The sequence below is a fragment of the Wolbachia endosymbiont of Drosophila simulans wHa genome (assembly GCF_000376605.1).
GTDB lineage: Bacteria > Pseudomonadota > Alphaproteobacteria > Rickettsiales > Anaplasmataceae > Wolbachia > Wolbachia pipientis.
In genome coordinates this window covers 922742-1295804 of the sequence record NC_021089.1, presented here as the reverse complement: position 1 = coordinate 1295804, position 373063 = coordinate 922742, and the positions used below count along the sequence as shown (strand labels likewise).

At 34.9% G+C, this 373063-nt stretch carries 337 protein-coding genes, 14 tRNA genes, 1 rRNA gene, 2 other RNA genes and 14 pseudogenes (1 of these 368 only partly in view); 176 read left to right on the top strand and 192 right to left on the bottom strand.

Features of this window, described 5'->3' with window-relative positions; translation table 11 throughout:
* Positions 1-170 precede the first annotated feature (170 nt).
* Positions 171-908, top strand: a complete 738-nt coding sequence (locus WHA_RS05945) for a type I glutamate--ammonia ligase (protein ID WP_015589514.1) — start codon at positions 171-173, stop codon at positions 906-908.
* Positions 909-911: 3 nt separating this feature from the next.
* On the opposite strand, the gene WHA_RS05940 is transcribed toward WHA_RS05945, so the two are convergent.
* On the bottom strand, positions 912-1652 hold the full coding sequence (locus tag WHA_RS05940; protein WP_015589513.1) for a hypothetical protein: 741 nt from the start codon (positions 1650-1652) through the stop codon (positions 912-914).
* Between the two features lie 175 nt (positions 1653-1827).
* Between WHA_RS05940 and WHA_RS05935 the strand changes: the two genes are divergently transcribed.
* The 5 genes from WHA_RS05935 to ubiA all read left to right on the top strand — a co-directional run bounded on the left by WHA_RS05935 (position 1828) and on the right by ubiA (position 10156).
* A complete protein-coding gene (locus WHA_RS05935) occupies positions 1828-4902 on the top strand; it encodes an efflux RND transporter permease subunit (protein WP_015589512.1) in 3075 nt (1024 codons plus the stop codon).
* 88 nt (positions 4903-4990) lie between these two features.
* On the top strand, positions 4991-6553 hold the full coding sequence (gene nusA / locus WHA_RS05930; protein ID WP_015589511.1) for a transcription termination factor NusA: 1563 nt from the start codon (positions 4991-4993) through the stop codon (positions 6551-6553).
* Positions 6554-6562: 9 nt separating this feature from the next.
* Positions 6563-8887 (top strand): translation initiation factor IF-2, encoded by a 2325-nt coding sequence (gene infB, locus WHA_RS05925; protein WP_015589510.1) that lies wholly within the window; start codon positions 6563-6565, stop codon positions 8885-8887.
* A gap of 9 nt (positions 8888-8896) precedes the next feature.
* On the top strand, positions 8897-9295 hold the full coding sequence (locus WHA_RS05920) for a ribosome-binding factor A (protein ID WP_015589509.1): 399 nt from the start codon (positions 8897-8899) through the stop codon (positions 9293-9295).
* Positions 9296-9298: 3 nt separating this feature from the next.
* On the top strand, positions 9299-10156 hold the full coding sequence (gene ubiA, locus WHA_RS05915) for a 4-hydroxybenzoate octaprenyltransferase (protein ID WP_015589508.1): 858 nt from the start codon (positions 9299-9301) through the stop codon (positions 10154-10156).
* A 785-nt stretch (positions 10157-10941) separates the two neighbouring features.
* On the opposite strand, the gene WHA_RS05910 is transcribed toward ubiA, so the two are convergent.
* The 3 genes from WHA_RS05910 to WHA_RS06960 all read right to left on the bottom strand — a co-directional run bounded on the left by WHA_RS05910 (position 10942) and on the right by WHA_RS06960 (position 13750).
* Positions 10942-12420 (bottom strand): UbiD family decarboxylase, encoded by a 1479-nt coding sequence (locus WHA_RS05910; RefSeq protein ID WP_015589507.1) that lies wholly within the window; start codon positions 12418-12420, stop codon positions 10942-10944.
* Positions 12421-12507: 87 nt separating this feature from the next.
* Complete coding sequence (locus tag WHA_RS05905; RefSeq protein WP_227738575.1) at positions 12508-13581, bottom strand: Fic family protein; 1074 nt, start codon at positions 13579-13581, stop codon at positions 12508-12510.
* Positions 13582-13597: 16 nt separating this feature from the next.
* Positions 13598-13750, bottom strand: coding sequence for a hypothetical protein (locus WHA_RS06960; RefSeq protein WP_007548541.1), 153 nt, complete (start codon positions 13748-13750; stop codon positions 13598-13600).
* 331 nt (positions 13751-14081) lie between these two features.
* Here WHA_RS06960 and WHA_RS05900 point away from each other — a divergent pair, with 331 nt between their 5' ends.
* The 3 genes from WHA_RS05900 (at position 14082) to WHA_RS05890 (ending at position 17078) form a co-directional block, all read left to right on the top strand.
* A complete protein-coding gene (locus WHA_RS05900; protein ID WP_015589505.1) occupies positions 14082-14840 on the top strand; it encodes a DsbA family protein in 759 nt (252 codons plus the stop codon).
* Between the two features lie 220 nt (positions 14841-15060).
* Positions 15061-16428 (top strand): OTU domain-containing protein, encoded by a 1368-nt coding sequence (locus WHA_RS05895; RefSeq protein ID WP_015589504.1) that lies wholly within the window; start codon positions 15061-15063, stop codon positions 16426-16428.
* 53 nt (positions 16429-16481) lie between these two features.
* Entirely contained in the window at positions 16482-17078 is a 597-nt protein-coding gene (locus WHA_RS05890; RefSeq protein ID WP_015589503.1) for a TIGR02217 family protein, read from the top strand.
* Between the two features lie 130 nt (positions 17079-17208).
* Here WHA_RS05890 and WHA_RS05885 read toward each other — a convergent pair whose 3' ends face one another.
* From WHA_RS05885 to purE, 4 genes are all read right to left on the bottom strand, one after another.
* Entirely contained in the window at positions 17209-17997 is a 789-nt protein-coding gene (locus tag WHA_RS05885; protein ID WP_015589502.1) for a GTPase Era family protein, read from the bottom strand.
* A 244-nt stretch (positions 17998-18241) separates the two neighbouring features.
* Entirely contained in the window at positions 18242-20896 is a 2655-nt protein-coding gene (locus WHA_RS05880) for a 2-oxoglutarate dehydrogenase E1 component (protein ID WP_015589501.1), read from the bottom strand.
* 992 nt (positions 20897-21888) lie between these two features.
* The gene (mutL, locus tag WHA_RS05875; RefSeq protein WP_015589500.1) at positions 21889-23706 is read right to left on the bottom strand and encodes a DNA mismatch repair endonuclease MutL; all 1818 of its coding nucleotides are present in this window, start codon (positions 23704-23706) and stop codon (positions 21889-21891) included.
* Between the two features lie 7 nt (positions 23707-23713).
* Positions 23714-24205, bottom strand: coding sequence for a 5-(carboxyamino)imidazole ribonucleotide mutase (gene purE, locus WHA_RS05870; RefSeq protein ID WP_015589499.1), 492 nt, complete (start codon positions 24203-24205; stop codon positions 23714-23716).
* 436 nt (positions 24206-24641) lie between these two features.
* Here purE and WHA_RS05865 point away from each other — a divergent pair, with 436 nt between their 5' ends.
* The 9 genes from WHA_RS05865 (at position 24642) to WHA_RS05825 (ending at position 30435) form a co-directional block, all read left to right on the top strand.
* Complete coding sequence (locus WHA_RS05865) at positions 24642-24938, top strand: helix-turn-helix domain-containing protein (RefSeq protein ID WP_012673420.1); 297 nt, start codon at positions 24642-24644, stop codon at positions 24936-24938.
* A 60-nt stretch (positions 24939-24998) separates the two neighbouring features.
* On the top strand, positions 24999-25406 hold the full coding sequence (gene rpoZ, locus WHA_RS05860; RefSeq protein WP_007548528.1) for a DNA-directed RNA polymerase subunit omega: 408 nt from the start codon (positions 24999-25001) through the stop codon (positions 25404-25406).
* Positions 25407-25434: 28 nt separating this feature from the next.
* Positions 25435-25680 carry a monovalent cation/H+ antiporter complex subunit F gene (locus WHA_RS06675; RefSeq protein WP_015589498.1) on the top strand — a complete coding sequence of 82 codons (246 nt, stop codon included), beginning with the start codon at positions 25435-25437 and terminating at the stop codon, positions 25678-25680.
* 6 nt (positions 25681-25686) lie between these two features.
* Complete coding sequence (gene mnhG, locus WHA_RS05850) at positions 25687-25974, top strand: monovalent cation/H(+) antiporter subunit G (RefSeq protein ID WP_006279703.1); 288 nt, start codon at positions 25687-25689, stop codon at positions 25972-25974.
* A 1-nt stretch (position 25975) separates the two neighbouring features.
* The gene (locus tag WHA_RS05845; protein ID WP_015589497.1) at positions 25976-26503 is read left to right on the top strand and encodes a DUF4040 domain-containing protein; all 528 of its coding nucleotides are present in this window, start codon (positions 25976-25978) and stop codon (positions 26501-26503) included.
* Entirely contained in the window at positions 26496-26915 is a 420-nt protein-coding gene (locus tag WHA_RS05840) for a Na(+)/H(+) antiporter subunit B (protein WP_006279705.1), read from the top strand. Before WHA_RS05845 ends, WHA_RS05840 begins: the two co-directional genes overlap by 8 nt.
* Positions 26912-27223 carry a cation:proton antiporter subunit C gene (locus tag WHA_RS05835; RefSeq protein ID WP_006279706.1) on the top strand — a complete coding sequence of 104 codons (312 nt, stop codon included), beginning with the start codon at positions 26912-26914 and terminating at the stop codon, positions 27221-27223. Before WHA_RS05840 ends, WHA_RS05835 begins: the two co-directional genes overlap by 4 nt.
* 138 nt (positions 27224-27361) lie before the next feature.
* A complete protein-coding gene (gene rpoD, locus WHA_RS05830) occupies positions 27362-29314 on the top strand; it encodes an RNA polymerase sigma factor RpoD (protein WP_015589496.1) in 1953 nt (650 codons plus the stop codon).
* Positions 29315-29454: 140 nt separating this feature from the next.
* Positions 29455-30435, top strand: coding sequence for an SGNH/GDSL hydrolase family protein (locus tag WHA_RS05825; RefSeq protein ID WP_010082050.1), 981 nt, complete (start codon positions 29455-29457; stop codon positions 30433-30435).
* Between the two features lie 181 nt (positions 30436-30616).
* Here WHA_RS05825 and WHA_RS07585 read toward each other — a convergent pair.
* The 3 genes and pseudogenes from WHA_RS07585 to carB all read right to left on the bottom strand — a co-directional run.
* Positions 30617-31205 (bottom strand): annotated as a pseudogene (locus WHA_RS07585) (IS110 family transposase); the annotation flags it as partial.
* Positions 31202-31417: a hypothetical protein gene (locus WHA_RS06670; protein WP_006279709.1), complete on the bottom strand. Its 216-nt coding sequence runs from the start codon at positions 31415-31417 to the stop codon at positions 31202-31204. The pseudogene WHA_RS07585 and the gene WHA_RS06670, both read right to left, overlap by 4 nt.
* 164 nt (positions 31418-31581) lie before the next feature.
* Positions 31582-35037: a carbamoyl-phosphate synthase large subunit gene (gene carB, locus WHA_RS05815; protein WP_015589495.1), complete on the bottom strand. Its 3456-nt coding sequence runs from the start codon at positions 35035-35037 to the stop codon at positions 31582-31584.
* A gap of 138 nt (positions 35038-35175) precedes the next feature.
* Here carB and WHA_RS06955 point away from each other — a divergent pair, with 138 nt between their 5' ends.
* Entirely contained in the window at positions 35176-35349 is a 174-nt protein-coding gene (locus WHA_RS06955) for a hypothetical protein (protein WP_167471214.1), read from the top strand.
* Between the two features lie 132 nt (positions 35350-35481).
* Here WHA_RS06955 and WHA_RS05805 read toward each other — a convergent pair whose 3' ends face one another.
* Both WHA_RS05805 and WHA_RS05800 read right to left on the bottom strand, forming a co-directional pair.
* Complete coding sequence (locus WHA_RS05805) at positions 35482-36237, bottom strand: SDR family oxidoreductase (protein ID WP_041573551.1); 756 nt, start codon at positions 36235-36237, stop codon at positions 35482-35484.
* Positions 36224-37039 (bottom strand): YihY/virulence factor BrkB family protein, encoded by an 816-nt coding sequence (locus WHA_RS05800; RefSeq protein ID WP_015589493.1) that lies wholly within the window; start codon positions 37037-37039, stop codon positions 36224-36226. Before WHA_RS05800 ends, WHA_RS05805 begins: the two co-directional genes overlap by 14 nt.
* 135 nt (positions 37040-37174) lie before the next feature.
* Here WHA_RS05800 and WHA_RS05795 point away from each other — a divergent pair, with 135 nt between their 5' ends.
* The 3 genes from WHA_RS05795 to WHA_RS05785 all read left to right on the top strand — a co-directional run bounded on the left by WHA_RS05795 (position 37175) and on the right by WHA_RS05785 (position 38400).
* Positions 37175-37495, top strand: coding sequence for a TrbC/VirB2 family protein (locus tag WHA_RS05795; RefSeq protein WP_015589492.1), 321 nt, complete (start codon positions 37175-37177; stop codon positions 37493-37495).
* Positions 37496-37515: 20 nt separating this feature from the next.
* Positions 37516-37872 (top strand): TrbC/VirB2 family protein, encoded by a 357-nt coding sequence (locus tag WHA_RS05790; protein ID WP_015589491.1) that lies wholly within the window; start codon positions 37516-37518, stop codon positions 37870-37872.
* Between the two features lie 207 nt (positions 37873-38079).
* On the top strand, positions 38080-38400 hold the full coding sequence (locus WHA_RS05785) for a TrbC/VirB2 family protein (RefSeq protein WP_012673416.1): 321 nt from the start codon (positions 38080-38082) through the stop codon (positions 38398-38400).
* An 809-nt stretch (positions 38401-39209) separates the two neighbouring features.
* On the opposite strand, the gene recF is transcribed toward WHA_RS05785, so the two are convergent.
* From recF to WHA_RS05770, 3 genes are all read right to left on the bottom strand, one after another.
* Entirely contained in the window at positions 39210-40289 is a 1080-nt protein-coding gene (gene recF / locus WHA_RS05780) for a DNA replication/repair protein RecF (protein WP_015589490.1), read from the bottom strand.
* Between the two features lie 16 nt (positions 40290-40305).
* The gene (gene bcp / locus WHA_RS05775; protein WP_015589489.1) at positions 40306-40773 is read right to left on the bottom strand and encodes a thioredoxin-dependent thiol peroxidase; all 468 of its coding nucleotides are present in this window, start codon (positions 40771-40773) and stop codon (positions 40306-40308) included.
* Positions 40774-40957: 184 nt separating this feature from the next.
* Positions 40958-42385 carry a sensor histidine kinase gene (locus WHA_RS05770; protein WP_015589488.1) on the bottom strand — a complete coding sequence of 476 codons (1428 nt, stop codon included), beginning with the start codon at positions 42383-42385 and terminating at the stop codon, positions 40958-40960.
* A gap of 66 nt (positions 42386-42451) precedes the next feature.
* Between WHA_RS05770 and WHA_RS05765 the strand changes: the two genes are divergently transcribed.
* From WHA_RS05765 to WHA_RS05750, 4 genes are all read left to right on the top strand, one after another.
* Entirely contained in the window at positions 42452-43627 is a 1176-nt protein-coding gene (locus tag WHA_RS05765) for an aspartate aminotransferase family protein (protein ID WP_015589487.1), read from the top strand.
* Positions 43628-43642: 15 nt separating this feature from the next.
* Entirely contained in the window at positions 43643-44149 is a 507-nt protein-coding gene (gene rimM, locus WHA_RS05760; protein WP_015589486.1) for a ribosome maturation factor RimM, read from the top strand.
* A 62-nt stretch (positions 44150-44211) separates the two neighbouring features.
* Positions 44212-44778, top strand: a complete 567-nt coding sequence (efp, locus tag WHA_RS05755) for an elongation factor P (RefSeq protein ID WP_012673415.1) — start codon at positions 44212-44214, stop codon at positions 44776-44778.
* Positions 44779-44786: 8 nt separating this feature from the next.
* The gene (locus WHA_RS05750; RefSeq protein WP_015589485.1) at positions 44787-45485 is read left to right on the top strand and encodes an inositol monophosphatase family protein; all 699 of its coding nucleotides are present in this window, start codon (positions 44787-44789) and stop codon (positions 45483-45485) included.
* On the opposite strand, the gene hemA is transcribed toward WHA_RS05750, so the two are convergent.
* The 5 genes from hemA to ispH form a co-directional block, all read right to left on the bottom strand.
* Positions 45477-46679 (bottom strand): 5-aminolevulinate synthase, encoded by a 1203-nt coding sequence (hemA, locus tag WHA_RS05745; RefSeq protein ID WP_015589484.1) that lies wholly within the window; start codon positions 46677-46679, stop codon positions 45477-45479. The two genes, WHA_RS05750 and hemA, sit on opposite strands and share 9 nt — an antisense overlap.
* A gap of 64 nt (positions 46680-46743) precedes the next feature.
* Positions 46744-47340, bottom strand: coding sequence for a TomO hydrophobic C-terminal domain-containing protein (locus WHA_RS07175; RefSeq protein WP_041573550.1), 597 nt, complete (start codon positions 47338-47340; stop codon positions 46744-46746).
* A complete protein-coding gene (locus WHA_RS05735) occupies positions 47330-49327 on the bottom strand; it encodes a host RNA manipulator TomO (RefSeq protein ID WP_041573549.1) in 1998 nt (665 codons plus the stop codon). Before WHA_RS05735 ends, WHA_RS07175 begins: the two co-directional genes overlap by 11 nt.
* A gap of 68 nt (positions 49328-49395) precedes the next feature.
* Positions 49396-51291: a molecular chaperone HtpG gene (htpG, locus tag WHA_RS05730; protein WP_041573617.1), complete on the bottom strand. Its 1896-nt coding sequence runs from the start codon at positions 51289-51291 to the stop codon at positions 49396-49398.
* Positions 51292-52812: 1521 nt separating this feature from the next.
* The gene (gene ispH / locus WHA_RS05725) at positions 52813-53742 is read right to left on the bottom strand and encodes a 4-hydroxy-3-methylbut-2-enyl diphosphate reductase (protein WP_015589482.1); all 930 of its coding nucleotides are present in this window, start codon (positions 53740-53742) and stop codon (positions 52813-52815) included.
* Positions 53743-53762: 20 nt separating this feature from the next.
* Between ispH and WHA_RS05720 the strand changes: the two genes are divergently transcribed.
* Complete coding sequence (locus tag WHA_RS05720) at positions 53763-55598, top strand: peptidoglycan D,D-transpeptidase FtsI family protein (RefSeq protein WP_015589481.1); 1836 nt, start codon at positions 53763-53765, stop codon at positions 55596-55598.
* Between the two features lie 2 nt (positions 55599-55600).
* Here WHA_RS05720 and WHA_RS07415 read toward each other — a convergent pair whose 3' ends face one another.
* Positions 55601-55909 carry a hypothetical protein gene (locus tag WHA_RS07415; protein ID WP_041573548.1) on the bottom strand — a complete coding sequence of 103 codons (309 nt, stop codon included), beginning with the start codon at positions 55907-55909 and terminating at the stop codon, positions 55601-55603.
* Between the two features lie 175 nt (positions 55910-56084).
* Entirely contained in the window at positions 56085-56792 is a 708-nt protein-coding gene (gene elbB / locus WHA_RS05710) for an isoprenoid biosynthesis glyoxalase ElbB (RefSeq protein ID WP_041573547.1), read from the bottom strand.
* 136 nt (positions 56793-56928) lie between these two features.
* On the opposite strand from elbB, the gene WHA_RS05705 reads away from it, so the two are divergent.
* Positions 56929-57963, top strand: coding sequence for a hypothetical protein (locus WHA_RS05705; RefSeq protein ID WP_015589478.1), 1035 nt, complete (start codon positions 56929-56931; stop codon positions 57961-57963).
* A gap of 44 nt (positions 57964-58007) precedes the next feature.
* Here the strand turns inward: WHA_RS05705 and WHA_RS05700 are convergent, their stop codons facing one another.
* From WHA_RS05700 to WHA_RS05660, 9 genes are all read right to left on the bottom strand, one after another.
* Complete coding sequence (locus WHA_RS05700) at positions 58008-58559, bottom strand: 5-formyltetrahydrofolate cyclo-ligase (RefSeq protein ID WP_015589477.1); 552 nt, start codon at positions 58557-58559, stop codon at positions 58008-58010.
* On the bottom strand, positions 58543-59163 hold the full coding sequence (locus tag WHA_RS05695) for a ferredoxin reductase domain-containing protein (RefSeq protein WP_015589476.1): 621 nt from the start codon (positions 59161-59163) through the stop codon (positions 58543-58545). Before WHA_RS05695 ends, WHA_RS05700 begins: the two co-directional genes overlap by 17 nt.
* Before the next feature lie 103 nt (positions 59164-59266).
* Positions 59267-60412, bottom strand: coding sequence for a SurA N-terminal domain-containing protein (locus WHA_RS05690; protein WP_015589475.1), 1146 nt, complete (start codon positions 60410-60412; stop codon positions 59267-59269).
* Positions 60413-60588: 176 nt separating this feature from the next.
* Positions 60589-60679 (bottom strand) — tRNA-Ser (locus WHA_RS05685).
* Positions 60680-61068: 389 nt separating this feature from the next.
* Positions 61069-61584, bottom strand: coding sequence for an inorganic diphosphatase (ppa, locus tag WHA_RS05680; protein WP_012673395.1), 516 nt, complete (start codon positions 61582-61584; stop codon positions 61069-61071).
* A gap of 62 nt (positions 61585-61646) precedes the next feature.
* Positions 61647-62870 carry a WD1261 family protein gene (locus WHA_RS05675; protein ID WP_015589474.1) on the bottom strand — a complete coding sequence of 408 codons (1224 nt, stop codon included), beginning with the start codon at positions 62868-62870 and terminating at the stop codon, positions 61647-61649.
* Between the two features lie 795 nt (positions 62871-63665).
* Positions 63666-64769 (bottom strand): tRNA 2-thiouridine(34) synthase MnmA, encoded by a 1104-nt coding sequence (gene mnmA / locus WHA_RS05670; RefSeq protein WP_015589473.1) that lies wholly within the window; start codon positions 64767-64769, stop codon positions 63666-63668.
* 202 nt (positions 64770-64971) lie between these two features.
* Positions 64972-66048, bottom strand: a complete 1077-nt coding sequence (locus WHA_RS05665; protein ID WP_015589472.1) for a rod shape-determining protein — start codon at positions 66046-66048, stop codon at positions 64972-64974.
* A 23-nt stretch (positions 66049-66071) separates the two neighbouring features.
* Positions 66072-67493: a gluzincin family metallopeptidase gene (locus tag WHA_RS05660; protein ID WP_015589471.1), complete on the bottom strand. Its 1422-nt coding sequence runs from the start codon at positions 67491-67493 to the stop codon at positions 66072-66074.
* A gap of 275 nt (positions 67494-67768) precedes the next feature.
* Here WHA_RS05660 and WHA_RS05655 point away from each other — a divergent pair, with 275 nt between their 5' ends.
* The 4 genes from WHA_RS05655 to WHA_RS05640 all read left to right on the top strand — a co-directional run bounded on the left by WHA_RS05655 (position 67769) and on the right by WHA_RS05640 (position 72395).
* Positions 67769-68248: an OmpA family protein gene (locus WHA_RS05655; protein WP_010081889.1), complete on the top strand. Its 480-nt coding sequence runs from the start codon at positions 67769-67771 to the stop codon at positions 68246-68248.
* 177 nt (positions 68249-68425) lie between these two features.
* The gene (gene tilS / locus WHA_RS05650; RefSeq protein WP_015589470.1) at positions 68426-69721 is read left to right on the top strand and encodes a tRNA lysidine(34) synthetase TilS; all 1296 of its coding nucleotides are present in this window, start codon (positions 68426-68428) and stop codon (positions 69719-69721) included.
* Between the two features lie 12 nt (positions 69722-69733).
* Positions 69734-71572 (top strand): ATP-dependent zinc metalloprotease FtsH, encoded by a 1839-nt coding sequence (ftsH, locus tag WHA_RS05645; RefSeq protein ID WP_012673393.1) that lies wholly within the window; start codon positions 69734-69736, stop codon positions 71570-71572.
* 154 nt (positions 71573-71726) lie between these two features.
* Positions 71727-72395, top strand: coding sequence for a hypothetical protein (locus WHA_RS05640; RefSeq protein ID WP_007548786.1), 669 nt, complete (start codon positions 71727-71729; stop codon positions 72393-72395).
* On the opposite strand, the gene tmk is transcribed toward WHA_RS05640, so the two are convergent.
* Complete coding sequence (gene tmk / locus WHA_RS05635; RefSeq protein WP_015589469.1) at positions 72388-72978, bottom strand: dTMP kinase; 591 nt, start codon at positions 72976-72978, stop codon at positions 72388-72390. The two genes, WHA_RS05640 and tmk, sit on opposite strands and share 8 nt — an antisense overlap.
* A 108-nt stretch (positions 72979-73086) precedes the next feature.
* Here tmk and WHA_RS05630 point away from each other — a divergent pair, with 108 nt between their 5' ends.
* Both WHA_RS05630 and WHA_RS05625 read left to right on the top strand, forming a co-directional pair.
* On the top strand, positions 73087-73659 hold the full coding sequence (locus WHA_RS05630; protein ID WP_015589468.1) for a thioredoxin family protein: 573 nt from the start codon (positions 73087-73089) through the stop codon (positions 73657-73659).
* A gap of 5 nt (positions 73660-73664) precedes the next feature.
* A complete protein-coding gene (locus WHA_RS05625; RefSeq protein ID WP_015589467.1) occupies positions 73665-75383 on the top strand; it encodes a monovalent cation:proton antiporter-2 (CPA2) family protein in 1719 nt (572 codons plus the stop codon).
* 30 nt (positions 75384-75413) lie between these two features.
* Here the strand turns inward: WHA_RS05625 and WHA_RS05620 are convergent, their stop codons facing one another.
* From WHA_RS05620 to WHA_RS05605, 4 genes are read right to left on the bottom strand one after another with little or no spacing between them, the layout of a single operon-like run.
* Positions 75414-76031, bottom strand: coding sequence for an SURF1 family protein (locus WHA_RS05620; protein ID WP_015589466.1), 618 nt, complete (start codon positions 76029-76031; stop codon positions 75414-75416).
* 1 nt (position 76032) lies between these two features.
* Positions 76033-76509 carry a bacterioferritin gene (gene bfr / locus WHA_RS05615; RefSeq protein WP_007549093.1) on the bottom strand — a complete coding sequence of 159 codons (477 nt, stop codon included), beginning with the start codon at positions 76507-76509 and terminating at the stop codon, positions 76033-76035.
* Between the two features lie 59 nt (positions 76510-76568).
* Positions 76569-77054 carry an RDD family protein gene (locus WHA_RS05610; protein ID WP_015589465.1) on the bottom strand — a complete coding sequence of 162 codons (486 nt, stop codon included), beginning with the start codon at positions 77052-77054 and terminating at the stop codon, positions 76569-76571.
* Positions 77054-77692 (bottom strand): HAD family hydrolase, encoded by a 639-nt coding sequence (locus tag WHA_RS05605; RefSeq protein ID WP_015589464.1) that lies wholly within the window; start codon positions 77690-77692, stop codon positions 77054-77056. The genes WHA_RS05610 and WHA_RS05605 overlap by 1 nt, the downstream gene beginning before the upstream one ends.
* Before the next feature lie 144 nt (positions 77693-77836).
* Here WHA_RS05605 and WHA_RS05600 point away from each other — a divergent pair, with 144 nt between their 5' ends.
* The 3 genes from WHA_RS05600 (at position 77837) to WHA_RS05590 (ending at position 80575) form a co-directional block, all read left to right on the top strand.
* The gene (locus WHA_RS05600) at positions 77837-78670 is read left to right on the top strand and encodes a hypothetical protein (RefSeq protein WP_015589463.1); all 834 of its coding nucleotides are present in this window, start codon (positions 77837-77839) and stop codon (positions 78668-78670) included.
* Between the two features lie 857 nt (positions 78671-79527).
* Positions 79528-80058, top strand: a complete 531-nt coding sequence (locus tag WHA_RS05595) for a phospholipase D family nuclease (RefSeq protein WP_015589462.1) — start codon at positions 79528-79530, stop codon at positions 80056-80058.
* Between the two features lie 109 nt (positions 80059-80167).
* Positions 80168-80575, top strand: a complete 408-nt coding sequence (locus tag WHA_RS05590; protein WP_227738572.1) for a hypothetical protein — start codon at positions 80168-80170, stop codon at positions 80573-80575.
* 473 nt (positions 80576-81048) lie between these two features.
* Here WHA_RS05590 and rnc read toward each other — a convergent pair whose 3' ends face one another.
* From rnc to WHA_RS05510, 17 genes are all read right to left on the bottom strand, one after another.
* Positions 81049-81747: a ribonuclease III gene (rnc, locus tag WHA_RS05585; protein WP_006279914.1), complete on the bottom strand. Its 699-nt coding sequence runs from the start codon at positions 81745-81747 to the stop codon at positions 81049-81051.
* A 187-nt stretch (positions 81748-81934) separates the two neighbouring features.
* Complete coding sequence (locus WHA_RS05580) at positions 81935-83011, bottom strand: quinone-dependent dihydroorotate dehydrogenase (protein WP_015589461.1); 1077 nt, start codon at positions 83009-83011, stop codon at positions 81935-81937.
* A gap of 130 nt (positions 83012-83141) precedes the next feature.
* A tRNA-Cys gene (locus tag WHA_RS05575) sits at positions 83142-83213 on the bottom strand.
* A gap of 5 nt (positions 83214-83218) precedes the next feature.
* Positions 83219-84115 (bottom strand): class I fructose-bisphosphate aldolase, encoded by an 897-nt coding sequence (locus WHA_RS05570; protein WP_041573616.1) that lies wholly within the window; start codon positions 84113-84115, stop codon positions 83219-83221.
* A gap of 64 nt (positions 84116-84179) precedes the next feature.
* Positions 84180-86486 (bottom strand): AAA family ATPase, encoded by a 2307-nt coding sequence (locus WHA_RS05565; protein ID WP_015589459.1) that lies wholly within the window; start codon positions 86484-86486, stop codon positions 84180-84182.
* Between the two features lie 203 nt (positions 86487-86689).
* Positions 86690-87916, bottom strand: coding sequence for a DEAD/DEAH box helicase (locus tag WHA_RS05560; RefSeq protein WP_015589458.1), 1227 nt, complete (start codon positions 87914-87916; stop codon positions 86690-86692).
* Positions 87917-87951: 35 nt separating this feature from the next.
* Positions 87952-88203 (bottom strand): cold-shock protein, encoded by a 252-nt coding sequence (locus WHA_RS05555; RefSeq protein WP_006279919.1) that lies wholly within the window; start codon positions 88201-88203, stop codon positions 87952-87954.
* A 174-nt stretch (positions 88204-88377) separates the two neighbouring features.
* On the bottom strand, positions 88378-89712 hold the full coding sequence (locus WHA_RS05550; RefSeq protein WP_015589457.1) for a TldD/PmbA family protein: 1335 nt from the start codon (positions 89710-89712) through the stop codon (positions 88378-88380).
* Positions 89713-89730: 18 nt separating this feature from the next.
* Positions 89731-90603 carry an ATP synthase F1 subunit gamma gene (atpG, locus tag WHA_RS05545; protein WP_010081973.1) on the bottom strand — a complete coding sequence of 291 codons (873 nt, stop codon included), beginning with the start codon at positions 90601-90603 and terminating at the stop codon, positions 89731-89733.
* Positions 90604-90801: 198 nt separating this feature from the next.
* Complete coding sequence (locus WHA_RS05540) at positions 90802-92022, bottom strand: hypothetical protein (RefSeq protein WP_007548692.1); 1221 nt, start codon at positions 92020-92022, stop codon at positions 90802-90804.
* Positions 92019-92750, bottom strand: a complete 732-nt coding sequence (locus tag WHA_RS05535) for a hypothetical protein (protein ID WP_015589456.1) — start codon at positions 92748-92750, stop codon at positions 92019-92021. The genes WHA_RS05540 and WHA_RS05535 overlap by 4 nt, the downstream gene beginning before the upstream one ends.
* Positions 92743-93972, bottom strand: coding sequence for a lipoprotein-releasing ABC transporter permease subunit (locus WHA_RS05530; protein ID WP_012673387.1), 1230 nt, complete (start codon positions 93970-93972; stop codon positions 92743-92745). Before WHA_RS05530 ends, WHA_RS05535 begins: the two co-directional genes overlap by 8 nt.
* 133 nt (positions 93973-94105) lie before the next feature.
* On the bottom strand, positions 94106-95395 hold the full coding sequence (locus WHA_RS05525) for a sugar phosphate nucleotidyltransferase (RefSeq protein WP_015589455.1): 1290 nt from the start codon (positions 95393-95395) through the stop codon (positions 94106-94108).
* Positions 95396-95507: 112 nt separating this feature from the next.
* Positions 95508-96746: a hypothetical protein gene (locus tag WHA_RS05520; RefSeq protein ID WP_015589454.1), complete on the bottom strand. Its 1239-nt coding sequence runs from the start codon at positions 96744-96746 to the stop codon at positions 95508-95510.
* Positions 96747-96830: 84 nt separating this feature from the next.
* Positions 96831-97187, bottom strand: coding sequence for a succinate dehydrogenase, hydrophobic membrane anchor protein (gene sdhD, locus WHA_RS06645; RefSeq protein WP_010963113.1), 357 nt, complete (start codon positions 97185-97187; stop codon positions 96831-96833).
* Entirely contained in the window at positions 97184-97561 is a 378-nt protein-coding gene (gene sdhC / locus WHA_RS05515; RefSeq protein ID WP_015589453.1) for a succinate dehydrogenase, cytochrome b556 subunit, read from the bottom strand. Before sdhC ends, sdhD begins: the two co-directional genes overlap by 4 nt.
* A gap of 100 nt (positions 97562-97661) precedes the next feature.
* Positions 97662-99166: ribosomal RNA gene (locus WHA_RS05510) — 16S ribosomal RNA — on the bottom strand.
* A 153-nt stretch (positions 99167-99319) separates the two neighbouring features.
* Between WHA_RS05510 and WHA_RS05505 the strand changes: the two genes are divergently transcribed.
* The 3 genes and pseudogenes from WHA_RS05505 to WHA_RS06635 all read left to right on the top strand — a co-directional run bounded on the left by WHA_RS05505 (position 99320) and on the right by WHA_RS06635 (position 101787).
* Positions 99320-99934, top strand: coding sequence for a hypothetical protein (locus WHA_RS05505; RefSeq protein WP_015589452.1), 615 nt, complete (start codon positions 99320-99322; stop codon positions 99932-99934).
* A gap of 511 nt (positions 99935-100445) precedes the next feature.
* Positions 100446-100622, top strand: coding sequence for a hypothetical protein (locus WHA_RS07410; RefSeq protein WP_410543608.1), 177 nt, complete (start codon positions 100446-100448; stop codon positions 100620-100622).
* Between the two features lie 216 nt (positions 100623-100838).
* A pseudogene (locus WHA_RS06635) lies at positions 100839-101787 on the top strand (IS5 family transposase).
* Between the two features lie 116 nt (positions 101788-101903).
* On the opposite strand, the gene WHA_RS05490 reads toward WHA_RS06635, so the two are convergent.
* From WHA_RS05490 to WHA_RS05480, 3 genes are all read right to left on the bottom strand, one after another.
* Complete coding sequence (locus WHA_RS05490) at positions 101904-102755, bottom strand: ParB/RepB/Spo0J family partition protein (protein ID WP_006279814.1); 852 nt, start codon at positions 102753-102755, stop codon at positions 101904-101906.
* Positions 102752-103594, bottom strand: a complete 843-nt coding sequence (locus tag WHA_RS05485) for a ParA family protein (RefSeq protein WP_015589451.1) — start codon at positions 103592-103594, stop codon at positions 102752-102754. The genes WHA_RS05490 and WHA_RS05485 overlap by 4 nt, the downstream gene beginning before the upstream one ends.
* Positions 103595-103684: 90 nt before the next feature.
* Entirely contained in the window at positions 103685-106168 is a 2484-nt protein-coding gene (locus tag WHA_RS05480) for a response regulator (protein ID WP_015589450.1), read from the bottom strand.
* 160 nt (positions 106169-106328) lie between these two features.
* Here WHA_RS05480 and hemF point away from each other — a divergent pair, with 160 nt between their 5' ends.
* From hemF to sucD, 8 genes are all read left to right on the top strand, one after another.
* Positions 106329-107153, top strand: a complete 825-nt coding sequence (gene hemF, locus WHA_RS05475) for an oxygen-dependent coproporphyrinogen oxidase (RefSeq protein WP_015589449.1) — start codon at positions 106329-106331, stop codon at positions 107151-107153.
* Positions 107154-107234: 81 nt separating this feature from the next.
* Positions 107235-108446 (top strand): ankyrin repeat domain-containing protein, encoded by a 1212-nt coding sequence (locus tag WHA_RS05470; protein ID WP_227738571.1) that lies wholly within the window; start codon positions 107235-107237, stop codon positions 108444-108446.
* A gap of 68 nt (positions 108447-108514) precedes the next feature.
* Positions 108515-108586, top strand: a tRNA-Glu gene (locus WHA_RS05465).
* Positions 108587-108614: 28 nt separating this feature from the next.
* Positions 108615-109301 (top strand): 16S rRNA (uracil(1498)-N(3))-methyltransferase, encoded by a 687-nt coding sequence (locus WHA_RS05460; protein ID WP_015589447.1) that lies wholly within the window; start codon positions 108615-108617, stop codon positions 109299-109301.
* Between the two features lie 209 nt (positions 109302-109510).
* Positions 109511-109584: transfer RNA gene (locus WHA_RS05455), tRNA-Pro, on the top strand.
* Between the two features lie 199 nt (positions 109585-109783).
* Positions 109784-109984, top strand: coding sequence for a 30S ribosomal protein S21 (rpsU, locus tag WHA_RS05450; protein ID WP_015589446.1), 201 nt, complete (start codon positions 109784-109786; stop codon positions 109982-109984).
* A 37-nt stretch (positions 109985-110021) separates the two neighbouring features.
* Positions 110022-111173 carry an ADP-forming succinate--CoA ligase subunit beta gene (sucC, locus tag WHA_RS05445; RefSeq protein ID WP_015589445.1) on the top strand — a complete coding sequence of 384 codons (1152 nt, stop codon included), beginning with the start codon at positions 110022-110024 and terminating at the stop codon, positions 111171-111173.
* A gap of 3 nt (positions 111174-111176) precedes the next feature.
* Positions 111177-112052 carry a succinate--CoA ligase subunit alpha gene (gene sucD, locus WHA_RS05440; protein ID WP_015589444.1) on the top strand — a complete coding sequence of 292 codons (876 nt, stop codon included), beginning with the start codon at positions 111177-111179 and terminating at the stop codon, positions 112050-112052.
* 8 nt (positions 112053-112060) lie between these two features.
* Here sucD and dapF read toward each other — a convergent pair whose 3' ends face one another.
* On the bottom strand, positions 112061-112849 hold the full coding sequence (dapF, locus tag WHA_RS05435; protein WP_015589443.1) for a diaminopimelate epimerase: 789 nt from the start codon (positions 112847-112849) through the stop codon (positions 112061-112063).
* Positions 112830-113417, bottom strand: coding sequence for a nitroreductase family protein (locus WHA_RS05430; RefSeq protein ID WP_006279823.1), 588 nt, complete (start codon positions 113415-113417; stop codon positions 112830-112832). The genes dapF and WHA_RS05430 overlap by 20 nt, the downstream gene beginning before the upstream one ends.
* 85 nt (positions 113418-113502) lie before the next feature.
* Between WHA_RS05430 and WHA_RS05425 the strand changes: the two genes are divergently transcribed.
* The 6 genes from WHA_RS05425 to petA all read left to right on the top strand — a co-directional run bounded on the left by WHA_RS05425 (position 113503) and on the right by petA (position 119820).
* Entirely contained in the window at positions 113503-114030 is a 528-nt protein-coding gene (locus WHA_RS05425) for a biotin transporter BioY (protein ID WP_015589442.1), read from the top strand.
* Entirely contained in the window at positions 114027-114416 is a 390-nt protein-coding gene (locus tag WHA_RS05420) for a DUF1284 domain-containing protein (protein WP_006279825.1), read from the top strand. Before WHA_RS05425 ends, WHA_RS05420 begins: the two co-directional genes overlap by 4 nt.
* Positions 114417-114584: 168 nt before the next feature.
* A complete protein-coding gene (locus WHA_RS05415) occupies positions 114585-115460 on the top strand; it encodes a tetratricopeptide repeat protein (RefSeq protein WP_015589441.1) in 876 nt (291 codons plus the stop codon).
* 840 nt (positions 115461-116300) lie between these two features.
* A tRNA-Val gene (locus WHA_RS05410) sits at positions 116301-116373 on the top strand.
* 52 nt (positions 116374-116425) lie between these two features.
* A complete protein-coding gene (gene gyrA, locus WHA_RS05405; RefSeq protein WP_015589440.1) occupies positions 116426-119134 on the top strand; it encodes a DNA gyrase subunit A in 2709 nt (902 codons plus the stop codon).
* Between the two features lie 86 nt (positions 119135-119220).
* Entirely contained in the window at positions 119221-119820 is a 600-nt protein-coding gene (gene petA / locus WHA_RS05400; RefSeq protein WP_015589439.1) for a ubiquinol-cytochrome c reductase iron-sulfur subunit, read from the top strand.
* Positions 119821-119829: 9 nt separating this feature from the next.
* Here the strand turns inward: petA and priA are convergent, their stop codons facing one another.
* On the bottom strand, positions 119830-122172 hold the full coding sequence (gene priA, locus WHA_RS05395) for a replication restart helicase PriA (protein ID WP_015589438.1): 2343 nt from the start codon (positions 122170-122172) through the stop codon (positions 119830-119832).
* A gap of 144 nt (positions 122173-122316) precedes the next feature.
* Here priA and WHA_RS05390 point away from each other — a divergent pair, with 144 nt between their 5' ends.
* Positions 122317-124101: a hypothetical protein gene (locus tag WHA_RS05390; protein ID WP_015589437.1), complete on the top strand. Its 1785-nt coding sequence runs from the start codon at positions 122317-122319 to the stop codon at positions 124099-124101.
* A gap of 72 nt (positions 124102-124173) precedes the next feature.
* Here WHA_RS05390 and thyX read toward each other — a convergent pair whose 3' ends face one another.
* From thyX to WHA_RS07580, 3 genes are all read right to left on the bottom strand, one after another.
* On the bottom strand, positions 124174-125028 hold the full coding sequence (gene thyX, locus WHA_RS05385; protein ID WP_015589436.1) for an FAD-dependent thymidylate synthase: 855 nt from the start codon (positions 125026-125028) through the stop codon (positions 124174-124176).
* 9 nt (positions 125029-125037) lie between these two features.
* Positions 125038-126315, bottom strand: coding sequence for a UDP-N-acetylglucosamine 1-carboxyvinyltransferase (gene murA / locus WHA_RS05380; RefSeq protein ID WP_015589435.1), 1278 nt, complete (start codon positions 126313-126315; stop codon positions 125038-125040).
* Between the two features lie 155 nt (positions 126316-126470).
* The gene (locus WHA_RS07580; RefSeq protein WP_416635899.1) at positions 126471-127244 is read right to left on the bottom strand and encodes a CPBP family intramembrane glutamic endopeptidase; all 774 of its coding nucleotides are present in this window, start codon (positions 127242-127244) and stop codon (positions 126471-126473) included.
* On the opposite strand from WHA_RS07580, the gene WHA_RS07155 reads away from it, so the two are divergent.
* Complete coding sequence (locus tag WHA_RS07155; protein WP_010082031.1) at positions 127153-127377, top strand: hypothetical protein; 225 nt, start codon at positions 127153-127155, stop codon at positions 127375-127377. The two genes, WHA_RS07580 and WHA_RS07155, sit on opposite strands and share 92 nt — an antisense overlap.
* Positions 127378-127417: 40 nt before the next feature.
* Here the strand turns inward: WHA_RS07155 and WHA_RS07270 are convergent, their stop codons facing one another.
* The 3 genes from WHA_RS07270 to acpP are packed head-to-tail and all read right to left on the bottom strand — an operon-like array spanning position 127418 to position 129092.
* A complete protein-coding gene (locus tag WHA_RS07270; protein ID WP_255324783.1) occupies positions 127418-127543 on the bottom strand; it encodes a hypothetical protein in 126 nt (41 codons plus the stop codon).
* 3 nt (positions 127544-127546) lie between these two features.
* Positions 127547-128818, bottom strand: coding sequence for a beta-ketoacyl-ACP synthase II (gene fabF, locus WHA_RS05370; RefSeq protein WP_015589434.1), 1272 nt, complete (start codon positions 128816-128818; stop codon positions 127547-127549).
* A 13-nt stretch (positions 128819-128831) separates the two neighbouring features.
* Positions 128832-129092 carry an acyl carrier protein gene (acpP, locus tag WHA_RS05365; protein WP_006279836.1) on the bottom strand — a complete coding sequence of 87 codons (261 nt, stop codon included), beginning with the start codon at positions 129090-129092 and terminating at the stop codon, positions 128832-128834.
* 145 nt (positions 129093-129237) lie between these two features.
* On the opposite strand from acpP, the gene WHA_RS05360 reads away from it, so the two are divergent.
* Both WHA_RS05360 and WHA_RS05355 read left to right on the top strand, forming a co-directional pair.
* Positions 129238-130029: a polyprenyl synthetase family protein gene (locus tag WHA_RS05360; protein ID WP_015589433.1), complete on the top strand. Its 792-nt coding sequence runs from the start codon at positions 129238-129240 to the stop codon at positions 130027-130029.
* The gene (locus tag WHA_RS05355; protein WP_015589432.1) at positions 130022-130963 is read left to right on the top strand and encodes an FKBP-type peptidyl-prolyl cis-trans isomerase; all 942 of its coding nucleotides are present in this window, start codon (positions 130022-130024) and stop codon (positions 130961-130963) included. The genes WHA_RS05360 and WHA_RS05355 overlap by 8 nt, the downstream gene beginning before the upstream one ends.
* Before the next feature lie 68 nt (positions 130964-131031).
* Here WHA_RS05355 and hslU read toward each other — a convergent pair whose 3' ends face one another.
* Positions 131032-132522: an ATP-dependent protease ATPase subunit HslU gene (hslU, locus tag WHA_RS05350; RefSeq protein ID WP_006280200.1), complete on the bottom strand. Its 1491-nt coding sequence runs from the start codon at positions 132520-132522 to the stop codon at positions 131032-131034.
* A gap of 1 nt (position 132523) precedes the next feature.
* Positions 132524-133078: an ATP-dependent protease subunit HslV gene (gene hslV / locus WHA_RS05345; RefSeq protein WP_006280198.1), complete on the bottom strand. Its 555-nt coding sequence runs from the start codon at positions 133076-133078 to the stop codon at positions 132524-132526.
* Between the two features lie 115 nt (positions 133079-133193).
* Between hslV and gshA the strand changes: the two genes are divergently transcribed.
* Positions 133194-134354, top strand: coding sequence for a glutamate--cysteine ligase (gene gshA, locus WHA_RS05340; protein WP_015589431.1), 1161 nt, complete (start codon positions 133194-133196; stop codon positions 134352-134354).
* A gap of 3 nt (positions 134355-134357) precedes the next feature.
* On the opposite strand, the gene WHA_RS05335 is transcribed toward gshA, so the two are convergent.
* The 3 genes from WHA_RS05335 to WHA_RS05325 form a co-directional block, all read right to left on the bottom strand.
* A complete protein-coding gene (locus tag WHA_RS05335) occupies positions 134358-135155 on the bottom strand; it encodes a hypothetical protein (protein ID WP_015589430.1) in 798 nt (265 codons plus the stop codon).
* Between the two features lie 70 nt (positions 135156-135225).
* Entirely contained in the window at positions 135226-136173 is a 948-nt protein-coding gene (gene hemH / locus WHA_RS05330) for a ferrochelatase (protein ID WP_010082099.1), read from the bottom strand.
* Positions 136174-136995 carry a hypothetical protein gene (locus tag WHA_RS05325; RefSeq protein WP_015589429.1) on the bottom strand — a complete coding sequence of 274 codons (822 nt, stop codon included), beginning with the start codon at positions 136993-136995 and terminating at the stop codon, positions 136174-136176.
* A 113-nt stretch (positions 136996-137108) separates the two neighbouring features.
* On the opposite strand from WHA_RS05325, the gene ndk reads away from it, so the two are divergent.
* The 3 genes from ndk (at position 137109) to WHA_RS05310 (ending at position 140398) form a co-directional block, all read left to right on the top strand.
* A complete protein-coding gene (ndk, locus tag WHA_RS05320) occupies positions 137109-137528 on the top strand; it encodes a nucleoside-diphosphate kinase (protein ID WP_015589428.1) in 420 nt (139 codons plus the stop codon).
* Positions 137529-138568: 1040 nt separating this feature from the next.
* A complete protein-coding gene (gene recR / locus WHA_RS05315; protein ID WP_010963080.1) occupies positions 138569-139174 on the top strand; it encodes a recombination mediator RecR in 606 nt (201 codons plus the stop codon).
* A 3-nt stretch (positions 139175-139177) separates the two neighbouring features.
* Positions 139178-140398 (top strand): KAP family P-loop NTPase fold protein, encoded by a 1221-nt coding sequence (locus WHA_RS05310; protein ID WP_015589427.1) that lies wholly within the window; start codon positions 139178-139180, stop codon positions 140396-140398.
* A gap of 45 nt (positions 140399-140443) precedes the next feature.
* On the opposite strand, the gene WHA_RS05305 is transcribed toward WHA_RS05310, so the two are convergent.
* Both WHA_RS05305 and WHA_RS05300 read right to left on the bottom strand, forming a co-directional pair.
* Positions 140444-141268: a hypothetical protein gene (locus WHA_RS05305; protein WP_015589426.1), complete on the bottom strand. Its 825-nt coding sequence runs from the start codon at positions 141266-141268 to the stop codon at positions 140444-140446.
* A gap of 69 nt (positions 141269-141337) precedes the next feature.
* Complete coding sequence (locus WHA_RS05300; RefSeq protein WP_015589425.1) at positions 141338-142666, bottom strand: pyruvate dehydrogenase complex dihydrolipoamide acetyltransferase; 1329 nt, start codon at positions 142664-142666, stop codon at positions 141338-141340.
* A gap of 70 nt (positions 142667-142736) precedes the next feature.
* Here WHA_RS05300 and WHA_RS05295 point away from each other — a divergent pair, with 70 nt between their 5' ends.
* Positions 142737-143228 carry an SH3 domain-containing protein gene (locus WHA_RS05295; RefSeq protein ID WP_015589424.1) on the top strand — a complete coding sequence of 164 codons (492 nt, stop codon included), beginning with the start codon at positions 142737-142739 and terminating at the stop codon, positions 143226-143228.
* Between the two features lie 54 nt (positions 143229-143282).
* Here WHA_RS05295 and WHA_RS05290 read toward each other — a convergent pair whose 3' ends face one another.
* The 7 genes from WHA_RS05290 to WHA_RS05260 form a co-directional block, all read right to left on the bottom strand.
* The gene (locus WHA_RS05290; protein ID WP_015589423.1) at positions 143283-143720 is read right to left on the bottom strand and encodes a WBM0748 family T4SS-associated protein; all 438 of its coding nucleotides are present in this window, start codon (positions 143718-143720) and stop codon (positions 143283-143285) included.
* 121 nt (positions 143721-143841) lie between these two features.
* Positions 143842-146628 carry a hypothetical protein gene (locus WHA_RS05285; RefSeq protein ID WP_015589422.1) on the bottom strand — a complete coding sequence of 929 codons (2787 nt, stop codon included), beginning with the start codon at positions 146626-146628 and terminating at the stop codon, positions 143842-143844.
* Positions 146609-148963: a VirB4 family type IV secretion/conjugal transfer ATPase gene (locus tag WHA_RS05280; protein WP_015589421.1), complete on the bottom strand. Its 2355-nt coding sequence runs from the start codon at positions 148961-148963 to the stop codon at positions 146609-146611. The genes WHA_RS05285 and WHA_RS05280 overlap by 20 nt, the downstream gene beginning before the upstream one ends.
* Before the next feature lie 57 nt (positions 148964-149020).
* Entirely contained in the window at positions 149021-149395 is a 375-nt protein-coding gene (locus WHA_RS05275; RefSeq protein WP_015589420.1) for a hypothetical protein, read from the bottom strand.
* Between the two features lie 94 nt (positions 149396-149489).
* On the bottom strand, positions 149490-150713 hold the full coding sequence (locus tag WHA_RS05270) for a hypothetical protein (RefSeq protein WP_015589419.1): 1224 nt from the start codon (positions 150711-150713) through the stop codon (positions 149490-149492).
* 122 nt (positions 150714-150835) lie between these two features.
* Positions 150836-151864, bottom strand: a complete 1029-nt coding sequence (locus tag WHA_RS05265; RefSeq protein WP_015589418.1) for an NAD(P)H-dependent flavin oxidoreductase — start codon at positions 151862-151864, stop codon at positions 150836-150838.
* Positions 151865-151869: 5 nt separating this feature from the next.
* The gene (locus tag WHA_RS05260; protein WP_015589417.1) at positions 151870-152391 is read right to left on the bottom strand and encodes a cytochrome b; all 522 of its coding nucleotides are present in this window, start codon (positions 152389-152391) and stop codon (positions 151870-151872) included.
* Between the two features lie 1257 nt (positions 152392-153648).
* On the opposite strand from WHA_RS05260, the gene WHA_RS05255 reads away from it, so the two are divergent.
* From WHA_RS05255 to WHA_RS05235, 3 genes and pseudogenes are all read left to right on the top strand, one after another.
* Positions 153649-154845 carry a phosphoglycerate kinase gene (locus WHA_RS05255; RefSeq protein ID WP_015589416.1) on the top strand — a complete coding sequence of 399 codons (1197 nt, stop codon included), beginning with the start codon at positions 153649-153651 and terminating at the stop codon, positions 154843-154845.
* A gap of 49 nt (positions 154846-154894) precedes the next feature.
* Positions 154895-155689 (top strand): annotated as a pseudogene (locus tag WHA_RS07575) (EndoU domain-containing protein).
* A 97-nt stretch (positions 155690-155786) separates the two neighbouring features.
* Complete coding sequence (locus WHA_RS05235) at positions 155787-156137, top strand: diacylglycerol kinase (RefSeq protein WP_015589415.1); 351 nt, start codon at positions 155787-155789, stop codon at positions 156135-156137.
* A gap of 11 nt (positions 156138-156148) precedes the next feature.
* Here the strand turns inward: WHA_RS05235 and WHA_RS05230 are convergent, their stop codons facing one another.
* Both WHA_RS05230 and WHA_RS07135 read right to left on the bottom strand, forming a co-directional pair.
* Complete coding sequence (locus tag WHA_RS05230) at positions 156149-157093, bottom strand: RluA family pseudouridine synthase (RefSeq protein WP_041573544.1); 945 nt, start codon at positions 157091-157093, stop codon at positions 156149-156151.
* A complete protein-coding gene (locus WHA_RS07135; protein WP_227738568.1) occupies positions 157084-158148 on the bottom strand; it encodes a hypothetical protein in 1065 nt (354 codons plus the stop codon). The genes WHA_RS05230 and WHA_RS07135 overlap by 10 nt, the downstream gene beginning before the upstream one ends.
* 31 nt (positions 158149-158179) lie before the next feature.
* Between WHA_RS07135 and WHA_RS07130 the strand changes: the two genes are divergently transcribed.
* Entirely contained in the window at positions 158180-158431 is a 252-nt protein-coding gene (locus WHA_RS07130; RefSeq protein WP_227738567.1) for a hypothetical protein, read from the top strand.
* A 71-nt stretch (positions 158432-158502) separates the two neighbouring features.
* On the opposite strand, the gene WHA_RS07125 is transcribed toward WHA_RS07130, so the two are convergent.
* Together WHA_RS07125 and WHA_RS05220 are read right to left on the bottom strand one after the other, a co-directional pair.
* Positions 158503-158781, bottom strand: a complete 279-nt coding sequence (locus WHA_RS07125) for a hypothetical protein (RefSeq protein WP_227738566.1) — start codon at positions 158779-158781, stop codon at positions 158503-158505.
* A 61-nt stretch (positions 158782-158842) separates the two neighbouring features.
* Positions 158843-160996 carry a ComEC/Rec2 family competence protein gene (locus WHA_RS05220; RefSeq protein WP_015589413.1) on the bottom strand — a complete coding sequence of 718 codons (2154 nt, stop codon included), beginning with the start codon at positions 160994-160996 and terminating at the stop codon, positions 158843-158845.
* A gap of 62 nt (positions 160997-161058) precedes the next feature.
* On the opposite strand from WHA_RS05220, the gene WHA_RS05215 reads away from it, so the two are divergent.
* Positions 161059-161135 (top strand) — tRNA-Met (locus WHA_RS05215).
* Between the two features lie 3 nt (positions 161136-161138).
* Here WHA_RS05215 and pdxH read toward each other — a convergent pair.
* A complete protein-coding gene (gene pdxH, locus WHA_RS05210; RefSeq protein ID WP_015589412.1) occupies positions 161139-161732 on the bottom strand; it encodes a pyridoxamine 5'-phosphate oxidase in 594 nt (197 codons plus the stop codon).
* A 16-nt stretch (positions 161733-161748) separates the two neighbouring features.
* A complete protein-coding gene (gene mutM, locus WHA_RS05205) occupies positions 161749-162564 on the bottom strand; it encodes a bifunctional DNA-formamidopyrimidine glycosylase/DNA-(apurinic or apyrimidinic site) lyase (RefSeq protein WP_015589411.1) in 816 nt (271 codons plus the stop codon).
* A gap of 247 nt (positions 162565-162811) precedes the next feature.
* Here mutM and WHA_RS05200 point away from each other — a divergent pair.
* Positions 162812-162884: transfer RNA gene (locus tag WHA_RS05200), tRNA-Thr, on the top strand.
* A gap of 53 nt (positions 162885-162937) precedes the next feature.
* Here WHA_RS05200 and WHA_RS05195 read toward each other — a convergent pair.
* The 4 genes from WHA_RS05195 to WHA_RS07265 all read right to left on the bottom strand — a co-directional run bounded on the left by WHA_RS05195 (position 162938) and on the right by WHA_RS07265 (position 165422).
* Positions 162938-164464: an acyl-CoA carboxylase subunit beta gene (locus WHA_RS05195; protein WP_015589410.1), complete on the bottom strand. Its 1527-nt coding sequence runs from the start codon at positions 164462-164464 to the stop codon at positions 162938-162940.
* Positions 164465-164571: 107 nt separating this feature from the next.
* A complete protein-coding gene (locus tag WHA_RS07120; protein ID WP_227738565.1) occupies positions 164572-164874 on the bottom strand; it encodes a hypothetical protein in 303 nt (100 codons plus the stop codon).
* A gap of 24 nt (positions 164875-164898) precedes the next feature.
* A complete protein-coding gene (locus WHA_RS07115) occupies positions 164899-165255 on the bottom strand; it encodes a hypothetical protein (protein ID WP_227738564.1) in 357 nt (118 codons plus the stop codon).
* A 32-nt stretch (positions 165256-165287) separates the two neighbouring features.
* Positions 165288-165422, bottom strand: coding sequence for a hypothetical protein (locus tag WHA_RS07265; RefSeq protein WP_255324782.1), 135 nt, complete (start codon positions 165420-165422; stop codon positions 165288-165290).
* Between the two features lie 154 nt (positions 165423-165576).
* Here WHA_RS07265 and WHA_RS06625 point away from each other — a divergent pair.
* Positions 165577-166720 (top strand): annotated as a pseudogene (locus tag WHA_RS06625) (transposase).
* Between the two features lie 189 nt (positions 166721-166909).
* Here the strand turns inward: WHA_RS06625 and WHA_RS05175 are convergent.
* The 7 genes from WHA_RS05175 to WHA_RS05150 form a co-directional block, all read right to left on the bottom strand.
* Positions 166910-168160: a citrate synthase gene (locus tag WHA_RS05175; protein ID WP_015589409.1), complete on the bottom strand. Its 1251-nt coding sequence runs from the start codon at positions 168158-168160 to the stop codon at positions 166910-166912.
* 80 nt (positions 168161-168240) lie between these two features.
* Positions 168241-168510, bottom strand: coding sequence for a 30S ribosomal protein S20 (gene rpsT, locus WHA_RS05170; protein WP_012673338.1), 270 nt, complete (start codon positions 168508-168510; stop codon positions 168241-168243).
* A gap of 51 nt (positions 168511-168561) precedes the next feature.
* The gene (locus tag WHA_RS05165; RefSeq protein WP_010963063.1) at positions 168562-169287 is read right to left on the bottom strand and encodes a lysophospholipid acyltransferase family protein; all 726 of its coding nucleotides are present in this window, start codon (positions 169285-169287) and stop codon (positions 168562-168564) included.
* 55 nt (positions 169288-169342) lie between these two features.
* The gene (locus WHA_RS05160; RefSeq protein WP_015589408.1) at positions 169343-170329 is read right to left on the bottom strand and encodes a tyrosine recombinase; all 987 of its coding nucleotides are present in this window, start codon (positions 170327-170329) and stop codon (positions 169343-169345) included.
* On the bottom strand, positions 170319-170489 hold the full coding sequence (locus WHA_RS06950) for a hypothetical protein (RefSeq protein WP_007549057.1): 171 nt from the start codon (positions 170487-170489) through the stop codon (positions 170319-170321). Before WHA_RS06950 ends, WHA_RS05160 begins: the two co-directional genes overlap by 11 nt.
* Positions 170490-170694: 205 nt before the next feature.
* Complete coding sequence (locus WHA_RS05155; RefSeq protein WP_006280257.1) at positions 170695-171330, bottom strand: DnaA ATPase domain-containing protein; 636 nt, start codon at positions 171328-171330, stop codon at positions 170695-170697.
* Between the two features lie 129 nt (positions 171331-171459).
* Positions 171460-172524 carry an AI-2E family transporter gene (locus WHA_RS05150; protein WP_015589407.1) on the bottom strand — a complete coding sequence of 355 codons (1065 nt, stop codon included), beginning with the start codon at positions 172522-172524 and terminating at the stop codon, positions 171460-171462.
* A gap of 263 nt (positions 172525-172787) precedes the next feature.
* Between WHA_RS05150 and ispD the strand changes: the two genes are divergently transcribed.
* Entirely contained in the window at positions 172788-173981 is a 1194-nt protein-coding gene (gene ispD / locus WHA_RS05145) for a 2-C-methyl-D-erythritol 4-phosphate cytidylyltransferase (protein ID WP_015589406.1), read from the top strand.
* 739 nt (positions 173982-174720) lie between these two features.
* Here ispD and WHA_RS05140 read toward each other — a convergent pair.
* A complete protein-coding gene (locus WHA_RS05140) occupies positions 174721-175785 on the bottom strand; it encodes a 5-(carboxyamino)imidazole ribonucleotide synthase (RefSeq protein WP_015589405.1) in 1065 nt (354 codons plus the stop codon).
* 99 nt (positions 175786-175884) lie between these two features.
* On the opposite strand from WHA_RS05140, the gene apaG reads away from it, so the two are divergent.
* Together apaG and WHA_RS05130 are read left to right on the top strand one after the other, a co-directional pair.
* Positions 175885-176286 (top strand): Co2+/Mg2+ efflux protein ApaG, encoded by a 402-nt coding sequence (gene apaG, locus WHA_RS05135; RefSeq protein ID WP_174516854.1) that lies wholly within the window; start codon positions 175885-175887, stop codon positions 176284-176286.
* 234 nt (positions 176287-176520) lie between these two features.
* The gene (locus WHA_RS05130; RefSeq protein WP_015589403.1) at positions 176521-177414 is read left to right on the top strand and encodes an Rpn family recombination-promoting nuclease/putative transposase; all 894 of its coding nucleotides are present in this window, start codon (positions 176521-176523) and stop codon (positions 177412-177414) included.
* A 10-nt stretch (positions 177415-177424) separates the two neighbouring features.
* On the opposite strand, the gene WHA_RS05125 is transcribed toward WHA_RS05130, so the two are convergent.
* The gene (locus WHA_RS05125) at positions 177425-179023 is read right to left on the bottom strand and encodes an ABC transporter permease (protein WP_015589402.1); all 1599 of its coding nucleotides are present in this window, start codon (positions 179021-179023) and stop codon (positions 177425-177427) included.
* A 129-nt stretch (positions 179024-179152) separates the two neighbouring features.
* Here WHA_RS05125 and trhO point away from each other — a divergent pair, with 129 nt between their 5' ends.
* Complete coding sequence (trhO, locus tag WHA_RS05120; protein ID WP_015589401.1) at positions 179153-179959, top strand: oxygen-dependent tRNA uridine(34) hydroxylase TrhO; 807 nt, start codon at positions 179153-179155, stop codon at positions 179957-179959.
* 41 nt (positions 179960-180000) lie between these two features.
* Here trhO and WHA_RS05115 read toward each other — a convergent pair whose 3' ends face one another.
* The 3 genes from WHA_RS05115 to terL (WHA_RS05105) all read right to left on the bottom strand — a co-directional run bounded on the left by WHA_RS05115 (position 180001) and on the right by terL (WHA_RS05105) (position 185410).
* Entirely contained in the window at positions 180001-181059 is a 1059-nt protein-coding gene (locus WHA_RS05115; RefSeq protein WP_015589400.1) for a leucine-rich repeat domain-containing protein, read from the bottom strand.
* A gap of 57 nt (positions 181060-181116) precedes the next feature.
* Positions 181117-183567, bottom strand: a complete 2451-nt coding sequence (topA, locus tag WHA_RS05110; protein ID WP_015589399.1) for a type I DNA topoisomerase — start codon at positions 183565-183567, stop codon at positions 181117-181119.
* A gap of 391 nt (positions 183568-183958) precedes the next feature.
* Positions 183959-185410, bottom strand: coding sequence for a phage terminase large subunit (gene terL, locus WHA_RS05105; protein ID WP_015589398.1), 1452 nt, complete (start codon positions 185408-185410; stop codon positions 183959-183961).
* Between the two features lie 966 nt (positions 185411-186376).
* On the opposite strand from terL (WHA_RS05105), the gene WHA_RS05100 reads away from it, so the two are divergent.
* Positions 186377-186450: transfer RNA gene (locus tag WHA_RS05100), tRNA-Arg, on the top strand.
* A gap of 8 nt (positions 186451-186458) precedes the next feature.
* On the opposite strand, the gene WHA_RS05095 is transcribed toward WHA_RS05100, so the two are convergent.
* Together WHA_RS05095 and WHA_RS05090 are read right to left on the bottom strand one after the other, a co-directional pair.
* Complete coding sequence (locus WHA_RS05095; protein ID WP_015589397.1) at positions 186459-187409, bottom strand: complex I NDUFA9 subunit family protein; 951 nt, start codon at positions 187407-187409, stop codon at positions 186459-186461.
* A gap of 50 nt (positions 187410-187459) precedes the next feature.
* The gene (locus WHA_RS05090; protein ID WP_015589396.1) at positions 187460-188989 is read right to left on the bottom strand and encodes a UDP-N-acetylmuramoyl-tripeptide--D-alanyl-D-alanine ligase; all 1530 of its coding nucleotides are present in this window, start codon (positions 188987-188989) and stop codon (positions 187460-187462) included.
* 183 nt (positions 188990-189172) lie between these two features.
* Here WHA_RS05090 and WHA_RS05085 point away from each other — a divergent pair, with 183 nt between their 5' ends.
* From WHA_RS05085 to mdh, 7 genes are read left to right on the top strand one after another with little or no spacing between them, the layout of a single operon-like run.
* A complete protein-coding gene (locus WHA_RS05085; protein ID WP_015589395.1) occupies positions 189173-189952 on the top strand; it encodes a hypothetical protein in 780 nt (259 codons plus the stop codon).
* Positions 189953-189968: 16 nt separating this feature from the next.
* Positions 189969-190226, top strand: a complete 258-nt coding sequence (locus WHA_RS05080) for a hypothetical protein (protein ID WP_006279579.1) — start codon at positions 189969-189971, stop codon at positions 190224-190226.
* A gap of 3 nt (positions 190227-190229) precedes the next feature.
* Complete coding sequence (locus WHA_RS06805; protein WP_015589394.1) at positions 190230-190598, top strand: HIT domain-containing protein; 369 nt, start codon at positions 190230-190232, stop codon at positions 190596-190598.
* 18 nt (positions 190599-190616) lie between these two features.
* Positions 190617-190970, top strand: coding sequence for an NADH-quinone oxidoreductase subunit A (locus tag WHA_RS06800; RefSeq protein WP_006279576.1), 354 nt, complete (start codon positions 190617-190619; stop codon positions 190968-190970).
* Positions 190971-190973: 3 nt separating this feature from the next.
* Complete coding sequence (locus WHA_RS05065; protein ID WP_006279574.1) at positions 190974-191480, top strand: NuoB/complex I 20 kDa subunit family protein; 507 nt, start codon at positions 190974-190976, stop codon at positions 191478-191480.
* Entirely contained in the window at positions 191473-192045 is a 573-nt protein-coding gene (locus WHA_RS05060) for an NADH-quinone oxidoreductase subunit C (RefSeq protein ID WP_007548576.1), read from the top strand. The genes WHA_RS05065 and WHA_RS05060 overlap by 8 nt, the downstream gene beginning before the upstream one ends.
* 3 nt (positions 192046-192048) lie before the next feature.
* Positions 192049-192999 carry a malate dehydrogenase gene (gene mdh, locus WHA_RS05055; RefSeq protein WP_007548577.1) on the top strand — a complete coding sequence of 317 codons (951 nt, stop codon included), beginning with the start codon at positions 192049-192051 and terminating at the stop codon, positions 192997-192999.
* A gap of 27 nt (positions 193000-193026) precedes the next feature.
* Here mdh and WHA_RS05050 read toward each other — a convergent pair whose 3' ends face one another.
* From WHA_RS05050 to WHA_RS05040, 3 genes are read right to left on the bottom strand one after another with little or no spacing between them, the layout of a single operon-like run.
* The gene (locus tag WHA_RS05050; protein WP_015589393.1) at positions 193027-193794 is read right to left on the bottom strand and encodes a TatD family hydrolase; all 768 of its coding nucleotides are present in this window, start codon (positions 193792-193794) and stop codon (positions 193027-193029) included.
* Positions 193791-194279 carry an RNA pyrophosphohydrolase gene (locus WHA_RS05045; RefSeq protein WP_006279569.1) on the bottom strand — a complete coding sequence of 163 codons (489 nt, stop codon included), beginning with the start codon at positions 194277-194279 and terminating at the stop codon, positions 193791-193793. The genes WHA_RS05050 and WHA_RS05045 overlap by 4 nt, the downstream gene beginning before the upstream one ends.
* Positions 194272-194889, bottom strand: a complete 618-nt coding sequence (locus WHA_RS05040; protein WP_041573614.1) for a DEAD/DEAH box helicase family protein — start codon at positions 194887-194889, stop codon at positions 194272-194274. The genes WHA_RS05045 and WHA_RS05040 overlap by 8 nt, the downstream gene beginning before the upstream one ends.
* Positions 194890-195062: 173 nt before the next feature.
* Here WHA_RS05040 and rsfS point away from each other — a divergent pair, with 173 nt between their 5' ends.
* From rsfS to WHA_RS05000, 8 genes are all read left to right on the top strand, one after another.
* A complete protein-coding gene (gene rsfS / locus WHA_RS05035) occupies positions 195063-195380 on the top strand; it encodes a ribosome silencing factor (protein WP_015589391.1) in 318 nt (105 codons plus the stop codon).
* The gene (locus WHA_RS05030) at positions 195371-195610 is read left to right on the top strand and encodes a hypothetical protein (protein WP_041573543.1); all 240 of its coding nucleotides are present in this window, start codon (positions 195371-195373) and stop codon (positions 195608-195610) included. Before rsfS ends, WHA_RS05030 begins: the two co-directional genes overlap by 10 nt.
* A 1-nt stretch (position 195611) precedes the next feature.
* Positions 195612-196862, top strand: a complete 1251-nt coding sequence (gene tyrS, locus WHA_RS05025) for a tyrosine--tRNA ligase (RefSeq protein WP_007548582.1) — start codon at positions 195612-195614, stop codon at positions 196860-196862.
* A 963-nt stretch (positions 196863-197825) separates the two neighbouring features.
* Positions 197826-198155, top strand: a complete 330-nt coding sequence (locus tag WHA_RS05020; protein WP_007548583.1) for an SWIM zinc finger family protein — start codon at positions 197826-197828, stop codon at positions 198153-198155.
* Positions 198156-199017: 862 nt separating this feature from the next.
* The gene (gene ruvA / locus WHA_RS05015) at positions 199018-199599 is read left to right on the top strand and encodes a Holliday junction branch migration protein RuvA (protein ID WP_015589390.1); all 582 of its coding nucleotides are present in this window, start codon (positions 199018-199020) and stop codon (positions 199597-199599) included.
* Positions 199596-200576: a Holliday junction branch migration DNA helicase RuvB gene (gene ruvB / locus WHA_RS05010; RefSeq protein WP_015589389.1), complete on the top strand. Its 981-nt coding sequence runs from the start codon at positions 199596-199598 to the stop codon at positions 200574-200576. Before ruvA ends, ruvB begins: the two co-directional genes overlap by 4 nt.
* A gap of 77 nt (positions 200577-200653) precedes the next feature.
* Positions 200654-201466 carry a hypothetical protein gene (locus WHA_RS05005; RefSeq protein WP_015589388.1) on the top strand — a complete coding sequence of 271 codons (813 nt, stop codon included), beginning with the start codon at positions 200654-200656 and terminating at the stop codon, positions 201464-201466.
* A 116-nt stretch (positions 201467-201582) separates the two neighbouring features.
* Positions 201583-202089, top strand: coding sequence for a DNA-3-methyladenine glycosylase (locus tag WHA_RS05000; protein WP_015589387.1), 507 nt, complete (start codon positions 201583-201585; stop codon positions 202087-202089).
* Between the two features lie 21 nt (positions 202090-202110).
* Here the strand turns inward: WHA_RS05000 and purF are convergent, their stop codons facing one another.
* From purF to WHA_RS04985, 3 genes are read right to left on the bottom strand one after another with little or no spacing between them, the layout of a single operon-like run.
* The gene (purF, locus tag WHA_RS04995; RefSeq protein ID WP_015589386.1) at positions 202111-203496 is read right to left on the bottom strand and encodes an amidophosphoribosyltransferase; all 1386 of its coding nucleotides are present in this window, start codon (positions 203494-203496) and stop codon (positions 202111-202113) included.
* 25 nt (positions 203497-203521) lie between these two features.
* Positions 203522-204625: a rod shape-determining protein RodA gene (gene rodA / locus WHA_RS04990; RefSeq protein ID WP_015589385.1), complete on the bottom strand. Its 1104-nt coding sequence runs from the start codon at positions 204623-204625 to the stop codon at positions 203522-203524.
* A 53-nt stretch (positions 204626-204678) separates the two neighbouring features.
* A complete protein-coding gene (locus tag WHA_RS04985; RefSeq protein ID WP_015589384.1) occupies positions 204679-206145 on the bottom strand; it encodes a proton-conducting transporter transmembrane domain-containing protein in 1467 nt (488 codons plus the stop codon).
* Positions 206146-206209: 64 nt separating this feature from the next.
* On the opposite strand from WHA_RS04985, the gene WHA_RS04980 reads away from it, so the two are divergent.
* The 3 genes from WHA_RS04980 (at position 206210) to virB9 (ending at position 207950) form a co-directional block, all read left to right on the top strand.
* On the top strand, positions 206210-206524 hold the full coding sequence (locus WHA_RS04980) for an NADH-ubiquinone oxidoreductase subunit NDUFA12 family protein (RefSeq protein WP_015589383.1): 315 nt from the start codon (positions 206210-206212) through the stop codon (positions 206522-206524).
* Positions 206525-206526: 2 nt separating this feature from the next.
* Positions 206527-206982 (top strand): outer membrane lipid asymmetry maintenance protein MlaD, encoded by a 456-nt coding sequence (gene mlaD / locus WHA_RS04975; RefSeq protein ID WP_007548591.1) that lies wholly within the window; start codon positions 206527-206529, stop codon positions 206980-206982.
* 185 nt (positions 206983-207167) lie between these two features.
* On the top strand, positions 207168-207950 hold the full coding sequence (virB9, locus tag WHA_RS04970) for a P-type conjugative transfer protein VirB9 (RefSeq protein WP_015589382.1): 783 nt from the start codon (positions 207168-207170) through the stop codon (positions 207948-207950).
* A 3-nt stretch (positions 207951-207953) separates the two neighbouring features.
* On the opposite strand, the gene WHA_RS04965 is transcribed toward virB9, so the two are convergent.
* Positions 207954-208550, bottom strand: coding sequence for a ribonuclease HII (locus tag WHA_RS04965; RefSeq protein ID WP_015589381.1), 597 nt, complete (start codon positions 208548-208550; stop codon positions 207954-207956).
* Between the two features lie 6 nt (positions 208551-208556).
* Entirely contained in the window at positions 208557-209537 is a 981-nt protein-coding gene (gene mraY, locus WHA_RS04960; protein WP_007548592.1) for a phospho-N-acetylmuramoyl-pentapeptide-transferase, read from the bottom strand.
* 222 nt (positions 209538-209759) lie between these two features.
* Here mraY and WHA_RS06605 point away from each other — a divergent pair.
* Positions 209760-210708 (top strand): annotated as a pseudogene (locus WHA_RS06605) (IS5 family transposase).
* Positions 210709-211206: 498 nt separating this feature from the next.
* Here WHA_RS06605 and WHA_RS04945 read toward each other — a convergent pair.
* From WHA_RS04945 to der, 3 genes are read right to left on the bottom strand one after another with little or no spacing between them, the layout of a single operon-like run.
* Positions 211207-211749 carry a demethoxyubiquinone hydroxylase family protein gene (locus tag WHA_RS04945; RefSeq protein ID WP_015589380.1) on the bottom strand — a complete coding sequence of 181 codons (543 nt, stop codon included), beginning with the start codon at positions 211747-211749 and terminating at the stop codon, positions 211207-211209.
* A complete protein-coding gene (locus WHA_RS04940) occupies positions 211724-212245 on the bottom strand; it encodes a disulfide bond formation protein B (RefSeq protein WP_015589379.1) in 522 nt (173 codons plus the stop codon). The genes WHA_RS04945 and WHA_RS04940 overlap by 26 nt, the downstream gene beginning before the upstream one ends.
* The gene (der, locus tag WHA_RS04935) at positions 212242-213567 is read right to left on the bottom strand and encodes a ribosome biogenesis GTPase Der (protein ID WP_015589378.1); all 1326 of its coding nucleotides are present in this window, start codon (positions 213565-213567) and stop codon (positions 212242-212244) included. Before der ends, WHA_RS04940 begins: the two co-directional genes overlap by 4 nt.
* A 131-nt stretch (positions 213568-213698) precedes the next feature.
* On the opposite strand from der, the gene WHA_RS04930 reads away from it, so the two are divergent.
* The gene (locus WHA_RS04930) at positions 213699-213908 is read left to right on the top strand and encodes a hypothetical protein (protein WP_015589377.1); all 210 of its coding nucleotides are present in this window, start codon (positions 213699-213701) and stop codon (positions 213906-213908) included.
* Between the two features lie 9 nt (positions 213909-213917).
* Here the strand turns inward: WHA_RS04930 and WHA_RS06600 are convergent.
* Positions 213918-215061, bottom strand: a pseudogene (locus tag WHA_RS06600) (transposase).
* A 296-nt stretch (positions 215062-215357) separates the two neighbouring features.
* A complete protein-coding gene (locus WHA_RS04915; RefSeq protein ID WP_010963040.1) occupies positions 215358-215750 on the bottom strand; it encodes a TraR/DksA family transcriptional regulator in 393 nt (130 codons plus the stop codon).
* Positions 215751-215856: 106 nt separating this feature from the next.
* On the opposite strand from WHA_RS04915, the gene WHA_RS04910 reads away from it, so the two are divergent.
* The gene (locus WHA_RS04910; protein WP_015589376.1) at positions 215857-216504 is read left to right on the top strand and encodes a heme exporter protein CcmB; all 648 of its coding nucleotides are present in this window, start codon (positions 215857-215859) and stop codon (positions 216502-216504) included.
* A 476-nt stretch (positions 216505-216980) separates the two neighbouring features.
* Here WHA_RS04910 and trmB read toward each other — a convergent pair whose 3' ends face one another.
* Entirely contained in the window at positions 216981-217646 is a 666-nt protein-coding gene (gene trmB, locus WHA_RS04905) for a tRNA (guanosine(46)-N7)-methyltransferase TrmB (protein ID WP_012673367.1), read from the bottom strand.
* Positions 217647-217785: 139 nt separating this feature from the next.
* Here trmB and WHA_RS04900 point away from each other — a divergent pair, with 139 nt between their 5' ends.
* The 3 genes from WHA_RS04900 to WHA_RS04890 all read left to right on the top strand — a co-directional run bounded on the left by WHA_RS04900 (position 217786) and on the right by WHA_RS04890 (position 220145).
* Positions 217786-219438 (top strand): 30S ribosomal protein S1, encoded by a 1653-nt coding sequence (locus tag WHA_RS04900; RefSeq protein ID WP_015589375.1) that lies wholly within the window; start codon positions 217786-217788, stop codon positions 219436-219438.
* A gap of 29 nt (positions 219439-219467) precedes the next feature.
* Positions 219468-219746, top strand: coding sequence for an HU family DNA-binding protein (locus WHA_RS04895; protein ID WP_010963035.1), 279 nt, complete (start codon positions 219468-219470; stop codon positions 219744-219746).
* Positions 219747-219818: 72 nt separating this feature from the next.
* Positions 219819-220145: a cell division protein ZapA gene (locus tag WHA_RS04890; protein ID WP_010082086.1), complete on the top strand. Its 327-nt coding sequence runs from the start codon at positions 219819-219821 to the stop codon at positions 220143-220145.
* Here the strand turns inward: WHA_RS04890 and WHA_RS04885 are convergent.
* Positions 220120-220398 carry an FAD assembly factor SdhE gene (locus WHA_RS04885; protein ID WP_006279484.1) on the bottom strand — a complete coding sequence of 93 codons (279 nt, stop codon included), beginning with the start codon at positions 220396-220398 and terminating at the stop codon, positions 220120-220122. The two genes, WHA_RS04890 and WHA_RS04885, sit on opposite strands and share 26 nt — an antisense overlap.
* Before the next feature lie 99 nt (positions 220399-220497).
* Here WHA_RS04885 and rseP point away from each other — a divergent pair, with 99 nt between their 5' ends.
* The 8 genes from rseP (at position 220498) to surE (ending at position 233097) form a co-directional block, all read left to right on the top strand.
* A complete protein-coding gene (gene rseP / locus WHA_RS04880; RefSeq protein WP_012673365.1) occupies positions 220498-221616 on the top strand; it encodes an RIP metalloprotease RseP in 1119 nt (372 codons plus the stop codon).
* A gap of 8 nt (positions 221617-221624) precedes the next feature.
* Positions 221625-223961, top strand: a complete 2337-nt coding sequence (gene bamA, locus WHA_RS04875) for an outer membrane protein assembly factor BamA (protein ID WP_015589374.1) — start codon at positions 221625-221627, stop codon at positions 223959-223961.
* Positions 223962-224513 (top strand): OmpH/Skp family outer membrane protein, encoded by a 552-nt coding sequence (locus WHA_RS04870; protein WP_015589373.1) that lies wholly within the window; start codon positions 223962-223964, stop codon positions 224511-224513. It abuts the gene before it with no gap.
* Positions 224514-224517: 4 nt separating this feature from the next.
* Positions 224518-224949, top strand: coding sequence for a 3-hydroxyacyl-ACP dehydratase FabZ (fabZ, locus tag WHA_RS04865; RefSeq protein WP_006279640.1), 432 nt, complete (start codon positions 224518-224520; stop codon positions 224947-224949).
* 45 nt (positions 224950-224994) lie between these two features.
* Positions 224995-227856, top strand: coding sequence for an FAD-dependent oxidoreductase (locus tag WHA_RS04860; RefSeq protein WP_015589372.1), 2862 nt, complete (start codon positions 224995-224997; stop codon positions 227854-227856).
* 303 nt (positions 227857-228159) lie between these two features.
* Positions 228160-229719, top strand: coding sequence for a proton-conducting transporter transmembrane domain-containing protein (locus tag WHA_RS04855; RefSeq protein ID WP_015589371.1), 1560 nt, complete (start codon positions 228160-228162; stop codon positions 229717-229719).
* Positions 229704-231047 carry a signal recognition particle protein gene (ffh, locus tag WHA_RS04850; protein ID WP_015589370.1) on the top strand — a complete coding sequence of 448 codons (1344 nt, stop codon included), beginning with the start codon at positions 229704-229706 and terminating at the stop codon, positions 231045-231047. Before WHA_RS04855 ends, ffh begins: the two co-directional genes overlap by 16 nt.
* Positions 231048-232344: 1297 nt before the next feature.
* A complete protein-coding gene (surE, locus tag WHA_RS04845; protein ID WP_015589369.1) occupies positions 232345-233097 on the top strand; it encodes a 5'/3'-nucleotidase SurE in 753 nt (250 codons plus the stop codon).
* Between the two features lie 24 nt (positions 233098-233121).
* Here the strand turns inward: surE and hisS are convergent, their stop codons facing one another.
* Positions 233122-234345 carry a histidine--tRNA ligase gene (hisS, locus tag WHA_RS04840; RefSeq protein ID WP_015589368.1) on the bottom strand — a complete coding sequence of 408 codons (1224 nt, stop codon included), beginning with the start codon at positions 234343-234345 and terminating at the stop codon, positions 233122-233124.
* Entirely contained in the window at positions 234342-234914 is a 573-nt protein-coding gene (locus WHA_RS04835) for a NifU family protein (RefSeq protein WP_015589367.1), read from the bottom strand. Before WHA_RS04835 ends, hisS begins: the two co-directional genes overlap by 4 nt.
* Positions 234915-235083: 169 nt before the next feature.
* On the opposite strand from WHA_RS04835, the gene WHA_RS04830 reads away from it, so the two are divergent.
* On the top strand, positions 235084-235335 hold the full coding sequence (locus WHA_RS04830; RefSeq protein ID WP_223823149.1) for a J domain-containing protein: 252 nt from the start codon (positions 235084-235086) through the stop codon (positions 235333-235335).
* A gap of 19 nt (positions 235336-235354) precedes the next feature.
* On the opposite strand, the gene WHA_RS07105 is transcribed toward WHA_RS04830, so the two are convergent.
* Positions 235355-235621, bottom strand: coding sequence for a hypothetical protein (locus tag WHA_RS07105; RefSeq protein ID WP_227738562.1), 267 nt, complete (start codon positions 235619-235621; stop codon positions 235355-235357).
* Positions 235622-235654: 33 nt separating this feature from the next.
* A complete protein-coding gene (locus tag WHA_RS04825) occupies positions 235655-236884 on the bottom strand; it encodes an N-acetylmuramoyl-L-alanine amidase (protein WP_227738561.1) in 1230 nt (409 codons plus the stop codon).
* A 342-nt stretch (positions 236885-237226) separates the two neighbouring features.
* Here WHA_RS04825 and WHA_RS04815 point away from each other — a divergent pair, with 342 nt between their 5' ends.
* Together WHA_RS04815 and WHA_RS04810 are read left to right on the top strand one after the other, a co-directional pair.
* Positions 237227-238456, top strand: a complete 1230-nt coding sequence (locus tag WHA_RS04815) for a cytochrome b (protein ID WP_006280242.1) — start codon at positions 237227-237229, stop codon at positions 238454-238456.
* A gap of 347 nt (positions 238457-238803) precedes the next feature.
* Complete coding sequence (locus WHA_RS04810) at positions 238804-239562, top strand: cytochrome c1 (protein ID WP_010963022.1); 759 nt, start codon at positions 238804-238806, stop codon at positions 239560-239562.
* A gap of 138 nt (positions 239563-239700) precedes the next feature.
* On the opposite strand, the pseudogene WHA_RS07570 reads toward WHA_RS04810, so the two are convergent.
* Positions 239701-239799 (bottom strand): annotated as a pseudogene (locus WHA_RS07570) (IS5 family transposase); the annotation flags it as partial.
* A 47-nt stretch (positions 239800-239846) separates the two neighbouring features.
* Here WHA_RS07570 and WHA_RS04805 point away from each other — a divergent pair.
* Positions 239847-239969, top strand: a pseudogene (locus WHA_RS04805) (IS630 transposase-related protein); the annotation flags it as partial.
* A gap of 71 nt (positions 239970-240040) precedes the next feature.
* Positions 240041-240778: a tRNA pseudouridine(38-40) synthase TruA gene (gene truA / locus WHA_RS04800; RefSeq protein WP_015589365.1), complete on the top strand. Its 738-nt coding sequence runs from the start codon at positions 240041-240043 to the stop codon at positions 240776-240778.
* Positions 240779-240866: 88 nt separating this feature from the next.
* Here the strand turns inward: truA and dnaN are convergent, their stop codons facing one another.
* From dnaN to ffs, 8 genes and pseudogenes are all read right to left on the bottom strand, one after another.
* Positions 240867-242024 carry a DNA polymerase III subunit beta gene (gene dnaN, locus WHA_RS04795; protein WP_041573541.1) on the bottom strand — a complete coding sequence of 386 codons (1158 nt, stop codon included), beginning with the start codon at positions 242022-242024 and terminating at the stop codon, positions 240867-240869.
* Positions 242025-242139: 115 nt separating this feature from the next.
* A complete protein-coding gene (locus tag WHA_RS04790) occupies positions 242140-242637 on the bottom strand; it encodes an invasion associated locus B family protein (RefSeq protein ID WP_015589363.1) in 498 nt (165 codons plus the stop codon).
* A complete protein-coding gene (locus WHA_RS04785; RefSeq protein WP_015589362.1) occupies positions 242630-243523 on the bottom strand; it encodes an RNA polymerase factor sigma-32 in 894 nt (297 codons plus the stop codon). Before WHA_RS04785 ends, WHA_RS04790 begins: the two co-directional genes overlap by 8 nt.
* Positions 243524-243841: 318 nt before the next feature.
* Positions 243842-244543, bottom strand: a complete 702-nt coding sequence (locus WHA_RS04780) for a P44/Msp2 family outer membrane protein (RefSeq protein WP_015589361.1) — start codon at positions 244541-244543, stop codon at positions 243842-243844.
* A gap of 380 nt (positions 244544-244923) precedes the next feature.
* Positions 244924-245872: pseudogene (locus tag WHA_RS06595) on the bottom strand (IS5 family transposase).
* Between the two features lie 350 nt (positions 245873-246222).
* A complete protein-coding gene (locus WHA_RS04765) occupies positions 246223-246537 on the bottom strand; it encodes a YbaB/EbfC family nucleoid-associated protein (RefSeq protein WP_041573540.1) in 315 nt (104 codons plus the stop codon).
* A gap of 21 nt (positions 246538-246558) precedes the next feature.
* Positions 246559-248160, bottom strand: a complete 1602-nt coding sequence (gene dnaX, locus WHA_RS04760; protein ID WP_015589359.1) for a DNA polymerase III subunit gamma/tau — start codon at positions 248158-248160, stop codon at positions 246559-246561.
* A 15-nt stretch (positions 248161-248175) separates the two neighbouring features.
* An RNA gene (gene ffs / locus WHA_RS06590) (signal recognition particle sRNA small type) lies at positions 248176-248275 on the bottom strand.
* Between the two features lie 218 nt (positions 248276-248493).
* Between ffs and WHA_RS04755 the strand changes: the two genes are divergently transcribed.
* Positions 248494-249147: a glutathione S-transferase family protein gene (locus WHA_RS04755; protein ID WP_015589358.1), complete on the top strand. Its 654-nt coding sequence runs from the start codon at positions 248494-248496 to the stop codon at positions 249145-249147.
* A 1-nt stretch (position 249148) separates the two neighbouring features.
* Here the strand turns inward: WHA_RS04755 and WHA_RS04750 are convergent, their stop codons facing one another.
* Positions 249149-249796 carry an O-methyltransferase gene (locus WHA_RS04750; RefSeq protein WP_015589357.1) on the bottom strand — a complete coding sequence of 216 codons (648 nt, stop codon included), beginning with the start codon at positions 249794-249796 and terminating at the stop codon, positions 249149-249151.
* A gap of 251 nt (positions 249797-250047) precedes the next feature.
* Between WHA_RS04750 and WHA_RS04745 the strand changes: the two genes are divergently transcribed.
* Positions 250048-250326, top strand: coding sequence for a DUF2671 domain-containing protein (locus WHA_RS04745; RefSeq protein WP_007551133.1), 279 nt, complete (start codon positions 250048-250050; stop codon positions 250324-250326).
* Between the two features lie 29 nt (positions 250327-250355).
* Here WHA_RS04745 and WHA_RS04740 read toward each other — a convergent pair whose 3' ends face one another.
* The 3 genes from WHA_RS04740 to ssrS form a co-directional block, all read right to left on the bottom strand.
* Positions 250356-251042 (bottom strand): DsbA family protein, encoded by a 687-nt coding sequence (locus WHA_RS04740; protein ID WP_015589356.1) that lies wholly within the window; start codon positions 251040-251042, stop codon positions 250356-250358.
* A gap of 53 nt (positions 251043-251095) precedes the next feature.
* A complete protein-coding gene (locus tag WHA_RS04735) occupies positions 251096-251557 on the bottom strand; it encodes a type II toxin-antitoxin system RatA family toxin (protein WP_041573611.1) in 462 nt (153 codons plus the stop codon).
* A gap of 19 nt (positions 251558-251576) precedes the next feature.
* Positions 251577-251738: non-coding RNA, 6S RNA (gene ssrS, locus WHA_RS06585), on the bottom strand.
* Positions 251739-251839: 101 nt separating this feature from the next.
* On the opposite strand from ssrS, the gene WHA_RS04730 reads away from it, so the two are divergent.
* Together WHA_RS04730 and WHA_RS04725 are read left to right on the top strand one after the other, a co-directional pair.
* Positions 251840-252430, top strand: coding sequence for an MlaC/ttg2D family ABC transporter substrate-binding protein (locus WHA_RS04730; protein ID WP_015589354.1), 591 nt, complete (start codon positions 251840-251842; stop codon positions 252428-252430).
* Positions 252427-253716, top strand: coding sequence for a bifunctional folylpolyglutamate synthase/dihydrofolate synthase (locus tag WHA_RS04725; protein WP_015589353.1), 1290 nt, complete (start codon positions 252427-252429; stop codon positions 253714-253716). Before WHA_RS04730 ends, WHA_RS04725 begins: the two co-directional genes overlap by 4 nt.
* On the opposite strand, the gene WHA_RS04720 is transcribed toward WHA_RS04725, so the two are convergent.
* Positions 253684-254646 (bottom strand): J domain-containing protein, encoded by a 963-nt coding sequence (locus WHA_RS04720; protein WP_077188321.1) that lies wholly within the window; start codon positions 254644-254646, stop codon positions 253684-253686. The two genes, WHA_RS04725 and WHA_RS04720, sit on opposite strands and share 33 nt — an antisense overlap.
* A gap of 624 nt (positions 254647-255270) precedes the next feature.
* Between WHA_RS04720 and recA the strand changes: the two genes are divergently transcribed.
* The 6 genes from recA (at position 255271) to plsY (ending at position 261701) form a co-directional block, all read left to right on the top strand.
* Positions 255271-256338 (top strand): recombinase RecA, encoded by a 1068-nt coding sequence (gene recA, locus WHA_RS04715; protein WP_010963008.1) that lies wholly within the window; start codon positions 255271-255273, stop codon positions 256336-256338.
* 187 nt (positions 256339-256525) lie between these two features.
* Positions 256526-257218, top strand: coding sequence for a phosphatidylserine decarboxylase (locus WHA_RS04710; RefSeq protein ID WP_007548750.1), 693 nt, complete (start codon positions 256526-256528; stop codon positions 257216-257218).
* Positions 257215-257985 carry a CDP-alcohol phosphatidyltransferase family protein gene (locus tag WHA_RS04705; RefSeq protein WP_015589351.1) on the top strand — a complete coding sequence of 257 codons (771 nt, stop codon included), beginning with the start codon at positions 257215-257217 and terminating at the stop codon, positions 257983-257985. The genes WHA_RS04710 and WHA_RS04705 overlap by 4 nt, the downstream gene beginning before the upstream one ends.
* Positions 257986-258007: 22 nt before the next feature.
* Positions 258008-259351: an alanine/glycine:cation symporter family protein gene (locus WHA_RS04700; RefSeq protein WP_015589350.1), complete on the top strand. Its 1344-nt coding sequence runs from the start codon at positions 258008-258010 to the stop codon at positions 259349-259351.
* Between the two features lie 2 nt (positions 259352-259353).
* Complete coding sequence (locus WHA_RS04695) at positions 259354-260820, top strand: alanine/glycine:cation symporter family protein (RefSeq protein WP_015589349.1); 1467 nt, start codon at positions 259354-259356, stop codon at positions 260818-260820.
* A 308-nt stretch (positions 260821-261128) separates the two neighbouring features.
* Positions 261129-261701 carry a glycerol-3-phosphate 1-O-acyltransferase PlsY gene (gene plsY / locus WHA_RS04690; RefSeq protein ID WP_015589348.1) on the top strand — a complete coding sequence of 191 codons (573 nt, stop codon included), beginning with the start codon at positions 261129-261131 and terminating at the stop codon, positions 261699-261701.
* Here plsY and WHA_RS04685 read toward each other — a convergent pair.
* The 3 genes from WHA_RS04685 to WHA_RS04675 form a co-directional block, all read right to left on the bottom strand.
* A complete protein-coding gene (locus WHA_RS04685; protein ID WP_015589347.1) occupies positions 261696-263492 on the bottom strand; it encodes a hypothetical protein in 1797 nt (598 codons plus the stop codon). The two genes, plsY and WHA_RS04685, sit on opposite strands and share 6 nt — an antisense overlap.
* A gap of 52 nt (positions 263493-263544) precedes the next feature.
* Positions 263545-264441, bottom strand: a complete 897-nt coding sequence (locus tag WHA_RS04680; protein ID WP_015589346.1) for a cation diffusion facilitator family transporter — start codon at positions 264439-264441, stop codon at positions 263545-263547.
* A 26-nt stretch (positions 264442-264467) separates the two neighbouring features.
* Positions 264468-264540, bottom strand: a tRNA-Val gene (locus tag WHA_RS04675).
* Positions 264541-264791: 251 nt separating this feature from the next.
* On the opposite strand from WHA_RS04675, the pseudogene WHA_RS07405 reads away from it, so the two are divergent.
* From WHA_RS07405 to WHA_RS04665, 3 genes and pseudogenes are all read left to right on the top strand, one after another.
* Positions 264792-268169: pseudogene (locus tag WHA_RS07405) on the top strand (peptidase M2).
* 17 nt (positions 268170-268186) lie between these two features.
* Positions 268187-268342: a hypothetical protein gene (locus WHA_RS06945; protein WP_153296799.1), complete on the top strand. Its 156-nt coding sequence runs from the start codon at positions 268187-268189 to the stop codon at positions 268340-268342.
* 513 nt (positions 268343-268855) lie between these two features.
* Positions 268856-270160 carry a collagen-like triple helix repeat-containing protein gene (locus WHA_RS04665; RefSeq protein WP_015589345.1) on the top strand — a complete coding sequence of 435 codons (1305 nt, stop codon included), beginning with the start codon at positions 268856-268858 and terminating at the stop codon, positions 270158-270160.
* Between the two features lie 743 nt (positions 270161-270903).
* Here the strand turns inward: WHA_RS04665 and glyA are convergent.
* From glyA to WHA_RS04650, 3 genes are all read right to left on the bottom strand, one after another.
* Positions 270904-272181: a serine hydroxymethyltransferase gene (gene glyA / locus WHA_RS04660; RefSeq protein WP_015589344.1), complete on the bottom strand. Its 1278-nt coding sequence runs from the start codon at positions 272179-272181 to the stop codon at positions 270904-270906.
* Between the two features lie 40 nt (positions 272182-272221).
* Positions 272222-273436 carry an MFS transporter gene (locus WHA_RS04655; RefSeq protein WP_015589343.1) on the bottom strand — a complete coding sequence of 405 codons (1215 nt, stop codon included), beginning with the start codon at positions 273434-273436 and terminating at the stop codon, positions 272222-272224.
* Positions 273437-273511: 75 nt separating this feature from the next.
* Positions 273512-274726: an MFS transporter gene (locus WHA_RS04650; RefSeq protein WP_015589342.1), complete on the bottom strand. Its 1215-nt coding sequence runs from the start codon at positions 274724-274726 to the stop codon at positions 273512-273514.
* A gap of 488 nt (positions 274727-275214) precedes the next feature.
* Between WHA_RS04650 and WHA_RS04645 the strand changes: the two genes are divergently transcribed.
* On the top strand, positions 275215-275703 hold the full coding sequence (locus WHA_RS04645) for a hypothetical protein (protein WP_015589341.1): 489 nt from the start codon (positions 275215-275217) through the stop codon (positions 275701-275703).
* A gap of 53 nt (positions 275704-275756) precedes the next feature.
* Here WHA_RS04645 and WHA_RS04640 read toward each other — a convergent pair whose 3' ends face one another.
* Positions 275757-276950, bottom strand: a complete 1194-nt coding sequence (locus WHA_RS04640; RefSeq protein ID WP_015589340.1) for a pyridoxal phosphate-dependent aminotransferase — start codon at positions 276948-276950, stop codon at positions 275757-275759.
* A gap of 69 nt (positions 276951-277019) precedes the next feature.
* Positions 277020-278036 carry a uroporphyrinogen decarboxylase gene (gene hemE, locus WHA_RS04635; RefSeq protein ID WP_015589339.1) on the bottom strand — a complete coding sequence of 339 codons (1017 nt, stop codon included), beginning with the start codon at positions 278034-278036 and terminating at the stop codon, positions 277020-277022.
* 402 nt (positions 278037-278438) lie between these two features.
* Here hemE and WHA_RS04630 point away from each other — a divergent pair, with 402 nt between their 5' ends.
* Positions 278439-279257 (top strand): transporter associated domain-containing protein, encoded by an 819-nt coding sequence (locus WHA_RS04630; RefSeq protein WP_007549273.1) that lies wholly within the window; start codon positions 278439-278441, stop codon positions 279255-279257.
* 66 nt (positions 279258-279323) lie between these two features.
* Here the strand turns inward: WHA_RS04630 and WHA_RS04625 are convergent, their stop codons facing one another.
* Positions 279324-279668 carry a hypothetical protein gene (locus WHA_RS04625; RefSeq protein ID WP_233395610.1) on the bottom strand — a complete coding sequence of 115 codons (345 nt, stop codon included), beginning with the start codon at positions 279666-279668 and terminating at the stop codon, positions 279324-279326.
* 14 nt (positions 279669-279682) lie between these two features.
* Positions 279683-279976: a hypothetical protein gene (locus WHA_RS04620; protein ID WP_006280049.1), complete on the bottom strand. Its 294-nt coding sequence runs from the start codon at positions 279974-279976 to the stop codon at positions 279683-279685.
* A gap of 133 nt (positions 279977-280109) precedes the next feature.
* On the opposite strand from WHA_RS04620, the gene purM reads away from it, so the two are divergent.
* Positions 280110-281147, top strand: coding sequence for a phosphoribosylformylglycinamidine cyclo-ligase (purM, locus tag WHA_RS04615; protein ID WP_015589338.1), 1038 nt, complete (start codon positions 280110-280112; stop codon positions 281145-281147).
* On the opposite strand, the gene purC is transcribed toward purM, so the two are convergent.
* Positions 281144-281866 (bottom strand): phosphoribosylaminoimidazolesuccinocarboxamide synthase, encoded by a 723-nt coding sequence (gene purC, locus WHA_RS04610; protein ID WP_015589337.1) that lies wholly within the window; start codon positions 281864-281866, stop codon positions 281144-281146. The genes purM and purC overlap by 4 nt on opposite strands.
* 74 nt (positions 281867-281940) lie before the next feature.
* Between purC and trmD the strand changes: the two genes are divergently transcribed.
* The 5 genes from trmD to terL (WHA_RS04585) all read left to right on the top strand — a co-directional run bounded on the left by trmD (position 281941) and on the right by terL (WHA_RS04585) (position 287287).
* Positions 281941-282651: a tRNA (guanosine(37)-N1)-methyltransferase TrmD gene (trmD, locus tag WHA_RS04605; protein ID WP_007549279.1), complete on the top strand. Its 711-nt coding sequence runs from the start codon at positions 281941-281943 to the stop codon at positions 282649-282651.
* Positions 282635-283012, top strand: a complete 378-nt coding sequence (rplS, locus tag WHA_RS04600; RefSeq protein ID WP_006279489.1) for a 50S ribosomal protein L19 — start codon at positions 282635-282637, stop codon at positions 283010-283012. The genes trmD and rplS overlap by 17 nt, the downstream gene beginning before the upstream one ends.
* Before the next feature lie 94 nt (positions 283013-283106).
* Positions 283107-284357, top strand: coding sequence for a phosphate ABC transporter permease PstA (pstA, locus tag WHA_RS04595; protein WP_015589336.1), 1251 nt, complete (start codon positions 283107-283109; stop codon positions 284355-284357).
* A gap of 6 nt (positions 284358-284363) precedes the next feature.
* Entirely contained in the window at positions 284364-285161 is a 798-nt protein-coding gene (locus WHA_RS04590) for a phosphoribosylformylglycinamidine synthase subunit PurQ (protein WP_015589335.1), read from the top strand.
* A 662-nt stretch (positions 285162-285823) separates the two neighbouring features.
* Positions 285824-287287, top strand: coding sequence for a phage terminase large subunit (terL, locus tag WHA_RS04585; protein ID WP_015589334.1), 1464 nt, complete (start codon positions 285824-285826; stop codon positions 287285-287287).
* A gap of 343 nt (positions 287288-287630) precedes the next feature.
* Here terL (WHA_RS04585) and WHA_RS04580 read toward each other — a convergent pair whose 3' ends face one another.
* Together WHA_RS04580 and lipB are read right to left on the bottom strand one after the other, a co-directional pair.
* Positions 287631-288656 (bottom strand): LD-carboxypeptidase, encoded by a 1026-nt coding sequence (locus WHA_RS04580; protein ID WP_015589333.1) that lies wholly within the window; start codon positions 288654-288656, stop codon positions 287631-287633.
* Positions 288656-289273, bottom strand: a complete 618-nt coding sequence (gene lipB, locus WHA_RS04575) for a lipoyl(octanoyl) transferase LipB (protein WP_015589332.1) — start codon at positions 289271-289273, stop codon at positions 288656-288658. The genes WHA_RS04580 and lipB overlap by 1 nt, the downstream gene beginning before the upstream one ends.
* A gap of 251 nt (positions 289274-289524) precedes the next feature.
* Here lipB and WHA_RS04570 point away from each other — a divergent pair, with 251 nt between their 5' ends.
* The 3 genes from WHA_RS04570 to WHA_RS04565 all read left to right on the top strand — a co-directional run bounded on the left by WHA_RS04570 (position 289525) and on the right by WHA_RS04565 (position 291426).
* The gene (locus WHA_RS04570) at positions 289525-289758 is read left to right on the top strand and encodes a DUF6290 family protein (protein ID WP_012673333.1); all 234 of its coding nucleotides are present in this window, start codon (positions 289525-289527) and stop codon (positions 289756-289758) included.
* Entirely contained in the window at positions 289734-289997 is a 264-nt protein-coding gene (locus WHA_RS06570) for a type II toxin-antitoxin system RelE family toxin (RefSeq protein WP_080717643.1), read from the top strand. Before WHA_RS04570 ends, WHA_RS06570 begins: the two co-directional genes overlap by 25 nt.
* Before the next feature lie 235 nt (positions 289998-290232).
* The gene (locus WHA_RS04565) at positions 290233-291426 is read left to right on the top strand and encodes a phage portal protein (protein WP_015589331.1); all 1194 of its coding nucleotides are present in this window, start codon (positions 290233-290235) and stop codon (positions 291424-291426) included.
* 54 nt (positions 291427-291480) lie between these two features.
* Here the strand turns inward: WHA_RS04565 and WHA_RS04560 are convergent, their stop codons facing one another.
* Together WHA_RS04560 and murJ are read right to left on the bottom strand one after the other, a co-directional pair.
* The gene (locus WHA_RS04560; protein ID WP_015589330.1) at positions 291481-294024 is read right to left on the bottom strand and encodes an AsmA family protein; all 2544 of its coding nucleotides are present in this window, start codon (positions 294022-294024) and stop codon (positions 291481-291483) included.
* A gap of 3 nt (positions 294025-294027) precedes the next feature.
* Entirely contained in the window at positions 294028-295515 is a 1488-nt protein-coding gene (gene murJ, locus WHA_RS04555) for a murein biosynthesis integral membrane protein MurJ (RefSeq protein ID WP_015589329.1), read from the bottom strand.
* Between the two features lie 150 nt (positions 295516-295665).
* On the opposite strand from murJ, the gene WHA_RS04550 reads away from it, so the two are divergent.
* From WHA_RS04550 to WHA_RS04505, 9 genes and pseudogenes are all read left to right on the top strand, one after another.
* Positions 295666-295741: transfer RNA gene (locus WHA_RS04550), tRNA-His, on the top strand.
* Positions 295742-295928: 187 nt separating this feature from the next.
* Positions 295929-297851 carry a tRNA uridine-5-carboxymethylaminomethyl(34) synthesis enzyme MnmG gene (gene mnmG, locus WHA_RS04545; RefSeq protein WP_015589328.1) on the top strand — a complete coding sequence of 641 codons (1923 nt, stop codon included), beginning with the start codon at positions 295929-295931 and terminating at the stop codon, positions 297849-297851.
* An 8-nt stretch (positions 297852-297859) separates the two neighbouring features.
* Positions 297860-299527, top strand: coding sequence for an aminopeptidase P family protein (locus tag WHA_RS04540; protein ID WP_015589327.1), 1668 nt, complete (start codon positions 297860-297862; stop codon positions 299525-299527).
* Between the two features lie 121 nt (positions 299528-299648).
* Complete coding sequence (locus WHA_RS04535) at positions 299649-300014, top strand: hypothetical protein (RefSeq protein ID WP_015589326.1); 366 nt, start codon at positions 299649-299651, stop codon at positions 300012-300014.
* Between the two features lie 397 nt (positions 300015-300411).
* Positions 300412-301056, top strand: coding sequence for an alpha/beta hydrolase (locus tag WHA_RS04530; protein WP_015589325.1), 645 nt, complete (start codon positions 300412-300414; stop codon positions 301054-301056).
* Between the two features lie 5 nt (positions 301057-301061).
* Positions 301062-301868: an SDR family oxidoreductase gene (locus WHA_RS04525; protein ID WP_015589324.1), complete on the top strand. Its 807-nt coding sequence runs from the start codon at positions 301062-301064 to the stop codon at positions 301866-301868.
* A gap of 232 nt (positions 301869-302100) precedes the next feature.
* Positions 302101-303194: pseudogene (locus WHA_RS07565) on the top strand (IS3 family transposase).
* Positions 303195-303365: 171 nt separating this feature from the next.
* Positions 303366-305942 (top strand): DNA polymerase I, encoded by a 2577-nt coding sequence (polA, locus tag WHA_RS04510; RefSeq protein WP_015589323.1) that lies wholly within the window; start codon positions 303366-303368, stop codon positions 305940-305942.
* A 50-nt stretch (positions 305943-305992) separates the two neighbouring features.
* Complete coding sequence (locus WHA_RS04505) at positions 305993-307015, top strand: hypothetical protein (protein ID WP_015589322.1); 1023 nt, start codon at positions 305993-305995, stop codon at positions 307013-307015.
* 36 nt (positions 307016-307051) lie between these two features.
* Here WHA_RS04505 and WHA_RS04500 read toward each other — a convergent pair whose 3' ends face one another.
* From WHA_RS04500 to WHA_RS04485, 4 genes are all read right to left on the bottom strand, one after another.
* Complete coding sequence (locus WHA_RS04500) at positions 307052-307831, bottom strand: exodeoxyribonuclease III (protein ID WP_015589321.1); 780 nt, start codon at positions 307829-307831, stop codon at positions 307052-307054.
* Positions 307831-308538 carry a uroporphyrinogen-III synthase gene (locus tag WHA_RS04495; protein ID WP_015589320.1) on the bottom strand — a complete coding sequence of 236 codons (708 nt, stop codon included), beginning with the start codon at positions 308536-308538 and terminating at the stop codon, positions 307831-307833. Before WHA_RS04495 ends, WHA_RS04500 begins: the two co-directional genes overlap by 1 nt.
* Positions 308539-308782: 244 nt before the next feature.
* Positions 308783-309274 (bottom strand): hypothetical protein, encoded by a 492-nt coding sequence (locus WHA_RS04490; protein WP_015589319.1) that lies wholly within the window; start codon positions 309272-309274, stop codon positions 308783-308785.
* Positions 309275-309344: 70 nt separating this feature from the next.
* Positions 309345-309429: transfer RNA gene (locus tag WHA_RS04485), tRNA-Leu, on the bottom strand.
* A 62-nt stretch (positions 309430-309491) separates the two neighbouring features.
* Here WHA_RS04485 and tldD point away from each other — a divergent pair.
* Positions 309492-310910 carry a metalloprotease TldD gene (gene tldD / locus WHA_RS04480; protein ID WP_015589318.1) on the top strand — a complete coding sequence of 473 codons (1419 nt, stop codon included), beginning with the start codon at positions 309492-309494 and terminating at the stop codon, positions 310908-310910.
* Positions 310911-311196: 286 nt separating this feature from the next.
* Positions 311197-312444: an IscS subfamily cysteine desulfurase gene (locus WHA_RS04475; RefSeq protein WP_015589317.1), complete on the top strand. Its 1248-nt coding sequence runs from the start codon at positions 311197-311199 to the stop codon at positions 312442-312444.
* Between the two features lie 34 nt (positions 312445-312478).
* Here the strand turns inward: WHA_RS04475 and WHA_RS04470 are convergent, their stop codons facing one another.
* From WHA_RS04470 to WHA_RS04450, 5 genes are all read right to left on the bottom strand, one after another.
* A complete protein-coding gene (locus WHA_RS04470; RefSeq protein ID WP_015589316.1) occupies positions 312479-313378 on the bottom strand; it encodes an Rpn family recombination-promoting nuclease/putative transposase in 900 nt (299 codons plus the stop codon).
* Between the two features lie 290 nt (positions 313379-313668).
* Positions 313669-314832: a 1-deoxy-D-xylulose-5-phosphate reductoisomerase gene (gene dxr / locus WHA_RS04465; RefSeq protein WP_015589315.1), complete on the bottom strand. Its 1164-nt coding sequence runs from the start codon at positions 314830-314832 to the stop codon at positions 313669-313671.
* Between the two features lie 82 nt (positions 314833-314914).
* Entirely contained in the window at positions 314915-315412 is a 498-nt protein-coding gene (locus WHA_RS04460) for a hypothetical protein (protein ID WP_007548965.1), read from the bottom strand.
* Between the two features lie 320 nt (positions 315413-315732).
* Positions 315733-316434: an ABC transporter ATP-binding protein gene (locus WHA_RS04455; RefSeq protein WP_015589314.1), complete on the bottom strand. Its 702-nt coding sequence runs from the start codon at positions 316432-316434 to the stop codon at positions 315733-315735.
* Positions 316427-317209, bottom strand: coding sequence for an MlaE family ABC transporter permease (locus WHA_RS04450; RefSeq protein WP_015589313.1), 783 nt, complete (start codon positions 317207-317209; stop codon positions 316427-316429). The genes WHA_RS04455 and WHA_RS04450 overlap by 8 nt, the downstream gene beginning before the upstream one ends.
* Before the next feature lie 339 nt (positions 317210-317548).
* Between WHA_RS04450 and rpmF the strand changes: the two genes are divergently transcribed.
* The 3 genes from rpmF to WHA_RS04435 are packed head-to-tail and all read left to right on the top strand — an operon-like array spanning position 317549 to position 319728.
* Positions 317549-317731 carry a 50S ribosomal protein L32 gene (gene rpmF / locus WHA_RS04445; RefSeq protein ID WP_041573607.1) on the top strand — a complete coding sequence of 61 codons (183 nt, stop codon included), beginning with the start codon at positions 317549-317551 and terminating at the stop codon, positions 317729-317731.
* Between the two features lie 10 nt (positions 317732-317741).
* Positions 317742-318779, top strand: coding sequence for a phosphate acyltransferase PlsX (gene plsX, locus WHA_RS04440; RefSeq protein WP_015589311.1), 1038 nt, complete (start codon positions 317742-317744; stop codon positions 318777-318779).
* Positions 318772-319728: a beta-ketoacyl-ACP synthase III gene (locus WHA_RS04435; RefSeq protein ID WP_015589310.1), complete on the top strand. Its 957-nt coding sequence runs from the start codon at positions 318772-318774 to the stop codon at positions 319726-319728. The genes plsX and WHA_RS04435 overlap by 8 nt, the downstream gene beginning before the upstream one ends.
* Before the next feature lie 735 nt (positions 319729-320463).
* On the opposite strand, the gene WHA_RS04430 is transcribed toward WHA_RS04435, so the two are convergent.
* From WHA_RS04430 to mnmE, 3 genes are all read right to left on the bottom strand, one after another.
* Positions 320464-321480 (bottom strand): NAD(P)/FAD-dependent oxidoreductase, encoded by a 1017-nt coding sequence (locus WHA_RS04430; protein WP_015589309.1) that lies wholly within the window; start codon positions 321478-321480, stop codon positions 320464-320466.
* 168 nt (positions 321481-321648) lie between these two features.
* Positions 321649-321736: transfer RNA gene (locus WHA_RS04425), tRNA-Ser, on the bottom strand.
* 47 nt (positions 321737-321783) lie between these two features.
* The gene (gene mnmE, locus WHA_RS04420; protein WP_015589308.1) at positions 321784-323112 is read right to left on the bottom strand and encodes a tRNA uridine-5-carboxymethylaminomethyl(34) synthesis GTPase MnmE; all 1329 of its coding nucleotides are present in this window, start codon (positions 323110-323112) and stop codon (positions 321784-321786) included.
* A gap of 222 nt (positions 323113-323334) precedes the next feature.
* Between mnmE and nuoI the strand changes: the two genes are divergently transcribed.
* From nuoI to infC, 4 genes are all read left to right on the top strand, one after another.
* Entirely contained in the window at positions 323335-323817 is a 483-nt protein-coding gene (gene nuoI, locus WHA_RS04415) for an NADH-quinone oxidoreductase subunit NuoI (RefSeq protein ID WP_041573606.1), read from the top strand.
* Between the two features lie 115 nt (positions 323818-323932).
* Positions 323933-324148 (top strand): hypothetical protein, encoded by a 216-nt coding sequence (locus WHA_RS06790; protein WP_144054593.1) that lies wholly within the window; start codon positions 323933-323935, stop codon positions 324146-324148.
* Complete coding sequence (gene thrS, locus WHA_RS04410) at positions 324145-326046, top strand: threonine--tRNA ligase (protein WP_015589306.1); 1902 nt, start codon at positions 324145-324147, stop codon at positions 326044-326046. The genes WHA_RS06790 and thrS overlap by 4 nt, the downstream gene beginning before the upstream one ends.
* Before the next feature lie 12 nt (positions 326047-326058).
* The gene (gene infC, locus WHA_RS04405) at positions 326059-326577 is read left to right on the top strand and encodes a translation initiation factor IF-3 (protein WP_015589305.1); all 519 of its coding nucleotides are present in this window, start codon (positions 326059-326061) and stop codon (positions 326575-326577) included.
* A 28-nt stretch (positions 326578-326605) separates the two neighbouring features.
* On the opposite strand, the gene nuoF is transcribed toward infC, so the two are convergent.
* Both nuoF and WHA_RS04395 read right to left on the bottom strand, forming a co-directional pair.
* Complete coding sequence (gene nuoF, locus WHA_RS04400) at positions 326606-327868, bottom strand: NADH-quinone oxidoreductase subunit NuoF (protein WP_015589304.1); 1263 nt, start codon at positions 327866-327868, stop codon at positions 326606-326608.
* A 19-nt stretch (positions 327869-327887) separates the two neighbouring features.
* Positions 327888-327960 (bottom strand) — tRNA-Lys (locus tag WHA_RS04395).
* 327 nt (positions 327961-328287) lie between these two features.
* Here WHA_RS04395 and WHA_RS04390 point away from each other — a divergent pair.
* The 4 genes from WHA_RS04390 (at position 328288) to WHA_RS04375 (ending at position 331077) form a co-directional block, all read left to right on the top strand.
* Positions 328288-328363, top strand: a tRNA-Ala gene (locus tag WHA_RS04390).
* 213 nt (positions 328364-328576) lie between these two features.
* Positions 328577-330064: a magnesium transporter MgtE N-terminal domain-containing protein gene (locus WHA_RS04385; RefSeq protein ID WP_015589303.1), complete on the top strand. Its 1488-nt coding sequence runs from the start codon at positions 328577-328579 to the stop codon at positions 330062-330064.
* Positions 330065-330173: 109 nt separating this feature from the next.
* Entirely contained in the window at positions 330174-330542 is a 369-nt protein-coding gene (locus WHA_RS04380) for a hypothetical protein (RefSeq protein ID WP_015589302.1), read from the top strand.
* Between the two features lie 103 nt (positions 330543-330645).
* Complete coding sequence (locus WHA_RS04375) at positions 330646-331077, top strand: hypothetical protein (RefSeq protein ID WP_015589301.1); 432 nt, start codon at positions 330646-330648, stop codon at positions 331075-331077.
* 77 nt (positions 331078-331154) lie between these two features.
* On the opposite strand, the gene ccmE is transcribed toward WHA_RS04375, so the two are convergent.
* Genes ccmE through WHA_RS04340 form a run of 8 tightly spaced genes read right to left on the bottom strand, consistent with a single transcriptional unit; the run spans position 331155 to position 338103 of the window.
* On the bottom strand, positions 331155-331547 hold the full coding sequence (ccmE, locus tag WHA_RS04370) for a cytochrome c maturation protein CcmE (RefSeq protein WP_015589300.1): 393 nt from the start codon (positions 331545-331547) through the stop codon (positions 331155-331157).
* Entirely contained in the window at positions 331531-331668 is a 138-nt protein-coding gene (locus WHA_RS06940) for a CcmD-like small membrane protein (RefSeq protein WP_179943637.1), read from the bottom strand. The genes ccmE and WHA_RS06940 overlap by 17 nt, the downstream gene beginning before the upstream one ends.
* A complete protein-coding gene (locus WHA_RS04365; protein ID WP_015589299.1) occupies positions 331665-332537 on the bottom strand; it encodes a biotin--[acetyl-CoA-carboxylase] ligase in 873 nt (290 codons plus the stop codon). The genes WHA_RS06940 and WHA_RS04365 overlap by 4 nt, the downstream gene beginning before the upstream one ends.
* A 17-nt stretch (positions 332538-332554) precedes the next feature.
* On the bottom strand, positions 332555-333919 hold the full coding sequence (locus WHA_RS04360; protein ID WP_015589298.1) for an NADH-quinone oxidoreductase subunit N: 1365 nt from the start codon (positions 333917-333919) through the stop codon (positions 332555-332557).
* A complete protein-coding gene (locus tag WHA_RS04355) occupies positions 333916-335358 on the bottom strand; it encodes a complex I subunit 4 family protein (protein ID WP_015589297.1) in 1443 nt (480 codons plus the stop codon). Before WHA_RS04355 ends, WHA_RS04360 begins: the two co-directional genes overlap by 4 nt.
* A gap of 3 nt (positions 335359-335361) precedes the next feature.
* Positions 335362-337212 carry an NADH-quinone oxidoreductase subunit L gene (gene nuoL, locus WHA_RS04350; protein ID WP_015589296.1) on the bottom strand — a complete coding sequence of 617 codons (1851 nt, stop codon included), beginning with the start codon at positions 337210-337212 and terminating at the stop codon, positions 335362-335364.
* A 4-nt stretch (positions 337213-337216) separates the two neighbouring features.
* The gene (nuoK, locus tag WHA_RS04345) at positions 337217-337525 is read right to left on the bottom strand and encodes an NADH-quinone oxidoreductase subunit NuoK (protein WP_010962953.1); all 309 of its coding nucleotides are present in this window, start codon (positions 337523-337525) and stop codon (positions 337217-337219) included.
* A complete protein-coding gene (locus WHA_RS04340) occupies positions 337516-338103 on the bottom strand; it encodes an NADH-quinone oxidoreductase subunit J (RefSeq protein WP_015589295.1) in 588 nt (195 codons plus the stop codon). The genes nuoK and WHA_RS04340 overlap by 10 nt, the downstream gene beginning before the upstream one ends.
* Before the next feature lie 224 nt (positions 338104-338327).
* Between WHA_RS04340 and WHA_RS04335 the strand changes: the two genes are divergently transcribed.
* Positions 338328-338741 carry a WD_0964 family protein gene (locus WHA_RS04335; protein WP_015589294.1) on the top strand — a complete coding sequence of 138 codons (414 nt, stop codon included), beginning with the start codon at positions 338328-338330 and terminating at the stop codon, positions 338739-338741.
* A 100-nt stretch (positions 338742-338841) separates the two neighbouring features.
* Positions 338842-340758 carry an ATP-dependent helicase gene (locus tag WHA_RS04330; RefSeq protein ID WP_015589293.1) on the top strand — a complete coding sequence of 639 codons (1917 nt, stop codon included), beginning with the start codon at positions 338842-338844 and terminating at the stop codon, positions 340756-340758.
* A 154-nt stretch (positions 340759-340912) separates the two neighbouring features.
* Here WHA_RS04330 and WHA_RS07090 read toward each other — a convergent pair whose 3' ends face one another.
* The 6 genes from WHA_RS07090 to WHA_RS04305 all read right to left on the bottom strand — a co-directional run bounded on the left by WHA_RS07090 (position 340913) and on the right by WHA_RS04305 (position 344810).
* Entirely contained in the window at positions 340913-341125 is a 213-nt protein-coding gene (locus WHA_RS07090) for a hypothetical protein (RefSeq protein WP_041573538.1), read from the bottom strand.
* A gap of 162 nt (positions 341126-341287) precedes the next feature.
* A complete protein-coding gene (locus WHA_RS07395; protein ID WP_022626388.1) occupies positions 341288-341509 on the bottom strand; it encodes a hypothetical protein in 222 nt (73 codons plus the stop codon).
* Positions 341510-341534: 25 nt separating this feature from the next.
* A complete protein-coding gene (locus WHA_RS07260; protein ID WP_255324781.1) occupies positions 341535-341669 on the bottom strand; it encodes a hypothetical protein in 135 nt (44 codons plus the stop codon).
* Positions 341670-341702: 33 nt separating this feature from the next.
* A complete protein-coding gene (locus tag WHA_RS06540; RefSeq protein ID WP_007549940.1) occupies positions 341703-341906 on the bottom strand; it encodes an IS5 family transposase in 204 nt (67 codons plus the stop codon).
* Positions 341907-341997: 91 nt separating this feature from the next.
* Complete coding sequence (locus WHA_RS04310; RefSeq protein ID WP_015589292.1) at positions 341998-343164, bottom strand: aspartate kinase; 1167 nt, start codon at positions 343162-343164, stop codon at positions 341998-342000.
* Between the two features lie 200 nt (positions 343165-343364).
* Entirely contained in the window at positions 343365-344810 is a 1446-nt protein-coding gene (locus tag WHA_RS04305) for a hypothetical protein (RefSeq protein ID WP_015589291.1), read from the bottom strand.
* 135 nt (positions 344811-344945) lie between these two features.
* Here WHA_RS04305 and WHA_RS04300 point away from each other — a divergent pair, with 135 nt between their 5' ends.
* Complete coding sequence (locus tag WHA_RS04300) at positions 344946-346220, top strand: APC family permease (RefSeq protein ID WP_015589290.1); 1275 nt, start codon at positions 344946-344948, stop codon at positions 346218-346220.
* A 213-nt stretch (positions 346221-346433) separates the two neighbouring features.
* Here the strand turns inward: WHA_RS04300 and WHA_RS07560 are convergent.
* Both WHA_RS07560 and WHA_RS04290 read right to left on the bottom strand, forming a co-directional pair.
* Positions 346434-347378, bottom strand: a pseudogene (locus WHA_RS07560) (IS110 family transposase).
* A gap of 320 nt (positions 347379-347698) precedes the next feature.
* Positions 347699-348151: a hypothetical protein gene (locus tag WHA_RS04290; protein ID WP_015589289.1), complete on the bottom strand. Its 453-nt coding sequence runs from the start codon at positions 348149-348151 to the stop codon at positions 347699-347701.
* 140 nt (positions 348152-348291) lie between these two features.
* Between WHA_RS04290 and WHA_RS04285 the strand changes: the two genes are divergently transcribed.
* Positions 348292-349326 carry an aspartate-semialdehyde dehydrogenase gene (locus WHA_RS04285; RefSeq protein ID WP_010962945.1) on the top strand — a complete coding sequence of 345 codons (1035 nt, stop codon included), beginning with the start codon at positions 348292-348294 and terminating at the stop codon, positions 349324-349326.
* Positions 349327-350209: 883 nt separating this feature from the next.
* Here the strand turns inward: WHA_RS04285 and WHA_RS04280 are convergent.
* Positions 350210-350704 carry a Smr/MutS family protein gene (locus WHA_RS04280; protein ID WP_012673308.1) on the bottom strand — a complete coding sequence of 165 codons (495 nt, stop codon included), beginning with the start codon at positions 350702-350704 and terminating at the stop codon, positions 350210-350212.
* A gap of 92 nt (positions 350705-350796) precedes the next feature.
* Here WHA_RS04280 and rlmB point away from each other — a divergent pair, with 92 nt between their 5' ends.
* From rlmB to WHA_RS04265, 3 genes are all read left to right on the top strand, one after another.
* Positions 350797-351561: a 23S rRNA (guanosine(2251)-2'-O)-methyltransferase RlmB gene (gene rlmB / locus WHA_RS04275; RefSeq protein ID WP_015589288.1), complete on the top strand. Its 765-nt coding sequence runs from the start codon at positions 350797-350799 to the stop codon at positions 351559-351561.
* Between the two features lie 79 nt (positions 351562-351640).
* On the top strand, positions 351641-352363 hold the full coding sequence (locus WHA_RS04270) for a Bax inhibitor-1/YccA family protein (RefSeq protein ID WP_015589287.1): 723 nt from the start codon (positions 351641-351643) through the stop codon (positions 352361-352363).
* Positions 352364-352900, top strand: a complete 537-nt coding sequence (locus tag WHA_RS04265; RefSeq protein ID WP_015589286.1) for a cytochrome c oxidase assembly protein — start codon at positions 352364-352366, stop codon at positions 352898-352900.
* Positions 352901-353153: 253 nt separating this feature from the next.
* On the opposite strand, the gene WHA_RS04260 is transcribed toward WHA_RS04265, so the two are convergent.
* Positions 353154-353855 (bottom strand): ankyrin repeat domain-containing protein, encoded by a 702-nt coding sequence (locus WHA_RS04260; protein WP_227738557.1) that lies wholly within the window; start codon positions 353853-353855, stop codon positions 353154-353156.
* A 115-nt stretch (positions 353856-353970) separates the two neighbouring features.
* Here WHA_RS04260 and WHA_RS04255 point away from each other — a divergent pair, with 115 nt between their 5' ends.
* Positions 353971-354948, top strand: a complete 978-nt coding sequence (locus tag WHA_RS04255; protein ID WP_015589284.1) for a quinone oxidoreductase family protein — start codon at positions 353971-353973, stop codon at positions 354946-354948.
* Between the two features lie 348 nt (positions 354949-355296).
* Here WHA_RS04255 and WHA_RS06530 read toward each other — a convergent pair.
* A pseudogene (locus WHA_RS06530) lies at positions 355297-356245 on the bottom strand (IS5 family transposase).
* Positions 356230-356367 carry a hypothetical protein gene (locus WHA_RS06935; RefSeq protein WP_179943636.1) on the bottom strand — a complete coding sequence of 46 codons (138 nt, stop codon included), beginning with the start codon at positions 356365-356367 and terminating at the stop codon, positions 356230-356232. The pseudogene WHA_RS06530 and the gene WHA_RS06935 overlap by 16 nt, the downstream one beginning before the upstream one ends.
* A 122-nt stretch (positions 356368-356489) precedes the next feature.
* Between WHA_RS06935 and WHA_RS04240 the strand changes: the two are divergent.
* The 4 genes and pseudogenes from WHA_RS04240 (at position 356490) to WHA_RS04220 (ending at position 360797) form a co-directional block, all read left to right on the top strand.
* Positions 356490-357873, top strand: a pseudogene (locus WHA_RS04240) (IS4 family transposase).
* A 157-nt stretch (positions 357874-358030) separates the two neighbouring features.
* Positions 358031-359644, top strand: a complete 1614-nt coding sequence (locus WHA_RS04230; protein WP_015589283.1) for a hypothetical protein — start codon at positions 358031-358033, stop codon at positions 359642-359644.
* A gap of 302 nt (positions 359645-359946) precedes the next feature.
* The gene (locus WHA_RS04225) at positions 359947-360294 is read left to right on the top strand and encodes an IS630 transposase-related protein (RefSeq protein ID WP_022626382.1); all 348 of its coding nucleotides are present in this window, start codon (positions 359947-359949) and stop codon (positions 360292-360294) included.
* Positions 360295-360461: 167 nt separating this feature from the next.
* Positions 360462-360797 carry a transposase gene (locus tag WHA_RS04220; RefSeq protein WP_049973597.1) on the top strand — a complete coding sequence of 112 codons (336 nt, stop codon included), beginning with the start codon at positions 360462-360464 and terminating at the stop codon, positions 360795-360797.
* A 416-nt stretch (positions 360798-361213) separates the two neighbouring features.
* Here the strand turns inward: WHA_RS04220 and ubiB are convergent, their stop codons facing one another.
* Together ubiB and WHA_RS04210 are read right to left on the bottom strand one after the other, a co-directional pair.
* Positions 361214-362644 (bottom strand): 2-polyprenylphenol 6-hydroxylase, encoded by a 1431-nt coding sequence (gene ubiB / locus WHA_RS04215; RefSeq protein WP_012673305.1) that lies wholly within the window; start codon positions 362642-362644, stop codon positions 361214-361216.
* Positions 362641-363381 carry a metal ABC transporter ATP-binding protein gene (locus tag WHA_RS04210; protein WP_015589282.1) on the bottom strand — a complete coding sequence of 247 codons (741 nt, stop codon included), beginning with the start codon at positions 363379-363381 and terminating at the stop codon, positions 362641-362643. The genes ubiB and WHA_RS04210 overlap by 4 nt, the downstream gene beginning before the upstream one ends.
* On the opposite strand from WHA_RS04210, the gene WHA_RS04205 reads away from it, so the two are divergent.
* Positions 363373-364254 (top strand): zinc ABC transporter substrate-binding protein, encoded by an 882-nt coding sequence (locus tag WHA_RS04205; RefSeq protein WP_015589281.1) that lies wholly within the window; start codon positions 363373-363375, stop codon positions 364252-364254. The two genes, WHA_RS04210 and WHA_RS04205, sit on opposite strands and share 9 nt — an antisense overlap.
* 56 nt (positions 364255-364310) lie before the next feature.
* On the opposite strand, the gene WHA_RS04200 is transcribed toward WHA_RS04205, so the two are convergent.
* Both WHA_RS04200 and rpmG read right to left on the bottom strand, forming a co-directional pair.
* Complete coding sequence (locus tag WHA_RS04200) at positions 364311-364586, bottom strand: helix-turn-helix domain-containing protein (protein ID WP_010082632.1); 276 nt, start codon at positions 364584-364586, stop codon at positions 364311-364313.
* A gap of 25 nt (positions 364587-364611) precedes the next feature.
* Entirely contained in the window at positions 364612-364812 is a 201-nt protein-coding gene (gene rpmG, locus WHA_RS04195; RefSeq protein WP_015589280.1) for a 50S ribosomal protein L33, read from the bottom strand.
* A gap of 149 nt (positions 364813-364961) precedes the next feature.
* On the opposite strand from rpmG, the gene WHA_RS04190 reads away from it, so the two are divergent.
* The 5 genes from WHA_RS04190 (at position 364962) to WHA_RS04170 (ending at position 371767) form a co-directional block, all read left to right on the top strand.
* Positions 364962-366734 (top strand): Rne/Rng family ribonuclease, encoded by a 1773-nt coding sequence (locus tag WHA_RS04190; RefSeq protein WP_015589279.1) that lies wholly within the window; start codon positions 364962-364964, stop codon positions 366732-366734.
* Positions 366735-366820: 86 nt separating this feature from the next.
* Positions 366821-368743 (top strand): molecular chaperone DnaK, encoded by a 1923-nt coding sequence (dnaK, locus tag WHA_RS04185; protein WP_015589278.1) that lies wholly within the window; start codon positions 366821-366823, stop codon positions 368741-368743.
* A 70-nt stretch (positions 368744-368813) separates the two neighbouring features.
* On the top strand, positions 368814-369098 hold the full coding sequence (locus tag WHA_RS04180) for a BolA family protein (RefSeq protein WP_007549117.1): 285 nt from the start codon (positions 368814-368816) through the stop codon (positions 369096-369098).
* Between the two features lie 7 nt (positions 369099-369105).
* On the top strand, positions 369106-370347 hold the full coding sequence (gene metC / locus WHA_RS04175) for a cystathionine beta-lyase (protein ID WP_012673299.1): 1242 nt from the start codon (positions 369106-369108) through the stop codon (positions 370345-370347).
* Entirely contained in the window at positions 370322-371767 is a 1446-nt protein-coding gene (locus tag WHA_RS04170) for a Mur ligase family protein (RefSeq protein WP_015589277.1), read from the top strand. Before metC ends, WHA_RS04170 begins: the two co-directional genes overlap by 26 nt.
* On the opposite strand, the gene WHA_RS07305 is transcribed toward WHA_RS04170, so the two are convergent.
* Positions 371738-372448, bottom strand: a complete 711-nt coding sequence (locus WHA_RS07305; RefSeq protein WP_015589276.1) for a ComF family protein — start codon at positions 372446-372448, stop codon at positions 371738-371740. The genes WHA_RS04170 and WHA_RS07305 overlap by 30 nt on opposite strands.
* A 115-nt stretch (positions 372449-372563) precedes the next feature.
* Positions 372564-373063, bottom strand: the 3' portion of a protein-coding gene (locus WHA_RS04160) for a hypothetical protein (protein ID WP_015589275.1). Its footprint extends 145 nt past the window's final position; 500 of the gene's 645 nt are visible here — the last part of the coding sequence; its start codon lies off the right edge, out of view — the gene reads right to left on this strand; its stop codon occupies positions 372564-372566.

The following is a 373063-nucleotide window of genomic DNA, read 5'->3' as shown; positions in this document are numbered from 1 at the left end:
TTTTTATTTCAAAAAAATGAAAAATTTGTAAATGTCGCTTGTATCGAGGATTAGAAGCATGCAAAAACAGTAATACATTATGTATAAATAAGATGTTAAATTTACTGGCAAATAAGTAAAGTATTCATATAAATATAGCTAACCTAATATAGATTTACTGAAGCAAATTTATGATTATATTAAGTAATTTGAGTTGTTATGCTGTATTAGGTATTGAACTAGAGTTTTACATTGAAGGAATAGAAAAAGAATACTTATTTCTGAATAGCATCAAAAATAAAATAGCATCTCTTGAATTTTCTTGCGAGAAGGAGAATTCTACACATCAGTATGAGATAAAAAGTGGTTGTTATACGAACTCCTACAATTTAATTAAGCATTTTGAGTTAGCAAAACAATCACTTACTGAAACAGCACAAAAACTAGGTGGGAATGTTTCTTTTAAAGCAAAGCCTTATTTGGATAGAGCAGGCAGTGCATTAAATGTGCATGTTAATCTCGTGAATTCAAATAACGGTAACTTATTTTATATCAATGAGCAAAAGTACAGTGACTATCTGATTCATAGTATTGGTGGATTATGTGCAATGATGAAAAAACATATGTTGTTTTTTGCTCCAAATGATGATTCATATTTAAGATTTCAGTATCCGGATATTCACACTCCAACTACGATTAGTTGGGGAGTAAATAACAGAACTGCTGCGATAAGAATTCCCTATTTTGGCAACGATTTCAAAAGATGCCGCCTAGAGCACCGCGTTCCCGGAGCAGATTGTGACCTTGAAAAAGTACTCACAGCAATAATTGAAGGTATGGTTTTTGGTATAGAGAACAAAATTGCTCCGCCAAATAGGGTCTACGGCATTGCATCTGATCCTCAATATGAGATGGAGAGGTTAATATAACAACTATCTATCAAATCCTAATCCGTTAAACCCCTTTTGGGTAATTGGCTGTTTTAGCATTTTTTTTACATCATTATCTACATTTTTGCACTGTAATAGCAAGTCTAAAGCAGATAGTTTCTGCGTGCTTTTAGATTCAAGCTCTAGATTGCTTAACACTTGCCCAGGAAGTGGATTACCAGGCACATCCATGTGCTCAGGAAGAGGTTTCATCTGATTCTTTATAGAGCTAGAGTTATTTTGTGTAAGAGTTTTATCATTTAGCATGCTAAGAATAATTTCCTCAGGCACTACCATAGTTTTTGTATAATCAACAGGATTACTATTTTCAGCATCTATAGTCACATGAATTGGTTCGCCAAACGCATTTATAGGACCACCAAGTGATCCTTTCTCCATGCGTTCTTGTGCTCTTTTCCTTATTATTTCTTCTTCTAACTCAGTTTCAGTTTTTTCTGGTTCTTTTGCGGTATCTTTTTCTTCACCTTCATCAACACTGCTATACCCTTCATCTTCTGAAACTTTCTCTCCTGAAACACCAGTAATTTCAGGCTGTTCTTTTTTAGTTCTTATTTTATGAATCAGCGAAAGTAATAAGTAAGTAACTGCAGCAGCAGAAACGATAATGGCTATCTTTGCGGCAATGTGGATTGCTGTTAAAAATATTAAAGCTGATAAAGCTCCAGCTAATCCAGACACAATAACTTTATTTTTGCCTTTTGTTATATTTAGAATTGCCACCATAATAACCTCTCAAATACTGTTCTAGAATTATTATACAGGAATTTTCTTATACTTGCAATTTTGCGAAAATTTTAATTATTTGCATAAAGTTTTAAAGCTACACAAGGATTAATTAATATGCAATGTATCTCGACTATAATATTGTACAAACACACATATTCAGCTAACATTCAACATGCAGAGCTTACTCATAGAGCGAAACAGGGCGGTGGTATTATTACTTATAGTAATTTTTATCTTCGGTTCATACGTTTATGTAAAAATGCCAAGGGAAAGCAATCCTGATATACAGATTCCTATAATCAGCGTGTTTGTTGGACTTCCTGGAATTTCTGCTCAAGATAGTGAAAAGCTATTAGTGCTTCCTATAGAAAATGAACTAAGATCCATCGAAGGTGTAAGAGAATTGAGAGCTTTTGCAACTAATGATGGTGCTCACATGATACTCGAATTTGGAACAGAGTATGATAATAAAGAAGTGCTCGATAATGTTCGTTCAAAGCTTTCAAACATAAAATCGAAGTTACCTGTTGAAGCGGAATCTCCGATAATCAATGAAATAAACTTGAGCTTATTTCCGATACTCAATGTCGGCTTAATTGGTAATTTGCCAGAAAGAGCCTTAACTGAAATAGCACGCAAGCTAAAGAAAGAAATAGAATCTCTGCCAAATGTTCTCAAAGTTGAAGTGGCGGGTATGCGTAAAGAAACAGTGGAAGTTATAATTGAGCCCACAGTTCTAACAAAATATAACATTCAATCAAACGAAATATTCCAAGCTATATCAAGCAATAATAGACTAGTGGGAGCTGGATCACTGGAAAATGACACCGGTAAATATTCGATTAAAATATCAGGATTACTAAAAGATATAGAAGATATTATGAATATTCCTATTAGATCTCAAGGCGATGCAGTTTTGAGAATAAAAGATATAGCAAAAGTATACCCTAGGTTTGAAGATCACCAAGGGTTTGCTCGCATTAATGGATTACCTAGTGTCGTGCTAGAAATTTCAAAACGTAACGGAAAAAACATAATAGACACAGTAAATCAAGTAAAATACTTAATGGATAAGGCAAAAGATCAATTACCTGAAAATTTAAAAGTGGTGTACTTAAACGACCAGTCAAAAAACGTCCGCGATGTGCTTGATGACTTGGAAAACGGCATAATATTTGCTGTGTTGTTAATATTGATCATAATGATGCTTTCTATGGGAACAAGGATTGCTATTCTTGTGGCACTCTCGATACCCGGTTCCTTTCTCATTGGGATAATAGCTCTTTACTTTATGGGTATAACCTTAAATATCGTTGTGCTCTTCAGTTTAATTATGGCTGTTGGCATGCTGGTTGATGATGCAATTGTGATCAGCGAATATGCCGATAGAAAGATGATCTGCGGAATGGGCAAAGTAGAAGCCTTTCACACTTCAGTTCGTGATATGTTTTATCCGGTCTTATCATCAACGTTAACTAAATTGGCAGTGTTTTTTCCTTTACTACTCTGGCCTGATACTGTGGGAAAATTCATGCAGTATATACCAATTACAATAATTTTAACTTTAACCGGATCGCTCATTATGGCTCTGGTTTTTATACCAACACTTGGTGCAATCTTTGGAAAGCCATCAGTAACTTCAAAGGAAGAAATTGAAAAAATGAATGCTATCGAAAGTGGTGAAATAAAAAATGCTGGGCCTATAATAAGAGCTTACGTACGAATGCTAGAGAAGGTTTTGGATCATCCTAAAAAATTCGTATGTGCTACTGTATTCGTTTTGTTTTCATTTAGTGTGCTGTACTTTACTTTTGGTCCTGGAGTAAAGTTTTTTCCGAAAGTGGATTCAGATAATATTTTAATCAGTGTTAAAGCAAAAGAAAGCTTATCAGCCAAAGCACGAGATCTGATACTCAAAGAAGTGGAAGAACGCATTTTGAGCATTGAAAAAAAAATTCATGTTTCTTATGCTAGATCAGGAGCATTTTCAGACAACGTTATCGCCAGAATACAACTAGAACTTATGGATTGGCGCTTCAGGCGCAAAGCTAAGCACATACTAAATGATATAAGGAGCAGTGTGCAAGACATGAAAGGAATAATAATTAATGTTCAAGAGGAAAAGCCAGGACCGTCGGCTGACAAGCCAATACAAATCAACCTCAGCGGGAGTGCATCCAGTTTGAATTTAGCAGCAGAGAAAATTCTAGAAATTATGAACCAACCTTCATCCGGGTTTATAAATATTCAAGATAGCAGATCAGCACCTGAAATAGAGTGGAATATGAGTGTTGATAAGAATAAGGCTACAAGCTCTGAAGTAAGTGTTGCAACCATTGGCGATTTTATAAAGATGGTTACAAATGGAGTGTTGATTGGAAAATATAGACCAAATAACACGGATGAAGAAATCGATATTGTACTCCGTTTCCCTGGAAAGGATCGCAACATGAAGACTATAGACAATCTTTTTATCAATACAGTTAATGGCCCGTATCCTATGAGCAATATAGTAAAATATGCTCCCGAAAAAAAGGTAAACAAACTAAACAGGATTGATGGATTACGCACAGTGACAATCTCTGCTGACGTTGATACTAGCTATCTTGTTGATGAAAGAGTAAAGTTCATTCAGAATTCTATTGCCCAGGATTGGGACAAGGGAGTAAAAATTGATTTTAAAGGCGACAAAGAAGATCAACAAAAATCAGGAGCATTTTTGTTAAAGGCTTTTATATTAGCGATTACACTAATGATATTGGTATTAGTGACACAGTTTAATAATGTATACCATACATTTATCGTAATGACAGCAGTGTTTTTATCCACAACATGTGTGTTTTTTGTTTTCTTTCTTATCCAACAAGTTTTCGTAGTTGTTATGTGTGGAGTGGGGATAATTGCTTTGGCAGGAATTATAGTAAATAATAACATACTATTGCTTGATGCCTTTCATCACCAAATTAAGGTACACAAAAATGACATCAAGCGATGTGTAATAAACGCTGCAATTTCTCGCGTTAGGCCAATATTGCTTACCGTTGCAACCACAGTTCTTGGTTTAATACCGATGATTACCAGGTTAAATATCAATTTTTTTACGCTACAAATCACATATGATGCTCCATCAAGCCAGTGGTGGGTTGACATTTCAACAACCATAGCAAGTGGAATATTGGCTGCAACGGTTTTAACTTTATTCTTTACTCCTGCGTTGCTTGTTATACAAAAACATGAAAAAACTTGACTTAAATTAGCAATCATTTAACATTTAAGATAGTGTTCTTTGCCCGTTGGAGCTATAATTATAACTAATTACATTGGATTTATTTATTATGATTGCTAATCGTAAAAGCAGTGTTAAGCAGAAAAGTAACAAGAATAACATAGTTGGAAGCCTTGATGTAATAAAAACAGCAGGAGAGCTTTCACTTCAAAAAGGTTTAGATTTTGATGTTGTAATAAAGGCACTAGAAAGTGCTATAGAAGCAGTGGCTCATCAAAAATATGGTAGCAAAAGTAAAATTGTAGTTGATATAGATAGAAACACAGGCAAAGTTACTTCATATAGAAAACTAAAAGTTATTGATGATGAATCAAATGAAAAAGAGAATACCGAGTGTGAATCAATTACGCTTACACAAGCTAAATTAATAAAAGGAGATGCAAAAGTTGGAGATACTGTTAGTGAATTACTCTCTCTTAACACTGATCTTGCTTCAGCAAGAATTGCCCAGCAAAAGATTGCTCAAATAATTAAAGATGAAGAGTCAAAAAAGCAATATGAGGAATTTAAAGATAAGGTGGGAGAAATAAGGTATGGTATTGTTAAACAAGTAGAATATTCAGATCTTATTATAGACATAAATGGCACTAGGGCATATCTTCCATTGCGAAATTTAACTGGTGGTGAATCATTTCGTGAAGGTGATAAGGTTAAAGCTTACATACAGACTGTTAAGCGCTCTGATGATGGACGTCAAATTATTCTTTCTAGGACTCATGAAGGCTTTTTGGAGGCATTATTAAATCAAGAAATACCAGAAATTGCTGACGGATTAGTGACAATTAAAGGTATAGCTAGAGATGCTGGTTCAAGGTCTAAGGTTGCCGTTTTCTCTCCCGACAAGAACATTGATCCAGTAGGTGCTTGTGTTGGAGTTAAGGGAGATAGAATAAAAACTATTATACACGAATTAAATGGTGAAAAAATTGACGTTATAAATTACTCCTCAGATTTGGGTCAATTTGTTATTAAAGCCATTACTCCTGCAGAAGTATCGAAGGTTATTATTGATGAAAATGAAAATTGCATAGAGTTAATAGTTGCTGAAGATCAATTGAGTTTAGCGATAGGAAAAAAGGGCCAGAATGTAAGATTAGCTTCAGAGCTTGTTGGATGGAAAATTGAGATATTAAGCACTCAGCAAGAATCAGAAAGGCGAAGTAAAGAACTTAGTCAATGTTCAGCTTTATTTGCTGAAGCTTTAAACTTAGAAGAGATTATGGGTCAGCTATTGGTAACAGAAGGTTTTTCAAGTGTAGAAGACATATCTAGCGCTTCAATTAAAGAGCTTGCTTCAATAGAGGGCTTTAATGAAGATATTGCAAACGAACTTCACAATAGAGCAAATAAGTACCTGAAAGCAGAAAATGATAGAAAAATAGAAGAGCTAAAAAGTTTAGGTATGGAGGATGATGTAATCAATTTAACTTTATCAATAGACAATAAAATTGCTCTTAGTAAGCATGATATTAAGACTTTAGAGGACATAGCAGATTTATCAAGTTATGAGTTTTGCAGCATACTCTCTTCCTCATCCGATAGCAAAGAAGATCTAAAAGATACAGTAGATTCAATAATCATAGAAGCACGTAAAAAGCTTGGATTAATATAATAAAATAATATGAATAATGAAGATATCAGTGATAAAAAATTAACGCTCCAAGGTTTAAGCAAGCTTAAATTAGACCTCAATTTAAACTCTTCAGCTAGCCCAAGTACTGGAGCTACAGTAGTAAAAAAAAGAAGAAAAAAATCTCATGATGCAGAAGAACATAATTTATTTGACGAGAGTAAATTAGGTTCTTTAACAGAGAAAGAACAAATTTTCCGCATTAATGCTGTGCAGAATGCTGCTTTGCTGAAAGAAAGAAATCAGAGAGAAGAAAAAGAGAAAACAGCAAAAGAAGACAGCAATAAAGAGATTGACGAGAAAAATGAAGCGGACGCTTTATCTAAGGAAATAAATAAGCAAGTTTTAAGTAATACCCACTTAGTTGAACCAAAAGAAGATAGTATTGACCATGAGGACAACGATAAAAAGTCTTTTAAAGTCAACAAAGATATATATTCTAAGCATTCTAAACTGGTAATTGCACAGGCAATAGATGAAAAAACTGAACAACCCCCTGTATTTAAGCAAAGGTTTGGTATAAGAGGTAGAAAGTCAAAGTTTACTAAGGGTAAAAATATATCAAGAGAAGTTATTATACCAGACAAAATAACTATCAGGGAGTTATCTATTCGCATGGCAGAAGATAGCAAGAGTGTGCTAAAAATGTTCAAAGAAGAAGTCGGTGAGAGTTATAGAGTAGATGATCTGGTGGATCCAGATATAGCATGTGAAATAGTGGAAAAATTTAATCATACGGCTAAACGAGTGAGCGATACCAACAGAGAAAAAGATTTATTTTTTATAGAAGGCAGAGAAAGCCTGCCTAAAAAACCTAAACCACCAATCGTCACTTTTATGGGACACGTCGATCATGGTAAAACCTCATTGCTCGATGCATTTCGTGAATCTAATGTTGCAGAAAGAGAGTCAGGTGGCATAACTCAACACATAGGTGCTTATCAAATAATAACAAAAGATAAGCAAAAAATTACTTTCATTGATACACCAGGACATGAAGCGTTCACTGCGATGCGTGCATGTGGTGCCAATATTACTAATATAGTTGTAATAGTAGTTGCAGCTGACGATGGAATCATGAAACAAACAGTTGAAGCAATAAATCATGCAAAAGCAGCAAATGTTTCTATTATAGTTGCTATTAATAAAATTGATAAATCTGAGCCTGGTGATGTGGAGAAAGTAATGAGTAGCTTACCTCAATATGATCTCATTCCTGAAGAGCTTGGTGGTGATGTTATGATTGTGCCAGTATCAGCAAAAAAGAAAACTAATTTAGATAAACTAGAAGAGACGATTTTGTTAATCGCTGAATTAATGAAGCTAGAAGCAATAGAAGATTGTCGAGCACTTGGATGGGTAATAGAATCCAAAATAGATAAAGCGAAAGGAATATCAGCTACATTGATAGTTGAGGAAGGAACGTTAAAGGTTGGTGATATATTGGTAGTTGGTACAACATACAGTAAAGTACGTAGTATGGTTAATCACCTTGGTCAAAGAGAAAAAGCAGCACTACCCTCCGCTCCAATTGAAATTACTGGTCTAAATGGTGTACCAAATGCTGGAGATAAATTTGTTGTTGTAAATTCTGAAAAGCAGGCGCGTGAAATTGTTGAATACAGGCTAGAGTTAATCAAGAAAAAGAAAGAAGATTTGGGCGACAATAATTTAGATATATTCAGTCGTAATAACAGCGAAACAGAAGAACTATCTGTAGTTTTAAAGTGCGATGTAACTGGTTCTATTGAAGCAATATCAAGTTCAATTGATAAACTCGGTAAAGACCAAGTGAAATTAAATATCCTACACAAAGCAGTAGGAGGGATAACAGATTCAGATGTGCTGCTTGCAGAAGCATCAAGTGCAGTAATTTTAGCTTTTAATGTAAAAGTGGACTCAAAAATAAGGGACTTGGCAAAACAAAAAGGTATAGAAATACATACTTATAACATAATATACGAGCTCATTGACGACATGAGAATGTATTTAACTAAAATGTTAAAGCCTGTTACACGAGAGGTTCGTGTTGGTTCTGCATCTGTAAGGCAAATATTTAATGTATCTAAAGCTGGTAATATCATTGGATGTTATGTAAGTGATGGAGTCATAAAAAAAGATTCTTTAATTAAGGTAGTGCGTGGTGGCAAATTGGTGCATGAAGGAAAGTTAAAAGCAATACGTAGATTTAAAGATGATGTTAAAGAAGTAGGTGTAAACTTTGAATGCGGAGTATCACTAGAGGGTAATATCGATATTAAAGTTGGAGATATTTTGGAAGCTTATCAATTAGTGCAAGAAGAAAGGGTGTTATAGTAGCTGGATATGAAAAAGGAAATTAGAAACCTAAAGATAGCATCGGTATTGCATAGAGCAATATCAAGAATTCTAATGGAAGGTAAGGTGTTCAATAAAAATGTAGCGGTATCTGACGTAAAATTAAGTAAAGATTTGAAAAAAGCAGATGTATATATTGTGTTATCTTCATTGAATATTCAAGTAGCTGACTACTTAGATCCAGAAAAAAGACGCACTGGAGATCCTTCTGAGAATAATTGTGATCTTAACACCGTTGTTAATGAAATGAACCAATCTGCATGGTCAATACGTAAATCTATACTGTGTTATGTTGATTTGCGATTTATACCTGAACTAGTTTTCAAGCCTGACTTAGCGTTCGATAATTTTGTTAATGTAAGCAAAATATTACATAATCACACTTAATTAATGCATTTCAATCGTTACTTTTCATTAATGAGGTTGCACAGTTTAACGGGTTTGTGGCTTGTGCTATTTCCCAGTTTGAGCGGTATTCTTTTAGCCTCAACTTCTCTATCGTATCAGGTTCTTTTTCTCCTTGTTTTGTTTACTATAGGTGCATTTTTAATGAGACCCGCAGGGTGCATAATCAATGATATCTTCGATAGAAAAATAGATGCGCACGTTGAACGAACAAAATATAGGCCACTTGCAAGTGGTGCATTAAACATAAAGCAGGCTTTAGCTTTACTTTCACTGCTACTGTCTATTGACCTGGTAATCTTATTATTAACTAATAAAACTACACTTATACTTGGAATAATCTCAATGTGTATGATAGCTACTTACCCTTTATTAAAGCGGTATGTTTGGTGGCCACAATTGTTCTTAGGGTTTACCTTCAATATGGGATCGCTCATGGGCTCAGCAGCAATAACAAACCAGATCAGTATAGAATCCTTGCTGTTTTATATAGGATGCGTCTTTTGGACACTTAGCTATGACACCATATACGCCCATCAAGATAAAAAAGATGATGAAAAACTCGGGATGAAATCTACCGCATTATATTTTGGTGATACAACAAAATCTTGGTTGAAAAGATTTTATTTAATATCTCTTATGACGTGGCTATATGCTGGTATTTTATCATCATTAAATAACATTTTTTATATTGCTCTACTTGCCGTAGGGTTCATATTTCACCGCCAATACAAAAATTTCAATCCTGACGATCCCAGTCAATGCATGTCCATATTTAAAAATAATTCCTACGTAGGGTTGCTTCTCTTTTTTGGCATCCTTTTAGATAGAATTATCACCTAGGTCTCAAGAGTTTTGGCTCTAATGAAGTCAATAAACTCAGGTACTCGCAGAAACGAAAATTGCTTGACACCCTTCGCCAGCCCTCTTATCATGAAACTGAAGCTATTGTATTTGCTTTCGCCAATCTGCAGATTAAAAGGTAAGGATTACTTAATGTATCGGCGTCTTATGTTCAATTTTTTGCAGTATATAGATACTGTATGTCTTTACAAAACTTCATCTACATCTAGATTTTTATCTAAATAAGCTGAACGCGCTTATAAAGCGTTACAAGACATCAAAAAATGCCAATACTCGACAGAGATAGTAAAAGACTAGCTAACTCGGGGATTCTTTGTCTTTTTTTCTGCTTAGTAAATTTCTTAAACATTTGCAGCGTAAGTTAGTTGCAATTAAAAGCGGCTGAATCTCGCTTGTCAAGCGTTTAAAACATAAAAAACGCCAATATTTTAAAGCGGATAATAACCCCAGGGCTTCTTTTGCCTTTTTTTTCATTTGGTAAATTTCTTAATATCTACAGCTAAACAACAACCGTCATCCCTAAGTATCCCGCTGCTTGTTAGCGGCTGAGATACCGCGAATGAATCGCGGTATGACGGTTCGCGGCAGGATGACGATAAGCTCGTCATCCCACTACTTGTTAGCGGCTAAGAGATACCGCGGCGGTATAGCTATAGGATGACAAAAAAAGGGCACTGTGACGAACTTAAATCACAATTATCAGTTAATGCTAATTACGGCATTATAAAAAACGCCAAACTTTTTTCTGCTTTTATGCAAGAAGTCTAGTCCATATATTCCTCCCACTTTTCCGTGACTTTTCTTACTATTTCCTCACTCATCTCAATTTTCTTTCCCCACTCTCGTTTGGTTTCAGGCGGGATTTTATTTGTCGCATCAAATCCCATTTTACCTCCAAGTCCACTTTCAGGGGAAGCAAAGTCTAAATAATCAATAGGTGCATTTTCTATCATGATTGTATCACGCACAGGGTCCATCCTCGTTGACATTGCCCACATCACTTCCTTCCAATCACGTATATTTATATCATCATCAACAACGATAATAAACTTCGTGTATAAAAATTGCTTTAGAAAGGAAAGTATGCCCATAACAATTCTTTTTGCCTGCCCTGGATAGGATTTTTTTATCGACACTACCGCTATTCTATATGAGCAACCTTCCGGTGGCAGATAAAAGTCCACTATCTCTGGAAATTGATTGATAAGAATGGGCACAAAAATTTCATTGAGTGCTTCACCAAGAATCGATGGTTCATCAGGTGGCTTGCCAGTGAAAGTGCTAAGATATATCGGGTTTTTACGCATAGTAATTGCAGTAATATTAAATTCAGGAAATTGCTCAACAGAATTATAGTAGCCGGTGTGATCTCCGTATGGCCCTTCGTCTTGATATCTATCCAAACTCACATAGCCTTCCAGAACGATTTCCGCGTGAGCTGGTACTTGAAGTGGAATAGTCCTACAATTTACCAGCTCAAGCGGCTTCTTTCGCAGCAGTCCAGCAAATTGGTATTCTGACAATGTTTCTGGCACTGGAGTTACTGCAGCAATAATCGTTGCAGGATCACTACCGATCACAGCAGCAGCAGGAAATTTCATATTTTGTTCCTTCTCTTTCCATCGTTTGTGGTGAGTTGCGCCACCTCTTTGTGCAAGCCAACGCATTAGTGTTGTTTTTTTATCTATAACCTGCATACGATATATTCCAAGATTAAAATTATCTTGCTTTTCTTTCGTGGGTCCTTTTGTTACCACAATCGGCCAGGTGATAAGTGGTGCAGGTTCATTTGGCCAGCATGTTTGAATGGGCAGTAGACTTAGGTCCACTTCATCTCCGGTTAGCACTACCTCTTGACATGGAGCCTTGCTCACGACTTTACTTCGCATCGATAACACGACTTTCAACAAAGGAAACATTTTTATAGCATCCTTAAAGTTTTTTGGCGGCTCAGGTGATTGCAAAAATGCTAAAAGTTTACCAAGATCTCTTAGTTCATCAGGATTTATGTTCAACCCCAATGCAATCCTCTTAATAGTACCAAATAAATTCACCAAAACTGGAATCGAATTTTTGCCATTTTCTGTGATAACATTTTCAAAAATGATCGCTGGCCCTTTGCTTGACAAAACTCTGCGATGAATTTCTGTCATTTCAAGAACTGTTGAAACTTCCTCCTTAATCCTAATCAGATCTTTTTTTTCTTCTAAGGCTTTGATGAAGTCGCGTAAGTTGTTGTACATATTCCAGTTTTTAAAATTTTAAGTTTATATCTAGTTTTCAAGCACTTTATTGAAATTTGACCTATGCACTGTCTAGCGAGCTTTCAGTTAATTTGAGATCAAATCTTCATATTGCTTACTAAGTTTGTATTTCCTTCCTCTATTGGAAAAATCTACAATCTTGATAAACCCCATTTCCACCCACTTTTTACAAAGTTGCGCACTAGTACGAGGCTTAAAATTAAATAGTTCGCCAACCTGACTAGCTGTAATAGCGGAAAACCCCTGGAAGAGCTCAAGAGCTTTGCGTTGTTTAGGATCAAGTTTACGTATAAGATCAGTCTGATCAGTGTGGTATTCTTCTTCATTTATACGTTGTAAAACGTTCTCAAATGAATTTGCCATACCTTCTACGAAATACTCCACCCACTTAGTGATATCTGCTTCAGCTCGTCCCATATAATAATTGTGCGATGGACCTACACTGATTGCCTCATAATAAGCTCCTAGATTCTTAGCATAATATTCTTCCAATGAATAAAGCCCTTTTAGGTCATATCCACCAAGGTGTAAAATTAATGTAGTCAACAATCTTGCAGTACGACCATTACCGTCATAGTAAGGGTGAATTGTTACAAATTGATAATGAGCAATACCTGCAATAATTGGGCAAGGCACTTGCTCACTGTCACGAATCCAATCAATCATACTGCTCATGAGCTTTGGTACATCCTTTGCTTCAGGGGGCATATAAATTATTGCACGTGTACGGCTATCACGAATAACGTTTTGACCATCACGATAAGAGGTTGGCTTCACTTTAGATTTTCCACTCGCCATTACTAGGGCATGAAGCGTTTGAATGGCTTTCTCAGTAATAGGGATCGTTCTCGCTGCCCATTGTTCAACTTGGGTTAAAGCTGCATAATATCCTTTAACCTCATTTTCATCTCTCCTATATTTTGGAAAGTGGCTTTTACCACTTAAAACCTCTTCAATCTGTTTAGGCTCAAGTCGATTTCCTTCAATCATAGTAGAATAGTGTGTGGTATAAAGCCGTGCAGTTTCACGAAGGGACGAGAGCATCGATACAGTGAGTGGCAAATGTAACACTTTTTCTTTTGCTGCTTCAATCCTCATAAGGCAATTAGCAATTTTAGAAGTAATCGTATAATTTGGCATCGGCATAATATCTGCATTACATTACTTCTATATTATGCTGATAAAATGCAGATAATACAACATTTACACGACGCCGACCATAAACAGCAATAAATTCGGCTGATTGAGAAAGAAGTTTGTCTTGTAGAATAGCTATTTCTTTTTCTCTGCCAATTATTGGTTCACTCATATGTTTATTCCGCGGAGTTTGTTGAAATTATACACAGCGGAATAAAATTATCAACTTTGTTTTACCGCCATGTTTACAGCGCGGCGGTAAAAGATAGAGCATCTCATAATTGGCTATTCTGGGGGTAGTTTGGTCACCTACATTATCAAGTCTTCTGATGAACTTTGTGACAATATACCTAATCATTGTACGTAAAGTTTGTATTCGAGGCAAAACTGACTATAAAATACACTTGATATAAATGTTTTTATATATTAACATTAGATGCTTCTTTTAATATATAGATAAATGTGTACTAAAAGTTTTATATTGTAGGTTCTTTAATAAGTATATGTCTAGAATATCGTTTTTATTGATTCTTATACTGGCAGTAGCAAGTTTACCAGTAATAAACAATTGGCTTTCACACCGCGGTCAAACCCTAACCGATGACCAAATAAGTACGAGATTAGATGATTATATCAGTAGAAATTTTGATAAGATCGTAAAAACTCTCAAAGAGGAGTCGATTAAAAGTAGTTACGCTGCTCGAGATAACGCGACTAAAGGTAAAATTTTACAGTACAAAAATGAAATATTCGACTCCGCTTATCCTTACTCAGGAAATGAAAATAGTAGTGTTATAGCTGTAGGCTTCTTTGACTATTCTTGTGGATATTGCAAAGCTATGAAGAATGATATAAAGCAGTTAATTAACGACGGTAAAATTAAGTATATCTTTAGGGATGCTCCAATACTTGGTAATGACTCTTTAAGGGCAGCAAAAAGCGCTTTAGCTGTTTACTTTATTGATAAAGAAAAATATTTCGATTTTCACTATTCTGCTTTAAGTCACAAAGGAGGATTTTCAGACGAAAGCATATTGGATATAGTGAAAAGCATAGGGATTGATGAGGACGATTTTAATGATTCCATAAAAGATAACGCGGACAAAATTGAGCAAATGATAAACAACAGTAGGCTTCTAGTAAGAGATTTGGGAGTAGGTGGTACACCTTTTTTAATAATTGGGGATAGTCTGTTTGTAGGAGCAACTGATTTAAATATACTACGCAAAAAAGTAGATGAATTAAGTCACAAGCAAGGCTAGTTTCAATTTGCCATAAAATTTTATTTTTTTTGCTTGACAACTCAAATGAACCTGAGTATAGTAACTGTGGGTGTGATAAGTAACGGCACGTAGAAGTGACACAGTAGCTCAAGAAAAGCAGGTGATGCCTATAGTCAAGCATAACCTCAGCCTGCAAAGATTGACTAATCCATTAAAAAGTGTTAAACTCAATATATAATTACCATTCTGGAGTTACAATATGAAAGAACCTAATTATACAAGAGAACCAATTGCTCTTTTTCGACAAATCAAAGAAAAGAAAAAATCAAGTAATTTATTGCATAATTTAAAGAGTGCTTATTCTAAAAAACTAAAGATAGGGGCTGCTCTAAAGACAGGGGATTGCTTTTTTGACTCCGTGGCTCAAGGGTTGAATGAGTTAAAACCTGGTCATCGTTTTACCGCAAAATCATTAAGAAAAGATTGTGCAGATTATGCTGAAAACAAAAAGGACTCACGATGGGTTTTTGATGAAATAACAAAAAATATTGCTGAAGGATATGCTGTACCTATGATAGGTTCAAATGGAAATGTAATGAAAGATAACCAGAACAATATTATACCAGACAATATTGCATCTTTTGATAGATATTTAAAAGATATTAGAAGTATGGCTACAGAAGCTAGCCTACCTATATGGGGTCGCCCAGGGATTGAAGGGAGAATGATATGTGATAAGTATGAAGTGGAGCTTGATATTTATTCAATAGAGGAAGATAGTCAAAAAGTTACAGTAACTAAAATTACAGCACATGATGATGATCTAGAAGTTTTTATACAAGGTGTGAATCTTGATCAATTAAAGATAGATAATAGTAAAAAAACTGTAGGAGTAGTGAATTACATACAACATTTTGTACCACTCCTTAGTGGAATTTCTGAAGATATAAAAGAAGATCAACAAGTTTCTAGTGAAGCAATTCTTGGCACAGGTAAAAGAGTTCCTACTTCTGATCAATCAGAGAAAGAAGTACAACAAGAAATAATTAATATCAGTGCTAGTGCGACTGTTTATACGGATAAAGAAATCCCTTTTTCTCATCAACTAGAGCAAAAAACACGACAAGAAGGAATTAATGCCAGCGCTAGTGCGACTGTTTATACGGATAGAGAAATTCCTACTTCTAATCAATCAGAGCAAAAAGTACAACAAGAAATAATTAATACCAACACTAGTGCGCCGGTTTTACAAATTTACACAGATAAAAAAATCCCTTCCTCTCATCAGCAAGAACAAAAAACACAACAAAAAGAAATACAAAAAAAATTAATCAATAGTTACAGGAAAGAGGCTATTTATGTAATAGCTACTGTAATAACAGCTATAGCATTCACAGCATCTGCTATAGCTGCTATCATTACTCAAGCAATTCCTTTTGCATGTCTTGCTGGAACTGCTTTAGTCGCTGCATGTGTTTGTGTATATCAATTAACGCAGAGTCATAAAGACATTAACGAACTGAAAAGCGAGTTAGGAAAAGGTCAAGAAGATAATGCCCACACTTTCTTAGAGAAGGTGGGATTAAAAATGCACGATCTTATTAATAAAGCAATTTCAAAAGTTTAAGATTTTTCCTACTTTATCTACATCAACTCAACTTTATTTCTACAGGAGGGTATATGTCATTCACAGAAATTAGATTTCCAGAAAATATATCTTATGGTTCCGCTGGAGGACCGGAATTTTCCACTGACGTTGTAACAACTCATAACGGTTGTGAACAGCGCAACATCAATTGGTCTCATGCACGCACTAGATACAACATAGCTTACGGGGTCAGATCAAACGAGCAGCTACTAGAACTAATAACATTTTTTCATGCACGAAAAGGTAAAGCAATAGGGTTTCGTTTTAAGGATTGGTCGGATTTTATAGCCATCAACCAAGAGATTGGTATAGGAGATAACAAAAAAACGACTTTTCAGCTAATCAAAACTTATGTAAGTGGGGAAGATAAGCATATACGTATGATCAAAAAGCCAGTACATGGGACAGTAAAGATTTATTTAAATGGTAAAGAAGAGAGTGAATATTCAGTAAATTATTCAACGGGAGAAATAACATTCATGAAACCGCCAGTAAAAGATGCAATAATCACTGCGAGCTTCGAATTTGATGTGCCCGTGCACTTTGATACAGATTACTTAAACGCTTCTATTGATGACTATGGAAGCAATAGCTGGAATAACATTCCACTAATAGAGGTGAAATTTTAGCTGTAAGCGAGCATAGATCTACATCATAGTAGGGCTACTAGTCACCATCAATTAAAAAAGTTAAGCACCACTGAGGCTCTATATTTAAATGAGCCTTAGTATATGCAATTATTTTAAACTTTATCACCAGCTATATACTACAATGTTGCTGAGCTTTGCTAACATTTACACTTGAAGCTTGGGGAGATTCTAGCTTAGTGCTTTCTCCTTCCTGCAAAATAGAAAGCTTCAACAATTCCTTTAGAGTTGATTTTGCAAGTGTTGTATCATCTTTGTTTAAGATGTAGTCTAGCATGTTGTTTTTCTGTAAGCGATTAACAAAATATCTATCTTCCTCATTAAGAACCTCTATCTTGTTAATACAAGATAATACTAAATCCGAATTCTTTGTTGCTAAAATTCCATTCAAAAAGATATCTAATTTTGTTTTGTCTTCAGTCAAGTCTCTAGCTAACCTATTTCTGATGTTATCATTATCAAGCACAGTGTACTCGAGGTACGAGCAAGGCTCAATAAGTATAAAGTCCTCTAAAGGCACTAGTTCTGGATAGGTGCCAGCGTAATCAAGTATGCCACACTCAGTAATACACCCTCCTTTTCTTATAACACAGCAATTGAGACGACCATGATACATTGATAACAAAGAAAAAAGACGTATTATACTTGTACCTCTATCTTTCATTTCCTCGAAAAGCTTCCTATCATTTATTAATTTGTGCAAAATGTAATCCATAGCAGGACCTGGTTTGCGGAAATGAAACATATTATTCTCTTCAAAAATGGCCTCAGCTAATTCGATAGATTTTTTATCCTCATCTACGAAAGCTTTTTCATTTCTATTTAACTGTATGATCTCAGCTTTGCTATCTCTGCGTAGACCAGTTCTCCTTATTAACATCTCAAATATTTTTGTATTCATATATATCCTATATTAGTTAAAGTAAATATTAATAATGTTTACTTTTTAAATAAAAATAAATGAAAATTTTAATAAAAATTATTTTTTTTTAATAGAATAAAAATCTTTTATATTTGCTTGAGTACCAAAAGGGCTTTATTGGTGTAATGCGTTTTCTATTGCGCCTGGCTGCAGCGCGTGATGCAACCGGATTCAAGTGTCAGCTACTTTTATAGCACCACTTCTGCTTCAATAACTGTAAATACTAAGCGATCTGTCTTAAAATCTCCTCTTGTTGCTGAGCATGGACACTAGCATAACCACATGCAGGAGATGCAGCAGCAGGTCTCGCGATACACTTAGGTCTTTTTGCTTGAATATCGAGATTGGACAACACTTCTTCTATCAATGGGTTGACAAAAAACCATCCTCCCATATTTTTTGGTTCTTCTTGACACCATATAATTTCAGCGTTTTTGTACTTTTCAAGTTCATTACTTAGTTTATCTGCAGGAAACGGATAGAATTGTTCTAAACGTATCACTGCTATATCGTTTATTTTTTGTGTTTCAAGCATTTCAATTATATCGTAATAAACTTTACCGCTGCATATTACAACTTTTCGTACTTTATCACTTGAAACTAAACCTTTTCTACATTCTGGAATCACCGTGAGGAATTTTCCTTCAAAATCGGATAGGTTAGAAACTGCTCTTTTATGACGCAGTAGTGATTTAGGTGTAAACACTACTAAAGGCTTGCGAAAGTCTCTATGCATTTGTCTGCGTAAGACATGGAAGTAATTCGCCGGAGTGGAACAATTAACTACCTGCATATTATCCTCTGCGCAGAGTTGCAAAAATCTCTCTATACGTGCGGAGCTATGCTCAGGTCCCTGTCCTTCATAACCATGAGGCAGCAATAAAACTAGACCGCTTGATCGCAACCACTTTGTTTCTGCAGATGCGATAAACTGGTCGATCATAATTTGTGCACCATTTGCAAAATCACCAAATTGCCCTTCCCAGAGCACCAGTGAATACGGGGAATCAAGACTATATCCATATTCAAAGCCCATTACAGCATACTCTGATAAAGCGCTATCTATGACCTCAAAGTGAGCTTGCTTTTCATTTATATTGTTTAGCGGAATAAACGCTTCTTCTGTTACCTGATCAACAAGCCTTGAATGACGGTGCGAGAAAGTTCCACGACCAGAGTCTTGTCCTGATAAACGCACTCCTATTCCTTCTGTGAGCAGTGATGCAAACGCAAGACTTTCGGCAGTTGCCCAGTCTATATTACTACCGGAATTTATGCTGTCTATTCTGCCATCAAGTATTTTTCTAACCTTATTGTTAATATTAAAGCTACTTGGGATGTTGCTATTTATATGTACACCTAATTTTTTCAACTCATCTGGCGGAACATCAGAATCCGTGTAGTATTCGCTCAAATCGTTCAACTTTGCTCTTCTTAATTTTGACCACACTCCACCGAACCAGTCAGCTTTTTTTGGAGTATAAGCCGCTGATTCAGCAAGACTTTTATCTAATTTTGCCCTAAACTCACTGCGCAATTTATTTACCTCATCACCACTTAATACTTTCTCTGCGATCAACTTCTCTTCATACAGTGTTCCTGGAGTTTTATGCTTTGATATTACCTTATACATGAGTGGCTGAGTGAAATTCGGTTCATCACCTTCATTATGGCCATATTTGCGGTAACATATTATGTCAATCACTACGTCCTTTTTAAATTTCTGCCTATATTCCATCGCCAGACTTGTAGCAAAACTCACAGCTTCTGGGTTATCTCCATTAACGTGAAACACTGGAGCTTCTATTGATTTTGCTACATCAGTACAGTAAAAAGAGGATCGCGCACAACACGGATTAGCAGTAAAACCAACTTGGTTATTAATAACAATGTGCACAATGCCATCTACCTTATAACCTTCAATATTGCTTAAGGTTAGAGTTTCAGCAACCACTCCTTGGCCGATGAAAGCCGCATCACCATGAATTGATATGCCAAGCACAGATCTTATATTCTGTTTTGCTCTTATTCTTCCAGCCAAAACCGGATTTACCGCTTCAAGGTGAGATGGATTAGGGCATAAACTTAAATGTATTTTCTTACCACTGGCAAGTGTTTGATCAGAAGAGTAACCAAGGTGATATTTAACATCACCGGACACCTCAAGACCACCTGGATATGCAAGATTGCCTTGAAATTCAGATAGCATTGCCGCATATTCTTTGCCCATAACTTTGGTTAGAATATTGAGTCGTCCGCGGTGAGCCATGCCAAGAACTATTTCTTCAATACTAAAAGCTGCAGAATCACTAATGATTCTCTCAATTGCAACGATAGCTGATTCCCCACCTTCGATAGAAAAACGTTTATATCCAGGAAATTTCATATGGAGAAATTGCTCGAACATCTCAGATTCAATTAAGTGCCTCAGTATTTCCTTTTTATCTTGTGAACTCAGCGTATAGTTTTGATTTTCGATCTTTTCCTGCAGCCACATCCTCTCCTCATAAGAGGAGATATGCATAAATTCAAAACCGATGTTCTTGCAGTAAATATCTCTATAGATTCCAGCGTCACTTGCCGGATATAGATTCGAATATTTCTGATAATCTACTTCCTTATTCACATTGGGTGATAACGGATTAAGATCCGCAAAAAAATGACCGTAAGATCTGAAAAAATTTGCTAAACTAGAAACTGAATCATCCACCTTAGTTACATGTTGTGCACCGCAGGTCTCCGCTTTATTAACTTCTAAATTGCTTGAAAAAATTCTATACCAATCCTCCCCGATTGATTTATCACCCTGCAAATAACGGCTATACATTTCTTCCACAAATTCTGCATTATCACCATAAAGGCAGCTTAAACTCGACATAATCACTATAAAAAGTATCAAATACTTATAAGTATAACTTAAGTTTTTTAAAAAAGAACTTTTTTAGTTTCTATACGTCATACCGCGATTCATTCGCAGTATCTCTTAGCCGCTAACAAGCAGCGGGATGACGAATTACTTAACCATCATCTACACCGTCATACCGCGATTCATTCGCGGTATCTCTTAACATAGATCCCCTACTATACCTTAACATAGATCCCGCTAACAAGCAGCGGGATGACGAATTACTTAACCATCATTACACCGTCATACCGCGATTCATTCGCGGTATCTCAAAGCATAGATCCCTTACTTAACCGTCATACCTTAACATAGATCCCGCTAACAAGCAGCGGGATGACGAGCTTATCGTCACGCCGCCACGAACCGTCATACCGCGATTCATTCGCGGTATCTCAAAGCATAGATCCCGCTAACACGTAGCGGGATGACGATTGTCGTTTAGCTATAAATATTAAGAAATTTACCAAATAAAAAAAAGGCAAAAGAAGCCCCGTGGTTGGCTAATTACTTACATTATACTTTCAAGTATGGCGTTTTTTTATTCTAAACGCTTAATAACCGCGATTTAGCTGCTTTTTAATGCAACTAACCTTTAGTCATAAATGTTTAAGAAATTTACTAAACAGAAAAAAGGCAAAAGAAACCCTAGGGTAGCTAATTATTCACTATCCATTTTTTAAGTTGGCGTTTTTTGATGTTTTAAATGCTTTATAAGCGTATTTCAGCTTGTATAGGTAAAAACCTAGAAATTTGATAAAGACATAGAGTGCACATAGTACAAAAAATTAAACATGAGACGCCAGATACGTTGAGTTTTTTTGTCATTTAATCTGTACAGAGAAGATAAATAAATAGCTTCACTTTCATGATAAGGGGGCTGACGGAGTTTGTCAAGGAAGTTTTTTCGTTTAATCCGTTTCTATGAGCTACTTGGATGACGAGGTTACATATTTATGGCAACCTCATTACCTACGCTCAAAAAGTTTTTCAATATCACTGAGTTTCATTTCTATATAAGTTGGTCTTCCGTGGTTGCATTGCCCGGAATATGGGGTTTTTTCCATTTGTCTCAGCAGCTCATTCATTTCATCTAACCTCATTTTTCTACCCGCTCTAATTGATCCATGACAAGCGATAGTGGCCAATATTTTGTTCACTTTATCTTCTACTGGCAATGTATCTTCTATTTCCGTTAATCTATCAATTATGTTAATTAGCATCTCTTTCACATCTATTGCTCCCAAAATTGCAGGGATTTCTTTTACTATCACTTTATTCTCTGATTTGATTTCAATATCAAAACCCATTTCAAATAACTTATCTTTATAGATTTCAATCATCTCCATTCCGGCTTGATTTTTGATTTCAACCGTTTCAGGAAGAAGTAGTTTTTGTCTTTTTATACTTGATTTTTGTTTTAGGCATTCATATACTAATCTCTCGTGGGCTGCATGCTGATCGACTATAATCAATTTGTCCCTTACCTCTGCAATAATATAAGTATTATAGACCTGACAGCGTGCAAACCCGAGCGGGTGGCTCTCTATCAAATCAACTTGCTCTAATACCTTTTTTTCTAGAACCATAGTCTCCGCTTGTGATGGTAATTTCTGTATGCCGGTATAATCAAACGATTTTGACTGTTCTGATAAGCTTTTTACTCTTTCATTTGGAGAAGCAAATTCTTTTATTAGTTGATTTTCAAAAGGACTTGGCCTTCTTTCATTTTGAACATTAGGTTTATCAAAAGGATCTGGCAATGTTGAATCCATTTTCTTGTCATGCGCTAGAAAGGTGCCTATCCTTCTTGACAATGCTTTAATTAATCCTCTTGTCACTATCTCATATATGAGCTTCTTATTCTGAAACCTTACTTCTGACTTATTTGGATGCACATTTACATCTACTTGATCATAAGGTATCTCTAAATGTAACGCTGCGAAAGGATACCTATCGCTTGGAATAAAATCATGATATGCATACCTAACTGCGCCAATAAGTAGATTATCTTTGATTGGCCTTCCATTAACAAACGTATAGATCTGAGTTGACTTACCACGATTGACGGTCGGTTTACAGATGTGTCCCGTAAGTTTAATGCCGTCTTCTTCTTCATTAATCTCCAGAGAACTGCCCTGAAATTCTTCTTCTACTTCACACAATCTATGAAATAACGAAGTCTGCTTAGCGTATTTTAAGAGCTTTTTATTACCTGAATTGAAAGTAAACCCTATATGATAGTTAATCATTGCTAGGTTATTTACAATATCAACAATGCTTTGAGTTTCTGCTCTTTCAGTTTTTAGAAATTTTAGTCTATTTGGAGTGGCAAAAAATAAATCTCGTACTTCAATATGTGTACCTTGTGATAAAGAGTAAGGAGTTTGCTCCCCTATTTTCTCTCCACCCTCATAACTTATAGACCATGCTTCATTTGCTTCTCTTGCCTTAGACGATAATTTTATCCTACTTACTGCTGCTATTGAAGGCAGAGCTTCTCCTCTAAAGCCAAGATGCTTGATTTCTATCAACTCATTGTCGCTCAATTTTGAAGTAGCATGGCGCATAAACGCAAGTTCTAAATCGTTTTTTTCTACTCCGTTACCATCATCTGTCACAATAATAAGGTTACGCCCACCACTTTCTATTTTGATCTCTATTTCTAAACTTCCAGCATCTATTGCATTTTCCACTAATTCCTTTACTACACTTGCTGGCCTTTCTATCACCTCCCCCGCTGCTATACGGTTTATGGTTTTTGTGTCTAAAAGAATTATTGCCATAGATTTATTATGAAACTGGTTTTTCTTTTACTTCTTTGGTCTGTTTCTCTCTCCACTTTTTTAACCTACCTGCAATTTCACTGTTGGAAATTGACAATATAGATACGGCAGTAATGGCAGCATTATATGCTCCATTTTCTCCTATAGACATGGTTGCAACTGGAACACCCTTTGGCATTTGAACTATAGAGAGTAGACTGTCCAGCCCATTTAATTGTTTACTATGCACAGGAACGCCGATAACTGGTAAACAAGTTAGTGACGCAACCATACCAGGTAAATGAGCTGCACCTCCTGCACCAGCTATAATAACCTTAAAACCTTCTTCTTGTGCAGATTTAGCAAAATTGAAGAGCCTTTCTGGTGTTCTATGTGCAGATATTATGAATATGTCATGTGAAACTTCTAATGCTTTTAACATATCGACGGTATGGACCATAGTAGTGTAATCTGACTCACTTCCCATAATAACAGCAATATCTTTTTTTATTTTTGTCATATTCAACACAATTTTACTTACTAACTAAATAATGTTCCAGCTAAAAAGCAACAAATATTTAAATTATATTATAAATATAATATATAGAATTCTCGTTAAAATAGAAATTTTAAAAATTTAAATAAATATTTATATTAAGATATAGAGATATAAACTTCTTATGTAAGATAAATTTATAAAATAATTATTTTTGTATTTCAAGCTTTGTAATCTTAGCTTGTTCTTTCTATAAATGGTTTTTTCAGATAGACTGATGGTAAAATGGTAATTTAAAATTACTAGAAATTTGATAAAAATATTAATATATAATCAACTTAAAGTTTTAAATATTGATATCATATAATTATTGACAAGTTACATGATATTAATATCTTGGTATATTAAATATTATGTTATAATATTTAATAAAGTTAATTGATATGTGAGTGTAAGAATTATGGAAATAATATCGTTAAATAACTTAGACAGTGCAGGAATAAAAACAAAGTTGCTTTATATAATAAATAAAATTGTAGAAAAAAATGCTTGGACTCAGGCTTTTGCAGCTGAGAAACTTGGTATTGATCAGCCAAAGGTATCACAAATTAAAAATGGTAAAATAGATGGTTTTTCTTTAGAGCGATTGTTAGGATTTCTAAAAAAACTTGATCATGAGATAACAATCACGATGACAGAAAGCCAAGAAATAAAATCTGAGGCAGAAAAAGTAAAACATGAAGTTGAATCGCAATAGATACAAAGTTGACAACTTGTTTTTTGTGATATAGTATAAAACTTATTAAGGTAGTATCTTATGGCTGAGTCTATTGTAGAAAAGTGTATAGAACGGGTAAGTAACCGTTTCAAATTGGTTCTGTTGGCAAGTCAAAGAACACATGATTTAAATACAGGGGCAAGTAATCCAATTCAAGCAGCTAAGTTTAAAGGTCATAAAAATACCATAGTTTCCTTACATGAAATAGCAGGAAAACAGGTGGATACTCATGAGCTGTTTAGCCTTTTGGTAGGTAGATGCAAGGAATACATGAAAGGAAATATGAATAATGTTTACAGCAGTAATACAAGTAAGCTAGCGAATTTATTAAATTTTTCTGATAACACAGACCTTGATGCAAGTCAAGAAAGCCAAGATTATGAAGTGGATGGTGAAATAGATGATGAAATAAATGATCAAGATGGCGATGAAGAAGTATCCGTTTAGAAATCTACTGAAGTTACATAGTCTTTAAATGATTTGCATTGCTATCTATACACTGTTGTCCTGTATGAGTGTAATGTTGTGTTGCATAGTGTCTAAGTCAAATGATGTGTACAATAAGGTTTTAGCGTTCAATAATTTCTCAACGCAAGTAGTTGTACTTATAACAGCAATATCAATCATTCTGAATAATTTTTTTTTAATTGATATAGCATTGTTGTATGCTAGCGTTAGCTTTATATCAACTATAGCACTAATGAGATTAATGTTGTTTTGATAATTTATGATAGGATCCATTTTCATATTTTTAGGTATTTGTTTGATAATTATTTCAAATATAGGGGTGATCAGATTTCCTGATTTCTATACTAGGTTACATGCAGCAGGTATTACAGATTCTAGCGGTGCAACGTTATTGTTAATTGGTTTTGCTTTGCAGAATGGATTTTCAATCAATACTGTTAAAATAGTATTATTAATTTTTATAATATGGGTAGCTAACTCAACTAATAGCTATATTTTAGCGCGCACTCATTATAAAGTTAAGAAAAAAACTGTTAAAGAAGGCTAAGGTGTTAGAAATATTAAATGTAGTGTTACTTTTGTTGTTACTAACAGTTACGGTTTTTATAGTTTTCTCGCGACATTTAGTCGTAAGTGCTGTTCTAATGTGTGTATTTAGTTCACTGATTGCGCTTATATACTTAATTATGAATGCACCTGATGTTGCAATTACTGAAGCTTCTGTTGGTGCGGGGCTCAGTACAGTTTTTACGTTTGCAGCACTCTCCTTGATAAAGAATCATAAAGTAAATCTATCTCATAACCCTATAACGCTTTTTTTTATGTTATTTCTGGCTGTATGTTTGTCATATTTTATGATTCAATTGCCAGATTTTGGCAGCCACAATGCTCCGATCCACTTGCATGTTGCTCCTTATTATGTGGAAAATACCGAAAAAGCTACCGGTATTCCTAATATAGTGACAGCTATTTTGGCAAGCTTTCGTGGTTATGACACGTTTGGAGAAACTATAGTAGTTTTTACTGCTGCGCTTTGTATAACGTTGATATTAAAAGAAGAAAAAGAAAATGATTAAAGATCCGATATTAAATGCAGTAACATTTTTGATGATACCTTTTATCATTTTATTTGGTTTATACATACAATTTCACGGTGATTACACTCCGGGTGGAGGTTTTCAAGCAGGAATAATTATTGCCTCCGGGATAATATTATATTCAATGCTATTCGGTGTATCTACAACTCTAAAAGCAATACCTTATTCTGTGATTAGATTGACTAACGTGTTAGGTATTTTAATTTATGGAGGAACGGGCGTTGCAACAACTTTACTTGGCCAAAATTTTTTATCTTATGATATCTTGTTAACCAATAATAGAACCGGTCAAAAATTAGGTATTTTTTTGGTGGAATTAGGTGTAGCATTTACTGTCTGCTCCTCTATGTTAATTATATATATAAATTTTGCTCGTAGGAAAAAACAATGACTTTATATAATTATACGATTATTATTGTATTAATGGTGCTAGGTTTATATATTATTATAAACGATAAAAATTTAATCAAGAAAATGATAGGGGTAAGCGTCTTCCAAGCATCTGTTTTGTTATTTTACATATCTCTAGGATATATAAAAAGTTCCTTGCCTCCTATATTGGTTTCAAATTTTTATTCATATAGCAATCCTATACCCCATGTTTTAATGCTTACTGCTATAGTGGTTGGAATTGCAACATTTTCAGTTGGATTATCCATAGCAGTAAAAATGGAAGAAAAGTATGGAACAATCGATTAAGACAAGTGTACATAAATTAACAGTATCTTAAACTATATGAAGTAACAAATAGCCACAAGTTAAAAGTAAAATTATAGACTTGCTCGTTGTAAGTTTGTTTGTTAATAAGAAATAAAATTATAAACTATAAAGGTAATGATGTCAACTATTAATGATGCAGAAGATAAGAAAAAAATTATCAAAGATCTGGCAACTAAGAGTATAAAAAAGGGTGGTTTTATCACCTTTGATGATATAAATGATAAATTATCAGATGAAAATTTTTCGTCTGACTTTATAGATGATGCTATATCTTTATTGCAGGATTCCGGAATTAATGTGCTTGAAAGTAGCGAAGATAAAGAAGATATTCCTTCCAACAGTGATGATAGTAAACTTGATGATGATGACACATCGCCAAATGTTACTGCAACTTTAGTACAAAATGATGATCCAGTGAGGATTTATTTACAAGACATGAGCTCCGTAAAGCTTTTATCAAGGGCAGATGAAATCGAGATAGCAAAAAAAATTGAATCTGAAAAGCATAACATGTTACGTGCAATAATTGAAACATCAGTAACATTAAAGGTGATAAAAGTATGGCGTGATGATTTAAGTAATGGAGCTCTCTTACTGAGAGAAATTATAGATCTGGATGCAATTTATAACTCTGATTTTAATGTGGTACCCAAAGAAGAAAGTGAAGAGAGTGAAGAAAGTGCTGAAGATGTTGAGGATTCTGAGGATGTTTCTGAAGATGCTGAGTACTGTAGTGATGATGAGAAAGATAGTAAAAAAAGTGATGATGAGAAAGACGGTAATAATGAAGATATAAGTTCAGTCAATTTAAATGTTTCTATTCTTGAAATGGAAAGTGACTTATTGCCAAAGGTCATAGTTGCATTGGATGAGATAATTACTTTAACAAATGAAGCGTTGATATTAAGAAAAAATTCTAAAAATTCCTCTAATGAGCTAGAAAATTTGTATAATCAAATATGGTCTATAGCATTACAAATTAAGTTAAGTGATGCTGCTGTTGCCAGAATTACACAAGAACTTTATAAGATAAATAGATCCATTACGCTTGAAGAGGCTAATCTTATTGCTGAGGCTAGAAAATACGATATCGATAGAGAAAGTTTCTATAAAGTTTATGATGACGTGCTTTTAAAGCACGAATTGAAAAAGATAAGTCTTTTAAAGATCAATGAAAATCAGTCCTCTTTTACAGGTGAATTAAAAAACAAATTTTTAAGGTTTATAGACGATAACTCTGAACATATAGCTAGTACCTTGAACGGTATTAAGCAGCATATACAGGAAGATAACGTACAAGAATTTAAGGAGCTAATCAAGAGAATACAAAAACACGAACGAGAAGTCTCTGAAGCAAAGCAAGAAATGATTAAGGCTAACTTAAGGCTAGTAGTTTCCATTGCTAAGAAGTATTCAAAAAGAGGCCTTGATCTGCTTGATTTGATACAAGAAGGCAATATTGGTCTTATGAAGGCCGTGGATAAGTTTGATTACAAACGTGGATATAAATTTTCAACTTATGGCACTTGGTGGGTAAGACAATCAATCACTAGAGCAATACCTGAGCAGTCTAAAGTAGTTAGAATACCAGTTCATATGGTGGAAATTATCAGTAAAATCAACAGAGCATTAAGAAAGATGACTCATGAGATGGGAAGAGAGCCGACGTTAGAGGAATTGAGTGTAGAACTGACAATGCCACTGGAAAGAATACGCAAAGTTATGAAAATAGCAAGGGATCCAGTAAGTCTTGAAGCTCCAACAGGAAAAGATGATAGTAGTACCTTTGGTGATTGTATAGAAGACAAGCGAGTCTCCAGGCCAGAGGATGCTGCAATACTTGCTGACTTGCGTGGCATTACAACCAATGTTCTTGCAACTTTAACACCAAAGGAAGAAAGAATTTTAAGAATGCGTTTTGGCCTTGGTAAAGATGGGAAGGAACATACCTTAGAAGAAGTAGGAAAAATTTTTAATGTAACACGTGAGAGAATTAGGCAAATAGAGGCAAAAGCACTGCGCAAGTTGAAACATCCAAGCCGTGCTAGAAAACTTAGAGGGTTCTTTTAAGTATACGTGTCAAGTTAAGAAGAAGCTGATTTTGCCCGGAAAAAGTGGAGAGCAAGTTAGGCCAAAGTTGTATAATTTCACCGCTATTTTTCTTTTTCTATGAATCTAATGAAACAACATGCTAATCTACGGTAAATATTATGACAAACAAAAATGACAATTCTAATTCAAAGTATAGAAATTTTTATGTTCTGGGTGATAGCTTATCCGATAATGGCGCAATCATTGGAATTTTAAATAATTTATCCTTTGCAAAAAGCGTAAAATTTGATGATCCTTTTTATCAAGGAAGATCTTTTAGCAATGGCCCTACTGCTGTTGAATATATAGCAAAATATTTAGATTTAGATGAATTTAAACCTGGGTGGAGTTATTCATTTTTTGGGAGATGCCACGAACAGCAAGGTCAGAATTACGCAGTTTCATATGCAACAGCATCTGAAATTTTTGACCCTATTTTTTCTTATTTCTTCAATAAATTTCGTTTAGCTAACCAGCTAGATGCGGTAATTAAACATCATCCAGATATAGGTAAAGAAGATTTATTTTGCATCATAATCGGCGGAAATGATGTTATGGTTGCCACTGCTTATGACGATACTAAAGCGGAAGAAGTGTTGGAACAAGCAGTGAGTGAAATATGTAATGCACTTAAGGTTCTAAATGAACATGGTGTTAAGCATGTAGTTGTTGCAAATGCACCTGAAGTTGGCTCAATACCAGCTTTTAATAGAGATGAAGAAGCAAGGGAACTAGCTACAAAGCTCACGGAGAGTTTCAATGCAAAACTGGCTAAAGGCTTAGATTATATGAAGAAAAGTACAAATCTTGAAATAAAAGCATTTGATCTTAACTCTAAAATGAGAAGTATGTTTAGCGAATACAAGAGCAAAGGTTTAAATTGTCAAGATGCATGCACATCGAACATTGCAGACCAAGTTGGGAGATTTAAAGAAAATATAAAAATACTCTTAAAGTTGATATTTAAAGGGGAACTTGACGTTCACTATAACCCTGGGTGTAGCAAAGAAACACTAAAGGATTATTTCTTTTTTGATTATTTCCATCCAACTGCGGAACTTCATCATGAAGTTGGTAATGAAGTGTATGAGTTGATTTGACACAGTTTTTTTGAACATATCCTTTTAAATAGTAACCAGACTGCATTCTGTGATTTTTAGCAAAACACGATCTTTCATTTGAGCTTTCTTCAATTTAAAATAAATACAGAAAATTGCTGCCTATAGCTAAACTGACTTAGATTTACCGACAATTTGAAAAACCGTCATCCCGCTACTATATAGTTATTGATATATATTTTCTTTTAAGCTCTTGGTTTTGATCGATAAATGTAATCATTTCATCTTCTAAAGTTTTAATTTGATTACGTAAAATTGCAAGAAGTTCCTCTATTTGTTTGATTATAGATGTATCAGTTACCTGTTGGATTTGGGTTTTTTGTATTTTTGCTATTTCTACAAGTTGGTTTCTACGAGATAATTTTTGTTTCAAGCAATCAATATTACCATTACTAACTGTTAAAGGAGTAACACGCATATCTGTATTATTAATATAACGTGAGATGATACTGCAGTCTATTTTATCAGTTTTTGTAGTAATACCAAGGCTTTTAGCATAGTCTCTCCCACCTTGGTTGAATGACGTACACTTCAAAACCATTGCTTAGTAAAGTATAGGCACATAATTTTTCGTATCCACCAGTTGCCTCAAGACCAATTTTGGTTACATTATGCAAACGTAAAAAGTCCAGCATTTCATCAATGGATTGTACATTGTTTTCAAATATTTTATAATGCTCAAGTGGGTGAATGTGGAGATCTAATTTACTTTTGCTAACATCAATGCCAGCAATAATGTTTGATGAATTCATAATTCCTCCGTAATAATAACATATACTGCATTTTCCAGCCTTATATACGAGCCTAAAAGCTCAATCAGTTGTTCGGAACTTTCAGTATAATAAACCAGAGAAGAGAACCTTGCTGAACAACGATTCTTATAATCAAGGGGCGTGACGGTTCCTCTTCTCTGTGTGTCTTTAATATCACTACTTTGATATTTATAAAGACTTGTTCTTAACATATAAGGGAAGTGTCCTCTAGGTAAGATTGTGGAGTATTCGTTGTAGCATTTGGCTGTTCAATTACGCTAGTTGATTCTTTAGGTATACTATTTCCTTCAAAATTTCCATCTTTTTATTATGTTCTCTTTAGCATTTTGAGAGTGAATTATTCTAGTTTTGATATTTAACCGTTTTGTATCTGCTGTAATGATTTCACTTCCAATTTGCTATTCTTTACATATTGAATTGCAAGCACTAACGCTTTACTCCCAGAAGCTGTGGTACTGTAAGCTATATTTTGCAAAATAGCAGTTCTCCTGATATCTTTGCTATCTGAAACTGATTTCACACCTTTTGAGGTATTGATCACTAGATTTATTTTTCCATCTTTGAGCATATCAACTATGTGGGGTCTGCCTTCTCTTACTTTATTTACAGCTTGTGCAGCAATGCCGTTATTGTTCAGATACGAAGCTGTGCCTTTGGTGGCATATATTTCAAAACTCAGTTCTTTCAACATTCGTACAACAGGCAATATATACTCTTTATCATCATCTTTTACTGAAACCAGAGCTGCTCCTTCTGTTGGTAACTTGTATCCTGCAGCCATGTGCACTTTTGCAAGTGCAGCTTCGAAAGATGAGTCGATTCCCATCACTTCTCCTGTTGATTTCATTTCAGGACCAAGTAAAGTATCCACTCCTGCAAAGCGGGTAAATGGAAAAACAGCAGCTTTAACTGCAAAATGATTGAAAGGCTTGTTTTCCTGATTCAATTTTTTACCCAAAATAACCTGAGTGGCAAGCTTTGCAATAGGAATATTGATTACCTTGGAAATAAAAGGAACTGTGCGACTAGCCCTTAAATTCACTTCAAGTATGTATACATCACTAGACCTCTTGCATAACTCGATTTCTGAAGGCAATTTTGTCGTCAAAGCTTGTCTGCGCTCCTCAAATACATTCGAGTATTCTGTGGTGCTCATCTGCACTTTTCCTAAAGATTTCTCATCACAAACAGGTTCTGCAAGAGGTCTATTCTCTTGAACAGCAAACTGAATGTTTATCAGACCTTTCACTTTTAATGCTAATGCTATTCTTTCAGTTTGTAGCTTAATCTCTTTTATTACTTCGTCACTCAATGTATTTGTCGGTATTGAGCATGTTGAATCGCCAGAGTGGATACCAGCTTCTTCAATGTGCTCCATGACCGCTGCAATGAAAACTTTTTCCCCATCACATACAGCATCAACGTCAACCTCAACTGCATTGACTAAAAATTTATCAAGAAGCAGCGATCCGTGTTCAAAAATTTTGGTTTGATTCAAGACATACTCTTTGAAGCTCTGAGTATCGTGTCTAATCGACATAGACTGACCGCCGAGGACATATGATGGCCTGACTACTAGTGGAAACCCCACCTTTTCTGCGTTGGTTAACGCTTCTTCTACTGAATGGCAGATAGAATTTTCAGGTTGTTTTAAATTAAGTTGCAAAGCAAGATTTTTAAATCTCATGCGATCTTCTGCAAGGTCAATAGAATCAAACGAAGTTCCCAGAATTTTGAAACCTCTCTCGTTAAGCACTTTGGCTAACTTTAAAGGTGTTTGACCGCCTATTTGAACTATTACACCAACCAGTGTGCCATTTTCTTGCTCTTTACTTAGTATTTCAAGCACATCCTCTGCAATGAGTGGTGCAAAATATAAACGATCAGCGGTATCGTAGTCAGTTGAGACAGTTTCGGGATTACAGTTGATCATTATTGTTTCATACCCCATTTCTTTGGCGGCAGAAGCTGCATGTACGCATGCATAATCAAACTCAATACCTTGACCAATGCGATTTGGACCACTTCCTAAAATGACAACCTTTTCTCGGTCAGAAATATTCGCCTCACATTCCGTTTTATTTTCAACATCACCCTCATAGCAGCCATACATATAAGCAGTGCTCGATTCAAATTCAGCTGCACAGGTGTCTACGCGTTTATAAACTTGTTTAATGCCAAATTTTTTTCTTATTTCTTCGATTTGTTTTACTCGATCTCCAGCGTGTAACGCTGGCTGGATCCCAGTGTCACGCACTGGGATGACATTAGAGGGTACTGGAATGACAGAGGTAGGTCTATTACTTAACTTTGCTAATCTTGCATCTGAAAATCCCATTTTTTTCATCTCTAACATTTCATATGCAGTCTCAGGAAGGCCGTTTTCCTTGATTTTTTGTTCAGCCAAGATGATTTGCTGTATATTTTGCAGAAACCATAAGTCATATCCTGTAATCGAATTTATTTCTTCTATGCTAATTCCGTGGCGCATTGCGTCAGCAGCAATCAGTAATCTGTTTGGTAGCAATTTTGCTAATTGAGATTTTATGTGATCAATATCAATGTTCTCAGGAAATACTTCATCAAGTCCTGTAAAATCAGTTTCAAGTGAACGGAAAGCTTTCTGTAGTGACTCATTAAAAGTGCGGCCTATAGACATCACTTCTCCCACTGATTTCATGGAGGTTGATAATTCACAATTCTTCCCCTTAAATTTCTCAAACTCAAATCGAGGAATTTTAGTGACGATATAATCAATCACTGGTTCGAATGCTGCTGGTATTATTGGAGCGCAGTCGTTACGTATTTCATCGAGCGAATAGCCGATAGCAAGTTTGGTTACAACTTTTGCAATAGGATAGCCTGTTGCTTTCGAAGCAAGTGCAGAAGAGCGAGAAACCCTTGGATTCATTTCAATTACAACGAGGCTTCCATCTTCTTTAGGATTTACTGCAAACTGAACATTTGCACCGCCGGCACTAACATCAATTTCTTTCAGCACTGCTATAGATGCATTTCTCATTTGTTGATATTCAGCATCACGCAGAGTCAAAGCAGGAGCAACCGTAATACTATCTCCGGTGTGCACTCCCATCGGATCAACATTTTCTATCGAACAGACTATTATGCAGTTATCTTTACAATCGCGGATAACTTCCATTTCATACTCTTTCCAGCCGATAATTGATTCATCTATCTGAACTTCATTTATTGGCGAAATTTTGAGAGCACTTTCTGCGATATTGAAAAACTCCTCTTTATTATATGCTATGCCACTACCTGCACCACCAAGAGTGAATGATGAACGAATGATTGCTGGTAATCCAACGTAATCCAAAGCCTTTTTTATTTGTTCTTGATTTTTTATAATGATACTTTTGGGGTATTTCAGTCCTATTTTATCCATGGATTGGCGGAATAACTCTCTATCCTCTGCTTTTTTTATTGCTTCTCTATTTACCCCTATTAATTCTACGTTGTATTTGTCTAACACTCCATCATCTGCAAGTTTTATTGCACAATTGAGCGCTGTTTGCCCGCCCATTGTTGGCAATATTGCGTCTGGCCTCTCCTTAATTATAATTTTCTCTATGATTTCAGGCAGTACCGGCTCAATATACGTCGCATCAGAAAACTCAGGATCTGTCATTATAGTTGCGGGGTTGGAGTTAACCAAAATGACTTTATAACCTTCGCTTTTTAATACTTTACAGCTTTGCGTTCCGGAATAATCAAACTCGCATGCCTGACCTATAACTATTGGGCCTGCTCCTATTACTAATATAGATTCTATATCTGTGCGTTTCGGCATAATTACAATAACGGTCTCTATTCAAGTAATGTTACCAATCTTTCCTGTATATGTGAATTTTTATTAAACCTATTAGCTAATTACTTTTAGGCTTGACGCATAACTGTACGAACATTGCAATTTGCGTGGCAGATTCCAGTGCTTGACACACAGCTGTACAAACATTCATTTTTGAAGGTAAATTGCACAGCAAATGATGTCATTCAAGTAGCTGACACTGGTTCCTTTATGACGGCAGTGCCCAGAGGTGTCATCCCAGTCTGGGATCCAGAAAACTTAACTTTAAATAAGTGGCTGCATAATAAAGACTAGATTCCAGTGTCAAGCACTGGAATGACACCATAGAGGCACTGGGATGACATCCTTCCTAGTGGAGATTACTCTCAAATCACAATGTTCATACAGTTGTGGGCTTAACGGTATCTTTGCAGATACTATGGTAATTTATTCGGGAGATTTGCTAAGCGGTAAGATTTTTCCTGATATGCCGCAGTCTTCAGAAGCTAATTCCACAAATTTATCTGTTAGTTTATCAGGTGACACCAATTCAGATCCAGGAAATGCCTGCTCACTACCCACAGGTCCTTCCTTGTATACAGCATTTACACATAATTTTGTATGTTTTGTCTCAGATGCATATATCTGCACCATTATTTCTAGTGCAACTTTACTTGCAGCATACGGCATCCAATATGGATAAGAGGAAGGAGAAAGTGTCACTTCTGAGGTCATGAATATCGCTCTTCCAGCATTAGACTTTTTTAGCATTGGATCTAAGTTTTTTAGTAAGTACCAATTGGCAGTAAAATTTGTATTCATTACGTTCTGTAGCTCTTCAATCTCACAGTCATGAATGGGGTTCAGTTTGCCTAAAATTCCAGCACACACAACTAATATATCAAGTGCTCCAGATTCTGATAATTTCAGGCTTTCTATCATGTTTGTCAGTATCTTTACATTCTCAAAGTCTAAAAGATCAAGCTGAATTAGTTTCACAGAGCCTTCTTTAAATTCTTCAAGCTCTTCAATTTCATTATATAGTGGCTTGAGATTATCAAGAGATCTTGAAATCAGAATCACACATGCACCTTCTCTTATAAACCTTTTTGCAACAGCAGAGCCTATTCCACCTGAAGCTCCGGTGATTAAAGCTACTTTACCTTCTAACTTACCCATTTCTTTCTCCTTAGCGAGATCCATTGAAATATTTTAGCTGAAAATTGAATTTTGCTCCATATATAAAAATCAAACTTAGCATATAAAAAAATAGTAATGACACTACCACACCACCTAAACTTCCATATATCAAATCCAGTTGGTCAAAGGAAGCTTTTAAGTATTGCTTAAAAGCTGAAGCAGAAATCGTCCAAAGAATAACAGCTACACAAGATCCAGGAAATACGTCTGATAAATTTTGTTTTATGTTTGGTAACATAAAATATAGCCAAGAGACTACTGTGAAAAGTACAAATTCAATAAGTAAATACCTAGTATAACTTAGCACCTGATAGGAAAAATCAATTAGCATTGGTACTAGTGTAGAAAACACTATAGTTAGAGTTATAATAAGCGTGATTACTAAAAATTGTAATATACTTAGTACTCTTCTTAATATATAAGGCGGCGAAACCGGAACTTTATAGGCCTTATTGAGTATTGTTCTAAGCCCTTCAATTGTCGATGAAGCGGTCCAAACAGCACCTACAATTGCTAAAGTTAGTAAGCTTTGCGGCGGGCCTGATATTATCTCCCTAATACGCGGCATCAAAGATGATAAAATATCCTGTGGCATGTTATCAATGATAAATACCCAGCCAATGTTGTACTGGTCTAAAAAATTTGCGAATGTTGACGCCACAGCCATTAAAACGATGAGAAAAGGAAATATTGATAACAGAATTAAAAATGATAAATACCCTGCATGCTCCACTCCATCATTATGAATTGTGTCAATCAAAGCACGATAAAGGCAATAAACGATGCTGTAAAATTTCTGTAGCACTGTAATATAGACGAACCAAGAAAAGTATTCTAAATGAAATAAAGGATACTTTTAAGCAAAAAATCCTCACCATTTACTTAAATTTAATCAAAGTGAAGGATAATCCAGCATTAAATAGAAATTATCGGAGGCGTAATGAAAAATTTTCTTCTACTTGTGGCTTTAATTCTCTCCTTTGCATTTGATGCAAATGCTGCAAATACTTTTGTTGATAAAAATGATACAACATCATCGGTGATATGCAAGATAATAGGCTATACTCACGGCATAGGCGGACCGATGATCACAATAGTGATAATTGGTGCAGCTTTGCTTGCGATATTCGGCAGAATGCCATGGCCAGCGCTTTTTGCACTCGGTGCGTTCACTGCTGTGTTTTTTGGCGCTCCTGTAGTCGTTTCAAAAATAACACCAGGAGGTGTGATTTGTAAAGACGGTGCAGTAGCGGATAAGTAATAGAAATTATTGGAGGCATAATGAAAAATTTTCTTTTACTTGTGGCTTTAGTTATCTCCTTTGCATTTGATAATGTTTTTGCTAGCAGTGTTACTGATGACGCAACGTCAAACACAATATGCAAAATAGTAGGCTATACTCACGGCATAGGTGGACCGATGATCACAATAGTAATAATTGGTGCAGCATTGCTTGCAATATTTGGCAGAATGCCGTGGCCAGCGCTTTTTGCACTCGGTGCATTTACTGCTGTGTTTTTTGGTGCACCTGTAGTTGTTTCAAAAATAGTACCAGGCGGTGTGATTTGTAAAAATGGTGCAACTGCTTGCCCTGATGGTACCAACTGGGATACAAGTACAGGAGCGTGTAAAAAATAGGCGCTGCAGATTTAGAAAAGCATTAGCTAAACGGTGCTTCTTAAAGGAGCACCATTATTCCACAATTGTATAAATGTTGTCCAAGTGAATAACACTGAGATCCGGGAATTTTTATAAACTGATAGGATGACAAATTTACTAGAACCCTTACCATTTACTCAAATTGCAGAATAATCTAACTTAGGACAGAAATGATTGGAGGGTATAATGAAAAATTTTCTTCTACTTGCGGTTTTAATTTTCTCCTTTGCGTTTGATGCAAATGCTGCAGATGCTTTTGTTGATACAAGTGATACAACATCATCAGTGATATGCAAGATAATAGGCTATACTCATGGCATAGGTGGACCAATGATCACAATAGTGATCATTGGTGCAGCGTTGCTTGCAATATTCGGTAGAATGCCGTGGCCAGCGCTTTTTGCACTCGGTGCATTCACTGCTGTGTTTTTTGGCGCTCCTGTAGTCGTTTCAAAAATAACACCAGGAGGTGTGATTTGTAAAGACGGTGCAGTAGCGGATAAGTAATAGAAATTATTGGAGGCACAAACGTAGTTTTCTTTACTTGAAAGTGGTCAAGCTAACCACTTTCAGTGTCTATGAATACCTAATAAATTCTCTTTCTGTAATCATATCAGTTAAAGTTTAGATTCCAGCGTCACGCGCTGGAATGACAAGGCTTATCGTCATGCCGCCGCATACCGTCATACCGCGATTCATTCGCGGTATCTCATCAGCTAACAAGCAGCGGAATAACGGTTGTCGTTTAGCTATGAATATTAAGAAATTTACCAAATGAAAAAAAAGGCAAAAGAAGCCCCGTGGTTGGCTAATTACTTACATTATACTTTCAAGTATGGCGTTTTTTTATTCTAAACGCTTAATAACCGCGATTCAGCTGCTTTTAAGCCGCAACTAATCTAAATTATAAACATTAAGAAATTTACTGAGCGAAAAAAAAGGCAAAGAAACCCTAGGGTGGCTAGCATTCAAATTCTCCCTTGTCAATTTGACGTTTTTTGCTATCTTAAACGCTTTGTAAGCGCGTTTCAGCTTATATAGGTAGAAACCTAGAAGTTTTATAAAGACATGAAGTGCACATAGTGCAAAAATTCAGCATGATTTACGCCAAATACATTAAGTTTTTTATCATTAATCCACTGCAGAGATTGCGAAGATAAATAAATAGCTTCAGTTTCATGATAAGGGGACTGGCGAAGTTTGTAAAGTAACTTTTGCATTTAATTTAAAGTAAAAAAAACAGAAATGTTTTGGTTTGAGGTTTAATTGCCGGAATTTACAATTGGGAGTTGCCTGTATGAGCTTTGAAAGAGGTACTATTCATTTGATAATTCAAAAAACTTGAAAGAATAAAGATAGCTATTGAAATTATCTTGATTTACATCAGTTATCCAAGTTTGACATTGAATACTTAACACTTCCTCCATTAACGCCTTTCTGTAATGTTTATCCAGATGAGACATTATATCATCAAGTAGAAGAAGTGGTGCCTTATTGTAATGAATACACCTTGCTTTTACACTGGATAAAATAATAGAAAGCAGTAATAACTTTTGTTCTCCAGTGGAGCACAGATTTATTGGTACGTTTCTTTTTTGACAAAAAACCCGGAAATTATCGTTATGCACACCAAGGGTTACTCTACCAGTCAATGAATCTTTTTCTCTGTTTTCCTTTAGACGATTCTGAAAATATTCTGCAGTATCGTCCAAAGTTAGCTGGCTGCTGAATTTCAAACTTGCCTTCGGAAAAAGCTTACTGGAATGGTTATCAATTGTATCTTGTAATATTTTTAAAACAGACGATCGCATATGTAAAATACTAACTGCATTAACGGCCATTATGTTTTCAAGACTAGAGAACCAGTTTTTGTTCAAAATGTTCTCCCTCAATAGTTTACTTCGCTCATGTTTAGCTTTTCTATATTTCATGTAGCAGCAAGTGTAATTTTCTTCAAACAGTGAAACTATACGGTCTAAAAATTTTAATCTGTCACTTGGAGAATTAAGAAGAACATAGTCCATTTGTGGAATCAGCCATATTACATTGGATATCTTATACAGAGATGAATAACTTGATTGCGTTTTTCCATCAATTTGTATTAGTTTCTTATCAAAACTCTTTGCGATACCAATTGAATTAAAATCCGTTCCATTAAAAAAATCATAGTGCACTACCCAATCTTCATTACTGAATCTATTTTGTATCTCACTGGCTTTTGCTTTTTTCATTCCATTGCTTTTAGCAAGCAACGAGATTGCTTCAAGTATATTAGTTTTACCAATACCATTTTCGCCAGTTATTACAACTGAGCTATCATCTGAATCCAGTTCAAAGTTTGAGTGGCTACGAAAATTATGTAATTTCAGCTTTTTTATGTAGCAATGGGTAGCCATTAACCTATTCTTTAGTTTATATTCTCTTTACTTCTTCCAGAACCTCATCAACATGTCCACTAACTTTTACATTTTTCCAGATCTTCACTATTTTACCTTTTTTATCTATTAAAAAAGTAGTGCGTTCTATTCCCATATACTTTTTGCCAAACATACTTTTCTCTACCCAAACACCATATTTTCCCAACATTTCAGCATTCTCATCAGAAACTAAAGAAAACGGCAGAGAGTATTTTGCTTTGAAGTTAGTGTGGCACTTAACACTATCTTTTGATACACCAATTATCACTGTGTCAAGGGAAGAAAAATCATCTATTTTATCTCTAAAGCCTTTTGCTTCCATCGTACAACCCGGAGTATCGTCTTTAGGATAAAAATAAAGAGCTACATTTTTTTTATCAAAAAATTCACTCAGTGATAAATTTTCACCAGAATCTGTTGGTAAACTAAAATCAGGTGCATTATTTCCTACTACTAACTCCATACCTTGCTCCATTAATAACGCTTCTATCTATAGTAGTATATTGTAGTCAGAGTATCAAATTTTATATATAGCTAACACAGATAAGATTCTTGATAGGGGGCTTATTGATAACTGCCTTCTCGGCTTGCCGCTTTTGATAAAGTGTGGTTTTCGTCTGATGTAAGGCCATATCAAATAGATCCTATTAAAAATCAATCGAATCTTCACATGTTTGTTCTTCATAAAAGAAGTTCAATGTTATCGTAGTACCAAGTTTCGCTTCACTTTTAATGTCAAAAGTTCCACCCATTAACTCTACTAATTTCTTGCTTAGCGGTAATCCGATGCCCGTACCTTCGTTTCTATATCCCGAATCTGCTTGGCCAAAAACAGACATAACTTTATATATATCCTGCTGCATTATTCCTATTCCATTGTCATGAAACTCAATGGTTAATAAGTTTTTTTCTATATTTTCTTTTATCACCATTCTTATTAAACCATCTTTAGGAGTAAACTTGATTGAGTTTGATAATAAATTTATTATAACTTGTTTCATTCTCTTGGAATCTGCAATGACTAATAATTGTTTATTAGTCATCTCTTTTTTTAAATTAATCCCTGCTTCTTTTAATTTAGGTAATAGCATATTTACGCATGAATCTATTATTTTGTTCAGGTTAAACTTCACTTTTTCTACTGTTAAACTACTTGATTCAGCTTTAGAAAAATCGAGCACATCATTAATTAAGGCAAGTAAGTGTGTCCCTGCATTATATATATCGTCTGCATACTCCTTGTATTGAGAGTTATCCATTGAACCTAAAGTTTCATTTTTGATCAACTCTGCAAATCCAATAATAGCATTAAGAGGTGTGCGTAATTCATGTGTAACGCTTGCAAAAAACTTTAGCTTGTTTGCATTTTCTTGCTCTAATGCCTCTTTTATCTGCTGTAATTCAATGTTAGTTTTATGTTGCTTGGCCAGCATTTTGGTATTAGAAAAGTGCAAATAGAACATTATTAATATTAAAATTATTAATAATAAGCCTAAAAATATTAAAAATAGGCCATATGCTATAACATAAGAATTATTGTAGCTTCGAAGAATCTTCAAAAAAAACGACGGCTTAGCGCTATTTTCATGGAATATAGGGAAAATAGAAGTTAATGTATTTCCTGTAGTATAAAGTATTTCTTGGTTACTTAATAATTTATCAATTTCATCGTTTGTAAGTAACTGTTCATAATCATAATCTTGAGTGTTAAAATTACTGAATATTATTCTGCCGTTTTGATCATACAGTATTAAGCTGAAATCCTTTACTTTGCTCACTGATTGTAATAATTCAGCACGCAGTTTTACTAGTTGGTTTATGTAGTCAAAATTTTTGTATTTAATGTGATGCTTTTCTATTAGTAAATAATGGTATTTTTTTATTATACCATTTTCTAATACACTTTTTAAGTTTACACTTGAATCACGGTAAGAAGAAAGGAAATTACTCCTTAGTAAATAATTACAATATATCACACTGAATAAAATCATAAAAATTGATGAGAATAATGCGATAACTTTTGTGTATTTGTTTTTTCCCAGTGCAGAAAACATTAATTTACCTATCTTATACATATCCTTACTCATTGCGAAACAACGGCTTTTATGTTATTAATAATAAAATTTAGCATATAATATTTTATGACAATTTCTCCTATTTTGCCAGTTTATTCTCCTATTAACATAAATTTTTCTTATGGTAAAGATATTTACTTGTATGATATTGACGGTAAGCGCTACGTAGATTTTCACTCCGGAATAGCCGTTAGTAGCTTAGGTCACACTAATTCGCGATTAATTAGTGCTCTTAAATTGCAAGGAGAAAAATTATGGCATATATCAAATACCTATAATATACCTGCTGCCAATAATTTTGCAGAAAAATTAATAAACAATAGTTTCGCTGACACTGTATTTTTCTCAAATTCTGGATCAGAGGCAGTAGAATGTGGGCTTAAGATTGCTAGGGTCTATCAAAACGGAAAAGGCAATAAAAACCGTCACAGAATTTTAACATTCCATGGTGCATTTCATGGAAGAACCTTCCTAACTTGTGCTGCAAACGATAAACAGAAATTTTCTGAATTACTGAGTCCCTGTATTGATTGGTGTGATAATATCGAGCCCAATATTGAGAGTGTAAAGAAAGCAATTTCAAGTGATATAGGCGTTATATTAATAGAACCAATACAAGGGCAAGGTGGTATCAAAGTAATGAATGAAGTCTTTATGAAAGAACTAAGAAAGCTGTGTGATGAAAATGACATATTGTTATTTTTTGATTGCGTGCAATGCGGTGCTGGTAGGACAGGAAAATTATTTGCATACGAACATATAGGAGTGGAACCTGATATATGTGCTCTTGCAAAGGGAATAGGCGGCGGGTTTCCGCTAGGGGCTTGTCTTGCGACTGAAAATGCTGCTAAATACATGGCAGTTGGTATGCACGGTTCCACTTTTGGTGGCAATCCGCTTGCAACCTCAGTAGGTAATGCTGTGTTCGAAGAATTGCTCAGTCCTGGCTTTTTGAAAAATGTTGAAATTAGAGGTAAGTATTTAAAAAATAAATTAGAAGACTTAGCAAGTAAATTTCCAATAATAGAAGAAGTGAGAGGGAAAGGGTTAATGCTTGGAATAAAAGTGAAAGCAGACAATCAAAAATTTGCAGAAGAGTTAAGTCATCGTGGTTTACTCACTGTTGGAGTAACATCAGATAACGTTGTGAGAATTTTACCTCCACTAATTATCACTGAAAAAGAGATTGATGAAGGAATTGAGATTCTGGCTCAATATTTATCTGAGAAATCTTCTGATTAGATGCTTGATATTAATATGAACGACAATCTGGTATGCTTAGGAATTATTACCTCTCCTCACGGAATTAAAGGAGCTGTTAAATTAAAAACTTTCACCGAAAAGCCCAAAAATATCTCCTTATATGGTGAGCTAATAAGTGGTGATGAGAATTATAAAATAGACTCAGTATCCATCATAGGTGATAATTTAGTAATAGCTACAATAAGTGGAGTAAATTCCCGTAATGAAGCAGAGCTTTTGAGGAATAAGAAGCTATATATAGAAAGAAGCAAGTTACCAGAGCTAAATGATGAGGATGAATTTTATCAAAGTGACCTTGTAGATATGGAAGTAAGGCTGGAAAGTAATGAATTATATGGCAATGTAAAATCTGTGTATAATTTTGGCTCAGGGGATATATTAGAAATTTTAGTTATCAGCACAAAAAAACGTATTATGCTGTCTTTCACTAAAGAGATATTTCCACATATAAATATAAAGGGGAGGTATATAGTATTAAATATACCAGAATTTATTGACTAATAAAGACTTTGATATTTATATAAAGCTATTTATAATTATAAGATCAAATTGAAAATGTAATTATGGCAGAAAGAGCTAACGATATCAGACCAGGTCAGGTGTTGGAACATAACGGCGGATTATTTTTGGTTGTAGGTATTATGCATACTCAACCTGGTAAAGGTGGTGCATACATACAAGCCGAAATGAAAAACATCAAAACCGGAGCAAAACACTATGAAAGATTTCGTTCTGATGCAACAATCAGAAGGGCAATTTTAGATGAAGAGGAATATGTTTACCTTTTCACTGAAGGAAACATTGTAAATCTTATGCATCCAAGTAATTACGAGCAAATCACTATAAATTTGGACTTATTGGGAGAAAAAAAAATTTATTTACAGGATAACATGAAAATTAAAGTTGTAGCTTATCAAGACAAAATAATTTCTGCGCATGTGCCTGATTATGTTACACTTGCTGTGAAAGAAACAGAGTCTGTTATTAAAGGACAAACTGCTACTGCTTCTTATAAGCCTGCAATTTTGGAAAACGGAATGCGCGTTAACGTGCCTCAGTTTATAAAAGAAGAGGATAAAATTGTAGTATATACTCCAGATGACAGCTATTATGAAAGAGTGAAAGAGTAAAAAGAAGAATGTCCATCTCATCACCACGAATTAATGTGATGCTTGATTCTGTGCGTAGTGCTTCCAGGCAGCTTATGCGCGATTTTAATGAATTACAAATCTCTAATGTTAAATCAGCAGACTTTATCAATAAAACTTATTCAAAATCCAAGCAAACCATATACGATTGCTTGCACGACTACAAACGAGACTATGGGTTTATTTCCGAAGATGATACTGATCAAGAAGTAAAAGATGACACTTATACCTGGTTTATTATGCCTATAGAGGGCAGGGAGAACTTTTCCAGTTGTATGGTTTATTTTGCAGTATCAGTCTGTCTCATTCATAAAAATAAAGTTGTGGCGGCTGTAATTGATGCTCCGGCTCTTAGAGAAACTTTTTGGGCAGAAGAAAAGAAAGGTGCTTTTCTTGAGGACTTTAGATCTCGTCATATAAAAATGCGGGTGAAAAGCCGTGAAGGGGGTCTAATAGATGTAAGTGGTAATTTGTTAAATAAATTGCTGCCTGGCAATAGTAGTGTACGCTCCATCGGTTCAACAATTTTAGGCTTTGCATACCTTGCGGCAGGAAGGCACAGAGGAATAGTTTACTCTAGAGTTAACAAATATAAAACCTTGCTCGGTAGACTTTTTCTACAAGAAAGCGGTGGAAGGCTAACGGAAGACAACGGATTGATTATTGCTGGCGATATTAAATTAGGATAAACAAGCTACAGAGATAGACAACTTTTCGAGAACTTTTACAAGAGATTCTGTCAAATGTTCTATCATTTCATCGGTATGATAAGGTGTAGGGGTAATACGGAAACGCTCAGTTCCTCTTGGAACTGTCGGGTAATTTATATGTTGAACGTATATTCCATACTCATCAAATAATAATTTTGATGCTTTTTTGGATAACTCTGGGTCGCCAATTATTATTGGAATTATATGAGTTTCTGTTAAAATGAAGTTAATTCCTGCATTTCTCAGTGAGTTTTTTACTTTTTCAACGACTTGCTTTTGCTTTTCCCTTTCAATGTTGCTTGATTTTAGGTGTTCAACGCTTGCCTTTGCTGCCGCTGCTAAAACAGGCGACATAGCAGTGGTAAAAATAAATCCTGGAGCGGAACTTCTTATTACATCTACCAAGTTCTTTGAAGACGCGATATACCCACCCATCACTCCAAAAGCCTTCGATAGTGTACCTTGAATAACGGTTATTCTATCCATCAGGCCTTCTCTTTCTGCAATTCCACCACCATGTGAACCATACATACCAACTGCGTGCACCTCATCCAAATAGGTAATTGCATTATGTTGATCTGCCAGGTCGCATATTTCTTTAAGCGGAGCTACATCACCATCCATTGAATATACGGATTCAAGTACTATGATTTTTGGTGTCTTTTTGTCTATAGACTTAAGTAGCTGCTCTAGATGATTAACATCATTGTGTTTAAATATATGTTTTGGCCTTTTTCCTGATTGTATGCCTTCTATCATCGAAGAATGGTTCTTCTCGTCTGAAAAAATTACTACGCCCGGAATAACAGACGATAAAGTGCTAAGTGTTGTCTGGTTAGCGAGGTAGCCACAAGCAAAAGTTAAAGCAGCCTCTTTTTTATGCAAACAAGCTAAGGATTTTTCAAGTTCGACAACCTCTTTTGTTGTACCAGATATATTTCTTGTTCCTCCAGCACCAACAGATGAATTTTGGATAGCGGCAATTACACTCTCATTTTGTGACATTCCCAAATAGTTATTACTGCACCAGACGATTACTTCCCTATTTCTTTCATAGTCCATAATGTGGGGGAGCCTACCTGGCAATGACGCAAAGTGCGTAAATTCACGGTAGCGCCCCTCATCTTTTATATCTTTTATTTTATTCAAGAATATTTCTTCGTAGTTTACCAAGTCCTTATTTACCGATAATTAACATAATTATAATAAATTATTAAATGGTAAACTACAATATTTATTATACAGATACGGTAGTAGATGCTTCCTTCGTGTTGAAAGGTTTGTCAACCTTGTTGTTTTCAACTTGGCTTTTAGGTGTACAGCAGTATATAACTGCAGCAGCAACCAGACAACAAGCTCCAACTGCTATTCCTACCGCTAACATTTTCAAGTAAACTGCAACAGCCACCCCTGAAATAATACCAGCTATTGCAAGTGCAGAAGCAGCTATAACAGGCAGCTTACTACTTTTTGTATTTTGTGGAATAGCATTATTTTTGCCTGAATTATTAGGCAACCCGCCATTGGTTTGAGTATCATTCACCTGCTCAGATTTGTTGTTAGCTACTGAAGGCACTGGTTCTGGTGTTGGCACTGGATTCGGTGTTGGTGTTAGATTCGGTGTTGGCACCAGCGTAGGTGTTAGAATTGGATCTTGTGTTAGATCCGGTGTCAGTCCTGGCGTTGGCGCCGGCGTAGGTGTTGGAATTGGATTCGGTGTTGGTGTTAGGTTCGGCGTTGGCACCGGTGTAGGTGTTGGAATTGGATTCGGTTCTTGCTGCCTGGTGGTAGTTTGAGTACCATCTTCTTGTCCAGGGATTTCGTTAAATGTCACTTGTTATAACTGGAATTTCTAATTCATCTGCAACGTTATTACTTCTTTTTCGTATTATAAAAGTTCCAGGAGTTTGGCACATTTCATCCCACAAATCTTGACGTTCATGACAGGAATATTTTTGCACATCAATAGAAAATTGTAGAATATTTCTAATTTGCATTAAACTGAATATTAGATCAATATTCTTTTGACGTTTATTGTCTTTTGGATCTTTAGTGTATTCATCATACACTATGCAAGCAGTCTGAACTAATCCATTTACAATACCTGGAAGACGGCTGTTATATTCACGTAAAGCTTCAGATTGCAATAATTTGTTTTCCTTTTCCAGATCTTCTATGCGCTTTTCTATGCTAGATTTAAAAATCTTACACTCCTCTCGAAAAATTATGTTAATTGCATCAATTTCTGTGCATAAGTAACATACTTCCTTGACTAAGGAGTAATCTTCTTGGCCTATTGAGTAGTGTGTTGCATTTTTCAGTATATTCTGTATGACCGGCCTAATCACTTGCTCATTATGTGATACGTTTTGATGGATTTCTTTAGTGTAAAAAAGCACCTCGACTATAACGTCTGTGTTTGTGTATTCAACATTAGACAATGCAATGAGGATTGATTCGTGTATGTTATCAAATTCGTTATTTTTAAATTTTTGATTGAGATAGCCGATAACATCATTGCTGCATTTAGCACATTTTTCACACAAGTGCTCGATAAATGCAATATTACCAGCATCCAATGCAGTTTTCAGAATTAAATCATAAATTTCTTTTCTGCCACGAGCTCCTATGTTTTTCAGGATTTGTTGCCTTAGTATTGTAATAACTTTATCATCTGTAAATGCTTGTTTATATACATCGTAAATGGCATGATCTGCACTATTAGTGTATCGTTTGCACAAGTATTCAATGACAGATATGTGTTCTTGACTTATCGCAGTTTCTAACAAGGTAGCAAAGCTCTTTTTTAATAACTCTTCTGTTGAGGCTTTTTTAGTTAGCTCATTAATATATCTTTCAAATGCATCCAGCACTATCGTGATGAATTCTTCATTTTTGATCAGAGACGCTGTTTCAAGCACACCATACAAAGGATCAGGTTTACTTGTTTTTAACACCTGTCCAAAATCTCTTAAAACGTATTCGACAAAAACTGCATTTAATAATTCTTGCTCTTTTCTTAATGCTGTAGCTGAGAAGAAGTCAATCTTATTAGGTTCGACAAGTTGTATAGCTTGACCTTTTAATCTTCCGTAAACTCCATCGTTACCATGGAATTTTTCTATAAAAGCTTCAATATATTTTTGATTACCAACAAGGAGAGGTAAAAGACTTAAGTTTTCTTCAGCAAAAAGAAAATCCTGATATTGCTCTACTAGCTTGTCATTAGCTGCAATTGCCAATAGTACCAATTCTTTTACTGAATAATCATACTTGAAACCCTCTTGATCAAATTTATATTGTGATAGTACATTTGAATATATATGTTGATGGTTGCTTCTGTTTTGTAACTCCAAATTAAGTTGATTTGAACAGAAATCTTTGAGATTTTCATTATCCAGCGTAATAGACCTGCCTTCATAATCTTCAATATTTTGTACAACCTTGTCTAATTCTTCACAATTATCTTCTTGTATAGCTTGATTTAAGATATTTATAATCTCAGCAAAAGTTAAGTTTTTAGGAATGATACCATATGAATCTTCATCTTTTAACTCTACAGTAAACGACCTATCACAACCATCAGGAAAGTTTGCAAGTATTGCATTCTCTAAACTTAGATCTTCAGGGGATGTACTACATGGAGTAGCTGGTATCTCTTGACTTTCGCTATCTAAAACTTCAAACTCTTCTTCAATACCTGAATCTTCAGAATCTGGTTTTTCAAAACCATGCCAACTTTTGATTAATCTTTCAGAATTTGATTGGCCCTGTGAAGTTGTATCTTGTGATACAAAGTCTCTAAAATTGGAACCAAACATGTTTTACCTCCTAACTAGCAGCTAAGCTAAGCTAAGCTAAGCTAAGCTAAGCTAAGCTAAGTATAGCATTAAACAGAAATCTTGCCAAGCAAATTATTCAGTCTCTTAGCAAAGCTGCTCGCGTCATCCATCTCTTCGCCTTCCACGATGCAAGCTTGGTAAAACAATAAGTGAACCATGTCCTCCAATGTTGGGTTTTCACCACTTTCAGCATAAGATTTCATTATACTCTTTATTACAGGATGCTTAGTGTTAATTTCAAGCACCTTTGGCGTGCGGTAATTTAGCTGCTTTTGTTCACGCAAAAAACGCTCCATGCGAAGATCCATAGCACCTTCATCAACCGCTAGGCATACGGGACTATCAGTCAATTTTTTGGAAATTTTTACGCTTTTTACTGAATCTCCAAGCACTGTGGTAAAATATTGCAGTATAGTTTCCTCAGTTTTTTCTCCATTTGATTTATTTTCTTCATCTGTCTTATCTTCTTCTGAAGAGAATTTTTCCAAATCAACATCTGCACGGGTTACAGACTTGATTTTCTGATCTTTGTATTCATGAATTACACTAGTCCAAAAGTCATCAACTGGATCAACAAATAGGAGCACTTCTAGTCCTTTACTGACGAATCCCTCAAGTTGCGGACTGTTTTTCACTGAATCGAGGCTATTTCCGGTGAGATAATAGATATGTTCCTGCTCAGGCTTCATTCTGCTTATATAATCATCAATGCTGATCAACTTCTCATCACCGGTGCTATTAAATCTGCAAATTGAGAGCAGCGCTTCTCTCTCATCAGTTGGCATAGCTTCGCAAAGACCTTCCTTTAAAACTGCACCAAAATTGGTCCAGAATTTTGTGTACTCCTCTAAATTCTCTTTTGCCTTTTTACCGAGCTCTGATATCGCGCGTTTAGTGAGGGATTTCCTGATTTGCTCAACAACACGATTATTCTGCAACGTTTCTCTGCTGATATTAAGAGGTAAGTCCGGTGAATCAACAATACCTTTCAAGAAACGTAAATACTGCGGTATGATCTGTACATTATCTTCAGTGATAAATACTTTATTTACATATAACTTAACAGAGCAACGTCTATCTGGATGGAATAAATCAAAAGGTTTTATAGAAGGAACATAAAGCAAATTTGTATATTCTATTGCACCTTCATTTTTATTATGCAATATCATCCAGGGCTCCCCGCCAACGTGGGCAACACTGCGGAAAAAATCGTTGTGCTCCTCTTGAGTAACGTCATTTTTTGGCTTAGTCCAAATTGCAGCCTTACTGTTTAACTTTTCACTTTTTCCTTCTTCGTCTATAAATTCAACAGGAAAATTTATGTGATCAGAGTAAGTAGTGACAATATTTTCAACACGAAATTTATCTAAAAACTCGTTTTCTTCAGGATGCATAATGAGCGTAATTTTGGTTCCGCGAGGGACTTGATTATCTGACTTGCTGATTGAATATTCCCCATCTCCTTTGGATTGCCAGATCCAAGACTCCTCTTCTCCAGCTTTTCTCGATTCTACTATTACTTCTGATGCAACCATAAAGCTTGAGTAAAAACCAACACCAAACTTCCCAATCAGCTCCACAGTTTGGCTTGAATCCTTGCTATTCTTAATCGCATCCAAGAACTTTTGCGTACCAGAGCTTGCAATTGTACCAAGATTGTCTATTAAATCCTGTCTATTCATTCCAATGCCATTATCAGTGATATATAGCTCGTTCTTATCTTTATTGGAGCTGATAGTGATTTTTAATTCGTCACTCAAATCTAGCAAATTAGGGTTTAGTTGAGATTCATAGCGCAACTTATCACATGCATCTGATGCATTTGATATTAATTCACGCAGAAAAATGTCTTTATTGGTGTAAAGTGAATGAGTCACTATATTCAGTACTTTCCCTACCTCAGCGTCAAATTTTAAATTTTCAGTTTCTTGTACATTATGCATTTTGAGCTCCATTATTTGCCTACTACCCTAATAATTTAAGTATTGAATCACGATCTTTCAAGGTCACGTACACCAAAATTAATGTGGGTGTAGTTATTATGACACCCAATTTATGGGATCTCTTGCATAACAAACTTTTGGCAGCGCATTGGATGAAACGAAAAACTTCCTTGACACCCTTCGCCAGCCCCCTTATCATGAAACTGAAGCTATTTATTTATCTTCGCAATCTCTGCAGTGGATTAATGACAAAAAAACTTAATGTATTTGGCGTAAATCATGCTTAATTTTTTGCACTATGTGCACCTCATGTCTTTATCAAATTTCTAGCTACACAAGCTGAAATACGCTATTTAAAACATCAAAAAACGCCAACTTAAAAAATGGATAGTGAATAATTAGCTACCCTAGGGTTTCTTTGCCTTTTTTTCTGCTTAGTAAATTTCTTAACGTTTATAATTTAGATTAGTTGCGGCTTAAAAGCGGCTGAGTCACGGTTATTAAGCGTTTAGAATAAAAAAACGCCATACTTGAAAGTATAATGTAAGTAACTAGCCAACCATCGGGCTTTTTTTGCCTTTTTTTTCGCTTGGTAAATTTTTTAATACTTAGATTAGTTGCAATTTAAGAGACCAGAAATGGTCAGTGCTTGGCACTGGAATAACGTCCTCCTTTGTTATCCCAGTGCCCAGACACTGGGATCCAGGAAACTTAATTGCAAGTAATGCATTAGATTTGGTGAGTATGGGTTTTATGTTATAGAATGAAACACTTTTGGTGAATTTGTAAAGAAAACTGGATCCCAGTGTTTGGGCACTGGGATGACAGCAGTCCTACGTCATACCGCCGCGAACCGTCATACCGCGATTCATTCGCGGTATCTCTAGATCCCGCTAACAAGCAGCGGGATGACGATTGTCGTTTAGCCATAAACATTAAGAAATTTACCAAGCGAAAAAAAAGGCAAAAGAAGCCCTGGGGTTATTATCCGCTTTAAAATATTGGCGTTTTTTATGTTTTAAACGCTTGACAAGCGAAATTCAGCTGCTTTTAATTGCAACTAACTTACGCTGCAAATGTTTAAGAAGTTTACTAAGCAGAAAAAAAGACAAAGAATCCCCGAGTTAGCTAGTCTTTTACTATCTCTGTCGAGTATTAGCATTTTTTGATGTCTTGTAACGCTTTATAAGCGCGTTCAGCTTATTTAGATAAAAATCTAGATGTAGATGAAGTTTTGTAAAGACATACAGTATCTATATACTGCAAAAAATTGAACATAAGACGCCGATACATTAAGTAATCCTTACCTTTTAATCTGCAGATTGGCGAAAGCAAATACAATAGCTTCACTATCATGATAAGTGGGCTGGCGGAGTTTGTCAAGGAAGTTTTTTTGTTTCTATTCCCAATAAAAGTTTGTTATATGGTTATGCAAGAAGTCTAATGAATCGCGGCATGACGTCTTAGCTATAGATGCTGGTCTGTGTGATTTCAAGAGAAGCTTAGTAGATAAGTTGTGTTTTAAACCAGATTCGGTATTTTAAACTGAACATTTTCAATAATACCACCTGGCATAACTGAAATTTTTACACTCAGGTTTACTTTTAGGTAGTCCATTAATTCATCAACTAATATGTCAGGAGCAGAAGCACCTGCAGTGATTCCTATCTTTTCTACGCCCTGGAACCAGCTTTTATTTACACATCTGTAATTATCAATCAAGTAGGCTCTTTTTTCTCTAGCAGTGCACAGATCTAATAAGCGGTTTGAATTTGAGCTATTTTTACTTCCTACAACTAATACCATGTCTACAATTTCAGCTAGCTTTTTAACAGCATTTTGTCTGTTTTGCGTTGCATAGCATATGTCCTTTAAATCTGGACCTGTTATGCTTGGAAACCTGAGCTTCAGGGCAACAATAATTTCATGGGTATCGTCGATGCTTAACGTGGTTTGTGTAACATAAGACAAATTATCTGGATCTTTAACCTTTAAATCATATACATCCTGCAAAGTTTGCACTAAAGTGATAGGATTGTTTACTCTTCCCCTAATTCCCTTAACTTCTGGATGGTTTTCATGCCCAATGAGAATTAATTCTTTACCACTGTTTTCATACCTTTTTGCTTCTTTATGCACTTTGCTAACTAAAGGACATGTTGCATCAATCACTTGAATACCCTTTCTTTTTGCCTCATCTTCTATATTTTTTGATACTCCGTGCGCGCTGAAGATCAGTATTCCTTCATTATCTTCAATTTCCTCGATACTGCTTACAAAAACCACTCCTTGTTTCTTAAAGTCCTCTACTATATATTTATTGTGAACAATTTCGTGTAGCACATAAACTTGGCGCTCGTTTTTATATTTTTCTAAAGTAATAGCTAATATGTCCACAGCTCTTTTTACCCCGGCACAAAAACCTCGTGGTTCAGCTAAGATGATTTCCATTTTTGTCAAATCAAGTAAATATGCAAGCATTACTTAAAAATAAGCTCCGCTCACTGTGTTTCATAGTACCATTATTTATATTTTATATAATAATTATTTTTCGCATATTCTCTTTAACATTTGATCAACCTACTACTTCAGAAAATTTTAGAAAAGATAATATAGTACATAAACAACCTGATATTTTAGATAGAAATGGAGTGGTAATAGCAACAAATGTGCCCACAACATCACTATATATAGATGCAACCAAAGTAAAGAATCCGGACAGTATAGCAGCACAACTGTGTTCTACTTTGCATGACCTCGAATACAAGAACTTATATAGAGTACTTACTTCAGAAAAGAAATTTGCTTGGATAAAGCGGCACTTGACTCCAAAAGAATTACTAGCGATCAAAAACGCTGGTGTACCAGGAGTAAATTTTTATGACGACATAAAGCGTATATATCCTCACAGTAATTTATTTTCACACGTGCTTGGTTACACTGACATAGATGGCAATGGTATTGCAGGAGTTGAGGCGTATATAAGTAAAAACAAACAACATTCTGTTATCCAAGTACCTGATATACAGTTGTATGAATGTTGCAACTTGAAAGCAATTCCTGCACAGCAATTCCCCACACAACAGATCCAGTGCGTGACACTGGGATCCAGATATAAAAATACTGACAAATTACGTGATGAACAACGGATTCCAGAAACATATGTCAAAAACAATGTTTGTGATGAAATTGCGCATAAAACTGGATTCCAGTGTCAGTGCACTGGAATGACACCAGACCAAGCTTCTGCACAATCTTCTGTCATCCGACAGGGATGGTCACGCTCTGCTGATCAATATGTTCAACTATCCTTAGATACACGAGTGCAAAGCATAGTGCATGAAGAGCTAACTAAAGCTGTAAGCAGATATCAGGCACTTGGCGGAGTAGGAATTGTTTTAAATGTGAGAAATAGTGAAGTTATCTCGATGGTCAGCCTACCTGATTTTAATCCCAACTTACAGAATAAGGCAGAAGACGTACAAAAGTTTAATCGCGCCAGTCTTGGGGTATATGAGATGGGGTCGGTATTAAAATACTTTACAATAGCCGCAGCGCTTGATGCGAACGCTACAAAAACTAGCGATTTATATGACGTATCAACACCAATCACCATTGGAAAGTATAAAATTCAGGATTTTCATAAATCTAAAATTCCAAAAATTACTGTGCAAGATATATTTGTAAAATCATCCAACATTGGTGCAGCAAAAATTGCAGTCAAACTAGGTATTGAAAAACAGGTAGAATACTTTAAAGCTATGAAGCTATTTTCTCCTTTGAAAATAGAAATACCAGAAAAATCCACACCGATAATCCCGGATAAATGGAGTGAAAACACTTTAATAACAGCATCTTATGGTTATGGCATAGCTGTAACTCCTATACATCTTGCACAAACTGCAGCAGCATTAATCAACAATGGGATATTTCATAACGCAACCTTGATGTTGAATAAAAGAAGTATAGGAGAGCAAATGATCTCAAGAAGAACTTCCAGGGAAATGAGAAAATTATTACGTGCAGCAGTAACAGATGGCACTGGCAGAAAAGCAAAAATAAAGGCATATTCAATAGGAGGAAAAACTGGATCGGCGGAAAAAGTTGTAGATGGTAAATATAGCAAAGATGCAAACATAGCATCATTTATAGGAGTGCTAACTATGCTTGACCCAAGGTACATAGTGCTAATTGCTATTGATGAGCCTCAAGGGATGCACCATACCGGGGGAGTAATTGCTGCGCCTATAGTAAGAAACATTATAAATAGAGTAGCACCTATACTAAATGTTACACCTGAGATGTAAAATTATGATTGGTTTACTATAATTTCAAATTTATCATTACCAAAATCCTTATTAATATACCAAGAACCATCATCTTTAGTTACAAATTCAAGACCTTTAAGGTCTTTTTTTATTGTCTTTCCATTTTGACCATCAATAGCGATATTAATATCGAATGTAATAATGTCTAGATTTATCATAGCTTCTTTCCCGCTGCACGAATTTAGACTGAACTTGCCTAACATGACATCATTAAAACTCACTTCCCCTGTATAGACATCACACTGACCGTCCACACAACACGTAGTTTCAATATAGAAAAGATCTGACATACAAAATACCTTAAAAAAAAGAACTAAACATATATGGCCACTACACCACACCGCTAACAAGTAGTAAAGCGTCGATAAACCTAAGTTACTTTAGCTACGTAGCCATAATACAGCTAGAAATGTAAAATTCAACAGTTAATTGTGTGATTAATAGAGAAGTCTTATTTAGTACACCTTATAGGAATGGCTGTTTAGTTTTTTTGTTAATCTTTTTTACCATGCTGTCAATCATATGCTTTATCCCTTGATATACAGAGTATGTACTTTCGTCGCTACGCATATAAGCAGAACAGGAAAATACATTATGTTCTTCGTCTTCTATTGATAACTCTGTATCGCATTTTATGTGCTCGCCGCCAAGCCTTTCTATCAACTGTTCTCTGTCATCTCCTATAGTTACCTTAACCTTACTTTCTTCTTTACCTATCTTGCTACTTAAAATTGAAACAATGATGGCTGGAGATATGCATATCGCTCCTATTGGCTTTTTTGTAACAAAAAATTCTGAAACTAATCTTTCAAATTCAGGCATTACTGTCACCATGTCTTTACTTTCAGCTAAGTCAGATAAATTTTTCGCAACCCCGTATCCACCAGGTACAACTAGCATGTCAAAATTTTCAGCTTTGGCTTCTTTTAAGTCATATATTTCGCCTCTTGCGATTCTTGCTGCTTCTACAAGTACATTCCTTTTTTCTTTTGTTGCCTCTTTTGTTCTATGATTCATAACTTGTGTGATATTGATATCAGGTGCAAAGCATTTAACATCTACTTCCTGCTGATCAAGCACAAGCAAACTTAAAACCGCTTCTCTTACCTCTGCACCGTCAAGGTGACCACACCCTGATAAGACCACAGCAGCTTTTAATTTTTTTTTACCCATAAAGTACCTTGATTTCATATAATCTAGATATTTTAATACAAATTCTATATTTGGAAAGGGGTATGTTATATCAATTATAATATAATTAATGATTAGTATGTATAATTAGGCATATTTATAATCAACAAAGCTGAATATGGAATCTAGCAATAGTATGTTTTTTGACACTGACTATCCAGAACTAAGAAAAGCTATTTCAGATATAATAGAAAGTATTGCACAATCCTCACAAGAGGGGAAAAAAGAGTTATTTACAACCCTATCAGAACAAGTTAAAGGGATGAACCTCAAAGATTTAGGTTTAGCAATTAATGACCAAGGCTTGCAAAAGGAGGTAAATAAAGAATTATTTATAAAACTCATTGAAGAAGCACTTAAAGATTTAACTTCTGAAAATGTTAACTCAAAAATAATAGAAGAGGCGTTAAAATCTGTTAATCAGCAAGCAATAAGTAATGTTATAAATAATAATAAAGGTCCACTGGACAATCTAGTCAATTATTTTAAATCAGCCTCTGCAAATGAAAAAATAGGAATAGCTTCTGCTGGAATGGTATTAGGAGTAGCATTTTCTCCGCTTATTGTGCTTGCTACATTAATAGCGCTTGTAGCTATTGGAGCACGTTATGTAGGAATAGGTATAGGAAAGGCAGGGGAAAAAATAAAAGAAGGTGCGATTGATGCAGGAAAAGCAGTAAAAAGTTTATCTAAAAATTTAGGGGATAAATTGCCTGAGGTTGGGCCAAAAAAAGATAACTTTAGTAAATTATACAACAGTTTGGCTCAAGAGATTATAGGCTATAATATGTCCGAAGAAGGTGAAAAAATAAAAAACGCCCAGAGTAAAGCAAAGGTCATAGGCATGCTTCAAAATGAAGGGCAGCGATCTGCTATACAAGAGTTAGTAAAGAATGGAACTATTCAAAATTTTTCAGAAGATGACATGAAAAAGCTTAGAGAAAAAGGTACTAGTACTTATGAAAGTGATAAGGAAGCACTTGAGGAACTTATGGAGAAATTTCAATCTAAAATTATGGCCATTGGTGAGGGTAAAATAGAGGAGGTAGAAAAAATTGTTGATGAGAAAGTTGCAGCAATGAAGCCATCTTCTCACTTAGGTATTTCAAGTGCTGCACGAGTTAGTGAAGGAGGAATCACAGGACCAAGTTGATGCATTTTTTTACGCAAAAATTACTATCAGAAAGTGGGGTTACGCTACTCCTTTTTATCCACTTTTTTGAGCAATCCACTTCCACATCTAACACACATCTCAGTGATTATAATATCCAATTTTTGATCATGTTTTTCTACAGGTAAATCTTTACAATATTGTTTCTCATAGGCTACACCTATAAATATTTTTCCAAGTGGCCGCAGTTTTTCTATCATTGTATCATACCAACCACCGCCAAAACCCAATCTATTAAAATGATCATCAAAAGCAATAACAGGAGTAATGATTGTGTCGGGAATTACATCTTCATTTGTTTTGTTCCATTCCTCAAATTTTAGTAACTTATTTTTATTAGGAATTGCTACTTTATAATCTAAATCGAGTAAACTATGCATCAAAGGTACAACATTTATTTCCCCGTCCATTGGAATGTAAGCTGCTATTGTTTTGCCTTTAACGTAGCTTAAGTTCTGATTAAAGAGATTAATAAGGGAATTTGCTGCATAACTGGAATAACTTTCATCAATATCTTTTCTTATAGCTCTATATTGCTCTCTTATTTCCTTTTTGTGCTGTTTAATATCTTTGAACATGATCTATCCATTTTGCAGTAAGTTTTTCTTGTAAACTATTTTGCTTCAAGCGCTCACTTAAAAAGTCAAAGTCAATAAACTCCATATCCTGGTCTTGATTACTGCAGCTATAAACAAAACTTCTTTCTCCTGTTTCCTTATTTATATGTTGCTGAACACATTGAGCACAGATTTCTTTCATCATACACTGCATAGGAGAATTAACTGACGATATTGCTATATGACTTGACTTCAGATATGGCTTTAAAATTGTTTTTCTAGCTTCATTCACAGCTTTCATCATTTTATCAGAACCAATAGTGATAATTTTATCTATAACGTTCAAATTAATACCTAATCTTCCTTGTTGATAAGAGACTATTGCATCAACTATATTACCATGAAAGGATTTATCTTGATCTCTGCTTGTTTCTATCAATCCTTCTTCACATGCCCAAACTACTGCATTTGATGCACGCTCTATCAGTGCTCGTTTAAATACATCACTTAACTTCTTATAGCCAGCGAAGTACAAAACCTTGTTATTATTTTCAAGACATGCCTTCCCTATCGAAAATAACACTGCATTTCCAACTCCACCACCAATTAGCATTATATTCTTCATGTGCTATTTTAACTACATTTGTTCAAATTTTTTGAAATTTTATAGAACAAAGTAATTTATATAGTTCTATACACAAAGACAGAGACAAGGACACTCTCTGACTTCAACTATACCGATAACTGATAGCTGCATTTTTACGCATATCATCTAATAACAAGTTGCTTTGTATCATAATCTTTTGTTGGTACATTTTCTGTTTGATTGCTTCTATACCCGCTACATTACTCTTGATATCACACAACATCATCAACTTTGCAGTGCCATTTTCTCTCAATTCTACTATTTCATTCACACTTGTTTTACTAAATAAAATCTGTAAATCAGGATTTAAATCTCGCATTTTTATTTCAAATTCTTTTGCGTTTGGCAGCTTAAAATTATCTGCTAATTTATCAAAATTTAAACAATTAACTTTTTGCTCCTTGAGATTATCTAATAAACTTTCTGAACCTTCAACCACAATCTGTTTTAATTTTAAAGTGCTTTCCAGCAGTGCATGATTAAGTTGTACTTTATCTATTACTTTTATAACAGAGTAACCTTCACTAAAACTGAATGGACCTGCTATGTCGCTGGTTTCTAATCCTTCTAAAACGTTCTTGAGTTTTCCTTTTAGCTGACTTAAATTAACTGTTGCTTTACGCATCTTTATTGGAGATTCTGGGTTATTACTGTTGCGTAATTTTTTTACTAAATCTTCAGCTATACCATAAACGTCCTTGCCTTTTTGATCAGGAATTATAAACTCTTGGAACGTGATAAGATAATCCGGCTTTTCTGTTTGCCTTTTTACATCATTTACTTCTTTATCGCTTATATTAATAAATGGCACAATTCTTACTTCAATAATTTTGCTCCACAGTAACTGACATTTTATTTGTTTTCTTAAAATACCAAGATCTATATTATGCTTCTCTATGTATTGATCAACTTCATTAGCCTTAAGTTTAAAACTTTGGGTTAAAAATAACATGATAGCATTATCTAACTCCTCGTTGCTCAATTTTATATTCAGCCTCTGCGCTTCATTGATAATGATAATTTCGTCTATTAGCTCCCTAAGAATTTGAGGCTTTGCTCCTTTTTGATCAACACTTTGAGTGCCAAACAATGAATTTATAAAGTTGATGCGTTTTTCGATATCTAAATTTGAAATTGGCTCACCATTTACATCTGCAACAATTTCAATCTCGATTGCAAGCAACCTAAGTGGCAACACTATTAACAGTAAAATTAGTATTTTATGCATATAAGTAAGGTTAATAACCAATTCTATAATAAATACTGAGTCAATGCTAGCCAACTTTTTAATAGTGATCTCAGTGACAATGGAAATAAAAACCATTGCAACAAAATCAGGTACGCTGGTAAATAGGCTAAAAACATGCTAATATAGCGAATTTAGACCGTGCTCAAAACAGTATACGGAAGGAGAGGGATTCGAACCCTCGATACGACTTTTGGGTCGTATAACGGTTTAGCAAACCGCCGCCTTCAGCCGCTCGGCCACCCTTCCAAATTTAGAACCTAAAGATTATATAATACCAAGACCTCTACCACCTGTCTAATGCTTTTAATTGCAATATTTGTATCTGTTCAGATGCATGGCTAATGCTGAAACAAAAATTCCAGTGCTCCCTTTCTTGTCATCCCAGTGCGTGACACTGGGATCCAGGATTTTGATTAGCACTAAGTTGGTGAGCATATAAGTGTTATGTTAAAATATAACGTTTTTACGGAAAGTCTGGATCCCAGTGTCACGCACTGGGATGACATCGTTTACTATGTGCCATATTGCAATGTTCGTACGGTTGTGCGCGGTATAGATTCCGCTAACGAGTAGCGGAATGACGAATTTGTTATTTTTCAAATCGTAGAGCCACTTTAGCTATAAATCAACAAAAACTAATTTCCGCTTTTAATAGAGCTTGCAACAATTTGTTTTGCTTCTTCTACACCAACCCATTCTCCAACTGCTACCGTTTTTCCCTTTTCTAGATCTTTATAATGAGAAAAGAAATGAGTAATTTTATCTAGTAGGCTTTTAGATAAGTCAGAATAGTCCTTTATATTGTCATAATAGCTATCAACACTGGAAACAGGCACAGCTAATATTTTCTCATCTTCTCCTTTTTCATCTTTAGTGAGTAATGCGCCTATTGGACGCACCGATATTAAAACACTAGATGCTAAGGGAAATTGAGTTAGCACCAAAACATCCACAGGATCACCATCACCTGCGCAGGTATTTGGTATAAACCCATAATTGCAAGGATAAGTCATTGAGGTAGACAAAAATCTGTCAACTTGTAACAACCCAAACTCTTTATTAAATTCATACTTTACAGGCTCAGCATTCGCACTTATTTCAATTACCACATTCACCGCATTTGGTCCCGCTGTTATTTTACTTAAATCCATAAATTACCTCTTAACTTAAGATTATACAATATGTACTTTTAAGTTGCTACATTTATGTAGTTCTAAGCTTGTTTTGCATGGAGCGGTCCTAAATTTTCATTCATCATCTTATTGACTGTTGAAAGTGGTGGTTCCTGTGGTGGTTTCAATAATTGAAATAAGGCATATACTATTACAATAGTAAGCACCGCACCAATTATCAGGTTAGTAAGGTTGTCTTGTGGCAAAACATTTTTTATTGAGTTGAGCAATTTTTGCTCCATAAGGAAATAATCAGCAACAGATAACCCAACAGACAATATAAACATACCTAAAATAAGTTTACAGACTGTGTTTTTATAGTCTTTTTCTTTTTTCTTGCTGGTGATAAGATTTGGCCTATATTCATTCTCTTCTGGCAACACTGAGTAGTATATATTCTCAGGGCTCATTACTAATTGTTCAAATTCATCACTATTTTGGTTTTTTAACAGTTGCTCTAGGGTGTTTTTTGTATTTATAGGACATGTTAATCCATCCATTTTCAATGCTTTCTCTTGCCGATCCACATTCTCATGGTCGATTGTATATTTATCTCTACTTGATAATCCGATCATGTGTAGTTTGCTAGCTAAGTGCACTATATAGTTCTCTATTAACTGATTCTCACATATCTCTAGTACTTCTCTTCTTACTGTTTTGTTAGATGGTGAAAGTTCTTTATAGTAACTACCTATGGAAAACAACAATGCAATATCTTTATCTACTTTTATATTATGAATAGAGTAGTAACAGCCAATAACGCACTTATTTAATGCAAATTCTCTGTCATATTTGTTTAATGTATTTCCTTCACTTAGTAACTTTCTAAGACCAATGAGTACTTTATTTTCAAAATCTTCTTCTGTTTTAAATATTGGTTCTCTCTTTGGATTTGCTAAGATGTTAAGTAAATCTAATTTTCTTCCATCTACTACTTCATTTATATATTCATTTAACTCAGATCCTTTAATAACTTCATATATTTTATCTATGACATCTTTAGTATTCAGGTTATTGTTTTCACTTAGAATTTGATAAGCTTGAGCATAAATTAAAAACAGCCCTTGTAGACTAAATTTTAAGTTAAAATATTTATCTAATGGTTCCTCTTTTTTTCTAATGAATTCAGACAAACCAAAATGATTTCTGTGATCCATAAAACGACCTAAGTCAGCATGTTGAAAGCTACCTAAAAAAATAAATAACGTCTCTAATAAATTACCCTTACCAACAATTTTTATTAGTTCTTCAATTTCTTTTATCATTGCTGAAACCTATAATGTTCTACTTTATAGTATAAGGGATACATGGCAAAATAGCAATAAATGTTATTAGACTTCTTGCATAACCTAAACTAAGTAGAAAAAGGTATAGCTATACCGCCGCGGCACTAACAAGAGATCCCGCTAACACGCAGCGGGATGACGAGACTTATCTTTATGCCGCCGCGAACCGTCATACCGCGATTCATTCGCGGTATCTCTTAGCCGCTAACAAGCAGCGGGATGACGGTTGTCGTTTAGCTACAAACATTAAGAAATTTACCAAATGAAAAAAAAGGCAAAAGAAGCCCCGTGGTTGGCTAATTACTTACATTATACTTTCAAGTATGGCGTTTTTTTATTCTAAACACTTAATAACCGCGATTTAGCTGCTTTTAAGCCGCAACTAATCTAAATTATAAACGTTAAGAAATTTACTAAACAGAAAAAAAGGCAAAAGAAACCCTAGGGTAGCTAGTTATTCACTATCCATTTTTTAAGTTGGCGTTCTTTAATGTTTTAAATGCTTTATAAGCGTATTTCAGCTTGTGTAGGTAAAAACCCAGAAATTTGATAAAGACATAGAGTGCACATAGTGCAAAAAATTAAACATGAGACGCCAGATACGTGAGTTTTTTTGTCATTTAATCTGTACAGAGAAGATAAATAAATAGCTTCAGTTTCATGATAAGGGGGCTGGCGGAGTTTGTCAAGCAAGTTTTTTTGTTTCTATTCCCAATGTTATATGGTTATGCAAGAAGTCTATTGTATGTTTACACTCTGCATTAAAGCTTTTAGTTAAGAGCATATCCATCCACCGCCGATAACTTGCTCATCTTTATACGCTACACAGGCTTGACCTGGACTGATGCCAAAGTAATCGTCGTTTAAAATGACACAGGCTTTATTTTTTTCGTCAGTTGAATGTATTGTTGCTAAACTTCCCGCATGTGATGATCTCAGCTTCACAGTTACTTCCATACCTTCCTTTGGTTGTTCTAACCAATTTAACTCCTTGATCAATATTTTTTTTTGCATTAATACGTTGATCGGACCTACTATAACCTCATTATTTTCTGTATTAATTTTTATCACATAAAGAGGTTCATTGTGTGCGATACCCAAGCCCTTTCTTTGCCCCACTGTAAAATTTACTATGCCACTGTGCTCGCCTAGCACTTTTCCATTAACATCCACTATTTTACCTTTCTGTACAGATTGTGGAGCTAATTTAGCTATTGTTTTACTATAGCTTTCGGAAACAAAGCATATATCTTGACTGTCCGGCTTTTCAGAAATTTGTAAGCCAAAATACTTTGCTAATTTTCTTATATCACTTTTATAGAACCCACCTAGTGGAAATCGCAAAAGCTTCAATTGCTCTTGAGTTGTAGCAAACAAAAAATAACTTTGATCTTTACTTTTATCAATGCTTCTACACAACTTTACCTCACCATTTTTTTCTAACCTTCTCACGTAATGTCCTGTTACGAGCACATCCGCACCAAGATTTTTTGTAACTTGCAATAGATCACGAAATTTTACCGTTTGGTTACATCTCACGCATGGTATGGGAGTTTCCCCACGCATATAGGTACTCGCAAAATCCTCTATTACTTCCTTTTTGAATATTTCCTCATAGTTTAAAATATAGTGAGGAAAGCCAACACTTTCAGCCACACGCTTAGCGTCATAAATATCTTGTCCAGCGCAGCATGCGCCCTTTCTTGCACCATCGGTGCCATAGAGTTGAAGAGTTACACCTATCACCTGGTACCCAAAGTTATATAGCAGTGCTGCAGCAACGGAGCTATCAACTCCCCCGGACATTGCAACAACAGCCTTGGTCTGGTGCGGAGCTTTATCTTTTAGCAGAGGTTCAATTTCAAATTCTTTTAGCATAATCGCCTTAATTTATAAACACAAACTTGGTGTCATGCAAGTAGCTGACACTGGAATCTAGTTTCTATTACACAATTTCATCGAAACAGCATACTTGTTTATAGTCAATTTTTCTGGATCCCAGTGTTGGCTACTTGGATGACATCTTTATGCTTGAGGTAAAATTTGCTATAAAATTCGATGAACTACCTTTAAAAATAATTTAATCCTGCTTAAATAAAACATGGCCAAAATAATCCATGTTTTCAAGCACTTTTCCGCTACCCAGAGCAACACAACAAAGTGGGTCATCTGCAACACGAACTGGTAGTTTTGTTGTTTCACTGATAACTTTGCCCAAGTTACGCAATAATCCGCCGCCACCGGATAAAATTATTCCTTTATCGACTATATCAGAAGAAAGTTCAGGTGGAGTGCTCTCCAGTGCAGTCCTAATAGCAGAAATTATCTGATGTACAGGCTCTATTAAACTCTCTGCAACTTGGTATTCTGATAAAAGCATTTCTTTTGGCATGCCACTCACTAAATCCCTGCCTTTAATTATCATTCCCTCTTTGTTATTTTCACCTGGCAAATTGGCTGAACCTATGCTTTTCTTAATTTTCTCAGCGGTTGTTTCACCGATTAATAATTTATGATTTTCACGAATATATGATTTTATTGCTTCATCCATAATATCGCCACCTACTCTGGCAGAACGTGAATAAACAATTCCACCTAAAGAAATAATTGCAACTTCAGTTGTACCGCCTCCTATATCAACGATCATAGAACCCTCAGGTTCAGTAACCGGGAGCCCAGCTCCGATTGCTGCACCCATTGGTTCTTCAATTAAAAATACTTCATTTGCACCAGCACTTTCTGCTGCATCTTGTATAGCACGCCTTTCAACTGGCGTGGATCCAGATGGAACGCATATGATAATATTAGGTTTATTAACAGTGAATTTTGTGTTTGCACTGCGTATGAAATATTTTAGCATTTCTTCCGCACTTTTAAAATCAGCAATGACTCCATCTTTTAAGGGCCTTATCGCCTCTATTTCTCCAGGCGTTTTTCCAAGCATCATTTTAGCTTTTTTACCAAAAGCATAAGGAACGTAGCTTCCTTTTTCTTTTATTCTTGCTACAACTGAAGGCTCATCAAGCACTATTCCCTGATTTTTCTGATAAACTAAAGTGTTTGCAGTGCCAAGATCTATAGCAATATCGCTAGCAAATAAACCTTTGAAAGTGAAAAGACTACAAAACTTTTCGGTTAATTTTCGAACAAAATTCATACGCAACTCAAGAAAATCATTTATTAAGACAAATTATACTTTCCAGATAAGTAGCTAATGCAGCACTCAACGTCTAAACCCTTACCTGTTACTTTTTTTAGCAGTTCCAGGCCACACTTTGCACTGTATATATTTTGAGATAACCAACTGATAAGTAAACTAAAATCTCCTTTTATTATAGCACTTAATGATTCGTAATGATTCTTTTTAACGCAAGAGAAAATCTGCACAGCAGCAATTAAAGCAATAATTTTTATAGGAAAGTAGCCCATAACACCGCTTGCCCAATATTCATCTTGAAAATAAGTGTTTAGCTCATTTTCAGCTTTTACTGGAATTTTATAGTGCTTCATACCTTCCAGCCACGCATCATGCAGGTCTTTGACTTCCAATGTACCATTTATTATATCTTGTTCTAACCTAGTTCTCAACATAATATGAGCTAACAGACTAAATTCATCTGCATTTTTTAAAAAAGAAGAAAGGTTTATTTCATTGAAAATCAAGTACAAATTTTCAACACTGCTAACTTTCTCGTTAGTTTTGCCTTTTATAGCAAATTTCTCTTTTATGTGTGGTTGAATGAACTCAATAAATTCTCTGGATGTTCCAATCATCCTTTCCATGAATAACCCTTGAGTTTCATACATAACATGTCTCGTAATTGGGCTACTTATAGAATTTTGCGCTAAACATTTTTGATAAATTGCATAACCACTATGCCGTAAAAGAGAAAATAAACCATAACAAAAGTCAGATTCATCATAATCTATAGGGTAGTAATAAGAAGTACGAACCTCATGCAGTGCGACACCCATTTGCTGTAAACATGACGAGCCAAGTTCAATCTGCTTCTGAGTAGCAACTTTTTGTATATTAGTAACCTTATCCTTTTTCTGCTTTTCAATTATTTTATCTACATTTCCACTAAAGAATTTGCCTACCTTGGGGAATACTTCCCTTATATTCTTTTCTGTGATATCAGAGTCATAGTCAGCAAGCAGTGAGTCGTATTTTGAGCATTTTAATTGCTGCGATTTTATAGAAGCTACTTCGCGAATGAGTGTGATTAAATCAGTAAAACGTTCTTTTAGTTTTTCCAAGTTACTGGCTTCAGAATTGTTTAGCCTCCATAAACTTTGGCATTCAACTTTAGCTTTGGACAAAGATTTTACTAAATCAATAGGAACAGCACTGTTGCTCTTATGTATTCTCTCTATTAACTTTAGCTGCCAAGCATCTGCACTCTTTTTGTTGTCAAGAGCATCTGCTAATGATTCCTTTATTACGTCATGAGAGATAATTTCATGTCTGATTTCTTCTAGAAGACTCATTTGTTCAACTTTGTCCTCTGCATTCAATTGGCTTTGGTTTAGTACTTTTAGCGTATTTTCGATATTCTTTACCCTATATAATACTTCCTCTAAAAACTTATAAGATTTCATATTTGTTCATTATTTTAGAAAACATCTGTTTAACATCGTGATAGATTAATAATAAAGTTAAAAGTATATTTGCTTAAAGTACAATAAAAAATTGTACTTTTTATTCTTTTATTGGATTTTTCTACTCAGAGTCCAGCATATTATAGGAAAATTAATTGTAAGGTTGTAGAAAAAGTATTTAGTATTTTATTTCTCTTGACTATATTACAATATGGAGAGATATTAGCTACTGAAATTAAAGTTACGCACTATTTAAAATTTATGGAGGTTTAGTAATGTGGAGTAGACTGGTTATAATGTGCTGTTTTTGTTTATTACTTACTGGTGTAAGTTCTTGCCCAAAAAAAGGAGCAAATACAACAAATAAAATAAATTCTGTTGTTAAGCAGATAGGTGATAAAAGAGTTTTCTTTGGTTATGATGAATCTAGTATTGCTGAAGTAAGTGCAGATGCATTACTTGACGTAATGGAGGTGTTACAAGATAACCCTGACGCGAAGGTTACTTTAACTGGTCACACTGACAACCGTGGTTCTCATGAATATAATCTTGCGCTAGGCGCTAGAAGGGCAGATGCAGCTAAAAAATTTATGGTTAGTTGTACACCCTACATAGAAAACAGAATAAAAACTGCTTCTAAAGGTGAAACTGAGCCTTTGGTTAATGTAAAAGATGATTCTAGAAATTCTAAATATGAAAAAGAGCATGCTAAAAATCGTAGAGTGGAATTTTCATTTTCTGGAATAAAGAAATAGTTTCTTGCATTAAAACCTGGATCCCAGTGTCAAGCACTGGGATGACATAAAGAAAGGGCACTGGGGTAGACAAAAAAGGACAAACTTGTCATATTTCGTTGCTTGTTAGCAGGATCTATATATACCACAAATAAGTCGCTGTATGACGTAGAGACTATCTGGCCATCAAGAGGCATAATGGAATTAGAGTTATTATTTCAAAATGTGGTTAATAGTTTTGCTTTCTATAATAATCAAGTTGCAGTTGCAGTATCAGGTGGTGTAGATAGTATAATCTTACTGCACTTAATGAATAACTGGGCAAAAAAAAACAAGCTTCCACTTCCTATAGCATTAACAGTAAATCATGGGTTACGTTCAGAGTCTCAAAAAGAAGCTGATTTTGTTGTAAGTTATGCAAAGGAACTTGGAGCAAAGGAATCGTTCATATTAAATTGGGAGAAGCAAAATATTAAAGGCAATATTCAGTTACAGGCACGAAAAGCACGGTATAAGTTACTAGCAGAGTGGTGTAAAAATAATAATGTTAAATATTTACTTGTTGCTCATCACAAAGATGATCAAGCAGAAACGTTCTTGTTAAGATTAGAGCGAGGTAGTGGCGTAGATGGATTATCATCAATGGACTACAAGTCTTTCCTAAATGGTATTTATATATTTAGGCCATTGTTAAATTTTAGTCGTAGTGAAATAGAAAAGTACGCTAAGCTTCATCGGTTAAAATGGATCGAAGATAGAAGCAACTATGACTTAAAATACAGGCGAACTTTATACCGTAACTTACTTAAAGCAAGTGATAATCAAGAGATTTTAACAGAGCGAATATGCCTCACAGCCCTTCATATGAAAAGAGCTGCAAAAGCGTTGATGCACTACACACGCCTTGCGTTTAATGACTGCGTTAATGTGCATGATCTTGGTTATATTGAAATTAAACTAAGTGAGTTTTATCAATTGCCAGAGGAAATAGCCTTGAGGCTTCTTCTTTACTCCATAATGGCAATTGCCAGTAAACATTATAAACCAAGGTACAACAGCCTTATCGTAATATTTAATAAAATATTGCAAAAGGATAGTAACGTTAATTGTACACTTTCTGGGTGTAAAATAAGAAAACATGGAGAAAATATCTTGATAATTAGAGAATCGTCAAAGATACAAGAAATTACCTTAAACCTACCTTTAAATGAACCTACTCAATGGGATAACAGATTTAGCTGCACAATACTCGGAAATCAAGAGTGTTCAGTTATCATCGCTCCATTAAAAAAAACACAAAAAGTTCCTGAATTTCTGAAGGATTACAACTGCTGCCCTGAAGTTTTCTATTCTTTGCCTGTAGTGCTAAAAGATGGAAAGGTGCTTGCTTATCCTGATGTAAATTATAACGGAAAAAATACCAATGACGATAAGGTTCAATGCATTATTAATAGCACGATAAAACAAAATTTGGTAAGCTTGATTAGTATTTAGTTAGAAATAGAAATGAAAAAATTTTTAGAAGGCTTATTGATCTGGTTAGTAATTATTGTTCTTATTTCAGTTGCTTATATTCAGTTCAGCGGAAATGTAGGTAAAAGTAAAACAATTATACCTTTTTCGGAATTTTTAACTAGACTAGAAGACAATGATGTAGAAAATATTGTCATAAAAAACCAGAGCATTGAAGGCAAGTTCAGGGACGGTTCAAGTTTCAATTCAAGCGGTGTCATATATAGCGACCTAATAAAAAATTTACATGATAGAAAAGTGAGATTCTCCTTTTCAACTGGAGATTCTGCCATGAACGTAATTGGTGGATTACTTATCTCATGGGTCCCAACATTTATCTTTATTGGCTTCTTGCTATTCTTTCTTAAACAAACACAAGCGGGGGGCAACAGAACTATAAGCTTTGGCAAGTCAAGGGCTAGACTCATGACTAGTGGAAAAAAAGTAACATTTGATGATGTTGCCGGAATTGATGAAGCAAAAGAAGAGCTAGTAGAGATCGTTGATTTTCTTAAACAAAGGCAAAAATTTCAAATATTAGGTGGAAAAATACCAAAAGGGTGCCTTTTGATTGGCTCTCCTGGAACTGGTAAAACTTTACTTGCTCGTGCAATTGCAGGAGAAGCTAATGTGCCATTCTTTAGTATTTCTGGATCTGATTTTGTTGAAATGTTTGTGGGTGTTGGTGCAAGTCGTGTTCGTGATATGTTTGATCAAGGCAAGAAAAATGCTCCTTGTATAATTTTTATAGATGAAATAGATGCGGTGGGTAGACATCGTGGCATTGGTCTTGGTGGCGGCAATGATGAAAGAGAACAAACATTAAATCAGTTATTAGTTGAGATGGATGGCTTTGAGTCTAATGAAGGTGTAATAATAATTGCTGCGACTAACCGTCCGGATGTCTTAGATCCAGCACTGCTTAGACCTGGTCGTTTTGACCGACAGATTACTATTTCTTTACCCGATATAAATGGGCGTGAAAAGATATTAAATACTCATATAAAGAAAATATCAATAGCACCAGATGTAAACGTGAAAACAGTTGCAAGAGGAACACCAGGTTTTTCAGGGGCTGATCTAGCAAATTTGGTGAATGAATCTGCACTTATCGCTGCAAGAAGAAACAAGAAGATTGTTACCATGGATGATTTCGAATATGCACGTGATAAAGTGATGATGGGCGTAGAAAGGCGATCTCTCATTATGACAGAAGAGGAAAAGAGACTGACTGCATACCATGAAGCTGGTCATGCGATGATTGCTGTTAATATGCCTGCTTCTGATCCTATACACAAGGCAACAATTATTCCACGCGGTAGGGCACTCGGTTTAGTTATGAGACTACCAGAAACAGATAGAGTGTCCCTCACAAGAGAAAAGATGCTAGCAGATATAACTGTTGCAATGGGTGGAAGAGTGGCAGAAGAGCTAATTTTTGGCTACGATAAAGTCACAAGCGGTGCATCTTCGGATATAAAACAAGCATCTGATTTATCACGCGCTATGGTAACAAAATGGGGAATGAGTGACAAAATAGGCCCGATCTATCACAATCGCGAACAAACCATACATGGTTCTGAGATAATTTCTGAAGATACGTTAAAACTTATAGATGAAGAAGTGAAGAAAGTTGTATCTTCTTGCTATGAAAAAGCAAAAGACATTTTGACCAAGCATAAGAAAGGCTTAGATCTCATTGCCGAAAATCTACTGGAGTTTGAAACTTTAACAGGAGATGAAATAAAGGACATATTAAATGGAAAAAAAATTGTTAGAGAGGAAAATGAGAAGAATGAGAAAATAAAAAAATCCTCTCTCTATGAGAGTTGACCTCATCTTAAAAATGCTAATCAGCTAACGCTGCAATAAAACATTCAGAATTGTAACTGTCAATATAAATTGTATTAAAATATTCATAATGTTGCATTTTCATCACAATAATGCTATCATTCAGTTAGTATTAATGTTTAATGAGGTGTGAGTAATGATTGATATAGCTTCTATTGGTGTAAGTACAGTTATTGATCAGAATTATAGAAGAAAAGCACAATTATGTTTATCAGGATTATTTGTAACTGTGTCAATAGCAACTGTTACCTGGTTTATTTTCCCTGCGTCACAAAATGTATTAGCTCCGTTTTTACTTCCGGCTATGTTCTTGCTCTTCACTTTATCGATGGGTTATTACATGTTCATATTTAGTTGTGAAGAAAAATCTTTGGTAAAGAATGTTCTTGGTATGGTTGAACCGGCTGAATCGGTAAAGAGAGTGCATTGCCAAGAAAATATTAAGTCCTTATTAGCAGAAGTGAGAAGTACTACGAAAGATAGGTTTCGTAACGTGCTTGTTAATCTTTGTTTTGAAGATCGTAGTAAAGCACACAAACTTGCATTATATGTGAAAGAAATTGACAATATTGTGTCTTCAATAAAAAATAAAGACCTCTTAGACCATTTTGATCAATTTTTTACTATTACTGAAGTAAGCAATAAAAAAAATAGAAGTGAATTAATGAACCTCGCAAGGGCATATAAGATGATAAGTGAAGAAGATCCAGACAAAATACAGGATTTTTTAGCTACTCAAACAAAAAGTTATTCATATGAAATAATGTTACCTGAAATTGATAATTTTCTATCACAAGCTAGGTGATTTTATCAATAATTTCATTGTGTACGTGATTATCATTTTTTGTTTCAATTCCAGTGATAACACTGCACCTAACGGGCTCTTTTATGGCTATTTCCTGAAATCCTTTTCTGACCTTATTGTAAAAATTAACATCCATTTCTTCATATTTATTCTTGTCTTTTGCTCTATTTAACCCAACTTTAACATCAATATCTAGAATAAATGTAATATCTGGACATTTAATTTCTACTAACTTATGTAAGTCCCTTATTAGCCCTAAATCAACACTAAGCCCATATCCTTGGTATGCAATAGTTGAATCAATAAACCGATCACAAATCACTATTTTTCCTTCTGCAAGAGCTGGTAATATTAATTTTTTCATATGTTCGCGCCTCATCGAAATAAGTAGCAAGAGTTCAGAAATAGGATCAATATTATTCGTTAACAACACTCCTCTTATCTTTTCTGCAAAGTTAGTGCCACCTGGTTCTCGAGTCAATACCACATTATTTTCGCCGTGAATTTGCTTAAAATGATTTGCAAGTAGCTTAGATTGTGTTGTTTTACCAGAGCCGTCTATTCCTTCGAAAGTTATGAACATAAGTTTTATAATTATAATACTAAAAAAGAATATGCAAACAGTATACATAGAAACCGTTTGACATTTAAATAATAAGACCGTAAATTACATGTGGTATAATAATAGTCTATGGTTGCTCTGAATACTCCTAAAGTCGATTTTAGTTTTACTGCAAAAGATTTTAATCTTTTGGGAGTAGACAATAAATACTATACATTAAGTGACTGTTGTGGAAAAAATGGTCTTATTGTAATGTTTATATGCAATCACTGTCCTTACGTTCAGTCAATTATTAGTAATCTGGTAAGCGATGTTGATCAATTGAAAAAAGATTATCAGGTAAACACCATTGCAATAATGCCAAATGATGTAAATGAATATCCAGAAGATTCCTTTGAAAATATGATTAATTTTGCCAAGGAAAATAAGTTTACATTTCCATATTTAATTGATAGTACACAGAAAATAGCTAAAGAATACGGGGCTGTTTGCACTCCTGACTTTTTCGGCTTTAATTCCAATTTAAACCTTTGCTATCGTGGACGTTTTAACAACGCAAAAAAAGAAAAGGTTCAAAGCTATGAAGTAGGAAGTAGTGACTTATTTCAAGCTATGAAATTTATTGCAGAAACTGGTAATTCTCCAATTGACCAAAAATCAAGTATTGGCTGCTCAATTAAATGGTCTAATTCTACAGGTTAAATATCATGCACAGTGGCTCTCAGCATTTGTTTGATATTATAATTTTGCTTTCTGCTGCTGTGTTTATAGTCATAGCATTTTGGAAAATGAATATTAGTCCAGTGCTTGGTTACTTCGTTGCAGGTGCAGTTATTGGTTCTCACGGATTTAATCTGATACACTCAGCTGAAGCAATGGATAATCTTGCAGAATTTGGTGTAGTTTTTCTATTATTCATTATAGGCCTTGAATTGACATTTGAACGCCTGATCGCTATGCGTATTCATGTATTTGGGTTCGGTTCTCTTCAAGTTATAGTTACCATGGTAGCAATATGGTGCATCGCTCTTGCTTTCGGAGTGAATACGAATATAGCAACAGTTATTGGTGGTGGGCTTGCGCTATCCTCAACAGCAATAGTGTTGCAGGTTCTGCAAGAAAAAGGTTCTCAAGCAAGTCAGGTTGGTAGATTGTCGATAGCAGTGCTATTAATGCAAGATTTTGCAGTGGTACCATTAATAGTATTGGTACCTTTACTTACTGGCAATTCTGAGCACAGCCTGATAAGCTCATTGGCAGGTTCATTGGTGCAAGCAGCTATTGCATTAGTGCTGATATTTATAACTGGTAGATTATTGCTTAGACCTTTATTTTCGGTTATTGCTAAAATGGAAAGTAATGAGATCTTTATATCAACAACGCTTTTAATAGTATTAGGAGCAGCATTTATTACTGAGCAATTCCATTTATCGTTAGCATTAGGTGCATTTGTTGCTGGATTGTTAGTTGCAGAAACAGAATATAGACACTCAGTAGAACACGCAGTATTGCCATTTAAAGATTTGTTTCTTGGCTTATTTTTCATGACTGTTGGTATGTCCATCAATACCGAACTTTTACTCAATAAGTTACCACTAATTACTTTATTATCGATTATCCTTATCGTTTTAAAAACATCTATTATATATATATTGTGTAGATTTTTTGGGTTTAAGAGTGCACCTGCTATACAAGCTGGGTTACTGCTTTCACAAGGCGGTGAATTTGCGTTTATTTTATTTCGCTTAGCAGATGAGCTAAATGTGCTACCAAGTGAAATCGCTCAAGTACTTATGATGGTAACTACAGTAACCATGGCTTTCACTCCTCTTTTATCAGGGCTTGGAGATTGGATAGCAAACTCATTTAGCACTGAGAAAACAATATTAGATGATGAAGCTGTTGAAACAGATACACAAGATCTTCATAACCATGTGATAGTTGCTGGATTTGGTAGAGTGGGATATATGGTAACAAAAATGCTTACGGCAGAGCATTTAAGTTACGTTGTTGTAGATATTCAATCGAAAATAGTCAAAGAAGGAAAAAGTGATAGTTTTCCTATATATCTTGGAGATGTTACAAGATGTGAAATTTTAAAATCGGTAGGAATAGAAAGAGCTCAAGCTCTCGTTATTTCAATAAAGAATGAAGTTACTATAAAAAAAGTTGTTTCTTTAGTTGCAGCAAATTTTCCGCATGTAAATATTGTAATACGCTTACCAGATCTGAGTAATGTGGAGGTTTATAGAGATCTAGGAGCTAGTAAAATTATTCCTGAAACATCTGAGATAGGATTGCAGCTAGGTGGAGCTGCACTGAGCCTTAGTGGTATTAGCGAAAGTGGAGTTATGTCTTTAAAAAGTAGATTCAGAAAAGGCAATTACAGTATGTTAAAAGACCTTGGTAGTGATAAAGATGAATAACTACTTCTCTAATTTTATGTACAGAAAGCTTCAAGCTTTATTGAGGTTTTGCCTATAGTAAATTACGCACATAATCAACCAAATTAAGGAAAGTGCAAACCAAGTGATTGCATATTCCAAATGCTTCATTGGCTGTATAGCTACTTTGCTGCCAAAATTGTTCGGCCACAATATACACTTCTCTAGCTTAATACCTAACTCATTGGAAATTTCTTCTGTACTCAGGGTAAACCATGTATTCGAAGTAGTATCGTTCTTGATAAACCAATTTTTGCTTTTACTGCTATTGCAATATAAAACTCCACCTGCAGCTACTTTTTCAATTTTTGCTCTTTCCTCTTTTTTTTCTTTAACTATTCCTTTGTTCACTAGCATATAATTTCCAGTAGTAAGTAGCATAGGAGATAACACATGATATCCATATTGCCCTGCAAAAACATATAGTTCTATGTCACTTAGAATCCCATCGATCTTGACATGCCTATAGTTAAATTTTTCAAGGTCGTTATTGGGCAATAGATGAACAACTGGAAGACTCATATTTTTGATAATATTATTCTTCCAGTTCAATCTGAATACTTGCCATAATCCTAATAAAAAAAGGAGCAAGCAAGGTACAATTAAAATAAATACTATTTTTTTTAACACTCTATATTTGTGTTCTTAAATAGTTTTCAACACCCATTAGTTCAATAAGGTCAATCTGTTTCTCAATCCAATGGAAGTGCTCTTCTTCATTTTTTAACATCTCTTCTAATAACATTACACTAACAAAATCTTTTTCTTTCTCAGCGATAGAAATCGTTTCTTTGATATCCTTAATACCTTTTCCCTCTAATTTCAAATTAGCTTCTAAGATTTTCCGTATTGTGTCTTTTGTAAACTTTCCATCATGCTTTGATATTTCGTTTGTATCCTGAAAATTTGGAACTCCTTTAAATAACAAAATTCTTTCTGCCAACTTGTTTGCATGTTCAAGTTCTTCGTTAAGCTCATTTTTTACCTTTTCTGCAAGTCTATTAATTCCATTATTTTTGAGAATCGCAAAATGCAAAAGATACTGGCGTACAGAAGTCAGCTCATTGGTCAATAATTTATTCAAATGTTTTACTATCTCTTCATTCATAATCTTCCCTTAGTTCAATTCATCAGCATAATTTATATGATAACGATAGTTATAGCAACTCATTTAATAGTTCCTTTGATAACAACCGTATTAAATAGCATGTCGTGGTATGTCTGTTTCTTTTTAGAAAAACAAGCAACTAGATACCAGCAGAGAGTGAGCAGCACTATCATTACTTTCAATGCACTCAAGACATTCACTAATACTTCCTGATCTTGCAAAAATTCAGTAAGGATAACTGCTACACTGTTTAACAAAGGAAGAAAAAACTGGGAAGTGCTTCTGTCAAACGCTAAATTCAAGTCTATTTTAGAATTATCTAAATTGATAGTATATATATTCAGTAACTGTTGGCCGGGAGTTGCTTGGGCCTTTGAAGATATAAAATATGTGAAGTAACTACAATTTACACACATGTATGATAGATGTAAGATCAACGGAGAATCCTCTAATAGCAGTATAATTAATAAAGTTGGAATTAATAAAATTGCTACATCTATTAAATACGCGCAAAAGCGCCTTTTTATGCTGGCAATCTCTGTCATTACCTATCTTCTAAATACTTTATTACAAAATCTGTAAGTTTATCAAAATGTTGAAAACATAACAAATCTTCATAACCGCTTATTGATTGACCGTATATAATAGGTAAACAATTGGCATTTTGTGCACACAGAACATCTGTGATGCTATCACCAACGAAAAACACATTTTCTCTATTTATAGGCAACGTACTCTCTTCTAGTGCAAATAGCAGTGGGGTTGCAGATGGTTTATCTTCCGCGGTATCGCATGACCCAACCACTCTTTCAAAGTAAGAATCCAGTTTAAAATAGGTAACTTCTTCACGTAAATTAGTATTTTTCTTATTACTTACTATTGCTAGATAAACATTGTGGCTTTTCAGTGTCTGCAACATTTCCTCTACTCCTTGATTCAGAGCAATGTTTTGTAATAGCGCATTATCTAAGTATTGTTGATATATCTGATTCGCTTTTTTCCACTGATCGCCAAATAAATTGACCATATAGCTCTTTCTCGACTCATGGGAATTTCTATCAGCAGCTTTATTACTATACCCCATTGAGTTTATGGTATGCTTAATAGCATTAAAAATATTATCTTGAGTGTCAACTAAGGTATTATCCCAATCGAATACTACTGCTAATGGGCTGTTTTTCATTTCTATATTGTTATATATTTTAAGTTAATAAATAAATAGCATTTTAATGAAAAAGATATAAATAGGACGCTCTACCACAAGTTATGTTAACTGTTTTTTATATAATTAGCTAATATACTGGTTATATGATATGTTTTAATAGGTATGGCCCAGACATCTCAAGAAAGTGTTGAAAAAAAGTTTAAAGACGTCTTTGAACGTTCTCCAGGTGCTTTTCCAGAAGGTACTTCATTAGAAGAGAAGGTTAATTATATCGCAAAAGGAACAAAGGCTCTAAAAGCTGTGAAAAGTAAGGAGCTTGAGAACAAAATGAAAAACGTTGCAGAATTGAATCAGAAACTTGAAAGTCAAGAAGGACGTGCAGATGAAAAAGCACGTCAAGATTTTGAAAGAATTGCTGAGCTTGACCAACAATATAAAGGGAAGGGCATCTTCACAAGTGAAAAAGTTGCAGAATTAAAAAATGACAAAAAATTTCAAGAAGCAGCTAACACTCTTAGAGAAACTACAACAGAAGGTAAAAGTGTTGAACAGAGTGGACAAAAAAAGACTTCTGAGGCTTCTGTACAAACAGATACACAGCCATCAGAGCACATCGTTAGTCCCTCAGTGAGCAAGAGTTCTGTAAAAGAGAAGCTCAACACTGAGCCGGACAAAAAAGATACCACGCCTCAACCACAAGAAAATCAAAAAGAAGAAGGGTTTTTGAGTCTTCTGAAGCGCTTTGTTAAGAAAATATTAGAAAAACTTTTGGGTGAGGATGAAAAGAGTGTGGAGAATACTCATGACATGAGAGAAGATGCTCAAAGAGATACGTCAAATAACGAAGAGCAACAAAAGAGTAAGCAGCTTGATGAAATTTTAAAGGACAAAAGTGTAAGCGAGGGTTTGAAGCAGGCAACAAAGCTTGAGAACCCGGCAATAACGCCTGTTAATACTCCTAAAGTGAATGAAGTAAACACGGGTCGTGAAAGGTGATCCGCTTTCAAGCTTCATTATACCGCCACGAACCGTCATACCGCCGCGGTATCTCATCCGCTAACAAGTAGCGGGATGACGATTGTCAGGGTGTCATCCCAGTGTCCCTATGATGTCATCCCAGTGCCCTGACTACTTGGATCTAGCAAGCTTTGCTTGCAAATAAGTCTAATACGCGTCGCGTTTTATGCCAAAACACAATTGGAGTTACATGCAAAATAGATCCCAGTGTCAGCTACTCGGATGACAAAAAAAGGAGCACTGGGATGACACCATTTGTTGTATTTAACAAAGTTCGTACTTAGCTTCATGTTAGCTATAAACATTAAGAAATTTACCAAGCGAAAAAAAAGGCAAAAGAAGCCCCAGCTAATATCTATTTTAGAACATTGGCGTTTTTTAAGTCTTAAACACTGCAATTTAGCTGCTTTTAAATGCAACTCACCTTAGTTTAAATGTTTAAGAAATTTACTAAGCAGAAAAAAAGGCAAAAGAAACCCCGTGTTAGCTAGTTGTCACTCCCTAATCCTGCAAATTGGCGTACTATACTGTCTTAAACGACTTATAAGCGCGTTTCAGCTTGTGTAGGTAAAAACCTAGAAATATTGTGAAGACATAAGGTGCACATAGTGCAAAAAATTAAAAATAAGACGCCAACTACGTTGTTTTCTTGCTGTTTAATCTGCACAGATGAAGATAACCGAATACCTTCAGTTTCATGATAAGGGGGCTGGCGGAGTTTGTCAAGTAAGTTTTTTCGTTTCTAACGGTTGTTGCCAAAAACTATGCAAGAAGTCTATTGACAGGTGATTAAATTATAATGTAGCCTATCGCCGTATATCCGGGGGTGGGTTGTTGTGAGGCTTTTTCACTTTTTATTCTTGTTAATGTGTTTTTCTCTGTATTACTATGCGGGTTTTATATTTTCGCCCTGCCCAAAAGCTACGGTTTGCTTTTCACCTGGAGAAGATTGTGCTGTACCGATAATCAACGTAATAGATCAGTCTAAAAAATCTATCTTAGTTCAAGAATATACATTTACTCTTGGAACAGTTGCAAAATCTTTGATTAATGCTAAAGAACGCGGTGTTGATGTTAAAGTCATCTTAGATAAATCGCAACTCTACTCAAAATATAGTGTTATAAATGAATTATTTTCAGGTGGAGTACCAATTTGGATCGATGATAAGCCAAAGATTGCTCATAATAAGATAATGATTGTTGACAATCAAAAAGTCATCACAGGGTCATTTAACCTTAGTAAGACAGCTAAAAAAGGAAATGCTGAAAATTTATTAATTATTACAGATTATCCTGAATTGATTCAGCAGTATGTGAAAAACTGGGAGGCACGAATGTCACAATCTTACAAATACGCTCCCAACTAATCGAGAGCGCTTGCTCAAAATCAGTTTTAAAAACAGCAAGGGAGAGCTTTTTTGATTGATTGGCATAATGATTATGATATAATGAACTAAAAATTTAAGGAATAAAGTAATGGATTATATAAATGATGCTGCCGGTAGCTACACTGCTATTCATGATTTTTTTCAAAACAACGGTGTTGGAGATTACAAAGTTCAATGCAATTATGGTGGGGTGCCGTATGCTACTGATGAGTACGTGCATTCTGGCGATAAATTTTGGAGTAATAATTTCATAGACTCACATTTTGGCAGGGAAATAAAAATGTATCCTCAAAGTGAACTTTTAGCTAAAGAATATGCTGGAAATACGTTGCCAGTTTCAATATCACTAGATAAGGATTTAATAAAAATGAAGGAATGTCAGAAAAAAACGAAATTTGTGGAACTAGAAAGGGAGTCAGGTGATTTAGTGCATGATAAGCAAAAGTATGTAAAGTGTTACACAACAAAGCTATCATATGATGATGTACATATTTAGAATAACGATAAAGTTTCAACATTTAGCATAAAATACGACGTGCCAAATGATCCGAAATACAGTTTAAATATAACATTTACAAAGGTTAATGATAATAAACCAGGATTTTGGCAGAAATTTAAAAATATGTTTTAACGTGACCATTCACTGGTTTTTACTCAATCAACCAACAACAGTTAATATCAAATTTTTATAATTAAAAAATATGCTATTTTTTAAAACTTTCATTCTCCTTGACTCTGTCAACTTCACAAAACAACTCTTGGACCAAATGTATCTGGCATAACACCTTTTGGTAACTTGCTACTTCTTTTTTTCCGCATCTCCGACAACAGCCATTGATATTCCACTACATAAGGCTTGATTTTTGGTAGATCAACTTTTTTATGAATAATACTATGCTTCTCCTTAAATTGACCATTTACCCTAAACGCTATTAGCTTCCTTAAAATTTACATTAATGCCTATTTTGCCTAAACTGAAGCGTCTTTTCCAATTTTTTCTAGCATCAACTCAGCAGCTTTTTGTTCAGCAATCTTTTTACTAGAAGCGCATGCAGAAACTTTACCATAATCTTCTATGCAAACTGATATAGTAAATTCAGGATTGTGCGCTGGTCCAGTTTGTTTTACAAGCTCATACTCTGGTAAAGGCAATTTGTTTTTCTGAGTCCACTCTTGCAGTGAGGTTTTAGGATCTTGAGGGGGGTCAAGCATGCCTTTAGCTAGCTTTTCCCAATATTGGATAATAAATTTTTCAACATTTTCAAGCCCGCCATCAATATAAATTGCACCTATTAGTGCTTCAAGCGAGTTTTCTAAATTTTTTAAGTTACATCTCCCTCCATTGCAGCGTTCACTATTATTCATGATGATAAAGCTGCCTAATTTTATTTCTTTAGCAACATTAGCAATGGTGTTGCCACAAACTAAATCCGTCTTTCTTTTTGCCAATGCTCCTTCTTTTTCTTCAGGAAATAGTTTAAACAGTGTGGCAGATACAACCATATTCAAAACACTATCGCCCAAAAACTCTAGTCTTTCGTAGCTTACAATCTGGTTTTTGCTATTCCTTTTATTTACGCTTGGGTGAGTTAGTGCCTCTTCTAATATTGCATAATTTGTAAATTTATAATCAATGATCTTAGATATTGCATCATTCAAACTCTTCATACCCATTATTTAAAAGAATAACACTTCCTACCACACCTTTATACCAAAGAATTAGTTTTGTTTTATTAAAATAATACCAACAACTTCCAAAATATACAGTTTAATAGACTTCTTGCATAACCATTATTTGAATAATGATTCATCGATGTTATTCCAGTGTCGGCTACTTAGGTGACAGAGAAGATGTTTAATGTATACAACCCACCACCTCACTAATGTTACTAAATCCATCTCTCCTTATTAGTTCTGCAAGTTCTAGATTAATTTTGTTTACAACTTGAGGTCCGTGGTATATGAGAGCAGTGTACAACTGCACCAAAGAAGCTCCTGCCTTTATTTTTTTATATGCATCAGCACCACTTGAGATTCCTCCGCATCCTACCAACAATATTTTGCCCTTAGTAAGTTTGTACATATCGCTCAATAACTCGGTTGAAAGTTTAAACAGCGGTTTGCCACTCAACCCACCACTCTCGTTGTGGTGGGAATGTAAGTTATTCCGACTGATCGTAGTGTTGCTCACTGTTAATCCGTCAATCTTATATTCCAACGCAAGCTCAGCGATATTTTCTTTCGTTTGCTGATCTATATCTGGTGAGATTTTTAATATTATTGGTATGGATTTAGAATTATCAATTGATTTCCGGGTTAGAGTTACGGATTTCAACAATTCCAATAATTCTTGCTTATTGTGCAGATTGCGTAAATTAGGCGTGTTTGGGGATGAGATGTTCAGCACTATATAATTGCTTTTTCCATATACTATCTTTATTAAGTCAACATAATCGCTGATTTGGTCCTTTGATGTACTGTTTTTTCCTATGTTGATGCCAAAAATGCAATCATCAAGCTTGGTTTTATCTATTTGTTTAAGAAAGTAGTCTATTCCTTTATTGTTAAATCCCAATCTGTTAATTACCCCTTGATCTTTAATTAACCGAAAAATTCTTGGTTTTTTGTTTCCATATTGTGGATTACGAGTTACAGTACCAGTTTCAATAAATCCAAAACCAAATGAAAGCATAGGCCTTATAACTTCTGCATTCTTGTCAAAACCTGCAGCCAGACCCACGGGGCTTCTGAGCTTATTACCAAAAAAATTCACACTCAAAGATTCTGGTAGCTCTATAGGATTCTTATAAGGTATTTTCTTTAATGCCATAATTGCCAAAGAGTGAGCAACTTCGGGCGGCAGTAAAAACAATAAATCACGTAATATCATTTTGTAAAACACTTTGCTTATTTTTAGTTTATTTTTTACCATGAAACGCTATAAGAGTATAACCATAACTTGAAAAGAAATTGATTTTACTTATGAATAATTTTCTCTATAGGTTACACACTTAAAGCTACTGTTGAATTGAGCAACTTTTACAAGATATAGAAAATGAAAGAGGCCGGGACCGGAATTGAACCGGTATAAAAGGATTTGCAGTCCTCTGCATAAGCCATTCTGCCACCCAGCCGTTTTTTATGTGTAGATATCCATTATATCTTTTAGCATAGATAAAGCTTCCTCCCTTTTGCGTTGGAAAGTGTTACGTCCAATGATTGAACCATTACCACCACCCTGCTTAATTTCTTTCGCTTCATTGCATATGTCATTCACTGATTTCGACTCGCCACCAGAAAAAATTACTATTCTTTTTCCTGCAAAACAAGATCTTTTAACATATTCAATTCTTTTAGGTAATGATTCAATATTTTCTGTTTCTATTTTCTCCCTTTCCAAATATTTAGTTGGAAGTTTTACTTTTATTATATTAGCGCCAAGCAAAGCTGCCATGTGTGCAGCATAGGCAATAACATCAACCGCTGTTTCACCTTCTTTGGAAATTCCTTCACCGCGTGGATAAGACCATAGCACTACTGCAAGCCCATAAGATTTGGCTTCAGCTATGATTCCACGGGCTTCTTCCATCATATCGAAACACTTAGCAGAACCAGGATATATAGTAAATCCGACAGCTAAGCAGCCCAAACGCAGCGCATCTTTCACAGAAGAGGTTATTGCCTGATCAGAGGTTAGATCCTTTGAATGTAAAGAGTTGGAACTATTAAGTTTCAAAATAAGTGGGAGCATTCCAGCATAAGTTGCAGCACCAGCTTCAATCATACCAAGTGGAGCAGCATATGCACTTACTCCCGAATCAACCGCAAGCTGAAAATGATAATGTGGGTCATAAGCATCAGGGTTAACTTCAAAACTTTTAATTGGACCATGCTCAAATCCTTGATCTACTGGCAGAATCACTAACTTGCCAGTACCGCCAAGCTTTCCATGCATGAGAATACGAGTAAGATTTGCTTTTACCCCAGGGTTTTCACTTTCGTAGTAGCTTAGGACTTGTTTTACTTTATCACTTATCACTATAATTCAAATTGAATTTAAGTTATAGATTGTAACAAAGATGAAGTTCAATACAAGGATTTTAAACTATATCAAAAGCAATTTTATTTTCTACTTTATTCATATAGATTCTTAATTTCTTTCCTTTTATTAATTTACGATTCAGTATTTCTTCCGCTAAGTAACTTTTTATCTCTTTTTCAATAAGTCTCTCTATCGGACGTGCTCCCATTTCCTTACTATAACCCATTTGTACAAGATAAGATTTCACTTCATCCTCTACCAAGCAGTTTATGCCTTTTTGTGTCAGTTGCTTTTTCAGTTCTAGGACAAATTTATCCACAATATGCAAAATCACATCCGTACTTAAGTCGGAAAAAGAAATAATCGCACCAAGACGATTACGAAATTCAGGGCTAAAAACCTGTTCTATCGCTTTTTCACTATCACCAATGTTAAAATTTTTATGCCCAAAGCCAACAAAACTTTTGCTGCGTTCAACTGCTCCTGCATTAGTTGTCATAATTAAAATTATATTGGAAAAGTTAACTTTACGTCCGTAAGTGTCTGTAACGCAGCCATAATCCATAATTTGTAGCAATATATTATAGATATCGCTATGAGCCTTTTCAATTTCATCAAGCAGCACAACACTATATTGATTGTTAGATACAGACTCTGTGAGTAATCCACCTTGATCATAACCTACATATCCAGGAGGAGAACCAATCATCCTTGATATCGTATGAGATTCAATATATTCGGACATATCAAAGCGTATAAGATTCATGCCCATGCTTTCTGCTAATTGTTTTGCTAGCTCGGTTTTACCAACACCGGTTGGTCCTGCAAAAAGATAATTTGCTAAAGGCTTATTGTAATTTCTCAACCCAGATTTAGCAATTTTAATAGAACTAACAAGAGATTCTATTGCCTGCTCTTGGCCAAAAATCACCTTCTCTAGATTAGCTTTTAAAGATTTTACTTTCTGCAAATCATCAGATTCAGATCCACAAGGCACATTTGTAATTCTAGTAATGGTATTCTTAATATCTCTACTATTTACAATTTTACCCCTGTTTCTTAGCAATTTACAATATGCCCCTGCCTCATCAATAACATCAACCGCTTTATCAGGTAATATTCGCCCAGTAATATACTTATGCGAAAGTTCAGCCGCAGACCTAATGGCATTCTTTGTATAATATACTCCATGATACCCTTCATAGTAGTGCTTTATGCCATCTAGTATCTTTATCGTTTCATTAACAGAAGATTCTTTAACATTAATTTTTTGAAACCTTCTCGCTAGTGCTTTATCTTTTTCAAAACTAGCGCTGTATTCTCTATATGTAGTTGCACCTATACAACGCAGTGTACCTCTTGCAAGCGCAGGTTTGAGTAGGTTACCTGCATCAAGAAAGCTACCACTTGTAGAACCTGCTCCAATGATAGTGTGTATTTCGTCAATAAAAAGGATAGCACCTGGTTTTGCCTCAATTGCTTTTATTATAGATTTTATTCTCTCTTCAAAATCACCTCTGTAGCGTGTCCCTGCAAGGAGTGATCCTAAATCCAAAGCATAAATTATACTGGACCTGAGCGCACTTGGAACACTGCCTTCAATGATCTTGAGTACCAAACCCTCAACTATTGTTGTTTTGCCAACACCTGGGTCTCCAACATATAAAGGGTTGTTTTTTCTACGCCTCAATAATATTTCTATAGTGCGATTTAACTCATAATCACGACCAATAACATAATCTATTTTTTTGCTTCTTGCATAGTCATTTAAATTTTTACAATAACTTTGTAGAATTTCCTCATCTTTTAGTAGCTCACCTTTATTTACTGTAGTAGGAGCGTCATTATTTTTATCAAGTTTTACTTTATGATTGGTGGTGTATTCATCTATATCGCTCAAGTATTTCATATTAGATATATGGTAAATCAAATTGGAATCTTTCGCATTTTGTTTCTGCAATAGATTTTCAACGTATAAGTCTTGCCTAGACAAAATTTCTACTAGAACATTTGCTCCATTTATTTCTTTTTTTCCCAAGCTATGAGCCCGTATTATTGCTCTGTGTATTATGCATTGAAACATTGAGCTAGGTTTAACTCCACTGATAATCAATTCAGAACTGCTTTGTAAAAACCCTTTTATATTATTATTATAATCATTAGCCTTAATATTGCATCTTGATAGAATGTTATCCATACTGATGATTTCATCGGCTCTGATATTACATCTTGATAAAACGTAATTTACATCCACGTCTTTAGTTAACGCCAGCAATAAATGTTCTACTTTCGCATATTTAAGATTAAAATTAGAAGCAATGAATAGTGCTCTATTCAAACTTGCCTCTAAGTTTTTGGAAATCATCTCCTATTCTCTTTAAAAGTGGGAACTCATATATAATGAATAGCACACAATTATTAAAAAATTTGAAATCCAGCAGTTCGCTGTAGCCAATTTGAATCCCACTCTGGATCTACGTCATAGCACCGCAATATCTCAGCATAGATTCCGCTAATGAGTAGCGGAATGACGAGTTTTACGCTTATCAAATTGTAGGTAAATCCTATTTAATACGCTTTTTCTAGTACTCTGCTTTTCTTCTTAAATGCATTGATCTTTTTTCTACCGTATTTAGTCTTTAACGTACTTGGCCTTTTAAAGACCTTTTTGCTGTTACGTTTTTTAAATTGCACACTACAATCAAAATTTAGCTCTCCTTCTTTGTCTGCCAGTACAGGCAGTCTTCTCTTATCTTGAGGTGTAACAAAAGATAGCGCATACCCTTCAGCTCCAGCGCGTGCAGTTCTACCTATACGATGAATATAGTCAGCTTGCGATTGTGGTGCATCATAATTGATAACATGTTGAATGTGGGGAATATCAAGGCCGCGAGAAGCAACATCTGTTGCAACCATGATTTGATTACGGCCACGACGAAAAGAATTAATGACCCTTTCGCGCTTGTGCTGCCTTAAATCACCATGAATTGCTAAAGCGCTATAGTCATCTTTGTGCAATCTGTTAGCTAGCTGATCCGCTCCTCGCTTTGTTTTGACAAAGATAATGATTGATCCTTCGCGCTGACATAGTTGTGTAACAAGCTTTTCATATTTTTCTGATTCTGATGCATAAACAATTTCTTGCTTAATTTTTACAGAAGTTGTAACCTCACAATCAACAGAAATACGTTCTGGTCGATTAAGGTACTTCTCAGCAAGTTTTACTATATCTCCAGGAAGAGTTGCAGAAAACATAAGAGTTTGCCTTATTTTAGGCAAATGCTTCATAATTTCTTCAATCTGAACTCCAAAGCCCATATCAAACATACGATCCGTTTCATCAAGCACAAGAACGCTAACATTGCGAGTAATCAAAGTTTTACGCTCAATATGGTCTATAATACGACCAGGAGTACCTATTACAATTTGTGGTTTTTTCTGAAGCTGATTTAGCTGCCTAAAAATAGGCTCACCACCAATCAACAAAGCGACCCTTAGTGCAGAATTTTGAGATAAGAGTTTTCTTATCTCATTTGTTACCTGATGCGCAAGCTCTCTGGTTGGCACGATGACTAAAGCTGAACCAGTGTTAGGCTCATTCAGCAACTTAGCAACCAACGGAATAGCAAATGCTAAAGTTTTTCCAGTCCCCGTTTGAGCAGATCCGAGAATATCTTTACCTTGTAGCGCTAAGGGAATCGCTTGTATTTGAATCGGAGTTGGGACGAAAAGATTATTTTTATCTAGAGCTTGTCTAAGCGAAGCTGGGAGACCCATCTCATGAAAATTATTCACAATACGTTAATCCTGTTAAAAGACTTCATAATAGATTAATCTTCCAATCTTAAATTTATTGCAGATTTTTTATCTTCTCCGTTTCTACCGCGCTCCTCTTTAACCTCATAACTCACCCTTTCTCCTTTTATTCCCTTCTCTTTATTCTCTCCTTTAAGTGCCTCAGGTCTTATTCCCGAACGTTCCAATGTGCTAATATGTACAAAAACGTCACCCCCTTTACCTTCTGGCTTGATGAAACCATAGCCTTTTTCGGCATTAAACCATTTTACATTACCAAATTCCATTTAAACAACTCCTAAATTATTAACTAACATTACTAATGTGATGAAAAACTTTGAAATTACGATTGAGAATGCTTTAAGCTTAGCTATTGAAACTAAACCTTTATACTCCATAGTCTATTCTTAACATTACATGACAATAATACACAATTGTTGTACTTGATGCAAATAAATTTTTTAATCGTTAAGCGAACCTGCAACCGTCATTTCACTAACTTTAATCGTTGGTGAATTAAATTGCCCACAAAAAGTTAGATCATCTGCAACGACTAAACTGCTAAACATATCCTTCAAATTGCTAGCAATGGTAATCTCATGTATTGGATACGTTATTTTTCCATTTTCTATAAAAAATCCGGAAGCGCCTTGGCTGTAATCGCCATTGATTAAATTGACACCAAAACCAAATAAATCAGTTACATATATTCCCTCTTTCACTTCCTGAATTAATTCTTCAAACGATACATCACCATTCTCAATGTAGAGGTTACTAGCTGCAGGAATAACTGCAGCATTACTTGCACGAGTTGCACTTCCGGTTGTTTCTGAGTCTAATTTTCTAGCCGAGTATAAGTCTAAAATCCAATTTTGTAATATTCCGTTTTTTACAAATATATTTTTCTTGCTAGTTATCCCTTCTCCATCAAATGGTCTCGATGCTATGCCTCTTGGCAACAATGGATCATCGATAATATTAATTCTATCGTTGAAAATCTGAGCGTTTAAACTACCCCTCAAGAAAGAACTGTTGCTTATAATACTGCTCCCATTTATAGCAGAAGCAAAACTTTTTACTAGCCCTTTTGCTGCTCTTTTTTCAAAAATAACTGGAAATTTACCAGTTTTCATTGTACGTGAATTCAATTGATCAACTGCTCTTTTTGCTGCTTCTTTTCCCATTAACTCTGGCAACTTTAAATCACTAAAATTACATGCTATATCATAATCGTAACCAACCTTCATTTCACTTTCTCTTCCAGCAACAACAGAGACCTGATTAGCAAAGGTTGATTTACTAAACGAGCCAATAAAACCAGAAACAGTCGATAATACTGTATTCACTAAAGCGTATGAAGAAGAGGCTCCTTCAGAATTAGTGATACTCTTATGTGCAAGGGCTGAATTTTCTGCAGCTTCAGCAATTTCTTTTAGGTTATCAACGGTTACAACATTATTATCTGAGATACTTAAATCTGCAGAAGAGATATAATTACTACCATTTACAGCAAAATTAATGCAAGGATCTTCTGGCGCATTCTTTGCCATTTCTACCACTTGGCTTACTGTATCACTCAGATTATTCAAATCGTTTGTAGAAATATACGCAGCTTTGTTTTTACCTGCTATAGCTCTGATTCCTACAGTGCAATTTTTAGATTGTGATATTTGCTCAATTTTTGATAGACGCTGAGAAACTGAAGTCTTATTAGTTTCATATATTGTAACTTCCGCATCTTGATTTTGCTTTTTTATTAGTTTAGTAATATCTGCTGCAATATTTAATATATTCATTTTCTATTCCTTAGATTTCTATAAAGATTCTGCACCACCTATAACTTCAATTAAATCAGTCGTAATCGCTGCTTGACGAGAACGATTATAAAGCAATGCTAATTTGTTCAGTATCTCTTTAGTGTTTCTGTTTGCTGATTCCATAGCAACCATTCTAGCACTATTCTCACTCGTTGCACTTTCAAGTAAAGCAGAGTAAAGAGCAATTACAACGTAATCTTGAACCAAAGATTTTAAAATAAATTCAATATTTTGTGGTTCATACTCATAGCCGTAATCTGTTGTTGGACCAGCCAGAGAGCTATCAATCAAGGATGAGTCTTTACTCCATGGTTTTATTGTTTCCAACATTGGTTTTTGCGTGAAGGTATTATAGAATTTACTATAAAAAACTTTAACTTTATCGTATTTACTTAAATCTATACCATCAACCAAAGCTTCTACGTGCTTTAACGTGATTCCCTTACTATTTTCAATTTTTAAGATACTTTTAGAGTCAAATCTATTTTTACCTACATCAAAAGCTTTTTTACCAAGAAATACAATATCTACTTTTTTGCCATTTGCGATTGACTTATTTACACGCTCTTGACTAAATTTGACAATAGAAGAGTTAAAGTTGCCGCACAAGCCACGATCAGACGCAATAATGAATACTAGGTAAGAACCGTCGTTACTGACATTTAGAATTTTTGCCAGTAATTCTTGATCAACTGATAGCATTAATGAAAAAATAATGTTATGCAGCTTAGATACATATAATTTTGAATTTAATAACTTCTTTTGGCTTTGTAACAACTTTGCTGCAGAAACCATTTGCATTATTTTCGTGGTTTTCTGTACAGACCTAATATTCTTAATTCTTAAGGATAATTCCTTTAAGCTCTTCATTTTGTATACAACCCTGATTTATTAAAATATATAACTGTTAGTGTCTAAAAGCAAGTTTTTTTGACATTAAAACCAAGTCTAGCTAAGAAACTTGCAGGTTTATTGTTTGGAGATAAGGATTATATTAAGAAAGTGCTCTAACTTCAGCAATATCAATGTGAAAGTAGCCTAATGGTAATTTCTACACTTTGTGGAATTTTATAATATATAATAAACACAATTAAAACTATTACAACTTGAACACTTATGATCCCATTGTTCTAGTTCCCTGTTACAATTTTTACATTTCCAGCCTGGATCAGGCAAAGCTTCTGAGCCCATCTTGTTTAGCCAATAAATTACCTTGTCGTGTTCTTGCAATGTAACCTTGAGTTGTATTACAATAAAGTAGATTGACATGTAATTAGCTTTTTTCATAGCAGTGTCTAAATATTGACTTGCAAGATCATATTTACCTGAACTCATTGAGGACAAAGCAAGTAAACAGTAACTAAAATAATAATCAGGGCGTAAGTTGTATAGTCTTTCAGCACCTTTACTATTTAAATTGATGTACATTTTAGCTGACTGAGGAGTAGGATTTACTGTATACTCTGCCTCTAGCACTGCAGAAGCTTTTCTGATTTTTCCAAGTTTAATATATAATTCTGCCTTTAAATAATTGATGGGCTGAAAAATTGCACTATAACGTTGTGCTCTAAATAAAGACTTTATAGCCTCCTTAAAATTTCCTTTACTTTCATATTGCTTTGCTAAAGCGCAATAAAACACTGCAAACATTTCTTTATGATCAAAGGGGAGAAAAATATTGGACTTAACTGCTTCCTTCAACCTCAAAATTGCATTAATCCAATCTTCTTTCAATATGCAATGCTCTATTTGAAAGGGAATAGATAGCATTTTATCGTTAATTGAACTAGAGCAATATTCTATAAATTTTTGAAAGACTACTTTTTCTTGTTTGAGGTGGACAATCAGCTTATTGGCTAGAAGTAGAGCTAAGTTACGATTTTTATTTGCAATATTTGTTAAACCGTTACTGAAAAAGCTGTAATTTCCCGTCTTACCTGAGTTAAAGAGCTTTATTAAAGACAACCTATCGCTCTCCTCACTCAGACTTTTAACTAGCTTTTGGGCATTCTCTATATTGTCTAAGTCTATGCTAAAGAAAGCTTCAAAGAGAAGCAATTCTTCCCTATCCCTTCTTCTATTTCTTATGTTGGCAAATGTTGATGAAATGGAGGAAAAAAAGCGTACAAGTGTAATTAATAAAAATAATAAAACTACACAAGTAAAAATAATGAAATATAGATCAATACTTATAGTGTAATTGCCTAATTCCAATTTTATTACTTCACCACTTACCTTGACCCATATACCAAATAAAAACGAAAAAGCGAAAATTATAAAATAAATCATGAGATATATTGTAATAAGCGATGATATATTGTTGAAATATTCTTAGAAGCTACAATAAAACCATTCAATTTATTCAGCCATGGCTTGAATTCTGAATGCGTTAAATTGCTTACTGTAACAGTTATATTTTGCCAATCATTATCATTTATTGACTCCTCAATTTCTGCGAATTTTACTCTTAATGGATCATTTCGGTCGTCTACCTTTATCCAGTTTGAAATGATTTTTTTAGACAATGTACTTTTGTTGTAATCGATAGTATCAATAGTTTTTTCAAAAGATAACTTCAATTCGTGTAAGGTATTTATCTCTTTCAAATTTTCTAATTCATCTACTGCATTTTCTATCTCTGGATCGTCAAGCTCTGATATCAAAGGCTTTATTGAATTTATATGGTTATCAAATTTTGCTTCTCGCAATAACGAATTCTTCATTTTAACCACAAGTAATAGCAATTTTGCAAGGTTCTTACATCTTGAGTTATTATCACCTTGCTCACATTGAGTATGCTGACTTCTCTTGAGGTCAAATATCTTTTTTTCTATTCTAGATTGATTAACTTCAAGCAACATTCTAAATTCATCCATGTTTTCCGTTAAAGCTTTCACATTGTTTTCACTCTCTTGCTGATTTATTTTTAAAAAGATTATGTTATTTATTGTGATGTAACCGGTAAATAACAATACAATTAAGAACCAACCTATGTACTTTTGCTGAGTATCATTCATAACGTAGTATCTCCGCAGGATCTTGTGCAGCTGCCTGCAACGCAGGAGCAATTGTCGCTAAAAATGATAAGAGTAACGCAAGTGCAGAAATATTTACTACGTCTTGGGGTACTAATATCACTGGCAAACTTGAAAAAAAGTATATCATAGGATCAAACAGCTTGACGTTAGTAATGTTTTCTAAAAACACTCTAATGCTTTCGATATTGAGAGAAAAAACGACACCTATAATACAGCCAAGACAAGTTCCCGTAAAACCGATTAATAGACCACAAGCGCAAAATATACGCATAATGCTTCCACTTGTTGCACCAAATGTACGCATAATTGCAATCGCGGATTTCTTTTCTTGCACTATCATCATTAAATTTGAGATAATATTAAACGCTGCTACAACTATAATCAAAGTGAGAATTAAAAACATCACATTTCTTTCAGTTTTTAAAGCACTAAAATAATGGCTTTGCTGTGATTGCCAACTTTCAGCTTCCATTCCTATTTCTTTTTCTATAGCATCTGCCAGCTTATCAGCTCTAGTAACGTCGTCTACAAGTACTTCTATATTTTTTATGCTATTTTTATAATTAAAAAAGGCTTGTGCTGATTTTAGAGGCATATATATCAAGGTATTATCATACTCAAACATACCCATATCAAATATTGCTATAACTTTATATTTTTTCATTCGCGGCATTTCACCAAGTAATGCATCAAATTCTTCAGATGATATAAACGTAATTTCGTCGCCATAGTCAACGTTCAAAGCTTCTGCTAAGCGTGCTCCTATTATTATTCCTTCATCAAATTTTTTTACATCACCTATAATTACATTATTTGTAACGGCAGTACTATCAAGCAAGTCTTTAGTTGATACACCTCGCACTACGCTACCTGCAATTTTACCGTTTGCTACAATAATAACTTGATCATTGGTCATAGGAGTAGCTTTTAATATACCAGGAATTCTCTCAATAGATTTTGAAACTGCGTAGTAATCTGAATTTATGTTCCTATCAAAATAAACATTAATATGGCCATCAATGCCAAGTATTGAGTCAAGCAACTTTGCTCTGAATCCGTTCATCACAGACATCACCACTATTAGTGTTGCAACTCCAAGGGCAATGCCGATAATAGAGAACAAAGTCATTATAGAGCAAAATCTGGCATTTTTCGCTCGCAAATAGCAAGCAGCCATAGTAATTTCAAAGGCAATGGACATTACAAAATATTTTGAGGTTAAACATTATATTTTTGAAACTTCGTATAATTGTAGACTTTTCTTTATTTGAAAACTAGAGATTTTTGCTTCCTTAAATTTAGCAGGCTTATAGAGTATCTTTAACATTAGAATTTCAAAATCTTCCATATACATCATCCAACCTCACTATATCATTATCAGATAAATGCTCTCCTATCTGAAATTCAACTATTTCAAGTGGAGAGCTTATGCTTCTATTTTCAATCCTATGGGAAACTTCCCTTGGGATTTCTATCATATGGTCTTTTGCTATAGCATATTCTTTGTCTTCTAAACTAACATACCCAACTCCTGATAGCACTATATGGTATTCATCTCTATAGTGATGGAATTGCTTAGAAGTGCAGCTTAATGGATTTATAAAAAGATATTTTATAAGAAAATTTTCGCTCATTAAAATTATACTACAAAATCCCCATGGTTTAACTTCTTTCCTTATCACCTTTACTTTCTTAACTTTATGAATAAATGAAATTAGACTTTTGTTTGGTTGCTTACAAGCTCCACCCAATAAATTTTTATTACTTTTTGTCGTTGAAACTGGTTCTTTTTCTCTAATCACATGCTGAAATGACACCGGTTCTTTACTAAACTTCTCACTCAATTCTAAAACTGAATTCCAAGTTCCAACATCCAACCAATCGAAATTAGCTTCTATCATTGCAACGTTTTTTGCTTTCTCCATCACCAAGTAATCAATGGATATGCCTTCAATTCCTGCAAAATCTCGTTGTTTTAAATACAGAAATCTCTCTTGCGGTGTGAAATATTTAAAACATAAATTGTAAAGATTCGGGGCAGATTTTTTAATCTCATCTATGTAGCGTTTTGCTTTAAACACAAATATTCCAGAGTTCCAATAATGATCGTTACTTAACTTACGCTCGGGCTTTTCTGTAAAATCTTTCACTATATGACATTTTTCTTTCTGATCATATACTGCATTTATATAGCCGTATTCAGAATTGAATTCATGAGGCTTAACCCCAAAAGTGACTATAGAGTTAGTTTCAGAGGCTAACTTAGACGCTTTTTGAGTAGAAGCATAAAAACTATTCAAATCACCTATAAAATGGTCTGAAGGCAGAATTAACATTGTCTCGTTTTCATTGCAGAGAAGTGCAGCAATTAATATTGCCGCTGTTGTTCCAATTTTCACTGGTTCGAAAATCACTTTATATTCTTGCAGTGCATGCAATTCCTCCATCACTAATGACTCGTACTGTATATTTGTAGCAATTATGGGCGGCATATAATCGCTTTTTAGCCTCAACAAAGTGTTGTGAAACATAGTGTTCTGACTAAATATTTTCTGAAATTGCTTTGGCTTAGATAAAGGCCAAAGTCTGCTACCACTACCACCACACAATATTACAGGGCGCATTTAGTTAAGATATTAATTATTTAATTAATATCTTATACTGAGGGCAAAATACATGCAAGTTTTTGTTGTGGAATAGTTAATAAAGAAAGTAAATGTTGATTTAAAGTAATTGCTAATGAGAGTGATCATGTGTAGCGCCTTGCCCTTGCTGTGAATTTCTTCTATTTTGTAATTCCTCAACATGACCTTTTCTTTTATCACTTAATATTTCATTACCCTTATTTTGTTCTTCCTCAGGACTCTTTAGTATTTCATTACTCTTGCTAACTTCTTTATCATCCCCTTGTTTCTTTGGCCTTCTAGCGTTAAGCTCATCCCATGTGCCCACTAGTGAATCACGATTCCCATGATCCGGCTTTAGCCTTTCTTCACCTTTAATAACATTAAAGTCACTTTTTGCTTCTTCCAAACATCCTTTCAGTTGGTGTTTCCACATGGTGTAGTAAGCATCACCATATTTTTTCTCATTTGCTACAAACAATAAAATTGGAGCCTTAAGTATAGTAGCTCCCATATTCACTAAATTTTTTATTGCCATTGCAGGAGTAAATAAAAGATAACCAAAAGACTTTGCAATTGGGTTTTGTTCGCTTATTAAATACTTCCCTAACTTTATAGGAAGAGAAGTCAACAATTTAGTACAAACTTTAGCCAAGCTTGTAGCAAAAACGATAGGAACAGATATAAGACTTTTATCTAGCTCTAGATTACCATTCTGATCTCTAATTTCTGAAAAATGGGTGCTTAGCTTTTTGTCATCACTAGTGTATAATAATTCTCCATTTCTTCCTTTTTCATCAACAACTTCCTGAACTTTACCTTCTTTATTTTTCACCTCTTTAGTTAGCACAGAAGAGTTAGTTAATTCAAACGGATATTGAGGATTCTTAGTTTTTTGAGCTTCGAAAATTGGCGCGTGTTTTTTCAAATCCATTCTCGAAAAGCCTAATAGCTCAAAGTATGACTTATTTAACCAATCTATAGGAATTTGCTTACCCTGATTGTCTATATAATTGATAGTAAAATAAGATCTATCATTATCTTCATTTTTGGGAACTAAAGATAATCTGAAACTTGGTTGTTTTCTATTCTCATCTTTTTGACCATACAAAAGTTTATAGGTTGGATTTTTATCTTTATCTAGTATAGCATTTCCATGCATATCCCTGTTTTCTATGATTTTAGCAGACTGTACAATTTGATCATAATTTTTTGGATACTGGCATTTCCTTCCATCATACATCATTACCTTTCTAAGGTCTTCGACGTAAACTTGAGATTCAGGTGAAGTAAGCAGACCTTTTGCTTTAAGTGTAAGATCTATTGCTCCCTTTTTTAATGCTTCAAACATATTGTCAAACCAAAATCGCTATAATGCTATAGTTCAATAATAAAACTAGTACACTAATAATATATTAACACAGCACCGGTGATTTTACAAGAAAATATGCCTGTAGAAGATAAAGATTGTAAAAGCGAGGGTTATATAAGTAATGCTTGATAAGTACTTTATGCATGTAATTGTAAAAATCCTCAAAGGTACGCTGTGTATATAATCTTCGCATACTACCTGCATTCCAAGAACTGCGTGCCAAAAAATGCAAAACAACAATACAACAAAAAATAAAAGCTCTAGAGGGTGATTAATAAATTTTTCACTAAAAGACAAAGAGCTATCAGTATAAAATGTGCAAGAAAATGAATAGATAAACCAAGGAAACAGGAACAGTAAAATTACCGCAGAAACACGCTGAACCCACCAATGATGTACTGAATTTCCAGACTGACTCATATAAACATAAATAAAAAAGCCATAGTAGAAAGAAGTAGCGTTACTGTCAGCAGTATAGCACCCCTTGAAACGCCAGTAATTTCTAAATTAAGCCCAACATCCCACAATAAATGACGAATACCATTAAGAAAATGATATACAAAACTTATAAAACATAAGACATAAGCTAATTTAGCAACAGGAGTGAATAATAATGCATTTAAGTACCTTACTATAAGTAACTCAGGAAAGTAAACATGTAATATGAAATACCAAGAAAGTATCATTAATAAAAGGAATAGCAAGATACCAGTCAATCTATGCATAATAGAGAAAAAACTAGTAACTTGTACTTTATATATTTGTAAATGTGGAGAAAGAGGTCTATCACTCATAAAATTCCGTTATCGGGAAATTAAAATAAAGTAGAAGTAAAGACAGCAGTATAGCACATAACAACACCATCATTAAAAATGGTAAATTATGTGCAAAGCCTAAGGAGGTAATCCAGCTGCAGATTCCCCTACTGCTACCTTGTTACGACTTCACCCCAGTCACCGATCCCACTTTAAATAACTCCCTCCTTGCGGTTAGGTCGTTAGCTTCGAGTGAAACCAATTCCCATGGCGTGACGGGCAGTGTGTACAAGACCCGAGAACGTATTCACCGTGGCGTGCTAATCCACGATTACTAGCGATTCCAACTTCATGCACTCGAGTTGCAGAGTACAATCCGAACTGAGATGGCTTTTAAGGGATTAGCTTAGCCTCGCGACTTTGCAGCCCATTGTAGCCACCATTGTAGCACGTGTGTAGCCCACTCCATAAGGGCCATGATGACTTGACATCATCCCCACCTTCCTCCAGTTTATCACTGGCAGTTTCCTTAAAGTCCCCAGCATTACCTGATGGTAACTAAGGATGAGGGTTGCGATCGTTGCGGGACTTAACCCAACATCTCACGACACGAGCTGACGACAGCCATGCAACACCTGTGTGAAACCCGGCCGAACCGACCCTATCCCTTCGAATAGGTATAATTTCCATGTCAAGGAGTGGTAAGGTTTTTCGCGTTGCATCGAATTAAACCACATGCTCCACCGCTTGTGCGGGTCCCCGTCAATTCCTTTGAGTTTTAATCTTGCGACCGTAGTCCCCAGGCGGAATGTTTAACGCGTTAGCTGTAATACAGAAAGTAAAACTTCCCATATTTAACATTCATCGTTTACAGCGTGGACTACCAGGGTATCTAATCCTGTTTGCTCCCCACGCCTTCGCGCCTCAGCGTCAGATTTGAACCAGATAGACGCCTTCGCCACTGGTGTTCCTCCTAATATTTACGAATTTCACCTCTACACTAGGAATTCCTCTATCCTCTTTCAATCTCTAGATTAGCAGTTTTAAAAGCAATTCCAAGGTTGAGCCTTGGGATTTCACTTTTAACTTACTAATCCGCCTACGCACCCTTTACGCCCAATAATTCCGAATAACGCTAGCCCTCTCCGTATTACCGCGGCTGCTGGCACGGAGTTAGCCAGGACTTCTTCTGTGAGTACCGTCATTATCTTCCTCACTAAAAGAGCTTTACAACCCAAAGGCCTTCTTCACTCATGCGGCATGGCTGGATCAGGCTTTCGCCCATTGTCCAATATTCCCCACTGCTGCCTCCCGTAGGAGTCTGGACCGTATCTCAGTTCCAGTGTGGCTGATCATCCTCTCAGATCAGCTATAGATCATTGCCTTGGTAGGCTATTACTCCACCAACTAGCTAATCTAATATAGGCTCATCTAATAGCAATAAATTTTTCCCCCGTAGGGCGTATACGGTATTAGTTGCCGTTTCCAACAATTATTCCGTACTACTAGGTAGATTCCTATACATTACTCACCCGTCTGCCACTAAGTTATACCATAGCAGGCTACAATATAACTCCGTTCGACTTGCATGTGTTAGGCCTGCCGCCAGCGTTCATTCTGAGCCAGGATCAAACTCTCAAATTTAGACTTCAACCTATAAAAGGTTGAGGGTACATCGGATAAATCCGACAAAAAATAATTTAGCTTAATACTGCTGTCTTTATTTCTACTTTAGAAATATTTTAATCTCCAACTATTCAAACAACTTTAAGAATATTATTATGTGATATAATCACTATGTCAATATGTTTTTGCAAATCAAAAGCATTAATGTATAAATATATAACTATTTGGAATATTACCATGAAAAAATACATCTTTCTGCTTGCACTCGCGCCAATGTTAGTTGGCATCACATTATACTTATTGCGCAACATTGATAACACAAAACAATCTATAACTGCAGGTGACAAGTTTTACGAAGTATTATTCTTAAAAAAAGATAATAAGCCGCTGCTAGAAGAAATAGATTCAAATTGGGAGTATTTAGCAAATTTTGAACGCGCATTCAATCATATCTCAGATTCAATGCCAACAGACACAGCATCTATTTATAATGATTTGGCAGATGATAAAGATGCTCCTAATGTTTTGCGTGAGTTAGCACAATATTTAGAAGTAATGAGCTTACTTCACTCCAACGGTGAAAAAATAAATAAAGATAAAATTGATAATTTAGAATCAAGTGCAGTGTATCCTTATTCAAGCCAAGAAGCTATTGCTGTAGTAAAGATACACAATAACGACGTTAAGGGTGCAACTGAAATATTGCGTTCCCTATTAAATGATAGAAAATGCCCTATCCTAATCAAAGCTAATGCACAAGAATTACTCAGGATATATGGGAGTTAACTCATTGGACTTTTTGCATAGCTTTTGGCAGCGCATCGGATGAAACGAAAAAACTTACTTGACACCCTTCGCCAGCGCCCTTATCATGATAGTGAAGCTATTGTATTTGCTTTCGCCAATCTGCAGATTAAAAGGTAAGGATTACTTAATGTATCGGCGTCTTATGTTCAATTTTTTGCAGTATATAGATACTGTATGTCTTTACAAAACTTCATCTACATCTAGATTTTTATCTAAATAAGCTGAACGCGCTTATAAAGCGTTACAAGACATCAAAAAATGCCAATACTCGACAGAGATAGTAAAAGACTAGCTAACTCGGGGATTCTTTGTCTTTTTTTCTGCTTAGTAAATTTCTTAAACATTTGCAGCGTAAGTTAGTTGCAATTAAAAGCGGCTGAATCTCGCTTGTCAAGCGTTTAAAACATAAAAAACGCCAATATTTTAAAGCGGATAATAACCCCAGGGTTTCTTTTGCCTTTTTTTTCATTTGGTAAATTTCTTAATGTTTATGGCTAAAGATTGCACGAATGTTGCAATTACAAAAACGATTTCTACTAGGGTGTCATCCCAGTGCGTGACACTGGAATCCAGCCTTTATTATGCAGCCACTTGGTTGAAATTAAGTCTTCTGGATTCCAGTGTCACGCACTGGGATGACACCATTCTTTTTCCTGGATCCAAGTAGTCAGGGCACTGGGATGACAGCTACCCTGACAATCGTCATCCCGCTGCTTGTTAGCAGATACCGCGGCGGTATGACGTAGAAGTTATACTTTTATGCTTACCAACTTAATAAAATTCCTGGATTCCAGTGGGCTTTGTTGCATCGCTCAAGTGAAAAGAACTGGCAGTTACTGACAAAATTCATTATAAATAGCCATTTAACTGTTGAAGAAAAAATATGCCACAAAAAATGAGAGTCAGTAACTGCCATGAATATAACAAATTTCTCCAAGAAAGAGGAAGCATTTTTTGTTATATCAATGACGCCATAGAAAATTGGTACGAGAATTGTCCAAAAATGCAGGGCGGCAACTATATTTATAGTGATAAAGTTGTGATTTTGGTGCATATAATCGTCAGTTTCTTTAGAATTGGTTTAAGACAAACAGTCGGGTTTATAAAAGGGTATTTGCAACAAATAGGAAGAGATTTGGCAGTTATCAGCTATTCACAAGCATCAAGAAGGTTTAAGAAACTTAATATTAAGATAAATGATTGCAGAAAATAATATGGAAGATATCGAAATTGCTATAGACAGTACAGGAATTAGTATATACAACAACACTCCTGGTCACAGCAAGGAAAATAGCACTGACAGAAAATATCGTGGCTATGAGCAAACGAGAAAATTGCACGTAATGTTGAATATAAACAACAAAAAAGCCATAGCTGTAAAATACAGTAACGGTGTCTACTCTGATCACTATGGAGCTTGTGATTTGCTAAAAGAAGTTGATTTTCAGCATGCCATAAAAGCACTATATGCAGATAGAGCATGTGATAGGCACAAGTTTTATAAGTTGTGTAATGAATATGATATAAAGACAAAAATTCCACCAATAAACAATGCGGCAGAACATCCAGAAATAGATTATATGTCTGACAGGAATGCTGCTATTAGGTTAATAAAATTATACGGTGAAGATGGCATGAAAGAATGGAAAAAAGAAGTAAATTATGGGAAAAGATCTTATATTGAAGGGTTTTTCTCAAGATTAAAGCAAATATTCGGATTTAGTTTTAGGAATAAATCTGAGATAAATCGAGAAAAAGAACTGCTAATCAAATGCTATTTGCTTAATAAATTCACTGATATTGGTATGGCTAAATTTGAGATAGTTACATGAATTTACCATAAATCACCATCTCATAAAGTGTGATGCAACAAAGCCATTCCAGTGTCAGCTACTTTCATGACACCAACAGTTGATATTGGTTTGTTGCTTTGCTAGCCAACTACTAGCTATGCCTCAAGTTTCCTATTCAAAATTTTCAATATCAAATCCAATTCATTTGGATTATCATACCGTATCATAACTTTACCCTTAGAATTGTTGTCATTAATTTTGATCTTTAAACCAAGTTGAGAAGATATAGCGCCTTCTATTACTGTCATATCTTGATTTCTAGTATATCTCTGCTCTTTTTGATTGTTGTTTTGATGTAGGTCCTTTATCAGTTTTTCAGTTTGTCTAACGCTTAAGCCCTGAGAAACTATTTTTTCTGCAATACTTTCCGCATTTTCAACATTAATCAACGCTCTTGCATGACCCATAGACAATTTTTTCTCATTGATCATTGTTTTCACCCTATCAGGGAGCAACAACATCCGAATCATATTGGTTATGTGGCTGCGGCTTTTGCCTATAGCTGAAGCTAATTCCTCATGTGTATAGAAAAACTCATCTATCAGTTTTCTGTAAGCTTCACCTTCCTCTATTGGATTAATATCTTGCCTTTGTATGTTTTCAATAATGGATACTTCCAAGCATTCCTTGTCGCTCAGATCTTTTATGATAACCGGTGCACTATCAAGATTTGCAATCTTGCTTGCTCGCCAACGACGTTCTCCAGCTATTATTTCATAACCATCATCATTTGAATCTTTGCGTACCACGATAGGCTGTATAATGCCACTTTTCTTTATCGAATTTGCAAGTTCTCTTAATGACTCCTCGTCAAAATGTTTCCTCGGTTGAAATTTGCTTGGGTGCAGTAATGAAATAGGCAAATGCTCTTGTCGATCTTCTTTATTATCATAATTATCGCCTATGAGGCCGGCAAGACCTCTGCCGAGGCGTCTATCATCCTTCATACTACGCCCTCGCTTACTAGTTTCTTCTCCTTACAACTGCTCGCATGCTTTTTTAAAATTTCCCTTGCCAAACTTATATATGCTTGTGCACCAGGACACTTAAGATCATACACAATAGCGGGTTTTCCATGAGAAGGCGCTTCTGATAACCGTACGTTACGTGGAATAACAGTCTCATACAATGGGATGATAGTTTTGTATACTTTATCATTTAAATACTGGCAAATATCGTTTTTAATCTGTTCACTGAGTTTGTTGCGCCTGTCATACATTGTTAACACTATCCCTTCTATTGCCAAAAAAGGGTTTAGGTTATTTCTTTTTATCAGCTCTACAGTTTTAACTAAATGGCTTAATCCCTCCAAAGCAAAAAATTCACACTGAAGAGGGACAATAATAGAATTAGCAGCAGTCAAAGCATTTATGGTTAGAAGCCCAAGTGATGGAGGGCAATCGATGATTATATACTCATAATTATCGCGTATCTTCTCTAATGCGCTTTTTAGCACAATTTTTCCTCGCTCAAGTTGCGATAATTCAATTTCTGCAGCTGATAAATCAACTACTGACGAAATTAGTGATAAATTTGGAATTTCCTTTATATTGAAAATTGCCGATTCTATCAATTTATTTTCGCTGCTTAGTAGTATTTTGTATATATTTTTTTCTTCCCTACTACGATAAGAAATCCCGAGCCCGGTGCTAGCATTTCCTTGAGGATCAAGATCTACCAATAAAGTGCTTTTTCCCACAGCAGCAAAGGCTGTCGATAAATTTATACTAGTTGTGGTTTTGCCAACTCCACCCTTTTGATTTACTATTGCAATAATCTTGCTCACGCCTTTTATCTTATGTATAAAATAATTCTATTGTATATATGCAAGAAACTTTTGCATTAGAAAATTTTTTTGTTGTTAACCACACTAAAATTAGACTGTCTTTTTTGCTTTGTGTAACACACTTTGAACCTTGTTTCCTAATTCATTCAGAGTGAATGGTTTTGGCAAAAAGTGAAAATCTTCTATATTGATGTCATCACTCTTTAAAAAAGCATCTTCTGCATACCCAGAAATAAAAATAACGTTGATATTTGGCCTATGGATCAATGCTTCTTTAACTATTTCTGGGCCGCTCACCTCTGGCATGATTACATCAGTGATTATAAGATCTATGTGTTGACTTTTTTTACTGATTATTTCTAGCGCCTCGCTGCCTATGCTTGCTTCTATTACATCAAATCCTTTTCTTTTGAGTGCTTTAGAGATGAATTCCCTTACTGAATCTTCATCTTCGATTAATAAAATTATACCATTACCTTTAATTTCACTTACTACCGGTTTTTCTGTTTCTTCACTATCTTCCTCTCTATCATTTTCATCTGATATGTAAACCATGGGCAAAAATATGCTAAATTTAGTTCCATGATTTACTTTGCTAGCAACATAGATGTATCCTTCAGTTTGTTTAATAATGCCATATACAGTAGAGAGGCCAAGACCTGTACCAGAGGTAATATCTTTGGTAGAAAAAAATGGATCAAAGATCTTTTCAGTTGTATCACTCGTCATTCCACATCCAGTATCAATTACTTCAATCACAACATAATTTCCATGTTCAATCGCTTCCTTGTCTGGAGAAAACATATCCTGAGGTGTAGAATTTAATGAGTCAATCTTTTGATTAAAGGTTCGTATAGTTAATTCTCCGCCCTTTTCCATAGCAGCACTAGCATTGACTGCTAAGTTAAGTATAACTTGCTCTAATTGCCCTTGATCAGCCCTAACAGCACCCAAGTCTCTACCATAATAAATATTAAATTTTATATTTTCACCTATTAATCTTTTTATCATTTCATAAAGATTAGCTATAGTATTATTTACATCAATAATTTTTGGCTGCAAGGTCTGTCTTCTTGAGAAAGCAAGCAATTGTCTTACTAAATTTGATCCACGCTTTGCATTTTGCTGTATCTGTATTATATCTCCAAAAGATGGTTCACCAGCTGAGTGTTGGAGTAAAAGCAAATCGCAAAATCCTATTATCCCAGTCAATATATTGTTGAAATCATGCGCAATACCACCTGCTAACTGCCCTATAGCTTGCATCTTTTGATAATGCTCAAGCTTTATCTCTAGGTTTTTGTGTTCAGTATTGTCAATAAAATAACAAAGTATGAAGATCATTTTATTATGAAGAAACTTATTGAAATATATTTTTATGTTATTACCGCCGTTGAGCTGTACATCAAAGGACGCATTATTTATTCTATTACTCGAAAAATATTCACGTATTTTCACATGATAACTATCCAATATCAATGTAAAGATTGAATTATTATCTGACCCTGCAAGCTTTATTAGTGCCGTATTTTTCTTTACAAAGTTGCCGTTTATGTCACATTGTGCAATAGCAATTGATGAATTTGCAAAACAAGGGTGTAATTGATAATCAACAAGATTTGATTCGGTTGGTGTTATAAAGCCATATATATAGCTATGGTTGTATTTATCACAAAATATAGCAGTGCTCATATAAGCCTTGAATGGAATACCACTTATAGTAAAAAACAAAATTTCATTATCGGTTATTGTATTGTTATACTTAGATTGAGATATAAAATCACTGATTGAGCTACCTTTTTCCAGTTTTTTCAGTTCAAATATGTCTAAAAATCTTTTATTTACAGATAAAATCACTCCTTTGGCATTTGCAATGTAAGTTCCTATACTGTGTTTTTCTATTAACTCTTCATATATCTGCTCCTTGTTTATCTGTGTTGCTTTTAACACAAAATACCCATCTGGCCTTGCTATTGGCACTAATGATAAATTTAAAATCTTATTACTATTTATAGCAATTTGGGGATTATCTGGTATTGGCTCAAAGAGCAAAAGAAAGTTAGATACTCTATTCTTCTTGTTTAAGGAAATGCATACCTGTACAGAAGAGTTATTTTTTAGTGCATGATAGAGTACTTTTTTGTCTGCTTCTGAAACATCTCCTATTTCAAGAATCTTGCCTAACGTAATGTCATCATCTATTATATGATCTTTAAACCTTTCGTAGAACCTTGCATCAGCATAAATAACACCCTCATCTTTATGTAAAATAAGGCAAAATTCTGTATTATGATTTAGTGCATTTGCAAATATTGCATTTTGAAATTCTATAGTATTAAGTAGGTATCTGTAGCGTTTTACATTATACATCATAAAGAGAGTTGTTAGAATGCTAACTAATAAATTAATCTCTATATTAATATGCTGACTATATATATCAAAAAAGTAGAGTATCGATATTGCTACTGGAGGTAAGAGCATAATAACTGCCATCACAACAATTGACATTCCATAATTTCTTAGTATGAAGTCAACCCTGTTCTCTTTTTTGTTATCTATGTATCTTTTACTCATTATTGTTACTTGGCATTGTTGTACATACGAAAATGTTTTATTATATTGATTTAATTATTATAGATTTATTAACGTCTTTGATAGATAATTATCATCCAAATCTAATTAAGTTCCTTAAATATCAGATATAACAATGTTAATAAGCTAGCGAGAGGGTATTATGGAAAAACAAAGAACACAAGCATTTAAATGGTTCTGTGCACTAAGAGATAAGATCATAGAATCTTTCTTATTAATTGAAAAACAATCATCCGCAGAGCCAAAGATCGAAAAGAGAAAGTGGGATCGCCCAGGTGGTGGAGGTGGTGAATCTACAATTATTTTTGGTAATGTTTTTGAAAAAGTTGGAGTAAACGTTTCAAAAGTACACGGAAAATTTGCAGATTCAGCCATCAATGAAATTCCTGGTGCAAGTGAAAGTAACGGAGAGTTCTGGGCAAGCGGTATATCTTTAGTGTCTCATATGCAATCGCCCCTTATCCCTGCAGCGCATATGAACACAAGGCTGATATATACTTCAAAACAATGGTTTGGTGGAGGAATGGATTTTACGCCAATATATAGAAATGAAGAAGATTGCAAGTATATTCATGAATCAATCAAAATGACATGTGATAGATTTGACACCGGATATTATCCAAAATTTAAAGAGCAATGTGACAATTATTTTTTCTTACAACACAGAAAAGAGCCACGTGGCATTGGTGGCATTTTCTATGATAATCTGAGTTCTGGCAACTGGGAAAACGATTTTGAGTTCACAAAAGCAGTAGGTGAAGCCTTTTTGGAAATTTATTCGCACGTCATACGTAAACATATGCAAAAATCTTGGACAAAAGAACAACGAGAAAATCAATTAATAAAACGTGGCAGATATGTAGAATTCAATCTGTTATACGATCGTGGCACAAGGTTTGGTTTAATGACGGACGGCAATCCAGATGCAATTATGATGTCAATGCCACCACTTGTTAAGTGGTTATAGAGAGCTGCTATTAGTAGAAAATAAATCATCATAGTTTAAAATTGCACCATGATAGTGAGCTTTTATATAGGGGGTATAATCATGGGCATAATAGATAATTTTTTAATTAAATCTGTCAAAAACAATGACATAAAAGGTGTTAAACTGACTCTAATTCTCTATGATGCATTAAATAGTTTTAGAAAATTCTTTTCAAAGACTATGTCTCTCAAGAATACAGGATCATTTGATATAAATAATAATCAAGCTTTAAATCAGGCTTTAGGACATGCTACAGATCACAAAATAATGGAATTGCTGATTAATCGTGGAGCTGATATCCACTCAATAGATGAGAATGGAAAGAATGTTATAATTCGTGTTATTGAGAGTTTAGCAGAATCAAAAAATCTAAAATTGGATAGTGAGAAAAACTTACCAGCAGAGATAATTCTTCACCCCACAGTTTCCTTTTTACTAGGAAAAGGCGCAGAGTATTATTCTACAGATGATTTGAATGTTGAAGCTATACAACAAAAACCTCCTAGAACCTCTGAATATGAGCCAATAACTATGTACGCTGAGGTGAACAACAATGTAATACCACCTCAAAAACCTTCTAGAACTTTTGAGTATAAGCCAAAGAGCACTAATTATGATGCTTTGCCTTCAAAAGAGCCAATTTACGCTGAGGTGTATGATGCTAAGGTTAGTAACTCATTAGGGGAGAATGGTTATTTGAGTGTATCAGAAGAATCTATTTATGCTGAAATATATGATTCACATAAAAAATCCACTGAAAATTTATCATTGGAAGATAGTGGTTATTTGAGTATATCAGAAGAACCTATTTATTGCACTATAGATGATCTTTCAGAACAAAAAAAGCCTGCTAGCCTAAAACAGAAAGAGCCAGAACAGTCGTCAGAACCTATTTATGCTAGGGTAGATTTGTCCAAGAAAAGAGCAGAAAGAAAAGCAAAAGACATAAAAGCTAATTCTGGAACTTGCCATGGGTTAGTGCAAGATAAAGTGAATGATTGGCAAGTGAAGCTAAATGAGCTAAGTGCTAATAAGTCGATAAGTCAGCAACAGACTAATGATCAAAAAATTAAGACCAAGGCTGGCTTTAGTGTAGAAGAAATAAGGCAGAAATATGAGCGTAGAGATTCTGGCTACGATTCTGGCTATGATTCCGATACAAAAGTTGAACAACAATTAGAATTAGCTCCTAAATCTGAGATAGGTTCAGTGAGTATTGAGCATGGAGTAATAGGAGGCTGTCGATATAAGATTACTGATATATCCCTCTAACTATGTGATTCAAAATAATTGAATTGACTTTATATATGTAATCGATATAACCTAGTTAGATTCAAGTTGACTCTTTCGTCTAGTGGTTAGGACACCACCCTTTCACGGTGGTAACACGGGTTCAAATCCCGTAAGAGTCACTCAAATAGAATATAATTAAAGTTTTAAATGGGAAAAATTAGGCTTTATGTTGAAGAAGCTTTATCACAAGGCGTGAGTTTAGCACTTAATCCACAACAAAGTCACTATATTTGCAATGTAATGCGGCTTAAGAAGTATGATAATCTCTCTCTTTTTAATGGAAAAGATGGAGAATGGTTAGGAGAAGTAGTTAATATATCGCGTAAATTGACAAAAATTACACTCAAAGAATGTGCCAAACAACAGCAATATGAGGAAAATTTATACCTGTATTGTGCCATGGTAAAAAGTGCTGCTTTGAACAACATAGTAAGACAGGCAACTGAAATGGGAATAACTTGCATTCAATTTATTTCAACGGAACGTACAGTAGTAAAAAACATTAACCTAAGTAGAGCAAAATTACAAGCAATCGAAGCAGCGGAACAATCCGGTAGGATGAGTATACCAGAGATTTTGCCTCCTATTAACTTTTGCGAATTACCTGATTCCCAGAGTAAAAATTTTGTTTTATGTGATGAAACAGGTAAAGCTGATAAAGTGCTGAAAGGTAAGAAAAATGTTGCTATTATTGTTGGCCCTGAAGGTGGTTTTTCATCTTATGAACTTGATCTTGCCGATAAGTTTTGTCAAAAATTGAGTCTAGGAAAAAGAATTTTAAGAGTCGATACCGCTGTGGTTGCTGCACTAACTTTCACCAATTGGTGTAGCTAGATTTTTAAATATGGCTAAGATAAAGAAATCTGGTTCAGTGTTGCGCGCACAAAAACCCTGTAGACTTTCTACGAAGCAGTCTGTTGTTAAAGAGGAGCTAATAAAAAACATATTCTAAGATAATATTAAATCTCATATTATATTTTTTCTAAAGTAAACAAATGAATCTTGCATTTTGCCTGAGTTATTGATACTCTGAGTAAAGAAGTCGGGGCGTAGCGCAGCCTGGTAGCGCATTTGGTTTGGGACCAAAGGGTCGGGAGTTCAAATCTCTCCGCCCCGATGTTAGTATAATTGTAAGAACGCTGTAACATAAGAGTAATCTCCATCAGTAAGCAAGTAGCTGACACTGGAATGACATTATTCACCATGTAAATTATGGCATATTACATTTTAACGCTCAAGTTTATAAAATAATTGACAATGTTAATTTTCTAATTTATAAATAGATTTTGAAATGATTACCGCAGGAGGTATAGAGTTTGATAGAAGTATCAGTCCATTATGGTGATGTAGACAGAGCTCTTCCAGTATTGAAAAAAACAATTCAAAAGGAAGGAAGAGGGTTGAAAATGAAAAAACAATATCATGAAAAAAAATCAGAAAAAAGAGCTAAAAAGAAAGCTGAAGCTAAAAAAAAGAGGTACCAACAAGAGTGCAGAAGGCAGCGTCATGGTTGGTAGTTTGTACTCAGGTTAATAGTTTATCATTGGTTATTTTATGAATATTCACGAATATCAAGCGAAAGAAGTTTTGCATAAATTTAATGTCCCAGTGCCAAAAGGTTTTGTTGCTACATCTGCGGAAGAAGTAAAGACTCAAGTAAGTCAATTAAAATCTGACGTGTTTGTAGTTAAAGCTCAAATTCATGCAGGTGGTAGGGGTAAAGCCGGTGGCGTAAAGCTAGCAAAGTCAGTTGAAGAAGCTCAACAGTTTGTAAAGGACATGATTGGTATGACTTTAGTTACTCATCAAACAGGGCCAAGCGGGCAGCAAGTAAGAAAAGTGTACGTTGAAGAAGGCTCAAGCATTAAGAAAGAGTATTATTTAAGCCTGGTAATCGACCCGAAGCTCAGTAGGCCAATATTCATATTTTCCTCAGAAGGTGGAATGGACATTGAAGAAGTGGCGAAAAATTCTCCTGCAAAAATTGTGAAATTTGATATTGATTCTGCTACAAGTTTTGATAGCAGCAAGTTAAGCAGCAGTTTTGATTTGAGTCCAGAACAAATAGAAAAGATATCGAACATTGCAAAAAAAATATATGATGCGTTTATTGCAACTGACGCGAGCCAAATTGAAATTAATCCACTGGTTGAAACAAATTCTGGAGATTTTATTGCGCTCGATGCGAAAATTAATTTCGATGACAATGCTTTATATCGTCACCCAGAAATTATGGAACTTCGTGATTATGATGAAGAAGTGAAAGAAGAGATAGAGGCTTCAAAATATGGGCTCAGTTACATCAAAATGGATGGCAGTATTGGTTGCATGGTAAACGGTGCAGGTCTTGCTATGGCAACAATGGATATAATAAAATACTACGGAGCAGAGCCTGCTAACTTTTTGGATGTTGGTGGTGGAGCGAGTAAAGAAACTGTAACTGAAGCATTTAAAATCATATTGTCTGATAGCAACGTAAAAGGAATTCTGGTTAACATATTTGGTGGTATAATGCGTTGCGATATTATCGCAAGTGGAATTGTTGCGGCTGCAAAAGAAATGAGCATTAAAGTTCCTCTAGTGGTTAGATTATCAGGTACTAATTTTGAAGAAGGAAAAAAAATCTTAGAAGAGTCAGGATTAAATATTATTGCTGCAGATGAACTGGGTGATGCTGCACAAAAGATAGTAAAAGAGGTAAAATAAAGCATGTCCGTTTTAGTAAACAAAGATACAAGATTAATATGCCAGGGTTTTACTGGTGCACAAGGCACATTTCATTCAGAGCAAGCAATTGATTACGGAACGAAAATGGTGGGAGGTGTAACTCCTGGAAAGGGTGGTAGCACTCACCTTAATTTACCGGTTTTTAATACTGTAGCAGAAGCCAAAGAAAAAACCGGTGCAAATGCTACAGTTATATATGTACCTGCTAAATTTGCTGCTGCTGCAATACTTGAAGCAATAGATGCAAAAATAGAATTGATAATTTGTATTACAGAGGGCATTCCTATACTTGATATGGTGAAAGTTAAGCGTGCGCTTATCGGCTCAAAAAGTCGATTGATTGGTCCCAACTGTCCGGGAATTATTACACCTGAAGAATGCAAAATAGGAATTATGCCTGGCCATATCCATAAGCGTGGACACATAGGAATTATGTCTCGCTCCGGAACTTTAACTTACGAGGCAGTAGCACAAACAACCGCTGTTGGTCTTGGTCAATCCACGTGTATCGGAATTGGGGGGGATCCAATTCATGGTATGACATTTGTCGACTGTATGGAGCTCTTTTTAAAAGATGACGATACTCATGGTATTGTAGTTATTGGTGAAATAGGTGGAAACGAAGAAGAAGATGTATCACATTTTGTGAAAACAGAAAAAACTAAAAAGCCAATCGTTGGTTTTGTAGCAGGCCAAACGGCACCTCCAGGAAGACGTATGGGACACGCTGGAGCAATCATCTCCTCCAGCGGTGGAAGTGCTGGTGCAAAACTAGAAGTTATGCGGAGTGCCGGGATTGCAATTGCTGAAACCCCTGCAGTAATTGGTAAGAAGGTATTGGAAGTAATGCATCACTAGAATTAGGGTCACAAAAACCCTATATCACCGGTCATGAATACGTTATTTGCCCATTCGATTAATAACTTGCCTCCTGGTAAATTTACTGAAGTCTGTTGGGCAACCAGATATCCACGTAGTGTGGATGCAACAAGTGCTGCACAGGCTGCACTACCGCATGATGCAGTAATGCCTGTACCTCTTTCCCAAACTCTTAAAGCTATTTCTCCAGACTTTTCAACTTGTACAATACTAACATTAATTTTCCGAGGAAATAATGCGTGATTTTCTAGCTTTGGTCCTAAATTTCGCAATGGTATTTCACTTATGTTATCAACAAAAAAAACTATGTGAGGATTGCCAATATTTACTGCAACAGGATCTTTTAGCATTTCAAGCTCTATAGGTAAGTGAAGAGTGTCACACTCAGTAGACAAGGGAATTTCATGCCATTTTAGCAAAGGTTTACCCATGTTAACCTTTATGGATTTATCACCCACTTTAAAACACTCTAAAATGCGTTTGCTTGTTAGCTCAATAATGGAGTATTCAGCACCTTTTTCTGACATTATCAAATATCCAACACAGCGTGCTGCGTTTCCGCACATTTCAGCTCGACTGCCATCAGCATTATAGATATGCATAAAACAGTCTGCAGCATTAGACATTGTTATAATTATCACTTGATCACAACTGCTTTGATCAGCAATTTGTCTATGGTTCCAGTCTAAATTGTTTGTTGAACGTGAGTCTATGATAACGAAATTGTTACCAGTGCCGTGCATTTTGATAAAATTTTCAGAATTTTGGCCACTCATCATAAAAAAATATTTCTTCTATTGGTCTTCTTTTCTTCTTACTTGTTTCAGCACCCTCTTCTTCGTAACCAACCGCTATCACTGACATTACGTTAAAGTCATTGGGTATATTGAACTCTTTCACTATTTTATCTCTATCAAATCCACCCATTTGATGGGCCATTAAGTTCATAACTGCAGCTTGTAACATAAGTCCATAATTTGCTGCACCAGTATCATGATTAGCCCAAAGATTTTCTCCTTTACCTTGTTTACGGAAGTTTTTAGCACTTAAAGATATGATTAACACTTGTGCATCTTTTGCCCATTTTTGATTAGATTCATCAAGGCAATTTAGCAGCTTTTCCCATGCGCTTTGATTGTTCTGTTTGTTGCATATTACGTATCTCCAGGGTTCATCACCAAAACATGAGGGAGTCAGCCTTACAGCTTCCATTAAAATATCCATGTCTTCCTGAGATATTGCTCTTGTAGGATCGTATGAACGTCCGCTGTGTCTTGCTTTCATCAACGATAATAGATCTTGTTTACTCATCATTTTTAATTTAATAGTGCATAAATAATTCATTGTAGCACAATATAAGCAAAATTTAAATTGCAAAACCTCTCATACACATATATTACATTTAATAAGTTATTTTTATTGGGAAGGTATGTTTATAACACAATCTAGCAGCAGATCAACACTGGCTGAAATATTGTCTTGCGTTTTACTTTTATTCTTGATGGCTCAAATAAGCATACCATTGCAGCCTGTGCCTATCACATTGCAAACTTTAGGAGTAATGCTTATTGGGCTTAAATTTAACCGCAGAACAGCATTCTATTCTGTGCTTACATATCTATCACTTGGTGCAGCAGGATTGCCTGTTCTTGCGAATTTTTCTGGTGGTTATCACGCTCTTCTTGGACCAACCGGTGGATATTTAATTGGCTGTTTAGCTGCTGTTATGGTAATGAGCAAAGTAAATGAATTACTGAACTCTAAGTATAAATCATTTGTATGTAATTCTTTAAGTTGTCTGGCTGGTACAGTTGTAATCTTTATTTGTGGTGTTAGTTGGCTTGCTGTTTACTTGGGTCTGGGACAAGCAATAATGGTGGGTGTTTTACCATTTATCCTTCCTGGTTTGATAAAAATTTTTCTACTTGTAGCAGCTTTGCAATATTTGAAAAAATGATAAAATTTCGCCCTCATCATTTCATGTGCACCCTCGCGTTTCGGGGATATGGGTATTCTCAGGGTTTTGTAGAAAATTATAAAAGGATAGCAAGCAAAGTAATTAGTACTCAAATCGAAGTAGTTGGTAACCTTGATAATATCTGTAGTGCTTGTCCAAATCAGACTAAACAAGGTAAATGCACCACACAAGCTAAAGTTTTAGAGCTAGATAGAAGGCATATGGAAATTTTAGGAATTAAAATTGGCGAGACTTTAACTTGGAATGAGGCAGTAAAAAAGATTAGGGAGAAAATGTCTTTAAAGAAATTCGAGTACGCATGTGAGGGGTGCAACTGGCAGCCATATGGAATATGTAAAAATGCCCTTTTAAATCTACAAAGGTAGTTGACAAAATGTTAAGATAAATTGAAGCATTTTTGTGGAAATAAAGCGAAATATGGAAGACAAAAGATAAATGCATTCTGAAAAGCTACACAGCATGTTCGTCCCGCTAATTAATAATATCTTTATTATTGTATGAGATAGGTAATTTAGCATTTATGAATTTGTAATGTGTTACGCATAGCTCAAAGAAATAAGGTTTACTGGTTACACGCTGCAGCCAATGCCACAACACTAGGACCTATGTTTATCTGCATGTTAATTTGCGTTGTGATTTTATGGAGGTCTTCTGTTACCTATGCTAGTGAAAATTTGGAGATACAAAAGGCCTTCGATAGTGTTGTCAAGCATATAAAAGCTGATAAAAAATATAAAGATTTTGATGTTATTGAGAGAAAAAGTGACAAATTTAATATCAAAATTTCGCAGAATTCTGGCAAGAGTTTTGACATATACTCTACTTTAAAAAAAGCAAAAGATTCCTTTGAATCAGGAGATAATGAAGCAGCTATTTCTCTCCTTAATCAGATTATCGCAAAGTTTCCTTATCATAAAAATGCTTTAATTGGATTGGGAAATATTTATTACGCTAATAAAGAATACAAAAAAGCTGTAGAGATTTACACAAGACTGTTAAAAGAACACCCTAGTAACCCTTACATATTAAAAAATTTTCTGACGATAATCTCACAATATGATCCTGATCTGGCGTTGAGTGAAATGTTAAAATTGTATGATATATATAAAAATTATGCTCCTTTATTAGCAAATTTAGGTCTGATCTATATGAAAAAGGAGGATTATGTAAAAGGTAAAGAGTATATGATAACTGCTATTTCCCTCGATGAAAACAATATTTTTTATACTTATAATTTAGCTGTTATTCTAGATAAACTTTCAGATTTTCAAAATGCTACAATATTCTACTTAAAGTTGTTAAACATGGCTACAACTTCGAAAGATGTGAGTGAAAAAATACCTTTATACAAAGTGACAGCAAGACTAAAATTTATAAAACTTCACAGCACGCACCCAAAGATTTCATAAAAGCTTATAGCTTACCTAAAGCTAATTTATCGTATCTGTTCAAGGGAGTGGCTAATGTGCAAATATTGAAGCAAAGTGTGTGACACACAGCTGTACGAACATTTGTTTGCAAAGGTAATTTGCACAACAAATGCATAACTGTACGAACATTGTGATTTTGGCCCATCAGGAGGGTGTCATCCCAGTGCTTGACACTGGGATGGCTTTGTTGCATCGCTACTTATGAAAGGCTAACTATAGTTAGGATTATAAGCAACCTATTGAAAATCTTGTTTTTTTGCAATCAATCTGATCAAATTTAAGAATAGTAATTTGTTATTTATATTAATAAATTTAATTCTATTGAAAATAGCTAAAGCATTGAAATTCTTGAATTTTAGCCGGATTGGTAAATGGTAGTGAAATTTCTTTTACTCAAATTTAGGTATTCATTGACCGTTCTTGTTATAAATACCAGAATAATAAGCTACTGATATTCGCTATCTTTTTTATCTTTAATCCATCATAGCTAGCGATGCAACAAAGCCCACTGGGATCCAGGAATTTTATTAAGTTGGCGAGCATAAAAATAGCTGTTTTATGTAAAAATACAACGTTTTAATGATTATGAAAAAGCTGGATTCCAGTGTCAAGCACTGGAATGACACCATTCTTTTTTCTGGATCCCAGTGTCGGCTACTTGGATGACACCATTTATTGTAAGGACTTACCTCACATTTACTCTATGATTATCTTTTTAGATCACCTTGTCTACCTATTTTGCCACTCTGCTGAACGGATACAATTTATTGCTATTTTTGTTTACAATAATAATATTGAGCTATAGAATTAGATCTAAAGGGGCAATTAGCTCAGCTGGTAGAGCATCTCGTTTACACCGAGGAGGTCGGCAGTTCAAGTCTGTCATTGCCCATTTGCTTAACTGAATGTTAGTATTATTAATTACTTCAATTAAAGTATAGAAAATGCAGGATAATATAGTACCAATCTCAATAGTAAAAGAGCTGGAAGATTCTTATCTTTCCTACGCAATGAGCGTTATCATAAGCCGGGCTATACCTGACGTGCGGGATGGATTTAAACCTGTTCACAGGCGCATATTATATGCAATGTCAAGAGCTGGATTCGATGCCGGTAAGCCATATAAAAAGGCAGCTCGTATAGTTGGGGATGTAATGGGGAAATATCACCCACATGGTGATGCAGCTATTTACGATTCCTTGGTTAGAATGGCCCAAGATTTCTCTCTTCTTTTACCACTTGTTGATGGGCAAGGTAACTTTGGTTCGATAGATGGAGATCCACCAGCTTCAATGCGATACACAGAAGCAAGACTTCAAAAAGTGTCGCACTTTTTACTGAATGATATTGATGAAGATACAGTTAATTTTAGGCCAAACTACGATGGAAATGAAACAGAACCAGTTGTGCTGCCTGCAGAGTTTCCGAATCTATTGGTAAACGGTGCAAGTGGTGTTGCAGTTGGTATGGCAACCAATATTCCTTCTCATAATCTTGGAGAAATAATAGATGCTTGTATATTATATGTAAATAATCCTGAAGTTACTTTGGATGAGTTACTTGAAGTGATGCCAGGGCCGGATTTTCCAACTGGGGGAACAATTCTTGGAAGGTCTGGAATAAGATCAGCATTTGCAACTGGTCGTGGATCAATTGTTGTGCAAGGCAAGACTCATATAGAAGATCTGCCACAAGATAGGCAAGCAATAGTGATTGATGAAATACCTTACCAGGTAAATAAAGTAAAATTAATTGAGAAGATAGGTGAGCTTGTAAAAGAAAAAAGAATTGATGGTATAACAGAAATTAGGGATGAGTCCGATAAGTCTGGTATTAGAGTAGTAATTGACCTCAAAAGAAATGCTGAAGCAAGTTTTATACTTAATCAAATATTGGGGCTAACTCCACTAAGAAGTAGTTTTAGTGTTAACACTTTAGTGCTCAATAACAACAGGCCTGCTTTGACGTCATTGAAAGAAATCATAGAGGCCTTTATTGATTTTAGAAAAGAAGTGTTAATCAGGAGAACAGAATTTCGTCTAAGAAAAACGAGAGAAAAAGCTCATATATATATAGGGCTCTACATTGCGGTCCTCAGCATAGATGAAGTGATAAAAATCATCCGCGGTGCAAAAGATCCTGCGGAAGCAAGTAGAGAACTTTTAAATAAAGAATGGAAAACTTCGAATGAAATCAACACTATTATCGAGTTGATTTCAGATAGCGCAAGTTTTTTGAAAGATGGAGTGTATAGATTAACTGAGCTACAAATTAAAGCTATCCTTGATATGAAACTGCAGCGTTTAACAGGCCTTGAAAAAGACAAATTAGAAGCTGAGCTAAGTTCAATGATCAACCTGATAAAAGAATATATCGCTTTTCTTGGCTCAGGAGAGAAGTTGATGAAAGAAATAAAAAACAATCTACAAGAAATAAAGAACAGATTTGCTGTGCCGCGAAAAACTTCAATAGAAGAGTCAGACGCGGACATTGAAGCTGAAGATCTAATTCCACAAGAGGATATGGTGATAACCGTAACTATGAATGGTTATATCAAGCGTGTAAAACTTTCTCACTACAGAACTCAGCGTCGTGGTGGAAAAGGAAAGCTAGGACAGGGATTAAAAGAAGAGGATGTAATCACAGAATTATTTGTTGGAAATACCCATACTAGCTTTTTATTCTTTTCTAACATTGGTCGAGTTTATAGATTAAAAGTTTATAAGTTACCTCTTGCAGAGCCAACCGCACGTGGAAGAGCACTTGTTAACATATTTCCGCTTAGCGATGGTGAAACTATAACTAATATCATGCCATTGCCAAGTGAAAATGACGAAAATCAAAACATAGTTTTTGCTACTGCCTATGGAAACATAAGGCGTAACTCCTTAGCGGACTTTCACTATATTCCAAGCAATGGAAAAATAGCAATAAAGCTCGATGAAGGAGACAAATTAGTATCGGTTAAGGTATGTAATGAAATTGACCATGTTTTACTTTCAACAACGCTTGGAAAAAGTATCAGATTTGTTGTAAGTGATGTGCGTCAATTTAAGAGTCGCAATTCAGATGGCGTAAGAGGTATCAAACTTGTAAAGAATGACAGCGTGATATCCATGACCATATTAAATGGGATAGGTGTAGCAACAGAAACAAAAGAACTTTACTTAAAAGTTCCACTTGCAAAAAGACTGGGGACTGCAATTAATAACTCCATTGATTCTAAATTGGAAAAGACTTTGAATGATTTAGGAATAGATAACGAATTATTCTTAAAACTTGCAGTGAATGAGGAGTTTATATTAACTATTACTGAAAATGGCTTTGGTAAAAGAACTTCTGCGTATGAATATAGAGTAACTAACAGGGGTGGTGTTGGTATCACCAATATTCTTACTACTAGCAGAAACGGTAATGTTGTTGCTAGTTTTCCAGTTGAGCAGGGTGATAATATAATGCTTATTACAGATAAAGGAAAGTTAATTCGCATTTCGGTCAATGAGATTAGAATTGCAGGACGCAGCACTCAAGGAGTCACTCTGTTTAAAACAGAAAGTAGAGAAAAAGTGGTGTCAGTAGCGAAAATTGAAGATCCTGATTCCACTGAAGATAGTATTTTTGAAGTTGAAAACTCTATCTCTTCTCAACCGTAGTACAGGTTAAACAAAAAGCGCAAGTTTTTGTTGATTAATACGCAGTATTTAAATTAAAATATATACTTATGGCTAAGTAAAGATCAATGGACAAAAATTTAACTAAAAATAAAAAACCACTGGCAAACAAAGAGGATAAAAAAACACCTCCTGTTAAAGACCTTACTAAAAATAAGAGTAGGAGAGATTTTATAACATTAACTACATGCGCTATGGCAGGTATAGGAGCTGCAAGCGGACTTTGGCCACTGGTTAAATCTATGAATCCTTCTGCTGAAGTTCTAGCAACTTCCACAGTGGAGGTGAATTTGTCTGGAATTCAGGAAGGACACGGAGTAAAAGTAAAGTGGCAAGGTAAACCAGTATTCATTCGTAGACGCACAAAGCAAGAAATTGAGGCTGCAAGAGCTGTGAATGTGAAGAGCTTGAGGGATCCTCAATTAGATGAGCAGAGAGTATACGAAGGAAAAGACGAATGGTTAATTATGCTTGGAATATGTACACATCTTGGGTGTGTACCGGTTGACCACGCTACAAGAGATGGTAATGGTTGGTTCTGTCCTTGCCACGGTTCATATTATGATACATCAGGCCGAGTGATTGGGGGTCCTGCACCGAAAAATATGGCTGTACCTGATTATTTTTTTCCCAGTGAGAATGTTGTGGTAATTGGCAAGAAGGCTTAACGGAACTCGTTAAAAAAAACTCACAGGATCAACATCTATTATCACTGCAATACTCGAATTCAAGTTACAATTTTTAATCCAATATTTCAGCTTTTTTTGTATAGATAAACTGTGTTTATTGTGTATTTTTAATAATACCCTATGCCGATACTTATTATTTAAAAAATTTATTGCTGCTGGTGATGGGCCAAGAATTTCAAATTCCTTTTTGTCTACACCTACATTTTTTTCCTGGATACAAGTAGTTAAGCTACTTGGATAACAAAGAAGAGATTTTACTATTTCATTCGCTGCTTTTTGTGTTGCAATCTGATTCTTACCACAAATTATAAGCGCTATTAATCTGCTAAATGGTGGCATTTTGGCTTCGCGTCTTGACTTAAGTTCGATTTCATAAAATGAGTCTCTTTTTTGATGCAGCAATGCTTTTATTATTGAACTTTCAGGATTATTAGTTTGCACTATTACCATTCCTTTTTCATTAAACCTTCCTGATCTGCCTGCAACTTGGTGCAATAATTGATACGTCTTTTCCGCTGCTCTTAAATCAGAATTTTCGAGGCTCAAATCTGCATTTATTACTCCAACCAAAGTTAATTTGGGAAAATTGTGCCCCTTAGCAATTATCTGTGTGCCGATTATAATGTTCACCTCTTCCTTTAACACTAAATCAATGATGTTACTAACCGACTTCTGATCGCTGCTTATCATCGCAGTTTTTGCGTTTGGTATTAATTTCACCATTTCTTCAAGTAACCTTTCAATTCCTATGCCGTAGAGGGACAATGGCTGTTCACTTTGGCAATTAGAGCATTTTTCTGGAAGTTTCAATTGATAAGAGCAGTGGTGGCACAAAAGAGCATTTTTTTTCTTGTGATATGTAAGCCAAACAGCACAATTTAAGCAGGAAATTTTATATCCACACTTTTTACAAATTGCCAGTTGTGCATACCCTCTGCGGTTTAGAAAAAGCATAACCTGCTGTTTTTTCTCTATGGTTTGTTTGATGCTTTCAAAAAGCTCAGAGGAGATCCATTGCTTGTTGTTCCTCATATCTACTACTTTAATGAGTGGCAATTCTGCACCACCAAATCGCTTAGTTAGCTTTACATGATTGTAATTCCCGTTTTTAACATGATGAATCGTTTCAAGCAGTGGAGTAGCTGATGATAAAATAATCGGAATATTTTCAAATTTGGCTAAGATTATCGCCATATCTCGAGCATTATATATAATTCCCTGTTCTTGTTTAAAAGATGAGTCGTGCTCTTCATCAACGATAATCAATTTTAGGTTTTTATAAGGCAAAAAAAGCGCTGACCGTGCACCAATAATTATCTGCGCATTTCCATTTGCTATATTGAGCCAATTATTCCGGCGAGTTTTTGGAGTGAGCCCTGAGTGCCATTCAACTAAGTTTTTTGATATCTGACCGCGAACACGATTTACCAATTGTGAAGTTAAAACAATTTCAGGTAGGAGGATTAAAATTTGTGTATTACCTTCTCCTGATGTCATTTCAACATATTCTGGTGTCATACTAGTACGTGGCAAAGACGGTATGCTAAATGTTACAGTGGGTTTTGCCTTGAGTATAAAGGTGTCATTCCAGTGCTTGACACTGGAATCCAGGAATTTTGATTGTAAATTAGGTATTGGTTTTAAGTTAAAATAAACATTTGTAATGAGGTTATATGAAAAACTGGATCCCAGTGTCAGGCTACTCGGATAACACCCTCTTGGTAGACCCAAATCACAATGTTCGTACAGTTGTGTCTCTGGGCACTGGGATGGTAAAGTCTGAGCAGCATTTGGAACGGCAGTGTAATTCTTAATCAATTGTGCAATCACAGAGAGATAAACTTCGGTTTTTCCAGATCCTGTCTCACCGTCAAGCAAAGTCACTGAATACTCGTTCAAATTGCTTATTATTTTATCACTAGCTATCTGCTGTTCAGGGCTTAATTGGCAACTTATTTCACTTGTTTCCTGCTTTTGTTCAACACAAACCAATTTATCTATGTGATTTACTTTTAACACTCCTCCCATTATCACTTTGGCAAGCATACCAATAGGTATTAAATTGTATTGTGCAACCCACTCTGCAAATGCAATCAATTTTGGTCTAATATTTGGTAAATCGATTTTTTGCTCAATAAATTTTAATTCTCGGTTACTTTTATCACTGTATTTCCAAACTATTCCGATTAAGCGTTTTTTGCCAAATGGCACCACTACGTAATCTCCAAGTAAAATCTCAGTATTTTCCTCAATTGCATATGAAAATAACTGATCAATTGGAAGTGATAGTAATACGTCAACTGTTTTTGCCATAGTGATTGAGTTTAACATTGTTTTAAAGAGCTTGTAACTTTATTAAGCCTGGCAATATAGATGAATCGGTACAGAGAAAATCTTAACGTTTAACACATTTTTCATAGTACAGACCGTATGATTGATAAATAAAATGATTTATAGAATTTGTGGAGGCTACCAATGGTCAACGACAAGATTACTTTGAACTTTGAAATAGAAAAAGGCGAACCTATAGATCGATACTACTTTTCTGCACATATAAAGCTTACAGATGAAAGCAAAAATCTTTTGCGGGAGAAGCTTGGCAGTACAATTCAATTCGATAATCTAGATGATCACTTCAATCTTAACCATGAGAATTTTTATATCTACTACAACAAATATAGTGAGCACAATGGTAGAAGTGAGCTACACGTTAGGGATGATAACGGTAAATATTTAACCTCCAATCTTCCACTTAATTACTATGGATTCTCAATGGAACTATCACCTGACGGAGCGTCAATTGCAGATTATGGTTTTTATCCTCTGTATGCAATCTATAACCCAAATCACTATAATAAAGCAAAGGAAAAAGTATTTGATGATCACGGTGAATTGTCACCAATTGCATCAAATGTGTTAGATAATTTTTTAAGCAACACAAATAGCTTAACCACACAAGATATATTACAAAATGTATTCTCACAACTGCAGAAGAAAGCTGATGAAGAAGCAGAAAGATTGGCAAGAGAAAGAGAAGCAGAAAGACAAAGGGAGGAAGAGTTAAATGAAAAGAACGAGGAGTTAAAAGAACTTGTAGAAAAGGATGAGATTAAAATATTCAAAGTGGTAAAAGGTAATGATTTAGGTAATGGGCATTCAGCAGTAGTTTTACAACTTGATGGGGAAGAAGGTGACAAGATACCTCTCGACTCTAGTAAATACTACATAGCAGAGTATAGACACCACCCAGAATGGGAAGGCGATGAATATTTAAATTTTGTTAGCCCTGATAGTGATATGCTGGTTAATTATGAAAACTTATTTTTTGTGCTCAATCAAAGCTCCTACTCAGACTTTGAAAGTGGGTTTTATTCAGAAAACAGAACCGATCCCCATAATTATGCTAAATATTCAAAGGAACCATATTTGAGTGGTGACCAGCTATCTGAAAAATTATCTAATGAATTGGAGGAAGATAGCAATCAGATAGGTACTGAATTTACAATTGATGATGAGCAAGTAGACGAAGAAGTTGTGGTAGAGAGTGAAGCCAAGTCTGGGGAGAAAGGAACGGTTGGTGAGGATAACGCAAAAAATACTATACAGGAAGAAGAATCTAACTATATAGATCAAATGCAAGCGGATGATAGCAGCAGTTATAAACCAGCTTTGCAAAGCAATCGTGATGATTATGCTGATACGAAAAAAGCTCTGCAGGAAAAATTGCATGGAGATGAAATACACAAGCAAAGTAATGAGAAAGCTCAAAAAGATATAGAAGTAAAAAAAGTAACTGTGGAAACTGACAGTAGCAGTAATAAGACTGAAAAACAAACAAAACCAACAGAAGATGAACAAGAAACTGTTATGGCAAGTGTGATAGAAAATATGGATAAAAATTCTGATATTGAAGCAGAAACTTCTAACAGTGTTGCAAATTCACAACATCCCTTAAAAATAAAGACAGGAAGTCCTCTTGAAGTGGGAAAGTATAAGGTGGAGCTGCAAGTGACATATGATGATGTAAAGAATTTTTATGATACCGTACGTGGTAAATATCATGCTGGCGATGGATATAACTACGAACAAGTAATGGTTTTATATAATGAAATTGTTAGTCCCGCTCACAATCATCATTACGAGCTGTTTACTCTTGATGAAGCACATGTTGCTAATGATCACCTGTTTATCAAGGGTCAGGATTTTGGAACTCTAAATGATTTTAATGAGATGTTCTATAAAAGTGATGAGTTAATGTGATGTAAAAAGCAAGATTCAATCTGGTGAACGAGAGTTAACTGACAGAGGAGATTGACACGTATGCCTTTATCTTTAAGATTGTTTATCAAGTATAGACATCAGCTCGCCCCATTCTCTTTTACCAATATTACTTTCTTCTCTAGTAACGTTTTCCCCTTTAATTAATTTGCGAATTATTTCTAGACCAGTTCTTGAAATACAGGCTGATTCTAGGCAATATTCAACAAAGGCATTGTAGGCCAGTGGAACCCATTTTTTTATTATATCCAGCATAACTTCTGCATAAACTCTGATTTCATATTGGGCATGCTTATCAGCTCTAAGCTTCAAAAAATGAAGGAGATTATGCAGATCTATTTTCCAATAAAATTGCGTGTAGTAATTAAGCATTAGGTTAGTTCTGGCAATTTCTCTTGCAAGCCCCTGCTCAATAAATTTTTCATAATGAGAATATACTAAATTAGAGTCATTTGTTAGAGAATCTATTATTTCCTTTGAGGTATCTGGATCAAAAGCTTCCCCGCTACCTTGTTTATTATTGTCAGATTGTTTTGCAACTTGTTCTGGTTTAGGTGTATAAAATTCATTATCAAGTATTGAATACCTTGCTGAATATTCATTCACATTTGCAGTTCTATGCCTTATCCATTGCCTTGCAACAAAAATTGGAAGTTTCACGTGAAACTTAATTTCACACATTTCAAATGGAGTTGTATGATGATGTCTCATTAAATACTTTATAAGTGCTTCATCCTGACTTATCTGTTTTGTTCCCTTGCCATAAGAAACACGAGCAGCTTGAACTATAGCGCTATCAGAGCCCATATAATCCACTACTCGAATAAATCCATGGTCTAATACCTTATGTTCTTCATATAAGATTGCATCTATTTCTTTTACTATAGTTCGTTTGGTTGCTTCATTCATAAAATATCCTCAAGACGAAATGGAGATATCAGCTCCACATGAATTGAGTTTTTCATGCATTGCTTCATATCCTCTCCATAAATGATGTGAATTGTTTATTATAGTTTCTCCACCGGCTACCAAAGAAGCAAGCACCAAAGCTGCTGTTGATCTTAAGTCAGTAGCATATAGATTAGCTCCAGATAAGCTTTTTATTCCACTTATAGTAGCTTTGCTTTTCTCGATGCTGATATTAGCACCTAACTTTCTCAATTCATCTGCATGTGTAAATCTGTTTTCAAAAATGTTCTCTTCAATTACTGATATCCCATCAGCGATGCACATTGCAGACATCAGTTGTGGTTGCATATCACTGGGAAAATTGGGATATGGATCTGTCGCAACGTTAGCAGACTTAATAGAGCCATTTTTTCTGGAAATAACAATGCCTCCATCATACAGTTCAACCATAGCTCCTATAGTCTCCAACTCATTTGTAATACACCTTATATCAGATAGATTTATTCCTTCCAACTCCAACTTACCACCGGTTATTATAGCAGCTAGTGCATAGGTGCCTGCTTCTATGCGATCTGGTATTATTTTATGAACACATCCATTTAGTGCTTCAACTCCTGTTATTATGACCTTTGTATTATCAATTTCAATATCAGCACCCATTTTCTTCAGAAAATCTATTAAATCAAGAACTTCCGGCTCAGTTGCAGCATTGTTTATTGTTGTCACTCCTTCTGCAAATGTTGCTGCCATTATTACATTTTCTGTTGCGCCAACACTTATTTTCTCAAATGTGATTTCTTTTCCTTGTAGCTTTCCTTTCACTGTTGCAATTATATTATAGCCGTCAATTTCAATTTTAGCTCCCATTTCTTCTAATGCTTTAATATGCATATCAACGGGACGCTTTCCAATGTTGCATCCACCAGGAAATGCTGTTCTCGCTTTGCCAAATCTGCTAAGCATTGGACCCAATATTAGAAAAGAAGTTCTTAGCTTACTTGCGGTTTTATATGGCATCACGTGATTGTTGATATTGCTGCAGTCAATTTTCAAAGTATGGTTCGCTTTATAATTTTTATTGTGCATAAAGTTCACTTCTGCTTCAAGACTTTCAAGCAACTTAGACATTAGATGCACATCAATTAAATCAGGTACATTATGCAAAATTACCGGGGAGCTACTTAATAGACTTGCTGCCATTATTGGTAAAACAGCATTTTTTGAGCCATTAATCTTGATTTTTCCGACCAAAGGTTTGTAGTTATTTCTTATTAATATCTTGTGCATTTAATTAGATATAAAGTATAATTCATTAGTTTATTGAAGTCTTACTAAGTATAATAGATTGACCGTAAAAGGCAAAATTTGCTTTTTCTTCCTCATCATCCCAGTGTCATGCTACCTGCATGACACCTGATGCGAATTGCCCCCGAAATTTTATACTATGAATTACTCAAATGACGCTCTCGAGCTTTATCAAACCAAATAACACCAATTGCAACAATGAAATAACCAGCTGCTCCTAATGTAAGGCGAATTACTGCATCGAAAGTTGACAGAGGAGGAGACGGCATTAGAATGCTCAAAACACTATACACAAGATTATTTGTTGCATGAGCAATAGTTACTGGCCAAATCGAGTTGTCTTTTTCAAACAACCAGGTAAACATTATAGACATTGCACAAATATAAAGGGTATAAGCACAAATAGTCGGGAATGTAAAGCCATCCTTCCACAAAGCTGAGCCAGCAACCACATAAGTTGGTATGTGCCATACTGACCAAATAATACCGACAATAATTGCTCTGATATAAAAATTTGATATTTTGCTTTTAAGATTTTTCAAAAGATAGCCACGCCAACCGATCTCTTCACCAAGAGACATAATGATCCACATCACAAAGGTTGATAATAAAACAAATAACATCACTAATGGACTCAAAACTGCACTCAAATCCTTTACACGGTCTAACGTAAAAGACTCTCGGAAAAATGAAAAACCGCAGTAAATTGACAAAAGACCATTGGAAATTAGCATACTTACCAGAATAAGTATAAACCCTAATAGACAGTTTTTTGGCGAACTAAGTTTAAAAAGATCCCTTACCTTCTGTTTATTATAAATGGTTAGCAAAATTGCAACTGAAGCCGGAACAAATGTTGTTAATAATGTTATGTCTTTGAAAGGTAAGCACCAAGCTATAATGCACGTCAAAAAATATGTAATTACAACAAATAATGTACAATTAATAGTGGTTAAATTCATGCATACGCCCATCAATTCCTTTTCTGCATTATTGATCTTTATTCATAAATTGTCAATAAAATACTTCTTCAGGGATGAATAGAATATTTTTTCTTTTTGAATTGCTATTGATAGTTTAATTTTTATATGTATTCCATTTCACAACCGTTTGTCATCCCAGTGTCACGTGCTGGAATGACAGTAGGAGAGCTGCTTGCATGACAAGAGGAGGGTACTGGAATGACAAGAGGAAGACACTGGGGTGACATCAACTAAACTTGTCCAAATATGAGCGATGCATTAGTGCCACCAAAACCAAACGAATTAGAAAGTGCATATTGAATTTTATGCTCCTGAGCTTTAAACGGTACAAAATTTAAATCACATCCTTCTGAAGGCTTGTGTAAATTTAAGGTTGGTGGAATAATCCCATTATTTAATGCAAGAATACTGAATATTGCCTCAACGCTTCCTGCAGCACCAAGCAAGTGCCCTGTAGAGGATTTAGTTGAAGAAACGGGTATTTTATAAGCGTAATCGCCGAACAACTTTTTCATTGCTATCACTTCGATTTTATCTCCAAGTGGTGTTGAAGTTCCATGTGCATTGATATACCCTACTTGATTGGGATTAATTTGTGCACTATGAAGAGCAAGTTGCATTGCTTTAAATGCGCCTCTTCCTTCTGGATGCGGTGCAGTGATGTGGTGTGCGTCTCCTGTGAGTCCATATCCATTCAGTTCAGCATATATTTTTGCTCCCCTTTTTTTTGCATGTTCGTATTCTTCCAACACCAATATACCTGCTCCTTCACCCATAACAAAACCATCGCGTTCTGCATCCCATGGTCTGGAAGCTTCTTTGGGTTTATCATTGAATTTAGTTGATAACGCTTTCATAGATGCAAAACCTGCAATTCCAACTCTACACAGTGCACTTTCTGCTCCACCTGCAATCATCACATCCGCTTCACCAAGTTTTATAGTTCTTGCTGAGTTTATGATTGCATGCGCACCTGTTGCACATGCGGTTACTGCTGAATCGTTTGGACCTGTAAATTCGTATTTAATAGAAATATGGCCAGATATCAAATTTATTAGACTTGCAGGGACAAAAAATGGACTGACACGTCTGGGCCCTTTTTCCTGCATGGTAATAACATTTTCCTGAATTGACGGAAGACCACCTATACCAGAGCCAATAGTCACACCAACACGTTCCCGATTGATATTTTGGCTTTCCAAAATTAATGAATCATCTACTGCCTGAATAGCTGCTGCAATACCGTAATGGATAAAACGATCTGTCCTTTTTGAGTCTTTCTCAGAAATATAATCTAGTGGATTGAAATGGTGCTCAATGTTGTCTGATTGCAACGGCACCTGCCCTGCAATTTTGCAAGCAAGATCAGAAGAGTCAAATCTATCCGTATTGATTGCTTTTATGCCGGATTCACCTTTTATTAGCCTTAACCAAGTGTTGTCAACATCTGCTGCTAGTGGAGTGATTAAACCAACACCAGTGACTACTACTCTTCTGCTCATTTAACACTAACTATTAGCCTTTTTTATTATTAATGTACTCAACTATTTGCTCCATAGTTTCCATTTTTTGTGCGTCTTCATCTGGAATTTCTATCCCGAACTCTTCTTCTGCCGCCATGATGATTTCAACTGCATCTAAACTGTCCGTACCATGCTCCGAAAGCTTTGAAGAGCTGTTGAATTTCTCTACATCCTTACTAATGTGCTCTAGTATAATCTTTTTCACTTTTTCTTCTATGTCTTCTCTAGTGCTCTTTGCTAGTTCGCTATTCACATTTCTTACCAAAAAAATAACCTATTCTTTGATGTTATAAAAAATTTTTATGTTTGCAATATCTTTTATAACTGGTAAACTACAGCAAAGTTTTCTACTGCCCTAGCTGGCTAGCGTTACGTGCTAAACAATTAACAATTCAAAAATGCTAGACGAAACAACAAAAAATTTGCTTATTGTAGAAGTAAACAAACTCTTACCCGAAAATAGCGAGAATAAGCTTATATCAGCTATGCGTTATATACTCCTTGCTCCTGCAAAACATATACGCTCCTTTTTAGTCATAGCTTCATCGCAAGTGTTTAACGCGGAAGCTAAAAAAGTAATATCAGTTGCTGCAGCAATTGAATTTGTTCATGCTTACTCTCTAATTCACGATGATTTACCGTGCATAGACAACAGTGATACTCGCAGAAGCCAGCTAAGCTGCCATAAAAAATTTGATGAAGCAACAGCAGTGCTTGCCGGAGATGCACTACTTACTCTGGCTTTTGAGGTATTATCTTCGTTAAATGAGAAACGCTGTGAGATCATAAAAGTGCTCTCTCAAGCAATAGGAATTAGGGGAATGGTGGGAGGACAGGCTTTAGATATTGACACAGATTTTAACAAAATAAAAGAAATTCATTTGATGAAAACCGCAAAACTATTTGCAGCTTCATGTGAAATAGGTGCTATAATAGGGGGTGCTACAGATGAACAACGGAGAGCGTTATATAACTACGGGATAAACTTAGGGCTTATCTTTCAAGCTAAGGATGATATTGAAGACTACGAACAAGATAAAACAAATAACCTAATGTCTGTGCTTGGTAAAAGTGAAGTAGAGGACTATATAGACGGCCTCTTTAAACAAGGCTTGGATAATTTGAGTGCGCTTTCAGGGGATACTAATTATTTATATGATTTATTGAATCAAGTAAAGAAAGATGGTTAGAAAAATTATATTACAAATGCTTATTTCCGTAGTAATGATTCTCACTTTAACTTCTGCTTTTGTGTTTACTATTGTCTATATAAACAAAGGTAAACCGGAAAAAAAGGACAAGCTTTATGAGATAAATGCCACGCATGGTGGTTTGATACAGACGATAGCATATTACCTAGTGAAGCCAATACTTGAATCAGCACTTGACCGCTATATTGAAAAGCATGGGCTAACAGAATATTTAGAAGAAATGACGCAGCAAAAAGAAGAGGATTCGATAAATTTTTATGAAATTACTGAAGGCAGTGGCAGCAAGGCTTTTTGTGGCCTGGAAGTCCTATTGCAAATATATAAAATTTCTAATAATAACTCAGCAACACTCCCTAGCAAAGTTTCTGATGTTACTTTGAAAATAGGTCAAGATGACCTAAAAGAAGTGAGTTTAGGGGCAATAGGTATGAAAGAAGGCGGAGAGCGTGTAGTTACTATTGCCAATGAGAACAAAATGAATTTTAATTCTTATTACGTCAAACTGATCGAAGTAAAGGATAAATATCCCGACTCAGTAAATAATCTGATGGTTTTTAATGACTTAATTAACAAGACTGGAAAACAAGTAAGGTGCGGTGATGAGATATCGGTTAAATATAGCGTAAAGGAGCATAATGGGGAATATATAGTCAAAGATCAAACAGTGCAATTTAGGGTTGGCGATAAAAAAATACCACTTGCTATAGAGCTTGGAGTTGTGGGAATGAGAGCTGGTAATAAAAGAACTATTCTTTCTCCGCCTGACCTTTTGACTATTACTGACGATATGTTAATAAAAGACATAGATTATGATGAAAAAAATATCTCAATAATTGACTTAAGCTTAGATGTTAAGCAAGAGGTCGCAGCACACCATTCTACTGTTGAAAAACAGCCTAAAGAATATAGCTGAAATTTTAGGTCTACTGGCTAATCTTCTGAACACTCTCTATACTACTTAAAGTAGGCTTTTCGTTTTTCCTAAAGTATAAACTTAGATAAATCAAGCTGCTTCGAAATTGACTCAAGTTTATCTTTTACATACTTGCTGTCTATAATGAATTTTTCGCTATTTTTCTCAGAAGCAATGAAACTTATTTCATCTAAAAGCTTCTCCATGACAGTGTGAAGCCTTCTTGCGCCTATATTTTCCACTTGCCTATTAACTGTAAACGCTATTTCAGCTATGGTTTTTATACCATCATCAGTGAACTCAAGTGTCACATTTTCTGTTTTCATTAAAGCTATGTACTGCTTTAACAAACTAGATTCTGGTTCCTTTAATATTCTTATTAAATCCTCTTGAGTAAGTGCCTTAAGTTCTACCCTGATCGGTAATCTGCCCTGCAATTCCGGTAAGAGGTCAGATGGTTTAGACTGATGAAAAGCACCAGATGCAATAAATAATATATAGTCTGTTTTTACATGGCCATACTTAGTTGTAACAGTTGTTCCTTCAAGTAATGGTAACAGATCGCGTTGCACTCCTTCTCTGTTTACTTCACCTTTTACTTCTGTACGCGCTGCAATTTTGTCTATTTCATCCAAAAATACTATACCGTCATTACTAACAAGATCAATGGCTTCTTTGATTATCTTATCTTCATCCATTAGCCTTTCACTTTCTTCATTAATTAATATTTCACGCGCTTCTTTTACCTTCACCGTAATAGTTTTTGTTTTTTTGCTCCCGTTAAACATCTTGCCCATTATTTCTGTTACATTCATCACACCAACTTGCCCACCTGGCATGCCTGGTATATCGAAAGTAGGTAACATACTCTTGCTCTCTCTGACGTTAATAGAAACTTCTCCGTCCTCAAACTCTTTATTCCTCAACCTTTCTCTAAAAATTTTTTTACTCTCTTCGGTTGCATTTTCGCCTACCATAGAGTTTACTATTGTTTTCTCAGCTAAAATTAAAGCCTTTTTAGCTAAGGCTTTACGGGCTTTCTCTTTAACTAAAACTATTGCTGCATCAACTAAATCGCGTATTATCGAATCAACGTCACGTCCAACGTACCCTATTTCAGTAAACTTCGTTGCCTCAATTTTTATGAACGGTGCACCGGCAAGTTTTGCTAAGCGACGAGCTATTTCAGTTTTACCAACCCCTGTATGACCGATCATCAATATATTCTTAGGTATGATTTCATCACGCAATGGAAATGGAACCTGATTGCGACGCCAACGATTTCTGAGCGCAATAGCAACAGCACGCTTTGCATCATCCTGTCCGATTATGAATCTGTCCAATTCTTTAACTATCTTCTGTGGTGGCAGGTCATCTAACAAAACTTGAGTGCTGTCATTAACTTGAACATCGCTGTCATTTGAATCAAAACCACTCTTAGTATCTTTATAGAGGTTATCTTTTTCATCGTAGGTGTCACTACTACAAGACCGCCCTTCTGAAAGGGTTATGGGCTGATTGGAAAAATTGGTGCATAAAGTTTTTTGCTTGGAAGACATATCACTCCTCTATCTTTTCAATAACTACATTATGATTTGTATAAACACATATATCGCCAGCTATCTTCATAGCCTTTTTCGCAATTTCCTCTATTGATATTCCTTTAATGTCAATTAAAGCTCTTGCTGCAGATAGAGCAAAATTTCCCCCAGAGCCAATAGCTGCGACTCCATCTTCAGGTTCAAGAACATCACCTGTTCCCGTAATTACTAATGAAATAGATTTATCTGCAACGATCATCATAGCTTCTAATTTCCTCAGATATTTATCCATTCTCCAGTCTTTTGCAAGTTCAACACATGCTCTCATTAATTGCCCTGGGTGCTTGTCAAGTTTAGATTCTAATCTTTCAAAAAGAGTAAATGCGTCGGCTGTTGCCCCGGCAAATCCAGCAATTACGGAATCACCAGAAAGACGCCTAACTTTTTTTGCTCCAGATTTTATAACAGTGTGGCCCAGTGAAACTTGTCCGTCACCTATTACTACTACACTTTTATCTTTTCTAATTGATAATATAGTAGTGCCATACATTTTATTGTTATCGTGTTGAATCATTTTTCTATCACTTTAAATAAGAATCTCATTATACTTTAATCTTTAGTCAAATTTACTAAATATGTTCAACTATAGCTTATAATATAATACCTTCCTTATAACATTTAAAGTGCAGATGCAAAACATAATTCACCCAGATTTGGAAAAAAGTATAAATAATTGGTTCGAAGCAAAATTTAATGGCCTTACATCGCCATTTTATAGCTCTATAGATCTTAGAAACTCTGGCTATAAAATCGTTCCAGTAGACGCTAATTTATTTCCTGCGGGGTTCAATAACTTAAGTGAAGAATCAAGAACGATGGCAGCAAGATTGATAAAAAGCTATTTTAAAAGACATCAATACAAAAAGGTTCTTATAATACCGGAAAATTATACACGCAATAAAATGTATATAGAAAACGTATTTGTTATAGAGAAAATACTACAACTCGCAGGTTTTGAGACTAGAATTGGCCTTTTATATAATGAAGTATACAATTTAATAGAACAGTATGAAACTGTTGTGAAAGAAAACTCTCTGCTAAAGACAACTTCAGGATTTGTGCCTGATGTTATTATACTGAACCGTGATATGACGAGCCACATTCCAGACACGCTGAAAGACGTAAAGCAAGATATAGTACCAAGCCCACTATACGGTTGGCATAGCAGGCAGAAATTTAAGTATTTTGAAATCTATCAAGAATTAGCATCTGAGTTTTGTGGCGAATTTAAAATAGACCCATGGCTAATTTCTGTGCTTACAGAGAGCTGTGATGGAGTTGATTTTGATGATGATTTGTCACTAGGAGCAGTAGCAACTAAAGTTGACCAAATATTATCTCTAGTGCAAAAAAAATATGAGGAATATGAAATAAAAACACAACCTTACGTTTTTATCAAAGCAAGCAATGGCACATATGGGATGGGCATTATAACAGCAACAAGTGGAGAGGAAATATTAAACCTCAATAAAAAAAAGCGTCATAAAATGAAAAAGATAAAAGAAGGAATAGCAATCAATAGCGTTATTATACAAGAAGGTGTACCAACCATTGACATGTTTAAAAGCAGTTCTGCAGAACCGCTAATATACTATATAGGAGATACTCCAACATGTTACTTATACCGATGTAATAGCAGAAAAGATGTATATTCTAGCTTGAATGCCACTGACTGTGAGTTTCATGATGTTAGCCAGGTTGTAGAAGGTAAAATTCTATCACTTTGGAGTATTGTTAGCAAATTAGCAGTACTAGCGTTGGCAGTAGAAATAAAATCTTTTCATCCCTAATTCTTATACCTCTACAGTGCTGTCATTAGAATGACCGTTTATATTATGAACATCATCAAGTTCAGTGGAAGGATCATCATTGACAGGTTGTTGAAACAATTTGTCAAGCTGAACTGCAAGAAATACTGCACTATATATTATGCTGACTGTTACGCTTAAGTTGAAATTATAGATTATACCATTACCTAAGTTTATTGGTATAGTTGGAGTCTCTATCCTTCTTAATATGAAGTTTAATAAACCTAACGACAAAGTTAATGTGCTAATAATAAGGTCCTTCTTACACTCAGCAGACTTTTCAGGATCCTTATTATCCAGATATTCCTTGCATGTATAATAATAGCTTATAGGTTCTGAAATGAACAAAAATAGGATCGTTGAGGTTAAGTTAATATAACTTATTATGTCTGTATTGCTTCCAGTGCAAAAATGGATGATTTTCAACATCATTAGCGCTTCTATGGTGCTGCTTGCAAGATTAGCCGATTTACCCACAATTTTTGCCAGCTCTTTTTTACTCTCAGGGTTTCTGTAATCCTTAATTAGATCCTGTAGAGTAAATGCAGAATAGGCAATGTATAGAATAGATGTCGGAAACTTTACTAGTCGAGCAACATTCCGTATAAGAAAGATATTGGATCTATTATTGTCAATGAACTCGCAGCAAAATTGCAGTGAAATCTTACACAATAGGGCTGTTAAACCTGTTGTGATGCAGATTACCTTCCTGAAATCATGATCATAAATATCATGCACCCTTTGTGCGAGTATGTTAGATTTCTTTTTTAGCTTGTTTGGCATGAAATAGTTAATAACTTCCTGTTATTCTATCACATAAAATCCTAAAAGAAAAGCCCTATGAATCAGGACTTTAAGGGAGATTTATGCACAAATCGGCTAAGCATTTTATAAACAAGGGATCGGTACTGAGAGTTGGCACACGAAAGTAATATCCATCCTTGATAATTGCTTTATATTCTATATCAAGTTCAACTAGAGTTTCTGAATGCTCAGAAACAAAAGATATAGGTGATAGAACTACAGGTACACCATCAGCTTTTGCGCGTAATAGCTCACTTTCAGTGCTTGGCTCTAGCCATTTTACAGGACCAATCTTACTCTGATAACATATTGACCAATCTAAGTTATTGATAGCTAACTTTTCTACTATTAACTCTACGCTTCTTTCTACCTGTGAAGCGTAAGGGTCGCCCTTTTTAATGATACTAAGAGGTAAGCTATGGGCTGAAAATAGGACTCTTGGTTTACCGATTTTTCTAGCCAATTTATAGTACTTAGCTATCAGATTAGTGTGAGCTTCAATAAAATCTTGGTTATCATAATAACGGTGAATCATTTTTGTATTGCATTTTAGGCCATACCGTTTAGCATTTTTTTGCCAATTCTCGATGGATGACAGAGTTGTGGTAGTTGAATATTGTGGATACAGTGGCAGCAGAATTACTTCGTCAGGATCAAACTGTTTTACACTTTCAATAACTTCGTCAGCAAATGGACGCCAATAGCGCATGCAGATGAATACCTTGTGTACATGGTTTCTATTTTCGTTTAATTTTAGTTCTGAAGCATTAGCTTGCATTTTTGTATTCTCTAGAATTGGCGATTTACCTCCAATTTCCTCGTATATTTTTCGTGCAGTATTTTCTCGTTTCGCAGATATAAACTTTGCTAAAAGAAACCGAAAGGGATTCGGTAGATTGATTATTCTCCTGTCATAAAAAAGGTTGAATAAAAAAGGACGGACCGCATTTAGTGAATCAGGCCCGCCAAGATTAAATAAGATAACTGCCTTTTTCACCTACGCACTACTACAACAAGTTACTTCTGGGGTGCCTATAAAATTAGCTACACACTCATCAAATTTAGTTATAGGCACTAAATTTCTTACACTGGCATACAATAAGTGGCCTGATCTCTTCAGGTTACTCTTGGTAGATGTGAAGTTCCAATCGAAAAATGTATCGACAAAAAGACTTGGTACCGTTTCAAGAAGTTCAACAGCAGCTAAAGATAGCATTATACAACTTTGCAGGACATTCAGAAGAACCTTGAGGGGAAAAAGTAAAACTTTAACGAAAAGAGAGGTGCTACTTGTTTCATCCAGTAGTCGCCCTGAGTTAGGCGAATTATACTCGGTGTGTTTTCTATTTTGATCAAAGATAGGAAATTTTATAGTATCTTTCTTAAATTCCGCGTCTATTTCTTTTCTACTATGGTTAGTGATTTTTTCCATTAACTTCTCACGCAGATGAAAAGTTCTGACAATAAAACATGTGGCAATCATTAAGGAAGCACATAAAAGTGCGCATTGCATGAGGCTCATACTGCCTAGCATAGCTGGCAGTGCAAAACAAACAAATGGCACTATGATAGCCATTTCAAGAAATGGAATAGTGTTTCTTTTCATTGCAAAAGCAGCACCTTTTTTTAATTCTGTATTATGATGTAAGCTATATTCCAAAAAGCTTAAAAAGGCCAAATTAAAAGTTAAAAATCCTTTTGTTCCACAAAAAAGTGATGACTTAAAGTTACTTACTAATTTTTTAGTAGTAGATTTAGCTTGTTTTTTAGTGGTAGGCTCAGCTTGTTTAGTAGTGTTATTTTTACAACATTCACCCATACAATACCTCCTTGATGGTTTATTCTTAACTATAAATAAAAAACTACTTTTATCAAATCAAAATTTGCAATAAAATGAATCCATAAATATACAATCTTATATAAGGGAATAATATGGCAATTGAGAAGACACTTTCGATATTAAAACCTGATGCAGTAAAAAATAATATTACAGGCAATATAAATTCCTACATCGAACAATCTGGGCTGAAAATCACAGCACAAAAAATGATGTTACTAACAAAAAAACAAGCAGAGCTGTTTTATGAAATTCATAAAGATAGGCCTTTTTTTGGGGAATTAGTAGAGTTTATGACCTCTGGTTCTGTGGTAGTTCAAGTTTTAGTTGGTGAAAATGCAGTAAGTAAATACAGACAAATCATGGGAGCTACCGATCCAAAGCAGGCAGATAAAGGCACAATCAGGGGTGATTTTGCTGATGATATTAGTGAAAATAGAGTTCACGGCTCAGATAGTCTAGAAAATGCTCGTAAGGAGATAGCTTTCTTTTTTGCTGAATGTGAGTTGGTGTAGTCAACTCAGATTGGCGTCATCCAAGTAGCTGACAACATAGAAACGAAAAAACTTGCTTGACACCCTCCGCCAGCCCCCTTATCATGAAACTGAAGCTATTGTATTTGCTTTCACCAATCTGCAGATTAAAAGGTAAGGATTACTTAATGTATCGGCGTCTTATGTTCAATTTTTTGCAGTATATAGATACTGTATGTCTTTACAAAACTTCATCTACATCTAGGTTTTTATCTAAATAAGCTGAACGCGCTTATAAAGCGTTACAAGACATCAAAAAATGCCAATACTCGACAGAGATAGTAAAAGACTAGCTAACTCGGGGATTCTTTGTCTTTTTTTCTGCTTGGTAAATTTCTTAAACATTTGCAGCGTAAGTTAGTTGCAATTAAAAGCGGCTGAATCTCGCTTGTCAAGCGTTTAAAACATAAAAAACGCCAATATTTTAAAGCGGATAATAAACCCAGGGCTTCTTTTGCCTTTTTTTTCATTTGGTAAATTTCTTAATGTTTATGGCTAAACGACAACCGTCATCCCGCTGCTTGTTAGCGGGATCTCTTGTTAGCGGCTGAGATACCGCGAATGAATCGCGGTATGACGTAGATTGCTGTCATTCCAGTGCTCCTTTTTTTGTCATCCCAGTGTCTGGGCACTGGGATGACAGCTAGCCTGACAACCGTCATCCCGCTACTTGTTAGCGGCCGAGATACCGCGAATGAATCGCGGTATGACGGTTCGCGGCAGTATGACGTAGAGCTCACGTTAGCTATACTTTTATGCTTACAAACTTAATAAAATTCCTGGATCCCAGTGTCTGGGCACTGGGATGACAAAGGAGAGCTACTCGGATGATACCTTTTTCTACTTAGTTTGGGTTATGCAAGAAGTCTATTATAATCAGGCTTTAAGTGTGCGGAAGTAATTTTTTGCGTTAGAGTAAAAAATTTTTTCTATAGCTAATCAAAGTGGATCAAGAGAAACTTACCACTTTCTTTACAAAGGGTTTGATGTTACCATTTGACTGCCTATTCTGAATTTATTGAATGAACGTTAACATAAAGAATCTAGTTCATGCTTTCTCTAAATTGCCAAGTTTAGGGCCATCATCATCACGCAGGTTAGTTATACATTTACTCCAAAACAAAGAAAAAGTTATGCTACCACTTGCATCTTTGATTAAAGAGCTAGCAGATCTTATAATAGAGTGTGAAGTTTGCGGAAATCTAGATACTAAATCACCTTGTTCTATTTGTACTAACCCAAAACGTGACACTAAGTTACTGTGTGTAGTAGAAGAATTGGGTGATTTATGGGCGTTTGAAAAAGGAAATATATATTCAGGTTTATACCATGTTTTGGGGGGCAGATTGTCTGCGATAAATGGCATAGGTCCAAAAGAACTCAACCTTGATACTATTCTGAAAAGAGTGACAGAGTCTAAAATTGAAGAGATAATTATCGCAATTAATCCGACATTAGAGGGTCAAGTTACTGCACAATATATAATTGAATTGCTAAAAAATTTGGATGTGAAAATATCACGTCTTGCTTGCGGCATACCAATGGGCGGAGAAATTGACTATCTTGATGAAGGAACGCTGAGGATAGCACTTACTTCAAGACAAGAATATGAGTTAAATATAAAATAAGACATGTGCTTAAAAAAACTTATATCGCTAATAACATTCAAAAAGAAAGAAATAGCGCCACCACTTAAAGTGGTGGCTTGGGAAAATGACCGTCTAAACTATAAGCAATTTTCAGGTAAATTTAACAATATAATTAAAACAATTGATCAGTCTTTTACAATAATATCTTTGGAAGGATATGATGGATGGGGCAAGACGTTTTTTTTGAAAGAATGGGTAAAAGAGTTAAAACAGCAAAATGAAATTGCAGCTTATTATAGTGCATGGGATATCAATGCATTGGACCAACCACTGCCTTCTTTTTTAAATTTCCTATTTGAAGATTTATTTGTATCGTATAAAGTAAAAAGAAGTGTTATACAACAGTTCAAGAACATAAACCAAGAGCTATTTTCTCTAAACACACTAGGAAAGCTGATCAGTAAATCTCCACTTGCTATGCTTTCAGTATTTCTTGATGCTGCAAAAGAGGCTGATAAAAAAGACATAGGTTTTGTCTTGAGTGAATTAAGTCTTCTCCAAAGAAGAAAAGAGAGTACTAGAGATTTTAAAACACAGTTAGCGGATGTGGTTAATAAAATCAGAAAAGACAAAAACATTTATATAATGGTGGATAATCTTGATGTGTGCCGTCCTAAATTCGTTGTCGATTTTTTGGAATCTATAAAGTATATGCTTGATGTGGAGGGGCTGGTTTTCATTATTCCTGTAAGTAAAGATAAGAGTAATGTACAAAGAGCAATCAGCACAATACTTGGACCAAATTTTGACCTAAAATCTTTTACTGATCTCTCTTTACATTTGCCAAAACAACCGATAGAAAAATTTACAAAAGAACTATTTGAAAATATTAAATTACCGAAAAAGTCAAAAAATTTGATTGTAGATAGTTTTATATTTTATGCAGAAAGCCTGTCACTATCGTTAAAAACAATAGAATACTGCGTAAAAAAAATAAAGCTGTGTCTTCTGAATCACACAAGAGAAGAATTACCTGATCCGAATTTGTTTTCATTTTTGGTAATACTGCAATCGATAAATATTGATATATATGAGGAATTAGGTTTTTCATATCAAAGAGCATTGGAAAAAATTGAAAATGAATATAAATCTTTAGTTCTAAATGGTCAAGAAGAATGGGAAAAACTTAAAACCTCTCTAGAAACTGCTTTTGCAGAGAGGGAGTCAAAAATTAACAAAGCTATAAAGGATATACTATTTTGAAAAGATACCCTACCTTCACATATACAAAGATAGGGTAACATTTGATTAACGCCCTTTTACTATGTCATTACCTTGTTCAAACTTTCTGATTAATTCGCTTACATTGACATTAGATAATTTTTTACCTGCAGATTTGTCATTATGTGAAGCATCAGGTTTACGAAGGTCTTCCTTACTGTTACTCCTAGTAATATTACATCTAACAATGTTTGAATTATTAGACTTATCGCTTACATCTGAAATATTGCTTTTTTCACTACATGAAGACGAATTACTCGACATATTGCCTAAGCTAAAGAGCTTTTTACCTTGATAGATTGGATTCCAATCAAGTGGATTATAAGTTTTTTTGCTAGTCTCAACCTTTTGGTTATTTTGCTGTTTAGGAGAAAAACCAAGTTTTTCTCTTTCTTTCTTGCTTAGCGTTTTGAGAAATTTTACGGTTTCTAATTCATCAGTTGCTTGTACTTTATGTAAATCAAAGCTTTTTTGATGGTTATCCTGCTTAACATTTTCCATCATTTTATCTTTTATTGTTCTATCCTCATCATCAGAAGTGCTGCTACTAATATCACTGATACCACTATCCCCTGAATTGCGGCGTTGTTTGTTAGGAGTGCTATGAATGTTGTCTTCCATGAGTTTTTGCATTGTTGGGCCAAATGTTCTTCCAAGATTGCTACTCACTGTTTCATTACTATCATTTGCTTGAGAATGAGGTACATTTCGCTCAAAAATTGCTTTTATTCCAGCAAATTTAGCTTGGGAAGATTTCGGAGGAACAGGTGGGGCAACCATGCCTTTTGAGTTAATCTTTCCTTCATTTTGAGGAAAAATTTTTGGATTATTTTTTTCTACTGTAGTATTCATTTTTTTACCTCTAAACCTATTAACTAATAAAAGTATAAACTTAGAGGTATTAATTTTGTAATAACAATGCTAATAGATTACCGCAGTTTCAATAAGCATCACCAGAGGATTCTCTATATAATGCTTAAAGGCATTTAAAAACTTTGCTCCGAGTGCCCCATCAACTGCTCTATGGTCAACAGAGAGCGTTACTGTCATTATTTCTGCTGTTTCTATTTTCTCATTCATAACAATTGGTTGTTTTTTAGATGCACCAACTGCCATAATGCAAGATTGCGGCGGATTGATTATAGCACTGAAGGCTTTTATACCAAACATCCCTAAGTTGGAGATAGTAAACCCTCCTCCTTGAAACTCTTCAGGTTTCAATTTTCCAGATCTTGCTCTGCTTACTAAATCTTTCACTTCTTTTGATATAGATAAAATACCCTTTTTATCAGCATTTTTTACTATAGGAGTAATTAGCCCATCTTCAAGTGCCACAGCGATTGAGATATCTACATTCGAGTATTTAAGTATTTTATTATCTATCCACGAAGAATTTATATCAGGAAATTTTTTCATGCTAAAAGCCACAGCTTTGATAATTAAGTCATTGATTGTTACTTTATTGTTTTCATCTGCTGAGTTAATCTCGTTTTTTAACGATATTAACTTATCAACCTGGCAGTCTACAGTTAAATAAAAATGTGGAACATTCTGTTTGGATTCAGTCAGGCGCTGTGCTATCACTTGGCGTATGTTGCTTACTTCAACTATCTCAGGACTTTCAGTATGTATACCACTGCCTAAAAACTCCAACACATCAGCCTTAATTATGCGACCGTATGGTCCTGTACCTTTTAATTGCTGCACATTAACCCCTTCATTTTGAGCTATTTTCTTAGCTAATGGGCTTATTTTTATTCTACCTTCTGTTGTCTTAGTATCTTCTTCTTTTCTAGATCCCAGTGTCAAGCACTGGGATGACATTGAGAGGTTGGATTCCAGCGTCACGCGCTGGAATGACACCAAAGAATGACTTATTGGCTTTCCGTTTAAATCTTGGTGTTCTGATTTTTGATTATCAACAGCACATTTTGTCACTTCCTTTTTAACTGCACTATTGATGGAAGTTGAGGTATAGTTGTTAAGTGCATTTTCATCCTCCCCTTCTTCCAGCATTAAAGCTATTGGTTGATTTACAGGCACGCCACTTGTTCCTTCTGTTACTAAAATTTTTGCTACAACTCCTTCATCTACAGATTCAAACTCCATTATGGCTTTATCAGTCTCTATCTCAGCAATTACGTCGCCTACTTCAACTTTGTCTTGTTCTTTTTTATGCCACTTTACAATTTTTCCTCCAGTTTTGCTCATTGTCGGTGAAAGAGCAGGCATTAATATTTCTATAGGCATTGATTTTGCATTTAAAGATCTATTCAATTTTTAATTTACTCTTTATCTTATGTCAACCTAATCGTGAATTATGATGAATAAGTCTGTTACACTATCCCTCACGTTATCCCAGTGCGTGACACTGGGATCTTGGTTCAGTACTATTATCCTATTGTTTTTATTATTTAGCCATAGCTTGTTTGCTAACAACTTTGTTTCAACCAAATCAAATAAGATCAACATGAGAACGGGGCCAGGGTTTCACTATCCTGTAAAATGGATATACACTTGCAAAAATCTGCCCCTGAAAGTGATAGAAGAGTTTGAGAGTTGGAAAAAGGTCTGCGATATAGATGAAGACTGCGGATGGATAAAAGGCAATCTTCTTAGTGATAAGCGCTACGCGATTGTAAAAGAAGATACTTATGGATATCAAAAACAGAGTGTAGACAGCAAGATTACTATAAAAATAGACAAATTTGTTGTAATGAAAATAGAAAAGTGTAACGAAGAGTGGTGTTTTCTTTCTACCCCAAAACGCAAAGCATGGGTACAAAAAAAACATATATATGGGGTTGATTAGGTTGACAAAAGATCTGAATTAACACTAGTTTCTAGGCCTTCTGTAGCATGCTCTTCATGTGAAGCAGAGGATGGCACTGACTTCTTCATGCTCTGGAGACTGTACAGGGCTATCACAGAAACTCCTTAACATCTCCTCAGCGGGTGAATCTAAAATTTGTACAATAGACTTTTCACTTTGTTCTCTTAGCGATTGATCCACTCTAGAAATCAACTCAGAAAACTCGCTACCTGATTTTTCAGCTTCACTTTTTATTTTACTTTCTATGCTTGCAATATTACCTTGTTCAATTTCTTCTTTTGTTATGTTGAACGAATTTGCAGCATCTTGATATCCAATCTTGCAATTTCCACAACCAATTATGCAAAAAGCAATGGAATTAGATATTTCGCTTGCAGCCCACTTATGTATAGCGTAAGCCAAATAATTGTCATGGTATTTAATGCTAAATTGTTGTTCTATTAGCTCAGAAATTTTATTCTTTAGAGACATAAAGTACCCTCCTTACATTCGTTATACCTTTTTGTTAAGATACAGCAATTACACCATTTACTACATGCTTTACTTTAATTAATTATTAAAACGAGAGCATAATTTTCAGAGTTATATCTTTTTACCTTAACAATTCTTTTTTGAGTTCCTCTTCAATCATCTTAGTTAAACTCGTGTCAAACTCACTCCTCGAAAAATCCCTAACCTCCCCGGGATCATATCGATTTCCTATCATTTTTTCAATAGCATCATTTATTATGTTTATGTCAAATCCCTTTATAATAGGCGTTACCTTCACCTGCCCTGCAGAGCCTTTACCATAAATTCTTTTGCTTTTATCAATGCAACCACCTGCACCAGGTTTACTGCTTCCAAAACCCTTGCTACACTTTACTGTTTCATGCTTGATTTCACCATTTTCTATATATATTATTTTATTATCTTCAGTAACCCGCAATCCTGTTGTTGTGGTTTTTTCTTTTAATTTTACACTATCATCAATTATTGGTTCGGTATAATCCTTATACTCATATATTTTATAGATGCCTCCGCCTCCCATAGTGATTAAATCCTTGCACTCTTGTTTACCTAAACGACACTTTCTTATAAAAATAGGACCCCCATCCTTATCTGTATATTCCTTTTCCCTGTTACCTCCTCCCTGTTCAACTTTAATGTTAATTATAGGATAATCAAGATCAATTTCCAATTCAGCTTTAATATAATCTCCTGGCATTCCTACTCTACTTTCAGTGGAATTAGGTGTGTAAGTGTAAGGTGTATCTTTTATGTGACCTGCTTCACCACATCCCCACACTTCTATTTCAACACGGCTAGATGTTATTTGTGAGCCATCCACATCATAATCTCCACTTCCAAAAACATGGGACTTTTCGCTCTTTTTTTCCGGTTCTTGTTTCTCTTTTTCCAGTTGTTTCTCGATTATCTCTTTTAACTTCTCTTTGAGACCTTCTAAATCGAACCTACACAATTTATCAGCGTAAAAGACCTCCGTTCTGTTTGCTTTAATTGGTGCTTCTTGTTGTGTGACAACGCCATTTGTATTTTGTGAAATCTTTGTATAAAAAGGTTGAGTGTTTTCTTTGTCTACATATCGTGTTGAACGGCTGCATGTTCCAGTAAAGCAGATACAACCATCATCACCTTGATTACATTTTTCTCTATGCTCTACATCCGTCAATTTGTATACTACTTTCAGTCCTTTACTAGATTTAAATGTATCGTCTATCTCATCATTTCTTTTTACACAGTAACTGCATTCTCTCTTCTTCTGCTCATTTTCATCAGGGAAGAAAACATACCCTTGTTTATTGAATATTATTTTATCTAACTCACTCTGATCTCTGTTTAAGAGATCGGCTCTTTTATTTTCCTTGCTTGGAAGATAATAGAACTGATTTGATTCCTTGGAGTAAACAGCATTGTATTTAGTATATCTTGTTCCCATTAATTTTAGTGGTATTATTTTATTTTCTCTTTTAAGAACAAACTCCTCTGGTTCTGGCTGCCATCCAGAAAGACAAAGCATTTTACTGTTAGAATTTCCTTTATACTTTACTTCTATTTCCGGCTGCCCAGAGTTATTAAATTCACATTGAATAGATTTGTCTTTTAACTTTTTCTCAAAATCATTAAAACTATAAAAACTTCCGCCTTTAGAACATTTAATTTGCACATCAGGAACATAGCCATATTCTTTCAGAACTTTAAATTGTTGCGGATTACTTTCTAATATACCTTCTATAATATTATCAATATTACTATCAGTTGTTTTTGCTACTATTGCTGGTTTTACTACTTTTAAAGATAGGGGGCCAATGTTTATAGGATGGTTGAGGTCAGTATTAACATTAAAAGTACAGGAACCATTACTATAGGTTCCATGTGCTTTAGCACAAGTGCTCTCACTCATCTTCATTTCTACTTTCAATGTATTTTTATTTACTATCTCCACTATCTCAGGTTCTGGAGCAGGTGGTGTAGGAAAACAGCGGACGAACTGTGGATTTTGTTCATTTATACTTTGAGTTCCAAGGTATTCAGCACAGAGCTGGCCCTTTTTTCTATAGGTTTTGAAGTAATAGTGAGTATCCTTATCTGTAACATTATATGAGTGATTTGGAATGTTCTCATTATTTGAAACAACGTGTGGAAAACCTAACTCTTTTCTTTCCTCCAGTCCGCTAATTATCACCCCAACTCTTGGATCGAAGTAATCATTATCTTCATTTGTTATAGGAACAATTCTAACTTGTGGAGGTGACATCGCAAGTTGTTCACAGAATGGAGGGGGGCTAGGTGCAAGTGGCACAGGAGCACATTTTACTGCCGTTTGGTAGCAGGTATCACAGACTTTTTCCATCTCCCCAGGACGGAAAATATTCTCACCCGAAAATACTCTAGAACCCCATGAAGAAATTCCTGACATACAAGACCCTTTTTGACTGCAAGCACATATTTTAGGAGAGTTAGCGAATCTTCTTTTTTCCTCATCAGTAACACCGTCTGCCCATTCCCATTTAAGACCCCGAGCAATTTCTCCTCCAGCTTTTGTTTTATCTCCTTCCCAGTCGATAAAAGCTGCAGCAGAAACTCCAGCTCCTGTACCTTGCGTTCCATATATCTGGCGGCAGGATTCCCCACTTTGTAAGTCATAACAATAACTTTGTCCATCATAAGCACATACTCTAATTTTGGGATTAAAGTAACCATCAACTCCTTGATCTTTTATTGCTTGCACCTTAATTTCCTTTACCCAATCTCCACCAACTATTGCTTCCAACCAAGTATTACTTTCTACAAATGTTGGACAATCAGCATATCCTTGATACGAAAGACCAAGTATCAAAAAAAATATCAATAAGAAATTAAGCCTTACACTTCTCATAAAATACCGGTAACCACTCATTAACTTCTTCTCCTTTTTCCTTTATTGCCTCGTACATATACTTTATCGTCTCTTTGTTAGCTGAAAGTACATGTATTTCTTGCATATTCTTTAAATCTAAATTTAAAGTTACTAATCCTTTATACTGTTTTATCAAAAATAAACCTTCCTGCTTTGGCGTCTGCAGAATTATATTCAGCTCCTCTTTTGATAAAGAAAATGCTTTCATGTATAATCTATTTGCATTGACGTTCGGCATCAAGATTCTTGTATCAACATGTTTATCTAAATATTGAGTAAATTTGCTAGCAAATGCGAGATTTAAATTTTCAGTACTTAGGATTACTACAACATTTAGTTCCGTCATTCTTTGCATCCAGTTATCAAACTCTTTCTCTGTAGGAAAAATATTACTTATCTCCCATGCTTCATCCAAAACAAGTATTGCAGGCGAGCCATCACATTTTGCCTCAAAAGAATATAAAAAATAGTAAAGTATCACGGACATACATTCCTTTTGTTTTGTAAGGTTTGCGGTGTTGAGAGATATAATTTTTGTTTCCCAGTCAATATCTGATTCATTACCATCTTGAAATAAGTAAGCAAAGTCACCATCGTCACACCATCTACTTATCTTACCCCCAAGGAGCAAGAGCACCTCAGAAATTTGTGAAATAGAACGTGATTCCTTGGGTATAGCAAATATAGAATCCACAATTTTTCTTATCTTTTCTTCTACGTCCACCAAGCTCGTATCGGCTACCATTCTTCTGATCAGTTCAACCAACATATTGCGATTGGAAGCACTATCTTCAATGTTTAGTGGATTAAATTTTAGGCTTTTGTCCTTATATTTTGGATCGATTATGTAATATTTACCACTCACTGCTTTAGTAAAAATTATTGATTTTCCAGTGTTATCCAATATGACAATTCTTGGGTTAAACTTTCTTGATTCTGATAATAGAAAATTAATGAGTGAAGTTCTGCCTGAATTTGGAGCTCCGAGTATCGTAGTATGGCCATTATTTCTTTTTCCATGAAAATTAAAGAAGTAAGGATTTCCTTTTTTTGAGAAAAAAATCATTACCGCTTCTTTCCACCTTCTTCCTTTTAATGTACCTGACGTAAAATCGTGCAGCATAGCAAAGCTGCAAGCGTATTTTGTTAAGATATTTTTCGGTTGCGTAATAAAAGCAAAATTGCCTGGAAGTTGTGCCCAAAAATGACTTTCCATATGTAAATCAGTTCTAAACATCATGAAGCCAACTAATGAAATTATAGAAGATAAATCACTAATACTTTCAGCTAACTTATTCCTATCATCTGCAAATATTGTAAAAATAATTTTCTGTTGGCAGAAGTCTATACTAGAGGTCTTTTCAAGCTCTATTATTTCTTCAATTCCTGAGCTTTTAAGTAAGGTATTATCCTCACTAATTTGCAGCATGTTGATTTGTTTTTTAAATTCTTTTATTGCTTTGTTATTACTAGTAAATATCATTATTTCTGTAATGATAAATTCAGATTCAAGCTGCAAGCATCTATCTATATTACCTAAAGAGATTTCCCGGTATTCTTTTATGCTGAAAATAGAGCCAAATTTCTGTTGATTTTCAAATATTGTTTGAAACGTATTGAAACCAAAAGCTATTTTAAAATTTCTAATATATTGCGACAGGTCCCTTTCATGTATTGGATAATCTTTGTGCGTTAATGTAACAATATAGTGGAGAAATTCTATCATTTCAGAATATATTTTACCTTCACTAAACCTTAGACTCAGTTTTTTAGCTCCAAAAGGTCCTAAATCATTTTGAATTACGTCAGTTATCTTTTGCAACTCCTGATGGCTTTCTTGTAAAGACAACTTATGCTTATTCTTTATTCTATTGAAAAAAAACGAATTATTAGTATGCTTGCCAAAATCGCTAAACAATATTACAATGTATAGTTCATTTATATACTGTAATTTACTATCAGTTAGTTTATTAAACCACGTTGAATGTAGGTTGTCAGAGAAGTCTTCAGTTTTATTCCATTTCAAGCTCAGTTTATTGCGCTTTCTAACGGTATGAATCCAAACGGTAAAACACAGGCTATTAATATTTTTTGATATGCTTTTTCTAATTTCAGTTCTGAGGTCGCTGTAGTTATCAACAGAAGAATAATCTTCTAACTTGATTATTTTTAACAATTCTCCCTGTTTTGTTAGTATGGTTTCTTCATCGTAATGACAAGCATAAGGAACAAAATCTAAATCAATGCTTTCTAGTAATGCTAAGTTGTTCTTTTTTTTAAGCTTAGAGTTAACTGTTGGTACTTTTAACTGCATATGCGTATTCAATAAAGATAATTAAAAAAGATAATTAAAAAAGATAAAAATACTATCTTAATTTTTATCTTTTTTTTCGCTATCGGATTGTAATTTTATATCTTTTGCAAAGTTAAATTTTTCTTTTAAGTAGTCTGTTGCCTTTTCTGTACTACCGAACATCAGGACCAGTACACCAAACATTATCATAAAAAAGATTAGACCTCTGAACACTACTGCAAGTATCACTGCAGCTATACACAACCCTATGATTGTTGAAGGACTCATATTTTCTACAGTATCTTTAACTGAAAATGAAGAAATAAAATTTTTTACCGTTTCTTGTATACCCTTTAATTCATCACTCGCCGAACTTGCTTCGCTAGAATATGATGCAAAAATGAAACTTAATAAGGCTACAAAAACCAAAACTTTATTCAATTGAATGCGCATCAACTAAACACCTTTTAAACATTCCTCAAATATAACAACTTTTATATCAATAGGCAAGAACTGAATTCACTTATCCACTACAAGTAATACATATTTAATTTTTACCGCTGTGAACATGCTGTAAGCTCTTATCATCAACAAGAGGACTCACATTAATGGATGTTAATTTACTTGATAGGAAGTTTGAATGCAATTCAGCTACTGCTGCTATAGCAAGCACTGCAACCATAGCAAGTAGTCCTGCTCCTATCAATCCTGATGTCATTGCTCCTGCAACAATGCACCCTATTGTGGAGAGAGCACAACCTGCTACAAGTGCAACGTGAAGATTTCTGTTATTGGGTTGGTTTTTAAGTAGGATATCTTTCTTAACTTGATCTGGATTTGCTTGACCATCTGAGTTTTCATTTTCTTGCATTTTTGGCTCTTTTTTTACAGTCTGCTCTGGCTGCACTTGAGTCTCGTTTTCTTTTGGGGATTCCAAATTTGATTCTAATAACTCAGTTTTTTCTCCACCCTCTGGTTGTAAGCCATTATCTCCTTCAACAGAGCTCAATGTTGAGTTTAAACTTTCCTCAGATGAAGTGCTTGTTACTAAAGTTAAACTGCTCCTTCTGCTACTTACTGGTGATTTCAAACTTTCTTTACTCGTTCTAGGTGAGTCTATTCCACTATCTGAGTCATTGCCACTACTGAGTTTAGAAGTTTTCTTCTCCTCTATTTCTTTCACAACCTTGCTATATTTTTCAAACACTTCCTCTGCAACATCTGAATTACTAAGTATTTTATTATCACCACTTTTTTTCTCAGCTACATTCAAGGGTGTTTCTTGTGTGTTGTTTTGCTCTTCAATATGTTTTAGCTGCATTTGATCTTCAATATTTTCTTCAACAGCATTTGGTATTGAGCTTACACTGCTGCTCCTGTTAGTAATATCCAAAATTGTTTTTACTATTTTTCCTCTTATTGTTTGTGGTCTTTGTGATTGTTCTCTTTCATTGTTAAATACTGTAGGTACAGCTAGTTCTTCTGATTTTATTACTTCATCTTTCAATGCAGGAAGAAAGTTTTCGATATAATACTTATAATGTTTTTGATATTCCTCTTGTTTTTCTGGTGATTTTTCTAATTGTTCTCTCAGCGATTTTTCTAATTCAGTTAATACCTCAGGACTAGCTCCTTCCTTGAACAACTCTATGCATTTTTTGATAGTTCCATCTCCCTTTTGTGGGCTTCCATATTTATGATTTTCTTTTGTTACCTTTTTGTATATAGTGTCGTGCAATTGTTGGTTAATATCTTTTTTAGAACTTAGCATAGACTCCTCCATACATAACAAAATGTATAGATACCTCTTTAGCGTTAATTTTACATTAAAACTGGGCAATTATGCCATATTATAAATAATTGCGGCAACTTGCTTATTGGAAGGTCGCTTAACTATTTGCTTTCTGGGCTTTCTACTTCTACAGATTTGCTATTAATATGATTCTTTGCTTGTTGAACTAACATATTCACTACTTCTTTTACAGGCTTTTCCCTATCAACCATGCCAACACTTTGGCCAGCCATTAGAGATCCTGTTTCAACATCTCCATCAATTACTGCTCTTCTTAAAGCTCCAGCCCAGAATTTTTCTATTTCAAGCTGCCCATCTTCTTTTGAGATCTGGCCCTTTTGGTATTCATCAATAACTTCTTTTTGACGCTTCATGAAGTCATCACTTGCTTTGTTGGCTATAGCTCTTACAGGAATTACAGGAAAATCAGCACTTATCTGTACAGAAGGTATTGCATTACGTGCGGCCGATTTAATAAACACTTCCTTAAAATTTTTGTGGGCAATTGACTCATTAGTGCAGACAAATAATGTGCCTATTTGACAGCCACTTGCTCCCATTTCTAAGTAATTAACTATCACTTCGCCTCTGCCTATTCCACCTGCAACAAACACTGGTATTTGTTCATTTTTAAAATGAGGCAATATCTCTTGTGCAAGAACAGAAGTGCTCACTGGACCTATATGCCCACCTGCTTCCATTCCTTCTATTATTAATGCATCTACTCCCATTTTTACTAACCTTTTCGCAAGGCTTAATGCTGGTGCAAAGCACATAACTTTAATGCCTGCACCCTTGATTTTTTCTATATTAGGCTTTGTTGGCAGTCCACCGGCAAGCACTATATGGCTCACTTTCGTTTCAATACACACATCTATCAACTCACTCAACTTTGGGTGCATAGTAATTAGGTTTACACCAAATGGCTTGTTAGTTAATTTTTGTGTCTCTATGATTTCTTTTTCCAGTAAGTCTGGGAACATTGCACCACATGCAATCACACCAAAACCACCAGCGTTTGAGATTGCTGAGACCAAGTTTCTCTCTGAAACCCAGCTCATAGCACCACCCATTATAGCAAACTCACTGCCAAGAAAATCTGTTCCTTTTTTCCAGAGGCTACTTAACATATAACCTATATCATACGTTTAAAAATGTTTTGCTTATCTATAAATGTGTGCTTCAAAGCGCCAAGTATATGTAAGATTATAAAGAGTACCATAAAATATGCAAGCATCGAATGTAGCTCGTTAGCCGTGTTAGCTAGATCTTTGTTTTGATTAATCAACAAAGGGATATGGAAAAAATATTTGATCTGTTTGCCAGAAGCAGAAGACATGACATAGCCAGATAGTGGCATTAGCACCATTAAAGAATACAAACCAAAGTGCACTGCTTTACTTATATTGATTACAAACCGAGAAAAATTTGCTGGAAGTGGTGGAACATAAGTAAAGACGCGAAAAAATATGCGTACTATGATTAATCCAAGAATAGTGATACCGCAAGCCTTATGAATAGCGTATATGTTGAACTTAATTTCATTGCTAAGTGGTAAGCTTTTCATATAAAGTCCAGAGCAAAGCATACCGATAATAAAAACAGCCATCAACCAATGGATAACTCTTAAACCTAGGCTATATTTATTGTCTTCCATTTTGATTACTCTAAAGTAGCATTTATATAATAGAAAAACTATTTTTCAATCAAAATTATTAAAGCAATTTAGATTTACCAACAATGTAGCTATACAAATTCGACCCAGCCGGAAGTCAAGGGCACCTAAATCAAGAAACGGATTAAACGAAAAACTTACTTGACACCCTTCGCCAGCGCCCTTATCATGAAACTGAAGCTATTGTATTTGCTTTCGCCAATCTGCAGATTAAAAGGTAAGGATTACTTAATGTATCGGCGTCTTATGTTCAATTTTTTGCAGTATATAGATACTGTATGTCTTTACAAAACTTCATCTACATCTAGATTTTTATCTAAATAAGCTGAACGCGCTTATAAAGCGTTACAAGACATCAAAAAATGCCAATACTCGACAGAGATAGTAAAAGACTAGCTAACTCGGGGATTCTTTGTCTTTTTTTCTGCTTAGTAAATTTCTTAAACATTTGCAGCGTAGGTTAGTTGCAATTAAAAGCGGCTGAATCTCGCTTGTCAAGCGTTTAAAACATAAAAAACGCCAATATTTTAAAGCGGATAATAACCTCAGGGCTTCTTTTGCCTTTTTTTTCATTTAGTAAATTTCTTAAATATTTATAGCTAAACGACAACCGTCATCCCGCTACGTGTTAGCGGGATCTATGTTAAGAGATACCGCGAATGAATCGCGGTATGACGGTGTAATGATGGTTAAGTAATTCGTCATCCCGCTGCTTGTTAGCGGGATCTCTTGTTAGCGCCGCGGCAGAATGACGGTTCGTAGCGGTATGACGGTTAAGCAATTTGTCATCCCACTACGTGTTAGCGGGATCTCTTGTTAGCGCCGCGGCGGTATGACGGTTCGTGGCGGTATGACGGTTAAGCAATTTGTCATCCCACTACGTGTTAGCAGCTAAGAGATACCGCGAATGAATCGCGGTATGACGGTTCGTGGCGGTATGACGGTTCGCGCGGTGGCATGACCTCGTCATCCCGCTACGTGTTAGCGGGATCTATGCTTTGAGATACCGCGAATGAATCGCGGTATGACGGTGTAGATGATGGTTAAGTAATTCGTCATCCCGCTACGTGTTAGCGGGATCTCTTGTTAGCGCCGCAGCGGTATGACGGTTCGTGGCGGCATGACGATAAGGTTCCAGTGTCAAGCGTTTGGCATGCAAATTTCCTTAAACGTTCGTAAGCTTAAAACTTTACTTTAGATCAAACTGCTGTATAGTGACTTTATAGCTTTAGTTTTACAATGAGTATACCTAGTATAGAAAATTGTGATCTTCACAATAAAGCCGTCTTACTCAGAGTTGACTTCAATGTTCCTATAAAAGATGGAGAAATTCGTGACGTCACTCGTATTTTGAGAGCATTGCCTACTATTCAGTATTTAGTGAATGCGAGTGCAAAGATTATTATTATATCACATTTTGGACGCCCAAAGGCCAGAGACAATAATCTGTCGCTAAAAAATGTAATTGACACTTTATCGCAGTTACTAAATAAAAAAGTGAAATTCATTGACGATTGCTTTGGTGAAAAAGTACAAAGAGCAGTAAGTGTTATGGATGCAGGAGATATAATATTACTAGAGAATCTAAGATTTTATAAAGAGGAAGAGCAAAGTGACTCAAATTTTGCCAAACAACTAGCATCTCTAGCGGATATATATGTAAATGATGCATTTTCTTGCTCTCACAGAGCTCACGCTTCTATTTCACGCATTACAGAATTTTTACCTTCTTATGCGGGATTTTGCTTGCAAGATGAGCTAAAGTATCTTGAAAAAGCTGTATCATTTAAAGCTAAACCTATTACTGCGATAGTTGGGGGAGCTAAAATATCAACTAAAATAAAAGTGCTTATGAAGCTAACAGAAAAGGTTGATTACCTAGTTCTAGGTGGTGCAATAGCCAATAATTTTTTGTCATTTAGCAAAGTAAATATAGGGAAATCTTTCTTTCAAAATGGTGTTGACGACCTTCTACATAATATTGTTGAAACAGCAAATAAAAACAATTGCAAAATAGTTGTGCCAGAAGACGTTCTGGTTGCAGTAAACTCTGATTACAGCACTAGTATTTCAAGAAGAACTGAGTCCATTTTGGACGGTGATATAATTTTGGATATCGGACCACAAACTTTGAGTACAATAAGCAGTATAATAGCAAGCAGTAAGACTCTGCTGTGGAATGGACCTATTGGTGTTTTTGAACATTCAGCTTTTGCAAGTGGTACAATAGGGGTAATGAAAATCGTAAGTGACTTAACGCACAAAGGAAAGTTAACCAGCATAATAGGGGGAGGCGATAGTCTATCTGCAATAAGCGCTGCAGGCCTTACCGATAAGGATTTTACATATGTTTCCACTGGTGGAGGAGCATTTTTAGATTGGTTAAGTGGCGATGAAATGCCGGGAGTTGCTGCTCTGCAAAAACGATTAGATTAAAACTTTTTTAAATTATTTCTTATAGGCTAGCTTTTTTGTGAACGTGATTATGTCGAAGACAGTTAAACTAATTTTGTGTTTAATAATACCAATAATAGGATTTATTTTTTATATTAAGGATCATTATTTTCACACCGGCTATGTAGAAGAAAATGTTGAAGTCAATTTTGAACCATTTTTCAGTTCACAACCAGCCACCGTTTCAGAATTAACTGACTTCGATAGAGGAGTGTTGAAAGTTTGTGGAGATTGGGGAGCACATCCAGATAAAGAAGATTTCAAAATTTTACTTAGTTGTCCGCAGCATCAAGAAGTAGTGAAAGGAATATATAAGTGATTACGCCAGATGCGGATTTGGAGTTACTTAAAGATGAACTGGCTAACATTTGGTTTACAAATAGTGAAAGTGAAAAAGAAACTATAGGGTTTGGACATATTTTTTGTGGTGAGCCAAACGATAAACTAGGTGGTATGCATTTTGTAGGTAGATATGTTGAAGCTCAAGAAGATAAATGGGCAGGTGCAATTTGGAATGATAAGTCCCTATGCAATAAATCAGATATTAAGCCGCCAGTTTATACATTTGGAATGAAATATTTAGGTAAGGATGGGGAAGTGAAAGTTAAATGCCCAAATGGATACGCATATAACCTTCATGCCGATAATTTCTGCAACTAAGGCGTTTAAGGAATTAGGAAAAGATGGAATGTGTCTATATGAAATGGAAGATGACGATTATCAATCAGTGTTTGTAAGAAAGAATGATGCTATACTCACGTTCTATCCTGACTTAACACCAAAATGTGATGATAAGAGTACTTATTGTAGTTGCGGTAAATCTTAATTTCAAAACCAATAGGGTAAACAAATGATAAAAATGCTATAGGGTGTAGCAAATCCAAATGAGTTAAAATTTTGATTAAAGGGTTTTGTGAATAATAATGAAGAAGGGCATTATTCGTCTAATAAAAGCAATTCAATACTCTTGTGAAGGAATAAAATCAGCTTTTATATCAGAAATTGCGTTCAGACAGGAGTTACTGCTTTTTATAGTATGTGTCTCAATTTTGTTTGTTTTGGATGTAAGTAATCTAGAACGTACAGTAATGATAAGCAGCCTATTCCTGGTGTTAATTGTGGAAATTGTTAACACTGCTTTTGAAACGACAATTGAGCGTATTTCCAGTGAACAACACATACTTTCAAAAAAGGTGAAAGATCTAGGTAGTGCAGCAGTTTTTCTTTCATTAATTAACTTCCTGATAACATGGATGATAATATTGATAGGTTAATACGAATGTTATTAAGATATGTTGTCAAACTCACCAATTAAAGTTTTTATATCTTGCGGTAAATCAGAGACAAATTCCATGTATCCCTTACTTTTGGGGTGATATAAGCCCAGTGTATAAGCATGTAGTGCTTGTCTATTGAAATTACGAATAAAACTAGAGTTTTTAGCATATTTTGTGCTTTTACTACTATTTTTTCCATAAACTTGATCACCAACTATGGAATGTCCTATGTGGCTCATGTGGACTCGAATTTGGTGTGTTCTGCCTGTCTCTAAAGTGCATTTAACGAGGCTTACTTGTCCTATAACTTTTTGCACTAAATAGTGAGTGATTGCTAATTTGCCTGTGATTTTTGTTACACACATCATTTCTTTATTACCGCGTTTGGGAGCAATGTTAGTTTTTATCGTGCCTTGCTGAGAAGATAATGTTCCCCAAACTACTGCTAAGTATTCCCGCTTTATTTTGCGATTCGATAACAATTCAGACAAAAAACTATGGGCTGCTTCATTTTTTGCAATTACCATTAGCCCACTAGTATCTTTATCGAGTCTATGAACAATTCCTGGTCTTACATTAAGGTGAGCGATAACTGCGTTCAAAAGCGTATCATTGTTTGTCCCAGCACCTGGGTGCACTGTTAATCCACTTTGTTTACTCAGAACTATAATATCCTCATCTTCATAGACGATATCAAGTTTTATGTCATAATTAGGCTCAATTGATGTGGATATGTCAGGTTGAACGAGATGTACTATATACTCTTCACCTGGTTTTACTATGTGATCATTATTAATTATCGGTATGCCAAGTAATTTCACCTGCTCATTTTGTATCAATCTTTGAGCTTTACTGCGTGATATGTTGCATTTTTCAGCTATATAGGTGTCTAACCTTAATTTCTCTTTATCATTATTAACACTTAAGGTTATTATTGAGTGATCTATAGTGATTTACCCCGCGCCATTTCCCATGCTGCTTGAACATTTGGGTCTGTAAACATTGTTGCACTAGACTCAATTTGCAGATCACCTTGTTTTTTAATATGGCAAATTGTTTGAGAGCCATCTTTCCAGTAGATTGTAACTTTATTATCAAAATCTCGTAATGTTGCCTCAACCTTTTTTTCTTTATTATCTTTTTCTTCCAGCTTAATAGATTCTAATAAATAATATAGAAAGTCACTTGGTTTGCCGTTGATTTTTTCTTTCCATTCATCTGTTTTTTCTTGTTCAGATTTTTTTTGCTCTAACTTTTCCTTCTTTTGCTGCAGCTTATTTTGTTCTGCTTCCAGCTCTAACTTTCTAACTGTGTCACGTAGTTCTTTGACTTTATTTTCTAATACTAATAATTTATTAGTATTATTTCCATTGTTAGCTTCTAAATCAGGCGTACTTGGTTGAGCTTGCTTCTTTTTTATTTCTTCTAATTCATTCCTTACTACGTTTAATTGCTTCTTCAATTCCGTTTTTTCCTTTTCTGTATCCTCTTTTAACTTTTTTAGCATGCTAAGGAACTCGTTATTATTAGACTGCGTAGTTGATTGAAGCCAGCCTACAAAGCGGCTTGGTTCAAATCGTTCAATTTTATCTTCAGCAATTTTAATAGCATTCTCTAACCTAGAAAAAGTACCTTCAATATCTAGTGAATGTGCTTTTTTTGTCAATTCTTTAGTGTTATTTAAAACTTCTGAAATTTCTGCATGTAGCCAATCTAAATCTTTTTTGATGTCTTCTCTGATTTTTTTTAGGTGATCAAGCGTTTCTTTAATGTTAATATTTGCAGGCTTTAAAAGACTATTATCAAGTAAATCGCAAGCTTTTTTAAGGTTACTGTCAAATGAGTTGCAAAGCGGACTAAGTAGTTTTTTCATTAGAGATATTAGTTCATTTTCCCTTTTACCAAGCTTATTTTCTACTACTGATACAATCATGCCCTTTCCAGACCAGTATGGAAATAGAAGACCTAAAGAACTGTGTTTTCTAATAGTATGATTTTCATGATCCACGCTATTACTTATTAGATTGCTAAGTGTTGATATGATGCATAAAAGAATAGCGACTAATAAAGCTATTAATATTATTGGAGCATTAATGGATTGTGATATTGCTGAAACTACTATAATAGTACCAAATACATATGATCCAGTAAACAAGAGAATCCTATTTCTATTTTCTGCTTCTATATCTTCTAGTATTTCTCTCTGCGTCTTAGAAATTGGTAAAACTATTGAAAGCTTTTCCCCCTTTTTATCTAAATTTGTTACAATTTCAATTTTTTCGGCTTCTTGAACAATCTGGCTGTACTGTTCATCAACTTGATAGTTTCCTACTTTTTTATCTATCTCATTCTCTTTTATTTTTTATGTATTTATAAAGTTTATAACAGCAGTAAATAAGAGAACTATAAGAGGAATAAAGGCAAGAGGTGCTTGCGTGAACGCAAACCCAGCAATACTTACTGTAACAGGCTGAATAGAAAAGGCAGTAAATGCTATAAGAGTAGCAATGGTACTTGCTATCGATATAGTACCAGAATACTTTCTTATAGAGCTCAAAATTCTACTGGGCTGGTCAGAAAGTTTTCTAAATCCTAAAAAATCAAAATAGTCTTTGAAAGGATCTTGAGTGTCTGTAACCATAACATTTTTCTAGTTTAAACTTATTTAGGTATACATTAACCAAACCTTAAAATCAAGTTTCTTAATTTTTCAACATGTGCCAAGGCCTATTGGAGCGCACTGTATTAATCTTTACGTAACGATTTGTTAACCAAACAGAATGTGTGCCATACGTTTCTAGATCAGCATGTTTAATAATTTTAGCGTTGCAAGCTGAATAGTCAAACTCACTTAATTGAATTGTTAAATCAACTTTATCACAATTTTCTGAAATATCTTCTTTTTTATAAGCTAGCAGCACTAATTTATTATTTCCTTTATTATATATGCAGCCATACTTTAGTCTTTTATCTGGATTGCTATATTTTGTATGATTCAAAATTTGGTTCTGTCCGTTTTGCTTTGCCCACGTTTTGATAACAAAATTTCTGCTTTTTCTAGTGAGAGAATATAGTAAGTTATCACTCTCCTTTGCAGCAACATTATCAGCATTTATTAGGATGTCGGGGGTTTTATATGCAGCGCTAAAGCAAATACCTAGTACAATAAAAAAAAATCCCAAAAAACGCCAATTTCTTTCCCACAAGCACAGCCACAATAACCCAAATGTTATTATAATAATTGATGAGGCAGGAAAAGTACGAATGGGAATAACCAAATACTGAAGACTAGCGATAGCGTTTGTTATATACAAAATGCTGTCAATTGGGCGCTCTATAAGTGGCGCTATAATCCACTCAATACCCAAAGGAATCAAAAAAACATAGATTATTCCAAGTGGAATAATAATTAATGTAACTATCGGTATAGCAACTAAATTTGTGATAATGCCACTAATTGAAAAATAATTAAAATTATATATCGTATACGGAACAGTTGCTAAACTTGCTATTACTGAGCTGATCATTATCGACACAAAATATTTCATTATTTTTATTTTGAATAATTTGTTGGCATTGATCTGATAACTGGCAACCAGTGCCAAAACAGCAGAAAATGACATCTGAAAGCCAGGCTTTAAAATTGCTTCTGGTTCTACTGAGAGTATCACTGAAGCAGCAAACGCAATTGCTATTAACCCTCGATATTTTCTCTCTATCATTATTGCAACGAGTACTAAAATCACCATGATGTAGGCACGCTGAGCAGAAATTTGCATACCGGTAATCAACAAATAAAACGTGGTTGGCAAGATAGTAAGGAATGCAGATATTTTCTTGGTGTTATACTTAAGAGTCAAAGTTTCAGATATTGCGAATAAATTACGAAACACTACAAAAAACAGACCAGCAACGAATGATAAATGCAAACCAGATATGGCAAACAAATGTGCTATACCTGAATCTCGTATCGCGTCCATAGTTTTTTGATCTATGCCATCTTTTTTACCGATCAGTAATGCAGAGATTATATCCGCATGTGGTTTCTTGATATTTTGCTGCAGGTTTTCATAAATGTATTGACGGAAAGATTCTATATATTCTTGAAATTTCCTTGCTTCAGCCTTTTTGTGCAGGGCTATTTTGCTTGTTGCAAAGCCTGTTGCACTTATTTTCTGGTAATATGCTATTCTTGCAAAATCGTATGCATACTCCGAGGGCGCAATCTTTAGAGGGAAGAGTTTTGCTGATAATTTTACTTGATCGCCTATTTTAATGCCTTTTTCCACTTTGGTTCTAACTGATATTCTGATGTTATCTAGAGCTCTATCCGGTGTCATTCCAGCGCGTGACGCTGGAATCCATATCTTTTTTTTCTGGATCCCAGTATCAAGTACTGGGATGACAAAAGGGGGCGCTGGGATGACAGGAGAGGATTTTGAGATAGTAGGGGATTTTTCAACAGAAAGCAGAAATTGTTTATATGAGCCCCTGTCGTTAATATCCTTCACTGTGGCAACGATATCTTTTACATATCTCTCTTTATCAAGAATTTGAGTATCAACTAAAGCTGTTCTTAATTTACTAGCTGTAAATCCTATGAGCACTGCAATTAAAGCGATACACAATATCGCGTACCTTTTATACAATATTGCAATCAAAATTAGTGTGGGTAAAAGCAAAAGAAAAATAGATATGCAGCTTGGTTCAAAACTTAGGGAAAAATAGGTTAGAATTCCTACACACTGAAAAACAGGAAACCACAGTATCAAGTTATATTGTTCATTGCGCAGATTGTTACGTATATAACTAACTATTATGTCAAGAAAAGTTAATAAGTGTGTCGATATTTGCATGTGGTGAAATTTTATTTTTCTTTTTTCATTATTTGTATATATAATAACTAAATAAGCAACGACGCGGGATGGAGCAGCTCGGTAGCTCGTCAGGCTCATAACCTGAAGGTCGTAGGTTCAAATCCTACTCCCGCAACCATTTTTAAGGATATAGTTGTTCCACTTTCCAATCGCTTCCCTCAACAAGAGTGTATCTAAATCTAATATGCTTCCTATATTCACCTTCTTGCCAAAATTCAATTACTTTTGGGATTACGCAAAATCCCACCCAAAAATCAGGACGAGGGACCTTTTGATCATAAAATTCTTTATTCTTCAATTCAATAGCTTGCTCAAAATCTTGCCAATCTTTCAGAATGCTCGATTGTTTTGAGCACCATGCGCTAATTTGACTATCACGTGCTCGAGAAGAGAAGTATTTGTCAGTTCTTTCATCGTTTAGAAGTTTAACCTCTCCTTCAATTCTTACCTGCCTAGAAAATTCTATCCAGTGAAACACTAACGCAGCTTTGGGGTTCTCAGTCAATTCTTTCCCTTTTTTACTGTTTACGTTAGTGAAAAACACAAAACCTTCTTTGCTATATTCCTTTAGTAATACCACTCTTGCAGATGGAATACAGTCTTTGCTACAAGTTGCTAGCGTCATTGCAGTTGGTTGTTCACACGGAGAATTAAGTACTGCTTTGTACCACTTTGAAAACAAATCAAATGGATCTTTTTCAAGTGAAAATATCATATCAAAAAATAAAATCTTAATTCTGGCACGCGTTGCAAAAATAAGTGCTACGGCCATTTTGTCGTATAAGTGTTATGATATTATTGCAAATCTTGCAAGGTTTTTGAACTTTACCATATACGTAAAAGTTATTTTGAAAGTATCCAGCAGATCCAGATGGCTGTGCATAATCTTTCAGTGTTGAACCGCCTGCAGCAATTGCATCACTCAGAGTATTTTTTATTTCAGCAGCAAGTTTTTCGCACTCCCTATAGGTCAAGTTTTTTGCTGACCTGAGTGGTGATATACAGGCTCTAAACAAGCTCTCAGAAGCATATATGTTGCCTACGCCAACTATTGATTTATTGTCCATTAACGCTGATTTGATATTCACTTTTTTGTTTTTCAGCAACTCCTGTAAATAGTCTCCACTGAATTCATCCGTGAGGGGCTCTATTCCAAAATCGCTAAAAAAATCCGTTTCTTGTTCTTTATTTAAAACGATAACTAATCCAAATCTTCTTGGGTCATTAAAAATTATTGAAGTATTGTCAGAAAATAAAAATACCACGTGATCATGCTTATTCCGCATTTGATCGTGGTCAGCATATATAAGCTTTCCGCTCATGCCAAGATGTATGATTACAGCCACACTACCATCTGTATTCCAGATGGTATACTTACCTCTACGCTTGATGTTGCGTATGACTTTGCCCTTTAGCATATCATCAATATTTTTTGTTATTGGGGCACGTAAATTCCAATTATTCACTATAACATTACTGATTTGCTTGTTTTTAATTTTATCAAGCAAAAAATTAGAGATTACTTCCACTTCCGGTAGTTCTGGCATGATACCTCCTTCAAAACTTAAGTTTCTGATGGTAATTTTGTCGTTCTCAAATACATTCGAGTATTCTGCGGTGCTTTCTCCTAAAAATTCCTCACCACAAACGAGTTTTGAAAGGGTTCTCTGTCTACTCTGTTGCTGCTTTTTTCTTTTCAAAATATTTTGCTTTAAAGCTTTCGCTAATCTTTTTTTCTCCTCTTCTTTTTCCTTATTCTTTTTTGTGTTATTCATTATCATAATATATAAACTTGCCGTTGTAGCTCAGGTGGTAGAGTACGTCATTGGTAATGACGAGGTCCCAAGTTCGAGTCTTGGTAACGGCACACTGATTATACTTATAATATTGCATAACTTGTAAGCAAGGCTTAGAAGAAAGTTACAGAGGTAAGTTGTCATGCTTTTTCCATATCCTTTCTACCTTCTTGTTTTTGAGTAGCTCTAATGCTTTACAAAAGTGATACCTTGTTTTACTTGGCACTATAATGTCATCAATGTATCCATATGATGCAGCAAAAAATGGGTTAGCAAATTTTTCTTTATATTCTTTAATTAACGTTTGCTGATCTTTTTCGTGTCGAAATATAATCTCAACTGCACTTTCAGGGCCCATCACAGCTATTTCAGCAGTTGGCCAGGCATAATTTATATCACCTTTTAGATGTTTCGAATTCATAACAATGTATGCACCACCATACGCTTTTCTAGTGATAAGGCTAATTTTCGGCACGGTCGCTTCAGCGTAAGCGTAAAGCAGTTTCGCTCCGTGTTGTATTATATTATTGTATTCTTGATTTGTACCCGGCAAAAATCCTGGAACATCAATAAGTGTGATGATCGGAATGTTAAATGCGTCACAAAACCTTACAAACCTCGCAGCTTTTCTTGAAGAATCAATATCCAAACATCCTGCAAGGTGCATAGGTTGATTTGCAACAATACCGACAGTATTTCCTCCAATTCTACCAAAACCAGTTATGATATTACGAGCAAAATCAGGTTTCAGTTCAAAGAAATTCCTTTCATCACAAACTTTTTCAATGAGTTCATACATATCATAAGGAGTATTAGGATTGGTAGGAATTAGAGTGTTTAAGGATTCATCAATGTCGTCAACATCATTACAGATTGGTGCAGATTTTGGTGATTCTTGATTATTTGCTGGTAAGAAAGTAAAGAATTCACGCATTTTTAGCAGCATTTCAACATCATTATTGAATGCAAAATCCGCTACTCCTGTTTTGCTTGTATGAATTTTTGCTCCACCGAGGTCTTCGAAACTTACATCTTCGTAGGTAACCTTTTTTACTACATCTGGCCCGGTTATAAACATATATGAACTGTTTTTCACCATGAAAGTAAAGTCAGTTAATGCTGGGGAATAAACTGCACCTCCTGCACATGGGCCCATAATTAAAGAAATTTGTGGTATAACACCCGATGCATTTACGTTTCTTTGAAAAATTTCTCCATAACCAGCAAGAGAATTTACTCCTTCCTGAATTCTGGCTCCACCAGAATCATTTAGTCCGATAATTGGAACTCTGGCATTAATTGCCATATCCATAATTTTGCATATTTTTTTTGCATGTGACGCACCAAGTGAACCACCAAAGACAGTAAAATCCTGAGAATAAACAAAAACTTTTCTGCCATAAATAGTACCATGACCAATCACTACCCCATCACCTAAAAAATTAGCATTTTGCATGCCAAAATCATTTGCATGATGTTTTACGAATTTATCGTATTCTGCAAAAGAACTTTCATCGAGCAATATACTGAGCCTTTCTCTAGCAGTTAATTTCCCTTTTTCATGTTGTTTGGTAATCCTGTCAGAACCGCCTCCTTTTTCAGCTTCTAGTGCTTTGGTTTTTAGATTTTCTAGTATTTTAAAGTCTTGCATACAATAAAGTAGTTTTCAAATTAGTTGTAGACTTTATTAAGTTTACAAACCCTACTAACTATACACATACACTATTGCTATATGCAACAATGTATGTATGATAATTGTTAATGCTCTGGTGATTCATGGTCACTACTTTGAAAATGTTGCGATGTGTCAACACTTTTCATATTAGAAAGAGGTGGACTAACTGCACTGCTTTTTGTTTGTGCAAAACTTTTAGCAGCTTCAACAACCTTGCTTATACGAGGTTCTTTTTCTAGCTCTTTTAGGTACTTTGAGAAGATTTCACAACTTTTGTCATCCATATGTACCATTATTTTACCAAAACTTTCAGCTTTTTCATAAGATAAAATCATTTCGATCTTTTCATCGCCTACCCTAAAGGTCATTTTTACTTTGCCTTGCATATCATGATATTGCCAGCTTTTTATTCAGATTAGATTATCTCCTTCTCCTATTCGCAATGCACCATATTCTAAGTCCTTAAATTCCGGGGAGTTCATAAATTTTGCAGGAGTGATCACACTTTTTTCTGGACACTGTACATAATAAAATTTATTATCTCTTTCTACTACAATTTCTTTTTTTTTGTCATTTTCAATACTATCACTTACAATTTGTTTTAGACGTGACAAATATTCGCCGCGTTCTTTCAGTATATCTTCTGGCAATAATCTCCGAACTTCTTGGCTCACATCAGTGCCTGTTGAAACTAGATTAAACATTTCTAACATAAGAGGCCGTAGTTTTTCTTTTCCAGTCTCAGTAACATTTTTATCTTGCTCCATGAGGTGGTATAAGATCAGTATCGAATAATCTATTATTGATGACTTTTTTCTCCTTGGAATACATCAACACTAAACATGACCTTGTGCTTTTTTGCATCGTCTATAGATTTTTGAAGTCTCTTTGCTATGTTTTCGATAGCTTCATCATTAGGTAAGTGTTCAGGCAATGGCGTCAACTTAAGGAAAAATATCAGCGATAGTGTATAAAATTTCTCTCTAAATTTTTTATCATTAAATTATCCAAAGAGTGCAAGGGACAGCACTTTTGTTTCTGTTTTATTTCAACAAAGAAGTCTAAAATGTGTCCTTTTTAGGTGAAATATGCAAAAAGGAAAAAACCTTATTCTACAAATTAAAAATATAATATACTCGAAAACTTTTCAGAAAATCCATTGTGTTGAGTTTTACACGAACAAGAAAACTTCCTTTTTCGACAGTATTTTCTATGATTTTAAAGTTAGTTAAAAAAAGTTTGGGAATAGAATGTGAACTTATGGAGCCATTGACATGTACCCTCAAAGCAAGCTTTTTCTAAAGCAAGGTATAAGATTTGCCATACAGGCTTTCAAGAATTTAAGCATCCAAACAGCCTATCAGGATGAACCTGAGTTGGAGAGGCTATAGACTTATTGCAGCAGATGGTTCTGGTATGAGATTACCCAGCTCTGGGGAAATTGTATCCGAGTTTGAACCAAATGGAACAACAGGCACCATTGGCAATTTGTTTGTTGATTTGTGTACTTCGCTAATTTGTAGTGCTCGTCTTGCAGCTTGGAATATAGGTGAACAAACGTTGGCGGCAGAGCAATTACCCGAAGTTATCACTCAAATGCGTTTATTAAATCAAGAGAAATTATTATTTATCTATGATCGTCTTCAGTAAAATTCATTCAGCAGCATTATGATTTGGAAGTAGATTTTATTTTTCGCTTGCAAAAAAGAAATTATAGTAAGCTATGGGAACGCTGGCGAATTAGATTTTGATTTTATATTAGAAAATGAAAAGCTAAAAAATAAAATGAAAGGACAGAAAGTAAGAGTTATAGTGCTGACATTAGCCAACTGAGAAACAGAGTTTTTGACCGAGACTTTGGAGCAAAGCTTATGTGTTAAGGTGGCACATAGAGGAGTGCTATAAACGACTCAAAGTAGGAGCAGAGTTAGAGAATTTTTCTGGAGAGGCTGTATTACAAGAATTTTGGGCAAACTTGGTCATGTGCAATATATTATCGCTTCATATATGTGATGCACAAGGGCCTTGGAACCCAGATCAAATTACTGAGTATCGTTTAAATTTTTCAGTTTTATTTGGTGTAATGAGGCAGAAACTCTATCAGGTACTTATTGCGCCAAAAAACTTTCAAGCCCTTTTTAAGTATACGCGCTAAAGTTAAAATCCGACCGGGACAGCCGCAATAAAGTAGATAAGCCTAAACGCCATCATGTCTTTAGGAGAGTTTGCTAATGAAAGTTCTTAAGTTGACGCCATTGGCTGAACGGATACGGAATGACACCATCCTTTTTTCTGGATTCCAGACTGGAATGACACCTCTGGACACTTCCGTCGTAAAGGAACCAGTGTCAGCTACTCGGATGACACCTTTTTTCTACTTAGTTTGGGTTATGCAAGAAGTCTAATGAAGTGAAAATAAATTTATTTACCAAAATAGAGTTGCCTTGGTCTACAGATCTTAGTTTCTTTATCATTTATCATTTCATACCACTGAGTAACCCAACCAGTGGTTCTTGCAAGTGCAAAAATAGGCGTGAACATATTTGAGGGGATATCAATAGCATTCATTATTATACCTGAGTAAAAATCAACATTTGGATATAACTTACGCACGATAAAATATTCATCCTTTAAAGCTATTTCTTCAAGTTTTTTTGCAATTTTAAGCAGTTCATTATTTTGTTCTAGTTTACTTAGAACCTCATGGCAAGCGCCTTTCAATATACGCGCGCGCGGATCATAATTTTTATAAACACGATGTCCAAATCCCATCAATTTAAATGGATCTTTATCATCTTTAGCTTTTTCGATGAATTTATCTATATCTCCACTTTGCTCTATCTCTTTTAGCATATTTATAACTGCCTCATTAGCTCCACCATGTGCTGGTCCCCAAAGTGTAGCAACTCCTGCAGAGAGGCTTGCAAACAGATTAGAACCAGCCGATCCCACCAATCTGACAGCCGCCGTAGAAGCATTCTGTTCATGATCAGCATGGAGAGTAAATATTTTATCCAGAGCTTTTGCAAAAAGGGCGCTTTTATCATTATCAACAGCATCGCCAAATATCATCTTTAAGAAATTTTCACTGTAACTTAATTCATTGTTAGCATTTATGAATTCCTGATTGTTGATATGCCTATAAATCATTGCAATAATTGTGGAAACTTGCGCTATTGCAGAAATTCCAAAATCTAGGTCTTCACCATTGACATTGTTGCCATGCTTTTCATGATAAGATGCTGACAAACTTGCAAAACATGCAACTAAGATTGACATAGGGTGAGCAGTTTTTGGAAATGCTTTAATTACATTTGTAACTTGCTCTGATACTTTGGATGATTCTTGTATTTTGAGAAGAAATTTTTTGTGTTGCTCTGAACTGGGTAATTCACCATAGAGCAATAAATAAATCACAGCAGTAAAATTATTATTCTCTGCCAAATCAGCTATATTATGTCCCCTATATTTAAGAACTCCTTCATCTCCATCAATGAATGTAATTGTAGAAGAGCATGAAGCTGTAGAAACAAACCCTGGATCGTAAGTGAATAATCCTGTCATCTTATATAAATCCTTGATATTTAACACATCAGGACCTGTTGTTCCGCTTAATACAGGTAGCTCGATTTTTAATCCATTACTTAGTTCTAATAGCACTTTTTTATCCATCACTTAAGCTACTTAAATTTTATACAGAATATACAAACTGAGGAGTATATATTAATACAGTTAACTTTACATTAACCGTATTAAGCGGTCATCAATGCTTTTACTTTTGCATTTAAGCGACTTATTTTACGCGCAGCAGTATTCCTATGAATAACACCTTTATTCACACACTTGTGTAAATTAGATTCAGCATTCCGAAATGCCAGAACAACATTTTCTTTGTCGCCAGACTTGATTATATCAACCAATTTTCTAATAGAGGTGCGAGTTTTACTTTTCCGCATCTTATTTATTAAAGTGCGCTTTGCTATTACCTTTATCATTTTTTTAGCACTCTTATGATTTGCCATATATTAATACCTAAAATACTGTACTTTTCTTTTAATTATAAAGTTTTTTTGTTAATTTGCAATATCAGTTTTTCCTATGGTTAATCTACTGCTTCTCTCTTCAATAATTTTTTCTAAACTTTGCAAGAATTCATTTTTGTTTAACCCAGGATATATTGGGGGCAATATTTCTATTACTGCCTTTCCGGGATTCTTTCTCAGAGAAAGTATGCTTTTTGGCCAAAACAAACCAGTGTTTAAAGCAACCGGTAACACAGGAACAGATAATACGCTATATAAAGCAGCAATACCTGGTTGATATTTTATATTTTGGTTTATAGTTGTTCTTGTACCTTCAGGAAATATTATTATGCTTCTATTTTCTTTTATACGCATTTTTGCTAGTTTGATTATATGGCGTATAGAACTGATACCATCTGAACGGTTAATAAAAATCATTTTCAGCGCTATAAGATGCAAACCAATGAATGGAATCCATTTCAATTCACGTTTTAAAATAAAAACCGCTTTTCTAAATAGTAGTATAAAAATAAATGTTTCAAATGGAGATTGGTGTTTAGATGCAATGATAAAAGGTTGCTTAGGGATGTTTTCCATTCCCCTCACTTCATATTTAATGCCACATAATAAACGCAGCATGAATAATACAACTCTCACCGAACAGACGAGGAAAATGGTTATTACACACTCAGAAAAGAAAATTACAGGGAGAGTAATGAAAGTATAGAATACCTCCCATAATATAAGAAAGAAATTAAACAATAAACTTGAAATCACAAACTCACATAAATTTATTTAAATTTAACTTTATTACAAATTAAAAACAATAAATTTAATTATTGATCATCTGAGTAATAGGATGCGAATCAGCTAATTTGTCCTTTAACTTTTCGTTAGCAATATGAGTATATATTTGTGTTGTAGAAAGGTTAGTATGGCCAAGAACTTTCTGTATCAACACAATATTTGCTCCGCTATTTAGTAGATGGGTAGCAAAAGAATGCCTAATCACGTGTGGAGAGATCTCATTTTCATCAATATTGCATTTTCTTGCCAACTCCTTCATTAATTGACCGAGCCTCTGCCTTGTAATTGGTTTATTAGGTTTATCACCTGGGAATAGCCAATCGGATTCCTTTTCTTTAGAGATCAGATTATCACGAACTGATAAATAATTTCTAAGGCTCTGCAATGCTTGTTCATTAAAAAGAATTTGCCTCTCTCTACCACTTTTTCCTTTTATTATTATATAGCATTCTTTGTTATTACTGTTTATTAAATGTGACACTTCACATAATTTCATACTAATTAGTTCAGAAACACGCATTCCAGAAGAGTAAAGGATATCTAAAATCGCACATAGCCTTTTACTGCTTATCTCTTTATTCGATTCGCTTGCTGATTTTCTCACTGTGTCCATTAGCAAAAATATTTCTTCGACACTTAAATACTTAGGCAAAGGACGAGAAACTTTTGGATTCTTTAATTCAGCATCATTAGCCGGCGCTGGATTAAAATCTATTATTCCGTCATTAAATAGACACTTGTAAAAATTTTTCATAGCGGATATTTTTCTTGATATAGAGCTACTTTTATATTTTTTTTGTGTACATAAAGATTTCACATAATCTTTAATATTGGTTTTGTTTACACCAACCAAGGTAGTGCCGCTTTCCAATAAAAATTCTTCAAACTGGTGTAAATCCGAACGATAACTTTCCAGAGTATTTTGTGCAGCGAACCTCTCTGAAGCTAAAGCATCTATGTAATATGTTATGTAAAGATTTTCTTTTTTATTTTGCGACTGTTTATTTTTCATTATCAGTTCCTATATTTATTTCTTTGGCTATAATTTGATTAGAAGTGTTCCCTGTGTTTCTTATGAGAAAATATGAGACAAATAAAGCATTTATCAATAGAGTGAACATCACAAACTTTTGCTTTAACCTTTTTCTTAAATTTAATCTTACTCTTATCATAGTTAAATTATAACGTTAAATCTATAAAAAACACCTTATAAAGTGAGCTCTACTATAAATATAGAATACTTCTTAGCTGTATCTATCTATATTTATTATAACATAACATTGATTATAATTCTAACATGGACAGATAGAGATTCCAATTACGTTAGTGTTATGGGTGTTAATAAATTTTTAATATACACCTTTACAAAAGAAGAAATCAAATGGCATCTTTTTTTAATAAAGTGCTAATAAAAGGAACGGTCACATTTGACCCTATAGATTCATTATCTATCTTTTCTATAATTTTATCAATGCTATAGAAAGAACGTTCTATTCTTGCTAAAATATAATTAATCACTTTTAAATCAATTTTTAACTGTTTATCTGAAAATCGTTTTATTAGCATAATTCTTAATAATTCCTCGCTTGCAGGCAAAATTTTTACGCTGATAGTTGATAATATTCGAGAACTTAAATCTCTTAGTTTGAAGTTAAGCTTTTTTGGTGAAATTGAAGAAGTGATTAGCAGCCTCTTGTCGTTTTCTTTCATGTAATTGTAACAATGTAATAACATTGCTTCATCTTTAATGTTTTGTACGTCTTCTAAAATAAAAGCATCGCTATACCTAATCTCGCTTACGAAGTTATTCACATTGATAAAGATTGCATCGTTTATTGATTGCCAAATATGAGCAAGATGAGTTTTACCGGAGCTTTTAGGTCCAAAAAGAATCAGACATTTCCAAGATAAATCATTAACTACCGAATTATATACGTGCTTATTTTCATCTAAGATGATGTAATTTTGCCGGCTATAATCAGCTTGATTGTTGTTAAATAAATTTAATTGCACGTTGAACCTCTTACGTAACCTCTTTCTGGTAGTAATTTTTGCGCAGAAATTTACTTACGCTCCTCAAATGTGTCAGGTATTCTGGGCTCATTTCTCCTCTTACCATAAATTGATTATGCAAAAGGTCTGTTAGCCGTTTTTATAAAGCTCACTTTTAAAATATTTATTGATTGCATATTCTACTGATACATTGAACATTGCTATTATTGGAATAAAAAGTAATATACCTGTAAATCCAAAATATGAAGCGCATATAGTAATTCCCAGAATAATTACAGTTGGATGTATATGAACTTTTTTTCCTATTAATAAAGGAACTAATATATTTGAATCTATTAATTGTCCAACACCAAATAATAGCAAAACGGCAGCACTTTCAAACCATCCACTAAATTGAGTGATAGCGCTCAAAAACCCAATAATGGTATATAATAATGGCCCTACGTAAGGTATGAACGTTAACATTCCTGATAAAATTCCAATAACAATAGAGTGTTCCAATCCGATTATGCTCAGGCTCACAGAGTAAAAGACCATCATGACAATACATACATTTACCTGCCCCTTTAGATAATTAGATATAATGAAATCCACTTTGGAAAAATAATCTGCAATTTTTCCTCTGTAAGGAATAGGGATTAATTTATTAGCTTTTTCTATAATTAAAGGCCAATCACGTAATATGTAGAAAAACACTACAGGAGTAATCACCATTAATGGTACCGTGTTAAAGCTTGAACTTAACACTTGGATTATAAAGTTACTAGCAATATCAAGAGCATTCATGAAATAAGATACATAGTTGCTGTAATTTTCTGCTAGATTTTTAGATAAGTGATCAAATAAGCTATCCTCGATTTTTATATTAAGAAATTCTAATACAGAGGGGATTACTTTAAGCTTTAATGAAGGCACTTTACTCACTAAGAAATTTAATATTGAAGTAATTTGAACATATATAATAGGTAAAACAAATGTTATGACTAGTATAAAAGCTATTAATAAAATAAGTATTATAAAAATTACAGAACATGAACGCGGTATTCTATACTTTTCAAACTTAACTACTAGCGGATTAAACAAATATGCAATAATAATAGATATTAAACATGGAAAAATCATAGGACGCATCAGGAATAACATCCCTATTATAAAAAGCAGTATGAAACAAATAGTTATATGACGTTTTTGCATGTGTTTAGCATAGCTAATTTACTGAAAAATATGCAATTTATTTTTCCTATGTTGAAAGTATTTTACGATTTGTAATACTATCGTTTTTTACTAAAATTTAGTTGTTTAATCCGCAGGCAAAGATAGATTTTGAGCTCTCTAAATATCTCTTTTGCTATTATAATTATGCTAGTTAATAGGGGAAGTAACTTTTATATGATGTCAGAAATTTTATTTTTCGGAAAGAATCTTGGATAGAGAGGAAAGCTTCTACAAAAAGAAATATGTGCGCTAAGAAATACAAAATAGCAGCATTAATAGTTGCAGCGGGAGTAGGCAGTAGATGCAATTCTACGATTCCTAAGCAATATATAAAACTGGCAGGTAAATCTGTTTTATTTCATACAATTAAAAGATTTCTGGCTAACCAATATATAGATTACATAAGAATAGCAATTAATAGAGACCATGAAAGTTTCTATGAGAAAGCTATATCACTAATTACAGACACTAAATTACTAAGCCCTGTATACGGAGGAGAAAACAGGCAAAGTTCAGTTAAACTAGGGCTTGAAAGCTTACAAAAAGTTAACCCAGATTTTGTAGTTATACACGATGCTTGTAGGCCTTTTGTGTCAGATGTTCTGATAGATAACTTGGTTGAATCTATGATTAATGATCAATATACAGGAGTAGTTCCAGCAATAGAAGTTGAAGACACTATGTCATTGGTGAGTAATAGTTTTATTGAATCTACGATTTCAAGAGGAAAGCTCAGAGCCATACAAACCCCTCAAATTTTTAATTTCAAAGAATTATTATCATGCCATCAATCAGTCAAAGAATTTACTGACGATTCATCACTAATGGTAGAGCACAAAAAACATGTTGCGATTATTAAAGGTGAGAAAAGCAATTTTAAGTTAACCACAAAAGAGGATATCAATATGGCAAAGCTTCTTTTTGAAGAGCCAAAATTTCGTGTCGGAGCCGGTTATGATATACATAAGTTCATTAAAGTTCAAAACGGTGCTGAAAGCTTTATAAAAATTTGCGGTGTGAAAATTGAACACAACATGGCAATAGAAGCGCACTCTGATGGTGATGTTGCAATACATGCAATCGTTGATGCAATACTCGGAGCACTGGGATATGGCGACATAGGAGAGCACTTTCCTCCTAGTTCCTCTGAATGGAAAGATTGCAATTCATCTCACTTCCTTGACTTTGCTGCTAAAAAAGCAAAAGAAAAAGGGTACAGCGTATCTAATTTAGATATTACTATAGTTTGTGAAGAGCCTAAAATATCGCCTTACAAAGTAGAAATGAAGAAATTCATATCAAAAGCATTAGAAATTGATGATGAATTTGTAAATATCAAAGCAACCACTGCAGAAAAATTAGGTTCTCTTGGAAGAAATGAAGGAATAGCTGTACATGCTTCTGTGTTATTGCATACAAACTTTTATTGGAAATAGAAACGAAAAACTTCCTTGACAAACTCCGCCAGCCCCCTTATCATGAAACTGAAGCTATTTATTTATCTTCTCTGTACAGATTAAATGACAAAAAAACTCACGTATCTGGCGTCTCATGTTTAATTTTTTGCACTATGTGCACCTTATGTCTTTATCAAATTTCTGGGTTTTTACCTACACAAGCTGAAATACGCTTATAAAGCATTTAAAACATTAAAAAACGCCAACTTAAAAAATGGATAGTGAATAATTAGCTACCCTAGGGTTTCTTTTGCCTTTTTTTTCGTTTGGTAAATTTTTTAATGTTTGTGGCTAAACGACAACCGTCATCCCGCTGCTTGTTAGCGGGATCTAGAGATACCGCGGCGGCATGACGTAGGACTGCTGTCATTCAAGTAGCTGACGCTGGAATCCAGCCTTGCTGTAATCTCATCAAGAACGTTGTGTTTTAACATAAGATCAGCCACTTTTATGCTTACCAACTTAATAAAATTCCTGGATCCAAGTAGTCAGGCTACTCGGATGACACCTTCATAAAGTGAAATGAGATCCCGCTAACAAGCAGCGGGATGACGAGAAAGGGGCTACTCGGATGACACCCTCATAAAGTAAAATGAGATCCCGCTAACAAGCAGCGGAATGACGGGAAAAGAGGTGCTAGAATGACACCGTTTACTATGTAACATCTCATCATATCACAATGTTCGTACAGTTGTGGCGGTATAACGTAGAAAAACTGTTAACTTAAATCTATATTGACATGTCCCATTTTACGCTTATCTCTAACCTCTTTTTTCCCGTATATGGTTAAACTAGCTTTTTCGTTGCTCAAATACTTATGAGAATCATATATATCATTACCTATTGTATTTTTCGTCATACAAGGAAAGCGTAATACTACTTCCTGCATAGGTAGCCCGCATATTATCCTAACCAGCTGTTCAAATTGACTAACGTTACATGCATCCAAGCTCCAGTGGCAAGAATTGTGAGGTCTGGGAGCTAGTTCATTAACTAACAATTCGTTATCTTTAGTAACAAAAAATTCAATAGCCAGAATTCCTATTACATCAAGCGCATTTGCTATTTTCTTTGCAGCTCGTTGTACCTCTTGAGTTAATTTGCTATCTATTTTAGCTGGCACTGTTGAAGTATCAAGTATTCCATCAACGTGGTAATTTTCTGCTATAGGAAAAAAAGCTACTTTACCGTTTTTATCTCTTGCAACGACTATTGAAACCTCTTTCAGTAAATCAACACTTGCTTCAAGAATGTACTCTGTATTCCAATCAAAGGAAGCAAATTGCTTCACTTCAGAATCATTCTCAAGCACATATTGCCCTTTTCCATCATAACCCATTTCTGTTGTTTTCAGCCTTGTTGGATAGCCAAAAGCTCTACTGCTTTCCAGTAGCTCATTATAATTTTGTATACTTTTGTATTCAGCAGTTTTTATACTCAAGCTTCTAATGAAATCTTTCTCTCTAAGCCTATTTTGCGCAATGTGTAACGCTTTTTTACCCGGATAAAAATTTACATCGATATTAATTGCACTACATGGAATATTTTCAGACTCAATAGTGACCAAATCCACACTCTGTGCAAAAGATTCAAGCGCTTTCTTATCAGAGAAATCTGCTATTGTGAAATCATCAGCAACAGAGCAAGCCGGATCGTCTTTAGCACTGGCAAAAACATGTGTTTTTTGTCCAAGTTTTGTTGCAGCGATAGCAGTCATTTTACCTAATTGTCCACCACCTATTATTCCTATTACTTTTTTGCTAAGCGCATCTGGTTCATTCATACTATAAATTGATATTTCCTAATTAGAGTATACTTGAAAAATCTATGAAAAAAGTATATAATTAGGATACTATCTTTTTATCATGAATATTCTATAATGATTCTAGAATACACACTAACTACCAACTTTGTTGAAGTTACAGTTTTACCAATTTATATTGAAGAGCAATCCATTCCTTATGAAAATTGCTATGTATGGATGTATAACGTTAAGATAAAAAACAAAAGCCAATCAACTATTCAATTGTTAAGTCGTCATTGGCAAATAATAGATTATAAGGGAAAAGTAAATGAAATTGCCGGAGTTGGTGTTATCGGAGAACAACCTGTGATAAAATCTGGAGAGGTATTCAAATACACAAGTGGAACATACTTAAATGCACCGTCAGGAATAATGCAGGGTAAGTATGAATTTCTGAATGAAGAAAGCATAAAAATTTTTGAGGTTATGATACCACCCTTTTCTTTGGATAGTCCATACGTCAAAACTAGACCCCATTAACTATCAAAATAGTTTATTTGTAACCAGACTGCATTCTGTGATTTTTAGCAAAGCACGATACACAATCGTCATCCCGCTACTTGTTAGCGGGATCTATGCTAAGATACCGCGAATGAATCGCGGTATGACGGTTCGTGGCGGTTATGACGTGTTAGCTATAGCTATCTTCAAAAATATGGTTGAATAATTGTTAATAATAGTGTATAATTATTAATATTTTTAAGCACTTTGGCTATGGCTCTTTCAAAATTTCTCGATCCTCGCAATGATTTGTGTTTCAAAAAAATCTTTGGAACGGAAAAAAATAAGAATATCCTGACCCACTTTTTGAACGATATTTTAGGGTTTACTGAGATAAATGCAATACAAGAAGTTGAGTTTCTTAGCACTATTATGGATCCCGAAGTTGCCTCTGATAAACAAAGTATTGTTGATGTTCTCTGCAAGGATTCTCACGGAAATAGATATATAGCAGAAATGCAGCTCGCTAGAGACAAGGGCTTTGAAAAGCGCGCACAACTCTATGCTGCTAAAGCCTACTCAAGACAATTAGATAAATCTGGCAACTACATTGATTTAAAGAAAGTCTTCTTTATTGCTATATCAAATTGTAACTTACTTCCTGAAGAAGTTGATTATATTTCTACTCACAATATACGTGATATAAAAACTAACGGCCATTACTTAAAAGATTTTCAGTTTGTCTTTATTGAGTTGCCTAAATTCGCAAAAAATAAAGTAGAGCAGTTAGAAAGTATAGTAGAAAGGTGGTGTTTCTTTTTTAAATACGCAGAAGAAACAACAGAAGAGGACTTAAAAGAGATAGCAGAAAAAGCGCCAATAATAAAGCTAGCATATGATGAATTAGACAAGTTTCGTTGGAACGAAAAAGATTTAGTAGCCTATGAAGAAAGGATAATGGATCTACGCAAAGAAGAAGCTATTCTTGAATACAGACTTGATCTTGCTGAAGAGAAAGGTATACAAAAAGGTATAGAGAAAGGGAAAATTGAAGGGAAAATTGAAGTCGCAAAAGCAATGCTGGCTAATAATGTTGATGTCAACACTATTGTTAAGTTTACTGGCCTTTCTATTAGTGAGATTGAAGAATTAAGTGGAAATCTGTGAACAGTTACGTTTATTTTTTATCCTTATCATCAAGTGTAAATAATGTTATTGTAGAGATTAAGCCTATTATAACTATTATTAACGAAAATGGGGCAGCTTCTCTATAGCGCTCATCGCTTACAAGTTCATATATTCTAGTTGATATAGTTTCAAAATTAAATGGTCTTATAATGAGTGTTGCTGTGAGCTCTTTGATAGTATCCATAAATACGAGCAAAAATCCCGATAATATACTCTTCTTGATGAGAGGGATATGAACATTCAAACATGTGGAAATAGGTCCGTGACCCATGGTATATGCAGTCCACTCAATTTCATTTGGTGTTTTTTTGAGCCCTGACTCTACCGCCTTGAAAGATATAGCAAAAAAACGGAATAAATATGAGTAAACTAATGCGCCAATAGTTCCTACTAAGCTAATTTCCACAACATATTGAGTAATGAAAGAGGATATTCTGCTTAAAAATATTATTATACTAATTGCGATAATTGCATTTGGAATTGCGTAGCCTAAAGAAATGAGACGCGCTATATTGTTGATTACCTTATTTTTACGCGCCGTATATCCAATCATTATTGCAATGCTAATTGAGATTAATGCGGTGATAAATGATAAACTAATGCTATTTGCTATTATGTTATAGAATCTTGCTTCGTATATGAAAAACCCCTTCTCTATGCTCCAATATATGAGCGGAATCATTGGCAAAATAAAACCTATTAATATCGGCAATACACACATAAGATAAGCAAAGATCAACGGTATAGCGCCACTTATACTCCGTTTATTGTGATAATCTGAATTGGTATTGATTGAAGAGTAAGATATTCCTTTTTTTTGTAGTTTTTTTTCGATAGCTATTAGTATCACAACGAAAATTAATTCTGCAACTGCTAAAACAGTAGTTGAATATTTGTCATGCAGTAAAAACCAGGTGCGATATATTCCCGTCGTAAAAGTATCGATAGCAAGAAACTGTGGTGTGCCGAAATCTGTAATTACTTCCATTAGTACCAAAGACAACCCAGCTATAATCGATGGGCGTATGGAGGGTATGATGACAGAAAACAGGCTCTTCAATGAGGAGAACCCAAGTGTTGATGCAATAGTGACTGAGTTACTAACATTCTTTAGACTTGAGCGGACTAACATATAAACGTATGGATATAAACTAAATCCCATTACTAATATTCCACCACCTAGGGATTTTATTTCAGGAAACCAATAGTCACCTTTGCTCCACTCTAAAATGTCTCTTAATGAGCTCTGCACTGGACCTGAAAATTCTAGTGTATTTACATAGACGAACGCTACTATATATCCAGGAATCGATATCGGAAAGAACAAAGCAATCTCAAAAATTTTACTTCCAGGAAATGAAAAAAATGTGGTGAGCCACGCTGGAATTACTCCAAATATGAAAGATATTCCCCCCACTCCTATCATCAAAATTAACGTACTCAGTATATATTCAGGGAAAAGTGTGCTGATTACCCATCCGGAATTTGCTGTATCTGTAAATAGAATTGATATTAATGATAATATTGGACAGACGAATAATATACTTACTAGAAATAAGAATATATTTTTAAATACTCTTAAAAACATTAATTTGAATCTATATTTTATATTAAAATGTTATATGTAAAAACTGAAGATATCCAGTAATTAACAGCCGTACTATTGAATATCTTTATAATTTTGTATATCATGTTTTTAGTTGATAAGTGAATAATCATGAGCTTCGTCATTGCAACTTTCTATCATTTTGTAGAACTTTCTAATTATTATGACATGAAAGACGAAATAAAAGCTACATGCAACAACGTTGAGTTAAAGGGCACTATACTCCTTGCAGAAGAGGGTGTTAATGCAACAATATCTGGTGAAAGAAACGCAATTGATAAAATATTCGATTTTCTACGTTCTGATTATAGGCTAAGGGACCTTACATGGAAAGAGAGTGCAGCAGAATATCAACCATTTAGCAAGATGAAGGTAAAATTAAAAAGAGAGATTGTGAATCTTGGTGTAAGCAATCTTGATATTTCCCTGAAGGGTAAATATGTTGATCCAGAGCATTGGGATGATTTTACTTCTCAACCTGACGTTTTAGTAATAGATACACGAAACGAGTATGAAGTGAAATTAGGCAAGTTTAAGAATGCAATTAATCCACACACACAATGTTTCCGTGAGTTTCCTCAGTGGACAGAGTCATTTTCTGAGAGTAAAGACCTGAAAGTAGCTATGTACTGCACTGGTGGAATTAGATGCGAAAAATCAACAGCGTACATGAAAAATCTTGGATTTAACGATGTGTACCACCTGAAAGGCGGCATTCTTTCTTACCTCGAAAAAACTCATAATAAAAATGATAATTGGGAAGGTGAGTGTTTTGTTTTTGATGATAGAATTGCTGTTGATAACTCACTTACTCCAAGCAACACAATAAAATGCATACTCTGCTCAAATCAAGTTTCAACTGATAAACTGAAATCAGTTCCACGTGGCCAGGTGGTTTGTTTCAACTGTAAACTTTAGCATTAGAAAAAAGCTCCTGTACTAGAATTTAACACGGATCTTCAACAACTCCTTCGTGGTTGCATATTGTTTAATTCAGTGCTTTCAAGATATGTACTCACAGCATAACCCACCCCAGCTCCGAGTAACGCGCCAACCACAGCAGATGCAATAAACGCTGCAACAGAAACACCAACAGGAGTTAAAGCAGCAGCCCCTAAACAATATGCTGCAACTAGACCAATAACTAAACCAACTGTTGCTCCACAAATATAGTATTTGCTACTGCTTTTAAGTTTTTCTTGCGAGTTTGATACCTCATCCTGCAATTTTACGTTTGCACCTTTACCGCTAATCTTGTAACCAATTATATTAAGTGAAGGAAGATTTTTTTTGAGTTTATCTAATTCTTTTGCAACTTCATTGCTAATCTTGCAACCAATTAAATTGAGTGAAGTAAGATTTGTAAGTTTGGTTAATTCTTTTGCAACTTCAACACCAATATTGCACCCAGCTAAATGAAGTGAAGTAAGATTTTTGAGCTTAGCTAATTCTTTTACAATTTCAACACTAATCTCGCACCCAGCTAAATGAAGTGAAGTAAGATTTTTGAGCTTAGCTAATTCTTTTACAATTTCAACACTAATCTCGCACCCAGCTAAATGAAGTGAAGTAAGATTTGTAAGTTTGGTTAATTCTTTTGCAACTCCAACACTAATCTTGCACTGACCTAAATGAAGTGAAGTAAGATTTGTAAGTTTGGTTAATTCTTTTGCAACTCCAACACTAATCTTGCACTGACCTAAATGAAGTGAAGTAAGATTTGTAAGTTTGGTTAATTCTTTTGCAACTCCAACACTAATCTTGCACCCAGCTAAATGAAGTGAAGTAAGATTTATAAGCTTAGCTAATTCTCTTGCAACTTCAACACTAATCTTGCACTTACCTAAATGAAGTGAAGTAAGATTTATAAGCTTAGCTAATTCTCTTGCAACTTCAACACTAATCTTGCACTCAGTTAAATCAAGTCTTGTGATATTTGGTATGCCTACTAACTTACTTACATCCGTGTAATCTAACCTACATAAAGCTGGAGTGTCGCCCTGTGTGTAAAATATCATTTATCCCAACGCATTATTAGAGTATATTTTAACTTTACCTAATATTTCAATAAAAGTCTACTTCTTATTCTTAATCAACTCTAAAGCCTTCTCCAGATCTATACTTTCAATATCTGCACTCTTGCCCAAAGCAACGTTTGTTTTACCGCATTTTATATAGAATCCGTACCTACCGTTGCAGATAAAAACTTCTTTTCCCTTTTCATTAACCCCGAGAGATTTTAACTCTTTGCATGGACTGTTTGCAATAATTTGTACAACTTCGCTCAATTCTCTATTCAGCACCTCTTTGGAGCTTTTCTTAAGAGAAAAGTATCTACCATCATAGAAAATATAGTACCCAAATCGCCCAAGGCCTATTTTTACTTCCTTTCCGGTTTCAGGGTGTTCTCCGATTACTTTTGGCAAGGAAAGTAACTGAGTAGCGGTGCTCAGATCAATCTCATTAACATTTATATCTTTTGGTATGGAAACCGTTTTTTTCTTTTTTAACTCGTTATTAAACTCCAGATAAAGTCCAAAAGGACCCTTTTTGATCATCACTTCTTGGTTTGTTATATCATCTATACCTAAACTTTTTGGATATTCTGAATTGTCGTTACTGCCCGTAATTTCTTTTGTATGGTTGCATTCAGGATAATTAGAACATCCAAGGAACACCCCGGCTTTTCCAAAGTTCAATTTCAATATGCCATCAGAGCAAGCAGGGCATTTTGTATTCACCTCTTTTTTTCCTTCTTCTGAACAAAACCAATCGATTACCAAATCGTGAATGCCGCTGAAAACTTCATCATGCGTCATTTGCTTGACAGAGTTTACATGACCAAAAAATGGCACCCAAAAGTGGCCTAATTCTTTTTTCCAATCTGCATGTCCATTTGAAATTAAATCAAGCTTCTCTTCCATTTGTGCTGTGAAATCATACTCTACACAACGCTGAAAAAAAGTTTCTAAAAATATAGTAACGATTTTACCGCGGCTGCTTGGAATAAACCTTTTGCTATCCAATGAAACGTACTCACGATCTTGTAATACCGAAATAATTGTTGCATAAGTTGATGGTCGACCTATACCGATTTCTTCCATTTTTTTTACGATACTTGCTTCACTATAACGAGGTGGCGGTTGAGTGAAATGTTGTTTTGGCTCAACTGAAATCAGCTTACACGCTTCCCCTTCCTTCATGGCAGGTAGCAGGCCTTCATTTTCGGCTTCTATGTTATCTTGGTAGACTCTATAAAAACCATCAAAGAATATACTTGATCCACTTGCTCGCAGAATTACTTTCTGGTCAGTAGAACTAATTTCGACTACCACTTGATCAAAAATCGCCGACTCCATTTGACTTGCAATGGTCCTTTTCCAGATTAAATCATACAATTTAAATTGCTCTGGCGTTAAGTAATCCTTAATACTACCCGGCGTTCTATTGATATCAGTTGGACGAATTGCTTCATGTGCTTCTTGAGCATTTTTGACCTTTTTTACATATTTACGAGGAGACTGCGGTAAATATTTATCACCATATAATGACTTAATTGACCCTCTAATTGAGTTTATAGCCTCATCTGCAATATGAAACCCATCTGTACGCATGTAAGTTATCAACCCTACAGTTTCACCACCAATATCGATACCTTCATATAAATTTTGCGCTATGCGCATAACACTTTTCACATTAAAATACAGTTTATTCACTGCATCTTGCTGAAGACTTGAAGTAATAAACGGAGGAAGCGGGTTTCTCTTAACTTGCTTGCGTTCTACTGTGCTTACAGCATATTGCCTTGATTCAATCTCCCTGACTAAGTTCTTTGCTTCTTCTTCATTCTTAATATCAAATTTTTCTAGCTTTTTATTGTCATAGTGGCTTAGCATAGCAAAAAAAGCCTCATCTTTGCTATTTTGCATTTCTGCTTTTATGCTCCAATACTCCTGTGTTATAAATTTACTAATTTCATCTTCTCGTTCGCATATAATCTTTAATGCAACAGACTGCACTCGCCCTGCAGACTTGCTTCCCGACAATTTTGTCCACAGCAGTGGTGACAAACTAAATCCAACTAGATAATCCAAAGCTCTACGTGCTTGTTGTGCACGCACTAAATCCATATTAATTTCACGTGGATTTTTTATTGCTTCTTGTACTGCTCTTTTTGTTATCTCATTAAAGACTACTCTATAAATGTTGTTTTCATTACTGATTGCTTTCTTTTCTTTTAATGTCTCTATCACATGCCAAGCCATTGCTTCCCCTTCTCTGTCTGGGTCTGTTGCAAGATATATATCTGATGTTTTGCTTGCGGCTTTTACTAGCTCTTTTATATACTTTTCTGCTTTTTCAATGGTTTCATACTTTATAGCAAAATCATTATCCGGATCGACAGAACCGTTTTTTGCTGGAAGATCCCTCACATGTCCAAAGGATGCAGCTACTTTGAACTCTTTACTCAAATATTTACCTATTGTCTTTGCTTTCGCAGGTGATTCAACTATTAATAATGCCATATTGTTAATTATTTTAGTACTTAAAGATAATATGTTGAGAAATATACAATGAAAAGTAAAAAAATATTTTAATGGTTCTTGTGAATTTTACAAAGTAGACGGTGTCATGAAAGTAGCTGACACTGGAATGACAGCAGTCCTACGTCATACCGCGATTCATTCGCGGTATCTCATCCGCTAACAAGAGATCCCGCTAACAAGTAGTGGGATGACGAGCTTACCGTCATGCTGCCGCGAACCGTCATACCGCGATTCATTCGCGGTATCTCATCAGCTAACAAGCAGCAGTTCTACGTCATACCGCCGTGGTATCTTTTAGCATAGATCCCGCTAACAAGTAGCGGGATGACGGTTGTCTCCTAGCTGTCATCCCAGTACTGGTAGACTCAAATCACAATGCTCGTATAACTGCAACCCTGGAGGTACTGTTTCTCACCCACTGCAAATATTGCACGGTACTGTCCACTTGGTCGTCGTGGCGCGTTTCAGGAAACATTAAAATCTCATACTCAAAATCGTTCAGCCATACTGCTTGATGTGGCAGAAAAACCTTGCCAGACTCTATAATCGGAACAATTTGATGAAATCGAGTGAGCTTGTCATCATGTGGCACTATTTCAATAATCGGTAAATCACTGTTTGTCTTTAGCTCTTGCACCAATTGTTGACCACTTGTTTTTGCTTCGATTAAAATTGCGTGTGGCGTCCATCTTGCAGCTAGTGACAAAACCTGTTCTTTAAGCTTTGGATACTCAAGCTTTGCGCGATATACGTCGAGTAAATAGAATTTATTATCTATTTTTGCCCAGGTGGTGCAGACACTAAAGTTGCTCATGTTACTTGTTGAAACCGCAGTATCCCAACTTTGTGTTATATGCGAGAGATTATCAGGAAATTTTTTATAGCGTTTCAACCACTCTGGTTTAATTATACCACTTGAAAGCGGCAGAGGGTTTTGTTGATATTGAGCAGCAAAAGCGTAACTCCCAAGTTCAGCTTTTATTATCTCAACTTCTTCTTTTCCTCCATCGAGGGGATATAACAACTGACCTTCTTCTCTTGAATATAATATCCTTACAGGTGACGCTGGTTTATTATATAATCGCCTGGTCGCACAGTGCTGAGCTACTCGGATGATAGGAACGGGAGGTATTGGCTTTTTGATTGAATAAATAACCTGCTTATTTTCAGAAATCATTGGCAAACAAATATGATGCCATATGTTTTTTGGCTTGGAGAGAAGGTGTCCAGTTAAGTCCTCCTGGTGTAGCCTGTGCATTACAAGAACGATGACTCCTTTTTTTCTATCGTTCAGCCTGGTTACTAAAGTCTGATCAAACCAGTTTGTGGCACGCTTTCTAAGCGTTTCACTCAAAGCTTGAGCAGAACTGAGCGGATCGTCCACAATGATAAAATCACCACCTTCACCAGTTAGTGTTCCACCAACTGATGTTGCGATTCTGTATCCTCTCTGCACTGTTTGAAATTTATATTTGGTATTCTGGTCTTTGGATAGTTCTATCTCTGGAAATAGCGCTCTATACCAACTAGACTGCATCACGCACCTGGTGTCGAGCGAGTGCTTTTCGCTGAGCCGCTGAGAATAACTTGCAACTATTATTCTCGCAGTTGGTTGGTTTCCCAGTATCCATGCGGGCCACGCAACGCTTATGCACATGGACTTCATCGAGCGCGGAGGCATATTGAATATTATTCGTTTCACTTCACCAGCGCTCGCTGCTTCCAGCCTATCTGCTATGACTTTTATATACTGATAATCGTTATACTCACACCCCGGCACTACCGTTTGAAAGCACAGTTCAATGAATTTTAGAAAGTTCATGATATAATGTTGAAACCAACGCGTGACGCTGGGATGACAAAAAAAGGAGCACTGAAGGCTATAGGTGAGACGTCGCGGTATCTCTAGATCCCGCTAACAAGCAGCGGGATGATGAATTACTATGCCGCCGCGAACCGTCATACCGCCGCGGTATCTCAGCCGCTAACAAGTAGCGGAATGACAACAATCCTACGTCATACCGCCGCGGCGCTAACAAGAGATCCCGCTAACAAGCAGCGGGATGACGAATTACTTAACCATCATCTACACCGTCATACCGCGATTCATTCGCGGTATCTCAAAGCATAGATCCCGCTAACACGTAGCGGGATGACGGTTGTTGTTTAGCTATAAATATTAAGAAATTTACCAAATGAAAAAAAAGGCAAAAGAAACCCTGGGGTTATTATCCGCTTTAAAATATTGGCGTTTTTTATGTTTTAAACGCTTGACAAGCGAGATTCAGCCGCTTTTAATTGCAACTAACTTACGCTGCAAATGTTTAAGAAATTTACTAAGCAGAAAAAAGACAAAGAATCCCCGAGTTAGCTAGTCTTTTACTATCTCTGTCGAGTATTGGCATTTTTTGATGTCTTGTAACGCTTTATAAGCGCGTTCAGCTTATTTAGATAAAAATCTAGATGTAGATGAAGTTTTGTAAAGACATACAGTATCTATATACTGCAAAAAATTGAACATAAGACGCCGATACATTAAGTAATCCTTACCTTTTAATCTGCAGATTGGCGAAAGCAAATACAATAGCTTCACTATCATGATAAGGGCGCTGGCGAAGGGTGTCAAGTAAGTTTCTATATAATATTTTCTAAAATAAATAGACTTCTCGCATCCAATTTTGGCAGCGCGCGACACACAACTGCAATGACAAGGTGTCGCAAGATAAACATCATATTCACACGAAGTACTTGACTTCACTTGTACTAAGAAGCATTTTATATATGTTGTGTGCCCGTAGCTCAGCTGGATAGAGCAACAGCCTTCTAAGCTGTGGGTCGTAGGTTCGAATCCCACCGGGCACACTCTTTTATCAATACTTTCTATAAATCTTCAAGTACTCTGGCACCACATTTTCAATTGCTAATGGTCGAACCTTCATTGTTTCAAGGTCAACTGACTTTTCGATTGAACTATTCATCATAACTTTCACCTGATCTTGAGTAAGCATAGGGTTCGTATCTCCGGTTATTGGTTTTAGCAGCATAGAAATAATTTTATTTTCTAAAAAGAAAGCTATTAACTTTGCCATTGGAAAAGATACATTGACCAACAAACACTTTCTGTTAGTAACATTCAGAATAAACTTCAATAAGCTTTTGAAAGAGTAAACCTTTGGTCCACCCATGTTATAAATTTTCTTGTCTTGCTTATTAAAACTGATAATACGATATACCACTTCAGCTAAGTCTGTTACACATATTGGCTGAAATTTAGTTGTTCCATTGCCAATTAGTGGTAAGAAAGGAAGAATAGTTGCTAATCTTGCAAATTTATTAAAGAAGTTGTCTTCTTTACCAAATACAAGGCTTGGCCTAATTATTATTGCTTCTTGAAATGCTGAAGTTACAGCTTTTTCACCTTCCAATTTACTTTTGGCATATTTTGACAACTTGCTATTTTCTATTCCCATAGCAGAAAAATGTATCATCATAGGTACATTTTTCATTTTTGCAGCTTTTGCTATCCTTTCAGCTATTTTAACGTGAACAGCGTAAAAATCGTGCTTTTTTGCTTCATATAATATTCCCACTAAGTTTATAGCTACATCACATTCTTCCATACCATCCAGAACTGATTTTTCATCAAAAAAATCGCCTTTAAATATTGATATTTGTCCTAAATTGCCACACAATTTTAAACAAGCAGCTTTTTCCTGATTACGAGTGAATATCTTTATTAAATATCCTTCTGCTGCCAAGCGTCTTACGATGTGTTTCCCTATAAACCCCGTTCCACCAAAAATAATTACACGTTTTGTCACAATTAAAGTTCCTAATAATTTGTTACTGTAAATTAATACAATGATTTCGCTTAATATTTTATTACGAATTCCCGTACAATAAGATCCATTTTCATTCCTCGTGAGCCTTTAACTAGAATTGCGTCATTATTCTGAATAATGTTAGCTAAATCACTTTTCAATTGATTAGAATCATTAAAATGTGTGCCTCTTATATTATCTGGCAAAAGCTCATGCAATTCTAACATAAATTTACCAACTGTATAAACTTTATCTATATTATTTTCTGTGATAATCTTAACCAAATCTGTATGAAACTCTATGCTTTCATCACCAAGTTCCAACATATCACCAAGCAAAGCTACTTTTCTCTGATTAGAATATGTACTCAAAGTTTTTATTGCAGTTTTCATCGAAGCAGGGCTGGCGTTATAGGAGTCATCAATTAAATGTATATATTTTCTATTGTATTTGATCTTATGAATATTGCCTCTACCTTTCGCTACACTAAAATTCTTAAGTGCAAGTGGTAATTTTGATAAATCAAGTCCGAGGCTTTGCACAACTGCTGCAACAGCAAGTAGCGAATAAGCAAAATGCTCACCTTGTACACGTAAATTACAGTTTATAATTTGATTATCACTCAGCCTGATTTTTAAACTTAATCTATTAGCAACTCGGTTTGATGTCATTCCAGCGCGTGACGCTGGAATCCAGTCTTTATTATACAACCGTCTGATATGCTCATTTGCAATTGAACTTCCTGGATCCAAGTAGTCAAGCACTGGGATGACAGAAGATAGTGCTGAAATGACAGAAGATTCATCGTTTCTTATTAAGTTTAGTAAACAAACTTCAGCATTTTTATCTTTACCGAAGCTTATTACATTTCTATTGGCGTGTGATGAGAGATAATCATAATATTTATTATCTCTGCTTAAAACCAAAGTACCGTTATTTTTCATACCATACAGAATTTCTAACTTCGCTTGTGCAACGTCAAATAGTGATGAAAAATTTTCAGTATGTGCAGGTTCGATGTTGGTAATAACTGCAATATTTGGATTACTAATCTTTGATAATTCTTTTATTTCACCAGCTTTATTCATTCCCATTTCAAGGATTAAGTACTGGCAGTTTTTTGGAGCTTTTAGAATTGTCAAAGGCAACCCTATATTATTATTTAAGTTACCTTCGTTTGCATGGGACACTCCATATTGCGATAAAACAGTGTGTAGCATATCCTTTGTAGTGGTTTTTCCGACACTGCCTGTAACTGCAATAACTTTAGCGTCAATAAGAACATTTCTAATGTAGTATGATGCCATATCGTGCAAAGCTTTCAGGGTATCTTGTACAATAATGAGAGGGAAATTTTTATATTTACCCTCACTTACTATTGCAGCGACAGCCCCTTTTAAAAACGCTTCATGCAAAAAATTATGGCCATCAAAATTCCTTCCCTTGAGTGCAATAAATAAATCACCTTTTTTTATGCTTCTTGTGTCCGTTGAAATATTTGAGCTATGTATCCAATTACAACCATTTACGTCTCTTCCGCCAGTTGCATCAATGATATTATTTGTGTTCCATTTAAACATAATTTAGAGTATTCTTTATAATAAATTGAACAATAAAAGTAGCGAGAATACTACATGTTTTAGACAATGTGCAAATAATGGTTGCAATCCCTATAATTCTATCTTATAATGGATATAGAAGTTTAAATTTTTTCGTCTATAATTAAAATGTATTTAGTTATAGAAAGTACCTTGGAGGTATGTATGTTAACAAGAGAAAATGAAAAATCTACTTCTATACTAGCTAAAGTTGGTAATGCAGCTTCGGGAGTAGGGAGTTTTCTGGGTAGAGGTGTAAAAGTCCTAGTCAAGGGTGCAATATACCCTATATGGCCAAAGAATTGGTTTAAGTCCTGGGATGAAATGCGGCACGACATAAAAAATGGCGGACGTTCTATTATTGGCAACCCACATGAAGAATATGATCCACCCATAAAAACCACACAAGCTAGTAAGGATCTTGGCGTACAAATAACAGAGCAAAAGAAAGGGACAGGAAAGGTAAGTTTTTTAGCATCAAGGACTCTTACGGGAGATATACCTTATTTGAGCCCAGAGCAATTAGATAAAATAAAAAAAGATTTACCGAATGTAACTATTTTTAGAGAAGAAAATAAAATTGTAATTGAAGTTGATGTTAAAAAAATAATTGAAGACATTAAAACTGACTCTAAAAATAAAGGAAAGAGTCCAGAGGAGATAAAAAAGCTTGCTCTTCAAGGAATTGCTGATAGCATTAATGGCGACCTTAAGAAGCTGGCAGGAATTACTGGTGGAGAATTTAAAATTCATACAGACTTAAAATTGCTGAATGGTATTGCAGAAAAATTGTATAAGGAATATGATAATCAAAAGCAGTCATCAGACAAAGTTGTGAAGTCTGATGTTGGTCAGCCTTCAGAAACTATAGCTTCAGGTGAGAAAAAATGGGCGCAAGAAGCTATAAAGCCAGGTAAGTCGCAAAGTTGTGGAATGCAAAAATAAGTTATAGGGGAGTATTATGAGTGAAGCTAAAAAAATAGAGGAAAGACATCATAGTCTAACTGTTCCTGGGGATATGTATCACTTACAACCAGGAGTTATTACTGGAAAAAGGGTAAGTGGAATAGAACCCTTTTTGAAAGAACAGCAGGACATGGTAAAAGTAAGGGAACTTGTAAGCTCTTTAAATCTTGAAGATGCTTCTGGTGAAGCGATAAAACCACTATCTACACCTAATGTAGAGAAAAACGAAGAAAGAGGGAAAGGTCGCTCTTAAAATATGAGCAATGAAGTTTATGATAGCGATAACATCTTTGCTCAAATATTAAGAGGTGAGTTACCTTGTGAGAAGGTACATGAAAATGAAAATGTACTAGCTTTTCATGATAAGTACCCTGACGCACCAGTTCATATTTTAGTTATACCAAAAAATCAATATATTTCATATGATGATTTCATTCTAAAAGCTCCTGAAGAGGAAATAGCGGATTTCTTCAAAACTGTAAGAGAGATAGCACACAAATATAATCTAGAAAAAACAGGATATAGATTAGTCACTAACTACGGTGAAAATGGAGAGCAGGTTGTACCACACTTTCACGTGCATATTTTAGGTGGTAAAAAGTTAGGAAAGCATGTAAACTCATAGTGTTATATGTTTTGTTAAATGAGCGAATATTTAACCATAGTAATCTTTATCTGCGTATCAATTGTAGTATCTTTTGCTTTAGGTATATTGCCTATGTTTCTTGCAGTGAGTAAGCCAGATGGTGAAAAGCTTTCCACATATGAGTGTGGCTTCAATCCACTATCCAGTGCAAGAAAAAATTTTGACATTAAATTTTATCTAGTTTCAATATTATTTATAATATTTGACTTAGAAATTGCTTTTCTTTTTCCTTGGGCTGTTTCTTTATCTAAGATAAGCTATGGTGGATTTTGGTCTATGATGGTATTTCTTGCAATACTCACTATAGGTTTTATCTATGAATGGTGTAAAGGTGCATTAGAGTGGGAGTAGTTTATGACAAATCAAATTCTATCTAATGATGACTGGGGTCGTTATAAAAAAGAAGGGTTTCTTGTCACTAAATTTGGTGATTTAACAGATTATGTAATGAATTGGGCAAGGTCTGGTTCATTGTGGCCAATGACATTTGGTCTTGCATGTTGCGCAGTTGAGATGATGCATACTGCATCCAGCCGTTATGATCTTGATAGATATGGTATAATGTTTCGTGCAAGCCCACGTCAATCAGATGTGATGATTGTTGCTGGCACACTAACTAATAAAATGGCAGCAGCATTGCGCAAGGTTTATGATCAAATGGCAGACCCGAAGTATGTTATTTCCATGGGAAGTTGTGCAAATGGTGGTGGTTATTACCATTACTCTTATTCAGTGGTCCGAGGCTGTGATAGAATTGTGCCAGTTGACGTGTATGTCCCTGGATGCCCACCAACCGCTGAGGCGTTGCTATATGGAATGCTATGCCTACAAAACAAAATAAAACGGACTCGGAATGGATAAAACTGCAAAGTATATACAAAAAAAGACCAAATGCGAGTGCATTCAAAAAGATGATGGCATTATTGTAATATATTCAACTTTAGATGAAATTGAAAAGCACCTATTCTTTCTACGTGATGATGAAAAGTGTAGGTTTGAACTATTAGTTGATATTTTTGGGGTTGACTATCCAAATAGAGAGAAGCGTTTCGAGCTAATATACAATCTGCTCAGCATTGTGCATAATATTAGAGTACACATAAAGCTTCAGTTATGTGAAAGCGACATGCCTCCAAGTGTAGCGAAGATATTTAGTACGGCTTTGTGGTTTGAGCGTGAAGTGTTTGATATGTATGGAATAGAGTTTTCTGATCACCCTGATTTGCGTAGGATTCTAACAGACTATGGATTCAAAGGTCATCCAATGTTAAAAGATTTCCCTCTCACTGGTTATGAGGAAGTAAGATATGATATAGAGACAAAAAAGGTTGTGTATAATCCTATAGATTTACCGCAAGATTTTCGTATGTTTGATAGCTTATCGCCTTGGGAAGGTAAAACCATAAAAGTAAATACAAAGGAGTAGAAAATGACAGTACAAAGAAAAAAAATATCTTTAATCGGTGCAGGAAATATCGGTGGAACTCTCACCCATATGATTGCACTAAGGGAACTCGGTGATGTTGTTTTACTTGATATTAGTGATGGAATACCACAAGGTAAAGCACTCGACATAGCAGAATCATCCCCTATTGATGGATTTAATGTCAATATTACTGGCACAAATAGGTATGAAGATATAAAAAACTCCGATGCAATTATAATAACCGCTGGCATCGCTAGAAAACCTGGAATGAGCAGGGATGACCTCCTGCAAACCAATGCTAAAGTAATGAAGGAGGTTGGCGAAAATATTAAAAAATATTCTCCAAACGCGTTTGTAATAGTGGTTACCAACCCTTTGGATGCCATGGTTTCAGTGGTGCATAAATTTTCAAACCTTCCAACTAATATGATTGTTGGCATGGCAGGAGTGCTTGATTCTTCCCGTTTTCGTTACTTTCTTGCAAGTGAGTTAAATATCTCAGTTGAAGATATATCTGCTTTTGTGCTTGGAGGACATGGCGACACTATGGTACCACTAATCAATTGTGCTTCAGTTGCTGGAGTTCCACTTACTCAAATTATCGATATGGGTCTTATCACACAGAAAAAAGTCGATGAAATAGTTGAACGCACTCGCAATGGCGGTAAAGAAATAGTTGATCTGCTTAAGTCTGGATCTGCATACTACGCTCCTGCATCTTCAGCTATATGCATGTTAGAATCATATTTAAAAGATAAGAGGCGCATATTACCATGTGCTGCTTACCTTAATGGTGAATATGGTGTAGAAGAGTTGTTTATTGGTGTTCCTGTAATTATTGGAAAAAACGGAATTGAAAAGATCCTAGAAGTTAAAATGAATGATAGTGAACAAGAAATGTTTAATAAGTCTGTAAACTCGGTGAGAGAGCTGGTGAAATCTTTAGGTTCATAAGCAAATTAATGGTTTTATAGAACTTCTTTATAGCTCAAACAGCCTAAAAAAGTTGCTTGTGGTTACCTTCGCTACTTGTTCTGGTGACTCATTCCACAACTCTGCCAAACAATCAACAACGTATTTCACCATTGCTGGTTCATTCTTTTTTCCCCTATAAGGCTCAGGTGATAGATATGGTGCATCAGTTTCGACTAAAACACGCTCGCATGGTACATTTTGTGCAATTTCTCTTAGTAAGCTCGCATTTTTAAAAGTAATAATTCCAGAAAATGAAATGCATAACCCCAAATCTATAGATTGATAAGCAAGTTCTTTAGAGGAAGCAAAGCAGTGCATTACTCCACTAAAAGCACCGGCTTTCATTTCTGACCTTAACATATCGATCATCTCATTATCAGCGCTTCTTGTGTGAATAACTAAAGGTAGTCCAGTTATTCTTGACGCTTCTATATGTAATGCAAAACTTTTTTTCTGATTGTCTTTGTTGTCAGATTTATAAAAATCTAACCCGGTTTCACCGATACTAATTACCTTTTGGTTCTTGGTAAATTCAACTAATTCATCAACATGTATACACTCACCATTTTCTATAGCAGCATCAAGCGGATGTATACCAACAGAGGAGTAGACCTGATCATAGGATGAAGAAATTTTTAATAACTTAGGAACATCGTCAATGCTTACGCATATGTTATGCAAAACCTTTACACCATTTTGCTCTGCCCTTGAAATTACTTTTGGTATTTCATCGTCAGAAAAATAAATCAAGTGGCAATGAGAATCTACTATCATGAGCTTATTGTTGAGGCTTTTATTATAGAAGAAAACTCTTCTATCACTGTTTTATAAACTTCTTTTTTAAATGATATAGCACTGGCTACTAAACTATCTATACCTTGCCAACGCCACTCTTTGAACTCTGGATGACCAGTATAATTAATATCAATGTCCTCATCCTCTCCGCAAAACTTCATTAAGAACCACCTTTGCTTTTGACCAGAATATTTTCCATTCCAGCATATTGGTATAACTTCTTCAGGCAAGTTGTAGTATATCCAATCCTTGCTTTTAGTTATAACCTTTACTTTATTAGTACCAACCTCCTCTAGCAACTCACGTAACGCTGCTTGTTCCAGTTCCTCACCATCATCAACACCTCCTTGTGGCATCTGCCAGTAAGAATCGCTATCAAAGCGTTTTCCAATAAAGGCATGTCCTTGTCTGTTAAATAGCATTATGCCAACACAAGGACGGTACTTATCTTTCTGCTCAACCACGAGTACGCTCTGTTTTTAAATGATTTGTTACAGAAGTTTTAATTAATTTTCCATTTTTTTCTTTCTTCATCTCTTCAACAATTTTCTTTGCAACTTCCTTTGCACTCAAGTTCGAGTTATCAATTTCAAGCGAACCCTCAGGTATAAATAGCCTTTTCCCTTCAATTTTCTTTATAGCAAAATCCGGATCAGTAATTTTATTTTCCTGATATCTCTCTTCTGATTGGACACGTCTTACTAGTTTTTCATTATTACAATGTAATACTACAGAAAAAATTTCCATGTCCATTTTTTTACTTAAATTTACCACTGAGTTATATAATCTTTGGTCATAGGGATCACCCTCTATCAATTCATTTGTAAATATATAATGTTTTGATTTTACGTAGTGTTTTTCCAGTATTACTAATACATTTTCCCTAACTGCAAAAATTTTTTCCCATAGGTCATCTGGAACTTCAGCGTTTTGTAATTTAACAATATCAAATATAATATTATTGAATAGATTATTGCTTACTATCACCGCATCAATGATTTTACACAGTTCCTTTGCAGTAGTAAACTTACCACTACCTGGAAAGCCGATTAAGTAGATGAGAGTCTTGCCCATAATGAATACTAGTAAAAAGCTATTCTCAATTATACATAAAAGTATATACATTGTACATGCTAAAAACATGATGATAAAATAGATGCAGGTAACACCTTTTTAACGGTTGAAAATAGTTCATATTTAGAAATTTTGAGTATATAATTATAAATGAATCATATAACCTGTAAACAATGCTTAGCGATATGAAATCGATAAGAAGTACAATTGAAGAGATAATAGATCAAAATAAAGGTCATGATATAGTAACTTTTGATGTGCAGAATAAAACCGTTATTGCAAAATATATGATTATTGCATCTGGTGATTCAAGCCGTCACGTTAAAGCTTTAGCTGAGCACGTAATAAAAAGCCTCAAGCCACATGATAAAATAGATGTAGAAGGTATGGATGAAGGCAATTGGGTGGTTTTGAATTTTCAAGGCATAATGGTTCACATATTCAGGCCGGAAGTAAGGGAGTATTATAAAATAGAAGAGTTATGGAATTGATTATCCAGATAGCTGGTACACAATTGCACAAACGTTGTAATTTTGAAGGCAACTCCTGCACAGGTAGTGGTGTCATGAAAGTAGCTGACACTGGAATCCAGTTTTTCATGCAATTTCATCGAAAACGTTGTATAGTGTGCTTGTTTATAATTAAGTTCCAGTGTCTGGGCACTGGCTTCTCTATTAGGGTTACCTTCAGCATTAATGACAGGATAGACTGGGGTTTATAAAATGAAACACGCATCTGAATTTTTAAATTTCATCCAAGAAAGAGGGTACCTATACCAATGCACAAACATTGAAGGACTAGATCAATTATTATTGCAGAGCAATTATATAGTTGCATACATTGGGTTTGATTGCACAGCACCAAGTCTTCATGCTGGTCACCTAATTCAGATTATGATGCTCTGTCACCTACAAAAATTTGGTTATAAGCCGATAGTCTTACTTGGAGGTGGCACAACAAAAATTGGTGACCCATCCTTCAAAGATAAAGCAAGAAGCATCTTGCCTGTAGAGAACATCAATCAAAATACATCCAGTATAAGGAGAATATTAGAGAAAATGGTGTCTTTTAATGACAGCAAGACTGGTGCAATGATAGTAAATAACGCAGATTGGTTGGATAACATAAAATACATAGATTTTTTGCGTGATATAGGAGCTTATTTTTCTGTAAATCGTATGCTAAGTTTTGATAGTGTGAAAACCAGGCTGGATAGAGAGCAAACCTTAAGCTTTCTGGAATTTAATTACATGCTATTGCAAGCTTACGACTTTATTGAATTAAACAAAAAATATGATTGTCGTCTGCAGATTGGAGGGTCAGACCAGTGGGGAAATATAGTAAACGGAATTGAACTTGGAAAAAAGTTGAATTTACCTGAGCTATTTGGCCTTACCATGCCTCTTTTATTAAATGCACAAGGAAAAAAAATGGGCAAAACTGAAAGTGGAGCAGTGTGGCTTGATGATAATATGCTAAAGCCTTACGACTACTGGCAATATTTTCGCAACGTTGATGATCAAGATGTTGGACGTTTTTTAAGATTGCTCACTGATGTGCCAATTGATGAGATTAGAAAATTAGAGTCTTTAAAGGATCAAGAAATAAATGAAGCAAAAAAGGTCTTGGCAACAGAAGTGACAAAAATATGTCATGGTGACAAAGAAGCGGAACTTGCACAATTTGCTGCAATTTCTGCTTTTGAGAATGAAGATAGCTCACTACTTCCTGATTACATCATAAAAAAAGAACAAGTTGCAAGCGGCATATCCTTAGTAGACCTACTACATGACACCGGTTTTGAACCTTCAAAAGGCGCTGCAAAGCGTTTAATACAGGGCAACGGATGCAAGATTAATGATAATGTTGTAAACAATATTGATCATGTAATAAATTTCGAAAGCTTTAAAGATCAGCCATTTATAAAATTATCTGCAGGAAAGAAACGCCATATAAAAGTTGTGGTAGATTAGGTCTCGAAGTAAGAAAACAAATTTTATACAAGTGAGAAATTAGATATGGAGCAAATTTTCAAAATTCGAGAATTATGTATAAAACAACTGGAAAGATAGTAGAAAGCGAAATTCTATTATATATAGCTAAAGTGGCTTAGGTTTACCTACAATTTGAAAAACAACAAATTCGTCATTCCGCTACTCATTAGCGGAATCTATACCGCGAATGAATCCATAACTGTACGGACATTGCAATTTGGGCCTACCAGGAGGGCAATGCCTCTTATCCAAGTACCCTCTTCTTGTCATCCCAGTGTCAAGCACTGGGATGGCTTTGTTGCATCGCTAGCTATAATGGATTAAAGATAAAAAAGGTGGAGAATATCAGTAGCTTATTATTCTGGTATTTATAACAAGAACGGTCAGTGAATACCTAAATTTGAGTAAAAGAAATTTCACTACCACTCACTAATCCGGCTAAAATTCAAGAATTTCAATGCTTTAGCTATTTTCAATAGAATTAAATTTATTAATATAAATAATAAATTACTATTCTTAAATTTGATCAGATTGATTGCAAAAAAACAAGATTTTCAATAGGTTGCTTATAATCCTAATTATAGTTAGCCTTTCATAAGTAGCGATGCAACAAAGCCCACTGGGATCCAGGAATTTTATTAAGTTGGTAAGTATAAAAGTAGCCGTTTTATGTTAAAACACAACGTTCTTGATGAGATTACGGCAAGGCTGGATTCCAGTGTCAGCTACTTTCATGACACCATTTGCTGTGCAATTTACCTTCAAAAATGAATGTTCATACAGTTATGGAATGAATCGCGGTATGACGTAGGGAAACCTTTCTTGAGTTAGCTATAGCACTATAAAATTGTCCGCAGGGCCATATAAAAGTTGTGGTGAGTTAATAAATTTTTATGGAAGAAAGGATATATTAGAAAATTGAGGGTTTTAAAGGAGGTAAAAATGAGACTGTATTATAAAGATATCACAGGTCTTATCAAAGAACCCTACCGCTCCAGAGGAAGGGATTATTTTGACAAAAGAAAGGTACAGATTATATCTGTTAATGAATCTCAAGCTAAATCAAAGGTAGTTGGATCAAATGTATATCGAGTAACACTAAAGCACGATGGTCCTCTTTTGAGTGGAACATGTTCCTGTCCTGCATTTGTGTATTATGGTCCATGTAAGCATATGGCTGCAACAGGTTTTGCTTTGGTTGCACTTGATAGAAAGGAGTATCGATCGTCTGCGCGCCCAGATGAACAGACTCTCTTTGAAAGGTTTTACTAAGAAAAACAAAGCAAGAGCTAATTTCAATAATTACTCGTTCCAGTAAACATTATCCTGAGATTTTTGAAGAACTAGAGGATAAAGAATATGAGCAATTTATTCAAAGTGAACTTTCAAAATCCGAGAATTATGTATAAAACAACCGGAAAGATGGTGAGATCAGGTAATCTATGGCTAAGACGTCATACCGCCGCGGTATCTCTTAGCCGCTAACACGTAGCGGGATGACGAGATGCCACCACGAACCGTCATACCGCGCGATTCATCCGCGGTATCTCTTAGCATAGATCCCGCTAACAAGCAGCGGGATGACGGTTGTCGTTTAGCTATAAACATTAAGAAATTTACCAAACGAAAAAAAAGGCAAAAAAAGCCCCATGATTGGCTAATTACTTACATTATACTTTCAAGTATGGCGTTTTTTTATTCTAAACACTTAATAACCGCGATTCAGCTACTTTTAAACCGCAACTAATCTAAATTATAAACGTTAAGAAATTTACTAAACAGAAAAAAAGGCAAAAGAAACCCTAGGGTAGCTAGTTATTCACTATCCATTTTTTAAGTTGGCGTTTTTTTATGTTTTAAACGCTTTATAAGCGCGTTTCAGCTTATGTAGGTAGAAATTTTATAAGACATAAGGTGCACATAGTGCAAAAAATTAAACATGATACGCCAGATACGTGAGTTTTTTTGTCATTTAATCTGTACAGAGAAGATAAATAAATAGCTTCAGTGTTTATGATAAGGGGGCTGGCGGAGTTTGTCAAGTGGTTTTTTAGCCACGTTTCCCTGTTATAATGTTCGTTTGCTTGACCTAAGATCCGGGAGTATTTAAACTGAACTCTATATAGTGTTAAAAATGATAGGAAATCTAAGCGGAATAGTTGATGAAGTGCGCAGTGATCACATAATCCTGAATGTGAATGATGTTGGCTATATGGTGTATCTTTCAGCCAAAACTTTAAGTGCTTGTGCAATTGGAAGTAGAATCAAATTACTTATCGAAACCTATGCAAATAACAGAGAAAACACTACTCAGCTATATGGTTTTATAAGCGAAGAAGAACAGCAGTGCTTGAGGTTGCTTGTCAAAGTAAGCGGCGTTAGCTATAAAACTGCAATGTCAATTTTGAGTAAATTAACTCCAGAACAGCTATTTTTGGCAATTATGAATGAGGATAAAGTAGCACTCAAGATGAGTGGACTTGGCCTGAAACTCATAAATCGAATCATCACTGAATTGAGTGGCAAAGTGAGTAAACTAGAAATAAATAACAATAACTTTAATCCAATTAATGAAGATGCCCTTTCAGCATTGATCAATCTTGGATATGAAAAAGTGAAAGCTTATGATACGATAAAGAAAATACAAGACAAATCGTCAAATCTGGACACTAAGGATATTATTCCCATAGCGCTTAAGGAGCTTTCAATACTATGAAATCAATATCGTGCGGTAAAGAATATACTGAAGATGTGCGCAATATCAACATCAGGCCTGAGCAACTTGATGATTTTGTCGGGCAAAAAGACTTAATACAAAATTTAAAAGTGTTTATAAACGCTGCACAGACGAGAACTGAAGCCTTAGATCACGTCTTATTATACGGTCCTCCAGGACTTGGCAAAACAACTTTAGCACAAATTGTCTCTAAAGAATTAAGGGTCAGCTTCCGCGCAACTTCTGGTCCATTGCTCAGTAAAGCTGGAGATTTGGCCGCAGTGCTTACCACTTTAAATGCAAAAGATGTCCTATTTATCGACGAAATCCATAGATTAAATCGCAGCATCGAAGAAGTTTTATATACTGCTATGGAAGATTTTTGCTTGGACATATTAGTAGGTGAAGGTCCATCTACTCGCACTTTAAGGATAGATCTACCACCATTTACGCTAATTGGAGCAACTACACGGCTTGGATTACTTTCTGCGCCACTCAGAGATCGTTTTGGCATTCCTTTGCATCTTGAGTTTTATTCTTTTGAGGAGCTAGTCGATATTATAAAAAGAGGCGCAAGAGTTCTTTCTGCTGAAATTGAAGAGGGTGCTGCACGGGAAATTGCCTGCCGTGCGCGCGGTACTCCAAGAATTGCTTTGAGGTTACTCAGAAGAATAAGGGATTTTGTTGAAGTGAAAGATGATAAAAAAATCACTTATGAAGTCGCTGATTCTGTATTACTAAAATTAGGTGTAGATAAAATGGGACTCAATAAACTTGATATGAATTATCTAAGATTTTTATTCAACACTTCAGGCCCTGTTGGAATTGACACCATATCTATTGCGCTATCCGAAGATGTTGGCAATATTGAAGAAACAGTAGAACCTTATTTAATCAAAATTAGTTTTGTAAAGCGCACACCAAGAGGGCGCGTTCTAACCGATCAAGCAAAGGAGTATTTGAGCTTTCAACATTAAACGTCATAATTTATATTGACTAATTGAGATAATGCTCGTATGTTGACATTTGTGTATTAAGGATAATGGAGGCATACATGTTAGATAGTAATGAAACTGTATCTTTGATTGTTGATCAAAATATTGCTGCTGGTAGCGTATCTGGGTCAATACCGAATAAGGATAAATGTAGGTACGTCACTCTTGATGATGAAGAAACATGGAAGAGGTTCTTTGTAGATCAGAACAACCCTTCTACGAATACTACTAATAAAGTAATAGTGAAACCTCATGTTCATAAGAATAGCGATGGTATGTATAGATATACTGCTGAGGAGACCAAATATCATGGTCGGGAAATTGTAGGCAAAGCTGCTAAACAAATTGAAGAAGAGATATCTAAAAATATTGATGCAAAGCTTATAAAATTAAGAGAAACTAAAAATATAGATAACAGTGTTAAGCCTGTCATAAGAATTGCGCTGAACGATTATATAAAAGAAGTAAACTTGCATGATATTCTAAGTGGTAATATGTGCAAAAAGTACGATGTAAAGACAGTTACGTTGCTACTACCTGACCAAAAAACAAGGGGGGTACGTTGCCAAATTGATAAGGATGGGGCAAGAATTTATGAAGTGGCTAATGGATCATATCAAATGGCTCTAAAGTGGTATGTTGATGGACAAGAATGCAAAATTAAAATCCTCATTAGTGATGATGGTACTATAAAGCCCATCGAGGGTAATGGCGTAACTGAAGAACAGTTACGTGCAAACCAAGAAGTAAAAGTGGGAAGGCAATATGAAGCAAAGCCTTTACATGAAGCATTAGCATCACAATTGCCACAAACACAATTACAACAAAGTTCTGAAGAAGTAAAATCTTGGAGCAACTTTCAACAGATGTAACAGAGAGCACAACACAAAAGCATCAAGCTCCTGCTGCTCAAATGAGTAAGTAAGAAAAAACAAAAGTAATAATTAGTATAAGTTGCTTGCACCTGCAAGTAACTTATACTCTTATAATGAGCAACATAATACTACCAAGAAATTTCTACGAGCGGCCGACCTTAACTGTAGCTGGAGAGTTATTGGGAAAAGTCCTTAAATTTTCTAACTTTAGTGGAGTAATAACCGAAGTTGAAGCCTATATAGGAATGAATGACCCAGCTTGTCACGCGGCAAGAGGCTATACTAATCGAACTTCAGTAATGTTTGGTATGCCGGGATTTTCGTACGTATATTTTATATATGGGATGTACTATTGTCTAAATATTGTAACAGAAGCAGAAGGATTACCAGCAGCAGTGTTAATACGAGGATTAAAGCTCATTGAACCGCTTGAAGCAAATTTAGGTGGGCCAGGAATATTGTGTAAAAGATTAAATATTACAAAAGAACATAACAAACAGGACCTTACTATAAGCCACAAATTTTGTGTTTATGAATCTCACCTCAAACCAGATTATATTTGCACCCCGAGAATCGGAATTAGTAAAGGCCAAGAGAAATTTTGGCGGTTTAAGATCTGAGCTCCAGTGATCTTACGTAGATTATTTGCCAATCGGATAATCACCAGTGAAACAAGCATCACAATATTGTGGTGTAGCATTGTTACGCACCTCTCCTTTAACAGCCTGATATAGTCCATCAATACTCAAGAAGGCTAGGCTATCTACTCCTATAACTTCCTTAATTTCCTCTACAGATTTATTTGCAGCAATTAAATCTTTGCACTCTGGTGTATCTATTCCATAAAAACAAGAATGCTTAATTGGTGGGCTTGAAATTTTGAGGTGAATCTCTTTTACTCCTGCATCCTTTAGCATAACTATTATATTTGTTAACGTACTACCACGCACTATACTATCATCTATTAAAATTATGTTTTTACCTTTCAAAGTGTGCTTATTAGCATTGAATTTTAATTTTATTCTAACTTTACGTACTTCAGCGGTTGGTTGTATAAAAGTTCTTCCTATGTAATGATTACGAATTATTCCCAGTTCCATAGGTAATCCTGAATGCTTTGCATATCCAATAGCTGCAGGTATTCCAGAATCAGGTATTGGTACAACCATATCTACATTGTTTTTTGGTGGGCTCTCTTCTGCAAGTATTTTTCCTATTTCTTTTCTTATATCATATATGGACCTATTCTCCATTATGCTATCTGGTCTTGAAAAATAAACGTATTCAAAAATACAAAAACTTGATTTTTGCTGTGGGAAAGGAAATGCTGAAGCTAGATTACCATTTCGATCAATGGTGACTAACTCACCTGGTTCTATTTCTCTAACAAACTCTGCATTTACTATATCAAGAGCACAAGTTTCAGATGCAAGAACGTAAGAACCGTTTAACTTTCCTAAAACAAGAGGCCTGATTCCAGACGGATCACGTACTCCAATAACTACTTCTTGATTGATTGCCACAAAAGAATAAGCACCTTGTATTTGCTTTAATGCATATATAAAACTCTCTAAGAAGCTATCTTTTTCACCGCTTGCTGTCAGATGCACTACTACTTCTGTATCAATATCTGACTGAAAAACGCACTCTTGTTTAATTAATTGTTTGCGTATCGGAGAAATATTAATTAAATTACCATTATGTGCTATGGCAAAATCCCCAAATTTGCCACTTTTGCCAAACATGGGCTGCACTCCAAATTTACTACCACTTGTTGAGTATCGAACATGACCTATTGCACAATCTCCAGGTAAGGATTTCTTTATTTCATCTATATCATCAAATACGCTACTCACTTGACCTTGAAAGTGATAAGAGTGCAGCTTATCGTTGTTACTGGTTGCTACGCCAAAAGACTCTTGACCTCTATGCTGCAAAGCGTGGAGAGCAAGTATAGAGTTAAAAGCAGCACTTTGGTTGCAACTTATGCCAAATACCCCACACTCCTCACGCATTTCATCTAGCATAAAAACTATTAAGTAAAGTTTAATTTTACTTTAGCATAGGTAAAATACAAGCATTTTGTTGTTCATCTGCTTTTATTGCCAGCAATAATCCTATGCATATCAAGCTTGCAGCAGTTGTACTTCCTCCATAGGAAAGAAATGGCAATGGGTCGCCTATCACAGGTAAGAGGCCCATTGTCATTCCGATGTTTATAAAAAAATGAGCGCTAAAAAAGGCGAAAATGCCGATAGATAACGACTTAGAAAAATAATTTTTCGACCTATAAGCGATAGAGAAAATTATGCCAAGTAATGAGGTATAAAGCAAAATTAAAGCCATGCTAGCTAAAAAGCCCCACTCCTCACTCAGCACTGCAAAAGCAAAATCTGTACGCTTTTCCGGCAAAAATCCAAGTTGAGTTTGACTTCCGTTAACAAAGCCCTTACCAAGCAAACCTCCTGAACCAATAGCTATCTGAGATTGCTGCGCATTATAACCTATCCCAAGTGGATCCACTGATGAATCCAAAAACGACAATATCCTTTGCTTGTGATAAGGACGTAAAAAAGGCCAAATAGCCGGTACTGCAAAAATGCCAAGCGTTCCACATATTACCGAATGAGATCTTTTTATTATTGCTGTGAATATAATTGATATCCCTATAAATAACATTATCACAGCTGTGCCTAAATTAGGTTGCTTTAACACCAAGAACACGGGTAAGAAAATAATTATAAGTGCCTTAAGCAATATTTTAAATTCCATCATTTTATATACACTCTGCTTATCAAAATAGCGAGCAAGCGCAAGTATTAAGCCTACTTTTGCAAATTCTGATGGCTGCAAACTAATTGATCCAATTCTTATCCACCTTGTTGCACCCATTATGTGTGAGCCAAAAAAATTTACTGCTAATAGCGAAATCGCTGCTGCTATATAAAAAAAGTAGGCGTACTTCAAGTAAAAATCTAGCTCTATGAATGACATAGCTATAGCGAATAGGAAAAAGAAGGAGAATATGACCAGTTGGTGAATCGCAAATGACACCCACTTTCCTCCAGCAGAAGAGTATTGAACAACAATGCCAACGCAAAACAGCGCTATCACGTTAATGACTAACAACCAATGAATCTTCTTCAGCCTATCCACAATAAAGACCTTATAACCTTAAAGTATAGTAAAATATGAAACAAAGATAAAAATCAAAAAACCAACTTCTCAACTACTAACCGAATTGAAGTACTATATATTCCAGTTACTACTGTTAAAGCTGCCATAAACAATAGACAGAAAAGCATAGGAAATGGCACATCATTAATTTTGTCCGGTGTCATTCCAGTGCGTGACGTTGCATCATTTTCAAAATACATTTTCTCTACCATCTTCCACATATATATCAATGCAAGGAAAGAGCCAGCAGCAAATGTTACAAGGGAAATCCACGCATGAGATTCGATAATTGCTTTCATTATATACCACTTGCTTATAAAGCCATTTGTTAAAGGCATACCGATTAATGCTAAACTGAATAGAGTGAACGCAAGTGCTGTATAAGGCATTGATTTCTTGAGTCCCGATAAATTCTCTATTTTTGTTGTATCAAATTTGTAAGAAATACATCCTGCAGCCATAAATAAAGATGTTTTTATTATGCTGTGGTTTACTATGTGAAGAATTGCTGCAAATACACCTGTTTTTGAGTTAAAACTCAGTGCTAAAATTATATAACCAATTTGGCTAATACTAGAGTGAGCAAGCAGTCTTTTTATGTCTTTTGCGGTTATTGCAAATATCGACCCAAATACAATAGCGCAAAGTGCGAGGATAATTATCACATTGTCCAGTAGCGGCTTAAACAAGAAAAAATTTTGATGAAAAACAGTATAAAAGATTCTGATGAAAACATATATCATCACTTTTGTCACTGTGCCTGAAAAGAATATGCTAATGAAACTTGGCGCCTCACTATATGCATTAACCAGCCACCTGCTTAATGGAAACAGTGCCATTTTGATTGAGAGACCAACAAAAATGAACAACGTGCCAAGTTTTATGATGTTGTTATCGTATAATGGAACTATTCTTTCAGCCATGTCAGACATATTGAGCGTTCCAGTCATTGAATACAAGAGCCCGATGCCAAATAAATAAAATGTTGCACCTATTGTTCCACTAATTAGACATTCAAATGCTGCAACCAAGGCTTTTTTATCCCTTCCCATTGAAACTAATACATAAGAAGAAAGAGATGAAATTTCCAAGAAAACGTAAAGGTTAAATATGTCGTTTGTTACTAGAATCCCGAGCAGTCCGCTTAAGCACAGTAGAAATAGAGAGTAAAAACCAGTGATTTTGTTTTTGCTAATCTCTTTTTCGTTAATATAAAAGCTATAAAGCACACTAATCAGCGCTATAAAATTCACTAGGGTTAGAATTAAGGAATTTAACACGTCGATTCTTAACTCTATTCCATACGGAGGAGCCCAATTTCCAAGGTGATAAGTTATAATTTCACCTTTATATGTTTTAATGAGTAGTATTGATGAAATGATAAGAGTGATTGTTGTTGCAATAAAAGAAATAAACCAAGATACCTTGTGTTTCTTGGCAAGAAAGCAAAACATTGATGCAATTATTGGGATAATAACTTGTAAGATTGGTAATTGCATTAAATTGTTGTTAATATATCGTTAAAGTATTAGTATATATAATACTTTTTGTTTTAATACCCTTATGTTATCTAAAATTTGTAATGCAATAAAACGCCTATTACGAAGAGAAGATAAATTTGTAGGAAGAGATGAAAATGGAAATTCTTACTATGAATCAAGTAAAGGAAAAAGGTGGGTTATGTATAGCAGTGTTTCTGAGCCTACAACAGTGCCTCCGGAATGGCATATATGGCTTCACTATACTGATAATGTAGTACCAGTTAATAATAAAAAAAGAAAAGTAAAACATACTTCTAATTTAACGGGTACAAAAGATGCATACTATCCAAACCAAAAAGTGAAAAATTACTATAAAAGCTGGAGTCCTGATAACTAAAGATGCGAAGGTCAAATATACTTGAAATAACCGCTGGATTATTTGTATTAATTTTTACTATTTTTCTGATTTTCTTTGCTATTGATAAGCTATCTTACATAAAGAAAAACTATAAGGATTGCTATAAAATATATGGTCTTTTTGCTAACGCTAACGGTATAGGAGTTGGTGATAGTGTCAAGATCTCTGGTGTAGATGTTGGAAGCATAACTGGTGTATCACTTGACAAAGCTACCTACGTAGCACGAATCGATATGTGTATAAGCAAAGACATAAAATTGCCAATTGATAGTTCAGCTCTGATCACTAGCAGTGGAGTTGTTGGCAGTAAATTTGTTAATATATCACCTGGATCAGATATTAAACTAATCTTGCATGGTGGTAAAATAGAGTATACTCAAGCTGAAGCAAACATGGGTGGAATAATGGACAGAATTCTTGGTATGTTTACGAAGTGAAAATGGCAGGATTCCAAGTGTACCCGTTCAGGTGAAGCCTCCTGTAGTTCTAAAGTATTTAAGGAGTTTACCTTATTTCTTGCCTTTTCTACCGCTTGCTTTGGGGTTTATAGTATAGAAAGTGCCTTAACAGTTGCAGTGCATGTCTATTAATGATAAAATGAAGATTAATTCATTTTGATATTATGATTGGTTTACTGTTTGCCGTACTATTGTTCCTCTGTGGTAGTGATGCACTTGCAAAACAGGAGCCACGTTCAATAGCTGGAGATAATCACATAAAGGTAATAAATTATAACCCACAGGCTATACATAAGTATACGGGTTTTTATGGTTATCAGTCCAGTATATTGTTTGAACCAGGGGAGATAATACAAAACCTTTCAATGGGTGATTCAACTGGTTGGCAACTTCTTCCTCAAGGTAACAGATTGTTTATTAAGCCCATAGATGATATTGCTGATACTAATGCAACTATAATTACCAATAAAAGAGTTTATTACTTTGAACTTCATGCTGAAGAAGCAACTGGACTAGATGATCCAAGATTAGCATATGAAGTAAGGTTTCTTTATCCACTATTTAGCAGTGATGAGATTTACACAACAAATAACGGTGATATCTTCGAACAAGCTAGTCATACCATTATTCCTGATATCAATGATATTGAAGTTGTAAAGAAGGGATTAAATTTTAATTATTCCATCTCGCACGTCAAAGGTAGTCAGTCAATAATACCAATTAAGGTTTTTGATGACGGAAAATTTACATATCTACAATTCAATAAAATAAACTCTGATTTTCCGGCAGTTTTTATGGTTGATTCTGCAGGATATGAGTCTTTAGTAAATTTCCGTACAGTTGATAACTACCTGATAATCGAAAGGGTAAGTTCAGTGTTTACCTTAAGGAATGGATCGAGTACAGTTTGCCTATTTAATGAAACCATACCTTTCAAAAAAGGGTAAAGGCTATAATGCCCGAGATATGGGTGCAAAATTTTTTCTATGATGTTCTGTAATTCCATAAAGGCCAATAGCGTTAAGGTGCTCTTTTGTCCCATATCCTTTATTTTTATACCAATTATATTCAGGATGCTTATTGTGCAATTCTTGCATAAGCCGATCTCTCGTAACTTTTGCAACGATTGAAGCTGCTGCAATTGATGTACTCAAATTATCACCATTTACTATGGATTTCACTTGCCATTTCACTTCAGGTGGTTGATTACCATCAACTAGCACATAATCTAATTCTAGGTCCAAGTCTATCAACGCACGTTTCATTGAAAGTTTTGTTGCTTGCAAGATATTGTATGAATTTATTTCTTCTACGCTTGCCATTCCTATACCAAATTTTGCAACGGATATTATTTTTTCATATAGGACTTGCCTACATTGAGGAGTCAACTTTTTCGAGTCGTTGATTCCATCAATAATTGTATTTCTATCAATAAACACTACGGCTGCGGATATTACTGGACCAGCTAGCGGACCTCTTCCAACTTCATCCACTCCTGCTATCACTCCTGATAATTTATTTTCTAATGTAAAGTCTGGGTATTTCATAGGTTTTTATAATAAGAAAGTTATAGTAAAAACTGAACAGATAATAGAAATTATCCAAAATTTCATAACGATTACATTTTCTGACCATCCCTTCTTTTCAAAGTGATGATGCATTGGTGCCATAAGGAAAACTCTTTTTCCTTCTCCATATTTAAACTTTGTATATTTAAAATATGATATCTGAATAATAACAGATAGAGTCTCTATTACAAAAATTATTCCAATAACGGCAAAAAGCATTTCTCTTTTAATTAGGACACTAGTTAACCCTAAGGCTGCGCCTACCGACAAGCTACCAACATCACCCATAAATATTTTTGCTGGATGTGTGTTAAACCACAAGAAACTTAGAATAGCTCCTATAAATGCAATGCAGAATAAAGTAATATTCATATCTGCTTGAGTTATATATGCAATTAGCCCCAAAAAAGCAAAGGAAGTGATGACTTGAGTTGCAGCAAGGCCATCCAAACCATCTGTGAGATTCACAGCATTAGAAGAGCCGACAATTACAAACGCAGCAAACGGAACATATAGATAGCCAAAATCTATTATTACTCCTTTAAATAGGGACGTTTTTGTAAAACATTCAGCAGAGTATAGCTTAAGTATAAACACACCAACCAGAGCAACAATAAACTGAATAAGTATTTTGGTTTTTGCACTTAAACCTCGATAGTGATTTGTCTTCAATTTTAAATAATCATCAATAAATCCAAGTAGAGCAAAAAATAGAGTTATCAATATCAGCAGCAAAATTTCTGGTGTTAACTGAACCCAGAGTAAAATTGGTAATAAAGAAGAAGTCAGTATTATTATTCCGCCCATAGGTGGTACATTCTTTTTTGTTATTAAATGACTTTCTGGTCCACATGATCTAATTGGTTGCCCATCTTTGCTTATTTTTTTTAGAAGCTTTATAAAATAGGGAAAAAGAATAAACCCAAAAACAAATGAGGTAAAAAATACTTTTGTAGCTAAGATCATCTGCTTACTTAAATTGACTGAGTGTCATACCACCTATAGCTAATAAAGTCAATTTCTGTCATCCTATAGCCTGACCCACAACTGTACGAACATTGTGATTTGGGCCCATCAGTAGGGTGTCATCCCAGTCTGGAATGGCTTTGTTGCATCGCTCAAGTGAAAAGAACTGGCAGTTACTGACAAAATTCATTATAAATAGCCATTTAACTGTTGAAGAAAAATATGCCACAAAAAATGAGAGTCAGTAACTGCCATGAATATAACAAATTTCTCCAAGAAAGAGGAAGCATTTTTTGTTATATCAATGACGCCATAGAAAATTGGTACGAGAATTGTCCAAAAATGCAGGGCGGCAACTATATTTATAGTGATAAAGTTGTGATTTTGGTGCATATAATCGTCAGTTTCTTTAGAATTGGTTTAAGACAAACAGTCGGGTTTATAAAAGGGTATTTGCAACAAATAGGAAGAGATTTGGCAGTTATCAGCTATTCACAAGCATCAAGAAGGTTTAAGAAACTTAATATTAAGATAAATGATTGCAGAAAATAATATGGAAGATATCGAAATTGCTATAGACAGTACAGGAATTAGTATATACAACAACACTCCTGGTCACAGCAAGGAAAATAGCACTGACAGAAAATATCGTGGCTATGAGCAAACGAGAAAATTGCACGTAATGTTGAATATAAACAACAAAAAAGCCATAGCTGTAAAATACAGTAACGGTGTCTACTCTGATCACTATGGAGCTTGTGATTTGCTAAAAGAAGTTGATTTTCAGCATGCCATAAAAGCACTATATGCAGATAGAGCATGTGATAGGCACAAGTTTTATAAGTTGTGTAACGAATATGATATAAAGACAAAAATTCCACCAATAAACAATGCGGCAGAACATCCAGAAACAGATTATATGTCTGACAGGAATGCTGCTATTAGGTTAATAAAATTATACGGTGAAGATGGCATGAAAGAATGGAAAAAAGAAGTAAATTATGGGAAAAGATCTTATATTGAAGGGTTTTTCTCAAGATTAAAGCAAATATTCGGATTTAGTTTTAGGAATAAATCTGAGATAAATCGAGAAAAAGAACTGCTAATCAAATGCTATTTGCTTAATAAATTCACTGATATTGGTATGGCTAAATTTGAGATAGTTACATGAATTTACCATAAATCACCATCTCATAAAGTGTGATGCAACAAAGCCGTCTGGAATCCACAACTGTACGAACGTTGTAGTTTGGACCACCAGTGGGGTGTCATCCCAGTGCCCAGACACTGGTTCTATGCAACTTAATTAAAAACGTTTGTTTTAGTGTAAGACAATTACCTTTAGCTTATCAGCTCAGTTATAAGCAAAATTTCTGGATTCCAGACTGGAATGACACCATTTGCTGTGCAATTTACCTTCAAAAATGAATGTTCGTACAGTTGTGAACCTGTGGCAGGTATTACATAAGAGCATTTCCCTCTTCTAAATTAAAACGCACTTTTGCCTCCTTTGCAGTCTATACTTTAGATGTATTTAATTTACAAATACTAATTATTTATTAATAATGGTGATATGTAAATATAGTTATAAAATAATTGTTACACTTGAATTCCTTCCTGGTTTCTGTTGTTATCAGAACATTTAAAACACTTTAAGAAAGCTGCTTAGTTAAATTAACTTAGACAAGTAAATAGCAGTTTTGCAGCCTGTTTTTATGAATGATGATAAAATGTTGTAGCCAAATGCGCTTTCAGCATTGTGCTGAATTGCAATATCTTTGTGCTCTAACTCCTCGTCGCGAAATTTACTTATAGTTTCTCTTAATTCCCCATCTTCTAAATGTGAAACTTGCTCTTTGTAGTGCTCCCCGATAACTTCTTCAACTGCAGCAGTGCAAGCCATAGCAGCTTTTTTGCCCATAATGGCAGTTGCAACGCCAAGCGACACTCCTAAAACACGCCAAACAGGCAACAAAACAGTAGGACGAACTTTTTGCTCTTTGATTTTCTCATTAAAATAGTGAAAATGCTTTTTTTCCTGCTCTTCCATTTCAATTATTTCATTGATTATAGAAGATTTCTTAAGAATAAATTTTTGACCAGAATAAATGCAAATAGCTCCATATTCTCCAGCGTGATCTATTCTAATTGCCTGTTGCAAGAACTGATTGTTGCTGTACCTTAAATTATTTAGATTTCTTTCTTTCTCCACAATACACCTTACCTGATACGAACAGAGCTACTATGAGATAAATTAGATTCCATGTTGCTAAGGAAACACCTAGAACGTAATGAGGTCTGTCACAAGATGGAGAGTAATTAGGATTTAGTAGATTATTTCTGAGCTCTTCTATACTAACGTTACCACTTGCTTGCTCTGTACAACCTAAAACATCATGAAATAAGTGGAGTTCAAGACCTATATGATAAAAAGATATTACTGCACCTATGAGGTAGCTGCAAAACATTGCATAGATTAGAATTTTGTTGTCTTTAAGCATGCACGCTACTGCAAGTAATCCGGCGATATAGTAAACTATTCGCTCGTATGTACATAACTTGCATGGCAGCATGTTGAAAAAATATTCTAGCACATATGCAAAAATTAGAGCAGCGGCACTCGACAGCAGAAAGATTGCAGGAATTCTGGAATTATTACACATAACTTTAAGTAAATTATCCCTGAAAGTATAAAGCAGAGTATTCATTTTACATAGGGATTTTTATTTTTTTTCAAAAGCAATCTAACTGGCACACCGTCTGCAAAGAAATTTTTTCTGAGATCGTTAATTAAATAGCGTTTGTAACTTTCATCAACACTTTCAGGTATGTTACATATCAAAGAAAAAGCTGGAGGTTTAGTACCAATTTGAGCGATATACTTCATTTTAACTGCTTTGCCTTTTACAAGAGGGTGAGAATGTTTTCCTACAGCATCTATGAGCCACTTATTCAGTTTTGCAGTGCTGATCTTCTTGTTCAAGGATTCACTCACTTCAAGACACTTATCTATCACATCACCGCAGCGCATGCCTTTTAACGCAGAAATTGTTATAGTTGGCACTTCCAAGAATAACCTGGTTACTTCCTGTTGTTTGACAAATTTTATTAACCTGCTTCTGTCATCCTTACCTATTAAATCCCACTTATTTAAAACAACAATAATCCCTTTCCCTCCCTTAATTGCAGCTTCACCAATTGATAAATCCTGCTGCTCAATACCAACTAGGGAGTCTAGCATTAAAACTACCACATGAGAGCGCTTGATTGATTCCATGCTTTTCTCAACAAATCTTGATTCTAAGCCATCTACAACATTCGCCTTTCTGCGGATTCCGGCAGTGTCAATTAGAGTAATTAACTCTCCATCATGATCATATGTAATATCCACAGAATCACGTGTGGTACCTGGCTCTGAACTTGTTATTAGTCTGTTTTCTGCAAGTAAACCATTTAAAAAAGTTGATTTTCCAACATTCGGACGGCCGATGATCGCGATCCTCAGCCTACTCAGTTCATTGTTAGGTAACTCAGTGTTCTCGTTAAAATTTTCAATAACACCAGCTAATGCATCATAAAGATCAACCATGCCAAGATTATGCTCGGCAGAGATATACACCGGGCCAAGAAAATCAAAAAACTGCAAATAATCAACATTTTCGGATTTATGACTCTCGCATTTATTTGCTACTAGTATTACAGGTTTATTTATTTTTCTCTTCAGCCACTTTGCAAACTCTTCATTTCGCTCATTTTGCACTTTTGCATCAACAAGAAAGAAAATTATGTTTGAATTGGATAAAGAAAATTCGATTTGTTCAATAACTTGTAGTGAAAAATTAGTTTGGTCGTTCCATCCTCCTGTATCTATAATTTTAAACTCCAAATCGCTAATTCTCCCCATTCCCTCTCGCCTATCCCTTGTCACTCCTGGAATGTTACTCACTACTGCTGCTTTTCTTCCTACTAATCTGTTGAATAGGGTCGATTTTCCAGCATTTGGTAGGCCTACTATGGCGATTTTTAGCATAATTCAAGGGCATGTTCTATATGAAGTAAATTATAACCGAAACTTTTCAATTTAACTATTGACTTCGTAGATTATATAAGCATACTACAGTTAGAATTTTTTTATTTCGTTATGTAAAATATGGGGTAGTTATGCTAGTGTCAGAGCAAATAGAGAGTGTAGATAGAGAAGAATTAAAGCAACAAAATCATATACATAAAGATACAGAGTGTTCGGAAGAGACGACAATATATGGGCATATTAATCAACATATGGAAAAAAACATCTCAAATACATTGCATGAAATATATGATGCTCTTATGTCATATAACGAATCGGAACAGTCAATGACGTCAACTTAAGAACTTTCATTAGCAAACTCTCCTAAAGACATGATGGCGTTTAGGCTTATCTACTTTATTGCGGCTGTCCCGGTCGGATTTTAACTTTAGCGCGTATACTTAAAAAGGGCTTGAAAGTTTTTTGGCGCAATAAGTACCTGATAGAGTTTCTGCCTCATTACACCAAATAAAACTGAAAAATTTAAACGATACTCAGTAATTTGATCTGGGTTCCAAGGCCCTTGTGCATCACATATATGAAGCGATAATATATTGCACATGACCAAGTTTGCCCAAAATTCTTGTAATACAGCCTCTCCAGAAAAATTCTCTAACTCTGCTCCTACTTTGAGTCGTTTATAGCACTCCTCTATGTGCCACCTTAACACATAAGCTTTGCTCCAAAGTCTCGGTCAAAAACTCTGTTTCTCAGTTGGCTAATGTCAGCACTATAACTCTTACTTTCTGTCCTTTCATTTTATTTTTTAGCTTTTCATTTTCTAATATAAAATCAAAATCTAATTCGCCAGCGTTCCCATAGCTTACTATAATTTCTTTTTTGCAAGCGAAAAATAAAATCTACTTCCAAATCATAATGCTGCTGAATGAATTTTACTGAAGACGATCATAGATAAATAATAATTTCTCTTGATTTAATAAACGCATTTGAGTGATAACTTCGGGTAATTGCTCTGCCGCCAACGTTTGTTCACCTATATTCCAAGCTGCAAGACGAGCACTACAAATTAGCGAAGTACACAAATCAACAAACAAATTGCCAATGGTGCCTGTTGTTCCATTTGGTTCAAACTCGGATACAATTTCCCCAGAGCTGGGTAATCTCATACCAGAACCATCTGCTGCAATAAGTCTATAGCCTCTCCAACTCAGGTTCATCCTGATAGGCTGTTTGGATGCTTAAATTCTTGAAAGCCTGTATGGCAAATCTTATACCTTGCTTTAGAAAAAGCTTGCTTTGAGGGTACATGTCAATGGCTCCATAAGTTCACATTCTATTCCCAAACTTTTTTTAACTAACTTTAAAATCATAGAAAATACTGTCGAAAAAGGAAGTTTTCTTGTTCGTGTAAAACTCAACACAATGGATTTTCTGAAAAGTTTTCGAGTATATTATATTTTTAATTTGTAGAATAAGGTTTTTTCCTTTTTGCATATTTCACCTAAAAAGGACACATTTTAGACTTCTTTGTTGAAATAAAACAGAAACAAAAGTGCTGTCCCTTGCACTCTTTGGATAATTTAATGATAAAAAATTTAGAGAGAAATTTTATACACTATCGCTGATATTTTTCCTTAAGTTGACGCCATTGCCTGAACGGATACAACTTAATTTTTAATCTGCAGGAGTCAAGTTGAGAATGTCCAATTTTCCACTTTCTTTATAGCATAACATACTTCAGCGCCTCTTGCTCCTCTTGAAGTCCAATGGGCTCACCACTTATGTGTAAATTAATCGTTAATGTTGTACACGTTCTTTTCTTTTTCTACTCTCTCTTGCTCTTCAATACAATATATAGCAAGCGGATTAGCTTTAAGTCTTTCGACTCCTATTTCTTCTCCTGTTCCATCGCAGTAACCATAAGTGCCTAATTTTATTTTTTCTAACGCCTCCTTAATTTTTTCTTTTCTATCTTTTCGACGCTTGATTAATTCCTCGTTTCCACTATCTTCATCAGAATAGTATGTATCAATACTATTATCTTCTAGTTCTTGTTTCTCTAACTCAGCGAGTATTGATTGTAACTTTAAGCTGAAGTATTCCAGTTGTTTTACGCTCATATATTCTTCATCTTCTGAAGGAGTGTAATCTTCTGGTGACTTTATTTTTGGTAACTTTTCCATAATTGCATTATCAAAAAAATAATAAAACCTATATAATTTATGAACAAAAAATTATACTACCTCAAAGTAAACACTATAATTTATAATAAACATTTAAAAGCCTAGTATGATCGACTCAGTAAAAAAATTAGTAATAGATGATAAGAACTTTACCTATATAGTATGTATTTTTATCATAATGTTAAGTTTATCTTCATTTACACTTAAAAACAACAATAAACAAGAAGTTATGTTAACATTAACATGGATATGTGCTACATTTGTTTTGCAGATTTCTACAAATAATTTGTTTACATCTGATTATCATGATGGAATATTAGAGCAAATCTTTGTACAGCCACTCTCTTCTAGGCTTATAGTTGCTTATAAAATTTTCGCTCACTGGTTATTATTTGGGTTACCGATTTCAGTAATTTCTTCCATATTCAGCTTTGCAATTCTAGGCAATAGTATTGAACACTCAATAGCAGTTGGAGTGTCTTTATTATTTAATACGCTGATAATCACTAATATTTCAGCTACTGGAAATGCATTGATGATTGGTCAAAACAACTTAGCATCAGGAGTATCGCAAATTCTTGTTTTGCCAATGATAATGCCAACCTTTGTGTATTTTAAAATGCTAACTCAATTTGAAAATTTATCCTTGAATATTTATACACTACTAATCACCATCTTAGTTTTTGTTATTTTGATTGTTAACAGCACTGTAACTACTCACATGGCACTAAAATTTGCTGTGGAACAGGATTGAAAAATCTTACTGTTATTCAGTAGACTTCTTGCATAACCTAGAAAAAAGGCAAATAGTTATTATAGATTTAGGTTTATCGACAATTTGAAAAACCTTCATTTCAGCATCCTTCCCTGTCATCCAAGTAGCCCTTCGTTGTTATCCCAGTGTCAAAAACTGGGATAACAGCTAACCTGACAACCGTCATCCCGCTACTTGTTAGCGGCTAAGAGATACCGTGACGGTATGACGGTTCGCGGTGGCATGACGATAAGCCTCATCATCCCGCTACTTGTTAGCGCCGCGGCGGTATGACGATTCGCAGCGGCATGACGAGAAAGGGGCTACTTGGACGATACCTTTTTTCTACTTAGTTTGGGTTATGCAAGAAGTCTATTCCTTCATAAGGAGAAGTAGTTAAAGGAATTTACTCTATTTCTCCCTCTTTTTTTATTATTTTTAATCTATAGTTAACGTAAAAGAGATATGCAAAAACTCTATTGATCCATAGTCTGCAAATTATTAATAACACTTACTTTAAAGAACCTCACTTTACGCTGATCTTTGAGCGCTCTTCTGTGGTATTTTGTAAGAGTATAACTTGTGAAATCGTCTTCCCTATAGATTAAAGAGTTACACTGCTTTATATGTGATGCTATCCACTCTGCATAGTCCTGATGATCGGTTGCAATGAATATTTCCCCTGTTATAAGTATTTTTTTTGCTAATAAATTTAAAAATTCCGTATTAATTAATCGTCTTTTATTGTGACTTCTTTTTGGCCATGGATCTGGAAAGAGAATAAAGAATCTTTCAACACTGTTATCAGGAAAATTTGCAATCAATTCTCTTGCATCTTCTGTCCACATTAAAATATTTTTTATGTTCTGTATTTCTATGTTTGTCAGCAAGCGAGAAACCCCCTTTAAGTAGGGCTCACATCCTATAAATAATAGATCAGGTTCATTGAGCACCTGGTAAAGCATATTTTCACCGTTGCCAAAGCCTATTTCTACCCATATTCTTTTTTGTGAATTTACAATTTTCTCTATAGATTCCTTGCTGTTTTGAATAGAATATTTTTCCAATATTTCATCAACATCAGGTTTTAGCCTGGACCTTCTGGAGAACGATCTAATCCACTTGCTATTCTTAAATAGCATATTCTTGATACATATATAATTTTCTCACTATATTTTATATAGCTTAAACAATTCTCGAAATGAGTTAATGAAAAATTACTTGTCAATAATTGTTAATATTATATAATATATGAGTTCTAATAAAGTTTAAGTTAAAGGTATGAATAATAATAATCCAGTCGTAAATCTACCGGTTACTATCAGAAAGCTATCATCAAACAAATTTATAGAAGAGATATGTCAAGGCCAATTTGAGGATCAAGATAATACCTTGTTTGAAGATTCTTTTGTTAACAAAATTAAAGAAGGAGATGTGGTAGAAGGTGTAATTACAAGAATAAACCCTAACGACGTTGTGGTTGATATTGGTTTAAAATCTGACGGGAGAATTCTGATCAAGGAACTCGGTTGTAATGATGAGGTCATTATTGGCTCGAAAATCAGAGTTTATGTGGAAAGAATTGAAGATTATCATGGTAATGTTGTTCTTAGTCGTGAAAAAGCAATTAGGGACGAAAAATGGAATAAGTTGGAAGAAGATACAGTTACAAGGGCTGAAGTAAGCGGAGTTATTAAACGCTCAATTAAATGTGGCTTTATTGTTGATCTTGGTGACGGAATAAGCGCTTTTTTACCGCTGAGTCATGTGGATTTGAAGCAAGTAAAAGATGCGAAGCACCTTATTGAAACTGAACAAAAGTTCATCGTGCTTAAAATGGATAAGAAGCAGGGCAATATTGTAGTATCAAGAAAGCTGGTGTTAGAAAAATTGCACGCTGGTGAAAAAATTAAATTTTTAGAATCTTTAAATGAAGGCGATATAATAGAAGGGAAAATAAAAAGTATCACTCATTACGGTGTATTTGTCGGTATTCATGAATCAGATGTAGTGGGAGTTATAGATGGATTGTTACATATTACAGATATCTCTTGGAGTAGGGTAAGTCATCCGTCTGCAGTTTTTACTTGTGGTCAGACTATAAAAGTTAAAATTATAAAAATAGATAAGGAAAATGCTAAAATTTCCTTGGGTGTGAAGCAGCTAGAAGATAGCCCTTGGCAAGATGCAGAGTCAAAATATCCAGTTGATAGTGTGAATAAGGGTTATGTAACAAGCATAGAAGATTATGGATTATTTGTTGAGCTTAGACCTGGAATTGAAGGTTTAGTGCACTCGTCAGAAATAACTTGGGTTAAGAGTAATTTACCAGTTAGTAGTCTCGTAACAAGGGGACAAGAAGTATATGTAAAAATTCTCAGTATTGACATTGCTAAGAGTAGGATGAGTTTAAGCATGAAAAGGTGTGTAGACAACCCTTGGCAAGTATTTATCAATAAATATCCTCCTGGTTCTATTGTTTCTGGTGAAGTGAAGAATAATACCGGCTCATATGTATCTGTTGCTTTCGGTGATTCTGAAATAGATGAGAACGTAGAAGGGACAATATATGTGAAAGATTTTAGTTGGTCTAAAAATGGTTCAGATGAGATAAAGAAGTATAATGTAGGTGATAAAATAGAAGCAAAAGTAATAAGGGCTAACGTGAATCGGGCAAGAACTTATCTTGGAATAAAACAAATAGAGTATGATCCTCTTGAAGAACTGATAAAGAAAGTTAAGGTAGGTGATAAAATACAGGTTATTGTAGGTAAGAGAGAAGATAATGGACTAGTCGTTGAAGTTGAGAACGATGTAACCCTTCTAATAGATCAAGAGCATTTACCAGAGAATAAAAAATTCTCTATATCAGAAAAAATAGAAGTTGAAGTATTGGGTGTTGAAGAATATAACATAGCATTATCTGCTAAGTGATAAGGTTTACTTATTTTGGCTTCATATAAATGGCAACAAAGTCTGATATAATAGCGAGGGTAGCAAAAAGACATCCTTTTTTAGATAAGATTGTTATAGCAGCTATAGTTGATAGATTTTTTGGGATACTTTCAAGCACATTGAAACATCATAATAGAGTTGAAATTAGGGGGTTTGGTTCTTTTTCAGTTAGAAGTTATAACTTGAAAGAAACAAGCCATTTAATGTTACAGAAGTTTACAAAGAATCAATACTTTAAAACATATTTTCGTAGCAGTAAAAAATTATCTGATTTGATAAATGAATAAAAATTTATACCATAAATAAGATGAAAGTAGGGGTTTGAGTTTATACTGTACGATAGAAATTTTTAGCACCATATGCAAGTAGTAGAAATAGTTATACGTAATAACACATATAAAATATCTTGCGAAAGTGGGAAGGGGAATCATTTATTACGCCTTGCTAATAGTTTTGACAAGTTAGTTAGTTCTGTATCTCAAAAAACTGGAGGTAAGGGTTCGGATGCATTAAATTTCTTACTTGCAGCACTAATTCTTGAGGATAAAATTTTAGAATTAACAAAGCGATTAGATGAAGTAAATCAAGAGCGCGAAAAGTATAGAAACGAGAAAAGAATAGAATATACTGAGGTACTAGATAAGGTAAATAAGATTATCACTAATCTTGAGTGCATAAAGGATTAGCTTCAATAAAGCAAGCAATTAAATTGACTATCTGACTATTCAAGCCAGGAGGGAGGTTTGTCTTACGAGTTATGTAACAATATAATTCGTAATCATCAAGATCAACTATTTTTTCGTATTCGATTAGTTCGCTTAAGGAAAATTTATCAAGATATTTCAATGCGAAATGCCCTAAAAGTATATCGGTTTCTTTGCAACCCCTATGCCAGCTTCTATATATTAATTTTCTTCTGAGTAGTGAGGTATCTGTCATTACAATTAAACTTTTTTTAATTTAAAAGTTAAACTAAATACTTGTCAAGCGAGGCGCATTTTAATATACTTAACATTTTGTTAAGATCTAAATATACAGGTGGAATTAATTTCTAATCTTATCCATCAATTTAGCGATGGAATATATTATTTTTTATCATTTTCTTTAATAATTTCTGTCATAGTATTCGTGCATGAATATGGGCATTATGTTGTTGCCAAAGCATGCAAAGTTAAAGTTGAATCTTTTTCCATAGGTTTTGGTCCTGAAATTTTTGGTTTTAACGATAAGTCTGGAACTAGATGGAAATTAAGCGCTGTTCCATTGGGTGGTTATGTTAAAATGCTAGGAGATACTAATGCAGCGAGTGTCCCAGCTGATCAACAAGAATTAACGGAAGAAGAAAAATTGTATTCATTTCATACAAAACCGCGTCATAAAAAAGCAGCAGTAGTTTTTGCAGGGCCTTTTGCAAACATGGTATTTGCTGTTATAGCTTTTACAATATTCTTTAGCATAGCAGGTTATTATCGCACTCCACCGGTGATTGAAAATGTAATCGAAGGTAGTGCAGCTAAGCAAGCTGGTTTGTTGCCAGGTGACACTATTACACAAATCAATGAGCATAAAATAAAATACTTTGAAGATATTTCACGTGTGATAATGTCGAATCCTAAAACAAGAATGGAGATTGAGTATAGCAGAAATAATGAGAAGCACAGGACCAGTTTAACTCCATTAATAATCAAGGACAAAGACGTTTTTGGCAACACAATAGAAAGAGAAACTATAGGGATTATTTCAGTCAATACATTAAAGCAGTCGTCTTTTCTTGGGGCTGTGAGCTTATCAGTAAGTGAAACTTACCACACTATGTGCTTAACGATCAAAGCTCTCTTTCACATTATTGTTGGTAAAAGGAGTATCAATGAAATAGGTGGACCAATAAAAATCGCAAAATATTCAGGACAATCAGCTAAAAAGGGATTTATTATGGTTCTATATTTTATGGCAATCATTTCAGCTAATTTAGCTGCAATTAACTTGCTGCCAATACCACTGCTAGATGGTGGGCATTTATTTCATTATATCATAGAAGCGGTTATACGTAGGGATTTAAGCTTGAAATGTCAAAAATATGCAGCTATTTTTGGTGCTTTAGTGTTGTTTTTGCTTATGGCAACTGGAATGTCAAATGATATTAGGGATCTTTTTTGAAATAAAATATGAAAAAGCTATTTTATATACTGGTAGTGGTTTTTATTTCTTTTCCTGCCCTGCTTGTTGCTTTAGGAACTGCAGAAAAAGTGCAGGTGAAAGATGTCAAATGTATTGGTAATGAGAGGGTAAGCAACCAGACAATAGGGTTCTATATAAAACTAAAATCTGGTGATTATATAAACGACGATGATATAGACTCAATTATAAAAGATCTATATAAAACAAAGTTATTTGCTAGTGTTAATGCTTACATAGATGATAAAAAAAATTTGGTAATAAAAATTCAAGAAAATCCACTAATTAACAAGATAATATTAAAGGGTAATAAGTTATTTAATAGCAAAGAGTTACTAAATAATGTGATTCAGTCAAAATCGCTAACTATTTTCACTGAAACAAAATTGCAAAACGATTTAATGAATTTAATCACTACTTATAGAAATAACGGTAAGGTTGGCGTTAAAATTGAATATGAGTTGGAGAAGCTCGATAGTAATAGGGTCAATCTAATTTTCAAAATAAAAGAAGGCAAAACCTCTAAAATTAAGGATATAAGATTTATAGGCAATAAAAACTTTTCTGAAAATGAGCTAGAGCAAGTTATTAAAAGACATAGTAATGACATATTTAGTAAGTTATTTAGAGCCATTTTTAAAGGCGAAAATCATTATTCACCGCAATATCTATTGATTAACACAGAATTGCTCGATCGTTTTTATTCGTCTAAGGGATATATTCAAAATAATATTCAACCAATTGTTGAGGTTGATAATAACAATCAAACAGAGTTAACTTTTTTGATTGACGAAGGACAGCAGTATTTGTTTGGAAATAATGAGGTTAATATTGAAACTGAAATTCAGGATTTGAGCCTAAAAGAAGAAATATTGGATTTTATAACAGAGGAAAACGATAAGATATTTAATAGAGTTAAAATTAATAATACAGTAGAAAAAATAAACAAATATTTAAATGAAAAAGGATATATATTTGCAAAAGTTAATCCAGAGTATGCACAACGTGACAACGTTGTAGATGTAACCTACAGAGTGCTGCCGGGTAAAAAGATTTATATAAATCAAATTACAATTGATGGTAACGATCGCACTTTAGATAAAGTGATCAGAAGTAAGCTAAGTGTAGCAGAAGGTGATGCGTACAATATATCTGAGATTCAAAAGTCACGTAAAAAACTAATGAGTAGTGATTTTTTTGAAACAGTGAAAGTAAATAGTTACGCAGTTAATGACAATACAGTAAATCTTGACTTAAATGTTAAAGAAAAAAACACTACTTCGTTGTATTTGGGAGGCGGTGTGTCTCTTCCTGGTGGAGCATTGATTAAAATTGACCTCAAAGACCGTAATTTATTTGGTACTGGAAAAGAGCTCTCTTTTGCTCTTGAAAAAAGTCAATACGTATTTTCTACTGATTTAGAGTTTGTTGAAAATAATTTTAATGATTCTGATACGTCACTAGGTGTAGACGTATTTTACGAAAAACAAGATAAGCCAAACACTACTTTTGATAGTTGCGATATGGGATTTTTTACAAAGTTATCATATAAAGTCACAGAGAACTTAACTAATTCCCTTCGCTATTCTTATAAGTATAATCATATACACATGGATAATAAGGGTGGACAAGACACCGATATCTCTGAAATAATACTGGACCGAAAAGGTGAACATCAGATTTCATCAGTGGGATACACGTTGGCACATAATAAACTGGATAACCTCTATACTCCAAAAGAAGGGTATTTACTGCGCTTAAGTCAGGATATTTCAGGATTGGGAGGAAACGTGAATTTCCTAAAATCTGAATTCTTATCTTTTTATACGCACCCTATATTAAGCAAAATTGACGATGATATAACTCTACGCTTTAAGATGGCGGCAGGTCATATTTTTTCTTATACTGATGAAAATCTAAACATTGGCCAGCACTTTTTTAAAGGGGGTAATGAGATTAGAGGGTTTGACCTTTCCGGTATTGGACCAAGAGCAGAAGACAAAAATAAAAGCTCATTAGGAGGCAAAACTTATTTTAATCTAACACAGCAAGTGGATTTTCCTCTACCAAAACTATATGACTATGCTGGTATCAAAGGCTCACTATTTGTTGACTATGCGACACTTTTTGGCTTAGATGATAAAAATAAGAAGTATGAAGGGAAATACTATGATAGCAAGCTTGTGAGAGTGTCACCAGGTTTTGGCTTTTCAATGCTTTCTCCTTTTGGTAGACTTAGATTGGATTTCGGGTTTCCTTTAGTAAAGGAATCTTATGATATAATACCATCACCAAATGTTAAATTTTCTATTGAAGCGGGGATTTGAATGAAATATATACAGTTATTTATATCAGTTATTGCCTTAATTATTTCCTTATTTGTGGGGTATAAGTTTGTAGGATATCAACCTCAGAACACAAAGGCTGCCATTATTGATAGTGATAAAGTTATCAATGAATCTCTTGCTCTGCAAAACATACAACAACAAATAAAGGAGCAGAATTCTAGATTACAACAAGAATTTGAAAGTGAGTTAGAAAAACTTAAGACATCAAAAGAAGAATTTGAACTTTTGTCAGAAGAAGCAAAAAAAGAAAAGACAGAACAGTTTAATAAGCACACTGTAAATACTAGAGATAATTACGCTAAAAAAATGTTACATTTAGAAGAAAGCTATAGAGACGCAGTAGAGAGTGTTTTTAACAAGATAAAAGAAGTCGCTAAAAAAACGGCAGAAAAAAACAACATAGATTTGGTACTATTTATTTCAAAAAAGAACCAAGTTTTATACTCCATGGATGAAGTTGATTTATCAGATGTGGTATTAAACAATATAAACAAGAAAATACCTGAATTTGCTTTGAAAGGCATTGAGTAGGCTTATGCAATTTAATATCAGTGATATTATAAAAATATTACCACATTCTTATCCGTTTCTCTTAGTAGATAGAGTTATAGAGTGTGATCCTGGTAAAAGTATAAAAGCAATCAAAAATGTGACTTTCAATGAGCCATTTTTTATTGGCCACTTCCCTGGTCATCCGATAATGCCAGGAGTCTTGATAATTGAATCTCTAGCTCAGGCATCTGCTATATGTGTTCTAGGTAAAGAAACAATAGAAAATAAAGTTGTTTACTTGAGATCCATTGAAAATGCAAAATTCAGAAAGCCAGTTACTCCAGGGGACACATTGATTCTTCAAGCTAACATTCAAAGTGTGTGTTTAGGTGTACACAAATTTAGGTGTATTGCATCTGTTAGCGAAGAAAAAGTTGCAGAAGCAACAATCTCAGCAGTATTGCAAAATAAATAAAATCTTCATCTGTAAGAAACAGCATGTACACTGTATAGTATAGCAATGAAGCTGAATTTCAAAATCTCATTTTCGAATCTATATACTCGCAATGGATTAATAAAATTAGATGAGACATTTTTGAATTATATCAAATCATGTGATGAGAGCTTGTTTTGTTCATTAATTGAAGCAAGAGAAAAAGCAGCTTCTTCTTCGATGTCATCCCAGTGTCACCCCCCGTCATCCCAGTGCTTGACACTGGGATCTAGAAAACAAGAAGGACGGTCAGCTACTTGGATGACAGATAGTCAGTTAATAGTAGACCTCTCATATTTACTTGATGAATTTATTGCAAAACTTTTCAATGTTGAAAAAGAAATAGAGGAGCTAAAGAAAAAGCACAACGACTTTGCTGTAATATATAAATGCAAAAGGTTATTTGTCCAACGCTATGCATTGAAGAAATACACTAATGTGGCGAATATAGATATTACTAACAAACTAAGTCATTTTCTCACTTTGCCAACAACAGAAAAAAATTTTGCTGAGCAGGTGATGCATTGGTTTGAAGATAAAGAAAATCACAAAGAAGAAATAGAACTTGCAGCACAATATGCAGTGTGGAGAGTAAAAAATAAACAGAGTATATTATTCAGTATTCATAAAAAAATCGACCACGAAAACCTCATACCATTTTCTAAAAAAGAAGTGGACAAAGTTGAAGTGCTGTATTCAAATGAAGTAAAAAGACGATACGGTTTTGATCTAACAAGCAAAAAGGTGAGTTTGAATAAAGCACTAGATAATGCTCACTACTGCATATTTTGTCATAAGCAAAGTAAGGACAGCTGCTCAAAGGGGCTAATTAATAACGACAATACTTTTAAACAATCTCCACTAAAAGTTGAACTGCACGGCTGCCCACTAGAGCAGAAAATATCAGAAATGAATCTGGTGAAAAGCGAAGGGTACAGCATAGCAAGTCTTGCAATTGTGATGATAGATAACCCATTATGCGCAGCCACTGGGCACAGAATATGCAATGACTGCATGAATTCGTGCATATATCAAAAACAAGAACCCGTAAATGTGCCAGCAATTGAAACAAGGATTCTGGATGATGTGCTCAGTTTACCGTACGGATTTGAAATATATTCTCTGCTCAGCCGTTGGAATCCTTTAAATTTTCAGCGTTCATTGCCAAGAGGAAACACTGGAAAAAACGTTCTAGTTGTAGGCCTTGGTCCTGCTGGTTTTAATTTAGCTCATCATTTGTTGAATGATGGGCATAACGTTATTGCCATTGATGGACTAAAAATTGAGCCTTTGATCGATAATTTCCAGCTAATTAAAGATTTCAAACACGAAAAATTGAGTGAACGCATGGCAGGAGGGTTTGGTGGGGTGGCAGAATATGGTATTACTTCTCGGTGGGATAAGAATTACTTAAAGATTATTAGATTACTGCTGGAAAGACGTGAGAATTTCGTACTTTATGGAGGCATTCGTTTTGGTGGCACGATCAATGCTGATGACGCGTTCAACTTGGGTTTTGATCACATCGCCCTAGCACTTGGCTCTGGTAAGCCACGAATGATCAAAATAAAAAACATACTAGCTCGTGGAGTACGCATGGCATCTGATTTTCTGATGTCGTTACAACTGACTGGCGCTCTTAAATTCGATTCTATAGCAAATCTGCAAGTTCGTATGCCGATAGTTGTCATAGGTGCGGGGCTTACTGCGATTGACACTGCCACTGAAGCTTTAGCGTATTATCCAATTCAAGTAGAAAAATTTCTTCTTCGTTATGAGATATTAGTTGATAAGTATGGAAAGGACTGTGTTGAAAAAGATTGGACAGAAGAAGAGCGCGAAATTGCGAATGAGTTTATATCGCACGCACAATTGATCCGAGAAAAGCAAAAGTTAGCAAAAAAAGAGAATAGAGAAATAAAAATATTAGAGTTAATGCAGAGCCTCGGGGGAGTGAAAGTTATATATAGAAAAGAGCTAAAAGATTCACCAAGTTATCGATTAAATAGCGAAGAGGTGCAAAACGCATTATCAGAAGGGATTTACTTTATTGAAAACTTAGAGCCAGTTGAAGTTGTGACGGATAAATATAACCATGCTGAATTAATAAAACTGATAGACACAAAATCCGGCGAAATCAAACGTATAAAAGCACGTTCTATTTTTATAGCAGCAGGTACTGAGCCAAATACAGTTATTGCAACAGAAGATAAAAAGCATTTTAAATTAAGTAATGGGTATTTTACTCAATTGAATTCATTGGGAAAAGAAATAGATCCAATATTTTCTCCAAAAATGCAAAATAAAGATAGAATATTAGTGTATAAGCAAGGCAATAAAACAATCAGCTTTTTTGGTGATCTTCATCCTTCGTATAGCGGCAGCGTTGTGAAAGCTATGGCAAGTGCTAAGAACGGCTACCCTATTATTTCCCAGCTTTTGAATAGAGTTAATAGCTTCGTTTCTGTCATTCCAGTGTGTGATGTTGTGGGCCAGAAAAAAAATGCGTGGCCAAGTGTTGAAGACCTGGCTAATAAAGAATTATTTAATAGAATCAAAGAGCAATTCACTGCAAAGGTTATAAAAGTTCAATATTTAACAGACAAAGTTGTGGAAATAGTGATCAAAGCACCACTTGCGGCAAAGAATTTTAAGCCTGGGCAATTCTTTAGATTGCAAAATTTTGAAACCAATGGCAGAAAAGCCAATAATACAAACCTTGCTATGGAAGGTATAGCCGTAACCGGCACTGAAGTAGACAAAAAAAAAGGAATTATTTCCACTATTGTGCTGGAAATCGGCGGCTCCACTAATTTATGCAGACACTTAAGAGAAGGCGAGCAAATAATTCTTATGGGCCCAACTGGCAGACCTACTGAGGTTTACTAAGTCTCAATATTAAAGTGATGTCAAATTTTATTTCAAAAAGTAAATAATTTACTAACGCTCGTGCACAAATTAAAAATAAATTATGCACGAGTGTAGCGTTATGAATTAGGAGTGCTATATTAAAGCTTACCTCACTATTAAAGCTATCGGTCAGATTAGATTAAAAACCTAATCTGACCGGTTTCTCTATAACCCTCTAAACTCTGATATAATTATATGATAATTAGTTTAATTAGTGGTTAATATGCAAATTGATTTTATTCATATATTGAGATAGCATAAACCATATTGGTTTTAATTATTGTGCAACTTTATAAATCGTCACTGTTACTTCTACTGACTGTATTAATAGTTATAGTCCTAAAATTACCTGAAAATTTGAGCATTGCAGTAAATTGGTCTCTCCCAATTCTAGATTTTGATTTATCTTTTCGTACCATACTAATATCTTTTTTATCAGTTGCATTTTTAGCTGTTCTACCAGCACAAAATTTGACTTTTTCAGAGATGCTATCTTTTGCTGCTTACACTATTAGTTCACTTTATGCAGTTTTATCTGAACATATGATATTGGTTATAATATTCTGTGAATTAATGACCATCAGTGCATTTTTTATTATCGCAGCTAGCTGTAGAGATAGTGGACCTGCAATAAGGTACGCTTGTGTACACTTTTTCGTTGGAGTTATATTAATAGCAGGATTGGCACTTCAAAGCACTAACCTGATAATTTTGGGTTTATTGATAAACTGCGCTTGTTTTCCTTTTTCATTTTGGGTTGTTGATGCATATCCTGCTGCATCGCTACATGGCACCACATATCTCTCTTTATTTACCACTAAAGTCTCTTTTTTAGTGATGCTTTTACACACTTATAACCTATGGCAAGATTGTACTGAAATATTAGCGCTTGTAGGCACCATCACTGCAATTTACAGCATTATATTTGCTTCTCTCGAGCAAAATATTCGTAGATTTTTATGCTATAACGTTGTAGGACAAATGGGCTTGCTGATTATTGCAGGAGGTTTACTCAGCCCTTCGGAAAAGGCAATACCAATTTTGATACTGCATATAATCTTCTCTCTTGTTTATCAATCATTATTGTTTGTAGTCAGCAATTCGATTATTTCACGAACAAAAACAATTAGTTTTAATGGAGTAGGCAAACTGATGTCAGTGGAAGGCATGTGTGCTATAATCGCAATACTTACAATGGCTGCATTTCCTGGAACCGCTGGATTTATTAGCAAATCATACATTACAGCCGAGATTGAAGCAAGTGGTGCTAATTTAGAAGTGTATAAAAACTTATACAAGATTCTAAATTTACTGCTTTATTTAAGCGTGGGGCTCAAGTTTCTTTACTACATATTTATTGCAAAAAGTAAGTCAAAACCTTTAGCAGAGAGGGGAGGCAAAATGACTATGATTATTTTAGCATTTATATGCGTAATTGCTGGCAACCCTTACTTACCTATTTACAATAAACCTTCGATTTTCGATTTTGTGTACAACACAAAAAATATTTTGTCGCAATTTAATTTGTTATTATGTACCACTTTATTGTTCATTCTTTTACGCAAGTTATTTTACCCGAGAATAAATTTTAAAATGGATGTTGATTGGATTTTTAGAGCTTTCATACCCTATATTATCTTGCTGTTCAATCAATTGGTCTTTAAAGTGAGAGAAATGTCTGCCAACGTACTGCAAAACTTGACTAATTCACTTACTAGTTTATACTTTGATAATATTACTAAACTTAAGGAAGTGCTGGGTTATAACTCAGTGAGTTTTGTTTCAGCTTCTTCTCTCTTTTTAATGAGTATTCTACTAATGCTATTATGTTTAAGTCGTTAACCGAAAGTTTAAATTCTGTATTTAGTAAACTAAGAGGAAAGTCGATCATTTCTGAAGATGATTTTAATCTTGCCATGCGTGAAATACGCATAGCCTTAATTGAAGCTGACGTTTCACTTGAAGTTGCAAAAAAATTCATCAATGACATTAAAGATAAAGTGATTGGGGAAAAAGTCATAAAAAGTGTTTCTCCAGCACAAATGATAATTAAAATTGTGCAGGATAATTTAGTTGCAGTTCTCGGATCAGAGAAAAGTGACTTAAATCTAGCAGTTAAACCCCCTGCTGTGATTATGATGGTGGGCTTACAAGGTGCAGGTAAAACAACCACCTCAGGAAAGCTTGCTTTAAAGCTAAAAAAGCAAAAGAAAAAAGTGATGCTTGCCTCTTTAGACATTTATAGGCCGGCTGCCCAAAAACAACTTGAAGTGCTAGGTAAACAAATAGATGTGCAAACTTTACCTGTAGTAATAGACGAGAAGCCCATTACAATTACAAAAAGGGCACTAGCAACAGCAAAGAACGATAATTGTGATGTATTAATACTAGATACCGCAGGCAGGCTTCATATTGACAATAATATGATGAATGAGTTGAAAGCCGTAAAGGAAATAGCTTCACCTGCAGAAGTTATTTTAGTAGCCGACGCAATGATAGGCCAGGATGCGGTCAACATTGCCAAATCATTCAATGAGGTAATAGATGTAACCGGCATTATTCTTACCCGTGTTGATGGTGATGCACGTGGTGGTGCTGCTCTTTCTATGAAAATGATCGCCGATTGTCCAATTAAATTTATTGCTTGTGGTGAAAAATTAAGTGACCTCGATGATTTTTATCCAGATAGAATTGCAAAAAGAATACTTAGCATGGGTGATGTTGTCTCATTGGTTGAAAAAGCTGCTGAGATTGTTGGTCAGGAAGAAATTGATAAGTTACAAAAGAAAGTGAAAAAAGGTAAATTCGACCTAAACGACCTAGTGGGAATGTTAAAAACTCTGAGTAAAATGGATGGCATTAGCAACATAATGAAATTCATTCCTAGTTCATTTACAAAAAAGCTAAGTAGCAGTGTGCCAGATGACAATAAAGTGAAAAAATATATAGCCATCATAAACTCAATGACTGAAAAAGAAAGGCAAAATCCAGATATTTTAAATGGCAAAAGAAGACTTAGAATTTCTAAGGGGTCCGGAACAACTGTAACTGACATTAATCTTCTAATTAAGCAGTATAATCAAATGAGCTCTATGGTAAATAAGTTCAGTAAAGTTGACCATAGTAAACTCAAAGAATCTGATTTGATGGATATGCTAAGCAGAAAGTAATTCAGCAGGTAGTGGAATGAGACAAATCATCAGTAAACCTTTAGCTATATCAAAAGCGGCTTAGGTCTCGCAAAAAAATTTACAGCTTCTTGCTAGCCAAGAAATTTATTATTAATTTTAAGAAATACTATAGCTGACCCAAGCAACACGTCATACCGCGATTCATTTCATAACTGTACGAACATTGTAGTGTGGGCCACCAGTGGGGTGTCATCCGAGTAGCTTGACTACTTGGATCCAGAAAAAAGAATGGTGTCATGAAAGTAGCCTCCTTCTCCTGTCATCCCAGCGCCCAGAGGTGTCATCCTTTTTTTTGGATTCCAGACTGGAATGACAGCAGTCCTACGTCATGCCACCGCGAACCGTCATACCGCGATTCATTCGCGGTATCTCTAGATCCCGCTAACAAGTAGCGGGATGACGAGGTCAGGGTGTCATGAAAGTAGCTGACACTGGTTTCCATCCAAGACAGCAGTAGCCCCTTCGGTGTCATTCCAGTGCCCAGACACTGGTTTCTATCCAAAAGGGTGTCATCCCAGTGCCCAGACACTGGGATCCAGGAAAGTTTGCTTGTGGACAAGCAAACTAGCACAGAAAGTGGTTACAACATTTTCGATGAGATTGCAGAAAGGCTGGATTCCAGTGCCAAGCACTGGAATGACAGCAGTCCTACGTCATACCGCGATTCATTCGCGGTATCTCTAGATCCCGCTAACAAGCAGCGGGATGACGAGCTTATCGTCACGCCGCCACGAACCGTCATACCGCCGCGGCGCTAACAAGAGATCCCGCTAACAAGCAGCGGGATGACGGTTGTCGTTTAGCTACAAACATTAAGAAATTTACCAAATGAAAAAAAAGGCAAAAGAAGCCCCGTAGTGCAAGTTTTGACTCTCTATTACTGTAAGTGGCGCTGTAATAATGTGCTAACGCTTAAAATAAGCGCGATTTGGCTGAATGTAGAAAAATTTTAAAAGACATGCAGCCGCTATAATTTTATGTAATCCGCCAAAAAATACCCTGAGTTTTTACTGAATTTTGTCATTGAGCCTGCAGGTCAAAAACAAGTTTTGAGTCATAAATACCCTTAACACTATAATAAGGGGGCTGGCGGAGTTTGTCAAGCAAGTTTTTTCGTTTCTATTGTAATGACAGTTATGGCCTGTGCAAGAAATCTATTGATTTACAGCAGGTTCTTTGTTACAGTTCGTAGTTATGCAAAGAAACTTAAAGCCTCATGAGTTTATTTACAGCCAGTGGTTTACATAATTTGGAGCTGTATAGCTGAGTATTGTATATGATAATATTAATAACAAACGATGATGGTTTTGGAAGTGAAGGAATAAAATTACTCAAAGAGATTGCACGGAATTTTGCGTCAGAAATATGGATAGTGGCACCAGATACTGATAGAAGCGGGGCTGCAAGATCTCTTGATTATCCAGTGAAACAATCTATTGGAATAAACCAACATAGTGAAAGGGAATTTAGTGTGTCTGGTACTCCTGCAGATTGTGTCATTATTGCGCTAAATAAAGTTATGAATAAAAAACCAGACTTAATATTGTCCGGAGTAAATATTGGATCAAATGTTGGGGACGATATTTGTTATTCAGGAACAATTGGTGCTGTAATGGAAGGTGCTGCAAGGTCTATACCTTCTATTGCACTGAGCCAAGTTTATCATGATAAAATAGACTGGCACAATACAAAGGTTTTTGCACCAAAGGTTATTGCCAAGCTAGTTAAGGTTGGTTGGCCTAAAAACATAGTGATGAGTGTAAATTTTCCTGCTACGGAAAAAGTAAAAGGAGTAGAATTTGCTGAACAAGGTGAATATAACATTGATGGGGATTTAATTTTTACTGAAAATTCGAATGGCTCTTTTAGCTTAAATTGGTCTCGAGAGCACTCAGGCAGTGGTAGTATAAATAAAATAAAAGAAGGATTTATTACTATCACACCAGTAAAATTAGATTTTACAGATTATGATACATTGAATGCTATGAAAAATTCTTGTGCAGACGAATTTTCTTCTATAGCTGACTGAGAAAAACATTTGCATTGCTCCTAATTAGATGTTTTCTATTGTGTTATCGCGAGCAATTATTTTTTCTTCACCTGTATCCATATTTTTTACTTTAACAGTATTGTTGTTTAACTCATCATTCCCAAAGATCAATACAATTTTAGCATTTGCTTGACTTGCTTTCTTCATGCGATTTTTAACTGTTCCACTGTGTTCGTAACTTACATATAAACTATTTCTGCGCAATTCATTTGCAAGTGTTAAAGCATGTTTTTCAGCCTCTCTACCGATTGGAATTAGGTAAATAGGTCGCTCTTCTTTCGGAGAATAATTGATTAACTCCATTATGCGCTCAATACCCCCTGCAAATCCTATTGCTGGAGTGTGTTTTCCACCTACTGAAGATACTAAATTATCGTATCTTCCACCGGCAAAAACTGCCCCTTGTGCACCTAAATCCTCTGTAACAAACTCAAACACTGTGTGGCAATAATAATCCAAACCTCGAACTAGTTTATTGTTTACGGTATAAGGTATATCAAGAATTGTTAATCCATTTAGTATTTGTTCAAAGAAATCTGAGGACTCTTTCGTATAATAATTGCTGATTTTAGGCGCATCAGAGATTATTAATCTATCTTTCTCATCCTTAGAATCTAGTATTCTGAGTGGATTTTTGATCAACCTATTTTTGCTATCTTCTGATAGATCATTTTGATACTTTGTAAAGTATAAGATCAAAGCTTCTCTATACTTAGTTATTGTCTCACCATCACCTAAAGAGTTGATTTCCAGCTTTACATTTTTATTGATGCCAAATTCAGTTAGTAAGTGCTGAGCGAGTGATATCAATTCAACATCGGCTTTTGGATCTTCTATGCCAAAAACCTCAAAATTTATCTGATGAAATTGCCTTTGTCTTCCCTTTTGCGGTCTTTCATAGCGAAATGCAGGCCCTGTTGAAAATAATTTTATCGGCGTTTGCAGTTTTTTTTCAATTAATAGCCTGACAATCGCTGCAGTGAACTCAGGACGTAAAGTTATGCTCTTTCCCCCTTTATCATTGAAGCTATACATCTCTTTAGTGATGATATCTGAGCTATCACCTAAAGTTTTTGTAAAAACCTCCGTGTACTCAAATATTGGAGTTTGGGCGGGCAAAAAGCCGTATAGACTTGAGATTCTATTTGCTGTTTGCTGAATGTATTTAAACTTATACCACTCATCAAATAGAAGGTCTTTCGTTCCTCTAACTGTTTGATTAGTCATAGTGTGGTCTCTATACCTGCAACCTCTGGTATGTGGTAGCTCAGCATATTCTGCACTCCTTGCTTTAAAGTAATTGCAGCACTTGGGCATCCAGAGCAAGCTCCTTGTAATTCAACATAAACTATTCCATCTTTATAGCCACGAAATTTGATATCGCCACCATCTTGAGCAACTGCAGGTTTGATATAACTTTCCATCAATTCTTTTATTCTATTTACAATTTCTATATCACTTTCATCAAAAAATTCCTCATTTGGTATGTTATTATCATTCACTCCTTCTTTATTTAGCGCTTTTCCACCTGAAGTAAAGTGATCCATGATTGTAGTTAAAATTTCTACTTTTAATGTATCCCAATTAATTTCACCCAATTTTGTTACTGAAATAAAATCATGACCAAAAAACACTCTTACCACATGTTCTATTTGAAAAAGATTTGCTGCTAGTTTAGAATTTTTTATCTCATTTGCATTTGAAAAATCAGCCGTTTCTCCTTCGTTTAGAATTGCAAATCCAGGGAGAAATTTCAGTGTGTTTGGATTAGGTGTTTCTTCAATCTGAATGAACATGTTATTTACCATGACGATTATAATTGTTACTATTTAATCATAAAATGATAAAAAAATATACATGTCATTCATCTTTTTCCTTTTTTGGATATTCATAGTAGTTACATTTGTCTTGCCTAGCGTTGTTATATTTTTTCTTTTCCTGACAAAAAAAAATAATATGAGTTTCATGATGAACTCTATATTGAGTAAGTTTTTGAACGAATTTAGTAGCAGTAGAAGTTATACTGAAAATTACACTGGTGATAACATGTCCAAGGATGAAGCATTAAAGATACTGGGGCTGAATCCTGAGGCAAGTCAAAATGAAATCAATAAAGCATATCAAAATTTAATGAAATTAGTTCACCCAGATAAGGGAGGCTCGGAATATTTTGCGCAAAAGCTAAATGCGGCACGTGATAAATTGTTAAAAAAGTGATCTTAAAAAAAGTTTTCGTTTAACGAATTTCTTCCTTTGCTTTTTCTAAATACTCCAATATTGCTTCATGTAGTGCAGTCCATGTTATCTGTTCTTCCAGGGAAGGTATAAATTCTTGTCTCCAAGCATTCTTAAACTCCTGAAACCACTGTTTTTCAAAACCCTGAAATTCTAAAGAAATATCTACTTTAAAGCTATCAATTAAACTGGAAACTTCTGCAGCTTTAGAGCTATCTAGAGATTTTAAAGATAACACTCCACTCTTTAAAATCTCTAACTCTTCCAATACATTAAGCTTAAATGGTTTATAGAGTGAAGACTATATGCGATATCTTAAATAAGAATCATAGTATAACTTAATTTTGTACATTAAAGTGGTAGATGCATCAGGAGAAATGTTATTCTCATATTGTGCAAGAGAAGATAATAAATTCTCATAATCTACTTTGCTTAAACATGGTTGTAGAGTCGATTTAATTTTTTCACTAAAGGTTAGATAACTAGAAGAAATGCCATGACTATATTCACTAAAGAATTCAGGAAATATATCTGCTTGTTCTAGTTTAAGAGGTAGATCTTTTCTAATTTCTCTTGGTAAATTATGTATTGAAAACTGATAAATAACCCATACAAAATTCTCATCAAACTCATCTGAGTAATCAGCATTATTATCAGGAAAAATTACATTACCTTTCTTATCATTCCAAGGTTCTATCTTATAGAAAAATCTGTTCAGCCTTTGTTTTAATTTCAAAATACCTTCATTTCTATCACCTGCTTTATACAATGTTTTGCCCATTTTGTGTTTAGCATCTTTAGGGTTTATTCTGTCACTTATGTGCAATCCAATTTCATTTTTCTCTAATAACTCCCAATCAAACAATTTGTGTGGATCTGGTTTACGCATTGTATAGCCAAGCTCTGGATCATACACTATAGTTCCTATTTCAGAATGACTAAATATCATATCCCTTTTAATTTTAAAACGCTCCATAAGGTATAAAATCAGCTCTTTAACAGATCTCATTTGCTCTTCCGGAAAAGGCTCAAGTCCTGTGTTTACAATTTCAATACCTACAGAATAGTTGTTAAGCTTCCGTAACTCTTCAAGCTTACTATCTACCTTAACTCTTGCATAACTAATACCAGCATGCCATGCTTCTTTCTCTAATGGAACCATTAAGGTGATGCTGCCATCCCTATCGACAATAAAATGAACTGACAATCCTCTAGCATTCAGCGTATCTTTTGTACCTTTTAGTGTTGATGTTTCAGTATGGTGAACTATAACCATTAACACTTTTTTACCTGCCCTATCACCATAATTTAAAGCTGAAGCTGGATCTAAAAATAACAAATCCTGATCTTTCAATAATGGTAATTTTTCTTGTAAATCTTGAAAATCATTCTCGATATTGCTTGAACTGGATACTTGCCCAGATATGAGAAATGCTGAGACAGTAATCAGTAAAACTAATAAATATTTGTTGACTTTAGATAGTTGGATTTTCATACCATCTTCATAAACACTTTGTAGATAATTTTTCATTATATAGTTAGAATAGGGTTGTTGAATAAATTTACAAGACAAAATCATACTAGTCTGGTAGTAGTAACATGTTCAGAGATGGAGCATTTAAAGTGCTAGGAATAGATTCTGGAGCGAACCAAAATGAAATCAATAAAGCAATCAAAATTTAATGAAATTAGTTCACCCAGATAAAGGAGGCTCGGAATATTTTGCACAAAAATTAAACGCAGCACGTGACAGGTTGCTGAAGAGGTAATTAATATTGCTTTAAAGTTTTTATTTGTGCGTAAAGGATAAGTTGCTACAATAAAAAAATAAGATAAAAGTAGCAATGGACATGTGTTCAGAAAGGTTTAAGTTATGCAGGAAGATAACAAAAAAGAAACAATAAAAGAAGAAAAAGGCATATTAGGATGGATAGAATATAGATTGCCTATATTTTCTTTTCTAAGACACACTGCTTCTTACCAAGTGCCAAAAAACTTAAATTATGCTTGGAACTTTGGCTCTTTGGCTGGTATAGCGCTGATTTTACAAATAATAACAGGTATATTTCTTGCTATGCACTACACTCCGCATGTTGATTATGCGTTTAATAGTGTAGAGCGCATAATGCGGGATGTGAATTACGGGTGGTTAATACGCTACACTCACGCTGTTGGAGCATCGCTCTTCTTTATGGTAGTCTATGTTCATATAATGCGTGGATTATATTACGGATCTTATAAAAGACCGAGAGAGATGGTGTGGTTTATTGGAATATTTATATTTTTTGCAATGATGGCAACTGCCTTTATGGGATATGTATTGCCTTGGGGACAAATGAGTTTCTGGGGTGCAACAGTTATAACCAACTTATTTTCTGCTATACCTTTAATTGGCAATAAAATAGTTATATGGTTATGGGGTGGTTTTTCAGTGGATAACCCAACACTTAACCGTTTTTTCGCTCTGCATTATCTTCTGCCTTTTGTTATTATTGCTTTAGCTATGCTTCATGTGATAGCTCTGCATAGGTTTGGCTCTGGTAACCCAAGTGGAGTGGAGGTAAAATCAGATAAGGATACCATCCCTCTCTATCCTTATTATATAGTCAAGGATTGCATAACTTTTGGTCTGTTTTTTGTAGTTTTGTTCGCATTTGTTTTCTATGCTCCCAATTATCTTGGGCATCCAGACAATTATATAGAAGCTGATTCTATGGTCACTCCGGTACATATAGTGCCAGAGTGGTATTTTTTACCTTTTTATGCAATGCTACGTTCAATTCCAGATAAACTTACTGGTGTGCTTACCATGTTTGCGTCTATTTTAGTGTGGTTTTTGTTACCTTGGCTTGATAAATCAAAAGTTAAAAGTGGTGCTTATCGCCCGGTGTTTAAGAAATTTTTTTGGGTTTTTGCAATAAATTTTGTACTTCTTGCCTGGCTTGGAGGACAAGAGGTAAAAGAGCCTTACATCACTATGAGTAGGCTATCTACTCTTTATTACTTTGCATACTTTGTGATAGTTTTACCACTGCTTAGTAAGTATGAAAAGCCAAAAGAACCACCAAAAACCTTAAGTGATTCTGTGCCGGAGATGAGGTGATGTCAATTCAAAGCAGATCTCTTACAAAATTCTCTGTCATCCCAGAGCCCTCTTTTGTCATCCCAGTACTTGACACTAGGATCCAGAAAAAAAATAAATGGATTCCAGCATCATGTACACAATTGTATGAACGTTGTATACAACACACAGTGTCATTCCACTATCTTCCGTTGTCATCCCAGTGCTTGACACTGGGATCCAGGTATAAAAATACTTACAAATCATGCAATGGACAACAGATTCTAGGAGTGCATGATAACCATAATGTCAGTGATGAAATAAGCTGGATTCCAGTGTCAGCTACTTGCATGACATCAATTCGAAATTTACTAAAACAGTGGTTATGCATGGGATCTAATGTATTTGCAATCTTCTGCATGTTATTTCTATCTAGTCTTATATCTGCAGAAGAATTTAAATCATCACCAAATAAGAAAATAGACTGGAAATTTGATGGAATTGTCGGATCTTTCGATAGAGAGTCAATTCAGCGTGGCTATAAAGTGTATAAAGAAGTCTGTGCTGCTTGTCATTCAATGAATAGGGTAGCATTTCGTAATTTGCAAGATGTCGGTTTTTCTGAAGAAGATGTAAAACAAATAGCAGCTTCTTATCAAGTTAAAGATGGTCCGAATGATTTGGGTGAAATGTTTGACAGACCTGGAGTACCTTCGGATTATTTTATTGCGCCTTTTGATACAAAAGAAGCAGCTGCAGCAAGCAACAATGGTGCAGTCCCACCAGACTTATCATTAATTATTAAAGCAAGGCATGATGGTGCAAATTATGTCTATTCATTGTTAACAGGCTATCAAAACGGCGAACACGATGAAAATGATTTATATTTTAATTCGTATTTTCCAACAGGCAGATTAGCTATGGCGCCACCACTTTCTGAAGGAATGGTGGAATATGATGGTGCAAGGCAAGCCACAGTTGAAAATATGGCGTATGATGTGATAAATTTTTTACAATGGGCAGCAGAGCCAGAATTAGAGCGCCGGCATAAACTTGGATTAAAAGTAGTGGCGTATTTTATAATTTTAACAGTGTTTTTTGTATTAACTAACAACAAAGTTTGGAGCAAGCTCTATAAAAAGAAGTGATAGTCAATTTTGCCTCAAGCACAATGGTTGTCATCCAAGTAGCTAACACTGGTTCCTTTATGACGGTGTCATCCGAGTAGCTGACACTGGGATGGCTTTGTCGCATCGTACCTTATACGGTAATAATTTACGATAAATTCATGTAGCCATTTTGAATTTAGCCATACCAATGTCAGTAAATTTATTAAGCAAATAGCACTTAATGAGCAGTTCTTTTTCACGATTTATAGCTCTTTTCATAGAAGTCCGGATGTGATAAGGATAGATAATGATAAGGAGGTTGAATGCCAGCAGCATATAGTTATGATTTAAGAAAAAAAGCAATGGAGGCGCTAGACGAAGGAGAAAGCAGAGAAGCAGTGGCAGCAAGATTTAAGATTGGACGAACTACTTTATGGGAGTGGCAGCACTGTAGGCTTGACCATAAATTATGTTAAGATAGAAAATGACTATTTTAGATAGAGCTTGATGTAATGCAGTGCGATACAAAATAACGGTAGAATATAATGGTAGTAGTTTCTCTGGTTGGCAAAAACAGCAACACTCTGCTAACTCAATCCAGGAGAAGATAGAAAATGCTATATTTAATTTTAGTGGTGAGAAAATTGCCTTGTACTGTGGTGGAAGGACCGATGCTGGGGTTCATGCTTTAGGACAAGTTGCTCATTTTGATATGGAAAAGGAATGTGAGCTTTATAGAATAAGAAACGCAATAAATTATCATTTAAAATCAATTCCTATAGTTGTGCTTAATGCAGAAGTTGTAGATGATGCGTTTCACGCACGGTTTTCAGCAAAAAAAAGATATTACGAATACAGAATAGTTAATCGCTATGCTCCTGCCGCTCTGGAGACGGGTTATGTATGGCAAGTGTTTAACCCACTTGATGTAAATATTATGCGTGAAGCTGCTAAACATCTACTTGGAAAACATGACCTTTCAAGTTTTCGTTCAAAAGATTGTCACGCCGCAAATCCGATAAGAACAATTGATGATATCGATATAGTACAAAACGGGAATCATATACACATCAAAATATCTGCTATTTCCTTTTTACATAACCAAGTGAGGATTATTGCGGGTACTTTAGTTGAATTTGGAAAAAATAGAACCAATCCGCAAGAAATGCTACATATATTAAGCCAATGCAAAAGAAGTGCTGCTGGGGTTACCGCGCCGCCTTTTGGCTTGTATTTGGTAAAGATAGATTACTAATTTAATAAAAAGTAACGTTCTTAGTGAAATAAGTGTCATACCGCCGCAGTATCTCCAGATCTCGCTAACAAGCAGCGAGATGACGAGTTTAAGTTCTCATTGGCATCACTACATATAATACATTTGAATCATCTTCATCAGTGATAATTGTAGCACTATTACCATCGGCTAAGCTAAACTTACATTTATTTTTTATGCAAGATAGAACATCAAGCAAATAACGCGAGTTGAACCCTATTTCTATAGGGGCTTCATTGTAGTCCACTTCTATGGATTCAGTTGCATCACTGCACTCTTGGGAGTTTGAATGCAGAGTTAGCAGCTTTTCTTGTAGTGAGAATTTAATGGATTTTACTTTATCAGATACAACAACGGAAACTCGATCTATAACATCTGAAAGTTTTTTACTTTCAATAATCATATGCTTATCTTGAGATGCTGGAATAACTGCTTTATAATTTGGAAAAGTTCCATCTATTAATTTTGATATTAGAATATATTCACCGCATGTAAACTTGATTTTTCTGTCTGAGAGTTTTACTTTAATTTCATTACAATCGTCCAATATTTTTAACAACTCCATAACAGTTTTACGTGGAATGATCACACCGAATTCGCCATTGATATTTCCAGGCTTTGGCCTCTTTATACACGATAAACGATGGCCATCAGTTGCAACACAGTACAGAAACTGCTCATCTGTATGTAGATATATTCCATTTAAATTATACCTTGTATCATCTAGTGATACAGCAAATTTTGTTTTGGTTAATAAGTCTATCAGGTCCGTATTGAGTAGAGTAAAATCATATTTATAATTGTCTTCTTCAAGAGCAGGAAAACTGCTTGAAACTACATTCGGTAAAGAAAAGTTTGCATTTCCGCAAGACATCAATAATTTTCCTTGGTTGTTTACTTCAAAATTGACATCCAAATCAGCGGGTAACTTCTTCACTATGTCATGTAAAGTATGCGCTGAAATTTTTACTTCTCCTTCTGTTAATACGGTTGCAGCAAGTGAGGCAAACATTGAAATGTCAAGATCAGTTGCCATTAATTTTATGCTGCCATGTTGTGCTTTGATATTTATACATGCCAAAACATCTATTGCATTACGCCTTTCGACCACTCCACTTACTCTGGATAATGTATTTAAAAGACTTGTGCGGCTCACGCTAAAACGCATCTGCTCGCACACAGAATTTTGCTTTTTGATTTCTGTGTCTACACCTGCAACCTCTGACATTACTAACTCTCAAAAATATATTTTAAATGATATCCGCATTCCATATAAAGTAAAGTGCTATTCATTGAAAGAGTAGTCTATTTTATACTATAGCTGGGTATTCTGTTACAATAATTTACTTTGTATGGCATGAATCATGCATTTTTTGATACGCTTTTTGAAACCCAAGTAGGGAATAAGTATCATCAATGGTCACTGTTTTTGTTTTCCCATTCACTACCATTGATAATCCCTGCTTCATTTTTAGAATGAGATCTTGATCTATTTTTGTATGCTCTGCCCACGCAAAACTTCCCTGTATTATAGGCAGTGTATATTTAATTTTTTTGTCGATATTGAGAGCTACAGGCTCCTTATCATACTGAAAACCAGAGGTAACGCTTACCTCATCTGCTTTTTTATCAACATAACTAACCATTACATATGGCTTTCGGTTGGTTGTATAATGTTCGCTTTTTTTTTTAGGATAGGATACAATATAACATACCTTCTCTCCATCTTCCAATGCAGTATACACGAGCCAATCTTTATATTTTTCCTTCAATTGCACATCACTAACTGATGCAAAAGCGCCTATTGAAAAAAATATTAGAAATATAAAAAAACTACGCATGCAAACCAAATTTCAAACTTTCTGATTGTATATATTGTTTTACCTTAGCCATCGCCTGCTCAGCCAACTGCCTTATTCTTTCTCTTGAAACACAATATTTTTTACTAAGTTCATCCAGAGTTTGAGTGTTTTCAGACAAATATCTACTGATAAAAATGTCTCTCGCCCTTTCGTTGAGACTTGCTAGTGCATTGTTTAAAATTGTTTCTTTTAATTCTTTCTCTTCATGATTTTGGTAAGTTACTTCTTGACTGACCAAGTTACATGGGATCATATCTTGTAGCTCCCTTTTAGAGTCATCACCTATTTTTATGCAATCGTTTAGCGACTGATCCTTACAAGCCAAACGGTAATTCATCTGTATAATGTCTCCTTCGGATACAGAAAGCTCATTAGATATTGCTTTTATTTCTTCATTATTTAAAGTTTCTCTGTTTGTATACTGTAAAATTCTTTTTTTTATTTTACGTAAACTAAAAAATAATCTTCTTTGTGCTTGCGTTGTGCCTATTTTCACAAATGACCAAGATTTCAATATAAAGTCTTTTATTGAAGCTTCAATCCACCACACTGCATAAGTTGAAAAACGAAACCCTAAATCAGGATTAAACTTTTTTACTGCATGCATTAAACCCATATTCCCTTCCATGACCAGGTCCATCAACAATAGTCCATAATTTTTGAATTTCATTGCAATTTTCACTACCAAATTCAAATGGCTGGTAATCAATTTATGAGCAGAAGAAATATCCTTGTATTGGTTCCAATTTTTTGCTAGTTGTACTTCTTCCTCTTGAGACAGCATGGGAAATTTTCGCACCCTAGCAATATATTGCATGAGATTGGTTCTGCTATCGACACATAAGCTTGCCATTGGGGTCAACATAACAACTTAAATTAAAACTTCATGCATATAATATATTGATTTTCCAGCAAAAATTCAAGCTTTGATTTGAAAAAAGTACAAATTTTCCATCTAATTTCTTGGAGACAGTAGGCCGCAGTGTTAGCTAATTGGATAACATTATGTAACTTTAGATGATATTCTACCAGTACAATGGTAAACGTTATAGCTTAAACACATAGCAAATAGTGTTATTCCAGTGCCTTGACACTGGAATCCACATTTCTTTTTTCTAGATCCCAGTGTCATGCTACTTGGATGACAAGAAAAAACCCACTGGGATAACAAGACTGAGATAGACTAGAAATTAAACGCTACTCCAGCTTCTGCACCAACAGTGCTGTAAAGAACTTTGAGTTCCCCCTTGTCTTTGCTTGCTGCAGCAGTATCTTTATCAAAATGAGCACAAAAAGAACCGAAATAACGAGCTCCAGCGTAGAGTTTGATTTCTGGAGTTATGTCATAGCTGACACCAGCTCTTGCTTGACCAGCAAAAGCAAATTTACCATTTTGACTACTCACAGCGGTTGCCAAAGGTGTGCTAATATACGCTGCACCAACACCAACACCAACATATGGAGTGATAGGCATATCTTCAATTGCTATATCGTAATAAACGTTAACTAATCCTGAAAATGCTGTTAAACTGTCTGCAATTGCTGGAGTAGGAGCTACATCAAGTGTATCCTTGCTTAGCTGCGAATAAAGCCCTTCAACATCAACTCTGATGTCGTCCATTTTGTAACCAAATGCACCACCACCAGCCATAAAAGAAGCTTTATAAAGGTCAGTAGTTGTATCAGTATCCGCAGTCTTCTTTTTAGCACCTGTAGCACCATCAACTTTTGTGAAAAGAGGTAAAATTTCACCGTTGTATTGCAAACGAACGTAGTAGCTAGTTTCTTCATCACTTATTGGACCAACAGGATCTGAAAAAGCAGAGTTTGATAAACTTAGCAACGTTGCTAAAGCGGCTGCTGAAAAAAACTTTTTATAATGCATAATTGTCCTCGTAAAAAAAATTAAAATTCCACTTTAGCAGTCTAAGTAACAACTAAAGTTAAGTCAAGTGCTAACTTAATAACACAAAATATTCTACATTTTAACTAATTTTTAGGAGAAGACAAAGATTTTATTAATGAATAAATACGACTTTTGATTTTTTGGTATAGCTAACACAGGTAAGATTTACTATCGAAAGACCTCGTCATCTCGCTGCTTGTTAGCGGATGAGAAATCCACAACTGTACGAACATTGCAATTTGGGCCTACCAGGAGGGCAATGCCTCTTATCCAAGTACCCTCTTCTTGTCATCCAAGTAGCATGACACTGGGATGGCTTTGTTGCATCACACTTTATGAGATGGTGATTTATGGTAAATTCATGTAACTATCTCAAATTTAGCCATACCAATATCAGTGAATTTATTAAGCAAATAGCATTTGATTAGCAGTTCTTTTTCTCGATTTATCTCAGATTTATTCCTAAAACTAAATCCGAATATTTGCTTTAATCTTGAGAAAAACCCTTCAATATAAGATCTTTTCCCATAATTTACTTCTTTTTTCCATTCTTTCATGCCATCTTCACCGTATAATTTTATTAACCTAATAGCAGCATTCCTGTCAGACATATAATCTGTTTCTGGATGTTCTGCCGCATTGTTTATTGGTGGAATTTTTGTCTTTATATCATATTCGTTACACAACTTATAAAACTTGTGCCTATCACATGCTCTATCTGCATATAGTGCTTTTATGGCATGCTGAAAATCAACTTCTTTTAGCAAATCACAAGCTCCATAGTGATCAGAGTAGACACCGTTACTGTATTTTACAGCTATGGCTTTTTTGTTGTTTATATTCAACATTACGTGCAATTTTCTCGTTTGCTCATAGCCACGATATTTTCTGTCAGTGCTATTTTCCTTGCTGTGACCAGGAGTGTTGTTGTATATACTAATTCCTGTACTGTCTATAGCAATTTCGATATCTTCCATATTATTTTCTGCAATCATTTATCTTAATATTAAGTTTCTTAAACCTTCTTGATGCTTGTGAATAGCTGATAACTGCCAAATCTCTTCCTATTTGTTGCAAATACCCTTTTATAAACCCGACTGTTTGTCTTAAACCAATTCTAAAGAAACTGACGATTATATGCACCAAAATCACAACTTTATCACTATAAATATAGTTGCCGCCCTGCATTTTTGGACAATTCTCGTACCAATTTTCTATGGCGTCATTGATATAACAAAAAATGCTTCCTCTTTCTTGGAGAAATTTGTTATATTCATGGCAGTTACTGACTCTCATTTTTTGTGGCATATTTTTTCTTCAACAGTTAAATGGCTATTTATAATGAATTTTGTCAGTAACTGCCAGTTCTTTTCACTTGAGCGATGCAACAAAGCCCACTGGGATCAGGAATTTTATTAAGTTGGTAAGCATAAAAGTAGCCGTTTTATGTTAAAACACAACGTTCTTGATGAGATTACGGCAAGGCTGGATTCCAGACTGGAATGACATCGTTTACTATGTGCCATATTGCAATGTTCGTACAGTTGTGGAATGAATTGCGGTATGACATAGGGCTGTGCTAGCTATAGGCGCATTATATAAAGAAGTCTAGTATTAGAAAAAAAATACTTACACTAAAAGAAACTTCAGTAGTAAATTCAAAAAGGAAGTTTAAATCCAGGTGGTAAACCCATCATACCTGCGAGATCAGAAGTTGCATTTGCCATATCTTCTTCTGCTTTTTTAACGGCATCATTAAACGCTGCTGTTACTAAATCCTCTACTATATCTTTTTCCTCATTTCTCATAAGTTCTAAGTCTATGTTCACCTTTTTAGCTTTATAGCTACCTATTTTTATGACTTCCACTAATACAGAAACTTTGCCACCACCAGAAATACCTTGAAACTCTTTTCCAATATATTTTTCTTGAGCTTCTGCAAGCTTTTTTTGCATCTCTTGCGCTTGTTTCATTATTTGACTAAAATCCACAACTTACTCCTTATTTTCTATATTAACTACTTTTGCACCTTTAAACATGTCAAGTATATCCTTGACTGCAGGTGCATAATTTAAATTACTCACTTCCCTGTTTATATAACCCGTATCAACTGTAATAACCCACTCCTGCTGAGTTGCCTGGTTTAAGTAATTTTTTAAATCATTGCAAAAATTACTGTCCAACTTAGATACAGCTTTTAATTTTAAATACCCAGGTTTACAATCTATTAATTGTAGATTATTACACAGTTGTTTGTAAAGATAAATTTGGATACTCCGCCTTAATAGTTGCAAAATCTTATCAAAATCGTAATTTTGTTGTTTATTTTCCACATGGATCCCAGTGTCACGCACTGGGATGACAGAGTGGGGTTGTTGTTTACTTTCCACATATTTTTTTGGATCTGAGTAGTCAGCTACTTGGATGACAGAGGGGGAAGGTGCAACAGGTCTGCCCTGTCTATTTCCTTGCTCTACATTTTGTGAAAGAACTTTTTTGATCACCTGTTCTGGAGAAGGTAGATCAGAGAGATAGCAAAGACTAATTAGCATCATTTCAGCAGCAACATCGTTGCATGTTGAAGTTTTTATATCTTGAATACCTTTAAGCAACACCTTCCACAATCTTGAAAAAAATATTAAAGATCTCTTTATACTTAAATCTTTTATCCTATTCTTTTCATACTCTGTAACTGCACTATCAATCTCTTTCGTAATTAAAAAACGGCATACTAACTGAATTGTTTGCAATAGACCTTCAAAAATACTAAGTGGGTTTGCTGTTTTTATCGCCTTGTCAAACACTGATAGAGCTTTCTGTAAATCACCTTCTAATATTGCCCCTAATAGATCAAATATAATATCTTTATCCACTAGGCCAAGTATGTCTGTCACATTTTTAGTGGATATTGCACCATCTTTGCTATATAGCACTGCTTGATTCATCAAAAACAAGGCGTTACGCATTGAATTTCCAGAGTGTCGTGCAATTAATTCTAATGCTCCCTTTTCAATAGAATAACTCTCTTTTTGTGCAACATCATTTAAACGTTCCACTATTTTAGCTACAGGAATGTTGTGTAAATCAAATCTTTGACAACGTGCAATAATAGTTATCGGTATCTTTTTTATTTCCGTAGTTGCTAAAATGAATTTTACACTAGATGGTGGCTCTTCTAGGGTTTTAAGTAATGCGTTAAATGCACTGCTGGATAACATATGTACTTCATCTATAATGTAGACTTTGAATTTAGAGCTTATAGGTGAATAGCAAATATCTCCCAGGATTACTTTAATATCGTCAATGCTAGTGTGACTTGCTGCATCGATTTCAATCACATCTGGATGGCTTGAATTTTTTATTGCTAGACAATTTTCACATGATCCGCAAGGTTCAAAAATTGGCCCCAGGGAACAATTCAAACATAAAGCTATTATCCTTGCAGTGGTGGTTTTACCAACTCCACTACTACCAGAGAGCAGTATAGATTGTGGGATTTTGTTTAAAATAAAAGCATTTTCTAATACACGCACTAATATATCTTGACCTACTAGATCTTTAAAGCTACTAGGACGATGTTTTAATGCTATATTCACAGCTTCGGATAAAACAAATAATGAAGTAGGTATGCAACCCAAAAAGGTTCTGATATGGCTGCTTCATTTCTGATCTGACCAAATTACAGAGTTTTTGCCTGCATACCTTATAAAATATTATACTTTTTTTTTTATTTAGCAAGGTATATCCTATATTAGTCTTATAATTTATATGTTAGACCTCTTGCAACATTACTTTGGAGTAAACAACTGTTACCTAAAATACTCTTCTCTTGTCATCCCAACTTGGATCCAGAGAAAAAAGATGTGGATTTCAGTGTCACACACTGGAATAACAACCTATAGGTACTGGGATAACAAAAGAGGAATATTATGATTTTATATCATTTTTCTCTTTGTCCATTTTCACGAAAAGTTAGAGCCCTTCTCAAAGAAAAAAAGTTGGGCTGTGATCTAGTGTATGAAAATCCGTGGGAAAAACGGAATGAATTTATGGAGATCAATCCAACCGGGCAAGTACCAGTATTAATAGATAATAACTTTGTAATAGCGGATAGTAATGCCATTTGTGAATATATAGAAGAAACTTACAATAGCGACGTCAAATTATTTGGTTCATCCACTATTATTAAGTCTAAAATACGCGCTCTAATCAATTGGTTCGATAACAAATTTTACAATGAAGTTACTAAGTATATTATGAATGAAAAAGTAATTACTAACCGCAGCCCTGATTCTAGGTTTATCTATGCAGCTCAGCATAATCTGCTTTGCCATATAGAATATGTTGAACACTTAATTAACAAGAACATTTGGCTTGCAACCGATAAGTTCACTTTGGCTGATATTACTTTAGCATCGCATATTTCTGTAATAGACTATGTAAGTAGTTTTCCATGGGAAAAAAGTAAAATTTTAAAAGAATGGTACTCCATTGTTAAATCAAAGCCTTGTTTTCGTGAGATATTATTAGAGAGGATTTCTGGTTTAATCCCTCCTAAACATTATGCTGACCTTGATTTTTAACTTATGTTAGCTTTAAAGCTACAGTCATTCCTTCATCAGTTGGAATCAATATAGAGAAATATTTTTTTTCATCTGATAATCTATTATTAAACTCCCTCATAGCATGCCATGATTTTTCTGATACTTCTTTTGGAGGCGATTCTAAAAATACTGTGTTAAACAATAGAGTGTTATCTGCAACGATTAGCCCATCTTGTTTAATGTATGACTCTGCCCAATCTAAATATTTAGGATAACCACCTTTATCAGCATCGATAAATATCATGTCAAATGGTGCTTTTGCTGATAATTCATTAAGTTTTTCCAATGCATTGCCTTCTATTAGAGTAATTTTATCACTCAGATTAAAAGCACTAAAATTTTTTTTTGCTATTCTTGAGTATTGAGGGTTATTTTCTATTGTATATATGTGACCATCTTCCAGTAGAGCTTTTGCCATGCAAATCGACGAATAACCGTATAACGTGCCAATCTCAACAATACTTTTGATTTTATGGATTTTTATAAATAAACTTAATAGCTTTCCTTCTTCATGGCCGATCTGAATATGTTGCTTTTTTTCAAGAATACAATATTCTTCTATTGTTTTAAATTCTTTTGCAAATAGATTTCTTATGTATGACAATTTTATACTAAAATTATTACGCATAGATTATAAATTAGGGAAGCTTAATTCATACACAATTTATAAATATAATAATATAGTTTGAAATAATAAAAACATTTATTTTAAGTTATTATTTCATAGTATAAAATTTTAAGTGACAAGAATTATTATATATTGTACTATAGTTAACTAGTATAATAAGCAGTCGATTATTGTGCTGGAATTAAAGAGATTGTTTATGCGCATTTCTCTTTATTAAAATATAATTTTTATAATCAATTAGAGGGGGTTATATGTCTTATACTATTGCTAGCGAAGTTGAAACGTTAAACAAAAAATCTAACAAGAATGAAGGGGTTATGTTACTAAATAATCCAGCTTATCGTGAAAAGTATAAAGAACGTTTTGATGAAGCTCAGAGAAAAGTTATGGATATGGTTCAGTTTTATGATGGAACAATAGTATTAATAGAGAATAAAATTGCTATGTATTACTACGCTTGGCACAGTAAAAAAAGAGAATTTGAGCGTAAAAAACAACAAACAGTCGTAAAAAACAATGACTCAGCATAGAGTCTTTTATATGGTAAGCTACAGTGGTATTACTTCACTATAGCTTTTCCATATAATTTATCTATTACATCAGTGAGGTATTTCAGCTCTTTATACCCTTCATGTTTAACTTTATTATGCTCTATATATGACTTACCATCGTTAAGCTTGATGAAAAATATTGGGGTAGCTGTGATACCAAGTTTATTAATTGCCAGTGATTTATCATTTATGATTTTATCCATAATTTTCTTATCATTAATGCATTGGTTAAATGCATCTTGCTTTAAGTTGCTTAGTGCAGCAATTCTTTGTAGTAAAGTCAAATCACTTAAATTGTAGTAATTCCACGAATCTATTGAGTTAAAAACAGCTTTGTTAAAATTAAAGTAGTCTTCTTGTTTTTCGTAGCAATGACTTAGCATTGCAGCCTTTAGCCCTCTGTAATCCAAAGGAAAATGACGAAATATATATAACATCTTACCTGTGTCTATATATTTCTCTTTTATTTTAGGAAAAACATTCTTATGAAAAAGAGAGCAGTGATAGCAAGTTAATGAAGCATATTCTATCATTAGAATTGGTGCTTTTGGATCTCCTAATAATTTATCATCGGGTAATAGTGATAGTAACTCCTTTGATGTTATTTCATTAGTTTCTTTTTGAATATGTTGGTTAACAACTGCATAAGAATTAACACTTATAAAAATTGATAAAAGCAATAGTCTAAAAATCATTACGATATAAATACTTAACTTACTAAAAAAATTATATATTTATATAAATAGTGTCAAGGTAACTTTTGTTTAGCAAGGCTTTCAGCCCTGTCTTTAAATGCAGCAATTATTTTACTTTGTGTATATTTATATACTGAGTTTAATAGGGTTGAAAATGAGTTGGACTTAAACTTAAACTCTATATAAAACTTTACCATAGTTTTATTTTCATCTATGGGAATGAATTGCCATTTATTGCATAGATGTTTAAATATTCCATTTGATGATACAGCTTTTATCCAACCTTCGTTTGTTCTACTTGGAGAAAGAAAGGTTACCTCTGATGTATATCTTCCTTTAATTCCATGAAAAGCTGCTAGAAGGTCCACAACCATTTGATTGTCAATTTTTTCTTTTATATAAACGGCTTTGCACCAAGGAACAAAATCAGGATACCTTTCAACATCAATTACAATTTGGAATACTTCATTAGGCGAACATAGGAAGGTACCTTGTTCTCTGTATTGATGAAGCATAAATTTAGCACCAATCAAAAAAGGATCCGTATCTACCGTCAGCCTTAGTAGATTCCTGAGACCTGAAGTTAAGGTGGGCATCGCATATTAGTTTCAACGAAACCAGCAGAGGCAATTCCCCTCTCTAGAAATTATCGCTCGGGAAATTTAACTTAACTCATAACGCATAGCACAGACCCCTACTTGAATTATAGATGATTTACACAGGGCATGTCTATAGGTATATTAAAGTCAGTAATTGTTATTTAATCTTTATTAAACTTTGCATTTTAAGTATATCTTATGAATATTACTAAAGTTTTAATCATTATTGTTTTTATTGTAATTTCTTCAAGTGCTTACACTAATTGTACAGATCACAAAATTTTTGTGCATACTATGAAACAACAAGTAGACAGCATATCTACAAAAGGAAATAGAAAAAACCTAGAGCATGTACACGAAAAGCTTCAGGAGGTCATTCAGAATAATGTTAACCTCAAAGAAATATCTCGATTTGTCATGGGAAAATATTGGGTTTTGACTACCCGGAAGGAAAGGGAAGATTTCTTAAGAGAGTATGAAGTGTATCTTACACGTTTGTGCGTTAAAATTTTATCTAAATACATGAGTAATAGTGAAATGATCATAATGAGTACAAAAGCAGTTGACGATGAAACTTGCTTAATTGGCACAAGGTTCTCTTACGGTGATGAAGAATTTACAAATATTGATTTTAAAGTTACTAAAAATCACAGTTCTTTCTTGATAAGTGATGTTGTAATGAGTGGAATAAGTATTGCTATTAATCAACGTTCTCAATTTAGTGAGAAGATTGACACGCATGGCATAGCAAGTGTGATAGGTGAATTAAAATGTAACAATAATCTATGATATATATGCCTCATTGGCCTAAGCCACTTGGTAGCAGGCCGAATGATTTTTCTCTTGATCGCATAAAAAGCTTTCTTAGTAAACTAGATAATCCCGAGAAAAAAGTGCCTCCCGTAATTCATATAGCTGGAACTAATGGGAAAGGCTCAACACTAGCATTTATAAGATATATAATGCAAGCAGCAGGGTATAAGGTACACGCATACACTTCTCCACATTTGGTGAATTTTAATGAAAGAATAGTTATTGCAGGCAGTTATATCGACGATAATGAATTATATAGCTTGTTAGAAGAATGCCGTGCCGTAATTGCAGAACAACCTATCACTCTGTTTGAAGCTGCAACTATTGCAGCTTTTTTAGCTTTTTCTCGTCACAAAGCCGATATAACTTTAATTGAAGTGGGTATGGGTGGAAGACTTGATACAACAAATGTTATAGATAGTCCGATTTTAACAATAATTACTTCCATTGCACTTGATCATACGGAATATCTTGGCCCTACTATAGAAATTATAGCAGGTGAAAAGGCTGGAATAATGAAACCTAATGTTCCTTGCGTGATAGCACCACAAGAAAAATCTATAATGAACACGCTAGAATACCACGCAATAAATAAGAAATCTCCCTTATATAGAGGAGGTTTTGAATGGAATTGCAAAAAAAAGAACAACAAAATGGTTTTCCAATCAGCTATTCAATCAATAGAATTTCCTTTGCTGTCTTTAAAGGGTGATCACCAAATAATCAATGCAGGCAATGCTATTGCAGCATGTAGCATTTTGAGTGGAAAATATGGATTTGATATTGGAGAAGAGGATATCACTTCAGGTTTACAGTGCACTTATTGGCCTGCACGACTGGAGCGTATAAAAGAGGGCAATTTAATTTCTTTACTACCAAAAGATTGGCAATTATTTTTAGATGGTGCGCACAATAATGATGGTGCTAGAGTACTATTTCAGTGGGTAAAAGATAATTTTGCTGAAGGTATCTATATAATTTTTGGTGTTACTCGTAACAGAAATGTGGAAGAGTTCTTAGAGCACTTAAAGCCATATATCAAGCTACTATGTGCGGTTTGTGTTAAGTCTGAGCCCAAAGCAACAAATACAAACTTGATTAGGGAAAAAGCCAATAACATAGGAATAAAAGCAATTGAGTGTGAGTCAATTGGCGATGCAATATCAAATCACATATTAAAAGCCTCTATCCAAAACGTCAAAACCATACTAATCTGTGGCTCATTGTTCCTAGCTAGAGACTTCGCTATGGAGAATAGCTAACTTTGATGATATTAACTGACCGATGGGGAAATAACTTTGATTGCTCATAGTACTGCTTGGCTTTTCGTTATCGACTTCTATAAACTGATCATCACCTTTAAATTGCTCCTCAATTGAATTTATAGCTGTCTTTTTGAGAATATAATTACTTGCAGCATTTAAAATAGGTGAAGTAACAATTAAAAGCGTGAATGGTAATGAAAGTAATAAGCCGGATAACATCATAGAGTTAGTTATACCAAAGCCGTTGGCAACTAAATCTAATCCCACACCGAAAAACATTAAAGATGTACAGATTGTGTTGCTCAAAATAACTGAATTTTTTAGCCACTTTAATTTAGTCCTATCACTCTTTGAAAAATTTTCGCATTCTTGGTCAAAGTTAAACAATAATAAAATATTAGTCTGATGATTAAACTCTTTCCCATTTCTAGTATAAATGCTCTTAACAGCTAGACTCAAAATAGATCCTGCTAACAAGGGAGCAAGAAAACCTACTGCTATTGGTACATTAGAAGAAATACCATTAATTATTAAAAATGCAATTGATGTGAAGGATACTAAAAGAACTCCTAAGAGATTTGAATAAGAAGAATATTTTACATAAGCAGTTACATTATTGTTAATTGACTGCTGCTTATTATAGAGTTTATTTCTGCACTTATCATCTAAGTATTTTTGCAATTCTTCATAACTGCGACTCCACAACTTACCGCGTAATTCTTTTATTAAATTATTTCTTTTATTGAGACCTTTCTCCAATGGCTCTATTATAAATTCTTCAAAAAATGGCTTATTTAATGCAATAACCTTAAATTTCTCCTCCGCTTCTTTATTGTTTGGGTTTTTATCTGAGTGATATTTTAACGATAATTTACGGTATTGTTGACTAAGCTTTTTCTTAATATTCTTAATGTCAGAATTTACCACATCCTCCTTTTGAATATTAAATGTTAAAAACAACTGCTTTAAAGCGTGGTACTCATTTTCATTCAAAACATTTCTAGCCACATTACACCTACAAATTAACTAACTATTAATGTTCTATAATATACATATTTCCAAACTATGTCAATTATTTCATAAATATCTTTGGTAAAAATTATTTCTGTTATGACTAGCATGATAAGTGTATGAAGCGACTAAAATTGTCATTACAGCGCTTAGTGTACGACAGTGCTCCAACATTTAGGGTTGCAGTTTTCATGGCAGATCTGAGTAGCTGACCCATCTAAGAGGTGTCATTCAAGTAGCTGACACTGGAATGGCTTTGTTGCATCGCACCTTATACGGTAGTAATTTACAATAAATTCATGTAGCCATTTCGAATTTAGTCATTTCAGTGTTGGCTACTTGGATGACACCACCTGCTATGCTGCAAATTGCAACGTTCGTACACTAAAGTATAGTGTGTTACTAACGAAGGCAAACAAATATCTGCTTTATGAAAACGTTAATATTTTTCATTGAAATAATACATAAATACTAGAAAAACCTTGGCAGGTTATTCGCGTTTGATTATCATAGAGAATTATATAAATTAATAAATGATCTATGGCAAGTAACCCAGAAGAAAGAAATAGTGATAAACAAAAAGCGCTAGATAACGCAATAAGCCAGATTGAAAAAGCATTCGGTAAAGGTGCAATAATGAAGTTGAAGCAAAACCCTGTAGAAAAAATAGACACAATATCCACAGGATCAATTGCGCTTGATTCGGCTCTAGGTGTTGGAGGTCTGCCAAAAGGGCGTATAATTGAAATATTTGGCCCCGAGAGTTCTGGTAAAACCACTCTTGCCTTGCACGTGATTGCTGAAGCACAAAAAAAAGGAGGATCATGCGCATTTATCGATGCAGAACATGCATTGGATGTCTTATATGCTCGTAAACTTGGGGTAAGCACTGATGATTTAGTGATTTCACAACCAGACACTGGAGAGCAGGCGTTGCATATTGTTGAGTATTTAGTGTGTTCTGGTGCGGTTGATGTGATAGTTATTGACTCTGTCGCAGCATTAACTCCAAGAGCTGAAATTGAAGGTGATATGGGTGATCAACATATGGGGCTGCAAGCAAGGCTTCTAAGTCATGGGCTACGGAAACTAACCTCTGCCGTTTCAAAAGCGAACTGTATATTGATATTTATTAATCAAATTCGTATGAAAATAGGAGTAGTGTATGGAAATCCTGAAACTACCACGGGTGGAAATGCATTAAAATTCTATACTTCTGTAAGGCTTGATATAAGAAAAGTTGGTGTAATAAAAGACAAAGAAAATATTACAGGTAATGAAACAAGAGTTAAAGTTGTAAAAAATAAAGTTGCTCCTCCATTTAGAGAAGCGAAATTTGATATAATGTACAATGAAGGTATATCAAAACTCGGAGAAATAATAGATATGGGAGCAAAGCTTGGTGTGCTTGAAAAAGCAGGCGCTTACTATTCATATAACAACACACGTCTTGGGCAAGGAAGAGAGAATGTAAAAACTTACCTAAAAACAAACAAAGAAGTCGCAAATGAAATAGAAACGAAAATCAGAGATTTACTCAGAAATCATGATAATTCTATCATAATAGACGAGGATAGTGAGCAACTTTTAGAAGAATCAGTTTTCTGATCTAAACTTAGGCATTAGATTTTGTGTTGGACGGGTTGTTACAGTATGACGGTAATTCTATGTGCTAATATAACAATCTGTAATGTTACCTTGTATCAAAAAGACTTTGCTGAAGCAGTTAAAAAAAGCTTTTCATGAGAAATTATAAATGATAAATTGTTAACAATAGGTTATTGTTAATAAGATTATGTGTTTTGGTTTACCTAATATAAACAGGGAAGGTTATTCATTTATAGTAGTTTCCTTTATAGTAACGTGTATAGCATTCTCTATATCTTGGGGGTTTGGCGTTACGTGCTTGTTTCCGACATTATTGTGTACTTATTTCTTTCGTGATCCAGCAAGAGCTGTGCCAAACAATAAGAATCTTATATTAAGTCCTGCTGATGGTGTGATTTCAAAAATTGAAGAAGTTAATTATCCTTTATCAGCAGAAAACGGAGAGGAGAAGAAGTTTACGCTTGTTAGCATATTTTTAAGTGTTTTGAACGTCCATGTGAACCGTATACCAATATCTGGTACGATAAAGGAAATGAGTTATAAAAAAGGCAAGTTTGTATCCGCAATGAGCAATAGGTCTAGTAATGAAAATGAAAAGCAGGTTATTGTAATTGAATACGAAAAGGGGAAAGAAATTATTGTGGAGCAAATAGCTGGATTAATTGCACGTCGTATCGTTTGTAATTTAGGAATATCCCAGAACGTAAAAGCAGGTGAAAGGTTTGGAATTATAAGGTTTGGCAGTAGAGTGAATATCTATGTTCCTGCTGATACAGAAGTCAGAGTTTCAGAAGGGCAAACTGTTATTGGTGGTGAAACAATTATAGCAAACTTAAATAAGGAAAACGTTCAAGAGAAGCTTACTTTTGACGTTATATGAATAACGATGGAAGTAACAGTAGATTCTTACCTATTACTAAATTATTCCCAAACTTTATAACTTTATTGGGTTTATGTTCTGGTCTCACTTCACTTAAATTTACATTTAATGAACAATGGGAATTCTCAGTAATTTTTATCATCATTGCAGCAATAATAGATGGAATGGATGGCAGAATAGCTAGAATTCTAAAATCAACTAGCGATTTTGGAGCCCAGCTTGATTCTTTTGCAGATTTTCTAAATTTTGGTGCAGCGCCTGCATTTCTTTTGTATTTTTGGAAGCTAAACGAAATCAAAGTCATAGGTTGGATTTTAGTAATGATATACGTAATCTGCATATCAATAAGACTTGCAAGATTTAATGTTTCGCTACACTCAGAACAACCATACTGGGAAAAATTTTTCTTTTCTGGTGTTCCAGCTCCAGTGTGTGCTTTACTTTCTTTGTTACCAATAATTATTACCTTTCAATCTCATGAGAGTGAATACTTACTTCTCATAGAGCGATTTTTTAACACAAGAAACGTAGCTTGTTACTTTCTGGCCATTTCATTTTTTTCGATAAGTCACATTCCAACTTTCTCTGCAAAATATATTTATATTCCCAAAAGCCTATCCTATATATTTGTGTCATTTTTTGGAGTACTTATTGTATTTTTCATCAGTAAGCCCTGGATGACTCTACCAATTTTAGGTATAGTGTATACACTTACTATTCCAATAAGCATCGGGTTTTACATATATTTTACATATAAAACTCGTTAGCTAACAAAAAATAGAAAACTGCATGATTTTGAAGATAAGTGAACTATTAAATTCATTTCTGTATATAAAGATATTCAACATTCCATTTATAATTATTTGGGTAATTGCAACTGGAATCTTTTGTACTGCCCAGTTCAAATTCATTAACTTTAGGTTACTTAAATATGGAATACAGACGCTATTCAATCTAAAGTGTAATAACAGCAACAATGGCATAATCACTCATATTCAAGCGTTTGCAACAGTAATTTCAGGAACAGTTGGTCTTGGAACAATATCAGGAGTTGCAATAGCTATCACAATAGGGGGCCCAAGTGCAGTTTTTTGGATGGTAATTACCGGAATACTTGGTATGTCGATAAAGTTTGCCGAGGTGGTGCTTGCATTTACTTATCGCTCTGAAAATACAACTGGCGGGGCTTTTTATTACATGAAGTACGGGCTTGCAAAAATTGGATTTGCAAAAACTGGTAGATTTCTTGCCTTCACTTATGCGATTATGCTACTTATTGCAATGATTTTGGGCGGTATACCATTTCAAGCAAATCAAATAGCAGCACTATCAAATAACCTCCTAGAATACAACGCATCCATTATTATATCCCTGCTTGTCTTTATTGTAATATTGGGAGGAATAAAGCGCATTGCTTTCGTTTCAACGAGCTTAGCACCAATTATGATAGTGCTATATGTGGGTATGTGTATATATTTAATTTATGTAAACGGAAGTAATTTGCTGAATGCTCTATCCATAATATTCCAAGATATCTTCAATAAATCAGCTATAGGAAGCGGAGTATTGAGCGGATTAATAGCCGGAGTGAGAAGATCAGTGTTTGCTAACGAAGCAGGTACCGGAACAGCAGCTATAGCACATTCAGCTGTAAAAGAAGAAGATCCAATTAAAGTTGGGTGCGTTGCAATGATTGCACCACTTATAGACACAATATTAATCTCATTTTTGACTGGTATTGTGATAATTATCACTGGTATGCATAGCACTGATAACGTGGGTGATATTACACTAATTAGTTCGATATTTTCAACAGCTTTGCCCTTGTTCAGCAAGTTAGTTTTTCCGCTAATGATGTTTTCCTTTGCATTTTCCACAATAATAGCTTATTGTTACTACTGTGAAGTTGCTTTGCTGTATTTATTTGGTAGTAAAAAAATACTGATACCGTTCCAAATTCTTATAGTGGTTTCAGTGTATATCAGTTGTATGTCAAAGAATATAGAATTTATATCTTATCTAGGTGACAGTTTGTTTATGTGCCTTATGATTCCAAATGCTGTTGCAATATATCTACTGAGAAGGGAAGTCTTGAGTACAATAGATTCCTATTACAATTCTAAAAGGTATTAAACATGACTTATAGATTACTTTGTATGGTGTTATTTTGTCTATTGTTTAATGATGCGCATGCTGCTTCAGGTTTTTACGAAAGTTATGACGCTGTGTTGAATGGAATAAATAACTTCATGAATGAAGTGCTGTTTTTCAAGATCCTTTACGTGCCATTTATAATCCTTCTACTAGTTTTTGGTTATGTGTTTCTAACATTACGTTTTGGATTTCTCAACATAAGAATGTTTAAGCATGCATTTGCTATTTTATGTGGAAAATATGACACGAATCACCATGATGGTCATATTACGCATTTTCAGGCATTTATGACTGCACTTTCAAGCACAGTAGGCCTTGGAACTGTTGCTGGAGTCGCAATTGCAGTTTCAATGGGAGGGCCAGGAGCGGTGCCTTGGATGATGATTACAGGTTTTTTTGGTATGTCAGCAAAATTTGCTGAGGTAACGTTGGCGTTTAGACATAGAACAGAAGATCAGGACCAATTGTTTAGTGGTCCCTTTCAGTATATAAGGAATGGTCTGGAGGAATTTGGATTTAAAAAACTTGGTATTGTGCTGGCTGCCATGTATGCAGTATTCTTTGTATTATCAGGTCTTGGTGGAAGTGTAGCGTTTCAAACCAACCAAATGGTTTCCATATTATCTGGCTATTCAAGTTGGGTAGATGGTCACTCTTGGTTTCTTTCTTCCATAATCTCTGCGCTGCTTGCTCTAGTGATTATTGGTGGAATTAAAAGGATAGCTAGAGTATCTTCTGCACTAGTGCCTATTATGTCACTTATATATATCTTTAGTTGTATTATTATTATTGCATTTAATATTCATAACCTTGGTTATACGTTGAAAATATTATTTTCCACTATGATAGATTTCAATGCTGTTGGCGGAGGGATGGTAGGAGCATTTGTTGCTGGAATTCAAAGGGCAATCTTTGCCAGCGAAGCGGGTGTTGGTTCTGCTTCAATTACTCATGCAACAACTAAAGATGAAGAACCAGTAAGAACAGGGCTTGTTGCAATGATAGAGCCGTGTTTTGATACAATGCTCATTTGCTGTTTAACTGGAATAACGATAGTAATAACAGGTGCATACCAAACAGGTGTTGGTGAGGGAATATTAATTACTCAAAAGGCATTTGAGACAGTTTCTCCATGGTTTCCTATCCTTCTAACAGTAGCTGCTCCTTTGTTTGCATTTTCTTCGGTAATTTCATTTGTATATTGTTGTGAAATGGGGTGGCTATATTTATTCGGTGCAAAAAGTATAGTGATATACCGCATAGCGGTAATAATTGTGGCGTTTTTCTCTGGCCTTTCTAAAGATATAATGGCTATTGCCAATATCGGTGGAACTTTGTTCTCTTGTTTAGCTTTGATCAACATGACAGCGCTTATACTGTTTAGCAATCAGATTAACGATGAAGTTCAGTGCTACCTAAAAAGGCTGAGGAATAATAAAATTAATTAAATTTTGGCATATGAAGGTACAACAACAGATGTCATTTCAGTACCATCTTCTTGTTACCTCAGAACTCTCTCTTGTCATCCCAGTGCGTGACACTGGGATCCAGTCTATTTCATCATGGACATTATTTTTAAGATATGCTCCTAGAATCCGTTGTCAACTGCATAATTTGCAAATACTTTTATATCTGGATTCCAGTGTCAAGCACTGGAATGACACCCTTCTGGTACTCAGATGATACGAAAAGAAACGCTGGAACGACGTCGTTCAAGGCAACAAATTGCCTTCAAATTACAACAACTGTGGATATGATGGAGAGGTACGTAATCCTTATACTATCCTACATACTCGGTTCAATACCGTTTAGCTTAATCATTACAAGAATAAAAGGGATAAACTTAAGAGAAATAGGTTCAGGTAATATTGGTGCTACAAACGTTGCAAGAACAGGAAATAAATTTCTTGCTGCTTTGGCATTACTTCTGGATTCCTTTAAGGGATTTATTGCCGTTTATATAGCACAACAATTTTTTGATGATAATCTTTGTATATACATATCTGCAATTTTAGCAGTTTTAGGACACATGTTTCCTGTATGGCTAAAATTCAGTGGAGGAAAGGGCGTTGCAACCACTCTAGGGATACTGATAGCATTTAACATTGATATTACTTTAGTATTCGTAATAATTTGGATAATAGTCTTTCTTGCCTTTAGATACTCTTCCCTTGCTTCACTCAGTGCTACTTCAACGGCTGTAGCATGGTCCTTTTTTTTTCAGAGGAATTTGTTCTTAACATTACTAATTATAGGAGCACTAGTTTTCTTAAAGCACCACAGAAATATTGTGAATCTTCTGCAAGGTAAGGAAAATAAATTTTTATAAGCATGCTGACTCTGCTGCTATATTACTAACAGATACTTCATGCGAGAAACGACTTGAGACTACTTCCTCTACTTCTTTTATCATTTCTTCCATGCTTTTTCCACTTTTCTTACATGCATCATCAAGTGCTAATTTTAGCTTACGTATATCATTCTCTTCTAGCATCTTATTCATTTCTTTTTTCGTTATCTCTAATTTTTTTAGTAAGATGTTCTCCATTATCTCTCTTTCATCACCTTTATACTGGCTACTTAGTCTGCTATACGCAATGCAACACTTCTTTTCTCGTGGCAAGGCTGACAGATTTTGCAATGTAGCATCTACTTGAACTTCTATAGGGTTAACTTTCCTAGCCTTTTCAACAGCTTCTGACCTAAATTTCTCGACTTCTCCTATTATTATTTTGCTAGCTATTCTTTTAGCTTCATCCACAGATGAATCCTTGAGAGAAAAATCTGTCTTGAGTAAATTTTGGTTTAAAAGCTCTAGAAAAACTTTTTCTTTTATATCAGCACAACATCTTGTGTTTGTTTCTTGTGCAATATAAAAAGATAAGCGCTCATCCAAGAATTCTACTAACTTTATAGAACTAATATCTTTCATTAACATCAGCACAATTTGTTCACTATATTGAGAAGTGAAACTCAATAATTTTCTCATTAAAGGAATACTTACTTCTGAAATAAAATTATCAACTATCTTCTGACTTTCATCGTTAGGGTCATTCTGAGCTTTGTACCAAGCCTTAAGAATTTCTTTACTGTTTTTTTTGTTTTTTAACCTGTCTAACATGAACTTACGTGCTTCATTTTTTGCCTCTGAAATTGATATTTGCTGCGGAGCAGTAAATCTAATTTCTGGATCAGGATGAATACCCTCTAGTGTGCTTAACATTCTGTAGACAATACCGGTAAAACAGGTGTTAGGGATTCGCTCTTTTCTAGAGAAAGTTTGGCTATCAAGCAAATTTGTAATTAACGCGTCTTTTTTATTTTTTACAGCTTCTCTGTCTCCATCATTGCAGGCTTTCAGAACTAAAAGTAAAATCTGTCCACCTGTAAAGCCGGAGCTATGCTTTTGATCATCTTTGCAAAAGTCATTTAAAAATGTAATTACTCTTCCTTTATCCTCATCACTAAATTGACGATAATTAAGTTCATTTAAATCATTTATATATTCAATAAATTGCTTAAATTCTCTATCATTAATAACGTCTTCGGATACTTTTTCACCATACTTATCTTTTAATTTATCAATATTTTTAATGATATCATCATTTAATTGATGGGGCAGTAAATGTTCAAGCTTAACATCAAAACTATTAACCATACCACGTAAATTCTCTTTTATACCCTCCAAAAAGAAATTTATAGAAGCTTTAAGCAGCGTAAATGGGTTAAAATCTTTTGGTCTCAGTTCACTCTGCAATAAAACCAATAGCATTGTAAGTGGTATAGTTCCCAGTAACGAAATAAGCAAAAAAGTGGTAGTGAAAGTTAGATATGTTATAAAAGCAGAAAACAAGAGGAAGGCTGCTACCTTGATTGTATTGTTCTTAAAAAATATTTCCCAATATTCCCTTTTGCTCATCTTTTGCTGTTTTGCCGTTTTTATTTCTTTGTAGATATAAAGAGTTTTAATTTCAGACCTGAAGAATATAGTACCAAGAGAAAAAAGAACATTAACGGGATTAGTGATAATGCTTAAAGAAACAAAAGTTGCAAAATAACTAACAAACTTTAGCCTGCTAGATTCCTTTGAAGGAAATTGTATTTGAGAAATACCTATCATAGCTTACCTTCAACATCATTACACTTTAGTAATAGCATAATAATTTAAAACGTCAATGTTTAAGTATCTTATTATCCGCACATTCATCATACTCGATTTCAACTGTAGAGTGTGCTATTTCGAACTTATCTAGCAATATTTTTTTTATTTCATATAAAACATTGGTGTGCTGCACATTTTGCTTTATTTTAGCATGCATGGTAATTATAAAATAATTATCAGACAGCGACCATGTATGTATGTGGTGCACATCTATCACTTCAGGTAATTCTGATGTGATCTTACTTTTTATCTCTTCAGCAGATATACCCTCAGGTGTACCTTCAAGAAGTATATGGCAAGAATTCTTTAGAATTTTGTAGCCACTATTTAGAATTATCACACTAACAAATACTGATAAGATTGGATCTACTATTTGCCATCCAGTAAGCATGATAATTATGGATGCAAGTATAGCAGCTACAGAACCTAAGATATCTCCTATAACGTGTAGTACAGCACTTTTTATGTTTATATTGCTCTCGCATTTACTATGTAATATAAAAAAGACTATGATATTAGAGATCAGGCCAAGTGTAGCAATTATTAACATTACTTTCCACTCAACATTGACTGGAAAAATAAACCTTTTTATTGACTCAATTATAATGATTACTGCAATGAGGAATAGAGTTAAACCATTAACAAATGCTGCAATTATCTGCAACCGATGATACCCGTATGATCTCTGCAAATCGGATTTCTTAGCTGAAAACCTATGTGCTAACCAGCTTAAAACCAAGGCAAAGAGGTCAGTGAGCATATGCCCTGCATCTGATAATAGAGCAAGCGAATGTGAAATTATTCCACCTACTATTTCCATAAACATTGTTATCGCAACTATTATTATGGAATAGATTAAGCGCTTGGACTGCGCTGCTGAGTGTTTACCGTTATGCACTGCTGTCATATAAAATCTTTTCATGAACAAAAACGTGGGTAACACTGGGTTCGAACCAGCGACCGCTTGCACGTCAAGCAAGTGCTCTACCAACTGAGCTAATTACCCATCGTGGTTTTAGTATAGTGCTTTGGTGGAATGAAAGTCAATAAACCACTTTGCTTTTGTCCTTGTCCAATGTGATTCCGAAATATAGCTGTATAGAATTTCAGCCATATTCTAAATTTTACATATTAAGTTAACTATCTATACTTTATTTATTAAGATATAAATTATATTAATACAGGAATTTACGTTTTTTTTAGGGAAATTACTTTATGCTTGATATTTGAAGAGTTAATAAATTATAGGTTAGAATCATGGCAATCAATCAACAAGTAAATAAAAATATAACTAAAGAAGAATACTTCAACAATAACGGCAAAGGGTTTAATTCGCCACATGTTATAGAAGTTGAAGATTTAAATATTAAAGTAGAGGTTTATTCTCACAATTTAAGAGCAAGTAAAGTTGCTAACATTGAAAGTGAGATAAGAGAAACAGCTACTAGTTTTAAAGATACATTCAAGTTAGAACGCGGCAGTTCAGAACAAACATTTAAAATTTACATGTTTGATGACAAGGATGATTACACTCACCTTGGTGGAAGCGAGCGTTTCGGTTCTTACCTTGGAGACGAAGGTGGTAAATGTTACTACAAAGGGAAAGCTGATGTTTTTGCTGAAATGTACGTCTACCAGCAAGGTGGCGTTCATAATCTTCAGCATGAATTTGCACATGGTTTAACTTACTTGGCTACAGGAGGCAAATCTTTACCTACAGTATTAATGGAAGGAATTGCAGATTACTTTGAGCATCATTCAGATCATAAATTCAATTCTCAAGGATCAAGTATTGACAAGACCGAAGCTGCAAATTTGGATTTAGATAAAATTTTAAGTTTAGAATACTCAAAGGACAGCGAAGCAAATAGCCTAGTTTATAAAACAGGTCATGCGTTGATAATGTACTTACAGGAAAAAGATCCTAGTTTATTAAGAGACTACCTAGATGCTTTACGTCAAGGTAACTCAGATGAGTCAAAAAGTTTCTTGAAAGACATAAAAGGACACGATACTGACTTCAAAAGTTGGCTTGCTGAGAATGATACAGAAACTGCAATGGAACATCTCAACGCTTTGCAAGTTACAAAAGGAGATTTCATAGCAACTGGTCAAGAAATAGTGGGTGGAGAAATTAAAAACGTATCCTACTATAAAGCAAATATAGAAAAAATGGATGGAGAAAACGTTGGAAGTTTTTCTCCTGTAGAACACGTTGCATTTTATGATGTTGCTCGTGCTATAAATAGGGCAACAAATGATACACTTGATATATCAAAGGAATATCATTTCCTCAAGGTAGTAAAAACTTCCGATGGACAAGATAAACTAACTTACTCTGACCAACAAGGTAATGAGTACCGAAACAGTCTAGAGTATAAAAATCAGGCTTTTAGAATGCTATCAAAGTATGATGAAAATTTAAAGAAAGCTTATGATGATGCATTAAAAAATCTGGATGAGCAGAGGCAAATGGAATATCCCAAGATAAATAAAGAATATAGCGAAGGGAAGATTTCTTACGAAGAGTATTCAGACAAATATTATTCAATTCCCTCCAAATATGAGGAATTAAAAAGTACCTTACTTGATGAAACCATAAACACTGGCTTAGAACAAGTAAAAGCGACTAAGAACATCGATGTAGAAAAGATGTTAGAAGAGATGATCAATATCGATTCAAACTTGATAAGAGGTACAAATCATATTGATCTACAAGAAGGTAAGATTTTTTCTATGCAAGCTCATGGTCAAGGAGATATGGGTGCACTGTCTATATATGACGGAAATACAAAGCTTGGAGAATTATTGAGCGAATCAGGATTTTTTAAGCAAGTTGAAGGCCAAACTAAAGAAACTTTCGTTTTTGAGGATATATTACACAACTTAAATGTTTCATACGAAGGCGGTGCTTACATGGCAGTTACAAAAGAAAATGGTCATTATAAAGCTTCCCTAATAGATGGCAGAACAGTTGAACGCGATGAATACTTTGATGAAGCGCATTTACATGAAAATGAATTGTTGCATCCTAGCACTGGACACATCCAAAAAGATTTAGATTCTCTGCTTCTTAGAGGTACCAAAATTTTGAATCATCAGGATTCAGAACATGCACAATATTCTGATGAGCAAAAGGCAAATGGAGTAATCGTGGAAAAAGGAAAATTACTGGATAATAAGGGAACAGATAGGACAGACGATGATGTATATGAAGCTGTCGTAAAGCAAGGAGACTAGCGCTTACATGAATTTAAAAATATGGGCTTTTATATTACCGAGAAAGGTGATCTATTTATTCATGACCATGGAGCAAATGTAAGGTTTCAACTACCACAAAGTATTACTCATCTAAAATTAGTGGAAAAAGACGGAGCATATAAGCTTGTTCCGGTGACAAAAGATGGTAATGAACATCCAATAGGTATGCCAAATATATCAGATGAATATAGATACATAGATCCAATATTTGCACATGAATATGAAAAGAGAGATTATTCCCATAAACATGTAAATGTGGGCCTTATAAACTTAGAGAAATATGGCTCTGGCAAACTTTTTGCTATAAAGTACGACCCAAATGATTACCACATACAAAGAAACTCTAGCGGTGAAATAGTTAGAATAAAAGATCAAACATATTTCACTAAAGTAAAATTGTTTGATGGCGACGAAGAAATTGGAATGTTATCTAATAACTTCCATAACTTCAAAGGTAAAATATTCTTTTCTGCTGACTACAACTACAGTTATAACGATTTCCTAGCATCTGTTTCTCCTCAAGTTGAAATTGAGGATATGGGAAATGGAAGTAAAAAAATAACTTTCGATCAAGGTAGTGGTGATATCAGTGATACTAATAGAGGCTACACGGACTATCAGAGAATATATACAAAAACCGAAAGTCCAAAAGGGCAAGTAAGTGAAACTAAGACAGAAGTTCATAGTACTACTAATGTTGTTGCACAAGCTGCTGAAGAGAAAACTGCATCAAACGACAATAGTGAAATGCAGTCTGACCAGCCACAAATTCCAACAAGGGCAAAAAGGTCAGCTTCAGTGGAGGAGAAAGAGCAAGAACAGGTAGTATTAAAAGACACAATTCTCAAAATAGAAAAGAGCTACGAGCAGGACTCAGAAGGGAAGCATAAGGCAAATGTAACGATAGATTATAATGATGTAAAAGCCTTATATGATAGAGCGGAAGGAGCAGAAAAGCAATCTGTGTTAGATTTTTGGAACAAACTGCACACATCAGAATACAAGGTTGGTGCTTTGCCGGAAGACAAATACTATTTTGAAAAAGGCAAATTCGTAATCCACGATAGTGATACGAAAAAGCTTATAGTGTTACCTGAAGATAAGGTGTCCATCAAGATAATGAAGGATGGTGATAGTTATAGTTTAGCTATATCAAGTGGTAATGGCAAAGTAATAAGCAGCATTAGTAAAATAGATAATCCAAATTACGAATTGCTGTCAGATTCAAGTCATTTCAATTCAGAGGAGCAAGATAATATTGTATTATCAGATCAACATCACGAATATAATCTTTATCTAGAGAATGGTTTTGTGAAAATGTTCGATTGCGCAAGCGATCACATTTATCACGACCACAACTCGGCCTATATCTAATACATACAAGGAGGGCAGTGCCCTCTTCTTGTCATTCCAGTGTCAAGCACTGCCGTCTTGGATGGAAACCAGCGTCACGCCCTGGAATGACAGGGTTTGTCATCCGAGTAGCCCCTTCGGTGTCATCCCAGTGCCCAGACACTGGGATGGCTTTGTTGCATCGCTACTTATGAAAGGCTAACTATAGTTAGGATTATAAGCAACCTATTGAAAATCTTGTTTTTTTGCAATCAATCTGATCAAATTTAAGAATAGTAATTTGTTATTTATATTAATAAATTTAATTCTATTGAAAATAGCTAAAGCATTGAAATTCTTGAATTTTAGCCAGATTAGTGAGTGGTAGTGAAATTTCTTTTACTCAAATTTAGGTATTCACTGACCGTTCTTGTTATAAATACCAGAATAATAAGCTACTGATATTCCCTATCTTTTTTATCTTTAATCCATCATAGCTAGCGATGCAACAAAGCCCACTGGGATCCAGAAAACTTAACTTTAAATAAGTGGCTGCATAATAAAGGCTGGATTCCAGACTGGAATGACATCATCTGCTACACACTTGAATGACAAGAGAAGAATTCTGAAACAACAAGTTTCAAGGAAATCTTATGTAAAATCTAACATTAACGAAAATTATACTATTTTCATGCATGCTATGGTTTTTGTAATTAATGGAGGGTGATATGGCGTTGAGTGAAAAATTGAGTACAATAGATACAATAGAAAACCTTGCAACTAACAAAAATTTTTTAGGAAAATTGATAGTGGAACTCAATAAAGGTGCTAATGATAAAGGTATATATACTAAAAAAGGTGTGGATGATGAGTTGAGAAAGAAAGCTAATACTGCAGATGTTTACACTAAAAGAAATGTAAATGATGAGTTGGCAAAAAAAGCTGACAAGAATTACGTCGATGCTGAGCTAGGAGAGAAAGCTGGTGCAGCTGATCTAGCCAACAAAGCTAATACTGCAGATGTTTACACTAAAACTGATGCAGATACTGCTTTTGTCAAAGCTACAGAGCTTAAAACAAAAGCTGCAGCAAAAGATGTCGTGGATGCTATAATTGCTTCTACTGATTTTACCGATAAAGTATACACTAAAAATGATGCAGATACTGCGTTTGTTAAAACTGCAGATCTTGCAACAAAAGTTGCAAAAAAAGCTGTTGTGGATGCTTTAATACCAGAATTAGCAAAAGGTGCTGATGATAATGGTATCTATACTAAAAAAGGTGTTGATGACACGTTTCTTAAAACTGCAGATCTTGGAACAAAAGTTGCAGAAAAAGCTGTTGTGGATGCTTTAATACCAGAATTAGCAAAAGGTGCTGATGATAAAGGTATCTATACCAAAAAAGGTGTTGATGATGCATTTGTTAAAACTTTAGGACTTACAGATACGCTAAAAACAGAAGTAGTAAAACAGCCTGTTGTGGATGCTATAACTGCTTCTCCTGATTTTACAAATAAGGTATATATTAAAGCTGCTCCAGCCGATGAAGTTTACACTAAAACTGCTGCAGAGACTGCTTTTGTTAAAGCTACAGAGCTTAAAACAAAAGCTGCAGCGAAAGATGTCGTGAATGCTATATTTGATGCAAAAGACGGCGACAAATCAATTTTAGTGGATAAATTAGGAGGATTTCTTGATGCTACTGACACAGCGTATGGTGACAAAAATGATCAAACAGCAAAGGTGTTCTCAGGAGGTAAAGGGCTAAAAGGGGAGACAGGAGCCACTGGTCCTAAAGGAGCAGATGGTAAAGATGGAGCTCAAGGCCCACAAGGAGAGACAGGGGAGACAGGAGCAGATGGTAAAAGTCCAACAGCTGCTGAAATAGCTGCTGAGAAAGCCTTACAAGAGCATGTAACAAAGATAAGCATACAAAGTCCAGAATTTAAAAGAGCTGTGCAAGAGGAAATGTCACAACCGTATTTTGAGCCTCCAACAAGTGATGATGCTGCACTTAATTGGACTTGGTAATACAGCTTAGATCCAAGTAGTCACGCTACTTGGATGACGTCATATGGTCCTCTGATGACGGAAAAAGGACTCGGATAACACCCTACAATGTCATTCCAGCGCGTGACGCTGGAATCCAGCCTTTTCATAATCATTAAAATGTTGTATTTTAACATAAAACGGCTACTTTTATGCTTACCAACTTAATAAAATTCCTGGATCCCAGTGTCTGGGCACTGGGATGACACCCTACTAGCAGAAGTTACTCTCAAATGTTTGTTCATGTTAGCTACAAACATTAAGAAATTTACCAAACGAAAAAAGGCAAAAGAAGCCCTAGTCATTGTCTATTTTCAGTATTGGCGTTTTTTAAGTCTTAAACACTGCAATTTAGCTGCTTTTAAATGCAACTCATCTTAGTTTAAATGTTTAAGAAATTTACTAAGCAGAAAAAAAGGCAAAAGAAATCCCGTATTAGCTAGTTGTCACTCTCTAATCCTGCAAATTGGCGTGCTATACTGTCTTAAACGCTTTATAAGCGCGTTTCAGCTTATATAGGTAAAAACCCAGAAATGTTGTGAAGACGTAGGGTGCGCATAGTGCAAAAAATTAAAAATAAGACGCCAATTACGTAATACTGTTGTCGTTTAATCTGCACAGATTGAAGATAAATGAATACCTTCAGTTTCATGATAAGAGGGCTGGCGAAGGGTGTCAAGTAAGTTTTTTCGTTTCTACCAGCTACTTGGATGACACCACATAAATTAATAAATAGGAAAATTACTACAAATCCTTTCAACTTTAGCTTTTACTGCTTTTTCGACACTTGAGCTATTTCCGCTGATTAATCCTTGAATTACTTCATTTATTAGACCAGCTATCTCTTTAAAATTTTCTGCCTCAAGTCCGCGTGTTGTCTCAGCAGCGGTGCCAAAACGGAGCCCTGAAGTGATGGTCGGCTTTGCTGTATCAAATGGTACAGAGTTTTTATTACAGGTAATACCGGCTCTCTCAAGGCTATCTACAACGTCTTTTCCAGTTAATTTCTGCGATCTTAAGTCAACTAGCACTATATGAGAGTCAGTGCCACCGGTTATAATGTCAAGTCCATGCTTTTGCAATTCTTGAGCCAGCACTTTCGCATTTTCCACGACTTTCTTGCTATAAGTCTTAAACTCTGGTGCTAATGCTTCTTTAAATGCAACAGCTTTTGCAGCTATCACATGCATAAGTGGCCCGCCCTGCAATCCTGGAAAAACTGCAGATTGAATTTTTTTGTGTAATGCTTCATCATTGGTCATCACTATTCCACCACGAGGACCACGCAAAGTTTTGTGAGTTGTGGAAGTCATAACATGTGCATATTCAGCAGGGGATGGATATTCGCCCGCTGCAATAAGCCCTGCATAGTGAGCAATGTCTGCAAGCAAATAAGCACCAACTTTATCTGCAATTTCGCGAAAGCGTTTGAAGTCCATTTTTCTCGGATAAGCAGAAGCACCAGCTATGATCAATTTCGGTTTATGCTCCAGCGCCAGCTTTTCTATCTCATCCATATCCAGCAAGTAAGTGTCTTTATTCACTGTATATTGAACTGACTTAAACCATTTACCAGAAAGGCTTGGTGCCGCACCATGAGTTAGATGCCCACCGCAATTCAGTGACAATCCAAGTATCGTATCACCTGGAGCAAGTAGTGAAGCAAACACTGCTTGATTCGCCTGAGAACCAGAGTGAGGTTGAACGTTTGCAAATTTTACACCAAACAACTTACAAAGTCTCTCTATAGCCAGACTTTCAATTTTGTCCACATGCTCACAACCACAGTAATATCTTTTACCTGGATAACCTTCTGCGTATTTATTAGTCAGAAAAGAGCCTTGTGCCTCCATTACCGCTTTGCTTGCAAAATTTTCTGATGCAATTAATTGCAATTGTGATTTTTGGCGTTGTAATTCTTTTTCTATAGACTGATAAACCTCGTTATCAAAAGACTTTAAACTATTTTTAGAGCCACAGATTTTTTTTAAAACACTCATCATAGATCAAACCTCGCTTTAATTTTAAGATGCACAAGCAATTTTAAGACTGCTTATCCTGCTTTTTTAACCATAAGAGCCCAAAAACAGCTATCAGCAAACATACAGGAATAATAGATGTTGCTTTTATCAGCAATTCAGCACCATACACAGGATTTCCTTGTATTATTGTTCTATCCCAACACAAATCTACTATTTTTGCGATCCCAGTGTGAAAAAAATAGCCAAAAACCATAACTATCATGTTTGACACAGCTGTAGCCAGGCCTACTAAGTTATTATTTACATAACTTATCGCTTTGTAAATGGTAACCACCTGATATCCAGATGTGAAGCCAATAATAAAAAGCGTAGGTAATACAACATACAAGCCACCAATCTGAGTAAAAAGCAAAAGAAAACTAGCGATCATTGCAAATGAGCATGCAATTATTACTTCATAATGCTTATTTTTATATTTTTCCAATAAATAAGCCAAAGAGAATGATCCTATTAACATTCCTATCAATATTACGGAAGAGAGAGAAGATGCCAAGTCTTCATTCATTTTATATACTTCAAAAAAGAATGCTTTCACCCAACCATCGGCAAAACCTTGCATTGGACCGACCATGAGTCCACCAAAAAAGCTAATTAGAATAATATGCTTGTTGAAAAGTATGTTTTTTAAGTCTCTAATGCTAACTTTTTCCTGTTGAGCATTGCTTTCAGGCGTTACTAAGAACAGCAACAGAGCAAGTAAACACCCAAATGCTGAGAATGTATAGATAACATAATTCCAGCCAAATTTATCGAGTAAGAAGTCTAAAGGTAACCCGCCACATATCCCTCCCAAAATTCCTATAATTATAGATAAGCTGGCCATTCTTGCTGATTTTTCTTGCGCAAAATACATGCTTGCAACTTTAAAAAGCCCAATTGCTGAAGCGGATGACCCAATTCCAACGACTATTCTGCCAAGTATTGAATAATACCACTCATCAAAGCATATAAGTGGTAATGTTCCGGTAAATGTTAAGATAATACAAATAGGCAAAACAAATTTTGGCCCGAATTTGTCAAGAGCAAGACCAATAGGTATGTGAGCCAGCGTATAGCCTACATAGTATAACCCACCAAACTGGCCAACATCTGTAATACTTATGTTAAATTTTGTTATCAATTCAGGCGCAATTATGTTTGGAATTACGCGTAATATATATTGGTATGCATAAAACAGTGACGCCAACAGCCAGACTAAAAAATTCCTCTGCAACATGAATCTCAGCTAAAATTTAGGATTATAGATACTTTAGTTATAAAAAACAATACTATATTAATCATCTAAATCTGCTTAGCTCTTTTTACAGCTTATAACTTTAAGTAGCCAAAAGCCTATCATACCTATTAGTAAACATATAGGTATTATTAACATAGATTTAACCATTACATCGGCTCCATAAAGCGGTTTTTCATCAACGATCTTACCATCCCAATAAAAATTCATTATATTTGCAATAACGGTATGAAAAAAATAGCCAAAACTCATAACTATAGCATTACTTACAGATCCTGCACTTGCTACCGCATCATCCTTCACAAGATTTACAACTTTGGCAGTCAAAACAATTTGGTACGCAGAAGCAAAACCAACTATAAATAGTAATATGGATGCTAAAAGTGAATTAATGTTACATATAAAAAGTAATAAAAACACAATTATCATAGCCATAGCACAAGAAATTATTATCTCATAGTGTTTGGTTGGTTTTTTTTCTAGTAAGTAAGAAAGTGATAAATATCCAAAACCAAAGCCTATCAGTATCCATTTTGAAATATTGTATGCAACCTGTCTATCTATAGCATACATCTCATGCAAGAATGTTGCAGACCATACATCTGTAAACCCTTCCAATGGTCCAACCATAAAGCCACCAAATAAACTTATTAATAGAACATTTTTATTGAATATAACTTCACTTAAACTTTTAATATTTAATCTTTCTTCTGAAGTATCAATTTTGGGTATAAACATAAAGGAAACAAGAGCAAGCAACAATCCCAGTGTTATAAATGTAACAAACACATAGTCCCACCCAAACTTATTAAATAAGATATGTAACGGTTTAGTGGCAAATACACCACCTGAGATGCCAATAATAGCTGATATACTAAACATCATGGCAAATTTTTCTCTACGGTAATAAATACTTATTATTTTAAAGAGTCCAAGTACTGAAGCAGAGGATCCAATACCAGTAATTATTCTTCCAATAATAGAATAACTCCAATCATTAGAACTGACTAAAGGTAAAGCACCTAAAGATGTTAATGCAATACAAATCGGTATAACAATTTTAGAACCAAATCTATCTAAAAGAATACCTACAGGAATATGTGCTAACACATAACCTACATAATACAGTCCACAAAATTGTCCTATTTCTGTTGTTCCTATATTAAACCTTACTACCAATTCAGGAATTATAATATTTGGAATTACGCGTAATATATATTGGTATGCATAAAACAGTGACGCCAACAACCAGATTAAAAAATTCCTCTGCAATACTTTACCCCAAAGCTAGTATTATAGATACTCTGTTTATAGAAAACAATATTTTTATGAATACTTATTTTAATTTACCGGAATTTTATACAGTTGAACTCATAGCCAACATAAGTAGTTTATGCATTAACTAAATTTTCCAGGTTCAAGTTTGGATGATGGAAAAAGTTCACTTTTTCTATTTTTAAAAGAGACCTTTTATTTTACTTATAATTTTTTCTACCATATCTACAACTGGCTCATGAATAAGGTATATAAAAAAAATTACACCACAAATGATAAGTATATTTATGATTTTACCCTTATTCATCTTTATCTTGAGCTTCACTTTTGTTACAAGATCCATTTTATTTATGTTTTTATTTCATGCTGACAATTATATCTTAAATACCATAATTTTCAGTAAAATTTGACTTCAGAAGTATTCTATTAATTCAATATTAACCTTTTTATGTGTAAAATAGTTAATATAATATTAAAGCAGGCTGATGAATATAAGCACGATAGATAATACGCTGCAAAATTACATAACAAAATACATTGAACAAACATTCGCTACACACGTGCTAGGCAATAGATACGACAAATTGTATAGGAAACTTCTAAGTGGTATAGAAGAGATAATAAAGCTTGCTGTAAATGAAGCAAAACACTACGATGAAAATTTAGAAGATCTATATAACGATTCAAGATTTAATAAGAAATTTATTCAAGCTGTTGCTAAACATCAGGTGTTGGAATTTTTAAATACTTATCCGAAAAGAAAAGAAATTGTTGCAGAATTTTACAATGAACATCACATTAACGAAAGTGACTTAAAGACTCTGGAAAAGGGGAAAGATTTAGTAAATAAAATAAATAACATTAACTTACTGCAACAAAATGAAAAAAATGAGGAATTCAATATTAGAAAGACACTTGCTCAATCAATAAAAATGCCTTCCATAGAAAAACACAAATTAGAGCATTCAAGATAACCTTAGTGAATATTTTTGACGCGGTGAAATGGGTAATTAATGGATAGTCTATTTCATTTTAACTCCTGGCACGCTTTAGTAATACTATCACATCCAATTTCTAATTGTTCCTGAGAGGTTGCATAAGAAATTCTGATAAAATTTTCTAGACCAAATGCAATTCCTGGAACCACAGCAACCAAATGATCTCCCAGTAAGTATTCAGTAAAATCTAAATCATTATTTATTATCTTACCACTTTTTGTGCTTTTACTGAGCAATCCTTCACATGAGACAAATAAATAAAACGCACCTTGTGGAACAGACGCTGATAATCCCGGGACAGAATTTAGCTCTTTCACCATAAAATCTCTACGACTCTTAAAAATCCTTGTTCTTTCTTTCAAAAAACTATGATCACCGTTTAATGCTGCTGCTGCTGCTGCTTGTGCTATCGAATTTGGATTAGAAGTGCTTTGAGACTGCAGCGTAGAGATAGCTTTTACCACATCACTTCTACCTGCAATATACCCTATTCTCCAGCCTGTCATTGCATAGGCTTTTGATACTCCATTGACTACAAAAACTCTATCATAAAGCTTCGGCTCAACCTGAGCGATAGTAAAAAACTTTTCGTCGTATATTATATGCTCATAAATATCATCTGTAACGACATTCATATGTGGATATTCAAGCAATATTTGTGCTATGTCTTTCAATTCATCACATGTGTACACAGCTCCTGCAGGGTTGTTCGGTGAGTTAAGAATTAACCATTTAGTTTTTTTAGTTATCCTGCTTTTCAATAATTCCGCTGTCAGTTTAAAATTTTGTTTGCATTCTACTACAACTGGCAAGCCGCCAAAAAGACTTACCATATCAACATATGAAACCCAATAAGGAGCTGGAATAATAACTTCATCTCCAGAGTTAATTGTTGCCATGAACAAATTGAATAACACCTGCTTAGCACCTGTACCAACACAGATTTGGTTAAGCGTGTACTCGAGGTTATTATCCTTTCTTAACTTATTAATTATTGCTTCTTTCAGCTCACGCGTTCCATCAACAGCAGTATATTTAGTCTTACCTTCACTTATTGCTTGAATAGCTGCTTTTTTTATATGATCTGGAGTATCAAAATCCGGTTCTCCTGCAGCTAAAACACAGATCTTTTTTCCTTCATTTTTCAACTTATTTGCCTTATCAGTTACAGCAATCGTAGGTGATGGTTTTATTAGGAACATTCTTTTTGCAAGGTCTGACATATTTTACTGAAGCTAAATTTAAATGATAAACCCCGTACAACAAAAAAGCTAGGAATTTTGTGTATTGTATTAGTAGCTTTTTACCAGGTTTACCAACGCAGCAATATTTTCAACTGGAGTATCAGGGAGTACTCCATGTCCGAGATTAAATATGAAGGGTAAATCTCTAAAGCAATCTATTATACGTTTTGCTTCTTTGATTGCTTCCGTTTTATTATAGGCTAAAAGATTAGGATCAAGGTTTCCTTGTAGAGGGATGTTTAGATTCGCTTTCGCCCATTTTATTGGAACATTATAATCTATACTTACTGCAGATACACCTGTTTGTTCGCAGTAATCTTTATAAAGATTTCCAGCAGACCTTGGAAAACCTATTATTGGAAAATCAGAAAATCTATCCTTTATTGCCAAGATAATTCTCTTTGTTGGTTCGATAACATATTCTCTAAACAATGGTTCCGATAACGCACCAGCATTACTGTCAAATAGCTGAATAACATCTGCTCCAAATTCTATCTGTTTAATTAGATAAATAATCGTTACTTCCGTTATTCGTTCAATTATTTCCTTCAAACACGAAGGATAAAAATTTAATACTTTGGAAAAAGTTTTGCTGCTCCCACCTTCTATGATGTATGAGGCTACTGTCCATGGTCCACCAGCAAATCCTATGAGAGATTTTTCTTTTGGTAATTGGCTTCTGACTTTTTTTATAGCGTTTAGAATTGGTAAGGTTTTAGTTTCAATTTCTTGTGGACCCTTCAATTCCTTAGGACTTTCCACGGGTTTTATTATTGGACCTACACCGCATACGAAATTCACGTCACAACCCAAAACATCAGCTATTATTAAAATGTCTGAAAAAATTATCGCTGCATCCATGTCAAATCTTGTCACCGGCTGTAACGTCAATTCTGTCACTAAATCTGTGTTGTAGCATATCTCCATAAAATTATTCATATTTTCTACTGCTTTGCGGTACTCAGGAAGAGACCTGCCAGCCTGACGCATTAGCCAGATAGGCACTCTTCCACCCGGCTCATTTCTCTTAATAATTTTCGCTATTGTTGTTTTGCCGCTTTCCAATCTATTCTGTTTGTTCTTTTATGTATTAAAGTATAGCAATAATAATAGTTCTATCAATAACTTGTTACTAACTTAAAATTCAGTAAAAATTGGCGTTGTTCAACTTGTGGATAAATATGTGAGTAACTTTCGTATATTATTGATTTTCTGTTATGATTTATGTGTATAAGTAAGGTGTTTAGAGTGTTAGTAATTTTCTTTTATGGAAAATACTTTACCATCATGCATTGTTACACAACTATGTATATGTTGTTGAAAAAGTTGTTGATCAATTGTTGGTATTTTATATCAACAAATAATTCACAAATTAATTTGACATTATTCACATGCTTATTAAACATTTAATAACAGTTTTCTTGATAAATCTAATCTGAAAACGTTTTTGCCATTACAGGGAATAAATTGAGTAAAAAAAGAACCTTAGTAGAAAAAATAGCATATAGAATTTTTCTCTTCCTTTTCAAAAAAGCTTCTGTGTTGAAAAAGTGTGCGACTGAGGCATTAATGAAAGATCTGCCAGACCTTAATATATTTAATGGTCTATTAAAATTCCGCGATTGTGGTATAATGGATATAATGACTCCACGTACAGAGATATGCGCAGTAGACATTGAGTCAAGCGAGCGTGAAATAATAAAGAAGATAAAAAACACTTGCCACACTAAAATACCAATTTATAAAAATAACTTTGATAACGTAATAGGCTTTTTTTATGTAAAAGATGTTATTTTTAATAGGGATAAAAATTTTAATCTGAAACATATTATACAAAGCGTAATATTTGTTCCACCCTCGATGAAGACAACTAATCTTTTTGTTAGGATGAACTCTTCTAAATCATGCTTAGCTATCGTATTGGATGAATATGGTGGAACTGATGGTTTAATTTCAATGACTGATCTTATAGAGGAACTAATACCAAACATTGATAGTGAAAACGAAATAAATTCAGAATATACCATTACTGAATTGTCTCAAAATAAGTTTGAAGTATCAGCAAGGGCTCTTATAAAAGATATAGAAGAGGATCTAAAAATAGAATTACGTGACCCTGAAGAAGACTATGTTACACTTGGTGGTTTGATTCTTTCGATTGCTGGTAAAGTGCCTTCTGTAGATGAAGTCATTAAATATAAAAATGGTATGAAGTTTATCATCAAAGATGCAAATGAGCGCTACATTAATAAAATAGTACTAGACTTAAGTGATTACAAAAATTAGATTTGGTACCCCTTGTCGGGGAATGCCTTGACACGAAGAAAAAGTTGTAATAACCAAATATGCAACTCAAGTTATAGTTAAACCTATTTCCAGCAAATTATTTTCGCAAGTATAATGCATTTCAGTGTTATAGTACTCTAATAATAAAGAGGTCATATAGATATTAATATCTTTTGTATTTAAATTAGTGTCATTTTTTTTGATTAATTTGTCTACTAATGATTTGCTTATTGGTTTGTGTTCATTTAGAATTTTTATAGTTAATAGCATTTTATCTTCTGTTTGACTCAGTAAAACAGATACTAGTTCAACTTCCGCCACTGCACTGGCTATAGTTAGCACCATATTAGAAATTATCTTATTTATCTTTTCAATTAAATCTTCCTTATTTTTTGCAGAGTATGCGTCTATTTTCCACGTAAGCTTTACTTTTTTTTTAATAAATAATTTTCGATATTAGATTTGGTCTTATCAAAGCTATAATTATCCATTGAAGAAGAATATGCCTGCTTCATAACTTTATGTTTATATATTAAATCATCGGAGCTTTCTTTAAGAAACAACAACGCTTCCTTCTGCGCATCAGCATCATTCTTATCTATTACTTCAAGCTCTTCTACGCCAAACGTTATTCCATTCATAGAGTTAGCAAAGTCATGAAGCAGCCGTCCTGATAGCAGTTCCGTTATTAACAGTATGTTTTTGGTATTTTCGTTCATTGGATAATTATAAATGATTTAAGTTACCCTATATTGGTAAGTATATAATAGTCAATTAAGAGAAAGTTTCGTTGCACTTTTTATATCAAGGCATTAATATAGTATTAACAATTTTAAAATTTATAAAAGGATTATGAATACTTATACCAGATCAGGAATAGATATTGAACTATATAATAAGTTAATAAAAGAAGTCAAGCCTATTGCTCAAGAAACTACTAGAGAAGAAGTAATCAGCGAAATAGGTTCATTTTCTGCGTTATTTGATTTTGCTGCACTAAGTAAGAAGTATGACCATCCAGTACTCGTTTCCTCAACTGATGGAGTAGGTACGAAACTGTTGATAGCTCAAGAAGTGAATAAACATGATACTATAGGTATAGATTTAGTTGCAATGTGTGTAAATGACTTACTTGCACAAGGAGCAACGCCTTTGTTTTTCCTTGATTACTTTGCAACAGGCGTTTTGACCAAAGATGTTTTATTATCTGTGGTTAAGGGCATTGCAGAGGGGTGCAAGCAAGCTAAAATAGCATTGGTTGGTGGGGAAACTGCAGAAATGCCTGGAATGTATGGTAATAATCACTATGACCTTGCAGGGTTTGTGGTTGGTGTAGTTGATCGAAAGCAAATTCTTCCAAACTGTAGTATGATGAAAGCAGGTGATTATATAGTTGGCTTAGAGTCAAGTGGAATTCACTCAAATGGGTTTTCTTTAGTGCGCCATGTTTTCAAAAGCTTAGGTATAAATTATAACGATACATCTCTATGGAATAATAAATCTTGGAGTGAAATACTACTTGAACCAACAAAAATATATGTTGATTCTTTGCTGCCTATCATGTCACAAGTAAAAGGTATTGCGCACATCACGGGTGGTGGTTTGGTAGACAATATTCCGCGAATTCTTCCAAAAAACTTATTTGCAAACATAGACATTAATTCCTGGAAATGGCCAGATATATTTTTATGGCTAACAAAGGAGGGTAAAATAGAGAAGAAAGAAATGCTAAAAACATTTAATTGTGGTATTGGTATGGTATTGATCGTAAGTTCTGAGAATATGCAAAACGTGAAAAATCATTTCCAAAAACATGGAGAAAAAATTGAAATTATTGGAAAACTTGATGAGGCATGTAACCCTCCACTTGATAGAGTAGTATTTAGTTAACCTAACTTTACTGACAGTCTTTTTGCAACTTCTAGGTATGCTTCCTTTAAATCTCCTAAATTCAAACGAAAGACGTCTTTATCTAGCTTTTTATAAGTATTTTTATCCCATAACCTGCAGTTATCAGGGCTGATTTCATCGGCTAAAATGATTTTAGTACTGTCATTTATCAATCTGCCAAATTCCAATTTAAGGTCAACTAGATCTATGCCTGCATTTGAGAATAAATCAGTTAGGATTTCATTGATCTTTAAAGTTGTAGTTTTTACTTCATCCATTTCTTTGCTAGATAGCCAATCAAAATACAGTATGTGATTTTCATTTACCATTGGGTCGGCTAGGTCATCATTTTTGTAAAAAAACTCGATTATAGGAGATGCAAGCCTCTCACCTTCTTTGATATTAAAACGTTTGCAAAAGCTGCCAGCTGCAACATTTCTAACTACCACCTCAAGAGGTATTATCTTGAGCTTTTTGACTAGCTGTTCTCTTTCATTCAGAGTTTTTATAAAATGCGTGCTAATTCCTGCTTCTTCGAGCTTTTCCATGATAAAAGCACTAACATGATTATTAATTATTCCTTTGCCCTCAATAATTTCATATTTTTCCTTATTGAATGCTGTGACATCATCTTTAAAGTGCTGTATGACAGTTGATGAATCTTCAGTTTCAATAATGGCTTTCGCTTTACCTTCGTATATCGTTTTATTCAGTGACATGTTTAATTTAACTATATATTATATCAATTTACTGTTCTTAGAGTATAGCCCCAAATAACTTAAAATAAACCTTAATGGCATTCAATGTTACAATATTAACCATATTTCCAGAAATGTTCCCGGGGTTTTTGAACTATTCTCTTGCCGGAAAAGCGTTAGAAAAAAAAATATGGAACCTTGAAGTAATAAATATTCGTTCTTTTGCGAAAGATAAACATTCAACTGTGGATGATGTTCCATATGGAGGTGGAGCAGGAATGGTTATGCGTTCTGATGTAGTTGGTGATGCAGTAGATAGTATGCTCTCTGTTCATAAAAACACTAAGTTTATTTACATGACTCCATCTGGAACTAAGTTTAATCAGAATATTGCCAGAGAATTATTAGAGTTTCCTCATATAACAATATTGTGTGGTCGATTTGAAGGTATTGACCAAAGGATAATTGATGCGTATACTCCTTATGAGTTAAGTATTGGAGATTATATACTTTCAGGAGGTGAGCCAGCTGCAATGGTGGTTCTTGATGCATGCATTAGACTTCTTCCAGGTGTAGTAAATAATACCGATAGTATTACTGAAGAAAGTTTTAATTATGGTGGTGGTGTACTTGAATATCCTCAATATACTAGACCTGAGCAGTGGAAGGGATATAAAGTACCTGAGGTTTTGTTATCTGGCAATCACAAAAAAATAAGTGATTGGAGGCAGAAGCAGTCTCATGTTATAACAAAAAAGCGTAGGCCTGAATTATTGAGTGGAGAGATAAATGACAAATTTACTTAAAAAATTTAACGAACAGCAAATGCAAGTGTTAGCTAAAGAAATACCAGAATTTCGTCCTGGCGATGATTTGAAGGTCACTTTTAAAGTAGTTGACGGTACAAGTGAACGTATACAGATATTTGAAGGTGTATGTATATCAAAAAGGAACCGCGGGTTACATTCTTCTTTTGCAGTCAGAAAAGTTAGCCATGGAGAAAGTATAGTGTCTCAGTTTTTTGTTTATTCTCCTGCACTGGTTTCAGTGCAAGTGACAAGAAAAGGAAAGGTTCGTAGAGCAAAACTGTATTATCTGTGCAAACTATTTGGAAAAGCTGCAAGGATCAAAGAACGTACTACTTATGTTAAAAAGAAATCTAAGTAGATACAATGTAGATACAATAGGGAATGACATCAACGGTTATTAAACTGGACGTTTGTACAGCTGTGGGCTTGACGATGGGATCCAGGAAAAATAAATGAGTATAAAGAAAAAATTCCTTAAATTACTTCAGTCAAGGCGTGTACATGCTCGTATAAAAAGGAAAAATAAAAAGAACAGAGCGCTACGCTTTTGTTCTTTCACGGCACTAGTTATCTCACTTGGCTGTCCTGTGTGTATATTGTTGAGTATATTAGTTAACTCTTACAGTGCCTTAACAGTAACGAAAATTTTATTGCCAGTTGAAATAAATGCTGATCTTACTTTGGCGAGTAATCCTAGTGATTTGCGGTATAAGTCCATTGGCTTACTCAACGATTCTTTACGTAAGGTGTTTGGAGGAACTGATTTTAAAGACGGTGACGAAATTTTAAGTCGTAATTCTTACAAAGAACTAGAGAAATTTTTTCGTAAGAAAGTAAAAGATAGTGGTGAATATGAGATCTGGTTTACCGCGTCAAGTATAATTAATTCAATAAATAAAGATAAATATTTGAATGATCGTTATGCTAAATTACTTGATTGGCTAAAAGAAAAGAGGAGAGTGAAAAAATTTTTTAATAAGTCTTTATTCCTTAAATCTGACTCTCGTGAACCTGAGAATGCAGGGATTTTAGGAGCGTTTATCGGTTCATTAATGACAATTATAGTGTGCCTAGCATTAGCATTACCAATAGGAATTATGTCGGGCATCTGTCTTTACGAATTTATGCCTAAAAATAGGCTAATGACTAATATTGTAGAAATTAGCATAAATAATCTTGCTGCAGTGCCTTCAATAATATTTGGTGTAGTGGGCTTAACTCTCTATCTTGGCATATTTGGGCTACCACGCTCTTCACCACTTGTTGGTGGAATGACTCTTTCATTTATGATGTTACCTAATATTATAATTGCAACAAAAAATGCCTTTGCGAATGTTCCTATTACGATAAAAGATGCAGCGTTTGCGCTCGGTGCACCTCACATCAAGGTGATATTAGATCACTCTTTACCGATTGCGTTACCAAGAATAATACATGGTACTGTGCTTGCAATTGCAAGGATTTTAGGTGAATCTTCTCCTTTACTTATGATGGGTATGGTGGCATTTATTGCTGATACACCTACGTCCTTTTTCGATCCGGCAACTGTTCTACCTGTGCAAATATACATATGGTCAAGCAATCCTGAAATTGCATTTGTTGAACTTGCTGCTATCGCAATTATAGCTTTATTATTGGTGTTATTTGCGTTAAATTTAGTAGCAAATTTTGTAAAAAGGAAATTCGAATTTTTTAATTTTTAGCAATTCATGAAAATCACAGTCCTATCTGGTTATGGCTTAAATTGCGAAAAAGAAACTGCATTTGCATTTATGGAATGCAGCAGAAAACTTGGTATTGGTAATATTGAAGTAAAAATCGTTCACATTAACGATATCATAGATAATCCAGGTGAACTGAAATTAAGCAATATACTTGCAATTCCAGGGGGTTTTTCCTATGGTGATGACACTGGTGCTGGTAATGCATTTGCTTTACGCATTAAAAACAACTTGTTGGATGAGTTTCAAGAGTTTTTATCTCAGGACAAGCTGATTATAGGAATATGTAATGGTTGTCAGATATTAGTAAAATTAATTCCAGAGTTCTCTAATCTAGCTTTAATCCATAATGATATAGGCAATTATCAATGCCGTTGGATTAGAGTGAGAGTTAATTCAAAGAGTAATTCTGTTTGGCTACGGGGCCTGAGTGAACTATATCTCCCTATTGCTCATGGGGAAGGCAAATTTTTTATGGATCAAGATATTTTGAACCAATTGATTGAGAGCAATTCCGCCGCATTACGTTACATTGATGAAAATGGCAACTACGCTAACCTACAATTTCCTCACAATCCAAACGGATCTACATACGATCTGGCAGCTTTATCAGATAAAAGTGGGAGAGTATTGGCTTTAATGCCCCATCCAGAAAGGGGAATATTTTTTACTCAGCAAGATAATTGGCCTCTTGAAAAAGAAAAATGTAAACGTTTAGGAGTGGCTATGCCAAAATATGGTGATGGAATGCTTATATTTGAAAATGCACTGAAGTATTTTTGTTAAAATTTATTGATAGGGATTTATGGTCGAAATTATCCCCTGATATTGCAAAAAACTTGCTTGACAAGCCTTGCCAGTCCCCTTATCATGAAACTGAAGCTATTTATTTATCTTCTCTGTACAGATTAAATGACAAAAAAACTCACGTATCTGGCGTCCCATGTTTAATTTTTTGCACTATGTGCATCTTATGTCTTTATAAAATTTCTAGGTTTTTACCTAATATAAGCTGAAATGCGCTTATAAAGCATTTAAAACATCAAAAAACGCCGATTTAAAAAATGGATAGTGAATAACTAGCTACCCTAGGGTTTCTTTTGCCTTTTTTTTATTTGGTAAATTTCTTAATATTTATAGCTAAACAACAACCGTCATCCCGCTACTTATTAGCGGCTGAGATACCGCAGCAGTATGACGGTTCGCGGCGGCATAGTAATTCGTCATCCTGCTGCTTGTTAGCGGGATCTATGTTAAGGTATAGTAGGGGATCTATGTTAAGAGATACCGCGAATGAATCGCGGTATGACGGTGTAGATGATGGTTAAGTAATTCGTCATCCCGCTACGTGTTAGCGGGATCTAGAGATACCGCGACGTCTCACCTATAGCCTTCAGTGCTCCTTTTTTTGTCATCCCAGCGTCACGCGTTGGTTTCAACATTATATCATGAACTTTCTAAAATTCATTGAACTGTGCTTTCAAACGGTGGTGCCGGGGTGTGAGTATAATGATTATCAGTATATAAAAGTCATAGCAGACAGACTTGAAGCGGCAAATGTTGGCAAAATGAGGCGAATAATATTCAATATGCCTCCGCGTTCAATGAAGTCCCTGTGCGCTAGTGTTGCGTGGCCCGCATGGATACTGGGAAATCAGCCAACTGCAAGAATAATAGTTGCAAGCTACTCTCGGCTGCTTAGCGAAAAGCACTCGCTCGATACAAGATGCATAATGCAGTCTAGTTGGTATAGAGAGCTGTTTCCAGAGGTAGAACTATCCAAAGATCAGAATACCAAATACAAATTTCAAACAGTGCAGAGAGGATACAGAATTGCAACGTCCGTTGGAGGGACGTTAACAGGTGAAGGTGGTGATTTCATCATCGTGGATGATCCACTGAGTCCCGCCCAAGCTTTGAGTGAAACGTTTAGAAAGCGTGCTACAAATTGGTTTGACCAGACTCTAGTAACCAGGCTCAACGACAGAAAAAAAGGAGTAATTGTTCTTGTGATGCATAGGCTACATCAGGAAGATTTGACCGGACACCTTCTCTCCAAACCGAAAAACATATGGAACCATACTTGTTTACCGATGATATCTGAAAATAAGGAGATTATCTATTCAATCAAAAAGCCAGCGCCTCCTTTTCTTGTTCCTGTCACCCGAGTAACTACAAATGAGTACAAAAGCTGGATTACAGCATCAAGTGCTAGAATGACACCACCCGTAATATTATACTCAAGAGAAGAAGGTCAGTTGCTATATCCCCTCGATGGAGGAAAAGAAGAAGTTGAGATGATAAAGGTTGAACTTGGAAGTTACGCTTTTGCTGCACAATATCAACAAAACCCTCTGCCACTTTCAAGTGGTATAATTAAACGAGAGTGGCTGAAGCGCTATAGAAATTTTTCTGATAGTCTCTCATATGTCACTCAGAGCTGGGACACTGCAGTTTCAACAAGCAGCATGAGCAACTTTAGCGTCTGCACCACCTGGACAAAAGTGGGCAATAAATTCTATTTACTCGATGTATATCGCGCAAAGCTTGAGTATCCAAAGCTTAAAGAGCAAGTTCTGTCACTAACTGCAAGATGGACACCGCACGCAATTTTAATCGAAGCAAAAACAAGTGGTCAGCAATTGGTGCAAGAGCTAAAGACAAACAGTGATTTACCAATTATCGAAATAGTACCACATGATGACAAACTCACTCGATTTTATCAAATTGTTCCGATTATAGAGTCTGGCAAGGTTTTTCTGCCGCACCAAGCAGTATGGCTGAACGATTTTGAGTATGAGATTTTAATGTTTCCTGAAACTCGACACGATGATCAAGTGGATAGTACCGTGCAATATTTGCAGTGGGTGAGAGATAGTAGCTCTAGGGTCGCAGCTTTACGGGCATTGTGATTTAAGCCTACCAGATCCAAGTAGTCAGCTACTTGCATGACACCCTAACAACCGTCATCCCGCTACTTGTTAGCGGGATCTAGAGATACCGCGAATGAATCGCGGTATGACGGTTCGTGGTGGTATGACAGTTCGTGGCGGTATGACGGTTCGCGGTGGCATGACGATAACTTCGTCATTCCGCTATGTGTTAGCGGCTAAGAGATACCGCGGCGGTATGACGGTCTGCGGCGGAATGACGGTTAAGCAATTCGTCATCCCGCTACTTGTTAGCGGGATCTCTTGTTAGCGGATGAGATACCGCGAATGAATCGCGGTATGACGGTTAAGTACGTGTTAGCGGCTAAGAGATACTGCGGCGGCATGACGTAGAGCTCGCGTTAGCTATAAGATTAGCTAAATTCTGCACGTCCATAAAAAACAAACCTTCTTTTTCGTCTTGAACGCTAATAATAGCGTGAGTGTTAAAAGGTAAAGGATCATTTGTATGTCCATGGCCTACCCCTTTCATTGTAAATACAGGAAAGTTAACACTTTTTGCAAACCTTTCTTTTACAACTTCAACAAGGTTATCGTTATAGCAGTTAACGAAATCCCCAAAGATTACTGCATGTACTCCATCAAAGATGTGAGCTTGTTTTAGGTGATCTAAACTGCGCTCTATTGCGTATGGGTAGACTCTTATGTCCTCTAAAAATAGAATTTTACCTTTCGCATTTATTTGCCAAACAGTTCCTATACTGTTTTCAACTAAAGTCATATTACCACCGATGATTTTAGACTTTAATCTGCCATCTTTTAGTCTAATGCCATTATTTATCATCTTTAGCTTATCAAATCTGATAGAATCCTGCTTGTTAAGAATTAACTCTTTCAATTTTTTAACAGAGCTTTCAGAAATGGAGTTATTTACTATCATTTCCAACATGGTGCCGTGAAGAGTTTGCCAATTATATTTAGCTTGTAGATAGGTGTGCAAGGCAGTTATATCGCTATAGCCTATGAGGATTTTTTTGTTTTGAGCAATCCTTTCTTTTTTATCATTGGGTAACTTTTCTAGATAGGGAATTAACCGAGAAGCCCCTTCTCCTCCTCTGATACACCAAATTATTTTACTGTCATTAGTTAGTGCACTAATCAAATCATTTGCTCTGAATTCATCAGAGTTGGAATAAAATGGATTATCATTACTATATATTTTCTCCGAAATATGGGGATTAAAATCCAAAGCTTCTACATATTCTTTTATAGTAGTCAGATCTGATTCTTTTCCCTTCGAAGAAGGAGCAATAATATCAACTTGGTCGATTGCATGAATACCTGTGTTAGCACATAAAGTGAGAATGAAATATAAAAGGTAAACAATCATTAAAATATCTTATAAAACTCTTTTTTTAGTATATCATCCAATTCAGAGAGTGGAACTTTCACTCCTAGTTCTTCCATTGACGTGACGCCATAATCTTGCAGTCCACAAGGAATAATACCCTTATAATGAGAGAGGTCTGGAAAGACGTTAAGCGCTATGCCATGATAAGTTACCCATTTTCTTAAACGGACACCAAAAGCTGCAATTTTTTTTTCTACTCCGTTATGGTTTACCCAAATACCTATTCTATCTTCTCTAAACTCTCCAAGTATATTAAATTGCTTTAAAACATTTATGATCCACTTACTTAGATCTCTAATATATAGCTTTATATCGCATTTGTTTCTTTTTTTAAGGTTTAACATTAAATATATAATGCGCTGTCCTGGACCATGATATGTGTGTTTACCACCCCTTCCTGTTTTATATATGGGAAATAGTTTTTCAACAATATCATCAGCTGTTGCACTGATTCCTGCAGTATAAAGTGGAGGGTGCTGGAGTAGCCATACCAATTCGTCTGCTGAATTATTGTGAATTTGTTGAATTTTCTCTTCCATGGATTTTACAGCACAGTTATAATCAATAAGCTGATTAGATATTAGCCATTCTGTCATATTCTATTTCTTTTTTTTTAGTATAGCAGTTCGTTTTTTCCTGTTATTCCAGTGTGTGACACTGGGCGCAGCCTTTCTTATTCCTAATATACTTAATACTAACTTCTGTGCTATTTCTCCTTAACAAACATAGTACATGACAAATGTTTAATTATTTGTCAACACAGGTCCTCTTTACGTATAGGCAACTTTTTTTATTGAAAAATTCAGAAAAATGTTGTATAATTATTAGTAGATTTTAGGTAAAATATATGGCAAACTCAAAATTTAGCATAACTTTCAACAACGAAATTTCAGAGTGTCTTGCTGGACTGGCTAAAATAAGAAATAAGTCCATTAAAGAACTAGCAGAGAAGCTAATACAAGAAGCAATTGAAAATGAGGAAGATAAAATACTAATTGAGCGTGCTGCTAGACGTAATGTTTCAGGTGTGAAGAAAATTAGAAGTGAGGATGTAGACTGGAATACAATATTATCTTCATAGAAAGCGTTCTTGAGAAAGACCTTCCAGCTCTTCCAAAAACAATAAGATTAAGGATCATAAATGCGATAAATAAGCGCCTTACAGTTGATCCCATTAACCTTGGTGAGCCATTATATTACAGATTTAAAGGACAAAGAAGATTAAGGGTAGGTGATTATCGCGTTATCTATTCCGTAAATATTATAAAATATGAAGTGGTTATCACAGAGATAGGACACAGAAAAGATATTTATAAGTAAGTACATCATATAAATATTAAATATATTTTTACTCCTTCCTGATTCATTTTCTACCTTAGGTGGCTTCGCTCAGCTCAAAAAAAAAGCTCATTCTTTTTGCTACCCCTTATTGTGCCTGCCATTTAACTACTGTGTAGAGATTGCTCTCAAACATAATGTTCGTACGTTAGTATATCCTTCCTGTGACACCAATTGATATAATTCTACCACAAATTCAATTTTTTAGGAGGCACATATGAATTTCAACATCTTTCAAAGAAAAAAAAGCGCAGTATTTACTAAATATTCTGCTTTGCAACTAATGATGGAGCCAAGTTGGAGTAAGCGTGATTATGTAAGTTTTGCTGAGGAAGGTTACATAAAAAATGTTATTGCCTTTCGAGCAATCAATATGATTGCAAGTGCTGCATCTTCGGTACCTCTTACTCTCTGCCAGCTTACTGAACAGGGAAAATCGCAACTAAAAGCCCATCCATTACTGAAATTACTTTATTCTCCTAATCCAATGACATCAAAATCGGAATTTATTGAGGGGATTGTAACTTATCGGTTAGTTAACGGCAATTCTTATATATTGATGGTTGAGTCGCAGAACAATAGAAAACCACCAACAGAGCTTTATCTTCTGCGCCCCGATAGGGTTGAAATTGTTCCAGGGAGAAATAACGTTCCTTATAACTATCGTTATGCCATAAATAACAACAGTTATGACTTTAAAGTTGATAAACTAACCGGACGTTCAGCAGTGTTGCACCTAAAGACCTTTAACCCTTTGAATGATTGGTATGGGTTATCACCAATTGAGGCGGCTGCATATAGTATAGATCAGCATAATCAGGCTGGTGCTTGGAATCAAGCGATGTTGCAAAACGGAGCAAGACCAAGTGGTGCAATAGTTGTAAAATCAGCAAAAGATGGAAGTGGTGGAAGTTTAAGTCAAGAGCAGTACCAACGCTTAAAAGCACAGATAAATGATCATTATTCAGGTCCTGTCAATGCTGGGAGGCCGATATTGCTTGAAGGAGGCTTGGAGTGGAAAGAAATGAGCTTATCACCAAGGGATATGGATTTTATTGAGTCCAAACACAGTTCAGCTCGTGATATTGCCCTGGCTTTTGGCGTTCCGCCGCAGTTGCTTGGCATACCAGGTGATAACACTTATAGCAATTTAGTCGAAGCACGCTTGTCCCTTTGGGAACAGACGGTTTTACCAACGCTAGAAAATATTATCTGTCACCTGAATTCTTGGCTAACACCAAAATTTGGTGAAGATCTGTGCTTGTCGTACGACAAAGATGCAATAGAGATTCTCATGGAAAAGAGACAAAAGTTGTGGAAATACGTAGAAAACGCAAGCTTCATGACGCTCAACGAAAAGAGAGAAGCATTTGGCTTGCCACCACTGCCAGGTGGTGATGAGTTAGGTTAAGTTTGTACCCGTTCAGATGAGTTCATTGTCTCCTAAACCGTACGCCTAAGTAAATCAACTATTTTTCTTGCCAACCAGAGCGGTGAAGATTTGGTCTACATCAAAACTCATCTTAGGACGCCAAATAGGGCCATCCAAATGCATATCGATATAGATTGGATTACTATAATTTGGTGGTATGAAAAAGAACCTGAATATAGAAGCTAAAGCGAAGTTAGATAAGGTTAAATTAGAAGAGATTGACCCTGATGCTTGATCAATCCCGAATTGTAAACTAGTTGAACATATACCACTCTTAATACTTGCTTTTCCGCTAATATTTTCAAAAGATGTTTTACCGTTATATATATCAACATAAGCAAGTGTGGAAATTTCAGATTTATTCTTACTGCTTAACAAATTAGTGATAAATGAATTGAAATCTACATTAGTAACTTCTATTCCTTGCGCTTGTAAGTTTACATCTCCTGATAAGTTACTAGCCCAATCATGAAAACTTTTTCCTTGAGTTTTGATTTCACCATTTAAGCTTACCTGACCATTTACATTGTCAATTCCTATAACCTTACCAATCTTTTTAGTGTCCAAATTTACAATAGAAAACCTTGTATTTATTGAGTCTGATCTTAAATAACCCTGAAAAAACACTTGCCCGTGTTCTAATACGTAACTTGCCTGCCTGATAGTGATAGTGTTGTTTCTCATTACCGCATCCAAATTAAAATCTTTTAAAACATTCTGCTCGGTTTTAAATTCTGCAGTATTGATTTGCACATTTGCATCAAAGCCTTCTTTATCATCCAAAAAATCAAGCTGCTTTGTTGACCATTGAATTTGATCTATCTCATTTCTTGAATTTCTTTTCGTCTCTACTAAATTCGGTAATTTAAAGATATTTCCATTAAATTTACTGCCCGTAAGGTTAACATCTAATAAAGGTTTGGCGTATTTTTGATCTGCTAATATTTTTGCATTACCGGTAATATCGAAATCTTCTCCAGATAGTTTTATTTTATCTGCAACTAGCTTACCTTTTTCCATTTTCAGCAAAAAATCCAAATTTTTAATTTTCGTATCATTCAATGTAAGGTTATTAACACGGGCCTTTATATTTGCATCATACTGAAAATTTTTCAGCCATTGCATTTTAGGTAAACTGCTAAATAATGAATGATCATATTTATCTGCATCAAGATTATGCATGCTAAATTCACCATTGACCACATTGTGTTTTTTTGTATGGCTTACTCTAATTGACCCTTGCAAGGATTCCTTATTATTTAGCAGTCTAATGTCTGAGATAGATAATATTCTTGGTGCAAGGTGCAGTTTAGAACTTAGTGTAAATTGATTTTTCTGGTTTTCTTTCATCTTTATAGAAGGGAAAAAACATGAAATGAATGACTCAAAATCATTTCCTTCGACTAATAAATCACCGTTGAATTCAGATAGGACATTATTGTTTGAGATCTCTCCTGATAAGTAAGATATATTATTGATTCCAGGAAATTTAAGAAGCGTATTAACTTTTACTTTGCCATCAGTGGATTTTAGTACAGCACGGAAATTGTCCAATATTTTGTTTTGATATTGAATGTTAGAAGCTTCCATATTAAAATTTAAGCTCAAGTTCTTTGGCACAACTGCTCTAAAACATTCCAGAAGATCCTTCATATTCATTGTTCTTTGTGAATCATTTTGTATGGAATCTAAATCAACTTTACTGAAGCTAATATTGAAATTAGTGTGATTGCCTTTTCTATCATTTTGTATTGTACCGCTGGCTTGCATGCTTTTGGAATCAATTTTTAAGTCAGTTGCCGTAAACTCACTTTCATTAAGACTTATATTGGATGATATCTTGATATTTTCGCTAGGAATAACACAAGAGAGAAAGCTAAGATTAATGATTTTTGCTAAATCACTCACAGAACCGGAACTGTTATTAATTGTTAATGTTAAATTACCCTGGAGTTCTTCTTGATTTCTATTACCTGTAAATAGCAAATTTACAAAATTTGATTCAACACTAATGTGTACATTCCTTTTTGTGATATTAACCTTTCCTGAAAAATCGTAATTATTATCACCTACCTTTACTTTACCAAAAAACTGCTTATTTTTTTTTACAGCAACTTCCTTTATGTTAACAATATCAGCGAAATCATTCTTGAAACTTACTTGGCTGTCTTTTATTACTATATCGACTATGTTACCACTGGCGTTTGTATTTATAATATTAAGTAAATTTTCTTTGTTGCTTTTCATGCCAAACAATGTGATTGACTTTGGTTGCAACGAAAATAAAAACAACGATAGGAACGATGGCCTTATTTCAATTTTTCTTACACTAATTAAATCTGACAACTTTTGCTCTTTATTTTCGTTGTATTGTACGTATACATTATAAATAGTGAGCTTTGGGGTAATCAACGAAACTTTAATTTTTCCCCCAATATGCACTTTAGCATCATACGTCTTCTCTAACTCTTTTATGATATATTTCCTGTAGCCACTCCAATCCTTAAAAGTTGCAGCAACATGCATGAGAATTAATAGCAGTGAGATTGATAATATAGCATATAAAGAAAGTCTCATAATTTACACATGCTTAAAGTTTCCCTTAAATATTAAATAGAGAATACCAAAATAAACAATAACACTCAAAGCTATTAAAGTCGTTAAATAAACAATACGAGCCAACATTTTATCAAAAAATAATCCTGCCAACAAAGAATTAAAAATATAAAGGGCTATTGACATGACTGCCGTTGCTACAAAAATTTTCATGACATTTAACAATAACGCTTGGCTAACCTTATACATTTTATTTATTGTTAAATAACTAATTAATAGAATAGAGTTTATCCAAGTGGAAACGGAAGTAGCAATAGCAATCCCCGTATGCTGATACTCGTTCATTAACAAAAGGTTTAGCACTACATTAATTCCAAGACACATTAGCGAAAATATGGTTGGTATTTTCAGATTGCCTTTAGCAAAAAATGTAGGTAGCAATACTTTATTTATAATAAATGCAGGTAAAGAAAGAGAAAATGCTATTAAAGTGGGAACAGTTTGCTGCACTGCATAATGATCAAACCGGCCGTAAGAAAAAAGCGTAAGTAAAATTATGTCGGGAATAATGATAAAGGCAGCAGTTGTTGGCATAATTAACATTAATCCTATGTTGAGAGCCTTGTTCTGTATTTTGACTATATTTTCAGTATTATCCACCTGTTTTGAAATTAAAGGAAGAAGCACTGTACCAATTGCAGTACCGATTATTCCCTGCGGTAGTTGATTTAGTCTATCGGCATAATATATATAGGACACCGCATTTGGTATAAAACTCGCCATGATTGTATCAATCCATAAGCTTATTTGAGTTACACAATTGTTGATAATTGCAGGTACCACACGCTTAAAAAACAACCTTACTTCATTGCTTAATTCAAGGCTAAAAGAAAAAGCTGCCTTTAACTTGTATGCACTAAATAGCATCAGCAACAATTGAAAAACTCCTCCTATCAGCACAGCTATAGAAAGGTTGTGCGCTGGAGTTTTTACGTAAGGCACAAATAAACTGATGATTAAACAGAGATTCAAAACAATTGGTGCAATAGCTGTTGAAGCAAAATGCTGCTTTACTTGCAGCATTCCACCAATAAGTGATGCAATTGAAACAAAGATTATGTAGGGCATCATAATTCTTGATAAAGTAACAGTAAGGGTAAACTTACTTTGGTCAAATCCAGGAGCAAAAATTTGAATCATATAAGGGGAGAAAGTTTGCATAATAAGGCAAAAAATTACTAAGATAATAAACGTAATGGATATTACACTACTTGCAAAATTAAATGCCTTTTTATTATCATATGATTCTGTCGAATATAACGGTATGAATGAGGTAGTGAACGCTCCTTCTGCAAAAAATGCTCGAAATAGATTGGCAAAGCGAAACGAAGAAAAAAATATGTCTGCAAGAGAGTTCGCACCAATAACCGTAGCAATTAATACATCCCTTATTAACCCTGAGATCCTTGAAATAGCCGTAAAAAAACTAAATGTGAAAATACTTTTAAACATACCACTACTTCATTAGTGTCAATACGATTAACTATAATGGTAAAAGTATCAATGAAAATATTTATTGGCTAAACTTAAAACCCTCTGCAAAAAGAGAGTTAAATAATCAATTGACTATTTGCGCTCTTATGTTAGAAATTTTATATCTTGGCGGGCGTAGCTCAGTTGGTAGAGCGTCAGTTTGTGGTACTGAATGTCGCCAGTTCGATCCTGGTCGCTCGCCCCACTAAAACCCGATAATTTGAAAAACCGTCATCCCGCTGCTTGTTAGCGGGATCTAGAGATACCGTGACGGTATGACGTGAGTTAGCTATACATTGGCCACTGATGATTGAAATAGTTAATTACTGTAAAATTTGACATTAACCGCTAATAGTTAGAATATTAGTAGAGTAAGAATTACTCAAGAAGGCATGCATAAATATGATGTAGTAGTAGTAGGTGGTGGTCATGCAGGGTGCGAAGCTGCTGCTGCTGCAGCTCGCCTTGGTGCAAACACGCTGCTTATAACTCATAAAATTTCAACTATAGGGGAAATGTCCTGCAATCCAGCAATCGGAGGAGTTGCAAAGGGTGTTGTAGTCAGGGAAGTTGACGCTCTTGATGGAATAATGGGAAGAGCAATCGATCAAGCAAGTATACACTCAGTCATTTTAAATAGCAGCAGAGGTGCAGCAGTATGGGGCCCGCGTGTACAGGCAGACCGAAAATTATACAAGCAAGCAATACAGAAAATTATTCTAAATTATAATAATTTGACGGTAAAAGAAGAGTCGGTTGACGATTTTCTTATAGAGAGTAATAACAATGGAGAATTGTGCATTAAAGCTGTAATAACAAGCTCAGGGGAGCATATACTGACAAGCAAAGTCGTTTTAACTACAGGGACTTTCCTGCAAGGTGTGATTCATATAGGAGAGCAAGCAACTCCTTCAGGGAGAATGGGAGATAAGTCTGCCGTAGAACTTGCAAATACGTTGAAGAAATATAATTTCAAATTAGGTAGACTGCGTACCGGAACTCCACCAAGGCTCGATCGTGGCACTATAAACTGGTCAATATTGCAAGAACAAGTGGGTGATAACCCACCTGTGCCGTTTTCTTACTTAACAGAAAAAATTAACCAACCTCAGGTATCATGCTTTATTACCCATACTAATGAAAACACGCATAAAATAATCAGAGAAAATCTCCACAGGTCAGCTTCTTCATATTTAGATGACGTTGTTGCACCAAGATACTGCCCATCAATTGAAGTTAAAGTTAAAAAATTTGCAGAAAAAAGTAGTCATCAAATATTTCTAGAGCCAGAAGGCCTGAATGATGATACTATATACCCGAACGGAATTTCAAATTCATTGCCTATTGAAGTGCAGTGTGAAATGATAAAGAGTATCAAGGGACTTGAAAATGCAGAAATACTAAGACCTGGATATGCAGTTGAGTATGACTATATTGATCCACGAGAACTAAGCCATACTCTTGAAACTAAGAAAATTAAAGGCCTATATTTTGCTGGCCAAATTAATGGCACTACTGGATATGAAGAAGCAGCAGGGCAAGGAATTATTGCCGGAATTAATGCAGCACTCTCTGCATCTGAAAAAAAAGAAAGCTTTGTTCTTCATCGCACAGACTCATATATCGGCGTAATGATAGATGATCTAGTCACCAAAGGGGTGATCGAACCTTATAGATTATTTACCTCACGTGCAGAATATAGGCTAGCTATCAGGTCAGACAATGCAGATAGAAGATTAACACAAAAAGGTTATGATATTTCCCTTGTTTCGCATGAGAGATACTCTGTTTTACAGAATAAACTTGAATCCATTAAGCAGCTTGAAGAGAAGTTAGGGAGTCTGACGATTACTCCTGAGCAGCTTAGGTCTTATGGTATCAAAATATCTTATGATGGGATAAGAAAAACGGCACTAGATTTACTTAGCTATCCAAACATCGACTGGAATAAATTACAAGAAATATGGCCGGAGTTAAGCAGCATCACGCGCTGGGATGGCACCGCAATGGGTAGCATAACTAAGAATGAAATATGCGAAGCGGTTGAAATTGAAGCAAAATACAAACCTTATCTAATAAGACAAGAAGCGGATATGAAGTTTTTACGAGAGGAAATTAACACTCAAATTCCAATTGATTTTAACTATTCACAAGTTAAAGGCCTGTCAAGTGAAGTAATAGAAAAGTTGCAGACGATAAAACCAGCGACGATTGGCATTGCAAAGCAAATACAAGGCATCACTCCTGCAGCGATAGTGAGCATATTAGTGTATTTGAGAAACAGGAAAACGAAAGTGGCTGCTAATTTTGTGTGAGGTGTTCTATGTCAAAAATCGAAGAATTTCGTTCTTTTATGCGTGCAATAAATGCTGAGGCGTTTATGTTGCACACCAAAGATGAATATTTAAATGAGTATTCAGAGGAGCTAACAAAGCTGTGTGGCTTCACAGGAACAAATGGGCTGCTCATTGTTACAAAAAACAACAAGTGCCCATTTTTTACGGATGGACGCTATATCACACAAGCTCACAATCAGCTCGATCAGGGCAATTTTCAAGTATATAATATACAAGAAGAGGATCCACGCGAATGGATAAAAGCAAACTTAACATCGACTGCCTCACTAGGTTATTATTTGCAATATTTTACCATAGAAGATATAAGAAAGTATGAGAATATCTGTAAATTAATACCCTGTTTAGCTGGAAAAAAAAGTGACTATCGAAAACAAGCAGTGGTTTTACATTCTATTGAACATGCTGGTGAAAGTAGTAAGGACAAATGTGAAAAAGTTGCCAAAAGCATAGATAAAGAAGCTGAAGCAGTGCTTTTAACTGATCCAAATTCAATTTCATGGTTATTAAATTTAAGAAATGAAAATGCTAAATATACTCCATGTATATTGGGCCGTGCTATATTGTATAAAAGCGGTAATGTTAATTTGTTTATTCAAGATAAAGAACATTCAACTATAGAAGCAAATTTAGGCAATCATATAAATATTTTTGATATTAGTGAGCTAGAAAATTCGCTGCACAAGCTAAATTCAATAGTCATGGATCCAAGCACAACTCCAATGAGTATCATGGCTGTAATAAAAGATAAACAGGTAGCTGAGAGAGAAGATCCTTGTCTAATTTATAAAGCAGCAAAAAACCAAACTGAAATAGCTGGGGCTATAAATGCGCATATCAGAGATGGAGTGGCAGTTACAAATTTTCTATCTTGGCTTGAAAATAATGTTGGTACAGAACTTGAAGCTGAAGAAAAGATTTTAGAATACAGAAAAGAGCAGAATTTGTTTAAACAATTGAGCTTTCCAACAATTTCCGCATTTAATGAAAATGGTGCAATAATTCACTATCGTGCAAGCAGTAAGACGAATAAGGTAATTCAGAAAAATGGACTATATTTGATTGACTCTGGTGGCCAATACCTTAGTGGCACAACTGATGTGACAAGAACTGTAGTAGTTGGTAATCCGACCAATGAGCAAATAATCCACTATACAATAGTGTTGAAAGCTCACATTGCTATAGCAAGTGTCATCTTTCCCCCCGGCACTACTGGTGGAGAATTGGATATATTGGCACGTACGCATTTATGGAAATTTGGAATGGACTATATGCATGGTACAGGGCATGGAGTAGGAAGTTACCTATCAGTACACGAAGGACCACAAGCAATATCAAAAAGTAATAAAGTGAAACTCACGCCAGGGATGATACTTTCCAACGAACCTGGCTATTACATTCCGGGAGAGTATGGAATAAGAATTGAAAATCTGATATATGTTGACAGGCAAGAGAATGGCTTCTTAAACTTTAAACAACTGACCTCTATTCCATATGATAGAAGACTAATAAATGTGCAAATGCTTACTAAGGATGAAATTGAATGGATAAATGGCTACCATCAATTTGTCTATAAAAACTTAGAAAATAGCGTAAAAGATAAGGAATGGTTAAAGAAGGTATGTGACCCTTTATAAGCAAAGGAGCATTTTTTATTATTTAAAAAGTATTAATGCAATTGTGACAGGTATTTTGTATTGTTTTTAATTTTAAAATAATATATAATAAAGAACACGTATTTTTAGGTAGGTTATAATTATGATAGACAAAGGGCAAGAAGATGAATTTATGAAGCAGTATATGGGTACTTGCAAAGAGCAAATAGAAAAATTAGCCAAGGATCCTGAATTGCTTAATCAGACTTTAAAACCATTTATGCAAATGTCTCAGCAGCTTATGGCTGGCGGTATGTTAGAAGGGGCTATGCCTGGCATGATACCTGATTTGGGCAGTATGGATGTTAACAAGATGATTGCTCAGATGAAGGAAATGATTGACTACATAAGAGGTAACTATAAGGAACTAATGAAAGAGCATAGCTCGCAGATTCAAGAGCTTGATGAATCCAGTAAAAAGCTAAGAGGCTTAGTTAAAAAATTGATAGAAAAGATCGAAAGTAAATAAATAACATCTGGATTTCTGTCATTCTATATACAACTTTCTAGTTGGACGGTAAGTCGAGGTCAATTATTGATGCCATGCAAGTAGTGTAGCTACTTGCATAGCATTTATACCAGTTTTCGTAAATAAATAAGGTACGTTGCTTAAGGCTGCAGTTATAGTGAGGTATTTTTTCTAGTTTGTTTTCTTATTTCTGAGGTTTATAGCTAAGGTTTTCCCTACGTCATACCGCGATTCATTCGCGGTATCTCAGCCGCTAACGAGTAGCGGAATGACGGTTTTTCAAATCGTCGATGAACCTAAGTTACTTTATCTGTAGTATCGGGAACGTAATTGCACATTGGTTTTACAAATTTGAAAATTAGTGTTAAATAAAAATATAAACGCAAAAGGAAAAGAAATGATTGAACTTAAAGGCCCAGAAATTTGTGCAGGCGGAAATAAGAAAAATTTGATTATTTTTTTACATGGTTGGGGCTCAAGTGGCGATAATTTCATTCACCTTGCTAAAGTTATGAGCAAGTTTTTACTGGGTTCATATTTTGCAGTACCCAATGCTCCGTTTGAAAGAGAAATAGGTGATGGTTATCAGTGGTTCAGCTTGGAAGATCGTAGTGAGGAAGCGCTATATAATGGAGTAAAAAATGCTACATCAATTGTAAATCATTTCATTGATACAAAATTAAAGGAGCTTAATTTAAAAGATACGCAACTTTCTTTAGTTGGATTTTCTCAAGGAGCAATGCTTGCAATACATACAGCTCTCACCCGCTCTCAATCCTGTGCATCAGTTGTTGCATACTCTGGTAGATTTCTTTCACCTTCAAAAACTGCACCAGAGATCAAGTCAAAACCTAACATATGTGTTATCCATGGTGATGCTGACGACGTGGTACCTTTTTCGTCCCTCGACTTAGCGGTTAAAGCTCTGAAAGAAAATGGAGTAAATGTTGAAGGACACCCAATTCATGCATTAGGGCATATTATTAATGAAGAGGGAATAAAATTAGGAGTAGAATTTATCAAGAAGAATTTTAAAAATTAATTTTCATGCACTTGTTTTGCTTTGGTTATGGATATGTAGCTAAATTTTTATCGAAAAAACTACTGAACTTAGGTTGGAAAGTTAGTGGCACATCAAGAAGTAAAAATATACAAGATGTAATCCTCTTTAATTATGAGAAAGTTAGTCAAGATCTGCTTAAAAGCGCAACGCACGTTTTAATTTCTATTCCTCCAGATGGCGATGATGTTGTGGAGAGATACGGTGATTGCCTGCAAAATGTAAAATGGCTTGGTTATTTGTCTGCAACTAGCGTCTATGGTGATCACTCTGGTAATTGGGTGAATGAGGAATCTGAAACAAAACCTATAGAAATCAGAGGAGAAAAGCGCCTTAAATCTGAAAGGAAGTGGCTGAATAGCAGATTGCCTGTACATATTTTTCGTTTAGCTGGAATATACGGCCCTAGTAGGAACGTGTTAATTGACTTGCAGCTTGGCAAAGCAAGAAATGTGAAAAAAGAAGGGCATTTTTTTTCTCGTATTCACGTTGAAGATATATCAAATATTTTATTTTCTTCCATGCAAAACATAAAACCTGGTGAAATATACAATTGTGCAGACGATTTACCCACTACACAATCTGAAGTGGTAATATATGCAACCAAACTTCTCAATGTTAGCCCTCCAGAACCAATTGAGTTACCAGATTATGCACAGAGTTTTTATTTAGGATCAAAGAGAGTAAGTAATGTTAAAATTAAAAAAGATCTTAATGTCTCTCTAATTTATCCTAACTACAAGGTGGGATTAGAGAGTTTGCACGTAAACAAAACTGAAATCACATCAGAATGATAGATAGGCTTATTGTCACTGCCATTAAGTTAAGGAAAGAATGGTTAAAAACTGAACTAAAAAGTCAGAAATAATTAAGGATTTATGACAAATGCTGAAACAGAATAGAGTAAACTTTAAAGCAGATAAACTCTGAAGTGTAAATTACTTAACAAATAGTGACCTTACCCAGAAAAAGTGGAGAGAAAGAAAGGAGTTTTTTCGGGTAAAATAAAATTTTGGAGGATTAGAAATGGCAAGAGAATATACGGCAGAATTCAAATTGGAAGCTGTTAAGCTGGCAAATGAACAAAGAAAGGTAGGTCAACCAGTTGCAAAAGTAGCAAGAGATCTAGGAATAAGGGATAGTGTATTAGGAAAATGGATGAAGAAATATAACGAAAAAAAGTCAGCGGCAAATGCATTTCCAGGTGTAGCACCTTATGACAAAGAGAGATTTGATTTACAGAAAGAGTTAGCAAAAGTAACAAGAGAAAGAGACATTTTAAAAAAAGCCCTGGCCAGTCAAAAAGAGTAAAATATTTTTTCATAAAAGAGCATAGTAAACACTATAAAGTGCAGGAATTATGTAGGGTTTTCTGCTAGTGGCTACTATAAGTGGACTACAAGGAAAATAAGCAGTAGAGAATCAGCAAATAAAGAGTTATTAGCAGATATTCAAAAAATATATCAAGCTTCTAAATGTAGATATGGAGCTCCTAAAATTCATGCTGAATTAAAGGCTTTGGGTAAAAGTTGCAACTTAAAAACAGTGCAAAGTATTATGCAGAAAAATGGTATTCAGGCTATATTGAGAAGAAAATTTAAAATTAAGAAACAACAAACGGACAGTAGCTCCCAATATATTAGACCAAAACTTTATTGTCGATCAACCAAATAAAGTATGGGATTACTTATATAAAAACCAAAGAAGGATGGCTATATTTGGCAACAATAATCGATCTATATTCACGCATGGTAGTTAATGAGCAGTTCAATAAATAAACAATTGGTTATGGACTCTTTATTAATGGACGTTAACAAGCGTAAACCTGCCAAAAATCTACTATTACATAGTGATCAAGGTTCACAATATACTTCGCAAGGTTATCAATATCTCTTATCCATAAAAAACATAGATGAGTCATAAAGGTTGTTGTTACAACAATTCTGTTGTGGAAAGCTTCTTTAGCTCATTGAAAAGAGAAATACTTATTGATACTTCACAACACTCTGCTCAACAAACTAGAACTGCAATATTTGAATACATAGAAATTTTTTATAACAAACAACGTCACTATTAACTATTGCATTTCAGAACAATTTGATGCATCATTCTTTTTGTAAAAAACATTCCAAACTTTCTCTCCACTTTTTCTGGGTAAGGTCATATGTGTACATTCCCATCATGAATGCTATTTTCGGTAAAATCTCTTACAACGCTCAAAAGCAGAAAAACAAAAACTTGATTTTCTCAGCTAAATAGTGGACCATCAAAAGCACGCATAAATATCTACAATGAAAGAAAAAACTTTCACAATCATCGATGGCTATGGTTTTCTTTTCAGAGCTTACTATGTACTACCTCACTTAATTACCACAACAGGAATGCCAATAGGTGGTGTATATGGCTTTCTGAATATGGTTCTTAAGTACATTGCCCATTCGGACTATTTAACTATAGCACTTGATGCAGGAAAAAAGAATTTTAGGCACGATTTATATCCTGAGTACAAAGCGAACAGAGTAACGCCTCCTGAGGATCTAACTCCACAGTTTACCATACTGAGAGAAGCGGTAGAAGCTTTTAACCTCAGCTATGAAGAGATTGAAGGTTATGAAGCAGATGATATAATCGCAACACTAGCTGCAAAATACGCCAACCACCAAGACTTTAAAGTGGTAGTCGTTTCATCAGATAAAGATTTATTTCAACTCTTGAACCACAATATTTTAATATTCGACCCCATTAAAAATATATATATAGATGAAAAACAAGTAATAGAAAAATTTGGTGTAAACTCACACAAGCTTCTTGATTTATTTTCTCTAACTGGTGATGCATCTGACAACATTCCAGGCGTTCCGGGAATAGGTCCGAAGACTGCAGCTAAATTACTAGATGAATTTGATTCATTGAATAATATTATAGAGAACATTGATAATATCGAGCAAACGAGGATTCGTAATATTCTCACCGAACATAAGGAAAAAGCTCTAATTTCAAGAGAACTTTTATCACTATGCGAAAAAGTAGACCTTCAACATGATATTGCAAAATATGAAGTCCATTCTCCAAATATGGAAAAACTATTATCCTTTTTAAAGAAGTATGAATTCAATTCTTTAATAGGTAAAATGGAAAAGCTTTTTTCCTATAATGGGTCTAGCACAAAAGAGAAAATAGAATATAGTAGTGAAGAGTTAGAGAAATTTTTGGAGCATTGTAGATATGAAGGCAGAATTGCAATTCATTGCCACTTTGAAGACAACTTATTAAATAAAATTTCCTTATCTTATAGCGAAAGTAATATTTTTTATATAGAGCAAGACAGCATACAAGATGCACTTATTACAATTAACTCAACTTTACTCTCAAATGGAGTGCTTAAAATAATACATAACATTAAAGAGATCAGGAAAATCTTCCCTGCAATAGAGAAGATGTTAGATTCAGTTGATGATTTGATGATAATGTCGTATAGCTTGGATACAGGAAAGCATGATCACAGTATTCCAAACATAGTTGCACATAATTTGAGTGGAGATGTAGAAATTTTCTCGGCAAAAACTTTAATAGCAATTCGCGAAAAGCTAAAGCAAAGGTTGTTTCAGGAAAAATTGTTCACAATTTACGAGCGCTTCGATAAGCCACTTATGAAAGTAATATTTGATATGGAGAAAAATGGGATATTACTGAACATACAAAAATTACAGGAATTGTCCGATAAATTTCAGCAGGTAATTGCCGTGCTTGAAGATGAGATATATAACTTAGCAGGGGAAAGATTTAATATTGCGTCGCCAAAACAATTAAGTGATGTTTTATTTAATAAAATGGGGCTTAATAAAAAGAAAAAGTCAAAAAAATCTGGATCGTATAGCACCAATTATGAAGTTCTAGAGGCACTCGAAGAAGAAGGGGTAGAAATCGCAAGTAAAATCTTAAATTGGCGACATTTAAGTAAATTAAAAGGCACCTACACTGATGCGCTAATAAAGCAAGTTGATTCCATTGATGGTAGAATACACACAAGCTTTTCAACGACTGCAACTGCAACTGGAAGGCTGAGCTCCAGCAATCCTAATTTACAGAATATTCCTATCAGAAGCGAAGAGGGAAATCTTATCAGACAAGCATTTATTGCGCCAAAAGGGCATAAGATAATTTCTGCTGACTATTCACAAATAGAATTGAGACTCCTGGCACACGTTGCAAACGTTGCAGCATTTAAAGAAGCTTTTGCAAACGGACAAGATATTCATGAGATCACCGCTAGGCAAGTTTTTGGAGTGCAAGAAATAGATGAGCAATTAAGACGCAAAGCAAAATCCATCAATTTTGGAATTATATATGGCATTAGCCCATTTGGTCTTGCAAAGCGGCTTGGAATTACCATTGCGGAAGCTGCTGAATACATTAATTACTATTTTTCCTGTTACCCAGAAATAAAGGCCTATATGGAAAAAGCAGTGTCTATCGCAAGATTGCATGGTTATGTAGAAACTTTGTTTGGCAGAAGATGCTTTGTAAGAGACATAAACAATACAATTCCTTATATAAGACAATTTGCAGAAAGGGCAGCAATAAACGCACCACTGCAAGGAACCGCTGCTGATATAATAAAACGTGCGACAATTCAGCTTTTTGATCAATTGAAAGTAGGTAAAATAATCCTCCAGGTTCACGATGAACTACTGGTTGAAGTAGAAGACGAAAAGGTGCAAGAAACAGCAAAACTTGTGAAAAATATAATGGAAGGTGTAGTAGAAATTTCTATACCACTTGAAGTAGAAATAAAAGTTGGCGACAACTGGGCTCTTAATTATGACTTAAACATGGCGGATTCTAAGAGTATAGATTATTTGAATTAATATGAAAAATATGCTACAATTGAAGTATAGTAAATGTGAGTAACTCAGTTATGACAAAAATATTAACTCCACAAACAAAGAATTTGGAACCTTCAAATCAGGTAACTAACAAAGATGAGAAAATTTTTGAAAAAGAGGAACATCAGGTAATCTATGATTACTTTGTAAAAGTATTAGAAGGTAAAGCCGAATTAAAGGAGAACAAAGAAATAACTGATTATTTTATATCAGCTTATAAGGACATACTACTTAATAATGTCAATCCAAAAGATATAAAACCACTCAGTGAAGAGAATTTTTCTCAGTTTTTACTTTCCGTATTTGAGAAAATTAGAGAGAAAAAATTAGCTAATGAGGAGAATCTCAAGAATGGTAAAATAAAAGAAGTAGTAGATGACTGTGTAGCTGATATACGCGGTACAGAAGCTAAAGATTCATCCATAAAGTTTGTATTGGAAATGCTGCTGCTGCTAATTGGAGGGATCAAAATAGACCCGAAAAATATTTCTGGCTCCTTTATGGATGGGATGAAAGAAAAAATACCATTCTTAGGTAAAGACAAGAAAGAAGAGGATGAACCACCACTCAGTGATGAAGAGATGGTAACAACGTTCTTAAGCAAGATCTTTTTTCCTGTCCTTCTTTCCACTATTCCAATGTTAATTTTTGGTCCTACTACACTCGGAGTAGTTCTTACTGCTATCGGCACAATATTTGCCATAAAAGGAGGAGTGGAGGTTCTTTTTTCAAATAACAAAAAAGGTACTTTGTATGACCCTAGCTCACAAGATAAAGATGATACAGAAAAGAGAGCAAAACTGAATGGAAAAATTCTCGAGGGCATTGATGATATTTTAAAAACCCCAGTTACAGAAGTTGAGAAAGGCACCTCTGTTTCTGAACAAATTTCCCAAGGAAAAGAAAAGAGTGAACAACAACCTGTTCCTGAGCAAATTTCCCAGGAAAACAACAGGGGAAACGAAGAAAGCAAACAGCAAGATCAACCTTGGACAAGAAAGGAAAACAAACGAAGGGAAGAAAACACAAGCAACAAACAAGCAGGGATTACCTAAGTTTGCCAAAAAGTGAGTTGTGTAAGAGGTCTACTATTATTCTATAGCACATACAACAGGAGTATGGTCAGACGGATTTTCTAGCTTACGCAATCTATCATCTATGTAGCATGTTTCCAATTTATCTACAGCTTGTGGTGATAACAGCATATAATCTATTCGCATTCCTTGATTATTTCTGAGTGAATTGCCTTGATAATGCCACCAAGTGAATTGTTGCAAATTTGGGTGAGATATTCTAAACGCATCTTTAAACCCAAGATTCAAGATCGCTCTTAACTTCTCACGTTCTCTTATATGAAAGCACACTTGGCCATTCAATAAGTTTGAATCAAAGACATCAATTTCATCCGGTGCAACATTATAATCGCCAGCTATAATAGTTAACTCTTCATTCTTTAACAAAGTGCTCATCCTTTCATATAGATTATCAAAAAACTTGAGTTTATATTCAAATGCTTGAGAGTCCGGGCTTTGACCGTTTGGAACGTATACACTTCCTACCCTTATCTTATGATTGGTGTGTTTTATCACACACTCTATATAACGTGCTTCTTGATGACTTTCCACAATGTCAATTTTAAACTTCTCCAGTATCGGATATTTAGATAAGACACAAACGCCATTTCTTGCAACTTGTCCATAGATAGCATATTCATATCCTAACTTTTCTATCTCTGCGTAAGGAAATTGCTCTTCTGTACATTTTATCTCTTGCAGCAAAATTATATCTACCTGACTATCAACTATAAAACTACAAAGTTGGTTAACTCTTTTGCGTATAGAGTTTACGTTCCAAGTTGCAATCTTTAGCATCAACAATCCTTATTAATTATATCAATTAAACTCTCCCCAGTAGGCAACCTCGATGTTATAATTTTTTTCCATTTGATTAACTTTAAACTATCAGCAATGTTTTTACTCATGGTATATGCAGTTATATTGCTCATCACATGAGATAGCCCACTTTTTAGAACTAATGAACAAAATACCCTTGCTGTCTGTGAGGAAAAAAAAGCAACACTATCAATTTTACCATCCAACAGCAAATTTTTACACCTATTAGTTAGACTCCTTTTAATAATTGTTTTATAGAGTACAACTTCTCTTATGTTAAAATCTTCTTCAGATAATCTCTTTTTTAGATCACATGATACTTCTTGTCCCCTTATATACAAGAACTTTATTGCGTTTGAATAATGAGCTTTTATGAATGATATCAGACCATCAACGTTGCTGTCTGCTGAGATTATATCAGAAAATCCCAAATTTTTTGCAGCCTGCATGGTTGAATTACCAACTGTAATAATCGGAAAGTCATCCTCTTTGCATATTTGACTAAGAGCCTTTACACTGTTTTTACTTGTAGATATCACAACGTCAAATTCGTACGCAGATATATCAGGATTTAAGTACTTTATTGTGAATACTGGTTCTATAAAAACTTTGTATCCATACTTTCTCAATATATTTCTTGTATTGAACGAGTCCAATAAAGGCCTCGTTAAAAAAATAGACTTCATTCTGATTTATTTCACTACTAGTAAAATAGTACCCTTTATACACAAATTACTGAATAAAAACTTTTATTTTGATAGCTTGAGCAATTATTCAAGTAATTGATGTGGAAGTAGGAGTACTAAGCGCTCCTACCCCAATAAGCCCACAATTTCTGCTTACACTTTTTTGACGCTAATTACATCGAACTCTTTTGAATGGCTCTCTTCAGTGGAATTATATAGCTAATATTCCTGTATAAGTTAATACTTAAGCTGCTTTTGCAGTTAGGGAGTGGTCATCAGTAGGTTTTTTTGCCTGTGGTTCGCTAATCCTAGTCCGAACGATATTAGTTGCCATAAAGGCACAGCCTAGAATAAAAAAGGCAGTGGAAACAAAAGGAATGATAGGAGATTCAAAGGGCAATATAGGTGTAATTCCTCCTATTAAAAACAAAACGTTAGATGTAATATCAAGACAGATCTTCGTTAGTTTTTCTTGTCCAGGAGTGTTTTCTACACCAAGCTGCTTATTAAGATCACGCTGCCTAAAATGATCAGCTAATGACCATATGTTTAAGGTAGATGAAAGTACACTTAATATAGTGCAGGCAATACTAAAATACAGACTTAAGACAGGAATATTCAAGACCAATGCCGCTATGTATCCAATGAAAGAGATAGTAGATAGTGTAGTAACTAAGCGTTTCGAGTAAGTTCGTACCTTCTTTCTGCAGGCTAACTTATTTTTTTCACTATACATAGCATGAATATTACCTAATATGTTATATTATAACATTAATTAATTCAATAAGCAATATGGAAGCTAAGAGTGCCCGAGAGAAGACTTGAACTTCCACAACTTAAAAAGTTACTAGCACCTGAAGCTAGCGCGTCTACCAATTCCGCCACCCGGGCTTTTTATAGTTTACTATGTTAAAGTTAAATAATATACTTAAACAATTTTTAGTTCAAAGGTAATGCCAAATCTAGATCAAATATTTTTTGCTCAAAACGATGTTAATATTAATAACGTATATAAAATAGTCAATAACGCTTTGAGCAATAGCGATGGTGGTGAGCTGTTTCTAGAATTTTGCCAGTCGGAGTCCCTGGTTTTTGAGGATAACATATTAAAACACATGGACTTGAATACTAGAAGGGGATTTGGTTTAAGGTCTTTTTGTGAAGATAGTACATCTTTCGTTTGTTCTTCTGAGATCAGCGAAAAAGAAATTAGTAATGCTGCTTCTATGGTAAAAAGCTCAGTGTCTTTAAACAAGACAAATTCAATAAATTTAAACGAAGAGACAAAAAGCCTATATTCGAGGATTAACCCTATAAATGAAATGGATCTGAATTCAAAGATTAAGCTACTCAATGAGGTTAATGAGTATGTAAGGTCCAAAAATAACTGCGTGAAGCAAGTAAAAATAACTCTAAGTGGAGAATGGCAAGTTGTACAAATAATAAAGGGTGATCACAGATTAAGCGATATCAGGCCTCTGGTACGTTTTAATGTGCTAGTCATTGTAGAAAAAGATGGCCGTACCGAAAGAGGTTCTGCAGGGCATGGTGGAAGGGACTCTTATAGTAAGTTTATTTCTGAGAAAAAGTGGAAAGAAGTTGCAAACCAAGCGTTAGAACAAGCACTGGTAAATCTTGAAGCAATTCCAACTCCAGCCGGAGAAATGACAGTCGTTTTAGGTCCAGGCTGGCCAGGAATATTGTTACACGAAGCCGTGGGTCATGGACTTGAGGGCGACTTCAATCGCAAAAAAGTCTCAGCATTTTCAAATTCTGTGGGTAAACAAGTAGCAGCTAGTGACATCACAGTAGTTGATGACGGAACTCTGCCCAATTTGCGCGGCTCTATCAGCGTAGACGATGAAGGCACTCCACCCAGTTATAATATATTGATAGAGGATGGGATCCTAAAAGGATACATGCAGGATCATATGAACGCTAAACTCATGGGTGTAAGCCCAACTGGTAATGGTAGAAGAGAAAGTTATAAAGAAGTTATTATGCCGCGCATGACAAACACCTATATGTTGCCCGGAAAGTATACACCGAAGGAAATAATATCTAGCGTAAAGAAAGGTCTATATGCAGTAAATTTCGGTGGTGGGCAGGTTGATATAACGTCAGGAAAATTTGTTTTTTCATCTTCGGAAGCTTACCTAATAGAAAATGGCAAAATTACACAGCCAGTAAAAGGAGCAACACTAATTGGTGACGGTCAAACAGTGTTGAAAAAAGTATCTATGGTTGGTAATGACTTAAAGTTAGATCCTGGTGTTGGCACATGCTCGAAAGATGGACAAAATGTGCCCGTTGGAGTTGGTCAGCCGACACTCAAAGTCGACGCAATAACTGTTGGTGGAACTGAGATATAGATAAGGGCTAAAACGGATTCCAGCGCACGGCGCACAGCTGTACAAACATTATGATTTGGAAGCAATTGCCACCAATAGGGTGTCATCCCAGTGTCTGGGCACTGCCTTTGTGTTTGAGGCAAAACTGGCTATAACATTTAACACACTGCTTTCGCAAATAAATGTTCGTACAGTTATGTGTCAGCTACTTGGATGACACTTTTGTACTTGATGCAAGATTATATCTTGAAAAAATTAAGTTTTAATGCTATAAAATAATTGTAAATTTTGTCTCCGTGGTAGCTTTATGAATGTTGAAAGTAAAAAAATACACGATGCTAAAATAAAATTACCAATATTTCTTGATTATCAATCTACTACTAAAGTAGATCCCCGTGTTTTAGAGGTGATGATACCTTACTTTGGTGAGTTCAGTAATGCACACTCTCGCAGCCATTCATTTGGTTGGACTGCTGAAGAAGCAGTGGAAAAAGCAAGGAAACACATCGCTGATCTGGTGAACGCAGATAGCAAAGAAATTATCTTTACCTCAGGTGCAACTGAGTCAAATAATACGGCAATCAAGGGCGTTGCTCACTTTTATAAAAATAAAGGAAATCATATAATAACTGTCTGCACGGAGCATAAGTGTGTTCTGGATTCTTGTCGGCATCTGGAAAATGAAGGCTTTAAAGTTACATATTTGCCTGTTAAGCAAAACGGAATTATAGATTTATTAAAGCTTGAGGAAGCAATTACTGATAAAACAATCCTGGTTTCAGTGATGATGGTAAATAATGAAATCGGAGTAATTCAGCCTGTAAAGGAGATTGGTGAAATATGCAGGAAGCGTAATATATTTTTCCACACAGATGCAGCTCAAAGCTTTGGAAAAGTTCCAATTGATGTTAATGAGATGTGCATTGATCTTATGAGTCTCTCTAGCCACAAAATTTATGGGCCTATGGGAATAGGTGCATTATATGTCCGTAGAAAGAATCCTCGTGTTAGGCTGATACCACTAATTAGTGGTGGTGGACAGGAAAGAGGCATGCGTTCTGGAACAGTTCCAACACCTCTTGCAGTTGGTTTTGGTGAAGCGGCACGTATTGCTAAAGAAGAAATGAAAAAAGAAACAACTAGAGTGGAAGAATTAAGGGATATTTTGTATAACAAGATAAAAGAAGCGTTTCCTGATATCGTTTTAAATGGTGATTATGAAAATAGAATTCCTGGCAACCTAAACTTGAGCTTTCCCTATGTTGAGGGTGAGTCTCTCATCATGGCAATCAAGGATTTAGCAGTAAGTTCTGGTTCTGCGTGCACGTCTGCGTCTCTTGAGCCTTCCTATGTCGTACGGTCGCTAAATAATGGCCATGACCTTGAGCATTCATCAATTAGATTTGGCCTAGGCCGATTTACAACTAAAGAAGAAGTTTTGTATGCAGCAGATCTTGTTGCTAAAAATGTTGGCCGACTGAGAGAAATGAGCCCACTTTGGGAGATGGTACAAGAAGGAGTAGATTTGAACACCGTGAAATGGGACTCTCATTAAATGTATCCGTTCCAACTGCAAATGCACTTTGAAATTACTCTGTACCGTTCACACTTAATTCTTCAATCTCACTAATAGAAAGGCCAGTAAACTTGACAATAGTGTTAACATCAACATTATTAGCCAGCATTGCTTTTGCGACTTCGATTTTCCCTTCAATTTTGCCTTCCTCTTTACCAATTTTTTTGCCTTTTTCAGTAGCAAGATCAAGTCTGTATTCAAGAATGGCTTCTTCTTTCCGTAGATCCATTATTCTTTCTTCGTAAGCTACTAAATCTTTTTCATTCCAGCTAAACCTGTCTAATTCATCGTAGGCTAACTTTATTATTGGTGCTTTTTCTGCTATTTTCCTTAAGTCTTCTTCCGTAGTTTCATCTGCATATTTGAAGAAAAATAACCAACGATCCACTATGCTTTCTAGCTGTTCTTCCTTATTCTTAGGAAATTTAGGTAGTTCAATAAATATAAATTGAAAATCTTTTAAGTCATGCTCATTGGTTTTCTCATCTCTTATAGTGTGGTTGGATATATAATCAACTTCTTCAGGAAGTAAGTTACAATTTGATATAGCAATAAAGAAGACTTTCTTTAAATCAATGTAGTTGCCAGATTTATCTAATTGTCTTGAGTAAGCCTTAGCAGCATACAGTTGAGCTCGTTTTTCGAAGCCTTTATCGCGAGTAAGCTGCATTTCAATCACATACCTGGTCCCACTAGAATCCCTGCAAAGAACATCAACTATACTTTGCTTATCAGAGGCAATTTCAGGATCCATTATAGTACTGAGGAATTCCACTTCTTGTATAGTATTTATCTCGGTAAACCCTAAAATATCATTCAAAAAATGTATGAGAATATTCTTATTTTTTTCAGTGCCAAAGATTCTTTTAAAGGTTAAATCCAGCTTAGGGTCGAGAAACTTAGATAAAGCCATAGCCAAAGTGCTTAAAAATATTAATAATTATACACTATTATTAACAATTATTCAACCATATTTTTGAAGATAGCTATAGCTATGCCGCCGCGAACCGTCATACCGCCGCGGTATCTCTAGATCCCGCTAACAAGCAGCGGGATGACGAATTACTTAACCGTCATACCACCGCGAACCGTCATACCGCCGCGGTATCTCGGCATAGATTCCGCTAACTAGTAGCGGAATGACGATTGTGTATCGTGCTTTGCTAAAAAAAAAATCACAGAATGCAGTCTGGTTACATTACTCTAGCTATACGCAACAACTTTACTTTCAACAATTTTGTGAGCAATAATACGACTTTCACAATCAATATTTATTATATCAGATAGTGAATTAATATCAGTATAACTATCAAAACTTTCCATTGTTGATTCCACTACTTCTACTATTTTTAAAAAGCCGATTCGTGACTTCAAAAATTCATTAACAGCTATTTCATTTGCAGCATTGAGCACAATACTGTTTGTTTGTGGAGCAGAAGAGTTTAACACTGCCATGCTAAGCTTTAGCGCAGGAAAACGCTTATGGTCTGGTTCTTGAAAGGTCAATTTTCCTTGCTTTGTTAAATCTAATTTACGATTTAAAGCTGATCTTTCCGGCCAAGACAAAGCATATGAAATGGGAATTGCCATGTCAGTCTCTGCAAGCACAGCAAAGTTGAACCCATCCTTATAAGTTACAATTCCATGTACTATTGACTCAGGATGCACTATTGCTTCAATTTTATCCGGGCTGATGTTAAACAAGTTATGTGCTTCTATTATCTCTAGTGCCTTATTCATCATTGTTGCGCTATCAATCGAGATTTTCTTTCCCATATTCCAAGTGGGGTGACTAAGCGCCTGATCTACTATGACATTTCTTAATTGCTCAGAACTATAATTTAAGAATGGTCCACCAGAAGCAGTAAGTATGATCTTTTCTATGCATTTGTCGTCATTTTGCAAAATTTGAAAAATTGCGTTGTGCTCAGAGTCAATAGAGATTATTTGTACGTTTTTTTCTTTAGCTTTTTTAAGTAATAACTTTCCACCGCAAACAATGCTTTCTTTGTTTGCCAATGCAATGACTTTGGTACCGCTTTCTATAACCTCCATAACTGGCTCAAGGCCTGCAATGCCAACTATTGCAACAACTGAGAGATCAACAGGTATGGTAGCAATATTTGTAGCACCAATTGCTATTTTTACATCTGTACCAAGTAGATTTTCTTTTAAATCTTTGTAAAGCCTTTCATCGGAGATAGCAACATATTTTGCATTTAGCAGTTTTGCTTGGTGTGCCAGTAGAGCAAAGTTCGAATGGGCACTTAGTGCTTCCACTTGGTATTCTTCTTTTCTCTTTGAGAGCAAATCTACAGTCTTTTTTCCAACACTTCCTGTTGACCCTAAAACTGAAACCTTTTTCACTAAGACAAACTCATGTTAATTATAACAACAGCAACTTTTCTTATTAGGCCTTCTCGCATACTATTCAGCAGTTTTTAAGCGTTTAACCAAGTTCATGTCCGTGGTCATCGCCAACAGATGGTGAAGGACCAGGTGAAAAAGATTGACCATGGTGATCACCTGCATCATGCATGTCTTGCAAACCATCAGCATTATGAGCTATTTCGTTATTGGCATGAGGGTAATCATCTGAGTGATGTCCATCATCACCATGAGCCATATCCATTCCTTCTGATGGCATATCTTCCCCACCTCCACCTGAAAAATATTCTGCAAGGCCTTCAAGAAATTTTATGCCAAACATATTACCTGATTTTCCAAACAGCGTTACTAGACTACTACCACTCACCAAACCTTCAAACACGTTACTATAAGCAGCAATTGCTCCTTCATGAAAGTTGAACAACCATTTCATTCCATCCACGACTGTTGAAACAGAGTCACTATGACCAAGACCAAAACCACTTTTCTCACCAGCAGCCTCTTGGTGTTGCTGCTGCGCTTGCCATTCTGCAATATTTGGACCTTGAGCTTCACTCATAAATTTTTACTCTCAACCTTAAGCTATTATTTTATCACAAATATTGCAAAATATCAATAGAGCTTTTGAATATAGCTAATACAAACAATTTCTGTCATCCTATATATAGCTAAACTGACTTACGACAATTTGAAAAACGACAAATTCGTCATTCCGCTACTAGTTAGCGGAATCTATGCCGAGATACCGCGAATGAATCGCGGTATGACGTGTTAGCTATAGGATCCAGTTTGAAAAAAATCTGAATTCCAATGTCCACTACCTTTTACAAAGTTAAAACTTAAAAATATGACTGTTAGCAATAGTGTATATATCTTTAGCTATATATAATGAATGAATTTTTTTATATATTCGTTATTAGTATTTTGTATTTCCTGAACAGTTCCATGGGAAATGATCTCCCCTTCATATAATACTGCTATTTTATCAGCTATTTTAAATGCGCTATGAATATCATGTGTAATCGTGATAATTGTAGGGTTAAGATCTCTAGATAATTTTATTATTATCTCGTTTACTATATCTGACATAATTGGGTCCAATCCTGAAGTTGGTTCATCCAAAATAATGATTTCTGGATTGTGTGCAATCGCCCTTGCAAGTGCCACTCTTTTTTTCATTCCACCTGATAGCTCTATTGGAAACATATCTGCTATGCTTTCCTCCAGTCCAACATCATTTAACTTCTCGATTGCTAGCTGTTTTGCCTCTTTTTTGCTGATATTAAAGCGCTTTTTATAATTAAAAGATATATTTTCCCACACTGTAACGTAGTCAAATAAAGCGGAATTTTGAAATAAACCCCCAAATTTATTTTTGCTTTTACTATTTATTTTAACAGACCCTGAGTCTGGAGCAAGCAAGCCGATAATTGTTTTTGTTAATACAGATTTGCCGCTTCCTGAGCCACCAAGTATGACTAATGATTCCCCTTTTAATATATCAAAATTTAGATCTTTTAGTACTGTCCTATCATCAAAAGATAAGCTTAAGTTCAATATTGATATTATGGGGTTACGCATGTATCAAAGTAATCATGTAGTTTGCTAAAATGATCAGTATGGACGATAAAACAACAGTTGATGTTGTAGCAACACCTACTCCTCGTGCACCTTCTTTGCAATGGTAACCGTAATAGCAGCTTGAGACAGAAATTATGGCGCCAAATACAGTTGCTTTTATTAGCCCAGTTATAAAATCATACGTATTAAAGAACTGAGCTGTGTGTTTAATGTATATATTTAAATTGTGGTTAAATTCGAAGACTGCAGTGATACATCCTCCAAATATTCCTATTAAATCTGCACATACTGTAAGTATGGGAAATACTATGATTGACGCTAAAATCCTTGGTGCAATTAAATATTTAAAAGGGTTGATGTTCAAGGTTGTAAGTGCATCTATTTGCTCGGTGATGCGCATTGTACCAATTTCTGCTGCAACTGATGATCCAACCTTTCCTACCATTATTAAGCTGATCAAAACTGGTCCTAACTCTTTAATGATAGTGATCGTAACAAGTTTGGGTATTATCTGTTCTTGGTTAATTAATGGGTCACTCAAGCTACTTTGTAAAACTATTGCCGCTCCTATAAAAACTCCAGTGAGCCCAACAATTGGCAGAGAGAAAAAGCCTATCTCTATAATTTGTCTTGCTATGTTGCTAAAATAATATGGTGGCACAAGGCAGTGGTATAGAGATTGAATAAAAAATATGAATGCACTACCAAGCCTTAACAAAAAATTGATAAAGTACCTACCAATTATTCTAACACTATTTATATCAAAAAAGCTCACTTTGTATTCATTTTAGCTAGAGGTTAGTCTTACTGATTTTATTAAAATTTTTATTAACTTTATCGCAAAGTATAGCTGAGATATGTTTTAAGTTCAATATACTTGATGTTTTAATTTAAAGCTTAACCCAAGAAAGGTTTCCCTACGTCATACCGCAATTCATTCGCGGTATAGATTCCGCTAACGAGTAGCGGAATGACGGTTTTTCAAATTGTAGAGCCACTTTAGCTATAGAACTCAATTACATAAGCAAACCTTACTTATTTTACTATCCCTGTTTACTTCCTGTAAAAAACATGTTACTAATGAATTGAATTTTGTAGTAGAATGGAGGAAGTTTTGGCAGTTCCAAAAAGAAAAAAGTCAAAGTCAAGGCGTAATATGCATCGTTCTCATCATGCTATTGAGCCTAAGAATATTGTGGTATGTTCAACAACTGGGGAATTCATGTTGCCTCATAACGTAGCAGTTGATGGCAGTTACAAAGGAAAACGGGTTTTCATCAAGCAACAGGCAGAGTGACTATTATGATATGTTACCTACGGTCAATAATAATATAGTTATTGCACTTGACGCTATGGGGGGCGATTTTGCGCCTCTTTCCGTAATTCATGGTGCTGGTTTTTTTTTAGACAACCTTGTTGACCCAGGCATTAAAGTTTTTTTTCATATTTATGGAGATAAGGAAGAAGTATCTCCTTTGCTTTCAAAATACAAAAAAGTAAGTAACAATTCTGAGTTTACTCATTGTTCTGACAATGTTCTTGCAAATGATAAGCCATCTTTTGCACTGAGGCATCGTAAAGACTCAAGTATGAAAGCTGCCATTGAGGCAGTAAAAAAAGGTAAAGCTTTCGGAGTGGTGTCTTCAGGCAACACCGGAGCATTGATGGCAATTTCCAGATTTATTTTAGGAACATTACCAAACATTTATCGTCCTGCTATTGCCTCTATCTGTCCAACTAAGACAAAAAGCTTCGCTTTGCTTGACCTTGGTGCAAATGTTGATTGTAATGCCGACTCATTATTTCAATTTGCGTTAATGGGTAGTATATTTGCAAAAATAGCATTAAAAATTGACAATCCTGAAGTTGCTTTGCTAAATATCGGCACAGAAGAAGTTAAAGGTAATGACTCAGTGCGCGGCGCTTTTGAGTTGCTTAAAAACGCTCCAGGCATTAATTTCAAAGGGTATATAGAGGCAAGTGAATTTTTAGAGGGTAGTATAGATGTGATTGTTGCTGATGGTTTTGTTGGCAATGTAATGCTCAAAACGGCTGAGGCAACCGCTAGTACCTTTATCAATCTAATAAAGCAGGAAGTATTCAATTCGTGGATAGCGAAAATGCTTGTTGGTATATTGTTAAAATCCAAACTAAATAAAGCTTTAACGCGTTTTAATCCCAAAATTAGAAGTGGAGCTATGTTTTTAGGGCTGAATGGTATCATCATTAAAAGTCATGGAAATTCTGATGCTATTTCTTTTGCCCATGCCATAAAATTTGCAGTAAATGCAATTAGTGAAAATTTAAATCAAAAGATAATTAACGGGGTAAGTCATATTGAATAAAAGTTTCATATTAAGCACTGGATCTTACCTACCAAGAAAAATGTTGAGTAACAACGAAATTGCATCGATAGTTGAGACGAGCGATGAATGGATAAGGCAGAGAACAGGAATAGTTCAAAGGCATATAGCAGATGAAGGAGAACTAACGTCAGATCTAGCTGTAAATGCAGCAAAAAGTGCTATAGAAAAAGCTAAAATTTCAGTAGATGAAATTGACTTGATTATAGTTGCTACAACAACTCCTGATAAAACTTTTCCTAGCTGTGCAACGATTGTACAAAGTAAGTTAAAATGTAAAAACGCATTTGCTTTTGATGTACAAGCAGCATGCTCTGGTTTTATATATGCAGTTACAGTTGCTGATTCGCTCATAAAATCTAACAATAGAATTAAATATGCATTGGTTATAGGTGCTGAAATAATGTCTAGGATTGTTGATTGGGAAGATAGGTCAACTTGTGTACTCTTTGGTGATGGTGCTGGTGCAGTGGTGATGAAATCAGAAATGGGTAGAAGCGGCATCATATCAACAAACTTATACTCTGACGGCAATGTGGACATACTATGTACGAACGGAGGGGTATCCTCTACTGGTGATTCTGGAAAAATATGCATGAATGGAAGAGAAGTGTTTAAACATGCAGTGGATAAGTTAACAGCCTCAGTAGAGGAAACTCTGAAATGCAATAATTTGAAAATCACTGATATTGACTGGTTAATTCCCCATCAAGCAAACATTCGTATTATTGAAGCAGTAGTAAAGAAATTAGATTTTCCTATAGAGAAAGTGATTAATACCGTTGATAAGCATGCAAACACCTCAGCGGCATCAATTCCACTGGCCTTAGACTATGCAATACAAGAATCAAAAATAAAATCAGGAAATCTGGTACTGCTGATTTCAATAGGTGCAGGCCTGACCTGGGGTTCCATGTTGCTGCACTATTAGACTTCCTGCATTACCTCCTGTCATCCAAGTACCCTCTTTGTCATTCCAGTGCCTCTTTCTCCTGTCATCCCAGTAGCCCCTTCGGTGTCATTCCAGTCTGGAATCCAGTTCTTATTGTACATTCACCTGGTGTAAAGTTAAGTTTCCTGGATCCCAGTGTCAGCTACTCGGATGACAAAAAAAGGAGCACTGGAATGACAGCAGTCCTACGTCATACCGCGATTCATTCGCGGTATCTCTAGATCCCGCTAACAAGCAGCGGGATGACGGTTGTCGTTTAGCCACAAATATTTAAGAAATTTACCAAATGAAAAAAAAGGCAAAAGAAGCCCTGGGGTTATTATCCGCTTTAAAATATTGGCGTTTTTTATGTTTTAAACGCTTGACAAGCGAGATTAAGCTGCTTTTAATTGCAACTAACTTACGCTGCAAATGTTTAAGAAATTTACTAAGCAGAAAAAAAGACAAAGAATCCCCGAGTTAGCTAGTCTTTTACTATCTCTGTCGAGTATTGGCATTTTTTGATGTCTTGTAACGCTTTGTAAGCGCGTTCAGCTTATTTAGATAAAAATCTAGATGTAGATGAAGTTTTGTAAAGACATACAGTATCTATATACTGCAAAAAATTGAACATAAGACGCCGATACATTAAGTAATCCTTACCTTTTAATCTGCAGATTGGCGAAAGCAAATACAATAGCTTCAGTTTCATGATAAGGGAGCTGGCGAGGTTTGTCAAGGAAGTTTTTCTTTCCCGTGAATTCCCTTCGAAGTCGAGTATTGAAAATTGACTGGAGAATTGTGGATTACTTTGTATATGTCATGACAAGCCATGGCACTCTCAGCAAAACCACTTAATATTAACTTTAGTTTGCCTGAATAAATAGCTATATCTCCGATTGCATATATCCTATCTCTACTGGTTTTAAGTATAGCTGGGTCGACAACTATGCGGCTATGTTCTAACTGTATACCCCAATTGTTTATTGGACCAAGATTCATTGACAATCCAAAAAATGGCAGCAAAAAATCAGCGGATATTTCTTTTTCTTCCTTAGAGGCAATGTTTTTTACTATCACTGTGCTCAATTGCCCATTACCTCCTGCTAGTTCGTGTAATTGATATGGCACTACCAGTTCTATCTTTCCATCACTTTCAAGTGATTCTAATTTATTTCTAGTTTCAGGAGTGCAGCGAAATTCCTTTCTCCTATGTATCACATAAATTTTCTTCGCAACTTTAGAAAGTTCTACAGTCCAATCAGCCGCAGAATCACCCCCCCCTGCAATGACTATAGTTTTATCCTGAAAATCAGAAATTTTATTTACACTGTAAAATACAGATTTATTTTCATATTCTAATATACCATTCAAGGGCGGACGGTTAGGTTCAAACATTCCGTTACCTGCAGCAACAATAACGGCTTTGCATTTTACCTCTGTACCTGTATTAGTTATGATAATAAAGCTTTGATCGCAGTTATTCGAAATCTTTTCTACTTTTTGACTTAAATGGTAAATAGGCTTAAATGGCGAAGCTTGCTCCATTAGCTGCTCAATTAATTTTTGGGCAGTAATTACAGGATAACCAGGTATATCATATATTGGCTTTTCTGGGTAAAGAGCTGTGCATTGTCCTCCTGCTTGATCCAAAACATCTATTATATGACATTTCATATCAAGCATTCCCGCTTGAAAAGCAGTGAATATTCCAACTGGTCCTGCACCTATTATTACTATATCGGTTTTCATATTCAGATGGTGATCTATTTATAGATATTAGCTTTCTTTGCTAACAAGGTCAATTTACAAAGGGATGTATTTTTAAAAGATGTGGCTAGATTAGACAAGATTTCCAGCGTTATGAACCACATAGTCCAAATAAGCTCTAAAAATCAGCTAGCATAGCGAGATGCTGTGCGGACGGAATGGGATTCGAACCCATGGTACGCTCATCACGTACGTCAGTTTTCAAGACTGGTGCCTTAAACCGCTCGGCCATCCGTCCATTTCTTTTCTATCACAACATTTGATTTTAAGCAATCTATAAAAGCTTTACTTGCCCACGCAAAAGTTGCTAAACACACTACTCAATATTTCCTCAACATCAATAATTCCAATCACCGCACCAAGTTCAAATGCAGCAAGCCTCAAATCTTCAGATATCAACTCAATTGGATTATCGATATTAAAACGTTGTAAATGTTCCAGTGCTTTCTTCATGTGATTCCTATGTCTTTGCCGAGTGATTACAGGGGTGTCTCTATCATGCCCAAATTTTTCCTCTGCCTTCTCTTTTATGAGAGAGATCAATTTGTTTGTACCTATTTCCTTTAGAATAGAAATGGGTAAAAGATCTATGCCATTAATTTTTATATTGTGATTATTGATAACATCGTCAGCTTTGCTCAATACATAAATAGTATCGCTATTTACAACGTTGCAATTGATATTATGACGCTGTTCAAAAGGAAATAGTTCTATTCTTAAATCAGCTTCAAAAGACCTCTTTTTCGCTCGACTTATACCTTCTGATTCTATTGGATCTGAACTCTCACGAATTCCAGCAGTATCAGAGAGAATGATTGGGTATCCGCCAATGTCAATATGAGCTTCAAGTATATCTCTTGTTGTGCCTGCATATTCAGAAACAATAGCAATATCACGCTTGGCTAAGAAATTAAACAGAGTTGATTTACCGACATTTGGTTTACCAGTTATTACAATATGTAAACCCTCACGCAACCTTTCGCCCCGTCTATTATCATTTAAATGCTCTTGTATCAATCGCACGAGAGATTGCACTTCATTATTAATTTTTTCCAACTCACTTTTTTCTGCCCAAATGTCCTCTGGAAAGTCTATATATGCTTCGATTTTGGATTGTATCGTTATCAATCTTTGCCTCCAATTGCTGTATAGTCTCTCCAATTCTCCTGATATCTGCTTAATCGCTTGTTTAGCTTGCATTTTCGTCTCAGCGTCAATTAAGTCTGCAATTCCTTCTATTTGAGTTAAGTCAAATTTACCATTTAGAAAAGCCCTAAGTGAGAATTCTCCAGGCCTGGCCATAACGAAAATTTTTGATAATTCCTCCAAGATGATTTTTATGACTGCCTTACTTCCATGCACTTGTAACTCTATAACATTCTCGCCAGTGAAACTGTTTGGAGCAGGGAAATAGATGATTATTCCATTATCTATCAATTGATTGAAATCATCATATAGATCAACTAAAGTAGCAAATCTTGGTTTAATTTCTTTCTTAATATGAAAATGATTTAAAGCTTTAAGCGCGTAATTGCCTGAAATTCTGATTACTGCAACTCCTGACTTACCAAATACGGTCGACAAAGCGAAAATAGTTTCATTTGTGTTTGTCATTATTTATATAAACTACTTAGCAATATTACACTTAAGAAACCAAAATACCTAATTTGAAAATATTCAAAATTTTTATCTATCTTGCTAGTTTATATTAATGCAGTACTATCATACTAGTGAATGTATTATATAGAAAAGCTGTAAAAGTCACCCAGGTGAAAATATTTATTTTGAAAACTGATAATATGATTTATAATGACTGACACAAGTTTTAAATATTTTATGCTCAAGAAATTAGCTTGGTATTGGTCTTTTGCAGAGTTAATCAAAGGGTTTGCTATTACATTGAAATATATGTTCAAACCAAAGGTTACGTTAAGATATCCTATGGAGAAGGGCCCTTTAAGTCCAAGGTTTCGTGGTGAGCATGCGTTGCGTAGGTATCCAAACGGTGAAGAACGGTGCATAGCTTGTAAATTATGCGAAGTTATCTGCCCTGCTCAAGCAATAGTTATTGAAGCAGAGGAAAGAGAAGACGGTAGTCGTCGCACCACACGCTATGATATTGACATGACAAAATGCATATACTGCGGGCTTTGCCAAGAGGCATGTCCAGTTGATGCAATTGTGGAGGGTCCTAACTTTGAATTTGCTACTGAAACGAGAGAGGAGCTAATGTACAATAAAGAAAAGTTATTGCGTAATGGTGAAATTTGGGAAGACGCAATTGCACTCAGGTTAAAAAAGAATAGACCTTATTATTAATGTTCAGAGCTTATAACCCTGTTATCCATTATGATTTAGGGGCAGTGCCCACTAGGGGTGGTGTCATCCAAGTAGCTGATACACAACTGTACGAACATTTGTTTGCGAGGGCAGTATGTTAAATGTTATGGCCTGTTTTGCCTCAAACACAAAGGTGTCATCCCAGTGCTTGACACTGGGATCCAGGTATAAAAATATTTGCAAATTGTGCAATGGACAACAGATTTTAGGAGCATACGTTAAACTAATTTCCATTATAAAAATAAGATGGATCCCAGTGTCACGCACTGGGATGACAAAGAGAGGGTTAGACAAAAGGGTCGATAAATGATTAGGATTACTTTCTCAACCGAACAAAAAGTAAAAGAATACAGTGGTAAAGTCACTGGCTTTGATATACTACAGCCGAATGTTTTAAAGGAAGCAGTTGCATTGAAAGTAAATGGTGAGTTATATGATCTCTCACGTGAAATTGAATCTGATACAGAGATAGAGGTAATACAACTGAGTGACGAAGCGGGTTTAGATATAATAAGGCATGATGCTGCTCATATAATGGCGCAGGCAGTGAAAGAGCTATTTCCTAATACTCAGATTACTATCGGCCCAACAATTCAGGACGGTTTTTACTATGATTTTGCTACAGATCGTACCTTCACTACGGACGATCTTACCGCAATAGAAAAGAAAATGAAAGAGATTGTAAAAAGTAACCACAGATTTGTTCGAGAAGTTTGGACTCGCAAGCAGGCAATTGATTTCTTTAGTGGTATAGGCGAAAAATATAAGGTTGATATTATCTCATCCATACCAGAGGGTGAAAACCTAACTGTTTATAGGCAAGGTGATTTTATTGACCTATGTCGTGGTCCGCACTCACCATCAACCGGCAGAGTTAAAGCGTTTAAACTTATGAAAGTAGCGGGTGCATACTGGCGAGGTGATGCAAAGGGCCCAATGTTGCAGCGAATATATGGCACAGCATGGAGAAATAAGGATGAATTAAACGCTTATCTTGAGTGTCTCAAAGAAGCAGAGAAACGTGATCACCGCAAAATTGCCAAGGATATGGATTTATTTCACATCCAAGAGGAAGCTGTTGGGCAGGTTTTTTGGCATGAACAAGGATATATTCTATATAATGTTCTTGAGTCTTACATCAGAAAGAAGCTAATAAATAATGGCTATTTTGAGGTAAAAACTCCTATTTTAATAAGCAAAGAGCTGTGGGAAAAATCTGGACATTGGGATAAGTTTCGTGAAAATATGTTTATTGTTGATGAATCTGAAAGCAAAAAGCTAGCAATAAAACCCATGAATTGTCCTTGTCATGTGCAGATTTTTAATTCTCACACCAGAAGCTATCGTGATTTACCAATACGTATGGCAGAGTTTGGCACATGCCATAGAAATGAAAGCTCAGGCTCATTGCACGGACTGATGCGAGTGCGTGGTTTTACGCAAGACGATGCACACATTTTTTGTATGGAAGAACAAGTGAATTCTGAGACTATAAAGTTTTGTGACCTTTTAAAAGAAGTATATTCAGAGCTTGGGTTCAATGAAATTTCTGTGAAATTTTCAGACCGTCCAGGTATTAGAGCAGGTAATGATGAAGTATGGGATAGAGCTGAAAAAGCGCTGCTTGAAGCCGTTAAAGAAGCGGGCTTGAGTTATAAACTTAATCCTGGTGAAGGTGCATTTTATGGTCCAAAGCTAGAGTTTGTTTTAAAAGATGCAATAGGCAGAAGCTGGCAATGTGGAACATTGCAAGTTGATTTCATTTTACCAGAACGTCTGGGAGCTTTTTATATAGGGGCAGATGGACACAAGCATCACCCTGTTATGCTACATAGGGCAATTCTTGGGACTTTTGAGCGTTTTATTGGAATTTTGATAGAAAATTATGCAGGAAAATTTCCAGTTTGGCTTGCTCCAACGCAACTTGCTATTCTGACCATTACAAATGAGGCTGACGGTTACGCCACAGAAATCAGCAATGTCTTAAAAGAACAAGGTGTGAGAGTCAAGACTGATTTGACCAATGAAAAAATTAGTTATAAGATACGTTTGCATAGTCTAAACAAGGTTCCTATATTGTGGATTGTAGGCAAAAATGAAGTTACAAGTAAAACTGTGTCAGTGAGAAATTTAGGATCGGAAAGACAGGAGTCTTTTTCTTTGGAAAAGGCTAATGAATCGCTGTTAAAAAGTATTAATTTGAATTAAGGGAGTTAAAGTTTGCAAGTTAAAAAGAACAATAAAAACAGAATTAATGGATTCATCACAGCTAAGGAGGTACGCTTAGTTGATCACAGTGGTGAAATGGTCGGAATCGTGCTAATAGAACGAGCTTTGGAACTTGCACAGGGTGTTGGTTTAGACTTGGTAGAAATTGCACCTGATTCAACTCCTCCAGTATGTAAAATACTGGATTATAGCAAACAAAAGTATGATATAAAAAAGAAAGCAAGTGAAGCAAAAAAGAAACAAAAAACATTAACTATAAAAGAAATTAAACTGGGTCCCAATATTGGTGATCACGATTACGGAACAAAATTGCGTCAAGCAAGAGACTTACTTGCCCACGGACATAAAATCAAAGTTACAATGAGATTTAAGGGCAGAGAGCTTATAAACACTGAAGTTGGATTGGAAAAATTAGAACGGCTAATTAGAGACACTGAAGATATCGCAAAGGTAGAATTAGCACCTAAAAGGGAAGGGAATCAATATTTTTTAGCTCTGGTTGCTAAGTAGCAAGACGGCTTAAGAAGTATAAGTAGAGTTAAACTATCGCTCTCTCTTTGATAACATGGCGAAAATGTCTTATTAATCCTTGAATCGGCCAAGCTGCAGCATCGCCAAGCGCGCAAATTGTATGTCCTTCTATTTGAGTTGTAAGGTCAAGCAGCTTATCTATTTCATCAGGTTTAATATCTCCTGCCACCATCCTCTTCATAATCCTCCACATCCATCCAGTACCTTCACGGCATGGTGTGCATTGCCCACAGGACTCATGCATATAAAAGTGTGATAACCTCTCTATTGCAGCTATTATATCAGTTGATTTATCCATCACTATTACAGCAGCAGTACCAAGCCCTGATTGTGCAGTTCTTAATGAATCAAAATCCATTTCAATAGTATCGCATATAGATTTTGGAATTAATGGCACTGAAGACCCACCAGGTATTACAGCAAGTAAATTATCCCAACCCCCTCGCACTCCACCTGCGTATTTTTCAATCAATTCACGTAATGGAATTCCGAGCTCTTCTTCAACATTACACGGGTTGTTTACGTGCCCTGAAATACAAAAGACCTTGGTACCAGTATTATTTGGTTTACCAAGAGATGCAAACCATTCTCCTCCGCGATTCAGAATATCTGGAACCATGGCTATAGTTTCAACGTTGTTTATTGTAGTTGGGCAGCCAAAAAGTCCAACACCTGCAGGAAATGGAGGTTTCATGCGAGGAAAGCCCTTTTTTCCTTCAATTGATTCAAGTTGAGCTGTTTCTTCTCCACATATGTAAGCTCCTGCACCCCTATGGATAAACACATCAAGATCATAGCCTGATTTGCAGGCATTTTTTCCAATTAAACCTTCTTTATAGGCTTCCTCAAGTGCCTTTTTTAGAACTAAATATTCATTATAAAATTCACCCCTGATATAAATATATGCAACTGATGCGCTGATCGCTCTGCCGGCCAGGAGAATTCCCTCAAGTAACTTATGTGGCTCATATCGCAATATATCTCTATCTTTACATGTACCAGGTTCTGACTCATCTGCATTGACTACTAAATATGTTGGTTGTTTTTTTGGAAGATTTTTGGGCATAAAGCTCCACTTAAGGCCGGTAGAAAATCCTGCACCTCCTCGACCTCTCAAACCAGATTTCTTTACTTCATCAATGATTTTTTCTGATCCTAAATCTAGTAACTCCTTTGTTTTTTGCCAGCTACCACGTTTTTTTGCACCCTCAAGTAGTGGAGTTTCTTTACCATTTAGGTTGGTGAATATTTTGTCTTGTTCTTTTAGCATGTTTTTCAAAATTTGTGAGTGATCCCGACGCGATTCGAACGCGTGACCCACTGATTAAAAGTCAGTTGCTCTACCGGCTGAGCTACGGGATCATTTCATTTTTCAGCTATACTAAACATCAATACAGTTTTTATCCATTTTAATCAAACTAAAATTTTCATGTGTGGTTAAATAAATTATATAATATACTGCGTTAGTGATAATTTAGTTAAAAAATTTTTAAAGGAAAACTTCTTGTTAATTTTCAATTCACAGATTCATTTGGCAAAGCTTATAGTGTGATGTAAAAATCTGAGAAGACAAAAAGATAGAGAATTGTACATAACTGCAGAATTTGTGCACTATTTAGCAATAGCCTAACAGATAAATATTTCTTGCATTTCAGCCTGAGTGATTTATGCTTTAAGCAAGAATTACCTGGGGGTATAGCTCAGCTGGTAGAGCATCTGTTTTGCACGCAGAAGGTCAGCGGTTCGATCCCGCTTGCCTCCACCAGTCTATATTAGCTCTAGCCGCCACAAAACCTGTCAAAGCAGCTTATTTTAATCTATGAGGATTTTATACTACTTCCCTGAAAATCCCTATTTCTTTTCGTAACTTTTCTCTACACAAGTAATGTTGGTTATTACAATTGTAATATATACCAACTTAACAATAAATTAATCAATAAATGTTAGAATACTAACAATTAATTTATTGGTAACGCCTATGAGTGGAAAAAAGCATGTTTTTAAGATGGTACCTGGAAAAGAGGTGTTTAGAAAAACCCCGACTAAATTGATAAAGTGGCCTGAAGGTTATGATCCTACAATGTCTATTAAAAAAGTTGAGCTTGTATCGCTGGATGATAAAAACGATGTAGCACTAGGCTTATTACCTATAAAACTTTGCGGCAGTTCTTGCCTAGACAGTTACATATGTCTGGAGGAAGAAAATGAAGGAAATCTGGTAGCCAAAGATTATAAAAGTGATTCTAACTTAGATTATGTAAAAAGTAACCATACATTTGTATATTACGGTAATGAGTTGGCTAAGTTATCATATACAAGAGAACTTGTGCAGCCTTTCAAAACTATGTGTAGCAGTTCTATTAAATCAAAAAAATTGGAATACAAATATGTAACATGGGAAGATTCAGATACTGGCAACAATAAATATTATTTTTCAGACGAGGCAGGAAATATAATCGATTCACCTGACAATGAGGTATTACAAGACATTATGTTATACTACGGTGAGAGACATATAAGAGATGTGCTACTGTTGCTATCAAGCACGTTTACCAAAGTTTTTATTCAGGGCCTAACAGACGACCAACTAAAAACTCTTACCAATACTCTTAGTAACGAGCAACTGCAAAAAATAATTCCTGAACTGAGCTCAAGCCAACTACAGACCTTAGCAAAGAACTTAACAGATGAACAACTCCAAGCTTTAGTGGATCATCTAACCAATCACCAATTACAAACTCTTGCTCAGGAACTAAATCCAGAAAAGTTACAAATAATTGTTCCTATTTTAAATGATGCTCAGCTTGAAGCTCTAGTTAGAGACTTAAATCCAGAGCAAGTAAAAGAAATTTTACCTCACTTAAAAGTGGATCAGTTCAAAGCACTTATTAAAACTTTAAATGACGAACAATTTACAGTGCTTGCAAAAGACTTGGCTGAGCACCACTTGACAATACTTTCTAAAGAATTAGAAGGTGACCAGTTGAAAGCTTTAGTAAATAGTCTGCAAGAAGACCAACTGAAAGACTTAGTTAATAAGCTTGATCATGATAAACTTGGCATAATTGCTCAGGATTTAACTGATTCTAATAGGATCCAGATTATCATTAAGTCTTTAGCTAACAACCCAGAAAAACTTCAAGCTTTTGCTCGCAATATGTCTAATGAGCAGTTTAAGGAACTTTTGGATAACGTGGGTGCAGAAGAGCTTAAAGATATCATTCACAAACTGCCTTATGAGAAAGTGACAGCTGTGATTGGTGATCTCGGCAGTAAGGATCAGTCTAAAGCTATTATTGATGCATTAAAAGAGAAACTTGAAGAGCAAAATGGAAAGATAGGAGAGCTTATGGATAAGATTGACCAGATGCTTCCTGAGCAAAGTGAAGCAAATTGGGATAATGCACATCTATCACCTTACGTCTTTCAAGATACTAATACTGAATTTACAGTAATAGATGTTTAGTGCGAACTTGGATACTTATAAATTAATGTTTATAAGTTAAAAGAAAAAACAGTTTGCATGTGAAACTAAAAAATAATTTAAACTTTAATAATTTATGGAGGTAATTTATATGAGCAAGAACTCGCAAAACCTTGTACAAAATGAGGATAATTTTACTACTGGTAATAAAGAAAAACTTATAAGCGCTCTTGATCTTATTATACTTAAGACAGGTACTGATAAGGATATACAAGACCTTGGCAAAACAGCAAGTGGTCATACTGTTAAAAAAGCAGTTGATGCATTAGTTAATAATATAAATGAACAACTTATTAGTGGGTTGAATATTATGTTAGGAGAAGAGCAAGCTAAAGTTAAAAGTTTGGAAGATATTATAGGCAACGATGATGCAGGATTAAAAAAAGATCTAAGTGAGTTAGCAGGTAAGGTAAATAGTATGTTACCTGAGGAGGCACCAACCCATCCTGATATATTGTAGTAGTTAGGAAAGTAACAGCCTGATACAGGCTGTTACTCTTTCCACATACCATTTCAGTGTAGCTGAGTTGATTTTAAAAGTATAATTTTTTATAGGAGTTAATATGAGTAATTACAGTGTAAAAGAAAGCGAAAAAGACTATGAATCAATAGGAAGAACAGTCGAAGACGAATATAGAATAATAGATGACATAGAAGTCAAAATTAAGCCTAAATCTTTTGAGAGCAATAAAGAAAAGAATGCGTCGGTTGGTTATGTTCACAAAGTTCTAGACAAACTAATCACAGAATTAAACGACACATTTGTTTCTGACTTGGATTACCAATTGAGGCTTAATGCAAACTATGTTCAGAATAAATTGAGTAAGGATTTATATGATTTGGACAAGGTAGTTATCGATACTAGTAAGAATTATGAAATTTTGGAAAAAAACTTTAATAATCTAAGAGAAGAAGTTGAAAAATTAAAAATAGGAACGGTTAGTGATGACAACATAGATGAATGGGAAGCACCAACTCACCATGATATATTATAGTAGTTAAGAAAGTCACAGCTTGCTAGCAGGCTGTGACTCTCTCTACATACCGTTTCAATACAGCCAGGTTAAGGAATCTATTTTAAAACTTTCGGCATATAGTTCTCATCATGTTTTGCAAACACCGTATCTGCAAGAAAGGTATTATTATCAAACATTTTACCTTGCACAACAACACCACTTTTTTCTGAAAACATTGGTGGAAGTATTCCCTGGTATTTTACCACAACGCTTTTGTTAAAATCTGTCATTTGAAAAACTACTTCACTTTCGCTCCGTATCACACTATCTTCAACAACCATTCCACCAATATGGATTGGCTTTTGACTATTTGGTAAAGCTATTGCCTCACTTACTGTATAGAAAAATGAGATATTTTCTTTGAGCGTTGTTAAAATAAAAAAGACTATGCAGCTTAAAAAGCAGAAAATTCCTGAAGTTATAAGTAATCGCTTATGTTTCTTCTTCATTATTATCTTTCAGGTTTTCTAGAATTTTTTTACTTTTAATATAGCAAGAAATGGTAAAAATCAGTTCTCCGGTAATCAACGTAAAACTAATAAGGTAAGCAAAAATTACATATGTATTCATAATGCACTGCCAATAAATAACTCACCTGAATCAAAATAAATTAAGCTTCCATCCTTTTGCTGCAACACCAATTTACCACTTTTATCTATATCAGCAAAAATTCCTTCATACAATTTGTCAGCTAACTTTACACTGATTTGTTCATGCATTTTGAATGCTTTTTTTAACCACATTTCTCTTATAGCATAAAACCCATCAAATAGCCATTGCTTTCTTAGCTTATTAAAATTTATTATTAATTTTTTTAGTAGATCTATGTTAGACACAGACTCACCGTAATTGCTAATGCACGTTGTTCCTGGAAGTGGTGCATGATTGACATTAATTCCAATTCCTATAATGAGCCAATTCGAATTGGATCTTTTTTCAAGCAATATTCCACTTATTTTCTTGCCATCGATTAGAATATCATTTGGCCATTTATACTGGAGATTTAGACCATTTATAAATGACAGTATAGTATTTCCAACAGCAAGAGCAGTAACAAAAGTCAATTCTGTTAATTTGCTGACATCCGCAATTTTATTCACCAAACCCCTCTCTGTCATCCCAATGCCCTCTGATGTCATCCCAGTGCTTGACACTGGGATCCATTCTTCTTTTTTTCTAGATTCCATCGTCACGCGCTGGAATGACACCGAAAGCTGGCTTTCATTAAGATAATCGTTAAAGAGGTTTATTACCAAACTCGCATAAAAATTACCCTCTGGAGAAATCCAGTTTTTTCCAGTGCGCCCTCTACCCTCTGTTTGTTTATCGGCAATAATAACGGTTTCATTTGATATTCCTCTCCCAATTAAATCCAACGCTTCTTTATTAGTGCTTGAAACTTCTTTGTAATGATGAATATGAAAACCCTCAGGGATCACCTTGTCAGTCCTTTAGTTCAATGAGTGAGTAAAACGTACAAGAAAAGAACGAGGTTGATCAGTGAAGCCACTGAAGTAATAATGAATAGACCCTTAGAATAAGCAACCTTATTACCACTAGCTTTATCAAAATACATAACTTTCATGATATTTAAATAATAGTAGCATGATATCACACTCGCTATTACAAGGATCAAGGACAGGCTGATAAAGCCAGAATTTATTAAACTTTTGAATATAAAAAATTTAGCGATAAAACCTGCAAGTGGAGGTATTCCCGACATCGAGAGTAACAGCACAGAAAGATGAAATGCTACAATTGGGCGTTTCTTCCCTATACCAGATAAATTTGCAATATCACAATCGTCATCGTCAATTTGTACGAGATATGAGAATAGCCCTATGCTTGTGATGATATATATCACCAGATACATTAAGGCACTATCTGTTCCTGCTTGTGTAAAAATAGAAAGTGAAGCAAATATAAAACCAATGTGACCAATTGAACTGTAAGCAAGCAGCCTTTTTAAGTTTTGCTGACGCAAGGCCCCAAAAGCTGAGATAAGCACAGACAATGCTGAAACGTATAAGAAAATAGGCTGAACATAACTTTTTACATTTACTAACTCTTCATTCATCAATCGAATTAAAAATGTTACAAGTGCAGCTTTTGGAGCTGTAGAAAAAAACGCAGTTACTATGGTAGGTGCACCTTGATAGACATCTGGAGCCCACATATGAAAAGGAGCAATAGCAAGCTTGAAACACAAACCAATTAGGATAAAGACTAATCCAAAAACTATTCCATAAGTTATCTGATGGCTTTGCAAGAATGAACCGAGCTCAGAGAAATTGACTTGTCCTGTATATCCATAAAGCAGCGACATTCCATATAGCATAATGCAGGAAGATAGTGCACTAAGTGTAAAATATTTCACTCCTGCTTCACATGAATAAGCTGAATCTTTATTAAAGCTCGCAAGAACATACAAAGATATACTCATCAACTCAAAAGCTAAATAAAAAGAAATCAGACTATTTGCTGAAACCAAAGTTATCATGCCAAATAGCGCAAAAAGAATCAGTATTGAAAATTCATATTTATAGTCATATTTTGATAAATTCAGCATCAAAAGTATTAAAATTCCTGTGCTGAGAATTAACCCTTGGGCTGACCTGATGTATAAATTGAGTTTTAACAACGAATTAAAGAGAAAAATTTCATTGTTTTCTGCCGAAATAATTAAAATAATCAAAGTTACCACTGTGCAGCCAAGTGCTAATAAGTTGATAGTTCGGCGGTTAAATATAATTCCAAGCAGCAGCAACACTAACGAGGAGATAATAGAGAACGTTTCCGGCAATATCTGTATATAATTCATAGCGCATTATATTTGACTAACAAATTTGCCATACATGGCTTCAAATAATTCAGTGCAAGGGTTGGGTAGAATCCAAGCAAAATAACAAACACTGCAAGCAGAATTAAGACAGAAAATTCTATGCTATCCAAGCGGTTATTTAATAATTTAGAATAGCTAACCCCCCATATTATTTGCTTACATAAATTCAGCATATAAACTGCGCTTAAAATAGTGCCAAGTGCGATAAATCCTGTAAAAAACCCTATGCTCTTAAACATTCCAACCATAGCCAAAAACTCACCTATGAATCCAGATGTTCCAGGTAGCCCTATTGAAGCCATTGAAAATAAAATGAACATAAAACCAAATTTTGGCATTGTGTTTACTATGCCAAAATATTTTGCAATCTCCAAAGTTCCAGTTCGAGTATATAGCATTCCAACACACAAAAATAAAGCAGCAGAAATAAGGCCATGACTAATCATTTGAAATATGCTACCCAGTACTCCTTCCTCACAAAATGAAAAGAGGCCAGCAGTAACGATCCCCATATGTGCTATTGAAGAATAAGCTATTAACTTCTTTATATCATCTTGAGCAAACGCAACTAGAGAAGCATATATTACCGCAATAATGCTCAGCACAACAACGAAATTTGAAAAATACAAACTTGCCTGAGGAAGCATTGGAATAGAAAACCTTAAAAATCCATATCCCCCCATTTTAATAAGCAAGCCAGCTAAAATCACAGATCCAGAAGTTGGTGATTGCACATGCGCATCAGGAAGCCAAGTGTGAAATGGAAACATCGGTACTTTTATTGCAAAAGAAATAAAAAATGCAATCCATAGCAATGACTGCACTTCAAGATCAAGACTTGGCACTAATGTAGCTAATTTTTGTATATTAAACGTCCCAAAAGTGCTATAGATGTACACCAAGCCAAGTAGGAATAATAATGAGCCAGTTAATGTATAAAGAAACAACTTAAACGTTGCATATACCCTGTGTTTTCCTCCCCAGATGCCAATAATAAAGAACATTGGTATTAAAACAGCTTCAAAAAACACATAAAAGCTTATAGCATTCAGTGAAACGAAAAAACCGACTACAAAACTCTCAAGCAGTAGAAACAATGCCATATATGGACTGAGGGTCGTATAACTCATTTTGCAGTTGTAGAGTATACAAATTACAAACAAGAAAGTTGTAAGCAGAAGGAAAAGCAACGATATACCATCTATCCCTATTCCAACATTTCTAATTGGGTAGCTGACAAACTGAAAGTCCGCATTGTTATAATCAAATTCTATACAAGCTACAATGCTAAGCAAAAATGGAAGTACAGCAAAAAATAGGGCAAGGAATCTTAGGTGTATAGATTGATGATTAATCCTGATTAAGGATAAAATCAACGCTCCTATCAGTGGAAGCAAGAATATACTAAGTAACAACACCTTCTATTTAATTCCAATAATATATAAAGCACCGATTATTAAAGTAACAAACATAATAAGTGCATAATCAAATATATAACCAGTTTGCAACTTTATAGAACTTTTTGAACATTCATTAACCAACCTTACAACACCATTTGGTCCAAATGAATCAATAGCCTTAACATCAAACTTCCATAGAAGCCTAGATATAAACCTTATTGGTACAATTATAACAAACTCATACACCTCATCAAAGTACCATTTATTCTGCAAAAATTTAAGTAAAAATTTACTCTTAATTTGCCTAATTACTTGATATTGGTAAATTAGGTACGCAAGTGCTATTCCACTTAGGCTCGCCAAGGTTGGCAGTAGTTTTATAAAGAAATTATGAACTCCATGCTCATCAACCACCACTAAACTTGATTTCCAAAACGCATTACTAGTTATGTTCAAAATATTTGCTCCCCACACTCCAGAAAATACCGATCCAAAAGCAAGTATCAGTAATGGTATAAGCATAATCTTCTGTGCTTCATGTATATTAATTTTACTTTGTTTTTGGCTGTGGAACACAAGAAGCAATAACCTCCAAGAGTAAAACGCTGTGAAGAATGCAACAACTAAGCTTATTACAAAAGCAAAGCTATCCGTGCTATAAGCATGTTCAATTATCAAATCCTTTGAGTAAAAACCTGCAAATGGAAATATTCCAGAAAGCGCAAGAGACCCAATCCACATGAGAGTGTAAGTGCAAGGGATTTTCTTCCAGCAATTTCCCATTTTCTGAATGTTTTGCTCATGATGCATTGCATGAATCACATTGCCAGCACCAAGAAATAGTAGAGCTTTAAAAAAAGCGTGGGTCATTAAATGAAAAATAGCAACATTGTAAGCAGAAAGCCCACATGCCATGAACATATAACCAAGTTGACTGCAGGTTGAATAAGCAATTATTTTTTTTATATCATTCTGAGTAATCGCAACGGTGGCTGCAAAAAAAGCAGTAAGTGCACCAACGATAACTATTAATTCTCGTGCCACATTTGATAACTCAAACAATGAAGAACATTTTGCTATTAAAAATATACCGGCTGTTACCATCGTTGCTGCGTGAATGAGTGCAGAAACAGGGGTTGGCCCTTCCATTGCATCTGGCAACCAAACATGTAAACCAAGCTGTGCAGATTTACCCATACAGCCAATAAAAAGTAATATGCATATTATATGAATTACTTTGAATTCACAGCAGAATGCCCTAATGTTCTGCGCGCCAAGAAGATCAGCTGTGTCAAAAACTTCAGTAAATTTCAAAGAGTGAAATGTATAATAAATAAGAAAGATTCCAATCAATAGTGCAAAGTCTCCTACCCTATTCACAACAAATGCTTTAATTGCTGCATTATTTGCAGAATATTTTTGGAACCAAAATCCTATGAGTAAATAAGAACACAGGCCAACTCCTTCCCAGCCAAAAAAAAGCTGCACGAAATTATCGCTTACAACCAGCACAATCATGCAAAATGTGAACAGCGATAGGTAAGAAAAAAACCTCGACTTCCCATGCTCCATATAGCCGATAGAATAGAGATGCACTACCAGCGAAACGGTGGTAATAACAATCAGCATTAAGGATGAGAGAGCATCCACACTAATTGCCCAATTTACTTTTAATACACTTAATGAAAATAAAGGAAATAAACTCAAGTGATAATTTTCAGAGAAGGTAAGAAAAACATACCAAGATAAAACTGCAGATATTCCAATCCCTGCCGTTGTAATTAACTGACCAAAAACATCCTTTCTAAAAAGTGCTGCAAATAGTGAACCAAAAAGTGGCAAAAATACTATTAATTTCAGTATATCCATCATACTTTCATTCTTTCATTAAGTTTGCTTGTTCAACATCTATATTGCCACGGCTTCTATAATATACAACCAATATTGCAAGTCCAACTCCTGACTCTGCTGCCGCAACAGTCAACACAAACATCACAAAGATTTGCCCAACTATATCATTCATAAAGGCAGAAAAAGCAACTAGATTGATGTTAATCGCCAACAATAATATTTCTATTGATAACAATATATTGATTATGCTCTTACGGTTGATGAAAATACCGCACACCCCAACAGTGAACAAAATAGCAGCAACTATCAAAAAATGATTTAATCCTATTTCCATTCCACTCCTTTTCCAAATTTAGCCTTAACCAATTTTACAGATGAAGATTGCGTCAATTGCTTTAATACATTCTGTTTTTTAACTCCTTTTTTCTTGTCCTGCAAAGTAAGAGCAATTGCACCGACAATTGCAACAAGTAGCAAAATTCCAGAAAGATGAAAAGCGTACATGTAGTCGGTATACAGCAAATTACCAATAGCTTTCACATTATTGGTATTATAGTTTATAACATTGCTTATATTCGGTGCTGAGCTGCGGATTACAAAGCTGATGACTAGAAAAAACACAACACACAACATAGCACCAAGAGTGCAATGCTTTGCAAAACCCTGGCGCAACCTTATGTAGTCAATATCGAGCATCATAACTACAAAGAGGAACAACACCGCAACCGCACCGATGTATACTATCAGCACCATCATAGCAATGAATTCAGCTCCAAGGAGAATAAAAAGCACTGCAGAGTTAACGAAGGTGAAAATTAAAAATAATACTGCATGCACAGGATTTCTTACACTAATTACGCATACAGCAGATAAAATGCTAAGAATTGCAAAAAAATAAAAGAAAAAAGGCATCGATACTTTAACTGCAACAATAGTTACTAATTTAAAGTAACTATCGTAGTAAAGTCAATATTATATTAAACGTTTAAAAACATTGTACTACAAAGCTCCAGCTCCATTTTAAATTATTATATAGAGCATTTTCTCAGTAATGCAATAAACACTTAACTTGTTCTTGATAATTTTAATTTATTAACGTATAATATATGTATATTCATAATTAATGGCAGCGCGAAATGTACAACATATTTGGTTATTTCAAAACTTGTAACACACAAAGTGGTAAATTAAATAGTGAAAGTTATCAGTACACTACAAGAGATTACATGACAATTTACTTCAATAACACACTAGCAAGTTTCAGTAGATCATGGAGAGAATTTAAAGAAAAAGCGTATGGATTTATGTATGATATCGGAACTTGGTTGAAAGAAACATATGAAAATCTCACTGAACGACCTGCAACGCATAACCACTATGCCTCAAAGTTCCCTGTTAAAGTTGAAGAAAGAGAAATGGAGGAGCTAAACCGTACATATAAGTCATTCCAAACTCCACCTATCCACCTAACAAACAGCAGCCTAGATCAGATCAATTTATCGTTACCCACCACATCCAAGCTGCCTAACAAAGGTATATACAAAACGTAACACTTGAGTGAAGCATTCTTTAACTGTTCTATTCAATAAAACCTTTACAATATTTCAATCATAGGTTTAACTTTACGAAGTTATAATCTATAGGGCTACGATGAACGATTATCTCTCACTGCTAAATCCAGAACAACAATCAGCTGTAACTAACATAGATGGACCAGTTTTGATACTGGCAGGAGCCGGGACGGGAAAAACAAGAACGATTACTTCAAGAATAGCACACATAATTAGAAACGGTCACGCTTATTCTGATGAGATATTAGCAGTTACATTTACAAATAAAGCAGCAAATGAGATGGTATCAAGGGTACTTGAGCTAACGGGCACAAACATACCATGGCTTGGCACTTTCCATGCAATTGCAGCAAAAATTTTGCGCATGCACGCAGAAATTGTGGGCTTAAACCCCAATTTTACAATCATTGGTGTGGATGACCAATTACAGGTAATAAAAAATATTATCAATGAAATAAATCCTGATTACCTATCAGAAAAATGTAAGACCATTATGAATATTATTCAGCAATGGAAAGAGAAGTGCTTATTGCCATCTGAAGTGGAAGATATTCAATCATTTAGGCCAGTATATGTAACTGCACTCAAGGTCTATCACCAGTATCAGGAAAGGTTGAAATTCCTTAACTCTGTCGATTTTGGTGACTTATTGCTATATAACATACAACTCTTTAATCAAAAGACCGAAGTTCTGTCCTACTACCAAAACAAGTTTAAATATGTCATGGTAGATGAATATCAAGATACAAATGCGATACAATATCTTTTGCTAAAATACCTTGCAAAAGAGCACTCAAATATTTGCTGTGTAGGAGATGATGACCAGTCGATATATAGTTGGCGTGGTGCAGAAGTTGAAAATATTTTGAAGTTTTCTGATGATTTTAAAAATGCAAAAACCGTTAAACTAGAGTGTAACTACAGGTCAACATCCCACATACTTGCAACTGCGTCATATGTTATCAATCACAATAAGACTCGCTTAGAAAAAAAATTGTGGACAACAAACATTGAAGGGGAAAAGGTAAATCTAATAAAATTATGGGATGGGAAAGCTGAAGCAAGGTTCATAAGCGAACAGATATTGAAACTCAATAAATACAGATTTAGTGACATTGCAGTGCTGGTAAGGGCCACTTTTCAAACTAGAGTTCTCGAAGAGTATTTTATAAAATATTCAATTCCCTACAAGATTATAAGTGGCGTAAAATTCTACGAACGTCAGGAAGTCAGGGATATAATTGCATATTTAAGACTTGTTACAAACAATAACGATGACTTAGCTTTCGAAAGGATAGTAAATCGGCCAAAAAGAAGCATAGGAGCTACAACTCTAAAGAAAATATACACGACTGCTCAGGATAACAAAATTTCTTTTTTTGAGGCAGCAAAAATATTAGTTAATAGTAATCAGGTAACCGAAAGAATTAAACTCTCACTCAACGATTTTTTAAATAAAATTAAAGCTTGGGAAGAAATAGTAAGCGTAAAACCACTGCATGAATTCGTTAAAATCGTAGCAAACCAATCAGGATATATTGAAATGCTTGAAAATGAGGAGGTAACAGGCTTAGCACGAATAGAAAATGTTAAAGAGCTCATCTCATCTTTAAAAAATTTCGATAATGCCACAACTTTCTTGGAGCATATAAGTCTGGTGATGGAAGTGGATAATATGAATAACGATGACACCGTATATGTTATGACTCTTCATGCAGCCAAAGGACTTGAATTCCCGTGCGTGTTTCTACCTGGTTGGGAAGAGGGATTATTTCCTCATCAAAGATCTTTTGATGACAAAAGTGGTAAAGCTTTAGAAGAAGAAAGGAGACTCGCATATGTTGGCATAACCAGAGCCAAAGAAAGGTTAATCATTTCATGTGCAGATAGGAGGGAAATTAACAACCAGTGGCAACCGATGCGCACTTCTCGGTTCATTAAAGAATTGCCAAGAGAAAATGTTGAGGTAATTAAAAGCAACATTGCCTACTGTTGAAGCTATAATTGCAGATAAACATATCTTACAAATCTGAATTACTTTAACTATATGTTTCTCTTGGCAAAAATTCTGTAACCGTTCACACTTAATTCTTCAATCTCATACCAATTTCTATTACATAACAAACAAATAGACAATAGAAGTGAGAAGGTTATACTAAGGCAGTATAATGATGGAGTTTTGGAATGGCATTGGTATCAGGTTGCAATTTTAGCTTACATTGTGCCAATCTTTCTTCAATTGCTGCTCGCATAAATTCTGCCTGTCTTTTAGTTCTGCAGTGCACTATCGCATCATCCACATATCTTTCAAATGGTACTGTTGGGTGATTTTGTTTCATCCATATATCAAATGCATGGTACATAAATATGTTTGAAATGATTGGGCTTATTGAACCTCCTTGCGGAACTCCTTTTTTCCCTAACTACCTTACTGCCATCTGCTTGCTGAATAGGGGATTTCATCCACCTTTCAACATACAGTATGACCCATTTGCAGTCTGTGTGCTTCTTGATAGCCTGCAGTGCTAAATTGTGGTCCAGATTGTCGAAAAATCCTGTAACATCAACAGCTTTCTTGGTAATCGTATCCTGTCTCCAATAAACAGCGGTTTTGCTATGTATCCTTGATCAGCAAAAAACTTACGTAAAGTTGGAGCCTTGTATTTAGCTTGAGTGAAAAGATTTAGAGCACCATCACGATCTTGAACACTTGCACTATGAACATCAGCCGCAATAATTAAGCCCACTGTATCTACAACAATATGACGTTTTCTACCCTTTATTTTTTTTCAGCATCATATCCTCTGGATCCCCTTTTTGAGTGGTTTTTACTGATTGACTGTCAATTATTCCTACTGAAGGTGTTTCATTTTTACCAAACATTTTTCTTACCTCTTTTACTAGCATATTATGTATTTTTTCCAATTTGCCATTACTACGTCACCTGAGAAAATAGTCATACACCGTCTTCCATGGAGGAAAATCTTTCGGCAGCATTCTCCATTGACAACCACCTCTCATTATATACCTTATTGCATTAATAATTGTTCTGATATTGTGCTTTCTTGGCCTCCCTATCTTTCCTTGTGCAACATGTGGCTCCAAAATTTCCCATTCCTTATCACTTATATCACTTGGATACAATTTTCCCTCCTATTTTTTACTTACACTATCATATTTTTTTCCTCATTCCTTTTCAAGACATACTCTTAGACAACTGGACGTCAAGCCTATCCTAGTGCTGCATATCAAGCTCATACTCAGTATGTAAATCTTTGACTAAAGCTACAGCGCATTCTTTTTGAACAATTATACTGATTTTGATTTCAGATGTTGTGATAGCAAGTATTTCTATCTTTTTTTCGCTTAAAACCTTGAGTGTGCGGTGCATCACTTCAGTGTTAGACATAACACCAATACCAATTATTGAAATTTTAGCTACATTATCGTTTATAGCATAATTTTCATTCTTATTCAGTAACTTTTCCATTGAATCAATATCAAATTTGGAGATAACAAAACTTGACCCATGTATCATATCAATTTTAACGTTTGCTCCTGCTATATCTCTTAAAGTACGCAAGTTATTTGCAAGGTTAGTGAAAGTTACAAGAGCTTCATTAGTGCTATAAGTTATTCCAGTAATTAAGTATCTCTCTAGTACATCCCTTTTGTGTAGCACTGTGGTGCCTTCTACTTCCTTAAAAGTGGATAGCACTTGCACTTTAATGTTATGTTTCATTGCAAGTTGTACTGAACGATTATGCAGTATTTTAGCACCAGATGACGACATTTCCAACATTTCATCGTAAGAGATAAATTTGAGCTTGCGTGCCTTTGGAACAATTCTCGGGTCTGCTGTATATATTCCATCAATATCAGTAAAAATTTCGCAAGTTCTAACACCAAAGGCTACCGCGAAGGCAACTGCTGATATATCAGAGCCTCCTCTTCCAAAAGTAGTGATTCTATCATCATTTATACCCTGAAAACCAGCAATGATCGCAGCAGTATAACCCTCAGCAAAAGATCTTTTCACACGTTCAATCTTTATTGTTTTTATTTTAGACTCAGAATAAAAATCATCAGTTGCAATTGGTAACTGCCAGGCAAGCCACGATTTAGCATTAACTCCGATCGATTGGAGAGTGATAGCTAATAGACCGCAAGAGATTTGTTCTCCTGCTGAAAGCATAACGTCATACTCTGATAACTCTTGTCTATAACTTAAATTTGAGATTTGCCTAGCCTGAAAAACCATTTGGTCAGTAAATCCTGCAACAGCAGATACAACAACGATTACATTACAACCTTTCTCAATATCGTTTTTTATCAAATTTGCAACTCGGTTTAAATCAGTTAGCGAAGTCCCACCAAATTTTTTTATGATTATTTTGTCCATAGTTACAATATAACTCTCTTCTGAAGAAAAATATAGTTTTTGTAGAGATAGCAGCTTGCAAGCCATTCAGAAAAGGGAAGACAAAGCTATAGAACACGTCATACCGCCGCGGCGCTAACTAGTAGCGGAATGACGAATTTGTTGTTTTAAAATTGTCAGTAAATCTAAGTTAGTTTAGCTATATAGCACGAACTAAACCACTAAGCAGCAGAAGACCTTGCATGACCTCCAAAAAATGCTTTTACTCTTTCAAGATAAGTAGGTGGTTCTGCAGGGATTTCTATATTATACATTGAATAATACACTGCTTCCTTTATACTATCATCTGTAACTAATTCCCTTAATTTTTGCTTTATGGCACCTCTTTGAATACTTTTTCCATACTCTTCGTAAAATTTTATGTAAAGCTCTTTAAAGACAAATTCTCTTATTTCTATTATTGATTGGTTAATGTTGCTCTTCACCTCATCGCTTATATTATTTTTATCCGCATAATCTTCGGAGTAAAAATCTTCAAACTTGTCTACCAAAATTTTTAATTTTTTATAATTGCAATATTCTTTTAAAAATCTTTCAGTAAATTTAGGTGTTAATACGTTCACTGCTCCATTTATTTGAACCAAGAAATTATTTTTCGCTTCAAGACAACTAAGCGAATAAATAATACGATCGAACATTCCCAGAGTACATAAACCAAGTCCATCCTTTAAATTCATTAGTAATAGTGAATTCACATCTGATTTTTGATTCTTAGCAGCAGTTGAAACTAAGTTTGCAGCTTGTGTGAGAGTTAGTCCAGTTTTTGATTCTTGCCAAGCTGCTTCATTGGAACCATTAAAGTTAAGATAAAGTTTTAATTGCTCTTTTTGCTCAGTTGTAAGCTCATCTGAATTATTTATGTAGTCTTCAAACTCTTTATTGAGTACATTTGGTTGAGCTCCAAATTTCTGTTTTAACTCTTGAGCGCATTGGAGAATACTATGTTCAAAACTACTCGTGTGAACGCTCTGACTGCCAGTGCCCACATCACTTACATTAAACAAAAAGCTTAGCTGCTTTACATTCAAACCCAAAGGTGAGAAAAGCCTCACTAATGGATACTTTATCAATTCAAGAAGTGCCACTGGAATTAGCAGTGCATAATTTAACAATAATAAACCAAAATTAAATATAAGAAACCCACGTAGAGCTGATACCTTTGATGCAATATACAAAAATGGAAGCTGTAGGTAATATATCAAGTGTATACTGAAGAATAAGATTTTGTCCTTTAATTTTATTGTTGGACCTTTATAAACCTCAAACAACATGCTATTGCTATCAATATTGTTGTTTTTAAAGGAGGTATAGTTGTTTATGATCTTCTCTTGCAAGGGAAGAAGCATTTTATTCAGGCAAATAAACGCAGCAATAACAATAAAACCTGTAGCCAAAAATGCTAGTGCAGGGCTAGAAGTGCTTGTAGATAAATAGGCATAAAGACCATCAACAATTAAGTTTTTGTATAATCTTTCAAAGGGACGAACTAGAATCGGGTCAAGGATATAGTTAACAAGAAGATTTAAATAATACACGAGAAACAAAAGTGCAATCAAAAATGCAATAATACTACAAACAACCAAAAATGCTTTTAATCTCGGATTCATAACCCCCTCTTAATAATCTGTTAATATAATCTATTTTAGGAATAAATTGAAAAAAATGCAAGTTTTTATGTTAAAAGATCAATTGAAATTTCTGAGTTTAGGGTATATTGTTAATCTATTTAGATAAGAATTATTGTGTCAAATAAAATAGGTTTTTGGGCTATTTTTGCCTTAGTGATTAGCAGCCAAATTGGCTCTGGAATTTTTATGCTTCCAATTAGCCTTGCTCCATATGGCATGTATAGCCTTATAAGCTGGATAATATCAGGGCTTGGTGCTATATCTCTTGCTTTAGTTTTTGCCTCACTCTGCGCAAAATTTCCGGAAACGGGTGGCTCTCACGTCTATGTAAAGCATGCTTTTGGCCCTGCTGCAGCTTTTTTTGTTGGTTGGACGTATTGGGTGATCTCATGGGTTAGCACAACAGCCGTAATAGTTGTGGGTGTTGGTTATCTTACACCATTTTTCCATGAAGATATTCAAAACGTACATCTGTTTTTAGAGATGTTATTACTTACAATTATTACACTAATAAATTTTAGAGGAGTAGCTACTGCTGGACGTGTTGAGTTTTTATTGACGGTGATAAAAATTTCTGTATTGCTTGTAATACCTATAGCAGCATTGTTTTTTTTTGATAGAAATAACTTCATCATAAGTGAAGAAATATCAAATCTTACAACATCGCAGATTCTTGCACGTTCTACACTTATTACTCTATGGGGTTTTATTGGAGTTGAATTGGCAACAGCACCTGCAGGGTCAGTTGATAATCCAGCTAGAACAATACCAAGAGCTGTGGTACTTGGAACAATCTCTGTTGCTGTTGTGTATTTTATCAACAATCTTGCAATTATGGGATTAATAAATGGCAATGATTTAGCAAGTTCAAGAGCACCATATGTTGACGCAATAAAAATTATGGCCTCTGGCAATTGGCACTTGATTATTTCTATAACTGCGTTCATTTTTTGTGTTGGTACTTTAAACGCTTGGGTACTAGCTAGTGGACAAGTGGCCCTTGGCCTTGCAAAAGATAAACTGATGCCACAGTTTTTTGCTCAAAGAAACAAGCACGGTTCTCCTTTCTGGGGCATAACAATCAGCTCCGTTGGCACTTCAGTTCTACTAATCCTCACTTCAAGCAACAATTTTGCTAAGCAGATCACATCAATTATCGACTTTTCTGTAGTTTCATTTTTATTTGTTTACCTTGCATGCAGTCTTGCTTTTCTCAAAGTTATTGTGCAAGAAAAGAGTTGTTACAAATTTTTAATTGGCAGTATAGCAACAACCTTTTGCTGCTGGGTAATATTTGAAACTTCTGTGAATACCTTGCTGATCGCAAGCTTATTCACTGCAAGTGGCGTACCTCTTTATTTATTTTGGTATCGCAGAGTTTCTGTATAGCAAATGTTATGTATCTGTTCAGCAGAGTGGCAAAATAAGGTAGACGAGAAAAGACAACTATAGGAAGAAATGGGTGTCATGCCAGTGCGTGACACTGGCATCCAGTTCTTTCGCGCAGTTCCATCAAAAACGTTGTAAAGGATTAATCGCTTTCGTGTTTACCAACTTAGTGCCCAATCTGGATCCCAGATACTGTCTCTGCTGTCAAACAAATTATCCAACAAAATTACAATTAAATGGTTGATTCTTTTTAAGAATACCAAAAAAGACATGCATTAATTTTCGCATTAACGCAAGAACTATGACTTTTGGACATTTGCCTTTACTTGCTAGACGCTGACAAAACTTTTGAAAATGATTATTATGGTTTTTGACTACTATAGCTGGCATATAAAGAGCTTTTCGAATACGCTCAGATCCTATTTTGCATATGCAACTTCTCTTACTTACTGACGATCCCGATTGATAATGTCCTGGCAGCAAAAGCTGTAAATTGTTTAGCATTGTCAAAGTTATCAACTGATGGCATTTCTGCGACAACAGCAACAGCAGTAAGATATCCTATACCTTTTATAGTCTTAAGGTTTTCCACCATATTTTTTAGATGTGGATAGTTATTTATATGCTCATTAATTTCTTTTTCGAGAACAATAATTTGCTCCTCTATTGCCAAAATTACTTTAGATATAGCTTCTTTGCAACTGGAATGCATATTTTTGTTTTCCAAGCGATTTGTCTGTTGCACCTTATCATCTTTTAGCGATTGCATGCAACGCCCTCAAATGCCTCATTTCAGGTGCAATGGGCTTCCAAAGAGCAGGTTTGTTGGCGATACAAAATCTAGCTATCATAGCTGCATCTGATTTATCTGTCTTATTTCTGAGCAGCTCACTTTTGCCAAAAGCTTTCTGGGTTTACTATACTGACATTATGTCCTAAATCATGCATAAAAGTAGCCAAATCTTCTCCATACCAACTAGTTGCTTCAAGACATAAATGAGTAAGATTTGCTCCATGGCCATTGCACCAAACTACAAGTTTTGCAAAACCATCTTGATTATTTTGAAAGACTTTGTGTCGTTTTTTACTGTCCACTAACAAACAAACATCAAATTTCTTTTTTGAAATATCCACACCCAAAATAGCATTTACTTGCATAAAATTGCCTCCAAGACTATAAATAAACTGAGAGTTTAGACTAACCTTGTAATACGGGATATAATTCCAAAAGATACTGTTCAGTCTTTAACTCTATGGGAGGGAAGCAAAATCTGGCTTAATGGCATTAGTGTCGCATCAGCTTCACCCTCCCTGTGAGGTATTTTAGCTCTAATGCCTCACATCATAAAGATACAAGTGTCACGCACTGGGATGACGAGAAAGGAGCACTGGAATTTTTGTTTCAATATTTGTACATGAGCCATGCATCTGAACAGATACAATGTTATAACTAGAGATAATTTTTAAATGATTGATATTTATGAACTACGACTTTTCTTGTTGTCCACTTGTTCAACATTACCCTTCTCAAGTTTACTATCTACTTCTTTTGTGTGTTCATCATCTATACTAGTTTCATCTTTTATCTTACTAGGGTAATCTTCCTGCGATTTTTTATATGCTTCCATGTTGTCATATATAGGGTTACTGATGATTTCTATTTTTTCAGGTGTGAAAATCCTTGCTAAAAATCTCCTTATTATTGGTATTGACCTTAAGAGATCTCTTAGCTTTGAAGATTCTTGTCTTTTGTTTAGAGACTGTTGGTCTATTTTAGAGGTTTTTACACCATACTTTTTATCATCAAAATTTATTGTAGGCTTTCTTTTATTTGAAAGAACACTTTGGGCCTTTGATCCATTGGTTCCTTCAGGCCCTTGAGGTGTAGACATTGCAGGTTTAACCTTAGTTTCATCGTATTCCTTACTCATCTTTCATTTCATTATGTAATATTACTAATATTGCATAATAATAGCTAAATTACAATTAATTGCAAGGTAAAAATATTAAAACAATTGTAAATTTTGTCAGTAAAAATATAATAGAACTTTAAAATTAGAGGTTCATCTATATGAGATACAAAATTGCTGTTATTGGAGCAACCGGAAGAGTAGGGCGTGAGGTATTAAGCACGCTTGCTGAATTTCAAGATGAGGCGATAGATTGCGTTATTGCACTTGCATCGAAAAAATCAGAAGGGAAGAAGGTGAGCTTTGGTGACAAAGAGTTAACAGTTTTATGCCTTGAGGATTATGACTTCGTTGGAACTAATGTAGCCATTTTCTGTGCTGGATCTCATGTTTCTGAAGAGTATGTACCAATTGCAACACAGGCTGGATGCATCGTGATAGATAACAGTTCCCATTTTAGAATGAAAGAGGGTGTGCCACTCATTATTCCAGAGATTAATAAAGAAAAAATTATGGAATATAAAAACCACAACATAATATCCAATCCAAACTGTACTACAATACAGATGCTGCTAGTACTACATCTATTACACCAAAAAGCAAAAATAAAGAGAATCGTTGCTTCAACTTATCAATCAACTTCTGGTGCAGGCAAAGCAGCAATGGATGAGCTCTATGACCAGACAAAAAAAATCTTTATGAACGAAGCTAAAAAACCCAAGATATTCTCTAAGCAAATAGCATTCAATTGCATTCCCCATGTAGGAGAATTCATGGAAAATGGTTCTACAGAAGAGGAATGGAAAATGCAAGAGGAGACAAAAAAAATTTTAGAGGAAGATATAAAAGTTACTGCAACTTGTGTAAGGGTACCCGTCTTTATCGGTCACGCTATGGCAGTAAATGTGGAATTTGATCAACATATCACTGAAGAACAAGCTCGTGAAGTGCTAAGTGAAGCCGAAGATAGTGGAGTTTTAGTGTACAACAGGCGTGAAGATAGTGAATACATAACTCAAATTGATGTTGTACAGGAGAATGCTGTATATGTATCGCGTATTAGAAGAGACAATACTGTTGAGCACGGATTAAATATGTGGATAGTGGCTGACAACCTGCGCAAAGGCGCAGCATTAAATATAGTGCAGATTCTTGAGATTTTGATAAGAGAGCATTTGTCAATCAAGTGCATATAGAGCGCACGTACGTTGTAATTCGAAGGAAATTGTATATCACATGGCAGCGCGTGACGCTGGAATGGCTTTGTTGCATCGCTACTTATGAAAGGCTAACTATAATTAGGATTATAAGCAACTTATTGAAAATCTTGTTTTTTTTGCAATCAATCTGATCAAATTTAAGAATAGTAACTTGTTATTTATATTAATAAATTTAATTCTATTGAAAATAGCTAAAGCATTGAAATTCTTGAATTTTAGCCGGATTAGTGAGTGGTAGTGAAATTTCTTTTACTCAAATTTAGGTATTCACTGACCGTTCTTTTTATAAATACCAGAATAATAAGCTACTGATATTCTCCACCTTTTTTATCTTTAATCCATCATAGCTAGCGATGCAACAAAGCCGGCTGGATTCCAGTGTCAAGCACTGGAATGACACCATTTGCTGTGCAGTTTACCTTCAAAAATGAATGTTCGTACAGCTATGGAATAAATCGCGGTATGACGGTTCGCAGCGGTATAGTAACTCGTCACCCCGCTACTTGTTAGCGGCTGAGATACCGCGGCGGTATGACGTAGAAGCTATACTTTTATACTCACCAACTCAGTATCCAATCTGGATCCAAGTAGTCAAGCTATTCGGATGACACCCTCATAAAGTGAAATGAGATCCCGCTAACACGTAGCGGGATGACGAGAAAGGGGCTACTCGGATGACACCCTCATAAAGCGAAATGAGATCCCGCTAACACGTAGCGGGATGACGGGAAAAGAGGTACTGGGAGACATCCTTCCTGGTAGACCCAAATCACAATGTTCGCACAGTTGTGCGTCACGCGCTGCCGAACACTGTATGGTTATACAAGAAAAATTAAGGCTTAAAAGGAAACTTAAGCAGCTAATAGGACCTAAGCCTTCTTAATAAAACATAAAAAGCTCCTTTACCACCATGTTTTTTCGTAGCTTGCTGGTAGTATAGAACCATATGCTGGATTTTAGTATCATTTAACCACTTATTTAAGTTATTCTTTATAGTGTCTGTTTTATTTGTTGCACTGCCGTATCCCGTAATTACCAATAAACATCTATTCCCTGCTCGATAATTTTTGATAATAAAATCTATCAATTTACAGTAAGCATCCTCTATATTATAGCCATGCAAATCGAGCTTGTCGCTTATAAAATATTTACCCCTATCAACTTTTGATTTTGTGTTTTGGTCAAGACAAAATGATGAGTTACCATTATTGGTATTAAGAAAATTCCCTTGTAAGTCGGAGGTACCTTTATCAACCATAGACTTTATATTTACTTTATGATCAACTTTCAAAGTAACTTTTCCACATTTTATTGGCTTAACATTTTTTTGCCAATCCAACTCATCGTCCGACATAAACGCATTAATCGAATTGTATAATTTTACAACAATATTCAAACATAGTAAAATGTTGCTTATTCTATAAAAACCAGATTTTCGATAATACGATGAAATCGTCAAAAACTAATGAGAATTTTTGGCTGTATGGAAAGCACACCTGCATGTCAGCACTGAAGAATAAAAATAGGCGGTGTATAGAACTGTTAGTAACAGAAAATTTCTATAGAGAACACGAAAAAGAAATTAAGCAATGTGCAAATAGTAAGGGCATTAAAGTTCGATTAGTAGAAAACAAAATACTTAATGACGTTTTACCCAAAGGTGCTAATCATCAAGGGATTGCTTTAAAAGTTGCTCCTATCCTTCATAACTTAAGCATCGAAGAAGTAGCTGAAAGCTCAAACGACAGCTCTACTATAGTCATTTTAGATCAAGTCACTGACACGCACAATATTGGGTCAATTTTAAGAACTTCAGCTTGTTTTAATGTCAATGCATTGGTTTTACCACATAACCACTCACCGAGTGAAAATGCATCTATTGCAAAAGCAGCAAGTGGAGCTTTAGATATCGTTCCGCTAATATACGTTACAAATATAGTGAAAACTATGGAGTATTTAAAAAAGGTCGGCTACTGGTGTTACGGGTTTGATTGCAATGCTAAAGAAAATATAGATGAAATAAAGAGCTTTGAAAAAAAAAGAGTAATCATTTTTGGCTCTGAAGAGAAAGGGGTACGAAGACTAGTTAAAGAAAACTGTGATTATCTTTTAAAAATCCCAATATCAAACGTAATTGACAGCTTAAATGTTTCAAATGCAGCAGCAATAGGCCTATATTCTATTTATATTAAAACAAATGCCAGCGCATAGCTGTTTATAATAAAAACACTTGAAAAAAATATGGTTTTATATTATAATGTGTTAAGTAATGGATAAAAGGAGTTATATTATGTCTTATATGAGAAATGAACAGGATATTCGCTCTCAAGGCGCTTATTATAGTGCTGGGCTTAGAAGTTACCTAACTAAAGTATATAATTACATGGCTTTAGCTTTGGGCGTCACAGGGCTTGTTGCATTCCTAACAGTGTTTTCTGGTCTTTTTCAGGTGATTCATTCTAATCCCGTCCTATCGCTTGTGGTAATGTTATCTCCAGTTGCATTGGTGTTCTACATGTCTTATAGAATTCAACACCTAAGTGCTCAGTCTGCCGTTACTATATTTTTCTCGTTCTCAGTGTTAATGGGGCTTTCCTTATCTTATATTTTTATAGTTTATACTGCAGAAAATATAGCAAGGGCGTTTTTCATTACATCAATCATGTTTGGCTCTATGGCTTTATATGGTAATACTACAAAAAGAGATCTTACAAGTATGGGCTCTTTCTTGATTATGGGAATCTGGGGGTTAATCATTGCGTCTATAGTAAATTTATTCCTTGGAAGTAGTCCTCTCTACTTTGCAATATCGTTTATATCAGTAATAGTATTTACCTTAATGACTGCGTATGATGCTCAAAGAATCAAGGACGTTTATTATAAACATAATGACGGATCAGAAGTTGCTACTACTAAATTGGCAATACTCGGTGCAACTAATCTTTATTTTGACTTTATTAATATATTTCTCAATCTACTCAGGTTACTTAACTTGTTCAACAATAGGGATTAGATGTTTTCCTTTTTAAGGAAAGGCAGTAAGAATTCTATAGTTTTCTTTCTAATATCTCTAGTTGTATTGATGTTATGTCTTGCATATGCATCGGTGCCTCTATATAGCATTTTTTGTAAAGCTACTGGGTATGGTGGCACAATAAGAAAAGTAACTAACACAACAACAAATATAACTAACCAAAAGATCAGGGTCCATTTCAATGCTGATATAATGTCCGATCTACCTTGGGAGTTTAAATCAGAAACTAACTACGTTGACGTAAACATAGGAGAACAAAGTTTAGCGTTTTATTACGCAAAAAATCTATCTGATCAGCCTTCATTTGGTATGGCGGTGTATAATGTTACGCCTTTCAAAGCAGGTAAGTATTTCAATAAAGTTGCATGCTTTTGTTTTGAAGAGCAAATGTTGCTAGCAAAACAAAAAGCAGCTATGCCCGTATCTTTCTATATAGATCCTGAGATAATGCTTGATAGTAATACAAAAGATTTGAGCGAAATAACACTATCATACACGTTTTTTAAGCTTAAGTAATAAACTTTTTCCTATTGTCACCCAAGCAGCGTGAGCTATAGCTAAACTGACTTAGATTTACCGACAATTTGAAAAACTGTCATTCCGCTACCCGTTAGCGGGATCTATGCTTTGAGATACCGCGGCGGTATGACGTAATCCGATAAGGTAAACCTCGTCATCCCGCTACTTGTTAGCGGGATCTCCGCGGCGGTATGACGTGTTAGCTATAGAAGGAGTGCGTTGTTATTCAAATAATGATTATGCAACAGATCTATTGAATTGAGCAGGAGTTCTTATTTGCTTTTTGCGCACCGACTACTTGTGTCTCAGTGCTTGGTGTTATCAATTCCCATCCTTCATTCTTTGCTTCACAAGCATTCCAATATTGAGCCAATTCCTTATTATTTTTTACAGAATCTGGCATTTTTTCATGAGGTTTTTTTTCCAATGTATGCTTAATTAGAATCTTACAGCAATCTTTGCATTCAATTGACTTCTCTGCATCATATAATTCAGTAACACAATCTAAAGCGGTATTTCCACCGTAGTGTTCATGTGGGCTATCACTTACCCCCGCTTCTATGAGAGCCTTTAACACGTCTGGAGAACGAGTCAAAGCGCAGGCATGTAAATATCCTTTTTCATTTTGCACGTTAGTACCTGCTTTTATTAAAACTTGCGCTAGATTTGGTAAAGCGTGAGGTTTGTTATTAATAGCAATAGAAAAAAGACTATCTACTGGAAAGCCATCATAGTCTTTCAAATCAAATTTGTGATTAATATCAAAACCTTTTTTTTCCCAAGAAGCATATAAATATTCATAATAGTTTTCTTTGCTTGAAGTTCGCATTCCACTTTCTAGCCTTTCTTTTATTTTTTTTATTATATTACTAGTATCTAAACCGTTATCTTTATCCACTTTGTACAACACATTATACAAAACACTATAAAGCAAATTTTCTCTATCCATCATAATTTATACCTTAAAACTATTAATATGCACTTATATAGTATATAAACTCTAAATAACATTTTGCAAAATATTAATTGTTAGATAACATAATCAAAGTTTTTATCTTACATTCATCATGGTTAGAGCTATACAAATTAAAAAAACTGGGGGACCAGAAGTATTAGAATTTGTAGATAAGAATATAGGTGAGCCAAAAGGCGAGGAAGTCTTAGTGCGTCACACAACTATCGGCTTAAATCGTTATGATTTAGAGCACAGAAAAGGTACGCGCAAAATTAAAAATTTACCATCAGTGCTTGGGGTAGAAGCAGTGGGAGTTATTGAAAAGCTTGGTAAAAAAATCAGTGATGGGTTGAAGGTCGGAGATAGAGTTGGATATTGCACAGCTCCTCCAGGGGCATATTGTGAAAAGCGCATTATACACCAGAAATATCTGATAAAAATCCCAGATGACATATCTGATGAAGTTGCTGCTGCAGTGCTGTTTAAAGGTATGACAGCTCACTATTTAGTTAATCAATCTTATAAAATCAGGCCTGGTGCTTTTGTGCTAGTTCATGGAGCTAATGGTGGCTTAGGGCAAATAATATGTCAATGGGCGAAGGATAAAAAAGGTGTAGTGATAGGTTCTGTAAGCTCTGATGAAAAAATGAAGATAGCTTTACAAAGTGGCTGCACATACGCAATAAACTACAATGATAAAGACTTCGTTTCTAAAATTATGGAGATTACGCAAAACAGAGGAGTAGGTGCAGTATATGACCCCATAGGTTACGCTACAAGCAAGCTCTCTTTTGAATCTTTAGGCAGGTTCGGCATATACGTTTCCTATGGGCAGATATCAGGTAACGCTCCTATTAGTTTTTCTTTACTTAGTTCACGCTCGTTATTTGCAACTGGAACCTTAATATATCATTATAAGCATGATAGATTCACATTAGTGCTTACCACAATGGAAATCTTCGAGATGATAAGAAAAAAACTTTTAACTGTACGGATCAATAAAAAATATAAATTTGATGAAATAATTCAAGCCCATCGCGATATGGAAAACAGAAAAGCAAGTGGGTTAAATATTATCAAAATCTCTTAAATAAACTAGTAATTTAAACTAACCATTCATTAAATCATATCAACTAGAACTTCACATATTTAATTCTCCTTTTGAGGGAATTAAAAGCATATAGCTAAACTGACTTAGGCTTACCGACAACCGTCATCCCGCTACGTGTTAGCGGAATCTATACCGCGAATAGACTTCTTGCATAACCCAAATTAAGTAGAAAAAGGTATCATCCGAGTAGCTGACACTGGTTCCTTTATGACGGTAGTAGCCCCCCTTCTCCTGTCATTCCAGTGCTCTCTTCTTGTCATCCCAGTGCCCAGACACTGGAATGGCTTTGTTGCATCACACTTTATGAGATGGTGATTTATGGTAAATTCATGTAACTATCTCAAATTTAGCCATACCAATATCAGTGAATTTATTAAGCAAATAGCATTTGATTAGCAGTTCTTTTTCTCGATTTATCTCAGATTTATTCCTAAAACTAAATCCGAATATTTGCTTTAATCTTGAGAAAAACCCTTCAATATAAGATCTTTTCCCATAATTTACTTCTTTTTTCCATTCTTTCATGCCATCTTCACCGTATAATTTTATTAACCTAATAGCAGCATTCCTGTCAGACATATAATCTATTTCTGGATGTTCTGCCGCATTGTTTATTGGTGGAATTTTTGTCTTTATATCATATTCGTTACACAACTTATAAAACTTGTGCCTATCACATGCTCTATCTGCATATAGTGCTTTTATGGCATGCTGAAAATCAACTTCTTTTAGCAAATCACAAGCTCCATAGTGATCAGAGTAGACACCGTTACTGTATTTTACAGCTATGGCTTTTTTGTTGTTTATATTCAACATTACGTGCAATTTTCTCGTTTGCTCATAGCCACGATATTTTCTGTCAGTGCTATTTTCCTTGCTGTGACCAGGAGTGTTGTTGTATATACTAATTCCTGTACTGTCTATAGCAATTTCGATATCTTCCATATTATTTTCTGCAATCATTTATCTTAATATTAAGTTTCTTAAACCTTCTTGATGCTTGTGAATAGCTGATAACTGCCAAATCTCTTCCTATTTGTTGCAAATACCCTTTTATAAACCCGACTGTTTGTCTTAAACCAATTCTAAAGAAACTGACGATTATATGCACCAAAATCACAACTTTATCACTATAAATATAGTTGCCGCCCTGCATTTTTGGACAATTCTCGTACCAATTTTCTATGGCGTCATTGATATAACAAAAAATGCTTCCTCTTTCTTGGAGAAATTTGTTATATTCATGGCAGTTACTGACTCTCATTTTTTGTGGCATATTTTTTCTTCAACAGTTAAATGGCTATTTATAATGAATTTTGTCAGTAACTGCCAGTTCTTTTCACTTGAGCGATGCAACAAAGCCCACTGGAATCCAGTTTCACCTTGTGATGGTGTCATGAAAGTAGCTGACACTGGTTTCCATCCAAGACGGTGTCATTCCTTACTATTACCCACAAATATAAATGGACTAAAAAGTAAAATATTACAATATTAAAGTTTGCAAATATTGAGGGTGTAAAATGGCAAGTAAAAGTAGTGAATGGGCTAAAAATGAATTTGGAGATAAAAGATTAACTGACCGATTAGTAAAGATTGCTGATAGTTTGATAAGTTTACCTGAAAGCTCAATTAATGAGGCATGCGGAAGTTGGTCAGAAGCAAAAGCAGCATACCGTTTTTTTCAAAATGAGAATGTAAAAGAAAGTGATATTTTAGCTACACATATTAATAAGACGGTTGAGAGAACAAAAGCTCACAAGAGGGTTCTTGTCATTCAAGATACCAGTTACATTGTATATAATAACCATAAAAAAACAAGCGGATTAGCAAATTTGTCCAGTTATGATACTGCAAAAGGTATTATAATGCATACAGCTCTTGCCGTTAGTATAGAAGGTTTGGTACTAGGGATACTAGATCAAAAAGTTTATTCAAGACCTGAAGAAACTGAGAACCTTAAAAAAAAGAGCGATCGCATTGAAGATAAAGAAAGCGTAAAGTGGTTGGAAACTTTAAGAAAAACAAATAATATTATTGATCCAACTCAAACTGAGACTATAACTGTATGCGATAGAGAAGCAGATATATATGACTTTTTTGAGCTTGCACATAATCTTAATTCGGCAGTGCTAGTTAGAGCATGCAGAGATAGAGCAGTAAATAGAAAATCTCGATATCCTGAAAAAGGTGAGCAGAAGTTATGGGCATTTATTAAATCCTCTCATTGTGCAGGTACGGTAGAAGTTGAAGTTCCTGTAAAAGATAATAAGCCAAAAAGAACAGCACGTTTGGAAGTTAGATTTGGAAAGTTTATGATGAATCCATCTAAGAATAATATTAGGCATAAGACGGAAGAACTACCTAAATTACCACTTTATGCAGTTTATGTTGTTGAGAAAACTCCCCTTCCCTTTAAAAAAACCGCTAGAATGGATGCTATTAACGAATCTTTCAGTTAATACTTTCGATGAAGCTGTTGAAAAAATTAGTTGGTATTGCCTTAGATGGAAAATAGAGATATTACATAAAATTTTAAATTCGGTCTCAAAGTTGAAGAATGTAGGCTTGGAATAGCAGAAAGACTAATGAGATATCTAACAGTTATGAGTATTATTGCTTGGAGGATCTTCTTTATTACATCAATTGCAAGAGCTAACCCAACATTACCATGTACTACCTTATTAGCTGAAGAAGAATGGAAAGTTTTATACGTTAAAATACACAGAAAACCATGTCCAAGTGTAGTTCCCAACATAAAAGAAGCTGTTTCATGAACTTGGAGGCCATTTAGCAAGAAAAAATGACCCAAAACCAGGACCAATTACTCTTTGGAAAGGATATAAACGTCTCTTTGATTTAGCAGAAGGATGGCGACTTGCTCACGAACCTCATATTTGTGGGTAATAGTAAGTTGTTAGGGGGATCTGGAGATACCGCGGCGGTATGACGTAGGGAAATCTTACTTATTATAGCTATAGTTCTACATGAATTACAAAAGTAATATTTACTAGATCTTAATATTTTAGATCTATATTTTAATAAATAATGAGCTGTAATTAGTATGAATAATCCATTTAAAAGTGAGAACTATAAAAAAAATCTCGATTCTCTGATCAAAGCTGTAAAGCTAGGAAATGCAGAGAAACAATATAACAAAACGTTAAGGGATTTATCTCATGAATTAGAAGGTTTTACAGGTGAGGCAAAAGGTATAGCTGAGTTTGTTATATATACTGACTTGAACAATTATGTAGAACAGCCATTAGGTCTTTTTAAAACATTAATGAATAGAATTTTGGGAAAAAATTTTCCAACCAAGAACAGTAGTATAAGTAATTTTGTAAATGATGAGTTGTCAAGTTTCACTTTAGAAACAGCAGCTAAGTATACAAGAATTTTAAAAAAAATTGATCTCTTGGAACAATTAGAAAAAGATTTCAGAAAAAATAATATTTTAAAAGATTCTTTAAATTTAGAACAAAGTGAAAAGAGTCAAGGAAAAGATAGATCACACGAAGTGAGTTTGGAAGGTAGAAAGCAAAAGGAAGGTACTTTTGAGCTGCGAAAAGAAGAACAGCCGAAAGAAAAATTAGGTGGTAATCGCATGAGGCAAATAAAGCGACCAACAACAGCACCTCCGGCTGCTCCAGATTCGAGGAAGGTACGCTTTAAATCAGAAATATCCTCAGATGGAGAAAGCAAGGCAAAGTCTACATCTTCTTTACTAAAAGGAGCTAATAGTTTTAGTATGCCTGATGCTAAGGAAAATCCTTCTGAGGATTCAGGCTATGAAAGTTCATTAGATCAGGGGTCTGAATATGAAGACATATCAAATTATCAAGAGAAAAAGCAAAAGGAAAATCCTTTATATGAGCAGAGAGAAGATTCAGGCTATGGAAGTTCATTAAATGAAGAGTCTGTATACAAAGAGATATCAAATTATCAAGAGAAGAAGAGTAAAATTTTAATAGAAAATTCGCAGAGTTCAAAATCGCCCAAAGAAGAGCCAATTTATGCAACAGTTCCTAAAGAACATATAGAAGCAAAAAGAGAACGTAAGCAGAAACAACAACCTCAATCCCTCGTACCACCAAAACCACCGCAAGTGCCAAAAAAAATGTTTACTACTGGTCAAGAAGTTAGACAAGAATCGAAAGTGGTAATCAAAGATAAACCTGCAGTACCGCCAAAGCCTAAAAATCTAAGCCGTGCTAATCAAAAAGTAAGCACAGAGCCAAAAGTAGTAGGAGTAATTCTTAAAAAATCAGCTGAAAGAGTACCACTAGAATCTGAAAATCAAGACAATAGGAAATCAGCACAAAAAGCTGCTGGTAAGGCGATACCAAAAGTAGCAGCAGCTACTATGAAAGGAGGAGCTAATCGCGAGATGGGCAGTAAAGTAAAGGCATTAAAAGAAAAATTTGAGCAAAATCAAGCAAAAGGAAATGCTAATGTACAGCTTGCTGAAAGCAAAACCACTCCAGCAGCACAAGCGGATATCGGTGTGAAGAAAAAACAATCTCATTCATTTCTAACAGAGAATAAAAGATCTGCAACGAAACACGTAACAGCAAAATCTGATCCAAAATCTCATATCAGCAAAAATTCCCTTCTCACGCATGCAAATGTAAAGGAAATGGTTGCACAAATTGAGAAAGGAAAAGGAGGAAGATAGTAACATTGAAACACGTAACAGCAAAATCTGATCCAAAATCTCATATCAGCAAAAATTCCCTTCTCACGCATGCAAATGTAAAGGAAATGGTTGCACAAATTGAGAAAGGAAAAGGAGGAAGATAGTAACATTTGGGAAAAAAACATATGTGTCAAGTCAAGAGATTGTGAGCAAATTTAGGAAATTATAGCTAAACTGACTTAGATTTACCGACAATTTGAAAAACCGTCATTCCGCTAACTATAGTATTTTCAAAAGCGAATGATAAAGGTATAATATGTTTTTTTAAAGTAGGGAAAGCGATGGTATATAGTGTAGATTTAAGGGAAAAAGCAGTGTCTTTGGTAGAAAAAGGAAAGTCAAAGGTTGAAGTTGCAGAGGTTTTTGAGATAGGGATAGCAACACTATATAGATGGCTAAAAAAGAAAGCTACTGGCCAAGGTCTCAAAGCGGTAAAAAGTACTGGTTTTATTCGAAAAATAGATCCAGAAATACTCAAAGAATATGTCAAAAAACACCCAGATCACACACTAGCAGAAATGAAACAAAACCTTGGCTTTGGGATAAGTGCAATTTGGTATAGATTAAGACAGCTAAAAATAACCTTTAAAAAAAGTCACATTCTATCAAGAGCGCAATCAAGAAGATAGGCAGCAATTTATCGATAAAGTCTCAAAAATAGACCACTGTAGCATTTTATATATAGATGAAGCAGGAGTTGATAATAGACTATACCGAGAATATGCACGAGCTCCAAGAGGAGAAAAAATATATGCTGATGTTCCAGGAAAAAAGCGGGAAAGAGTGAGTATAATAGGTGGATGAGAAGTTTATTGCACCAATGACCTTCACAGGAGGGTGTAATAAAGATATATTTAATGTATGGTTAGAGCGAAGATTACTTCCACAATTACAGCGTGATACAACCATAGTTATGGATAATGCTACATTCCATAAAACTCCCAAAACAAAGTCATTAATAGAGTCTTTTGGCTGTCATTTGCTTTATCTTCCAACATATTCACCTGATCTAAATCCGATAGAGCATTGTTGGCACACCATCAAAAGTTGCCTCAGACCTCTAATGCATCAATGTACAGACTTACACCTTTTAGTTGGTAATACCATTTTAGACGTTTATCATTCGTTTTAGAAAATACTATAGTTGAAATAGCGCAGTTACTCACCCCATAAATTTGGTGCTCTCTTTCAATCAAAGGTGTCTTGCTGCTTGAAATGTTTTCTTTGTAAAAATTTGGCTTATCTTTATATCATCTCATTCAAACAGCATTAACATAACTTATGCCTTTTTTGGATGTAGAAATTTTCTAGGAATTGTCTTTTTGAATTCTATGGTATTTTGTTTAACATTGAAACAGGAGGCCAGTGTCACGCACTGGCATGACACCCATTTGTTCCTATAGTTGTCTTTTCTCGTCTACCTTATTTTGCCACTCTGCTGAACAGATACATAAAGAAAGTGGAAAATTGGACATTCTCAACTCGGCTCCTGCAGATTAAAAATTAAGTTGAATAAAAATTGGATTTGACGCAGTTTTTTCCCATAGTTTAAGAAATTAAAAGTTTAACGATTAGAATTATAATTACAAACCACAATAAAAAATAGACTTTTCCATTTGATTTATTTTTAATTTGGATGTTTTCTAATTTTTTATCAGCTATTAGGTTCAATTTTTCTATAAGGCTAAATATCCCTTGGATTGTTTTTACAGGATAAGAACTTCTAATTTTTTCCCTATACCCTATTTTACTTTCATGTTGACTGCTTATCCACGCTTCAACTACTTTCCACATATTGATTTCTGGGTAGATCTTTCTACATGTCCCTTCCAGTAAAATCATAGTTTTCTGCAGCAATAACAATTGTGTTTGAACTTTCATATCAAAATCACCAGTTATTTTTAATAGCTGAGCAAGTAAACTAGCAAATGAAATCTTCTGTATAGGCTGCCCAATAATGGGTTCACCTATTGCCCTGCAAGCTGTGACAAAATTTCTATGCTGTGATGAAACGTAACCAGCTTTAAAGTGCATTTTTGCAACGTGATCATAATCCCGATTTAAAAAGCCTTTGAGTATCTCTATAACGTAATAGCATGTCTCACGATCTATTCTACCCATGATTCCACAATCCAGAGCAATAATATTGTTATTACTATCAACCATTAGATTTCCAGGATGCATATCAGCATGAAAAAAACAATCCCTGTATACCTGATTACAAAACGATTCTATAAGATTGATAGCTATTTGCTTATGATTATTCAGTTTTTCAACTTCGTATATTGGCGTTGCTTCTATCCATTCTAATGTTAAAACCTTTTTTGCAGTTCTATTCCAATCTATTTCAGGTACATAAAAACCTCTGTCATTTTTTGTGTTTTCCTTTAGTTCCGAAGAGTGAGCAGCTTCAAAACGTAGATCTAACTCTAATCGGCAAATTTCAGCAAAAGTTTTAACTAATTCAATTGGCCTCAGCCTTTTTGATTGTTCGCTAAATTTTTCTGCAATTTCTGCAAGCCAAGAAAGCATTTTTATATCTCTTGAGAATGTTTTCTCAATATTTGGCCTTAAAACCTTCACAGCAACTTCCTTACCCTCAGTTGTAACCGCTCTATGCACCTGAGAAATCGATGCTGCTGCAATTGGCTTTTCAGAAAAGCTTGAAAAAATGTCGCTCAATTTACAATTAAACTCACTTTCTATAGTTTTAACTGCTATTTTATGTGAAAATGATGGCAATCTATCACATATCAATAACAAGTTATTTGTTATATCTTCATTTAAAACATCAGTACGTGATGAGATAGACTGCCCAAACTTAATGAACACCGGACCTAATTTTTCAAGAGCACACTTTAGCTTGTGGCCTTGTATTTTATTTATTGATTTTTTTGATGGTGGAAGTAAATAAGGTAATATATTGTAACGCGTCAGCACCGTAGTTATGTGCAGAAGACGCAAAATATTTTGAATCATTTCGCTGCGTAACTGCTAAATATTTCATTTAGGGTTCTATTTTTCATAATCTCATCAGGCTTGCCTTGGCAATAGATAGTATTATTTATACAAATTATGTAATCTGAGGATGGTAGAGCAGAGTTAAGATCATGAGAAGTCATAAGAATCGATACCAATCGTTTTTTTGCTATTTTATTTATAATATCATAAAATTTAGCCCGCGCGTTAATATCCATTGCACTAACTGGTTCATCTAGAATGATCAAGTCAGGCTCTGCAATTAAACAACGTGCAAGTAGCAATAATTGTGTTTGCCCTGCAGAAATTTCTAACACTTGATTCTTCAAAATGTTACCGATACTAACCAACTCTATCGTTTCTGTAATAATGGATTGATTTTTCTTTAGTCTTTTCAAGGAGCTATTTAAAAGGAAATATTCAACTGTTATTGGCATCAAATTACTAATACTAAAATTTTGCGGCATATAGCCAATTTTTATGTTGTCAGCAAATACGATATTACCGGTACAGCTTTTATTTATGCCAGCAATTGCTTTCACTAAAGAGGTTTTACCTCCACCATTTGGACCAAGTATTGTAATTATGTCTCCTCTTTCCATGAACATATTGATATTGTCAAGGATTCTTTTACCATCATATGTGAGAGCAAGATTTTCTATTTTTAGAACACGATTATTGACATTATTCAATTTATTGACAAAATTTAACTTCTTCTCAACGTTTATATGAGACATTTACTGACTTTTTTTCTATTACTTTCATTTACACTATACTATAATATCGCCTTTTCATCCAATTTAAAAGTTGTAGCTACAATCAAACCTATCCACTCACTTGTAGCTTCTATTACAGAAGGGATTTTAGAACCGGAATTCCTTGGCTATGCAACATCTGCGCATAATTATATATTAAAGCCATCTGATGCGAGTAATTTAGAATCAAGTGACGTTATATTTTATGTTGACGATAACTTAGAGACGTTTGTTCAAACTTTCGCCAAAAATAATAAAGAACTAGTGCAATTGTCAAAGGCAATCAACCTACTTCCTACTCGGCCACATTCATTTTCTAGAAAAATTACTCACATTAAAGATGAAAAAGATTTACACATTTGGCTGAGTCCCGAAAATGCAAAGAGCATGATACTTTCTGTAAGTGCAACATTGTCTAACATAGATAAAGAAAATTCCCATCGATACAACTCTAATGCAACAAAAGCTATAAAAAAAATAGACCAAGAAGTAAAAGAAATTATGAAAGAACTGAATGATTTTAAAAATCAAAAATATATCGTCACTCACGATGCTTATCAATATTTTGAAAAATATTTTGGTTTAAATCACCCAAGTGCCATTCTTTCCATAGAAGAGGATTCTTACATAGGTATGAGGAGTTTAATGAAGCTAAAAAAGATAATGAAGGAAGAAAACGTTAAATGTATATTTGCTCATTCACAGGAAGACAGCATAAAGCCTAATGCTCTTTCTAATGACGCAAAAATGGTAGTTCTTGATCCTATTGGATCAGACATAGAGCCTGGAAAAGATGCATATCTAGCTATAATCAATAACATTGCACAAAATTTTAAGTCTTGTTTTGTTGAGTAATAAGTTCCCTTTTAGCTTACTGTTTTATTGTTCTGCATTTATTTGTCCTTTACATATTATGCAGGTTTAGAATTATGCTTTATTCTTACGTTTATGTCTTGGCCCAATACAATCAATAAGTTAAGCAAGTATTCTAAGGAGAACCCTTCGATTTTTGACCTATTGATTTGAGATACTTTAGGTTGATCAATCTTTAGAGCGTTTGCTGCTTTTTTCTGTGTTGTGTACTTCTTACTTATTAATTGTGCAATGACCTTTATTAATTTCAGTTTTGTATCTTTCACATCCCCCAACTCTACTATTATAGGATAACTTAATTGTAAATTTTGCATAATAATAAAATCCCTTATAAAAAAATTACTTTAGTTTTTCTTCTTTAAATAATACATGCCTTCTGACTACTGGGTCATACTTCCTAAACTCCAGTTTTTTGGTAAGCTTTTTTGGATTACGCTTTTTTACATAAAAATAACCTGTTGATTTTTCTTCACCAGTTTTTGTTGTCTTGATTGCAGTGCTAACTAACTTAACGAGCAAAGAAGCATTTTTTTTCGCCATACTTATAATGATATAATAAATTCTATGCGAGTTTATTACGCAAAACACTAAAAGTCAACCGAATAATGCAGATCGTAAAATTCTTGACAATCAACAGTGCATTAAGTAGCATGAAGTTAACTTCAGAATGAAAAGCAAACGGTAAATAAGTGGTAAATAGTGGTAAAAGGTTATTATTGATAGAAAATTCCACCTGTTCTAATGAGGTAAGAGTTGCCTTGTCAGTTAATAATAAGGTTGTAGAATTTGAACAAGAATTCAAGGAAAAAAAACAATTAAGAGGTAATATATACGTTGCTTATATAAAGCGTATAGAGCCTTCTTTGCAAGCCGTATTTATCGAATATGGAAAAAATAAGCAAGGTTTTTTGTCTTTTTCCGAGATATCTCTAGATTACTTCAATATTCCAGAAAAAGAAAAGGAAACTATCTTTGAGAGCTACTCAAATGACGATTATACAGAAAAAGGGAACGATACCATAGCAAATGTCTCTTCAGATTCTGCAGCTAGTAAGAATGTCAACGAGTCAGGTAGTGGTTTTGTAAGAGAGGTACCTTTATATAAAAAATACAAATTACAAGATGTTATTTCAGTAAATCAAAAAGTATTGGTTCAGCTAACTAAAGAGGAACGAGGCAATAAAGGAGCTTCATTTACAACATACATAACTTTAGTGGGTAGATACTGTGTTTTCATGCCAAATTCCATGAGTAAAGGTGGAGTGTCTCGCAGAATTGAAGATGCTAATGTCAGAAAGCAGTTAAAGGAGATACTGAGTTCAATAAACTTGCCAAAAAGGTCAGGTTTAATAGTAAGAACTGTTGGTTCAGGAAAAAATAAGAAAGAAATTGAGCAGGATTACAATTACTTATCCTCATTATGGCAGAGCATTCAAAAAAATGCCTTCTCTGTAAACGTTCCATCATTAATTTACAATGAAGCAGATGTAATTATGAGATCTGTTCGTGATTTTTGTAGCGATGGTATAGAAGTTATAGTGTCTGGAAAGGAAGCTTTTGAGGCAGTTAGGCAATATGCTAACAATGCACTAAAAGGTAGTAAGTTGCGCTATAGATTGTATAGAGGTTATGCTCCGATCTTTACTTACTACGGAATCGAAGATCAAATTTCTGAGTTATATAGCAATAGAGTAGAATTGCCATCTGGTGGGTCTTTGATAATAACTTTAACTGAGGCGTTTGTTTCAATAGACGTAAATTCAGGAAAGATGACAGGAGAAGATAGCATAGAAGAAACAGCTTATAGAACCAACATGGAAGCAGTACCTGAAATATCAAGACAGGTGAATCTTAGGGGCCTATCAGGATTAATAGTAGTCGATTTTATTGATATGTTGAAATATCAGTATTGCAGAGCTGTTGAGTCTGCTATAAAGCAAGCGTTTAAAGATGATAAAGCTAAAGTTCAATTTAGCTACATAAATGACTTTGGTTTAATGGTATTTTCAAGACAAAGAATTAAACCAAACATACAAGAAATTAATACTACAGAGTGTTTACACTGCAAAGGTACTGGAAGAGTAAAATCAAACGAAGTAATTGTTTCATCAATACTAAGGGATTTACAACATATTGCTAACAAGAATCGAAATAAGTTTTTTGATTTAGTAGCACACAGTGCAGTTATAGCGCACATTTTTAATAACAAACGCAATACAGTTTCTACAATCGAAAAAGAGTTTAATATTACATTGAACGTTAGTATTGATAACAGTTTAGATGTAAATACATTTGTTTTAAAACAAGGAGATGATGTTAATTTAAACGGTTATAAGCCATTACAGAACTCTGGATACCAAATTGGGGATAGCAGCAATGAAGAAGCTGATAATTCAAATAAACTACGAGGCAATTTTTGGCTGACTAAGTGGCTTTCGCGCCTTTTAAGTTCTAATAACTAATTAGAAACCTAAATTGGGCTTGTAATTAATGAGCCCTATACTTATATATTCTTATATCAGATAATATTTACAATGGGGTACTCATTATGGGAAGAGCAATAGGCATAGATCTCGGAACAACAAATTCTTGTGTTGCAATAATGCAGGGCAAGGATATAAAGGTAATAGAAAATAAAGAAGGGGCAAGAACTACTCCATCTATAGTTGCATTGACTTCTTCAGGAGAAAGGTTGATTGGTGCTCCAGCAAAAAGGCAAGCAACCACCAATGCAAGTAATACCTTTTTTGCTACTAAGAGATTAATAGGCCGTCAATATAGTGATCCTGAGATGAAAAATCTAAGTGTACCATACAAAGTATTTGCAGCAAAAAGTGGTGATGCATGGGTTAAAACAACTGATAATAAAGAATATTCTCCTAGTCAAATTGGTGCATTTATACTACAAAACATGAAAGAGGCAGCAGAAGCTTATCTTGGAGAGGAAGTAAAAGATGCTGTGATAACAGTGCCAGCATACTTCAACGACTCTCAACGTCAAGCAACAAAAGATGCAGGAAAAATTGCCGGATTAAATGTACTCAGAATAGTAAATGAACCGACTGCTGCAGCACTTGCTTATGGTCTTGATAAGAAACATGGGCACACAATAGTAGTATATGACCTTGGTGGTGGTACATTTGACGTTTCAATACTTGAAATAGGTGATGGAGTTTTCGAAGTGAAAGCAACAAACGGTGATACCCATCTTGGAGGTGAAGACTTTGATAATGGAGTAGTGAGTTATTTACTAGATGAATTCAAGAAAAGTAATGGCATTGATTTGAAAAATGATCCAATGGCTATGCAAAGAATCAAAGAAGCTGCTGAAAAAGCGAAAATTGAATTATCAAGTGCAATGGAAACGGAAATAAATCTACCGTTTATTACAGCTGATGCAAGTGGTCCAAAACACTTAAATATGAAATTAACGAGAGCAAAACTTGAAAGCTTAGTGAATGATTTAATCGAAAGAACTATGGCTCCTTGTAAAAAAGCTCTTGAGGATGCTGGTTTATCTGCTAGTCAAATTGGCGAAGTGGTTCTTGTTGGTGGCATGACTCGTATGCCAAAAGTCATAGAGAAAGTTAAAGAATTCTTTGGCAAAGATCCACATAGAGGAGTTAACCCTGATGAAGTTGTAGCAATTGGAGCTGCAATACAGGCGGGGATCATTCAAGGTGATGTAAGAGATGTGTTACTACTTGATGTGACCCCACTTTCTCTTGGTATTGAAACTCTAGGAGGAGTATTCACTCCACTTATTGAGCGTAATACTACAATTCCTACTAAAAAATCTCAGGTGTTTTCAACTGCAGAAGATAACCAAACAGCTGTTACAATTAAGGTGCATCAGGGTGAAAGAAAACTGGCAGTTGATAATAAGCTACTCGGTCAGTTTAGTTTGGAAGGGATACCTCCTGCTCCGCGCGGAAGGCCACAAATTGAAGTGACATTTGATATAGATGCAAATGGAATAGCACACGTTTCTGCAAAAGATAAAGCTACTGGAAAAGAGCAAAAAATACGCATTCAATCTTCAGGCGGTTTATCTGATGATGAAATAAATCGCATGGTAAAAGAAGCTGAAGAAAAAGCGCAAGAAGATGAAAAGCGCAAAAAGTTTATTGAAGTGAAGAATCAAGCGGATAGCTTAGTCCATTCTACAGAAAAGTCTCTGACAGAGTATGGTGATAAAGTTTCACCAGAAGATAGATCTGCTATTGAAAATGCAGTTAACGAATTAAAAGAAGTTAGTAAATCTGATAACATTGATGACGCTGATTCAATACAGCAGAAAGTCACTAATCTTTCTCAATTATCTATGAAACTTGGAGAAGCTATGTATCAAGCATCTCAACAAAATAGTGCTGAAAATGGCTTTTCATCAGAAGGAAATCCAAATGATAAAGAGGAAAAAGTAGTAGATTCTGATTATCAAGACATAGATAATAAAGAAGAGAATAAGTAATTGCGATTGTCATCCAAGTAGCTGATACTGGGATGACAAGAGGAGCATATTGTTGCTTAAAGAAACCATTATGGATATTATTAAAACGATAGAAGAAAAGATACACGATTCGATAGATGTAATTGATATCAACATTATCGATGAATCAGCAAAGCATGCTGATCATTATTTTGCTTCATCTTCAACACTACCTTCACATATCAAGCTAATATTGATATCTGACAGCTTTATCGGAATGAACACTCTCAAAAGGCATAAATTGATCTATGAATTATTAAAGAGTGAGATAGAGCTAATACATGCAATTTCTCTTCACTTGTATACGCAAAACGAGTACAATTTAAAAAATAAATAATAAAAATGTGAAGGAAGAGTCTTTATTAGTTAAAGCAGGAAGAAAATTTAAGGACTATAAAGGTTCTATGAACCCGCCAGTTTATCATTCTTCTACCATATTATTCCCTACTTACAAGGACTACTTAAATGCAGCAAATGGAGAAAGTATATACGATGTAATCAACGATGATGTTGCAAGAGATTACAGCTATAGTAATGTTGGTACTCCCACTGTTCATTATTTTTCAAATGCATTGGCTGAAATTGAAGGGAGTGGACAAGCGCTTATTTTTCCTTCCGGACTATTTGCACTTACTTTTGCTATTTTGACTTTCACTAAAGCAGGTTCTCATGTTTTAATTCAGGATAACAGTTATTACCGACTCAAGAGATTTGCCGAAAATGAGTTACCAAACAGGGGAATAGAAGTAACTTTTTATGATCCAACACAGGATATAACTGATTTAATTCAGAGTAATACTTCATTGATAATGATCGAGACTCCTGGTTCTGTAACGTTTGAGATTTCGAATATAGAGCATATAGTAAAAGTTGCTAAAGAACGTGGAATCGTAACCGTTTGCGACAATTCATGGGCCACTCCTTTGTTATTTAAGCCGCTTGATTATGGAATTGATGTTGCACTATATGCGGTAACAAAGTATCTAGCCGGTCACTCAGATTTATTGATGGGGACTATGATTGCTGAAGGTGAAATTTTTAAATTGCTTTATGAGAGCTATAAAAATTATGGAGTAACCATTCAATCGCACGACTGTTATCTTGCACATAGGGGACTAAGAACACTGCACACACGTATGAAAAAGTACCAAAATACAGCAATGGAAGTGGCAAAGTGGCTAGAAGCACAGCAAAAAGTTAGAAAGGTTTTATATCCAGCACTTCCCTCCCATCCTCAACACGAATTATGGAAAAGTTACTTTAAAGGAGCAAGCGGCGTATTCAGTATAGTATTGGGTAGAGAATATTCATGTGAAGAACTAAGCTGCATGGTTGATCACATGAAAATTTTTGGTATCGGTGCTTCTTGGGGAGGGTGCGACAGTTTGATATTACCAATAGATCGTAGATCTATGTCAAGATCTGTAATGAATTCAGATTATGGTGGAAGTTTTATACGGATATTTTGTGGACTGGAAGATCCTGAAGATTTAATCTTTGACCTTAATGACGCACTAAAAAGGTTACCATGTTTAGACTTTCAAAACGATGAAGTAGGACATGAAACTGAGAGAATTACTGCATAACATTATTGATGTTAACTTTGATATTGAAATCAAAGGCGTCACATGTAATCCCAAGAAAATCAAGGAAGGTTATCTTTTTGTTTGTGTGTCAGAAAGGGATAGGATTTACATAGATCAGATATTATCTTGTGGAGCTAAAGCGATAATTGCAAGTGATTGCATAACAGAAGCTTCAAGCCTTGGTATCATTCCAACGCGTGATGCTGGAATCTGTATCTTCCACCCAAACCCTCAAGAAATATACAGCGAAATAGTCAGCAGGTTTTATCAATTCAAACAGCCAAAATATGTTGCTGCTGTAACAGGCACAAATGGCAAGACTTCAGTAGTAGAATTTTGCCGCCAGATCTGGCAAAACTCTGGCTATAATGCTGCGTCTATTGGAACACTTGGAACATGCATCAATAATGGCAGAAAAGGTAATAGCAACAGCCTTACCACTCCAGGTGCAGAAGACCTTTACGCAACATTGCGTGGTATAAGTGTAGAACACTTAGTGTTGGAATCATCAAGTCATGGGATTGATCAATACAGAATCCATGGATTAAAGTTGAGTGCTGCAGCTTTTACTAATTTCTCGCAAGATCATTTAGATTACCATAAAAGTCTTGGTGGATATTTAGAAACTAAAAAAAGGTTATTTTACGAAGTATTACCAGAAGGAAAAACAGCGATTTTAAATGCGGATATAGATGAATACGGCGCATTGCTTAAAATAGCTGAAAAACGCAGTAATAAAGTTGTGACTTATGGAAAAAAAGGCTCTGATATTACTTTATTAGAGCAAATACCAACTCCAAGTGGTCAATACCTTACAGTAAAAGTTGATAACCAAATTTACAATACATTTTTCCCAGTTTTAGGAAAATTTCAAGCATATAATCTGCTATGTGCAATTGGTATATCTGGATTAAATTACAGAGAAATATGTGTGGATAAACTCATTTTCCCGTCAGGAAGAATGGAGAAAGTGAAACCTTTTGCATTCGTGGATTACGCTCATACTCCAAGTGCGCTTAAACAAGCCCTATTGTCTTTAAAATGGCACTTCAATAAAAAAATAGTTCTAGTTTTTGGATGCGGTGGCAATCGTGATCAAACAAAACGCGCAGAAATGGGTAAAGTAGCACAAATATATGCAGACAAAGTGATAATCACGGATGACAATCCGCGTGATGAGAATCCTGCAGAAATTCGTCGTGGTATTTTACTACATTGCCCTGATGCGCTAGAGATAGAAGATAGAAGAGAAGCTATAGAGAAAGGAGTAGATATTGCCTATAATGAGGGTATGATTCTGCTAGTTGCAGGAAAGGGGCATGAAGGATACCAAATCGTGAGCGGCCAAACTTTTGAATTCAGTGATGTTGAGGTTATTAAAAATCACGTTTTAACATGCTACCGTTCTTGCAAGCGATAGCACTCTCACTTCTCTTGCACCAGAATTTAAAATTTCTTGAGAGCAGGACCTTACAGTTGCTCCAGTTGTTACTACGTCGTCAACTAATATCACGATTTTATTTTCGATAATTTTCTTGTTGCTTATGCTAAAAGCCTTCTTTAAATTTTTTTCACGCTGCTTAAGTGAAAGACCAGCCTGAGGGATAGTATGGCGAGGACGTTTTATTGCAAATGGCGTATAGGATAAATTGGATAACTTAGTCAACTCTTTTGCAAGCAGTGCTGCTTGATTATATTTACGTTTAAACAAACGCATTTTATGTAACGGTATAGGAATTACGACCTCTGCGTTCTGAAACGTATCCTGATTAGCTTGGTGTATCCACTTTGCATAGATTTTTACGTAATTCAAATTATCAAAAAATTTGAAATTTATAATCATGTTTTTACTATGTTGATCATAAGCAAAAACTGATCTTAATACTTTAAACGGTGGAGGATTGATGATGCACTTACCACACGTATAAATATTGTCTGAGATTACTACGCCACAAACATTGCAGTAATGCTTAGTTAGAAAATTGATTTTTTTGTTGCATTCACTACACAGATTAAGATTTTCATCAATGATACATTCGCAACTTACGCATACGCTTGGAAATATGAGATTTGTAGCTTTTTTTAGTAAGAGAAGGTTCACAACTCATTAAATATATTATAAAATAATTTATATAGTATAGCTAAAGTAACTTAAGCTTACACTCTTTCACTTTTTATTCCATTTCAATATAGTTCATGCTGCTGAAAAGCAGAACTTATAACTCAGTTTGTGGTATACCATTGACTGAAGTAGTCTTTGAATTATCCTTAGATAAAAATTGATGTTTTTCTGGCTTCTGTACTTCACTCAACTTACTTTGCACTTTGTCACAAGCCCACACAAGTGGCGTTATGATTGACGCGGCAGCCCAAATGATAGCAGCGCAAGCATAACTTACAATCTTGTTAAATACTCTAGCTACTGCATTAGCACAATCTTGCCTCATTTCTAAAAATATGTTTGAATAATTAACGAATGATTTTGTATCCGTTTTAAAACAATAGTCCCCTGTTATTTTTGACAATAACTTGACTGGAAAGTATGACAAACATGCCACTATCAAAAATAAAGGTTGCAATATTATGTTGGCTGCTAAAATAGCACTCAGTGCACACAATGAATACACTTTCTCTGCTCTGTAACCCACGTATTCACAATTATCATTGTTTTTATAATACTTGTTATAATCATCTTTACTCTCAACTCCACAAATTA

Bases quoted from the DNA above. Each gene is read 5' to 3' on its own strand.
- plsY (WP_015589348.1), top strand. From the start codon at position 261,129: ATGGAGAGGTACGTAATCCTTATACTATCCTACATACTCGGTTCAATA.
- WHA_RS04645 (WP_015589341.1), top strand. From the start codon at position 275,215: ATGAATATAAGCACGATAGATAATACGCTGCAAAATTACATAACAAAA.
- WHA_RS05835 (WP_006279706.1), top strand. From the start codon at position 26,912: ATGACTTTATATAATTATACGATTATTATTGTATTAATGGTGCTAGGT.
- WHA_RS05030 (WP_041573543.1), top strand. From the start codon at position 195,371: ATGGAATTGATTATCCAGATAGCTGGTACACAATTGCACAAACGTTGT.
- WHA_RS04470 (WP_015589316.1), bottom strand. From the start codon at position 313,378: ATGGCTTTATCTAAGTTTCTCGACCCTAAGCTGGATTTAACCTTTAAA.
- rplS (WP_006279489.1), top strand. From the start codon at position 282,635: ATGACAAATTTACTTAAAAAATTTAACGAACAGCAAATGCAAGTGTTA.
- WHA_RS05280 (WP_015589421.1), bottom strand. From the start codon at position 148,963: ATGCAGTTAAAAGTACCAACAGTTAACTCTAAGCTTAAAAAAAAGAAC.
- WHA_RS05905 (WP_227738575.1), bottom strand. From the start codon at position 13,581: ATGCCAAATTATACGATTACTTCTAAAATTGCTAATTGCCTTATGAGG.
- mnhG (WP_006279703.1), top strand. From the start codon at position 25,687: ATGATAGGATCCATTTTCATATTTTTAGGTATTTGTTTGATAATTATT.
- WHA_RS04655 (WP_015589343.1), bottom strand. From the start codon at position 273,436: ATGTTGCAGAGGAATTTTTTAGTCTGGCTGTTGGCGTCACTGTTTTAT.
- WHA_RS05460 (WP_015589447.1), top strand. From the start codon at position 108,615: ATGGGAAAAATTAGGCTTTATGTTGAAGAAGCTTTATCACAAGGCGTG.
- WHA_RS06950 (WP_007549057.1), bottom strand. From the start codon at position 170,489: ATGATAAGAGTAAGATTAAATTTAAGAAAAAGGTTAAAGCAAAAGTTT.
- petA (WP_015589439.1), top strand. From the start codon at position 119,221: ATGGACAAAAATTTAACTAAAAATAAAAAACCACTGGCAAACAAAGAG.
- dnaK (WP_015589278.1), top strand. From the start codon at position 366,821: ATGGGAAGAGCAATAGGCATAGATCTCGGAACAACAAATTCTTGTGTT.
- WHA_RS04205 (WP_015589281.1), top strand. From the start codon at position 363,373: ATGAGACATTTACTGACTTTTTTTCTATTACTTTCATTTACACTATAC.
- WHA_RS04255 (WP_015589284.1), top strand. From the start codon at position 353,971: ATGGTTAGAGCTATACAAATTAAAAAAACTGGGGGACCAGAAGTATTA.
- ispD (WP_015589406.1), top strand. From the start codon at position 172,788: ATGTGCGCTAAGAAATACAAAATAGCAGCATTAATAGTTGCAGCGGGA.
- sdhD (WP_010963113.1), bottom strand. From the start codon at position 97,187: ATGAGTCAGTCTGGAAATTCAGTACATCATTGGTGGGTTCAGCGTGTT.
- WHA_RS06805 (WP_015589394.1), top strand. From the start codon at position 190,230: ATGAGCAATGAAGTTTATGATAGCGATAACATCTTTGCTCAAATATTA.
- WHA_RS04665 (WP_015589345.1), top strand. From the start codon at position 268,856: ATGGCGTTGAGTGAAAAATTGAGTACAATAGATACAATAGAAAACCTT.
- nuoL (WP_015589296.1), bottom strand. From the start codon at position 337,212: ATGATGGATATACTGAAATTAATAGTATTTTTGCCACTTTTTGGTTCA.
- WHA_RS04430 (WP_015589309.1), bottom strand. From the start codon at position 321,480: ATGAAAACCGATATAGTAATAATAGGTGCAGGACCAGTTGGAATATTC.
- tilS (WP_015589470.1), top strand. From the start codon at position 68,426: ATGGAATTAGAGTTATTATTTCAAAATGTGGTTAATAGTTTTGCTTTC.
- WHA_RS04280 (WP_012673308.1), bottom strand. From the start codon at position 350,704: ATGTCGGACGATGAGTTGGATTGGCAAAAAAATGTTAAGCCAATAAAA.
- dnaN (WP_041573541.1), bottom strand. From the start codon at position 242,024: ATGTCAGAGGTTGCAGGTGTAGACACAGAAATCAAAAAGCAAAATTCT.
- WHA_RS04895 (WP_010963035.1), top strand. From the start codon at position 219,468: ATGGCAACAAAGTCTGATATAATAGCGAGGGTAGCAAAAAGACATCCT.
- nuoK (WP_010962953.1), bottom strand. From the start codon at position 337,525: ATGGAAATAGGATTAAATCATTTTTTGATAGTTGCTGCTATTTTGTTC.
- WHA_RS05785 (WP_012673416.1), top strand. From the start codon at position 38,080: ATGAAAAATTTTCTTCTACTTGCGGTTTTAATTTTCTCCTTTGCGTTT.
- WHA_RS05255 (WP_015589416.1), top strand. From the start codon at position 153,649: ATGAGTATACCTAGTATAGAAAATTGTGATCTTCACAATAAAGCCGTC.
- WHA_RS04330 (WP_015589293.1), top strand. From the start codon at position 338,842: ATGAACGATTATCTCTCACTGCTAAATCCAGAACAACAATCAGCTGTA.
- ispH (WP_015589482.1), bottom strand. From the start codon at position 53,742: ATGGAAATCATCTTAGCTGAACCACGAGGTTTTTGTGCCGGGGTAAAA.
- WHA_RS04980 (WP_015589383.1), top strand. From the start codon at position 206,210: ATGTTATCTAAAATTTGTAATGCAATAAAACGCCTATTACGAAGAGAA.
- WHA_RS04490 (WP_015589319.1), bottom strand. From the start codon at position 309,274: ATGTATAGTGAAAAAAATAAGTTAGCCTGCAGAAAGAAGGTACGAACT.
- WHA_RS05840 (WP_006279705.1), top strand. From the start codon at position 26,496: ATGATTAAAGATCCGATATTAAATGCAGTAACATTTTTGATGATACCT.
- WHA_RS07130 (WP_227738567.1), top strand. From the start codon at position 158,180: ATGATGCATAAAAGAATAGCGACTAATAAAGCTATTAATATTATTGGA.
- terL (WP_015589398.1), bottom strand. From the start codon at position 185,410: ATGAACTTTCTAAAATTCATTGAACTGTGCTTTCAAACGGTAGTGCCG.
- WHA_RS04385 (WP_015589303.1), top strand. From the start codon at position 328,577: ATGAGTGGAAAAAAGCATGTTTTTAAGATGGTACCTGGAAAAGAGGTG.
- WHA_RS04835 (WP_015589367.1), bottom strand. From the start codon at position 234,914: ATGTTCATTCAGATTGAAGAAACACCTAATCCAAACACACTGAAATTT.
- WHA_RS05630 (WP_015589468.1), top strand. From the start codon at position 73,087: ATGGTTGCTCTGAATACTCCTAAAGTCGATTTTAGTTTTACTGCAAAA.
- WHA_RS07090 (WP_041573538.1), bottom strand. From the start codon at position 341,125: ATGTACCATGCATTTGATATATGGATGAAACAAAATCACCCAACAGTA.
- WHA_RS06670 (WP_006279709.1), bottom strand. From the start codon at position 31,417: ATGTTAAGAACAAGTCTTTATAAATATCAAAGTAGTGATATTAAAGAC.
- WHA_RS04915 (WP_010963040.1), bottom strand. From the start codon at position 215,750: ATGGAAAAGTTACCAAAAATAAAGTCACCAGAAGATTACACTCCTTCA.
- WHA_RS04705 (WP_015589351.1), top strand. From the start codon at position 257,215: ATGAATAACGATGGAAGTAACAGTAGATTCTTACCTATTACTAAATTA.
- tmk (WP_015589469.1), bottom strand. From the start codon at position 72,978: ATGTTCATAACTTTCGAAGGAATAGACGGCTCTGGTAAAACAACACAA.
- WHA_RS05520 (WP_015589454.1), bottom strand. From the start codon at position 96,746: ATGTTTGAAGCATTAAAAAAGGGAGCAATAGATCTTACACTTAAAGCA.
- surE (WP_015589369.1), top strand. From the start codon at position 232,345: ATGATAATATTAATAACAAACGATGATGGTTTTGGAAGTGAAGGAATA.
- WHA_RS04620 (WP_006280049.1), bottom strand. From the start codon at position 279,976: ATGAACGAAAATACCAAAAACATACTGTTAATAACGGAACTGCTATCA.
- WHA_RS04495 (WP_015589320.1), bottom strand. From the start codon at position 308,538: ATGAAGTCTATTTTTTTAACGAGGCCTTTATTGGACTCGTTCAATACA.
- WHA_RS05770 (WP_015589488.1), bottom strand. From the start codon at position 42,385: ATGTATAAGATAGGTAAATTAATGTTTTCTGCACTGGGAAAAAACAAA.
- tyrS (WP_007548582.1), top strand. From the start codon at position 195,612: ATGAAACACGCATCTGAATTTTTAAATTTCATCCAAGAAAGAGGGTAC.
- priA (WP_015589438.1), bottom strand. From the start codon at position 122,172: ATGTTAAACTCAATCACTATGGCAAAAACAGTTGACGTATTACTATCA.
- WHA_RS05605 (WP_015589464.1), bottom strand. From the start codon at position 77,692: ATGAAAAACAGCCCATTAGCAGTAGTATTCGATTGGGATAATACCTTA.
- hisS (WP_015589368.1), bottom strand. From the start codon at position 234,345: ATGACTAATCAAACAGTTAGAGGAACGAAAGACCTTCTATTTGATGAG.
- elbB (WP_041573547.1), bottom strand. From the start codon at position 56,792: ATGGGTAAAAAAAAATTAAAAGCTGCTGTGGTCTTATCAGGGTGTGGT.
- WHA_RS05130 (WP_015589403.1), top strand. From the start codon at position 176,521: ATGGCTCTTTCAAAATTTCTCGATCCTCGCAATGATTTGTGTTTCAAA.
- WHA_RS05610 (WP_015589465.1), bottom strand. From the start codon at position 77,054: ATGACAGAGATTGCCAGCATAAAAAGGCGCTTTTGCGCGTATTTAATA.
- hslU (WP_006280200.1), bottom strand. From the start codon at position 132,522: ATGTCTTCCAAGCAAAAAACTTTATGCACCAATTTTTCCAATCAGCCC.
- WHA_RS05355 (WP_015589432.1), top strand. From the start codon at position 130,022: ATGGTTAGAAAAATTATATTACAAATGCTTATTTCCGTAGTAATGATT.
- WHA_RS04570 (WP_012673333.1), top strand. From the start codon at position 289,525: ATGGCAAACTCAAAATTTAGCATAACTTTCAACAACGAAATTTCAGAG.
- WHA_RS05555 (WP_006279919.1), bottom strand. From the start codon at position 88,203: ATGGAATTTGGTAATGTAAAATGGTTTAATGCCGAAAAAGGCTATGGT.
- WHA_RS05140 (WP_015589405.1), bottom strand. From the start codon at position 175,785: ATGAATGAACCAGATGCGCTTAGCAAAAAAGTAATAGGAATAATAGGT.
- WHA_RS05480 (WP_015589450.1), bottom strand. From the start codon at position 106,168: ATGAGTAAAAGATACATAGATAACAAAAAAGAGAACAGGGTTGACTTC.
- ubiA (WP_015589508.1), top strand. From the start codon at position 9,299: ATGCATTTCAATCGTTACTTTTCATTAATGAGGTTGCACAGTTTAACG.
- WHA_RS05430 (WP_006279823.1), bottom strand. From the start codon at position 113,417: ATGAATTATTTATGCACTATTAAATTAAAAATGATGAGTAAACAAGAT.
- virB9 (WP_015589382.1), top strand. From the start codon at position 207,168: ATGATTGGTTTACTGTTTGCCGTACTATTGTTCCTCTGTGGTAGTGAT.
- ruvA (WP_015589390.1), top strand. From the start codon at position 199,018: ATGATAGGAAATCTAAGCGGAATAGTTGATGAAGTGCGCAGTGATCAC.
- WHA_RS05880 (WP_015589501.1), bottom strand. From the start codon at position 20,896: ATGTCGAGTTTAAGCTGCCTTTATGGTGATAATGCAGAATTTGTGGAA.
- WHA_RS05640 (WP_007548786.1), top strand. From the start codon at position 71,727: ATGATTGATATAGCTTCTATTGGTGTAAGTACAGTTATTGATCAGAAT.
- trmD (WP_007549279.1), top strand. From the start codon at position 281,941: ATGGCATTCAATGTTACAATATTAACCATATTTCCAGAAATGTTCCCG.
- mlaD (WP_007548591.1), top strand. From the start codon at position 206,527: ATGCGAAGGTCAAATATACTTGAAATAACCGCTGGATTATTTGTATTA.
- recF (WP_015589490.1), bottom strand. From the start codon at position 40,289: ATGGCTACCCATTGCTACATAAAAAAGCTGAAATTACATAATTTTCGT.
- WHA_RS04785 (WP_015589362.1), bottom strand. From the start codon at position 243,523: ATGTTGACCCCAATGGCAAGCTTATGTGTCGATAGCAGAACCAATCTC.
- WHA_RS05525 (WP_015589455.1), bottom strand. From the start codon at position 95,395: ATGCGCCCTGTAATATTGTGTGGTGGTAGTGGTAGCAGACTTTGGCCT.
- mutL (WP_015589500.1), bottom strand. From the start codon at position 23,706: ATGGCAATAATTCTTTTAGACACAAAAACCATAAACCGTATAGCAGCG.
- WHA_RS05675 (WP_015589474.1), bottom strand. From the start codon at position 62,870: ATGATAAAAGAAATTGAAGAACTAATAAAAATTGTTGGTAAGGGTAAT.
- WHA_RS05220 (WP_015589413.1), bottom strand. From the start codon at position 160,996: ATGCAAATATCGACACACTTATTAACTTTTCTTGACATAATAGTTAGT.
- WHA_RS05935 (WP_015589512.1), top strand. From the start codon at position 1,828: ATGCAGAGCTTACTCATAGAGCGAAACAGGGCGGTGGTATTATTACTT.
- WHA_RS05090 (WP_015589396.1), bottom strand. From the start codon at position 188,989: ATGTTTAAATGGAACACAAATAATATCATTGATGCAACTGGCGGAAGA.
- WHA_RS04305 (WP_015589291.1), bottom strand. From the start codon at position 344,810: ATGAATCCGAGATTAAAAGCATTTTTGGTTGTTTGTAGTATTATTGCA.
- WHA_RS04270 (WP_015589287.1), top strand. From the start codon at position 351,641: ATGTCTTATATGAGAAATGAACAGGATATTCGCTCTCAAGGCGCTTAT.
- WHA_RS05765 (WP_015589487.1), top strand. From the start codon at position 42,452: ATGACAATTTCTCCTATTTTGCCAGTTTATTCTCCTATTAACATAAAT.
- WHA_RS05890 (WP_015589503.1), top strand. From the start codon at position 16,482: ATGTCATTCACAGAAATTAGATTTCCAGAAAATATATCTTATGGTTCC.
- WHA_RS05270 (WP_015589419.1), bottom strand. From the start codon at position 150,713: ATGCTAAGTTCTAAAAAAGATATTAACCAACAATTGCACGACACTATA.
- WHA_RS04695 (WP_015589349.1), top strand. From the start codon at position 259,354: ATGACTTATAGATTACTTTGTATGGTGTTATTTTGTCTATTGTTTAAT.
- WHA_RS05005 (WP_015589388.1), top strand. From the start codon at position 200,654: ATGTTAGATAGTAATGAAACTGTATCTTTGATTGTTGATCAAAATATT.
- WHA_RS05695 (WP_015589476.1), bottom strand. From the start codon at position 59,163: ATGAAGAATATAATGCTAATTGGTGGTGGAGTTGGAAATGCAGTGTTA.
- polA (WP_015589323.1), top strand. From the start codon at position 303,366: ATGAAAGAAAAAACTTTCACAATCATCGATGGCTATGGTTTTCTTTTC.
- WHA_RS05305 (WP_015589426.1), bottom strand. From the start codon at position 141,268: ATGAATACTACAGTAGAAAAAAATAATCCAAAAATTTTTCCTCAAAAT.
- WHA_RS04535 (WP_015589326.1), top strand. From the start codon at position 299,649: ATGATAGACAAAGGGCAAGAAGATGAATTTATGAAGCAGTATATGGGT.
- WHA_RS04680 (WP_015589346.1), bottom strand. From the start codon at position 264,441: ATGACAGCAGTGCATAACGGTAAACACTCAGCAGCGCAGTCCAAGCGC.
- WHA_RS05910 (WP_015589507.1), bottom strand. From the start codon at position 12,420: ATGTACAACAACTTACGCGACTTCATCAAAGCCTTAGAAGAAAAAAAA.
- bamA (WP_015589374.1), top strand. From the start codon at position 221,625: ATGAAAAAGCTATTTTATATACTGGTAGTGGTTTTTATTTCTTTTCCT.
- WHA_RS04870 (WP_015589373.1), top strand. From the start codon at position 223,962: ATGAAATATATACAGTTATTTATATCAGTTATTGCCTTAATTATTTCC.
- mutM (WP_015589411.1), bottom strand. From the start codon at position 162,564: ATGCCAGAACTACCGGAAGTGGAAGTAATCTCTAATTTTTTGCTTGAT.
- WHA_RS05065 (WP_006279574.1), top strand. From the start codon at position 190,974: ATGACAAATCAAATTCTATCTAATGATGACTGGGGTCGTTATAAAAAA.
- lipB (WP_015589332.1), bottom strand. From the start codon at position 289,273: ATGACAGAATGGCTAATATCTAATCAGCTTATTGATTATAACTGTGCT.
- WHA_RS04560 (WP_015589330.1), bottom strand. From the start codon at position 294,024: ATGAGACTTTCTTTATATGCTATATTATCAATCTCACTGCTATTAATT.
- ndk (WP_015589428.1), top strand. From the start codon at position 137,109: ATGGCAATTGAGAAGACACTTTCGATATTAAAACCTGATGCAGTAAAA.
- WHA_RS04860 (WP_015589372.1), top strand. From the start codon at position 224,995: ATGAAGCTGAATTTCAAAATCTCATTTTCGAATCTATATACTCGCAAT.
- WHA_RS05175 (WP_015589409.1), bottom strand. From the start codon at position 168,160: ATGGATAAAAAAGTGCTATTAGAACTAAGTAATGGATTAAAAATCGAG.
- WHA_RS05590 (WP_227738572.1), top strand. From the start codon at position 80,168: ATGGATTATATAAATGATGCTGCCGGTAGCTACACTGCTATTCATGAT.
- WHA_RS04890 (WP_010082086.1), top strand. From the start codon at position 219,819: ATGCAAGTAGTAGAAATAGTTATACGTAATAACACATATAAAATATCT.
- nuoI (WP_041573606.1), top strand. From the start codon at position 323,335: ATGCTCAAGAAATTAGCTTGGTATTGGTCTTTTGCAGAGTTAATCAAA.
- WHA_RS05895 (WP_015589504.1), top strand. From the start codon at position 15,061: ATGAAAGAACCTAATTATACAAGAGAACCAATTGCTCTTTTTCGACAA.
- bcp (WP_015589489.1), bottom strand. From the start codon at position 40,773: ATGGAGTTAGTAGTAGGAAATAATGCACCTGATTTTAGTTTACCAACA.
- WHA_RS05565 (WP_015589459.1), bottom strand. From the start codon at position 86,486: ATGATTTCCAAAAACTTAGAGGCAAGTTTGAATAGAGCACTATTCATT.
- WHA_RS06675 (WP_015589498.1), top strand. From the start codon at position 25,435: ATGATTTGCATTGCTATCTATACACTGTTGTCCTGTATGAGTGTAATG.
- fabF (WP_015589434.1), bottom strand. From the start codon at position 128,818: ATGAGCAGAAGAGTAGTAGTCACTGGTGTTGGTTTAATCACTCCACTA.
- WHA_RS05825 (WP_010082050.1), top strand. From the start codon at position 29,455: ATGACAAACAAAAATGACAATTCTAATTCAAAGTATAGAAATTTTTAT.
- bfr (WP_007549093.1), bottom strand. From the start codon at position 76,509: ATGAATGAAGAGATAGTAAAACATTTGAATAAATTATTGACCAATGAG.
- der (WP_015589378.1), bottom strand. From the start codon at position 213,567: ATGCTAAAAATCGCCATAGTAGGCCTACCAAATGCTGGAAAATCGACC.
- WHA_RS04750 (WP_015589357.1), bottom strand. From the start codon at position 249,796: ATGCGTAATAATTTTAGTATAAAATTGTCATACATAAGAAATCTATTT.
- WHA_RS07260 (WP_255324781.1), bottom strand. From the start codon at position 341,669: ATGCTAGTAAAAGAGGTAAGAAAAATGTTTGGTAAAAATGAAACACCT.
- fabZ (WP_006279640.1), top strand. From the start codon at position 224,518: ATGCAATTTAATATCAGTGATATTATAAAAATATTACCACATTCTTAT.
- WHA_RS05360 (WP_015589433.1), top strand. From the start codon at position 129,238: ATGCTAGACGAAACAACAAAAAATTTGCTTATTGTAGAAGTAAACAAA.
- WHA_RS05720 (WP_015589481.1), top strand. From the start codon at position 53,763: ATGCAAGCATTACTTAAAAATAAGCTCCGCTCACTGTGTTTCATAGTA.
- WHA_RS05235 (WP_015589415.1), top strand. From the start codon at position 155,787: ATGAAGAAGGGCATTATTCGTCTAATAAAAGCAATTCAATACTCTTGT.
- recA (WP_010963008.1), top strand. From the start codon at position 255,271: ATGGCAAGTAACCCAGAAGAAAGAAATAGTGATAAACAAAAAGCGCTA.
- WHA_RS04505 (WP_015589322.1), top strand. From the start codon at position 305,993: ATGACAAAAATATTAACTCCACAAACAAAGAATTTGGAACCTTCAAAT.
- WHA_RS04455 (WP_015589314.1), bottom strand. From the start codon at position 316,434: ATGCGTAACCCCATAATATCAATATTGAACTTAAGCTTATCTTTTGAT.
- WHA_RS04815 (WP_006280242.1), top strand. From the start codon at position 237,227: ATGCAGGAAGATAACAAAAAAGAAACAATAAAAGAAGAAAAAGGCATA.
- WHA_RS05920 (WP_015589509.1), top strand. From the start codon at position 8,897: ATGAAAAAGGAAATTAGAAACCTAAAGATAGCATCGGTATTGCATAGA.
- WHA_RS07115 (WP_227738564.1), bottom strand. From the start codon at position 165,255: ATGGAGCAAGATAAAAATGTTACTGAGACTGGAAAAGAAAAACTACGG.
- dapF (WP_015589443.1), bottom strand. From the start codon at position 112,849: ATGAGTGGCCAAAATTCTGAAAATTTTATCAAAATGCACGGCACTGGT.
- topA (WP_015589399.1), bottom strand. From the start codon at position 183,567: ATGGCATTATTAATAGTTGAATCACCTGCGAAAGCAAAGACAATAGGT.
- glyA (WP_015589344.1), bottom strand. From the start codon at position 272,181: ATGATGAGTGTTTTAAAAAAAATCTGTGGCTCTAAAAATAGTTTAAAG.
- WHA_RS04700 (WP_015589350.1), top strand. From the start codon at position 258,008: ATGATTTTGAAGATAAGTGAACTATTAAATTCATTTCTGTATATAAAG.
- WHA_RS07415 (WP_041573548.1), bottom strand. From the start codon at position 55,909: ATGTCAGATCTTTTCTATATTGAAACTACGTGTTGTGTGGACGGTCAG.
- sdhC (WP_015589453.1), bottom strand. From the start codon at position 97,561: ATGAGTGATAGACCTCTTTCTCCACATTTACAAATATATAAAGTACAA.
- WHA_RS05885 (WP_015589502.1), bottom strand. From the start codon at position 17,997: ATGAATACAAAAATATTTGAGATGTTAATAAGGAGAACTGGTCTACGC.
- WHA_RS05530 (WP_012673387.1), bottom strand. From the start codon at position 93,972: ATGTCCATTGCCTTTGAAATTACTATGGCTGCTTGCTATTTGCGAGCG.
- WHA_RS04885 (WP_006279484.1), bottom strand. From the start codon at position 220,398: ATGACAGATACCTCACTACTCAGAAGAAAATTAATATATAGAAGCTGG.
- thrS (WP_015589306.1), top strand. From the start codon at position 324,145: ATGATTAGGATTACTTTCTCAACCGAACAAAAAGTAAAAGAATACAGT.
- WHA_RS05420 (WP_006279825.1), top strand. From the start codon at position 114,027: ATGATAAAATTTCGCCCTCATCATTTCATGTGCACCCTCGCGTTTCGG.
- tldD (WP_015589318.1), top strand. From the start codon at position 309,492: ATGCCAAATCTAGATCAAATATTTTTTGCTCAAAACGATGTTAATATT.
- WHA_RS05795 (WP_015589492.1), top strand. From the start codon at position 37,175: ATGAAAAATTTTCTTCTACTTGTGGCTTTAATTCTCTCCTTTGCATTT.
- WHA_RS04640 (WP_015589340.1), bottom strand. From the start codon at position 276,950: ATGTCAGACCTTGCAAAAAGAATGTTCCTAATAAAACCATCACCTACG.
- rpoZ (WP_007548528.1), top strand. From the start codon at position 24,999: ATGGCTGAGTCTATTGTAGAAAAGTGTATAGAACGGGTAAGTAACCGT.
- WHA_RS05750 (WP_015589485.1), top strand. From the start codon at position 44,787: ATGTCCATCTCATCACCACGAATTAATGTGATGCTTGATTCTGTGCGT.
- WHA_RS05275 (WP_015589420.1), bottom strand. From the start codon at position 149,395: ATGCGCATTCAATTGAATAAAGTTTTGGTTTTTGTAGCCTTATTAAGT.
- WHA_RS04730 (WP_015589354.1), top strand. From the start codon at position 251,840: ATGAATATTACTAAAGTTTTAATCATTATTGTTTTTATTGTAATTTCT.
- WHA_RS04965 (WP_015589381.1), bottom strand. From the start codon at position 208,550: ATGAAATACCCAGACTTTACATTAGAAAATAAATTATCAGGAGTGATA.
- WHA_RS04500 (WP_015589321.1), bottom strand. From the start codon at position 307,831: ATGCTAAAGATTGCAACTTGGAACGTAAACTCTATACGCAAAAGAGTT.
- mraY (WP_007548592.1), bottom strand. From the start codon at position 209,537: ATGATCTTAGCTACAAAAGTATTTTTTACCTCATTTGTTTTTGGGTTT.
- WHA_RS04260 (WP_227738557.1), bottom strand. From the start codon at position 353,855: ATGATGGATAGAGAAAATTTGCTTTATAGTGTTTTGTATAATGTGTTG.
- WHA_RS05390 (WP_015589437.1), top strand. From the start codon at position 122,317: ATGGTCAACGACAAGATTACTTTGAACTTTGAAATAGAAAAAGGCGAA.
- WHA_RS04530 (WP_015589325.1), top strand. From the start codon at position 300,412: ATGATTGAACTTAAAGGCCCAGAAATTTGTGCAGGCGGAAATAAGAAA.
- WHA_RS05505 (WP_015589452.1), top strand. From the start codon at position 99,320: ATGTCAATATGTTTTTGCAAATCAAAAGCATTAATGTATAAATATATA.
- WHA_RS05265 (WP_015589418.1), bottom strand. From the start codon at position 151,864: ATGTTAAGTAGCCTCTGGAAAAAAGGAACAGATTTTCTTGGCAGTGAG.
- gyrA (WP_015589440.1), top strand. From the start codon at position 116,426: ATGCAGGATAATATAGTACCAATCTCAATAGTAAAAGAGCTGGAAGAT.
- rimM (WP_015589486.1), top strand. From the start codon at position 43,643: ATGAACGACAATCTGGTATGCTTAGGAATTATTACCTCTCCTCACGGA.
- atpG (WP_010081973.1), bottom strand. From the start codon at position 90,603: ATGAAGAGCTTAAAGGAATTATCCTTAAGAATTAAGAATATTAGGTCT.
- ruvB (WP_015589389.1), top strand. From the start codon at position 199,596: ATGAAATCAATATCGTGCGGTAAAGAATATACTGAAGATGTGCGCAAT.
- WHA_RS05940 (WP_015589513.1), bottom strand. From the start codon at position 1,652: ATGGTGGCAATTCTAAATATAACAAAAGGCAAAAATAAAGTTATTGTG.
- purC (WP_015589337.1), bottom strand. From the start codon at position 281,866: ATGTCACTGAATAAAACGATATACGAAGGTAAAGCGAAAGCCATTATT.
- WHA_RS04360 (WP_015589298.1), bottom strand. From the start codon at position 333,919: ATGAATTATATACAGATATTGCCGGAAACGTTCTCTATTATCTCCTCG.
- WHA_RS04940 (WP_015589379.1), bottom strand. From the start codon at position 212,245: ATGAATACTCTGCTTTATACTTTCAGGGATAATTTACTTAAAGTTATG.
- WHA_RS04225 (WP_022626382.1), top strand. From the start codon at position 359,947: ATGGTATATAGTGTAGATTTAAGGGAAAAAGCAGTGTCTTTGGTAGAA.
- WHA_RS04590 (WP_015589335.1), top strand. From the start codon at position 284,364: ATGAAAATCACAGTCCTATCTGGTTATGGCTTAAATTGCGAAAAAGAA.
- thyX (WP_015589436.1), bottom strand. From the start codon at position 125,028: ATGAATGAAGCAACCAAACGAACTATAGTAAAAGAAATAGATGCAATC.
- WHA_RS04265 (WP_015589286.1), top strand. From the start codon at position 352,364: ATGTTTTCCTTTTTAAGGAAAGGCAGTAAGAATTCTATAGTTTTCTTT.
- WHA_RS04725 (WP_015589353.1), top strand. From the start codon at position 252,427: ATGATATATATGCCTCATTGGCCTAAGCCACTTGGTAGCAGGCCGAAT.
- rpsT (WP_012673338.1), bottom strand. From the start codon at position 168,510: ATGGCAAATCATAAGAGTGCTAAAAAAATGATAAAGGTAATAGCAAAG.
- WHA_RS05700 (WP_015589477.1), bottom strand. From the start codon at position 58,559: ATGTTCAAAGATATTAAACAGCACAAAAAGGAAATAAGAGAGCAATAT.
- WHA_RS05540 (WP_007548692.1), bottom strand. From the start codon at position 92,022: ATGATTTATTTTATAATTTTCGCTTTTTCGTTTTTATTTGGTATATGG.
- ftsH (WP_012673393.1), top strand. From the start codon at position 69,734: ATGAAAAAATTTTTAGAAGGCTTATTGATCTGGTTAGTAATTATTGTT.
- WHA_RS04210 (WP_015589282.1), bottom strand. From the start codon at position 363,381: ATGTCTCATATAAACGTTGAGAAGAAGTTAAATTTTGTCAATAAATTG.
- murJ (WP_015589329.1), bottom strand. From the start codon at position 295,515: ATGTTTAAAAGTATTTTCACATTTAGTTTTTTTACGGCTATTTCAAGG.
- WHA_RS04910 (WP_015589376.1), top strand. From the start codon at position 215,857: ATGATCGACTCAGTAAAAAAATTAGTAATAGATGATAAGAACTTTACC.
- infB (WP_015589510.1), top strand. From the start codon at position 6,563: ATGAATAATGAAGATATCAGTGATAAAAAATTAACGCTCCAAGGTTTA.
- WHA_RS05295 (WP_015589424.1), top strand. From the start codon at position 142,737: ATGATGAATAAGTCTGTTACACTATCCCTCACGTTATCCCAGTGCGTG.
- pstA (WP_015589336.1), top strand. From the start codon at position 283,107: ATGAGTATAAAGAAAAAATTCCTTAAATTACTTCAGTCAAGGCGTGTA.
- WHA_RS04765 (WP_041573540.1), bottom strand. From the start codon at position 246,537: ATGAAACAAGCGCAAGAGATGCAAAAAAAGCTTGCAGAAGCTCAAGAA.
- WHA_RS04540 (WP_015589327.1), top strand. From the start codon at position 297,860: ATGTCAAAAATCGAAGAATTTCGTTCTTTTATGCGTGCAATAAATGCT.
- WHA_RS05290 (WP_015589423.1), bottom strand. From the start codon at position 143,720: ATGTCTCTAAAGAATAAAATTTCTGAGCTAATAGAACAACAATTTAGC.
- WHA_RS07120 (WP_227738565.1), bottom strand. From the start codon at position 164,874: ATGCAAGGCAAAGTAAAAATGACCTTTAGGGTAGGCGATGAAAAGATC.
- nusA (WP_015589511.1), top strand. From the start codon at position 4,991: ATGATTGCTAATCGTAAAAGCAGTGTTAAGCAGAAAAGTAACAAGAAT.
- WHA_RS04475 (WP_015589317.1), top strand. From the start codon at position 311,197: ATGAATGTTGAAAGTAAAAAAATACACGATGCTAAAATAAAATTACCA.
- WHA_RS05335 (WP_015589430.1), bottom strand. From the start codon at position 135,155: ATGCCAAACAAGCTAAAAAAGAAATCTAACATACTCGCACAAAGGGTG.
- WHA_RS05020 (WP_007548583.1), top strand. From the start codon at position 197,826: ATGAGACTGTATTATAAAGATATCACAGGTCTTATCAAAGAACCCTAC.
- WHA_RS04900 (WP_015589375.1), top strand. From the start codon at position 217,786: ATGAATAATAATAATCCAGTCGTAAATCTACCGGTTACTATCAGAAAG.
- WHA_RS04810 (WP_010963022.1), top strand. From the start codon at position 238,804: ATGGGATCTAATGTATTTGCAATCTTCTGCATGTTATTTCTATCTAGT.
- WHA_RS04580 (WP_015589333.1), bottom strand. From the start codon at position 288,656: ATGATTGTTTACCTTTTATATTTCATTCTCACTTTATGTGCTAACACA.
- WHA_RS04825 (WP_227738561.1), bottom strand. From the start codon at position 236,884: ATGAAAAATTATCTACAAAGTGTTTATGAAGATGGTATGAAAATCCAA.
- WHA_RS04740 (WP_015589356.1), bottom strand. From the start codon at position 251,042: ATGATTTTTAGACTATTGCTTTTATCAATTTTTATAAGTGTTAATTCT.
- WHA_RS06940 (WP_179943637.1), bottom strand. From the start codon at position 331,668: ATGAATACATATGTAATTTTTGCTTACCTTATTAGTTTTACGTTGATT.
- WHA_RS07155 (WP_010082031.1), top strand. From the start codon at position 127,153: ATGGTTAGCAAAATTGCAACTGAAGCCGGAACAAATGTTGTTAATAAT.
- WHA_RS05300 (WP_015589425.1), bottom strand. From the start codon at position 142,666: ATGCCTATAGAAATATTAATGCCTGCTCTTTCACCGACAATGAGCAAA.
- trmB (WP_012673367.1), bottom strand. From the start codon at position 217,646: ATGCTATTTAAGAATAGCAAGTGGATTAGATCGTTCTCCAGAAGGTCC.
- WHA_RS05080 (WP_006279579.1), top strand. From the start codon at position 189,969: ATGAGTGAAGCTAAAAAAATAGAGGAAAGACATCATAGTCTAACTGTT.
- WHA_RS05160 (WP_015589408.1), bottom strand. From the start codon at position 170,329: ATGAAAAATAAACAGTCGCAAAATAAAAAAGAAAATCTTTACATAACA.
- WHA_RS06960 (WP_007548541.1), bottom strand. From the start codon at position 13,750: ATGAGTGAACCAATAATTGGCAGAGAAAAAGAAATAGCTATTCTACAA.
- WHA_RS05865 (WP_012673420.1), top strand. From the start codon at position 24,642: ATGGAAATAATATCGTTAAATAACTTAGACAGTGCAGGAATAAAAACA.
- rnc (WP_006279914.1), bottom strand. From the start codon at position 81,747: ATGAAGAGTTTGAATGATGCAATATCTAAGATCATTGATTATAAATTT.
- hslV (WP_006280198.1), bottom strand. From the start codon at position 133,078: ATGATTCAACACGATAACAATAAAATGTATGGCACTACTATATTATCA.
- WHA_RS05900 (WP_015589505.1), top strand. From the start codon at position 14,082: ATGTCTAGAATATCGTTTTTATTGATTCTTATACTGGCAGTAGCAAGT.
- pdxH (WP_015589412.1), bottom strand. From the start codon at position 161,732: ATGATATTTTCACTTGAAAAAGATCCATTTGATTTGTTTTCAAAGTGG.
- purM (WP_015589338.1), top strand. From the start codon at position 280,110: ATGAATACTTATACCAGATCAGGAATAGATATTGAACTATATAATAAG.
- sucD (WP_015589444.1), top strand. From the start codon at position 111,177: ATGTCCGTTTTAGTAAACAAAGATACAAGATTAATATGCCAGGGTTTT.
- WHA_RS04285 (WP_010962945.1), top strand. From the start codon at position 348,292: ATGAGATACAAAATTGCTGTTATTGGAGCAACCGGAAGAGTAGGGCGT.
- WHA_RS07410 (WP_410543608.1), top strand. From the start codon at position 100,446: ATGGCTAAAGATTGCACGAATGTTGCAATTACAAAAACGATTTCTACT.
- WHA_RS05490 (WP_006279814.1), bottom strand. From the start codon at position 102,755: ATGAAGGATGATAGACGCCTCGGCAGAGGTCTTGCCGGCCTCATAGGC.
- plsX (WP_015589311.1), top strand. From the start codon at position 317,742: ATGTTACCTACGGTCAATAATAATATAGTTATTGCACTTGACGCTATG.
- htpG (WP_041573617.1), bottom strand. From the start codon at position 51,291: ATGCATAATGTACAAGAAACTGAAAATTTAAAATTTGACGCTGAGGTA.
- WHA_RS04460 (WP_007548965.1), bottom strand. From the start codon at position 315,412: ATGAGTGAAGCTCAAGGTCCAAATATTGCAGAATGGCAAGCGCAGCAG.
- WHA_RS05600 (WP_015589463.1), top strand. From the start codon at position 77,837: ATGGCCCAGACATCTCAAGAAAGTGTTGAAAAAAAGTTTAAAGACGTC.
- WHA_RS06800 (WP_006279576.1), top strand. From the start codon at position 190,617: ATGAGCGAATATTTAACCATAGTAATCTTTATCTGCGTATCAATTGTA.
- ffh (WP_015589370.1), top strand. From the start codon at position 229,704: ATGTTTAAGTCGTTAACCGAAAGTTTAAATTCTGTATTTAGTAAACTA.
- rpoD (WP_015589496.1), top strand. From the start codon at position 27,362: ATGTCAACTATTAATGATGCAGAAGATAAGAAAAAAATTATCAAAGAT.
- ppa (WP_012673395.1), bottom strand. From the start codon at position 61,584: ATGGATTTAAGTAAAATAACAGCGGGACCAAATGCGGTGAATGTGGTA.
- WHA_RS06935 (WP_179943636.1), bottom strand. From the start codon at position 356,367: ATGACACCATCACAAGGTGAAACTGGATTCCAGTGGGCTTTGTTGCAT.
- WHA_RS05625 (WP_015589467.1), top strand. From the start codon at position 73,665: ATGCACAGTGGCTCTCAGCATTTGTTTGATATTATAATTTTGCTTTCT.
- WHA_RS05690 (WP_015589475.1), bottom strand. From the start codon at position 60,412: ATGCATAAAATACTAATTTTACTGTTAATAGTGTTGCCACTTAGGTTG.
- WHA_RS04930 (WP_015589377.1), top strand. From the start codon at position 213,699: ATGCTAGTGTCAGAGCAAATAGAGAGTGTAGATAGAGAAGAATTAAAG.
- WHA_RS05050 (WP_015589393.1), bottom strand. From the start codon at position 193,794: ATGATAGTAGATTCTCATTGCCACTTGATTTATTTTTCTGACGATGAA.
- WHA_RS05790 (WP_015589491.1), top strand. From the start codon at position 37,516: ATGAAAAATTTTCTTTTACTTGTGGCTTTAGTTATCTCCTTTGCATTT.
- WHA_RS04755 (WP_015589358.1), top strand. From the start codon at position 248,494: ATGATTTTATATCATTTTTCTCTTTGTCCATTTTCACGAAAAGTTAGA.
- WHA_RS04170 (WP_015589277.1), top strand. From the start codon at position 370,322: ATGAAACTGAGAGAATTACTGCATAACATTATTGATGTTAACTTTGAT.
- carB (WP_015589495.1), bottom strand. From the start codon at position 35,037: ATGCCGAAACGCACAGATATAGAATCTATATTAGTAATAGGAGCAGGC.
- ubiB (WP_012673305.1), bottom strand. From the start codon at position 362,644: ATGATTCAAAATATTTTGCGTCTTCTGCACATAACTACGGTGCTGACG.
- WHA_RS05060 (WP_007548576.1), top strand. From the start codon at position 191,473: ATGGATAAAACTGCAAAGTATATACAAAAAAAGACCAAATGCGAGTGC.
- WHA_RS07125 (WP_227738566.1), bottom strand. From the start codon at position 158,781: ATGGTTACAGACACTCAAGATCCTTTCAAAGACTATTTTGATTTTTTA.
- WHA_RS05260 (WP_015589417.1), bottom strand. From the start codon at position 152,391: ATGGAAGACAATAAATATAGCCTAGGTTTAAGAGTTATCCATTGGTTG.
- WHA_RS05195 (WP_015589410.1), bottom strand. From the start codon at position 164,464: ATGCAAGACTTTAAAATACTAGAAAATCTAAAAACCAAAGCACTAGAA.
- WHA_RS05425 (WP_015589442.1), top strand. From the start codon at position 113,503: ATGTTTATAACACAATCTAGCAGCAGATCAACACTGGCTGAAATATTG.
- WHA_RS05655 (WP_010081889.1), top strand. From the start codon at position 67,769: ATGTGGAGTAGACTGGTTATAATGTGCTGTTTTTGTTTATTACTTACT.
- WHA_RS05470 (WP_227738571.1), top strand. From the start codon at position 107,235: ATGGGCATAATAGATAATTTTTTAATTAAATCTGTCAAAAACAATGAC.
- purE (WP_015589499.1), bottom strand. From the start codon at position 24,205: ATGACAAAAATAAAAAAAGATATTGCTGTTATTATGGGAAGTGAGTCA.
- WHA_RS05705 (WP_015589478.1), top strand. From the start codon at position 56,929: ATGGAATCTAGCAATAGTATGTTTTTTGACACTGACTATCCAGAACTA.
- WHA_RS04745 (WP_007551133.1), top strand. From the start codon at position 250,048: ATGTCTTATACTATTGCTAGCGAAGTTGAAACGTTAAACAAAAAATCT.
- efp (WP_012673415.1), top strand. From the start codon at position 44,212: ATGGCAGAAAGAGCTAACGATATCAGACCAGGTCAGGTGTTGGAACAT.
- WHA_RS04830 (WP_223823149.1), top strand. From the start codon at position 235,084: ATGATGAACTCTATATTGAGTAAGTTTTTGAACGAATTTAGTAGCAGT.
- WHA_RS05665 (WP_015589472.1), bottom strand. From the start codon at position 66,048: ATGAATTTTGTTCGAAAATTAACCGAAAAGTTTTGTAGTCTTTTCACT.
- trhO (WP_015589401.1), top strand. From the start codon at position 179,153: ATGAGCTTCGTCATTGCAACTTTCTATCATTTTGTAGAACTTTCTAAT.
- WHA_RS05580 (WP_015589461.1), bottom strand. From the start codon at position 83,011: ATGGTAAAAAATAAACTAAAAATAAGCAAAGTGTTTTACAAAATGATA.
- WHA_RS04565 (WP_015589331.1), top strand. From the start codon at position 290,233: ATGAATTTCAACATCTTTCAAAGAAAAAAAAGCGCAGTATTTACTAAA.
- recR (WP_010963080.1), top strand. From the start codon at position 138,569: ATGAACGTTAACATAAAGAATCTAGTTCATGCTTTCTCTAAATTGCCA.
- WHA_RS05310 (WP_015589427.1), top strand. From the start codon at position 139,178: ATGTGCTTAAAAAAACTTATATCGCTAATAACATTCAAAAAGAAAGAA.
- ccmE (WP_015589300.1), bottom strand. From the start codon at position 331,547: ATGAAGAAGAAACATAAGCGATTACTTATAACTTCAGGAATTTTCTGC.
- WHA_RS04985 (WP_015589384.1), bottom strand. From the start codon at position 206,145: ATGCAATTACCAATCTTACAAGTTATTATCCCAATAATTGCATCAATG.
- WHA_RS04710 (WP_007548750.1), top strand. From the start codon at position 256,526: ATGTGTTTTGGTTTACCTAATATAAACAGGGAAGGTTATTCATTTATA.
- mnmA (WP_015589473.1), bottom strand. From the start codon at position 64,769: ATGCTAAAAGAATTTGAAATTGAACCTCTGCTAAAAGATAAAGCTCCG.
- hemF (WP_015589449.1), top strand. From the start codon at position 106,329: ATGGAAAAACAAAGAACACAAGCATTTAAATGGTTCTGTGCACTAAGA.
- WHA_RS04230 (WP_015589283.1), top strand. From the start codon at position 358,031: ATGAATAATCCATTTAAAAGTGAGAACTATAAAAAAAATCTCGATTCT.
- WHA_RS05040 (WP_041573614.1), bottom strand. From the start codon at position 194,889: ATGGGCAAGACTCTCATCTACTTAATCGGCTTTCCAGGTAGTGGTAAG.
- sucC (WP_015589445.1), top strand. From the start codon at position 110,022: ATGAATATTCACGAATATCAAGCGAAAGAAGTTTTGCATAAATTTAAT.
- murA (WP_015589435.1), bottom strand. From the start codon at position 126,315: ATGCACAAGATATTAATAAGAAATAACTACAAACCTTTGGTCGGAAAA.
- WHA_RS05805 (WP_041573551.1), bottom strand. From the start codon at position 36,237: ATGGATCTCGCTAAGGAGAAAGAAATGGGTAAGTTAGAAGGTAAAGTA.
- WHA_RS05535 (WP_015589456.1), bottom strand. From the start codon at position 92,750: ATGAATGATACTCAGCAAAAGTACATAGGTTGGTTCTTAATTGTATTG.
- WHA_RS04380 (WP_015589302.1), top strand. From the start codon at position 330,174: ATGAGCAAGAACTCGCAAAACCTTGTACAAAATGAGGATAATTTTACT.
- mnmG (WP_015589328.1), top strand. From the start codon at position 295,929: ATGCATAAATATGATGTAGTAGTAGTAGGTGGTGGTCATGCAGGGTGC.
- WHA_RS04780 (WP_015589361.1), bottom strand. From the start codon at position 244,543: ATGCATTATAAAAAGTTTTTTTCAGCAGCCGCTTTAGCAACGTTGCTA.
- WHA_RS05660 (WP_015589471.1), bottom strand. From the start codon at position 67,493: ATGAAATCTTATAAGTTTTTAGAGGAAGTATTATATAGGGTAAAGAAT.
- WHA_RS04340 (WP_015589295.1), bottom strand. From the start codon at position 338,103: ATGCCTTTTTTCTTTTATTTTTTTGCAATTCTTAGCATTTTATCTGCT.
- WHA_RS04790 (WP_015589363.1), bottom strand. From the start codon at position 242,637: ATGCGTAGTTTTTTTATATTTCTAATATTTTTTTCAATAGGCGCTTTT.
- gshA (WP_015589431.1), top strand. From the start codon at position 133,194: ATGCAAAACATAATTCACCCAGATTTGGAAAAAAGTATAAATAATTGG.
- WHA_RS05945 (WP_015589514.1), top strand. From the start codon at position 171: ATGATTATATTAAGTAATTTGAGTTGTTATGCTGTATTAGGTATTGAA.
- WHA_RS04525 (WP_015589324.1), top strand. From the start codon at position 301,062: ATGCACTTGTTTTGCTTTGGTTATGGATATGTAGCTAAATTTTTATCG.
- WHA_RS05125 (WP_015589402.1), bottom strand. From the start codon at position 179,023: ATGTTTTTAAGAGTATTTAAAAATATATTCTTATTTCTAGTAAGTATA.
- purF (WP_015589386.1), bottom strand. From the start codon at position 203,496: ATGCTAGATGAAATGCGTGAGGAGTGTGGGGTATTTGGCATAAGTTGC.
- nuoF (WP_015589304.1), bottom strand. From the start codon at position 327,868: ATGCTAAAAGAACAAGACAAAATATTCACCAACCTAAATGGTAAAGAA.
- WHA_RS04735 (WP_041573611.1), bottom strand. From the start codon at position 251,557: ATGCTTCATCAATACAGAGAACAAGGTACCTTCCTATGTTCGCCTAAT.
- WHA_RS04310 (WP_015589292.1), bottom strand. From the start codon at position 343,164: ATGGACAAAATAATCATAAAAAAATTTGGTGGGACTTCGCTAACTGAT.
- mdh (WP_007548577.1), top strand. From the start codon at position 192,049: ATGACAGTACAAAGAAAAAAAATATCTTTAATCGGTGCAGGAAATATC.
- WHA_RS07270 (WP_255324783.1), bottom strand. From the start codon at position 127,543: ATGTCACCCCAGTGTCTTCCTCTTGTCATTCCAGTACCCTCCTCTTGT.
- WHA_RS05285 (WP_015589422.1), bottom strand. From the start codon at position 146,628: ATGAGAAGTGTAAGGCTTAATTTCTTATTGATATTTTTTTTGATACTT.
- WHA_RS05000 (WP_015589387.1), top strand. From the start codon at position 201,583: ATGAGCAACATAATACTACCAAGAAATTTCTACGAGCGGCCGACCTTA.
- rpmG (WP_015589280.1), bottom strand. From the start codon at position 364,812: ATGGCGAAAAAAAATGCTTCTTTGCTCGTTAAGTTAGTTAGCACTGCA.
- WHA_RS05325 (WP_015589429.1), bottom strand. From the start codon at position 136,995: ATGGGTGAATGTTGTAAAAATAACACTACTAAACAAGCTGAGCCTACC.
- mnmE (WP_015589308.1), bottom strand. From the start codon at position 323,112: ATGACAAACACAAATGAAACTATTTTCGCTTTGTCGACCGTATTTGGT.
- WHA_RS05150 (WP_015589407.1), bottom strand. From the start codon at position 172,524: ATGCAAAAACGTCATATAACTATTTGTTTCATACTGCTTTTTATAATA.
- WHA_RS04685 (WP_015589347.1), bottom strand. From the start codon at position 263,492: ATGATAGGTATTTCTCAAATACAATTTCCTTCAAAGGAATCTAGCAGG.
- WHA_RS04375 (WP_015589301.1), top strand. From the start codon at position 330,646: ATGAGTAATTACAGTGTAAAAGAAAGCGAAAAAGACTATGAATCAATA.
- WHA_RS05550 (WP_015589457.1), bottom strand. From the start codon at position 89,712: ATGAATATATTAAATATTGCAGCAGATATTACTAAACTAATAAAAAAG.
- rlmB (WP_015589288.1), top strand. From the start codon at position 350,797: ATGAAATCGTCAAAAACTAATGAGAATTTTTGGCTGTATGGAAAGCAC.
- WHA_RS05085 (WP_015589395.1), top strand. From the start codon at position 189,173: ATGTTAACAAGAGAAAATGAAAAATCTACTTCTATACTAGCTAAAGTT.
- terL (WP_015589334.1), top strand. From the start codon at position 285,824: ATGAACTTTCTAAAATTCATTGAACTGTGCTTTCAAACGGTGGTGCCG.
- WHA_RS04335 (WP_015589294.1), top strand. From the start codon at position 338,328: ATGTACAACATATTTGGTTATTTCAAAACTTGTAACACACAAAGTGGT.
- WHA_RS06790 (WP_144054593.1), top strand. From the start codon at position 323,933: ATGTTAAATGTTATGGCCTGTTTTGCCTCAAACACAAAGGTGTCATCC.
- WHA_RS05735 (WP_041573549.1), bottom strand. From the start codon at position 49,327: ATGTTTGGTTCCAATTTTAGAGACTTTGTATCACAAGATACAACTTCA.
- WHA_RS04290 (WP_015589289.1), bottom strand. From the start codon at position 348,151: ATGAGTAAGGAATACGATGAAACTAAGGTTAAACCTGCAATGTCTACA.
- WHA_RS04200 (WP_010082632.1), bottom strand. From the start codon at position 364,586: ATGCAAAATTTACAATTAAGTTATCCTATAATAGTAGAGTTGGGGGAT.
- WHA_RS05115 (WP_015589400.1), bottom strand. From the start codon at position 181,059: ATGATATTTTACACACAGGGCGACACTCCAGCTTTATGTAGGTTAGAT.
- WHA_RS04180 (WP_007549117.1), top strand. From the start codon at position 368,814: ATGGATATTATTAAAACGATAGAAGAAAAGATACACGATTCGATAGAT.
- rsfS (WP_015589391.1), top strand. From the start codon at position 195,063: ATGCTTAGCGATATGAAATCGATAAGAAGTACAATTGAAGAGATAATA.